Here is a 461373-nt window from a genome sequence, read left to right as displayed (position 1 = left end):
TGAACCCATCATTATCGTTGCCATCGCACATGTGCGTCCGGTTACCCGCAACGAGTTCTACCACCACGTTGACGCTGGGCAGGAAGTAACCGGCATAGGAGGCTCAGGAAAGGAATACGAGCATTTTATCATTCATGAGCTTAAACCGATGATTGATCGGAAATACCGGACACAGAGAGATAGAGATAACACGGGCTTACTTGGTTCCTCGGCAGCTGCATTATGCACATTGCATATTGGAATGCGTCATCCCGATGTGTTTGGCAAGCTGATTATGATGTCTCCATACTTTGTGGATGTGCAACTGGATGAACAAGCAGAGTGTGGACTGCGGGAGAAAAACACGTACCGACTGCCGGATATCATTCCGGATGTGAAAATGTGGGTGGATATAGGAGACACCGAAGGGTTGTTCTTGCCTGAACAGGTAAGGACAGTCGTACAGGAGATGCTGGATCGGGGAGCAGATGTGAAAAAGCTGGCTTACTTTGAACAGCCGGATGCGTGCCATCAGGAAGCGGATTGGGGAGCGCGTGTGCAATTGCCCTTGTTGTACATGTTCGGCCCAGAAGGGAAACCGGTCTCAATGGAGCTGTATGGCAGAAATGTCATCGGACTGAAAGGCGGGATGCAGGTAAGGGTTCAGGCTCGGCTCCTTTGTGATAATGGTCTGATTTTGACAAAGCTTGGCGGAGAGTATGTTTCAAGTCATCCCGAAGTTCTTGAGGTTCTTGCAGATGGTATGCTGATTCCTCATGCCACAGGGAGTGCAATGATCACGTTGCAAGTCGGTGAGCTGACGGCTACACGAGATTACAGTGTTATATCTGAGCTTTCTCCCCTTGTACAAGTCTGTATGCAGGCAAAGCTCACATCAACATTCACATTATCGGAGCAACGAGAAGAGTTCATCTACGGCGGGATGGGTATGAAGCTCATGCATACGGGTGATGGTCACTACGAAGGCTGTTATCGTATTCCGAGAGACAGTGGCTTCTCCTTCCGTTTTACGCGTGGGTTCCGGCAATTTGAGACTGATCAGAATGGCAATCCCATAGCCAATCGAGTATTTCGTGCAACTGAAGACATGTCTCTCTACTATCATATTCAGGCTTGGGGCAGTGCATCTGCCAAAGCAGAAACAGGAGGTTTCCTCAGATGATAATCCATTCCTTCGCTCCAACACTGGACATCCCTTACTATTATCCATGCAACTTCCCTCTGATTCATGAAGTGCTTGAGCGGCAGGGCTCCAAGTCAAGTCTTGCCATGCTGGCTGCCAGCCGATTATATACCCTGCCGTCATGCGAAGATAACGGCTTGGTAAAGACATATTTTCACAAACTGGATTATGAGGAACCGATCTGGAAGATCACTAACCAGCGGGAGCTGGGTAGCTTTGAGGAAGGGAAAGTACAGATTCGGCGACAGCTTGAAGTGGGCAGACTTTTTTTGGCGACGGGCACCAGTTATCATCTGCCTTATTGCGACGATTATCACAACCCTGAATACATTAACAAACATGTCAAAGAAGGATCAAGACATTACCTGATGGATCATTGGCTTGCCGTGTATGGTATGGATGAAGAGCATATGTATGTTTACGACCCTGTTTTTTACAAGTTTAAAGGCAAGGTGGAGTTTGCAGCTTTCCATGATTTTTGGAGAGGGCATCAGACCATTCCTGAACTTGCGGGTGTTAAACGGAAGGAGACGCTGCGAACCTACGGAACAACGGACATTCAGGCTAAAGTGCTGCTGAATTCGCAGGGTTACCGGGAGATGCTCGCTCAAGCACTGACTACTCAGGTCCATGAATTTTTGACAGGTAGAACGATCATGGAGGGAGAACGGCGTTTTTATTTTGGACATGCCGTATCTACGAGTCTGGTCAATGCGCTGGAAGGAAATACAGGAGGGAATGCAGAGAGCGAAGCCCGAATTTCGAGTCTGCTTTTTGATATGCGGTGGAGTCGATATTATTTCCGGGATTTGCTCAAGGAGTCTGCTGAGTGGCTGGGTGCGCCGCTTGACCAGTATGCCAGGGAATATGAGAACATCATTCTCCGGTGGGAAAAGGCCAATAGCCTGCTTCAGGTGGGACGGATGAAGCAGCGCGAAGGGTGGCAAGCACAGTTGTCAGGCATAGTGCAAGAGCTGGTCACAGATGAATGGCGCTGGTATGAGTCGTTAAGAAGAGCATTGCCTCAAGCTTCCACATATCCACGGCAATCCCGAACGGTTCCAGACGATGAAAATGAACACAAGGCAGCTCTGCTGCGCATCGTACTGGATAGCTGCCGGGAATTGAATGCGTATCATAACACATTCATTGCCTTGGATGAGGGCGGTAACGCTCCACTATATGGTCGGGATGGACGACTGAATTCACTGGAACTTGTGTCTTTGCTAGCTGTGGTGGAGCAGGGGATGGAAGAGCATTGGGGAACAGGTATGGGCAACGCTCTCGCGGAGATTGCCGCTGCTTCCTTGCCTGTAAGTCCGTATCAGACGGTAGGCTCGCTAGTGAATTATCTTGCACAGCAGCAGACCCTGGGCAGTGACAGGGAGGGTGGAGGTGATGATTGACTTTTTGCTGGAGCGATTTGCCACTCATGGACAGCAGCCTGCATTCATTTGGAAAGATCAGGAGTACAGCTACGACTGGCTAGTTGACCAGATTTTTCTCATGGAAGAATGGATCGCAAGAGAGGGGATATCCAGGAAGGTTGTCACATTGGAAGAGGATTATTCTCCTTATGCAGCTGCGGCATTGCTCGCATTGCTTAGAGAGAGCTGTATCGTGCTGCCCGTGGATCGGAATCTGGTCGAGGCCAAGCGGAACGAGTACGTAAAGCTGGCACATGTGGCTGTGCGACTAGAAAGAATTGCAGAACAGTTCGTCGTAAAACAAACGTACGAGCCTCATAGCCAAGGCGTGACACCACCCATTTTGATTGAGTTGGGAAAGGAGCAGGTGGGCGGGCTAGTGCTGTTCTCCTCAGGTTCTACAGGGGTGAGCAAAGCAACCGTGCACCGAGCAGATCTGCTATTACACTCCTTTCGGCGTCAGGTGCGTCCCCTGCGAACGATACCCTTCATGATGTTTGATCACATCGGTGGGGTGAATACGATGCTGCAATCTTTGTCCAGTGGGGGCTGCCTATGTATATTGGCGAATCGTACTCCAGACGAAGTGTGTCGTACCATTCAAAAACATCGTGTGCAGGCACTGCCGGTCTCCCCAACATTTATGAATCTGCTGCTTCTGGGAAAACAAGATGAGACTTATGATCTGTCGAGTCTGGAAGTTGTCTCCTATGGTTCGGAAGTGATGCCAGAATCGGTCCTGGCTGCCTGGACTCGGCGGTTCCCAAGGATTAGAACGATTCAAGCTTACGGCATGTCCGAAATAGGCATTTTGCCGACACGCTCCAAAGGACGGGGATCGCTGCTATTTTCCATTCAGGATGAAGAGGTGAAGTACCGGGTTGTGGACGGGGAGTTGCAGATTCACACCGCAACGGCGATGATAGGTTATCTGAATGCCCCTTCTCCTTTTACTGAAGATGGATGGCTGCGAACAGGAGACGAGGCAGTTGTGGAACAAGGATATATCCGCATACTGGGTCGTCGTTCCGAGATCATTAACGTAGGCGGCTGGAAAGTGTACCCTGCTGAAGTGGAGGATGTGCTTGAAAAGATGGATTGTATTGAGGCAGCGGTGGTCACGGGCGAGGTGAGCGGAATCACAGGCCAGCAGGTGAAGGCCACAGTCCGACTCTCCAGCCCCTGTTCTTTGACAGAGCTTCGCAGAGCCATTTGGGTCTATTGCCAAGATAAACTCCCTCCATACAAAATTCCGCAGAAAATCGTTATAACAGAGGATACGTTAATCAACTCTCGCATGAAAAAGGTCAGAAAGCCAGTATCCTCACCGGATTAAGGATAACACAGCAGCTTCATAAGTATATTCTCAGTCCCGGCGTACTGAGCAATCTGTCCGGGTTCACTCTTGATTTAATCACCAATCAATGTCCTTTCGATGTCCTTTCAATGACCATGCGTTGGTCATAAGTTGGCAAAGCAGCGCCATTAATCCCACGAACGCACAATCCCAATGGATTTGCGTTTTTTCGGGTTCACCAACCAACTAACACGTGCTCGTTTTCTAACGTTCACCAGCAGCCTTATTTGGAGCAAGAGAGGGCTTTTCAAATTCTAACGTTCACCAGGAACGTTATATGGCAGATTTCACTGAGAAAAGCACCAATATTATAGTTTTTCGGTGAAATAAGCTTTCTCAGGATCGTTAGAATTCCAGCAGTGCTGAATGCGGGTAAATAAGGTCATCTGTGATCGTTAGAGTTAGGAAGCAGTATGAGGGAGCGAGACAGACAGACATACTGACAGAGGGACACAGTACATGGCGATAATTCAGACGTAAATTTTGTGCTTTTTTATCAAAAATATATATAAAAAAAGAGCTGTACGTGATTTCACGTTCAGCCCTCGGAATCTAACCCTTCATATTCCGGCCCTTTGAGATCCAGCTTTCATTATCCAGTATAGAAAAGGGAAGCGGGAAGCATGAGATGAGTCATGCTTGTTGCTAGTTAAGTGCACAGCAAGATTAGTAGAAGACACCAGAAAAGCCTTATGACCAAGATCAAGCTTCCGCTGGCTGCTTCGCCTCAAGCTGCAACAATGAGAAGCCATATGGTGCAAGATCCAGAGTCAACTTGTTCTGTCTTGCTTCAACCGGGGCAGAGGTGAACAAGTCACGCCAGACGTTATGATCTCCCCACCCAAGTTCCAGTTTACGAGGCTCATCACTGGCATTGAGCACCAGCAGCACACGGTCTCCCGTCTCCGAATCCACACGTTCCATCGCAAGGCACGAGTCGCCTGCTGTGGCATAAACAATCTTTAACCCCGCACTGCGCATAGCTGGATGTTTCTTGCGTAACTCAATCGTATGAATGAAAAATTCAAGCAACTCGCGGTTCTGCTTCTTCACATCCCATTCCATACATTTACGGCAACCCGGATCATATCCACCGTCCAGCCCAACCTCATCCCCATAATAGATGCAAGGTGCACCCGGATAAGAGAAAAGCAACGTTACGGCCAATTTCATTTTACGTATATCTCCATCACATAACGTCAGTAAACGTGGGGTATCATGGCTACCGAGCAGGTTAAATGCTGCTTCAGTAACTGGTTGTGAGTACGACGCGAGCAGTTTGCCAATCTCGTTGGCAAATCCGAGTCCATCCAGCTTGCCATGCACAGTGTAATCGAGTACGGAGTTGGTAAAAGGGTAATTCATGACGGCATCGAACTGGTCTCCTTGTAGCCATATCAATGAATCATGCCAGATCTCACCGAGCAGATAAGCATCGGGTTTGATCGCTTTGACCGTCTGCCGGAACTCACGCCAGAATTGATGATCTACCTCGTTGGCCACATCCAGCCGCCAGCCGTCAATATCCATCTCTTCGATCCAGTAGCGTGCAGCTTTCAGTAGATAGGTTTTGACGTCCGGGTGTTCCGTGTTCAGCTTGGGCATAAGCGGCTCAAAGGCGAAGGTTTCGTAGGTCGGAATGCCATCCTCTACACGCGGTGGCCAATCCTTGATGTAGAACCAGTCTGCATAAGGGGAGGCCGCACCATGTTTCATCACATCGACAAAAGGAGGAAATTCTCTTCCCGAATGATTGAACACGGCATCCAGGACGACTCGTATACCACGAGCATGACACGCATCCACAAGTGTTCTTAATTGTTCATTTGTACCAAACTGAGGATCAACCCTCAAGTAATCGGCAGTATTGTATTTATGGTTGGTTGTGGCTTCAAAGAGTGGACAGAAATAGATCGCTGTAATTCCCAGTTCACTAAGATGATCCAGATGATCCATCACGCCTTGCAGGTCTCCGCCAAAGAAGTTGGTTGGTGTAGGCGTGCCACCCCAAGGTTCAGCATTTGCTGGCGTCAGAGAAGGGTCACCATTCGCAAAACGTTCGGGAAAAATCTGATAAAAAACAGCATCCTTAACCCATGCGGGTGGTTCAAAAATATCGACCGGATTCATGAATGGAAAATCAAACATTTCCAGCGGATGCTCCGGCAGTGCCTGCTCAAATCCTCGCTCTGTCATCCACACAGAATCTTCCCCTTGGATAAGATGGAAGGCATAACGTAGTCTGCGATAGGGCGGAGATGTCTCGGCCTCCCAGTAGTCAAACATCTCATCCCGGGCGAAAATACGCATAGGAATATGCGTGATCGTCCGATCCCAAGCATATTTATCTCCTGTAATAGCAATGACGGCATCCAAATCCCCACGTTTGGATCGCAGACGGAGATGCATGGTTGTGCGATTATACGCATAAGACCAGTTCAGTTTGGGACGATGATAAATCGCTTCTAAAATCATGAAAATCACTCCTTGGCACATAAATAAATGCAAGATAAGGCCAGAGAAATGCCGCAAAAAACACAAAAAAAGGCACAACCTCCCAAGTTCACGAGGTTGTACCTTTCGGCAGCATAGCCTTTTGATTATACGGCTATTATACGAATTATTTTTACAAAAGAGAACACTTTTTTTCCTTAATTATCAATTTTTTATGGGGCTGATCACACTACATCTGGAAGCCCAGTTGTTCACCGTATGTCGTGACTTCTTTGATGTACTGCTCGATGCTCTTTTTACCCGCAGCAATCTTGTCATTACCCTGCTTGAGAAACGTGCGGTTTATTGTTGTTTTGGACACAGCCTTTTTGAACAATTGATAACCTTCCAGCTGTGCGTAGCTACCTTTAATCAATTTATCATGGACTTTTTTCAACTTGGTATTCTCCGGTTTGATCTGCTTCAGCATGGAAACATATTTCGTGTAATTAGGAATAGCTGTGTTGTTTAACGTCAGAAAGAAAGATTTGCGATTGGAGGAGGTGATGTATGTATTTCCGCCTATGGCGTCCATAGCTTTCTTTTCATAAACACCTGCTGCTTCCAAGGCATCCAAATAATCCAGAAAATCTTGATCATCTGCCGTAAGTTCCTGTTCTTCCTGATTGATTGTCTCTTCCGTGTTTGCCTCATCCGAGATCACCGTGGAATTGTCTGCTGCTGCAGTATAATGTCCTGTTGGAAGAACTACGCCGCCGATTAACACCATACTCATCAGGATCGAAAGAATCCAATGTTTTTTCATAATACCCGTCCCCTGTCTTTATATATGTGATTTTAATCCAAGGGATAATCTAACATAAGAGGGGTTCCAATTACAGGAATAATTTAGAAATAAAAATAGGGTTAAATGGATCAACTCTAATTTCAAAAAGTACAGAGTATGGTCGTTTATTCATAAATACAAGTTTTAAATGAATAAATATTAATATACATGTATATTATCACATCATGAAATAGAAGGAGAGTTAAAGTAATATTTTTCCCGGATGGAGTAGGGGCCAATTAACCTAAGTGGTTACACAAACGTTTAATAATATCGATTCATATTATATGTATTCACCTGAAATTCGCTTTACAGCGGCCTTTTTGGGAAGAATCAAGATAAATTATGATTGTGAAAACTTTTCCCAAATAAATGCTTGTCTAAATTACCCAACTCCATTACAATACAAATGATAATGAGATTCAATATCATTTAGCGAGAAAAGGGGAGAAAGTTCCATGTTTGGATTTAACAAAAAGTTATATATTTATGCAGCGCTCATTCTTATGATTTCGTTGCTGGCTGGATGTGCTTCAGGGGGAAGTGCGGATACGACGAATACAGCAAATACAGCAAGCTCAGCAACAAGCAGCAAGAGTACTGAAGGTAGCACGGAGGGGGACACCACTGCCAAAGCAGCAGACGAGACTCGGGTAATTAAACATGCCATGGGTGAAACGAAAATTAAGGGAACTCCGCAAAGAATCGTGACACTGTTCCAAGGTGCGAATGATGTGGTTGTTGCACTTGGCGTGAAACCGGCGGGTGTCGTTGAATCATGGGTTCAGCAGCCCGTATATGAATATCTGCGTAAAGACTTGGATGGTGTACCACAAGTGGGTCAAGAACCGCAGCCCAATTTGGAAGAGATCAACAAGCTGAAGCCTGACCTCATTATTGCAACCAAAATCAGACACGAAGAAATCTATGATCAGTTGTCCCAGATCGCACCAACGGTTGTGACCGAAACCCTGTTCGATTGGAAAGAAACGTTGAAGCTTGCAGGGGAAGCCATGAACAAAACAGAGGAAGCGAGTAAACTGCTCGCTGATTGGGAGACTCGTGTGGCGGATTTCAAACAGAAGATGGGTAACCGTCTGCCGATTGAAGCAACCATCACGAACTTTAGAGCGGATCAGGTTCGTATTTTCTACATGGGATATGCAGGTAAAATTCTGAAGGAACTTGGTTTTACAAGACCTGCAGGGCATGATGCAGATAAATGGGGTGTTGAACTGACATCCAAAGAGGCGATTCCGGATATGAATGCAGACATGATCTTTAACTTTAATTCGGGTACGGATACAGCTGCAATTGAGAAGAACTACAAAGATTGGACAAGCAGTCCACTCTGGAAGAACCTTGACGCTGTGAAAAACAACCAGTTGGTTCAGGTGGATGAAGTGGCCTGGAACATGGCAGGCGGATACACATCGGCTAACATGATGCTGGACGGACTATACAAGCAGTTCAACCTGACTAAATAATAGGAGCAGGATCTGCCATGCACCAGAACTTTCGTGAGCGAAGTGTATGGGCAGGCAGATCCTGTTTCAATTTACAGATGAAAGAGTGAGCGTATGTTTCCCCTTTTTACCAAGGCAAGTGCGAAAATATCCGGGTTGGTTGGGTTGTTCATTCTTATGTTACTCGCAGCCACCGCCAGCATGATTCTGGGGCGCACACCTATTACGTTCCATATGTTGTGGGATGCGTACCATTCCTATGATGAAACGTCGGTAGGACATGTGGTGTTACTGACAGAACGATTGCCACGCACGATTATTGCGGCTGTTGTAGGTGCAAGTCTGGCTGTTGCAGGTGGACTGATGCAGGCACTGACACGTAATCCGCTGGCATCCCCAAGTGTGTTCGGGATTAATGCGGGAGCGATTTTCTTTATTGTTATTGCTGTTGTTGTACTATCCGTATCTTCCTTGACTACGATGATGTGGTTTGGATTTGCGGGAGCGGCGATATCTGCGGCGATTGTATATGGTTTGGGTTCACTTGGACGTGATGGTCTGACTCCAATCAAAATCGTACTAGCAGGTACCGCCATTTCGGCCTTGTTTGCCTCCTTTACTCAAGCGATTCTTGTCCTGGATGGAACAGGGCTGCAGGATGTGTTGTTCTGGCTTGCCGGTTCGGTAAGTGGACGAACGCTGGAGATGTTGTATGCGGTTTTGCCTTATATGGCGGCAGCTGCACTGGTATCGCTATTCATGGGGAGAGCCATCAACCTGTTATTAACAGGGGATGACATTGCCAAAGGTATGGGACAGAATGTACTCCTGGTCAAAGGAATGATGGGAATCGTTACGGTGTTACTGGCGGGGGGTTCTGTCGCTGTCGCTGGTTCTATCGGTTTGGTCGGACTCGTTGTACCGCATATCATGCGTGCTTTTGTAGGCAATGACTATCGCTGGCTCATCCCTTATTGCTTCGTGGGTGGGGCGATTCTGCTGGTGTCGGCCGATGTCGTAGCAAGGCTGGTGATTATGCCGCAGGAACTTCCGCTCGGTGTCATGACGGCCCTGATCGGCGGTCCATTCTTCATCTATATTGCCCGCAAGGGGGTGACGAAGATATGAAGAAGATGCTGACCTATCGGAATAAAAAGGACACTGTCTCTATGCAAGTCGAGCGTAAGTCCATGATGGTTATCGCCGTATGCCTATTCCTGTTTTTGACGGCAGGGGTGGTTGGAACAAGTATGGGCAGTGACTTTATTTCTCCACTGGATGTCATTCGTACCATCTTTGGACTGAACGCAGGAGAGCATGATTTCGTCGTGCTGACACTTAGGCTTCCACGTGTATTGTTATCTCTGCTTGTTGGGGCAGCACTTGGGATGTCGGGTGCACTGTTACAGGGTATTATTCGTAATCCACTAGCTTCACCCGATGTCATCGGCATAACGGGTGGTGCTGCGGTAGCCGCCGTAGGATTTGTGACGTTGTTGGGCGGAACGGTTAGTATCAAACTGCTGCCACTTTTCGCTGTCATCGGTGCGATGGTAACGGCACTCATCATTTATATCCTTGCTTGGAAAAAAGGAGTCAGTCCAATCCGGCTTGTGCTGATTGGAATCGGTGTATCGGCTATAACGGGTGCTGGTACAACCTTTATGTTGATTCTAAGCCCGTTCTATACGGCGAGCCAGGCCTATATCTGGTTAACAGGCAGCATCTACGGGGCAACATGGACGGATATCCGAACCATACTCCCCGTCATTGTCATTGTTGTGCCCCTCGCCATGTGGTTTGCCCGTGGTCTAAATGCGCAGGAGTTCGGAGATGATCTTGCCACAGGGCTTGGCGTTAGGGTGCAGTGGCATCGATCTGCCCTGCTTTTATGCAGTGTATTTCTCGCCGGGATCGCTGTTTCAGTCGCTGGCACGATTGGTTTTGTAGGTCTGATTGCTCCGCATATCGCGCGAAAGCTGGTAGGTCGGATGTTCGGCAGCATGCTGCTGGTATCCGGATTCGTTGGTGCGTTACTGGTCTGTGTAGCTGATCTCATTGCCCGAACGGCGTTCCTGCCGCTGGATGTGCCAGCCGGTGTGTTCACCGCAGGTATTGGTGCACCGTTTTTCCTGTATCTACTATTTAAGAATCGAAACCACTATTGAGGAGGAGAGCGCTGTGAGTATTCTGGAAGCCAAGGAGCTTACCATCTCCTATGGAGCAGATCCGATTATAGAAAACCTGAATTTGACGATCCCCAAGGGAGAGATTACAGTCCTGATCGGCAGTAATGGCTGCGGTAAATCGACGCTGCTGCGTACGATGGCAAGACTGCTAAAGTCCAGCTCGGGCACCGTATTACTGGATGGTGAAGAGATTGCGAAGCTACCCACTAAAGAAATTTCAAGACGTATGTCCATTTTGCCCCAAGGCCCAACGGCACCGGAAGGTTTGACCGTGAATCAGCTGGTTCGCCAAGGACGATATCCTCACCAGACATGGCTCAAACAGTGGTCGCGTGAGGATGAGCGTATGGTTGAGCTGGCTCTTGCATCCACACATCTGACGGCACTGGCGGATCGTCCTGTTGATGCGCTATCTGGTGGTCAGCGTCAGCGCGCATGGATCGCCATGACCTTAGCACAAGGCACGGAAACATTGCTGTTGGACGAGCCTACTACGTATCTGGATATGACACATCAGATCGATATTCTGGATCTGCTGTTTGAATTAAATGAACGGGAAGGGCGCACAATCGTGATGGTGCTTCACGACCTGAATCTGGCGTGCCGTTATGCACACCATATTGTGGCGGTGCACAACAAGTCGATCTATGCAGAGGGTAAACCGGAGGATATTATCACTCGTGACCTCGTGCGTAGCGTTTTTCAGATGGAGTGTGATATTGCAGTAGATCCGTTATTCGGCACGCCGACCTGTATTCCGCACGGAAGAGGCAGGAAGTTGAACGGAGAACAGCAACGTTATACACAACTGGCTTAATGAATGCTTGATGAATGATGAATGATGAATGGCCGTTTCATAGTCATCAATCCCCACAATCCCTCTAAGTAAGATCATTCCATCTTTACGGGGATAACAAAACAGGCAAGCAGAGGATTTGCGAATTCTTGGCTTGCCGGGTTTGTTATGCCTTTTAGCGACCGTTATGTACACTTCCAAAGCACCCCTTTCAGAAAATAAAACTATTTTTCCCTTAAAAGTTTTATATTGACAACCTATCTACAGTTACCATAAAATAGATTTTATATGATACTGATAATCATTATCAATAAAATCAACCGATAGGAAGGTCGGATATGAATTTGCTCCGTTCCAAAAGTTCCATATTTCCAAAAGGTTTTGATAACTTACAGAACCGTTTGATTCTGAACAAAGCTAACGAGATGGGCATTCATTGCGAGTTGCTGGTGGAGGGCTGTGAGGATTTTTTGAGATTGTCCCTACAGCACAAGCAGATCATCATTAACAAAACGAGAACCCACCGGCTGCCACTGATCGCTGGACTCCTTGCCAAAAATAAACAGGCATGTAATCTGATCCTGCATGAGCAGGGGATGCCAGTTCCTTCGCATATTGTCGTGGCTGCTATGGGAGAAGAGGCAGAGCATTTTCTCAAGCAGCACGATTCCATCGTAGTAAAACCATTGGATGCGAGCAGTAGCCAGGGGGTCACGCTAGATGTACGTTCCTGTGCTGAACTGGAAGCAGCCATAGACCTCGCAGCCCAATATGGCAGTAGCATACTGCTGCAACAATATGTCATTGGAACTGACTACCGAGTGCTGATTATCAACGATCAGGTAGCTGCAGTTAACCAATACCGTCCTGTATATGTGACTGGCGATGGAAGTTCGTCTGTACATGAACTTATTGAGAGTTTGAATAACAGCCGGATGGAAGACACAGAGATTGGTGTGTACGAAGCTTTTCCTGCGATTGATCTCGAACATGGTGAAAACACACGTTTGCTGGATACGTTGCGTACGCAAGGTGTTGGTTGGAATGACATACCTCCCGTAGGTCAAGAAATTGAACTGTATGACCTCCGTAATTCGGCAGCCGGGAAGATTAGTGAATTTTACCGGGATTGTACGGATGACATTCACCCTGACAATGCCCGCATGATGATACAGGCAGCCCAATCGCTCCAGATTGACGTTGCAGGTATAGATGTTCGTTGTAAGGACATTCGAGTGCCTATTACAGCTGCACAGGGAGGTATTCTGGAAGTTAACGCGTTGCCGGATCTGACTCACCACGTTTATCCGCATGGCGGGACGAGCAGGGATGTTGTGCGTCAATATCTGGAATATCTATTTCAGAGTTAACGACTAGCGCGTTATAGGGAACTTGTTTCGATATGGAATGGAGTTGGCGTTTTTTCATAAGGGGAGGGTAAAGCACTTACTGCGTGCTTACTGAGCAAGTTTCAACCAAACAAGTTGTCACTGAGTCAATAACGAATGCACAGGCATTTTTGCCTGAATCGATAATAAGGGGCGTTAGAGAGTTATGTCAGTAGAGGTACAGACGGAATACCTGAAGCTGCAAAACGAAAAAGAGTCCAATGCACGAGCGTACCCCCGGCATTTCCCGCTCGTCATCAGCAAAGCTCAGGGCATCAAGATTACGGATACGGAAGGCCGTGAATATTACGATTGTCTCGCGGGTGCGGGAACATTGGCACTTGGGCATAACCATGAGACGGTCATTAGCGCCATTCGCGACGTGCTGGATCAGCAGATTCCTTTACATACACTGGATTTGGCTACACCGTTGAAGCTTTCGTTTATGCAGGAGCTGTTCTCCTTATTGCCCGAAGAGATGCGGGATACATCCAAAATTCAGTTCTGTGGCCCAACCGGAGCAGATGCGGTCGAAGCAGCGATCAAGCTGGTAAAACATGCAACAGGCGGCAAATCCATTTTGGCTTTCCAGGGTGGGTACCACGGTTCAACCCAAGCAACGATGTCCATGAGCGGAAATCTGAGTAAAAAGGAACAGCTGCAAAGCCTGCTGCCGGATGTACATTTTCTGCCGTTTCCGTATGAATACCGCTGTCCATTTGGGGTTGGTGAAGGCATGACCGCCCGCTTAAGTGCACAGTACATTGAAAATTTGCTGGATGATTGTGAGAGCGGAATAGCAGCGCCATGCGGTGTAATCGTGGAAACGGTACAGGGCGAGGGTGGTGCGATTCCAGCGGATATTGAGTGGTTGAAGGAATTACGCCGAATCACGGCAGAACGTAACATTCCTCTGATTATTGATGAAGTGCAGACGGGGATTGGTCGGACAGGGCGTATGTTTTCGTTTGAACACGCAGGCATTGTGCCGGATGTCATCATTTGCTCCAAAGCTGTAGGCGGCAGTCTTCCCATGTCTGTTGTGATCTATAAGGAAGAGCTGGATCAGTGGAAGCCGGGTGCCCATACAGGCACATTTCGTGGCAATCAGCTAGCCATGGCTGCGGGTCTCGCTACGCTCCGTTATATCAAGGAGCATCATGTGATGCATAATGTGAATCTGCGCAGTGAGCAATTCATGGCACGGCTTCATGCAATGAAAGGGCGTTTTACCGAAATTGGTGACGTTCGTGGCCGGGGACTGATGATCGGTGTTGAAGTGGTCAACCCGCAAGGTAACAAGGATCGTCTGGGACATTATCTGCAGCATGGTGAACTGGCTTCCGTCATTCAGCAGCAATGTTTCCGTAACGGACTTATTGTAGAAGTTGGCGGACGCCATTCTGCGGTTGTGCGTTTCCTGCCACCGCTGAATATTACAGAGAAGGAAGCGGGCGAGGTACTGGCGATCTTTGAACAGTCGGTATCGGAAGCTATTGCATTAACGGAAGCGGTATGCTGAGTGTATCGCTACTTCGGCGGCATGCGGTTTTACTGGCCATTCTACTGGGGGCTTTCACACTTGTGCTTACCAACAGTGCATTTAACCTGCTGCTTCCATATTTCATCGAATATTATGACATATCCACTACAGCGGGCGGCTGGATCATTGCCCTGTATATGCTCGCCATGACATTAACGATGCCGCTGGCTTCCCTGATCGTAGACCGGTTGGGACGCAAGCGAACGTACATGCTGGGCATTTGCATCTACGGGGTATTTTCTGTGCTCGGGGCTTTGCTCCATTCTTTCATTGAAGTGCTGCTGCTCGTAAGGTTCATGCATGGTGTGGCAGCCGGTTTGATGATTCCTTTATCTCTTGTGTTGCTGTTTGATGTTTACGGCCCGGAGGTTCGAGGGCGCATTACAGGTGCGTGGGGGCTGCTGCTGATGCTTGCTCCTGCGGCTGGGCCGACCCTTGGCGGGTTTATCATTCAGTATGGACGGCTGGAGATGCTTTTCTGGCTGAACGTGCCTTTGGCTATTTTTTCGCTAATTGGTTGTGGACGAGTGATTCAAGCCTATATCCCGGCTCGCAGGAAAACGTGGCATCCATCCAGTGTAATACGGCTTGTTGGTGCAGTTGGTGCCCTGAGTCTGGGCGTACAGTTGTATGCCAGTCCCGCAGTAGCTCCGTGGATACCCTGGACACTGATTGCCCTTGGCGTGGTGTTACTTGTTCGTTTTATCCAGTTTGAAAATTCACGTGATGAGCCGCTCATCCGTTACACATTGCTGCGGAGAAAAGGTGTTTTTTCCCTTACCGTTCTGATCTCCACGATTCAGGATTGTGTTATGTTTGGCGTGATTTTTGCATTGCCACTGCTGTTTCAGGAAGTCTTTCAATTATCTCCAGCGCTTTCCGGCGCCCTGTTCATTCCGCTCTCTATCTCTACCAGTCTGTTCATGTGGATTGGAGGTAATCTGTTAGATCGGGGGCGGTCGCTTCAGTTTATCGCCTGGGGCACATTGCTGGTGTCCGTATCCATTCTGTCATTTGCATTTCTGCCTATGGGGGCGTCTGTATGGATCATCGGGGTGCTGATGGCATGCCGGGGAGTTGGTGTGGGTCTGTCTGGTATGAGCATTTCTGCTATAGGACTGCAGGCGTTACCCGCTGAGGATTTGCATGAAGGATCGGTGCTGTCCACAACAATTGAACGACTGGCTTCATCGTTTGCGGTGATGGGCATGACGCTGTATTACGATATGCGCTGGCAATGGCTGGTCGGGCATGGCAGCGCGGTTGAAATGGCGAAATGGGAAGCCATTAAAGAAATCTGCGTAGGTCTTGGCTGCGCTATACTGCTTACGTTACCTCTGGTCTTACTTATAACTCGAAAGAAGGTTGGCTTCATTGTTCAAAATGGAAAACAAACTCCGGTCCAAGGCGGAGCAACAGGCCGATGAACATTCCTGCAAGCTGCTGCTGAACTGTTATATCCGTGAGCTTGGGCCGGAAAGAGCAGAACAGATTCAGCTTAACCCGGATACGCTGACGTATACGATCACTTTTCCAACCAGCGGTGTATGTGTGATGGGTCTACTCTCTTATTACTCCGCTATGGGCGAGCATGAATATCTCAGTATGAACTGTAACGGGCAAACCGTGTATTGCCGGGATCTGGTGCAATGGATTTCGTCTGAAATTGGCGGAGATCAAGATCGGGGAGCCGAACGTGTTCGTGATTTTACTCAAAAAGTGGAGAACAGCGTCGCTAACCTCACATTGTACATGGAGCATGCATCTGGTCTCGGGATACATGACTATCTTACCTCCGAACAGTCCTTGCTGTACGGTCATCCGTTTCACCCTTTTCCAAAGAACTCCAGAGGTTTCACCGCACAGGATGTGCAGCAATACAGCCCCGAACTGCGAACCTCGTTTCAGCTCTGTTATATCGCCGTAAGACAGGATGTGTATGCAGAGGAATGGGTACAGCATTCGGTCAAAATCAATCTGAATCAGCTTCTGGCAAGCCAGGACTGGCCTGTGTCCAAAGATAAGATGGGCGTGTATGGACTGTTGCCTGTCCATCCATGGCAGTATGCACACATCTCACGTCTGGACGAGGTGAAGTCCTATGTCCGTGAAGAGAAGTTAATCCTACTAGGCAGCGCAGGGCCGCTCGCCTACCCGACCTCTTCGGTACGCACGGTGTATGTGCCGACCTGGAAATGTAATATCAAGCTGTCGCTGAATATGCAGATTACCAACATGATCCGCACCAACAGTGACGAGCAGATGAGGCGGACAATGGATGCATCCACGTATGTGTGGGAGCAGGGATGTTTTGATGCGGAGCCAAAGACTCATATCGCGTATGAGACAGGTGTAGCGACATGTAGATTCGAGAATGAAGAGCTGACAAGCCTATTTACGATCGCCTATCGTCCAATCGAGTTCGACCCTGCGAATACTTATGTATTGTCCAGTCTGGTAGAGTCGCCATGGCCTGGGGCACCTTCGCGGCTGGTGACAATGCTTGGTGGTAGATGGGATGATGCCGAAGATGCAACAGGCAAACCTGTGCATACGGAAAGTGGAGAACCGGAACCAGCAAAGGTTACCCGACATGCCCCTGGCGGACTGGAATACGGTAATCATGAATATAGCATGGGTGCAGCGAATGGTCAGTGGAAGGCAGCACATCCTGTTGCCGTTGCCAAAAATAATATGGTGGATCGTGACAAGGTCGAGCAATGGCTGTCACGCTATCTAACCTGCTCGTTGTTGCCGCTTGTGCGAGCGGCTGGAGAGAAAGGCATTCATTTTGAAGCCCATTTGCAGAACACATTGGTGACCCTGGAGCAGGGCATGCCGGTTGCTTTTATCGTACGTGATCTGGAAGGAGTCAGTGTAGACGAGCAACTGGTCGGTGGATTGTCGGAGTTGTTATTGTATTCGCGTGAGAAGGCGTGGGCGCGAACCTCGTATTATTTTATCGTGAATCATCTGGGCTCGTTAATTCATGTACTGGCCCGGGATGTGAGCGTGCCGGAGGAGTACTTCTGGGCGCAGGTGCGAGAGGTGCTCGAAGAAGAATGGGCACGAACAGGTAACGCTTATGTGGAGCATTTGCTGACTGCAGATGCTTTTCTAGCCAAACAAAATCTGGTGAGTTGTCTCACGGGCATTAGTCAGACGCCGGCTTATGTGCCGGTAGGTAACGTCATGAAACGTTTAGGGAGTGAAGCACGTGAGATTCGAAGAAATCGCAACTGAGGCAGACGAGAAGAAGGTAAACAAAGTCTCTAATGACGGCGAAGTCCCCGTATACGTGGAAGTTCAGGAGCGAATCATACGGCAGGCACTGGAAGCAATGTGGTTTGAGGGCATTCTGGATCGTGAGGAAAACGGTAGTCAGTGGTCTACCAGCGGCATTACTGCGTCAGGGGAGTCGGTGGTGTATACGTGTGAAGCAGAGCGCAAGTTTTCATTTGGCCGCGTGAAGGTGAAGATCGGGTCGATTAAGCGTGAAGGCAGTGCCTGTACGGATCTGGATCTCTTTCTGGAGGAGATGGTGCTGAACCGCTTGAAGGGTGCGAAACTGACGGCGTTTGTTCAGGAGCTGCAAGAAACGATGGCAAAAGACAGTCAGTGCCGGGCCAGGTTGCCTCTTCACATTCCGGTACAAGATCGGCACTACGATGCGCTTGAAAGTCACATGACGGACGGACATTTATACCATCCGAGTTACAAGTCCAGACTTGGGTTTTCGCTGCAAGACAATCTCGCTTATGGCCCCGAGTTTAATGCAGACGTTCTGCTTATCTGGGTTGCGGTGCGAAAAGAAATGGTTCAAATGGCTGTATCCGGCGGTTATGATCCGGCAGCACTGCTGGAACAGCATCTGACGGAGGAAGATTTGCAGCACTTCCACCAGATTATTTGGGGCAAATCGGCTTCGTTGGATAGCGATTCCTACATATTCATCCCGATTCATCCATGGCAGTGGGAGCACGCAGTGGAGTCCATATATGCGAAGCAGATCATGGATGGAGACGTCATTTATCTTGGTTCTTCGGTTTCCTCTTATCGTGCGCAGCAGTCGATTCGTTCCCTCTCGAATCGAAATAACGCAGTGGCACCATACATCAAGCTGGCTCTGAGCATAACGAACACGTCAAGCACACGCATTCTTGCCCAGCATACGACGCAAAATGCACCTCTGATCAGTGACTGGCTGGATCAACTGGTACGCGATGATGAGCTGTTGCAGCAGGAGCAGTTTTCTATTTTGAAAGAAATCATGGGTCTCTCGTTCCGTTACGAACAATTACCTGTGACGCAGTACGGCCGTGCTTATGGCACCCTGGGTGCAATCTGGCGGGAAAATGTATCCGTGCACCTGAAGGCAGGTGAAACGGCATGGCCGCTGAACGCACTTATGTTGGTGCAGCGAAACGGAGTTCCTTTTATACAAGAGGCCATCGAGCGGCATGGTGTTCAGCTATGGGGAGAGGCACTGGTGCGTACACTCACGTTGCCAATTATTCATCTCTTGTATGCGCACGGGATTGCACTTGAGTCACATGCCCAGAATATCATTTTGGTGCTGGAAAATGATCTGCCCAAACGTATCATCATCAAAGATTTGCATGATGGTGTCCGTTACGTGCCGGAAGAGTTGCTGCACCCGGAGCGAGCGCCGAAGCTGCATCCTGAACCGGAAACCCACCGCAAATTCAATCGGTATTCGTTCATCTATGCCAGCGATGTGTCGGAGGTGCGCGACTATACGTACGATGCGTTCTTTTTTATCTGCATGACCGATGTTGCCTTGTCACTGGAGCGGTTTGGCCTGTCCGAAGAAACGTTCTGGCAGCTGTGCGCTGGTGTAATTCTGGATTATCAGCGGCAGCATCCCGAGTATAAGGAGCGGTTTGATATGTTTGACCTGCTGGCAGAGGATGCCTTGATCGAAGAGATGACGAAGCGGCGGCTATATGGGGATGGGGAATTGTATTTCCGCAAGGCAAATAATCCGCTCAAACTGGCAAAGGATGCGCTTGAACAGAAGGGTGAACACGAGCAGAGGGAAGAGCTAGAACAAAAGGCCGCAAACCGATGAGGATGAACACACTCAAGGAAAAAATTGCTCGCAAACAGCAGGTATTTGGCCTATTTGTTTCCATTCCGCATCCGATCATCATTGAGATGATTGGTCATGCAGATTATGACTTTGTCATCATTGATCTGGAGCATACAGCAACATCCATGGAGTCCGTAGAAGAGTTGATAAGAGCAGCCGAAGGGGTTGGCCTCACACCACTCGTACGGATATCGAAGGTCGAACGGACAGAGATTCTGAAGGTGCTGGACTGCGGAGCGCAGGGGATCGTCATTCCTCATGTGGAGACGTTGGCGCAAGTGAAGGAAGCTGTGCATCATGCCTATTATCATCCGTTGGGCATGCGCAGTCTGAACAGTGGACGACCCGGTGTATTCGGTAAATTCCCGCTGACTGAATACATTGCAGAGGCCAATGCGCAGGTGATGATCGTGCCGATGATCGAAAGCATGAAGGGGGTAAGGCAAAGCCCGGAGATTTTATCTCATCCACAGGTGAGCTTTGTGCTCGAAGGTGCGGCGGACTTGTCGCAATCGCTGGGTGTGCCTTGGCAGACGGATCACCCGGATGTGAGGGAGGCCTTAAACGTATTGCATGAGACCGCGCAGCAGTCTGGCATACCTTATGCGACGGTCACAAGAGGAATGGAAGACATGGCCGTCTGGCGTGAGCGTGATGTACACATCTATGTGCTTGGAGATGACCGCAATACGGCATTTCGAGCCTACGCCCAAAAGCGGAATGACTACAGAAATGCAGGTGAACAGATATGAAAGCGAGTGTTCAACAAGTGTTGGACGGGATTCAACGTGAAACGCATGAGCCGATATGTGCATACATCTACGATCTGGCAGGGATTCAGGAGCAAGTCCGCGCAATGCTGCAAACGATGCCAGCACATACGCAGTTGTTCTATGCAATTAAAGCCAACCCCGATCCACATATTATTGAAGCGTTGCTTCCTTTGGTAAAAGGTTTTGAGGTGGCGTCCATTGGCGAGTTGCTGAAGGTTCGGGCGGTGAGCAGGGAAGTTCCGATCCTGTTCGGCGGCCCGGGCAAGAAGGAAAGCGAGTTGAAGCTGGCAATAGAGCATAACGTGAGTTATATCCATGTGGAGAGTCTGCTGGAATTGCGCCGTATCATTGCGATTGCCAAAGAGCGATTGCAAGGAATAGAGGATGGAAAAGAACATAGGCAAGGGCAAGGAAAAGAAGAAGGGCGAGGTAGAGAGGAACCGGGGCACAAGGTGCCTGAAATTCGTGTGTTGCTCCGCATCAACCTACGCAGTAACACACTGCCACAAACCAAAATTGTAATGGGTGGAGGGCCGAGTCCTTTTGGGATCGATGAAGAGGCCGTGGAGGAAGCGATTGAGCTGATTCGTGTGGAAGGCACGGGGGCGGTTCGGTTATGCGGATTTCATTTCCATTCCCTGTCCAACAATATGGATGCCAGACTGCATGCCGAGATGATCGAGTTGTATTTGCAAAAGGTAGAGCACTGGCAAGATCAACATCATCTGCAGGTGGAAGTGGTGAATGCAGGCGGGGGCTTTGGTGTGACGTATGACGGAAGTCCGGGCTTCGACTGGCTTTTGTTTACTTCGCTTTTGCAGCAAAGTGAAGCCGGAAAGCGTCTTGCTTCGCGCGGTGCAGAGTTATTTTTTGAATCAGGTCGCTTGTTAGTGGCAGATCACGGTTATTATCTAGCCGAGGTGACGGATATCAAACGTTCGCACGGACAGATGTTTGCCATTTTGCGGGGAGGTACACATCATCATCGATTACCTGCGTCATGGGGACATAATCATCCTTTTCAGATTGTATATACGGATCGATGGAAACATGGATTTGCAAGACCAGAGGTTCGAGAAGAACGAGTTCATATCGTAGGAGAATTATGTACACCGAAGGATCGCATGCATTCCGATGCAGAGATTGAGCGGTTAAGAGTAGGCGATGTGCTTGTGTTTGAAAAATCCGGAGCGTACGCATGGACGATCTCGCATCATGATTTCCTGGGGCATCCGCACCCGGCATTCCACTATTTGACGGAGGGCGATGAACATGTCAACGCTAATGCAACGTTCCAGTCGGCAAACCGCTGAACAAAAGATATTATCCGATCTGATGAATAGCCTGCTGGCAGAGCAGCTGCTACCGCTGCAAGGGCATTCGTTTGTTGACTTTGCTACTGCACCTGCACAGCTTCGGCAGTTATATCAAGGGTATGAGGCTCAATGGGAAAAGGGGAGCGCGAAGAAACATACACACGGTCACATTGTCGATGAGCGGAACAAGAGTGAGTATAACTCCAACGAGTATAACTCTACGCAGGATAATGCCAGAGAGAGTAACTCTACCGAGGATAACTCCAGTGAAAATTACTTCAGTGAAAAATACTTCAATAAGGTTATCTCGACTGGGGATGCGCTCACGGCTAAGCTAGATTTCCGTTTGGGTTTGCATACCGAAGGGGTATTGTGTCTTGTCGAAAACGGGGTGAGGCAGGCTATTCAGTGGGTTCAGGGATCACCGATCTATCAACAGAATTCGGACGGGAGCTGCACGATGCTGGATACTCCGGCGTCCGTTGGGCGTGCGGTGTTGCAGAGGGCATTATCGGAGGATGCTTATGCGCAGCCTGGTGTGGCAGATTTTCTGGCAAGTCTGGAACTGGCTGTCCAGCAGTATGAACTTGGTTGGGATCAGGTTCAGCCGTTGTCTGCTTATGAGCCGAAGTCTGCGTATGAATGGTTTGTGAAAAGTGAGCGCATTGCTGCACTCCGGGATCGCCCGTTCCATCCTTCCTCCAAAGCAAAGATTGGATTCAGTGCTGAAGATGTTGCGGAATACGCAGCCGAGTTCGGGAAGACGATTCGCCTACGCTGGGTGGCGATCAAGCAAGATGCCGTACAGCAGGGATGTGAAAATGGTTTGTCTATTCTGGATATGCTGTACGATGTGCAGCGTGAGGAAGTGCAGGCCGAGTTCCATCGCAGAGGCTTGTCGATGAATGAGTACTTACCTATGCCGGTGCATCCGTGGCAGCTGGAACATATTATTTTGCCACGGTTCACGAAAGAAATTGTAGAGGGTAGCATTGTGGTGCTGGATGTACAGATTGGGGACGTATTCGCCACCTCTTCCTTGCGGTCGATGGCTCAATCCGCTGAATCTGCGCTCATGCTCAAGCTGCCTGTTAGTGTGCTTTCACTCGGTGCCGCGCGTTATCTTCCGGTTGTTAAGCTGTTGAATGGACTTGTGGGAGAGAATATGTTAAGGCAAGCGGTGGCTTGTGACGAGACGTTGAAGGACAAGGTATATATGTGTGAGGAGCAGAACTGGTGGGGATTTATGCCAGAGTCGATGGGACTGTTCGATGATCACCCGCGGCATCTGGCGGCGCAGATCCGTGTCTATCCCGCCGAGCTGCTGGATGATGCCTACAAGATTGTTCCGATGGCTGCACTTGGTGTAAATCTCGACGGGCATCATCTGTTGACCGAGATTGTGGGCAGGGATCTGAGTACAGAAGATGTTCTGGAGTTCTACAGTCAAATTGCAGCTACATTTTATGATATCGTCATGCGTCTGTTCAAAGTGGGCGTTGTACCGGAAATTCATGGTCAGAACTGCTGCTTGGTGTTAGAGCATCAGCAGGTGAAGGGACTCTTATTCCGGGATCATGACTCTGTGCGTTTACATCAGCCGTATCTGGACAAACATGGAATTGCCGATCCGGGTTATCATATTCGCCCAGGGTATTCGAATAGTTTGTACAATGAAACGATCGAGAAGTTGATCTTTTATGTGCAGTCTCTTGGGACGCAGGTGAATCTGGCTGCGATCATGGAGGCGATGAGCGAAGTGTACGACATCCCGGAAACGAAGTTCTGGGAGATCACGGAGCAGGCCTGGCGGGAAGCACTGCACCAAGTGCAGCTTCCCGAGGCGGATCGAGCCACGCTGGAGCGCGCCATCTTCGAGAGCGAGGCGTGGCCTGTGAAGTTAGTTGTGCGTCCGCTGCTTGAGGCGGACGGGGTGCCAGGCGCGATGCCATCGGGCAAAGGCCACGGGTGGAACCCTTTTTATAAGGGATAGGTATGTGTGGAGCATTTAGATTTGAAAGTTAGATTTGTAGGTTAGATTGAAGGCTAGGTTTGAACGCTAGGTTTGAAGTTTTGGCTTAGGAGTTAAGGTTGATGTGTGGGCTTAAGTGTCTAGGTTCAAGGATGAGGTTGAGTGTTTAGGTTCATGTTTGGGTGTAGGGTGTAGGGTGTAGGTGTAAGCTTTGCCGTATAAGGTATTGGATTAAAAGTAGGTATAAGGCGTTCCTCCGATACCTTGAACACGCTAACGATCTCAGATGAGCTTATTTGAGCGAAATGGGGTTCTCTGGAATTCTAACGATCACCAGGAAGCTTATTTCGCCAAAAACACATGATTAACACCTATTTTCGCATCGTTTACTCAAAATAGGGTTTCCTGAGATCGTTAGAACATAAAACGGTGTGTTTTTGCCCAAATAGCGTCTCTGGTGATCGTTAGAAAAGTGTGCAGGTAGAATAGGGGAAGCTTAATAGTTAGGGTGATCTGAAGAGAACATTCTTCTGGTATTATACGAGTATTCGTAAGTGGTGACCCGATTGTTGGGTCGCCTTTTTTGGTGTTGGCTTCGTTGTGGAGAGTGACCTTAGGTTAATGTGGAAGGTAATTGATGCTATTCATGAAAACGTTAACTTGAATGTCTGAATGATTACATGAATTTACGTAGGGATACGCGAGTGAATTAGTATAAACAGTGCATTATTTCTATTATATGATATACTTTCTACATCATTTCGAAAAGGTTTTCGTAAAATGAACGAAATCGACTGAGACGTAATAACTAATCAACCAGAAGAGAGTGAGAAACGGTATGAATGAGAAGAGACTTTTTAATGATGGATGGCAATTCGCAAAAAGTGATCTGAGCGTTACGGTGCTGAATGATCGTACGGAACGTACTCATACGGATTGTACTGATTTTAGTGATACTCTTAATCCTACTAACTCTACGGATACTCCTCATCCCCCTGATTCTACGAATCTTACTGCCCTTACGGATACTTCTGATCTTGCTGGCACTGCTAATCTTGCTGGCACTGCTAATCTTGCTGGCACTGCTAATCTTGCTAGTACTGCTAATCTTGCTAGTACTGCTAATTTTACTCGTACTACTAATCTTCTGAATACTATTGGCCTGACCGATCTTACTGACCTTTCCTTTGAGGCGGTTGAGCTTCCCCACGATTGGCTGATCTACGATACATTGGATTTGTATGAGAATAGTATTGGATGGTATCGCAAGATGTTTGAATATACGAAGGATGAGCAACAGGTGCTTTTGTATTTTGACGGGGTGTATATGGATTCGTCCCTGTACGTGAATGGGCAACTCGTTGGGGAATGGAAATATGGATACTCTGCGTTTGAGCATGAAATTACGGATGCTTTGGTTGATGGCGATAATGAAATTTTGGTCAAAGTTGTGCATCAGAGTCCGAATAGCAGATGGTATTCCGGGGCGGGTATCTATCGTAATGTATGGCTGAGAACAAGGAGCCGTAATCACATCGTTACCGATGGAATCTATGTTTCGATGCAGCAGCAGCCGGATGGATGGCAGGTCGAAGTAGATACGGAGTTGTCTCTGGAGCAAAATCAACGTGCGCAGTTGGTTCACACGCTTTGGTACAATGGCGAGGTTATCGCATCTTCTCAAGCGGAGATTATGGCAAAGGTAGATGCAGATGAACGCGATGAGTTAACTACACATACACATACAAATGCAGAAGTACATGTATATGAGAATAGATACTTGAACAGCCAGCAACTTAGGGTGCTCAATCCCAACCTGTGGAGTCCAGATCTACCTCATTTATATGATCTCGTCACGGAGTTGCGGCTTATCTCAGATGATCCACATGAGCAGGTGATCGAGTCTGTTCCACAACGAATCGGGTTCAAACAGGTTAGGCTGGAAGCCAGTGAAGGCTTTTATCTAAACGGGGTCAAAATGAAGTTGAACGGTGTCTGCGAACACCATGATCTCGGCGCATTAGGATCTGCGTTTAACGTGACGGCGCTGAGAAGAAGGTTTGTTTTACTGAAAAAGATGGGAGTCAACGCGATTCGAACCGCGCATAACATGCCGGCAAAAGAGTTCATGGAGCTTGCCGATGAGATGGGTATGCTGGTGGTGTCGGAAGCCTTTGATATGTGGGAACGGGCGAAGACACCGTATGACTATGCACGTTTTTTCCCGGAGTGGTCGTATAGAGATGTACGCAGTTGGGTGAGACGGGATCGGAATCACGTCAGTTTGATCATGTGGAGTATCGGGAACGAAATCTATGATACCCATGCGGATGAGCGAGGGCAGGAAGTGACACGTATGCTGATGGTGTATGTGCAGGAATTTGATCCCAAACGTAATGCACGCGTAACGATTGGTTCGAACTACATGCCGTGGGAAAATGCTCAGAAATGCGCAGATATCGTGAAACTGGCCGGATACAACTACGCGGAAAAATATTATGACCAGCACCATGCCGAGCATCCAGACTGGATTATCTATGGCAGCGAGACCTCTTCGGTCGTACAAAGCCGGGGCATCTATCACTTCCCGTATGAACAACCGGTTCTGGACGATGATGACGAGCAGTGCTCGGCACTTGGAAATAGCACGACCAGCTGGGGAGCGAAATCGCCGGAGTATTGCATTTTGGCTGAACGTGATCATCCGTACTCTCTGGGGCAGTTCCTCTGGACTGGATTCGACTATATCGGTGAACCGACACCGTATCATACAAAAAATTCGTATTTTGGGCAACTAGATACGGCTACGTTCCCGAAAGATCCCTATTACATCTATCAGGCCGCATGGACGGATTATAAAAAAAGCCCAATGGTGCATCTATTCCCATACTGGGATTTCAGCCCAGGTCAGATCATTGATGTTCGGGTGTGCAGTAATGCACCTCGAATTGAGCTGCAGCTCAATGGCAAAACGATCGGCACGTACGATATCAACCATGCGCATGGAACCCAGCTGTCCGGCTGGTGGAAAGTGCCGTTTGAAGAGGGGGAGCTGAAAGCCATTGCTTACGATGAGCGTGGTGTGGTGATCGCTACAGATGTACAGTATTCCTTTGCCGATGCGAAGAAAGTTCTTCTCCAGGCGGATCGGCAGGAGTTGCAGGCGAGCGGGAAAGACCTCGTTTTTGTAGAAATTACGGTGCAGGATGAAGCAGGTCATCCGGTGCACAATGCTAATAACCGTGTGCAGGTGAAGGTGTCCGGTGCTGGACGTTTGCTGGGATTGGATAACGGAGATAGCACGGACTATGACCCGTATAAAGGGCTTAGTAGAAGATTATTCAGCGGTAAGCTGATGGCGATCATTGGATCAACGAATGAGGCTGGAACGATCCAGATCGAGGTCTCATCCGAAGGATTGGAAGGAGCAACAGTGACGTTTATATCGAAAACAGTGGATGAGAAGCTGGAATCCATAACAACGGGTGCGAATCGGGAAGAAAGAGGAAGAGGAAGAACGTGCCATGTGCTTTCCGATTTTGCTCCTGGGCGGAACTTCATACAACCTGTCTTCATGAAAAATGAAGAAAGTCCAGTGCTGACGGGCCACGCTCAGGAAATTCCTTTGCGTAAAATCGAAATGATCAGTGAATCAGGCCAGCTCCTTAATGCCTCTAACCCGGAACTGGTTGTTACAGCCAAACTGTATCCGGAGAATACTTCGTATCGCGAGTTGGAATGGTCGGCAGTCAATGATGCTGGGATCGTGTCCAATATAGCCAAGGTGGAAGTCATATCTGCCGGAACGGGTGACGAGCCAGGTACGCAGAGTATAGACGTAGACAAGAAGAGGCACGGGGTGAAGGTATCAGCTATGGGCGACGGGGCGTTCCGTCTGCGTGCAACTAGCAAGAATGGTACGGACAAAACCAAACTCATCTCCCAAATGGAGTTCAAAGCGGATGGTTTGGGTACAGCCTATAAAAATCCATATGAATTCATCTCAGGTGGTCTGTACGACTACACCAAGGGTGAAGTGGGCAATGGCAATGAACGAGGTGTAGCTACCAGCAGGGATAGCGAGACCCATGTGGGCTTCCGTAATATTGATTTTGGTCCGTATGGTTCGGATACGATGACGATTCCCCTTTTTGCTCTGTCGAGTGAAACATACTTCATTCAGATCTGGGAAGGTATGCCAGATGAAGAGGGCAGTGCGATGATTGCCGATGTCGTGTACGACAAGGAATCGATATGGAATGTGTATCAGGAGGAGACGTACCGTCTATCCAAACGCCTGAAGGGCATTACATCGATCTGTTTTGTAGTGAAACAGAAGATTCATATCAAAGGTTTTTCGTTTGAACAGCAAAGCAGGGCTTTTGAAACCAATGCAGCTGCGGCTTGCGACCATCTATATGGAGATACATTTACGATTGAAGATAACCGTGTGGAAGGCATAGGGAACAACGTATCACTGGAGTTTGAGCAGATGGACTTCACAAGTGTAGGCGCATCAAAGCTGGTGATATATGGAGCCTCACCGATTGATAAAAATACGATTCATATTCGTTTCACAGAGGGGGACGGACAGAACAATCAACTAGTCGAGTTCACTCAGTCTGAAGGGTACGAGGAACGAACGTTTGAATTAGAGCCGGTATACGGGGAGCAAAAAGTAACCTTTATCTTCTTGCCTGGCAGTCAGTTTGACTTTGGCTGGTTCCGATTCGAGAAGTAAGCACATAGGAACGTATGCACAACGTAAAATATAAAAACGTATCAATAAGTCTACGTATAAATATATCCTCCTGAAAGTAAGGTTGTTCGTTCTGAACAATCCTTGATTTCAGGAGGATTTTTTTAGCTACTACAGTATGTGCTTGGTGTTCGATATAAGTTCAACGTATACGATGCTAAGTTATGTGCGCCATGCACAGGTATTACCTCATCTATTTCACTTCATTGATCGTTACTCTGGCGGCATTGCTGTCCCAGGTTACGTTCAACCCAAGCCCCTGTAACATTTCATATGGTGCTGTGGTAGCCCCGGAATAGATGCCAATGGGTTCACTCAGTGTTACAACCTTATCTTCTTGCGGGTGTAGCTTATCCAAGGTGGATACGGTGTATTGGAGTTCATTCGGTTTAATGGTAATGATCCGATCGTTATATTTTAATGTGTAATGACTTATTAATCCTTCCGCTGTATGCACCTCAAATTCAGCTCCAAGTGCTGCTGCAATGGTCTTGATCGGAAGTTGCAGCGTTGTGGGCGTTTCTACAGCAGGGTATATGGATTGCAGCAACTTGCCATGCACGTAGATATCTGTACCTAACGTAGCTTGGACAGGAATGTACACCATGCCCCCTGAAGATGTGGCCGGCGCTCCTGCTTCCTGATACTTGTCACCACCCCATCCCCAAACGGTTCCCTTGGAGGAACGTGCAAGACTATGATAATAGCCAGCAGAGACATCGGTGATATCCGATAATTGCTTTATTTTCCCTTGTTTGCCCGTTACGGTGTTCCCGAAGCTGTATACCTCGCCTTTTGTAGTCACCAGAAGTACATAATTGGAGCTTGCATCCAACGTTTTTACTTTAAGTTCGTGATGATATGGAATCCGTTTTCCTTGTGAATCCAGTCTCCAGACGCTGCCTTTCGAATCGAGCGCCATCAATTGTCCGCCCTTACTCGTGATGAACTTGATATTGGTAAGGCCTTTAACTGGCTTTGCTTTGGAAGGGGGACTGCCCGCTTCATCCGCTTCTTTCCAGATCCAGACAGAACCGTCTTTCTTGAGTGCATATCCATCGTAACCAGAAAGCGTGGTTTGGACGACATTTTTCAAACCGCTGATTCGGTGCAGGGTAGGCTTCTTCCCAGCATCCTTGTTCATCGTATTAGGAAGCTTCGGAGATGGTTTCTGCCAGGATTGAACGGTCCCATCTCGAAGGAGGGCTACGCTTGTGATAGATCCTGCGGTCACACGTATAGCATTGGTGATTCCAGGAACTTGGCTAGGCGTTCTGCCTGATCCCCACTGCCAGACGGTTCCATCTGCTTGAACGGCTACACTGTACCCTTCACCAGAAGTAGAGATGGCTGTGACAGCGGATAACTGCGGAATACGGACAGGACTGAATGTATGGCGATACCTTACCGTGTCGCTGATCCCAAGCTCTCCTAACAGATTTCGGCCCCACGTCCAGACAGAACCGTCACTTCTTAACGCCACCGTGTAATAGTAACCACCTGTTACTTCTGTGTAGTGGAGTTTCTGAGTTGTACTCGAAGTCACAGAGGGTTTGGAAGGAGAGGCGAGAGAGGGGACCGACACTGTACGATCCGGAACGCTTCCTGTGGAAGTTTGCTTGTCATTGGATGCATGTGTAGTGGGCACCAAGGAGAGCGTACCCAGGAACAGACTAGAGACAACGCCAGCTGAAATGATGACTCTACTGAAGCTACGAAACGATTTGTTTTGTGGCTTGCACACTGGCTTCACTCGTGATGAAGAGGATGCTGGTTGTTCTGTTGTTACATGATTGACCTGACTATCTAAATCCATGAGATCGCCTCTTTTTTTGAAAGGTATGGTAAAAATGGATGTCATATTAAATAAACGTATGGACAAGGATGAAAGTTACATCAAATGAAGAGAGTTCTCATGAAAAATCTTAGGGAATGTTGGTCACTCCGTATACTCTCTTTCAAAAAATGTAACCTATCCAGTCCGGGTCACGTTGTACATATGAGGTGATTGTAATGGGAAAATACGTACTTATGTTATGTTTGACAGCTATACTCGCAACAGGTTGTAGTTCAAATGATTCGCAACAGACTGGCGATCCGGTATAGAAAAGAACCCCTTTTCCTGCCATAGTCGAGCCGCATAACGGGGAGCAAGCAGAAGAAAGTGGAGATGTTGTTTTTCTTTTGGGGGAGATGCGAAACCGAGAGAAATGGACGTCTTTTATGCAAAATGTGAAAAAGAATCAACCGGATCACGTCCGGGTAACCATGTACACGATTGAAGGCGATCCCATCATCCATGAGCTAATCTATGACGGCACTCTGTTTCAATCTACCTATGATGCCACAAGAGATAAGTATGGCTCCAGAGAAGAGATCACGACGAATACTTGCAAGGGATTGGAACTGACCAAAATCGAGCGAGGAGAATCGGTGTACGTCTTAACCGATTGTGAAAAGCAAAATGGTTTCTACATTCCAAGCCTGTAGGAGGAAGACAAGAAGAGTTACGAATGATGAATCATGAAAGTGGAAGGATGAACCCTGAAAGGAGTACCGATGAAAAAGAGGTGCTCGGGTCGGATTCTTTTGTGATATGAACAGGTTTATATAGAGTAGGGTAGATCATTGCAATTTTATTTTTGCCTATGAAAGGGGTCATTACATGAGAAGCGCACTAACAGATTGGCAAGCTTCATCTCAGCTATATCATTCGGTTCTTGTCCAGAGACAGCTGGCCCCGATCTTGCAGGAGGCATGGTTGAAGCAGCTTCTGGAACTGATGATGTGAGTGCTTCTGGGCATCATTGTCGCTCAATTACTATTATGGGTGGAGGCTCGCATGAGCGGTCATCATCACGGATCAGACAGCGGAGATTCCGAGGGAGGCGGGGACTAATACAACAAATTAGATAGGATATACGTATATGTGCAAACTTGGCTGACCATAGTAGTTACCTAATTACCGAATTACTGAGGGGGAAAATGATCCTTCTGTTCAATTCCAAAGACAATTTCAGTTTGTTAAAATTTAGGTATAACGACTATGAACAGGTTTGGTGGCGAGATGGCATGTTGCGGATTCAGGTACACCCCGATGAATTGGATGCCAAGGCACGTTATGTTCAGCAATGTAAATTAGATCTGGATCGATTGCTCCGTGAACTGGATAAAAACATTAATATGCTGCAATCCGAATGGTCTGGGGTTACACAAGAAAAGTTCTTCTGGGATTTTATGCAGACCAAAGAGGTGTTCCCGGCTACACTTGGGCTGCTGGATAGTATCCAAAAGGAATTTACGTTTATTGCAAACAACTTCAGACAAATCGACGGCTCCGGCGAGGAAGCACTGTATATACCCGACACGCTGGGACCGAGCTTCGGCACGGGATTGATCGACAAAGCCATTGGTGACACGGTGACAGGCGTAGGCGAGACAGCAGAGGACTTCATCTATAATCCGTTAAGCACACTAGGCAGTTTGGCTTATGCCATGACCATAGGTAAGGCAGTCGACGTCGGACGTGGACTCGCATTTGCTTGGGATGCGGCCTGGGGCACAGGAACAGCAAGGTCTGACATCGAGCAATTTGTGGATGAGAAGAAAAAGCAACTCGACGAGGACGAGTCAGGTTATGTTAAAGGTGCGATGATCGGTCAGGCCCTCTCTTATTTTATCTTCGGCAAAGCCTTACACTCGAAGGATCATCATGGGTCGGGTGGAGGAGGGGGAGGTAAGAAGGAGACGGAAAAAGGTAGCGTAGGTCATAGAGATCTGACAGAGCCTTCACTACCAAAAGGAAGTAAGCCAACGGGGAATTACGGTATAGGTGATTCCCACGGGATAAAAAAACAAAATGAAACAGCTAACTTCTTAGCTGATAAAGGTTATGAAATAAAAATGTTAGACGAAATAGATGGTGGGAATGGATATGGAGTTAAAGCAAACTCCAATCCTGACTTTTTAATACAAGGGAAGGTTTTTGACTGTTATTCTCCTATGAACGATGCAAATGTAGATAATATTCTTCGAAACATAGCAAAGAAAACTAAAACTCAAGCTGAAAGAATTGTTGTTAATCTGGATGAATTTCCAACTGAACTAGTTAGTGAAATTACTCAAGGCATTATTAGAAAAGCTAATCCAAATGGGGACCTGAAAAATTTAAAAGAAGTTTTATTGGTTAAAGATGGTAATATAACTAGGGTATTTGGGGAGGATTAATGGATGGATTACGAGTTGTTTTTACAAACTAAGCTTGACCGTAAATCATTAGGTGAATTGATTAATCAATATGTTACTGAAACGGTTAAGGAGAACAGTTCACTCCAAATTAACGAAGATGAAATCGTAGTTGGCTGTAGATTTTTCACATTTTTCATTGAGATTGAGGATATTTCTGATATCACGTTTGTTCAAAAACATTATAATCTGGTTTTGAATGTATGCATTAGAATTCAATTGTTTGGTCGTACTTTTAATGATGGTATCGGTCATCTGTTCAAAGTGATTAGTAAACTTATGAAGGATGCGGAAGAGAATCTATTATTCTTAGAAGATGGTTCTACTCAGTTACTTAGAATGGAAAATGGTTCTTTAACGGTCAATAATCGGTTAGATAAGTATCAAACTAAATATTTTACTCCAAGCCTGCTGAGTATACTTAATTATCCTTATATTGAAAAAGAGCTCTCAAGCTAGAAATGTAACGGAATCCTCATTTTTGACTGTCAAAAATAAGATTAATAATCCACAGTGTAACCTTTTTATTGAAGGTGACAAAGAAAGCTTGTCTATCTTTGTTAGAGATAAATATATTGTTTTATACGTGGTCAAGGAATAGATGCAGCCTAGACAAGGGGATATCAGCTAGCGGTGCTAAGTCTTCTAATGTAAAGGAGGTTCAAAGAAAATTAGCTCAGTAATAATTCTAAAAAAAATATCAAATTATTCTCCAGAGCAGGCTCCTGACAACTTCAAGAAGGCAGCGCAGAGAGCGAATATGTACTGTTTTAACATTACAGTTGAACTTGATACAGATCAGAACTTTCAATCTGCAGAAGGCACCTTATCTGAAGTAGATGAAGAGACTCTAATAAGTTCTGCAAATGAAGATACAATTAGGTACTTTACGTTTACCGTAAACAAAGTTGTTGAAAATTCATATGATAGTTTCATGTGGATGACCCAATCAACGGATTATTTTTGGGCGATGGATATTGTGAATATCAATCATCAATATGAATTCATTTACAAGTTTGTAGTGGAGTATTTTAAAGATCATCCAGAAGATTACCTATGGTTTGATGATGCTGAGTGGTACTACACGGCTGATGATATCTTTAGACTAAGTCAAAGATCTTATAACCCTGAGTGGTGTAGTGAAAAAGTTATTTGAGTTAAGAGGGCTGAAATAAAGGGAATTTCAACTTTTGTATTATGTAGGCAAGGAGAAAGTATCTCGGCAAGTGATTTAATAAAAAATATTAGAGAAATATCTAGTAATTACGGGCTCTACTTTTCTAACAATTATGACAAGTATGATGAAACTGGAAAATTAAAGTTTAGCTCAATTTATATTAGTGACATTCCTTTTGAAGACAGTTATTCAAGGCAAATACCTTGGAATTTATATGATGAGCCTTATAAATTTCAAACGGTAGACTTTAATTGGGATGATTCTGAAAGCCAATATTTTAAGGCGTTAGTATCTGAAGATTTCTATGAGAATGAAGATTTATTATTTAAGATACTTTATGGAATTCTAAAAGTATATCCGTCTGCAAAAGTATGGATTGAAGATAACTGGTTTTATACAATAGAAGATTTAGAAAAAATAAAAAATAAGCCTTTGGATAATGAATGGTGTTATAAGAATCCCATAGATTTGTAAGAGAACTTACTTGAATGATTTGCTAATGCATCAAGAGAAAGTAATTCTCTAGATGTAAAAGTATGGATTGAGGAAGATTGGTTCTACACTTTGCATGATCTTAAAAGGATAAACAATTCATACAATAACAGTTGGTGTTACATTGATCCGAGAAACATCTAGATGAAATTTCGCAACTAAAATTTTGAAAGACAGAAGGCACTTCTACCACATAAACGTAGAGGTGCTTCTTACTATAAAATCCAAGGAGAACACCTCGCCATGATTCTTAATAAAAAACGACTTTTCATGATCGGTTGCTGCCTTGCGTTTGTGATCTTGCTTGTTCTAACCTACAGTTTCTACAAAGAGAAAAAGATGTATGAACAGTACCTGACCATGAATATCCGTCAAGATATGGTTGATATGCAAAGTGCGATTATCACTAATGATCGTATTTTCAACCGCATACTGGAGGATGGCAAAATCATAAATGAGATGGTAGAGGACGGAGAACAAGCAAGGCAGCTTCATTATAATCTCAGAGCTATGTCACAGATTATTGATAAGTATAACTTGATGAATCTCAGTTTCAGTCAGGAAAGCAGTTGGCTCGTAAAACCCGCACCACTATTCATAAACGATTTGGGATTAGAGGACATATGGCCACGTACGCTTCAGCGAATGCAAATGACGTTCGATCCGTTAGATCAAACCAATCGTACGGTATCCCCAAAACTTAAGACCAGAATACAGCAGTACCAAGAGTTAAATCAGCGGTGGTTGAATATCGTCGGAGATTTTGAATCGACAGTGATCGAGGAGAAGGACTGGCCTCAAATCTTAAACGATATGGAGCAAGAGACCCAAGCTTATTTTAGAGAGAAAAAGGTTGATTTTGTAGAAGATGACGTTTGGAGAGATGCGTTGAATCCAAGGTATGAATAAAAAAAGATGACGTTTGGAAAGGAAGAGTGATGTAATTCATTGGGGACATAGTCATTAGCACACTCTCCGCATGTGCTAATAACATAGTATAAGGCATATATACTGTGTTTTTGCCTAAGGAGAGTGACATCTTGAAGCTTTCAAAGAAAAGTAGAAGGAGACGTAACGTATTAGGAGCCAAACGTTCTAGGGCGGGATGGAGCAACAGAATCTCAAAAAGACGCAGCAAACGATACATGATACGTTGTAAAGGTTCCAGAAAAAAACGATGCTCCAAGTTAATAAAGCTAAAACGAAGACATAGAAGTATCACGTCTAGTCGAAAAGCTACTGCACGATCTGTAAGAACTCCCACTATTCCAGCATGTCCTGATCGCATAGATCATATCGCCCTGCCAAGACATCAGGAACCAATAGTTGGCGGTCTGCTTGAAATGCAGGGGCCAGTAGGTCAGCAAGGTGCCCAAGGTATGATAGGTCCTCAAGGTGTTGCAGGCAGACAGGGAATGCCGGGAGTTGAGGGGTCTGTTGGTGCTCGAGGAGAGCGTGGAGAAGCGGGAAGCCAAGGAGCACAAGGACTCATTGGACCTCAGGGTGTTCCGGGTGAGCAGGGAGTAGCTGGAGCGCAAGGTCCTTCAGGCCCTCAAGGTGAGCAAGGTCCTCCGGGAACGGTAGCAGGAGTTCAGGTTGTTCCTACAACGGGACGGTACTTCTATTTTCCAGAGGTTAATCTGGATTTATCGAGCTCAGTTACAATACCTGCTGGAGATTTTGTGGATGATGATAATGGGAGTATATCCGAATTTGCAGGAATCAGTACATCAAGTTATTATAATCTTTACATTAATGGAATTTTGCAACCAGGCGGGTCATTTACCTTAACTTCCACTAGTCTGTTTCTGCCTCCTCAGAGTGGTGTGCTGCTTGCAGGAACACCAATTATTGTAGAAATTATTCAGTTAACAGCCATAATTATCAATAGTTAAAATAGTTAAACCTCCTACTGAATTGGCCTTCACAAGTCTCAAATCTACCACATATACTATGTCAGGTAGGAGGTGAGAAACATGCCGCTTGTTACACCATTTCAGAACAGTTTAAGATTTGCTGCGACCGTTGGCGATGGAACAGGTACCGGAGCAACGTTTGCAATCGCTGCGACGGCTTTTACAAACGATGCAGGTACAGCTGCAACGGCTTTTCCAGGCACGTTCAATTACTACAATCTCTATATTAATGGTCTTATGCAAACAGCAGACACATCCTCGGTTACCACCACTACAATTACAATCCCCGGTGGAGATGCATTAAATGATGGCACTCCAATTGTCGTACAATTTGTAGTGTCATAAGGATTGGCTGAAGTGATTTAACAAAGCATTGTACGGCTTCTATCTGTGATAGGAGCCGTTTTTTATACTGTACGAATTCAACTTGTGATTGAAAGGTTATTCAGATTCATATATATGTTCCCCAAATAGGGCATTCTAAAGAGTTAACTCATGGAGACCATGAATTAACTCTTCCCTTTCTCTAGTACAAGTTCGAATGGGATTGAAATGCTGTGTTGTTCAGCCGAGTTCGGACGTGCTTTAATCTCAAATGTAAGATTCAATGTTTCTGGCAGATCACTAACTTGATCAGTTCTTGTTGTAATGTAATAATGTTTGTCTCCAAGTTTTAGAAGGTCTCCACTTACAGTTTCAGCAAAAGGTTCACCTTGATTATAGAAGGTATATCCCAAATCGTTCTCGGATTGTCCGCCTCCCTTTATCTCATATCCAACCTGCAACTCCTTGTTGTTATACGTTGCATTTTGTAACGTAATCGTGATGCCATTTACTGTTTTGGTTTGAGTGGGGATATTAGGTTCAGGCAGAGCTGATTCTTCTGATGATCCAGTAAAAAAGTGAAATATAGCGGGAAGAACTAATATAAGGATACCAAGGACCAGGGCAGTGACTATGGTCTTTTTATTCATAAAGTGTCGTGCTCCTTTCGTAATAAAGAGCAAACAGCCAGTGCACTCTTTATCTCTAACTATGTTTAGATATAGCTTATGGATTCATGAATTTGATATCACAGTTGTTTGCTGTATATACAAATTACGGAGATGTAAAATGCGGAATGTGGGTATATTTTTACATATCATCATGTGCATCTTAATCGTAGTACTGTATCCGTACCCTATCTTAAACTTACATTCATTTGGATCGGCTATCTTAGTTGGAAAGAAAAGATAAGGGCTTGTACAAAATTATCATTTGAAGGAGCGATTTCTACAATATCTAAACAACAACGATGGACATTAACAATCGAGTTCAAAAAAACAAATGGTATATCTCTATGAAAAAGGCAATCCCAGAGCTACCATTTTAGCGGAATACGACCTCGCCGTTTAGGCTTTAGATCGCTGGATCTGGAAATTGAAGGCAGGTGGTTCATTCAAAGAAAGGTACAATCGTTCGAATATAAGGTCAATTTTGTGGAAGATGATATCTGGAGAGATGCTTTGAGTCCAGCGTTTGAATGACGAGGGTAGGATACGTTGTTTTTAATTATTTATTATACTAGAGTGGACCACTCTTGGTGTACAGAGACGTCTCATATAATAGACTATGATGCATTAAAGTTATATTTGTGAAATTTAAAGAACAAAAGTGAATATAAAGAAATCTTCAGGAATTGTAACTTATTTTGGGAGAAGATAAATATAATTAACCGTTGTTCCTGCTTGTCTGTATTAAAGCTAGGCAAAAGTCCTACGGACACATCGGAGATATCGAAATATAGGTATTATTCACTATATTAGGTATGTGCTATATTTTTTTATTAGTAGTTTTGTATCATGAAAGGGAATTAAAGTTATATAAAGGTTGATTTTGAAAAAAAAATATATATAAACTGGAATTTAATAGAATTACATAAGGAGGGTAGAGCACTCACAGTATGAGTGAGCATACTAATTATCCATCATGAGAGAAATATAAATTTTACATAAAACCCGTTATGTGAGCTTTTTATATAATGTGAGTTCGTAATTCTATTAGGTTTAATATTAAATTCAGAAGGGATGATTGTTTTGAGAAAATTCACCAGTGTAGGCCTTTCATTGATTATGTTACTTGTTCTCTGTGCTCCTATTAGTGCGCAATCTCTTGAAAACACGAACCAAAATGAAATTCCCCAAGAAGGTATAGTGCTACCAGTTGGGGAATTTAGTGAATTATACGGAAAAAAAGACAGTCTTGAAACAATAAAGGCTGTGGATGATGACATGAGAGCTAGCATAACAATAGAGGCGGCTTTCTCTCAGAATGAAGAAGTGATGTTGAAAGCGAAAATAAATTATAGCAATGAAATTAAGGAATTAAATGCTACAGGAAAGTTGTTTAATAGTTATAAACAACAATTTGGGTCTAATAGTATTGTCGGAGAAATCAATGATAAAGAAGGAAATTTCGATGTACTACTATTTGAAATATATAATGATACAGACACAACAAAAGCAATAACAGATCCTATGTATAAAACAAAACCTCATCTAAAATTGTACCTGACAGACCATGAGAATAATATACTTTTATTTGAAAAAGACATACCTGAAGAATTTCAAAATATAATTGTAAAAAACAGCGAGCAACCTGATTCAAAACATGATCTATTTTGGTTTGCTAGTGTAATCAAGCCTATAGAACAAAAGGAGATTCCAGTAAGTAAAGAAATGATGGATATTGTCCAACAGGATAAAGCATCTGTAGTTACTCCGACTGCCGTAGGAAGCTATTCTGATTGGGTTCATACTACCACTTACTATACTTCTTATGTTGCTGGTGGGGACACAATAAAAAATTACTCTTTACCATATGGAACATGGAAAGTAACTAATGTCAGTCCTTCTTCAACTTGGATAAATACTTTTAAAATCGCTGAACATGTTCAAGTGAACGGACGAAAAGTTAATGCTCAAAATCTTTTTGAATATCGAAATGTTATATTGAATACTGCTGTTGGAGATAAATCATCAATTGATATGTCAATTGTTGATGGTAAAATGGTTGGTAAAGGTTCTGGAAGTAGTCTGGCTATGCTTGTAGCTGAAAAGGCATGGAAAACAGCACTGCCTGCGGCACCCTCCATCTCAACCATTAAAAGTTGGATAACTTCTGCGAATACTGCATTCTCTTCCAAAAACGTCACTTTGGGTAGTTCTAATATACGCTTAAGTAATGACGCCGCAACCGTCTCCAGCGTCTCATCTCAGAACTACACTCTTTACTCGAATACAACAAACGCTAGTAATGGGCATTACTTACAGTTAAATACGAATGTTCAGTATAATGGTCCGGCTAATTCTTCTGCTTCTACGAATGGTGTGATGCGAATTGATTGGAAGGTATATCTAAATAATTCTTTATATAATTCTCAAACGAAAGATATCACGTTTAATTATTCTGTGAAAAGCAAGTAAATATCACTGTGCAACCCTTGGTGGATGAACCTTCATTGCCAAGGGTTACATAAAGTTAAATAATTAATTAAAGGAGGGACAAGATGAAAATCGGCAAATATATAATTACATTAGCATGTTTAAGTTTAGTTGTGGTAATTGTTCTAACCTACAGCTTCTATAACGAAAAAAAGATGTACGAACAGTATTTGATGATCAATGTAAAGCAGGATATGGCTGATATGAGAAGTGAAATTATAAATAATGAAATTCAATTTAGAAATATACTGGCGAACGAAAAAATCACGAATGAGATCACGCAAGATGGAGTACAGGCAGAACAGTTGTATAACAATTTTACAGATATGATGCAAATACTTGACAAGTATAATTTAATGAATCAGAGATTTGATGAACAGAAGGGACTGTTGATTAAACCTGCGAAAGTATTAACAGGACAGCTGAACCGGAATGATAGATTGCCACTTATTCTACAACGTATGCGAATGACGTTTGAAAGACTCGATTATATAAATTACCCTGTAACAATCGATCTTAAAGCAAGAATTGAGGAATATCAGCAACTAAACAACCGATGGTTACAAGTTATAGGCGACCCTGAATCCAAAGAAATCAATGAAAATGAATGGCCAGAATTTCTAAATCATCTGGAACGAGAAACTCGGGCATATTTTGAAGAGAAGAAGGTTGATTTTGTTGAAGATGCTGTATGGAAAGATTCTTTAAACCCAAGATACAGAGAACAAGAGTAACATGCATACCCAATATAAATCTATCCCCAAATATAAGAGTACTTCTGTCGTCCAGAGACGATCGGAGTGCTCTTCTTTTTACCAAATAACTAGAGGGTGTCTTGAAATTCTACTGAATTACATCTTTTACCGCCTTTTCATCCCCTGTTGCATCACTTTCCTTTGACGTGTTCAGGTATACCCAAGTAAAAAGTCCTGGCGTGGAACAAAAACTTAGCAAAATTGGCTTCCTTCAGCGTTTTTTAGACAATCCCTAATGAAATTTCTCACGTGCTGGACGATAATAGAGTAGAGACCATATTTACCAATACCAAGAAATATCAATGGAACACAACTACATATCCGCAACCATTCTAACCTGCGCGAGGTACATTCATGAAACAAGGCATATATGAACAGCTTATCAACACAATCACCAGACAGGAGATTTCGGCGCTCGACCCGGATGTGTATCACATTGGGACGGAGAAGCTGGATGCGGAGGAAGCGCGTAAGCTGCTGTCCACGTATTTGGCGGCGGTGACACGGCGAGCGCTTAAGATTGTACGGGAACAGACGGAAGACAAAATGGCTGTATTAGAGCAGATACGAACCTGCAATGAGATTATTGCAACCCTGAAAGGCACGTTGGGGGAAGAGGAGTATAACGACTTGCAACTGGATGAGCAGGGTGAGGTGCTGACCCATGTGTATTCCAAGCTGAACAGCATTCGTGCCATTCGGGATACCAAAATCATTCGTCCGGATACGCCGATTGCCCAAAGCTCGTTATTCACAGGTGCCAAGTCTGAACCAAGTATGCTGCTGGAGTTGCAAAAAGAGATCGTGACCGCCGACCGGATCGATTGGCTGGTGTCTTTTATCAAATTCAGCGGGCTTCGCCTGCTACTGGAACAGCTCCAGCAATTCACATCAGGTGGGGGCAAACTGCGGATCATTACAACCACCTATATGGAGGCAACCGACCTCAAGGCGATTACCGAACTTAGCAAATTACCGAACACCGAAATCCAGATTTCGTATGACACCAAGGTCACGCGGCTGCACGCCAAAACATATATCTTCCACCGCGATACGGGATTCACCACCGCTTATGTCGGCTCTTCGAACCTGTCCAACCCGGCTCTGACCAGTGGCATGGAGTGGAATCTCAAGGTGACGGAGAAGGATTCCCTGGATGTGCTGCGCAAGATCGAAGCAACATTTGAGAGTTACTGGAATGACCGCGAGTTTACGAGATACATTCCTGAGGATCAGGAGCATGAGGCACAACTGAGAGCAGCCCTGAATCGCAAAAAAGACCAATTCGGACAATTCCACCTGGACATCCAGCCTTACGATTATCAAAAAGAAGTGCTGGAACAGCTGAGCGCCGAGCGCACGCTGTATGGACGAAACCGTAACCTGATCGTGGCCGCCACAGGCGTTGGCAAAACGGTCATCTCTGCCTTCGATTACAAGCGATTCCGCGCAAGCCAGGCGGGAACAAAGCTTCTTTTTGTCGCCCATCGGGAAGAGATTCTGAAGCAAAGCCGCGACACGTTCCGGTATATCCTGAAGGATATGAACTTTGGCGAGCTACATGTCGGGAGTCACCGGGCGGAGGCATTGGAGCATCTGTTTGTCAGCATACAGAGCTTGAACTCCATGAAGTTAACGGATATCACCAGCCCAGACTATTACGACTATATCATTGTGGATGAATTCCACCATGCTGCTGCACCTTCCTACCAGAAACTGTTGTCTCACTACGAGCCACAGATTTTGCTTGGACTTACAGCAACACCTGAACGGATGGATGGCAAAGACATAACCGCTTACTTCGATCATACGATTGCCACCGAGATCCGTCTGACCGATGCCATCGACCGGAAGCTGCTTAGTCCGTTTCAATATTTCGGTGTCACCGATACCGTTGATCTGTCTCAGGTGAAATGGTCGCGTAAAGGCTATGACTTGAACGAACTGGAGAAGCTCTATACCCATAACAAAATCCGTGCCAACCAGATCATGCAAAGTCTGAACCGATACGTCACCGATCTGGATGATGTGAAAGGATTGGGTTTCTGCGTAGGGGTAGATCATGCGCTGTATATGGCTAAAGTTTTCAACGAAGCCGGCATTCCATCTATAGCGCTGCATGGCGGATCAAGTGAACAGGAGCGTCATTCTGCAAAAGGAAGACTGGTGAACGGGGAACTGCGCCTGATTTTTGTTGTCGATCTGTACAATGAGGGTGTGGATATCCCTGAGGTGAATGCGATTTTGTTCCTGCGTCCGACCGAAAGTTTAACCGTATTTCTGCAACAGCTCGGTCGTGGACTACGGATGGCAGAAGGCAAAGAGTGCCTGACCGTGCTCGACTTCATCGGGCAAGCGCATCAGGAGTACCGATACCAGGATAAATTCCGCGCCCTGATCGGTGCGACCAAACATTCCATCTCGTATTATGTCGAGAACGGCTTTTCGAACCTGCCTCGTGGCACGTTTATTCAGTTGGAAAAACAGGTCAAAGATTACGTTATGCGTAATCTGAAACAGATGAGCCGTAATCGCAGAGCCTTGATCCAGAAGCTGCAAACGTTCCAGCAGGACACTGGGCTGCCGCTGACACTGGCTCATTTTGTAGAGCATCACGGGATGACATTGTATGAACTATATGGTGGACGTACAGGTAAAAGATATTTCCGCGGCTTGTTGGCCGAAGCGGGACTAACCGAGCCAGTAGAGGATGAGCAGGAGGAATATATCCGCAGACTAACGTCTGTACTAACAATTAATTCCCGAAGCTGGTTGAACTTCCTGATCGACTATATTGAAAAAGGGAAAGAAGCCATCACTGCCGATGAAGAGCGCATGTTAATCATGTTCTATTACACCTTCCACCGTGCTGAACCGGAGAAGCTGGGGCTAAGCAGCATTCAAGAAGGGGTTACACGCGTCCTGTCTTGCGCAGCATTCCGGGCCGAGCTTGTGGATATTTTCAAATATAATCTAGCTCACCTGCGATTTGTGGATAAAAGCAATGCGTTCCCATACACTTGTCCACTGGATATCCACTGTATGTACTCGATCGACCAAGTACTCGCCGCCTTTGGCTACTGGAATGCCGAGCAATCGCCAACCTTCCGCGAAGGCGTGAAATATTTTGCCGATGAACAGACGGATATCTTTTTCATTACATTGAACAAATCGGATAAGGACTTCTCGCCCTCCACGCTGTATGAGGATTATGCGATCAACGAGCGCTTGTTCCACTGGCAGACTCAAAGCAGGGTGTCGGAGCATACGGCTACGGCGCAGCGGTATATTCATCATCGGGAGACGGGTAATCGGATTACCCTGTTCGTACGGGAATATAAGGAGGAGCATGGTTATACGTCTCCATTTGTCTTCTTGGGTGAAGCGGATTATGTGAGTCATGAGGGGAACAAACCGATGAGCTTTGTATGGCGGTTAAGGGAAGAGATGCCTGCGAAGATGGTGGCGGTGGCGAATAAGTGTATTGTTTGAGGAGTATGGAATGGTAAACTTACTGCAAAAGTGGGTTTACCATTTATAATTACAAATAACTAATCTTAGTGGTAATATGTAAAAATGAGGATGAGGGAGGAGGGGAACGTCATGAGAAATGTAGAGAGGGATAGCTCCAGTGATAAACGAGGAAGTTATAAGTTTTGGATCATAATTGGATTCGTATTAGTTTTACTTGCTATAACGAACCCTAATAAGGATGAATTCGTAAAATGGGTTGTAAACTCAACAATAGAAGAGTCAGATAATGAATGGGTCAGTGCAGGAATTAATTTGCTTGGAAATCCAGTAATTAGTGGAGTTACTACTCAACAAGATCTAATATTTGTTTCAATTTTTAATATGGAGCTGGGATCGGAAACAACTTCCGTATTGGGTTTTGGGAAACGATTTTTTATTAGACTCCCATAACTGAAATGAATTTACAGCTTTACAGCTCAATGAATAGGAGACTTATACGATGAAGTATTTACTAATCATCACGTTGATAATGGTAATTACAGGTTGTGAGTCTACGACGGAAGTGGACAAGAAAGAGAATATCGGATCAAATGAGTCGAATACATATACGAGTGTTGAACATGGCAAGGGCGATGAGGCATGGAACACATATCATAACAGCAGATTCGGCTTCAGTATTAGTTACCCTGGTGATTGGACAGCAGGAGAGGAATCAGATAATGGAGACGGTAAGCAGTTATATGTAGGGAACCCGGATGTTGATATTCGTGCATATGGCAGTCAAGTTTTCGAAGGTGTAGAAAATACAGTATCAGAATCCATGAAATATCAAAGTTTAAAGCTCGATAGCGGAATAAAGGCAGATATGTGGGTTGGGTATGAGAATGATATGGTTGTGCTTGAAGTATCTTGGATGTCTGACTCTGAAATAGAGTACCATTATTACGTTAAAGTATCTAAAGAATTTTTCGATCAAAATGAAAAAACAATAATACGTATTGCTAAAAGTATGAAAGCTATTTAAGGAGAATAATTGGATGAACGAGTTTATATGGATTGTCATTGGTGTTGTTACATTGTCGGTTATTGCTGGAATAGTACAACCCTCTAAAAAGAAAAAACGAAGAAACTCTAATAAACGAAAGAAACAAGCTATCAAAAAGCCAACAAACAATAGCTTTAATCGCTCCTCCTCGACGTGCAGACCTGACGAAGTAATTCTAACCTTACCATTAGATAAAATGACGGGAGCAGAGTTCGAGCGACTACTGACACTGTATTTTAGAGACAATGGATATACGGTAAAAGAAGTTGGTGTTGGAGGTAGAGATGGTGGAGTAGATTTGGTTATCACTGATAAGCGTGGCGAAAAAACAGCGGTACAGGCAAAATGTTATGCAGATCATAACAAGGTGCAGGTGATGACTGTTCGGGAACTGGTAGGTGCGAAAAGGAATCATGATTGTATCCTCTCTTTAATCGTAACCACTTCTGATCTTACGGGTCCAGCGAGAAAAGAAGCTGATCAATTTAAAGTGGATTATTGGCATGGTGGTTTAGTAGACAGTAAGCTACGCAGTTGGGGGAAATGGAAGCCTTCCAATAGAAAAGTAAAAACTACTACGACCAAGAAAGAGCAATCTTTACCTAAAACCGTATCTAATATCAAGTGCAGTTGTGGTGCTGCAATGGTTAAACGTAAGAATAAAGCTGGGGCGGAATTTTGGGGATGTAGTAGCTACCCTACTTGTAGAAAAACGAAAGCTATCTGAGTAATTCAAAATGACGGGAAATCAAAGGCAAAGCAACCAGTTATACAGTTGCTTTGCCTTATTTCTGATTTGTTCTGTAATTCTTTAATATCTCTTTTAGAATGTTCCTAGATAATTGAATATTTTCTAAAGATGAATCTCTCAACATGTCCACTATTTCTTGAATCATAATATCCATCTCGGTTAATTCAATTTCATCACTTACATAAGCAAAAAGCTGAGATACATTGACCTCCAATGCCTCTGCTATCTTACCGAGATTAATCAAAGCAACATTCTTTTCTCCACGTTCAATTTGTCCAATGTATGTAAAATGGAAACCACCTTTTTCTCCAAGTGCCTCCTGAGATAATCCCTTCTCTTTTCTTAAAACTTTAATTCGTGCACCGACTAACTTTAAAATTTTTCTATCATCCACAATACATACCCCCTCTATTTAAAAGTGTAGACAAGATTTTGGGGGCTAAACACGATCTGATAAATCGTATAAATGAAATAAATTATATCTTTAGATATTTATTTTGTTGTATAATATTGGTATTAACTCATTGGAGGGATGACAATGGCAAGAAATCGGTCTATTACCGAAGCGCATTGTAATCACCAAGTAGATTTTAATCCACGTTTTCAAGGATGTTATGATTCTATACAATCTGAGTTCAAACATAATCCAGATGACTATAGACTGCATAATACAATACTGGACTATCACCAACATTCGACATATCATATCAAACTTGCCAACATCATGCATAGTCACAATCAGTTCCAGGCTTGTCTGATCCTCTGCGATTGGGCGCTGGCTTCCATGGTCAAGGCAATATATATCCAAAAGTATCATGTAGTACATCCACCGAAGGAGCTTACCATGAATGAGATTTTGCCTATAGTGCATACGAGTACTGAACCAGGATTGGATATTGTTTTGTTTATCGGTACGATTCAACATATGTCTTCCATAGAAGAGTTTAACCAGAATCGGGCTCTACAACCAAACAACATCGAGAAGCTGCTTCAACGAACAGAAGAAATACTAGAGGAGTTAGAGAATCGACTGAAGAATGATGCAGAATTGAAATAAACTATTAATTGAATGTGTTATGTAAAGTGGTCAGCTTTTTTGAAAATAGGACTCTAAGAGTACAGGTACTTAGTGAAAATTTTTTATAATAAGGAAAAATCAGGATATTGGACGGATGTATGTGTCTTGTACTTCTGCTAACATAGTTAAATCTTATATATTTCGGAGAGAACCCTATGAGTACAATTAAAGTAACACCAGAGCAACTACTACATGTATCTAAACAGATTGAGCAGGGAAGACAACAACTGGAGTCCATACGAAGTGACCTGACCGTACGGATCGGTTTCATCGAGTCTCAATGGACGGGAGCCAGACAGGAACGGTTTTTCCATGATTTTCAGCAATCTCGTCCTGTACTGGATCGTGCATTGGAAAGTATGCTGAAGTCCTCTCAAGATCTAAAGGCTATTGCTGTGGGATTCCAACAAGCGGATGAGGAACAGGTTAGCGTGGGGGCAGTTTCTCGGCTGATCGCATTACAGAAAACGGAGTCTAATTCAAACCACGATTCGGATGAAACAGAGTACACGATGGTATATAATACGCAATTTCGTAAAATGATGCCAACGGATAAAGACGGTAATGTAACACCAGAGACACTTCGTGCGTATGAGAGAGATACCGGGTCACTGGACATGAAATCTGCACCTGATGTTGAGCCTGAAGGTGAGGATATCATGCAGTATCAGGTCAATGAATTGAAGAATGGGGTACATCCATTCTCAGGAGAGCCTGTCTCTGAAAATAGGGCTAAACTACTAATAACCAGCCTGCAAGTCAGTAATATGTTAATGGCTTTTACGGGAATGTATAATAGGGGTTACAAGGTTCCGAAAAATGGATTGAAAGTATCAAAAGATGTAATAGCGAAGCCCGGTCACGTTCTCAACAAGACATTGCATGATAACCCTATACTCAGCAAAACGAACAAAGGATTAGAAGTACAATATACTAACCATGCTGGCAACAGAATTGTATGGATTGAGCAAAATCCTAAAAATATACCTCATGCTATAAATGCTGCAAAAAATAGCCGTGATACAGGTAAAATGGTCGAGGGGAAAGTTGGTGAATTTGTAGAGAGTCATGTTGGAGTAACTGGATTTGGAGTGGAAATTAAAAATGTGGATAATAAATTAAGAGTTACGGATCTGGATGTAGTTACGAACTCACAAATTATTGAAGTTAAGAAATCAGCGGGAGCAGTGAAAACAGATCAAATCGATAGACTCGTGGATATAAATCATAAAGAATTTTTTAATCATAACAAGAAGGAAGTTATTTTATATATTGATGCACCGCTAGAAAATACGGGTCGAATTGCATCTGAGAAAATCGATTATGTGAAAAGTAAGGGCGTCAAAGTGGTTAACTCGTTGGATGAATTAAGGGAGGCACTGAAATAATGGCATCGGCTTTTGTATTGGTAGAAGAGAACAGCAATGTACCCATAGATCGTTTGGTAGAAGATATACGACAAGTTTGTCTGGAAGCAAACCTGCACTTAATTGATGGAATTCCAGATGTAGATTTAGAACAGAACATGAAACATTGTGCCTTGGGTATTTCACGTCCGAACCAACAAGATTCAGATAATAGTGTGGCGATTGATATGATCAGAGTTGATGTGTATGACGAGCCTGGCCTACATCAATACAGAGAGTTGGAATGGAGAGAGGATGGGCAGGTATACTTTAACACACTTATTATTGATGAGGTTTATCAAAATGAAGAGGTCACGCTAACCTTTCTGTATCATTTCCTTGCGAGACACCCACAGATGATAGTTTGGATAGAGGAAGATTGGGTGTATACATTGTCTGATCTGGAGAAAGCTTTAAAAACTTCTAATCTGTCTGATTGGTGTTATGTAAATCCGAACTCCTTATAGGTAACATAAATTTCGAAGTAAGCCTATATCGGCTCCTAGGTGAGTAGCTATGGGCTTGTTTTTACTTTTCATCCGCTCTCAGCACTTTACAAAATCAACCGTTCACTATCCATGGCAAATGTATAATGGCAAAAAAGGAGATTCTAGAGTAAAGCCAGAAGGTTCTCACAGTAGGGAGGATGTTAAACCACATGCTTACATACAACAAATTTGTGGGGGACAAAATTCCGCATATTATTGCATCCGGCGGAGTATGAGCACGAGTTGAGAACCAAGCTGAGTGAAGAGTCAGAAGAATACATGAGTACAGGAAGCAATAGGGAAGCGCTCGAGGAACTGGTGGATATGCTTGAAGTGATCCGGGCGCTGGCAGAGGTGCATGGAGTGAATTCGGCTCAGCTTGATAAGCTTCATGTAGATAAAGCTGAGGCGCGCGGAGGATTTCAGGAAAGAATGTATTTGATTGATGTCGACGAAACTTAATGTAAAACTGATCATCGACAATTTGGCAAATGAACTTATTACCCGGATGAAGCATGCGTCTAGGATTTATATTATGATGTCTTATTCTATCGCAATCCAGCAAATACTTTTTACATGTGGAGCATATCGTAATCAAAGAGAAAACGTTTATTAGAAGGATTTAGGTGATGACATCTAAATAAGAACTACCGCCGCTTACCTACGACTACACTTCTGACATAATGATAATTCTCACGATTTCATGATGACTTACACAGCTTAGTGTGGACAATAAAAAACATTATTGGTAATATTATGTACGTAATCGCGCTTTGAATTCTTGTTGTGATCGGATTTTCCGAATTATGAGATAACATTATTCTGTAGTGGGAGGTTTTTTTTATGCGAAGGACTTTTGCATTCATTCTGACTTCAATGTTGTTACTTGTGGCATGCTCGAACTCAGGTAATAATGAACTTCAAAGTTGGGCATTTGATGTTGTAACCTGGGAGAATGGGGTTTATAAGATGACAAATGAAACTGTTACTACAACCGATGTGGAAACCGAAATTGGAACAATTAAAAAATACTCTACAAATGAAAGTGACAAATTACCGAACCTGTTCTCCAATAAGTATAAAAAAGGGACAAAATTATTTAAAGTAAAAAATGTAGAGACAGATGATTATATCGCAGTAAAAGATAATGAGACCTACTATAAAGCAGTAAAGATGGATGGAATGAATACAGCGGCCAATTAAGGCCGCTGTATTCATTCCATCATTCTAATGTGTAGATTCTTCTACTAGTGACGATTCAGAGATGATCTTAAGACTTTGTAAATTTGTAAGCTGCTCATTAGTTCCCACTTTATAGATGCTTACATCCTCATTGATTGGAATATACTCATTGTCGCCAATTTTCTTTAAATAGAGAATTACACTATCATTTTCAACAAGAGGAGTTGTTCCATGATATTTGACTACAACATCTTTATCTTCACCACCCATTTGATAGAGTGTGACTTTTTGATTGAGTAAATCAGAATCACCCTTGAGAACCTTTTGGATGTTTATTTCGGACTTTTGCTTATAATCATAAAAATTCTCACCCGTTACAACTGTACCGTTTTGGGCTGTTACTTTTGCCTTAACAACCAGATCAGCATCCCTTGTAAGATCTTTTAGATTGAGATACCATTTGCTCCACGATACATCAAGATTAACTAGTTCTTTGCCTTCTACAAAGTCATTTTCGTTCAAAACGGATTGTTCTAATGTTAAACTATTGTTGTTGTAAATACTGTTTACGGAGTTTTCATCTCCAATTCCGGGAAAATATTGTAGACGAGCAAACTTCCCATCTGATAAAAAGGTTGCTGGAACCATTACGGATAATGTTCTTTCTGGCGCATGTGCCAAGCCTAAAGCATGACCTAATTCATGCGTTGCAATACTTTGAATTGCATTATCTGTACTGATGTACTCGAACTGTGAAGTATAGAAATCATTCACCCAAACTTTAACAGATTTAAAAGTCTTGTTAGAATTATATACAGGTTCCATAACTCCATCCCATGTAACATTAGCAACAGTCTTATTTCCTGCTGTAAAATTAGAATTAGTACCAGACGAAAAGTTAACTACCGTGGCATCATTCCATTCTTTTGCTCCAGTAGTCCATAGACGTTTATAAACTGTATTTGATCCATCATTCTGATACGTAATATTCTTACTGCTCCATTTATAGCCTAACTTTGGTGTATCTGCAGCAAACACAGAACTAGCAAATGACATTGTTAGAGATGATACAAGTAGTATTGATAAAATTTTTTTCTTCAAAAATAATTCCTCCTAAGTATTATTTACAACTATAAAGTTGCCTTCAATGATTCCTTATTTCTGTTGATAAAATACTATATCTTTTTTTTGAACCACCCTCCTTTTTCATTAAACAACTATATTTGGATTATACTTCAAACAAAATACAAATTATATCATTAAAATAAAAATGATCCTTTAGGTAACTTTTTAGACAATATAAATCAAATATTTACAATACATCTCTTTCTAAATTTGTGGTTATATAAGTTTTTTTTAGATGAATCGAATTTTATTGACTAAAAAATAAAATAGATTAAGTTGATATTTTCAGTAATTGAATTACAAATTTAAGACTAACTTAGATTATCTAGTGCAAATGCATCCGCTCCCGCCACTTTACAAAATGAACCCATCCCTCCCCATAGCAAATGGTATAATGGCAAAAAGGGAGATTCTGGCGTATAGCCAGAAGGTTCTCACAGTAGAGAGGATGATATACCACATGCCTACATACAACAAATTGGTGCGGGACAAGATTCCGCATAATATTACATCCAGCGGTAAGGAGTGCCGGACGCGCATTCTGGACCCGGAGGAATATAAGCAAGAATTGAGAACAAAGCTGAGTGAAGAGTCGGAAGAATACATGAGTGCAGGAAGCGATCAAGAAGCGCTAGAGGAACTGGCAGATATGCTCGAAGTGATCCGGGCGTTGGCAGAGGTGCATGGAGCTAATGCGGCGCAGCTGGACAAGCTACGTGCAGATAAAGCTGAGGCGCGTGGAGGATTTCAGGAGAGAGTGTATCTGATCGATGTCGACGAAGCTTAATGTAAAACTCATTACCGACAATCTGGCCGATGAACTTATTACCCGGATGCAGCATGCGTCCGGGATTTATATTATGACGTCTTTTATGATGCAATCTGGAGTCAAGCTGCTTGCTCCGCATTTGAAACGAGCGGCAGAACGTGGGGCAGAGGTGCGGATGCTCGCTGGAGATTATTTATATATCACACAGCCAGAAGGGTTACGGGCGCTCTGTGAAGTTGATTCACGAATCGAAGCAAGACTTTGGCGAAGCATGGGTACTTCTTTTCACCCGAAAGCGTATCTGTTTGATCATGAACATGGAGAAGGCATGCTAATTGTCGGCTCTTCGAACTTTTCATTCACGGCGCTGAAGACGGGGTATGAATGGAACTTGGCAATGAATGCGGAGGCAGAGCCGTATACGTTCCAGTCGGCTTTGGAGAAGTTCATGCAGAGTTTCTATCACGAGACCACCTTACCAGTGAACCCGGATTCCATCGCATTATATGAAGAAGAGTACCGGCAGTACCACCAGAAGAACCCAGAGATGATCCAGCGGATCACCGAGATGGAGGAAGCGGAGTTTGGCACAAGACTGCCAGAGGACGAGATCGAACAAGAGTCTGCTGTCATGCCATTCCTGCCTATTCGGCCAAGATTTGCTCAGTTAGATGCACTCGAAGCATTGAACGCCACGATGGAGGAGCAGTATGAAAAAGCCATGGTGGTGATGGCGACGGGACTTGGCAAAACTTATCTGGCGGGATTTTTTGCCCAAAGATTTCAGCGGATTTTGTTCATAGCGCACCGGGAAGAGATTTTGAATCAGGCGAAAAAATCGTTCCAGCAGATCATGCCAGAACGTAGCCATGGGATATTTAACGGCAAGCAAAAGGATGGAGAGGCAGACTGTGTGTACGCTTCGATCTATACACTGAGTTTGCAAAGACATCGAGATGTGTTTGCGGCTGATGCCTTTGATCTGATCGTGGTGGATGAGTTCCATCATGCGGCAGCGAAGACGTATATGAAGGTCATTGAGTATTTCCGTCCGCAGTTTTTGCTGGGTATTACGGCAACCCCGGACAGACTGGATGGTAAGGATGTATATGCACTGTGTGACGGAAATGTCGCGTACCAGATGCATTTTATCGAGGCGATTCGGCGGGGATGGCTGGCGCCATTCCAGTATTACGGTGTATTCGACGATACGGATTATTCGCAGATTCGCTGGATCGGTACCAAGTATGATGAAGAACAGCTTATGTCCGTTCAGCTACAAGAGGAGCATGTGGAAACGATCTATGCGGCCTGGATGCGGCACAAGCAGACGAGAACCATCGGTTTCTGCTCATCTATTCGCCAAGCGGACTACTTGGCTGCGTATTTCCGCAGTCAGGGGGTGAAGGTGCTTAGTCTGCATTCACGTACATCGGAAATGTCGCGCGAGGAAGCCATTCGGCGGCTGGGTACGGGTGAACTGGAAGTTGTGCTGACCGTAGATTTGTTTAACGAAGGAACGGATATTCCAAGCGTAGATACACTACTCTTCGTGCGTCCAACCGAGTCACTTACCGTATTCACCCAGCAGGTAGGTCGTGGGTTGAGGTTAGCGGAAGGGAAGTCCCACTGTGTCATCATCGACCTGATCGGGAATTATCGCAATGCGGATGTGAAGCTTAGCCTGTTTGATGTACGGGGAGACGAGGAACGCGGCGGAAAAGCGCTGGACGTAGCTATACCGGAGATTCCGGATAACTGCGGCCTGCATTTGGATACCCGAGTAGTGAATCTGCTTCAGGAGCTAAGCCGCAAGCGGATGCCACCCCGCGAGAAATTGCATCAGGATTTTCTGGCTGTCAAACGTGAGCTTGGTCGCATCCCGACTTATCTGGAGCTTCATCTTATGGGGCAGTCTAAAAGCATCGGATACCGGAGCGAATTTGGCTCATATGTCGCTTTCCTTTACTGGGCGGAATTATTAACCCCGGCTGAGGGAGAGATCTATGTTCGGCACGAGGCATGGCTGCGGGATGTAGAGAAGACGCTGATGAACAAAAGCTATAAAATGGTCGTGCTGCTCTATATGCTGGAGCGAGGCGAAGTGCACTGGATGGAACCAATCACACCGGGAGAGATGGCTGAATTTTTCTATAGGTATCTTACAGAGAAGGAGTATCGAAAACGAAAGGACTTTTCAGACAAAGGTAAGGCTTCGCTCGTGGAATGGAATGAGAAAACGGAAATGGAGATCAGAAAGCTTATTATCGACATGCCCATGTCCAAGTGGAGTGGGGCAAAGAACAGTATGACCCGATTCGAAGATGGCGTGTTTTCACTGAATGTAGAAGTGCAGAATACGGAGGAACGGGCAGTGTTATATCGCTGGACACGTGAAGTATGTTTGTATCGCTTGCATTCATATTTCGAAAAAGGCAATCCTGTATCTGTAGTTTAGTTTAAGATGTTAAAAAAGATATTAGTGGCAACGAAGCTGATTCAACATGGGCTTTGTTGTTTCTTATATTTTTGTGGTGATTAGTTTCTGAACTCATAGATAGCCAGAATGATAATTGCAATTAGTGCTACAAGAAAGAAAATAAAAAGGGAAGTTAAAAGTCCATAACCTAGTATAGAGGCTAACTTTGCGATTATTTTTTTCATAGATAACGACCTTTCTATATAAATAAGCAACAAAACTAACATTGTTTCTTATTAGTGTATAACACCGTAAGAAAAGTTTAGTTTGCCATTTTTATAACGATCTCGGTTGTATTCTTACTTTGAACGGGATGAAGCGGTAAATATAAAATAAAAAAAGCTTATCCCGCACACGAAGTGGATAAGCTTTTTTCTCATGTGTTTTTTGAGCAGAAAACATTATTTTTTTGCTGTCGGAATCAGCGTTTTTGCAATGCGAAGCAGCTCTTCACCGGAGATGTTGCCTTTAGCTGATCTCAGGTTGTAGTGATAAGCATACTTGGTTTTTGGGTCTTCATGCACCCATATGAACTCGGAAGGTCCGCTGCCATATGTCCGTTGGATGACATCTTGCCCGTTAATTTTAATCTTATGACTAGTAACTTTCAGGCTACCTTGATATGAAGCAGTGACTGTGCCTGTGTCCTGACTGTTCAGAATGACCAGAGAAACTTCTTTTTTGCCGCTGGCGTAAGTCAGGGTGGTGAGCCAGAACTGGTCTGTAAAAGGAACTGGCATCAAGGCGTAGTCTTTTCCTGAAGCCTGTGCTTCCAGAAGAAGCTTGTTAGCGATATCTGCCTTTTCCGTCTCGGAGAGCTTGTCGAGGTCCATTCCATGCTCCATATGCACGCTTGCTTTTTGGAATGTATATTTTTCTGTTCCTTTGCCAGCAATCTCTTTAGCTAGAGGTCTGCCTGGAATGTTAACCATCTTTTGCATGGTGGTAAAATTTTTAATAATATGCGAATTCGCCTTGAGGTAGAGCTCCTGATTCGGATTGTTGGACACGATGTAGATGATCGCTGCTTCACCAGGTTTGATCTGATTGACCCAGATGTTATTCATGAGACGAATTCTTTTGTCGTCATCCTCGGTACGATTAGACGGTGCGTGGGTCATGGGCTTCTCCTGAAAAAGGACATCCCCGTTGCCATTGGTTAGAGACTGGTATTTCACGGCAGCAAATCCGGTTGAGGCGGTTAACAATAAACCTAGAGTAAGTAGAAAACTGATTTTGTATTTCACGAAAAATCGCTCCTTTGGTTTTATTTTTTCTTCAAGGTGAATCTGGTTCATAATCCGGTGACATAAGGCATTACCAACGGGTTCAACTTTCTGAAATCGTAATTTCAGACCCTGCCCGGGATCGAAGTGCTCCAATGATTTCCCCTCCCTTCTTACACTGGATATAACGGAAGGAAGGGGTTATAGTGTGACAAACGGTTAAATAAATTATGTAATTTATAGCTTTTATTTCAATTCATTGGCGTGTTAGCTATGGGTTGTTTCCGATGAGAAGTATGCGCAAGAATATTTACTATACTGCTGCAGAGATAGAGATAGAGATAGAGATAGAGATAGAGATAGAGATAGATAGAGGTAGGAATATACGATCAAAATAAAAAAAGGCTTATCTTGCTTCATTCTGTTGAAGTGGATAAGCCTTTATTTTTTTCCTTTTGGGATTCGGAAAATTTAACGATCAGATGCTGGAATCAGAGTCTCCGCAATGTGAATTAACTCTTCCAGAGGAACCACACCTTCTCGAACACCAAGCGTATAGTGGTATGCATACTTGGTTTTCGGCTCCTGATAGACCCACATTAGTTCTGTGACATCCCCGCCGTATGTTCGCGCGATCACATCTTGTCCGTGAATTTTTATTTTGCGACTGGTGGTGTTGAGATCCTCATCATATGAAGCGATCAGTGGTTCGTTATCCTTGTTATTCATAATACTTAGCGAGATTTCATTCTGTCCGCTAACGTAAGTCATGGAAGAGAGCCAGAATTGATCGGTTACAGGCACAGGCATTAGCGCATGATCCTGACCTGAGGTTTGAGCTTGAAGGCGCAGCTCTTGAACCAGGGCTTCTTTTTTCTCATCCGAAAGCTCATATACATCCTGCTTGTACTCCATACTTACACTAGCCTTCTGAAAAGTATATGTACGTGAAGCACCTATAAGTTCTTGAGATAACGGTATGCCAGGGACATGAACCATGTGGCTTAATTGCTCAACATTTTCAACTCGAAGCGGGTTAGACCGGATATCGAACTGATGATGTGGATTATTCGGAACGACATAGATCAATGCGGCTTCACCCGGTTTAATCTCATTCATCCAGATTTCATTCATCCAGATTTCATTCATACGCTCCATTCGGAGCTGTTCTTCTTGAGATCGTTGGTGGACTGGATCATCAGTGAGTGGTTTTTCTTCCAAAAGCACATCGCCATTGTCGTTGAATAACGACTGATATTTCATTGCCGCAAAGCCGGTGGATGCTGTCAGCAGCAAGCCTACCACAAGCAGGACCCCGACACGATGTTTAATGATGAATCGCTCTTTCTGTGCGGATTCTTTGTGAATTTGGCTCATGATCCGATCTTGCAGGGTAGTGCCTGAAGGTTCAACTTTTTGAAATAGTGGTTTCAGCTCGTGTTCGGGATCGTTGTGCGTCATTTGGCTTTTCCTCCTCTTGGCTGACATAGTTCTTTCTGAATTTGGCAGCAGCACGTTGAAATTTTTTGCGTAAATATGCGGTATTCTGATTCAGTACGAGACTGATATCGTTGTAGCTCTTGTCCTCGACACAGCGCAGGATCAGCAAGCTTCGTTCTTCTGCGGACAGTGCAGCGAGTGCGTGTAAAACGGCAGGGTTATAATATTTGTGATTGATCGCTTGATCCACGTGATTGTTCTCCCGGTCGTTTTTGTACAAAAAAGGCAGCAGCCTTGTAACCTTGCGCTTGCGAAGCATATCAATGGAATGGTTATAGGCAATGCGGTACAGCCACGCTTCGAAAGGTCGATCCGGTTGATAGGTATGCAGTCCGCGATAAGCCTTCAGGAAAACCTCCTGGCCGCAGTCCTCTGCATCGCCGTAATCCCCCAGCATGTGGTAGCAGTAATTAAAGATGAATTTTTCACAGCGAGTGACGATCAAGGCATACTTATCTTTTTCTCCTTGCAGCACATCCTTGATGATCTGCTGAATTGGTTCTTCCAAGTGATTCCCCCCTAACATATAGTATGACGGTATGAGAGATACAAAATGTGACAGGTGGGATGCAAAAGAACATATAGAGAATAACTTTAGGCGCCCACTCGTTTTGATAAAAGAAAAAACACCTCGGAAAGGAGGTGTTACAGTTCACAACATCTAAGATTAGTTTGTTTCAGAAATCACGATGAGTAACTCGTGATGAATGCAAAATGTTTATTGATTAAAGACTAAGATGGGGGTGTCTCCCATTTATTAGACAAATTCGCTTTTGTTTTGATTGCATCATGAATCTGGCGTTCGAACATCACTCGATCCGGATCATCTGGAGCCTTGTCCATCATCTTCTTTACACTATACCCTGTGATCCCATCTACATTTATCGTTCCGTTGTTCTCAATAAACAAAAATGGTACGTAAACGGCTTCGCCATTACTTTTAATGAACCAGGCATTCGCTGTTTCGTCATACTCATGGAAATTCACCAAATATCCTTGCACATGATCCCAATCCTTTGCTTGTTCACCACTTTTCATATCAATTAAAAATTTCTCCAAATAGTTGATGGCACCAGTGACCATCTTATCTTTATATGGTGAATCGCCATAATTAGGTTGATGCGGCTCTTGGATATCCATTTGAGTGTAATCTACAACCTCATATTTCTCTTGTGGCCAGGCAGAATCCTTCGGAAACAAAAGTGAATCACAGTAAACTATCCCGTTTTTAAGATTGAAATAAGCAAGCCATTCTTCGTCGTTGTTTTCTTTAGGGTTGATTGCATAGATTTTACCGTTGTAGTTTCGTACTTCTAACTGGATGTTCTGCCCAATATTTTTCTCGAAAGCTGTAATATTCTGCCCTGAGTTTTCAAGATTTAATCCTGAATTGTACCACAATTGATCATTAATATAAGTTTGTAGTGCTGCTTTGATCGCATCAAGTGTGTACCCTGTGGGCAAGCTACTCTCAGATTTAGTTTGAGTTTCCTGTTTCTCAGAAGCAAGATTTGTAGTTGTACAGGAAACGAGCAACATTCCAAGAGCTAAGAATAGAAAAAGGCAGATTCGCTTCAAATTGTTCACCTTCTAATAAGAATTTTAATATAATATAGTGCAACAGCAGGGCATATCTCTACTGTTGCACTATATAGTGAAAATAGATCAATTATTTCGTATTAAAGAATATATTATGGGAGTTTCTTTTCGCTGCTGTATTTAGTCTGGAATTCGATGTAATTGCAGATCTGGAAGTAGGGTTCTGGAAAACATCTGTAGTATCAAAAACCACGACAATATCCTTAATATCTACAAAAGTACTTCCACCATTGAAACTATATTTGATGCCTGAGCCTGTAGGTGACTTATCTTGGCTAACGCCTGTTAAAAAGTATGAAAGTCCTACAAAATAGAGTTGATTGGAAATTCCTGTAGGTTTTGTTATGAATTCATTATAGTCAGCTGTGCTAGAAGTAGTCAACAAGGTGCAGGCAATCCATACCGCATTGCTCCAGCGTGGAGAACTGGTATTCGGAACACGTGCATTCGTTGTACCACTGCTTCCACCCGTGAGGGGTTCAAAAGCGCCAGATTTAGTGGCTACTCCCCGATACGTGCTGCCACCAAAAACAGAGGAGTTTTGATTTTTTCGGTTAATCAAGACCCAAGCTACTGCATTTTGGTCTGCAGTCAAAACGGTGTTTTCACCATATATTAATCGAGATAGTAGTTCTACATCAGATAAATTATCATACCATTTCGATGAGTAGGAGATTGATTTTCCAAAATCTGAGCTATTCATCAGATTTGTTCTCCAATTGTGTATTCTAATAGCCATATTATCTGAAGCCATAGCGGAGACAGAGTCATCTGTCATTGATCTCAGATGGTCCGTACCGACTATATATTTGTTATTTACAGAATCATAATATTGACGACCATTATAGTACCAACCGGTCTCGGCATCATAGTATAAAGAATGCAAACGAATTGGATTAATTACGCCAATGAATTCAGTATCTTCACTACGGTCTATCCATTTTCCGTTGCTATCTTGTCCTAATATATAAAGCGTCTTTCCATCCGTGTCATATTGATATTTTGCAACTTCATTTCCTTCACTGTCATTAATTGCTATAACATTAAGGTCATCATCTTTAATGTAATGATAGACGTTCTCTTCTACAATCAGTCCATCGATAAGTGCGGTAGATTCATCGTAAGTAAATTGAATATTTTGATTGCTGTTGGACTCAGATATCAGTTGCGAGTCTTGATTATAGGTATAGTTGACGATATCATCGGGGATTTTTTTTGAAACTCTATTGTTATTAGAATTATAGGAGTATACTATTTCCTGATCGTTTAAAAGGACCTTTTCTAGTGTTTGTCCAGTTTCATTTGTATTCCAGATGAGTTCCGTCCCCTGGAGCTTAATTGTCTCCTCAACTGAAGAACTAGCATAAGTGGGCATTGCTACTTGCCCAAAGAGAACTGAGGAAGCTACAGCTACCGAAAGAAAAAACTTGAATTGAACATTCATTTTTTTGAATTTTAAACGCATTCCATTGCACTCCCTACATAGATATTTAATGGTTTGAACAGTTAGGTATACTAAAAAATTTAACATTGGAAATTGGAAATAAAAGGTTTGATGATAGTAAGCTGGCCAGCTATACTTAAATAGGAATTATTGTAATATATACAAATTGTTCCTATTCTATGTTTTTACTATATCAATTCATAAATGGAATGTATATACAAATTAGAGAATAAAGTTATTTTTTATTTTCTATAATAAATGTAGTTGAAAGGAGTATGTATGCCTATCATTGAACAACAGAAAATTTAAATTCTATGAAACTAAACCTGTATTGATAACGTTTACCACAATAGAGAGGTTGACAATCGAAACAGAAACAGAAGGGATGACATGCTATGAAAAAATGGATACTGTTTGCTACCGCACTATGCGTCGTGACCGTAGCCGGAGCACTGTATGCTTCGGCAACCAAAGTCAGTGCAGCGGCATCCACACCAGCCTATACCTTAACCGTGAACGGTAAAGAGATACAGACGAGTAAAACAGAACTGATGCCTTTTGAGCATAAAGGAACCGTCTTGGTGCCTTTACGCGCTACGGTAGAGTCATTGGGTTACAAGGTTAGCTGGCTGCCAGCAGAGAAGGCCATACTTGTCGAAGACAGCATCCAATCGGTTGTTGTGAAGGATGGTAGCACGCTAGCGAAGTTTACGGGCAAGCTGAAAATTATCAATCTGACGCAGGATACAGAGTTGCCTGTACCCGTTCAATCCAGGAAAGGCGTAACATATGTAGCTGCTTCATTCTTTGAACCTTTCTTCAACGAGGTTATCGTGAAAGAGGGGAACGTGTCCATCTCGGCGCAAATGTCGAGCATTCAATAAGAGTACTCAGTGACAATCGATGTGTTTAGTTACAGTTTGGGTTGATGTAGGCAAACGGCTGTTCATTGAAGCCTAACTAATTCGAATCCAAACCTTTGAAGGCCTTCTTCCTTTATGGAACAAGGGTCTTGAAGGTTTTTTTCTTTTTAGCAAGAAGAATCCACCGCACCTTATCACACAACGAAACAGACTAAAGCATTTCAGCCCGTATATTACTCAAGTAACATACTGTAATCGGCATGTATATATCCGCTCCTTTTCAACGAAAATATGGAAGAAAATACACCATCAAGATCGATATTCCATATTCTCTTCAAAGTCAGGGATTATACATTGTCCCGAATGGACACATGTTTCAAAAAACGCTTTCAAAATTTCAATTCTGCCCTACCTTTTCGGCTCAGAAGCTGAGATAATGGGGATGGCTAATCCGATGAAGGATTTTAGACGACATAAGGGATAGCGGTTACATGCCGCTTGCATATGAAATGGGAGGAATAGAGATGACCACACAGGTAACAGAACTCATTCAATCAACACAGGGACAGGCTTTGCTTGCGCAAATGTACGGACCACAGCATGTAGAGGAGCAGGGTGCCCGTTACGAGAAGCTGGATGCTTCGTTCCGCGAGCATTTCGGTGAGCAGGAGAAAATGCATCTATTCAGTTCCCCGGGACGCAGCGAGATCGGCGGGAATCATACGGATCATAACCATGGTAAAGTGCTGGCGGGAAGTATTACGCTGGATACGATTGCCGTGGCTGTGCCGACAGGCGACAACGTGATTACGTTCTACTCCGAGGGATATGACAACAAGTATGTCATCAACCTTGCAGACCTGAAACCGAACGCAGAAGACGACGGTACAACCGGATTGATTCGCGGTATGGCAGCGGGATTTGTGGAGCTGGGTTTCAACATCGGTGGATTCAAAGCGGATATCTCCAGCAACGTATTTGCGGCTTCGGGTGTAAGTTCATCTGCATCTTTTGAAATGTTGATCTGCGCGATCCTGAACCATTTCTATAACGATGGCAAGCTGGATGTTGTGACGCTGGCGAAGATTGGACAGTATGCCGAAAATCACTTCTGGAACAAACCGTCCGGTCTTCTGGATCAGATGGCTTGTGCATATGGCGGTCTGATCTCAATTGATTTTGCTAACCCGGCTGAACCTGTGATTGAGCCTGTGGAATGGAATTTCCAAGAGAACGGATATTCCTTGGTCATCGTGAATACAGGTGGTAACCATGCCGACCTGACGGAAGATTATGCATCCGTACCCAATGAGATGAGAGCTGTTGCGAAAGCGCTGGGCGCTGAGTATGTTCGTGAAATCTCAGAAGAAGATATTTATGCAAAATTGCCTGCGATTCGTGAAGCTGCCGGAGATCGTGCGGTATTGCGTGCGCTGCATTTCCTGGAAGAAAACAAACGGGTGGACGGAGAGGTTTCGGCTTTGCGTGAGGGGCGTTTCAATGATTTCTTGTCGCTGATCACAGCATCCGGTAACTCCTCATGGAAATGGCTGCAAAACGTATATCAAGGCGGAGCTTCTCGTGCACAAGAAATTTCGGTAGCGCTCGCGCTGACCGAGAACTACCTGAGCAAACTTGGCAATGGCGCATGTCGTGTGCATGGTGGTGGATTTGCCGGCGTCATTCTGGCGATTGTGCCGAACGAGAAGGCAGAAGAGTATATGAACTGGATGCGCGGTATGCTGGATACCCCTGTGATTGTTGTTAACGTGCGTCAACACGGTTCGATCTGCTTGAATGCAGAACTTAAATAATCAGGCTGGTTAGAGCTATATAAAGACAGAATAAAATAAAAGCGGACTCGGGTAGGATATTCCTTCCGAGTCCGCTTTTATTTTAGATTGAGATCCACCAATAGCCTCATGCTGAAACGATAGTTAAGATTGTCTCCGTTTTTGAAGGAATCGAATCGACGATATGTTTATATTTATATTGATGAATGCTGTACTCAATTCTCAGCTATATTTCGCATTTTGGAAGCGAACAGGAAGCAGGCGAGAATGTAAACGACGCTAAGTAAAAGATAAGGCAATTGCAGAGAGAACAAACGGTCGAAAAAGGTTTCGCTCACACGAACGAGTAATCCACCCAGCAAGGTGCCGATGGCACTGATACCAAAGGACAGGAAACGGAATACACTGCCTACACGTCCGAGTAGTTCATTTGGAACGGAGCGCTGCAGGATCGACGAACGCACCACGTTATAGACAACAATGAAAAAGGCTGCGCAAAAGTACAGGCCACCGACCACATACGCATTGGACGTCAGACCAACAGCTCCATAGAGCAGACCCATCGACAGGATGGAGAGCAGAATGAGCTGCTTGGAACTCCAGCGTTTTCGCATATAAGCTACAGCCTGACTACCCAGGATACTACCGATGGTTGCAATCGAGATAAGTATGCCAAATGCATACGCTTCCAACTGTAATACTTCACGCACAAAGAAAATTTGAGTCACCAGAATCATGGAAAACATTAACGTGATGGTTACTGACAAGATAGCCAGGCCGCGAAGAAAACGGTCTTGAAACACATACTGGATGCCAGACCATATCTCACGTTTCCAATTTTTCATCGGACGAGTCTCCTGCTGTGATTTATCCTGAGTCGATTGTTCGGCAGTTTCCGCTGATGTTTCCTGGACTTGGGATTCTTTGGATTTCACAGGCTTGAAGCTACCGCGCAAACCCATAATGAGTAGCAGTGAGATGATAGCCGTAACGGTGTCGATGGCAAAAGGGTAGACGATATGCATCGTAATAATAAATCCGCCGAGGGCTACGCCCAGGATATCACTGGTGATCAGCTGCCCAGCTGTAAATTGGCCGTTGGCTTTTTCCAGATTTTCCTCCTCCACAATCTGAGGAATAATCGTCTGTACCGTGCTGTCAAAGACCACACGACTCAGACCAATCCCGAACATAAACAAGGCAAGCAGAGGTATGCTGATCCAGCCTCCCCAGATACATACGGTTAGGAACAAAAGGAATATCATACGGGTAAAGCTGGCTCCGACCAGCATATGTTTGCGTGAATATCGGTCAATGAGTACGCCTACCGGCAAGCTGAAGATAAGCCAGGGCAGCCGCAAGGCTGTCATCGTAATGGATGCATATAACGTATCCGTCGTCAGGGTGGAGACAAGCCAAGGTACGGCAGCGAGAGTTAATCCATCTCCTAGAAAAGTAAGTGAAAAGGCACCGAACAGCTTGGAGTAGTTATGTTTTGTAGATTTTAATTTGATCTTCATTCGTTCCCCCGTTTCGTAGATGAATGGTGGTCTTTGTTTCATACTAGCTAGGTTGAATTATGAATCTGGAATAATATAAATCTATGATATTGTAAACTGGATTTCAATCCTGAATTTGTAAGCCGATTGCATATGATGTGATAGAATGTTTAGTAAAACAGTAAACTTGGTCGTCTTTTACAGTGTTATTTAATGTAGTGGAAAGCATTGTATTGAGGAGGAGAACTAGTGAATACATCGAACGGAAAGATAATTCAGGAAGAGGCTCGTTTATATGAAGAACTGCGTTGTGCGCTGGAAGATGTACCGCAAGGGAAAGAACGGCAGCAAGTGATGCAGCGAATGATTCGTCAGCTAAAGTTCGCCAACTGGCGCAATGGACGTTTGAATGGGATCAAGGAGTATTGGAGCGACGCTAGACCAGTGAAGTTATGGATCTGGGTTGCTACTGGAGCGCTGGCACCTGTTGTTTTTTTCTGTTTATTTGTATGGGTATCTCTTTGGGTGGAATGATTTGATCTCATCGGTACTGAACTTGTGTGATACAGGTCCGTAGGGATGAACTTATGATCTGTAAAAAACAACGTCAATACCGTTGGTTTCTTTGAAATAAACCAAGCTTGCTTTCTCAGCCTTATTTCTAGTATCAACTTCCCCGTTGTGAATTTTAGAATCTCTTAATGTTTAATAGCTTGTTTACTTGATTTTCTTATCTTCAAGTTCTTTTGGTACAACAGCAGTTTGTACTTCAAACGCAACATAAAAAACAGTTAGAAACGGCAGAGTGATGCTCTCCGGGTCTAACTGTTCTAGATGGCAACAGGTCACATTTTTCAAAGCTTTTTAGTCTTGTTTATTCATCACCTTGACCTGATCTCGTGCATATTCATGGTAGTCGCGAAAACTACTGATATGGTGAAGGGCATCCGTCTTCGCCGATTGGATTTTAATTTTTCCGGACGGCGGATTGTTTTTCATTTCGGTGACAGCATTTTTGGAACCCTCAATATCTCCTGACATTTCCTGAATTCGTTGTAGCAAAGCAGGATGGCCTTCATATCGGAGCATCTCGGCGAGCGGCCTCATCTCTTCAAGTTTTTGACTTGAACGCTCCAGCGTTGTCATGACCTGATCACCATCGGTGTTGACGCTCAGAGAAACCACGCGATGGATATGATCTTTTTCCATCCGTTCCAGAGCTTCAAGGTGAGAAGCTTCTAACCGTTTGGGGTCTCCCCAGCCTTGGATCTGTTCATTCTGGCCTGACTGATCCGTTGCCGACTGGTTGCTATTATTGTTCCCGTTCCCGCATCCCCAAACCAACGATGTACATGCCAGAATCGCTCCAATAGCTGCTATGCGTTTTAAACTCATGTTGTCACTCCTTCAATATATTCCTGAAGGTAGTATGAGCTATATTTTCTAAAAACATGCCTGATTTTTAAAGCAGGAGGGAACATAAACATGGAATCCACAAGTCGTATCTTGTCTTTCCCATATGGAATGTTTGGCTGGCTGAACCAATATACGAATACGATATACTACAACTCCCCGATTTTGCGCTGAAAAATATAACGTCTAAGCCCTCCTGCTTAACATGTCTTGTTATCAGCAGAAGGGTCTCTTCCCTTACACTTTCCTCTTGTATTTCCCAGTATACGGAATAGTCAGGTGAACATTTAAAGTCTCAATGGAATCCTCCGTGAGAATCAGCTTTTTCCCATCCCCGGATAACTTGTGCCACAATTTTGGGTTCTTACGATACAGTTTTTCTTGTAGACCATATATATCCACTCCCTGTTTTAATCCATTTCGATAGGTTTCCATGATTTGTTCTTTAAGCGTAGCCTCGCTTATTCGAGTCATCTCGTCATATGACATGGGAACGAGATATTCATACAGTGCGGTCAGATATTTGGCATTAATTCGAAAGGTAACATTCTCTCCCCGGATGATCGGTTCAATTTTAATCGTCGGCAGCCCAACGCTGAGCGCTCCATAGATCACATTACTCTTTTGAATTAACAAGGGAGCCCGGCGCATATTTTTAACAAGCCAGTGATAACCCGGAAGAGATCTTCGCGGCATATATTCAAGCTTTTCTCCCATCCTTTCAAAAAAAGCTCCTTCAATCAGGAATAAGTCATGCTTTTTCTTATTTTGCAGCCATAAGTCCTTGTTTAAGGCAATGACAGGCAGATACGTCGTGGTCGCGGGATCATTGTGCTTGGCAATCAGTTCAAAGCTGAGTACAGGCGCAAATAGTGAATTTTCCATGTAGCTGGGCAACGGATTGTGCAGGATGCTGTCCAGTGGAGACAGGTTGTAGATCGAAGCGGTGCTCAGGATATCAAGCAAAGGCTCCCGCGTACCGTATACCCATGTGGTATATCGCGCTTCCGGGAATCTTCCGAGCATGTCAAACACATCCTTGATGTGCTGGTTGTTCAGCACGCTCTCTGCCATGACGATGGCTGTCACATGCCCCCAGGCAATGTGAAGCTGTGATGCACGCCATAATTCATTCATGGCGAGGCTCATCGTTTTTCCCTGAGCGTGTCCGACCCAGATGGGAGGCGCATCAGCAGTTTTACTTGAGTTTTCACTTTTGGCTACACTGGAAAAATCAAGTGTCTGCACGTAGATATGATACATGTCATCTTTATATTCAATGCCAATCGCTTTGGCATAGTCTACCTGCTGGATTTCATAGGCACTCCAGCATCCCGTGGTCATAATGCAGAGCGACAGACTGAGCGTTCCAAGCAGCCAACGACGAAGCATGCCGCTCATCGACCTTTACCATCCTTGCGGGGGTTTTGTGTCTCCAGGTAGACAGGTCTGCGTTTCCCCAAACCCGTCGGGACTTTGAACAGGGAGACAATAGCTTGTCTGAAGTTAAGGGGCGATAAGGGGGTCAGATACGGGATGCCAAACGATTTCAGATCGGTCAGGTAGATCAGAAACAGAATCATGGACAGAATGAACCCGTAAATTCCCAGTGTCGCTCCCAAGATAAAGCAAAGAAAACGTAGAATGAGAATGGAACTGGTCATGACTTGATTGACAATGGTCGCTCCAGCTACAACGGTAATGGCAATGACAACGATCATAAGCGGAGAGACCATACCGGCCCGAATGGCTGCATCTCCAATAATCAGACCACCGACCACCGTTAGCGTCTGTCCAATGGCGCTGGGTAAACGGACGCCTGCTTCCCGGAACAGCTCCATGAGCAGCATAATGAGAAACATCTCTATACCAGACTCCATGGGAAGACCCATCCGGCCGACGGATATCGTAGCGACGAGTGGAAACGGAATTTGATCCATATGAAAAGAAGTCAGAGCGATATAGAAACCGGGCAAAAATATAGTGACAAATAGACCGATGAATCGTAGTAGCCGCCCCATGTTAACCGGCAGAAAAGGAAAACTGGCATCTTCTGGTGACTTGAGCAGCAGAAACAGATTTACAGGACCGATAATCACGCTGGGGTTGCCATCAACGATCAGAACGAAGCGACCATTCAGCAAGCATTCAGCTGCAAAATCGGGTCTGCCCGTGTAATGCGTCAAGGGGAACAGTGTGATCCTGGCAGGTGACAACAACTCTTCCAGATCATTCGCTGTCATAAGGCGTTCGGTTTGAATGGAACCGAGACGATGTTTAATATCCTTGATTAACTCTGGATTGGCAATATTTTTCATGTACATCAAAGCCACCTTGGTTGCCGAACGTGACCCGATGAGTTCGATGCTGCAGGCAAGTTCAGCGGTACGAAGTCTGCTGCGAATCAAGGAAACATTGACAGCAAGAGGTTCAATAAAGCCATCTCGCGCTCCGCGAATCGAAACTTCTGTGGTGGACTCCTCTGGTGTTCGTGTAGCCATGTTGGAGATGTCGATGCTCCACATGGCCTGAAGCGAGGGGAGGCATAGGAGCAGATGCCCCTCAAAAACACGAAGGGAGATCAGCTCCGTTCCATACTGCGCATCATCAAGGTCAACGCTGTTCCATTGCAGGCTAATATTTTTTTCAATGTCAGACTTGCGAATGAAATGTGTGATGTCGTAGGTTCGTTTTATTTCCGGCAAGATGATGTCATGGATAATCTGTGTATCGACCATGCCACTGCAATAAGCGACAACCAGCTTCATCTGTCCGTCACCAAGCCGATGGCTGTCGATAATAACATCATCGGAGCCTGAAAAGTAGGTTTCCAGATGATGCTGATCAATACGGAACGGTTTAGTCCCTGGAAGGGTTGGTGTCGTTCGCGACGGTTGAGTCATGAGTAGAAGCCTCCTTGTCCTTTTTATGAATAAGAGCGGCCAATGTCAATAAGATGGTGATTGTTGCCACGTAAGAGAGCATGGCTGGAAATTGAATGTGATCGACATAATAATCAACGTAATCAATCCGCCACCACTGGATGGCAAAAGCGCACATGATCAGCGTGAGACAGAGGATAGTAATATATCTCTTTTTAGGTCTTCGGATATCCAGAAGATCAACAATCAAATACATGGAGATGGCGACACGTGCAAAGGAACCACTGAGCCACTGGTAGATCGAGAGAAAATCAACGTGCTGAAACAGCTTGCCGATATTGACGAGTTTCCACTGTTCATAGGGACTATTTCGCTGTTTCGCCGCTTCCTCTGGCCCGAATTCGACAATGGCTCCGAGCGTAGGCCCTAGCGCCATGCTGAGCATGAAAAGGCCTAACAGAAGCACATGCCACCAGCGCAGCTTGCCTTTAATGTCATGTTGAAAGAGCATCAAAACCCAGATTTCCATTAGTCCCGCGAGTGAGTAGATCATGCCTCGGATGACGGGAGTCCAGCCGTGTTCCATGATGGGTAACAGTTGGCTGTAATCTTTGTATTTCATATTGGCTGACATGACAAAGTAGCCAAGCAGAATGACTAGGGGCAACAGGATGCTAGAAGTCATCGCAATCGAACGAATGCCCTTGGCTGCAGACCACGCAGCAACCAGAGCCCCTCCACCAGCCAGCACATAGGTCGGTGTAAATGGGAGATAGGTGGATACTGTCCAGTTGGTGGTTTCATATAATGTGTGTGTCCCTAACGAGAATAACAAGAAGGCCGCAGTTATGCGGAAAATCCAGGAGGGTACCCGGCCAAACTCACGGGTAATCCAATCGGTCAACCGCTGTCCGCGAATACGCCGGATAATGATGTACATCATACCCAGGAACAGTATGAACAATGGTGCTGCAGCGAGAACAGAGAGCCATCCATCCCTTCCGGCCACATCCAGAATGGCTGGGACAGACAAGACGTGACAGACCAGTCCGGCACTGAGCAAAATAATGGAGATGGATAACCAGATGGTGATCTGTCCTTTTTCCTGACTCATGTCCATCCCCTCTCTTTTCAACCTGTTTTCGTTAGATTGTACAGACTATGAGAAAATGATTCGTTTTTCAGTTTTTTCACAGAAAAAGCAGCCCGAGATGGACGGAGCGGAAAGAAAGCTATAACATATGAAGTATGAAGTAAAAGGCATGAGTTATAAGTAATAAGTAATAAGGAATACATCAGGCTATGCAGGATGGGTATAGTGTTCGCTCAAACGGTTTAATTTCTTAATATTAACGTTTCGATTTTCAACATTGGACACAGACGAGCTCATTCGGTTCAACTCTTTAATGTTGGATACGGACGAGTTCATGTGGCTCAACCCTTTAGTGCTGGACATGAACAAACCAAATCTTGTTTTAACGTATGGTAACGGAACCACCGGTTTGGTGAGAGGTTAGGGTGGGGAGCTAAGGGTTAGAATTTTAGTTTAATTGTAGTTTTAGAGTGTTCACTCACAACTTAAATATTCTAACGATCTCAGATGAGCTTATTTAAGTGAAATGGGGGGGAGCTAGAATTTTAACGATCACCAGAAGCCTTATTTTGCTGAAAACATAAGATTAATGCTCATTTTTGAATCGATTTTCCTAAATAAGATTTCCTGAGATCGTTAGAATATTAGAAGGTGTGATATTGCCCAAATAGCGTTCCTGGTGATCGTTAGACAATTATGGCAGTAGGATCAGGGGGATATAGGTTAGACCAGTAAAGGTTTCGTTCTTATTTGGACTCGAACTCTAAGTGGAACTTGAACTTACCTCGACCTTGAGTTTAACTGCGAGTTTGACCTGAACTTAACTGGACTTGAACCCGCACCGGTATTCTTATCGGCATCCGTATCCGCTTACTCACCCGCATCGGTGTCCCTGTCCGCAATCTCACCCGCATCGACTTCACAGACCTACGGACAAGCACTTGTAGCACTGATAGCATTTCATATCAATATATATCACTCAAGAAACAGGGAGGAAACTTGCAATGACGCAATCAGCAAAATCACCTGAAGAGATTAAAGTAGGTTTTATTGGAACGGGTGTTATGGGCAAAAGCATGGCTGGTCACATTCAGCGTGCAGGGTATCCGCTTCATGTATACACGCGCACTGCCGCCAAGGCAGAAGCGCTCGTGAAGGAAGGAGCTATCTGGCATGAAACGCCTGCGGATCTGGCTGCCGCTTGTGATGTCATCATCACCATGGTGGGATATCCAAAAGATGTAGAGGAGATCTATCTCGGAGAAGGTGGGCTTGTTGCTCATGCCAAACCAGGTTCAACCCTGATTGACATGACTACCTCCAGCCCGCTGCTGGCTGCGCGCATCGCAGAAGCGGCGACAGCTAAAGGTCTGCATGCACTGGACGCGCCTGTATCCGGCGGCGATATCGGCGCAAGGGACGGCAGGCTGTCCATTATGGTGGGTGGTGACGCAGAAGCTTATGAAGCGGTGCGTCCGATTTTTGAGCAGATGGGCACGAACATTGTGCTGCAAGGCAAGCCGGGCGCCGGGCAGCATACCAAAATGTGCAACCAGATTGCCATCGCCTCTGGCATGCTCGGCGTATGCGAAGCACTCGCCTATGCCAAGACGTCGGGACTGGACGCGGAGAATGTGCTGAAGAGTATTGCGACCGGTGCAGCCGGAAGCTGGTCCCTCAGCAACCTTGGACCGCGCATGATCGCAGGCGATTATGAGCCTGGATTCTATGTGAAACATTTTATCAAAGACATGGGCATTGCACTGGAATCTGCTCAAGCGATGGGCATGAATACACCGGGACTGGCTCTGGCGGAATCGCTTTATCAGGAAATATCAAAGAACGGCTTGGATGAGAAAGGTACACAAGTGCTGTACACGTACTATCTCCAGGCTTAGAAGATGAACATGGGAAGACAGCAGCGGACTCTTTGACTTAGGAAAAAGGGGGCGCTGCTTTTTCTTTATATTTTGAACTTTATGTAAATTTGACGTGTGTCTTAAGTCGCAGGTTGGGGTATATACTGTCGTGCGCATTTAAGAATCCGTGAATTTAATGAAAGTCTCTTTATTTTTGTTCGACTTTATCCGACATAAGGTATAGAAGTTTACATGATAAACGGTATTAAACATCTACATAATTCATAACCCATAACTTATAAACCATTCCAAATAGAACGGAGCTTACCTATGTTCAAGAAAATTCTGTCTCTGTTCAAGAATCAGCCAGAGCTTGTCAGCCCGCTTACCGATTCTGTTGCAGCTTCGGCTTTGCCGACGGCTACAGCTATTCCTCCACGTCTGGTCCGTAGTCGGCGTAAAAAGAAAAAGTCCGAACCCGATTGGATCAGTACGCCCCAAGAACCAACGACCGCCGAACTTCTGGTTGGTTTGCCCAGTGAATATAAAGTGTTGAATGATCTGCTGGTTTCCAATCCGAAGTCACGTTCGGGATATTCCCAGATTGATCATGTGGTGATTGGGCCGCGGGCGATCTTTGTCATCGAAACCCGGAACCTGACCACTGGAGAGATTCGTGGTGGACGCCGGGAGGCGAATTGGTCGGTGAGCAGCAGCCGTGTCAAAATGTATAATCCGCTCATGCAGCACCGTGCTCATGTTGAAGCCATTCAGGCTCATCTTGGAGATTACAAGCGTGTTCGGCTTGTCTCGATGGTGACGTTCACGAACCGTTGTCGTATCAGTGTTGATCCAGCCGTAAGGTACGTCAACTCCGATGAAATGATTATTTACGATCATGAATTGGTGGAGACCATTCAGCGCAAAACAGAGCGATTGGAGAGTGAGCTTCCTGAGACCTTGTATAAAGAGCAGGACACTCAAGCGATCTGGAACATGCTGAACACCGTGAATTCGACGGACCATCAGATTCGGGCAGAACATATGGCGAAAGCTAAAGGTATTAAATAGACGATTATATAGCTATTTCAATCCCCAGGATACAGAAAACAAGTAAAGATGCGAGTAGATCAATAGTGTAATAAATAGTGAGCTGTCAGGGTGTTGAGTCATCGTCATTTTCGGACATAGTCATGGTCAAATTCATAGTCAAACTCATAGCCACAGTCAGATTCAGCAAAAAAATACAAGAAACAGGGATATTCCGGGCCATAGTGTCAGTCTCCGGAATATCTCTGTTTGCGTTCCATGTTAACCATTAAGGCAAATGAATCGTTTGGACATGGCTGATATGCATGAACCGCGCGCTACCTTCTGCATCAATAACTTCAAGCAACTTGTTGTTTATATTTTTGAGCAAGCCGGTCTGTTCAGGTTTGTAACCCAAGTTCAAGATGACGAGTTCTCCTGCCATTTTGAGCAGCTGCTGATCAAGTGTGCGAGAGAGTGAGATCGAAGATGGCTGTATTGGGAAATGTTGATGATCCATCGCAAATGGTCTGCTGTTAGAGGGAGAGGGAATAATATATTTCAGATGATGGATGGAAACATAGACGGAGTGGTGCAGAGGAGAGTAGAAGATAAAATAATCGTTCATGATGCTGGTGATATAACCATGCAGTGTTCGTCCACCGATGGAAATTTCACTAAATTTGCCGCGAGCATTCATCAGTACTTTTCGATAAGAGATATTGTCATGGTCCATTTCCGGATCAGGTGCAGGCACGTCCACATGATTAGAATTTTCTTCTGATTTCATAAACCGCATCGTTTGAAGATGATGGAGTGGCACATAAATGTAGCGTTGATTTCCATACACAACGATAATATCTTCGCCTGCATCAATAACCTCCCCCTGAATGGGCAGCTTACAGCCGGACAGTTCAAACTCAACTATTTTACCTAACCAAGTCGTTGCAGATTTCACAGTATACCTCCTCTCAAAATAGCATAGCCACCCAGATATATAAGGAAAATAAGCTAATAATTAAACTAATGGGTATCACAATAAAGGTTACTTTCATATACTGTTTCCATGAGACTCGAATATGATGGGTCCGTAATATATACATCCAAATTAAGGTGGCAAGTGTGCCTATGGGTGTTAATAATGCTCCAATATCACTGCCTAATATATTGGCGAGGTATGCCAGATGCATCTGGGTTTCACTCAGATGAAGGTCAGTAACAGCGAATGTTCCGATCATGACCGAAGGCAGATTGTTGAACAGATTAGATAACACCGTAAGCAGTAATCCGGATACAGCAATCAGACTGGCACTACCTCTTTCGGCAATCGGACCTGTGAATTCGGTAATCCATGTTGTCATGCCGGCTCGGTGAAGACTGTCCACAATGATATAGATGCTGAAGGCAAAGAGAAGAATATGCCACGGCGTCTGTGTGACGACATCTTTCAGTCCGGATCGTGTACGATACCACCGTACAGCAAGCATCAGAACAACTCCGGTGATGGCGACAATCTCCATGTGTATACCGAATTGCTCGGCGAGAAAGTATCCTGCCCGGATCAATACAACGATCCCGATACAGACTCGGAACAACCACCAGTCTACATTGTTTTTGGAGTGATCCGATTCGGATTCGGTTGTCTGCAGTGGATGATAACCTGACCCAGATGAACTTTGCATGGATACGGGGAACTGATGAATACCTTTGGGTATGCTTCTGCGAAAATAGTAGAGCAGCAGGAAAGTCATGGCGATAATTCCGAGCATGGATGGTACAAACATCATCTGAGTATAGGTATTCAGATTTAATCCCACCATCTTCAAGGCGATCAGGTTAGCCAGATTACTGAGTCCGATGGGAGCACTGGAAGCTGTAGCGATGAGTGCACCGGAGATGAGGTAAGGTAGCTGCTGCTGAATTTTCAGACGTAACATGGAACAGATTCGAATGATGATGGGGGTAGTGATCAGAATGCTGCCGTCATTGTTGAAGAAGATAGTCATGAGGAAACAGAGTAATACAATTAGCCAGAACAATCGAAGGCCGGAGCCCCGTGCCTTTTCAATCATGTTCACAGCGATCCAGCGAAAAAAGCCAATGCTGTCCAGGATAATGGACATGACAATAGTGGAGAGAATCGTAATCGCTGCACCGGATACAATTTCGAAAATGCCCAGGATATGTCCCAAACTGCTTACTCCGGTCAGGATAAGAAGCAGCGCGCCAAGTGAAGTCGGTATGGATTCATTTAATCCTCCAGGCCGCCACATCAGGAAAATGACAGTGATAATAAATACCCCGAAGGTTAACCACAACTGGTAATCAGGCATTTACTGTGATTCACCTCCCAGGGGGAGAAGTCCTTGTGAAGACTGTTTCAGATGTTCATGAGTCGAAGTGGGCCTTCCCGGCGTAACTAGCCAATACAAAGGCACACCTGTCAAGACGATTGCGATAAAGATCAGCATGATCATTCCCCCCTTTAAACTGGCAGTAACTTAACTTCTTATCAGACTTGAATTACCGTTTGCCACCAGACTTATTCCCGCGAGATTGATTTCCTCGTGAGTTGTTGCCACCCGATTTATTTCCGTGAGACTGATTCCCACGTGACTTGTTGTTGTTGTTCGATTTATTCCCTTGTGATTTATTTCCCTGAGATTTGTTTCCGCAAGCCTGGTTGCCTCCACTGCGATTCCCTTGGGAACGATTGCCGCCGGATTGCGTATTTTGTGTTTTGTTGCCTTGGCTGGTGTTTTTGCCGTTGTTGCCACTGTTATTGTTGTTGCTGCTTCCGCGTACCAGAGAAACGGATTTCACGTGTTGCAGAGGAATACGGATAATCTCCTGGTTTTTCAAAGTCAGAATTAATTGATTCTGGTTGGCATCGGCCAGGATGCCTTCCACTTTTTCGGGGCCTCCCCGGTTGATCTGTACTGGACGGAAGCGCAGTGCCTGCATAACTCCAAGAAATGTGTTCGCTGGAATAGGATTCCCCATAGGCCCTTTGGCTCCACCGGAACGACCTGTATCGGTAATACTTTTAACATGAGCATCACTCACATACACAATACCTTCCTTGCAGTCCACAGCCATGTAGTCCCAGCGTACATCCATCAGTGTACCTTGCATTGCATCGGGTCCCCCACGATTAATCTTAACTTCTCTTCCAACCAATCCTCTCATTCCATGACCGTTCATAGACATTGTATTTTGCCCCTTCCCTGATATAAGTTCAGATAGGCCGCCCGACGGTTGTTCGTTGAATCCCTGCCAATCGTCATTGGAGTCTGTCTGTAGTTTAATCATATGTGTACCTAGCATCTGAGGAGACAGCAGACAACTATTTATATAGTAAAATTGGCAGTAATCTATGATAAAAATGGTAATTTATAGATTTGTGTTACGTTCTACTCCGTAATCTTACATAATAATTTACATATGGTTCCATAAATAGGCTGTACATTCGCCCTTACGGCCTGATGTATCTGTGCATAGGATGATGTAACAGCCTACGGGCTAATCCCACAGGTGACCGAAAGGCGGATGGAAATGACTCTACCTGTCTACCACATCCATGTATCTGCGAATGAATACCAGCAATTATCATCGAACATATGGTCAGAAACGTTTGTGAACGGCACGATGCAGATGGACGGCAAGCAGCTTCCCATTCGAATTCGGTACCGGGGAGGACATACGCGGGCCTATGTGAAAAAATCATTTGAGATTCGTACGTCCAGCCGTACGTTTCACTTTAATGCCGAATATGATGACCCTTCACTGCTGCGGAACGCACTTTCGTTTCAATTTTTCGAATCCATTCGGGTACCGGCACCTTCTACGCGCCACTGTGTACTGTATCTCAATGGTCAGCTCGCAGGGGTGTATCTACGAATCGAAGGAGTAAAATCCTCTTTTTTTCGCCAAAGGAGAACGCCTGTCCGGAGCATTTTCTATGCCGTCAATGATAACGCCAATTTTGCACTGTCATCGGGATCATCCGATTCAGGAACCGACCTGTTGTCTGGATACAGCCTGATCCGGGGCAATACGGAGGATCGCCAAAGGCTGCGCAGGTTTATTCAACAATTAAATGGTAAATCCAAAATGGAGCTGTTTCGTTTTTTACAATTAAGGGTGGATACCAATAACTATCTGCGCTGGTTGAGCGGGGCTGTGCTGACAGGCAACTTTGACGGATTTCACCAAAACTATACATGGTACGAAAAAGCGAAAAGTCGAAAGTATGGCATTCTACCTTGGGACTATGAGGGGACTTGGGGGAGAAACTGTTACGGTACCAAGGTAAATCCGAATTTGGTTCGCATTCAGGGGTATAACAAACTTACAAGCCGGCTGCTGGCATTTCGTACGTTCCGAGAGCAGTATAAGAAATTGATGCAGCATCATCTGGATCATGCATTTACGGAAAAGAGAGTGATGCCGCTGGTATACCGATTGCACGATGAGATCAGGGAAGATGTGAGGAATGATCCTTATATGAAGTGGCCAATGAAGGTCTTCCTGAATGAACCCGAGAAGATTCGCACGTATGTTAAAGAACGCCGGGAGTATGTGGGAACCGCGTTGAGACAGCTGTAAAAGGATGCCCAGGCAACGGGCTACGCTGCCTTGGGTATTTTATTTTGATAAAGAGAGCAAGTTCTCGTGTAGTCGATTTCAGGTTAAAATTTCAGGTTAATACTAAGAATGAGAAGAACGTAACGGTGTGTAAAAGAAAAATGCGATATAATAGTCGTATTGGTTACGTGAAATTTTACATAGCTTTAAGGAAAGAGAATAACGGAGCAGTGATGGTGTGAATGTGATGCAGTATCGCCAGTAACGTGCTCCGGGCCGGAGGAATGGGAATGCTCAAGCTGTTCGTTCACTTGAAAAAGTACCGGGTCGCCGCCATTGCAGCATTAGTCATGATGCTGATTGAATTAACAGTGGAGCTGGCTCAGCCTTATCTGATCTCCAAAATCATTGATAATGGCATCCAGCAGGGAGACCTGGCCGTCGTTTGGATGTGGGGTGGCGTGTTGGTTGGCAGTGCGGTCATTGCGTTTGCTGCCGGAATTGCAAGTTCCTTCTTTGCCTCTCATGCGAGTCTGGGGTTTGGATACGATCTGAGAGAGAAGTTGTATGACAAGATGCAAACGTTTTCCTACGCTGTGTTTAATCGGTTTGCGACATCATCGCTAATCACCCGTTTAACAGGGGATGTGACTCAGGTACAGGATACGGTCTTCATGAGTCTGCGGTTCATGACCCGTGTTCCGCTGGTGGTCATCGGCAGTATGATCATGGCTCTGGTGGTGAGTCCGAGACTGGGACTACTGCTCGTTGTTATGGTGCCGGTGCTGCTCGTTGTTGTGATCTGGATGATCAAAAAGGCGGCGCTGCTGTTCCGCAATGTGCAGCGCAGACTGGATGCCGTGAACGGTGTCATCCAGGAGAATCTGACAGGCATCCGGCTAATCCGTGTTTTTGTACGGATGGGCCACGAGATTGAACGCTTTGCCGGCTTCAGCGGCAAGCTGATGAAAGGCACAATTGCCGCGCTGCGTCTGACGGAGACAACGATGCCGTTCATGCTGCTGATGATGAACGGATGTATTATCGCTGTGCTTTGGTTTGGACGGGGAGAGATCGTATCAAGTTCGGCAACCGTGGGTGAAGTTGTCGCCGTCATTAACTATTTGCTGCGTACAATTGGAGCGTTATCGGCACTTTCCTGGATTTTGGTGACATTTTCACGGGCAAGCGCTTCAGCACAGCGTCTGAATGAAGTGTTTGAAACCGAGGATACGTCCGAGACGGACCATACGGGACGGAGAGAGCAGGAGATTTTTACAGGGAACCCAGATATCACACGTTCGTTGAATCATGCAGGCAGCGGAGGTTCCGCCAAGACCGGGCAGGAGCAGCGCATAGTGCAAGGTGAAGTCGAGTTCCGTAACGTAGGTTTCAGTTATCCCAATAGTGAGATTAAAGTGCTGGAGGATATCTCCTTCTTGGCAAAAGCAGGCGAGCGAATTGCCATTATGGGGGCAACCGGATCAGGAAAATCCTCTCTGGTGCAGCTCATCCCACGCCTCTATACGGAAGAACAGGGTGAGGTGCGCATTGATGCTGCGGACGCTTCCATGCTCGATCTGCCGACCCTTCGCCAATCGATTGGTTACGTTCCTCAGGAAGTTGTTTTGTTTACGGGCTCCGTTCGGGAAAACATTGCTTGGGGACGGGAGGATGCCACGATGGAAGAGATTGTGGAAGCAGCGAAGCGTGCTCAGATTCATGAGACCATCGAGCAGCTGCCGAATGGATATGATACGTTGCTTGGTCAAAGGGGTGTCAACCTCTCAGGTGGACAAAAGCAACGTCTCTCCATTGCGAGAGCTTTGGTACGTCGTCCGAGCATTCTTATTCTCGATGACAGCACAAGTGCGCTGGATGTAGCTACCGAAGGCCGACTGCTGAATGCACTTGAGGAGCTTTCTTGTACAACGTTTATTATTACGCAGAAGATCAGTTCAACCACTTCGGCAGATCTGATTCTGCTCCTGGATGATGGACGACTGATTGGACAGGGAAAACACGAAAACTTGATGGAAACGTCGGAGTTGTACCGCCGAATCCATGAATCACAATATGGGGAGGGCGTACAGTATGTTCAAAGCATTCATTGAGCCTTTCCGTCAGCCGCGGCCTGTTCTGGATTCCGAGTCACTCCGTTCAGGGGGGCAGGGTAAACCGAAAGCAAGAGCCAAGAACTGGTCAGGCACGCTCGGACGAATCTGGAGTTACCTCTCACGCCGAAAGGTCAAGCTTTCGCTTGTGCTGTTGATGGTATTTGCCAGTTCTGCTCTGGCTCTGCTTGGGCCTTATATGGTCGGGATAGCCATTGACCAATTTATCGCGGGAAAAGCGACCAGTTCAAGCTGGACCTGGTTTCTGCTTGGACTGGCGGCGGTGTATGTCCTCTTTTCCCTCACATCCTGGCTACAAAATATTTGGATGATTGAGATTGCACAGGAGACCGTATTTCGTATGCGCTATGATCTGTTCGCTCATCTGCATAAGCTGCCGATTCCGTTCTTTGGCAAACGTCAGCAGGGAGAGATTATGAGCCGGGTCACTAACGATATCGAGAATGTCAGCAGTACACTGAACAGCTCGGCCATTCAGATTTTTTCGAGTGTGTTAACCTTAATCGGCACATTAGGTGTGATGCTTTGGTTAAGTCCGCTGCTGACACTGCTCACATTTATCGTTGTACCTCTGATGGCTCTGGGGATGCGGTGGATTACCCGTAGAACAGGTCCGCTCTTCAAAGAGCGGCAGCGTAATCTGGGTGAACTCAACGGTTATATTGAGGAAACGTTGTCCGGACAAAAGATTATCAAGGCCTTTTCACAGGAAGAACGGGTCATTCGCGGCTTCGAGGAGCGTAATATGCGCATTCGGATTTCTGCATTTTGGGCGCAGACGATTTCCGGTTTTATTCCGAAATTAATGAACTCACTCAACAACCTGAGCTTTGCCATTGTCGCAGGCATCGGTGGTATCTTAGCAATTCAGGGCTCCGTTACGGTGGGGGTCATCATTATTTTTGTGGAATATGCGCGTCAATTCACACGTCCGTTGAACGATCTGGCGAATCAGTGGAACACGCTGTTGTCTGCCATGGCAGGGGCTGAACGGGTGTTCGAGGTGCTGGATGAGGATGAGGAGGCGAAGGATGAAGGGGCGGCGATTGCCCTGGATAACATGCAGGGCAACGTCCGGTTCGACAAGGTGTCGTTTGGATATGATGAGGGGCGTGATATTCTGCGCAGCATTAGCTTTGAAGCGAAGCCAGGCGAGATGATCGCGTTGGTCGGTCCAACAGGGGCGGGGAAAACAACCCTGATTCAGCTCTTGTCGCGCTTTTATGATCCAACAAGTGGAACGATTACGGTGGATGGGCACAAGGTGGCAACCATTCGGCGTGAGAATCTGCGGTCACACATGGCCTTTGTGTTGCAGGATTCATTTTTGTTCCAGGGAACGATTCGGGAAAATATCCGGTTCGGACGTCTGGATGCAACCGATGAAGAAGTGGAGATCGCTTCCAAGCTGGCCAATGCACATTCCTTTATTATGCGGATGAAGAACGGTTATGAGCGGGTACTTCAGGCAGATGGAAGCGGCATTAGCCAAGGGCAGAAGCAACTGCTTGCCATCACTCGGGCTATCCTGGCTGATCCGTCTATTCTGGTCTTAGACGAGGCGACCAGCAGCATTGATACGGTGACCGAGATCAAAATTCAGGAGGGTCTGGAACGTCTGATGCATGGCCGCACCAGCTTTGTCATTGCCCATAGGCTGAACACGATCCGTCAGGCCGACCGGATTCTGGTGCTGAAAGACGGTCAACTGCTGGAGCAGGGATCACACGATGAACTGCTGAAGCAAGGCGGATTCTATAGTGAGCTGTATAACAGCCAGCTGCGGAAGAAAGCACAATAGAGTGTAGGCTCGCATGAAGCAGGAGAGTGGGAGGAAGAAAGGGTTACTTTTCCTTCTGGTGTAAGGACGGTAATGTAAACTAAATTAGCGATGTAACAGCAGGAGGATTGGAGTCTGGAAGGGGCTTCAATCCTTTTTTCTGATATGTGCAGGCAATAAAAAGAGATCGATACTTGACAGAGAGGAAGCAACCGATATATATTTAGCTCGCGAACACTTAGATGTCTAATATTTAGAGGTTGACTCTGAGCGAGTGAGTGAGTAAGAGAACAGTGATGAAACAAATTAAGAGGAAGCAGAACAGGAGGGAGAGAATTCATGCGCGAAAACACACCATATTCGGATCTGTTTCAAACGATTGGCATCAAGATCAAACGCAAAGCGGACGATCAGGTCAACGAACTGGGGTTGAACGCTCAACAAGGAAGAATCATTGGATACATCTATGAGCATCAGGATGAAGGGTTAATTCAGAAAAACCTGGCTGACGTATTTAACCGCAGAGATGCAACGATTACAAGTATGTTAAAGGGACTGGAGAAAAACGGTTATATCGTTCGCAAAATTCCTGCGAATAATGAGCGGCAAAAGAACCTGTATGTGCTGCCGAAGGGCGAGCAAATGATTCAGGATATCTCGCGGATGTTTGCCACCGTAGAGAATGAGATTGTGAAAAGTTTAACGGATGAAGAGCAGGCAACATTGATGCGTTTGCTGACCAAGGTTAATCAGAATTTATAAGGTCGATTAGGTTCATTGGGAACGCATAGAGCAGGTAAACTGCTCATGAACTAAAGGTTAGAATTCAAACTATTAAAGTTCTATGAATTAAGTTGTAGCTGTAACTGTGGCTGTAGTTGTAAAAGTAAAAGTAAAAGTAAAAGTAAAAGTACTAAGTCTAGCTTTAGTTTTCTTAGCAGATGGTTACGAATTTAGGTTAGTGTTTTTTTGAGTTAACACTTAGAAGTCTAATTGTTAAGTGGTTAAGAAAGGTGGGGATTACCATGAAAGAAAAACATTCCAACTCCTATTATCTGGACAAAGCGCCTGTCCATAAGTCGATTATGCATCTGTCGATTCCAATGATGCTTGGTATGTCTGCGGGAACATTGTATAACCTTATCAACGCATTTTTTATCGGTCTCGTTCATGATACGGGCATGTTTAGCGCCATTACGCTGGGTTTGCCCATTTTTACAATATTAATGGCTTTTGGCAATATGTTCGGGGTGGGTGGTGGCACATTCATTACACGATTAGCGGCAACGGGAGAGCAGGAAAAAGCGAAACGAGTCGCAGGGTATTCCTTTTATTCGAGCTTGGGCATTGGTCTGTTGATTGCCTTGATCGCCTGGTTGTTCATCTCACCCATTGTTCAGGGACTGGGAGCGGATCAGGCTGTATATGAGTATACGAGTCAATATGCCATTACACTTCTGGGCGGAGGGGCTATCGTTATTCTTAATTTTGCGCTAGAACAGCTCGTTCGGTCGGAAGGTGCCTCGAAAGAATCCATGATCGGTATGTTCATCAGCATTGCAGCCAGCATCGTTCTGGATGTGCTGTTGATTCTGGTATTGAATTGGCATGTGATTGGAGCCGCATTATCCATTGTATTAGCGAATGCTTGTTCCGCTGCCTATTATGTTTGGTTTTTGTCCCGCCGCAGTGAGAATTTGAGAGGGTTTCTGGGACATTGGAAACTTCCGGTCAAAGACCAGATGGAAGTATTCAAGATCGGCGTTTCCGAGCTGCTGCAGACCTCTTTTCTGATCGTATCTACGCTGCTACTGAATCATTACGCGATGATCTATGGAGAAAGTGTAGTCGCTGGATTTGGTATTGCTTTGCGGGTTGTCCAGCTTCCCGAGTTTCTTGCGATGGGTATCTTTATGGGGATTATCCCACTGGTGGCACACAGTTTCGCGAGTCAGAAGTTTGGTCGTTTAAAGGCTACGTATAAGCAGGCCTCGCTGTATATCATCGGTATTGGTGTTCTTTTCATAGGCATCGTTTATATGTTCAAAGAACCTGTAATTGGATTATTCTCTTCGGATGCAGCTGTACTGGAGGCTGGAAGTTCAATTCTGGTGGCGATGTTGATCTCCGCTCTGTTTACTGGAGTAACAGGACTGTTTACAGGTATTTTCAAAGCGGCAGGAGAAGGCATCCCGACCAATGTCATGGCGATATGCCAGGGCACGCTGTTTATTCCGGTAATTATCGTTTTCCATAAATTCTATGGGCTTACAGGCATCATCTGGTCTATGACAGTAACGGAGATCATTACATCTGTTCTGGGACTCATCCTGTTCGCTTACCACTACAGACGCATGAATAGAATGCACAAACAGGTTGCTGTTTAAAAGGAGATGCACATGGATATATACTAATCATCTGATGGAAAATTATACCATGACGTGATAGGAACAGGTGGATATACTGGAATGAGCTTGGTGTTCACAAGGAGGTTGTTCATCTGTTTTGAAAAATCCCAAACTTGCAAATTGGCTTATATTCTTCAATGTTATTTATGGAATAACTCTTATAGCCTATCCGTATGTACTGATGATGAGTTTGTTTTTTTATGCCTATCGGGAGTCTGGTGACCACCCATTGTTAGATACGATCGCAGCAATCCTTATGGCTACGTATCCCATGGGTGTATTATTTTCCTTCGTATGCTGGGCGTTTTATCATTCGGGCAAAAGCAAATGGGCTGCTGCAACTGCGAATTTATTTCTGGTCTGGGTAATCGCTTTTCTGATCGTACTGTTTCTCTCGGATTCCTTGTTTTAATAGAGCTATGTTGATCCTACCAATGAATCCATAGTCTCCGTTCCACAAAGAGTAAAAAGGGCGAAACCGGATAAACCCGGTTCCGTCCTTTTTCATGTACTCTTTAATTTCTTGCTTTTCACTCAACCCCAAATTCAGCAGGTCACCTTCCAGTTATGCACTTCCCGAACGTGTAACGGCTGGTGCCTGCGAATGAAATCTTCCACCAGTGCAGCCATATCCGTGGCGCCTTCGTGTAGTACTTTTTTGCCCGGATACATCGCATAATCTCCACCACCTGCCGCGCGGTAACTGTTCATCACGACAGAATACTTCTCATCCATTCCCAGCGGCTTGCCTTCACGCTCCAGCTTCACGACACGGCTGCCCACAGGCTGGGAAATATTCAGTTCATAATCGATACCAGCCCACATGTCGTAGTTGTAGTGTTGAGGCTTGGGCTGCATATACGCCGGGTTAACGATTACTTTGCCGGAGGTGTCCAGTTCGAAATAACGTGCCGTCTGCTCCAAAGCCTCCCGAATATCCTTCCCGCTGAGTTCAAGTACAGTCAGGGTGTTGGGATAAATGAAGTTGGATAACACATCCCGCACCGTAATTTGCTTGCCGAATCCACGAGCTTCTTCGCTAAGCATCGCCGTGTTGGAAAGCTGGGCCCCGGTTGCTTCCATCTGCACCTGATGTACAAGATCAATAAAAGGATGCGCCTGCAGCCGCAGCTGTGTGGCACTGGAGATCGATAGATCACCGTCCCCGGCGACTTCGCCAATTGGATGATCCAGCCAGGTTTGAGCCGAAGATTCCAGTTCATCCGTCAGTTTCATTACAACAGGATCAGGCTTGAGATCAGGATGTTCATCTAACAGCAACAAGCGCGCTTGTTTGTCCGCCACTAACCACTTGCCGTCAGGTGATTGTTGGAGCTGCACAGACACATGACCTAATCCACTGCCATTAAACCCTGGCTGAATCACGGTTACCCCATGAATTTCGGCAGTCAACTGTCGATGCTGATGCCCCGTGAGCAGTACGTCGATGCCTTCAATCTCTCGGCAGATTTCGTACGCCTGGTTTTCTCCAGTTAAGTGCTCGGCAGCTTCTCCCGTCTCCAGATCACATTCAAATCCACCATGATAACTGACCACCAGCACATCAGGCTGTTCATATTCTCGAATATACTTCACCCATGCACGAATCGTTTCCAGCGCATCCAGGAAGTGCAGTCCTTCAATATTTTTCGGATGCTCCCAGTTGGGGATGTAATGGGTGGTTGCGCCGAGAAGGGCGATTTTTACGCCAGTAGAGAGCGTCTTGACCAGATACGGTTCGCCAAAAGCAGGAATACCTGCTCCGTCAGGGGCAAGCGGCAGTCCTGCAACTTGTGGCTGGTCGCCATGAAGCTCTTGATGTGCAAGTTCTGGCGATTGCTTCTCTCTTTTCATCACAATATTTGCAGACAGCCAAGGAAAAGAGGAGCCTTGCACCGCACCGCGTAACAACTCCTGACCATAATTAAACTCATGATTACCCATCACCGTCGCATCGTATCCAAGCTCATTCAAGATGTGAATAAAGGGATGAGTCTGCACTTTGGAGCCATGAGAAGCCGCATAAGAAGCGAGAGGAGAGCCTTGTAGTAAGTCTCCATTATCGATTAGTAGTAATTCAGGCGACCGTTCACGTTCCTGCCGAATCAGAGAAGCCAGCAGGGCAAGACCGGCATGACGATAAGCATTCGTATTGTAATGGATCGGGCGAATCGCTCCGTGGAGGTCACTGGTGAACAGGATATTGAAGTTTGTCGTAGGGGGAATGCGTGTCATTTTACAATCTCCTCTAATATATAAGTTTAGATATATGGCATAAACCGTAGAACGGAGCAAAAGAAATCGTCTTAACAACAGGTGATAAGCCGTAATCCAAGCGTATTTCCTCCGAAATCATCCACCATAATGAGCCTATTTTAACAGAAGAAAGCCACGCTGACAGCCTGCCAGGAAACTTTACAAAACTCCAAATTTCGTTTCACATCACGCAAATATTTGCCAATTATAGTAGACAAGTACTGAAAATCAGAAAAACTTTTGGAGGGTGTTCGATTGAAGAAGTCTGCTTTATTTTTACCATTGTTGATTTTGGTTCTGTTCCTGAGTGCGTGTGGGTCTAATGCTACATCCAATTCGTCCAACGGCGCTGAAGCCAATTCGGGCGCGTCCGGCACATCAACCGACACAACAGAGAAAGACAAAACCGCTGAAGGTTATGTACCTACGGAACTGACAGTGCAATTCGTTCCTTCCCAGAATGCAGACACCCTTGAAGCAAAAGCAAAACCGCTGGAAAAACTGCTTGGCGACAAGCTGGGTATCCCGGTAAAAGTCAGCGTATCCACGGACTACAACACGATTATTGAAGCGATGGCTTCCAAAAAAGTAGATGTAGGTTTCCTGCCTCCAACGGCTTATGTGCTTGCGAAGGAGAAAGGTGCAGCTCAAGTTATTTTGCAAGCTCAACGTTTCGGTGTGAATGATGAGACTGGCGCTCCGACAGAGCAACTGGCAGATTCGTATAAATCCATGATTATTGTAAAAAAAGACTCCCCGATCCAATCGGTTGAGGATCTGAAAGGGAAGAAAATGGCTTACCAGAACGTAACGTCTTCCGCTGGTTATGTATGGCCGGCAGCCTTGTTGCTGGATCGCGGTATCGATCCGTTGAAAGACGTACAGCCTGTAACCGTTAAAGGCCATGACCAAGCTGTTCTTGCCGTGTTGAACGGTGACGTAGATGCGGCAGCTATTTTCCAGGATGCCCGTAACACGGTTTCCAAAGACTACCCGAATGTATTCAAAGACACACGTGTACTTGCTTTCACTGAGCCTATTCCCAACGATACGATCGCCGTTCGTACCGACATGAACGCAGATTGGACAGCGAAGATCAAACAAGCCTTCATCGATATCGGTAAAGATACAGAAGGTCACAAGATCATCAAAGAAATCTACACGCACGAAGGTTATGTGGAGTCCGATGACAGCAAGTTTGATATCGTTCGCCAGTATAACGAGAAAGTGAAAACCGAGTAGTTTTCCGATCCAACAAGCCATTCGTGGATTTCTACAGTGAACAGGCCAGTTCAGCGTAATTGACGCTGTTCTGGCTTGTGCCGTTATTTACAAGGTTCTGCTAGAAGCAGCGAAAACGATATAAATATTATGGATGAAAGAAGGATTATCGCGATGATTGAGCTTCACAATGTGACCAAAACGTATGCCAACGGTACGAAAGGTCTGAACAACATTAATTTGGAATTTAAGCAGGGAGAGTTCATCGCAGTAGTGGGGTTGTCTGGTGCAGGCAAATCGACATTGCTGCGTTCAATCAACCGGCTTCATGATATTAGTGAAGGTGAAATTTTGATTAACGGTAGCTCCATCACCAAGGCGCAAGGGAAACGTCTGCGTATGATCCGCCGGGATATCGGCATGATCTTCCAGAGCTTCAATCTGGTGAAACGCTCCAGCGTCTTGCGCAATGTATTGGCGGGTCGGGTGGGATATCATTCTACACTTCGTACCATTTTGGGTCGTTTTCCAAAAGAGGATGTCGAATTGGCCTTTGATGCACTGGATCGAGTGAATATCTCTGAGAAGGCGTATTCTCGTGCGGATCAGTTGTCTGGTGGACAGCAGCAGCGTGTGGCGATTGCTCGTGTACTCGCTCAGGAAGCAAAAATCATTTTGGCCGATGAACCGGTGGCCTCACTTGATCCGCTGACGACGAAACAGGTGATGGATGACCTCAAACGTATCAATCAGGATATGGGTATTACAACGATTGTTAATTTGCACTTTATTGATCTGGCGAGAGAGTATGCGACACGTATTGTTGGTTTGCGTGCAGGAGAGGTTGTATTTGATGGTCCGGTGGAAGAGGCGACGGATGAGCGTTTTGCTGAAATTTATGGCAGACCGATCCTGGCTGATGAATTGTTGGACAAGCAGGCTGTGCATGAGCAGGGAGAAGTGCTGGTATGAAGGGACAAACCAACGTTTCACTTGAACATGAAGGGCGCTCAGGCGCGGGTAAGGAACCTGGCTCCAGCCCGAGGCAGATTGTAAATCGCCCCAAACCACCGGGGAAGACCAAACATCTGCTCACGCTAGTTATCATTGGGTTGCTCTTGTGGGCGAGTGCGAAGCAAACGGATGCAAGTTTTGTGGAACTGTTTACAGGTGGACCTGAGATGTGGAAGCTGCTGAAGGAGATGTTTCCGCCACGCTGGAGTTATTTCGACAATATCGTACAGGGCATGCTGGAGACGATTCGCATGGCTTTATTGGGAACAACTATCGGTGCCATTTTTGCGATTCCCATCTCGATTATCTGTGCAGGTAATCTGGCGCCGAGCCGCTGGATCTATTATCCGGCACGTTTTCTGCTGAATTTGATTCGTACGGTTCCCGACTTGCTGCTGGCGGCGTTGTTCGTTGCTGTATTTGGGCTGGGGCCGATTCCGGGTATTTTCGCGCTGGCTGTATTCTCGGTGGGACTAATCGCCAAGCTTACGTATGAAACGCTGGAGACCATCGACCAAGGGCCGCTTGAAGCGATGACGGCTGTGGGCATGAACCGAATTCAGCTCATCGTCTACGGGGTTGTTCCTCAAATTGCTGCACAGTTTACGTCTTATGTGTTGTATGCATTCGAAATTAATGTACGTGCGGCAGCTATCCTTGGACTCGTTGGAGCGGGAGGAATTGGTCTTTATTATGAAGCGACACTCGGATTCCTGGAGTATGACAAGACCAATACCATTATTATTTTCACACTGGCTATCGTTCTGATTATCGACTATGTGAGCAATAAGCTGCGGGAGAAATTGTTATGATGAAAAATGAAGCGAGCCGTATTCGGCCAAGACCCAAATCACGTAAAAATCCGCTGCGCTGGCTTATCATTCTGCTGTTAATTCTGATATATGCGTGGGCGCTTGCGGGCGTACCCTTTACCGGGTTCAAGGAAACTGCCGGACAGATTATGAAGGCTATTATCGCGGGCATTTTCTCGCCCGACTGGAATTTCGTTTATTTGCCTGAAGGCGAGGATTTGCTGCGCGGATTGCTGGATACTCTGGCGATTTCCGTGCTGGGTACGGTAATCTCTGCCGTGCTCTGTATCCCGTTTGCTTTCTGGTCTGCACGGAATATGAGCAGCCATCGGGCAATCTCGGGTGCGGGTAAAATGATGCTTAGTTTCATCCGTACGTTTCCCGAGATTATTATGGCTCTCTTGTTCATTAAGGCCGTGGGACCCGGATCATTCGCAGGGGTATTAGCTCTTGGACTACACTCGATTGGGATGCTGGGTAAACTGTACGCGGATGAGGTTGAAAATATAGACTACGGCCCGTCCGAAGCGTTACTGGCTTCCGGAGCAACCCGACTGCAGCAGCTATGGTTTGCCATCTTGCCGCAGGTTATTCCGGGATTCCTGAACTATACGTTGTATCGGTTTGAAATTAATGTTCGTTCTGCCACGATCCTCGGTGTGATTGGCGCAGGTGGTATCGGGACACCGCTGATCTTCGCACTCAGCACACGCAACTGGCCGCGTGTCGGCATTATCCTGCTCGGCATTATCGTGATGATCACGATCATTGACCTGATCTCGGGGTATATTCGGAAGAAGCTGGTGTAGGTAACGGAATGAAGTGGTAGGAAAAAGGACTATCTTTTGCTGGATGTTGCGGCATTAGGTAGTCTTTTTTGTTGGTTTAAAATACACAGGCTCTAAATCTAGCTATTTGTTAATAATTCCTTATATTTCAGATGAAATAAGTAGTGAAAATATATTTGCAATTTGCTCAATTTTTTATTCAATTATTTGTAAGTTATTCCGATTTTAATATGAGAAGGAGGTGAATTTCATTTTGAGAATTATTTTACCTATTATTTCATCGATATTGAGTATTGGAGGAGGATGGCTTTTTGGCTATTTAATAATGCTATTGATGCTATCTGGAGACGAAGGCCTCATTATCTTTGACGTTCCTCCAGCAAGTCATACTCTCTTGTATCTTGTGTTAACACTTCTTCCGTTTGTTGTAGCGGTGTATGTACTTAACAAGAAGGAGAAGTCAGGAATAATTGGAACCATTATCGTTTGTTTTATAGCATCTGTTGTAATGTATTTTATAGTAATTTTTAACCAAAGCGCAATTCAAGACTTCTTTAGAACGCCTTCGAAAGATGTACAATTGGAGATTCAAAGTCAAGTGCAGCACATTATTGATAAACAACAGTTGCCTTATGTCATAGACCAGAAAGAAAGTGAAAGTTGGACCGATGACGAAGTCATACGAACCGTTGTTTATCTGAGAAAAATAAAAGCAGGAGATATAGAAAAAAACGAGGTTAAGCCATTTGTCGATACAACATTTGAGACGGATGTTAAGCTAACTTTTAGGGGCCGATCGGAAGATAATTATGTAACAGTTGTAATTGACAGGGGCAAAAAAATATATTGTACAAATGAGTCTTATTGTAGATAGCTTTATCCGTTGCGTACGATTTTGATATAATAAGGAGGTGAATATGATGTTGAAAATTATTTTTAACTCTTCTCGCATCGTTATTGAGTATTTGTGGTGGATTGGTATTTTTACAATTGTTTATCGCGCTCATGCTTTCAGGAAACGAGGGTTTTATTATTTTTGATGTTCCGCCAGCAAGTGAGACTCTATTATATCTTTTATTAACACTTCTGTCGTTTGGTGTAGCAATATATATCCTCAAAAAGAAGGATCAGATCTTGATAATAAGTACAATCATCATTTCTTTTGTGGCGACTTTTATTATAAGCTTCACGTTAGCGTATAATGGGGTGGAAATATACAGCTTTTTTTAAGAAACTTCCGAAATCTTTCTATATGAAATGTAGAATCACTAAACCCCTTGAAGCTCAAACCTTGCTGTACTTGGTGCTAACGCTGATCTCGTTTGTTGTGGCAATATATTTTCTGAAGCGAAAACAAGAATATATGTTCATCAAAATCATCGCCTATCTGTTTGTTGCATCATGGATACTCGGGTTTATGTGGTTTGTAAACTCGTAGGGGATCGAACAGTCGGTTGCCGGATGAATATTACCGTAGGACAAGTTGAAACGTACATAATTAAGTTTGGTGTAGAGCTTCATAAGATAACTTTTTAAGGGTGAAGAGAGTGGAGCTTTTGATAAGGAGGTAACCGATCCTATGGATAAGTTTTATTTGATATGGACCGTGTTTATGGTGTTAATCTTGCTGTATCGAATGATCTTTCAGAAGTTTAAAAAACATAACCGGGAAAATATCGGACTCAGTGCGATTCTTATTATTTTCACATGCAGCAGTTATTCGTTCACGCAGATGAATCTGGTTTTTGTCATTGGTATCTTGGCTTTAGCGGCCTATTGTGCGGTGTGGAACAGTATTCTTTTTGTAAGAGACGGTTATGAGAAACCTCGACTGAGATGAGTTGATTCACGTTACGTTTAGGGATCGTGTAGAGAATATGTACAAGTAGGTAAGCTAACCCTCATGGATCGAGGAGGGGAAGGTACTTTCGAACCTAGCTTGAATCGCTAACGATCACCAGAAGCCTTATTTAGCCTAAAAAGCCTGCATTAAAATTCTAACGATCCTCACAGACGCTATTTGTTGTATTTAGCTCGATTTCCCCCTCAAAATACTGAAAAATAGCCAAATAGCGTCGCTGGTGATCGTTAGAATTTTAAATGTGGCAAAAAGGGGCAAATAAGCTCTCTCATGATCGTTAGCGCTGAGGGAGCAGAGGGTTCAAGGGGTCAATGGCATGCCATCAATAAAACCGCAAAACCCAAAAACCGTAAAATCGCAAAATCGAAATAAAACAGCAAAAAACCGAGACCACCGCAGCCTGTTTCCTGGCTATCGGACTGGTTTCGGTTTTTCGCTATTGCTGACGTTACTGATTAGCGTAGACTACTATCGTCGTTCCTATTTACATTTCTGCTTCTGCTTTCATTTCCGCGCTTGCGCCTACTCTGATTCTATTCCTATGCTTACTTTCGCCGCTCTTACCTCTAAACTAGCTCGCCAAAGGCAATGCTGCTTTGCTCACTTGTACCGTAACGGTTTCCGAGCTGGTCACGCCTGCGGCGTTAATCAATTCTGCACGGTACGTGTACGTTCCGTTCGCACGACCACTCAGATCGGTTTTCGCCGTTTGAGCAGACGGTGTTGCAGCGTTTAAGGATTGCGTATCGATCAGCACGTCATTTTCATAAAGACGATACTCGGTTGCGTTGGTACCCCACCAGAGGTTCATCGTTACGGTGTAGTTACCATCGCCGTCCCAGTTGTTTTGAGACAAAACGGCTTTACCTGGAGCAGCATTCGCAATGAGAACCGTCAACTCGTCACTGCGGGTAGCGCCTTTGTCGTTGATCAATTCGGCAACATACGTATAGGTTCCGTTAGCTTTGCCTTTCATCTCTGTTTTTGCAAACTGGGAAGAAGGAGAAGCAGCTGTGAACTTCTGCGTATCTACAAGGACACCGTTTTCATAGAGCTTATACTCGGTTGCATTTTCGCCCCACCACAGATTCATGCTAACGTTGAATGAACCATCTGACAGCCCGGTAGTATGTCCGTTATCGGAAGAAAGCACCGCTTTACCCGGCGCTCCTTCGGCTGGAGTAGAAGGGTTTTCGCCTCCGCCTTGTTCTTTCGCAGCCACAATGTCATTCGAGCTTCTTGGTTTCAATTGAAATACGTCTTTGAAAATAGCTGAAATGCCTGTGATATCAAGCTTATCACCAGCAGCATAAGGGAAAGTTGTTTCACTTACACCAGTACGTGTATCCACACGCACATGTGTGCTTGTGCCGTCAGCAGCTACCGCATCAAATTCAAATGAACCGGCAGGTGTAGCGCTGATGATATTCTGTACCGTTACATTTTTCAATTGAACGAGTTGACCTTGGTTGGCATCACTGATGGCTGTAACGAGAGTCGGAGCCGGAACTTTAGCTGTTCCTGTTTTCTCAATCGCAACCACATCGGTTAACTCGAACTCACTATTATAGATCGTTGTTGGTGCAGTCACTTTCACTTTGTCACCTACATCGAATCCGCTCGTGTGCTGGAACACGTAGATTCCGGCTGTATCATCCTGAAGATAGAAAGCTTGTCCGCCAAAAGAACCCGGTTTGGTTGTTACTACACCTTCAACGGTAACTGTAGTGCCTACCGCTTTAGTGCGTGCCTCGGCAACACTGATGGCTGCTGGAATTGGACCTTGTTCTTCTGGAAGCGGCTGTGCAGGTACGTTAGCAATGCTTACCGCATTTGTAATCAGGTTGCTGCCATTCAGACGCAGACGCAGGCTGGCATTGCCATTTGTGTCTGGTTTGATGCGTACATTCAGATCTTTGATCGCCCGACCTTTGCTATCGGATGTTACGCTGAATGCTGAGCTGTATCCGTACGAAGTTGGCCATGTTCCGCTCTCATTTTGAATCATAGCTACCTGTGTTCCACCTGTTAGATAGATTCCGGCGCTGTAGCCGGTAACCGTTGTGTTCGGTGGCATATTCTCAACCACAACACGAATCTGGAAGTCTTCGGCATTAGGTAACGTATCTTGCTTCACGAAGCTGTAAGCAGCGTTAGCACTGGATGCAGGGCCGCCATACGAGCCTGGCTTGAACGTGGAACGATCATACCACTTGTATCCGGCAGCAGGTGCAGCCCAAGGTTCCGCTTGTGGTTCAGTGGAAGCCGCCGGCTCCTCAAATGGTAACAGCGCGGTAGCTGTATCCAATGTAAGGCCGTTTACTTCGGACAATTTAGTATAGTTTTCTTGTGTAGCCAGCCAGTTTACGGTATTGACGAGCAATACAGCATCATCAACTTCTTTGAAACCGTCATATGTCGTTTTGCGTGTACCTGTTTCTTCGCGCAAATATTTCGGAGATGCATCTTCCACTGGGGAAGAGTCACCGATGAAAGCCGCTTTACCTGCACCCAGTTTGGATACAGCAACATATGGGCCTTCTTCAATGCCACCGCCATTGTATACACCTTGGTCTACAGCGTTATTCCATTTGGCATTGGTTTTTGGCAAGTACACGATGCCTTTGGCTTTTTCCGGATCGGTGATTGCCAGTGTGGAACCTGCATGCATCGCTACAGCAGATACCCCTTCTGTAATACCAAATGATTGATCGGCTGGCACAATGATATTGGCATTAATGTCGCCAAGTGCGTTATATCGGAAACGTATGCCAAAGTTATCGGATAACCAATCCGTGCTGGTTACTTCCTGCATGGCTGAGGAATTGCGCTCATCTGCGCTCATGCCTTTGGTTGGTTCTTGATATGCACCGCGGCGGTATCCGTTGATGACTTCCGAGCCATCCCAGCGATTCTTGTTACGGTCAGCATTGTAGTGATCTCCAACGAAGAAGATACTTCCGCCGGATTCAACATATTGTTTTAATGCCGCCTGTTCAGACGTTTTAAAAGGAATTTGGGGTTCTGCAATAACGAATACGTTGTACTCTTTCAGATCATCATAGGTAAAAGCCGTTGTTTTGCGCAGCTCTTTCACATAATAACCGTCGTTTGCCAAAGCATTGGCAAAGTCGGAGAAACCTCCATCAATGACCCAGTCTGCTGCTCCGGCAGTTTGGCCGTGCGAGTTGTCAAATAGCACTTTCTTGCCAGCATTCTCGTTAACAATCTTGGCTTGAATGAACGGTGCCGAGTCTGTCGGTCCTTCCGCATGAACCGAAGCATCTCCGTTCCATAATCCGATCTGAAGTGGCAAAGCCATGGATAATGCCAGGAGTGATTTTAACCAAACTCCCCGTAAACGTGTCAATTTACCCAACCAAATCCCTCCCCAATATTAGGACGTGTCTTAAAACCCACACCCTGATTAATTCATAAGTTCGTCCATATTCTACCACATGAAAATCTCACATAGTCATAACAAAATGTAAAAATTAGATCGAATTTTGTAAAATTAGGCATTTTGGCATAGGAATAGGCCATTTGGATTATTAACGATAATGGGGTTGGAAATGATGATACCTTGGCTAAAGAATAGGGAAGCAGCTTAAAGGTCGGAAAGTAAAGGTACGAAGAACAAAACATAAAGAACAAAACATAAAGAACGAATACAAAACACAAATGCAAATAAGCAACATAATAAAAAGCCATCTCTATGAGATGACTTTAGCCCGAATACGATTAACGGCGTGAAAAACGGAAGATTTGATCATACCCTCGCTGCGGTTCACCATCTGGGCTGTTTCTTTAATCGAATACCCATGAATCAGGCGCAGTTCCAAAATTTTGCGATGTTCGGTGTTGTGGATATGGGAGACGATTTCGTTAACTCCTTCATTAATCTCCATCTGAGGCGTATCAACATGGTGTGTGGGCGTCTCGAGCCGGCTGTCACGGCGTAAGGTCCGGGTACGTCTGCGAAAGCTATCCATAGCCAGGTTACGAGCGATGCGTTTGAGATAATAGAGAATCCGGTCTTCAGGAATGGCTACAGTCACGTTCATGAGACGAATAAAACAATCTTGTGCCAAGTCTTCCGCATCCTGCGGCTGTTTGACGATTTGGGATAGATACCTGGTGATTTCTGATTTATAGTTAATGTATGCATCACTGATCTGTGATTGGTTCATAAGATGTGAATCCCCCTTGGATATGGATCAAGCCTTGGTTCGGGTCCGTTTGGCATTCTGTTAATGCAAGTATAGCGGGATGTTGTTTCCAAAAGGTTCAGAGTTGTATCGGAGTTGTAACATTTCTTGATTTCCTCTGTTCAAGCAGACAACTTGGGATACAAAATATAGGCAGATGAAATTCATAGAGCAGGGAGATTACGAATGTATTATGAGACCAAAAGAGATATTAATCATTGAGGATGAAGAGTCCATTCGCGATATATTGTCCTATTCCCTTCGCAAGGAAGGGTTCGAGATCAAAGAGGCGGCTTCGGGCAGGGAAGGACTGAATCTGCTGCGGGAGTCCAAGCCTGATCTGATTCTGCTGGATCTGATGCTGCCGGATATGAGTGGGTTTGATGTGTGCAGACAGTTATCCGTGAACTCCAAAATCCCGGTAATCATGATCACTGCGAAGTCAGATATGCTGGACAAAGTGCTTGGCATGGAGCTGGGGGCAGACGATTATATTACAAAACCTTTTGATATCCGCGAAGTGGTTGCCCGCATCCGGGCTATTTTCCGCAGGATAGACCTGATCAGCGAAACGCTGGAGAACCAGTCTTACGAAGTCGTGAGGTTAGGCAAACATATCGAGATTCGTAAGGATGAGCGCGAAGTGTGGAAGGATGGAGAACGGGCAGGGCTCACCAACAAGGAGTATGATCTGCTGCTCTTCCTCGTGAACCACCACCGCAAAGTACATACACGTTCGGAGCTGCTGGACAAAGTGTGGGGATTTGATTTTGCAGGAGATACCCGTACCGTGGACATTCATGTTCAACGTATCCGTAAAAAGCTGGATAGTGGCGATCAAGGCATATCGATGATTGAAACGGTATTTGGCGTAGGGTACAAACTGAATATTCAGGTGCAGACATGAAATGGACCATTCAGTTCAAAATGGTGGTGCTGTTCTCGGTCATCGTTTTTATTGGATTCTCTGCACTGCTGATCCTGTCCAACAAGGTCGCCCAAGAGAATATGTATCGTGAAGTGGGCGAGGATATGGTGCAATCCAAAAAAAATCTGGACATCGCACTGAATCAGTATTTTCTCATCCATAACAAACGCATCAGCAAAGATTCGCTTGAAGCTGGCAGCCGGGAATTGGAAGAGCAGATCGGCTCTGCTGTGGGCGGGAAGATTACGCTCTATCGCCCCGATGCCTCCACCTATGGCTCCAGTACCAGTGCAGGAAAACTGGTTAAACACACCGACATAGAAGACTTGAGAGAAGCGATGCAATCCCGAATTGCCTATACGACAAAAGTCGATCAAGGACGGGTTATGGCAAGCCTGTCTTTCCCGATACAGAGTGACCAGCAACTTGTTGGTATTGTGCAGCTTGAAAAGGATTATACCGACCTGTACCAGCGCAATATGCGTTTTCAGGATACGATCAAGCTGTTTGCAGCAACGATATTTGTGTTTGTGTTCATTGCTTCGATTTTTATTTCCCGGAAAATTACACAGCCTATTCGTGTGTTGACGAAACGTTCTGCCGAAGTAGCGCAAGGCAGTCTGAACGCCGATATTCAGATTGCAACGAAGGATGAGATTGGTGAACTGGCGGCGAGCTTCACGGTCATGATTGACCGGGTACGGGAGCAGATTGATGTTATTGAGCGAGAACGGGACGAAGTGAAACAAGTGCAGGCACGAAGCAAGGTTTTTTTTGACAATGTGACACATGAATTAAAAACACCACTGACGACCATTCTGGGCTATGCTCAGATTTTGCGGGATAATGGATTCACAGACCCGGATTTTTTCGACAAGGGCATGAATTATATTATCAAGGAAAGCCAGCGTCTGAATACGATGGTTGCGGATATTCTGGAAGTCTCGGTCTCCTCGGCGGTTATTGAGAACTACCGGTTCGAACGGGTTGACGTCTCGGAGATTATCCGCGAAGCATGTGAGGACATGTCCATCAAAGCAGGCAAGTACAATATCGGCATTCATTATGAGCTTGAAGAAGAACTGTATGTGCAGGGAGATCGAGACAAGTTAAAAGAGGTATTTCTGAACCTACTGGATAACTCCGTCAAGTATAGTGATGTGAATTCGATCATTGAAGTGCAGTCTACACAGGAAGAGCAGTTCATTGCCATCTTGATTCGAGATCAGGGAGAGGGGATTGGTGCAGAAGCACTGAATCATGTGTTTGAACCCTTTTATCAAGACAAGGGCATGAATCGTGTCGAAAAAGGCAGCGCCGGTCTGGGGCTGTCCATTGTGAAAAACATTGTGGAGCGTCATGGAGGAACAGTGGAGATGAAAAGCATCATGCGGGAAGGGACACAAGTTCATATCCGCCTGCCGGGGGATAGACATACATGAAATATACCGGCTTCTGGCGTAAACATCGCGATAAGCTGATGCTGTCCGGGCTGCTCATTGCTTTTGTTGGTGGCATATTCGGGATTGGCAGTCTGTTCAGCATGGGTCAGCTTAAACCGCGCACTGTGATTTTGCCTGGCGAGCAATTCAACAGTCGTTTGGCACCACCCGCGAGCAGTACCATCCAGATTGAATCGGCGACAAAGATTCCGAATGATTTCGTTATCTATGATTTTGATATCGCAGATCGGAATACGATTGTTGTAAACAGCACAGAACGTTCATATTCGGGACTGCGACTGTTGAAACTGCATCTGGATGATAACCAGGTGAAGGAGATCAGCAACAACACTGATTTTGGCGTTGTACTGAGCCCGGATCGAACCAAGCTGGTATATGCTCAGTATCGTTCGGGACAAGCCCAGCGCACGGCCTTTATGTACGATGTGAAGAGTGATGAACGAAGCAAACTAGGTAAGGAAAACGCCTATTACAGACAGTTGCTCAGTAACGATATGTCTATTAGTCATGATGAACGCGGATTCATCCAGACGGATCTGAAAACGGGTAAGGAACAGATCCTGTTTTCCGATGAGGCGATGATGAAGAAAGTCGGCGTTGAGACACATGAGGATCAAACAGGCAAGAATTATATCGTCATCGACAGTTTCGAAATCAGTCAGAATTTGAAGCAGGCTTATGTTCTGGTCATGCACAAAGATGATTTTGCCGTCTATCGTGTCTCCCTGAAGAAGAACCCTGATGTATCTCTGTACTTGCGATTAAAGGATATTCAGCAATATCACCTGTTGAAAAACGGGGATATGATTTTTCAGGGAGAAGTGAATCAAGTGCAGGGGCTGTATCGATATCAGGCAGCTAAGAATAAGTTGAGCTTGCTGGCGAAGGGCACATTCTGGAATTTTGATCTGAGTGCTGACGAATCCCGAATTGCCTATGTGAATACGCTGGAGAACCAGAAAAATGAGCTTCATATCGCCTTCCTGAATGATCAGAACCTGTCCTCTGATACAGTCATCTACCGTAATATCAACCATTTTATTAAACTGAAGTGGTTTGAGGAGGAACTGTTCCTGGCGAGTAGCACCACCAGCAAGAGTGAGTTGTATCGTTTTAGCTTCAAAGCGTGGTAATTAGGTGTTGGATATAAAAATAAGGGCTCTGCAGGCAAGCGTTATACGCTCTGCCGCAGGGCTTTTTATGTTGACATGTTACAAGTTGGATACAACTTCGTCCTGTCACGATACATCTTCACACTATACTTAAGTGCAGGTTACACAGAAATACATAATCAGGAAACAGAAAGGAAGACAAGCACGAATGCTTCAAGTTGAACAGGTATCCCATGCCTTCCGCAATGCACAGGGCGATGTTCCCGTGCTGCAAGATATTAATCTGACGATTCAAGAGGGGCAGATGGTTGCTCTGCTGGGCAGTTCGGGTTCAGGCAAGTCCACGCTGCTGAATCTGATGGCTGGACTGATGAAGCCAACGCAAGGCAAGATTTGGATCGCAGGACAGGATATTGTGCGTTTCAGCGAGAATCGTCTGGCGGAGTTCCGGCGCAGCCATATTGGTTTTATTTTTCAATCCTACGAGCTGTTGTCCAATCTGACCATCCGGGAAAATGTAGAGTTGCCTCTGGTATTTATGGGGATCAGACCATCCAAACGCAAAGAAAAGGCGTTACGCCTGCTGGAGCAAGTGGGGCTGAGTGAGAAGGCCAACCTCTTTCCTTCCCAGTTATCCGGCGGTCAGCAGCAACGGGTCAGTATCGCCCGCTCGCTGATTACGGAGCCTTCGGTCATCTTCGCAGATGAACCAACAGGCAATCTGGATACGGAGACGGAGGAAGAGATCCTTTCCATTTTGCAGCAGCTGAACAGAGAGATGAAAACAACCTTTGTCATTGTGACACACGAAAGTGAGGTAGCGGAACAGATGCAGGTCGTTCTGACGTTGCAGCAGGGGAAACTGGTCGAACAGTCTGCCCCGTTGCAAAGTGTATGAGATAAGGCAAAAGGAGAGGAACAGTGAGAATACGGGACGTAGTGCGCATGGCCTGGGGGCAGATCATTCGGCGCAAAGTGGTCACATTGCTCTGTATGATCGGTCTGTCGATTGGATCGGCAGCGATGATTATTGCCCTGAGTGTGGGTCAGTCGGTGCAGACATATAGCGAAAAAACGTTGAACGATAACTACAAGATGGATGAAATTACGATCAGCCCGAACGAGGGGATCAAAACGGGGAATGGCAGCGGAGGCACGAAAAGCAAGTTTGAACGCGGTGCACTGACCATGGAGAAAATTCGAATTATACAGAGGCTTCCACATGTCGTTGCTGTAGCTCCGATGTTAAAGCTGGATGCACTGGATATGGTTCTTCCCGATGGACGTAGCTCCTATGTGGAAGTGATCGGAACGGAAATGGGGACACTGAACGGTTTCGGATACAAGTATTCACAAGGCAGCGGTGCTGGCAATGGCCGAATTGCCGTTGTGAATTACGGCGCTACCTACGGTTTTATAGATCAGAAAGTGACGCAGAAGTTGTTTGAACAGCTGAATTCTGATCCGTATAACAATGATCTTTTGCAACAATACAACGAGATGATGATGAAACAGGATCAACTGATGCAGCAGCGCATTCAATTCCGTTATGAGGATTTTACGAATGGCAGAAAGACCAAGATGAGTGGAACCATTCGTGTATCGGGGGAATTGATCAAACCTGCCAATATGGATGATATGACTGCTCAGAGTGACAAAAAAGTATATGTTCCGCTGGATACTGCGCGAGCCTTGCAGGATGAACTTGGACTACAGCAAGTGGACAGCCCGGCGCTCAAACGTCTTAACTCCGCTTTGGTGAAGGTGGATAACAAGCGGCATGTGGCTCAGGTTGAAGAACAGATCAAAAAGCTGACATTAAACACGCAAAGTAATCTCTTTCAGGAAGAGGCCATGGCTGGACAGCTTGCGATGTATCAGAAAGCAGCCATAGGTATTGGCGGTTTTATTATGGTGCTGGCGTCACTATCCATTATTGTGGCAATGATTATGTCCACGCATCAGCGGCGCAAGCAGATTGGGGTCATGAAGGTACTTGGCGCCAACCTGTGGCAGATCCGTCAGATGTTTATAGTGGAAGCAGCCATGCTGGGATTCATTGGCGGTGTGGCGGGTGTAGGTATTGCGTTTGCCGCGCTTGGAGGGGTGAACCAGCTACTCGCGAATCAAATGGCAGATCAGGCAGGCGGGCCGATGACGGTCATTATTCAACAGTCGGCACTGCCGATGGGCATTATTTTTGCCGTGCTTGTTGGTGTAGTATCTGGTATCTATCCGGCAATCAGTGCGTCTCGTACGAATGCACTGAGCGTCATTAAATCGATGTGATCGCGAGAGACGAGCGAACGGAACTTCGGAACTGTTTTCGGACTCAAACTTATCAGTGAAAGGGAATATAACGCATGAAGAAATGGATCAGCATCATCACTACCGTTGTACTTATGGCAGGTGCAGGGTATTGGGTGTACGAGAAATACAAGCCCCAGCCCGAAGCCCCGGTTGAAGCTCCACCGCCCATCACCTTTGATGTGACGCAGGAGACGATGACACAAACGATACAAGTGAAAGGGAAATCGGTATATACCGAGCAGACGGACGTATTTGCCCCATATACTTCCAACATTAAACAGTGGCATGTCAAGAACGGGGAGCAAGTGAAGAAAGGAAGCATTCTGTTCACACTGGATACGTCGGCGCTACAGACAGAGGTCAGTCAGATGCAGAGTGATCTGGACAAAGCTCGCTTAGATGTGGAGATGAATCAGATCAGCATCAATCAGGCTGGCATGACCGAAACGTTAGGTGTGACGGAGGAGGAGCGCAAAAAGGCTTTTGCAGATCGGGAGAGCAAACGTCTCGCGAACGAATTGAATCAGAAAGCGCTGGTTCTCAAAGAGCAGGAAATACGCAAGAAACAGGACGTGATGAGCAAAGCGGTGGTGTATGCCGGGACCACAGGTATTTTTCAGTTGAACGATCAGGATAGCAAAACACGGGCAGTTACAGAAGGACAACTCATCGGCTCCATCACCAATACCGGCAAGATGAAATTCATGACCATTGTTGGTGAGGAAGAGATGTTCAAACTGAAGGCAGGCATGCCGGTACAGGTGCGGATGAGTGCACAGAAGGATCTGAAATTTACAGGAACCGTAAGCAAAGTGTCCAAGTTTGCCCGGAAAAGCTCGGATGCGGATCTGAAGCAGGCCTCTCAGTTTGATGTGGTCATTGATCTGAAGCCGGACGCTCGCATGTACGGTGGTGTCAGTCTCGAAGGAGACATTGAAACCATGCGCAAGGACAAAGTGACTGTCGTATCCAGCCTTGCTATTATGCGTGATCAGCCCGAACCTTACGTGTTACTGGATAAAGGAAACGGACAGACGGAGCAGCATACGATTAAAACGGGTATGGAGTCAGGGGATAAAACCGAGGTTGTTAGCGGCTTGAAGCCGGGGGATGTTGTTGTTATTCAATAGAGTCGCTCTTACATAAGGTTCATTGCGGTTTATACCGTAATGGGCCTTTTCTCTGTTGTGGCGGGAGGGGAGAGAAATCCTTCTTTTTATGTGGAAAAAAATATAATTTAATTTATATAATTCAATTTACAGTAATATTTACATGTCGTATAATCACACTATAAGGAGGTGAAGAGGTAGCCATCGTGAGGTGAAGCTTTTTTCAAAGTTTAGTTGGTAAGCGCTTACGGTAAGGTTTGTTATGGACTCAACATTTTCTTCACTCTTCAATCCCAAGAATATGGATATCAACTACGCCACCACGTATACTCTCATGATTTGACCCCCACACACGCTCACACAGCAATTCTACCAACATACCCGACGTTTATTCGCTCTTTAACTCAAGCTATTTTGCCTATGGAGGTGACTGAAACACCACACATTCTTTCATGCACTTTGTGCCATGCATCCTGCTTCTACACAGAGGAACAGAGATGAGTCGAGTCCAATCTTATCTAAGGGAAAGGTGGAACTATGAAGAAAACATTGAAAACGAAATCGAGAGGCCAGAAGCTGCTGCGTAAAGGTGTAAAACAAATGATGGCAGCTGCGCTGCTTGCAGCGGGGATTTTCCCTGGCATGTCTCCAGGTGTGACACAGGCAGCGGAGGCGCATGTGAACAATCCGTTTGTTGGCGCCACGGCTTATCTCAATGAGGACTACTCTGCACTGGTGGATAGCTCTATTGCCATTACCAGTGATACTTCGCTGAAAGCGAAGATGGAAACGGTGAAATCTTACCCTACAGCGGTATGGATTGACCGTATTGCAGCCATCTACGGCGGGGCCGAGAACGCTGGCCGCAAGAGCGTGGAAGAACATCTGGATGCAGTGCTCGCTCAGAAGAAGCCAGGTGTACCTATTACAGCGTCTTTCGTTATCTACAACTTGCCGGGTCGGGACTGCCATGCCCTTGCATCTAACGGGGAGCTTCCTTTAACCCAGGCAGCATTGCAGACGTATAAAACGGATTACATTGACGTAATTGCAGATATTTTTGCTGATCCAAAATACCAGGACATTCGCATTATCGCTGTTATTGAGCCGGATAGTCTGCCTAACCTGGTAACCAACCTCAGCACACCAGCTTGTGGTCAAGCGGCTTCAACGGGGATCTATGAAGCTGGTATTAAATATACGTTGGACAAGCTGCATGCCATTCCAAACGTATACAACTATCTGGATATCGGTCACTCCGGCTGGCTCGGGTGGGATAACAACCGTTCTGGAGCGGTAGCTCTGTATACCGATGTGGTAGGTGATACGCTGGGAGGACTGAGCAGTGCGGACGGATTTATTACCAATACAGCCAATACAACACCGCTCTCTGAACCAAACTTGTCCAACCCGGATCTGAATATCGGTGGACAACCAATCCGTTCAGCCAAGTTCTATGAATGGAATCCGTACTTTGACGAAACCGATTTCACAGCAAAGTTGTATTCTGATTTCGTACAAGCAGGATGGCCAGCGAGCACAGGTTTCCTCATTGATACCAGCCGTAACGGATGGGGCGGGGTGAATCGTCCTTCCACAGCTACGGGTAGCAACATCAATGATTATGTGAACTCCGGTCGTGTAGATCGCCGGGAGCACCGGGGTAACTGGTGTAATGCGAGCGGAGCGGGTATCGGGGAAGCACCAAAGGCTGCTCCAGGACCTGCACATCTGGATGCTTATGTATGGGTGAAACCTCCAGGTGAATCGGATGGTTCCAGTTCCGAAATTCCAAACAATGAGGGTAAGGGCTTCGACCGTATGTGTGATCCAACGTATACAACGAAAGATGGAGTACTGACAGGTGCACTGCCTAACGCGCCAGTATCAGGTCACTGGTTCCATGATCAGTTTGTAGCGTTGGTAAAGAACTCGTTCCCTGTACTTTCTGAGAATGGTGGAGGCAACCCTCCAGGCGGAAACACTGCACCGGCAGCTCCTGCTACGGTAACAGCCGCAGCTGGCAATGCTCAAGTGACATTGACATGGGCGGCTTCAACAGGTGCAACAAGTTATACGGTAAAACGTGCGCTGACGGCATCCGGTCCATTCGTAACGGTTGCTGCCAATGTTAGCGGAACAACTTACACGAACACTGGATTGATGAATGGTACAACGTACTATTATGTCGTGACAGCAAGGAATGCAGCAGGTGAGAGTGTAAACTCCGCATCTACTATGGCGACACCGGCAGCAGTTGCAACAGCTCCTGCGGCACCAACTGCCTTGACAGCAACAGCTGGTAACGCACAGGTGAGCTTGTCATGGACAGCTTCGGCAGGTGCAACCAGTTACAATGTGAAACGTGCACTGACAGCAGCAGGCCCATTCACGACGGTAGCCTCCAATGTAACTGCAACGTCGTATACCAACATTTCGCTGACAAATGGCACAACCTATTATTATGTGGTAAGTGCGGTGAACGCAGCAGGACAAAGTGCTAATTCGACTGTAGCTTCTGCGAAACCAGCGGCTGTGGTTGTACCAACAAGTGATCTGGTGGTGCAATATCATGCAGGGGATACCAATGCAACGGATAACCAGATCAGACCGTTGTTCAACATCAAAAACCTGGGCAGCACCGCAGTGAATCTGAGCGATCTGAAACTTCGTTATTATTTCACCAAAGAAGGTACAGCGGCAATGGATTCTTCCATTGACTGGGCCGTGGTTGGCGCAGCTAACATCGAGCGTACCTTTGGGGATGGATATGTCGAGCTGAGCTTCAAGTCCGGCGCAGGAAGCATTGCTGCTGGCGGGCAGTCTGGAGATATTCAGCTTCGCATGTTCAAAACGGACTGGTCCAACTTTGACGAGAGCAATGACTATTCCTATGATCCAACCAAAACGTCTTATCAAGATTGGAATAAAGTCACACTTTATCAAGGCGGTAGCCTTGTATGGGGAATTGAGCCTTAATATGATACATTTGGTATTAAGGTAGGTGTGAGTCTACGCACAACCTATCAAAACAGGGCTGTTTCTTGGTCATCCATTGACCGGGGGCAGCTCTGTTTTTGTCTATCGATCACAGGGAAGCTTATTTGGCGAAAAAGAGGCATGAATACATTCTAACGATCCGTATCGACGCTATTGTGATGAATTTCGGTGATTTTAATGTGATTTGCCTTGTTTGGAGGGAAATAAGGTTACTGGTGATCGTTAGAATTCAAAAGTGGCTTAAAACGCCTGAATAAGCTCCGTGGAGATGATACACTGAATATTGATCGTTTTGGACGGATATTTGCCTATGGTTAGGCAGCGAGGATGTCTATAATAGTACCCGATGGATGGTAACTCTTGCTAAGAAGTGAGTACATAGAGTGGAAGGGGGCTGGAGAAAGAAGTACGTCAGGCAAACTGGATTCTCTTTTGAATTTCAATTTTGTAAGCGTAACCATTTTTCCCCTGATGTATGAACCAGACCAGACCATCAACATGTTCTTGTAGAAGTATCAATATCCATTCTAACCAGGGAGAGTGAAGGTTGATGAACTTAAAATCAATACAAGGTACCTCTACTAAATTTAGCAGTAGCCAACGGGCCAAACGACCACACATGCCTCTTGGAGCCAAAGTACTGTCCTCTGCACTCAGTTTGGCTTTGATTCTTAGTGGAACCGCCGGAATCAGCGGAGCCGATGCTTCCCAATCTCAATCCACATCACAGGGGAGTGGTGCTATGGAAGTGGAGATGCATGCGAAAGACAAGGGGGACAGTCACGGAAAGGGCATTCAACTGGAGAAGCTGGATCGCGGGTTGGTAGCGGCTTCGACGTCGGAAGGTGTATTTCTAAGCTGGAGATTACTTGGGGATGAGGCAACAGGGTACAGTGACAAAGGGCTGACCGGGACGGATTTCAATGTGTATCGGGATGGCAAAAAGATTGCAACGGTCACAGACAGCACCAACTATGTGGACAGTACAGGCATGACATCTTCTCGTTACGAAGTTGCCGCCGTGAATAGCAAAGGCAAAGAAAGCAAACGCAGCTCAACCGTCAAGCCTTGGGCAAACGGTTATGTTGATATTCCTTTGCAAAAGCCAGCTGACGGTGTAACGCCTGCGGGTGAAGTATACACCTACAGTGCCAATGACATGAGTGTCGGTGATGTGGATGGAGACGGTCAGTACGAGTTTTTTGTAAAATGGGACCCATCCAACGCCAAGGACGTATCGCAAAAAGGATACACGGGTAACACTTACGTCGATTGTTATACGCTGGATGGACAACTGTTGTACCGAATCGATCTCGGGGTTAACATTCGTGCGGGAGCGCATTATACGCAGATGCTTGTCTATGATTTTGATGGAGATGGCAAGGCTGAACTGATGTTCAAGACCGCTCCGGGTACGCAAATCATCAAATACAACAAAAAGGGCAAACCAACCTCGCAGAAGTACATTACATTGCCGAAGGAAGACCGCAAGGCAGGGGTGACACACGAAGACGACTATCGCCTCAGTGCAGAGGGGTACTACAATCATGTGGTTGATATGTTCCGGAACTGGCATAAACACGAAGAGGTTGTGAAAGGAAACTGGCCTGCGACATTGGAAGAGGCGTTTGGGATCGAGAAGAAGTACAGCTATCCGTTATCCCAGCAGGATGCGGAAAGTCTGACCGACTATTTTATAGATGTATACGCACCGCAGCGAAGCGCTCGTAATGAACTTCGCAAGTTCGAAGGGTTTATTGTCGATGGGCCGGAGTATATTACCGTATTTGAAGGAAAGTCGGGAAAAGAATTGCAAACCGTCCGCTATGAACCGAAACGTCATGATGACGGCCTGATGTGGGGCGATTATGCGATGGCGCGCATTGAACCGGCAAACCGGGTAGACCGTTTCCTGGCGGGTGTTGCGTATCTGGACGGCAAGAAACCGTCTGCGATTTTTGCACGCGGATATTATACTCGTTCCACCATGGCAGCTTACAACTGGGATGGCAAAAAGCTGAAAAAGGAATGGTGCGTGGATAGTGGCTGGACACCGATGAAAAATCCGTTTAACGACGGGCCGCACGGTGTAGATGGCACAGATCCGCAGTATGGTTCGATTACAACGCAGGGGGCGCACTATTTCAGTGTGGCTGATGTGGACGGTGACGGCAAACACGAGATTATTTACGGCTCCGCGACAATTGACCACGATGGCAGTGTGCTGTACAGTTCTACAGATGTGATGCCGCCTGAGAGTGCTGCACCAGGAACAATTGCCCGTCTGGGCCACGGGGATGCGCTGCATGTCGCGGATATTGACCCGGATCGCCCGGGACTGGAGATATTTATGGTGCATGAGGGCGGACCTTGGGCGCCGTACGGATATTCCCTGCGTGATGCGAAGACCGGAGAAGTGATTTATGGCGGATACACGGGTAAAGATACCGGACGGGGTATGGTCGGAGATGTGGATCCAACCCGGCGCGGGCTGGAGACATGGGCTGTCGGATTATGGACGGCACAGGGTGAAAAAATAAGTGATCAGGCGCCCGGAACCAATATGAGCATTCGCTGGGCTGCCGACATGACTACCCAAATCGTAGACGGGGCCATCGATGTCACCCCTACGATCAAAGACTGGAAACGCGGCACGTTACTGACCGCGACGGGAACCCTAACCAATAACCATACCAAAGGTACACCTTCGCTAGTCGCAGATGTATTCGGAGACTGGCGTGAAGAGATGTTTGTGCGTACGGCGGATAGTTCAGCCATCCGTATCTATCTAAGCACCGAGAAGACAGACCGCAAGCTGTATACGCTGACGCATGATGCGATGTACCGTGTAGGTATTGCCGGACAGAACAGCGGGTATAACCAGCCTTCCTATCCATCCTTCTACATGGCATCTGATATCGATTGGTCGAAGGTAATGCTGCCGAATTTCTATACGCCGGGAAAAGGCAAAGGAAATAATTAAGCTTAGATTGACCACCAGAAGAAGCTCTGGGATTCTCTCCTGTGTAATGTTAATGGAGGGACATTCCAGAGCTTTTTTGATGTGTATGGTTCGATACTTTTTAAATAATATATTACATACCACATTACATGTTACGTTACATAGTACGTTAAACAGTACGGTAAATTACTTCTCCACGTCTTCGATCAAGTGAGTTGCGGAAGCGAATGATTCCAGCGTATATTGACCATCCTGAACCAATAGCTTGGTGATGGAGCACTCGGGAACGAGGCGTTTCTGCTCAATCAAGAAATCAGGGTGCCATCTGTTCAGTTCTTGCTCGGAAAAGGTCTGCACCAGAAAATCGGTAATCAGCCCGCCATGTGTAGCCAAAACAATATGACTGCCGGGTGGCGCCTGCGTAGCCAGTTCGCCAAGCAAAGTGGCCAGCCGTGTGCCCGCCTGTTTTGCGGAATCACCGACATGTGGAATGAACTCTGGATCTGCTGTACACTGATCCCATAAGGCGACGAATTGTTCAAAAGTCTGCTCCGGATCATCGCCCCAATTCGCACGTTCGCGCAAGCGTGCATCTTCTGCAACGTCGGACCCGGTAAGGGCAGCAATCGCTTCGGCGGTTTCTTGCGCTCGGCGAAGTGGACTCGCGACGATCCGGTGGATGGGATATGGAGCGTTTGCGAAATGCCGGGCGGTCAATTGAGCTTGCCGGCTACCTTCGGAAGTGAGTGGAACGTCGCCAATATCACTTTTTTTGACACCATGTCTGACCAGATAAAAGGTTGTACTCATGACATGAAATCTCCTTTAACGATAGATTTGGAGCTGACAGGATGATGATTATATAATAGTAGCCTATAGGGAACTGACTGAACTTCCCTATCATGACGAGAACATGAATAGTGTATATGTACTTTAACACCACTGCAATACGTTCAGGTGCCATCTGATCTATCAACGATTATCTAAATAAGACTCGGAGGTCATGAAGATGAAAAAATTGTTTTTGTCCGCTTCTTTTGAAGAGACATCAAGCTTGTTGAACACACTGGGAGAGACGTTAGCAGGGAGAACCGTCACCTTTATTCCGACTGCTGCTGTACCCGAACCATATGATGCTTATGTACATGCGGGTAGACAGGCGCTTGAGAAATACGGACTTATCGTAGAAGAATTAGAAGTATCCACGGCAACTTCTGAAGAGATATCAACGAAACTGCAACGAAGTGACCTGATCTACGTGTCGGGTGGCAACACCTTTTTTCTATTACAGGAGCTTCGCAGAAGTGGAGCAGAGAAGTACATACAAGCTCACATTCAGGCAGGGAAAATATATATTGGGGAGTCAGCAGGTTCCATCATCCTCGCCCCTGATATTGCCTATGTGAAGGCCATGGATGATTGCGCGGTAGCACCAGACTTGTCCAGTTACGAAGGACTACATTCTATTGATTTCTACCCCGTACCGCATGTGGGCTGTCCCCCATTTGTAGAGTCGGCAGCACAAGTTATGGATGAGTATCAGTCGATATTATCTCTTGTGCCTATAACGAACTCCCAAGTCATTGTTATGGATGGAGATCAGTACCAAATCATTGAAATTTGACGTGATCCTTAATGATGTTTATTCCAAAATAAAGCGAATCGGCCGCACTCCATAAGCGCTTGAAGGGAGGTTATAAGGATGGGGATGGATCAGACACAATCCTTTTCAGGCAGTCTTTTTCAGGAACGCCTTCGGACAGAAGACTGGGGCCCGCGTTTTTTCGCTTATTATTACAAACAATGGCATGATTATCAGATGGCCTATCACACCCATGATTCCACGGAAATTATGTACATCATTACGGGCATGTGCAGGGTGGACGTGATGATGGCAGACGGAAGTTCAGAACAGGCGGTGTTGAAAAAAGGGCAGTTCATCCTGCTGGATGCAGGGGTTCCTCATCGCCTGTTAGTCCAGGATGGTGTGCCGTGCCGGATGCTTAATGTGGAATTCGGTTTTGCACACACTACATCTGGACAACTTACTTTAAGGCAGCTCGCGCTGGAGGAGGAGGCAGTTCATACTTTTTTGACCCATGCCATGCCTTACCTCGTATTGCCTGACCCGGAAGAAGTGTATCACACGATGAAAAGTCTGGTGCTTGAACTGGATCAGCGCGGTCTGATGGAGCAGCGTACCCTTCATCGTGAAGCCCGAAATCTGACCTCCCTGGGGCAGGGAACGCTGGTGCGTACGCTTTTTATCCAGTTACTCGTCCGGATTGCAAGGCTGCGAGGGGAGATGGAACGAAGCACACTGGATCAGACAGAGCTGTATGTAAAACGTACGATTGAATTCATGCATCACAATATGGACCGCAATATTCAGATGAAGGATATCGCGGCCGCAGTTAATTTACATCCAGGATATTTGCACCGCATTTTCCGTAATTATATGCAGTGGACACCGACCGATTATCTGACGATGCTGCGGATGGAGAAGGCTAAGATGTTGTTACAACAGACCAATATTCCGATCTCCGAAATTTCAGACTATGTGGGTGTGGGGAGTCGGCAGTATTTTCATATGCTTTTCAAAAAGTATACGGGTAAGACACCTGTAGCCTTCCGTGGTGCGATGGAAAAGCATGTTAGTCAGTACCCTGCAAGCAGTGAGAAGGAATTGTCGGATCATTGAAGGGAACAGATATAACAATGAGCGATGCATAAAGCTTTGAGTGTTAGGCTGTACCCTTAGGTGTTCCATTACCTGAAGAAGTTAGGATTTTTGACACCTTACTCGGAAACAGGTCATGATTTTGATAACGTTATCTATCCCTCCATTGCTACAATGGAACCATGAAGCAAGTCATTAACTGAAGCCGGAAGGTTCGGATTGCGGGAGGACATGTACATGTCGTTTAAAGTGGCGTTTATTGGGGCGGGAAGCATTGGATTTACAAGAGGATTGTTGCGTGACCTGCTCACCGTACCGGAATTCAATAACATTGAGATCGCATTCTGTGATATTAATCAACATAATCTGGACATGGTAACCGAGCTTTGCCAGCGGGATATCCGCGAGAATGGATTAGGATTAAATATTCAGATTCAACCCACAACTAATCGAAGAGAAGCTTTGAAAGATGCGAAGTATGTCCTGTGTACGATTCGTGTAGGGGGACTGGAAGCTTTTGCAACCGATGTTGATATTCCGCTGAAATACGGGGTGGATCAGTGTGTTGGGGATACGCTGTGTGCAGGCGGCATTATGTATGGACAGCGCGGGATTGCCGAGATGCTGGACATTTGCAAAGATATTCGCGAACAGAGTGCGCCGGATGTATTACTCCTGAACTACTCCAATCCAATGGCGATGATGACATGGGCGTGCAACAAGTACGGTGGTGTGCGGACGATCGGTCTGTGTCACGGGGTTCAGCATGGACATCAACAGATTGCGGAAGTGTACGGATTGCAAAAGAGTGAAGTGGATATTGTATGTGCAGGCATCAATCATCAAACGTGGTACATTCAGGCGTCGCATGAGGGCAAGGATCTTACGGGCGACTTGCTTGAAGCTTTTGAGAAGCACCCGGAGTATAGCCGCACCGAGAAGGTACGGATTGATATGCTGCGGCGTTTTGGATATTACAGTACCGAATCGAATGGTCATTTGAGTGAATATGTGCCATGGTATCGCAAACGTCCTGAAGAAATCAATGACTGGATTGACATGGAAAGCTGGATTAACGGGGAAACAGGTGGATATCTGCGCGTGTGCACCGAGGGACGCAACTGGTTCGAGACAGATTTTCCGAACTGGATGAGGGATGACCCGATGCAGTATATACCGGAGAAACGTGGCGAAGAGCACGGCTCCTATATCATAGAAAGTCTGGAGACGGGACGTGTGTATCGTGGTCATTTTAACACGGTGAACAATGGAATAATCTCAAACCTGCCGGATGATGCCATCATTGAAGCGCCGGGTTATGTGGATCGCAACGGCATCTCCATGCCACACATCGGCGATCTGCCACTCGGTCCAGCAGCGGTATGTAACGTAAGCATATCCGTGCAGCGCCTTGCGGTGGAGGCGGCCGTGCATGGGGACGATAACCTGCTGCGCCAGGCTTTTATGATGGACCCGCTGGTGGGTGCGGTCTGCAATCCGAAGGAAATCTGGCAGATGGTCGATGAGATGCTGCTCGCGCAGGCACAGTGGCTGCCGCAGTACAGTGAAGCTATCGCAGCTGCAGAAGCGAGACTTGCTACGGGGGATCTGATTCCAACCAAGGCGTACGAAGGCGCCGCGCGTCTTAAGGTCAAAACGGTAGAAGAGATGCAGCAAGACCGGGAAGCCGCCAACAAAAATGCGGGCGAGTCCGATAAAGGCAAGGATCGCGAGAAGGTACAGCAGTAGATGGAGGAAAGATGTACAATAACAAAATATAAACGGGCCCTCTCCAGTATTGGAGGGGCCTTGTTTGCTTCTATTTCGACTCAACGAACATGAACCACAAACGTAAAAGAAGTATCGCCTAGGCTGATCTGTGAATCTTGAGGTGAAGACCAGCGGACAAATGCACTGTAATAATGTGTCCCTGGTTTCTTGGGAAGTTGGAAGGTCCCATCCGTAGAAGTAATGGATTGATTGCTCTTGTCCACATATTCAGAAATACTTATCTCATCCGGGGGGATACCTATACCCATATCTATGGATATAGCCTCACCGACAGGAACTTGGACGGGACTGTTGTCTTCAAAATTTAGGCTAGCGTAATCAGCGCAGGTGCCTCCCCAACAATAACTGCCCTGTATAGCGGGAATAGAGATGCCGCTTTCGCTCTGAATAGTTGGCGTAGGCAGTTTCTGAGGTAAGTTGGACTCCGATTCCTGAACCTGTTCTAATCCCATTTCGATTTCATTTGTAGCATGACTTGGAGTAGGATTACAGCCAGATAATATCAGCATAGTTGAAAGAAATACCAATGTGGCCAATGTTCTTATCATATTGAATAATTTTATTTTATCCACCTCCCTAATATCTTCCAGACGAAAAGCAAGAGAGGAATGTTGCGAATGTTGCTCGGTACGAAGCGTATTTACCATGCGTTACATATTACCTTTACAGACATAGTAATATGTCTTATAGTATATGCAGGATGGAAGAAAGTCGGTGAAACACACAGATGGATGTACAAGTGATTAACAGTGATCTGATTCGGGGCAATATTGATCCCATTATTTTGAGTGTGCTTATTCCGTCAGATAACTATGGATACGGCATTATTAAGGAAATATATCGCAAAAGCGGAGAGCAGTTTGAACTCAAGGAACCTACATTGTATTCCAGTCTGAAACGGCTGGAGAAGAGTGGGTACGTGGAGTCCTATTGGGGAGAAGAAACGCAGGGTGGAAGGCGGAAGTACTACCGGATTTCCAGCCAGGGACGTGAAATTTATCAATTACAGGTTCAAGCTTGGCATGCAGCCAAAACATTAATCGATTGCATGATTGCCACCAGTGAAGAAGGAGATGAACAAGGATGACGCTCGAAAGACGGATTAATCGACATCTGGATGGTTTATTTGCAGGTGCACAGGATACACTGGAGCATCGGGAGTTGAAAGAAGAAATTCGCAGCAACCTCGTCGCACGAATAGATGATTATCTGGCCGAAGGAATGAGCGAGGAGCAGGCTTTCCAGACAGCGATACAGCATATTGATGGTATGGAACAATTCATGATTGATTACCGGCATGTGAAACGAGTTCCTTACTGGACAGCACTGTGGCAATCTACGTTGATCTACAGCCTGATTGCCTGGATTGTTACGATTCCTACACGAGTGATGTTGGGCGGTGCTGCTCTGAACAATCTGCTTTTGATCATTAGTTTGATCGTGGGCATAGCTTATGTATTTTATTTGGTAAGCAACAGGGAGAATGGATCTTCCGATACGGAAAAGACCACACGGATTCGTGTGTTAGTGTTGAAGCAGTGGCAACGCAGAGCATGGTGGCTGTGGACAGCCGTTGTGCTTGCGCTTTGGGGTACACAAGCGGCTTTACGATTTGGAAGCAATATCTGGTTTAACCGACCTATTCAGGTGAATGGACCTTATCAACTCGCTGTCCTTTTGATGGCTTTTGTGCTACCGCTACTTAGTATCCTTATTCCTCTGGTCGTACACCGGGCATACCGGATCGTTAGTAAATATGAAGTGAGTGATGGCGTATGAAAGGAAAAAATCTGTGGATCGTTTCCCTATTTATCATCGGGTTGCTCAGTCTTGTCGTGGTGGAAGGTTTCATTAATCCCAAAATTGCGGCAGATCAGCGTCGATATGAAGCCGAGCAGAATAGTCCGCTGACGCATGATTTTACCGCCTTGGCCCAATATCGGAATGCGTACATGGGGAATTTCTCCAATCTAAGTCATCTGAATCAGAAACTGCCTTTACATGAGCGATTGGATGGCTATCAGCTGTTTCCTGAGACATTCACGGCTCAGATTAATTACAGTTTGAATACAGATGAGATGGATGAAGTGCAGTTTGAGCGAATACTTGTGTATAACGCCCTTGCGAACTTTGTGTTAATTGATAATCTGGAGCAGGTTGTCTACCAATTCAAGGACACACAGATTGTGTTTGAACGCAAGCTCGCACAGCGCTGGGCTGGAACCGAACTTAAAACGCTGCAAAAGGCGGAGCGTTGGGATTCTGTCGTACGCCAGAAGCTGGTAGAACCGGCTGAGGTGCGGGCTTCATTTTCACACATTGTTGACAACTCTGAGGGATAAATTCACCGGAATATGGGCAAGATACTCGACTCTTCTCTCATGCTATGTTATTATAAGTCTCTGATAACGTGGTAACGAACTAAAGCGTTTGGGCTTGGACATAGACATGGAGGGGTTCTAGAGATGAGAAAGAAAGCAATTCTACTATTATTCATCAGCATATGTATGATCATTATGGCGGGGTGTTCCAGCTCGGCAAGTAAAGACGAGAATACGATCATTGTAGGAATCGATGATAAGTTTGCTCCAATGGGATTCCGGGATGAGAAGAATGAAATTGTCGGGTTTGATATTGATTATGCCCGTGCAGCAGCGGAGAAAATGGGTAAAAAGGTGACTTTCCAGCCAATCGACTGGTCTTCCAAAGAGTCAGAGCTGAACAGCGGCCGGATCGATATGATCTGGAACGGATACACCATTACGGACGAGCGCAAAGAGAAAGTGCTTTTCACCAAGCCTTATCTGGAAAACAGTCAGGTTGCGATTACACTCGCAGACTCCCCGATTACCAAGCTGGATGAGCTTGACGGGAAAAATGTAGGATTACAGGCACTGTCCTCAGCGGCAGATGCGCTGGCGGCAAGTCCTCTGAAGGATAAAGTGAAAGCATCCGAATTCAAAGATAATGTACTTGCCCTGACAGACTTGAAAACCAAACGTCTGGATGCCGTCATCATCGATGAAGTGGTTGCAAGATATTATATGTCAAAGGAAGAAGGAACCTTCAAACTGCTGGATGAATCACTGGCGCCAGAGCAATATGGCATCGGGATCAAAAAAGGCAATGAAGAGCTTCTGAAGCAGCTGCAGAAAGCACTGGATGAGCTGAATGCAGATGGCACAGCAGCGAAAATCTCTACCCAATGGCTGGGTGAAGACAAGGTTTTGAAGTAGGAATTGAGAGTAAGAAGTAAGAAGTAAGAAGTAAGAAATAAGGGACAAGTTATGAAAAAAATGATCGTTGATCATTTTGAAATGAATTTGTGAATTTGGAATGAGACAGGTGGAATCCACCTGATATATAACGATGTGAGCTGTTCTCGTATGTAGAGATAACACTCACGAAAACAGTGACCCCGTATTCCACGCTGGAGCGACAAGCTTCCGAGGAATGCGGGGTTAACAGATTAGAGGAGACTTAATATGAGTTGGGACTATCTATTGACCATTTTAAAACCGATGCTTGAGGGTGCACAGACAACGATCATTATGTTTTTGGTTGCAATCATCTTGTCGGTACCCCTTGGATTTGTGATCACACTTGCGATGAAAAGTAGGTTTAAACCTTTGGCGTGGATTGCCCACATGTACGTTTATGTGATGCGTGGGACACCATTGCTTTTGCAAATTTTGTTTTTCTGCTTTGGATTGCCGTTGCTGCCGGTCATTGGAGAGTACCTGGTGTTTGAACGAATCGTAGCTGCGGGAATAGCTTTTGTGTTGAACTACGCAGCGTATTTCGCAGAAATCTTCCGGGGTGGATTATTGTCCATTGATAAAGGTCAGCATGAAGCGGCCAAAGTGCTAGGCCTGACGAAGTGGCAGGCGATGACGAAAATCATCATTCCACAGATGGTTCGGGTGGTACTGCCGGCCACAGCGAATGAGGCAATTACGCTTGTTAAGGATACGGCATTGCTCTACGCTGTAGCTGTACCCGAGTTGCTCTATTATGCGCAAGCCGCAGTGAATCGTGATTTGCAACTCATTCCATTTTTCGTAGCGGCGATTATGTATTTGCTTATGACTCTGGTGCTTACCTTGTTATTCAAGGTTCTGGAGAAGCGCTTTTCGTATGAATAAATCAAATCTGTTCAATCAAAGGACTGTCTGCATATGACCTATAGCATAGAAGTAAATCAGTTGAAAAAATCATTTGGCTCACTGGATGTGCTGAAACAGGTATCTTTTAACGTGGCGCCAGGGGAAGTCATTGCGGTCATCGGGCCTTCGGGTTCGGGGAAAAGCACAATGCTGCGCAGCTTGGTCCACTTGGAGGATATTACGGGCGGAACGATTCGCATACAGGATCAGTCGCTGGTGGATGATGGTCGGTACGTAGGTGCTGCCGAGATTCGGAAGATTACGGATCGTATGGGCATGGTGTTTCAGCATTTTAACTTGTTCCCGCATCTGACTGTACAGGCTAACCTGGAGCTCGCACCGAAGACGTTGAAAAAAGAGAGCACCAAGGCGATTCGCAGCCGCAGCATGGAATTGCTCGCCAAAGTTGGACTGTCGGACAAGGCCGATGTTTATCCGGCCAACTTATCCGGTGGACAGAAGCAGCGCGTAGCGATTGCCCGCGCCCTGATGATGCAGCCGGATATCCTGCTCTTCGATGAGCCAACCTCAGCCCTTGACCCGGAACTGACGGGAGAAGTGCTTCGCGTCATCAAGCAACTGGCACAGGAAAACATGACGATGATGATTGTAACGCATGAGATGAGCTTTGCCCGGGATGTTGCGGATCGTGTCTTCTTTATGGACAATGGCGAGATTGCCGAGCAAGGCCCGCCTGAACAAATCTTTGGCGCACCACAGCTTGCACGTACCCAGACGTTTCTGCAGCGAGTCGATCTGGAAGGCTAAAGGTGGAGGGGGATTGAAAACAGGTAGACAGGTGCGAATGCCAAGCTCCCATGAAATCTCTGGGGGATTCGCACCTGAGATTAGACCGCGATTTGATACCTTTTGGCAAAGTATCTTGGATATAGTATAGGTTCTATATTAAGGTGAAGCTAATTAATAGATGAATTAAACGAGAACACGTAATAAAGTATACACTCTATGCTTTTATTACGTGTTTTTTCGCTGTCGCACTCCGTATGGGGTGCGTGGATTGAAATACGTCAGTGGAGATTAAAGAGAACAGTATTACAAGTCGCACTCTGTATGGAGTGTGTGGATTCAAGTCTCAGGGATTTTCCGAGTTCCACTTGCATCTAACACTCTAACGATCACACAGAACCTTATTTTATCATTTCAGCGAGCTTTGAAAATCTAACGATCACCACAAGCGCTATTTGGGCTGAAATCCTCAAAATGTAGCGTAAATCGGTGAATTCCAAGTAAATAAGGTTTCTGGTGATCGTTAGATTTTTGAAATGACTAGAAAGGGTTAAATAGCGTCGCTGGTGATCGTTAGAATGAATGGAGTCTGAACTGGCCCACACTGATGCTCATTATAAAACTAGTGTTAAGTTAACATGGGTGGTCATTCTCAAATTTAGTGGGTATCTGTGGGAGGGACACGCTGCTATCTTTTTAAAAATCGTTAATATATTATTGTTTTCTAATAATTGGAAGTGATTTTCCCCTTTTATCGTTTATAATGTGATAACACTCAATAAGAGGGAGGATTCACATTGAATCAACCAAATTACAACAATGTTGATCGTTATTATAGCGACACATTGCCGCCATCACCTTATGTAGCACCGTCAAAAACGAATTCCAAGTCGATTGTATCACTCGTTCTGGGGATACTTTCAATTACTATTCCGTACCTGGGGTTTCTGATCGGTATCGTAGCTATCATCTTTGCTTCGCTTGCGTTTAAAGAGATTCGGATGCGTATGGAACAAGGTAAAGGGTTGGCCATTGCGGGGCTCGTATGCGGTATCATCGGAACAGCAATTTATGCCATTATCATTTTGCTTGCGTTACTTGCTGCTCTCCTGTTTGCAAGTGCAGATATGTCTTATACATACTAGGTCACCGATAAAAATTAAAAGCAATTAGAGACATTTTATTATTGCAAAATCAAGTTAAATCAAGTTAGTAATAGAGGTTATTATTCAAAATAAGGCACACTCAAATAAAACACATTCAAAAAAAGGCATATCCTTATGTCAGACCCGCTATTATTTCAGCGAGCCAGACCAGGGATATGCCTTTTGATTGTATAGCAGGACTATACGTAAAATGTTTATACATAAGCTAACGGTCGCTTAAGCCTGAAATACAGCTTCACTGCTAAGATTTTCGTTTTCAACCGTTCCACGTCTCAGGAAATACGTTAACGTACCGACCAGGCCAAGAACGGCAAAGATACACAGAATACCGATCTGATCCCAGGCGACGCCAAATTGTCCGCTGGAGATCACCGCTTTGTATCCCGTTACGGAGTAAGTCATTGGTAGCCATGGGTTGAACACTTTCAGCCAGTTCGGAATAAGTTCCAGTGGGAACGTTCCTGCGCTGGTGGTGAGCTGGAAGATCAACAGTAGGATGGCAATAAACCGTCCCGGATTCTCCAACCAAGTCACCAGTGCCTGAATGATATACATAAAGCTCAGACTCGTCACAAAACTGAACAAAAGGAATAACGGCACACTCTGTACCTTCAGACCAAGGCCGTATAAAACGAGTCCAGAAGCGAGTAACGATTGAACACCGCTCATTATGGTGAAGGCAAGAGTTTTGCTGACAAATCGATTCCATCCACTTGCATCACTCACACTGCTGCCACGTGTTGGCACAACCAGCGTTGCAATCAACGCACCGACAAATAAGCCGAGTGAGAGAAAATAAGGCGAGAAACCTGTACCGTAGTTAGGTACTTCGTTTAGTTTGTGTTCTTCGACATGAACAGGTTCGGCATACATCGTAACCAATTCATCGGTCTTTTTGACACTGCTTGTTTGATCAGCTGCGTCATTTAATTTGGTGGCAAGTTCACCAGAACCATCGGTTAATTTAAATGTACTTTCTTTGAGCTTACCTGCGCCATCAGCCAGTTTATGAGAACCGTCCGTAAGGGTGGAGACTCCGCCTTCTAACTTATTCACACCAGATAACAATTTACCTGCACCAGCGTTCAGATGTTCTGAACCTGCTGCAAGTTTGGCACTACCAGTGGCGGCTTCATTTAATTTGGCGTTGAATTGGTTGAGCCCGTCAGTGAGTTTTTTTTGTCCTCCAGATAACTGTGCTGCGCCTTGCACTAGTTGTTGTTCGCCTTGAACTAACTGGCTACTGCCTTGATGCAATTGTTGTTGTGCGGCTTGCAGTTGCTGGCTTCCGGCAACAAGTTGCTGTCCGCCTTGATACACCTGTTCACTGCCTGCGGCTACAGCCTGACTTGCCGCGAGAAGCTGTTGAACAGCAGGGCTCGCTGCCAGTTCAGGACTGGACTTCGCTAATTGAGCCAGGCCTTGAGCGACCGCTTTGGCGCCTTCGCTGACTTTGCCGCTGCCTTCAACGGAAGTTTGCAGCCCGGCAGTCAGCTTGGTACTGCCTTGTTCAGTAGCTGCGAGCCCGGCGTCCAGTTTGGACGCGCCTTCCTGCGTAGCTTGGATACCGGCATGCAGCTGTTTGCTGCCAGCTGCGGCCTGTGTTGCGCCGTCACCCAACTTGGTGCCGGCGGCAGCCAATTGAGCGAGTCCACTAGATAGTGTGCTCGCACCAGTGTGAAGTTCACCTGTGCCTTTGGCAAGGGTAGCTGTACCTTCTTTTAACGAAACGGCGCCGGTTTGCAGCTTGCCTGCACCGTCAGCCAGTTTCGTCAGGTTTTCTTTTAACGTAGCCGCCCCATTATCCAGTTTGCTTGCCCCATCATGAATTTTACCTGCGCCATCTCCGGCATTCGCCAAACCGTCCGAGATTTTCTCGACCTTATCCAGCAACGTTTCGGTATATGATTCTGTGACTTTGGCAGAGACTTTGGAGCGAATCTGTTTGACCGCCGTACCGCCGATCTGACCCGCAAGGAAGTTGTAACCTTCGTTGGGTTCGTAGATCAGCTCTGCCGGAGCGGGATGTTCGTCCATCAGTGTGGTTGCTTTGGTAGAAAAGTCCTCTGGAATGACGATGGTCATATAATATTTGTTGTCTTTCATACCTTGTTCTGCCTGTTCGCGAGTGACGAACTGCCAGTTGAAATCATTGCTTTTTTTCAGCTCATCGACCAGATTCTGACCGACTTCAAGCGATTTGTCATTATAAACTGCACCCCGATCCGTGTTGACCACGGCTACAGGTAATTCATTCATTTTGCCATATGGGTCCCAGAAGGCGTTCAGGAACAGTCCGCTATATAACACGGGAATGAACAGCACAACGAGAATTGGAATCCATACTTTTGGTTTCTTGAAGGCGGATTTCAGATCCTGCCCAAATACACGAAATGATTTCATGATGTTCTCTCCCTATCTTACGCTTATCCCTTGTTTCTATATTTAGTATGGTATGTGTGCGTCTGCGGGCATTTCTCTAGGTGGGAGATAATCCGTTCTGGAGAAAGAGGCCGACAAAAGTTTTGATCTGATCTTTGTGAAGAGTAGGATGCGTTTTGTTCCAATCGGATGTCAGGCTGACGTACAGCTTCAGTAACACAAACGAAACCAGCTTGGGATCGTCCGTCCGAATCTGCCGTAATTCCATGGCCCGGCTAACCTGACGCTCGAGGTATTCGAGGATGGCTTTCTCTACCTTTTGCAAACCTTCCTTTGCTTGCGGTGTCCCAAACTCGTTTACCTCCTGAAAAAGCTTGATTAACAGCTCATGTTCCTCCCGGTATTCGAGCAAAGAGTCCATACTCTGATGCACGTTATCCAGAAAAGAGTTCTCATCCTTCACCGTCTGCTCCGTAATCTGTTTCATGTCTGCAATAATGGAGCGCAGGATCTCATCAAACAATTCTTCTTTGTTCTCGAAAAAGGTATAGATCGTGCCTTTGCCCACATTGGCCAGTCTCGCCACTTGCTCCATCGTTGTGGCTTTGTAGCCAAACAGGGCAAAGGATTTCTCGGCAGAGTCCATCACTTGTTGCCTTCGATCTATCGTTTTCACGGCGATACACCTCCTTGGGGTCTGACATGTGTAATGGGTGAAGATGGTGAAACACAAGAAGCAGTGTGAAGCAGTAGAACGGTTGAAAATGATGAAGCAACTTGAAGCAATGGTGACAGGTTTTGAAAAAAGATAAAACTAACTTTGCGATTGACCATTTTACTGTATTGGTCAGTTGGTCGTTATTTAATGTAGCACTTGTGTATGAGGTTGGATGTGATCTATGTCATAGTTTGGAAAGTGGGCGTTGTGATGGTGTGGGTCGGGAGAAGGTGGAAGAGTAGAGAAAGGGGGGAGACTTATAAAGGATAGAAGAAGGGAGAAGTACATAGAAACGTTGGAAGATTAAGTAGAGGCAGAAAGTGACTTATGCGGGTGCGAATGTGAAGCTCACATGAAAACCCTGGGGGATTCGCACCTCGAAAGCAGTGGAAATAGGGTATATTGATGCCTTTTGGCAACAATATGCTGGAAAAAGATTGAATTCGTTGGCGGGAACACATAGAATAGTAGTGTAAAAACGTAGCTTTGTGACGTTTAGGTATGTACTAAACGTGTTTTCTTGCTGTCGCACTCTGTATGGAGTGCGTGGATTGAAATCAGATCTACGAGAAAACTCAGCTTGAGACATTTTAGTCGCACTCTGTATGGAGTGCGTGGATTGAAATCGCTAGCGGTACGTGCCATGCTGGAGACGTTGCGTCGCACTCTGTATGGAGTGCGTGGATTGAAATCTCTTGTTCCTGCTGTTCCAATTCATCCAGTTCCGTCGCACTCTGTATGGAGTGCGTGGATTGAAATATAAGAACACAAACGAAGGAGACAATTTATTTAGGTCGCACTCTGTATGGAGTGCGTGGATTGAAATAGGAGATGGCAGCGGGGCTAGTTCTGGCAATCGAACGTCGCACTCTGTATGGAGTGCGTGGATTGAAATATCCTCGATGATCTCGCCGTTCTTATCCACGGCAGTCGCACTCTGTATGGAGTGCGTGGATTGAAATTACTCCAAGCACTTCTGCCATCTTTTCAATCACACGTCGCACTCTGTATGGAGTGCGTGGATTGAAATTCGTTACCTTTATCAATCAAACTTGAAATAGGACGTCGCACTCTGTATGGAGTGCGTGGATTGAAATCCCAATGGGCTGGACGGACGTGGAATAGAGTCGTGTCGCACTCTGTATGGAGTGCGTGGATTGAAATCAAATTATTTTGTTGGAGCATCAAGAAGAGTCGAGTCGCACTCTGTATGGAGTGCGTGGATTGAAATGTTTTCATTCATGAGATTTTTCATATACATTTCGGTCGCACTCTGTATGGAGTGCGTGGATTGAAATTAGCTCTCGTAATCAAGAAGAAGCGCGGCAAGAACGTCGCACTCTGTATGGAGTGCGTGGATTGAAATGGGAAGCTAATGCTGATGCAGCGTTAATAAAAGAGCGTCGCACTCTGTATGGAGTGCGTGGATTGAAATCTCCTTAATTTGCGCGGCTAAATATGTCCTTAGGTCGCACTCTGTATGGAGTGCGTGGATTGAAATCTTATTGATATCTACCGATCCCCAAACTTGCTGTCGTCGCACTCTGTATGGAGTGCGTGGATTGAAATTGAAAAAGGGATTAAGGTATTTGACGACATATCAGGTCGCACTCTGTATGGAGTGCGTGGATTGAAATGGTGCCTCTACGCTAAATATGCGTTGAATTTTCAAGTCGCACTCTGTATGGAGTGCGTGGATTGAAATTGGATTATCCACCGGACGACTAGCCCACCCATAAAGTCGCACTCTGTATGGAGTGCGTGGATTGAAATAAAGTACGTAGTTGTTGAACGCTGTGTGGTTGACGTCGCACTCTGTATGGAGTGCGTGGATTGAAATTAACCCGGTATCAGAAGAAAACTCCAAATCCACGGTCGCACTCTGTATGGAGTGCGTGGATTGAAATAACTTGGAAGGGTTGAAGCCGGAAACAACATATAGTCGCACTCTGTATGGAGTGCGTGGATTGAAATAGCGTAGTGATAAAAGCCATTTCCGAAGTGGTCAAGTCGCACTCTGTATGGAGTGCGTGGATTGAAATGTGTATCAACTGATGAACAAGCTGACAAGGGAAACGTCGCACTCTGTATGGAGTGCGTGGATTGAAATCCTGACCACCAATGCTGTTCTACGTTCCTCCAGCAGGTCGCACTCTGTATGGAGTGCGTGGATTGAAATTGTCCAGATCAATGTATCCTGATCGAATGCCCGGTCGCACTCTGTATGGAGTGCGTGGATTGAAATTATCATACAGTTTTATGGGACAGTCGGCGTTGAGTCGCACTCTGTATGGAGTGCGTGGATTGAAATCCTCTGCCGCACCCCGATAACCCTGATCCGTTCGGTCGCACTCCGTATGGAGTGCGTGGATTGAAATCATAGAGAGTAGTCGGTATCAAAATGAGCAATCGGCTACTCACTCAGAGCAATCAATCAGTAGGTTTACTATTTTTAGGGTTTGAGGAAGATACACCGGACGCGATCCACTCGTCCACATGTTGATAAACGTAAGCAAAACAAAAGCACTTACTATCCGATATGAAGCTTTCCTCCAAAACCTAACAACGTACAACAAAAAAATGAAATGGGAATCCAGGTTGTCGAGTATATGAAAACACAGCCGCAAGATATTAATAATTATACTTGTGACGCTATTGATCGGACGTTTAAGGATTTTGTTAAAAGATACAAAACTAACGACAAGGTAAAAATATTCCTCATTGGTTCGCTACTACCATTGTTAACAAGCAATTTGAAGTGGAACAAGATGATGCACGTACCGATGAAGCTAGACGTGAAGAAGAGAGATTTCAATGGAGATTAGAGCGTTACAAAAATATTAGTCAGCAATGGGCGGCAGCCACTTCAGAGATGCATTAAAGAAACATATGTGATTAACTTTGTGCTTCTTATCGCTGCTAATGCAACCAGCAGAAAGCTCAAATCAATTTCTTCTAGTATAATTAAACTGGGTAAGTCATGCTGCCAATAGATTCGGAGTTTCGAAGATTAGAAGTGTTGAAGATGTTATCGGTATATCAACCGAAGAGGAGTGTCAGGAGATGTCCATACATCACATAGGTCAAAAGGTTACTTTTGCCGATATCAAAACGAGGTTGCCTAACGAAAGCTGGATGTATACACAGAATGAAGCACATGATGGTGAATTTGATGCCGAGGAAGTATGGCTGCATTCAGGTGATCTTCATATCAGAGAGCTGTTGCTGGATGAGGGGCCTTTTTTAATTATGGTGGAGGGAAATCTGATCGTTGATCGTTATATTGGAAACACAGAATCCGACGCGGCCTCTTCTAACCTGGTTGTGCTTGGTGATCTTACAACGCCTTATATGCTCGTGGGAGGGCAGGAAATATATATTACAGGTAATCTTTATGTGAAGGATATGTTCTGGGGAGATTACAACCATGGAGAATTGAAGGTGAGAGGCAACGTAGAAGGTGGGCTGCTAGTAAGTACAGAGCAATATGGTATTCAGGTTCAAGGACAGCGGAAAGTGAAGCGTCATCTTGAAGAGTGGGAGGATCTCGGACCATGGCAAGGCTTTGACATGCTGGAGTTATTTGTTCCTGAGTGTGTAATTGACGATGATACAGAAGAGCCGTTTCCATGGCGAGAAGAGATGATAAAGAGGCTACAGCAGGGACAGCCTATCATTAAACGAGAGTATATTTATGCCGCAGAACTAACGCCGGATGTACCGGATTGGTTCGAAGATCATTCGTTCACAGCTGAGAACATTGAGCGTCTTACTCACCCTTCATTATTACCTGTAAGAGAGGAGGGGGAGTTGCTGAACAGTTATGAGTTTTGGGTGGATGGACAGTTTTGCCGAGGTTCTGTCTACGGGGATGAGTATACGGAGGGCTACTTCCGGAGTCTGTATTTTCAAGATGAACATGACTGTGCATTGTTGCTCAAAATAGAGCCAGCAGACCAAGCTTCAGGCTCTCCTAATGAACTTGCCGAGCAAGCGGGCACTCCTGTCTGGATGATCTCAGGCGCATATCGTTATGTGAACAGTGAGAACTCCGAATGGAGCGTATTTACGGAAGACTCACCTACGGATATTCAGCAGTTAAGCAACCGTGGATGGGATACCTTGCTGCAGTCCATATCGAATTACCAGTATGTCCGCACCTTGATTTCGCCGCAACGTATTCGTGATTTATTAGCGTTGCCTATCGCGGAGCCGTATGACGATTATTATGATGATGACCGGCATGGGTTGTGGATTGAAGACTTCTACTTTGCATTTCGACAAGCAGGTCAAATGTATAATGATGTTCCCCAGCCAGCTATGCTGCGTATTGGTAGAGAGTATACGGATACACAAGGGGAGACGCAGGTCGAGAAATACTTCTATACGCTACACCAGCATGCGGACGGCACGGAAATTGTGTTAATTGAATATTCGGCTCAGGAGGAAGAGGATGAGGAAGAGCCGTTGTTGCTTGAACTTCATTATGTAGGTGGGCCCCAATTACTACATGCCGTTCAATTGCTGGAACGTGGACGCAAAGAGCTGATACAAGCGAATCAGGATTTGCTGGATGGGGAACTGCCCTATGCTGTTGAATCCTTTGCGAAGCGATATTGGAAATCCAAAGGATACCTGAAATAAAAGAGCTACACCATTAAACAAGACGCCCAGACAGGATATTGCACCTGACCGAGCGTCTTTGTTTGTTCATTTCTATAGAAGAGTAGAGCAAGGATCGTCGAGCGCTTGTCTGGAATGGATGCTCTGACATTTCTTACAGATGTGTTGTTGTGGACTCCAGAGCGGGTAGACCTGAGTTTGAAACTAGTATGTTTTCTTGAAAATAAGTCGATTTTTAACGAGACTTATTGAGTGCGAATGCCAAGCTCACATGATTTTCCTGGGGGATTCGCATAATTTTTTGTGTTGTATATTCCCTTTTGGCAACACATTATTGAATTATATATTTGCTTTGTATAAGATTAAGGTGAAATCATAGTTAGAAAATGCGGAATTACAGAATATTTTCTTTTGCGAAAATGTTTATACGTTATTTTTCGCTGTCGCACTCTATACGAGTGCGTGGATTGAAATCACCTAATAATATTATAAAAGGAGACAATTTACAGTCGCACTCTGTATGGAGTGTGTGGATGGAATTTAATTTTAGTAACAAAACCCAATACTCCAATATGGATAGTATTAAAAACTTGCAGGTTTATTACGCTGAAAATCTATCCCTTGCTAAGTCCAATACCTACTCCGAAAGGTGCTGACGAACAAAGGATGAATAACGAGCAAATGAAACAACACATCGGTACGCTTTCTTTGGAACAGTATGTGCAAGAAGGGAAGATACCGCAATGTTTATCCATAAATGTTCAGGTCACACTGGAGAAGGTCAGAGCACAAGCGGATGAGGTGTGGAGTGTGGAAGCGGAAAAACTGGAAGTAATCAGCTTTGATTATGACGGGTACACGGTGAATATGACATTCCAGAAGGATGGAAGTTACTTGTTCGATAGTGTGGATGTTTGGGCCGAAGTAGAAAACAACGTAGGAGTAGCGACAGAAATAGATTTGCATTCAGGTTCAGGTACTTCTAAGTTAGATACACTGAAGACAATAGAAAGTTTTCAACTTTTTGCGGCAAAAGCGGGAATAAAGCTGGAATGGTACGAAATGGGAGATGAGCGAGTGTGCTTACTGCCTAGTGCAGTGACGTTGCATTATTTGAAGCAGCCAAATAATTGGAAGCTGGTTAAGATCACTGGAGCTTATCGTAGTGTGGAGGATGTTAGGAGAAGTTTGCGCAGTATAGCTGATGCGATGAATTAGTCTCAGACGAGCGCTAACGATCACAGGGGAGCTTATTTGGTCGTTTTATGACCTTTTCGAACTCTAACGATCTCCACAGACCTTATTTGGAAGAAGCACAGCAGAACATGGCGAAAAGTGAGGGATTTGAAGTAAATAAGGTTTCTGAGGATCGTTAGAATTTTATGAAGCAGAAAAGTAGGCAAATAGCGCTTCCTGGGATCGTTAGAATGTAATCACATTCCATCGCTTTCTATACTACCTGCTTTTCTCGGCGTACATAACATATGCAAAAAAGGGGCTGTCCCAAAACGGTACCGACGGATAAGCCAGTCCCAAACGTTGAACGGAAAAGCCTTCAAAATCACCGCTAAAGTGGGTTTGAAGGCTTCTCTATTGGTTGAAATCCTGTCTACTGTGGGGGCTAAAAAATCATAAAATGACTTATGGGACAGCCCCTGATGTTACGGATGTGGCGCATAGTGTCTATAAAAAGTATTTCGTGATTAGCCTAAGCTTCTTTCACCTTAAAGAAGGAGATGAGTTCCTGCAGCTCCTCCGATACTTCGGCTAATTCATCTGATGCACTGACGATGGCAGCCATGGAGGTTTCCTGTTCTGCAATCGAGTGTTCGATGTGTTTGGTGCTGCTGGCGGCTTTGCTGACACTTGCGGACAGCTCATCTGCGGTTGCGGACATTTCTTGCGTGCTCGCCGAGATTTCCTCAGTGGAACTGGAGATGTCCTGAATTTGGTTCGCTACTTTGTTCGTAGCTGTCAAGATATCTTCGAAGAAAGTACCTGTTTCCCGTGTAACATTGAGGCCTTTTTGCACTTCTTCTGAACCCCGCTCCATCGCGTCTGCGGATTGTCCGATATCTCGTTGAATCTCATCGATCAGCGCGCGAATCTGCGTTGCGGACTCTTGGGACTGCTCAGCCAGTTTACGTACTTCTCCAGCCACGACTGCGAACCCTCGACCTTCCTCTCCAACGCGTGCCGCTTCAATAGAAGCATTCAAGGCGAGCAGGTTCGTTTGACCAGCGATATCCGTAATGATGCCCACAATGCTGCTAATCTCATTGGAACGGTTTTCCAAGGATTGAATGGAAGCGTATGTGTTCTGTACGGCGCTTGAGATCAGACCCATCTGGTCAATAACTTGCTGCATAATTTCATGTCCGTTGTTCGAACGCTGTTCCATGCTGAGTGCTTCATCAGCTACTTCGGCCGAGCTTCCGGCAATGTTCTGCACTACGGTAGACATCTCGGTCATGGCGCGTGCACTTTCCACGGTTGCTTTGTCCTGAGACACCAGACCTGTAGAGATTTCACGGATATTGGTACTGATGGACTGAATATTATCGTTGTTTTTCGCCGAAATATCCAGCAGTTCTCGGGACGAATTCGATAGGTGACGAGACGTATTTTTTACTTTGTAAAGAGTGGTATTGAAACGCTCAATCATTGTATTAAACTTCTCGTTAATGACCCCAAGATCATCGCGTCCTGTGCGAATTGTGACGTTCAGGTCGCCAGTGCTTACTTCCTCAATCCCTTTCATGAGGTCGCGAATCGGGCGCATGGTTCTTTTCAACAAAATAAATTGCAGCACCATGAACAGAATCAGGAATCCGACCAGAAACATCAGGCCATACATAAGCAATTTATTCAGCCCTTTGGGAACGGCACTTGCATCAACATCAAAGTACAGAGCTGCATAGATGGAGCCATCTGCCTTTTCGATCGGATACATTAGTGTCGTCCAGGTACCGAAATCATCGGTATAAAAATCACTAAATGCTGGGCCGCTGCTTGCATTCATCTCATCGAGACCGTGCTCAATCTGGGGAGATAGCGGGTAGTTCGTACCAGGCAGATACTTATCTTTCTCAAATGGTTCGACTAGACTGGTTGGAATCGCATAGATCGGAGCGCTCTTCTCCTGATCCAGCTGTGAACCGAAAATGTAAGCTTGTGCGATGTTAGGATTAAAGGTGTGGATGGAATCCAGATAATCCCGCAGTTTACTCTGATATGTATCGGAATAACTCTTTTCGGATGTGGCCTGTTCGACCTGACTTGTGTCCAGATCCTGTGACCATTTCAAGGTTGTAATCTTGGCTTGCTCGTGTAGCTGATTAATCAAAATACTTTTTTGCAACTGATAAGCTGCAGTGATCAGGATGACTCCAATGAGAGCGATACTCCCGAATGAAATTACCAGATTTTTGGCGAAAAATGGCATGGTACTCCAGCGAAGCTTTTTAAACAAGGTAGTTCACTCCTTCTGTAAAATTAAAAAGGACTTCACCTGGACGTCGTATACGCTGCGTGTTGTAATTGCTTGCAAGATGGAAAGACTATCTTCAAGTTCTGTAAGAGTTGTCGTTGTTTCTACGGTTAAGACAAATACAGTTACTAAACGAGAGCGGGATTTTGTTCTTCACGTATATGAACTCCAGGTAAGTTCTACTCCTCAGTTATATCGTTGTTTCGACATATATTTGTTAGATTTTCCAAGTAAAATAGGACTTAGGAACCGGAACTTTTGAATTATTTTCGTTATTTTACGTAAAAAATTTCATATAGTTTGAGCAATGCATTTCACAAGTTCAATCACAGTAAAGTTATCTGCGTTTTCAGGACATATGGCAGGTAATCTTTATTGCTAATCTCCCAGCCCGATACATCTTTTGACACAATTACGGAGAATACGTAAACGACTAGTTAATATTTTTTGAAATTTTGTGATAATTATCACAGTCTGGTTATAAAAAAATGTGCATACCACCACCGATAAGTCTATATGTGAAATCTCTAAGCAGAAACCAATCTGCCAGGGATCAAGACAATTTAATCGTGAAAAGGGTGGCTCACACACATGCGTAGCATAAGTATCGGTACTAAAATCAGTTTGATCGTGATCGGCATTTTTATCATATTCTCCTCGGCTGTGGCGGTCAGCGTCATCATGGAGATGAGGAATGGCATTAAGACATTTGCCACGGAAAAAGCGAAACGGGACTTGGAGATGTCGAATCACATCATTTCATACAAATACCCGGGAGACTGGGCCATTCAAGATGGCAAGTTATACAAGGGCGATGCATTGCTGGAAGAAAATTTCGATCTGGTGGATGAAATCGGTAATGCGTCAGGAGATACCGTGACGATCTTTCGCGGAGATGAACGCATTGCTACAAATGTGATGACTGACGGCAAACGCGCGGTGGGCACAAAGGTGTCCGAGCAGGTAGCTAAGACCGTTTTGCAGCAGGGAGAAAAGTACTTTGGGGAGGCAGTTGTTGTTGGACAGAAAACACAGACAGCCTATGAACCCATCAAAAATGCATCCGGGGAGATCATTGGTATTTTCTATGTCGGGGCATCTCAATCATTAATTGATGTGATTATCTCTTCCTTTCTTAAAACCTTCCTGATCGTAGTCGGCATTGCGATGCTGATTGCGATTGTGCTAATCGTCTGGTACGTCCGCAGAGTGAGAGCAAGAATTCACCGGGTCTCATTTGCCATCAAACGTGCGGGTACCGGAGACTTCACACAGCCGGTGGTAGATCATGTGCGAGACGAGATTGGTATGCTCGGTGCAGGCTACAATGAAATGAGAAACAGCTTGCAAGGCATTATTCAAGGTGGCTTAGACGCAGCGGACAAAGCAGGTCATTCGACTGGATTGCTACTGAAGATCGCAGACCAGACATCAAGTGTGTCTGAGCAGATTGCTGCTTCTGTCCAACAGGTCGCACGGGGAGCAGAGAGTCAGACCGTAAGCACAGAAGAGAACTTGCAGGCGATGGAAGAGGTGGCTATTGGCGTACAGCGCATAGCAGACAGAGCTTCCAGCATCGCAGATGCAGCAGTGTACTCACGACAGCAAGCGGATACCGGAGGGCAGGCCGTACAGCTAACGGTGGGACAGATGGCAGCGATTGAAACTTCCGTCAGTGCAACGGACGAAGTGATTCGCATGTTGGAGGAGAAATCTGCCCAGATCGGTCAGATGGTCTCTGCCATTCATGAGATTGCGGGGCTAACCAATCTCCTCGCACTTAATGCTTCTATTGAGGCGGCGAGAGCAGGAGAACACGGGAGAGGATTCGCCGTTGTCTCCACTGAAGTGCGCAAGCTGGCAGAACAGGCTGGACAATCATCCAACCAGATTGAAGCGCTTGTTGGTGCAATGGAACAGGACATGCAGCAATCCTTGGCGGCTATGGCCCAAGTGAAGCATGAAGTACAGGAAGGACTGCGGCTCACACGAGAGACAGAGCAGAGTTTTACCCAGATTCGGGATACGAACCTGCGCATTGCCACAGAGATTGAAGATATGGCAGCGACCAGTGAAGAGATGTCCGCAGTTGTAGAGCAGATCGTGGCATCGGTGAACGAGATTGCACGTCATGCACAGACGGCTAGAGCCAACTCTCAGCTTGCCGCAGGGTCTACACAAGAGCAACTCAAGTCTGTAGAGCAGATCAAGGAATCTGCAGCGATGCTGTCTGACGTTTCGGCAGAACTGCAAGCATCCCTGAAACCTTTTAAAATATAACGTAATCACGACCATAGCTTTGTCCCATATCAATCTGCGGATTGAAGCAAAATGACATGAAGTCCACCTACGGTGGCAGAACTCAAGCCACACGTTGTATTTATGGATGTGCAGATGGAGGATGGTAACGGACTGGAGGCAACCCAAGCGTTACTGGATGTGCTTCCTGAATGCAAGGTCGTCATTCTGACTACGTTTGATCAGGAGGATTATGTCTACCAGGGAATACGTGCCGGAGCCGTAGGTTATCTGCTCAAGGATGCCACACCGGAAGAATTGATTGATGCGATCAGAGCTGCTCATCGCGGAGAAGCCATTTACAGAACTGCGGTAGCGGCCAAGGTCATTGGTTTAGCGGTAAGGTCGACAAAAACAGTATCCCCAGACGAAAAAAGAGCCAACTCAGCCGTGAATTCACCATTTAACGAGGAGAACGGTGAATAGACTTCGCTGCTTACAGACGCGTTCACAGGGCGTGAGCTTGAGGTGCTGCAGGAGATGGCTTACGGTCTACGTAATGAAGAGATTGCCCGGAAGCTGTTCATCGGTGAAAGCACGGTGAAAACGCATGTGCATCGCATTTTGCAGAAGATACAGGTGGAGGATCTCACGCAGGCGGTCGTTTTTGCAATTCGGAACGGTTATGTAAAATAAGAATATAAATAGGCCCTGTACCGTTCAAGCGGTTCAGGGCCTTCTGCTTATGTCGGATAGGTTGCTGTCAATTCGTGGTTAACGTTCGGTCTTGTGATCCTTGTGTCTGGATGGATCTACCGGATGTGTAGGACGTGAGTGAGCTTGGGAGCTTTCTGTGCTCGTTTGCTGAGGCGAGTAGAAGTTAATGATGTCGTCAACCGTGGAAAATACAACGTGTTCTGTTTCTTTATAATGATCTGTTGGAATAAAAACCTCTTTTCTTGTGATGGATGTAAATGGGCAAAAATAAAGAGCTGCCGGAGGCAGCCCTCGTATCAATTACAGTTTAGTAACGTTCTCAGCTTGTGGTCCACGGTTACCTTGAGTTACTTCAAACTCTACACGTTGTCCTTCGTCCAACGATTTGTAACCATCACCTTGAATGGCGCTGAAGTGAACGAATACGTCTGTTCCTTCTTCAGTTTCGATGAAGCCAAATCCTTTGTCCGCGTTGAACCATTTTACTGTACCTGTTTGCATGTGATTCCTCCAAAAATAATAAGTTTTTTACGACCATTGGTATGAGCGGTATTCAATTCTGATTAATGCTCATCCGGCGGTTAAACCGAAGACTTTAAAGTCCACTAATGTATCGATCTATATCATCATAACACGCGTGCCAATATAAGTCAATTTATGAATGTATTTTCTAAAAAAAAAATTCTTTGAAAGCGAAATCCCTTGTCAGACCGCATAATAGCGTTCAGCAAAAGCCTGGACTTTCGTTTTAAAAGAAAGCGATTACACGCATGGAGTTTTATTGTATATTATGTTGGAACCTTGAGATCAATGAGATCGGTTAATGACCAGGGGTAACAGCCTATAGATAAAAGGGAGGAATCATACGATGTACCGGGTCCTGCTCGTGGATGATGAGGAAGATGTGCGTGAAGGATTGGTTGTCGAAGTAGATTGGGAGGTACTGGATCTGCGCATTGTGGGACTGGCGGAGAACGGACGTGAGGCTCTGGAGATGGCAGAGCGAGTAGAGCCGGACATTGTGATCACTGACATCAGCATGCCATTTATGGATGGGTTGGAACTGGCACGAAGATTGAGAGAGCGGAATCCATTGGTGAAGGTTGTTATTCTAACGGGATATGATGAATTTGATTACGCTCGTCAGGCGGTTTCACTTAGTGTGGATGAATATTTGCTGAAGCCATTCTCGGCAGGGCATCTGACCGAACTGCTCACCAGATTACGTGCCCAGATGGAGACTGAGATTGCGGAACGGGAGGACGTACAGCAACTGCGTGAACACTATCGCACCAGCATGCCTTTATTACAGGCTGATTTGATCGCGACTTTGCTGCATCGCCAGAAATCCTCGTCCTACATTTTAAGCCGGGCAAGTCAGTGCGGACTGGAACTGAAAGGTAAACGTTATGGTGTATCGATTCTGACGCTGCATCCATCCGAAGATCCTGAACTGAAGCTGTTTGCAGCTCTTAATATTGCGGCGGAAGTCTGGGCAGATCACAAAGCAGGATATGCTTTTATGCACCAGGAGAGTGTTGTATTACTGTACGTGGAACCGCTGGGTGAATCAGAGACAGTCGGAGAGTCAGAAAAGCTGCAGCAGCAGGCGCTGGAAAATGTGGTACGCAGCATCCGTCACTATTTACGTGTTCCAGTAACCATTGGGTCGAGTCGTCTTGTGGACACCCTTCCCGATGTGAAACATGCCTATGAAGATGCAATGCTGGCGCTGGATTACCGGCTTGTACCCGGAACGGATTCCCTGATCTACATTGCCGATGTAGAACGTCAGGCCGCAGGCAAACTGCGTTTTGATGAATTGAAACAACAGACGTTAACCCGCTGTTTGAAGGCTGGAACGCAGGCAGAGCTGGAAGAGGGACTGCAAGTCATTTTCCAGGAAATTACGGTGGAGCATGGGCGAAGTGATATTCAGCTGTACTTGATCGAAGTGTTAACGACGGTATGGAAGGCTGCTCAGGCCTCGGGTGAAGAGATGGAAGATATATTCGGCGCTGGATTCCAGCTGTATACGGATTTGTTCCGACTGCCGGGTCTGTCTGAGGCACAGCATAAGGTGAGCGAAGTTTGTCTGCTTGTACAGCAGCGGATATCTAGCGGACGCCAGCACGTTTACAAGGATATTGTGGAACAGGCACTTACGTTTACGAAAAAATATTATGCCGATCCGGATCTGTCCATTCAGAAGGTATGCGCACATCTGCATATCAGTTCCGGTTATTTTTGCAGCATTTTCAAAAAAGAAGTGCAGCTCACCTTCCTGCAGTATCTGATGCAGATTCGCATGGATGAGGCAAGGGAACTGCTTCGCTCCACGGAGCTGAAGTCGTTTCAGATTGCGGAGAAGGTGGGTTTTGCCGAGCCTAACTACTTCAGCTTTTGTTTTAAGAAACATATCGGGGTCTCGCCCAAAGAGTATCGTAAACAGGCCGCTGTGTCCCAGGAAGGTTCCCTTCAATGAGCTGGAGCATGTTAACTGCACGAATGAAAATGGTTGGAGCCAAACTCCGTCTGTATATGCGCTCGTCCAAGGTCAGCAGCATTCGTTCTATTATTACGTGGTCTTTCTCCATCTTCATTGTACTGGTTCTCACAATTATGGCGATATTGCTACATGACAAGTTCACGCAAGCTGCCGAGCGCAGTGCAGAGCTGTCTACAAGACAGATTGTGGATCAGGTCAGTTATAACCTGGAGGATTACGTGCGCAGCATGTCCCATCTGTATCGTGCCATCGAGGAACATATGTTGCGGGACGGAACATGGGAAGCAGAGCAGGTGGATAAACAGCTGGATACCCTTCTTAGCAGCCGGGAAGATATCATTTCCATTACGCTACTTGATGCGGATGGACAACTGCTCAAGAACAGACCTGCCGCCGCATTGAAACGCAGCGCTCATGTTACCCAGCAAGGATGGTTTCAATCTGCATTGCGTGTGCCCAATCATCTGAGCTTTTCCTTGCCTCATATTCAGAATATGTACGCGGGCCCTTATAAGTGGGTCGTTTCGATGAGCAAAGGTATCACCATTAAGCAGCAGGGTCAGGAGCAGCAAGTCATTTTGCTGGTGGATATCAACTTCAAGCAAATGGATGAATTGAGCAGCCGGGTCAGCCTGGGACAACGGGGTTACGTCTACATTATTGATGAGAGTGCGGGCAACATTGTGTACCATCCGCAACAACAACTGATGTATATGGGATTGAAGAAAGAAAATATCGAGCAAGCCCTGGTAGCTACAGGCAGTTACGAAGATGAGGCCGATGGACAGAAAAGGCTGAACACCGTAAAGTCGGTGGCGAATATCGGCTGGAAAATCGTCGGCGTGGCTTATCTGGACGAGATTATGACGACACGTCAGGAAGTGAATGGTTATCTGATTCGTGTGCTGATCGTTGTGCTGGTGCTTGTCATTGTGGTATCCCTGTTTCTCTCCTCCAGTCTGACACGTCCCATCCGGAGGATGGAACGGAAGATGAAGGCCGTGGAGCGAGGGGATTTCAATGTGGAGCTACCGACAACGGGGCCACTTGAGGTCGAGCGTCTGGCGCGCAGGTTTAATCTCATGATGAACAAAATCCGTAACCTGATGGATGAGATCATTCATGAACAGGAGCAGAAACGCCGTCTGGAGCTGGAGGCGCTGCAGGCTCAGATTAATCCGCATTTTCTCTACAACACACTGAATTCGGTTGTGCGTATGGTGGGTATGAGCCGCAATGATGAAGTTATCACGATGATTACGTCGCTTTCCCGGTTGTTTCGCATCAGTCTCAGTCAAGGCAAAACCATTATTACCGTCAGGGAAGAACTGGAGCACGCCCGCCACTACCTGACCATTCAACAGATGCGATTCAAACACAAGTTCAACTTCACCATTCATGCGGATGAGGAGCTGCTGGAGTGCCTGACCGTGAAGTTAATTCTGCAGCCGTTGATCGAAAATGCGATTGTACATGGCATCGAGTACCACATGGATGAGGGGAACATCGAGATTGATGTGCAGCGTGAAGAGCGCGCCATTCTGTTCCGCATTACGGATAACGGTGTAGGCATGTCGGAGCAACAGATGGAGGGATTGCTCGGCGGTCGTCCAGTAATGAAAAGCGGAGCAGGCTCGGGCGTCGCTGTACGTAATGTACATGATCGCATTCGGCACTATTATGGTGAGGGATATGGCCTTGAATTCGCCAGCGAGCTGGAGGAAGGCACAACCGTATGGATTCGGATTCCTGTTCAGGAAGAGCAGAAGGGGGACGGGATGAATGAAGGACTGTAGCGAAACCAGCAACAACATCAGTAGCAAAAGTAACGAAACCCGCGTTGAAATCGGTGGCGAGAACAGTACCCTTAAGAAGAGCACACGCCGTGTATTGGCAAAAAAAAGCCAGGCAACTTTTCCGGTATCCCCGGAATTTCGGCCGTTCCGAGCTTTGTTCCAGACAGCATCAGCCTGCTGCCTGTTATTATGCGCTGCCTGCGGCATAGCGGAAGCGGATCAACCGGCGTCGTCGCCGCGCATTGCGCTCATTACGCCTGCGGGCACCGGAGAACTAGCCGAAGCGATCCGCCTGGGAGCCGAGGCTGCCGCCAAAGAGCGCGGCGCACAGCTGCTTACCGTTGAAGCGTATCCGATGGATTCCGCTTCGCACACCTCTTCCAATGCGGACTATGTGATAAGTCCGCCACCTGCAAACACAGGGGGTGCTATTGACCGGGATTTCACTCGCAGTGAGCGTGAGCAGGCACAGGTTCAGGCAGCAGATCTCGCACTGAAACAAGGGGCAACAGCGCTGCTCGTCGATCCGCTAAGTGAAGATGTCCTTGGCGATATCATTCGGGAAGCAGAGACAGCAAGAACGGATGGAGGTGTTGTGCCCGTTATTGTGCTGAATGATGAGTTCCCTGTTAAAGGCATAACCAGTGTCATCTCGATGGACAATCTCGAAGCCGGACGACAGGCGGGTGAAGCGATGGCAGAATTATTACAAGGGCACGGTCAGATTGCTTTAGTGGGCCCGGATGCGCTGAATGCCGGCCTGGTTCTCCGGGAGCAGGGGATCACGGAGGTATTATCGCAGTATCCCGGCATTGATGTGATCCCGAGAACGGTGTGCAACAACCGGGATGCTTGCTGGCAAGCAGTAAAGCAACTACTGGATCAGCATGAGCTCACCGGGTTGATTGCTCTTCAAGAGCAGGCCTCGCTTGGGGCAGCGGATGAACTGCATCGCCGCAAGGATGAAAGGCAGATCAGTATTGTGGGGTTTGGCAGTGAGCAGCAGCAACTGGAGCAGCTGCAGGAAGGCGTTTTTCAACGATTGATTGTACAGAACGGGTACAGCGCCGGATACTTAGGGCTTAATCAAGCCCTTGCCAAACTGGATCGGAAGCATGTGCAGACCCGAGTCATTCTGCAAACCAAGGTCGTGAGTACAGACAATATGTTCTGGATGGATAACCAGAAGCTGTTATTTCCATTTGTGCAATAGAACTGATGAGGATTTCGATAAAAGAGATGAAGATATTGTATTCGAAAATAATGTAAACCCTTTCATAATGAAGACATCGGTAAAGCCGAATGAACTTGGGGGAGGTCATTAAAAATGAAGAAGAAAACGTGGATGACATTGATGCTTACGGTATGTATGGCTGTGGCGGCAGGGTGCAGCAACGGGGGAAACAGCACCGGTGAAAGCGGCAGCGCGGGGACGGACAGTGGAACGAAAGCAGAAGCTGGAACGCAGGCTGAAAATCCGAAAATCGGGGTTGCCATCTACAAGTTTGACGATACATTTATGACGGGAGTACGGAACGCGATGACTGCGGCAGCGGAGGGGATTGCTACCCTTGATATTGTAGACAGTCAGAATGCACAGCCGACCCAGAACGAGAAAGTGGACCTGTTTGTGTCCAAGAAATACAATGCCATGGCGGTGAATCCGGTAGACCGTACAGCAGCAGGTGTCATTATCGATAAGGCGAAAGCGGCAAACATTCCAGTGGTATTCCTGAATCGTGAGCCTGTAGCAGAAGACATGAACAAGTGGGATAAAGTGTATTACGTTGGTGCCAAAGCAGAAGAGTCTGGTACGATTTCCGGTCAATTGATCGTGGATTACTGGAAAGCTCATCCGGAAGCTGATAAAAACGGCGACGGCAAGCTGCAATACGTCATGCTGAAAGGCGAACCGGGGCATCAGGATGCCGAGCTGCGTACGAAATATTCCGTTCAGGCCATTCAGGACGCTGGTATTGAAGTCGAAGCGCTGGCTGAAGATACGGCGATGTGGGATCGGGTCAAAGGCCAAGAAAAAATGCAGGCATTCCTTGCTTCTCATGGCGACAAGATCGAAGCGGTGCTGGCGAACAATGATGACATGGCACTCGGTGCCATTGAAGCATTGAAAGCAGCAGGGTACTTCAAGGATGGCAAAACGATGCCTGTTGTAGGCGTGGATGCTACAGCTCCGGCAATTCAGGCGTTGCAGGATGGTACCATGCTGGGCACGGTGCTGAATGATGCCAAGAACCAGGGAGCGGCAACGGTCGCTCTGGCTGCTGTTCTTGCCAAAGGTGAGACACCAACCAAAGAAAATACGAAATTTGATATTACAGACGGGAAATATGTCTGGATTGCCTACAAAAAAATTACAAAAGACAACATTGCTGACGCCCAATAACAGCAGCAGAGAGGGACGGATGTCATCCGGGCAGCGTCCCTTTTTTGCCGGTTAGATGAAAGGGGAAGATACGAGATGCAGTCACCTTATCTGCTGGAGATGAACGGAATTTCCAAAGCATTCCCCGGCGTGCAGGCACTCAGCGAAGTTACACTGAAGGTGAAGCCGGGAACCGTTCATGCGTTGATGGGCGAGAATGGAGCGGGTAAGTCAACCTTGATGAAATGTTTGTTCGGGATGTATCGTCCCGATGCTGGCACGGTTCGCATGGATGGAAAGGATGTAGAGATTCCCCATTCCAAGGCCGCGCTGCAGCATGGTATATCAATGATTCATCAGGAACTCAATCCGGTTCCGCACCGTCCGGTGATGGAAAATATATGGTTGGGGCGTTTTCCGATGAAAGGCCTCCTGGTCGATGAGAAACGGATGTATACTGATACGCTCGCACTGTTCCAGGATTTGAATCTGGATATTGATCCGAAGGCGCTCGCCGGAACGTTGTCTGTGTCCAAGATTCAATCGATGGAGATTGCAAAAGCCGTATCGTTCCACTCCAAAGTCATTGTGATGGATGAACCTACCTCATCCCTGACAGGTAAAGAAGTGGAGCAACTGTTTACGATCATCAACAAGCTGCGAAGCCGCGGCGTGTCGATCATCTATATCTCGCACAAGATGGAGGAAATTTTAACAATTTCCGATGAAGTGACCATTATGCGAGATGGTTTGGTCGTAGGTACTTGGGATGCAGCGGATCTGACGACAGATTTGATTATTACCCGTATGGTTGGACGTGATCTGAGCGAACGATTCCCGGAACGGCTCAATGTGCCTGGTGAAGTCATTCTTCAGGCAGAAGGGCTGACATCCAATCAGCCGAATTCCTTCCGGGATGTCTCATTTCATTTACGCAAAGGCGAAGTGCTCGGAATTGGCGGTTTGGTTGGTGCACAGCGGACGGAGTTGATGGAGTCCTTGTTCGGTTTGCGTGGACTCGCTTCAGGTACGATCTCTATTCATGGGCGCAAGGTGAAGATTAACTCGCCCTCAGCAGCCAAACGTCATAACATAGCGTTGTTGACCGAAGAACGACGAGTGACCGGGATTTTCCCCGTGTTGTCGGTCTATGAGAATACAATTATTGCAAGCCTGGGTCGCTACCAAAATCGTTTGGGTTTGCTGGACGAGAAGAAGGGGCGAGAAGAGGCTCGTGAGCAGACGCAGAAGTTTAGAACCAAAACGCCTTCTGTTAACACCTTAATTCGAAACCTTTCTGGAGGAAATCAGCAGAAAGTGCTGTTAGCCCGCTGGCTCTTGACCAACCCGGAAATTCTGTTGCTCGATGAACCAACCCGCGGAATTGACGTAGGAGCCAAGTTCGAAATCTATACGATCATTACTGAACTGGCCCGGCAAGGCAAAAGCATCATCATGATCAGCTCGGAGATGCCTGAATTGCTGGGGATGTCAGATCGCATTATGGTCATGAGCGAAGGGCGCCTCACCGGTATTGTGGACGGAGCCGAGGCTACAGAGCAGCATATTATGAGGCTGGCCGCGCAGCAGCGGATGGCTGGTCAGGAGGAACACAAATGAATACAACCCTTGTTAATCAAGTGAAGCAATATGTAACGCAGCGTGCAATTTTTATCGTGCTGATCCTGCTTGTCATCGGCATCGCCATTGCCGATCCGAACTTTCTCGCTTTTTCCACCTTGCGGGACATTCTGCAGCAATCCTCCACTCGTGCCATTATCGCACTGGGGGCGGCCTTCATTCTGGTAACGGGAGGCGTCGATCTGTCTGCCGGTCGTGTCGTTGGTCTGACAGCCGTTGTATCGGCCTCTATGTTACAGATTGATACGTATGCGAATCGATTTTTTCCGGATCTGCCACAACTATGGGTGGGGTTGCCGATCCTGATTGGTATTATAGCTGGGGTGCTTGTTGGATTAGTAAATGGTATTATCGTTGCCAAACTGCATGTGCCGCCTTTTATCGCAACACTCGGCACGATGGTGGCTGTGTATGGACTGAACTCGATCTACTTTGATACAGAGCCGAACCAGTCACAGCCGATCGGGGGGCTTAGACCGGACTTTACCACGATAGGTTCAGGTTACATTGATCTCGGTGGAGGATATTCCATTCCCTATATCGTGCTGATTGCCATCGGCGTTGCGCTGATCTGCTGGGTTGTGTTTAACAAAACACGTCTGGGTAAAAATATGTATGCCATTGGCGGAAACATTCAGGCCGCTCACGTATCGGGCATTCATGTCGCTCGGAACTTGATTGCGCTGTATGCCATTGCCGGGGGACTCTACGGACTGGGCGGCGTACTGGAAGCAGCTCGTACCGGCGGAGCAACAAACAATTACGGGAATATGTACGAACTGGATGCCATTGCTGCCTGTGTTGTTGGCGGTGTATCCACGGCTGGCGGTATTGGAACCGTACCTGGCGTCATGGCGGGGGTGCTGATCTTCGGCGTTATCAACTATGGTCTCACCTTTATCGGGGTAAGTCCTTACTGGCAGCTGATTATCAAAGGATTAATTATTGTTGCAGCCGTGGCATTTGATATTCGCAAATATATGGCTAAGAAATAATACAGATCATCGTATATCTTTTTCCAGAACGAAATGACCTATATGGAAAAGCAGCAAAGAAGCCAGCCCTCACACCTAGAGAGCTGGCTTTGTATATTTTACGAAAAAGTATACATTTCAATGAATAGGAGCTGTGATTCTGATATGCACGTTTTCATATTACAATTGCTTCATATGCCCTGTTCTTTTCAAAAATTATATATCCTTGCGAATTTTATCAGCTTCCAATAATCGACAACATCAGCTAATCATAATCGATATAATATTTGTGGATATGTTATTAGTGTGACTTTTGTCTAAGGAGGCGAGGCTGTTTGCTAAGTTACACAATGAAGATGGTGATATTCCCACTAGGTTGCCTGCTTGTCATTGTATCCTCAATTATACTGGGACAAACAGCGCATCCGGTCTTGATGATTCTTACAGGTATTATGCTGATCATGAGTATATGGGGAGAGCAACGTTATCCATTTTTAAGAATGATACAATGGTTGATCCTTGGTGCATTTCATTATTTCAGTCAATTGAACTGGTGTAATTTGCTCTATTATATGCTTATTATTTCAATGATTCAGAATAAACAGCAAATGATACAGAGCTTGCCGATTTCACTGCTGCTTATGCTCCAGTATACGATCATTCGACTATCTTATGTAACGACGGATGCATACACTTTACTGGTGTCTTTATTTGATCTGCTGACCTCGGTAGTGGTTAACGTTCTATACCATACCCTCGTGAACAGTGAGTCCGAGAAACAGAAACTGCGGAAAAAAAATCAATTTCTTACCCTTCATGATCCGCTTACAGGATTGCTGAATTATGAAGGATATATGAAGGTGCTTCATCGGACGCTGGAGGAAGAACGATCTTTCCTCTTGGTTCTTTTGAATGTCAATAATTTCAGCGGATACAAGAAAGGATCAGATGATCCCTGGTGTGCAGTCATTAAGGGGATCGGAACAAAGATCACCAATCAGTTTCCTGAAGCTTATGGTGTATCACGGTATGCAGGTGACCGATTTGCTGTTGTGTTGCCGCAAATACCCCATACCGAAGAGCGGATGTCCTCCTTGCTGTCGAATCAGCTGCAGGGATTGCAAGTAAGTTATAGCATATCTCGTTATCCGAGATTATCACAAACCTTGCAGCAATTCATGACGATTGCGGAAGATCAGCTGATCCAGCAGCAGCGCAGCCAGTGGATTAAAAATGAAGAGGAAGTATTTCGTTCCGAGAGACTGCGAGCTGTAGGTGAGCTTGCTGCAGGCATGGCGCATGAGATACGTAATCCACTTACTGCGATTCGGGGGTTTTTGCAGCTGTCACGCGGGCAAGCCTTCAATATTGCACCGTGGTATGAAGTTATTATGAGTGAGGTAACCAGAGTCACCGATTTAACGGGGGAGTTTCTGCAATTTTCCAAGCCTCAAGCCCATCATATGAAACCGGAGAAGCTGGCACATTGCCTGGAGCGGGTCATGTCTTTGACCGAATCGGATGCTGCCTCAAGAGGGCATCGGATTACACTTCATGTGAAGGATGAGTCGGTTTATGTGAACATGGATCGGGATAAAATTGTACAAGTTCTAATCAATCTGATTCGTAATGCATTTGAAGCGATGTCAGAACCGGGCGAGGTACATATGCACATGATGCAAGAAGGGGAGAAGGTATTAATCTCGATAGCGGATACGGGCAGCGGGATTCCCGAGAGTTCGCTAACCGAGATTTTTAACCCGTTTTTTACGACAAAGGAGGAAGGCACGGGACTTGGTCTTGCGCTTTGTCAAAAAATTGTTCAGGATCATAACGGTAAAATTACGGTACAAAGTGAGATGGGCACAGGTTCTACCTTCACCTTACAGCTGCCTGTAGAGAGGGATAAATTGTAAGTGTTATATGCCAGACCAGCGCAAAAAGGGGGAATAAGTCTTGCTGGGGATGTTATCAATATGGAATAAAGAAGGGCTGTCCTGCGGATGCCCATCGGTCATTGATTATGATCAATCATCGATGGGTATCCGGGCAGCCCTTATTCGCGTTTCAGCCTATTTATCCGGACATATCTTGTGACGTGTCTCTTGGTCTGGGAGAAGGGGAGATCGATAACTTGCGCCACAACCATTCGACTGGCCCCAGTTGATATTTGCGCAACCAGAGGTGGGAGAAAAGCATTAAGAACAGACAGATGCCAAGCCACATCAACAAAATAAACAGGGAAGACGGGCGTCCGCCCAGACCAAGCCCCCAACCATAGAAGATCACAGAAGCGATGATATTTTGTGCAATGTAACAGCTCAGTGCCATCTTGCCAATCTCACCAAAACGCTCAAACAGCTTGGGGAGGAACCGATTTTCTGAAAAGTAGGCGATTATTCCGAGATAACCCAGTGTAAGTACAGGGGCGCTGATATAGCGTACCCAAATATCCATAATCCCGCCGGGAACAAGCAGGAGCAGGTTCAGGGGAATACCTGCCGCAAGCCCGGTAATCATCAGTTTCCGACGTTTGAGGCGTCCAGACTCATCGTTGGAGAATACCCCTGTCCGCATAAGCAGCGCTCCCAGCAGAAATAAAAAGATATTCAGCGGGATGATGGCAATCGATTCTGCACGGAAAAATCCGAAGTTGTTTAAGCGAAACATGACTTGTTCCCACCACGTTCCGGAAGTGTACAGCTGTGTAATGGTATTCATACCGTTGAAGGATGAACCGGATTCGAATGCCAGCAAGGCTGTAATTCCCGTAACGCCGATCACATGTAAGCTTCCTGCAATCACCATCATCGTCAGCACAAAGCGTCTGGAGCGATGAATGATGAGGGAAACGATCATACCTGTGATGGCATAACTCATTAGAACGTCATATTCCATTACGAGAATGTAGTGCAGCAATCCGTCCAGCAGTAATAGTGCGCATGACCAGATGTATACGCCAGGCCAGGCATAGCCTTCACGAACTGCTTTTTGACGTTTTAATTCCATGCCGACTCCAAACAGCAGAGTGAGCATACCTAGAAATTTTCCATTCACCAAGATAAGCATGATCGTCTGCACTAGGCGATCTCCTGAACTCCACCACGGTTCAAGCGCGTTACCGAATACCAGGTTCAAATCGCCAAGATAAGCAAAAATCCAGATGTTGGTTCCCAAGGTTCCAATAATTGCAAACCCCCGAAGAATGTCGAGTAGGGCAATTCGTTTCATGAAGTCCTCCTTTTTTTGGAACATATGAATTAAAAACAATATAACACAGATGTACTAAAAAGAAGTATTAAATTTTAAGGGACATCAGGTTTATGGGGAAGTGGTCATTTGTGATTCGCATTTTAATGATTCGTAATTTGGAAAATATGGTATTATCTATTTAATGCAGTGTAGTCTCAGAGGCAAGCTGGTTTAACGAATGTATCTCAGATTCAAATTATAAAGGAGGCAATGGTGTGATTAAAAAACAATCTCTCGACCTTACAACAATGAAGTGGAAAACGATCATTGCTGCTTTTCTGGCAGTGATCCTATTTATGATGTCAGTTGTCCCAGCTCTTGCAGCTTCTCCAGGAAAAACCGTAAATGCTTCAGCCAAACTAGCTTATAACCTCAAAGGACTCAAGTTTAACCGAGTTGTTCAGAAGGCTTATATAGCAGACAAGTACGTATACGTAACGCAGCGTGTAAACACGACATGTCAACTATCCAGACTTTTGATCAAAGGTAACAATGCCGAATACGTGGATCATATGACCATCACGAACAGCGGGCATTGTCAGACGCTGGATATGTATACGTACAATGGAGCGAACTATTTCTATTTTAGTTCCAAAGCGGATGTAGCGCCTACCAATGTGTGGTCACTTCAGGTAGCGAGACTTCAATACTCCGCTGGTAAAACAGTAGACTACACCGATCTTCATCGTTTCACTTATATGAACTACGCCAACAAAAAGGGTTCGAAGCAGGGGACAACGTACCGAGTAGATGGCGGTGGCAACAGTAACTACACCGTGTTCCGGATTCAGACGAGGGAAGGCGGAAAGTCAAACACGGATAAGGTAGTCTGGTCTGTGTACGATACGACTGCATTAAACAGGTTACTTGATCAGAACAAGCAGGTTCGTATGGATAGCCCTGCGGCAATTAAAGCAGCAGTCTCCAGCTTCACACAGTCGGGTAGCGGGATTATTCGTCCAAATGGGTCTTTCCAAGGTGTAGATTTGCTGGGTAAGACTCAGATATTTACATCCGGTGGGGCAGAGGGGGACACACCGCAGATTGCTAAAATCTCAAGTTCAGGCGCGTATCAGTCTCTTGTAAAAATAACGAATGTCGGAAAACATGAAATTGAGGGTGTACAAACGAAGAACGGGAACGTTTATTTTCTGATTGTGGCCGATCCAGGAAACAAACAGAATGGGCAGAAAATATACTACGTTCCAGATAGCGTATTTTAAGAAAGATGTGGTTGGCCTCTGAGAACTACACTGCGATATCCATCTATGGAATTTTATAAAGAGTGTTGTAGTCGTCTTCCTTGCTCTGAAGGTGTAGAGCAAAGAAGGCGGCTTTTTTGACTTTATGGAAGATTTGACCTGCTCGTTACAGTTGTGCTACATTGTTATTAACTACTTGTTAATAACAAAATGTTAATATCAGAATGAGGTGTATGAATCATGTCTCATGGAGACAAAGCGCTTGACCCAGTCAACGTTAGCGAAGAAGAGTTCCTAAAAACCTATGATGCCGGAGAGTACGAACGTCCCTCGGTTACTGTGGATATGCTCGTATTTACGATCCGAAGCGGAGAGCAGGAAAATTACCGTAAGCTGGCGGAACCGGAACTTGGTTTGCTACTGATTCGCAGGGGAGGTCACCCCTATCTGGGACAGTGGGCACTGCCAGGGGGATTTGTCTCCATGCATGAATCATTGGAGGATGCTGCCCGGCGGGAATTACAGACGGAGACAGGAATAGATGATATTTACCTGGAACAGCTGTATACATGGGGAGATGTAGGGCGCGATCCGCGTACAAGGGTCATTAGTTGCTCTTACATGGCTCTGGTGGATAGCAGTGAGCTGGAGCTTCAGGCGGGTGATGATGCCAGCGACGCCAGCTGGTTCCGGGTTGAACAGAAACTCATCGAAGAGAAACGTCATATTCATGAACGCGGCCGGGTGACAGAGCGCCGAATACAGCTTGTTTTGAGTAATGAAACAGAACAGTTGTCGGCTATTGTAGATACCAAAGAGCAAGTAGAAGGGCGAGTGCGAAACAGTAAATTGAGCTTAGTAGATGTTCAAGGGATCGCATTCGACCATGCCCAAATTATTCATTACGCGCTGGAGCGGTTACGTTCCAAAATTGAATATACGGATATCGCGTTTAATCTGATGCCGGAGAAATTTACGTTAACGGCGTTGCAGAAAGTGTATGAGATTATTAGCGGCAAAAAACTGCTGGCAGCTGCATTTCGGCGCAAAATGGCAGACTGGGTGACCCCGACGGGTGAATATGCAAGCAGTGCGGGACATCGTCCATCTCGGTTGTACCGATTAAATTCGGAGAGGGAAACCCTGTAGGTGAGATCAGCAGGAGGAGTCAAGGCGTTGTTTTGCAAGAAGTAAGTAAGTAAGTAAGTAAGTAAGTAAGTAAGTAAGTAAGTAAGTAAGAGGTGATATGTATGGAAAAGTTTACGTTTTTCTGGCGGACAGCTTCGCCGTTCTCCCAGTGGTTTCTGGCTGATTTTACGGTGAACGGGGTTCAGTATACAAGTGCAGAGCAATACATGATGCATCAGAAAGCACTGCTCTTTGGCGACCAGAACAATGCAGACAAAATTATGAAAACTCGTTCGGCTTCGGTGCAAAAAAAGCTGGGCCGACAGGTCACAGGTTTTAACCAGACGATATGGGAAAGCGAGTGCCAGCGCATTGTCTATGAAGGCAATCGGGCCAAGTTTACACAGAATGAAGATCTGCTGGCTGCTCTACTCGCCACCCGTGGCACAACACTCGTGGAAGCAAGTCCGGATGATCGCATCTGGGGTGTGGGATTGGCGGAGGAAGACCCGCGTATTCGCAATCGAAAAGAATGGCGGGGAACGAACTGGTTAGGTGAGATTCTTACTCGCCTTAGAGATGAGATCGGAAGGGATTACAATGAGTAATATAGATAACTACAACAAAAACAACAAATACAATAATTCAAATAGTAAGACGGATGGGTCTCGTAAGTCTAACGCATCAGCTGATGGCACTGGCGTTAACTCGCGTTCTGGACGTTCGCGTATTGCATATCAAACGCTGGAGATTCTGGAAGAAGGCGTGTACGTAAACGGATATGACCGTGCTGTTCATATTAAGGAAGACATGGAGCAAGCCTTTCAGAATTCGGTTCTCTATCGGCCTTCGGAGCTTTCTGGACTTCGGGAAAAGCTGCGTAAAGAAGGGCGTATAGGAGAGTTAGCTACATCAAGAGAACTTCAGCAGGATACTGGACCTATTGCAGCTCATGGAAAAACAACGCGGATTGAAGTAACCAGTGAAACAACACTTGCAGCAGCAGCTCGTCTGACTCTGGGGGAAGGAAAAACGGATGTTGTCTGTCTGAATTTTGCATCGGCAAAAAATCCGGGCGGTGGTTTCCTCGGCGGAAGTCAGGCTCAGGAGGAAAGCTTGGCGCGGGCAACAGGACTGTATCCATGTATTGCCCAGATGCAAGAAATGTATGAGTATAATCGTAAGCAGCGCTCTTGCCTGTATTCGGACCATATGATCTATTCTCCTGATGTTCCCGTAATCAGAGATGATTATGATCGATTGCTGGATCAATATTACACAACCTCATTGATCACCGCTCCGGCAGTAAATGCAGGTGTTGTCAGAGAGCGGAACGAAGCGACGGATGAAGAGATCAAGTTGGTCATGAAGCAGCGCATTCGATATGTGCTGGAGGTTGCAGCTGCCCAAGGTCATCGAACCATCGTGCTGGGCGCCTTTGGCTGTGGTGTGTTCCGGAATGAACCGGCACAGGTGGCAGCGTATTTTAATGAGGTACTGGTTGAAGAGGGATACAGGGATTATTTTGAACATATCGTATTTGCTATTTATGACCGGAGTGCAGGACAGCGAACGTTGGAGACCTTCAAACGCCTGCTGCATTGGGATGAGCAGGGAGAGTCGGAAAGCACGGACATCATGTAATAGAACGGACGTTTTTGTAACGCCTGATGTGCAGAGCGCAAATGAACCGGGAGTTTATCGTCTAAATTGTGAGGTGCGATGCACAGGAGAGGAAGGTATAACGATGCAGTTTTACGAACGACAACAGGATTTGTTTGAACTGGAGGAAAAATACGCACTGGCACACTGCATATCCGCCGATGCGAGAATGGGTAAAGGAATCGCGGTGCAATTCAGAGAGCGGTTTGATCTACAGGCTCTTCAGGATCAAGCGAAGCTGGAGCCGCTGGAGATTGGGCGATGTTATCCGGTTGGAAGAACACTGAATCTTGTGACCAAAGCCAAATATTCGAATAAACCTACGTATTCATCATTAACCCAGGCAGTCGAGTCCATGCGGGATGTCTGCTTGGAGCAGGGAATTACTGAGCTGGCTATGCCTCGAATTGGTTGCGGGCTGGACAGGTTGAAGTGGGAGAAAGTAAGTGTGATTATCCAGAATACATTTGCGGAGATGGATATCGAGATCGTTGTATGTACAGTATGATCGAGTACACTCGGTATGTTGTATCTAAAATAAAAAACCTCAGCTTGGTAAGAAAGCGCGCGAGGTACAGGAAGTAAGACTATTACGAAGTCTGATCCCTGTATTCATTGAGCCTGGAGCATGATCGATATGCGCTCTGTGCTCTTACAAACGCGCTTTCGTTATCGAAGCGAGGTTTTTTTGTTGTTTTTATGATTAGGCGAAGCCGGGTTTATTTTTTGGAAAACATCTCTTTTGCTTCATCCATAGCCATCTTGTTCCCGATGGAAGAATAATCAAGCCAAGGCTGTGCCCCGATTGGATAGACATGACCTGCTTTGACCGCTTTAAGTCCCTGCCAGATCGGGTTATTTTGCAGTTCCTTGAACATCGTTTGTGCTTCATCGTCCGAGTTGACCACAACAAAGATGGCATCGGCATCATAGTCGGGCAGAACTTCACGTGATACGACCTGATAAGGTTTGGAGGTATCCATCTCTTTGATGCCTTTGGCTGGAGTCAATCCGAGATCGTCGTACAAAATAGGGCCCATGGGGCGGCGTGTGCTGAATACACGTAATTCCTTGGCTGTCACACGAATCGCCATGACGGTACCGTCACCAATCTGATCATGAATCAGCGATTTGACTTCCTTTGTTTCCGTTTCGTAGTCCTGAATGTATTGCTCCGCTTCTTTCTCACGGTTCACTAACTTTCCAATGTCTTTCAGGTGATCTCTCCAAGTCCCCTTGTCGAGATTGAATACATGCACAGGAGCAATTTTCTCGAATTTGGTGGCATCGTTACCAGAAAACTCCTCATCCAGATAGATGACATCCGGTTTAAGGGCAAGCAGGGCTTCCATATCCGGGTCTTTAACCGGGCCGAGTGGTGTCGTATCTTTCAGGCGATCAGCCACATGAGACAGGAAACCTTTTGCTTCCCCACCAATGACAGAACCGACAGGTGTGATACCGAGGGATAGCAAATCATTGGTCAGGTGGATGGACATGGATGCGATACGTGGTTCACCCGAAGCTGCATTATTCTTTGAATTGTCTGTCGAGGTGTTTGAGTTTGTAGTAGTCTTTGAATCGCCCGAGCCTGTTGTGGACGTTTTGGTTGTTCCGCAGGCTGCGAGTACCAGCACCAAACTGATGGTTAACAAAAGCATTAGATTTTTTTTCAACATCGTTGTCATTCTCCTTAACATCTCATGGATGGGATCAATTTTTTGATGTAACTATATAAGTTGAACTAAAGATAATTTACACGGGCACTTCGATGACAGAATAACCTTACAATCGCTGTTATCCCCAGGTTTTTTCTGTCCTCTCCGTTATTGTGTAAATCGCTAATTAATAATCATTTGATTCGTACCAGCAGATATAAAAAATAAGGTGCGCCGATCGCGGCGACAACAACGCCCGCTGGAATAGCGTTTGGTGCAAATATCGTCCGGCCCACTGTATCGGCGGCTACCAGAATGAGCATGCCGATCAGTCCTGCGGCAGGAATCAAGTGCCGATGCATCGGTCCGACCAGTCTGCGGGCCAGATGAGGGGCAGCCAGACCGATGAAGCCGATGCCTCCAGCCATAGATACACTGACCGCAGACAAGGCCACGGAGCAGAGCAACAGCAGGATGCGCCGGGATCGCAAAGGTGTGCCGATGCTGGTGGCAGCGGCATCGCCTAGATGGAAGGCGTCCAAGGTTTTGGAACGGCTCCAGATGTAGGCGATACAGAGCACAACCCAGGGAAGCAAAGCCTGTACATGAATCCAGTCACGACCCCATACACTGCCTGCAAGCCAGCGTGCAGCGAAGGAATAAGTATCCTCGTCCAGACGCAGCGACAGATAGAGGGTGAGTGCATGGAACCCGGCGGCAACAGCGATGCCAACCAGAATAAGTTTAATCGGTGATACACCGCTGTTTTTGTCATAGGACAGCAGCATGATGATCAGGGCCGCAGCCACACTTCCGGCAAAAGCAAAGAGTGGAATCAGCAGAGCCGCCGAGGTGTCCAAGCTGAACGACAGGCTGACAAAGACCATCAATCCAAAAGCGGCTCCGGCATGCAGGCCCAGAATTCCCGGGTCAGCAAGTGCGTTACGTGTAATACCTTGCAGGGCAGCACCTGAAATCCCCAGCCCGGCCCCGGCAAGAACCGTGACCAGAATGCGGGGCAGCCGGTAATCAAACAGGATGAGCTGATCCTGTTCGCTTCCTTGTCCAAGAAAGGTTTGTATAACAGCCAGAGGGGATACACGAACCGTACCTGTATTCAGACTGATGAGGATCACCAGGACTGCGAGACAGAGCAGAACGATGCTGACGATGATCGCCCTTTGGCCACGAGAGGTTTGATTGAACTTCTCAAAAGGGAATCTGACGACAGATTTCATTCCCCGTTTCATCACTACAAAGCCCTCCTTTCCTTGCGGGCCAGATAGAGGAAGAACGGTACGCCGACAAAAGCAACCATGATGCCTACGGCCAGTTCCTGAGGCGGATTCACAATTCTCGCACCGAGATCGGCGAGCACAAGTAGAATGGCCCCGAGCAGGGATGACATGGGAATGATCAGCCGATAATCTACACCCACCAGTTTGCGAGACATATGAGGGATAACCAGCCCTACGAATCCAATCGAACCGACAGCGGAGACGGATACTCCTGCGAGTACAACGACAGCAGCAAGGGCAAGAAAGCGAGTCCAGCGCAGGTTCATCCCTAGATTAATGGCGACCTCTTCCCCCAAAGACATAAGTGAGACACGACGGGCGAGCGGCATGGTTAACAACAGTGTAAGCAGTAGTACCGGCAGTATCAGTTTCAGGTGCCGCCATTCAATACCTCCAAAACCTCCCGCGTACCAGAAGGCCAGATCCTGACTCAGGTCAAAATAAATGGCGACCCCGGTGCTCAGTGAACCGAGCATAGCGGCAATCACTGCACCAGCCACCGTGAGCCTAATGGAGCTCAAGCCCCCTGGGGCAGCCATGCCAAGCAGGAAGATGAGCAAGGTGCCGAGCACCGCTCCTATAAACGACAAAAACATAATCCAGCCGTACGGTAATCCAGGCCAGAAGGCAAAACTTAATGCCACAACAAACGTTGCTCCAGCGTTAATACCGAGAATCCCGGTATCCGCCAGCGGATTACGGGTAATGCCTTGCATTAAGGCTCCAGCAACTCCAAAAGCAGTTCCGATGATAGCGGCGGCTAGCACTCGTGGCAGTCTCAATTCATGAATGATCTGATGAGATGTCAGGGAAGGGCTATATTGGAACACGGCAGTCCAGACCGTTTCCAGTGTTAACCCCTTAGCTCCTAATGAGATGGCAACAAACATACTGATCAGCAGGATCGCGATGGCAGACAGAAACATCAGACCAACGGTGACTGCGGATCGTTGAGTCTTGGACGGGCGATGAGGCAGTCCCGGATGTTGGATACGGGTCACTCCTTTATAACAAATAACATCTTTCGTTGTTATTGATTATCATTATCAATTAGTGAATATTATAAAATCTTAATCCAGGCCCGTACATGGCATAAATTAAGATTTGGGAAATGGACATTTTTTAGATTACAAAAGTATGGGCTTGTTCGTCAACATCGAGAGCGCTTCCTCAAGCTGGATGTTGATGGAATATGGGGCGTAGACAACCCAAGTGTTCCAATCCACAAGATGAACCTGTCCGTTGCGAACGGCGGGATGACTGTTCCATAGCGGATCATTCTTTAATTTTTGCAGCAGTGTTGCTGGGTTATGCAGGTTGTCTGTTGCAAGCACAAGTACATCGGCTTCCAGACCGTCCCATTGTCCGGGTGTAAAAGGCATCCAGTTGAAGCCAATCCCGGGAGCTTTGCCTTGCAGTTCAGCCTGAATTCGCTCAGGTGCAGCGAGTTGTAATGTGCGGTAGAATACATGACCGAAGTTACGGTGGCTGTACATTCGGGGGCCCTTGGCTGTTAACGTACCTACAGCTATAGTCAGACCGCCAGCCAGTTCTCTGATCCTCTTACGGGCACGCTCTGCTTTACGTTCATGTCGATCCATCCATTCTTTTGCCGCCTGAGTCCGATCTACAATCGAAGCAATTCGTTCCAAATGGCCGAACATGTCAGTCTGGTTCCACGGAATTGTAATAATGGGCGCAACATCACCAATATGCTCCATTGCTCTAGCCGTAGCGTTATCTTTAGTCAAAATCAGCTCAGGATTCACATCCAGAAAAGACTGCCGTCCCTGTTCCCAAGGTTCATACGCATGAAAAGGCAGCTTAAGCGACTGAGGCAGATGTGGCAGATGGCCTTGTATCTGGGCAGCACATGGGGTGATGCCGAGCGTCATCAGATGATCGGTATATGGATAAGAAAGTGACACGATGTTGCGATGAACCTGCTTGGCATAAGATGTTGGAGCATAACCCGCATAGTTGCGAAAACGTCTGCTGAAGTAAAACTCGTCGCGGTAACCGACCTCACGCGCAATATCACGAATACGCAGATCCGAGGTCAGCAGCATTTCCTTGGCCCGATTCATGCGCAGATGAGTAATATATTCAGTCGGATTTTTTTGCATCCGGCTTTTGAACAGCTGGGAGTAATACGACGGATGCATGCCCGCCAGTTCAGCGAGTGTATCCAGCTTGATCTCATGCATATAATGCTGCTGCATATATTGAAGTGTTGATTTGAGCCAGGACTCGGGATCTTCCTGTTCCTGTTCTTCGGCAGATCTCGGATGCTCTTCAGGCCAGAGCATATAGAGCAGTTCGGTCAGTAGCAATTGTGCTTTGATTTCACGGGATGCTGTTTCGTCATCGGGATGTGCGAGTTCAGTCAGCTGGGAGGTGATTCGTTGAATGCCGTAAAAGGGACCTTGAATCCATCCCGTAACAGGTGAACCTAGCTCACGCTCATAGATGCGTCTTGCTTCTGTCTTCTCCGTAACTCGAAACAGGTCAAATTCAAGCATATACAGCTCGGCATCATGATCAGCATCTGACACGAGTTCCAGCCTGGTTCCAGGTGGATACAGGCAGGCCGCTTTGCGCACGACACGAGACGGCCCCGCGTCCACAATTTGTGTACCCGTGAACCGATGCAGGTAGATGAAGGTATGATGCTGGAGTTCATCTTCCTGCCACCGGAAGCGTTGATGTGTGTTAATATACTCTGCCCGTCGAAGTTCAACCAGGGCGTGGTTTAAGAACTGGTGAAGTTCATCGCGAACGGTAGAGCGTGTAGGTTGTTGTGTATTTATATGATTTGCATCGCCACGAGGGCGCACAGTCAGCTTGGCGTCTGAAGGTATGCGGTTATGGCATTGATTGGGCTCAGTGATCATGGCGTACCTTCCTTTCATTGGGCTCCATATGTTCTTCTAAAGGGTACATTGCTTATGGTTTGTCTCCAAATCATCTTAGCAAATCTGTTGCAGAAATGAAATGTGGTGAAGGAAAGCAGGCTTTTCTGACGAAAACGTTACTTTTTGGTAAAATAAGAGAGATACCATGTTGGCTGGTCTGAATCATGAACCTTGTAACACTCAATCTGTAGTAGGGAGGATGTACTTATGACACAGACAGCAGGACGGGATAAGGTACGGTGGGGAATTATGGGCACAGGGTGGATTGCATCCCAGTTTGCCAAGGATTTGGTGCATGCAGGCAATGCGGAGAGAGCAGCGGTCGGTTCTCGAACTGCAGGCAGTGCGGAGAAGTTTGCAGCCGAATATGGTTTTGAACGCGCTTATGCTTCATATGATGAATTACTGCGTGACCCTGAGGTGGATATCATCTACGTGGCAACCCCTCATCCGGTACATAAGGAAAATGTGATGGCCTGCCTCGAAGCAGGTAAAGCGGTACTCTGTGAGAAGCCCTTTGTGATGAACTCACGTCAACTGGAGCCATTGGTGGAAACCGCACGAGAGCGGAAGCTTTTTCTAATGGAGGGCATGTGGACACGATTCCTGCCGCCGGTTGCCCAGGCACGGGCTTGGATTGCGGAAGGGCACATTGGTGAAGTGCGGATGGTTCATGCTGATTTTGGATTCCGCATTGGATGGGAGCCGGAAGGGCGGCTGCTTAATCCTGATCTGGGCGGTGGTGCATTGCTGGATGCCGGGGTGTATCCGATCTCTTTTGCGTCGATGATCTTTGGTGAACAGCCACAGCATGTATGGAGCACAGCGCATATTGGGGAAACGGGTGTGGACGAGCAGTTCTCCGTATTATTGTCTTATACTGAGGGACGTTCGGCGTCACTGAACGGTGCCATTCGTTTGAATCTGAACAATGAGGCTGTCATCTACGGCACGGAAGGCCGAATTCGTCTGCCTTTTTTCCTCGCAGGCAAAGAAGCATACTTACATGTCAACGGACAGGACGAACCCGAGAAGTTTGTGGATGATCGAACGTGTATCGGGTATGCGTTTGAAGCGGAAGAGGCGGGGCGTTGCATCCTGCAGGGCCGCACGGAGAGTAACACCATGCAGCTGGACGAGTCCCTGGAAATTATGAAATTAATGGACACGGTTCGCCGTCAATGGGGTCTGCGCTACCGATCGGAATAAGAACGCTGGACCGCAATAATTCAGTGTCGGCATGATTACATCAGGAAGGAGTGCAGCGGTGATGAAATTTTTGATATCAGGGTTTGAGCCTTTTGGCGGAGATACGGTGAATCCGACAGGAGCGTTGATGGCGGCATTAGAGCATGAGGTTATTGAGGGTGCTGTATTAAAAACTGTGCTGCTGCCTGTGCATTTTGATGAATGTGCAGACTTGTTAATTGAAGAGATGGAGGCTTTTCAGCCAGATGTCGTTATCGCTTGCGGGTTGGCAAAAGGCAGAACAGCGATCACGCCAGAGCGCATCGCGATCAACGTGAAGGATATTCCGCCCCGATCTTACGCGGACAATCAAGGCCAGCGCCCAGTGGACGAGCCAATTGCGGCTGGAAGTCCGGACGGTTTATTTTCCACCTTGCCCATCCGGGCGATGGTCAATGAGATGATGGCAGCAGGCATACCAGCAACCGTCTCTAACACAGCGGGAACGTATATATGTAATAACACAATGTACCGGGTACTGGATTACATTCGGTTGCAGCAGTTGCCTGTGAGGGCGGGGTTTGTACATTTTCCGGCATCGACTGATATGACCGTACTGGAGCCATCTGTCCCATCTTTGCCACTGCCAGTGATGCTGGATGCACTGCGATCCATGATCCGCACGATTTTGTCAGAAGCAAAAATAAACATAGAGGACGGAATAAAAAAATAAACTTCAAATAAAACCAACGAGAGAACCAACCAACCAACCAACGAATCAAAGAACCAACTAACCAACGAGAGAACCAACCAACGAACCAACGAACCAACCAACCAACCAACCAACGAATCAAAGAACCAACTAACCAACGAGAGAACCAACCAACGAACCAACCAATCAACCAACCAACCAATCAATTACGAACGAACGTACCATCCAAAGAACTCAAGAACGACGAACGAACGTATTAACCAAAGAACCCACCAAAGAACCAACCAACAAAAGGGCAGCTCCGATACGTCACAAAGGTGGCGCGCGGAGTTGCCCTTTTCATATATTAGACTCAATAAAACAGCGCGTCAGACACGATGATCCTGCACGATTGTCTTGCAAAAAATCTAACGATCTCCACAGACCTTATTTACACCAATTTGGTGGTTTTAAAATTCTAACGATCCGTAGGAACGCTATTTCACCAAAATAGACAAGATTGAGGTGAAAAAGAGTCATTTTCGGTGAAATAAGCTTCCTGGTGATCGTTAGAATTTACTGAGTGCAAAAATGGACCAAATAAGCTCTGTCAGGAGCGTTAGAGATACGCAGTTGTCAAAAGTCAGGCTCTAACCGGTTAACAATAGCTTTGGCTATGCTCGTAGTTAAATAGACTAACAACATTTCAATTCCAGCCAATCAGTACCAGCCAATAGGGAGGTCAGATCCGTAAAAGGTTCAGGTCGAACTCGGGAACCAGTTTTTCTTGCATTGCACGACCAAGTAGTGCCGTAATGGCGGCATATCCATCTTCGCCCAAGTTTGCACTGAATTCGTTGACGTACAGATCGATATGTTGAGCAGCGACATCGGGATCCATTTCCTGGGCGTGTTGCATCACGTATGCTTGGGATTCTTCAGGATGTGCCCAGGCATATTCCACAGAGGCACGAGCCCACTCAGCTAGAGCATGAGCATCCAGATTACGGCGTACAATAATGGCACCAAGCGGAATCGGCAAGCCTGTGTCACTTTCCCACCAGTTGCCGAGGTCTGTCATCAGCTGCAAACTATAGTTTTGGTACGTAAAACGCGCTTCATGGATGACCAGTCCGGCATCGATCTGACCATCGCGAACAGCAGGCATGATCTTATCAAAAGGCATGACCACAATTTCACCGACACCGCCAGGGACATTTTGTGCGGCCCATAGACGGAATAATAGATAGGCTGTAGAGCGCTCGCTCGGTACCGCAACCCGCCGTCCAGACAGGTATGCCGGGTCCGTTGTGCCATCAGCTGTCAAAACTAAAGGGCCGCAACCTCTGCCCAGCGCACCGCCAGCAGGTAATAAAGCATAGTTTTTCAGTACATAGGGGAGCGCTGCATAAGAGATTTTCATTACTTCCGGAATTTCTGGTCCGATGGGATTCGCAGCAAGGCCGTTGGTTATATCAATATCTGCATAGCGAACCTCAAGTTCAGGTGCACCAGGAATCAATCCGTGTACCCAGGCGTGAAAGATAAATGTATCGTTCGGACAAGGGGAAAAAGCAATATTCATGATGTAATAACCTCCCATAAAATTGAACTTGCTGCCTGGAGCGCATCCAGGGCATCCTTGATGCGCCAGGCGTCGCGGTCGCGTGGACCGACCGCGTTAGAGATGCCGCGCAGTTCGAGCACCGGCAGGCCGAACTGCTGCGCAGCTGTTGCCACGCCGAAGCCCTCCATGCCTTCGGCGGCGGCATCTGGCACGCGGCGCAGCAGCTCCGCGGCCGTCTGCGCGGTTCCGGTCGCCGTGGACACGGTGACCGCAGTGCCCCCGCTGACAGCGAGCCCTGCCCGCTGCAGCTCATGGCGTAGGCGCGCGGCAAGCACCGCGTCCGCCGCTACACGGGACGAGCCGAATCCGAGCTCGTCCACAGAGAGAAAGCCGTCTGGCGTCTCCGAGCCAAGATCGGCTGCAACCATAGCGTCGGCTACCACGAGGGAGCCGACGTCCGCCCGGCCGGGGAACCCGCCACCGATGCCGGCACTGATCACCAGCCCATAGGCTGATGATCTGGCGCCGGTTCCGGCAGCGGGCCCCGACCCTGAAGATGCGGCAGATGCCTGTGCCGCATCACGTTCCTCTGGCGCGGCGGTGCCTTGCGCCAGTTGATGTGCACTTGCCGCTGCTGAAGCAAAGGCTATGGCAGCGGCAGTTCCGGCAGCGGCCGAGGCAGGGCCAACGCCCGCTGCAATTACATCAAATCGTGTTGCGGCATCCTCACCCAAGCCGCGAAGGATCGCCTCTTTTTCCGCATCCACCGCCGTTACAATCAGCACGCGTGAGGAAGTACAGAACCCGGATGTAGAAGCGTTGGTATCTGAAAATGTCCTTTTCGTTGTGTTCATTAGGCATTTACCTCAATTTTTTAAGTATTTGATATATCGTTGCCGCTAACCCGGTCATTCATACCGTGATTAAGTTCAGCAGGCTGTGCGTTCAATGATATCGAAGTAGCAGTCAGGGACGCACGAAGATGTTCAAATGCTGGCCATTTAACTGTCCACTAACTGTCTACTGTATGAGAACAAATAGATCCTTTTTGTCTTTCAAAGAGTGGACAGTACCCTCCTAAAGAGCATATCCCTTTGCTAATGATTGAAACACTATATATAGATGTGAAAATCGTAAATGTTAATTTTGATCTATATGTAGATTGGTGAGTGTAGTGTGTTATTTTCAAAGACGTGTCCACCTTTTGATAAACAAAATCCTCAAATGTGCACGACAAGTGGACGGATTTTAGATGCAATCAAGTACAAGTACTATTTAAAAGCCGAAGCAGTTAATAGGACTGAATAGCATCGAATAGCAATGAACAGCACCGAACAGCGATGAATACGATGAATGGCAAAATGAACAATTTTTCTACGATAGTGATTTACTCCCACTCAATTTAGTTCATCCTAGACTAACTCAACCCATCCGATCCTAACTCACCCCGTCCTAACTCGTCCTAACTCAACCCATCCCATCCTAACTCATCATAACGAAGGGGAAGGCGCAGAACAACCTTTCACACTTATTTTCACCAAGCCGAGCAAGGAGAAGCGATTTTTATAGAAACTTTATAGAATCTCTCACCGAATTGTGTTCCAAAGGGAATATGCCTATGGGTTTATAGATAATAATCTGAGCAAGTTCACTTATAAAATTTATTATATGTCAACTATATCATATTGAATAATCTTATATAAATTTGGCTATCCTCGAATTCACGCATGGAGCTACAGCTAAAGATTGACAAACCGTATCAACTGTATTATTAATAATAGTACAGATCACACAGTTGATTTAAGAAAGGAGGTGCGGGATGTTCGAATTGGATGTACGCAGCCGTAAGGCGATCTATGAGCAACTGGTGGATAAGGTTAAAGAAATGATCGTATACGGTATTCTGAAACCTGATGAGCAGCTTCCTTCCGTTCGGTCATTATCAACGCAACTCACCGTGAATCCGAACACGATTCAGAAGGCATACCGCGAACTTGAGCGTGAAGGTTACATCTATTCCTTGCAGGGGAAAGGAAGTTTCGTATCATCATCTGTGGAACATCCGAAGGAAGCTATGAAAGATGAGATCCGGGAGTCTTTGGTGAAACTGATTGCCGAAGCTTCGTATTCAGGTTTAACCAAGGCGGAGTTGACTCTTTTATTTGAAGAAGCGATGGCCCGTATAGAGAAGGAGGTGCCTCATGATTGAGCTGAACCAAGTTATTAAAGCTTTTGAACAGGAAAAGGCCGTCGATGGCGTAACAATGCACATACATAAAGGGTCGATCTACGGATTGCTCGGTTCCAACGGGGCAGGTAAAACATCGCTGCTCAAAATGATTGCGGGCATTTATCGTCTAGACAGTGGAACTGTACGCATTGATGGGGCTGAAATCTATGAAAATCTGGATCTTAAAGGCCGTACGATTTTTATGGCCGATGCTCCAACCTTTTTTCCGCAATCTACGATTACTCACATGGCGGCATTTTACCGTTCCGTCTACCCACGCTGGAGTGATGAACGCTTCGACCAGCTGGCAGCCGTATTTAAATTAGATGTAAAACGCAAGCTTCATCGCATGTCCAAAGGCATGCGCCGTCAGGCTGCGGTATGGCTGGGACTCAGTTGTATGCCTGAGGTGCTGCTTATGGATGAACCGATTGATGGCCTTGACCCTGTCATGCGCCAGCAGATCAAAAACCTGCTGTTCCAGGAAGCCGCAGAGCGCCAGGTGACCATCATCATCTCATCTCACAACTTGCGTGAGATTGAGGACCTCTGTGACCATGTAGCCATCATGCACAAAGGACAAATTATCGTGCAGAAAGATCTGGATGACCTTAAGGCCGACACACACAAAATTCAGGTTGCTTTCCGTCATCCGGATCATGCTGATTCGTTGAAAGAACAAGTTCACATTTTGCATGAAGAAAAAAGAGGGAGTGTCTCCTTGTACATTGTTAAAGGTCATCGTGAAGATGTTACCGCGCAATTTCGTTTGCATGATCCGTTCCTGCTGGATGTGCTGCCGCTGACGCTGGAGGAAATTTTTATCTATGAAATGGAGGGTGCGGGTTATGACATTACACCGATTATACTTTAACCGCGGCATCCTGTACCAAAATTTCAGGCAGCATGGCTGGCTTGGTATTGTTTATCTGCTTCTTTTATTATTTACACTTCCCCTGTACATCGGTACACAGTATCGGGACAATACAGAAGTAATCGACAGCTTGTTCAGAGCGAACGGGGAATTTCATTGGTTTTTTGCAATTACAGTGCCGGTTGTAATGGCCTTATTCCTGTTCCGTTATATTCAAGCGGGCGCACCGGCTGATCTGTATCATAGTTTGCCGCTGCAGCGTAAACATCTGCTAACAATGAACATGCTGAGCGGGTATGTGATGATACTGGTTCCCATATGGATTACAGCTGGAGTTACCGGGTGGGTTTCCACAGTTCTGAGTGAGCCTGCGCTCACCTTTGATAGTTCTGCTGTTTGGATGTGGGGCGTAACCATGAGCATGATCTCTTTGTTCATGTTTACGATGACCGTCGCGGTGGGCATGTGTATCGGGCAGTCTATTCTACAGGGACTTACCGTATACGGCATCAGCCTGATTCCATTAATCTTCTGGGGAGTTTTTGCACTACACCTGAAACGTTATTTGTTTGGTTATCCGGACAACTTTTTCCGATTCAAAATAGAGACTATTTCTCCAGTCTCCCGCCTCAGTAGCTTAAGCTATGCCATTCCCGGATGGGGCGAACTCGGCATATATGCTGCTTTGACAGTGATTCTCAGCGCACTGTCGTATCTGCTGTACCGTAAACGGCATGTGGAATCGGCAACGCAAGCCATAACATTCCAGATCGTAAAACCGATTTTCCGTTTTGGATTTATGTTCACGATTGTGTTGCTTAGTGGCGCATATTTTTCATCGATTTCACCCGGGAATCCCGAGAAATGGGGCATTGCAGGGTATATCCTAGGAGGCATTGCAGGATACATTGGAGCCGAGATGATCATACGCAAAACATGGCTCATCTGGAGCGGTAGCCTTCTGCCACGGTTGGCTGTATATGGAATTGCAGCCGGGCTGATCCTGTACGTGCCAGTTGCGGACTGGAATGGCTATGCAGCCAATGTACCTTCCAAGGATAATGTCGAGAAGGTGCGTATTGGCGAGGATCAGTTTATTTACGTAGGTAATCAGACTATAAAGCTGGACGATGAACAGTTCTACTCCAACTCTGCGGGATATATCGATGCTGTCCTTGCACTTCATCAAAAAATCGTCGATGCCCGTCAGACCTTGAATGACAAGGGAAAGAATCAGATTATACCTGATCAAGAGAGTGTCACGATTAACTATAAGTTGAAAAATGGAAAGATCTTATCGCGACAATATACTGTTCAAGAATCCAGTTTTCAACAAGAGTTTAAGAATATGAAGAGTTTCGAAGATTATAAAGCTGCCATTTATGGAACTTATGCACTCGACAATGATGTTCGCAGTATCGGTATCCGGTCAAGACTTATCAATGATCGCGCTGTGTACATTAGTGACCCGCAGCTCATTCGTGGATTCAAGGCTCTGCTGAAATCGGAAATTTTAGATCAAACATATGAAGATCAAAAATCCCATTGGGAATCATTTGCATCAGCTGAGGTTTATCAGGATTATCGGGATGAATTATCACCTAAACGGGTATTAGATAGCCCTAATCTTAGTTCAACATATGAGATTAAACCAACCTATACCCGTTTGATTGCATGGCTCCAAGAAAACAAACTGTACGATCAGCTACAGGTATCCGCAGATGAAATTGCCTCTGCCCAGTTTATCAAACAGGAGATTGATAGCCCGGGTAAAGCTAAGCTGGTCTATCCTGACTCACAATTGATAGATGAAACTCTAAAAGGAAAAAAGAAGGTCGCTACCAAGAATAAAAAAATGATCAGCGAACTGCTCAAGCGCCAAAGATCGGGTTATTACACCTTTCAGGGCACCTTCTATCAAATAAAACTTAATTTTGTCAAAGGTCAGAACGTGTATATGATGTTAAAAGAGGAAGATCTCACCGAGGATATGAGAGCCATCTTGGGTGATCTATAACTTATTGTTGTTTCAGCTTGACCAAATGATTGTTATGGAATATATTAGGGGAAGTAAGGATTCAAGCAATTCGTTAATGCACTGAATCTCATATGGAACGGCTCATGAGGGAAGCACCCGTAAGAGCAGGCACATGCCTGACTTGCGGGTGCTTTTTTTTGTCGTTAGCTGAATTGATCGCTAACTTTGAATCTTGAACTGCAAGGAAGTCGTGTTCGGAAGGTTGTATGGAGTGATTATCTAATGACAAATGCAGAGTGAGTAACGGCGTTGGATTTCATACTTATTTGAGAAAAAGGGGTGCAGAAGTATATGCGTTTAGGGCCAGAGAATAGACTGTTGGTAGAGCATTTAACGTTGTTGCAGCAATCAAAGAACATATGGATGGGACCTTCAAGGTGGGTACTGTTTATTCATTCTTGGTTAAAAGTGCTGGTCGGACATTCGATTTTACTAAGATTGAGCGTGATGTTCGCTGTAACATTCGGCATCGGAATGATATGCAGTAACGCAACAGTTCATGGTGAGGGGATTGATCTTAATGTGACTGCGCAGAAAGCCTGGAACATGGTATTAAACAAGGCGGATACGCAGACTAAACGTTCATTGCAGCAATCGTACGTGAGTGCAGGAGAGTGGAAGTCACAGAGAGAGAGATGGGAACAAAAGATCAAGCAGCTCCATACGGCTAACGTTACTGAGCTGGCGCAGCTTCGTAAGGCAATCAGTGGCACGGACATAACAAAGCTGGCAACGCTTCAGGAGAGCCTGGAACGTACACAGGTACGTTATGAACCTTTGTTCAAACTCTATAGCTCACTGAACAAGCAATTGTCTGCAGCCAAGGCTCTTCATAGCAAAGAGTGGAGTGCAGCCATTCGTACTCAGGCTGAGGCGATGAAACCGCTGGTGCAGCTGGCACGAGAGGATATTCGTACGAGGAAAGCAAACCTTGCTGAAGCACGTAAACGAAAAAATACCGAGGTGAAGCGGTTGCGAACGATGTTAAATGGCACAAATGCCGTGAAAAAACAGATTCAAACCGCCAAGAAACAAGTCAGCTTGTCCAGAGAACGTTATTCGAGTGCCTTGCGAAACTTCAAACAAATACTGAAAAAAGGTGAGCCTGCACGTGCATTAAGTGCCCTGAATTCTTTGGTTTCTTCGGCTGAAAGGTGGTCGGTTGCAAACCAGAACATTCACACGCTGGAGGGAAGGGTATCCGCAATTTACGTCAAGGTTAGTCAGGAGATCCGTAACAGACCTAATTAAAAAGCCTGATTCTGCAACTCAGAGGCTTGTGATCTATCCTGTGAAAAATGTATAAGAGAAACTTGATTTTTTCTGGCGCGTACACCTCTATAACAGATAGGTTCTTTGAAACTGGAGCGAGGTGCAGGTTGATGCAAACAGAGCATAAGACGAAACGTGCAGGCAGAATCGGTTTGAAACGAAAGCGTTATTGGATTCCCATCAGTTTATTGATCCTGATTGTAGGTTTGGTAGGAATCAGTGCACAGTTTACACCTAAAATAACGGTTTTTTTGCTGAAATCAGGGCTTGAGTTCGCCACTTCGAACACAGACAGCAAGCACACGAACGAATCGGAAGGGGTAACTCGGGTTACCGATGTGGCCTATGCAGATAAAGGTCGTCGTAGCAGTACGTTGGACATTTATTATCCTTCCGCGGCAACGGAACCATTGCCAGTCATATTGTGGGTTCATGGCGGCGGGTGGGTTATGGGTGATAAAGAAGACATTGCCGATTATGCGGTGCAGTTGAGCAAACGTGGACATGTGGTAGTCAGCATGAACTATGCACTTGCACCAGATACGACGTATCCTGTTCCTGTGATGCAAACGAATCAGGCGTTGTCCTATATTAAAAATCATGTCAGTCAATATCGAGGCGATCCGAATAACCTGTTTCTTGCCGGTAATTCGGCAGGTGCCCAGATTGCAAGTCAGACTGCAGCGCTGCTTACGAATCCCAATCTGGCAAAACAAATGAATATAACACCAGCGGTTAAGCCTGAGCAGTTAAGAGGAACACTTTTGTTCTGTGGTCCTTATCATTTGCGTACCGTCGAGAGTACAGGTTTTCCATTTATGCACACGTTCCTCTGGTCATATATGGGAAGCAAGGCATACGAAGAAGATCCACGTTTGGATGAAATGTCAACAGTGCTGCAAGCTACAGCTGGATATCCACCATCATTTATCACTTCTGGTAATGAGGACCCTTTGACCGTACAATCGATGGAACTTGCAGAAGTGTTGGAGCGTCGGGGTGTCACAACAGAAACCTTGTTTTTCCCAACATCTGCAGAGAAATTAGGGCATGATTACCAGTTTGATCTGGGAACTAAAGCTGCACAGCAGGCGTTACAGTTATCCGTTCAATTTATTCAGGATCATAAAAGCAAGGTACCGGAAGGGCAGATCGTAAGATAGCCAGTTGTAGAAAAAAAAGAGGTGTCACAGCAGTAGTCATGAAAAATCCATCATGAAGTAACTGCCGTGACCCCCTTTGTTTATTTCTTAACCAGCACCAGTAATCTGCGCATAGCTTCTTCTACTGTGGATCTTGGACAGGCTACGTTGATACGCATGAATCCGGCACTTTCTTCTCCGAATACAACTCCATCATTAAAGGCGAGTCCTGCCTCATGAAGCAGCTTTTTGCTTAATTGTGCATGAGTCAACCCTAATCCGCGGAAATCGACCCATAACAAATAGGTTGCTTCAGGTAGATGTACCTGGATACCAGGAAGATGATCTGCAATAAATTGCTGCACGTATTCCATATTGTCCCGAATGTAAGCGAGACACTGATCGAGCCAGTTTTCCCCACCGTTATAAGCTGCTTCGGTTGCTACGGCTCCCATTGTACTGATGCTGGATAATCCCATGGTGGTTACACCTTGGGCAAAATGTGCCCGCAATTCGGCGTTTGGAATGATGATATTGGATGTGCATAATCCGGGTATATTAAACGTTTTGCTTGGTGCTGTGCAGATGATGCTGTGATCTGCGATCGCTTCCGAGATCAGACTAAGCGGCGTATGAGCTCCGCGCTCATATACCAGATCGGCATGAATCTCATCCGAAACGATGAGTACATTATATTTTAGACACAGCGATGCAAGTCCTTCCAGCTCCTCCCGGCTCCATACACGTCCAACCGGATTGTGAGGGCTGCACAGGATCAACATTTTGACCTTACCCGTCTGTAGACTGGTTTCGAGTTGTTCCAGATCCATCGAATATTGTCCTTGTTTCTCGATCAGTGGATTCGTGATGAGTTCCCTGCCCTGATCCTTTACCACATTATAAAATGGAGGATATACCGGGGTCTGGATGACTACAGCATCCCCTGGTGAAGTGAATTGTTGCACCGCTATGCTGAGCGCTGGCACAATCCCTGGCGTGAATACGATCCAGTCCGCATTGATTTTCCAGTTGTGGCGGCGTTGCATCCAATCTGTGACTGCGGCATGATAGGCCTCGGTGCGCAACGTGTAACCAAAGATGCCATGTCCCATTCGGGACTGCAATGCTTCAATAACGGATGGGGGAGCGGCAAAATCCATGTCGGCCACCCACATGGGAAGTGCATCTGCCACACCAAAGATTTGCTCTAGCCCGTCCCATTTCTCCGAACCGGTAGATGACCGGGCAATCGGTGTATCAAACATACTGTGATTTATCATAACAAAGAAGTCCTCCTGGGTTCTTTAATTCGTTGTTACGTCCTACAAACAAGACATCATTATCTAATACATCTTCACTTTTCGCAACTTCTAAACTATTTTTGTATGACCCAAGTCCTGATTTGGCGAGATTTCGTTTACAACACACGATCAAGTGCTTATGATATGGCTAACATGACATGAGACTTGGTGATTTAATTATATAGCTCATTGTTATGCGAACTATATCTATCCGGAACACGATTAAACATAACCCCTTTTATTCATTAAATATGTAACATCCATTTTTATTAAACTGAATCTTGGAGGCGAATGAATATGAAAAACAAAAAGTGGTTCATTGCAGCAGGTGTATTTGGCATGGTATTAACGGGATCAGCAGGTGCTTACGCAGGTACACAGTTGGAGACAATCAAAGCATATCTGAATCACGGGCTTGCCATCGAAGTGAATGGGCAAAAATTCACACCGACAGGTGACAAGGGTAAAAAGCTTGCGCCGATTACGTATCAAGGCAGTACATATCTTCCGGCTCGTTCCATTGCAGAAGCATTAAATACAGAAGTGAAATATGATGCTAAAAATAATAAGGTAAGCATCGGTTCTTCCAGCTCCTCAGGTGCATCCAATGGTGGCAGTGGAACAACCTCCCCATCAACAGGTACGAATACACAAACATCAGGAGTGAAATCCAAGTACTTGCCAGCAGATTTCCCATTGCCTAAGGATGCCAAAGCGACCAGCCTTATTGAGAATGTGGTAGATGGAAACAAAAAAGTGGTTCTCATCTACACAACCAAAGAGAGCTTGACGACCCTCGGTACATCCTACAAAAACTATTATCAGAATAAAAATTGGACTCAAAACAGTGAGGATATTCAAGCTGATGAATTCAGCATTCTAGGTCGTGAGGAAGGCAAATATGCTGTGACGATTACAGGTAACGTATCTTCGAGTAACAAAGATCTGAACGAAGTTACGGTTATTTGGGGAGAAGAATAGGCAAGTTCATATGTTGTCTAAACTTTAAAATTAAAATAAGCCGTTTGTCCGTAATCCTAAGGATTGCAGGCAAACGGCTTTTTGTGGGTTACAGATACTCATTAAACCATCCGACGATATGCTCTAACCTTCGCACCCTCAGGTGAGGATGACCACCGCGGGATAACTCATGGTTAGCCCCCGGGAAACGCACAAGTCTTGTCGTTTGCTTGCGGCGTTTCAGCGCAACATATAATTGCTCGGCTTGCTCAATGGGACAGCGAAGATCCTGTTCCCCATGAAGAATAAGCAGTGGGGTCTGCACATTACCGACATAAGCGAGCGGGGAATGCTTCCATAGTTTTTCGGTGTCATCCCATGCATTGCCGCCAATCTGATCTTCCGTAAAGAAATAACCAATATCACTTACACCATAGAACGACAGCCAGTTACAGATGGAGCGCTGGGTAACAGCGGCTTTGAAGCGATTCGTATGTCCCACGATCCAGTTTGTCATGAAGCCGCCATAGCTGCCGCCAGTTACGCCCAGCCTGGATGGGTCGATAAAGGTATACTGGGACAAAGCATAATCCACGGATTCCATGAGATCTCGGTAATCCCCTCCGCCGTAATCTTCCCGACAAGCATTGACGAAATGCTGCCCATAACCCAGCCCTCCGCGCGGATTAATATACATAACAGCATAGCCTTGAGCGACAAGGAGCTGGAACTCGTGCATAAAAGTGAAACCATACATCATATGCGGGCCGCCATGTATTTCAAGAATGGTCGGAACCTTGACACCTTCAACGATGCCATGAGGTTTCATGACCCATCCTTGTAGCTGCAGCCCATCCGAGGATTCAAACCAGAAAGTTTCCGGTGTGCTCAGCCAGATGTCCTGCTCCAGTTGAGGGTTACTCCGGGTGAGACGTACAGATTCGATTCCAGGGTCTCCTGGTTGTTCAAACAGATACAAGTCACCAGGTTGTTGTGTATCTGCAACAGCCGCTACCATCTGCCCTTGTGGCAACTCGGCAAACTGATATATTTCACACTCATCAGGCAAAATGTAATCGGCATGACTTCCATCTAATGCAAATTTGGCTATACGTACACTGCCATGTATCGTAGCAAGACAAAGAATGGATGAGCCGTCATGTGAATAAACGGGGCCTGTCGTGACCAGATGGGAGCGCATATCACCAACAAGGCTATGGTTTAGCTGTACATCCCGGTCTGCACTTAGACATTCAGGTGTTCCACCTGATATCGGAAGTGTATACAGCCTCACCAGGGTAGCATTGCCGTATGAATGGTCGCTGGCGAGAAGGGCTACTGATTGCGCGTCAGGTGCATAACTAAGCCGATAAAAGGTATACCCTTCGGGGGTTAATTGCTGTATATCTGTCCCATCAGGACGAGATGTATACACATGATTGGTTAACGTAAAGTCGCTATCATCCTCACCCTCTTCAGGCATTTTGGTGATCCAGGCGATGCGTTTTCCATCCGGTGACCAGGCATAATCCACAATATCATAGTGTCCAGTGGTTACAGGTATAGCCTCTGTGCTGATTGGCGCGATAACAAAGAGATGAGAACGTTTTCCATTCCATAATCCACCGCTATCGGATTTCATGCGAATCCGGTCTACGATGACTTCCTGAGGAAGCGAGTTTTCCTTGATGCCTTCGGTGGAAGATTGCAGAGGAGCCTCATCCGGTTTTTCATCGATGTCCACAGAAGACTTTACAAGTAATGTCCCTCCATCTGGCGCCCATAAGAAGGAACTCACGCCATGCTGCAGATGACTGATCTGCTGAGCCTCTCCGCCATCCGAAGCGATCAGCCACACCTGAGATTTTCCATCTGCCTCGCGTATAAAAGCAAGCTGTGCTCCATCCGGCGACCAGGCAGGGGAGTGATCATTTTCTCCAGAAGTAAAGGGCCTGTCCTTCCGAGTGTCCAGATGAAGCAGTCTCAGGTGAGAGCGATAACCATCGTGTTTTTCATTCGTTTGCCGACTAACATACACCAGATGTCCGCCCTGGGGAGACGGAACTGGATCATTAACCCATGTAATCTGAAACAAATCTTCCGATATCATGCCGCGTTTTCCGTTCATCACTTGTCCTCCCACTATCATTCGGATTGAATAATTTCCTAAGCTTTCCATTTATATTAACGGAAAGACAAGTGAAGGACAACAACTGGCGAATGGAATGGCGTTCGTTTTTTTTAGAAGGCAGGAAAGATCAGTAGGAAATGTTTAAGACAAGCTGGAATGGTTTAATGTAGAATGCAATTCCTGTTTAGATTTGCGTATGGTTCAATCGCAAGAAGGAGGATGTTTACATTTGAGCACATCTTATGAACAGCATGTGGAATATCCGAGCAGGAAACGAATGGCTTGGCTTACGGCAGGGGCAGCGCTTTTTATGAGTGCCGGCTTTTTTCTGATGTTTGACCGATCTTCAGGCGCAGGTACTTCCATCATATCCAGTGTTATTGGCTTGTTATCTATCCTTTTTTTTGGCTTATGTTTCTGCTACAGTCTGGTAAAAATGATTCGGAAGGAACCTTCCTTTGTCATCAATGAACATGGGTTTGTCGACTCTTCCTCATATACCTCAGGCGGGGCAGTAGCCTGGAAGGATATTCAACATATTTTTATGTATGAGCTGATGGGGCAAAAAATGATTGGTGTTAAACTGCAGGACGAGAAGGCATTTCTGGAGCGTCATAACGGAATGAAACGCAAGTTGATGACAGCGAACAGCCATATGGTTGATGCAACGATCAGTATAGCTCAAAGCAGCATTACGTTGCCGATCGACCAACTGTATTTGATGATGATGAATCACTGGCAGCATGGTAAGGACAGCAAGATACATGTTCTGAACCTCAGGAAGTCGTGAAGGAGTGAAGAATTGAAGCGGTGAGGTATAGAAGAAAGCTGCTGCCTGAGCCAGAATCAGTCTTTGTTGAGTAACATATAAATCCAAGAGGGCAGGTCGTTGAGACCTGTTTTTTTATTGTGTTCTAATGACCATTTAAAATAGGCTTTACAATACTATTTTACTAGTGTACTATGTAACTAACACACCGATACAGAAAGGAGTGAAAACATCGTGCCTATCGAATTTGATAACAATTTACCGATCTATCTGCAGATCATGCAATACATCAAGCGGCAGATTGTAACCGGAACCCTCAAGGCAGGCGACAAAATTCCTTCGGTTCGTGAATTGGCTGCCGAATTGCAGATTAATCCGAATACAGTACAGCGAACATTTCAGGAGCTTGAGCGTGAAGAAGTGGTTGAAACGAAGCGGGGCTTGGGCAGGTATGTGACAAGTGAGGAGAGGAAGATCATGATGATCAAAAAAGAAATGGCCGGCGAACTGTTGGATCGTTTCCTGACCGGAATGCAAGAACTCGGAATTGAAGAGCAGGATATTGTGTCCATCGTGACGGACGCTTTGGCAGAAGGTAGTCAGGGGAAAGGGGAACAGACACATGGGTAACATACTTGAATTTAATCAGGTTAATAAGGTGTATGGCCGTAAGCAGGCGTTGAATAATGTTTCACTTCATATTGCTCCTGGACGAATTGTAGGTCTGTTGGGGAGCAATGGTAGTGGTAAAAGCACACTGATGAAGCTGGTCGCGGGTCTGCTGCATCCTGCTAGTGGTAGCATTCAGGTGACAGGCAAGCCAGTTGGTCTGGAGACGAAATCACTGGTTTCATTCATGCCGGATCGTCCGTTAACCGAGAAATGGATGAAAGTGCGGGATGCGATCGCGTACTACCGCGATTTTTATGCCGATTTTGATGAAGAAAAGGCACGGGAGATGCTGGAGTTTATGAGTCTTGCCGAGAATGAGCGTGTTAGTCATCTATCCAAAGGGATGAATGAACGACTGCAGTTAACACTGGCATTGTCTCGCAAGGCGCGGTTATATTTACTGGATGAACCAATCGGCGGCGTTGACCCTGTAGCCAGAGGTAAGATTCTGGATGCGATCGTTAAATTTTACGACGAAGACAGTAGCCTGATCATTTCCACACATCTGGTGAATGATATTGAACGCATTTTCGATGAAGTAATCTTTATTCGGGAAGGCAAGCTCGTCATGCATGAAGAAGTTGAGACAATCAGGCTGAAGCATGGAAAAAGTGTGGATGAGATGTTTAAGGAGGTCTATGCAGAATGATGACATTGTTGAAGTATGATTTTAGAAGAAGCTGGAACACCCTACTGGCAGGGCTAGTCATCCTGATTATTGTTCAACTGGGACTGATGATATTTGTGTCGTCCGGTGTCACTGCAAATGTGCTAGGCATCATGGCATATGTCGGAGCAGGTGTAGCCATCTATGTCAAAACAATTAAAACATATTCCGCCAATATCCGCTCCTACAATCGTCGTCTGATCCCTGTCACAGGTCTGTCCCATGTATTATCACCTATCATTTTTGGTACACTTTGCGGGCTGGGCTTGCTGCTGATAGGCTTCATCCATGGTTATCTTTACATCACAATGAAGCTGGGGCTTGATCTGTCTGCGTATATTGGTATCAAAATCAGTGTAGCTGAGATATGGAGTACTTTGTTTTTTGCAGGCTGGGTTGTTCTGTTTATGACGATCATGATCTTCTTTTCCATAAGTGTAGCAGGTACGTTCCGCTGGAAAACAGGCCCATGGATCGGGATTGTAACGTTCATTGTTCTGATTAACCTGCTTAGCTGGTTGGAAAATGTTATTTTTGCAGGAAAGTTCAGTCCGAATGATCTGTTTCAATTCACCGAAGAAAGCACAGGCATTTCATTTTCAGCTAATGGTGTCATATGGGCCGATGGACGGTGGGGAACTACGGTGTTTGAAATGGCACTCGCAGCACTTCTCGTATGGGGAATCATCTATATGAACACTAAAAAAGTGGAAGCCTGAGATGACTGTTTCAACAAAAGAATACAGGACGGATATAACGGGCGGCGAAGCTGCTCGTTTTTTTCTTTTGGCAGAAATGACCGGATATATGCACCCTATTCCAGTTTGAATACGTAAATTTATGTATAATGACTGCTAATAGAGTAATAAAAGATGGATTCACATGGTGAGCATCATTAGACAGGACAAGAACGGGAAGGGGAAAGCGATATGCAATTGTACTTCAGAGATAACTTTTTCAATGCCGGATATACCGAAATTATAGATGCCGATCAGGAGCAAGCAGGACACCTGGATTTGAAAAGTGTATTTGGATCATCACTCGATGTCTCGGATGAAAAAGGTCTGGTCTGCAGCGGCAAATTCCGCATGTTGACCAATCGCTGGGACGTGACGGCAGCGGATGGCACACATCTGGGGGTGCTAAGAGCGAGATTCAGCTTTTTTAGCAAAAAGTATGAGTACGATGCGGGCTCACGTGGCATCTATGATGTATCTGCTCCAGCATTTTCGCAGGAATATGATGTGACCGATGGATCGGGCCGCGTTGTAGTAAGCTTCCGCCGAACTAGCGGTTGGTTTAGTTCAGGGGCGTTTGTACTGGATAATCAGTCTGAGTATCTAGATACCTATGAGTTGGTTGCTGTGGTCATGGGCGTGCACGCGATTAACAAAAGACGGAATGCAGCCAACAGCAGCAGTAGTACGTAAATCGGGATGTATGGGTGTTCAACTTACAACATTACCTTAATCGACAAGGACGAAAATGAGGAGCATTGATCATTCCATTCTCAAGGAGTAACGAAACAGGTCAGACGCATTCCGGCAGTATTTCGTCCTTTTTGATGTGTATTGTGCGCTAATCGCCTTGCGCAACTGTTTCATTATGCACCTGTCCAGAATCAGACTGAGCGTAACGTGCCAGCACTTTGGCGGCAGTCTCTGACATTCGATCCTGTAAAGTTGAATGATCCATGATACGAACGCGCTTGCCGAGAAAACGCATTTTGGACAACACGTAATCAACCTCGTTTCGCGGAACCGTCAGCAGAATCCGGTACACATGGTTTGCCTCGTTATATTCAACCTTTCTCTCAAAACAAGAAAAGGCATAGAGAATACGAGACAATTCTGCATTGAATTCAGGCAACACCTCGATGGTGATTGACGTTTTGCGTTTCTCGGTGATCAGGGCGATGCTTTCTTTGTATTGAGCTGCAGCCTCCGGTTTAATGGATATGGGCTCCAGCTTGGTGATGCTCTGCAGCTTGGTGCACATTAATCTGGCATAGTTTGGGGCATACCATAGCACATACCATTCCTTTTTGACCATGGAATATTCCAGCTTGTACGGGAAGCCCAACTGCTCCTGACTTGTACGCCCGCTGCGGATACGACCTGTCAGTTGAAACCCCTCACCGTTCAAAATCATATGTCGTAAAGGCCTCAGTAAGGGATGAGAGACACTGCTTTCTTCGCTTTTAGCTTTTTCGGTCAGGTAGTCCTGCAGATTCAGGTGCTGCTCATCGTGGAGCATGCTGTTCAGTTTGGCTAAAGTGGTCGAACTCAGCGCTTCTTGTGCAGCCGGATATTTCATCATCATGCGCAGCCAGGCCCGTTCCTGTGAAGTCCAGGTGAACAGTCCGGTTTCATTCAGTCTCGTCATGATCTGGTAATTGAACATTTTCTCGAACAGGTTCATAATACGCCGCAATCTCCTTCCATTCCTCGATCATTTCCTCGCGCAGCTTATTCGGAGCCAGAATCTCACAGCTTGAGCCAAAACTACGCAGCCAAGGTTTAATCTCTGTTGTACCGTTTACCCGAATTTCATATAAAAAGCTATGATCCGTCTCCGGCGTAATCGTACCCCATTGTCCTTGCAGGCGGACGCGATCCAGAATAAAGTTGCGCATACCGTCGCTCGGATGGAAAAAGCGTGCTTGCACCGTCACGGTGCGGCCTGTATCAACAAGCCAACTGTACTGGCTAATCTCGGCCCACTCTCTTTTCAGAGCAATCATATGCTCTTCTTCAATGGGATGAAGTTCCTCCAGCTGAGTGATGCCCTCCATCCGAAACTTCACGAATCTTCGCCGGCTCTGATACCCGATGACATACCAACGGCCATACTGGTGATCATATACCACTTCAATCGGAATGATGCGATTGGAGCTTCCGCCAGCTTCCCGTTCAAACTTTGGGTTTGTATTTTGCGAGCTATAGCTGGAAGGTCTCTTTGGCGAAAAGTACTGAAACTGCACACGTCTGCGCTGCCGAATTGCCCCAAGTAAGGTATACAGATGCGCTTCGTCCAGAATGCGTGAATAATAATGATACTTATAAATATATGGCTCCGTCGCTTCTTCTTGCGGATAACTTGTAGTAATCACTTTTTTCAAACTATCCCGCAATAGATATCCTTGCACCGATGGAACCTGTGTGTTCGCCATAATGTCAACGAAGTCGTATAACTCCAGTTGCTCTTCTGGTGTAAGCTGCGTCAGCACATCCTGTCGTAAGGCATACCGATAGGGGCGTCCGCCTGGTTCTTTGCGAATGACACCGACTTCCCCCAGATACTTCAGATCTGAACGGATGGTTTTCTCATCCGGTAGTGCCAGTTCTTCCGGAAGGTCAGCGCAACAGGCATCCAGCAATTCCATCGCGGTCAGCGCGGAGTCTTGTAGGGTATGTAAAATGACGGACAAGCGCTCCACTTCCGTTTCTTTCATGGATTTGGCGCGAAAAAGGAAGAGCAGTAGCGGCTCGGCCGACTCGCCGTACTGGAAACGAACAAGTTCGTTGATCTCTGGACCTACTTCACTGTCTGTGCGCTGGTCGATCAGGCTCTGAAGAATATCTCGCAGCTTGCGCTGTGTTTTATCAAAAGTATGTACAGAGATGCCAAGCCGTTTGGCATACTGCTGACGGTTATATGCGCCGCTGGTCAGAGACAGCATACGCAGGAACTGAATTTCTTTGTCAAAGCTTTCTTTAGCCATCTGTCTCACTCCCGATTGGACTATGTATTTTTCATTGTATCAAGATAAACGCCTTCTTTCATGGCAAAGTTGCTCGAATTCGTTCAAAGTCACGTCGATTCAGACCAAGTTACTGCAATTCAATTCACTCCAAGTTACTGCAACTCACTCTAATTCACGCCAAGTCGCCATACTTTCACCATGTTCGTGGTTGAAGGTTTCATTGCATAATAAGGATGTGAAGCGGGGCGCTACAGAAGCTCGGCTGATCTGTTTCCGAGGCGCCTGGGAGGGTTACTTCGACTGTTAATCGACCAGGTCGTTGGTTCGAATCCAATCGCCGCCGGTTATGGCGGTGTAGCTCAGCGGTAGAGCAGGTAAAACCTTCCCCCTTTTTCCTCGGAAACCTTCTAGAGCAACGAAGAATATTAACCGATAACGTTAGATCAGACGCTTTTACCCAAAGCGTTGATGAAGATAATCCTAATGTTTCACATAGATAAATCACAGCATTTTACTCGTAGGGAGGTTATGTGTGATGAGTAAAGCCAAATCATTATTTAATACACCTCAATCTATAGTACATAATCATGATGGCTATGCAGCTTATGAGCGACTGGTCGAGGAACAATATATTCAGATGCTGACGACCAATACGATGAACAATACGTTTTATGCAGATGAACAACAGCTGATGCAAGAAGCGGCGAGCAGCCATCAGGAGATGGCTGAACTGGACGCAGGTTTCATGGCAAAGGCTCTGGTATATGCTCGAAATGAAGGGTTCATGCGGTTACAGCCTTTATACGGACTCGCGATATTGTCCAAAATTAATCCAAAGCAGTTCACACAGGTTTTCTCTCATGTGGTGAAGACACCAGCCGATCTGGCCGATTTTCTGACGATTCTGAGAGGAAGCGGGCGGGGACAGGGAGGACGTGCAGTGAAGCGTCAAGTCAATCAGTTTCTGAACGGGATCAGTGAATACTGGGCAATCAAATACAATGGACGTGGGCGTGGGTACAGTCTGGGAGATATGGTTGCCACTGCACATCCCAAGCCGAAGGATGAGAAGCAACAAGCCTTATTCCGTTATTTGCGGGGGCATGAGACCAGTCTGGTAGACCTCCCACAACTACAGGCACTGGAGAAACTGAAAACGACACGTAACCCCGCCAGTCAGCTCCACCAGATTGAGAAAGGGAAACTGCCGTATTCGGTCGTGACCTCGATCCTTCAGCTAACGCCTCAGATTTGGGAAGCTTTGATGCTCCAGATGCCCATGTTTGCGCTACTGCGCCATTTGAATGCGATGGATCGTGCCGGAGTTTTTGCAAAAAAGAAAAATATCGCATACGTCACACGCCGTCTGACCGATGCCGAGGCATTGCGTCAATCGCGGATATTGCCTTTTCGCTTCGTCAAAGCATATGAGACGGTACAGCGAGGAGAACTGAGGGAAGCATTGCAGCAGGCCGTAGAGCTGTCCGTTCACAATCTGCCAAGGCTGACGGGGAGAACGGCTATTTTTCTCGATCGCTCAGGCTCCATGCAGGGAGACTACTTACGTATCGGTTCTGTGCTTGCACTGGCGCTGTACAAACAAACCGAGGGCAATTCACTGTTCTGGTTATTCGATCAACAGGTTGAGGATGCTCATCCCAAGCTGGATGAGGGTATACTTACTCAGGCAGATCGGATTCGTGCACAAGGCGGAACGGATACAGGAAGACCTGTCCGGGAGTTGCGGGAGTCTGAGGAGAGGGTGGATCGTATCATTATGATTACCGATGAACAGCAGAATGAAGGCAGTCCATTTTATGCCGAGCTTGAACGGTATCGACGGGCAATGAATCCGCGGCTACAGGCGTTCATTGTAGATATCACCCCTTACCGGCAAGTGATGGTTCCGCCGCGGGATGGTCAAACCTTTTATATCTATGGCTGGAGTGAAGCCGTACTGACATATATTGCTGAGACAGCAACAGGGTATGAGACGATTGCCGAACGTGTACGGAAAATTCAACTTTAGATGAAGGCAGAGTAGGAGGAGAACAAGGATGAGTAATGTAGATCAGACGATGAGAGATATTATCGCCAAGCAGCTCGCGCAGATTGAGCAGGAGGAGCAAGTTCGCATTATCTATGCCTGTGAGTCAGGCAGCCGGGCGTGGGGATTTCCTTCGCAGGACAGTGACTACGATGTACGTTTTATTTATGTGAGACCGCTTGAGTGGTATCTGTCGATTGAGGAGCAGCGGGATGTTATTGAACGTCCAATCAGCGACCAGCTGGATATTAACGGATGGGATATACGCAAAGCATTAAAGCTGTTCCGCAAATCTAACCCGCCGCTGCTGGAGTGGTTGCAGTCTCCGATTCAGTATGATGAGCAGTATAGCGTCGCCGAGCAGATTCGTGCGTTGTCACCGCTGACATTTTCACCGAAATCATGTATGTATCACTACCTGAACATGGCCAAAGGTAATTTTCGTGATTACTTGCAGGGCGAGCAGGTGAAGATCAAAAAATACTTTTATGTGCTGCGCCCGCTTCTGGCCTGTGGCTGGATTGAACGTTATGAGACCATGCCGCCGATGGCATTTGATGAACTCGTAGAGACATTGATTCCAGCGGGTACACCGCTTTATACCGAGATTCATGATCTGCTGCGCCGGAAAAAAGCTGGAGAGGAGATGGATATGGAGCCGCAGCTCCCAGCTATTCAAAAGTACATTACTGCTCAGATTGCACATGTGGAGCAGAGTGCTGCCGGGATTGAAGGACAAGCGACTGTGGAAATTGATGTGTTAAACCGGATTTTCCAATCCGCTGTGCAGGAGGTCTGGAAGTAAATCTTAGTAAGATCAATGAATCAAACGCGAAAAGGAATGTAATGGGATGATTTTTCATCCCTGTTACATTCCTTTTTTTTGTAAATAGCAACTTTCTGTGCACCGATAGTAATGGTGAGTTTTCCAATAAAAAGACTCAGAAAGGAAGCGAAGAAAATGTTTAAACGAGTAGAAAATGAATTGGAGTTGGCTATGTTCAATGGAATATGGACAACTGTCTGGAACGAGAAGGGATTTGAGTTTGAGTTCTCAGAGGCATTTCTAGAACGGTATGTGGTGGTTACGGAGGAGGGGCAGTATGTTGGTTCGATTGAGATCAAACCTTACGCCGAAGAAAGTCTTATTAATAAAATCGGCCCATTTCTGGAGCATCCCCTCATTCAGAGAGAACTGGGACACATGGCAGAGATCGATAAACTGGCTATTTTGTCTACCTTCCGTGGGCGATATGTTACAGATTTATTGTCTGCAATTGTACATTATGCGGAGATGAACCAGATCAGTTATTATGCAATGTTACTGGAGCCAGTGCTGATGAGAGCTTTGCGCATTTCTTATCATGTACCGATTCAGAAGGTGGCTGGAAGAGTATTTTATAAGGGGGAAGATGTGATTCCTTCCATTGTGAATGCCCGGGAAGTGTATACGCATAAGGAACGGTATACATGGCTTGTTAATCCGGAACATAATGTGATAAAAAAATACAAATAACTTCATATAACAACATAATTTAGACAAAATAAGCAATAATGTTATGGTGTGATTTCATGTAATAAAAACAAGTCACCGATGTTACAAGATGAAGATTGGGGCCTAAAGGGCCTCTTTTTTATAGGGAAGTATGGGATTATTGGATCAGTCTAACGAACCAAAGCCCTATATGAAATCATTCTATTCTAGGTAATAATTATAGAAGGAGTGAATAGCATTGGAATCTCACTACGTAACGAGGGGGTAACCTGTATGGCGTCATTGATTTTGCTGGTGAAACAGACGGAGGACGATGAAAAGGTTATTTATCGATTCGGACCAGATGAGCGGAAGATGGGACTCATTGAGATGAACAAAGTCAAGGAAAGTGTGAAGGAACTGGAGCCTGTCCAAGTGGACGGAGTCAGTCCCAGCTTTTTTTTCAATCGGACAGCTCAGTGGCTGGTGCGATGTTTGTTCAGAGAAGGCGGCAAGTTCCCGGATCGAACCACGGTTGAATCATAGTTGATCGTAGGCCTTCTAACAAGAAGGTTTATCAGACTATTAGGATAACATCAGACAAGCACTCTAATAGTTGTAAAATAGAAGAAGTCCAAGCGCAGCGGTAAGTCGTTGCATTTGGACTTCTTTGTCTTGGATATATGTCTAAGAATGGGAGACAGGAGTCGCGAAGCGATCTATCCAGGCTCGCAATTGTTGACGAAGAGATGTTTCGGAATGCTGAGTAATCTCGATGCTGGCATCATTTTTGCTGTCAGAGTTATCATTGGCCATGCTCCAGAAGCCTTGATTGGTATGAAGCATGAGCAGTGCTTGATCTGGTAAAGGTATCTCTGCTTGGTCGCTGGTATAACGAATGATACTTAGGTTGTCTACTTGGCGTTCAGACGTTTCAAAGGACTCATGCCATCGTGATAGTAACTCACGCGATTCCGCGGGAAGCCCCCAATCACTCGTGAAGATCTCTAATGAAGTATGTAGAGGTTTAGTCATGAGTGTAATCCCCCTCTTTTGTTTAGATGATTGGGTAGTACAACAGAACAAATCAAACAAGCGTCCGTTACTTCATTTGTTTTTTGGACGGTGACTTATTTTCATTCCAGGTTTTGCGGAGCTTTTTAAGAATGTTGTTCTCCTGATGTTTCAGTAGACTGTACGTAAAGATTTTATAGCTCCGTCCATCAACCATTTTCAAGTCATAGTAGGATGGGGTGGGTTGAATCCATTTGTTTATTCCCGGTGCAGCCAATTGAATGGTTTGAATCTCCTTCCAAGGCAGATGCTCACCAGATTTGGTCATCAAGCCAGATTCATCGAAGCCAAACAATACATTGGAGCCAAAGACCCTCCTGATGTTCCATACAAACAGACGTCCAACAAACCAAAAGCTTAAGAAGGCAGCACTGCAAAAATAAAAAATGTAGAGAGGACTATTCTCACCAAAGATCACGTCACCAATCAAGACAAATCCAGCAATGATAAATAGAGCAGAAATGAATGCCTGACGTATAGCAAACTTGCGTTGGTATGTAACGTACTGCATGGATACCCCCTAGATATTATTTAAAGAGTTTACTTACCCACCTAATTCCTTTTTCAGCCGCTGAGGCGATATGTTTACCTGCGTAACTGCCAATGGCTCCACCTACGTATGCCCCGACTGCTGTTCCGGCAGGTCCTGCAAAGGATAATAAGGTTCCACCAACGATTGCTCCGGCTCCTGCAGAAGCAGACTTAATCACAATATTGGATGCAGAGACGGCAAGATCCGTTTTGGTTAAGGTACCTTCCTTATACTTGGAAACCGTTTTGACCCCTTCATCCCACACATTCAGCCCGACATTAATTGGGAATAGCTTTTTGCTGATCATCTTAGGGATCTGGGAAGTTTTCATGCCATATTGGCCTTTATTTACGCCCGCAATCACATTACGGGTCCATTGAGCAAAGCTGTTAGCTTTGTTGAATCCAAGTCCGATATCGCCAATTCTTAATTTTCCAGCAAGTTTATCAAAACCCTTCAGCCCTTTCATAACCAGACCAGGGTTGCGGAATTGCTTATCGAGTTTACGCGCCATGTTACTTAAGAAGGAATCCCCTTTACCTTTCACCCATGGAGCATTATGAATTTTGGTGCGAGAAGAGTTACGGGGATCTACCTTGAAATGAACCGTTTTGGAAAGCACCATAGACGTAGCCAAAGCCGAATATATACCCGTTCCGAACATTCCTACATTACCATGAATCCCGCTAAACTTATCCCAAGACTTGCTTCCTTGATCGTACAGATCTGATAGCGTTGTCTTAACATTTTTGCCAGAACTGGATTGACCTCCATTCGTATTAACCCCTTGTTCTTGTGACTGATCTGCTTGGGCGAAACGAGTGGCAATCGTATTCAATTCTGTGCCAATCGAAAATACAGTGGTGGAGAAGTTCGTCATTTGCCGGTGTGCCACTTGAAAGTTCTGAAAGAAATGTTCTTGCGTGATTCCAGACCACTGACTTTGTAATGAACTAATATGTCTGCTCAGGTTACTGATCATGTTTCGGCTTTGTTCCGCAGCCTGAGCAAACTGGTTTGAAACTTCCTGAAGCTTTTCAGGTGGTACTACAATTCTTGTCACAACATTCACCTCGTGGAAAAGATAATGAACATATGTAGATAAAATGAGTTTAATAAATTTCCATGAATGATTACCCAATAATTTTAAGGGACGAAACGTAGTTTCGCAACGGATAATAACCTTTTGACGCGCGAAATAGTTCTAAGGTCGGATTAGAAAAGAGATTGCCTTAAGACTTAATAGCTGTAAAAGGGACGAATGAAGCTAAATGAGAAAAGCCCACAATCCCTAATTAGGAATGTGAGCTTACGTTAATTATTCAGAACGTTTTTGCATACGAAATCAGTGCGGTAATGGTAATAATGTTAAGTAGCGTGGAGATCAGCACTGTCTGAGCAGCAAAATCAGGCTCGTTGTCATATTCCTCGGCGAGGATGGAAGAGTTGACCCCAGTAGGCATGCCGGATGCGATAATGAGAGCCTGAGCAGCTATGCCTTCAAGTCCGAGCAGCAGCACGATACTAATTCCAATCGCCGGGCCAATCAGCAGGCGCAAAAATGTGCTAATATACACATCAAGACGATATAGACGAATTGGATATTTCACGATTTGTGCCCCGAGTGTCAGCAGTGCGACGGCAACCATACTTTGTTGCGCATAGGTGAGTGGCATGGACAAAAACGTGGGCAAAGGCAGTTTCCAAGCCTGAAACAGAATGCCCAGCAGCAGCGCATACGGTACAGGCATTTTCAGAAAACCGATAATGACTGCACGATAGTTCCCCTTGAGCTTCGCACCTTGGATGGACAGAACACCATAGGTGAAGGTGAGCAGAGCCTGCAAGGACATGACCAGTGCCTGGATGGATGAGGCGAGCGGGTCACCCCTGAATACCAGTGCGTTAATCGGCAGACCGTAGTTACCTGCGTTATCCAGCATGATACTATTGTTGAAGGCAGCTTTCATGCCTTTATTCATGCGGAATGTACGGGCGACCACAGAGCCAATGATATAGAGAATGAATACATAGATGGCGTAGAAAAGCGTGACCGTACCAAGCAGCTCACCGGACATATTCGAGTGATACATGCTCATAAAGACGGCAGCTGGGGTAATACAATAGAAATTGATTTTGGCGAGGGTGTACAAGTCCAGCTTGAACACCTTTTGCATCCAGGACCCGACAGCAATCAGGAGAAAGACGGGCAGGACGACTTCTATCATGATGTCTGCAATCATTGGTTTAACTTCCTTTTTCATGAAAATTTCAAATCTTTACGGAAAACACTTCGATCATTATATCATTTTATACACAGCAACAAGGGCATTTGGTCAAAAAAGTTCAGGAGGTGTTACCCTATGATCCCGGATCATCTGGATACTGGCTTATCGATTTTGTTTATTGGCTTCAATCCCAGCATTACCTCAGGAGAAACTGGCCATCATTATGCGTATAAAGGCAACCGTTTCTGGCGCATTTTGGAGCGTTCCGGGTTGACCCCGCGGCTGTATGATGCAACAGAGGATGGAGAGCTGCTGAAGCTGGGCTATGGTTTTACCAATATTGTAGCCCGTCCAACCAAAGGCATGGAGGATATTACGAAGGAAGAGTATGCGGAGGGGCGCGAGATTTTGCGGAAAAAGCTGGAGACATTCAGGCCGGATATTGCTTGTTTTGTCGGCAAGGGTGTATATACCCAGTACAGCAAACGATCCAAAGTAGAGTGGGGATTCCAGGATGACCCGGTCGTGAAAGAAATTCAGGAGTTCGTTGCACCTTCTTCCAGCGGACTTGTGCGCATGTCGATAGAGGAGATTGTGGCAATCTATGCCCAGCTCGCGGATTTTGTAGCAGAGAAGAACGGTAGAGATTAGAAAAAATCGGCGTAATGCAAGATAGAGTTCCGTTGTGTGAGTTCACCCGTTCGGCGATGGCCGGAGAGGGTGGATTCTTTTTTGATCATAACGTGAGAGGTTTCGAGAGTGGCTTCCGTCTATATAGTACAGAACCATGCATGGACGCTGTAGAGAAGGGGGATTACATGACACATCTGATACCAGAGGAGGAACTGACTCAGCGCATTATAGATGGGGATAAACAGTTGTTTAGTGTGCTCGTGGATCGATATAAAAATAAAGTCTACGGCATCATGCGCGGAATGGGCGCGAGTCACCCGGATGCACAGGATCTTGCGCAGGATACATTTATTCGAATCTACCGATATTTGCCGACCAGGAGAGCGGGCAGTAGTTTCTCGGCTTGGGTGTATAGCATTGCGGTGAACATCATGAGGGATCATATGCGAAAAAGGAAACCGGTGATAACCGCCGATCAGAAGATCGATTCTGTCAGTGAGGAAACACCTGAGAAACGACTGCTGCATAAGGAGATGCAGCGGGAAATCCATCGTCAGCTTGAACAGCTGCCGGAAACATACCGTCTGGTATTGCTTTTGAAATATACGAATGAGCTAAGTTATGAAGAGATCGCCACCATTACAGATATGAGTGACGCACAAGTACGTAATGCACTTTATCGAGGGAAGAAAATGCTGAGAAAGCAGATGGAACGTAAAGGAGGTTTATCGTCTTATGAAGCCCATTTCAAATGAGCAGGAGAAGAAGCAGGATCGCAAGTGGGAGGAGGAACTGTTTCGCGAGGGGCCGGATGCAGATTTTACATTACAAGTGATGCAGAAGCTGGATCATATATCTATGGAAGACCCTCATGTGCAGGTGCCTTGGGAAGCAAAGAAGTCGCATAAGAGCAAATGGGTTTATCGAACGGGGATCGCCGCAGCGGCTGCGATACTTATTGCAGGAGGGACTTGGGCTGCTTGGGATCGCACAACGGAAAAGCCTGTTCAAACACCTGTAAACGCAGTTAATATTCCCCCTTTGCCTAATATTCCTGTCCCGGAAGTTCTGAGGTATGCCAATTTGGCGGACGACTATAAAAGGCTTCAACCGCTGGGGCTTGTGGTGAACCCAAACATTAATATCGATGATCAGGGTTATAGACTCAAGATTGAAGATGTGCTTGTAGATGGTTCCCAACTTATACTTATGCTGCAGCAGACGGCACCTGACGGGACAGAAATGTATCTGTTGGACTCCAAAGCAGAGGATATCCACATTACGGATACAAACGGTAAAGACGTTGCTGAACTTGCTCGTGATACAAGGCAAGGTAGCGGCTCTCTGAATAAACTGGTATTTCAGCTGCATCGAGACATCCCGGATGAAGTCGCTGTTCGTGGAGAATTTGGACATTTAAATATAGGGGACGACTCTGATGTGAATACCAAAACCGATACGGACAAAAAGGTCACTGTAGACTGGAACTTCCAGTTCAAACTGGATATGACCCAAGCCAAAGCGATGTCCAAAGAAACTCTGATGAATGCATCATACACAACACCGGAAGGGCTGGAACTGGCTATGACGGAACTGGTGCAGACGCCAAACGGAACTCGGCTTGATCTGGAAGTGAATCTGAACGAAGGCCTTCGCGCTAGAGCAGCAGAAGATTGGGCAAAGGATATGGATATTCTGTATCATATTTCAATGATGGACACGGGAGAATATCGCATTTTCAACGGGGGCAGACCTAATGCACGTCAGGCAAAATTCCGTTATCGGGATTTGAGTCAAGTGAGTGCGGGAGGTTCACTTAAGCTATCGGAGACATGGGACCCGTCTTTGGTAACACTGAATGCGGACAATATTCGCTTTGTCCTGGACGGTTACACGATTCCTGTGAAAGAGGAACAGACGATGGAGGTTGATCTGGATAAGGCTAGTAAGGAATCTAAGTTCTATACGTTTGCCTCATTTAATTCTCTTGGAGATCAGATGGATATACGCAGTTTCAATTATCAGCATGGGCAGTCATCGAATGACAAGACAAAAGGTGGATCAGGGGATAAAGTTTCTCTTGTTCTGGAAGGAAGTGCTTTGTTCCGAAATGAGTTTTATGGTGATCAGTGGATCGCAACGGACCCTACAGGGAAAGAGTATCCCGTTGAAGTGATGGGTATTCGAGAACCAGCCAATCTGAATGAAGAGTACGTTGTCAATGATATGAAGCTGATTGTTCATGGATTCTCAACGGATCAGGGGACGAAGTTGACGTTAAAACGAACGGTTGTGCATCGTGATTTCCGGGATGTGGATTGGAAAGTAAACCTTGCGAGTGATCCAAGTATGCCATGGGATCGATAACAGTAGGCTATCAATTAAAGTATTAAGAAAATCAAATTTAGTGCTAATTCGTTAGGTTCTAATTTAAGCAGACGAGACGAGAGATCCCATTTCATCTAATGGGGTCTTTTTAAATAAATCTGGCTCTCTATTGCTGTCTTTCAATTAAATATTGCTAGTAGCATGATCGAGGTCTAATTCCAGTAATTCTATTGATCAAAATCCTTTGTATGGTATGATTCAGGTAATATAGAGAATCTTGTTCTATTTAACGATATTCTGTTACGTACGATGCATTAAGGTTAATGAAACTGATTACAGTGGAGGTTTTTTTTTGGATGAAAGGATGACAGATTTACTAACAATTTTTTTTAGGGATTTAGGAATAGAAACGCAGGCCTTTTTTATGCGTATTGTGGCAGCATACGTTATGCATAAAGCTTTTTTTTTAATTGTCTTAGTTATTTTAGCCGTTTATTACATAATGATATCTATCTATAAATATAGAGATTTTAAGTGGCGGGTAACTTCCCATTTTGTATACCACATATTGTTTGTTTGTGGAATTGGATGGATACTATTGGTTATTTCTCCGAATATAAAGTGGGTTGAAGTATTATTGAGTGGTTCTCCTCTAATTATTTTGATCACTTATTTTATAGTTATATCATATGTAAAAGAGAGAGTATTGTACTGGAAAACGAAGAGGAAGCTTGAATGGAGATTAATTCAGGCTTTATATTTTTCCGGACTTGTCTCGGTTCCTTTTACTATAGTTTCATCAAATTGGGAAATTGTCGATTGTATTAACTTAATCAGTATTTTGTTTATTCTTTTTAGTATATATAATTCATTAAACGTTACATCAACAATGCCTCATTCTCTAAATGAAGCTGGAGAAGAGGCTGACCAAGAAGTTGAAAACGCAGACCAATTATTCCCTACTCGAAAGAGAGAGCTAGAAAGAATAAAAAGCTACATGACATCCCAGGAATATCAAGAGCCTTTTGCATTAGCAATTAATGCAGCTTTTGGTGAAGGGAAAAGTAGCTTAATTCAGGTTTTAACCTCTGATCTGAAAAAGGATAAAAATAAAGTTGTATTCCTTAAACCAACAATTACTGATACCAGAGAAAAACTTATCAATTTTTTCTTTTCCGAACTTGAGGTGATTTTAAAGGATAGTGGAATATATACAGGTAAGGGCAGCGCTATCAAAAAATATATCGAGCAATTTGGAAAGTTAGTAGAGAATAATAAAATTGATATTTTCGTAGAAATTTTAGGTGTATTCGAGAATGAGAAAAATGAGGAGTTTAGAGAAACGAAAAGGCGTCTTGAAGAGGACATACATCAAATGTTGGCATATTCATCAAAAGGACAGATGCGTAGGCTATATATTGTAGTTGATGACTTTGACCGAGTGGAAAAAAACACGATGTTTGAAACATTAATTTTCATAAAAGAGCTGGTCGATTTCAAATATTGTGGGGTTTTATTTCTAATGAATTATAATTTAGTAATTGGTGAGAAGATTACGCACGAATATTTGGATAAGTTCATAGGGAAGCGATTTGATCTAGAAAAAGTAAGCTATCGAGAGATTTTGACTTACTATTTAAATCAAAAAAAACTGTTGTCGATAGAGAACGGTTCTCTAAGTTTTATCTCAGATGTAATGGATATATTAAAGGATAAAGCTATAACACATATGGACGAAGCAGAAAAAGGAATTCTTTCTATCCTTGATAAAACTCACAAGGGGCATCAAGAGAGGTTACAACGGAAGGGTAAGGAAGATAATAATCTTCAAGATTTTGAAATTCAATTAAAAAAATATGAGAATGAACTTCAACTGTTTCAAGAAAAAATAAATAATCCACGAAGATTAAAACGTATCTTAAGAGAATCAAAAGAAGCTCTCATGTTTTTGGACAAACTTCATCAAAATGAGAGGACTCCCTTTTTTGCTGAAAATGCAAAAAAGGCAGAGCTTCATCGTATTGTTTTCAACATAGCAATGATTAAATACTTATTTGAAGAAGAATATGAACTAATAATTAGATCTGGAAATATGAATAATTATCTTTCGAAATCTGAATCTAGAGTAATCAAAGAACACATGCTACAGGATGTATCTAAAAATCTCTTTAGAGAAAGTGATGTTATTCTTCAAGAGATGAAAATTAAATTGTATCATGTGATTCTATTTCAAAGAACAGATGAAGAAGAGTATTTACAAGAAATCATAACTAAGACCGAACATAGGTTAAGACTAATAGATAATCAAAGTGCATTACTTACTGATATCACTATTATTGATGAAATATTGCCTTTTATAGAAGCAATAAAGAATAAAATAGGAATAGAGGAAATGAATCTTGTTAAAAAGCGTCTGGAAACAGTTTTTGATGTAATGATATCTTTACTTAAACAGGGGAAAGTGCAAGCAAAAGAGATTCTTGAATTATTTGATTATAAAACGATTACTGTAAATTTATTAACTATAGCCCCTTCTTTTCTCGATAGTTTATCTAAGGAAGTCGCTTCAAAGCCTTTCATATTTGAAGATAATAATGAGAAGATACGATTAGATAGTATTCTTAATAATCTCGAACAATCTTTGATCCGATCTTTCTTCGGAGATATCGAGCTAATCATTACTACTTCTGAGATTATTCATAAAAAAAGATATTTAAATTTCTTCTCTGAATTAGCGGAAGGCGTAACTAATTTGAAAAAATTAAACGATACGTTGGAGAAGTACTCCGGTTTAAGTAGAAAAGAAGACGATAGTGAATCAGTAACTGATCTAGATTGGTTTGAGAACAATGTGGTTAGTATATTGGACGAAATAAATCAACTTGATAACTTAAAACCAGAGGTCTTAAAAGCACTAACATACTGTCGACGGCGTATTAATCTCTTTATAAAACTTCTTTCTTGTCATTATGTTATTTTTGATTCTTTGTCTAAAGGGAGGTTTTCTGATCTCTATGAGGTTAAACCAAAGTACTTAACTTCATTAAAAGAAGTAGAAGAAACCATTAGGGAAATGCATTATCTAATCCTAACACCAAATAGGGCTAGTGAACCAAGCGAAACTTATCATTATTTTCATGATACAATCATACAAATAAATAAATTAGTAGGCATGAATCCTTTATCTAGTGAAACTTCTCAATATATAAGTGAAATTTATAAAATTATTGATGGAAAGCATAATGAAAATATTTACAGTGAACTGTATTGGAGAAATTGTGGGATCTTAGTAGAAAAGCTGGTATCCCAAAGTTAAGAGTTAATTCTATTGTTAGTAGCTCTTTAGAGGACCTAAGATTTGGTCCTCTTTTTTGGTTGAAATTATTCCTGACTTGTTTCTAGATATTCTGGTTTAAGCCGACTCCCTTGGAATCAGGGTGGTGGATAACATGACAGTTTCCTTTGGTGTACCCGGGCGTTCGATTCGGCGCTGCAAAGCCTCAACAGCACGTTGTCCCAGCTCCTCTTTGCATAGATGTACGGTTGTCAGTGGGGGTGAAGAGGTAGCCGCAGTGTACACATTGTCGATTCCGATCACCAGACCATCCTGGGGTACGGAGAATCCAATCTGTTGCAGCTTCTGCATCCAATGTAAGGCAATATCGTCGTTCGCTCCAATCCACGCATCAGGGCGTTCTCCTGCTGGCAGGTCTTTCATAATAGCAGCGAGCTTGTTCACCCAGTCCCCGTTCTCATAGTCCACATTCCAAGTTTGAAAACGAACGTCTTCGCTTGCTTCCATATGAAAATGATTCAAAGCCAGCTCGATCCCGATCTTGCGCTGCGCAAAACTGGCCGCACGTCCATCATCGGTAATCAAACCAATGCGTTTGCACTGTTTCGATATGAGATATCTGGCTGCGGTTATTCCTGCTTCCAGATTATCATGGCTGATCGTATCACAGTTCAGTAAGGGCTCCTGATGATCGACCAAAATCATCGGGCGTTCAGTCTGTACGAGTCGTTGCAGTACCGTGTGGGGGAAGGAACCCATTACGATGATCCCGGCACAGCGTGACCAGTCTACATGAGGGGCGATTGCTTTTTCAGAGGGAATCTCCTTGCCGGATATGTCTAGTGAAGGCGACACAATAACATGATGCCAGCCTTGTTCGTTACAACCTGTGATGATGCCTGACAGGACACGCTGCCAATAGTGAGGCTCACCTCGATTGAGCTGATTCATACAGATCAGGGCAAAGGGAGGCTCGGCTGCATCTGCCTGATTTGTATGGGTAACATGACTTGCCGAGCCGGGTGTATTCTGACGATAACCCAGCGCGCGGGCAAGTTCCAATACGCGTGTACGTGTGGATTCGCTGACACCGGTTTTACCGCTGAGCGCACGGGATACGGCGTATTTGGACAAACCAAGCTGGTCAGCCAGCGTTTGGATGGATACTTTTCGAGACATGTCGTTACTCCTTTGATGAACAGATAGATGATTCGTAATGTAATTTATACATAGTCGAATGACTTATGTTTTTGGTTGATTAGTGAATTGACGTGCTCTCGTGGAACAGGTACACTTACAGGGTGATAACGTTATTGTAATTCATAATAACAAAAATAACAATATGCTATTGAGAGTTCTATATAAGATGAATAGTTTACATAGGAACGGAGAGGACAGAAAAAACCTGGAGAAGCGGAGCTAAAAGCTTTCTGAAAGAAAGCTACATCGGAAGCATAGGCTGCGCCTTTATCACCGGATTTTCCCTTTTAAAAGGGAATCAAAAAAATCTGGGGATAACAGCGAGTGAAAGGTTATTCTGTCATCGGAGTGCAGATGTAAACTCTCTAACTTAACTTATATATATAGTGATCAAAAGGAGAGTGTTCTTCCATGGAACAGTTCAGATTACCGAAAATCCCGATGCCTGATCTTGAATTGCCTCAAGCTGTCCTGGATGTATTAGCTGAAGCAGATGAGCAATTACAGCACAGACCCAAGTTACTGGCGCAGTTTCGTAATTGTTTCCCGAACACACTTGAAACGACCACCAAGTTATTAGAGGATGGTACAACCTTTGTTATTACGGGGGATATTCCGGCGATGTGGCTCCGTGATTCGGTAGAGCAAGTGATCCACTATGTTCCGCTGGCGAAGCATGATGTGCAGCTGCAACGTATTATCGGGGGGTTGATCAAGCGACATACGTTCTATGCCGATGTAGACATCTATGCGAACGCATTTAACGAAACGGCTAACGGCTGGCATTGGGATGCCAATGATGAGACAGATATGTCGCCTTGGGTATGGGAGCGGAAGTTTGAGCTGGACTCCCTGTGTTTCTCGATGAAGCTGGCATATACATACTGGCGTGAGACCGAGCTTACCGACATCTTTGATGAACGTTTTAAAAGGGTCATGGAGCAGATCGTGTGCCTTTGGGAAACGGAGCAGCGGCATGGAGAGCAATCTACGTATCGTTTCATGCGGCGCAACTGTCCGGCTCACGATACACTCCGCAACGAAGGGCTGGGTATGCCTGTAAACTATACGGGCATGATCTGGTCGGGCTTTCGTCCAAGCGACGATGCCTGTGACTTTCACTATAACATTCCGTCGAATATGTTCGCCGCAGTTACACTAAGCCAGATGGGGGGAATTGCAAAATGGGTGTTCCGTGATGAACAGCTAGTGAGCCGTATGGCACATCTGGAGGAAGAGATCCGGCACGGCATTGCCCTGTACGGCACCCATCGTCATCCGGTGTATGGAACAATTTATGCGTATGAAACGGACGGTTATGGCAACGTCTGTCTGATGGATGATGCAGGCACGCCAGGCTTGATGTCGATCCCCTATATCGGGTATGCTTCCGTGGAGGATGTGGTGTATCAGAACACACGGCAATTTATTTTGAGTAAAGAAAATCCGTATTATTATGAAGGAAAAGCAGCCAAAGGCATCGGCAGTCCGCACACGCCTCCAGGATACATCTGGCACATGGCGTTATCCATGCAAGGGTTAACGGCAGACAATGACGCGGAGATGCTGGCCATGATTGATGTGCTGGAAAGTACAGACGCGGGGACGGGTTATATGCATGAAGGTTTTCATGCCGACAAGCCGGAGACGTATACCCGACCATGGTTCGCTTGGTCCAACAGTTTGTTTGCGCAGCTGGTGTACAAGGCGATGAAAAAAGGGGTTTTGTAGCAGAAAGTGCCAAAAAAATAAAAAGCCCAGACTGCCAGAGAACGCGGCGGTGTGGGCTTTGATTATATGTTGTTCCTTCTGGCTACGACATTAAACAGTTGATCAAACGGCGCGCTTATCCATTTTTCAACAAATCGGCAATGAGCACCTTTTGTCCAATACGTGCGCTTTCAAGGGAAGCGAGAACCATAGCCATGCTGTACTGGTTGTCACTGCAATCCGTTTCGGGCAATCGTCCTTCTTCAAGTGCAGCAAACATTTCTTCAAGACAGCCGTGGTGCCCGGTTTTGTCCATTACCGGCAGCTCGGCTTCAATGCGTTCACTGCGCTGGAGAAAGGATGGCTTGCCATCTTCCTCTAGCGTGAGCGTGTTGACCACTTCAGCATAGATGTTGTCATGACCATCCCAGATGGCGGTGCCTTTTTCACCCGTCACACGCCAATTTGCTTCCCAGGATGTTGGCACACCCTCGGTACACCAGGATCCACGGTAGTCGAATACAGACCCGTCGGACATCTCGAAAATGCATATGGCCATCGCATTGCCCTTATACCAAGACCCTGGAGGATTGAATTCGTGGCAGTACACCGACAAGGGATTGGCTCCAAGAATGTAACGCGCCTGATCAAAGGTATGTATCGCCATATCCAGCAACAACGGGCTGTCCATAAGGTCACGGAATCCGCCAAAGTGCGGCCCGAGGAAGAAATCAGCGCCTGCATATCCCGGCTGTCCAATGGTTCCGCTGGAAATCAGCTGCCGATAGGCGCGAATGTGTGGATCAAAACGGCGGTTCTGCATGACCGCTTGAATACGCCCTGTACTGCGAGCGGTTTGCACGATGTCCGTACAGTCCGAGAAGGATTCTGCCAGCGGTTTTTCGCCAAAGACGTGACAGCCTGCCTGTAGCGCGGTCATAGCAATATCATAATGGCTGGAAGGGATGGTCACATCAAATACAATGTTGGCATCGACGGCTTGAAGGGCATCACGAATATTTGTAAATGTTGGACAGGATAGATTGTGACGCTTGGCAAACGTTGATGCTGTTTCTTCGTAGAGATCAACGAGTCCCACGATTTTGGTATCTGGTCGTTCTTTGGCGTAGTCGGCCCAGGTGTTTGCCATTGCTCCGCAGCCTGCGATGATAACCCGATAAGGGTAGGTCATGTGTTCAACTCCCTTGCATAGATGTTAACAGTACATGTGATCGTTGTATTTTATGTTTTGTTTTTTCTGGGAATATGGGTGCTAATGGTTAGGTCGGTTACACGGGATTCGGCACAAAGCTGCCGCCGCGGCAATGTTTCAAATAATTCAATGCATGCACTTGCCCGGTCATTTCAAGTTCGTCCCGATACACCGGATCATGCCAGCCTTCAATGTCGATGGTGCCCTGGTAGCCGTTCTGGCGCAAAATGGTGATGATATCGGCCCAGTTGCTATCCCCAAAGCCCGGTGTACGATGCCAGACGAATTCATGCGGGCCGTGTACGCCATGTTCTTTGACAATATCCCAGGCGATTGTTGCGTCTTTACCATGAACGTGGAACACTTTGGGCGCCCATTTGCGGAGCTGTGGAATCGGGTCAATCAGGCTGACCATCTGGTGGCATGGTTCCCACTCCAGACCCACATTTTCATCAGGAACAGCATTAAACATCATCTCCCATGCGGTGGGGTTATGCGCGATATTCCAGTCGCCGGTCTGCCACGTTCCGTCCATATCACAATTTTCAAACGCAATGCGTATACCCCGGTCTGCCGCCCGTCGTGCCAGTTCGCCAAATACTTCCTTGAAACGTGGGATTGATTCATCAATCGGTTGATTGGTCAAGCGTCCGGTAAAACCGGAGACGATATCTGCCCCAAAAAGCTGTGCATGATCAATGACACGCTCCCAGCTAGCTAAGGTGTCCGCGTTATCCCCGGTTCCGGTGAGTGGATTGCCAAACACACTTACAGCCGAAATCGTGATGCCATGTTCGTCAACAATGTCGCGAACACGTTTGGCAGTTTCCGCGAGATCGAGGTCGCCTGTAGTTTGCCAGAACGTCAGATTAAAGGATTCGAAGCCGTGCTGCAAAATCTGCGGAATGACCCGAACGGCATCATGGCCGCCTACAAGGGTTCCGATACGAATGGATGGATTCATGGTTGTATTTCACTCCAATATTGGCTTATAGTACTTCGTGACACACTCATTATAGCCTTGCATCTATGGGATGGCTCTAAACAATTTTGTGCTTTATTAGTCGGATTTTGTGATGAGGGGGGAGAAATCCATGCTGGACTTGAAAGCGCTTCACGAGGATACACGTATTGATCATAAATCCCATCCGTTTCAGTTGTTCCAAAATCGCTGTGCCGCGAAGAAAACGGAAGAGTGCATCTTGTATCTGCACTGGCATGAGCATTTTGAATGGATCATTATGCGTAAGGGGAGAGCGGTATTTCATATCGATAGTCGGCCCTATGAGGCTGAAGCGGGAGAGGTCATTATCATTCCGGGCGGCGCACTGCATGTCGGATATGCACTGGATGAGGGAGATGTGCATTATGATTCGGTTGTGGTCAATCGTGCGCTGTTTCAGGATTTTGCCAATGACTCTGTGCATGAGCAATATGTTGCGCCGTATCTGGAAGGCAGTGTGAGGTTTCCGGTCAAACCGGCTGCTGAGAATGCAGCTTGTGCTGGCTATTATTCGTTATTAAATGAGGCTGTAGAAGAGATGGCGATGCAGCCTCCGGCGTATCAACTTGTGGTGAAATCCAAGCTGCATGCGTTGTTTACCCTGATGGCCCGGACGTTTATGCCACATCAGCTGCGGGACAGGTCGGGCGGGGCTTATTTTCCTAACCGCGAGCGGTTCAAGCAATTAATTGCACGGATCGAGGCTGATCCACAGGAGAAATTGTCTGTTAGTGAGGCGGCAAGCCAAGTGGGGCTGAATGTATATCATTTCTGCAAAATGTTCAAAAAGCTGACCGGGCGTACCCTCGTGGAATACGTGAACGGGTGCAGAATGAGTGAAGCACAGCGATTGCTGCAGGACAGCAGCCTTACGGTCACGGAGATTGCCGCCCAGGTCGGCTGCGACAATGCGAACTATTTCACCAAAGTGTTCAAGCAGTACAAGGGCATGACACCTTCGCAGGCACGAGGGATGAAGGAAGGGTGAACCAAGGTGTTGTGCTGATGTGACGGGAAGGGTGAGAGAAGAGAAGAGAAGTGATAGAGGAGGGAAAGGGAAAAGAAACGGAGCAGGAAGGGAACAGAAAAACCGGGTTTAGCCGAAAGTCAGCTAAACCCGGGTGGTTGGGGAGAAGGAGAACCTGAGTATAAAGCGTAAACCTCCGTAACGGATTGAACCCTGTAAACCTCGTAAACCTGCACACATCGTAATACCGTAAATGGGTAAGCACCGGAGATGGCACATACATGTACACAGTGACCTCAGCGATCAGTCGTTTATTTCAGAAATCGGGAGAGTAGTCGATTGGCCTTTTTGGAGAGGTCTTCCATTTTGAGATTGGCCTGATCAAGCTGGTTATACGTCCATTTAATCGTTTGCAGCATCCGAGGGGATATGGGCGTGCCTTGGATACGTGGATAGATGTTGTGATAGGCCCATACAAGATGCTCCCAGCGATGGTCGTCTCCCTCCTGAATGTACTCGGATACGTCAAGTACTTTGCCGCGTCCATTCTGGAGCAGTACATTTTTGAGGTGAATGTCGCGTGGATTCAGTCCAAGGCGACGAACGGCTTCTCGCGCTGCGTCTACATCGAGCATGACTTGCTCGGGAACGGGGATTCCTTGTTCCAAACATTCCAGCAAGGTGTCTCCAGGTTCATAGCTAATGACAAGTATATTTTGGCCGCTACCATAATACGACGGGAAATAGGGCAGTCCCTGAAGCTGGGTGTAGACCTGTTTTTCATTATTTAATTTATCCAAAGCATGATCCGAGTACTTCTTGAAGGCGTACTGGGGCAGACGATCATACGTAAATACAGCCGCATCCGTACCTATGCCAATGCAGTTCACTCCTGCTACCTCGCCGATGATATTCACCAGCTCATTCCGATCGCTTCCGATGACTTGGATCTGTTGTAATGCTTCTTCTGCCTGGAACCAATCCGGCTGATTCATGGGTGGCGCCTCCTTTTGGATATGCCTGTACATATTTTCGGTATAGTGAATCGTATAGAGATCTTATATAAATCGTATTGATGTAAATAGATTAATACGGACCGTAATCCATTTCAACTTTCTAATGTAAGGATGGACAGGCGTTTTACGGAGTAAAACGATCCATAATTCAGGTAAATAGCAACGCTGGAGAGCGTTAGATTTTTTAACCCTGCCCAAATGGGCAAATAAGTTCTGGGGTGATCGTTAGCGTAACATGAAGGGTGTTCTAACGTAACGAAGTCATCTCATTATTCTAACGGTAATGTGCGTTGCCTCCTCCTTATCTCAGGCACGCGATAATCTGCTGTATTCTATCTCCCGTCATTGGGTGGATATTCTCCTTTTTTAAAAGTCAAAAGGGATTTCTCTTCATCCTGATGTAACTATATAAACGATACGGATCGTACCTCAAACGGTTGCGCGCAGAAGAAAATAACGGAAGCCGGGTTGCGGCATGACGGCCGGGGCTTTATACTGTGAGCAATAAAGGGATCTCTCAGGTGGATCCGGCATACAGAAAGGCAGATTTTCATATGGCACAATACCCGCAGTGGTCTTATTCGCAGTCGCGGGCGAGTATGTTCGATGAGTGCCTGCGCAAATATTATTATCATTATTATGGTGCCCACAACGGCTGGAAAACAGAATCGGCGGATGAGATGCAGGTACGTCTGTATCGTCTGAAGCAACTGAGCAATCTGTATCTGGTATTTGGTGATCTGGCACACCGGATGTGTGAGTCGGCCGTACGGAGCAGGGAAGAGGGGAAACCCAAGCCAAGGGAAGTTTTTTTGGAGAAAACGATACGTGATCTATTAAATCAGGCTTACAAAGAGTCGATGAACCCCGAGCAGTGGCGTCTTCATCCGAAGAATTATACGATGTTGTCCGAAATTTATTATGGTGATGATACACTGAATGACCGGATCGCAGCGATCAGAGAACGTGCAGGAGCCTGTGTAGGCAACCTGTATCAGACGCTGACGTGGGAAGATTTGTCCCGTGCGAGTACAACGATTTTGGAGATTGAGAAATGGGATACAATGCTGCTGCATGATACGCGTGTGTATGTGAAAATGGACTTATTATACAGGCGCAGCAATGGCAATATTGTGATTGTGGACTGGAAGACGGGCAAGGAAGATGATTTCTCCGACCAGTTAATCCTATACGCTTCCTATGTCAGAGAGCATTATCAGGTTCCACTGGAGCAGATAGAGATTCGGGTGGAATACCTGTTAACCGGCAAACACAAAGAGTTTAAGGCAACCGAAGAGGACGTTCGCAAAGTGGAGGAGAACGTAGGACGTTACATTGAGGAGATGCGTTCCTGTGTGGCAGATGAGTATTACAACCGTCCAAAGGACATGTCCTATTTCACTCCAATGCCTTCGCACCGGGCATGCCGGGATTGTAACTTTCGCGAGGTATGCAGTGAACGGATCGTTTAGTGGGATCTGTTTGGTTGCGGTATCACCGGGCTATTATTGTTATTCAATATGTCAAAAAAAGAAGCGCGGCGCCTGAAGGAATCCTCCTTTGGGCACTGCGCTTCTGTGCGTTCCACAGGCTGGACACGGCTATATCCAGGTGGAACGGCCGGAAGACTTACTGGACAGCGGCGGCATCCTCCAGCGCCTGTCCTGCAGGTACATAGGCGTGCCCGAGGTCGCGGGCAACCGCCTCATACGTGATGTGTCCATTCAGCGCATTCACTGCGCTGCGAATGGACGAACTGCCGCGAATCGCGGCGGCTGCACCGTGGTTTGCCAGCTGCAACGCATAAGGCATGGTGGCGTTGGTCAGCGCCACCGTGGATGTGCGCGGAACGGCGCCAGGCATGTTCGCCACCGCGTAATGCACGACACCATGTTTCACATAGGTGGGTTCATCGTGAGTGGTGATATGATCAACGGTCTCAACGATCCCGCCCTGATCAATCGCCACATCCACAATGACCGACCCTGGTGCCATGGTCTTCACGACCTGCTCGCTGACAAGTGTTGGCGCCTTAGCGCCCGGGATCAGCACCGCACAGATCAACAGGTCCGCCGCAGCGACAGCGGACGCAATATTGGAAGGGCTGGATACCAGCGTCTGGATCTGGTTACCGAAAATATCGTCCAGCTGGCGCAGCCGATTCAGATTCAGATCCAGAATCGTAACATCCGCCCCCAGACCAAGTGCAATTTTGGCGGCGTTTGTACCTACCGTACCGCCGCCAATAATGACAACTTTGCCGCGGCTTACGCCAGGCACACCCGATAACAGAATGCCTTTGCCGCCTTCTGTTTTCTCCAGAAGCTGCGCACCAATCTGCGCAGCCATCCGCCCAGCCACCTCACTCATGGGTGTGAGTAGCGGGAGAGAGTCGCCTACTTCTAACGTTTCATATGCAAGGGCGGTTACCCGTTTTTTGATCAGCGCTTTAGCAAGATCCGGCTCTGCGGCAAGGTGCAGGTAAGTGAATAGAATCAAACCAGGACGAAAATAACCATATTCACTGGCAAGAGGTTCTTTCACTTTAAGGATGAGCTCGGACTCCTGCCATACCTGAGCTGCTTTTTCAGCAATTACCGCGCCGGCCTTCTCGTATTCCTGATCCATAAATCCACTGCCAAGTCCAGCACCTTGTTCGATAAAGACTTGATGCCCGGCTCTCACGAAATCAGCTGCCCCGGCAGGAGTCAACGCTACACGATTTTCATTGTTTTTGATTTCTTTGGGAATTCCGATTCTCATCGCCATGCACCTCGTCCATTTATTGGTTGTTAGCTTATACTACAAGTTTATGACCCCGCAAGTCGTTTTGCACCTTACATGATGTCTATTTTTTAGAAAGAATACTCAACATTTAGTCGAAAATGACTATTCAGGACATATATCTATGGATTATAATGTAAGAAAAAATGACACTAAGAGGGATCGATTTTGCGAAATGACCGTGTGTTTACTGTCAGAGATATCCTGCAACGTCCGGTATTTAGTCAAGCAAGACTTGCGGCAGGCCAAGAAGGATTGGAGCGTCAGGTGGGTTGGGTTCATGTGCTGGAAATCACCAATGTGTCTCCATTTGTAAGCCCGCATGATCTTATTTTATCCACGGGTTTATGGCTTCAGTCGGAAGAGGGGCGTGAAGCGTATCTGATGCAGCTGATCAACCGTGAAGCGGCTGGATTATGTGTCGAGTTTGGAACTAGTGTTCATGCCATCCCCGAATCGTTGATTGAACTGGCAAACCAGCATCAATTTCCGCTCATCGTATTTGAGCAACCCGTGCGATTTGTTGAGATCACGCAAGATATCCACTCTCTACTTATTAACCACCAACACCAGCTATTAAAGAGCTTGGAGACCTATTCCCGTGAGCTTCAGCAGCGAACACTGCAGAGCACAGATATGTCTGCGGTGCTGGAACTGTTATATGCCTATTCGGCAAAACCGGTGGTGTACATTTCGTCTATGGAGGCAGGCAGTTTTGTACCTGAACTTGCTCCGGAGATGGAACAGTCGATCTACAGCTGGTACAGCCGGGACGTCGAACAGCTGAATCTGAACGATTCCGATACCGAGCTGTGGTTTCATATGGATGAGGAGACCGCGCTGCTCTGTTACCCGGTGGTTTGTTTTGGTCAAGTGTTCTCAGCCATAGGAATGATTGTGCATCCGTCAGCGACTGTGGAGTACCTTAAACTCCTGCTCGATTACACAGCCAAAGCTGCTGCCGCGCTTACCCTCCGTTCTCAATTTCTTGAAGAGAAGATGGTACGCAATCAGAATGAATTGATTCAGGATCTGATGCATGGTCACATTCAGCAGGAGGAGCAGGCGCGAACACGGATGGGGCTTCGTTTGCTGGTGAAGGGACAATACTGGTTCGCGGGAGGTATTTTAGAGATTGAGCATCGAACGAAGGGAACGGGCCGGGAACGAATGGAGACGAATCATCAGGATATCCTGGTGCTGCTCCGTTCACTTTTGAAAAAGAATCATCTGACCAGTCTCATCATGTTAAAAAATAACCAAATCTATCTTTGCTGTGCAAAGGAAGAGACACGAACCTCCTCCCGGCAGCAACTGATCCACATTTTAGAGAGCATCACTCAGGATATTAAGCGGTTTGCCCGCTCGAATCTAAAACAAGTCGAAATTCATGCCGGCTTCGGCAAACTTCGAAATCAACTAACCCGCTTGAAAGACAGCCTTCAGGAAGCGTATCAGGTTATTGAAGTAGCGAGGTCTGTCAAACCAATGCAACATGTTCACTTTTATGATCGTATGGGTATATATCAAATGTTAAAAGCCATGCCGCCTTCTTTCCTGCAAGCTTTTGCGATAGATCATCTAGGTGTACTTATGGAGCATGATCAAAGCCATCAGTTACGATTGGTAGAAACATTGGACGCGTATCTTGCAAACTTCGGGTGCAAAAGAGACGCGGCTGCCCAGCTGTTTGTTCATCGGCAGACCTTATATAACCGACTGGAGAAACTGGAAGAACTGCTGGGGCCGGATTATATGCAACAGGAGAAACGAGTGTGTTTGGAGATGGCATTGCTTGCTAACGCCATGATTGAAGGCGCGGCTGGGCCGTCCTCATGATTGTAACGTTTTGAGATATGGGCTGTTCTTGAAAGGAAGGGTTTCTGTGCGTCTATAGTTTGTTGATGTGCTGCATGCATCCTAAAGTACGCGACAAGCGGTGAGACCCTTTGCTGGAGAAACGGCCCCGGTAACGGATGGATGGACGGGAAAAGGGTGCCAGCGATAGTGAGGTAGAAGCTGCCAGACGATACGGAGATGTCACGCGCTCAGACCTTTGATCCGGTTTGTTTTGTTGATCCGAAGGAGTTAAACCGCTAAGGCTTAACCATGCTTGAAGCTGGTGGGTATGGATACCAAGTTGTCCGCTCAAATGACAGATGTCGAGATGTTTTTTCACACAAATCCGCCTTTCCTGATTATAGGGCTGGGAGTAGGGTACGAAAGGAAAGCATGAAACCAAGTCGGTAAACGGTGTGTAGAGGGTTGCTCAGGGTGGGTAGCGGAGTGTTGCATTATGTCATTTCAACCAGCAGTATGGATATTCAGTGTATAGATAAAAGACCGCTGTTTTCACTCTTACTATAAATTGGCTTTTAACAAGATTTTAACATTTTAGATGTGATTGCGCGTCTCAATATAGTCTCATTTTTATAAAAAAGTAAGTCTCAGTAAAAGTACCAGTATCTAGTGCGGAGGACATATATGAGAAAAGGTAATGAGTCTCAACTTGAGAAGTATGTCAGGGACGGGAAGCGTTTCGTTGGTAGAGCCAGAGAACTAATGATACTAGAACAGTGGTTTGACAATGAAGAAGCGCCTATGACTATATTTTCAGTTACCGGCATGGGTGGGATTGGGAAGTCTTCGTTACTTTCAGAAATGCTGTCCATCGCTCGGGAGCGGGAAGCCACCGCCATATGGATGGACGGTCGGGCGTGTGGTACAACCCCTTCCGTGTTCATGGATTATTTTATATCAACACTTGGGCTGGAACTGGGACTGCCGACAAGCAATGGCTCTCATCTGGTATCTCTGTTGAAAGCCATGCCCAGGGAGAAGCGGCTCGTGATTGCTGTAGATAACTATGAGGAGCTTGCATTGCTCGAGAGCTGGTTTATGGAGGTTTTTATTGCGAAACTTCATCTAAGAGGGATACTCATTATACTTGCTTCCCGCCCGGAGCTTTCAGCGGCATGGCGAACTCACCCCCGGTTGTATCAACGACTGGTGCAGCTTCAACTGCAGCATTTTACAGCAGATGAGGTTGCTGCGTATATTGCAACTGCTGGTTCATTGAATCCGAGTATAGCTGGAATCATTACAAGAATGACGGATGGACATCCGCTTGGACTTGCGCTTGCCGTGGAAGCGGCTGATCAGGAGCGAAATCTTCCTCAAGCCGAGTGGGTTGAGCTATCACATATGATCAGTGCCCGGCTGTTGCTTGAGCTTACCACGCCCCGTTTGCATCCGATGGTAGAGGTTTTAACTTTGCTGGAGACTGCAAACCAGGAACTGTTATCTGCTGTACTGGGTATTACCGTTAAGCCGGAAGAATATCACATGTTGATGCGGATGTCCTTCATCCGTTCTGCGCCGGATGGGCTCGCTTTGCATGATATGGCCCGAGTACATTTGATGCGGGATTTTCGGCAGCGTGAGCCGTATCGCATGCAGTCTATGCGTATCCGGATTGCTGAGCTGTTGAAGCCGCTCCATGAACAAGCCTGTTCACATGAGCAGCTTCAGATCGCCAGAAAGATGCTGCTGCTCTGTCAGGAGTCCATGCTCCAGTTTCGCAAGTATGCCGATGTATCACGCGATTCTTTGTTTTTGCCGCTAGAGCCGATGAAACAGACAGACTTGCCTTCCTTGCATAAACTGCTGGAGCGATGGTGTGAATACAGCGTTGAGCCCTGGCAGGCTGTGAATTATGCTCCTTTTTTGGATGAACTGGCTCAACGATATCCTGAGGGCATCGTATTGAAGCGTAATGAGCAGGGCGAGACAATTGCGATGTTCATAACAGTGCTGGTACACCGGGAGACAAGTGCTTTGCTTCTGAAATATTTCCCGAATGAAATGAAAGAATGCTTTGCGCCAGAAGAATTGCAGAACGACCCGGATGAAAGTGATACACACTTCGCTTTACTCGCTGCGGCAAGAGATGATGTTCCCGGATATACGCGGGAAGAGCTTGTCGGATACATGGTTTTGGATCGCTTATCACTATTGGGAGATGGAGCGAGAGCAATTCTTGTTGCCACCAACCCGCACCTGAAGTTATTTCTGCGGAGCATCGGTTTTCAGATGCGGAGAACATCTACACGTGCTTGTGATCGGTATGAGGATCAGGCGGATGTGCTGGAACTGGATTTGCGCAATGGACAATTCGGTGCATGGGTCATGTCGCTTCTGCTTCCAGACTTGCCGGCTAATCCAATCCAACCCGCGACAGCAGTCGGGACGGGGAATACGATTTGGTCTGGGCAGGAAGTGCGCAAGATGCTTGGGCACCTTCGCTCTCCGGGCGAGTTGCAGGCGTATGCCGACAGGATTGCAGGGGTGAAGGATGGCATCCAGCTGCAATTATATATTTTGGATCTGCTGGAGGGCAGAATACACGGGGTGTCTCCTCAGGATCAGAAGCTGTTACATGCGGCTTACTGGGCCCATGCTGGCAATCCAACTGCCGCAGCACAGGTGTGTTCCATGAGTCGGGCCACCTTCTATCGCCATATTAGAACAGCACTTATCCGTTTGGCGAGAATATTGTAAAGTGTGAAGCTGATCTCATAGCAGCTGATCTAATAGAGAAGCGAAATCAAATACAGCAGTAAAATCAAATAGAACAGAAAAATATGATAGAACAGCAAATCTATTGGTTTAAAAACAAACCCGCAGTTACACGGTAGATAACAGTAACTGCGGGTTTTTCTAGCACGGATGATTCATAGGTGACGCCCCCCCCACAAATCCTAACGATCAGGAGAAACCTTATTTCGTCCATAATAGGCATGTTGAAATTCTAACGATCCGTAGCGACGCTATTTTGCATCATTCGTCCACTTTATCCTGTTTTCAGCTGGAATCCAGCTAAATAGCGTCGCTGGTGATCGTTAGATTTTTAACCCCCGTCAAAACGGGCATATAAGGTCTGTGGTGATCGTTAGAGTCGCCAAAGAGCTGGATCGCTGGTTCTGCCCTCGATGCTTCTCCTGATTCCCCTCAAATTCTCTATGTTTTACCGCTCCACAACGGCAATGGGGGGAATCGCCTCCATTTTCTAGCATTTCATGAAGTTCAACTGTACAAGCAAGCGCGGATCACTGCGGGTTGTGTATTATAAACCAAGCCGTTTCATGCGGTTATAGAGTGTAGCTCTGGAGATGCCGAGTTGTTTCGCTAATGTGCGTTTGTTGCCACCGGCAGCCTCTAAATATTGAACAAGAAGCCGAGCCTCGTAAGCATCCAGCTGTTGCTGATAGGAGGTGCCCGAGTCTTGCCCGGAGCCTGTATCAAGGAGATCAGTCGTTTCCTTGGCTGCTGCTGCAAAAGGGCTAGGCATTTGACTCTCTTTTTGCGTCTCCAGCACATTCGGATAATCTGTTCTGGTTTTATCTGCAAACGTGAGACTGTTTGCTGGCTCCGGTTCAGAGTGTTCATATAATTTTGTGGATGTAAGCGAATCAGGCAAGTATTCCGGCTTAACCTCACCATCCATCGTCAGGATGGTCAGGCGTTCAATCACATTACGCAACTCGCGGACATTACCCGGCCAATCGTACTCGAATAACCGTTTGAATACTTCTGGCGGAATGACTTCAATATGACGGTTGTAGAGCAGTGAGAACTCTTGCAGGAAGGTCTGGGTAAGCTCATAAATATCTTCTTTGCGCAACCGGAGTGGCGGAATAATGAGATTGATGACATTCAGACGATAATAGAGATCCTCCCGGAATTGGTTGCGGGTAATCATGGCTGGAAGATCCTGATTGGTCGCGGCAATGATTCGACAGTTGGCTTGTTTGGTACGGGTGCCCCCGACCTGGAAATAACTCCGCTCCTGCAAAACACGAAGTAATTTCACTTGCAGCTCAGAAGGCATCTCGCCGATCTCATCCAGAAAAAGAGTGCCTCCCTCGGCTAACTCAATTTTCCCCTTCTTACCTTTGGGATCAGCCCCGGAGAAAGCCCCTTTCTCGTAGCCAAACAATTCACTTTCGAACAATGAAGCCGGAATAGCCCCGCAGTTTATCGCAATAAAAGGGGCGGTCTCTGGTTCGCGCAGATCATGGATGGCTTTGGCGAACAATTCTTTGCCCGTACCGCTTTCCCCCATAATGAGAACGGTGGCAGGAGTGGTGCTGATCTTGCGGATGGTCTCCAGACATTGCTTCATAATTGGACTGCTGCCTTTGATGCGGGCAAAAGGATCGCTCTCGGGACGAAGCCGGGCAACGGCTTTTTCCAAATGCTGAATTTTGGAGGACATATGCAGCAGTTCCTGATGCAGACGAATCTCGGTTGTGATATCTACCTCCGCCGCGACAGCGCCGACAATACGGCCGTCCAGTCTGACAGGACGGGCATTGATCAGAGCGAACAGATCGGGCCGGGGCTGATGCTGTTTGCGGTAGACGGTTTCACCGGTATACAACGTTTTGAGTGATTGAAGTCGTTCGGGTGGAAAAAAGTTAGCGGCAGGCTGACCGATGATTTCGGTTTTGCGGATTGAAAAAATATTCTCCGCACCGGATGTCCAGTAGGCCACCTCCGCTTCCTCATTAATTAAAGACAGGGCAGAACCTGCTGTCTCCAGCGTGGTTTCCAAATAAGCTTCCATCAGCCGATGGGCTTGCAACAGGGCATTCATAACATCAGCCGCCGAGAGATAACCGGCCCATTCATCACGATCATTTTTGACCATGAGAACAGGGCTTTTGGCGAACAACGGAATGGTGTGTGCAAGTTGCATGGAAGGGGAGATCACAGGGACAGGGATCGAGAATGATGGGTTAACTGTAAATGAGCTGGATTCTGTTGACGTAGCAGAAGGTGTGAAAGGCAGAGCATGCTCAGCAAGTATGCTTGGTTGATCAAGAAAGGAACAATAGAGATAAACATTTCCCGTGGCAGAGCGTACAAATACAGAGCGAGCTGCCGTGTCATCGGAACCCGGATGCGGAGGGATATGTTCCTGAACAGTGAATTCATCGTAAATGTGCATATCTGTTCGTGTTAGTTCTTTCAGAGTGGGAAGTAAATGTCTCATCAGGATCACCTCGATTACAACTTACGGATTAAAGTGATTGGAATTAGTACTATTATATCGCTCTCGTATTGTTGTGTATATATTTTTTGACATGCCTTGTTCGGGTAGGGGGGTGAGAGCGCTATACAATTTTGGATAGTTTTATGTATGCGATTTCAATAGATGAAGTAGATACAAACTGTTGATATCACTGCAAATTTTAACTTTTTTTAGGATTTTCATTTGGATGTTGTGTTAAATTATATAACATTGATTAACCTGTGAAATGAAGTGCAAATATCTATGTATGAGAATATTTCGATATCTTTGTTCTAAAATTTTTGACATTACATTTTGGGTATTCTTATTTTTTAGACATATATTCTGTATGGGATGGTGTGTGTCGGGAGAGTTTTGTGTGACTCAAAAATGGGAAGAGCCATGCTCTCCAGATAGACTGGGTTGCATGGCTTGGCAGGGGTGGGGTGTATGGCTGGGTGCATGGAATGACAGAGCTTTTTGACATGTATTCTAGCTCTAGCGGAACATGTTCTTCACAACCATCCAGAGGTTCGCAGGTTTCTCCGCCAAGCGGCGGGTATAGTATGGATACCACATTGTGCCATAGGGCACATAACAACGAATGCGATAACCTTCCTGGGCAAGACGCTCCTGCTCACTCATGCGCAGGCCATATAACATCTGGAATTCAAAGGCTTCAGGAGAAATATCCCGATCCTTGGCGTATTGTTTCGTCCAGTTGATGATGTGATCGTCATGGGAGGCCACAGCCGTATAAACGCCTTGATCCAGATGATGACGAATCATCGTTTTGAACTGATGAATGACCTCGGCTGTACTTTGATACGCGACCGTTGCAGGTTCTTTGTAAGCTCCTTTCACAAGACGCAGCCGAATGCCTTCCCGAATCATATCGCGTGTATCCTCTTCCGTTCGATGCAGATAAGCCTGCAATACCGTACCCGAATTATCCAGCCCTTCCGCATGCAGTCTTCGTACGATATCAAGTGTTGCCTGGGTGAACGGACTGTCCTCCATATCGATACGTACGAACAGTTCATGCTCCTTCGCCCGGGCAGCAACCGCACGAATATTCTGATAACCTTCTTCCGGATCAAGCGCCAGCCCCATTTGGGTTGGTTTAAGTGAAACATTGGAGTCCACACCGCTATGTGCTATACCTTCAACCAGCCTCACGTATTCATCTCTGTAAAGTGCGGCTTCGCTCAGATGGGTGATGCCTTCGCCCAGATGATCCAGTGTCGCCATAATACCTTTGCTGTTCAAGGTGCGTATTTCTTCCAGTGCCGCTTCCAGCGTATTCCCTGCTATAAACTTGCCAGCTAGCCTTTTGCCGTATTTGAGAGACAGGTTCTCTACAGCTTTATTGCCAGCTACGGTTAACAACGTTTTGCGGTATAGTTCCGTTCCGACACTCATCGTGGTTCCTCCCTAATCATTCATGATTGTGTATCCATATATCTAGCAAAAACCGTGCCAAAAGCAGCTGAATGCAATGGTGTATCGCTTAATTATTTTTATGAAAATTTTTATCTCCGTGAAACAAAAAAAAAAATTTCATGTTCTAGCGGAGTTGGCACGCTTCTTGCTTCATATATTTGAATGAGACGTAAGTGCTGCTTGAATTCAAGCAGCGATCGATATAAGTTGAACAATTTTTTACACAAGTAACGGAGAGGACAGAAAAAAACCTGGAAAAGCGAAGCGTTCGCCTAAAAGCTTTCTGAAAGAAAGCTGCATCGGAAGCATACGCTTATCACCGGATTTTTCCCTTTGGAGAAGGGAATCCAAAAAATCTGGGGATAACAGCGAATGGAAGGTTATTCTGTCATCGGAGTGCTCGTGTAAATTATCTTTGTGAGACTTATAAAGTGAGTAGAACCCACATCCTGAAGGAGGAATCATTGATGAATATCCCATTTGTAAACGAACCATTTACAGCTTTCGCGGTGCAAGCGAACCGGGAAGCCTTTGAGGAAGCGCTTCGGAAGGTTGAATCCGAACTGGGGCAGGAATATCCAATGATTATTGGCGGGCAAAAAATAACCGGCAGCCGCACGTTGACTTCCGTTAACCCGGCTGCAAAAGATCAGGTGATTGGAACGATCTATCAAGCCGATCAGGAGCTGGCCGAGAAGGCCATTCAAACGGCGGCAGAAACGTTCCACACCTGGAAACATACGGACCCGAATGAGCGGGCCCGTTATCTCTACAAAACAGCTGCGATCATGCGCCGCCGCAAACATGAATTCTCCGCCTGGATGGTCTATGAGGCGGGCAAAACTTGGCCAGAAGCGGATGCAGACACCGCAGAAGCAATTGATTTTATGGAGTTTTATGCCAGGGAGATGCAGCGACTCAATGAGCCACAGCCGCTTGTGCGGATCGCCGGTGAAGACAATGAACTGACGTATATTCCGCTGGGAGTTGGGGTGGTAATTCCACCATGGAATTTTCCGCTGGCAATTATGGCGGGCATGACTTCCGCAGCTTTGGTGTCGGGCAACACAGTGGTGTTAAAACCAGCGAGCACCACACCGGTTATTGCTGCCAAGTTCATGGAACTGCTTGAAGAAGTCGGGCTGCCGGATGGTGTAGTGAACTTCTTGCCAGGGCCGGGTAGTGAAGTGGGCGATTATCTTGTTGACCATGCACTGACCCGTTTTATCAGTTTCACAGGTTCCAGGGATGTTGGTCTGCGGATTAATGAACGCGCTGCGCGCACCGCTCCGGGGCAAAAATGGATCAAACGTGTGATTGCCGAGATGGGCGGCAAGGATTCCATTGTCGTTGACAATGACAGTGATCTGGAATTGGCGGCCGAATCGATCACAGCTTCAGCTTTTGGTTTCTCCGGGCAAAAATGTTCGGCGTGCTCTCGTGCCATTATTCATAAAGATGTATATGATGAAGTATTACAAAAGGTGATCGAACGTACGCAGAAGTTGACGATGGGCAGTCCGCTTGAAGTTGGAAGTTACATGGGGCCTGTTGTTGACGATAAGGCATATACAAAGATCACCGAATATATCGAGATCGGCAAAGGAGAAGGGCGTCTGGTTCATGGCGGAGGCACAGGAGACCCGGCAGGATATTTCATTGAGCCGACCATTATAGCGGATGTGGAACCACACGCCCGGATTGCGCAGGAGGAGATTTTTGGCCCGGTGCTGGCTTTTATTAAAGCCGATTCCTTCCAGGATGCCCTGGAGATTGCCAACAATACGGATTATGGTTTGACCGGTGCGGTTATTTCACGTAATCGGGCACACCTGGAGCAGGCAAGACGTGAATATTTTGCGGGTAATCTGTATTTCAACCGTAAGTGTACTGGAGCCTTGGTGGGTACGCATCCGTTTGGCGGATTTAATATGTCGGGTACGGATTCCAAAGCTGGCGGCAGAGATTATCTGTTATTGTTTACGCAAGCGAAGCTGGTATCTGAAAAATATTAAATGCTGCTGGACACTACGTGTCTGTATTGACATGCTGACAATGAATGATCAGTATGGTATTATTCCATAAAATCCTTTTTCATATCACTTATTTAGCAATGGAAATAATAGAAATCCAGGGTAGTCGTCACTCTCCAGGTTATTCTGTCATCGAAGTGTTTCGTGTAAGCCACGCACTGTTCAATGGATATAGTGTTAGTAATCGATTGTATCTAGCAATGACATAAGGGGGGCATCGGATGTGTTAGGTGTTCAGTTGGTGCAGGAACAACGGTTCCGGCTGTCCATCACGCCGGAGATGAAACAGTCCTTTCATTTGCTGACCTTGCCCGGTCAGGAACTGATTCGTTATTTGCAGGATGCCGCAGCGGATAATCCGCTGCTTGAAGTGGAGGAGCAGTCTGTTTACTCGCTCGGCTCTATACGGCGAAGCCATTCGGAGTGGAATACATCCGATGACCCCTTACTTCAAGCCAAAGGGGCATTACCTACGCTGGAACAAATCCTTGCTTCACAAATTCGTATGATGGATGTACCGGATGGATTGGAAACGGTGGCAGTCTATTTGGCAGGGTGTCTTGATGATGAAGGGTATTTGAAGATTGAGTTGTCAGAGGTGCAAGATGCGCTTGGAGTTTGCATGAGCGAACTGAATGCAGGGCTGAGCCTGTTACAGTCGCTTGATCCACCTGGTGTAGGGGCACGGAATCTGCAAGAATGTTTGTTGTTGCAGATCCAGCGTGATCCAGCAGCTGTTCCTTGTGCTGAGCATATCGTTCAGGCAGGGCTGGAGGCCTTGGTTCCTTTTCATCCCGGACGGACAGCAAGCAGACTTGGCATCACTTCGTTGGAGGCGCAAGTGGCATATGAATATATTACTCGGCTGAACCCCAAGCCTTGCCGATCGATAGGCTGTAATGAACGCCCGCAATATATTATTCCCGATGCTGTTGTTGAACTGGTTCATGGAGAGATGGTTTTCAAGCTGCTGGCGGCGGGGAATCCCCGTGTATTCCTGAATGAAACTTGCAGCAGCTGGATCAGAGAGTCAGCTCCTGGTGAAAACTGGCTGAATCGGGCATCTGAAGCGAGGGCTATTATACGTAGTGTGCAGATGCGGCGCAGGACATTACTTCGTGTGCTGACGGCTGTCATGCATGAGCAAAAGCGCTTTTTGAGTGAAGGCCCAGCTGCGCTGGTGCCGCTTAATCTAACCGTGATTGCTGAGAAGCTGCACATGCATGAATCAACCGTCAGCCGGGCTGTGAACGGTAAATATATATATACTTCACATGGGATATATGAGGTGAAAGCCTTTTTTGACTCTGGCATTACGACAGTATCTGGAGAGCAGACGTCCGCATCGGCTGTAAAGAAGCGACTGCAGGACATCATTCGAACCGAGCAGATGAGCAAGCCATACTCAGACAGGCGACTCGCCGCTATTCTTGCTGATGAAGGCATTGTTATATCCAGAAGAACCGTTGCAAAATACAGAGAACAGTTGCGGATTCTGCCTTCGCCGGAACGAAAACGCTGGGTCTGACCACGAAGGAAAGATGGAATAGACCAGTCGAAAACACTTTTTAATAGCCCATTGAAACACCTCAAAAAGCCCTGTTAACCGAATGAACGGATAACAGGGCTTCTGGGTACCTTCTAATACATAGTAGGGAGAGAGCTGATCTTACATACGCTCCATATTACGCAGGAAATGTTCACCAGCAATTCCTGGAGTAGTCATCTGCTCTGGATGTAAAATCTCCTCGAGTTCTTCCGGTGTCAGCAAACCTCGCTCCAGAATGATTTCCTGCAGGGTCATCCCGGTTTTCAGGGCTTCTTTCACAATCGAAGCAGCCACATTATAACCGAGGTGCGGGTTCAAGGCAGTTACGACACTGAAGCTTTGTTTCATAATTAATTCGCAGCGCTCACGGTTGGCTTCCAGTTCTTCCACGGCGTACCGTGTGAAGACATCGATGCCATTATTCATAATCTTCAGTGATTGTAACAGGTTGAATGCAATAACCGGGCCCATCACATTCAGCTCGAATTGCCCGGCTTCACAAGCCATACAAATCGTGTGGTCATTCCCCATGACTTGGAAGGAAACCTGATTAATTACCTCTGCCATTACGGGATTAACTTTACCAGGCATAATAGAAGATCCCGGTTGACGAGGTGGCAGAAGCAATTCATTAAATCCGGCACGCGGGCCGGAAGCCATCATGCGAATGTCATTACAGATTTTGGACAGGCTCACTGCGCATACTTTTAGAGCAGCCGAGAGTTCCAGATATGCGTCTGTATTCTGCGTAGCGTCAACCAAATCATCTGCGGTCTGCAATGGCAGGCCAGTCACCTCTGACAGATACTCGGTAACCTTGACGATATACTCCGGTTTGGCATTGAGCCCTGTACCTACAGCTGTTGCACCCATGTTAATCGAGAGCATGCGTTTATTCGCATACTGAAGACGTTCAATGTCCCGTCCAATCACGCGCGCATACGCGCCAAACTCTTGTCCAAGGCGTATTGGTACAGCGTCTTGCAGATGGGTACGTCCTACTTTGACAACATCGTTGAACTCGACTTCTTTTTTGCGGAAGGCTTCCTGCAGCTTTTTCATCGTACCCAGCAATGTCTCGGATAGACGATAAGCTGCAATACGCAGGGCCGTTGGCACAACGTCATTCGTCGACTGAGACATGTTCACATGATTGTTGGGATTACAGTGGAAGTAGTCCCCCTTGTTTTTCGTTAACAGCTCAAGTCCGCGGTTGGCCAAAATTTCGTTGATATTCATATTCATGGAGGTGCCTGCACCGCCCTGAATGGAGTCTACAATAAAATGATCGAGATGATGGCCTTTAATCATTTCATCCGCTGCCATGATGATGACTTCACCAATCTTGTTCGGAAGCATTTTCAGTTCCATGTTCGCCATCGCCGCTGCCTTTTTGACAGCAGCCAGTGCTGTAATCAGTTCGCGGTGAACCGGAACGCCAGTGATCGGGAAGTTCTCTACAGCCCGCACCGTCTGGATTCCATAGTACGCATAAGCCGGAATTTCTTTTTCGCCGATAAAATCTTTCTCCGTCCGTGTGGACATAGTAGACATCTCGTTCGCCTCCATTGGCATCATAAAAATAGTTCGGCTCCAGCGTTGCTGAAGCGCACTCAGTATATCATTTAAGCAAAAAAGATGCCAAGCTAAATGATTCTTTCCTTGTAACCGATAATAATTTAAATTGGGAAATTTAAAATTTCATATCATGAATTACAGCAACAAGGGAGGGATACCTAAGCTTGTCTTATTCATTATGAGCTTTATGGTATGAAAGTCATGCATGAACGGTATGCAAAAGGTGAATAGAGCGTTTTCAGTGATATATGTCACATGATATTTGGTACATGATTGGTAAAATAGGAAAAAAGGACTACGGGGTGCGAACATGAAATGGACTTTAGGGGCAAAGGCTGTTGCAGGTCTGGTGCTAATTTCAATTATTACGTACGGAACTAGCGGCTTTTTTATTTTTTTTGTAAAAGACTGGATTTCGCTTGATATGCCAAACTGGCTATACATATCTATCATTCTGCTTATGGGGGTCTGCTGGAACGGCATTCTCGGCTGGATTGCTTCCCGCTATCTGACTCGTCCGATTGTTCAGCTGTCTCGTGCAGCGCAGCAGGTATCTTCCGGCGATTTGACCACGGAGATCCCGAAGCGGCGTGCGCAAGATGAGCTTACTGTATTATATGAAGCTTTCAACGTAATGGTTTCTAATCTGAGGAATATCGTGAACGATATTGCGGATAGTACACGCACAACTTCTCAGAATGCACAGTCGCTTAGTGAAGCGATTACCCAAGCTGCCGAGCAGATCGAGATGATGTCGGAAGCAGTAGATCATATCGCAGTTGGTGTAGAGGATCAAAAAGTAACTTCACATCATTCCCTGATCACCGCGGATGAGATGTTGAATGATTTTCAAAAGATGCAGAATCAGTCTTTGGGCATGACCGAGTTATCTGGACAGATGGAAAAATCAGTTGGTCATACCAAAGAAACCTTCTCATCGTTGATGAAAGGTATGGACGAGCTGGCTAAGTCTCACAATCGTTCTCGTGATATTATGCTGCTCTTGGAGAAGGAAGCTTCTGATATTGAGGTAATTACACAGTCGGTTAAAGATATTGCTGAAGAAACAGGGTTGCTCGCCTTGAATGCATCTATTGAAGCAGCTCGTGCGGGAGAAGAGGGTGCAGGATTTGCAGTTGTAGCCCAACAGATCCGCAAGCTTGCAGACGAGAGCAAGGATTCGGTACACCGCATTAATGAATTGATCAGCCGTGTGCAGCAACGAATCGGAGAGACTGTGCAGCTCAGTCATGAACAACATGGGCTGGTTGTGAACGAGTCGGAACGCACGATTTCCGTAGATCAGACGTTGCATGAACTGACAGGAACGGTTGAAGTGTTTATGAAAGGCGCTCATGATATCGGCTCCAAAATTGCTGAGCAGACAGGTCGTGTGGAGCAAACACATAGTCATGTGAAAAAGATTCAAGGCAAAGCAGGTTCCTTCTCGGATGAAGCCAAACGTATTATGGATGCTGCGCACGAAGAAACAGCCATTATGGAAGAAATATCTTCTTCGGCAGAAGAGTTAAGACAACTGACGGATCGATTACTGGATAAGACCAAAGCATTCCGGATGCAGCCCTGAGCTGTTTCCGGAATGTTTTTTATTTCACGAAAATTAGGGCGAGTCTTGAAACCTACTGAAGTGCATCTTTTACCCCCTTTTCGCCCCTGCTACGTCACTTCTCCTTAACGTGCCCCAGCACGCCTGCGGAAACTTCCTTGCTTGGAACGAAAATTCGGCAAAATCTGCATTCTTCAGAGTTTTCAGACACGCCCTAACTTATTATGGTTAAAGACGAACGTTTTTTCGTATGATTGAAGATTTGTAAAGATTTTTTAAGAAAGATTAACAAAATTGCAACGCGCGGGCGATAAATGAAGATATAATAGGATTATCACAACAAAGAAGGAGCCCGGTATATTGAAAACTTGGACAGGTATCCTGCTGATGATTATTTTGGCGGTTGCTACACTTTCAGTAACCTCAACTGCCCAAACGACAAATGAGTCGCAACAACAGCTTAATATAGATGAATCATCCAGCCAGACTGTAGCGGTCGAGGCTTCCCATATAGATCGAATGAATAATGCAGTGAACAGTAATAAAGAAATGATGCCAGTAAAAGCAGATGATGTTTCGGTGGCACCAGAGAATAGCGATGTTTTAGTGTACCCTATGAGCATTGAGGGCTCAGGATATATATATAATGGCCTTGTGGTTGAAGCGAATGGCAAAAAGCGTGAATTTGGCGATTGGCGAGCAGAGGGTGGAACGTACAAACCCGAAGTGCATGAACTGGATTTGAACGGCGACGGTAAAAAAGAGATTGTAGTATTGTACTCCAAAGGGCATGGCACCGGGATTTATTTGGGCCAAGCTCACATCCTTGATCCTGTTACCTTAGAAGTGATGAAAATGCAGTCGTTGGATGATATTGTGAAAGAACATGTTGAATCCAAAGTAACGGTATCCTCCGACCAGATCGAGATAGGTGTTACAGTGGATGGAGTTCAAGCGGAGTCCTCCCGTGTGGATAAGGCAGCTGGTGATGGTCTCTATCATGAACAATTACAATTTGGCCGTGTGACTTATTATAGTGTCAATAATGGAAAGCTTGTTGTTTCTACATCCGGGGCATATGGCGAGAGTTTATATGCTGGCGATCTGACGTTTTCTTATGTGTATCAGAATGGAGAGTGGAAGGCGGACGATCTTAAATATAGTATGGAAATGTACGAAGAGGAGTATTACGAGTCATTTGATTGAGAATGGATGAGATTGTGCTGCAGCACAAGGTCTTAGATGTAAATGCCTAATAAAATATAGGACATGCCATGGCAAGTGTGACCATTGGATGGGGCTGAAAAAAATGGAGTGACTACAGCCTTATTTTGTGCTGTCTGGAAAAAATAAATTTACAACAATTTTCAATGAAATAATTGACAATACCGCTTTAGTCGTTTAAATGTATAAAGGACAACTCATTTAAACGTCTGGGAGGGAATTTGATGAAGAAAAAAGTCGTACTTGGTTTAATGGTGGGCACATTGACGCTTGGTATTGGTACGGGGGCACTGGCAGCTACAGGCCTGGAACAGATCAAGGCATATCTGAACAGTAAAATTACATTGAAGTTAAATGGTGAGACAGTGACAGCCAAAGATGCGAATGGCAAGACAGTTCTGCCGATCACATATAACGGAACAACGTATTTACCAGTGCGTGCGGTTGGGACATTGCTGGGAACCGAGATCAATTATGACGGTGCAACTTCATCCGTCCTGATCGGTGGAACGAATGGATCTGCGCCGGTAACCAACGGAAAAGTAACACTGAGTGCCCTGGGAACATCCGTACTGGGATCTACCGCTTGGCACACCAAAGATCCTAAGGATACCACATATAAAGGCAAGGATTACAAGGATGTCTATCTGCATAATGATCCTACGAAACAGGGGGATGATATCCAGATTAATACGGGTAAAAAGTATTCTTCTCTGCACTTGGAACTTGCCGCGCTGAAAGGAAATCAGGAGATTCATATCTACGATCAGGATCTCGCTATACTCAAAAAGTTCAATATCGCTCCGGAAAGCGGTATGATGAGTCTTGATGTGGATGTTAAAGGCACAGACGCTGTCTATGTCGAGATTGTATCGGAAGATCCGGGTTCAGCTCTGTTTGTACCGCTCACAACATCGTATCTGACAAAGTAAATTAGAGTAGAGTATATTAGCTGTGCTTGTACCTTCACCTTGCATAGGTCAAGCCAAGCCTGGAAGACGATAAAAACGATGATTCACCAGACCATCTCTGACTTAAGTCTTGCAAGCAGAGCTTCGTGGTGAACATCGTTTTATTTTTATTTTGCTGAACATTTTAATATTGGCTTACCTGGATACTGCGGGCATCAGCGGATGATAGTATCCAGTGGTTTCAGGTTTGCTTCAATCTGAGCACGGCGCCCTTCCAGGAATGGAGGCAGCGCGAGGGATTCTCCGAGAGTCGCAAAGTCCTCGTCTGTATCAAATCCTGGGCCGTCTGTAGCAAGCTCAAACAAAATACCGTTAGCTTCACGGAAATACAGGGAACGGAAGTAGAAACGGTCTACAAAACCGGAGCTTGGGAATTGGAACTGATGTACACGGTCAACCCATTGTCTCAATTCTTCCTCATTGTCTACTCGGAATGCCACATGGTGAACACTGCCGCGTCCAGGGCGTTCCAGCTCCAAGTCATTGCGCTCCTCCAAGTGAACTTCTGAACCGCTGCCACCTTCGCCAGATTCGAATACAAGCACATCAGGCTGTCCCGGTGTAAAAGCCGGATAGCTGCCTTTCGCTCTGAATCCAAGCAGTTCCGTTAGAACAGGTGTAGTGAGTGAGGCATCTTGTACAGTCAGATGAATTGGACCGAGTCCAATGACGCCATATTCCGCAGGCACAGGGCTTCGATCCCAAGGTTTACCCCCGGCAACACCTGAGTTATGTTCATCTGAAACGAGAATCAGTCGCATGCCTTCAAAGTCAGTGAATGCTAATGTTGCACGACCTCCACGTTGTATAATCTCGCCGTGAGGTACTTCATATTCTTCGAATCGTTGTGCCCAATAGGCAAGAGCTGCATCACTTGGCACACGAAGCGAAGTGGCGGAGATACTGTTTACACCTTCGCGTGTACGCCCAGCCATCGGAATTTCGAAGAAGGTAAGCTCTGTACCAGGATTTCCTTTCTCATCCCCATAGAACAGGTGATAGACCGAAACGTCATCCTGATTGACCGTTTTTTTGATAAGGCGCAGGCCCATAATGTCCGTATAGAAGCGGTAGTTCTGATCAGCATGTGCGGTGAGCGCAGATACGTGGTGAAGTCCTTTGATTAGCATAATATATTCCTCCCGAAAGTAAGGTAATGAGATGACGATATAAAGTTTCCGAATGTGATAGATATAGATCTCCAGCAATACTCGTGAAAAAATGATTAAGATTAATTATAAATTGTTCGTTGAATATTTTATTTAAAGTTACTAACTTTTTGTATGTTTTGTTCTTGATTTTATCTTAACATGAAGATATTTAAAATACAATGCTTAATTTGAATGAAGCTGGACAGGTGTAGAATTCGATGGCAAAATGAGAAAAGTTACCATTCGCGTTACAACAAGTCACCCCTGTTAACCTGATCAAAAGGAGAGAAAAAAGGCATGGCCTACCCACCTTGGATTGACCCGTATGATGAAGAGCCTTTTGCAGCATTCTCGACTTCACATATTGTATCCATGATTATCATCGCTGCACTTGTTATCCTGTTATTTCTATTCAGACGTCGACTTCGTTTAATGTCTGAACGTGCTAGCCGACTCGTTCGCATTGCACTGGCGGGATTTATGATCGGCTGTGAGATTGTATTGCAACTCTGGTATGTGTACGGAGGAATATGGAGTCTGCAGACTTCGCTACCGCTAGAACTGTGTAGCCTGTCGTTATTATTATCAGCGCTGTTATTGCTGACACGCAAAAGATGGTTATATTCAGCCTTGCTTTTTGCAGGTATCGCAGGGGCTTTGATGGCAATTGTTACGCCTAATCTCGGTTATGCCTTTGCCCATTTCCGCTTCATTCAATTCTTTGTCGCTCATGCGATGATTATTCTTGCTCTGCTCTATATGACGTGGGTGGAACAGCTGCGTCCAGGATGGAGATCGGTTGCAGGCTCCATGATATTTGTAAATATTGCAGCGCTCGTGGTGTATGTCGTTGATGTGTTACTGGGCGCGAATTACATGTTTTTGAGACATAAACCGAGCACACCATCTGTGTTAGATATGCTTGGGCCGTATCCAGTCTACATTCTCGGCGAAGAAATTCTTGCTCTGGTGTTATTCTGCTTGTTATACCTGCTGCTCTTTGTCATTCCGGAGTGGCTGAAACGTATAGGTGGCAAAAAGGTGAAACAACCGCAGGCGCATTCCAAGAACTAACTCCCCATACGAAGTTTTAATTAAGATTACCCGCAAACGTTCTGGTCATCCAGATCATTTGCGGGTTTGTTATTTTTATATACATATAGATGAAATATTCATTTACACTTGGACGGAGAGGACAGAAAAAACCAGAGAAAGCGAAGCGTTCGCCTAAAAGCTTTCTGGAAGAAAGCTGCATCGGAAGCATACGCTTATCACCGGATTTTCCCCTTTGGGAAAGGGAATCAAAAAATCTGGGGATAACAGCGATTAGAAGGTTATTCTGTCATCGGAGTGGAGGTGTAAATAAGTTCATCCTCGGAGAAGGGACTCGGCACCATCCACGTAGATTCGTGTACCTGTCACATGGGAGGCTTCATCGGAAGCGAGGAACAGCACCAGATTAGCGACTTGCTCCGATGTTCCCGGTTCACCTTTGAGTGGATGCTCGTGTCCCTCAGGAAATTCGACTGGAATCTGAACATCCTTCAAATCATCCGATGGATACGTGTTGTCATCGATGTTGGTATCGATTGCCCCTGGACATACGGCGTTCACACGAATTTTGTAACGAGCCAGCTCCAGTGCGGCCATTTTGGTAAAAGCAGTTTGACCAGCTTTGCTGGAAGCGTACGCAGAAAATCCGATGCCGGAAAACACACGGTTGCCGTTAATCGAACTGGTGATGATAATGCTGCCACCGCGCTCTTTCAGATGTGGGATTGCATATTTCACCGTTGCAAACGTGCCGCGCATGTTAATTTCCATCGTCTGATCCCAATCTTCGATTTCCATCGTTTCAATCGGAGCCATGGCGCCATTGATACCCGCATTGGCAAAAACAATATCCAGCTTGCCTGCTTCAGCTGCCGCCTGATTGATCGCTTTCTGTACAAGCTCCGGTTTGGATATATCACATTCAATCACATAAGCCTCGCCGCCCGCTTGTTCAATGATCTGTTTCGTTTCCTCTGCGTTCTCGGGTGTACGATCCAGCATGTATACTTTAGCCCCTTGCTCGGCGAAACGAATTGCGGAAGCTTTACCAATACCTGAGCCGCCTCCGGTCACGATGGCTACTTTGCCTTCCAAACGTTGTTCAGCCATAATTGATCCCTCCATGTGTAGAATATCCTTGAACACTCTACATCTAAATACCCGGCATGGGGGAGGTGAATCATATGTTCACATATTAAAAACAGAACCCAATTTGGGTTCTGTTCGGTTCATTACTTATGTTTCTTCCAGTCGAGCGAGCTGTTGTTCAGCAAGTATTCAAAATCATTGTCCCGGCGCTTCTGCTCCGCTTGGCGAGCTTCTTCTGCCTGTATACGCTCCTGCTCCTTACGCTGTGCTTCATCAGCTTTGGCTTCATCAGCCTGTGCTTTCAGTTTTTCGAGCACATCGCTGCTTAGCAGATCTTTCAACGTGGTCGGTTTGTCCTGATTCTGGGCCTTGGGCGCCGGAGTATGTCTTTTGGATTTAGCCACTTGGAAACTCTCCTTTCCAACCATGAATCATAGTCCATATCGTTATCGTAGACATAGTATATCAGGTTCCTGTTGCGCATTCCATGAAGTTGCAGAATGGATGCAGGAAAAAGGGCATGACACGGCGAATGAAGACAGGTATAAAACCATATAATGGTACCGATACTACGACTATTCCCTGGAGAAAGGAGTCGTTGTTCGTGGAAGCAAACCGAAGTTTGTTGAGAGGGCTTGCATGGGGGATGGCCTTTAGTTTCCCACTATGGATTGCGATTATCGGATGGCTGCATTTGTTGGGATGGATGCATTGAGGTCTAATCCGCAACCCAAAAAGAGGTTTGATCAAGTTATTTATGTAAACGTTATCATTAAATAAGCTCTGTTCTGCGCTAATGCACAGGACAGAGCTTTTGTTTGTTCATAGAAGAGAGATTACTTCTTCTCCTCCATAATCTTCACGGGTTCTGGATATTCGAGACCGTGAGTATCAACGGTTACCTTTTTCATGACTTGGTCCGTCACCGGCTTGTCTCCTGCGCCGATTTGCTGCGCTGCAATTCCATCAACCACATCCATACCTTCGGTCACTTTACCAAAAGTAGCATAAGAGTTATCTAGATAATCAGCGTCAGCCAGCATGATGAAAAATTGAGAACCAGCAGAATCGAGATTTTCAGATTTGCGTGCCATGGAGAGTATTCCGCGGGTATGCTTCAGATGGTTTTTATGACCGTTAGAGGTGAACTCACCTTTGATCGCATAACCTGGTCCACCTGAACCATTGCCGTTCGGATCACCGCCTTGAATCATAAAGCCTGGAATAACCCGGTGGAAAATCAGGCCGTCATAAAATCCTTTGTTCGCCAGTGAGATGAAATTGTACACCGTATTTGGCGCGATCTCTGGATACAGCTCAATGACGATCTTCTGCCCGTCCTGCATTTCAATCGTTGCTACAGGGTTTGGTCCCTCCGGTGGAGCTGGAACCGGGGTTTGCGCAGCATTGCTTGCCGGGCGTATGCACCCGCTCATAACGATCAACAGCATCGCAAGCATAAGCGAGACTGCGGTTGTTTTTTTCCATCGTAAAGACATGAATATGTTCCTCCTTGGTTTACTGTTATAACGAATTTCGTGAAATATGGTTTGGATATTACTTCAACTATCATACCGTTTCCAGATGCAGAATGGCAATGCAAGCCGTGTTAATCCGGTGAACTGGGGATGGTCTTCATGGGAGTATAGGTGTAAAATAAGGAAAATGCTTCCGCATCAGGGGGACGTACGGGTCTGTTCCGTCCGCTCCAAACACGGCAGTCCCGGCGTCGGTTACGGAAAGGACGGGCGGGTATATGAACTTCTCGTGGAAGCGTAATCTGATCATTTTGTGGATCGGTGTCTTTTTTTGCAGTACGGCATATTCGATCTCCATTCCGTTTTTGCCCTTGTTTCTAAGCAGCGATCTGGGTGTGCGTAATCATCTGGAGTTCTGGTCAGGACTTTCCTTTGGTATTACGTTTCTTGCAAGTGCACTTGTGTCGCCCTTCTGGGGATCATTGGCAGATAAATATGGGCGCAAGCCGATGTTAATTCGTTCAGGATATAGCCTGGCCGTCCTGTATCTCATTAATTTTTTTGTACAGGACCCGTATTCACTCATTATTGTTCGGCTGTTTCAAGGATTGCTTGCCGGATTTGTGCCTGCGGCGATTGCTCTTGTAGGCACAAACACACCTGAAGAGAAGACTGGATATGCTTTGGGCATAATGTCGACTGCGGGGGCTACGGGCGGTATTATCGGTCCGCTGATTGGCGGGCTTGTCAGCCATTATTACGGCAACCGGAGTGCGTTTCTATTTTCGGCGATTGTTGTGCTGGTGTCTGCGATCATTGCAACGTTCTGGGTCAAGGAAGAGAATTTTAACCGTAACAAAGCTCGCTCGCATGTCATGGATGATATCCGAGAAGCCAGAGCGAACCGGGTATTCATGACTGTGCTGGGGATGATGGGGATCTGCACCTTTTCCGTTATGATCCTTGAGCCGCTGTTAACGGTTTATGTCATGGAGATGGGGGTTCAGCCTGATCGGGCCTCTCTTAGCTCGGGCATCATCTTCTCGGCGGTGGGTGTTGCAACGGTTATCATGGCTCCACGCTGGGGCAAGCTCGGATCAAGAATTGGTTTTGGAAAAGTGTTAGTGATCGGACTGATTGGCGGGGCAGTGGGGAATCTGCTGCAATTTTTCACTACAGGTTACGTTGCATTTGGCGTTCTGAGATTTGTCTACGGACTTTTCTTCGCGGCAGTGTTCCCGGCGATCAATGCGATGATTGTACAGGTTACTAATCCTTCATTTCGCGGAAGGGCGTTTAGTCTGAATCAGTCCGCTGCTCAGATTGGAACGATGGCAGGACCGATAATCGGTGGTGTTCTTGGTGGCTGGCTGCCCATTCGCTGGATATTTATCATTAATGGGCTTGCGCTTCTGGCTACCGCAATTGTGGTGAAATGGTCCAGACTGGAGCACAAGCTCCCTGGAGCGAGCAAACCTGCGGAGAGATAGGTCTATGTAATTGCAGGATGTAATGCATGTTAGATACTTTTTGTTCAAAACGGAGATGACGATGCACCTGCAGCGTCATCTCTTTTTATTATATGAACAGACCCGTTGGATCTGAATTCAAAAAAAGATTCAAAAAAGAAACCCCTCGGTGGAGAGGTTTCTTCTATAGTGTCCTATAAAGAGTATCCTAATAAACGCAAGGAGCTTTGTTAAACATATCTGTTCATCAGGTTGTCGTTTCACTTTTTTAATTCACGATTTACCGTTAGAGGGCTTATCGGAAGTCTGTTCCTTGGGAATGGCATGTTTGATCGCATTGCGCTGATCTTCATTTTGCAGTGCACCAGGGAAAGAATCTTCGATGAAGAGTCCAAAATCAGGATCGATATCCCGCTCCGTAACAAGGTTATCCGGTGTATGGTCCTGTTTTTCCTGATTATTCTTGGTCATGTCAGCACCTCCTCATGTCAGAATACGCAAACAGAAACATCTAACGCGGCGGAAGGATATTCTGTTGTGGTTTCGCGTCAGCTCCAGCACCGTTTAGCAGATCTGTACCATGCAAGGCATCGGGATCGGGAGCGGCAGGGTCAACCGGACTGCCTGGTTGCACGAGATCCGCATCAGGTACAGATTCCAGTGGAGTTTCCGTCAATCGGGATTCCAACCCTTCTTCGTCTACAGCAGATGCAGCAACGGGCGGCAGCTCCGAATCTTGCATTTCGATTTCAATGCGGCGCCCAGAGACTTCATCAAAGGTATCTATGTCGCCCTCGGGTACTTCGGTTTCAGGTGGAATATCACGGGATCTCTGGTAGCGGTCATAATAGCGGTCACTTTCCACGTTGTTAATTGGTTTATCAGACATGATTCGCACGCCCTTTCACAATGATATAGTACATACCAACTTAGTATTTTAATCTACTTATCTCATCGATTCATCGTCATTCCGAGCACGATAGTATCCCCGGAAATAGAGCAGGTTATGTCAGGAATCCGTTAAAATTTCGGAAATACATACTTCACCAGAAAGTAGAGAAAACCAAAAAAGATAATGATATATGCGGCATATTTAATAAATGTAGAAGCAACCACACTTGAATCCGATTTGTGTTGTACATCCTTATGTTCAACTTCTACCGTACGATGAGGCTCATTCATGGTAATCATCTCCTTGTTAGTGAGTGTTTGCTTTGAGAAACCATTACACATGATCTACAGGATTGAATCGCTTCATCCGTTTTTACAGCTTTTCTTGTTTTGCCTATGTTATGATAAAACTTGAGTACATAAGGAGGGATGTCGCGTGGACTGGTTCACACTGGGTAATATGATTACACGTATTCGAATCGGACAGAAAGCGTCCACACCGGGATTTTCTCGTACCGTCATTCGACGTCCGGATGGATTGTTCTGGGTTGGTGGTATATGGTCTGGACAGGTCGTTCAGTTACGTGATTTCCTGTTCTCTGACATATGGACGGTTTACGATGATGAAGAGACGGAGCAGTGGCTTGAGTTTCGGACGAAGGTGGAACAGAAGGAACGTGAGATGATTGAGAATCAGTATGAGGACTTACGAGAATAAACGCGTTATGTATAACAATAAAATGGAAAAAAAACTATAAATAAACTGAAATGTGAATTTTGATTTTGTATAAGAAGGTGACATGATCCAATGTGGCGAATGATATATGAGGAGATATTAGGAAGAGAAAATAAAAACTTTGAGGTGCTGTGAATGAGAAATGTGCCCAAAGCTATCATCATCTTATGGATGACGGTATGGATGATTCTGTGTATGCCGCATGGACTGGTACTTGCCGCACCAGAAGAAATTCAACAACCTGTATCCATTTCAGGATGGGAAGTAAAATGGGGGAACGCTGGAGATCAGGGCTTTATTAGTGAGGTTATGGGCCTGGATGAGATATGGGAGAAACGGAGTGCCGAGCAGATTGTGGACATGACTAAAGAACCCTCCGGTTCCTTGTGGTCACGTTTGACTATTCCCTATCTGCAGGATGGGAGTTCAGCGATTCGTTTCGAAAATATTAAAGGTACTCATATTGTAATCTATCTTGAAGATCGGAAAGTATATGAGAATTACCATTATAATTACGACAATAATGCCGTTTTTTTACCGTTATCTGCTGAAAACTCGGGGAAAACACTGTATGTTTGGGCGCAAAATGAGAGAGGATTTCTGGGCATTCAAGGGGATGTCGAGGTCGGACCATATGCCATTCTGCAGGAGAAGTATATCCATAATGGGTTACTTGATATCATTTTGGGTTCAACTTTTGTATTTACCTCATTAATTATGCTGAGTTGCACATTTTTCCTGGGTCAGTTCCATAAAGGATTATGGATATCACTATGTGTCGTGATGGGTTCCATTGGCACAATGGTGATCACTTACTCTCAATTCTTGTACACCTTCTATCAAGTGTATGGTGACCTGTACTCTATTCTGTTTGATCTGGCTATGCTGCTCGGGATGCCTGCACTGTGTTATTTCTTTGAACAAATTATCGGTCCCGGTGTACACGGCATATTCACCAAATTGAGGAAAGTTCAATGGGCCTATTCTATAGTTGCTGTGTTTTCATTGTTTGTATACGTTGTATCCGGTGGGCAATGGGATCTATTGTACAGTCTGCTTGTACAGCGTGTCGTAGGCATTATATTGGTTATTCTACTGACTATCCTGCTGGCTGGCACGATAGCCAGAGCACTGCAGCGTAACGGTGAAGCGATTCTGTTAGCGGCTGGTTTCGGTACATTTTCGCTAATCAGTGTGCTCGAACTTCTTTGGTATTATCAGCGCAATGGGGCGTATCATCTTTTATGGTGGAAATGGTCTATGGTTGCATTTGTTATCTCATTGATTGCTATTCTTGGCAGCCGTTTTGCGGAAAAGCATAACAAAGTACTGGAGTACTCCAAGGAACTGGAGCTGTTCAACAATGAATTGCAGCGATCCGAGAAAATGGAGATTATCAGTGAGCTTGCCGCTTCAGTTGCTCATGAAGTGCGTAACCCGCTTCAGGTGACGAGAGGTTTCCTTCAGCTTATGACAGAGCAGGAGGATAACAAGAATAAAGGATATGTGCGCATTGCCTTGGAAGAACTCGACCGGGCTTCTGGCATTATTACGGATTTTCTGACCTTTGCAAAACCTGAATTTGATCATATTATTTCACTGAATATTTCGGATGAATTTGATCACATCGAAGGCATACTTGTACCGATGGCTAATCTGGAAGGTGGAAAAATTATTACGGATATTCCGCCAAACCTTCATATTCGAGGCAATTCTTCGAAGTTCAAACAGGCTTTTATCAATATTATCAAAAATAGTATTGAGGCATTGCAAGGACAGGGTCAGATTGATATTTGGGCTTATTCACAGGATGGCAATGTCAAGGTTCATGTCAGAGACAACGGGGAAGGAATGAGCGAGGAAGCTCTATCGCGATTGGGAGAACCGTATTTCTCTAATAAAATCAAAGGCACTGGTCTAGGCATGATGGTTACCTTTCGGATCGTGGAAGCGATGAATGGACAGATCAGTTTTACAAGCACAAAAGGGGTAGGAACAGAAGCTGTTGTATCTTTTCCCGAGTTCATTAAATGACGGACTCGGGGAGATATTCAGCTTCATGTTCTACCCCTGATTTTTTATTTTGCCAAGTTTATAACCCTCTCCACGGCCCGCAATTAACGTCATAATTGACTTTGGAAGGGTTAGGTGGGATGACAAGAACATAATCATTTTGCTGCTCCTCGACTGTACGGATCTTGACATCATCAGGAATTATAATACCGAATGCCTCGAGAAGTGCCTGTTTGGGATTGGAGTGAAGCTGTTGTCTGAAGTGTTCGTCTGTCCAAGCCTTCTCAATAATATCCTCATGCAACGTTTTCTCTGACACCATCATCGTCAACATTCCCTTCATCATTTAGATTAAACCGAATCAGTTTCTCTCTTGTCGGTTGTTTCAAGCTGTGATTCCCTGATCCAGTAGTGAAACCCGCCTCGGTAAAGTCTTTTTTTGTGTTGTAACATGCCATGAACAGCTTGTACCAATGTGTTATACAGATAACCATTAAGTGAGATAAATTGTGGTAATACTGAGTTAGAAGATGTAAGAGTGCTGTGGAAATATTGTGCAATATCTGCATAACTGTTCATGAATGTGGAGTTAAATACATTGTGGTGAGTAGATTCGTGAAGTGGATGAGTCGGATATTCTTGCTGAAGTGCTGCGGATATGTGAGAGAGGTAGCTGTTGTAGTTCCCGTGTTCAGCATCTTGTTTCGTGTCTGTGAAGTCATCCGTCATCTGAAGAGTCATAAGAACAATATTCAGCGCATCACAGACCGAAGCGATTCGATCACCTTGCTCCAGTAACAGCAGAGCACCAATGACTCCTAATTGTGATGGTGAAGCTTTCTGAGCGATAAGAAGCGGGTTTTGCTGAAAGTAATCTATGTGTAATTCGCCATTCACGCTTACTGCCCAGTCCTGGAGAACCTGTCTGAAATGGTTCCAGAAGTCGGAAGAGGATTCAAATAATGCGCTATAGACTCGAAGGGCATCCACATAACAGAGGTTTCCCAAAGTTAACTTCAACACCGCGTCCTCAGCCGGCTCATCCATGACATCATCCAGATTGAGAAAATACATCATGTGTAACAGGCAAGCTACGCTGAGCTGATGAGCTTGATCCGGTGGGAGTCCATCCGTATGTTGCATCCATAACGGAGTGATGTAACCGACATAGCTGTGTCCCGAATTTCTCCTGACGGGGTGGAGCAAACGGAGTTGTTCAAGTGCATGCCCTGCCAGTGACTCAGGGTATTGTTGAAGCCGCTCTTCAACGGATTCAAACACCGCCTTCACGTCAAGCATATACGGATCTAGCCATTCACGCTGCATGATATGAAAACGTCCCTCCTGCATTAAATGTTGGAATATGCAGTAAGATCAAGAAGTTACATACAGTATATCTCAAGTATATTGAAAAAAATAGGATTTTTTGTGATCAATTGAGAGAAATTTGATGACAATTTGGATTTTATAGCATAAAAAGTTGTAATTTGGGTTCAAACTAGAGAAGCAGAGGATATCGACACAAGAGAGGCGGATAAATAATGAGGATGAATTGGAAATCATGGCTGGTAGCCGGAGCAGCAGTTGCCATTATCACTATTGCACCGAGTCAAACCGCTTTAGCTGGTCCGGTTGTTCCTGCGGAGCCGAAAGATATCAATCAGACCGAATCAGTGGCAGGAAGTAACAAACCTTGTATACAGGCAGGTCATGGTCTGTTTATGATTGGTGAAACCGCTGATTTGCTCGGGATTGGACTCCGTGATTTGAAGAAGGAGATGGAGCTTGGCAAGACCTTGACTCAGATTGCCAAGGAACGTAAAGGACTCAGTGAGGAACAGTTACTGCAAAAACTAAAACCTACGCTGTCAGAGCGTTTGGATAAAGCCGTGCAAGATGGCTGTCTCACCAAGGAACAAGCTGCGGCAGCCAAAGCGAATATGGATATGAAGCTGAAAAAGGTTGTTAACACACCACTTACCGAATTACGACGCGAGTTTGCTCACCATGGGAAACATTCAATGTTAGACAAAGGGGCAATTGCGAAATATATCGGGATTACACCTGAACAATTACAAGAACAGCTTCATGCAGGCAAGTCTTTGGCTGAAATTGCTCAAACAAAAGGCATCAGTGAAACACAGCTCGTGAACCAGTTAAAAGAACAATTAACAGGTGATCTGCAAAAGTTTGTCCATCAAAAACGGAAAGGTCATTCCGGTTCAGTTCATCCGGAGCATGTGCCAGGGCGATCCGCCTCAACCGAAATGAGATGATCAACGTACTGTATCCAAAAACGTTCAATAGCGTCCTCCGCAGAGAGGACGCTATTTGTCTGTAGTTACAGGTGCAGATCTGAGAGTTTGAGGATCTCAGTGCCTGGTGACATATTGTAAAACCAGCTCAAATGCTGGTTTTACCTTTATCGGTTCGTCTCTAAGGTCTGGCTTTTGGAAGCTGAACGGAGGGGCGAGCTTTGATTCTGTGTCCGTTTTCCGTTAGTCACAAACTTGTTGCTAAAAGAAGTAGATGACGGTGTCTTCCTGCGTGCCAATCCAACCGTGAATCGAGAGCCTGGCAGCTTGGATAGTGCCCAGCTAATGCCAAGAGCAGTGATTACAGTGACAGCAAATGAGATGATTGTTACAGGCAGATGCCACCCGCTAAGCAGTAACGGTCTGGTCATATATGCGATGGCATAAATCACCATGGTATGAACCAGATAACCGCCAAAGGAATAGCGCCCAATCCAGGCGAGCAGACGCTGAAACCACAGGTTTTTGCCATTCAACAGAACAAGGAAACCATAGAACATGAACATCTGAGCCATAATACTGATGAACGTACTGGGTTTTAGGTAAGTTGAAATATTCAGGTTCATGGTATCTTCCGACCCGCGCAGCACATCGTATCCCATCCAGATGTACATCATGATAAAAACGGCAATGGTGCAAGGGAGGATCTTCACAGTCCAGTTCCTCCAGTTTTCCACCGTCCAGGCGCATACCGCCCCAAGTAAAAAGTAAAACCAATACATAACCCATGAGTATGAACGGTATTCCAGCAGGCTCGACCATGGCTCTGACAACACTTGTGTCCAGCTATACATATCGTAATATGACCATTTCATGAGACCGATATAGAGTATGGCTGCAACGATTATGACCACTAACATGACTTGCTTCTGAGTCAAACGCTTGAGGTTCTCCAGCCGTTTACGAACAGCGTGAGCCGCTGCGAGAAACAACGGAAACAGAATATAAAACTGGAATACCATCAGCACAAACCAGAGGTGATATCCTGTCTGTGGCAAGAACAGTTCATCCATAAAGCTCCTCAGATCCGGCATACCGGAAGTCCAGAACGCAGGGGTAAATACACGCACAGCTAACCAGTAGATGAGTGTCCATATGAAGAAGGGCATATAGATATCACCAAACCGCTTCCCGATAAAGCGGGGATAATCCGGTTTTGAATGGCGATGGTGGTAGAATAACAGCACCCCTGATAAAAATACAAAGGTGGGTGTACCAAACCTGGTCAGGTGATAAATCATCGTCAGCATGACAGAGTCGGGCTGCTCAATGTCTGGCCGATAGATGTATTCAGCAATGTTATGCTGCATGACGATGGCCAGAAAAGCTAACCCGCGAAGCTCGGTCCATTCGGCTATTTTCGGTTTTTTCATTTGCATTCCTCCCTTAGGTAGCCAGGGTCATCATATAAGACTACCCTCCAAACATTAACGCCGCATTAAATGGCGAAAAAAGGGATAGCCTAGGCCATCCCTTTGCTAAATATTATACGATAGTCACTGGCTGGATTCACCAGATGCTGGGCTATCGTAAGTCGCGTTATCTTCTTTGAATAACTTTTGAATATAAGCTTGAAGCTTGGGCACATTTACGCCTAATACCTGAGCGGCCCCAGCTCGTTCGTTCGTCAGCAATTTATTCGGCGGAATCTGTTGCTGATCGATTTCATTCACACGAATATCAAAACCTAGTGAAGCAAGCTTCAACATTTGGGTTGGATTCAGATCTGTTTTGATATAAGGGGCAACGGCTTCCAGCATATCAGGAATTTTGAAGAGCGAAGTGGTGCTTTGCATCTTCTTCGCAAGTTCGGTCATAAAGATGCGCTGACGCTGTGTACGTGTGAAGTCGGAGGTCGCATCATGCCTGAATCGCACATACTGGAGGGCAGTCTTGCCATCCATATGCTGTAGCCCTTTTTTTAAATCGATGTCATACATATGTTTATCAGCTTTGCTTGTGTAGTACATGTCTTTCTCTACATCAATATCAATACCGTCCAGTGCATCAACGAGAGCCATGAAGCCTTTTGGAAACGGGATCAATGGATGCTACCATCACCGAGTCTGAACGTCCAGCGTCATCCCCTCTGGAGTCACCACCAAGCAGTAAAATATTGACTCTCTCCTGACCGTCCCACTTCGGAATGACAACTGAGGGGGTGTCGGAGCTTGGCTTGTTGTTTGAATCACTGCTCGAAGTGGACGAGGCACTGGACGCAGTCGAGATGCTATTGGCAAAATGAACGATTGAATATCCGTAGTAGACAATGACTCCTGTTACAGCAAGTGCCAAGGTCAGGGCTGTTCCCCATAACCATTTTTTAAGCATAATCTTCACCTTTCTATGTATAAACTGATAGATACCCAAACTAGTTTAACAAAAAGAAAGAAAAATGTCCTTCTTAACTCCGAAAATACGTAAAAACACACTATTTTTTTACGAATTGTTTGTATTGGGAGGTTTTCACCCTCATTATAGAAATTTTCGGATTTCGAAACCTCTCATAGTAGTGAACATCTATGGATTGATTTCAGTGAAGGCACTATATCATATCTATATTCTCATTTCGTTGTTAAATGAAATTTGATGAAAACCGGATAGCATATATTCATTCGAACATCGTCTATGTCGATATATTATACAGATGTATTAGTTTATTGGGCCAAGTTGAGGAGTGGGAAGATGGGGAAAGTGCGGGGGAAAGCATTGGGAAAAATGAAATTTACGATTCGCGGCAAGTTATTGACTGGTTTTTTGATTGTTTTGGCTTTACTGATCTTTGTTAGTGTGTACACGTTGACACAAGTTTTTACAATGGCAGACCGGTCCAGACAGATTGATCAGACATGGATGCCAAGTGTAACATTGCTTGGAATCATGAACGGCGATATTTCGGATGTGGAGAGACTGGGACTAGCCATCATTGTTGAACAGAACCCAAGTGAAACGGAGAAGCTGAATGAAGCCTTGAAGGTACTGCTTGAAAAGATTGAAGGTGAGCGTAAACAGTTGCTTACCTTAATCAAAGGAAATGCAGAAGCTGAGAAACTGTATGAGCAGTTTTCGACGAATTATGATTCTTATTTGCAAAAAATGCCAGAATTCATTGAATATGGTCTGAAAAATGATTATTCTACGTCCAGCATGTTACATACAGCAGCTTATCCAATGTGGTACACTGCCAATGATCTGATTACTCAGTTAATTAATCTTGGCAATGTTGGGGCCAAAGAAATCTCTGCCGAATCTGTCAAGCTTGCTGAGAATGCTTTTAGGATCATTCTAGGTGTAGCAATCGTTGCAACGCTTCTATCCTTATTCATTGCGCTATTTATCGCAAGTATGATCTCACGTCCGATCCGGAAAATGACAGATGCCGCTACAGCGATTGCCGATGGTGATCTGACGGGTGAGATGATCGTACTTAAAAACAGGGATGAATTAGGTCTATTGGCAACGTCTTTTAATACAATGACTCAAAATCTGCGTTCGATGATTCAATCTGTATCGGAAACATCGGAGCAAGTTGCGGCTTCATCGGAAGAACTTCTCGCGAGTGCAGAGCAAAACGCAAAAGCTTCGGAGCAAATTACCGAAACGGTGGAAGAATTGTCTGTAGGAACAACAAATCAGGTTGATATCGTGAATCGTTCTTCACAGGCGATGAATGAGATGGCGTTAGGCTCCGAACAGATTGCCGAACTGGCTCAAAGCGTATCCGTATCCGCTGTGGACGCGGCGAATCAGTCGTCGGAAGGGAACAAGATTATTCAGCAAGCGGTGGATCAGATGGGATCGGTTCGTAACTCTATTGCATCCTTGAGAGAACTGGTTACAGGACTCGGAGAACGTTCTGCCGAGATTGGCACGATCACTGAAGTAATCAATAATATTGCCCGGCAAACCAATCTGCTGGCCTTGAATGCTGCAATTGAAGCTGCACGTGCAGGGGAGCATGGCAGAGGTTTTGCCGTGGTTGCGGGAGAGGTTCGCAAGCTGGCAGAAGAATCCTCAGCTTCAGCACAGCAGATCACACAGATTGTGCAATTGATTCAGCAGGATACCGATCATGCTGTACAGGCAGTGAAAGTAAACAGTAATGAAACAGAAGCCGGCATTGAGCTGGTTGCTGCAGCAGGACAAGCATTCGGACAGATCTCGACCGCTGCCAACAAGGTAGCCGGAGAGATTGAAGAAGTATCCGCAGGCTCTGAGGAGATGTCTGCTAGTACGAATGAGGTTGTGAGTTATGTGAATCAAATCTCCAATATTGCTGGTGAGGCATCCGGTGCTGTTCATAACGTATCTGCTGCAACACAAGAGCAACTGGCATCAATGGAAGAGATTGCTTCCTCGGCAGGATTGTTATCCAAGATGGCAGAGGATTTGCAAGGACAAGTTAACAAATTCAAAGTATAGATTCCAATGCAGGGAATGAAAAAGCTGTTTCTTCCGGTGATAACCGAAGAAGAAACAGCTTTTTTGTCATATTACGCTAATCAGGTCACAACAATGTTATTCCAGAAGTCACCAATGTTGATATTTCAAGTCAAACAAAAGACTATAATGGTAATTAATGGTGGAAAATACATTGAGTTACCACCATAGAGAGGAGCGAGGTCACTCAGAAAATGGGGAAGCATTCATCTGGAACTTTCGAGAAAAGGAGATGAACAGGATTGATGAAAGGGCGCTGGTGGAGACGCATTGCGATGGTAACGTTATCAGCAGGACTTCTCGCAGGGAGCTTTTCTATGAATACAGGATTACGTCAGGCGGATGCGGCCGCTGGAGATCATAACTATGCTGAAGCACTTCAGAAGGCTATTTACTTCTATGAGGCACAACGCTCAGGCCCGTTACCTGCCAATAATCGAGTTGAATGGCGCGGTGACTCGGGAATGCAAGATGGGGCTGATGTCGGTGTGGATCTGACCGGTGGATGGTATGATGCCGGAGATCATGTGAAATTTGGTTTTCCAATGGCAGCATCAGCAACGATGTTAGCCTGGTCAGTAGTCGAGTATGGCGATGGCTATGAGCAAGCTGGACAATTGGAGGAGATTAAGGACAATATTCGGTGGGCAACCGACTATTTTATGAAAGCGCATACGAAGCCAAACGAATTATGGGGACAAGTCGGAGGGGGAAACATCGACCATGCCTGGTGGGGACCAGCAGAGGTGATGCAGATGAACCGGCCTTCGTTCAAGATCGATGCTTCCTGTCCGGGAAGTGATCTTGCGGCTGAAACAGCTGCTGCACTGGCTGCTTCTTCCATCGTATTTGCAGATGATGACCCGGCATACTCGGCAAAAATGCTTAAGCATGCGAAAGAACTGTACAACTTTGCAGATACATATCGGGGAAAATACACCGATTGTATTACCGATGCTGCGGCATTTTATAACTCGTGGACAGGATATGAAGATGAGCTTGCATGGGGCGGAGCGTGGCTATATTTAGCCACTAATGATAACGCTTACTTGTCCAAGGCGCTTGCAGCTGCAGACCGGTGGTCTACAAGTGGTGGTTCAGCGAACTGGCCTTATACCTGGACACAGGGGTGGGATAGTAAACATTACGGTGCCCAGATTCTGCTTGCCCGGATCACATCCCGTCTGAATATGCCTGAAGCAACCAAATTCATTCAATCGACAGAGCGAAATTTGGATTACTGGACGGTAGGTACGAATGGAGGGCGTGTGACTTACACCCCAGGTGGTCTTGCCTGGCTGGATCAGTGGGGATCACTCCGATATACGGCAAATGCAGCATTCATTGCATTCGTGTACTCGGATTGGGTCAGTGACCCGGTGAAAAAATCCAGGTATCAGAATTTTGCGACTTCACAGATGAATTACATCTTAGGGGATAACCCTCGTCAGAGCAGTTACGTTGTCGGATACGGAAAAAATCCGCCACAGCATCCACATCATCGTACAGCTCATAGTTCATGGATGAACAACGAAGATATTCCGGCGAATCACCGTCATATTTTGTACGGCGCCATGGTGGGAGGACCGAATGCGTCGGATCAATATACGGATGATATCTCGGATTATGTGAGCAATGAGGTGGCGACGGATTACAACGCAGGCTTCACGGGCGCACTTGCCAAGATGAATCTGTTGTATGGACAGAACCATCAACCTCTTGCGAATTTCCCTGCTCCTGAAGTGAAAGGTGACGAGTACTTTGTAGAAGCTGCTGTTCGGTCATCAGGCTCCAATTTTACGGAAATTCGTGCATTGCTTAACAACCGTTCAGGCTGGCCTGCACGGATGGGAGATCAGCTTTCCTTCAAATATTTCCTGGATTTGAGCGAGGTATACGCTGCGGGACGCACCGTATCGGATGTGCAGGTTACGGTATCTTCTTCTGAAGGTGCAACCGTATCCCAACCTGTCGTCGTGGATGCCGCCAAACGGATCTATGCGATTACGGTAAACTTCAGCAATACCAAAATCTACCCAGGCGGGGAGGGGAATTACCGCAAAGAGGTTCAGTTCCGGATTACAGGACCACAAGGTGCATGGAATGCGGCTAACGATCCTTCCTACCAGAATCTGACGACAGGCACTCCGGTAAAAAGTGTACACATTCCCGTATATGACGCTGGAGTGAAGGTATATGGACAGGAGCCGGGTGTTACACCGGTGACCATCCCAGCTGTACCTGCGGGTGTGCAAGCTTCACCGGGCAATAATCAGGTCACGTTGAACTGGGCTGCTTCTGCAGGGGCTGTATCGTATACAGTGAAACGTGCGGGAGTTAGCGGAGGCCCTTACACAACCGTCGCAACAGGTGTCACCGGGTTAACTTACACCAACACGGGATTGACGAATGGCCAAACGTATTATTACGTGGTGACCGCTGTTAATACAGCTGGGGAGTCTGCAGCTTCTGTGCAGGTAGCCGGTGCACCAGAGGCAGCTTCGAACGTACCAGGTGCGCTAACGTTAAGTGGAACAGCTGGTAATAACCAAAATGTGCTGTCATGGACAGCGGCATCAGGGGCTGCGAGCTATAAGGTACAGCGGGCTGTTGCAAGTGGTGCGTTCGCGGATGTGGTCACTGGATTAACGGTTTTAAGTTACACGGACACGACAGCGCTTAATGGAACTTCTTACAGTTACCGGGTGATTGCTGTGAATGCTAGTGGGCAGACATTATCTAACGTGGTCGCGCTGACACCTTCTGGTCCCCCTGTTTCGACAGGTACACTTGAAGTGCAGTATCGAAGCGGAGGAACCGGAAATTCCAGCAATGCGGCAACTCCTCAGTTTAACGTGAAGAACACGGGCACACAGGCAATCGATCTCAGTACGGTGAAAATCAGGTATTACTTTACTAAAGACGGCACGGAGGATCTGACCTTCTGGTGTGATTACGCTGTGGTGGGTACAGCCAATGTGCAGGGCAAGTTCGTGACTGTGAATCCGGCAAAAGGAACGGCTGATACGTATTTGGAGATCGGTTTTACCTCTGGAGCGGGCAGTTTGGCTGCCGGAGCGGAGACGGGTGTGATCCAGGGACGTTTTTCAAAAAACAACTGGAGTAACTTCGATCAGAGCAATGACTACTCCTATGATGGTTCCAAGACTGCTTTTGCTGCATGGAACAAAGTGACAGCGTATCAAGGCAATACCCACGTATGGGGTCTGGAGCCATAAGGTGAAAGGCAAGGTTGAAGTTCAGGAAGGCAACCATCTCAAGGTTTACAAGACAAATATCAGCATGGGCAGACCAGCAGCATTAATATTGAATTTCTACTATTCCAGGGAGGTAATATATTCATGTTGAAAACAGCTGCAAAAAAGAGTTTAACTGCCATGCTGGCGGGAACCGTCATGCTGACGGGATACACGGGACTCTGGGAAGGCCCTCAGGCAGCGCATGCTGCCGATCAGGCGATTGAGATTCAGGCCGATGGCGTGAATGAAGCACGCTTCTTACAATTATACGGGCAATTGAAAGATCCGGCGAACGGATACTTTTCTCCGGAAGGCATTCCATATCACTCCATTGAAACACTGCTGAGTGAAGCCCCGGATTATGGGCATATGTCTACATCGGAGGCGTACAGTTACTGGTTATGGCTAGAGACGATGTACGGCCACTACACGGGAGATTGGTCCAAACTTGAAGCGGCCTGGGACAACATGGAGAAGTACATTATTCCGGTCAATGAAGGGGATGGCAAGGAAGAACAGCCAACCATGAGCTTCTATAATCCAAACAGTCCTGCAACATATGCAGCCGAAAAGCCGTTCCCTGACCAGTATCCGTCTAACCTCAATGGTCAATATGCGGCAGGGAAAGACCCACTGGATGCCGAGCTTAAGGCAACCTATGGTAATAACCAGACGTATCTGATGCACTGGCTTATTGACGTGGATGACTGGTATGGATACGGAAATCTGCTGAATCCTTCCCATACGAGTACGTATGTGAATACGTTCCAGCGGGGAGAGCAGGAGTCTGTGTGGGAGGCTGTTCCTCATCCATCTCAAGATAATAAATCATTTGGTAAAGCAGGCGAAGGTTTCATGAGTCTGTTTACGAAGGAAACTCAGGCACCATCAGCACAGTGGCGTTATACCAACGCAACGGATGCGGATGCACGCGCGGTTCAGGTTCTGTATTGGGCAAAGGAAATGGGTTATAACAATACAGAATATCTGGATAAGGCCAAGAAGATGGGAGACTATCTGCGGTATGGTATGTACGACAAGTACTTCCAGAAGGTCGGAAGTGCGAAGAATGGTACACCAACTCCAGGTACAGGCAAAGATTCCAACATGTATCTCATGGCTTGGTACACGTCATGGGGCGGTGGTTTGGGTCAAGGTGGGGACTGGGCATGGCGTATTGGAGCGAGCCATACCCACCAAGCTTATCAAAACCCGGTTGCAGCATATGCCTTGTCTGATCCGGCAGGTGGCTTGATTCCGGAATCACCTACAGCCAAAGCGGATTGGAATGCCACGTTGAAACGTCAGCTCGAGTTCTACACTTGGCTACAGTCCCATGAAGGAGCTGTTGCCGGTGGAGCAACCAACAGCATTGGTGGTTCATACTCGGCTTATCCGGCAGGTGTCAGCACATTCTATGACATGGCCTATCAGGAAGCGCCAGTGTACCGTGACCCGGATTCCAACACATGGTTTGGATTCCAGGCATGGCCGCTGGAACGTGTAGCGGAGATGTATTATATTCTCGCGGAGAGCGGTGATCTGACTTCTGAGAATTTCAAAATGGCCAAACAGGTCATTACGAAATGGGTTGACTGGACGAAAGATTATGTATTTGCTGGTGAGCGCCCTGTAACGGATGCTCAAGGCTACTATTTAAATGCAGCTGGACAGCGTATTCTCGGTGGAAAAAATGTTCAGGTAGCGACAACTTCGGCTCCAGGTGAATTCTGGATTCCAGGTGGTCAGGAATGGCAGGGACAGCCGGATAAATGGAATGGGTTCAGCGCGTATACAAATAATCCAAACTTCCATGCGGTGACCAAAGATCCGGTGCAGGATACAGGGGTACTGGGAAGTTATATCAAGGCGTTGACGTTCTTTGCTGCTGGGACTGAGGCAGAGAATGGTACGCTGAGTGTGAAAGGTCAGGAAGCCAAAGACTTGGCTCAGACATTGCTTGATACAGCTTGGGATTACAATGATGGTGTAGGTATCGTGACGGAAGAGGAGCGTAAAGATTACTTCCGTTACTTCTCCAAAGAGATTTATCTTCCGGCAAACTGGTCGGGTACCTTCGGTCAAGGGAATACAATCCCGGGTACTGCAGGCGTACCTTCCGATCCAGCGAAAGGCGGAAACGGCGTGTACATCGGGTACTCCGATCTGCGTCCAGCGATCAAGCAAGATCCGGCTTGGGCATATCTGGATAACAAGTACAAAACATCTTACAACCCAACGACGAAGCAGTGGGAAAATGGTGCACCTAAATTTACGTATCACCGTTTCTGGTCACAAGTTGATATGGCTACCGCTTATGGAGAGTTCGATCGTCTCCTCGGTGACAGTGCTACGCCAGGAGTCGAAGCACCTGCCGTTCCTGCGGGTGTAACAGCTACCGGCGGTGACAAACAAGTTGTTCTGAGCTGGACTGCTGCGGCGAGAGCAGCCTCTTACACGGTGAAACGCGCAGAAGTGAATGGTGGCCCATATACTTCTGTAGCGACTGGCGTTAGCGGTTCTACCTTTACAGATACCGGATTGACGAATGGAAAAGCGTATTATTACGTCATTACCGCTGTAAACAGTGCTGGCGAGTCAGGACCATCTGCACAGGTTACGGCAACACCGCAAGCGGGGGTGGCTGTACCAGGAGCCTTCACCCTGAGTGGAACAGCCGGGGATGCAAAAGCTGTACTGAACTGGACAGCTTCAACTGGAGCGGCAACCTATACCGTCCAGCGCTCGACGGGCACGGGGGCTTATGCCAATCTTGCTACAGGTTTGACGGCTATGACGTATACGGATGCAACAGCAGCGAATGGGACGGCTTATAATTACAGAGTGGTGGCCATCAACGCCGATGGACAGAGGAACTCCAATGTGATTGTTTTGACACCGATGGCTGCTCCGATTTCAACCGGAACACTCGAAGTGCATTATCGCAATGGAGGATCAGGTGCTTCGGGCAATTCCCTTACACCGCAATTCAATGTGAAGAATACAGGTACAACGGCTGTTGATCTGAGCAAAGTGAAGCTTCGTTATTACTTTACGAAGGACAGTGCCGCTGATTTGAGCTTCTGGTGTGACTATGCACAGGTTGGCAGTGCCAATGTACAGGGGGAATTTGTAGCTGTGCAGCCGGCAAAAGGTACGGCGGATACGTATCTGGAGATCAGCTTTACTGCTGGTGCAGGTAGCCTCGCGGCAGGTGCTGAGACAGGAATCATTCAGACACGTACCTCCAAAAATAACTGGACGAATTTTGATCAATCGAATGATTACTCCTTCGACGCTACCCAAACGGCATTTGGCGCTTCGACTAAAGTGACTGCGTATCAGGATGGCGTGAAGGTATGGGGAATGGAGCCATAATCGAATCGGCAAGCGAGGAATGAATGATAAGGGCTGGTTTCAGGAATTGGTGCCGGGAACAAAACGTCCAATCTATCATTCAAACGTGCTGTTGATTTATATTACCAGTGAAATGCCGGGGAGAAATCCCCGGTTTTTTCTTGCTTTTTAATCCATTTATATCTATTTATTCTCATTTGTGAATGAGGTATTCCAGATTGAAGTGGAATGAAACGTAGTAATGTTTTCCAATTACATAAAAATAAATATTAAAATCTAGTGCATAGGTTGCATATGCGAAGAGACAGCAGTCTGTCTGACCAAAACGTGGAAAACGAAGGATATCAATTGGTTACAATAATTTAACCTTTGATTCTGTGGGGAGTATGCTCTATTTTTCCAGTGAAAGAACGTTTTCCCTGATGCTTAGTGCTCAAGCTTGTCCAAAGCCTTGCAGGACTTTGGACTGATGAACGTTATGGAATGCCCGTTTACAATAAGGCGAGCCAGGAAGATGTGTTCTTGGTTAAAATTCTGTAATATCCGGAGGGACACGACATCATGAACTGGAAGAATACCATTGTTACGGCAAGTGTAACAGCAGCTATGCTGATGGGAAGCCTAACAACGGCAGCGCTCACAGGACAGGTATCCGCAGCAGCATCAGATCAATCCCAAGTAGAAGTCATCAAGGGGGTAAACCTTCGAACCTCACCAACATCATCTGGCAAAGTTATTCGTATGCTTTCCAAAGGTGAAACGTTAACCGTGCTTCAGCAATCCGGCTCGTATTGGTATCAGATTAAAGATTCCGCTAATCGGACAGGCTACATATCGTCTTCATCCAAATATACACAAGCACTAAATGATAGACCGGCAACAGGCAACACGGGCACGACTAACGGTTCTAACAGCAATGGTTCCAATCAAGGTTCTACAGAAAAGGGAAGTGCAGCAGTAGAGAAGGTTATCGCTGCTGGCATGAAGTTCATGGGGACTCCTTATAAATTTGGATCGGATCGTGACAGTACAGCAACCTTTGATTGTTCCAGCTTTGTACGGCGAGCTTTTCTCAATGGACTGGGCGTTACACTCCCGGCTGACTCACGTCAACAAGGAGATTATGTGAAGGGAAAAGGCACAGTCACAACGAATTGGAAAAACTTGAAACGTGGTGATCTGATGTACTTTATGTCGTACAAAGGTACGTCTGCATCAGCCTACAATGGCATAAATAAATCACGTGCGACGATTACACATACCGGTATTTATATGGGTGATGGTAAAATATTGCATACATACTCCAACGCTGGCGGCGGTGTGACGATCAGTGATATTGCCGGAAAACATTGGGAAAATCGCTTCCTGTTTGGCGGCAGTGCATTGTAAGCACAAATGTAACAGCCAAACGGAATTTAGCTGAATATAGTGGACTTATAAAAACACCTTTCATTGGCGATGAGTAAGAGCGAATGAAAGGTGTTTTTATGTTTTTTATACTGCGGCTATTCCATCGTGATAGAACAATCGGAACAAAATGTCTTGGTTGTAGTTGCCGAACCCCTCACCATACAGCGTCATCCCGCCCACATGCCTGGCATCTTCCTCTACAGAAAGGCGCAACGTCCACTGATTACGTTCTACTGGAATATCAGCAAGGGTGATGCTCGACAGATGCTGCCCATCGATAAACGTACCTTCATGGGTTATACGTAACACTTTGAGCATGCCATACTGATTAACGATATCACTCCACCAGTCAGGCGTGAATATGCCGCGTCCATTACCGGAATCTCCTGGGCTAGTCCATTCGCCCAAACGAATGCCGTTCAGAGTGAACGTAATATCAGAAGGCCAATTTGGATTAACGGAAGGGGCTTCTGATCCGATCTCAAGTGACAATTCAATGGCGTCAATCTGTTGTCCGGTTAACATATAGTTTGGGATTTTATACTCGACAAATCCACGTCCCATCCACAAAATATGAGCATGCATCCGATCTGGATCCAGGAAATAACGGGGATCGTCATACTGCCCAATGACATGGTCCGATGTGGCTAAACCGCATGTAGGATATACGTCAAAATGCGTGTAGTGACCAACAGGGATGGAAACCTCGTGAAACTTGCGGGATATTCCTGTGTCTTGAGGCATGGAGATGCCAATCCAGTCTACAGCCAAGCTGTTCATTTTATGGGTACCGCCGTCCTTGCGAACCATTTTGGATTGAATAATGCCTACATCTTGAAGCTTGCGGACATGCATGGTGACGATTGCGCTGCTCAGGCCGAGCGAAGCTGCAAGGTCTTTCACATTCATCGGTGTTTCAGCGACAAGGCGGATAATCTGCAGACGAACCTCGCTTGCAAGTGCTTCATATAAAGGTAGCCATTCGGCATCGGTATTTGCTCTAATCACAGGTGTTCCTCCAATTTTCATGTATAGAATTAAGTTAAACATAAATTCAGCCAAATGAATAACATTTTTCGAATTTCGGGTTGAAATATGTGTTGTTATCGATTTTAATATAAATATGAACGTTGATCCATAGAATATCAATTAATTTTTATATTAATCTTAGGGAGATGAGATCATTCATGGAAAAGGCGAAAATGACGGTAGATAAAGATTTTACGATTGGTGAAGTGGATAAGCGTTTGTATGGATCATTTATTGAGCATCTGGGACGGGCTGTATATGGCGGAATTTATGAGCCAGGGCATGCTTCAGCCGATGAGCAGGGGTTCCGTACAGATGTAATGGAGATGGTGAAGGAGCTGCAAGTACCGATTGTGCGTTATCCTGGTGGTAACTTTGTATCCGGTTACAATTGGGAGGACAGTGTTGGGCCTGTCTCCGAGCGAAAGCGCAGACTGGAACTGGCATGGAGAACAGTTGAAACGAATGAATTTGGTTTTAACGAATTCGTGGATTGGGCTAAGCAAGCGAACTCCGAAGTAATGATGGCGGTTAACCTGGGAACACGCGGGGCGGATGCTGCTCGTAATATCGTGGAGTACAGCAACCATCCGGAAGGTTCGTATTACAGTGATCTTCGGATCAAACATGGATACAAGCAGCCGCACGGCATCAAAACATGGTGTCTGGGCAACGAAATGGATGGGCCTTGGCAGATCGGTCACAAGACCGCAGAAGAATACGGACGTACAGCCGTAGAGGCAGCTAAAGTGATGAAGTGGACTGATCCAACGATTGAACTGGTCGCTTGCGGAAGCTCCCATCTGGGCATGCCGTCGTTCCCGGACTGGGAAGCAACGGTTCTGGATCATACGTACGATCATGTAGAGTATCTGTCCCTACACCAGTATTACGGTAATCCGGAGAATGATACGCCGACGTTCCTGGCACGCTCACTGGAGATGGATCGTTTTATTGACACGGTGAAAGCAACTTGTGATTATATCAAAGCGAAGAAACGCAGCAAAAAGACGATGTATCTGTCCTTTGATGAGTGGAACGTGTGGTATCACTCCCATGAAAATGATTCCAAGATGGACCCTTGGCAGATTGCTCCACCACAGCTGGAGGACATCTATAATCACGAAGATGCACTGCTGGTAGGATGTATGCTGATCAGTATGCTCAAACATGCGGATCGGGTCAAAATGGCATGTCTGGCTCAACTCGTCAACGTCATTGCTCCGATTATGACCGAGACGGGCGGAGCATCATGGAGACAAACGATCTTCTATCCGTTTATGCATGCGTCTGTATTTGGCCGTGGTATGGCACTTGTACCTTTGATTCAGTCACCGAAATATGACACGAAACAAATTACGGATGTTCCTTATTTGGAAGCCATAGCGGTGCATGATGAGGAACAGGGTGAAGTGACCGTATTCGCGGTTAACCGTCACTTGCAAGAGTCATTGCCGCTTGAAGTGGATTTGCGCAGCTTTGGCAAATGCAGCCTGATCGAGCATATCGTTCTGGAAGCGGATGATCTTAAAGCGGTCAACACCGCTACACAGCCTAATAATGTTGTTCCACACAATCGCGGTGGAGCGTCCGTATCCGATACACTCATCAGCGCAAGTCTGGCGAAGGCTTCATGGAACGTGATTCGTTTGAAAGTGCAGTAAAAGGTTAGCAAGGGATTGAGCTGAGGACACTTCAATGTGCTGAGTGTGTGACTGATAAGGTAGAAGTGTGATAAGGCTGATGTGTGGTAAGGCCAAAGTATAATGAAAAACGGGATGCGAATATTCGCATTCCGTTTTTTTGCCTCGACGCATTAAAGTAACAACTGTTGCCCAGGACTAGAACTACCTCCGCTCACACCCGCCCTTCAAAACTCAAAGCTTTCGCCATCCTGTGGAATGAGCACGTTACCTTCCAACTGCTCTTTTGCCAGATAGGCGGCAAGGTCAGCGCGTGTTGTCATGCAGTGATTGATGGCTTCCATGTGCACAGCGATGAGGTGAGCAGAAGGCGCAGCACGTCTCACAGCAGCCACGTCCGGCCCGTCCATGGTGATGGGATCACCTTGCAAGAAGCGAGCGCCTCCAGCATTTACAACAATGACCTCTGGTTTGTATTGTTCAATGGCCGCAGCAGGCTCCTCACACCAGATCGTATCTCCGGCAATGTAGGTGACAGGTTCTCCATCCGCTTCAAGCACAAAGCCGGACACATTCCCCATACGTTTTCCAATCTCACCTGTACCGTGCTGACCCGAAGTGCGAGCAAATCGTACGGAATGATGCTCATGCTTTGCATCAACAGGCGTCACGTCCGTGAATCCGGCTTTGATGAAAATAGGTTCGTCCCCTGGCTGACACAACAATGGGATATCCTTGTTTAGCTGGCTCGCGGCAGCTTCATCCCAATGGTCGGCATGCGTATGCGTCACAATCAACAGATCAGGATGCAGATAATCCGTTTCGGTTTCGGGAAGATCTACTCTGGGGTTACGTAATTCATTCGGTGTATTCTGAAAAGCAGGCATGCTCTCGGCATCCATCAGCATCGGATCAACCAGAATGTTCAAACCGCCGTATTCCAGCCACAGTGTGGCATGACGAATCAATTGGATTTTCATTTTATTTGCACTCCTCTATGTTCTCTCCTAGTATTATCCTATATGTTATACAACCCGATTCACGTCGTACATAACACGCTGAATGAAATTCGGCTCGACTATTTTCAAGGTGAAAGGAATGCTGAACACGCATGAACGAAACGATAGATGCCACAGATATACGTATTTTGCAGATTCTGATTCGGGATGCCAAGCGTTCGAACAAGGAGATCGGAGAGGAAGTGCATCTTACAGGACAAGCGGTTGGGGCGAGAATTCGCAAGCTGCAGGATCTGGGAGTCATTGAAGGGTATACGGTAAAATGGAACCCCGACCGTCTCGGCCTTGGCCTGCAGGCATTTGTCACAGTATATCTGAACTCTGGCGACAGACATGCCGCCTTTCGTACATTTGTGGCAGCCCGTGAGGACATCGTTGAAGTCCACCGGGTAAGCGGAGAGGGCTGTTACCTGATGCAGGTGCAGACAGGAACCACAGAGCAGCTTGGTGAACTGCTGGAGGCTTTACTGCCTCTAGGTAATTATAGAGTAAACCTCTCTATTGGAGTGGAGAAGTCGCGGTACTAAGAGGATAGGTTTCTCTCAAGCTTAAGATATACAGGAGGCTGGAAGAAACGCGAAAAGGCATTAACCTCAGGCTAGCTTAGTAACTTTTTCTGCAAGCCAGATCATTCAGACCTTATTCAGCATCATGACCCGAAATCATGAGACCAGCTCAGTCCGGGTCAAACTCTTGATGTTCCTGTAGCGACTTTTGGAGAATGGACAAAGAGGACTGTAGCTCTTTTTTGCCAAACAGATGATCGGTATGGATATGAACTCGTGTGCCGTCTTTCAGAAACAAAGCGTACATGGGAGAGGCAGACAGTTGCCATTTGCTTCGAGCAGGGTTGGCAAGCTCAATCTTACGAATCTGATTCCAAGGAATATCGCGCTTTCCTGCGTGAAGGGAATGATTGTCCCATGAGACAAGTATCGACACGCGCTGAATGGATCGGGTCCAAAACATAAAGAAAAACGGCCCTACCATCCACATGCCGAGTACGGCGGCCATAGGATAATAGATTTTTTCCACACTCTCGGTCTGTCCCGCAACGATGACCCATAGGAGCAATACACATAAGACGAGGAACAGGAAGCATAGACTTCCTTTCCAGATGGCTGTCATGCGGCGATAGCGAATCTCCCCTTGCTGATGTTCAGATGTTGCAGGTAACATAGATTATTCCTCCTTCAAGTTCGAATCGATATGTAAAAATACCGCCTGCACCAGCAGAGCGGCCTGTATGACGTGTGAAGTTTATATTCATGTTTACGTGTTCTGACGGCATTTCAACCTAACTTACTCGACTGCTGCCCGGATTCGCGCGCATGCTGGTACAGATCCGCATAAATCCCTTGAGCCGCAACCAACTCCTGATGTGTTCCTTCCTCGACAATAATACCATGTTCCATGACGAGAATTCGATCGGCGTGCATAACCGTGGACAGACGGTGTGCAATGACAATCGTTGTTCTACCTTGCGATACGGACTCCAGTGCGTGTTGCACAAGCTGCTCAGTGTGTGAGTCCAGATTAGCTGTGGCTTCGTCCAGAATGAGAATCCGGGGCTGAAATACAACGATTCGTGCAAACGAGATTAGCTGTCGTTCCCCGGCAGATAACCCGCTCCCACGCTCTGACAGACGGGTATCATACCCTTGCGGTAAACGCTGAATCATTGCATCTGCTCCTACAAAACGGCATGCCTCCATGGCTTGCTCACGCGTAATATCCTCCCTAAACATTCTGACGTTATCGATAATCGTACCAGAGAAAAGGAAAGGCTCCTGTTGAATCAAGCCGACAATGCGGTGAAGTGAAGCTTGCGGAATGTGGCGAATGTCGGTTCCATCGATCTGAATGCTGCCCTGATTGACGTCATAGAACCGATTGAGCAGGGAGATTAGTGTGCTTTTGCCAGCTCCGGTTGTACCTACAATGCCAACCATCTCCCCCGGATATAGGTGCAGGTTCATATCCTGAATGATCGGCCGATCCGCCCGGTAACCAAAGGAAACATCGTTGAAATCAATCTGCCCCATAACCTGCCTTGGCTCCAGCAAGGACGCTTTGTCAGGTTCCGGATCATGCACTTCAGGTCGTGTGTTCAAAATGTTCCAGATCCGATCCATCGAAACTGTGGTCGACTGAAATGTGTTCCATTGCATCGTAATCTGGTTGATCGGTTGAAAAAACTGACGAATGTAGCTGATAAACGCATACAGCACCCCGACTTGTAAAGACTCGCCCAGCACGGCGCGACCGCCAAGCCACACCATCATCACCAGTGCAGCATTGCCGAGGATGTCAAACGTCCGGTTAAATATGACATTGGATCGAGCCTGGGTAATGTTTGCCTCCAGATGAAGGGCGTTCTGTTCTTTGAACCGTTTCTTCTGCTCTTCCTCCTGATGAAATGCTTGAATGAGGAACATGCCGGACAAGTTCTCCGCAGTAAACGCGATTAGACGGGAAAGGCGTGTGCGTGCATTCTGATAGGCGCTACGTAGTCTGCGGCGAAATAGGGCTGCAACAACAGCGATGACTGGAAGCACAATGAGCGAATAACTGGCGAGCATGGGATCAAGCTGAAACATGAAAAAGATAATGAGTACCAGCATCATGCCATCCCGGATCAGACTGAGCAGCACCTGGGTGAAGAAACTGCTGATCGTTTCTGTGTCGCTGGATACATTGGTCACCAGACTGCCGATATGGAAGCGGTCGAAGAAGGACATGGACATTTTGGAGATATGTCTGAACAAATCCTTGCGAATACGAGCGACGATGCTCTGACCGACATGTTGCAACAGATTATTTTGAATATAGGTAAAAATAAAACTGATCACAGCCAGCCCCAGAAAAACAGCCGCAAGCTGAACGAGAAACAAGGTGCTGGTTTGACCCACGGCCAGATGGTCATCGATGGCGATCTTCACCAGGTAGGGCTGCAACAAATCGGCTGATATGCCGAGCAGGGAGCAACAGAAAATACCGACAAACGCCCAGCGATGTGGTCTGGCATATCCCATCATAGCTTTAAACGAGGCGCGTTTGCTGTGATGTTCCTCAACCGCTGACTCCGATTTTATCGCCGCGTTGTCGGAATTAGTGCTATTGTCCGAATGATCGCTACGGTTAGAATTATGGTTATTGTGTTTGGAATTTGTATCCGCATCAGACATGATGTAAGCCCTCCTCCTGCAAACGATAGGTCGCCGCATACAGCCCTTTGGCAGCCATTAACTCCGCGTGTGTTCCCTGTTCAACAATCTGTCCCTCATCCAGCACAAGAATATCATCTGCATGACGGACTGCGCTGATGCGGTGAGAGATGATCAATGTAGTTTTGTCTTTGCCGATCTTGCGCAAGCTGCGAAGAATCCCCGTTTCAGTAACGGCATCTACAGCACTCATGCTATCATCCAGAATCAGCAATTGGGCCTGTTTGATCAGTCCGCGTGCCAGGCTGGTACGCTGCCGCTGTCCACCCGACAGCGTAAGTCCGCGTTCTCCAAGCAGGGTATCGAAACGATCAGGGAAACGCACAATATTTTCATAGATCATCGCTTGTTTGGCGCTGTCTTCTATGTCGTCCATAGGCGCCTCGCGGTTGCTGAATGCAATGTTGTCCCGAATCGTGGTGCTGAATAGAAATCCGTCCTGAGGCACATAAGCAATCCGGGATCTTAAACTATCCAGTGATAGCTCCCGTATGTCTATACCATTGATGAGAATGCTGCCTTCTGGCGGTTCATATGTACGCAGCAGCAGCTTGACCAGTGTGCTTTTGCCTGAACCTGTTTTACCGACAATCCCAACCGTGCGCCCCGCTTGAATCTGGAGCTGGATATTTTTTAGCGCGGGCGATGAGCTACCTGGATAATGGAACGTCAAATTTTGAATCGTAATCTCCTGCATGATGTGTAGTGTCTCCGCTTGAGGGATTTCCTGTACGTCAGGTTCTTCGCTAAGAAGATCATTCACTCTTTCGAGAGAGGCTCCCGAGCGCTGCATCGTATTAATGACATTACCAATCTGCTGAAGTGGCCCCATGATGATCCGCAGATATAAGGTCAGGGCGACAAAACTGCCCAGTGTAATGGAGTTTTGCATCGTGAGAATGCCACCAACCAGCAGGGAAACCACGAGAGAAAGTGCACCGAGCAAAGGAAGCGTAGCCTGAAAAAGAGAAGACAGACGTACCAGCCGCAGTTGCTTGTGTTTGATATCGTCAACGGTTGCCCCAAAACGGGTACGAGCGCTTTCCTCGATGGCAAATGTTTTGATCACGCGAATACCGCCGAGTTGTTCTTCCGCAGACTCTGTCATCGTGGCGAGCGCCTCTTGCACAGCACGGGAGCGCTTTCGAATCCGCGGGCCGAAGAAAACAACCAGAAACGGAATGGCGAGCAACGGCACAATGCTGATCAAGATCAGTGTCAGCGGTATGCCACTAAGCAGCATCATGACAACGCAGGACAGTAACAGAAAAAGGGCATTGGTCATCATTGTGACCCCATTGGATATGGCTTCGCGGACGGAAGTGACATCGTTCATAAAATAACTCAGCAGCTTGCCGTTACCCTGTTTGGAAAAATAGTGCTCGCTAAGCTCGGAAAACTTGCGGAATATGCGTTCGCGCGTCATAAATTCAAATCGCCGGCCCAGCTTCATAATCATGAACTGGCCGGTACCAAACAGCAGGTTGTATGCAATCGCAATGGCGAGCAGTGATAGACTGTAACGGATTACTGTTTGCATGTGGAGAGTGTTTTGCATTAATTGATCTGTAAAGCTGCCCAGAATACGTGGCAGAGAGGCCTGACCGACATTGGACGCAATGATCAAAAGAACAGCCAGGAGGTAAATGGGCCAGTTGGACAACACATAACCGCGAAGCAAACCTTTTTTGGACATAGGTGTGAGTTCTCCTTTGTTACGAAGTCAAGAAAAGGGCAGACACCTCATCTTAGCGTGTCATGCCCTCTTACTTTATGCGAACTTGTTTGTTATTTATCCGTCAACCGATGAATTGATCTAATTATATTTTCGCGCTAATGGGAGCAGATGTCAATGAAGCTTGCTCGTCATGGACGAGAGGGAAGTAAACGTTGTTGCAGGATGATATCACATCTGTCAGAACCGAAAGACATCGAGCCTGCAAATGCTGCGACAGAGAATCATGAGCCCATTTTTATGAGAGATATAGAGATGTGACGAGATATTTACGACATATTTATAAGGAGAAATACGAGCAAATTTAGAAAGAAAGCACGGTAAAAGAACACTCCAAGATGTGAACAGATATGCAAAGGGAAAATGACCGTGGTTCACGGTTTACATGGAGTTTTGCGAGCGTTACGTCAGTCTGGGATACGTAAGGGACACGGCAATTCATATGCATGGTGATGAAGTGTTATTCACCAAATAGCAAATCAACTGAAACATTTTCGGAGGGTGTCCCGTCTGTAGGGATGAAGAGATGAAAAACAGGTTTTACTAATTATATTGGAGGTGCCAGGAAATGAAACATAAAAAAGGATTGGCTGCAACACTTGCACTTTGCGTTTCTCTGACAGCAGGAGGTGCTTCGGTATTTGCATTTTCCGACATTAAGGACGAAGGCCAGAAGACGGTTGTTGATTCATTGAAATCGAAGGGGATCGTGAACGGAGTAACGGCAGATCTGTTCCGACCAGATGTTGCTTTGTCTGAGCCGCAGGGGATTCAGTTGATTGTCAAAGCGTTTGGATTGAAAAATGCATATGCGGAAACTTCCGCTAAAATTAGTCCGAATACCTGGTATGCGGATGCTGTACAAGCAGCCACTCAGAATGGCCTGTCCGTTCCAGTTGAAGTGAATCCACAAGGCAAGATGACGCGTGAACAATTTGTTATTTTGCTGCATGAGGGAATTAACACGACCGGTAATTATCCGGTAATCATGAAGTATAATGAAGTTAAGGATGAAAAAAAATTAAGTAAGGACGCCATATCTGCGGTCCAGAACTTGCTGAACATGAACATCATCGAACTGGACAAGGACGGAAACTTCCGCCCGGATCAGTCGCTTACTCGTATGGAGGCAGCTAGTATGATTTTCAATGCGCTTGAATTTGTGGATCAGCACGGCGGTGGTTCAACTGAGCCAGCTCCAACGAATCCTGGTGAAGGACAGCAAGGCATCGTACCTTCGGTAACGATCAGTAAAGTGAATGACAAAACAAGCAAAGTTACCTTGACGGCCGAGATGCCACATCCGGGGTACGGATTAAAGATTGATGAAGTAAAACTGGAGAAGGATAATCACGCGATTGTAAAATATTCAATCGTGCAGCCTGATCCGGACATGATGTATCCAATGGTTATTACAAAAGTAACGGCAGAAGCCGAAATTCCAACAGGATACACGGCGGAAGCGCAGCCTTCCGGTAAGTAAATCAGTGTGTATAAGGCTGCTCACATTACCTGTTGCTTGGGAATGGCAGACTATACCGACTTGAAGAGAACCAGAGAACCAGAGAACCAGAAAACCAGAAAACCAGAAAACCAGAAAACCAGAAAACCATCTAACTTATCGCATTCCCTAATGAAGTTTGCTAGCCGGAACCCAGTCAAGTGTTCTGGCTAACATCTGGCTATGGGGAAAGCTTGGGCAGGTGGTTTTCGTATGATCAGGGGCTGTCCCAAAAGTCATGTTATGATTTTTCAGCCCCCACTTTAGACAGGAGTTCAAGCAAGAGAGAAGCCTTCAAACCCACTTTAGCGGTGGTTTTGAAGGCTTTTCCGTTCAACGTTTGGGACTGGCTTATCCGTCGGTACCCTTTTGGGACAGCTCCTTTTTTGTGCGTGGAGAGTTGAAGGCGCCTGAAGCGCTAACGATCACCACAGAGCCTATTTTGGTGAAAATAGAGTGTTTTAAAATCTAACGATCCTCAGAGACGTTATTTCAGCAAATTAGGCTAATTCCGCCTGGAAAATAGCTAAAAATCAGAGAAAAAGCTTTCTGGTGATCGTTAGAATTTCAGATGGGGAAAAAATGGCTAAATAGCGTCTCCTGTGATCGTTAGCCAACCAACAGTCTAACAGGCCATACACATGTTTTAATCATGCAGTAATCTCCCGTCATCATGCCACTGACCATATAGCTGATTTGCTCTCGTATGCATGATGAACTTGTCGAGTCGGCTTTGAAATAGAGCGGGTTGTTTCTTAACGCTCTGAATCGTGTCGATGCGCACTCGTTGATAGAGAAGAGGAAAAGCCACGAAATGATCATACACTTGTTTGTCTGCAGTTAACCTGTGTTCAATCTCGGGATCAATAACAAAAGCCTCCGGGGACATATCTGGAAGAACCTTTCTGCCTGTATCCTGCATAAGACCTAGCCTTTCCAGGCGGCGCACACGCGCCTTATTGAGCTCCGTCCATGAGCTCCTGCGACTGCGGGGAGATAATCGCTGTAACAGCCGCCCATCGGAAGTTTTCTTTTTGACTCCATCAATCCAGCCGAAGCATAACGCTTCTTCCACAGCATCCAGATATAAAAGGGTATCCGAGCGCGGCTTTAAACTCACAGGAACCCAACAGCAGGACTGTGTAGTTCCATGTTCTTGTAACCATTTCCTTAACTCTTCTCTGGCAGTACAGGTGAGTATATTTTCAAGTGGGAGAGGTTCCATCATCATGGCCTTTCATGCTGCATAATTAGTCTTCAAGCGTTGAAATGATTACAGTGTCGCATTGGAACCTTCATACCAAAAGCGGGAGTAGTCGTTCATAATCGACGCGTGTCCCAATTGACGAAGCATGGTGGATATATTGCCCCGGTGATAGGTTCCGTGATTCACCAGATGAAAGACGATCTCTGCGAGGCTGGTTTGACGCACGCCTGCAAAGGGATTGTCTAGCAGAATGGTCTGCTCCAAATCACCCCGATGACGGAACCAATCAAGGTACTCATTGGATAATTCAGTGTAACGTTCCTAGTATTCTTCCATCGTGGCGTAGGTTTCTCCGTTGCGCGGCATACAGATTTGCAAAGCTTCCGGCATACTAGTTCCGGTTAGTACCAGATACCACATCTGATCCACAGCATACATATGACTCAGCGCATGGGCGAGGGTAGGAAAGGAACTGTTCACTTCCTGATGCAGTACAGGAGCGGGCAGTTCTTGAATGTGCTGCATCATCGTATGAGAAGCCCAAACATGATATTGATACATTTGTTCCGGATGATTCATGGAAAATCGTCTCCTTTATTTTGGCGAATGATTGGGGTGGTTGTAGTACCTCCCTTGTTACTAAAATGAGTATAAAAAAAGAAGTATGACAACAGCGTGTCATACTTCCCTATTTGCATACGTGCTGAAAAATTTCATCTACGATCACTTGCAAACTGCTTTCCTCAAACACAGTAAAACTCCGATCCTTTGAACTCACCTTCACCTTCACCTTCAAACTCGATTCTTCGAATGCGGTCTCAATTCTCATCATAAAGACGAAGCGCGTCACCTAGCTGCTGCTTAATGGCATCACGCAGTTCCATGGGTTCCAGTATTTCCGCACCGCTGCCAAAGCTGAGCAAGTATGCATACAACCATCTCGCCTTGAGGGGGTTGTTAACCTGGATCCTCATGGTCATGCTTCCGTCCTCATGAAACTGTTTGTGTCCCTGCGGAAAATAATCGATAGCCTCCGCGAGTGTCTCGGGTTTAACCAGGAAAATAACATCTGTCATGTCATCATGTGATATGCTGCTCGGCAGTGTTATTTCCGGGTACTGAACAGAGTGGGGATCAAAATGAATGTTTGTCAAATGTACATTCATCATTCGGGACAGCCGAAATTCCCGATAATCCTGTCGGTTTCGGCAATACCCATACACATACCAGCTACGATATTTAAACTGTAGTCGAACGGGCTCCATCTCACGCGTAGTGCACTCGTTTTTTGCATTAATATAATCAAACTGAACCACCTGGTAATTCATTATTCCTGTTCGGAGATGGGGAAGTGCATCAGGTTCTGCCCGGCGAGTATTGAGGTCTACGGTTAAGCTGGGATTCTGATGCTCTTCACCAATCGTCTGCAGACGTTCGATTGTGCCCTGTGCACGAGCATCATCAAAAACAGTAGACAGACTGGTAAGTACTGTAATTAGGGAGTTCACATCATATGAACCGAGCAGGCTCTTATCCATTTTATAACCGTCCATGATGCCATATCCGCCATTCATTCCCTGATGGGAAACGACCGGAAACCCCGCAGCACAGATTACATCGATATCCCGATAGATCGTTCTGGGTGATACCTGATATTCCTCCGCAAGCGTAGACGCAGACAACACTTCATGATTAAGCAACTTGTAGATGATGGAGACTAACCGTTCCAGTTTCACAATAGTCTCACCTGTTAATCCTCCTGCACGTTGTAAAGCACCCGTGCGAGCAGGCCTTGACCGTAATTTCCAAAACTTTTGCCAAAAATGGTCAAGCCACGTTTGTTAACAGGGCCATCGGTGACCGCGATGCGGAAATGAATATCGCTTTTGTAATCCAACGCGATATCATCCAGCGTGACGTCAGAGATGCGGCATCCGTCGATATAGCTGCCTTCCTTCGTAATACGAATCAGCTTCAGCATGCCGTATTGATTCAGATGTGGAGGCCACCAGTCCGGATTAAACGTGCCGCGGGTATCGCCGAAATCGCCCGGACTCGTCCAGAGGCCGATCTTTTTGCCATTGATGTAAAAGTAAATATCCGATGGATAGTTATCACAGAATCCAGGGGCTTCTGAACCCAGCTCCATGGACAGTTGAATCTCGCTAAACGTTTGGTTGGGCTTGAGGTAGTTGGGAATGCGGTATTCCAGATATCCTTCAGCCAGCCAGATCATCTCTGCATCAATACGCAGCGGATCGGCAAAGTAGCGTGGGTCATCGAACTCCCCGATAATGCTGTCTTTGGTTGCAATCCCGCATGTTGGTGCGGCCTGATAGTCGCTGTAATGCCCAACCTGAATTTCTACCTCATACCGGTTGTGAATCTCCTGTGAACGGAGGTCGACCATTAATTTTTCCTCGTTAAGATAACAGATCTTCTGGATACCGTGTTTGCCAACAGCCGTATTAATCTCGATTAATCCGCTTTCTTCCAGCTTTTTGATATGCATTGTAATTGCACCGTTACTAAGTCCGAGCTTGGTCGCAAGGTCATTGAGATTCAGGCTTTGGTTTTTGGCTAGCAGCTCTATAATCTGAATACGAATTTCGGAACTGAGTGCTTTGAAAATATTCACACCTGACATCAGATCTTTAATATAAATCATAGGTGGATGTCCTTTCCCCGTTCTGAACAAAGCCTATGTAGGCAGACTTTTGCACATTTGACTGTTTTATTTCAGATAATTATAAATCATTACATGCTGGAAAGAAAGAGCAGAGAAAAGGGAGGTTTACCCTACGTATACATTGAAAAATCTAAAAAAAATCCTATGATTTCAATCCCGATCTCTTAAAATAAAACATTGAATTAATTCATATATATTTGAAATATACCATTGAATTGTAATGTAACCGCTTTTATAATCCTATTATACTTAAATTGATTTAATACTTCATGAACCAAAGCAACCACTTAATCAGGAGAGGCGGCGTTCCGGTATGGAAAAGTTCAGTTCATGGAAGAAGTTGAGGAGTTCCAGTTGGCAGACATGGAAGGATTCTAAAAGGGTGAAGGTGGCATCGGGCACAGGGGATCTAAGAGATTCAGGTCGTTTGAATGGTTTGAAAAGCTCGAAGATTTCACCCGCAAGGCGTTGGGCTTTGCCTGCATTGTTGGTTCTGGTGCTGGTGCTTGCAGGACAGTCGCGGGCTTTAGCAGCGTTTTGGAATCTGTCGGGAGATATCGCCGTTCATGATCCTACCCTCATCAAAGAGGGCAATTCATGGTACACCTTTTCCACGGGGCCAGGTATTCAGGTGTTGAAATCAGATAACGGAACGTCATGGTATCGTGTGCCACAGATTTTTTTGAATGAACCATCCTGGTGGAACTCTGCTGTCCCTGCACAAAAAGACTTGGATGTATGGGCACCGGATGTTCAGCGGTATAACGGCAAAGTGTGGCTCTATTATTCCATCTCCACCTTTGGCTCCAACAGGTCTGCTATTGGTTTGGCGTCTGCAAATAGCGTTGGCGCAGGACAGTGGAAGGATGAGGGGCTTGTATTACAATCCACGACATCGAATAACTACAATGCCATTGATCCGGAACTGGTCATCGATGCTTCAGGCAATCCATGGCTGGCCTTTGGATCATTCTGGAGTGGTCTGAAGATTGTAAAACTGGACAAAAATACGATGAAACCGACGGGCAACATCTCCTCGATTGCAGCACGTCCGAACAATGGAGGAGCAATTGAAGCGCCAAGTATCGTATATCGCAACGGGTATTATTATTTGTTTGCTTCGATTGACTCCTGCTGTAAAGGTGTGAATAGTACCTACAAAATGGTTTATGGCCGCTCGGCCAGCATTACGGGCCCCTATGTGGACAAAAACGGAGTTAACATGATGAACGGTGGTGGCACGATATTGGATACAGGCAATGTGAGATGGAAGGGTCCAGGCGGGCAGGACGTGGTTAACGGCAATCTAATTGTACGCCATGCCTATGATGCAACGGATAATGGCAATCCGAAACTGCTCATTAGTGATTTGTTATGGGACACGAATGGTTGGCCAAAATATTAATTTTTTATTTTAGATAAATATAAAATGATTTAATAAAGTGTTGACTAAATGGATCTGGATTTGATAAATTTAACAACAGAAATGTTGATTCATGGTATTGAATACGTTTACAAGTCCAGATCAGGAGGGGTTCATATGGTCAAGAAAAAGAGTTGGGTCACACTAATGCTGCTAATGTTGGTCAGTGTACTGGTGCTTGCAGGTTGTGGAGGGGGAAGCGGAAGTTCGAACGGAGATAAAGAACTGACGTTTATGTTCCGCGGCGGCACGGATGAGCAGAAAGCCTATCAGGCTGTCGTGAAAAAGTTTGAAGAGGAGCATCCGGGTGTCAAAGTCAAAATTATCGTAACCGCTGCGGATCAATACGCAACCAAGCTCCGTGCAGCGATCACGGGTAACAGCATGCCTGACGTATTTTATTTTGCTCCAGGTGATATGAAGGCCTATGTCAACAGCAAAGTGCTAATGAACCTGACACCGTATATTGAGAAAAACAAAGAGATCAATCTGGATAATATTTGGAAGTATGGCGTTGACTTGTATCGTTATGACGGCAAGATGGCAGGACAAGGTGACCTTTATGGCATGCCTAAGGATGTGGGGCCGTTTGCACTGGGATATAACAAGACCCTTTTTGAAAAAGAAGGTATTCCACTCCCTGACAAAGACAAACCGTATACGTGGGAAGAGTTCATCAAGGTGAATCAGCAAGCCACGAAAGATACCAATGGGGATGGTAAACCGGACGTATTCGGCACAGGTTTTAACGTACAGTGGGCACTGCAATCTTTTGTATGGAGCAACGGGGCTGACTGGCTGGACGAGAGCAAAACCAAAGTAACGATTGATGATCCGAAATTTGCGGAAGCGCTACAGTTCTTTGCGGATATGCAGACCAAATACAAGATCACACCTTCCATTGAAGAGGCACAAACGCTCGATACGTATCAGCGCTGGATGAAAGGTGAGATGGCGTTTTTCCCTGTAGGCCCGTGGGATATGAGTACATTTGAAAAGCTTCCATTCGATTATGATCTACTGCCTTTCCCGGCGGGATCAACGGGTAAATCGGCTACATGGATCGGCTCCCTCGGGATCGGTGTATCAGCCAAAACAAAACATCCGGAAGAAGCCGCTGCACTGGTGAATTACCTTACGGCTTCTAAGGAAGGCATGAAACAACTGGTAGACGCGAAGGTACAGATTCCAAACTTGCTGGACATGGCAGACGAGTGGGCTAAAGACACTTCGACGAAACCGGCAAACAAACAGGAATTTATTGATATCGTGAAGGATTACGGACGTGCGTTGCCAGGCAACTATACGTACAACGCGGAGTGGTACGATATGTTCTTCACCGACATTCAACCGGTACTCGATGGCAAAATGACCGCCGCAGACTATGTGAAGCAGCAACAACCGAAGATGCAGAAGTTGCTGGACAAAGCGGTTGAACAGGAGAAGAAATCGCAGAATAAATAGATAGGAAAGATAGGATGCCAGCAGCCTGAACCGATGCTGCTGGCATCATTTGCTCTTTAGAAGATACCAATTGAACTTTTTTTACATGTTGTAACGGAGTGAACGATGTAAACGTTTAGTTTAATTTTATCTCCAGATTCCATACGAGCATGTGGCATGTATTGACCGGAACAGAGCAGAAGTAATCATTCAAAAAGGCCAATCGATGTATGCCACATGCTGATCTTAGAAACAGGGGTGAACACGTGAATACGAAATCGAGTTTGTATCGCAAAGAGATGATGTATGGATACTTGTTTATTTTGCCGCCCATTCTGGGGCTGCTGATCTTTGTATTGTTCCCATTCCTTTATTCTCTCTATGGTTCGTTCACCGATTGGGACGGACTTGGGCAGATGAACTTTATCGGGCTTGCCAACTTTAAGGATTTGTTGACCGATGATCTTTTTTACAAGGCCATGTTTAATACGTTTTACCTGATGCTTGGTATTCCAATTGGTCTGTTGCTGGCACTATTACTTGCAATGGGACTAAATCGTAAAATTCCAGGTACAACGACTTTTCGTGTGATCTATTACATACCGGTTATTTCTTCCTTGGCGGCGGTATCGATCATGTGGAACTGGGCGTACAACGGAGACTATGGTCTGGTGAACCAGTTCCTTGATCTGTTTGGTATTAAAGGACCCAATTGGCTGGCTAACAAAGATACGGTGAAACCCGCGCTGATCATTATGACCGTCTGGAAAGGTCTCGGTTATACGATGTTGTTATATCTGGCGGCACTGCAAAGTGTATCCCGTACCTATTACGAGGCCGCCGAGCTGGACGGCGCGAATGGATTTCAGATTTTTCGCAATATCACCTGGCCAATGGTGAAACCAGTAACCTTTTTCCTCGTGGTGACGAATATCATTGGAGGTTCGCAAATCTTCACCGAGATGAACATCATGACACCGACAGGTGGGCCGGAATATGCATCGGCTTCGATCGTCTTTTATATCTGGCAAAAGGCCTTTAGCAACCTGCAGATGGGTTACGCTTCAGCGATGGCTATGATTCTGGGTATCTTCATCTTTGTGATTACGCTTGTACAATTCAAACTTAACGAAAGATCAGCCTACGACGGGGATTAATGGGCGAGGAGAGGAGTGTAACGGAAGATGTCTCATAGTCAAAGAAGGAAAGTAACCAATTCTATTATATTTATCGTTCTGTCCATTGGTGCGATTGCGATGATTGCGCCTTTGCTCTGGATGTTGTCCACCTCGCTCAAGGAGAAGCAGGATGTATTCGCGCTGCCGCCGGTCTGGATTCCGGAAGTATTTCGGTTCGATAAATATAAAGAGATCTGGGAAGCTGGCCCGCTGCTCAGTGGTATCAAAAACAGTCTCATTATAGCCCTTAGTGTGACGGTTGTGGGCACATTTACATCGAGTCTCGCTGCATTTGCTTTTGCCAAATTAAGATTTCCGCATAAAAATAAACTGTTTCTCGCTCTGCTGGCCTCGATGATGATTCCGTATCCAACGGTCATGATTCCACAATTTATGATGTTCTCGAAGCTGGGCTGGGTGGACACCTTGCTGCCGCTCATTGTTCCGGGGCTGTTCGGGAATGTCATTATGATCTTTTTCCTGCGGCAATACCTTCTTAGTGTACCGGATGCAATCATTGAGGCGGCGAAAATTGATGGAAGCTCCTACTTCCGGTTGTATTCAAGCATTACGTTTCCGCTGATCAAACCTGCCGTGGCCGCACAGCTGATTCTCTGGTTCATGGGCATCTGGAATGATTATCTGGCACCGATTATTTATCTGAATTCACCTGAAAAACAGACGTTACAGCTCGTTATTGCTAACTTTAACGCGACCTATGCCATTCAAACGGATTATCCGCTCATTATGGCGGCGTCCATTGTGGCACTGCTGCCTGTTCTGATCATTTTCCTGATCTTCCAGAAGCAGATTATCGAGTCGGTTGCGATTTCAGGGGTCAAAGGGTGATGGGAATGAAAGGTTGGAGAACGTGGGAAGAGCCGAAGGAACGAAAAGAAGAGTGGGGTGAAACGAAAGAACGAAAAGGGCGAAAAGAACGGAAATATGTTAAGTTTTGGACAGGATCAAAGGAACGGTACTTGGCGAGGAAGGGAGTTGTGGCATTCATGTTTCTAATGCTTATGGGTGTGACAGGCTGTGCAGAAGGTGGGGATACGGCGAAACCTCCGGTTTTTCCAGAAGCTCCGCAGGAACCAAAAATGTATGATCTTTCGATTCTGGATGATGAATCCAAGTGGACAGTCAACAATGCACATGATCCGGCCATAATCAAAACAGACCAGGGTTACTACGTCTATTCCACTGACGTTCGAGTAGCAGGTGAGCCGAAACCGGGGGTTATGGTGCGCAAGTCGAACGATCTGATCAACTGGAAATGGGTGGGGCAGGCCTTGCCCGGCATTCCAAAGGAAGCACTGGATTGGACAGGAGCAACGAACCTGTGGGCACCGGATATTATCAAAGCGGGGGATACGTACCGACTGTATTATTCGGCTTCGAGTTTTGGCAGCACACAGTCGGCTATCGGGTTGCAAACCTCCAAATCTCCCGAGGGGCCGTGGAAGGATGAAGGAATGGTTGTGAAGACGGCTGGTCAGGAAAAAGACGGACTAAATGCTATTGATGCGAATCCGGTATTGGATGCCTTAGGCGAGCCGTGGATGGTATATGGTTCATTTTTTGACGGAATCTATATTGCACCGCTTGACCCGGGTACGGGCAAGTTCAAGGAAGAGGGGTATGGTACCCCCATTGCAGCAAGGGATCGTGCAACCGAAGAGGGAGCAGTCGAGGGCCCGTATATTGTGTATAATCCCGAGTTTCAAAAATACTATTTATTCGTCTCCTATGATTCCCTGTTCGAAGACTATAACGTGCGGGTGGCTCGAGCCGACTCTATTACCGGGCCTTATACGGATATTAATGGAAACAAGATGTTGGATACGGAGCATCTGCCACAGTATGAAATTGGCACCAAAATTTTGGGCGGATATCGATTCACCGAGGGTGAGGGCTGGGTTGCTCCAGGACATAATTCGGTGCTGAAGGATGGCGACGATTATTACATCGTGCATCATGCACGGGGAGAGACCGATAAAAACTGGCCGTATCTGCATGTACGCAAAATGCTATGGACGAAGGACGGCTGGCCTGTTGTGTCACCTGAACGTTATGCTGGAGAGACCGCGCAAGACATTCCACCATGGATGATTGCCGGAACGTGGGAGGGTATGGCGCTTGATCCGTCTGTGAACGGACAGGTGCAGGCTGTACCGTATACACTTACCAGCAAAGGCAAAATCGAAAGCGAGAACGGCTCAGGCACCTGGACATTTGATGGCAAGCAAACGTTAACGCTGACGTGGAAGGAAAGCCCATGGGGCGGCGCTTCCACGGAAGAGCTGAAGCTGCTCCCATCCTGGGATTGGGAGCGAAGTCAGCCTGCGCTGGTAGTCACCGGCCTGAACGACCGCGGCATTGCGGTCTGGGGCAAACAAATCAGCGCAGCTGAGAAGTAGGCCGCTGACCTGAGAGTACCAAGGCCCTGCCGCTTGCGAACGTCCGCTGTGCCCGAGCACTGCCAAGGGGCGCGTTGACCCAGCCAAGCGGTCAACACCACCAACCATCGAGCCAACCTAAAGGCTCGAAGCCCGATGTGTGCCAGCGAGCGAGAATATCGTGAGCAGCTCGCCGGGGGCACCAGCAGTGAGGGGGAGAAAGGAGCCGCGAGTGCGAGTTTGGCATCCGATTTCCACCGCCAGAAGCGGGGAATGGAAGAAATCGCAGGGCAAGGAGAGCACCAAGGCCCTGCCACCCGCGAACGTCCGCTGTGCCCGAGCACTGCCAAGGGGCGCGTTGACCCGGCAAAGCGGTCAACGCCCCAAGCTATCGAGCCAACCTAAAGGCTCGAAGCCCGATGTGTGCCAGCGAGCGAGAATATCGTGAGCAACCAGCGCGAAGTGGCACAAGCAGTGAGAGGGAAGAAGGAGCCGTGAGTGCGAGTTTGGCATCCGATTTCCACCGCCAGAAGCGGGGAATGGAAGAAATCGGAGGGCAAGGAGAGCACCAAGGCCCTGCCACCCACGAACGTCCGCTGTGCCCCTCCAGCCCTGCTTTCCATATTTCACTCAGCCACATCATAGATTCAAGCCATACAAACATATATGAAAGGGGTTCATTCCCATGACCAATTCCATTACATTTTCCAATCCCATGCTGGAGCAGCGTGCTGACCCCTGGGTGTATCGTCATACGGACGGTTACTATTATTTTTCTGCTTCCGTACCAGCCTTTGACCGGATTGAAATTCGCCGCGCAGAAACGCTGGAGGCTTTGAAAGGTGCTGAGCCAGTAACCGCTTGGACAAAACGGGAGACAGGGCCAATGAGTGCTAACATCTGGGCACCCGAAATTCATTTTATCGATGGCAAATGGTACATATACTTCGCGGCAGCGCATACCAGTGAAACCAACGATGGTTTGTTCGATCATCGCATGTACGTGCTGGAGAACGATTCTGCTAACCCGCTTGAAGGAAAGTGGGAGGAAAAGGGCCAGATTCGGACTAAATGGGAAAGCTTTGCGCTGGACGCCACGACATTTGAACACAAAGGCATTCGTTATCTGGTCTGGGCACAGAAAGACCCGAGCATTGACGGCAATTCGAACCTTTATATCTGCGAGATGGAAAATCCGTGGACGCTGCGCGGTGAACAGGTTATGATCGCTACACCGGAATACGATTGGGAGATCATCGGCTTTAAAGTAAACGAAGGAGCAGCCGTGCTGCATCGGAATGGTCGTCTGTTTATCAGCTACTCAGCCAGTGCAACCGATCATCATTATTGCATGGGACTGCTCACGTCGGATGAAGATGCCGATCTGCTTGATCCGGCGAGTTGGGTGAAGTCACCCAAGCCGGTATTCCAGACTTGTGAAGCGAACGGGCAATATGGACCCGGACATAACAGCTTTACCGTTTCTCCAGACGGAAAAACCGATATTCTGATCTATCATGCGCGCAACTACAAAGAGATTGAGGGAGATCCGCTATACGATCCGAACCGTCATGCTCGCGCACAGATCATTCATTGGAATGAAGATGGAACGCCGAATTTTGGAATTCCGGTTCCCGATGGCCAGTCCGTAGCAGAGGTGAAGTAGTTTCATTTTGGATATAGAATCAGAGATGAGAGTCTTTTGTTAGCAGACCATGCTGGCGAAGGGCTCTTTTTGATATGTATGATTTAAGGAAGGGTTGTGTGAAAAACTTGGAGATAGAAAACTGAATGAAGAAAGTCTGGGTGATGAAAGCAACCAAAGACAGATAGCAACGTAAACAATTACAGCGAAAAACCAATTCAAACTATTCAGACGGAATTATCTTGTCACCTTTGCTTCAAAGCCTTGATTTCGGTGGACAATGATCTAACAATCCCCAGAAACGCTATTTTGACGATATTGCACAGTTTTATTTTCTAACGATCTCAGGAAAGCTTATTTCGGAAATTTGCTTTGAAAATGGCCGTTTATTATGCGTTCTCAGCGAAATAAGGTTTCTGGTGATCGTTACAATTCCAGCAAGCTCGATATTGATTAAATAAGCTCATCTGAGATCGTTAGACTTATAAGGGTGTGGGAAAAGGCCAAAACCAAATCCAAAACCAAAAACCTCTCAATATCTAAACGGTTTCTAACACATTTCGACTGTTTCGTTAAGATGTCTTAAGCTGAGAAAAAGCGAAGTTGTTTTCAATTTTGGGCTAACATTACAACCTTTAGGAGGATCTTATATGGAATCACGCGAGATACTGGATGGGGAGCTTGAACAGATTTTAAAATGGGAGAAGGAACAGAAGGATCTGTTCATATGGGACAAGATTGGGCGCTTGCCATTTGCCATGTTGGATAAAGTGATGCCCAAGGCGATTAAACAGAAGATCGGTGACTCGCTTAACGAAGTGGGCCAGTATATGCAAACGGGTGGCCAGTTTCTTGTTCAGAAGAAAAAAGTAGCCAAGCTCCTGCAAGAGGAAGCCGAGCGCTCAGGTTATTCCATGACATCCGATTACATCTACCGATTGGAGCCGGACGCAGTTACAGAGAATACAGCAAAAATTCCTGGTGTAGAAAAATTACCGCTTGAAGTGCTCGACCGTGTAGCGGGTAACATCACTGAAAGTCGAAGCAAGTTTGCTGCAGCACAAGGAGCTGCGACAGGTTTTGGCGGCATCGTCACGATCGCTGCGGACATCCCGCTTGTTATGGGGCTTTCGCTAAAAGTGCTGCAAGAAATGGCACTGTGTTATGGTTATGATCCCAATGATCCACTGGAGCGCATCTTTATTGTGAAATGTCTGCAATTCTCTTCTGCCGATATTGTAGGCAAGAAAGCCATCATTGAAGAACTCGCAGACTACGATAACCCGGATAAACAAGTTGAGGTGATTTCTCAAATGCAGGGATGGCGCGAAGTGTTTAATTCCTACAGTGAATCTTTTGGTTGGAAAAAGCTGTTCCAGTTGGTACCCATTGCGGGCATGATCTTCGGGTCAGTTAGCAACAAAAATACAATTCAGGACGTGGCCGAGGCAGGTAAAATGCTGTATAAAAAACGTCTGGTTTTGCAGCGTTTAAAATAAATCTGCCGTACGTTGCTTGGTGTGTATTACGGTTAGAAAAGGCCCCTGCCAGTCTGGATTATTCAGACATGGACAGGAGCCCTTTGTATTTCTACTCATGAACAGTAAATGGTAAACGAACCTACTCCTCACTCCCGTTTTCTTGTGCCCAACGATGGAGCAGCTTATCCGATGGTAGCAAGAAGGTGAAGATACCGATTAGCGGTAAAAAGCTACATAACTGCATGACTGGTGAAACGCCGAAAACGTCAATCCAGTTGCCGAGCACCAGCGCGCCAAGACCTCCCATGCCAAAGGCAAGGCCAGTAATCAGACCGGAAACCGTTCCGATTTTACCCGGAATGAGCATCTGAGCGTACACCACAGTTACAGAGAAGCTGGATAACATGATAAAGCCGATAATTGTCAGTAAGACGCCCGTCCAGAACAGGTTGGCATAAGGTAACAACAATGCCAGCGGTGCGGCTCCAGCCATGGACAGAAAAATCATGTTGCGTTTGCCAAATCGGTCTGCGAGCGGGCCACCAAAGAACGTACCTAGTGCGCCGGCAGCCAGGAACAGGAAAATATAAATTTGTGCGTCCTCTGTGGACAAGGCAAACGTATCTTTCAAGTTAAAGGCGTAAAAGCTGCCGATGGAAGCCACGTACCAGGAACGGACAAATACGAGCAGAATCAGGATCGTAATTGCCGCCGTAATTTTCTTACGCAACGCTGGGTTGGGAGCGCGGCGGGCCGCGGCCTGTTTACGCAGGTACGCACCTGATTGCAGCATGTGCCCATACCAACGTGCGACATAGAGTTGTACGGCAATTCCCATCGCGGCAATACCAGTAAAGCCGATGGCACCGAACAGCCCAAATGGTATGAAAATCCAGCGGGTTAGCAGTGGCGCAAGTGATTGTCCAGCATTACCGCCCACCTGAAAGATAGATTGTGCTAATCCACGGCGCGGGCCTGCAGCCATATGGGATACCCGTGAGCCTTCCGGATGGAAAGCGGCGGAGCCAAGTCCGACAAAAATAACAGAGATAAGCACCATTGTATAACTGTCAGCAAAGGCCAGCAGAAGCATACCTGTGAACGTGAAGCCCATGCCGATGGGCAGGATCGACGGGGTTGGTTTTTTATCAGCAAACCAGCCGACAACAGGCTGCATAATCGAGGCAGTAAAGTTGATCGCAAAGGCGATCCAGCCAATTTGTGTGTAAGTTAGATGCATGGAATCTTTTAAAATAGGGAATATTGCCGGAATTACAGACTGAATGGAATCGTTGAACAGATGCACCAGACTGATGGCAATGAGTATCCGGTATACGGTGCTTTGGGCATCCAATCCGGGTGGGGCTTTCGAACGCGCAGCGGCGTCCTTGGCTAATGTGGTTTGTACAGACATGATCAGTTCTCCTTTGGTCGCGGTCACGAGGGATCAGCGCCTAATGTTAGATTATATGCAATTAAGCATATTGTTACATAATAGGACAGATCGGATCGACCGACAAGGGGAACAGCAGGGAAATGGTAATGAAATCATTATAATGGTGCAAACGATGAGAGTACTGGTCTTAACGATCGTCATTGCATTGAATAATCAAAACAAAAAGAAATAGACCGCCCCGACTATGAAGTGCACCCCTTAGAATAGACATTGGATTAAACCCCTGGTTTATCCGATGAAATTCTAAGGGGTGCATTTTTTATGCCAGCAGTTAAAGGTCAGAAGTTTAAACAGTATTCCTTCGAGTTAAAGATGGAAGCGATACATCTTCACTTGGTGGAGGGCTGGACGTATCGCAGAATCATGGAGAAGTTTGGCATGAAAGACAGACATCGTCTCAAAGATTGGATGAAGAAGTACAAGGAATCCGGTGAGTTTGGACTCATCGATCATCGGGGAAGACGAGAGGAATATGTTGACCAAGACAGACAGTTGAGGCGGCTGAAACGAGAAAATGAAATGCTAAAAAAGTGCTTGGAAATCTGGATGCAGGAGATGAAATGCAAAGATATATTAGCGTCGAGAAAGCCGCAAAAGAGTATCCAGTGAGCGCACTTTGCAAGATTTTTGGGGTCTCTAGAAGCGGCTACTATGCTTATCTCAAACGCAAAGGTCAAGATCGTGATCAAACGGACAAGGCACTTGTACAAAAGGTTTACGACCAATACAACGGAGTGTATGGCTACCGCCAGATTCAGTTGTTTTTGCTACAGGATCACGGGGTCTGGATGAATCATAAGAAAGTGCTACGGCTCATGCAGACGCTTGGAATCCGATCACGAATTCGGCGTAAGCATCGCTGTAACTACACTTCTTCAACTGAAGGACGCGTTGCCAAAAACCTGCTGAAGCGCGACTTTAAAGCAGATAGAGCGAACCAAAAATGGGTTACGGACGTCACTCAATTCCGTGTAGGTGAGTCATGGATCTACCACTCTGCCGTGAAAGATCTATTTAATAATGAGATTGTAGCCTATCAAATGAGTCATAAAAACGACAATCTGCTGGTTTTACAGACCTTTGAGAATGCTTTTAACAAGACAAAAGACGTGACGGGACTGATCGTTCACAGCGATCAGGGATTCCAGTACACGTCTTATGCCTACCACGACATGCTGCCAAAGGTTGGCGCCCAAATCAGCATGTCTCGCCGAGGGAATTGTTATGACAATGCCTCGATGGAGAGTTTCTTCTCGCATCTCAAAACGGAAGGACTCTATCCTTATGATATCCGAAATATGGACGAGGCACAAAGGCGAATTGAAGCGTATATCCATTTTTACAACCAACATCGACCACAACGAAAACTAAATAAACTGCCTCCGGTAGAGTTCCGGAAGCAGTTTATAGCCTAGGGTCTTTTTTCAATGTCTATTAAATGGGGTCTCGACCACTAAGGTAATGGTCTATTTCAGTTACCGGTTACAGCCACCGCCCTTGAAAGCGGCTGTTGTAAAAGAGTGAGGATGTTGACGCATCCTTACTCTTTTTATTTTATCCTTGTTGACTACAGTTTATCACAACATTTCCCAAAACTCCACATGTACAATACTGACTTTTGATCCGATTCGCACTCATTTCTTCAAGGTTGAACGTTAAAATCATTGTAAAGATAATCCAGAATTCATCGTTTCAAACCGTGAAAGCAGAACCGCTTTAACCTTGAAGAGTCCCGCTATTAATAGTATCTACCGATTCAAATTAACGATTATCAATCGTCTCCGGGTTCATGTCATGATTCATCATGCGGTGCTCGGCCATTTGCTCGTATTTTGTTCCCGGTTTGCCGTAGTTGGTGTACGGATCGATAGAGATGCCGCCGCGCGGGGTGAACTTGCCCCAAACTTCAATAAAACGCGGGTCCATCAGCTTGATCAGATCGTTCATAATAATGTTCACGCAGTCCTCGTGGAAATCGCCGTGGTTGCGGAAGCTGAACAGGTATAGCTTGAGCGACTTGCTCTCAACCATTTTGATATCGGGAATATAGCTGATGTAGATCGTTGCAAAGTCTGGTTGACCCGTAATCGGGCACAGACTGGTGAACTCCGGGCAGTTGAATTTTACAAAATAATCACGGTACGGATGCTTGTTATCAAAGCTCTCCAGAATACCCGGATCATACTCAAACGTATATCTCACATTCTGGTTACCCAGCAATGTTACATCTTGCATCTCATCAGGTTGTCTCATAGGGTACAAACACTCCTCTTATTCAATCGAAGCCGCAGGCCTCATATTATCATCTCGTATATATTTAGACCCCGCGTTTATTACCCCATACCAGCGTATGAAGCTGCGGAAGTACGCGCACGTCATTCAGATCGTCCGAGGCACTTATCTGATCAATAAGCCACTCGTAACGCTCCAGTAGGGAAGCCGCCAGATCTGGCGTGTCCGCCGAAGAAACATCCGGGTTCCCCGTTTGTAAAAATAAAGCCGTGCCCGGATACCGTGCATGCACACGGCGGGCGTAATCCAGGTCTGTCTGATCGAAGATCACGATCTTCAGACTATGGCTTCGATCCGCAGGGCCAGCAGCCAGGCGGCTGATTACATCGTCCAGCACAGCCCAGTCGGTGTCCATGCCTGAGCTGGGTGGCTTGGGCGAGACGGTGACTTCGTCAACGTCTGCCAGCCATGACTGCCAGCGTGAGCCCTGCGTCTCCACCGCGGTGCGGACGCCGTGCTCACGCAGCAGGGCAACCAGCCCGCCCAGCGAGGCCAGCAGGGCGGGATTGCCGCCGGAGAGGGTCACATGGGAGAAACGCGTGCCGCCCAGGCGGCGCAGTTCATCCCATACCGCCTCCGGCGTCAACATGCGAATCTGGTCCTTGCCGCTGCCGTCCCAGGTAAAGGCCGAGTCGCACCAGGAGCAGCGATAATCGCAGCCCGCGGTGCGCACAAACATTGTTTTTTGCCCGATGACCATGCCTTCGCCTTGAACGGTCGGGCCAAAAACCTCCATGACGGGGATACGCGCTTCCCCCGCGCGAACGGGTGGTGTGGATAGGATATTCGCATCCATTTTGTCCTGCCCGAGAACATCCGTATACAAGTCAACTGCGACTGTGCTTTTGACTTGCTTCTGATCTTGTATACTACTCATCGATCATCCACTCCCGTCTCGCTTCGGCATAACTGGTTGGCGTTTCGAAGAGCCGTACAAATTCGGTGCGGGCGCCGTCCGTGAGTCCGGCATAAGGCTCCGTCTGCAGAGCATGTTCCATTTGTTCGAACAGCCAAACGACCATGTTTTCAGCCGTTGTATTCATGAGAGGTAAGGTCTCATTCAAATATTGATGATCCAGATACCCTTCAATGCGGGTTTTCCAGATGTCCTTGATATGTCCAAAATCAACTGTCAGCCCGGTTTCATCCGGATAACCGCTGATGCCAAAAACCACTTTATACGTATGTCCGTGCAGATTTTTGCACTTGCCTTCATAACAGTGCAGATGATGCGCGGCATCAAAGGTGAATTCTTTACTGACCAGCACACGTTTGCGATGATATCTTAACTGCGTGGGCAAGATATCCTGATCGATCCGCTGCAACCGTTCAACAATTCGAAACGTTCCAGGCTCTCTCATCATGCGTCCACTCCAGTGGAGGACGTACTCGAATGAGTAACTGTACGCTCCTGAACATAACGATCCAGCCCGGCTTTACGTAGCTTACAAGCAGGGCATTCGCCGCATCCGTCACCGATAACACCGTTGTAACAGGTCAAAGTACGTTCACGCACATAATCGAAAGCACCGAGTTCATCGGCCATTTTCCACGTTTCGGCTTTGTCCAGCCACATCAATGGAGTATGAATGACAAATGGATAATCCATCGACAGATTAAGAGTCACGTTCATTGACTTTACAAATGAATCCCGGCAATCGGGATATCCGCTGAAGTCCGTCTCGCAGACACCTGTAACCAGGTGACGAGCGCCTTTTTGTTTTGCCAAAATCGCAGCAAAGCTCAGGAACAGCAAATTTCGTCCATCCACAAACGTACTTGGCAGTTCACCTTCTTCATGAGTAATTTCCACGTCAGAACGTGTGAGCGCATTCGGAGCAAGTTGGTTAAGCAAGCTCATATCCAGTACAGTCTGCTGCACGCCCAGATCCTTCGCAATAGCTGCTGCGCATTCAATCTCCAGTTTATGGCGCTGCCCATAATCAAAGGTAACCACTTCAACTTCGGCAAATTGTTTTTTTGCCCAGAACAGACAAGTTGTGCTGTCCTGACCGCCGCTGAATACAACAACCGCTTTTTCTTCGTTCAACATAAAAAAACCTCTCCATCTTCTTGAGATCACCCCTGCAATGAAGCAAGGAATGTCGGAAGAACAGAGAAGTTCATGAACTGGCATCCATCAAAAAACACACCTTCTCAATAACAACTTCAAAAAAAGCTGTTATAAGCAAGTGTCCTTAGTTTTTTACGTACATCATGATAACGTTAATACGTCAGCCTGCAAAGGCTCTATGTGGTCACGTTAATCTGTACGCAAGACTGTAGCGACCATACACAGGTCAAGTCTTGTAGAGGGAGTTCGCGAACCTCTCCCATGCCCTAGGCATGGATTTTCTTCTTTAATTGTCCGGGTACAGTATACCATATCATAAGCCGAACGCCTATTTTTAATAGATTCCAAAATTAGGGCGTGTCTGAAAACTCTGAAGAAGGCAGATTTTGCTGAATTTTCGTTCCAAGCAAGGAAGTTTTCTGCAGGCGTGCCGGGGCACGTCAAGGGAAACTGACGCAGCAGGGGGCGAAAAGGCGGTGAAAGATGCGCTTCAGTAGGTTTCAAGACACGTCCTACTTAATAATGATGTTACCAAACGGAATAACTTCCTTTAAAATGCGTTTGAATAGCCCATCGTCATTCATGTCCTGCTGAAGCCTGTAGTTTTCTCGTCCAGCCTGAAAGAGAACCGTACCTTGTCCCGTCATTTTCCAATGGTAGTTCATATGCTGACTTGCCAGGTTATTTCCGTATACGGTTAATTCCAGATGAGCATTTTCGGGATAGGCGATGACACTTCCAGCATCCACATAGAGTGGGGCAGTGGGGTGCAGTTCTTGCTGACATACTTGGCCTTGCGTGAGCAGTCCAATCGTTCCTTTGCCCGAAAACTTCATTTTCACCGCATCTCGGGTAATCAGCATATTTTTGATTTTCTGAATTTTGGTCTGCATATGCACACCGTCGGAGTAGAAGAACAAGTGGCGAAAATCATAAAGCAGATCACTGTGTTCTGTAAGCTGCACTTCTTTCATCGTGAATCCTGGAGGAAGGGCAGCCACAAACTGGCATGGGCCGGTGATTTCGGATTTAATCAGTTTTTTTTTGCGATACATACCCGAAATATTCATAAATTTATCTTGTCTGCTGCTGCCGGGTCCGCGAAAAGCGACGATTTGCTGCGGATGCAGAATATGAAGGCGGTCATCCTGGATCAGTGAAAAAGTGACCACTTGTCCTGCACCGCCAGCTTCAGCGTGGTTCAGATGTATGTGCATGCAGTAGCTCCTGTTCTTTTATATTCGGCCGGATCTGCGGCGCATTCCCCAGCGCATCACGCGAATCAGAAGGAAGTAACCTAATATGAGAGCTACGACAGTAATCACCATCGTTTGAATTCGCTGTGCAGTGGTTGTTCTGGCATCCTGATCATTTTGCAGTTTGCTGACCATTTCAGTAAGCTTCTGATTCTGAGCAAGGAGTTGATCATTTTGCGCTTTGAATGCTTCGACATTAGCTTGGGCTTGTCCGAGCTGAGCGGAGGTTTGGTTCAACTGCTCCAGCGTCTGCTTGTAACTTTCCTGTAATGCATTCACTTCCCCAGGCAATTCCGATACGCGCTCCCAGCCTTTATAAATATCCGAGAATATATTAGCGCTTGCTGCATTTGCAGTAGAAGCTAATGTGACAGTAAATAGCATACATGCGGTGACAAACACCCGAATGAAATAACCCTGAATGGATTTTGGCATGTGTAACACCTCTTTCTTCGGTAGGATCAATTTATCGCCGAATTCGTCGTCATTTGTTGAATTACGGCTCTTACATTATACGTCAAAAACCGGGCATTGGGTTCAAGAGGATTATGTTTTATTACCCGAAATGGTCAACAAAGATTGAAAAAACAAATGTTTAATTCTAAAAATCAATGGGTAATACAAGGATAGCAGTACCCCGGACAGAGCAAACATAAAGTTAAACTTCCGTTCCGGGTATATCCTGTTCACAAACATGCAATATAATGCTTAAACTAATATATTTAATTTGAAATAAGATCGTAAAACGAAGGAGTAGAATAATATGTACGCATCAAACCAGAGTACCTCAACAAAAACGATTATGATTACTTTAAATGGCGAGCCAGTCGGACGCAAACTGATTATTGACAGCATAACTTATGCACCAGTTGCTGAAACGGAAAGTGTGCAATACATGCACAAAATGGAGCGGAATCATCGGGCCGTTTAAGTTGGGACTTGTTATAGAGAAGGATGTGGAAAGCTTGGCTAATAGCCAGGCTTTTTCGTCGTTTATTGTCGCTTCTAGGCGTATTAAGGGGGATAAAACTAATATAATGGAAAAAAGTAATGAGAACATATGTTCCGTGACAATATAGTGTCCATTCACCCTGCTAACTTAGAAGATAATACACATAAATCGGGGGAGAGACTACCAGTGAACTCAGTCTTTGAAGTATCTTATTCGTGGAATAAAGAGGCCATACCGACAGGGGGAGCCGATCCCGTATATATGATGGTAGAGTGGCGTTATGGATCCCCTGCCAAAAGACTTAGGAAAATAGCACCCAAAATCATGTCGAGAGATTTAGAACTATTGCTCAAACCGGAACATGGCGTTCAGCTTAAAGGCATTTATGGGTGCCGATCCAAAGAAACAGATATCGGCTGGGTGCTTAGACTTGGTGATGTATACAAGGGGGAGAGCAAGCAGATCCTGCTGGAATTCGCCGTAGGACCCAATCTCTCAGGAAAAACAGCGATATGTTCTGCCTATTGGAGTACACGTAAGTTAAAACAAAGTCAGCGTGTGCTTCTTCGCAGGGAACAGCTTTACATTCAGTATACAAGTCACTTGGGCATGCTAAGGCAGCCAGAAGATCCGAAAGTCGAGAAAACGATTAAATTGAATGAAACCGTACCATTACTCAAACAGGCTCTACGTGCTTATGAACGAGGCCGTACCCAGGAAGGCAGTGACATGCTGCGTCGTCATGCCGATGGACTACTCATTGAAGCAGCACGGAAAGAGGATCTGGATTATTACACAGAAGCCGAGATTATCGAGAAGCTTCGTTACCACTATGGGATTACGTTTACTGCTAGTCACCGAAATCGTGCAAGAGCAATGTCGGGTGAAGGATAACGCAACCAAGGTTGTAAACATACTGAGAGAACGAGTTTACATATGTTTTGAAGGTGTAGTTCAACTATAAGTCGAATGTATATATCAATACTATATTAGTCATGGATGGAGCTGTATCATACTATTTGAAACAACATCATGGAGGGCCTGGCAAAATGACAGACCGACTAATCCGATTAATGCGCATTATTACGCTGGTGCAAGCCAAGCCAGGTATTCTGGCCCGGGAACTTGCCGAGCGATGCGAGACAACGGAAAGGACGATATACCGCGACATGGAGGCCCTCAGCGCAATGCACATCCCGATTGCCAATATGGGACACGGAAGAGGGTACATGTTCATCAGCCATTTTGCCATGTATCCGCTGAATTGGTCTGACGAGGAAGCTCAAGCTTTCATGCAGCTTACAGACGTTATGGACGATATTCGTCCACTGTTAAAACCCGCTTTTGAGAGTGCCTATGAAAAAGTGATTGCTTCAAGCCAAAAAGACAGGACCGAGCGAGTGGAATGGGGCGAGCAGATTAGAGGAATGTTTAAAGAGGGAGCCACCGTTTGGCAAAATAATGAGGGGGATGAACCGAGTCATGCCCTCCTTACATTGCTTCAAGCCGGAATCTCACTAAACAGCATTGAAGGGAATTATTTATCTCAGGGAGAAATGGGGATGATACGCTTTGATCCGTATTGTCTTATACCTCGGGAATATCAATTTGATCTGTTAGCCTATTGTCATCTCTCCGAGAGGATGAGAACATTCCAGGTAAATCGATTGCACAACTTACGAATTATGCCACGTACCTTCCGCAAAAATGAATATTTGATCGAATCATATTTCCGTGCTCCATGGACAACGAAAGGAAGTACCGATGGCGATGCGATCAAAATCCGATTTTCTTCCCTTGTTGTGGAGCGCGTGATGCAAGAACGCTTTTTTGTGCGCCCCGTCCTGACAATAGAGCCTGAAGGTACCCTATTGTTTGAAACTGTAATATTTAATGTTGAGGAATTATTTGTATGGATATCCAAGTACGGATCGCAGGCGGAGATCCTTGAACCGGAACATTTCCGCGCTCTTATGAAAGAACATTTGGAACGCTGGCTACAAGTGTACAGCCAGAAATAAACGTTAAGATGCAGATTCAGAGCCGGAGTAATACTTATTCTTTTTTTTTGAACAGATTGGCAAGATTGCCAAACGGTGATTCCTGTTCTTCATCATCCACAGCACTGGAATAAACGACTTTGGAGGTAACACCTTCATCATCTGCTGCGCAGTTGCTTTCCAGTTTGAACTGGTGGAATTGGTGAATAAACACTTTAGCTGTATTGATGGCATCATCCAGAGCACGGTGTTGTGTCCCATCGAATTCAATTCCACAGAGTTCAAGAGCCTGGGCAAGTCCTAGTTGTCGGAACTTTCCTTCCGTGTGCATGGCCCGCGACCATTGCTGCTGTAAGTCGTTATGATTGGTAATCCAGGCCACATCCAGCTGATGCGTACGACAATGGGAGATGAGTTTATTGCGGTCATCCGGCCCCCATGAGCACATATAATAAGGTTCAGTGCCCATCCAGTTAATGAATTGACTCAGCGCTGCCGGGAAAAGAGGGGCTGCATCGATGTCCTTTTGGGTGATGCCAGTAAATTGAACAGTGTCGGTGGACAGGACGGATTTATTGGATGGACGAACATACGTATGAAAGGTGTCGGTAACCGTAAGACCTGTATTTTCGTCCTGGCTTACTTTGACGGCACCGATATCAATGATTTCGGAAGAGTAACGTGTATTTCGACTTACGGTAAACTCAAGATCATATATAATATAGGGCATAAGAGAAACTCCTTTATCAAGGATACAAGTATTCATTCAGGGGCCGTAATTTCGATCCTCAAAATGTTATTTCTCTATTCTACAGCGAACCCGGAGCCGTGTCAGCTATTGTTGTGGAATTCGTTGAAGACTCGTGGCCGAAGTGTGTTGATTGACAAATTCGCTTAATTGTATTTATTGACAAGTTCGTGTAAATGTTCTAATGTGATCAAAAATGAAGAAAAGCGTTTACTGAGGACATGATTACGTAAGTCCGCTTCAACAGAGAGGGAATGGATGGGTGTAACATTCCTGTTGCTGCTACGTAATTCCTACCTTACCAGCTGCGCCGGAGATTGTCCGTGTAATTACGGGATGTAACCTGCGCCGGAAGGGTCCGTTATACCCTATAGGATTGCATGCCTGTACGCGAGATGTGAAAGAGACCGTATGCAGTTAAATAAGGGTGGTACCACGACACATTCGTCCCTTGACGAATGTGTCTTTTTGCGTTTAAGCCCTGATATATTCAGGACATGTCCATCTGATAAACAAGGAGTGTATTTAAGATGCGCCAAAGTGAAATGCTTGTTCCAACATTACGTGAAGCACCGGCGGAGGCTGATGCAGCCGGGCATCGCTGGTTATTGCGCTCGGGAATGATCCGTCAGCTGGCAGCGGGGATATACAGTTATTTACCTCTTGGGCGACGTGTACTTCTTAACGTTGAGCGCATCGTACGGGAGGAGATGGATCGTGCCGGATGCCAGGAGGTGCTGTTGCCGATTATGCAGCCAGCCGAATTGTGGGAGGAATCCGGCAGATACACACAGTATGGCCCTGAGCTAATGCGGTTAAAGGATCGACATACGAGAGAGTTCGCGCTTGGCCCCACCCATGAGGAAGTGGTTACTTCGTTAGTCCGTGACGAGGTCAACTCTTACCGTAAGCTGCCATTTACGTTGTATCAGATCGGAACCAAGTTCAGGGATGAGCGTCGTCCGCGTTTTGGATTGTTACGTGGACGGGAATTTATCATGAAGGATGCCTATTCCTTTGCTTCGGATTGGGATGAACTGGATCACACCTATCAGGCAATGAATACGGCATATAGTCGTATTTTGGAACGCTGTGGTCTGGATTATATCCGGGTTGAAGCGGATGCGGGAACCATTGGTGGACAAGGAGAGACACACGAGTTCATGGCTCTGGCCGATGTAGGAGAAGATACAATTGTGACATGTAAACATTGTGGTTACGCTGCGAACCTGGAGAAGGCAGCGTTTCGACCTGCCCGGTCCGCCGTCCTCACGGAAGAAAAAGAAACAAGTGAGGGTACAGGAGTGTTACGGATTGCGACACCAGGCGTTCGTACGATCACGGAGCTATGCTCTTTCTTGGGTAAGAAGGCAGAAGAGATGATCAAGACACTGCTCTTTGTGGCTGATGGTGAGCTTGTTGCGGTACTTGTCCGCGGGGATCATGAATTGAACGATATTGCCTTGAAACAAGTGCTTGGCGCGGAGGAAGTGATTTTGGCAGACGATGCAGCTATGGCTACACATTCCAATCTTACCGTCGGTTATCTTGGGCCTGTAGGGCTTGGACTGCGGATAGTGGTAGATGCTGATGTTGCCGCCATGAAGCAGGCAATAACCGGAGCGAATGAGGTTGATAAACATCTGTCAGGTGTACGCCCAGGTACTGATTTTGCGCTGGATCAAGTCGAACGCATTCGTTTTGCGGCTGAAGGAGATCGTTGCGTATCCTGTGGTGAACCGCTCGTGTTCACCAGGGGCATTGAAGTGGGACACATTTTCAAATTGGGTACAAAGTACAGTGATGCCATGGGTGCCTCTTTCCTGGATCGTAATGGCCGTCAGTGTGCACCTGTGATGGGATGTTACGGCATAGGTGTGTCCCGTTTAATGGCAGCTATTGCTGAACAGTATGCAACGGAGGACGGCATCCAGTGGCCTGTGTCTGTGGCACCTTATGATGTACATCTCATTCCGGTAAGCTGGAAGGATGAGCATCAACAAAAGCTTGTTCTTGAACTTGAACAACAGCTGCTGGATGGTGGCTTCCGCGTGCTCGTTGATGATCGGGATGAACGCCCGGGCGTAAAATTCAAAGATGCTGAATTAATTGGACTGCCTGTACAGATTGTCGTGGGCAGAGGGGCAGCTGAAGAACAAGTTGAGCTGGGATCTCATATGCTTGCTGTTTCAGGTGAAACGAAGCGGATCCGCATGTCAGCACAGGAAGCTGTGCGTTATGTGGCAGAGCAAATTCGGCGAGTTTAAGCTTGGAAATAACATAAGAGGCGATGCAAATCCGTTTTATTACGGGCAAAATGACATCGATATATATAATAGGACTGAATATTATGTCGATCTTTATTTTTTAGCTGAATGTGCCAGATTTTTTAGGGAAATAGGGACTCTGGAAGTACAAAAGAATCCAATCTCAGAAAATGATCATACCAAGTGACTATAGCTGAATAATAGAGATCGATTTAATTGCTCTTCTGCTCATAAACCTACGATAAGTTTGGAGATATGAAGTGATTCGAGTGGAAGTACGCAAAACGGATTTGAAATCTGTTATGCTTATTGGAACGGTAAATCGCATGAGGACGGATATTACAGGCATATATGTTCTAGTTCAGCATGGGGCGCACACCCTATTTGAAGCTGTAAGCTACATGCAAGAGATTTATTTTTAATTTTGTTTGCAATCCGGGTACAAGGTTGAGTTCCATGATTTTCAAAAGAGACTTCGCCGAGCGAAGTTCCAAATGCAAACGAAATACAAACGAAATAAAAGGGAGTCCTTTAGCCAGTAGTCTGGATAAGGGACTCCCTTTTCTAGTTTAGTTGATGTTGCTATGGATTAAGAAGCCACAGGCAATTTCAAGGTTTGACCTGGATAAATCCGGTGTGGATTCTTGATTTTATTGAGCTTTTGCAGTGACTGCCATGTTGTACCATATTGTTTGGAAATCGAGTACAGAGATTCTCCTGATTTTACAATATGCAATTTAGCTGGAGCTGGCTTCCCCGGTGCTGGTTTGACCGGTTTCTCCGGCTTCGGTTTCTCTGGTTGAGGTTTGGTTGGTGTCGGTGCTGGAACAGGAGCCGGAGTTTCAGTACCCGGCACTTCCGGCTGGGCAGCAGCTTTCTTGCCTTCACTGATGCGGCCGTCGGTTTGGATATTTACTGCACCAAGCTTCTGCATGTAGTTGATCAAGGCCTCATCAAGTGCACCGTACATACCGATTGTTGGATATTTGGCGAACATCGTGTACTCATCACCGCCGACAGCTGTGAAATCATTGGTTGCGAGAGTGTAGGTTGCTGCTGGATCAAGAGCTTTGTCGCCGACCATAACGGAATGAACACGGCTGCCTTTTGGAGCAGTGGCGTCAATTTTGAACGTGATTCCAGATACTTGTGGGAATCCGCCACTTGGTTCCGGGTAGGAGCCTACGCCGTTCTCCAACGCTGTGAGCACATCGGAACCTTTGACTTCAAGGGTTACGACTTGATTGCCAAAAGGAAGAACGGTAATAACATCACCCTTGGTTACGATGCCTTTTTCAATAGAAGAACGAATGCCACCGCCGTTAGTTAAAGCGATATCGGCTTTGCTGACATCGCGGATTGCGTCCGCCAGCAAGTCGCCGAGATTGGTTTCGCCTGCGCGTACTTGTTCACGTTTGCCGTCCAGCAGAACAGCGGTATTTGCTACTTCTTCTTTCAGTATCGGTTCTTGTTTTTTCTGAATGGAACTTACGAGAGTTGCAACTTTCTCGTTTGGTTTAATGTCTTTGGCTTTGGTTTCATCAATTAATGTTGCTGTTTTCTTGGAGACTTTGCCACCGTCTACCCACAGGTCAATGAGACCTACATAATTGGTATATTCACCTGCACTTGCGATCAAGGTTCCATGATCAGAGACAAGTCCGTCTTTCAATACGGTATGGCTGTGTCCATCGATGAACACATCAATGCCTGGCACGTCTTTAACGACTTTGAAGCTTGTGTCGGTACTGGAAACATCTTGTCCAAGGTGTCCAAGAACAACGACAACATCAACTTTGCTCCGAATTTCATTCACGAGCACTTTAGCTTCTGCAGAAGGATCTGTAATTTGAAGGCCTTCTACGTTTTTCGGGTTCGTTTTATACATCGTTTCCGGTGTAGTCAAGGTGATAATCCCGATTTTCACGCCATCAATCTCTTTGATCAGGTAAGGTTCGAAGAGTCGAGTTCCATCTTTTTTCTTCACATTTGCACTGAGCATAGGGAATTTCATCATCTTCGACAGCTCAACAAGACGCTCCGAGCCATAGTTGAATTCATGGTTACCTGGTACCATCGCCTGATAACCGATTTCGTTCATAACCTGTGCAATGCTTTCACCTCTGACAAGTGTAGCAAATGTGGTACCGTGTACCGCATCACCCGCATCCAGCAAGAGGGTATTTGGATTTTCGCTGCGATATTTGTCAACGATTCCTGCGACTTTGGCAAAACCCATAGCAGGTGATTGTTCAACTGCACGAGCATGCATGTCATTGGTATGTAGGATAGTAATGTGTTTGCCTGTGCCTGGAGCGGAATCTGTTGCTGCCGCCGCAATGCCTACACTGCCAAACAGTAAACAAACCGTTAGCAGAAGTGAAACCACATGTTTCGCTTTTTTCATTAATCCGAAACCTCCCAAAATAGTAATCTATTAGAGCGTTTGCACAGCTCATGTAGTATTTTATCAGACTATGATAAGGAAATCTCGTGATTTGAGTAAAAATAAGTAACCTGAAAGTGACATAAGCTGCGATTGGAAATCTAGTGTAAAACCTCGAATAAAGAACGTATGTTCTTAAATGGTGTAAAAAAAATGCTGCGCTTCACGCGGCAGTCCGGTACGCAAGCAAAATTTCTCAAGAGATTCATCTGGCTCTGGTGTGATGCCAGCAGTCAGTAACTGAATGGCAAACCGATTGGCTTGTCTCTCCAGTTTGCCTGGAGCAAAGTAGGAATGTTCCTCCAGGAAGAAACGGTTAATTCCTTTGTGTAGCCTGTCATGACCCAGTTCATGAGCACAGACAAATCGCTGCCATTCAGGCGGTAAGTCATTGTGTATTACAATAAATCTGCGACGAAGTTTACGGAAATACAGCCCTTTGGTCGATTTGCCCAGATTGGTAAAACGAATCTGTATCCCTACAGCCCGGGCAATGCTGAATGGGCAATTGGTTCGGTGTTTTCGAATCAGCTTGGTTACGATGTCATCCATATGATCTCACCTGCAGTTTCAATAAGTTTGAACTCGCGTCCTGGCCTCATGGGCGTTGATCCGATTCGCCTGGCTTTTTCCGTTTGTTCATCTGTTTGGCTTCCCAGAACAAACCTGTCAGCACGTCCTTGATTCGTTTCTTGTCCTCTTCATCCAGCGGGATGCCGTCGAACATCAGGTCATCATCATCCTCCAACATTTTTTTGAAGTCACGGCGATCTTTGTACGTCGCCCATTCCGGTACGTCCTGCTGGTTCGCATCCTGCCCTGTTTCCATATAACCCGCCTGTTTCATCATATCTGAGTAGGGTACGGCAAGTGCATCGGAGATCTTGCGGATGGTTGCTGGTTTAGGTATGCCACGTACACCATTTTCAATCCGTGAAATCTGTGAATTGCTTATTCCAGCTGCTTCGGCAAGCTGGTTGATGCTGAATCCTTGTTGCTCTCGCAGCTGTTTCATATAAGGACCAAAAGCGTGCTCCACAATTCATGCATCTCCTTCGACTCGTCATAAGTGCTTGTGATTATAAAGAAGTCCGTTATTCTGCTCATGTGACGTTCTGCAAACTTGCCCGTTCCGGATACGGATCATTCTTTTGATCGCTGTTATCCCCGGATTTCCTGTCATTTCTCCTTAAAGGGAGAAATCCGGTGATAAGCGTATGCTTCCGAAGTAGCTTTCTTGCAGAAAGCTTTTAGGCGAACGCTCCGCTTCTACAGAATTGATTCCGCCTCCTGCACTATGTCTGTGCGCCTGCCAACGTGGAGTCATTCCAGAGCCATGGACTTCTTTATAAAAAACAAATGACTTATACGAGTTCAGTAATTATCTGTACTATATCGTATATATACCATTAGGTAAAGAGATATGAAACAATTATGCCAAAAGGTATAGAAAATGAGAGGGAAGGTTTTATTTTATCGGCTAAATGACCCAAAATGAAGGTTTACTCTATTCTCCAGAAAGTGGTATCCTAAAGCAGAAATACGAACAAAATACGAACAAAACGTAAACAGTGACTCGTTTCCAAAAGGCAACAAAAGAAAATAATAAAAACCGTTAAGATTTGGAGAATCGGAACAATTCTATATAGGAGACTGTCTTCGCTAGAAGATGGGATGAGAAGAGCGAGTGCAAGAGCAAGAGTATATGAACGTGAGCATGAACATGAATCGTCAAAAATCAGATGAGATATAGAATGAACGAACATTAGGAGGAGAACAACTATGGCAACGATGGCAAATATGGAATTGATGTTACCGGAATTGGATCGTCGTAAAACACAGGCCGCTGTTGAAGCTGCATTAGAGAAGTATCGGATTTATAAAACAATTGCTTTTGAAGAACGTGAGGTACTGGTAACCGCAAGTTACACGGAACGTTTCCATGGAGGCACTAATGTCACAGGGGATTCCACGGCAAGAACAGCGATTTTTAATGTGGATGTTCAGCGTGCACGCCAGGCTTATTGCGATACTATCGATCACATCGTTTCCCGGCTCAGTGAAAAGGAACGTGTGCTGGTGAATGAACGATATATGAAAGACGATGATGTTTTTGACTATAAAATATACAACCATGTCTTTGATCCGCCTGTGAGCAAGGATACCTATACCAAGATTCGCACTCGTGCTTTCTATAAATTGGCGCTGGCTTTGGCTGATCGCGGGCTGATTAATATGGAACCTTTGTCATCAACGAGAAAAGAGCGGCAGAAGTTAGGCTGAGTATTCGTTTATAAGTTGAAGCTTTAATATCACCGGGGGATTGGTTACAATAGTTGGGACAATTACAGACTGGAGTATCTGGAAGGGAGGACACTATGCCGGAAGAGGTTAAAATACAGGATATGGTAACGCTAAAAACCATTGCGGAAACGTTGAATACCTCTAACGATCTCAGCCTGATGCTGGATACAGTTGTTGGAAAACTGTTGGAATTGACCGGATTAACAGCTGGATGGCTTTTTCTTATCGATGAACGCGGAGAGTACACTTGTGTGTCAGATTATAACCTGCCCCCGGCTTTAATACGAAACGATAAAGAGCCGATGCGATCGGGAACTTGCTGGTGTATCAACCGTTTTAAGGATGGCAGGCTGCAGCATGCGGTTAACATCATTAACTGCAAGCGTCTCGAAGATGCGGTGGAATTCAAGTGGGGAGATACACAGGATATTACCCATCACGCCACAGTTCCACTCCGCTCAGGGGAGCGAATGCTGGGACTGCTCAATGTGGCAGCACCAGGCAAAGAGGTTTTCAGCGATAGCGAGCTTGCACTTTTACAAGCGGTAGCCTATCAGATCGGCAGTGCGATGGAACGGATGAGACTCTATCGTGCAGAGCAGCGGCGGGCTGAACTCTACGCCCGGCTCGGAGATTTCGGTACAGCATTAAGTATCGCAGTCAATGAATGTACGGAGGCGAATGCGGCGTTATCAGGTATAGTTGCAAAGCTGCTTGGCAAACATTTTGACTGGCCAGTCGCTGCTCTCATACAACAAACAAATGGAACATATATCGTACAGGCTATGTTTGCCGATGGTGAGGTTTGGAAGGATGCAGACGCACCGCTGACTTTGGAAGGAACACATCTGATGGATCGGATCGTGGATCATTATCGTGCATCGATGTTCTCAGCCGATGAGGTTGTTGAAATATTCAGTCAAAGTAAGCTTGATCGGATATGTAATGAGCTTACATCAGGGATTGGTGTACCTCTCCCATATCATGCACCAGAGGAACCCGGAGTGCTGGTTATCGGTACAAGAGTAAGATCCCTGGATCTGATCAAGGCAGACAGTGAAGTATTAGAGGCTTTGGCAGAGCATATCACCGCATCCAGAGAGAGCCAGAAGTTGGCAGACCATCGGCACGAGCTGGCCAGGCTTGAGGAACGGAATCGGCTTGCTCGGGATTTACATGATTCGGTGAATCAGATTTTGTTCTCTTTATCGTTGACGGCAAGAGGTGCAGAGAGTATGCTCTCCGATACAGAACCGGTGCATCCTGCAGCAGAAGTGCTGAGAGACATACAAGCATTATCCCAGGAAGCACTCAAGGAAATGCGTGCATTAATTATGCAGCTTCGCCCAGCCGGGCTGGAGGCTGGATTGTTAAGTGCCTTGCAGGAGTATGGGGCAAAACAAGGGCTTCAGGTTGCCACTGAGCGTAAGGGGATGCGCGCTATACCTCGTTTTATTGAGGAAGGGTTATGGCGTATCGGTCAGGAGGCGCTGAACAATATCCGCAAGCATGCAGGCGTGTTCTCGACTTGCATCCTGCTTGAATTCAGTGACAATGAAGCGAAGCTCACGATCTCGGATCGAGGTAAGGGCGGCGCCAAACGTCGTAAATCTTCTTCTGAAAGTTCACTTGGGTTGTCGATTATGAGGGAGCGTGCTCAATCACTTGGGGGCAGGCTGGAACTATGGAGTTCTTCACGTAAAGGCACAACCGTAACGGCAGTTATTCCGCTTCCGTTTGAAACGCAATAGAGTCAGGAGGTCACAGATCACGATGCCGATTACAATTTTACTTGCCGACGATCATGTCATGGTAAGACGGGGGCTACATGTTTTTCTGAAAACCCAGCAGGACATGAAGGTTGTCGGTGAAGCATCGAACGGACAGGAGGCCTTGGAGCGGGCACAGGAGCTGGAGCCGGATGTTGTTCTCATGGATCTTCATATGCCTGTTATGGACGGCATTGAAACGGCGAGGCGTTTGCGCAGGCTACTGCCGAATATACGGATCATTGTGCTGACTTCATTCTCGGATCAGGATCATGTCGTTCCTGCTGTTCGTGCAGGTGTGAAAGGATATCTGCTCAAAGATATCGAACCTGAGGATTTGGCCGTTGCGATTCGTAATGTGTATTCAGGCCAAGTTGAATTACATCCGACGGCGGCAGGTCAACTCATGCATGTCATGGCGTCCATGGATGTGCTGTCAGATGTTACGCAGGAGGAACGCACTCCACAAGGGGGAGCGTTTCACGAGCGTTTGGATCAGACCGCACAGCAGGTAATGCAAACGAGCAAACCAAGTGCATCATCTGATGCGGGTTTGAATTTGCTTACTCGGCGTGAACGGGAAGTGCTTGGGCTAATCGCTCAAGGGTTGAGCAACAAGGAGATTGCGGTCCGGCTCGTCATTACGGAGAAAACAGTTAAAACACATGTCAGTCACCTGCTGGATAAGCTGGGGCTTGCAGACCGCACACAGGCAGCGCTCCATGCTGTACGGAATGGCTGGGAGCTGTGAAGTGTTGTATAACTGCCAAATTCAGACAAACTCAGACTAAAGTCGTATGAACTCAACCGAAAGGTTGAGTTTTTTTGTGTGGAAGTTAAGTCCATTAGCTGACGAATTCAGCGATACATCCAAGGTAAAATAAGGATAAAGATAAGAAAAGTCTAAATTGAAACGGCAAGAGAATCCGGATAATACCAACTTATCAGGTTCCAACTAAAACGTAGGAGAGTGAATGCAATGAATATTGTGATATTGACAGGCAGCAATCGTAAAAATGCAACGAGTACACGTTTGGGTGAATATGCAGTGGAGATTATTAAAAGTCATGGACATCAGGTCAGCTTGTTTAATTTATATGAAAAGCCGCTCCCCTTCTATTCCCCGGATGAAAAACAAGGAACAGACGAAAATCTGGCCAATTTGAATTCCGTAATGCTTGCAGCCGATGCGATCATCCTCTCTACACCGGAGTATCACGGCAGTATAAGCGGTGTGCTTAAAAATGCGTTGGATCACTTAAGTCAAGCTCATTTCAGTGGTAAACCGGTTCTGTCCATCAGCTCGGCTGGCGGAGCAGTGGGTGTAAGCTCGCTTACCCAACTGCAAACGATGGTGCGTAATCTGCACGGCATTAACGCTCCAGAATGGATATCCATTGGCGGCGCACAGCGCAGACGTTTTGAAGCAACGTTTGATGGATACGAAGAATACGAAGGTAGTCAGGATGTGGAGGAGCGGGTACAGCGAGTGCTGGGATCGTTTTTGAATCTGGCTCAGACGTTAACGGCGGCAAGGAATGCACTGTAATGTATCGTGGACCAACAAGTGGCTAAGCGTCCGTTTCATCAATAACACCATCGACAACGAAATGGAAGGAATACATTATGATTAAAGGCATATATGAAACACATTTGAATGTTACCAATCTGGAAAGATCACATCATTTTTACGAGAAGATATTGGGTGTACCTCTTGCTAATGCACAGCCGGAACACGGATACTCATTTTACTGGATTGGCGGCGAACGCAATGCCATGCTGGGGCTGTGGGAGAAGGAGCCAGCACAGGTGCAGTGCCAGCACTTCGCTTTTCACGTATCCTTGGAAGATATGAAACATGCGGTTGAATACCTGGAAAACAAGGGTATCGCCACCCGTAATTTTCTGGATGATGATATAGGGGAGTTGTATGTCTTTGGCTGGATGCCTGCGGTTGCTGTCTATTTTACTGACCCGGATGGTCATTTGCTTGAATTCATCGCTGTACTTCCAGACGAGGCGAAGCCTGAGCTTGGCTTGGTGCCGTGGAGTGAATGGGAGAAGTTGCATGGGAGAGGCCTATGATTATTGAAGAGGTGCTGTTTTATACCGTAAAGCTGGAGGAACTGCACCATTTCTATGGAGACACGCTCGGCATGTTGGTGTCCAATATTGATCTATCGGAAGGAGCATTTACTGTGCAGGCCGGAAGCACCCAGATGATATTCAAGCAGTGGAACGCAGCGTTCGAAGCTGGAGAGAGGGTCGCAGAGCCGTTCTATCATTTTGCCTGGATGATTCCGAGAAATCAGTTTCAGGAAGCGAAGCAGTGGGCAGCGTCACGGGTGACACTTAGTACAGATGGAGAACGCGATGAAACGTACTCAAACAATTGGGATTCGCATTCGCTGTATTTTGAAGATCCGGCAGGAAATATTGTAGAGTTGATTGCCCATCATCGGGAAAATAATGCATGTGAGAGTCGATTCTCGGTGGCAGACATTTTGCAGATGTGTGAGATTGGGTTAGTATCGGAGGACGTCCCCGCTGCTGTGCAAAAACTGGAGAAGCTTGGATTATCTCGCTGGGGCAATGGAAGTGATACGTTTTCTCCGGTAGGTGACCGAAACGGTTTGTTTATTGTGGTAAGGAAGGAACGCGTCTGGTTTTTCTCCAATCAAAAGGCACAGATTTTTCCGCTGGAAGCAACAATCCGTGAGGTGGGCACACTTCGCTTTCAGGGGCATAATGGCGACTCTCCGAGTTATTTGGTCATCGAAGCGTCTGTGTAAACTATCTTTAGCCCGATTAATATTGTGCAAAAGGTCATAAGTGTCTAAACTTCATCATGTTATAGGAGTAGAGTAAACGCTTTATTTTCTGAAAATCAAGGTATTCCAGCTTGTAGCGAAGCTCTCATAAGTTGAAGGGGGATGGCAGACTTGGATCGACGTTTGTTGGAGGAAGGGCTAGCGACAATTGCGTCCAGTCGGGAACGCACAGGAGACTTGTGGTATGCCCATTATGGGGCAGGAGCGATCGCAGCTTATTTTTGGGTACGTGAAAATCGTCTCACGGCCCTTGCCGCTGGCAGCGTAACCGCCGAAGCCAAAGCGATGCTGCGCGAGCATGGGACACATACCCGTCAAACGGCTCTGCCAAATGAGCGTATGCCGCTGGAAGAAGCCGAAGCGCGTATTGCAGACGCACTGGAGCGTACGATTGGAGAGTTGCATTGGGTGGGACATCAAGCCATCTATGGTGCCATTAGCCTCCAAGCCATTCGTGAGTTGGAAGGATGGGGCACGGTAGAAGAGATTGAGCAGATTGCACAATTAATTGAGTCGTTTGAACGTACAGTTCCCGGCAGATCCTGGGTGAATACTACGGTAAAAGAAATTCGACATATGAGTCTGGAAACGACGGATGGTTTCCCAGAAATCCTGCATCCCATTCAGCTGTCTCAGTTGATTCTGGAGGAACTGGGTGCTTTTCGCAAGATCTATCAGGCGGAAGCACATCATGATCTGATTGGTCATATGCTTACCTACGGACATGCGCTGAACATGCTTTATGAGTTGGGTTATTCCGCTCTGTTCTATAAAGGAATTCCGCCTTTTCTCAAAATGGTAAAATCTTTGCGGCTGAGCCGTCATGTCGATGCGACGAAGGAGGCAGCTACACTGCAATCCCCTGTAGATGTGCTGCCCTTAACAAGAGCTGAGCGATCTCACGCGCTGCCGCATGAATTGGAATACTGGCTAACGGATCACCGCCGCCGTGACTGGTATGGGGGACATGTATTCAAATTCCCGTTCAGTTTCTATCATCATGCTAAAAATGGAGAGGCCATGCCTGAAATTTGGGAGAATTTCCGTTATATTATTGCATAGGCTCGATAGCGCATAGATTACCGTCTATAGAATCTCAAGTATGGAGTAGACCATATACATGAATGGCAAATTATCCACAATCAATCCATGAAGCACTTGCCCAAGCGGCAGGTGCTTTTTCACCATTTCGTTCTCATAAAACCGACGACAAATCACCGTAATTCATCCGCAACACCGTCAGCGTGAGCGGGAAAAGACGGTAAGATGATATTATCGGATCAGAAGCAAGGAGGGGCAGAGAGCCGAAGAGCCGAGGGCAAAAGGTAGCTCATACGCGGAGAAACAGGCCAGCGAACTGCTGTTTTTTTTCATTTCGGTGATTGTTCCCTTGCCCTGATCGGGTATTGAAGAATATTAAAAACAGGAGGCTATATGATATGAAAACAGTATTGTATGTTCCACTCGATGATCGTCCGGCGAATCTGGATGACGTCATTGTACAAGGGAAAGCTGCCGGTCTTCACATCGTTACACCAAACCTGAAGGATATCAAAAACCGTTTGGATACAAAAAAGACGACTGACGGCACAACACTTCTCGGCACTTCTACGCCCGTTTACGGGAACCCGTCCAAGATTTATGATTTTATTCTAAAACATGCGGCCAAGGTAGACGGTTTTATTATTTCTACGGATATGCTTGCTTACGGCGGCCTGATTGGCAGTCGTCAGCTCCGAGAAGACGGTGGCGGAACGTACCCGGCGTATGACGAGCAAACCACTCATTTGCTGAATGTGATTCGCAGTATCAAAACAAAATATCCTCGCAAACCGCTGTTTGTGATGGACACGATTATGCGACTCGCGACGACTTCATTCGCAGATGGTCTGGCACTGGATGCATATAATGAATCCCGTTCGTTGATGCAACAACCACGCCAGACCTACACCGAGTTTGAAGATATTATTCAAGGATATAACGTTTCTCCAGAAGGGGGAGAGTACGGGGAAACCACTTATTTCGCTAAACAGAAATATTACAATACAAGACAGCGCAAATTTAAAACGAATCGTTACATTTTGGATCAGCTGGCTCGTACAGGTTATATTGATTTCCTTGCTGTGGGTGTGGATGATGCAAATACCCAAGGGGTTCAGATTAACGAGATCAAGTATGTGGAAGCACGCATTAATGAATGGCTGGGCGGTACGGATGGTCAGAATCCGGATCGGGCGATCATTTTGCCGGATGCCGATGGTTTAGGACATGCTTTGGTCGCTCGAATGGCGAATCAGTTGTTCAAAGGAGGGGCAAAGACCCGGTATGGCGTGAAGTATTACGGCCCGCACGGTTCTACCATTATTAACACTTACGAATATATGGATGTACACCAAAATGTCGTGCGTCACATCGATATTGTTGGTGGAGTATGGAATGAGGATGCAGCTGACTCCGCCGTGGACATGGAGATCATCGCCATTACAGCACTGGATCAGGTGCAGGCGGCTGTGGAACGTTTGGCGTTTAATGGAGAGCAGGGACTCCCGTCCATCCTGATTGATTTTGTGGGGAAAGGGCCTGCGAATGTGGATGTAGCTGAAGCATTGCTGAACAGTCCATATACCGGACGTGTGCTTGGTTACAGTGCCTGGAATACACCAGGGAACAAAATCGGACTTGCCGTAGGCATGGCGCAATCAAGATATGCATGGATCACTACGGAAAAGCATGAATATAAGCTGCGGGATGCGATGAATGCCCACGGATCACTGTTGTTCAAACGTTTCCTCAAAGATTATAGTTACAAAGCGGTAGCGATTGCTGACATTCGCACCTATTCACGCGCACATGCGCTATATACCAATGTAGCAACGTTGGCAGATCAAAATATGATTCTGTTCAACTCGGAAGAAGATTATGCTCATCTGCAAAGTTTGCTGCGGGATCTCATGCAGACCCATACTGCTGATTTGGCAAGTAAACCGGCCTTCCAGCAAGGGAATCCAGCTATTCGTCAGATCTGTGACGGGCAACTGACGTATGCCACTTATAACGGTGCACTTTTGGAATATAATAACCCTGATTTCATCTGGGGACGTGCGTTCGAAATTACGCTGAGCCCGCAAGCGAGGCTGAACTAAAATCATGTTTTAGAATGACAGAAGAAATGGACTGTAATTCAAGTTGAGAACGAATAAAGCGAGCTACTCATGAACGGTAGCTCGCTTTCTGATTCTCAATTCCAAGCAGCTATAGTGACGAACAACATAACTACAACAAAAGAGAGTACGAGAAATGATTTATAACTGTAACGCTTATGTGCGGTCCATACCCCATAAGAAGACATGAGAGATGAGATAAAGAAAAATAGGTAGAATAACATTCCTTCTGGAGAAAATAGAAAAGTAATGCTTGTAAAGTTCCAAAATCCAGAAAGAATAGGGATAGAATATACGGGAACAATGGCTACAAGTGCGAATAACAGCGTTTGTGTCCAAAGAAAGTACTTATTCATCAATTTCAATAGAAGAATGGATAAGAGAAATAATAGCAAGGTTACTGTGAAAAAAGAGGGGGCAGTCCACATGAGAAGTTGTCCCCAACCACTCATTTTTTCATCATAAAGTAGTAATAAACTCAAGGTATAAGCAACTACGCCTGCCAAATAACTTGAGATGAACAACCAGATGTAAAATAGATCAGATTTCTTCATTCAATCGCCTCCACTCTTTATAGAACACGATCACTTTATTAATGGTATATTTTTATCATGTAATTGTCTATCTTTATGAGAAAAAAATCACATAAGGAGTCTCGTCTTTTTACCGCCCAAGCACCCTCTTTATTCGCGCTGAAGTCAACCGGATCACCATCCGCGTTAGGGGGAAAAGGGTGTAAGATTATATTATCGGATCAATTGCCGCGGGACACACCGAAAGCACATACGCTAATGTATAGACCAGCCAATCAGGCTGGTCTTTTTCATGCGGTGAAGTCATCCTTGCATGGATCCGGTTTCCACATGGCGCGCGGTAAAAAGGGGGAATCCCGAACGGCCGCATGGTTGCTGCACTATGGGGACAGAAGTCATTTTTGCAGCTGAAGGGGGCGAAATGAATGTGTCCATGAGTCATGAAACGAGTAAAACTTTACCGGATATCAAGCTGAGCACACGTATTAAAAAGACGTTAAAGCAGAAGCTTGCAGATTTTGTACCCGCTTGGAAAGGCCGCGTGCAGGATATTCCTGCTTCGGGTGAAGTGTTGACTGGCCCATGCGTAGTGATTACTTTTGCTGAAGAAGTGCCCAAGTCAGCTTGGGCAGGATACAGGCGGATCATCAAGATTTCACCGTATGCCCGATCAGAGGACGGGGGTACAGAGCAGGTGGAGGGCTGGTCAGCATTGCTGATCGCAGGTTTGCATCAGGTGCGGCTGGAAGACGAGCAAGGTGGAGCTTTCACATGTCTCTATCTGGGCTCCACGGACAGTGAGCGTGCCGACATTGCATCGGGTTTGGTAACACGCAGTTTACGTTTTGGTGTGTACGTTCCCGAACCGCATCGTGCTACTGAGAACGGTGTTACACGTGATCCTTGGCTTGCTGCCTTGCAGCAATGGACAGGGAACGAACTGGGAGCGGACTGGTCACTGTATGCAGATCGCTGGCCTGGAGGGTATAAGATGCCGTCGGTACTGTGGCGTTTAAGCGGCTACGGTACAGCAGTGGCAGGAACATCGGCGCTTGAGGTGCGCAAACAGTGGATCGGGCATATTCTCACGGAGGATACAAGCCTGACAGATCAGACGGTAAGCCTTCTGGTCGAGCGATTAGCACTTCAATCCCGAATCCCAATCACTCAAGTGGGAAATGAGAGTGATGGGGTTCACGCCATGGATGCAAACCATACACGTTATGTGACGGTAGATGAAGTAACAGCGGATTTACAAGCAGATGCGTATCTGAATGGGCAGATTCGTCTGACGTTGACGCAGCGGATACGTCGTCCGGTTACGAATGCACCGCTTATGCGCGAGATTCACCATAGCAAAGCAATACAGTAAAAGTAAGCCCAGAGGAATGCACATGAAATAGTCGTTCCAGATCGTTTTACAGTAGAAATACCATCGATTTTATAGATTGCAGGATCAAAAATTCATAGGTCAAAAATATTCGTATCATTGAAGTTAAACAGTGAGGTGAGGAATACATGGCAAGCTTTATGAAAAAAAAGTTACCGGTTCCCCCGCAATATACGCGGGTTGAACTGATGAATCATTCGGAAGCCCTCTTTGCCGTGAAGGCAGAGGTGCTGGTTGGTGCGCTGCACGAAGCGGCGCAGCAGACGTTTTCCATTGAAGAAGCACAGGCAAGTATCAACCAATTTTTGAAAGCGAAGGTGAACCAATAATGGCAGGTGGAACTTGGGAACAAACAAATCGTCCGGTCCTTCCGGGTTTGTATATGAATTTTCAGGCGGCAGCGTCTTCAGCAATTCAGGCAGGCAGTCGTGGAACGGTTGTTGTGCCGGTTAAGGCAAACTGGGGTCCAGTGGGAACGTTTGTGGAAGTGGGCAGTGAAACGGCAATTGAACGGACATTTGCGGCAAACGCAGTGGATAACGGTACGGCGTATGCATCCTTGAAACTGGCTTTGCTTGGTGGACCGAAGAAGCTGCTCGCTTATCGGGTGGCAAGTTCGGCTGCCAAAGCAGCTACGCTGTCGTTGAAGGACAGCAGCGATGCGGATGTGTTGCAGCTGAATGCGAAGTATCCGGGCGACCGCGCGAATGGATTCTATGTGACGATTAAGCCAGGAGTGATTGACAGTACGAAGTTTGAAGTGCGCCTGTTCGAAGGCAACCGTATGCTGTATGCGCTTTTGACGACAGATGTTACGGCAGCATCTCTTGCGAAAGAGATCAACACCGATGAGCAAAACCTCTGGATCACGGCACAGGTAATTGGAGAAGGGACAGGCGAGGTTGCGAACGTATCAGGTGCGGCATTCAAGGGCGGTGTAAGTGGCAACGATACGCTTACGAATGCAGAATATATTGCTTTGCAGGGTGCACTGGAAGGGGAACAGTTCGATGTTCTGGCTCTGGATCATGCAGTGGATGCAGCGTTGCTTGCCAGCTTTGCGGCATGGGTCAAACGGGTACGCAGTGAAGGCAAACCAGTGATGGCGGTATTCGGCGGCTCGACAGCAGACGATACGTCCACTTCGGCAGCTCAAAAAGCAGCAGCACGCTCCCTTACGCTAAACCATGAAGGTGTGATCAACGTGGGTACGGGGGTGCGTTTGGGCGATGCTTTCTACAGCTCCGCACAGACGTCTGCTTACGTGGCGGGTCTCATTGCCGGACAGCGCCTGAATGAATCTACGACATATGCAGTAACCCCGTTCGATGATGTAACACGCCGCTGGACGCGTGCTGAGCAAGAGCAGGCCGTACGGAATGGCGTATTTATTTTCTTCCACGATGGACGCCGGGTGAAAGCACTTCGTGGTGTGAATACCCTTGTCACCCCTGGTGCCGGACAGAATAATGCGTGGAAAAAAATCCGTTCGATCCGGGTCATGGATGCGATCAATACGGATCTGCAGCGTTCCGCAGAAGATACGTACATCGGCAAGGTGAACAATACCGAAGAAGGTCGTCAGGCACTGATTGGTGCGATGAAGGCCTATTTGGCGTTGCTCGCACAGAGCAATGTTATTGAAGCCGAAGGATATGATGTCGTGCTTGACCCCGCGTATTACGGGGCTGCACCTGTACTGAAACCGGAAGCAGATCAGGTATTCCTGCAATGGAATGTGAAGCTGACCGATGTGATGGAGCAGTTGTTTGGTACGTTTTACGTGCAATAAGAAGAGTGATTGGTACCAGATTGATAGGCAAGTAGCTATAGAAAGTTTTCTAAAATAAGGAGGAAATATATATGTTAGATGCATCAAGAGTGATTCTCGGTACCCACGGTCAGTTGCATATGGATGGCGTGTGGCAGACCAATATTAACAAGCTGGAGGCCAGCGTTGAGATTGAGAAACGTGAACTGAATCTGGTCGGCAACGACTGGAAGGTTCACAAAAACGGTGCCAAAAAAGGCACAGGTACAATGACAGGTTACAAGGTCACGTCTGATATGATTATGCGCGGCTTCACGAAGTTTGAGATTATCTCAAAAGTGGATGACCCGGAATCATATGGACATGAGAGCGTTCGGCTCAAGGGCTGTATGGTGGATAAAATTCAGCTTGCAAACTGGACAGCAGGTGAGGAAGTTCCGGAAGAGACTGGTTTTACGTTTGAAGGATTTGAATTGCTGAATCCGATTGTGGCGAACTAAGTTTTAGGAAGCATTATGGAGCTGTTTTAACAGCAGGTAAGGACATTGAAGCAGACCGAGAACTTCTCGGTCCTTTTGGTGTCTGCGCGCCTAGCCAAGCTAGACACAACTAGCCGGTGAAAGTCCGGTCGAGGTAAGAGCCAAGTCGCCTCGTAGCTGACGGGCAACTGGTGGAGAAATCCTAAGGTTGAAGCTCCGTGACAAAGTAACTTCGTAAGGAAGTGCGAGCAAATCCACAGGCTGTAACATGAAGTGAATCCTGCCGCATCGTTAAAAAGAACCTTTTTTTTAGGACAAGAGGGAGCCGAGTCCTGAGACATTGGGCGAAGGCCATGGAACGCGTGAAGCCCTTGGAAGTGCAGCGCGGAAGAACCCTCCGGTGTAAGGGGAGCGGCATGTGGAGAAAGTTGGGTCTGGAACTAGGGAGACCCTCCCCCGCACGAAGTTTTTTTTTTCGTAAAGAGCTGACCTATAAGCTGGAAAGGCGAAATGGGAAGCTGCGGGAAGGGAGTCGGAGGGGGACATAGTACCGTGGAAATGAGGACAACACAACCTCATGAAGGGAAGGACCCCTGCTTTTGTTCATGTACTGAAGGAGGTAAGAGTCAGTGAATGCCCAAAAGGCTAACTACACCAAAGTCAAAGCTCGACAACTTCAAAACGTACTATACCTGGCGGCCAAGGAGCATCCGAGGCGCCGGTTTCATGCATTATATGACAAGGTTTATCGAGAGGATGTTCTTTGGGAAGCATGGAAACAGGTCAAAGCGAGTGGGGGGAGTGGTGGTGTCGATGGAGTGACACTGGACACCATCGTTCAGACATATGGAGCCGGGCGCTTTGTGGAGGAACTGAGAAATAAGCTGAAAACGGGAACCTACCAGCCCCAGCCTGCAAGACGGAAAGAGATTCCAAAGCCAGATGGGAAGACTCGCCCGCTGGGTATCCCCGTGATTGCGGATCGGGTCGTGCAGATGGCAGCCAAAATGGTGTTGGAACCCCTATTCGAAGCAGACTTCAAGGCGTTCTCCTATGGATTTCGTCCGAAGCGAAGTGCGCATGATGCGATTCGCCATATCCGGCGAGCGGTAAGGAAAGGTGTGTACTGGGTGGTAGACATCGATATTCGAGGATACTTTGACAACATCCCTCATGAAAAGCTGATGCAATTGGTACAGCAGCGCGTCAGCGACAAGCGGATGTTAAAGCTGATTCGTCAATGGCTAAAAGCAGGATTCATGAAAGATGGACAGTGGTACCCTACCGAGATTGGATCGCCACAGGGCGGGGTCATTAGCCCGCTGTTGGCGAACATCTACCTGAACTACCTGGATGCGATCTGGGAAAAGAAGTGTACAGAAATCGGAACCCTGGTGCGCTACGCCGATGACCTGGTGATCCTGTGCAAAACCAAAGAACAAGCCATGCAGGCCATCCACGTGTTGAAGGCCGTGTTCGGAAAACTCGAGCTGGAGATGAACAAGGAGAAGTCAAAGGTGCTGAACCTGTGGGGAGACCAGGAAGGGTTCGACTTTCTGGGGATGCATCACCGGAAAATACCGAAGAAGCTGAAAGGGAACAAAGAAGCCTATGTCTTGCGCAGCTATCCAACAAGAAAAGCGATGAAGACCATGAGGCAAAGAGTCAAAGAAATCACCGAGCCGAGGAATCGTCTGTATTGGACGATGAACCAGATGATCCTAGAACTCAACCCGAAAATACAGGGCTGGAAGAACTACTATGGACTGGATGTCTTTGCGACCAAGTTTCTGAATAAAATCGACTGGTATATCCGAAGACGACTAACCCTGTTCTGGAACAAAAAACGAAACCGACGCCATAAGCACAGCAAGTCCCGGCAGGCAGCAACAACGGCTGAACTGGCAGGACTAAAGAAACTGGCTGGATGAAAAAAAAAAAAAAAAAAAATCCGTAATGCCACAGGAAGAAGAGCATCGGAAAGCCGTATGAGGGAAAACCTCACGTACGGTTTGATGAGGGGGAGCTGGAAAAGTAAAAAGAGGGTCTACGCCCTCCGATGAAATTTCAGTTTCCTACTCTACTGAGATATTTATGAAATACACGGAAGCAAATCGATTTCAAAGAATGCATGAGAAAAAGGAGATTATAACCGATGAGTATGAATGAAAAGTTGTCCGAAGAACAAATTCTGGATCAGTTGTTTGAAGCGGCGGAACGTCTGCCAGAAGAAAATGTGCGTATCCAGCGTCTGGATCTGCTGCTCACCTTGCGTGGATTGACGTCCTCCAAAGTAGATCAGATTCGTGAGCGCTGCACCATTCGCAAAACGACAAAAGGTCGCACCGAGGAAAAGGTGGATACCGAAACATTTAATGCTCTGCTGATCTCCGAGGCGACAGTGAAAATGAATGTACGCGGACTGGAACTGTCCGGTTGGGGAGATAACCGCATCACAGGACGTATGAAGCTGTCAGGTGGAGAGCAAGCGGTGCGCCGTATGTTGCTGGCTGGTGAACTGGATGCCGTTGGTGATAAAGTGCTTGAACTGTCTGGCTTCGGTGTGGAGATTGAAGACCTAAAAAACTGATTCACTCCGGCGGGATGACCACGTTCTTGTATCATATGTGGGTGCGTCATCATCTTCGTCCCGGAGAGTTCTGGTCTTTGCCACGCGGCGAGCGCTCGTTGTTACTTGCGTTCTCGGAAGAGGAAATGGCAGCATTAACCGCTCAAATGAGTCGTTAAGCGAAACAGGCAGGAGGTGAAACAAATGGCAGAATTAATTATGGGGTTATCTCAATCGAACACACAAATGAAGACCACACTCCGTTATCTCGATCAGATTCAACGCTCTACGGATCGCTTAAACCGGGTTCGTTATCAAGGCCTGATCAAAGTTAATAATGAGTTGAGAATGACCGGGCGCAGACTGGAGAGCATCTATAGCACTGCAGTACGTTTGAGTCGATTGCGAATCACCCCGAGAATTGGATTGGATGATCAGCTAAGTCCGGCTTTGGATCGTGCATTGATCAAACTAAACAGCTTCCGCAATCAGTTAGTGAAGGCTTCTGGAACGGTGTCGGTCGAGGTGAAGCAAAAGGTTGAAGTGGCGATGGGGAAAATGACTCCGGCGAGTGCCTCTTCCATGTCCGTTGTGATTGGGAGTAACAATACCAATACAACGATTAATAATGTGGCTAAAGAAGAGGATAAGAGCTTATTCGACAAGATAGAGTCAAGACTCGATACATGGTTGAATATAGCTAACAATGCTACCGATTTATTCGGTAAGGGTAAGAAAGTGAAAGAATGGTGGGCTGGTCGAAAAGATAAAAAGAACAAAGCTGCTAATCCAAGTGCGAGTACAGAAGCTGCAGAGGGTACAAAACGCAATCGTCGAATTCGTTCCAGCTCCAGTGCAGGGGGAGAAACTTCTCAAAATACAGCTACTCGCAGAGTGGCCGGTGGAAGAGGCCGAAGAGGTGGGAATTCCAGAGCATCGATTCCTGCATCTGTACCAACTCCGAAAGCAACGGAGATCATTACAGATACGTCAGACCGAACATTCCGAGAATCGTTGGATATGGAGAGAAACCGAAACCGGCGAATTGGCGGCGGCAGAAGATCCAATTTAGTTTCTGGACTCATGTCCTCTTCACCCATGGGGATGTCAAACCTTTTCTCAGGTGATGGCATGTTAGGCAAGTTGGGCGGTGGTCTTGCCAAAGGGGCCAAGAGATTGCTGGGCCCAATCAGCATGCTGGCGGATGTGGCGAATATCGCGAGTGCACCTGCCGAGGAAAGAGGCCGGGCAGTCGGTTCTATGATCGGCGGAACGGCGGGTACGGCGATTGGTAGCGCCATTGGCAGTTTCATTTTGCCAGGAATCGGTACTTATATTGGCGGGGCAGTAGGAGGTTGGGCTGGCGGTGAAGTAGGAGGCTGGATTGGAGATAAAGCCAAGGATATCGGCAATTTTGTATCCAACGCATCGGAAGGATTAGGTAGCGCACTATCGGGTGCTGCTGATTTCGTCTCTGAGAAAACCAAGAGTCTCACGGAAGGATTTTCGAATTTCTTCGGTTTTGGCTCGAACAAAGAAAAACAGACCACTCCGGCTGCAACCGTCGCTTCAACCCCTTCCGTACCTGCAGCACCGCAGATGCCGCCATCATACAGGCCGTCAGTTCTATCGATCACCGGGCCAGAAGCCTACATGAACAATCGATTTGGTTCACCGACGAGTGCGGGGCTTACAGGACCAAGCATAATGCAATCTCAGGCAACGGCGCTGAATCAGGCAGGGCAATCCAGTGGAAAAGCATCGCCACTTACGGTGCACATATCCGAAGAACAGATGGGGAGTCTGGCGGGTTATCTTAAGGATTTCAAAACGGAAACGACCAACCAGATCGCTGTGAATATTGCACCAGGCACGGTACAAGTGACCGTTCGGGAGAACGCAATTGATTATGACGCCGTTTCTCATCAGGTAGGGCAACGGATCTCTAATGAACTCCGCCGCGCGATGCAAAATCGCAAAACGATTATGGCCTAAGCAGAAAGGAGGCCGCAGATATGTCAGTACTTGAAGATAAAGTTGGTCCTAACCAGATGTCATTTACGTTAAAGGATGGCAACACTCCGTTTCAATTCCCGGTGAACCCTGAAGAAGTTAACATTTCCAGATCCAAGGGATATGAAACGGTCAATATGTTGGAGTATGGCGAGTTTGATTTTGCACAAGGGGAGAAGGTGAAGGAAATCACCTTCTCTTCTTTTTTTCCGAAACGATATGATCCGACTTATTGTATGGATGAAAAATCTTTCATGGATCCACGTGTGGCGATGAATGTGCTTAACACCTTCCTCATCTCCAAAAAGCCCCTGCGTTTCATCATCTCCGAAACTGGAGTGAACGTTCCTGTATTTCTTGTCTCGCTTAACTCAAGCTTTCGCGGCGGGGAGACGGGAGATATTTATTTCGACCTGACCCTGCGAACCTGGCGGGATTCCAAAGTGGAGAAGGTCGGTTCACGTGCTGCTGCGAGCAAGTCCGGTTCTCGTACCGATCTGAAAAAAAGTAGCAAGACATACACCGTCAAAGCCGGGGATTCCCTGTCCAAAATAGCCAAGCTGGAGCTTGGAAACAGTTCCAAATGGAACGAGATTTACAAGCTCAACGCGAAAATCATCGGCAGTGATCCAAACCGGATCAAGCCGGGACAAAAGCTGGTGATGCCATGACCTACAAGGTCATTGTCGATGACAAACATGACATTACCAAGCTGGTGGAGACGATTACGCTGAAGGACTCGCTTGACCAGATTGCCTATCAGGCAAACATAAGGCTGGCAGTGTCTGCATCTTCCGGTCTTCCTGCGATTGCACCAGGGATGGCGGTGCGGATCAGTGGGGTTCCTTTTGGCGAAAAATCGATGGTACATCTGCTGCATCCAGCAGTCATTTGGGAAGCAGAAAGCTCCAACAGCGGCACCAAGCGTTTGTCCCTCACGGTTTACGACCGAATGATTTATCTCGAAAAATCAGAGGACGAATTCCTGTTTCCCAAGGATCAGACGGCAGTGCAACGGCTCAAAGCGTACGCCAAGGAATGGAAAATTCCTCTGGCTGCTCTCCCGGAGATCAAGACCAAGCTGGGGAAGGCGGTGTATCGGTCGCAGACGATATTTGCGATGATATTTGCCGATCTGAAAGAAACGGCCAAATCCGGGGGGGATATGTATCATCCGCGGATGACGCCTGGTGGGCTGCAATTGTTCAAGATAGGCAGCAATACGAAGGTACATGCGCTGGATCGGCTAATCGATCTGACGCAGATGCGTACACTCGAAGGCGCAGTCACGAAAGTAAAGGTGATGGCAGCGTCTGACTCCGGTGGTAGTGGCAAAGAGGTGCCTTCGAAAGTGCTGGCGATTGAGCAGGGGGATACGGAGCAGTTAGGCACACTGCAAAAACTGATCGAGGACGATCAGGTAAAAACAGCCGCCGCCGCCAAGAAGCTGGCAAAAAGCAAGCTGACAGGTATTCAGGAGACGTTTACGATCTCGACTCCGGATATCAATACGATTCGCGCCGGAGATGCGGTCACGCTGAAAGGTTTGAAGCTGATCGTGATGTCGGTTAGCCGTGATTTGTCAGCCGGACCAGGTACGATGACGCTGGAGCTGGGCACGGCGGAGCTGGTGAAGAGGAGGTTTTACCTTGAATAAAGACGATCCGTACGGGCATTTTGCCGATGTGATGCAGGGAGCGATGAGCACACATTCCCGTCAGGCTGTGAGCGGTCTGGGCGCGGTGCTGGGTACGATCACGGCGTCCGGTGTGAAGCTGGACGACTTCAAGCACGAAGTGCAGGACTATCTCGTGGCCGAGCTGCCTGGGACATTAAATTTACCGGAGCGCGAGATAACTGGCGCGATTTCCGGGATATCTGACGTGGCAAACGGAGGCACGACGGGCACGGGACGGTTTCTTTTGCAAAAAGGGGAAGTGGAAGAAGCGGTCTGGTCGTTGGGCAAAGGCTTGAAAGCTGGGGATCGCGTGCTGGCGATGCGGGTGAATGGCGGGAACGATATTGTGGTGCTGTGTAAGGTGGTGAGTGTGAATGCCTAGTTTGTTTCCGGAAACGGGTATGGTCTGGGGAGATGAAGAGGATCTGTCGGGTACGGCCTCGGAAGAACTGCGTTTTGGGCGAAGCTGGCGCTATGACTATGATGCTGGTGATTTTGTGCTGACACCCAGTGGCAAAGTGGCTACGGCAGATGCGCATGAAGCGTGGGTGCAGTGGTGTATCAAAGCGGTAAAAACTCCGCGGTACAGACATGTGATCTATTCTCGGGACTACGGTTCGGAGCTGGAGGATCTGGTCGGTCAGGGGGATAGCCGCGGTGTGATGGAAAGTGAGATTGCCCGGATGGTGACGGAAACGCTGCTGGCTGATCCGCGTACGGATGCGGTGGACCAGTTTACGTTTGATTGGGACCAGGAGCAGTGTGTATTTACGTGCCGGGTGATGAGTGTGCAGGATGAGATGTTTATTCTGGAAAGTGAGGTGATCTGACGGGATGGCTGAGATTCCACGTTATTTGGAGGACCAGACGGAGGAACAGATTATGCAGCGTATGCTGGATCGTCTGCCCGCGGATCTGGACAAGTCGGAAGGTTCGTTTTTGTGGGATGCGGAAGCTCCGGTAGCTTTTATGCTGTCCGAGGCGGCACTTTGGGCGCAGGAGCTGCTGCGGCGCGGGTTTGCCAGTACTGCGGCGAGCCGTGATCCGAATTTTCGTTCGGAGGAACTGGATTTGCGGGCAGGGGAACATGGCATTACACGCCGGGCAGCAGTGGCAGCACAAGGCACCGTGAAATTCACGGGGATGCCGGGGAAAGTCGTGCCAGCAGGTGCGGTTGTAGCTACGCTCGCAGATGAGGTATCTGGTGAATCATCGCTGGAATATGAAACGGTGGGCCGAGTGGAGCTGGATGAGGATGGTCTGGGGAGTGTAGGTGTACGTGCGCTTGTGGCTGGAAAAGAGAGCAATGTACCCGCAGGCACGTTAACCGTGCTGTCTACACCTGTAAGCGGCGTGACGTCTGTTGTGAACATTGACGTTATCAAGGGCGGTGCGGACATTGAAGCGGATACCGCGCTGCTGGAGCGCTTTTATGCCAAAGTTCGCAACCAGGGAACAAGCGGCAACAAGGCACAGTATGTGCAATGGGCCAGTGAAGTGCCGGGCGTTGGGGCGACGCGTGTAATTCCGCTATGGCAGGGGCCGGGCACAGTTGGACTGTATCTACTCGATACTGACAAGCGTGCGGCGGGCTCCGATCTGGTGGCAGCGGTGCAAAAGTACGTAGATCCAACGCAGGATGGACAGGGCGAAGGTGTTGCCCCGGCTGGACCTGTAGTGACAGTGATGCCGGCAGAGGAAGTGCCGATGAACATCCAGGTGAAGCTGACGCTGGCAAGTGATGCCACGCTGGCGGATGTCCGGGCATTAATCGAACGCGGGGTGACCGCGTATTTGAAGCAGCTCGCTTTTGCTGACCCACTTGTGCGCTACACACGTATTGCCGCGATTCTGCTGGACATCCCGCCGATTATCGACTATTCGGAGCTGACCGTGAACGGTATAAGCGATCAGAATATCGAGATGACCGCCAGCCAGGTGGCTGTGCTGGGGACGGTGGATGTGCATGAGTAGTATTGGACTGACCAGTGAGAAAGGCCGGGAGCTGTTCTCGTATTTGCCTCCGTATTATGAGACTTCACGTGTGATGCAAGCCGATATGCAGGCCAAAGGTGCTGAGATGGATCTGCTGTATCGGACGCTGGACGAGACATTGGAGCAGTTTTTTGTCCGTACAGCGACGTGGGGACTGGACTTCTGGGAGCAGGAGCTTGGCATTGAGACGGATCGTCTCAAACCTGTGGAACAGCGGCGCTCGGTCGTTGAAGCCAAGCTGCGCGGGGCAGGCAAGTTTTCGGGCAGGCAGGTTGCCAATGTTGCTGAGGCGTACGCCGGTGGCAAGGTGGATGTCACGTTTCATCCGGAAGCTTGGCGTTTTACGGTGAGTTTTGTGGATACGATGGGCATTCCACCGAATATCGATGATCTGAAACGAGCCATTGATGAACTAAAACCGGCCCATATGGCCGTGGAATATAAATTCCGTTATCTGGTCTGGGACGATCTGGACAACAAACAGTTGACATGGGATGAACTCGATGCCGCGTCACTGACGTGGAATGAACTGGAGGTGTGGGCGTAATGCCAAAAGAAACAAATCGACTGAAATTGCCTCTTCCTTTGGGGAACGAGAATGTGACCCGAGAGAGTATTAATAGGGTTTTTGAAAAGATTGACGCAGGCGTTGCAACACAAGCGGATTTGGATACGCTTCTCGAAGCCGTGAGCAAGATGGATATCCCCGATGCTTCCTTGACGCAAAAAGGGAAGGTGCAGTTGTCGAACAAGACAGACGGAACATCGGAGACGGTGGCGGCGACGGAGAAGGCGGTTAGGGAAGTCGCACAGGAATTAAATGTTAAGACTAATCATGCGGTGTCCGAAGCAAAAATGTATTCTGACACTCTGATGGGCGCGTTATCGAATCTTCAGACAAATGTAAAAGGAAATATTGTTGGAGCAATTAATGAACTTTTTCAATCTGGCGTTAATGTCAAAGTGGATTTAGTGGCCGCTATTAACGCTATTGGTGGAGCGGTCACGACAAACCAAAGCTTCAAAGATATTATAGCTAATTTAAGAAATAACATGGTGAGTTATAACAGTTACATTCCAACGGAAGCAATAACTCCAGTGTTTTCATGGAACAACGTTCCAAATTGGGGAATGTTGGATTACGGAGATATAACTGAAGATGAATCTTATTATAGTATAGGGTATTTAAACTCCAATTATTATCTAGTTAAATTTTCACTTGTTAGTCTTACAACAGTGTGGCAAGTAGCTGCAAATACTACTGGTGGTAGGTTTTTATGTTGTAGTGCAAATTCAACAGCAAATCTTGTTGCGGCATTATATAATCCTTCCATTACAGATTCTAATTCTAATTTAGATTTACAGATTTATAATGCTACAACAGGTGCCTTATTAAGAACAATAACGTCTTTAGACATTAGTACTGCTATTCGTTACGATGTAAATGATCCATTATATAGATTTGTTAAAATTGATGATAGTGGAAATATTTATATAGGAGGGCTAACGAATCGGGTAGACAATGGTTATAACGTCATCAAGATTGATGGGAACACTGGAAGAGTTAAGTGGACGTATTCCATAACAAATGGTTACAGATCTCCAATAAGTAATATTGAACTAGATATCAAAACAGGCGACATATACATTGCAGAAATGCGAACTGGAAGTAACGGGACTGTGAAAAAACTAGATCCAAACGGAAATCAAGTATGGACCTATGCATCACCTTCAACACTATATTCATTTAATGAGGTCAATTTGAGTACTAACTATAACGGGAAAAAAGTAGTTTTTGCGAATCAGAGAGGAAATTACAATTTTATCTGTGTTATTAATGCAGATACAGGTATATTGATTGAAACACAAAATGCGTACAGTTCAACAACACCTATGCAAATTTCTGGCGACGGTAGAGGGTGTATGACTTCAGACAAGTCCGGGGCATTATATATGTTTGTTGCACGTGCTCAAGGCAACTCTAGCTACGCTATATATACAACTAAATGGTCTCGAAGTAGATCGATAAAAATGTATTTCACAGAAACTGCTTACAATTTCACTGGTATGTACGCATTGTTTGTTAATAAGTGGATCGATACCCCTGCTACACTTGTTTCGCACAACTATTCAAGCAATAAAGTTTGGAATAACCGAACCTACCTTCAAAAACCATAGTAAAAGGAGAAAAGTGATATGTATATCATGGTTAATAAAGAGACTAACGTTGTGATAGTTCAAAACTTTACAGATGCGCAAGTTCCAGAAAATACGGATGATTATATGTTTGTAGAGATGAAAGAAATTCCACAACCCGAAAATTTAGAACGCAAAGTTCCTACTGCAATGTACACAGAAGGGAATGGTTTTTTCTATCAATATGATGAGTTGCCTGAATCTTTAGACTCTCTTAACCCAGAGATAGCTATTTCTAATCTGATGAAACGTGCAGACGAGGCAGATTATAAGAATTCATTGCTTTTGGATGAAATTAATGAATTGAAAATACTAATTATGGATCTGAAAATGAAAAGCGAGGTAGTGTAGGTTTACGATACTGGTTGATTCAATAATAGCACTTAATCAAAATATAGATTGAATCAATAACGGAGCAGGAAGCTATTCAAATTTTATAAAAGCTATTCTTTACCTATCCCTAAAAAAGGAGGTGAACCATGACCACAACTCAACTTACCAACGCCATCGCAACAGCACTATCACACCACCTCCCCAACATCCCCATCCATCCTGTGACAGGCGCAGTTCCTCCAGAAAGCCAAGGTGTAACCTACCGCCTACTAGCTGCCAAACTCACTCGTGAACGCAGTGATCGATTCGTGCAGTCTCACATCTATGAGATTCGGTGGCTGGATGGGAACAACATACCGGAAGACCTTCCAGACAAGCTCTTTGAAGCACTGGAAACGATTGAAGTGGAAGGTACGCCCTATCGAGCAACGGAGCTGCGATGGAAAACGTGGGGCGAGATACCGAAACTATGGGTGTATTACACGATGCGAACCACCAAAGTGTCGGAGTCCTCCGGTCCAATGCAAATGCTGGAACAACGGCCAACTGCGCTGAAGTCAACATAGCAGGATGAACTTAATTAAGGAGGACTTATCATGAAAGGAATAGGAGGCGCGTTTACGATGTTTACCAAGAAAGAAACCGATCGAAAGAACCATGAAAAAACAGAACAACAGCATAACGATACCAAGTACAACAAAGCACAGTTTGCCGAAGCCCGGCAGTTCAGTCGGTTGGAGAAAGATATTTTGGCAGCCGTTCTATCGGAAGAGAAAACGTACACCGTGCAAGACGCACAGCAACATATCCAACAATTTATGAATGGGGAGGCACAATAATGGCTGGAGGAACATGGACAACTCAAAATAAGGTACGCCCTGGCGTATATATGAATTTCGCATCAGAGGGCGCATTGCCCGGTACAGTGGGAGAGCGGGGAACGGTGGCTTTGGCACTTCCAATGTCTTGGGGACAAGCAGGTACAATCTTGACGGTACAGGCAGGTGATGATGTACAGGCGAAACTCGGTTATGACTGGACAGCACCACAACTGCTGCTGATTCGTGAAGCGTTGAAACGTGCACAGACCTTACTTTTATATCGTCTTAATGCAGGAACGAAGGCCAAAGCCACATTGGACACTCTTACGGTAACTGCTCAGCATGGCGGTGTACGAGGGAACGATTTGGCCATTGTCATTTCCGCAAATATGAATGAGCCAGAACAATTTGATGTATCTACTTTGCTCGCTGGCAAAGAAGTGCACAAACAGACGGTATCCACTACGGAGCAGCTACAAGCCAATGCATTTATCACCTTCACTGGCGAAGGCACGCTTACGAATACGGCTGCTCTTCCGCTAACAGGCGGAAATGATGGTACATCTACGAACCAGGAGCATGCCGATTTCCTGAGCAAACTGGAAGTACTTGATTTTAACACGGTTGGTCTGATCTCGGATGATGCAACACTGAAGTCTGTTTACACTGCATATATCAAGCGTCTGCGCGATATTGAGGGCAAGAAGGTACAACTGGTGCTTTCCAACTATCCAGCCGCAGATCATGAAGGTGTCATTAGTGTAAAAAATGGCGTTGTGCTTGCGGACGGTACCGCGCTTACACCGAAACAAACTGTTGCGTGGACTGCCGGTGCTACCGCAGGGGCTAATCTGAACGAATCTCTAACCTTCCGTGCGTATGACGATGCTGTGGATGTAAACGGACGGTTGACCCATACCGAGACAGAGGCAGCATTGCGCAACGGCGAGTTTGTATTCACAGCGAGCAGCAACTGTGCGTTGGTTGAGCAGGATGTAAACACATTCCGTTCGGTGACACCGGACAAGGCACGTCATTTTGCCAAAAACCGTGTGGTTCGTGTTCTGGATGGTATCGCTAATGATATGAAACGTATTTTCGAATCCTATTACATCGGCAAAGTAAACAACAATGAGGATGGACGCAGTCTGTTCCGCTCGCAATGTGTAACGTATTTGAAGCAGCTTCAAGACATTGGAGCAATTCAAAACTTTGATTCCAAAACCGATATTACTGTGCTTCCGGGCAATGAAACCGACAGTATTTTGATCGAAGTGCAGGTACAACCTGTGGATTCCGTTGAAAAAGTATACATGAAAGTGAAGGTGGTTTAAGATGGCATTTTTGAAAGCAAGCGACACGATCTCCGGTCAAGAGGGCCGCGCATACGCAACCATTAATGGACAGACGGAAGAAATGTTTTACGTGAAGACACTCGAAGCAACGGTGGAGAAGCAAAAAGCAGAGGTTAAAACCTTGGGTCGCCGTGGCGTGCAGCACAAAGCTACTGGCTGGTCTGGGTCAGGCTCCATGACGATTTTCTACACCACTTCCCGTTTCCGTGAGCTGATGCTTCAGTACATGCAAAATGGCGTGGACACCTACTTCGACATTGAAGTAACTAACGAAGATCCGTCGTCTACCGTTGGTAAACAGACCGTGACCCTCAAAGGTGTTAATCTGGACAGTGTAATCATGGCATCGCTGGATACCGAGGCGGAGGCGCTGGAAGAAGAAGTGAGCTTTACGTTTGAAGATGTAGATATGTCTGTATCCTTTAATTTTCCGAAGTAAGCGATATATGCGAGTAGCACGTAAACCAAGATAAATAATAAATAATCGAGTATTGGTTTTGTAAAAGAAATCAGTCCAACTTGCCTGTGTTACGGGCTATTTGGCGTGTCCAAATTTTCCAGGCAGTCGCTCCGAACATACCGAGCTTTGCTTGTTAAATAACCCAATATCAATGCTCTTCGCTGCTCTATGCGGCGGGGAGCCCCAACTTAAGAGGAGGAACTAAACATGAGTGGATTGAGTATGTTTTTTGCACAAAATGCGGTAGCAGATACAACGGAGGAATTTATCGTCTCTCCTCGTTTCAAAGATGACAAAGGGGCACCGGTCGCCTGGAAATTGCGCAGCATGACCGAGGACGAGAACCAGGAATGCCGCAAGGCAGCTACCCGCAAAATCAAGGGCAAGAATGGTGTCTACACTCCTGACATTGATGCCAATGATTACATGGCTCGTCTGATGACGGCAAGCGTGGTATACCCGGATTTGAAAAATACCGAACTTCAGCGCTCCTATAATGTGATGGGTGCAGAGTCGCTTTTGCGCAAAATGCTGTTGCCTGGTGAATTTGCCTCGCTCGGTGAACAGGTACAGAAGCTGAACGGCTTCAACCAAGACATGAATGAACTGGTGGATGACGTAAAAAACTAATCAAAGAGGGCGATTCCGAAGCCAATCTGGCTTATTACGCTCTCCATGAATTGAAGATTTTGCCGCATAAGCTCATGGCTTTCTCGATGCGAGAACGGGCAGCGATCTATGCAATGATTCAGGTCCGGGTGGAGGAAGAGAAGAAAGAGCGGGCGAGAAGCCGCACTCGGAAGAAATAATGGAGAAAGGAGGGAAATGAATGTCGGGCACAAGCATAACGGTAATCAATCCTCCGACGATTAATAATCTGATCAATAATTTGAATCTGGTCCAAGTGAAAACAACAGAAATTATCAATAATTTCAACCAGATGAATCAAATTAACTTGAATCAGTTTAATCAAACGAATATTGCCAATCACTTTAATCAAGTGAATCAGCAGATGAATGTAACGATTAACTTGATGGAAAAGTTAGAGGACGCCGCTGAGGATACAACGGATAAACTCGGAGATAACTTAAGTAAGCTCTCCAAGTGGCTGCAGATGATAAAGTCCGCTGGAAGTGTAGTCGTAAAGGCGGCCGCTGAAGAAGAAGACTTTAAATATCGTTATATGGTAGCTGCTCAAGATCCGGAAATGGGTGAAGGAGTTTATCAGAAATTCCGAGATCTGGCTTCTAAAAAGGGTCAAGATGTGAATGATTCGCTTAAGGCATCCCTTGGTTATTTGCCAATGGCACAGAATACAGGACAAGTAGAGCAGCTAAACGACCTTACCGAACGTTTAAGTATGTTGTCACCAGATGGGAAAAATCTGTCGGATGCTTCTGGAGCCATCCAAAGCGCAATGAATGGAGAGAATGGGGATTTGGCAAGTCAGTTCGGTATCTCCGAGAGTGCATTGAGTGGTGCAGGTTTGGAAGGATTTATTCAAACGAAAGATTTGGATGGTTTTATCCAGGGTTTGCAATCGGTTCTTGAAATGCAAGGTTATACTCAAGAAGCATTTGATACGATGCTGGATTCTCCATTGCAAAAATGGACTGCTCTTGTGAACCAGTTCAATAGCATCCTTTCAGAACTTGGTACAAAAGCATTAGAAGTAATTTCTCCGGTACTTGATCGGTTAAACGAAGCGATGAGTTCAGGACAGTTCAGCGGTTTTATTGAATGGATTGGTGGAGCATTTGCAATCATCGCCCAGGTCATCGCTTTTATTGTTGCTGGATTCATCAATTTCGCCACAGCTGTGCAAGCAAACTGGGATATCATTGCGCCTATTTTGACAGCTATTGCTATGGTACTGCTCTACAATATGATTGTTTCTCTTGGTATTGTCATTGGCGAAGTATTCTTGCTTGCTGTAGCATGGCTGGCTGTCAATTGGCCTATCTTACTTATCATTGCCGCAATTGCAATATTAATTATGGTTTTTCAAATGTTTGGGGCAACTGGAACGGATATTCTTGGGGCAATCATTGGGACGTTTATGATGTTTGGGGAAATGATCCGAGTGGTGATTGCTACGGTCTGGAACATATTTGCTTCATTAGCTGACTTCTTGATTAACCTCTTTATTGATCCTGTCTATGCGATTCAAAAGCTGTTCTATGATCTCGGCATGTTTGTATTACAAACTCTCTATAATGTGATGGTAGGTATCGAAGATTTCCTTAAGAGAGCTGTAGGAGCCATCAGCGAGGTTGCTTCCTTCATCAATGATACATTTGGAACTAATCTTAGCGTGATATCTGAATCAGATATTAACATTGGCAGCAAGAACATAAAGGGCTGGATGGACGCTTTAAAATCTGTAGAGCCGCAAAGTGATAAAAATGTATTCAAGTCGATGCGAATGGATGGGGAATACAATACCAATGCATATGGAGAAGGACAAAAATATGCAGAAGATTGGACTGCAAAGTTCACTTCCAAACCGAAGGATAGTTCCGTTAAAGACTTGCCAGGTAAATTCGGTAAAGACTTCATGCCTGAAACTCCCAAAACACCTCCCATGCCACCGATGCCAACGGCAACTGCTCCCGCCAACATGAACAATATGAGTAACCTCAACAAGATTAACAATATCGGACAGGTGGACAAAATCGGTGATGTGGCTGGCACGGTGGACGTAACGAGTGAGGATCTGAAACTGATGCGTGAGCTTGCCGAGATGCAGGCCATTCAGCGCTTCGTTAGTCTGACGCCAACGGTTCAAGTGACAACAGGTGATATCAATAGTGGACATGACGTGGACAGTATCATTAGCAAAATTACCGAAGAAATGAACAGTCAGATCGTCTCCAGTGCCCAGGGGGTGTATGGATAAGTGAGCTATTCGATACAGCTTAGCTTCAACAACCGCGCGGAATATATTTATTTCCCGGTTATACCGGAGAGTATTGAGTTTTCAGATGCGGGAGACGGAAGCACATTCAAAGTTAGTCGTTTAGGAGAGATCAATGTAATCAAGTCCCCCAAACTTCGTGAAGTCAGCTTCAGCGGTATTTTTCCGGCAGATTACAGTCCATATCATTACAAATACGACTCAAGAGATCCTGGAGCGCAGAAAGAGTTTTACCGTGACCCCTATGAGTATGTGAAAAATATTATTCGCTGGATGCAGACAGGGCGGCCCGTCAGGCTGATCTTTTCCAGTGCAAGATACACGGTCAACATGGCTGTCTCCATCGAGAGCTTCGATTGGAAGGAGACAGCGGGTACGGTGGGCGATGTCCAGTATGATATCAAGCTGAAGCAGTACGTTTTCTATGCTGCCAAAAAAGTAGTGCCTGTGAAGAACAGTCAGAACAAGACTGCGGCTTCAACAATGAAAACCAAAGCCTCCCGGCCGGATGAAAAAGTAAAACCGAAAACCGTCACCTTGAAAGCCGGAGATTCCTTATGGTCTGTCTCCAAAGCTCATCTGGGTGATGGGGCACGCTGGAAAGAGTTGCAGAAACTGAATGGCATCAAAGACGCACAGCTCAAGAAGCTGCCCGTTGGACTTGTCATCAAGCTTCCGTGAAAGGAGAGGTGATATGCAGCAGGAGATCCATCTGGACAACAGGCAGATCATTGAGAAGCAGCAGTTATGGCTGGATGACAAGCAAGGAAACATCTGGGACATCAGCGAAATTGTTGGCGATATTACGTACAAGACCTCCCGAATCGGCAAGCCCTCCTCTCTTGAATTCACGTTGATTAAGGGTAGCTTGTTTCAGAATCGAAAGTTTAGTTATGAGAACGGTTATGTGGTGAGGTACACCCATGGGGAACTGGGAATATTTTATGGATATATTTTTTCGGTGGACAGCAGCAAGGACGAAAAAGTAAAGATTAAAGCCTATGACCAGACACGATATCTCACGGCGAATCAAACCTATAAGTTTGTTGGCGCAACAGTGGCGGACGTGATCAAGCGGATTGCAACGGATTTTCAGTTGAAAATAGGGGATTTAAAGCAACCCAAGTACGCCATTCCACACATGCTTTTTGATAACAAAAAGTTGATCGATATGATCTGTGAAGCCTTGGACAGAACGCTGATTTATGGCGGGAAAAACTATATCTTTTACGATGATTTTGGCAAGCTGGCCCTTCGCGATGTCGAAGAGATGCCTTACGGTTTTGTTATTGGAGATCATAGTCTGCTTACAAATTATAGTTACAAACGGTCGATTGATGATCAGACTTACAACAAGATCAAGTTGTACAGGGATAACAAGGATACGGGCAAACGTGACACATTTGTGCATCAGAATACAAGCAGCATCCGTCAATGGGGGCTGCTTTTTTTGTACCAAAAGGCAGATGACGGTTTGAATAAAGGCCAGATCGATGACATGTTGAAAACGCTGATGACTTTGCGTAACCGGGAGACACAGAAGTTGAAGGTGGATGCCCTTGGCGATTTTAAGGTGAGAGCCGGGAGTTTTGTCAATATTCAGATCGATGAATTGAAGATCAATCAATATTTTCTGGTGGATGAGTGTACGCACAAGGTACAGGGGGGTGTGCACACCATGTCGCTGGATTTGAAGGTGGTGTAGCCATTTATGATGCTTGATGTGATTAAAAAAGCGGCAGTAGCCGCCGTAGATGCCAAATCTCCCGTACAGATTATGTACGGAACTGTGACGAGCACACAGCCTTTGGAGGTTACCGTGGAACAGCGGCTTGCGCTGAGTGCCCCTTTTCTCGTACTTACGGAATCGGTGGCACAAAAAAACTGGATGATCGGTGAGTCGGCCTTATTGCTACGCGTGCAGGGCGGGGACAGTTATGTTGTGCTGGATCGGCTGGTGAAACCATGATTCCACAAGGTTCTCAAATTGGAGAAGAAAATCAGGAAGAAGTTTCGGTGCTTCCTAGCCTCACCTATGTGGTGCAAGCCTCGGGACAACGGATCGGCAGACTTCAGTTGGATGGAAAAGAAGCGGTTAAGCAAGCGGTGTACAAAGCTTTGTCCACACGTCGTTATGAACATCTGATCTATTCATCTGATTATGGAATGGAATGGTCTTGGGAAGGCATTTCCGGGAGATCCATGGTGGAATCCGAATTGGAACGCTGGATTCAGGAAGCATTGCTTCCGGACGACCGGATTTCGGAAGTTACCGAATTTCAGTTTGTTCATGAGCCGGATGGCGTCAAGGTTTCTTTTACCGTAGGAACAGATTTCGGTAACTTCAGGCAAGAGACGGAGGTGAACATGAATGTATGAACAGGAGACATTTGAGGTCATTTTGAGCCGGATGCTGGATAAAATTCCGGATGGTGTGGATAAACGGGAAGGTAGTATCATCTATGATGCACTCGCTCCAGCAGCAGTGGAGATGGCTCAGATGTATATTGAGCTCGATATCAATGCGAATCTGAAATTCGCGGATTCCGCTTCAGGTGAATATCTGGATCGTGCGGTAGCATGGTCAGGTATTACTCGCAAGCCGCCTACGAAGGCGCGTTGGTCTGCAAGTTTTCAAGATCAAGAGGGCAAACCTGTGGAGATTCCAATGGAAAGTCGCTTTTCGACAGGAGAACGAGTATATAGAGCTGTGGAGAGAATGACGACAGGGCAGTTTGTACTTGAAAGTGAGGTTGCAGGTGCCGAAGGCAATGAATATACGGGGACACTGTTACCCATTGATTATATTGCAGGCCTGACCACCGCCAGATTAACCAAACTGCTTGTTCCAGGGGAGGACGAGGAAACGGATCAAGCCCTGTATGATCGTTATCAGGACAAAGTTTCCCGCCCCATCACAAGTGCCAACAAGTATCAGTACGAACTGTGGGCGCGGGAGAATTCGGGAGTTGGCAAAGCGAAGGCCTTTCCGCTCTGGAATGGTCCCGGTACAGTCAAGGTGGCTTTGTTAAACAATGATATGCATGCTCCTGCCGAGGGAGTCATTGAGGCGGTGCAGGATTACATCGATCCTTCGCAGGATGGCATGGGGGAAGGGGCAGCACCCATCGGTCCGGTTGTCACCGTCGTAGGGGCAGAAGAAGTCCCTATTCATATCGAAGTGCAGGTTACGCTCGCATCAGGATCAACGTACGAAGGTGTGAAATCCTTGATTGAGACGGGGGTTACTGTGTATCTGAAAGAGCTGGCCTTTGCTGATCCGCTCGTTCGCTGGACACGGATTGCCAATGTCATTCTGGATATTCCGCCCGTAATCGATTACAGCAATCTGTTGGTCAACGGCGGTATGTCCAATCTGGAAATAGCACCCGGAGCTGTAGCTGTGCTTGGGATGGTGAAGGTGACATGAGTAAAGCAGATATATTGATGAATCTATTACCCCCGCTCTATGAAAATGTGCTGGAAATGCAGTTGCTGACACAGACGGAAGGTACTGAACTAGATCAGCTCGCAGCCGGTGTGGAAGACGTATTGCAGCAGTTTTACCCGGAATCCGCAACGTGGGCGTTAGATCGATATGAGCAGGATTTACAGATTCCGACCAACCGTGCCAAACCGGACGACCAACGAAGGTCCGTCATCATTTCCAAAATGCGCGGCAGCGGCAAAGTCTCAGGCTCTATGCTCAAGAACGTTGCTCAGGCATATGAAAGTGGAAGTATCGATGTTTCGGTAGATTCAAGCGAGTATCGCATCTTGATCCGTTTTATAGATACATTGGGTCTGCCGCCCAACCTGGACGATCTTAAAGCAGCTATTGAAGATGTTAAACCAGCGCACATGACCGTGGAGTACCGTCTGCGGTATCTGACCATTGCCGAGGTTGAAAGCATGACACTGACTGAGATTGAACAAACCCGGCAGGATAAATTAGCAGGAGGTGGAGCTTAATGAGTGAACCAAAGACACCTAATTTAGGGTTGAATAAAATTGATCGTTCCTCGCCATCAACAACCTACTTTGATCTGGACAGGTATCTGGATCAGAACTGGGAGAAGGTTGATGACTTTGCCAAGCTGGTGGGAGAAAAGGTAGAAGAAACAGCAACCAAGGTAAGTGACATTGAGGAACGATTGGATGTGGAGAAGAGAAGATCGGTAACGCTCAAGCCCGGATTGCAGATCATTCATGCGGAACGAGCTTCTACCTTTAAGTTGGAGGGGTTGAAGGGGCGCACGCTTGTGAACTTGTTGGGGCGTGATGGTGGTTTTGAAAGTATGAATGGTTGGTTTACAACTGCGGGCGTGGCGTCTGAATTGGATTCGTCACAGAAAACACAAGGTAATCAAAGTATTAAAATTTCATTGAAGGAAGGCAGCACCGGAGGCAGTTTATACAAATTATTAGGGCAAACTCTATCAACGAGTAAAAACTATATTGCGCTTGCAGATTTGAAAAAAGACACTTCGACGAGTGTTTCTCTTTCTTTGTGGAATGGCACGTCTAACGTATCCGGGACAGTGGTCACAACTGATCAGTTCTCGACGGCAGTCTTACTGATTCCTGCTACGAGTCTAGGGACAACGACGAACAATTTACAGATTTCAATTGTAGGAAGTGTAAAAGGACAATTTGGTCATGTGGATGCAGTGCGGTTATATGAGATTACTTCAGATGAATTGAATGCCCTTTCTAACATGCCCGCTAACAAAATTGCAGCGAAATATCCTCATGTGGATAGTGTTCAACCTGTGCATAATCCATTTGTAATTCGATACGGAGAAAATCTTTTGCCACCGTTTTATGAATGGAATTCTTTGGGTCATAGTTTAATGATCGATGCTCCATATTCTGCTAGTGGCAAAATGCTGGCCGATTCTATTGGAACGGATGCGTACGCTGTGACTTATTTGAATATATTAGCTGATCAAGAGTACACGATTAGCAATCCATTAAAAAGCACAGGTAAGCTTCGATTAAGTGTTTATGCTACTTCTGAAAGGGTACAGGGGGTATTCATCAATCCTGGAGAAACTAAAACAATAAGAACAGCGCCCAATGCTGTGTATATCGGAATGCATCTCAGCGGTGTCACACAATACACTGATGAATTTGATGTAAGTAAATGGACGTGGTCTGCTGGGAACAAAGCAACATTTGTGCAACCTGTAATGACTTTAGGTGAAGCGGCTAGATCGTTTAAAGTACGTGAAGATTCAATGCTCGCACTGCAGACGGATTTGTATTCTGATCCAGTGACTGGTGAGGACGCTGATGAAATTTTTTTTAGAGAAGGACATTATTATAAAGTAAGAAAGTGGGGGAAAGTTCAACTTATTCCTGAAAATTTAGATTCTAATAGTCTTGGGGCTACTAAATATACTGGATATAAACAAATTGCTATTTACATGCCAAGAAACGTAGATACTTCGAATTTCAAGGCTTATCTGACCAAATATAACGGGAAAAACCTAACATTAGATCGATCAAGTTCCCCTCTCTTAAGTGCCGATGTTTTTAATGTTGGCAATGATTCATATAAGGGATATCTCTGGATGACCGTTTCTAATGATGAAAGTGGTTGGGGAGATTCATACAATCCGACCGCTGATGATATTAAGGCGTACTTCTTAGGTTGGAGACTATATGATGGAGAAAGTTCATTGTATAACGGAGTTGGCACAAAGTACTGGCATAAACTATCAGATGGTATTTCGACACCGGGACAAGGAACTAAGATTTTGCCAACGACACAGATTCCGGGGTGGACTCCTTATCAGCTCGTGTATCTAGTTTCAAAACCGATCATCGACCCTATTAAAGAGGAAGGACAACTAACATTTTTAGAGGGACATAATCAGCTAGAAGTAGGGTCAGCTCTGGAGATTAGAGAGAGTGTTAATCCAGTATTTACTTCAAACGAATATAAATCCTACAACATTAATAACTTTAATCAATCTTCTAAATTGAAGAAAAAAGTTAAAAAAATAATGTCCATCTATAAAGACGATATGCAGGATTATTGGGACGTAAATCGATTTAGTCCAGAGTCAGAAATTTATGGCAGGGAACTCGCTAGTCTACCAGCTTTCCAATTTGATTCATCAGCGAAATACTCAGTCACCTATCAGAGTTTAGGTGATTTCTTCTCAGTACCACTGACTGGAACTGTTGGAGAGAACGAGAAGTCAGTAATAGATCAATTGATAAACGATTCTTCTGCTATTTCTAAAAAGCTGTCAGTGTTTGAAGGTAAAGATAGGTATGGAGAATTAAAGAATTTTGTAAATGAAAACTATCTTAGTAAGGCAAGTAGTATTAATGAAAGTGAAGACTTGAATAACTATTTAAAAGAAGGGGAATTCTACTGTCAGTTTAATAGTGCTGCTCAGACACTAAAAAATTGCCCCGTTGTAGAAGCCTTCAGTCTAAAAGTAAGTAAAAATGGAGCGAAAAATACAGGGAATATACCTGGAGTGACACAGACCTTAATTACTTTTCTTACGGTAGGATTTACTACGTGGCAACGGAATCTTTATGATACCTGGGGGGCATGGGTCCAGGTTCCTTCTAGAGAGGAATTTGAGAGTTTAAAGTCCTCTGTCAGTGATGGGAAATCGGCTATCGCTGCCGCTATTACTGGCAAAGGTGTTACAGCATCAGGCAGCGATACATTTGCACAGTTGGCAACAAAAGTAGTTCAAGTAAGTGAAGGACGTTATCAAAGTATCGTTCCTTCTATTTCTCCTACTAGTGGGACAGTGAATAAAGGCCAAACGGGTACAGTTACTACTTTAGCAACTTTTCAAAAGGGAACAAAAATAGTTAGTATTGGCTCTATAAATGAAAGTTGGATACCACATATTTTTTCTGGAAGTTCAAATTTAAACGTAGGCTTTGGTTTTAAGGATGGTGCAGGGAAATTGTGGTATCATCCTGATTATGCTGAAGGTGGCGTTAGTGGAAGGACATATTTCAACCTTTTGCATATGGAATGTGACTTTGTTACAGGAATTTTATCTTCTCAGTATTTTAAATCCGACTCACCGATCTCAGCTAAGGAAACTTTATCGTGGAAATTTGCACAAAGCATAATGCCTTCTGATTTTAACATTCAATCTGGTCCTATCAGTTTGGTTGTATGTGTGTCGTATAACAATGTTTTTTCTTCTGGTGGTTATCAATATAGATTTCAAAACTCCCGTATCCTCTCAATATAAAAGGCATAATTCTAGAAGTATATTTATTTAAAGTCAAAGGTGGTGAAACCATGGAACGATGGGATACCCTATGGAAATGGGGAATTGCGCTGATGAGCAGCTCGGCATCCTACTTCTTTGGAGGTTGGTCAGGAGTGCTCGGCGTACTGCTAGTCTTTGTCATTCTCGATTACCTAACAGGTATCGCAGCAGCAGGAATGACAGGCAAGCTTGAAAGTAATGTCGGACTGTTTGGAATCGCACGAAAGGTATTTATATTTGCAATGGTATCGGTGGCTCATCTGGTGGACGGTGTTCTGGGAGATGGACATTTGTTCAGGGATGCGGTCGCCTTTTTTTATATCGCGAATGAATTGCTGTCTATTATTGAAAATGGGGGCAAGCTGGGCGCTCCGATTCCACCAGTCATTCGGCAGGCGATTCAAGTGCTTAAAGGAAAGGCGGGGGAAGATACAGTATCCAATCCCTTGTCATATAATTCACCCTCGCAGGCTGATAACAAAAGTGGAAGTGATCGCCCGTCAGAAAATGAACAGTCCAACGAAAAATCCGCAGATCAAGAGAATTCAGATTTTAAGAAAAGCAGTTAAAGTGTCTCAGCTGGAACGATCTGAATTAGTTCGATTTAATTTAGAACGGCTTAGTTTGCTACTCAAACACTATGTTAAGAACAAACAGGAGACGAAATGGCTAAGCAGCGCAGCAATGAGAAAAGCGCCCGTTATGGGTGCTTTCTTTAATTTTAGGCATCACTCTCATGCATCTTTAAGCCTGGATACGCTGTGATCTCATACCATTTACGCTACATACTAGGGCACAGATTACTTTTTAAGTTTGATAATAAGGTTGTAGTCGTATTTGAGCTGTTCCCAATAAGAGTTTTTTTCAGAAGACTGCTCGATATTCTGAGTCATATAACGGACAACAAGGGATACGCACACAAGCAACTCTTAACCCCTCCGCATTAACTATATACAAAAGGCAATTTGCCGCATAAAGGGTGTGAGAATTTTGCAAAATAGAACCTCGGGCAACACGCAGGGCATTGATGTCTCCAGGTACCAGGGCAACATCGACTGGGCCAAGGTGAAGGCAAGCGGCATGACGTTTGTGTTTATCAAAGCAACCGAAGGGCGGACCTATATCGATCCGAATTTTCAGAAAAATGTAACTGGTGCGCTGGCTGCGGGCATGATGGTCGGAACCTATCATTTCTTCCGCGGAACGTCTGTCGAGATTGCGAAGGCGGAAGCAGCGCATTATGCCAATACGCTGGATAAAATCGGGGGAGCCAAAGCCCTACAGTTGCCACCGGTTATGGATTACGAGAACAATCCTGGCAATCTGAGCAGAGCACAGATGAATACGGTGGCCAAAGCCTTTTTAACAGAAATCCAACGTCTGACAGGTGTGAAACCGATCCTATATACAGGCAACTCGTTTGCTGCCAATTTCGATACTTCTCTGAGTTCCTATGATCTATGGGTCGCGCGATACAGCAATACACGTGTACCTGAGGATCATCCGGCGTGGAAGAACTGGACGTTCTGGCAATATACGGATTCGGGTAAGGTTAATGGCATCAGCGGCAACGTGGATATGAATGAATTCGAGGGAACAGCAGCTCAGCTTAGAGCGAGATATGCAGCGGCTGCTCCCAACCCCAATCCAAATCCTACGAACCCAACAGAGCCAAATAATCCGCCTAATCCCAGCAACCCGTCGAACCCGACCACACCTTCGAACCCATCAAACCCGAATCCACCAACTGTACCACCGAAAGGGGGCGAACCGATGACAGCCGAAGAGAAAGCCGCATTTGATGCGCTCAAAGCACAGGTTGACCGTTTGCAGGCACGTCAGCAGATGGAAGTGCCCGTCTGGGCGAAAGCTGCTGTAGATGCCGCACTGGCCTATGACAGCAAAAATCCGCTGTTTAGTATTGATAACGGAGCGAGCTATGATTTTTATCGTTTTATTACCGTAATGCACCGTAGAGGGTTGTTTAAAAAGTAATTTAATCAGCCGGCTTTAGAATAGAACAGATCTGATTGTGTGGAGAAAAAAAGCAAGGAACATGGGCGATTATTGTCGAGCTGTGTTCCTTTTTTGTATATAATGTCATCATTGCTGACGCGTTTAATAAAGTTGAAGACGTATGTATGTAAATCCCTTGTCTAATTGGTAAATCTGATGTAAAGTGAGTTACACGAAAATGTTTTTCACCACGATTTAATACATAAACCTCCTCATCATGACAAAATCATAACATGGAAAGTTATCGTAGCGTCTTTCTGTTCTATTCTTTCTTTTTCTACTCGTGATTCTACCTGTCAGCCTGACACCTCATGAAAAATACTGAACCAACAACCCATGTCTAATGTGTATGATTCATGCTTTTATTAGTATCTGATATAGCTGCCAGCTCTTCATAGTTATAGTCCAGTCCTTATCACAGATGCATCCGTATGCGGCTATCTCGACATGTCTTTTTAAATGGACATATTTCTTTTACCCCGCCAAGAGTGATTGCTGGTGCTTATTGACCTTGGTTCAAATAAATTGTTCATCCTGTAATGACATGATATAGGCTCCAACGCTGAGAATCCGTGTTGTTCTTTTGTCTGTTCACTACACGATCTCACTCCATTACTAAACCAGTCTCAAAACTTCTCAAAACTCAATGTAGGTATCAGAGGCATATAAAGCCTTTAATAGATGATACAAGAATTTAAAGAATTACAACTAGGGATTATCTGATGACTAGCTATTTGTTGAACGATTCATTTACACAAAAACGGAGAGGACAGAAAAAACTGGAGAAGCGAAGTTAAAAGCTTTCTGCAAGAAAGCTACATCGGAAGAATAAGCTTCGCCTTTATCACCGGATTTCATCTGAGGACAAAGAGAATCAAAGAAATCTGGGGATAACAGCGATTGAAAGTTGTTCTGTCATCGGAGTGCCTGTGTAAATCGATTTTAGTTCAAATGAAGTAGCATCAGCACCACCACCACATCATCGCACACACGGCCAGAGGTACCGTTTTTCGGCGCAAGTATCACACACATTATGAGATAGGGAAGGGTGTTGTACGTATGCGAATGAGAAAAAAATGGATGTCCGGTTTACTAACTTTGGCACTGAGTACCGTGCTTGTGTTATCTGGTTGCTCCAGCAACAAGGAAGGCGGGGAAGGTACGCCGACACCTGCGGAAGGTAATGACCCACCAACAGAGGCAGCTGCCCAGGATACGATGATCATGGGACGCGGCGGAGACTCCGTTGCGCTGGATCCTTCAATTGTGACGGATGGGGAATCGCTCAAGATTGGACATCAGGTATTCGATTCGCTTTTAGATTACAAGGAGGGTGAGACCGAAGTGGTCCCGGCACTGGCTGAGAGCTGGGAAATATCCGCGGACGGGCTGAAGTATGTGTTCAAGCTGAAATCCGGGGTGAAGTTCCATGATGGAACTGACTTTAACGCGGATGCCGTTGTGTTCAATTTCAAACGCTGGAGTGATCCGGCAAGTGAATATAAATTCCAAGGCGATTCCTTCGATTATTACGATTCCATGTTTGGGCCTGAGGACGCGCGTGTGATCAAGGACGTGAAGGCGCTTGATGAAGCGACGGTTGAATTCACCCTGAACCAGCCACAAGCCCCGTTCCTGCAAAATATTGCAATGACCCCGTTTGGCATAGGAAGCCCGGCGGCAATTCAGGAGAAGAAAGAAAACTTCAAGAGTGAGCCTGTAGGTACCGGCCCATTTGTATTCAAAGAGTGGAAGCGGAACGACTCCATCACGCTGGAGAAAAATGCAGCCTATTGGAAGGAAGGTTTACCGAAGCTGAACAAGGTGATCGTGCGCTCCATCCCAGATAACACCGCTCGTTTCAATGCATTGCAAAATGGCGAGATTGATATCATGGAAGACCTGAACCCGGATGATCTGAGCATTCTGGAGAGCAAAAGCGAGCTGCAGAAGATCGAACGTCCACCGTTCAACATCGCGTATATCGGTTTTAATTTTAAGAAAAAGCCATTTGATAACGTGAAAGTCAGACAAGCCCTCAATCATGCCGTGAACAAACAAGCTATCATCGATGCCTTCTTTGCTGGACAGGCGAAGCCTGCGGTGAATCCGATGCCACCAACGCTGTGGGGTTACAATGACGAGATTGAAGATTATGCCTATGATCTGGAAAAGGCAAAAGCGTTACTGGCCGAAGCCGGCTTCCCTGACGGATTGCCTGATCCGGTTACATTTTATGCGATGCCGGTATCCCGTCCGTACATGCCAGATGGCAAGAAGGTAGCAGAGGCGATCCAGGCTGATTTTGAGAAAATTGGTGTCCAAACTACCATCGAATCCCCCGAGTGGGCAACCTATCTGGAAGATTCTAAAGTTGGAGAGAAGGACGATCTCTACATGCTCGGCTGGACAGGAGACAACGGTGATCCGGACAACTTCCTGTATACGCTTTTGGACAAAGACGCCATCCCGAGCAACAATCGTAGTTACTACGTAAACGAGGAACTGCACACATTGCTTACGAAAGCACAGACAGAGACGGTTCAGGACAAACGTGCAGAACTGTACAAACAGGCTCAGGTCATCATCAAGGAAGATGCGCCTTGGATTCCGCTTGTGCACACCACACCGATTCTAGCCGGGAAAGCTAACCTGAAAGGTTTTGTAACGTCTCCGCTGGGAAGCGAGTCGTATGCAAACGTGTATTTTGAATAAATCTTTCGAGTGAATGTAAATTAAACGCAAGTGTTAATACAAAGCTATGCGCTGGCGGACATGCAATGCTTATTAGATTCTACATCCGGGTAGTGACGAGCCAAAGCATACGTGTTCACCAGCGCTATTTCTATTATTTCGCCTAATATGAAATCATGCGGATGAACCCTTTAGGGCAGGTGATCTGGAAGTGAACATTTATATTGTCAAACGTGTACTGGTACTGCTGCCCGTTTTGCTGGGCATGACGTTGATCGTTTTTTCCATCATCCATGCTATACCTGGTGATCCGGCCGAGACGATTCTGGGGCAAAAAGCAACCGAACAATCCAAGCAGGCTCTAAGGGACCAACTTGGACTTGATAAACCTTGGTTTCAGCAATACTTCGCCTATTTGGGCGATTTGTTAAAAGGGGATCTGGGCACATCCATTCGCACGAAGATGCCTATTGCCCAGGAAATTGCTCCTTATCTGACAGCAACGCTTGAACTCACGATGGCAAGTATGTTGTTTGCTGTCAGTATTGGCGTGAATGCAGGGATTGTTAGCGCATGGAAGCACAACTCCTGGTTCGATTACTGTTGTATGGTGGTTGCACTTGTGGGTGTATCGATGCCAATCTTCTGGCTTGGGTTGATGGAACAATGGCTGTTTGCCAACAAACTGCAATGGTTGCCCTCTATTGGGCGCATGAATGCACGTGATCCGGTCGATGCGATTACAGGTTTGTATGTGCTGGACACGATGCTTGCAGGGCGCTGGGATCAGCTATGGACGGTGACAAAACATCTGATTCTGCCAAGTGTGGCGCTGGGCACGATTCCGATGGCTGTTATTGCACGGATGACCCGTTCCAGCATGCTCGAAGTGATGAGTTCAGATTATATTCGTACCGCCAAGGCGAAAGGATTGGGGCCGTTTTTTATCGTATACGGACATGCGCTGAAAAATGCATTTATCCCTGTGTTGACCGTCATCGGGATTCAGACCGGGTCGCTGCTGGGTGGTGCGGTGCTGACCGAAACCATTTTTGCCTGGCCGGGTGTGGGGCGTTATATATATGAGGCTATTAGTTCGCGGGATTATCCTGTGATTCAGAGTGGAATCCTGATCGTGGCTTTCTTTTTCGTGGTCATTAACCTGATTGTAGATCTGCTCTATGCTGTGTTTGATCCGAGGATCAGTTATAAGTAAAGAGTTGAATTTACGGGACGAAGCTCATGTGCAGGCAAACCGCTTGAAGTAAGAAAACGGTACAATACTTAGTTCAACTTATATAAGTTCAGCAAAGGAGAACATTGTATGGCCAAATTGTCGACCAATACCGGACAAACCGTTGACGCTGTGAACGTGAGCAGGTCCGGGCCTTGGCGTGAAGCGTGGAGGACTTTTCGAGGGAATCGGCTTGCTTTGGCAGGTTTGATCATCATTGTTTTTTTCGTCACACTGGCCTTTCTTGCACCTTATGTTGCACCCTATGATTACAAAGAGCAGGTGTTGCAGGATCGGCTTCAATCCCCTTCGGCTGAGCACTGGTTCGGGACGGATGATCTGGGACGGGATATGTTCTCCCGGGTGATTCATGGAGCACGAATCTCGTTGTGGGTTGGTTTTTTCTCGGTCATTGGCTCCATTATTGTTGGAGCGCTGCTGGGACTGGTCGCCGGGTTCTATGGAAAATGGGCTGATATGCTTATATCGCGTCTGTTTGATATTTTGCTGGCGTTTCCGGGCATTCTGCTGGCGATTGCGATTGTTGCCATTCTGGGCCCATCCCTGCAGAATGCGTTGCTCGCCATTGCAATCGTGAATATTCCGACGTATGGACGGCTGGTGCGGTCACGGGTACTTAGCTTACGACAGGAAGAATTTATTACATCGGCTAGGACACTGGGAGCTGGGAACGGGCGCATTTTGTTCCGACACATTTTACCCAATAGTCTTACGCCACTCATTGTACAAGGGACACTCGGGATAGGTACGGCGATCATTGAAGCGGCAGCTCTCGGATTTCTGGGCATGGGTGCACAGCCCCCAGATCCGGAGTGGGGCAAAATGCTGTCGGATTCCCGCCAGTATATTCAAAAAGCGCCGTGGACGCTTATTTTCCCCGGTCTGTCCATCATGCTGACGGTACTCGGTTTCAACCTGATGGGCGATGGGCTGCGTGACACCCTTGATCCAAAGATGGTGAAAAAGTAGAGTAGTTGTTGCGGCACCAACACCAAACGCTCTGCTATTCTGTCGTCTTTCATATCTCATCAGCCGTCCCGAGCTTTCATTCGAGGCGGTTTTTGTTTTTTGTGTTGCTGGAGCGAGTGCGTTACACTGAGATAGGGCAAGGGTTCGACTGACTGCTGTCAAGCAGTGTAGTATCGTGCGCTGGGAACTGGGTGGAGATGAAAGGTTATTCAGACGGAGCTGGAGCATCATTTAGCTAATTTAAATCTATGATTTTGTTAAAATAAGCCTCTTCGTATTGACACCCAATTTTCCCATATGTTATATAAAAAGAAGGGTTTAGCACTCTGGTTATTCGAGTGCTAACAGAGCAACGAATATACACCACTACATATGGAATGGTGCTGTCGAAAATATGGCTATGCTGTGCAACAATTCTTAAACGGAACGTCTATCTTGCAGAGCAGCTTGCCTTTATTTTTCAAACGGATCATTCGATACCCAAATTTGAGAGGAGCATTCCATTCATGGCGATTAAAAAAGAATTTCAGGCGGAATCCAAACGTTTGCTGGATATGATGATTAACTCCATCTACACACAGAAAGAAATTTTCCTCAGAGAGCTGATTTCCAACTCCAGTGACGCCATCGACAAAATATATTACAGAGCATTGACGGACGACACGCTCGTTTTCAACAAAGAGGACTATTATATCAAGCTTACTATTGACAAGGAAAACCGCACACTTACCCTTACCGATACTGGTATTGGTATGACGCAGGAAGAGCTGGAGAACAACCTGGGCGTCATTGCGAAGAGTGGTTCACTGGCGTTCAAAAAAGAAAACGAAGCCAAAGACGGCCATAACATCATCGGCCAATTCGGGGTTGGTTTCTACTCCGCGTTTATGGTGGCGGACAAGCTGACGGTAACGAGTAAAACGCTGGGCAGTAACGAAGCTTGGAAATGGGAATCCGAAGGTGCGGATGGTTATACCATTACACCTGCTGAGAAAGATACGGTGGGTACAGAGATCGTGCTGACGATCAAAGAAAACACCGAAGAAGATTCGTATGATGAGTTTCTGGAAGAGTATCGCCTGAGATCCATCATCAAGAAATACTCCGACTTCATTCGCTACCCGATCAAGATGGATGTGACGAATCACCGTCCGAAGGAAGGTGAGGAGAACGAATTTGAGGAGTACAAGGAAGAACAAACCGTTAACAGCATGGTGCCGATCTGGCGCAAAAATAAAAGTGAATTGACCGAAGAAGACTATACCAACTTCTATATGGAGAAACGGTACGGTTTTGACAAACCGCTCAAACACTTGCACATTAGCGCGGATGGCGCTGTAGTGTACAATGCAATCCTGTTTATCCCGGAGAATACGCCGTTTGACTATTACACCAAAGAGTATGAAAAAGGTCTGGAGCTATACTCCAACGGCGTATTAATCATGGATAAGTGCGGCGATTTGTTGCCGGATTACTTCGGTTTTGTTAAAGGCATGGTGGATTCCGAGGATCTGTCTCTGAACATTTCCCGCGAGATGCTGCAGCATGATCGTCAACTCAGTTTGATTGCGAAGAATATCAAGAACAAAATCAAGAGCCAATTGCAAAGCCTGATGAAAGACGAACGCGAGAACTACGAGAAGTTCTATCAAGCTTTTGGCCGTCAATTGAAATATGGTGTATATAGCGATTATGGTGCTAACAAGGACACGCTACAGGATCTCCTGCTGTTCACATCTTCCAAAGAGAGCAAGCTCGTAAGCCTGGACGAATACGTCTCCAGAATGCCGGAAGATCAGAAGTACATCTATTATGCTGCGGGTGAATCCATCAGCCGGATCGAGAAGCTGCCACAGATCGAGGGGGTATTGGAAAAAGGCTACGAAGTGCTCTACTTCACCGACGATATCGATGAATTCGCGATCAAGATGATCATGAACTACAAGGAAAAAGAATTTAAATCCATCTCCAGCGGTGACCTGGGTATCGAAGATAGTGCCGAAAAAGAAGAAACCGAAGCGCAGGACAATGACAACAAGGAATTGTTCGAAGCGATGCAGGCACAGTTGGAAGGCAAAGTTAAAGCGGTAAAAGCCTCCAAACGTCTTCGCAGCCATCCGGTTTGTTTGTCCACGGAGGGTGAGCTGACGATTGAGATGGAGAAAGTGCTGAAAGCTATGCCGAACAGCGGCGATGTTCAAGCAGATAAAGTGCTGGAAATCAACGTGAACCATGATGTGTTCAAATCATTGAAGGATGCATATGCACAAGATAAAGAAAAATTGAGCTTGTACACCAGCCTGCTGTATCACCAAGCTCTGCTGATTGAAGGTCTGCCGATTCAGGATCCAGTAGAGTTCACGAACGATATTTGCAAAGTGATGGTGTAAGTCTGCTGATATAAGCATAATTTGGAGTTCGACCCGACAGGCCACAATGTGCCTGCCGGGTTTTCTTTTATATGGAGGTTAACATAGCTGTACGGGTAGATCCTATCTATGTGCACATCATGCCCTGCAAAGTAACATACACTTCTGAATTCTATGCACAGATGCTAGTTTTGCAGGGTATAATATATAGAAAGAAGACTGTGCATCATAAGTTGATGTAAGAAGAGGTGACATGACAGACGGATTTTGCTTTTCGAAACCGCAGATGTTGTGTATAATCACTCAAAATAGAGACAGTCGGCTAGGAGTGATCTACATGCAATGGCATGATCTGAGAGAACATAGACAATATCCTGAACTTACAAAGCTGGAGGGCTCTCGTGCAGCATACGAGCGGGACTACTCCAGATTGATTCATTCACCAACCTTCCGGAGACTGCAGGGTAAATCGCAAGTGTTTGGCGCAGGCACGGGGGATTATTATCGGACGCGTCTGACCCATTCCCTTGAAGTGGCACAGATTGCGCGAGAAGCGGCGAGAAGCCTGCTGCGGCATTACCCGGAGGTAGACTGGAGCCAGGCAGAGAATCCGGGCCTGATCATCGACTCGGAAGTCGTAGAATGTGCGGCGATTTCACATGATTTTGGTCATCCTCCTTTTGGACATAAAGGGGAAGAAGTGCTCGATGGCATTTTGGATGATCTGATTAACAGCGAGACTAAGAAAATCATGAAGAAAAGTCGTGCAGCCAAAGTTCCTAAGGCTGAATCCGATGTGCGAGCGGAACTCAAACGGAAATACGAGCATTTTGAAGGGAACGCACATAACTTCCGCCTCATTATGCATCTGGAAAAACGTGAAGATATCGACGGGCTGAACCTGTCGGATGCCGTCTTGCTAGGGATTAACAAGTATCCGTATCCGGGAACGGAAAGCAAGAAAGGCATGTACCAACATGAATGGCAGTACATTCGTGAGATTCGGGAGCGCTGGAACATCCCGGCAGGCAAGAAAACGCTCGAAGCGCAACTGATGGATCTCTGTGATGACATTGCGTATTCCGCACATGATCTGGAGGACGGCATCAAGGCAGGCAAAATCGAAGTGCACGAGCACTTCCTGCAAGACCAGCATGTCAACCGTCTCATCGTGGACAAAGTTACAACACTGGAGGATCTGTTCTGGAAGGGCTGGACAAGAGAGGCGATCTCGGAAAAAGTGGAAGAAGTCCTCGCATCGTTCCTGCGCATCTGGAATGAAAAAATGCCTTTCTGCGAGCATGATTACTCGCGCACTCGTCGTGAAGTGAAGGCCTACTGGGTCAGCCTGTTTGTGGGCAGTCTCGGTGTAATTAATGATGGGGATTGGAAAAAGGTAACCTTCGTCCGTGAAGGCGTAGAAGACCTCGACATGCTGCGCACGGTGAGTGTGCTCAAGAGCTTTGCCTGGGTGACGATGATCCGGGATCTGCGCGTGCAGCGCTTGCAGAAACGTAGTGAGTGGATGATCAAGCGGTTATGGGATGCATTCCTTGATCCGGAAACGTCAAAATCTATTATTCCTTCCGATTGGCTACAGCGTTTTGAGAAGGATCAAGCCAAAGCGCAACCGATCTGGACTTGGGAACATATGGTGATTGATTATATTGCAGGAATGACGGATGCGTTTGCCGAGAAAATTTATAATGAGCTCTACGGCCTGAAGGTTGGTTCGATCTACGATCTCGATTAGAATGTATAGGCAAGAATACGGTGTATCGAAGAGAGAAGCTCTATATCAAACGGAAAGGGCAAGATATCAAAGGAGTTGTGAGGTGTGGCTGCAAACGTAAGTGAAAACTTTGGTGAGAGCGCTGGTGAAGGCACCGAAGTCAGTTCTGGAGAAAATTTCAGTCTGGGTGTGCTGGATCTTGTCCCCAAACTGAATGGTGTAACCGCTGAACAGGCTCTTCAGCAAGCAGTGCTTTTGGCTCAACAAGCTGAAGCATGGGGGTACACACGGTATTGGACGTCGGAGCATCATGATATGGCTGAGCTTGCTTCCGCTTCTCCTGAGGTATTGCTGTCACATATTGGTGCCAAGACGGATACCATTCTGCTTGGGTCGGGAGCCATTTTGCTTCCACATTACAGTCCGCTCAAGGTTGCGGAGTCGTTCCGTCTGTTGGCTACACTCTATCCGGGACGGATCGAGCTGGGATTAGGACGGGCTCCAGGTGGAGGGCCTCATGCCACGATGGCGCTCAGTGGCAATTATTTGCAGCATGTTTCAAATCTTCCGACCAAACTTGCTTCGCTAACCGAGTTGCTGGAAGACCGTTATACGTACGAGGATGTTGCGGTTACAGCTCGTCCAATTCCAGAGACTCCATTATCGCTATGGATGCTGGGCACCAACGTCAAAAGTGCAACGTATGCCGCACAGTATGGAATGGGTTATGTATTCGGTCAATTCATGAGTGATTCGGATGGAGTGGAGGCTGTACAGCGTTATCGGGACGAATTCGTGCCAAGTGCCAGGCTGAAGGAACCTGAAGTGATGGTAGCCGTAAGTGTGATGTGTGCGGCGTCTGACAGGGATGCGTTAATCTGGAGCCAAGAGAAGCAAGAAGGGCGGCATATTATCGGTACACCTGAGAGAGTATGGCAGCAGATTCGGCAGGTAGGACAAAGACTGAATACGAACAGAATACTTGTGGCAACGGCTGGCCCTGATTATGAACGCAGGCTGGAATCCTACCGTTTGCTGGCTGAGACTTCGTTCAAAAGCGCTGAATAGTTTTTTGGAAAAGGGATGGAACTAGAGCAAGTTGAATGTCGAACTTAATTGAACTGAAACTAATTAGTTGTTAGGTGATGTTAGGTTAACTATGAGCTGCCGATCAGAAGGCTTCGGATGATGCAGCTCCTTTTTGGTTCGAAAAATTTCAACAAAAATTTTATGAGTTAAAGCGTTTACTGACAAAAGAATGCTATAATACTTTACGGCTATTATTCAGATATAATAGAGAAGAGTGTACTTTGCAAGGGCCAATAGATAGGTTTAATTGCGAGAAAAGCACTAAATTGTAGATGTGGCGAAAGTTGCCATGAGGGGGAAATCATATGTTCAGCAGATTTAAAATTAAGAGTATCGGTCTGCGTATCAGCATCGCGTTTTACTTGTTAATCCTCTGTTTAATCATTTTAAGCGTGACCATTATTGGCCGAATGAATTCAATTGAGACGAACACCAATGATATTACAGGTAACTGGATGCCTTCCATCCAGAAGATCAACCATCTAAATTATTCAACAGAACATGTATTGTCACTCAGTTATCGTTACTTTGACGCTGAAGCAGCGGACAAGTCCAAACTTAATGAAGCGCGTACGAAATATATTCGTGAAACCGCTCAGACTATTACAATCTACGATAAACAGAACAAGTCAGCAGAAGAGAATGAGCACTGGACATCGTTTAAGAGCAAATGGGAAGCCTATCTCAAATTTAATGCTCAAGCCATTCGAGTCAGTGACGAAGGAGATACCCAGCTTGCCAAAGAAGTAGCTGCCAAAGGCTCAGCTTCCTTTGATCTGATGCAGGTAGATTTGGAGTATCTCGTCAATTACAACCAGAAGCAATCCGATATTTCGGCAGCCCAAACGCTTCGTTCCGTTCAAGATGGCAGGTTGTCTGTGCTTATAGGTGTGCTTGTTATGATTATCATAACTGCTATATTTATTCCGATCATTCGTACACAGGTGGTCAAACCGCTGCTTCGTGTCATCAGTGCTGTTAAATTGATCGCGGAAGGTCAATTGAACGTACAGGATGTACATACCAAGCATGAAGATGAAGTAGGTGCCTTGGCCAAAGCGGTCAATGAGATGAAAGGTAACCTGACTTCCATGGTGGTGAATGTAAGGCGTGTAGCTGAATCGGTGAATCGTCAGAGTAGCGAACTGGCCATCGCTTCGGAAGAAGTCAAGATCGGCAGTCAGCAAATCGCAATCACGATGGAGGAATCGGCTAAGGCAGCTGAGAGTCAGGCTCAGACCGCAGTGGAGTCAGCTCGTACCGTGGAAGAATTGAATGTTCATATTCAACAACATGCGGAGCAGGGGAATCAACTTCGTTCAATGTCCAATCAAGTGCTGGAGCAAGGGCAGAGTGGCCGCAAAGCGATGGAAGAATCCGTGCAACAGATGCAACAGATTGCGAGCGCAGTGTCTTCCTCAATGAGCAAAATGGAGCAGTTGAATCGCAAAAATGAAGACATTTCCAAACTGGTTCTGGTCATTCATGACATCGCTCGTCAAACCAATTTGTTGGCGTTGAATGCTTCGATTGAGGCGGCACGGGCAGGAGAGAGTGGACGCGGTTTTGCCGTTGTTGCATCCGAGGTACGGAAGTTGTCTGAAGCCGTACAGGCATCTGTTGAAGAAATAACGACCATCACGCAAGATATTCAGCAGGATTCTCAGAGAGTAGTTAATGAACTGCGAGTAGGTGTTCAGGAGACAGAGCTTGGGCAGGAGCATGTGCTCACGTCAGGGGAGTTGTTCAGAACCATTAACACATCCGTAGAAAGCATGGTGGAGGTAATCGCCACGATGTCGGAAGGACTTTCAGGGATGGAAGAGAGCAGCGGTTACATGAATGATTTCAGTCAGCAGATTTCTGCAGTGTCTGAACAATCGGCGGCTAGTGTCGAGGAGGTATCTGCTTCTGCAGAGGAACAGGTGAGTTCAATGGAGACCATCAGCAGTAACATTCAAACGTTGAAAGAACTGTCGGACGACCTGCTCATATCGATCGAAAAGTTAAAAGTATGACCCGTTCTTTTTAATGGAAGAAACAGGGTAAAACGATTGTTTGAACCAGAGTGATGTGAATCGTAGAAATTTGGATTTAGGACCTGGTCATAAAGACCGAAAATAAGGGAATCCCAGTGATGGGGTCCCTTATTTTTTAGCTGATTTTTCAATAATGACTGCTTGATTTCCCCACTTGGTTGCCTCTTGGCCTAACTTTGGGTACGATTTAAAGTAGATGTAAGAAATGAGGTGAATTATGGCGGAAACTAAATATGTATACACCTTTGCCTATCATGAAAACGAACGTGAGTTATGTCAGTTAGAACTGAGTACAATGCTTAAGCCAGTTTCAGAGTTACGTAGTGACAGTGGCTCTTATGTCAGGTCTGAGCGATGCATTCCGCCGGGGAGAAGTCCGTTTATTCATGGACGGCTGGATATATTGGGGGAGAGAGACTCAGTTGCCGAACTGCTCCCTATAGCTCGTGAGATTCGTTTGCAGCAAGATGAGACCTTCAAGGTAGTTTGTCTGAAAGCAGGGGATCATGCGCCTGACTATGCTCAGGCACGAAAGTTGGAAAAGGAAATCGGGATGTGTATCCATGGAACGGCACAGATGAAGCAGCCTAAAGTGACTTTCGGACTAATCCAAACCGGACAAAAATGGATCTTCGGTCAGTGGACAGGTTCGGATAAATCGTGGCAAGTGCATCAGCGGAAGCCACAAAACTACTCCACGGGATTTGGCGTCACTTTAGCAAGAGCATTGGTGAATATTGCTGTGCCAGAAGTAGAAAAGCATCGTTTGCTGGATCCTTGTTGCGGAATGGGAACAGTTGTCATTGAAGCTCTATCGATGGGGATTGATACAAAAGGGAATGATCTGAATGCGCTTGCTGTACGCGGGGCACGAGTTAATTTACCCCATTTCGGATATGATGCAAATCGAATTACTTTGGGAGATATGAGGGATTTAGAGGGGGAATATGATTCGACAATATTCGACATGCCTTATAATCTTTGCTCGGTTCTTCCCGATCATGAACAGCGAGCGATGCTCATGAAATTACGCGAGTTATGCAAACGAGCTGTCATTGTTTCCACAGAGTGGGTACAGGAGCACTTACTGGAATCGGGCTGGATGATAGAACATTACATCACTGTGCGTAAAGGCACATTTGTACGCCATGTTTGGGTGTGCAGGTGATCCCTGGGTAGGTATGTAATTATTCGATAGAGTGCATAATAAATACTCCACGAAGGAAGAAGAATTCCTTGTGGAGTATTTTTGTTCTTATTGATTTGGTTCGACAGTTATATGTCATTTTCAATATGTTGCATGGGAACGGGTGTTTGTGTTAGTATTTATGACTATAATCGACAAGGTTGAGCGGAAGTGTTTTTCCGGCAACGTAGGCCTCCAGATTTTTGATGAAAATATCGAGAGCGCGAGTGGTATACTGTTCTGTGCTTCCTGCAATGTGAGGTGTAATCAAGACATTATCCATGCCCCATAACGGGTGGTCTGCCGGAAGAGGTTCCTCTTCGAATACATCCAGAGCAGCGAAGGCGATTTTGCCACTTTGCAGTGCAGCCAGCAACGCCTCTGTGTTGACACTGGGGCCGCGACCTACATTGACAAAACAGGATTCATTTTTGAAATGGTTAAATGCTTCCTGATCATAAATATGACGCGTTTCTTCGGTTAATGGCAAAATATTAATTACATAGTCGCCTTGGCTTAGAGCTTCATGTAGTCCAGACATATCATACATATGGTCGACATTAGGCACGTCTTTTCCAGAACGTCGTACTCCGACCGTGCGCATGCCTAACGCTCTCAGTACACGGGCTGTTTCTGTTCCGATCTCGCCGACTCCAACGATAACCGCAGTTTTTCCATGCAGCTCTGGCAGTGCTTTGCCGGGATTTTTCCATTCTGCCTGCTGCTGGTACAACATGGCTTGTCTTAACCAACGGCTGTGGGATAACATCATACCCAGAATGATCTCTGTAATTGGAATGGCATGAACACCATTGGCGCTGGTAACCTGAATACTTTTATGCTGCAGCTCCGTAAGTGGGAGGTTGTCTACACCAGCTGACCAGACTTGGATCCATTTTAATGGGCTGTCCTGATGCAGAGTGTGTTCGCTTACAAGAGGAGACCAACCCAGTATAATTTCGGCGTCTTTTAATTCAGCCGGATCCAGATCTTTGGCTTTGCCTACTTTGATGGTGTAACCTGGTGCAGCCTGAAGAATCTGTTGCTGCTGTTCTTCGGATAATGATGGAAAACATACGATTTTTCCCATAATGTGTGTGCCTCCTGAGATCGATGAATTAGTCTTGTCAAGTGTATCAGATTCAGTACATGATGTGCATAAATATGGAAAATGCAGGAATGAAGTCTGATATGCAAAATCCATATTGTGTGTCACTCTATATTTACCCAGGTTGAAATGATATGCATAGTTATGGAATAATAGAGCGAACTTTAGAGAGGTGTATGCAATGAATGCCCATAAACTTCAAGAACATGCATCCAGACGGGAACGTCTGTTTATTGCTGTTCGTCTGCCTGAATCTGTCCAGCAGTTTCTTCATATGCAGACACAGCTAATACGAAACAAGCTTGATTTTCGCAAATGGACAGACCATAGGGATTATCACATTACATTGCAATTTTTGGGAGATACGTTGATGAGTGATGTTGGTCATCTTCGCACAGCTCTGCACGCCGTAGCTGCTGATTTCCATTCGTTTGACCTGCAACTTTCTGATTGGGGAACGTTTGGTCTGGAGAAAACACCAAAAGTTCTTTGGAGGGGTGTTAACGGAGATATAGAGCGATTACACCTTTTGCAGAAGCATATTCTAAATGCAACCAAAAGTTTAGGCTTTGAAGCCGAATTAAGACCGTATCACCCACATGTTACTGTAGCCAGAAAATATCTTGGATATCTTCCTGGTATGGATAATTATGGGCTTACACAATTGGTTACAGAACATGTTTCTCATGGGAATTCATGGTCTGTAGAAGGTTTTGTACTTTATGTGACAAGGCTTGGACAAACGCCAATGTATGAGACAGTGAATACGTTCTCATTTTCCTGAAAAACTTTTTAATACCATAAACTCACATTGACATTGTGTTTATCCCTATGTAATATTAGCCAACGTTATTCAATTTCTTTTTTTTTGGTTACTAAGATTAGGGAATTGTTTCGATAGGAGGAATCTTCGAATGGAAATTATAAGCAAGAATCGTTGGGTGGCACCGATGTTATCTGTGCTGCTTGTATGTATAGTGGGGATAAATGTCGTTCAAGCGACGGGGAAGTGGAATGAAGCGAGTGATAGTAAACAGATGACAGAGCTTGCGTCTTCGGCGCATGATAACCCATCTTTGCCGCAAGATCAGAGGCGAATGATGGAAGATGGGACAAGTCTATCTACTGACACGTCTGTGCAATCCGCAACATGGACAAATGCACTGCCGGCCAAAAACTGGCTTTTGACTGCGCAGGAAAAGCAGGAGCAAAAGGAAGCTGCGGCTAAACAAAAAGCGCAGGCTATAGCACAAGCTAAAGCCCAAAAAGAAGCTGCTCTGAAACTGGCTAAATTGCAAAACGCCAAAGCGAGAGCTGCAATGACAACTCCCCCCCAAAAACTTTACTTTACGCGGACAGAACTTCTGAACCAGGAAGATGCGAAACTGGCAACCTGGTCTTACAGTGTGTCCGATAAAGAACTGCATCTGCTGCAAAAAATCGTCATGGCAGAGGCGGAAGGTGAACCGTACAAAGGCAAAGTGGCAGTTGCCAATGTTGTCTTAAACCGGCTGCGGTCAGCCAATTTTCCCGATACCATTTACAAGGTGATCCATCAGAAATCACAGTTTAGCCCTGTGGCGAATGGACGTCTTAAACGGGTAACCCCGAATGAAGACAGCGTCAAAGCAGTCAATGCTGCACTGAACGGACAGAAGGAAGTTTCAGATGATACGTATTATTTCTTATCATTGACACTTGCTGACGATCTGACAGTGGCCCGCACGAAGAAAGAAGTAAAAACGATCGGTCATCATACTTTTTACAAGTAAAAGACCCTAAAATTCTGCAAACAGGCAGGGTAGTTAACTATGTGAGCATCACATGTGCCCTGAAAAGTCTGGAAAGCAGTTTTATTTCGTCGTTTTCAAGTAAATCATTATCTGTAATTTACCCATTTTTTTGGGAGAACATACGACGAAATGCAATAAAAATAAAAAAGGTTCCCCTTCATTTTACGAAGAGGAACCTTTTTTGCATTTTCTTTTCGTTTAACCTTTTAATTGATTGTACAATGTCTATCACGTTCTGAGAACGATTTTAATAAGTCTTAGAGACGTCTTAAAGGTAATCTGGTACCAGACAAAGGTCTGTTAGTAATCCCCGCTGAAAACCGCTCTAGAGACGTAGTTGTAACTTCTGTTGTTGCGGGAAACAGTAAATCATGTACAGCTTGAGCGCAGCAGGCTGGATCATAAGGCAAAGAATGTCCAGATTTGGCCTTCGTGTGCTCAGGGCGATTCGGCTGATTGGACTGAAGTTCAAGTTCAGATAGCTCACGGAATCGATCGGTTATGACATCTGCAGAATGAATGATCTGTCCATATCCGGCTTGTACAAAGTATTCACAGTTCTCCTCTTCCTGTCCTGGATGCGGGGGGATAAATAACATGGGAAGGCCTTTGGCCATAGCCTCCGTGCAAGTCATGCCTCCTGGTTTAGTAATCAGTACATCCGAGACATCCATGAGTTTGCTGACTTCCTTTGTGTATCCCAGAATACGTATATTCGGATGCTGGAAACATGGAATTTCTTTCATTTTGTCAATCATCTTTTGATTGCTTCCAAGACAGAAGATTAGCTGTACTCGATCTGCCCAGGATGCGAGAGCTTTCATATCTTCCTCGTCAAAAGAAAGCCCCCAGCCGCCTCCCATAAGCAGAGCTGTCGGCATATTTTGCAGACCCATCTCTTCTCTGAGCTTGACTTTATCCCCAGCTTCCCAGAAATCAGGATGAACAGGTATGCCTGTAATTTGAATCTGTGAGGCAGGAACGCCTCTAATCTCAAGCAAGGCTTTAACCTGAGGAGTAGAAGCCAGATATTTGTTAACTTCAGGGTTGATCCAGGTTCCGTGCACATCATAATCGGTAATCAACGTATAGAGCGGGGTATTCAGACCTTGACGTTTAAGTCTGGAAATTACCGCATTTGGAAATGGATGAGTGCAGATCACGATGTCCGGCTTCAACTGGGATACAACCTGCGCCGTTTGTGTGTAGAAAATACGGTGCAACGCCAGTTTGGTTAAGCCGTTTAATGATTTGTTGTACTGTGTGCGGTACAACAGGCTGACAAGTTTGGGTTGAACCGATAGTGTCTTTCGATATGCAGAAAAGATCAGCGGAGCTACGGTCGGGTTTAGAAATTTTCCAAGTTCAATAACACGGCTATGAACTTGAGGACTGACTTTTTTGATGCCGTGTGCCAGGGCGTGAGCCGCCTGTGTATGACCAGTACCGAATCCTTCTGATAATAAGAGCACTCTTGGTTTTCGCATGAGTTCACCTTTATTCATAAGTTTAAGTTGAAATTAAAATTTGAATGAGACAGTTTTCTAAGTTTTAAATAGGGCAGTTTTGCTAGGTTCGTTACTACATGAATATACGGCAAAACACAGAATCATGTTTCATCCCCTAATATTTACACTGTATATTCTGTTTTGAGACCTCAAACTTCGGTTATGTGCGGATTGTTTGAGTCATCTTACACTATAGACGAGGATGCTGACAGTTTCCACTGCATTTCGGTTAAAAAATATTAATACATTTTTTATTGTTAGGCTTGCAATCTTATTTTCAAGGTGATATTCTAGTTTTTGACCGAATGACCGTTTTGTATTTTTGGTCATTTTAAAGAGAACGATAGAATCACTTGTCACATTTTCAAAAGAAAGTAAGGAGGGGATAAGATGGCTCCGATCGACAGGAGACAGCAGGTCATTCATGCAGCCGCCCAGTCGTTTGCCATGTTTGGATACAAAGCGACTACGATGGATCAAGTGGCTAAGATCGCCAATGTAGGCAAGGGCACGATCTACACCTTTTTCAGAAACAAAGAAGAGCTGTTTGATCAGATTCTGGTGGAAGTTATTCAGGAAATGAAAAATATTGCGCAGCGTGAAGTTCATCAGGAGAGTGCTTTTTTTGATAACCTGTTTCGCGTGCTGGATGCGCTTCTGGAATTTCGTCGTGATCATGAGTTGCTCGTTAAGTTGTCACAGGAATTGAAGGATTTTGGAACATTGCAGGCCAGGGAGGGTCTGGAAAAAGTGGAGAAAGTCATTTCCGATTTTCTGGCCCGTGAACTGGAGAAGGCAAGGGATGGCGGAGAGATAAGGGATTGTGATCCGCAAGTTGTTGCTTTTATGATGATTCGATTGTATATTGCTTTGACCTCTGACTGGAGCAAACATCATGAACCACTTAGTAAAGAAGCGATCAAGAACTACTTTCGTCTTTTCTTAATGGAAGGGATTGCTGCGATCAGCCCCGTTAAAGGTTTATAACATGATCCATCGTTAAGGTTACGCATTACCCGCTACCTATTTTAATGGTCAGACTTCAACTATACAATGAACATTTTAGTAGTTGGTGAAAGGGAGAAAATGAAACTTGTCGGAGGACAAGTTTGTTTTTTGCTCTCGATTGACCATTTGAGAGAATTGGTCATTACGTATTTCGGTAAAAATTCCAGAGATTTTCAATCTGTTTTCATATTGGATATTCCTGCTGAATAGCAGAGAGATTAAGGGGAGAAAATGACATGAAATCATTAAACGTGTTTTTCAAGGATTTGGGATCAGCCGTGAGAAACCCGAAGGTGTTGATCCCTGTAATTGCGATATTATTTATTCCGATCCTGTATAGCGGTATTTACCTGGCAGCTTACTGGGATCCTTATGGTCAAGTGAATAAACTGCCGGTAGCGGTAGTTAATTTGGATAAAGGAGCCGAACTGGAGGGGAAATCACTTCATGTCGGCAATGATCTCATCGATGAACTGAAGAAAAATGAAGATTTCAAATGGGACTTTGTCAGTGCCGCCCAGGCAAAGGACGGCATGCAAGATGACAAGTATTACATGCAGATTACAATTCCGGAGAACTTCTCTTCTCAAGCGACAACATTGCTTGATGATAAGCCAGCACCAGCAAGCTTGATCTATGAGCCAAACGGTAATTACAACTTTGTGGGTGCCCAGATTGGCAAAACGGCCATGAAGGACTTGAAAGCCAAAGTTTCGGCTAAAGTTACAGAGTCTTATGCAGAGACACTACTTGATAAGTTCTCCGAGGTGTCGACCGGCTTGACTGAAGCGGGCAACGGTGCCGGAGATTTGAAAAGCGGGGCTGGAAAACTCGATGACGGAGCAGTGAAGCTGAAGGATAATCTGGCTAAGCTTGCCTCCGGAACGTTGAAACTTCAGGATGGATTAGCTCCGTTAAGTAATGGAGTTAATGCACTGCATAATGGAGCATCAAAACTTGAAAATGGAACGACAAGTCTGGTTTCGGGTTTGCAACAACTCCATAATGCAGCTACGGGTCAGCTTCAAAGCGGTGCCGACCAGCTGAAAGACGGCAGTAACAAGCTGGCCGTGGGCCTTCAATCTTCATTGGACGGCACCAACAAGCTGCAGACCGGCCTGCAATCGTCAGAACAAGGCAGCGCCAAGTTGTCTAGCGGGCTGCAAACGGCAGTACAAGGCAGTGGAACATTGGCGACTGGCTTGCAATCCGCTGTGGATGGTAGTAGCAAAGTGGCCGATGGAGCACAGGGCGTAGCTGCTGGATTGAAGCAGCTGGCTGCAAGCAACCCGGAACTGGCTGCGAGCGCAGATGTCCAGAAGCTGATTGCCGCGAGTCAGGCTGTTGCTGACGGCAGCACACAGCTGCATGAGAGCGAGCAGAAGCTGGCACAAGGTGCGGATCAGCTTCATCAAGGGAATCAGCAACTGGCAGCCGGTGCAGCCGAATTGCAGGGGGGGCAGCAGCAGCTCCTTGCTGGTGCAACTCAACTGGTAGATGGACAGAAGCAGCTGCTTGCAGGTGCTGGGCAGCTTAGTGAAGGCGGAACAAAACTCTCCGACGGCTTGAAGCAATTCAGTGGCAAGCTCGGTGAGGCGGCTGCAGGTGGCACTCAGCTGGCATCAGGTGCGAAACAGCTAGGTACAGGTACGGCTGCATTACAGACAGGTGTCGGTAAACTTAGCGGCGGTGTTTCATCTCTGGCTGACGGTTCCAAACAGCTGGGTGACGGAGCCGGTAAACTGGCTAATGGTCTTACGGAACTGAAAGACGGTTCTGGTGAACTGGCAACGAAGCTGAAAGATGCAGCTCAGAAAACATCCGAAGTGAAGAAAACAGATGAAGTCGTGAATATGTTTGCAGAACCGGTTAGCTCTTCCGAGAACAAGACGGAGAGCGTGAGCAATTACGGAACAGGCATGACACCATTTTTCCTGTCCATTGGTCTGTTCGTAGGTTCACTGATCTCCACAATTGTTCTGAAAATGCGTGAAACATCCGTATCCGGGGCAACAGGCTGGAATCGTTTCGTAAGCCGCACACTGGTGTTTGGATCAGTGAGCATCTTCCAGTCGGTTATTTTAGCTAGCTTTATGCTTTACGGGCTTGGACTAAAGACACACAGCGCAGGACTATTTTATCTGTTTACCATTATAACGGGGCTGACCTTTATGCTGATCGTTCAGGCCCTCGTGACTTGGCTCGATCTGCCTGGACGTTATGTAATTATCTTGCTTCTGGTCTTCCAACTGGCAGCGAGTGCAGGAACGTTCCCAATTGAACTTATTCCTTCATGGCTCCAGGCGATTAGTCAGTGGCTGCCAATGACACATAGCATTGTGGGTCTCAGAGCTGTCGTATCCAGCGGTAATTTTGATGTCATGTGGCATCAGGCTGAAATACTTAGCATCTATGCAGTTGTATCTGTTCTGCTGACGCTGACGTACTTCCTCCTGAACGGCCGACGTACAAAGAAAGATACTGAAGTAGCAGAAAGCGGTCAGCCTTTGACTGTATAATTAAAGAGACAAAACGAGAATTTTATTATATTTCGCAAAATAAAGTTAAAGCATATGTATCGAAATTATGCAATATAGTAGTCAAATAGTGCAAATGTCCTGCAGCTGGAAAATTAGCTGCAGGCCATTTTGTATTCAATTGTATGAAAATAGAAAACGAAATTGGAAGCTAGAGCATGAAAATTGCGAAAATATGGTCAAACGCAGGCTGGATATGGAACGATTTTCTTTTATCAGCAATTAAAATCAGTTGTGCTCTGTCTTAAAATGTGTATAATTATTCAAAAAAGAGGTGTTTTTAAACGTCATCGCACTAAAGCTGTACTGCAAAACAATTCTTATCAGAGGTATTAAAAAGTTTAAATTGCGCTGATGTTAGGTCGGTGTTAAAATAATAGAACTATATCAAAAAACGTCGCTCCATCATGAGTAGCCGTGCTAACGGCTGCGTGGTTGTTGTATATATGCTGTTACCGGTTCATTCGGTGCCAGTTCTTCGCAATATCCGCGGTCTTTGCCGCAATACCAGGCTTATAACAGATGGCTCAAGCTGTCACCTCTTCATCTCAGCAGGCAGGCTTATCGCAAGCGAAATGCCAGCTCCTCCCGTTACATTGTTGCCTGTTGCTATGTTCTTATTCTTGATCTTTCCGAAATACTTCATTATAGAAAGGTTGCGTTCCATGAGACACATCGGATTACCTCCAAAACAGGGTCTATATGATCCACAATTCGAAAAAGATGCATGCGGAATGGGTTTTGTTGCCAACATCAAAGGAGTACCTTCACATGATATCGTAAGTCAGGCACTGACCATGCTCAGTAATATGGAGCACCGCGGGGGACAGGGAAGTGAACCGAATTCCGGTGACGGAGCAGGGATCCTGATTCAGATTCCACATCGTTATTTTGCAAAAGAAGCAGAGCGTCTTGGTTTCGCCTTGCCTGAACAAGGCTTCTATGGCGTAGGCATGCTGTTCCTGTCTCAGGATCCTGTAGTTCGTACGGCACATGAAGAGAGTCTGAAGAAGATTATTGAAGAAGAAGGACAGACTTTCCTGGGCTTCCGGGATGTACCTACGTATGATGAAATGTTGGGCCGTTCTGCACTGGCAGCGAAGCCTTATGTACGTCAGGTATTTATCGGAAGATCAGATGAAGTGAAGGATGAGCTGGCATTTGAGCGCAAGCTGTATGTCATTCGCAGACGTGCTGAACTGGCGATCCGCTATTCGGCAGACGAAGCCGAAGGAGAATCATTCTACTTGCCAAGCTTGTCCTGCCGGAAAGTGGTATACAAAGGCATGTTGACAACCGAACAGGTAGGCAAATTTTATCTGGATCTGCAGGAAGAACTGGTGGAATCGGCGATTGCACTCGTTCACTCCCGTTTCAGTACGAACACCTTCCCAAGCTGGGAACGTGCTCACCCGTATCGCTTCATGATCCACAACGGTGAGATCAATACGATGCGTGGTAATGTGAACTGGATGCATGCGCGTCAGTCCTTGTTTGAAAGCGAACTGTTCGGTGACGATATTGCCAAAGTAAAACCGGTCATTAATCCGGACGGTTCGGATACTGCGATGTTTGATAACACGCTGGAGTTCCTGTATCTGAGTGGACGTTCCCTGCCACATGTAGCCATGATGATGGTCCCTGAACCGTGGAGCACGGATGAAGGCATGGATCCTGCGAAAAAGGCATTCTATGAATATCACAGCACAATGATGGAACCATGGGATGGTCCTGCTGCAATGGCATTTACAGACGGTTTGCAGATCGGTGCTACTCTTGACCGTAACGGTTTGCGTCCTGCTCGTTATTATGTAACCAAGGATGACCGAATCATCCTTTCTTCCGAAGTCGGTGTTCTGGATATTGCACCAGAAGACATTCTGTATAAAGATCGTCTACGTCCAGGACGGATGTTGCTTGTCGATACTCAAGAGGGCCGTATTATCTCTGATGAAGAAGTCAAAGCACTCATCGCTGCTGAGAATCCTTACGACGAGTGGCTTGAAGAACACTTGATGGATCTGAACGAGTTGCCGGAAGCACCGGAGCTCCCAGACCCTAAACATGATAATGTAACACAGCTTCAGCTGGCTTATGGATATACATTTGAAGAATTGCGCAAAGTGCTGGAGCCAATGGCATCCACAGGAATGGAAGCTACAGGTTCCATGGGTTATGATGCACCTCTGGCAGTTCTGTCGGATCGTCCGCAACGCTTGTATAACTACTTTAAACAGATGTTTGCACAGGTAACCAATCCGCCGATTGATGCAATCCGTGAAGAGATCGTTACCTCTACAGCGACAACGATTGGTCCGGAGCGTAACTTGCTTAACCCTGAACCGGAGAGCTGTCGCCAGATCCGTCTGGATACACCGGTATTGTCTAATGAAGACTTCGCAAAGATTCGCCACGTTCGTCGTCCGGGCTTCCGCTCTATGACAATCCCGATCTTCTTCACTGCTGCGGAGGGAGCGGAAGGGTTGCGTAAAGCGATGGACTTGCTCTTCGAAGCAGCTGACCGTGTCATTGACAAAGGGCATAACATCCTGATCCTGTCTGACCGCGGTGTGGATGCCGAGAATGCAGCAATCCCGGCGTTGTTGGCTGTTGCAGGTCTGCATCACCACCTGATTCGTCAGGGTACAAGAACAAAAGTCAGCATTTTGCTCGAATCAGGGGAACCGCGTGATATTCACCACTACGCGCTGCTTCTGGGTTATGGCGTAAGTGCAGTTAACCCTTATCTGGCATTTGAAACGCTTGATGATATGATTCAGCAAGGATTGCTGCGCGGTATCTCTCATGAGAAAGCCGTTAAAAACTACATTAAAGCTGCAACCAAAGGCGTTATTAAAATATTGTCCAAAATGGGAATCTCGACGATCCAATCGTATCGCGGAGCTCAAATCTTTGAAGCGGTTGGTCTGAAATCGGATTTCGTTGACCGTTACTTTACTTGGACACCTTCCCGGATCGGAGGTATCGGCCTGGAGGAAGTGGCAGCAGAAGCGTTGACACATCACAATCGTGCCTTTACTGATAAAGACGGGAACGACAAAGTACTGGATTCCGGCGGTGAATACCAATGGCGTAATGACGGTGAAGAGCATTTGTTCAACCCGCAAACGATCCACACATTGCAACATGCGGTACGTACGGGCGACTACAAGCTGTACAAAAAGTATTCCAAACTCGTACAGGGTGAGAATGATCAACTGCTCACCATTCGTTCCATGCTGAAACTAAAACCGGTTGGAGCATCTATTCCGCTTGAAGAAGTTGAGTCTGTGGAAAACATCATGCGTCGTTTCAAAACCGGTGCGATGTCCTTCGGTTCGATCAGCAAAGAAGCTCATGAAGATTTGGCGATCGCCATGAACCGTGTAGGTGGTAAATCCAATACAGGTGAAGGCGGAGAAGATCCGGCTCGTTTTGTTAAAGACAGCAATGGTGATTCCCGTCGTAGTGCGATCAAACAGGTGGCATCCGGACGTTTTGGTGTAACATCCAATTATCTGGTCAATGCTGACGAGATTCAGATCAAAATGGCACAAGGGGCTAAACCAGGTGAAGGTGGGCAACTGCCAGGACGTAAAGTTTATCCTTGGGTAGCTGAAGTTCGTGGCTCAACACCGGGCGTAGGTTTGATCTCGCCGCCACCGCATCACGATATCTATTCAATTGAAGACTTGGCCGAGTTGATCTACGATCTGAAAAATGCCAATCCGCGTGCTGAAATTAACGTGAAACTGGTATCGGAAGTAGGTGTCGGAACAATTGCTGCGGGTGTAGCCAAAGGCCGCGCGGACATTATCCTGGTTAGTGGATATGATGGTGGTACGGGTGCATCTCCTCAAGGTTCGATCCGTCATGCGGGTATGCCATGGGAGCTGGGACTTGCAGAGACACATCAAACGTTGATGCTGAACAATCTGCGTGATCGTGTTGTTCTTGAAACAGACGGCAAAATGCTGAACGGGCGCGATCTGGCGATTGCAGCATTGCTTGGAGCGGAAGAGTATGGTTTCTCAACTGCACCACTCGTTGCGCTGGGATGCATCATGATGCGTGTTTGCCAAATGGATACCTGCCCGGTTGGTGTAGCCACACAGAATCCGGAGTTGCGCAAAAATTACATGGGTGACCCTGAACATGTCGTGAACTTCATGCGTTTTGTCGCTGAAGACATGCGTGAGATTATGGCTGATCTTGGTTTCCGTACCATTCAGGAAATGGTTGGACGTACAGATTGCCTCGAAACGGTAGAAGCCGTAGATCACTGGAAGAAAAAAGGTGTGGATCTGTCTGTATTGCTGCATGTGCCTGAAATGCCTGAAGGCGCTGCGCGTTACCGTACACAACACCAGAACCACCAACTGGAAGAGACGCTGGATATGCAGCAACTCGTACCACTGGCACAGCCGGCAATCGAATCCGGTCAACCGGTAGAGGCAGTTCTGCCGATTACCAATGTGAACCGTGCAGTGGGGACCATCTTGGGTAGCGAGATTACACGTAAATATGGTCTTGCTGGTTTGCCTGAAGATACCGTTAAATTCAAATTTGTCGGCTCAGCTGGACAGAGCTTTGGTGCTTTTGTACCAAAAGGCATGACCCTCACCGTTGAAGGAGACTCCAACGACTACGTGGGTAAAGGTTTGTCTGGAGGTAAGCTGATTGTTATGCCTTCACCAAAAGCGACATTTGAGGCGGAGAATAACATCATTATCGGGAACACTGCTTTATATGGAGCAACCAGTGGGGAAGCGTATATCCGCGGTATTGCCGGAGAACGGTTTGCGGTACGTAACTCGGGAGCCAAAGTTGTTGTTGAGGGTGTAGGCGATCATGGTTGTGAATATATGACGGGTGGTCGAGTCGTGGTACTCGGCGATACAGGTCGTAACTTTGCAGCTGGTATGTCCGGAGGTATTGCCTACGTGTACGATCCAAAAGGCACCTTCCTGCAGCGTTGCAATCTGGAAATGGTTCTGTTGGAGCGCATTGAAGATGCTTCTGAAAGCGAAGACCTGCTTGGCATGATTCAACGTCACACAGCACTCACTGGCAGTGCTGCTGGTCAGCGCATTCTGGATACATGGCAGGATTCCTTGAATCAATTTGTGCGTGTCATTCCGAAGGACTTCAAACGTATGACAGAACAGATTGAGCGGATACAAGCGACAGGTTTGACAGGTGAAGCGGCTTTGCTTGCAGCATTTGAAGCGAATATGCGGGAACTTGCACGTACCGGAGGTTAATCATTCGTATGTAAAAGTTCAAAAAAATAAAGGAGCCTCATGACGGCCAGAATGGCATCGTCGTAAGGCTCCTTTTTGCTTTCGACAAAATTAGAACCCACTCAAAAAACGTTATCGCCACAAGACGACAACATCAAGGAACGTTCTAACGTATAATTAGGTTTAGTTTTTGGAGTGCAGAGAAAGTATGAAGATAAGAGAGGTTAGCGGAATGAAGATGAAGCATCCAAACAAGGGCGATTCTAAGCCGGCAGGTAAACCAGTCGAAGCAACCCGGTTGGACATCATGAAAGTTCTACTGCAATGTGGAATCGACCCGGAGCGTTTGAAGCATTTCGTTTCCTCCGACACCAAGCGTTCTTGATCCAGTACACACCAGAAAGTGGAGGGAATTCAAGATACACAAAAAGACCCAGATACCAGAGCAGAAAGTACTCGGAAACTGGGTTTTCTTTTCGGATGTAACCTTAATTAATCCATACTGCGTTCCATACGCACAAAAGCGATAAAACGACGTGCTTCTTCCTCTGTCAATGATTTACCATCAATCATCAGATCAAAACGCTCCAGCACTTCCTTATCTGACAATTCAAGCGTATCTACGAATTCACGCACGTCTTCGTCCATCACCATATCACTTTGCTTCGTACGCCCAATCAAATAATCAATGGACACATCGAAAATGTCAGCAAGCCGTGTTAACACCTCGAAATCCGGTTTGCGCCGGTTTTTCTCGTAGTGGGAGAGAGCCGCTCTGGTAATATGAATGGAGTTCGCAAGTTCTTCTTGAGTAAGTCCCCGCTGTTCTCTTAATTCAGCAATGCGATTTCCGTAGCTCATAAGCTATTTTCCCCCTGAACACCATCATATATATATTGAAACAATCCTGAGCCAAGTTTTTGATCAGGGTAAGTTTTCCTGCAAATGTACTACGCCTCAATGGTCTCATACTCCACTTGTAAATAGGTCTGTCTAAGGACATCTCAAATTGTCGTAAATCAAAAGAACCATGTCCAAATACCGCTTGACATGATACGTTTTGTATCGTAAATTGAACGTATATAGTTACAAAATGTATCATTTGAGTTGTTTCAAGTATTTCCGGATGACCCTCGCACTATACCTGTCATACGGAAGTGAGGGCAATCCATGTAGGCTAATCCATTCTAAAGGAATGAAACCATGAATTCAAAAATTCTTCAGGAATGGGCTGATCTGAAACCAAATGTCCATATGTACATTCAGGAGTTTCATGGGAAAATGGTAGATCGCAAAAGACGTCCCGTCCTGTTACTTGGTATGGATACACAAGCGATCACTTTCCTGAGCGACCTGAACTTACCCGTATTATCAGAAATGCTAATAGGTCTGGATGTAGAAGACAACCGTGTATGCGTCAGACTTCATGCCAAGCTGCAATGGAAACAGCCCTTTGGAGAACTGATAATGTATCATTCAAACTTGCATATTCAGAAAGAACAGACACTATATATAACTGGACAGTTAAACAGAATGCTTGATGAGGTTGAATTTGAGGCAGTTTCCCGTTCTACATACGGGAAGGCAACGGACCCATCTCCTCAGTTAAAGCCTTATCGTTACATTGATTTTATCATATAGGGCTAGGTTAAATCTGAACATTTTCTGAACAAGCATGTACTTAACGCCATTTTACTATATTTCGTAGCGTTATGCATTAGTTCTTTAACACCAAAAGCATTTGCGCAATGAATAAAGGGGCGAGGGGGAGCATACATTGAGGAAGTTTGTATATGGTTGAAATGCACTGCCACATTTTATTCGGTCTGGATGATGGTCCTGTTCAAATGGAGCAGTCCGTTGCGATGGCTGAGAAGGCAGTAGCCTCAGGAATTACCTCCATTATTGCAACTCCGCATCACCTGAACGGACATTACAACAATGAACCAAAGGTAGTCAATCAGGCTGTTCATATGCTTCGTGCAGAGCTTGCCAAACGAAATATCCGTTTGCAGATTGATCCCGGTCAGGAGATCAGAGTGCACGATAGACTGATTGAAGACTTGTATGCAGGAAAGTGCTGCACACTTGCCGGTAGTCGATATATGTTGTTGGAACTGCCCTTTGGTCATATTCCCTCACAGTTCCCCGGAATACTCCATGAACTGCGAATCGCGGGAATTACCCCTATTATTGCTCATCCGGAGCGTAACCTTGTTATTTTGAAAAAGCCGCTGCTGTTGTCCGATTACTTGAGTCAAGGCGGACTATGCCAGCTTACAGCCGAATCATTCACTGGGCTTTTCGGACGAAAAGTTCAGAAATGGTGTTTTCATTTTTGCAAAGAAAACGGGTTTCATTTCATTTCATCAGATGCACATGATACGAATCATCGAACGTTCAAGCTGGATGTAGTGTATCCGTTGCTTGAAAGACGTTTTGGGTATCGCTATATTCAGCGTTTCCAAGAAAATGCACGATCCATATGGAATAATCAGCCTATTTTGGCTGGAATAACGGCGAAGAAAAAGCGTAGATTTTTGCTCTGGTGAACAGTAATCGATGCACTGAATACATGGTCACAATAATATGGCTAACCTGTATGGGAGGAATACAGAATGGAACTGAAAGAGTATATCCACATTTTACGTAAACGTATTTGGATTATCGTTGCCTTCGTAGCTGTGGCTTGCATTGGTGCAGGTATCAAAAACTACTTTTTTACTGTACCGATCTATGAAGCGAATGCCAAACTAATCGTTAATCAGGCATACAATGCCCAAGGTGTTCCGAGTTTGGATATCGGTACCATTCAGACGAACATCAAAGTAATCAATTCCTATATGGAGATTATTAAATCGTCCGCAATCCTCGATAAAGTGGTCGCTACATACCCCGATCTTGGCATGACAGGTAATCAATTAGGACAGAACATTCGAGTTTCCACTGCAAATGAGTCCCAGGTTATGAGTCTAACGGCTACGGGGCTATCATCCGAAAAAGCGGCGAAAACTGTAAACGCAGTTGCGAAAGTGTTTAAATCCCAAATCCCCGTAATTATGAAAGTAGACAACGTAACGATCCTAAGTGAAGCGAAACCTACGGATTCCTCTAATCCTATTAACGTCAACCCCATCATCAATATTTTGATCAGTTTTATTGTTGGACTGCTGCTGGCAGTAGGCTTTGTATTCCTGCTGGAATATTTGGACGACACCTTGAAAACGGAAGAAGAATTGGAAAAAGAATTAAATCTCCCTGCACTTGCTGTTATCTCCAAGATTCGAAAAGAAGAGAGTCGTATCTCCAAACAGTCTTCCATATCTCAAAAACAGGTAGGTGATGGACAGTATGTCACGATTAACCAATGAAAGAGTAGGCTTGGTAACGATGGCTAATCCCAGATCTACTTCCTCGGAAGCCTATCGAAAGCTAAGAACCAATATTCAGTTTTCGTCCATAGATAGTCAGATTCAAACGATCATGATTGCCTCGGCAGCATCAGGTGAAGGGAAAACGACAACGATTGGTAATCTGGCAGTGACTTATGCGCAGGAAGGGAAAAGGGTTCTGCTTATGGATACGGACCTGCGTAAACCGGCAGTACATCTGATGTTTAATGTGCCCAATCATGTAGGACTGACCAGTGTGTTATCGAGTCAATATCAGGTGACAGAAGTACTTCGGGAAACCGGGGTGGAAGGACTGCATGTCTTGTCTTCCGGGCCTATTCCTCCTAATCCTTCGGAGATGATCGGTTCACGTAAGATGACAACTCTGCTTGAGGATTTGAAGGAAAAGTATGATGTTATTTTGTTTGATACACCGCCTGTTCTGACTGTTACAGATGCATTAATTATCAGTTCATTGTGTGATGGTGTCATTCTTGTCGTGAATGCGGGAAAGGTGAAGAAGGACTTGATCAAAAAGGCAAAAGCTCATCTTGAACATGTGAACGCACGTATTCTGGGCGCCGTGCTGAATAATGTACAGATACCCAAAAGTCGCAATAACAGTTACGGGGACAAAGGATAGACAAGGAACCGGAACAGTCCCAATACATTTTTAAATCATCTCCAAAGGTCATGTCTACTATACCTCTATCAAGGTAGGCACTCGGTCACACTGTGGGTAGTGTACCTTAGACGTATATCGTCAGGGGTGTGATGTGAGGAGGGGTTCAATGCCCTATCTATGAATGATTTATTTCATGTTTTCATGGTTTTATGAGTTTAAATAAAAAAAATGGATAGGGTGATTTCTATGACAAAGGTGAGAAAAGCGATTATCCCCGCTGCTGGATTGGGAACCCGATTTTTACCTGCTACAAAGGCAATGCCTAAAGAAATGCTCCCTATTGTGGACAAACCAACTATCCAGTACATCGTTGAAGAGGCGGTCGCTTCTGGTATCGAAGATATTATTATCGTGACGGGCAAGGGAAAACGAGCCATAGAGGATCACTTTGACAGTGCGTTTGAACTGGAGCATAACCTGCTTGAGAAAGGGAAGCTCAGTTTACTGGAAGAAGTCCGGAAGTCCTCCAACGTGGATATTCATTACATAAGACAGAAGGAAGCCCTTGGACTTGGGCATGCGGTCTGGTGTGCCCGGAATTTCATAGGCAATGAACCCTTTGCTGTACTGCTTGGAGATGATATCGTCGTTTCGGAAATGCCATGCCTGAAACAGCTCATTCAGCAGTATGAAAAGGTAGAGCAATCTGTGCTTGGCGTGAAGACGGTAAGTCCAAGTGAAACGTCCCGCTACGGAATCATTGATCCGCTGCATACAGAAGGTCGTTTATCATCTGTTAAGAGTATGGTTGAAAAGCCTCCACTAGGTTCGGCGCCGTCCAATCTGGCCATTATGGGACGATACATTTTGACTCCGAAAATTTTTGAATATCTGGAAGAACAAAATGTAGGTGCAGGAGGCGAAATTCAGCTTACAGATGCGCTGCAAAAGTTGAATCTTGACGAGGGGATCAGTGCCTATGACTTTGAAGGCTCCCGGTTTGATGTAGGGGAGAAGCTGGGATACATTCTCACAACATTGGAGTTTGCGCTCAAAAATAAAGAGTTGCGTGCACCGGTACTGATGGCGATTGAAGAGATTCTAATGAAGGAACAGATGAATCAAATTCTTGTAGCTGGAGGGGATAGTCTGTGAAGCTATCAGGACCGGAATACTTTGGGAGTGGGGAAACTTTGGTTAAAGAAGGGAATGCCGCTGTACTTGAGCAACCATACTCACAACGGGTTGACGGGTATACGGATGTGATGAAGCCATTGGCCGATTTTGTTATCGCTATTCTGTTACTGCTGATCACATTACCGGTCATGCTGCTTTCAGCTATGTTGATTAAACTGGATTCCAAAGGGCCTGTTATCTTTAAGCAGGAACGGTATGGCAAGAACGGAGCCAAATTTAACATCTACAAATTTAGAACGATGCGTACGGATGCACCGATATATGGTCTCTCTCCAACAAACAGTCATGATCCGAGGATTACACGACTCGGCAGAATACTGCGCAAGACGAGTCTGGATGAACTGCCACAGTTGCTTAACATTATCAAAGGGGATATGAGTTTTATCGGCCCAAGACCTGAGATGAAACGAATTGTAGAGGAATCTTATACTGACTTGGAACGCAGACGCTTTCTGGTGAAACCAGGTATTACGGGATTATGGCAGGTAAGTGAGGCTCGCAAGGAGCCTATTCACCATAATTTGCAGTATGACTTCCACTATATTTCCAATGTATCGCTGAAAATGGACATCATTATCATCTTTAAAACAATCGGCGTGATGATTAAAAGCAATACCTTTTGACCATTCTTAATCATGATTTTGGAGTGTGATGTAATGAAACATACGGTAGTGACAGGTGCAGCCGGATTTCTGGGCTCTCATCTCGTGAAATCTTTAATTCATCAGGGGCATAAGGTTACGGGGATAGATAATCTTTCAACAGGCATGATCCACAATCTGGCAGAAGTCATTGAGAATCCTCTCTTTGTATTCCACGAAGCGGATGTTACACGTCCCGCCGCACTGGATATTTTCGTTGATCAGCAGGTACATGAAGTCTATCATCTGGCTTCTCCTGCTTCACCTAAGTTCTATCAAGCGGATGCTATCGGCACCATTTGGGTGAACACGCAAGGAACGTATCATATGCTTGAACTGGCACGGATCAAGGGAGCAAAGTTCTTGTATTCCAGTACAAGTGAAGCCTATGGGGATCCCGAGGTTCATCCACAGCCTGAGAGTTACCGAGGCAATGTAAATACGTGGGGGCCAAGGGCCTGTTATGATGAGGCCAAGCGGCTAGGCGAAGTTTTCTGTTATGAATACTACACGAAACAACGTGTTTCCGTGAAGGTTGCGCGGATTTTTAACACGTATTCCTCAGGACTTCGCAATGATGACGGCCGTGTGATATCTAATTTTGTAACGCAGGCGCTGACGGGTCAGGATATTACGGTATATGGGGATGGGTCGCAGACACGATCATTCTGTTATGTCGATGATAACATTCGGGGATTACAAGCCCTCATGGCGGAAGATCGGGCTGATGGGGAGATTATCAATATCGGCAATCCTAAGGAATACACGATCCTTGAAGTCGCCCATCTGGTGAAACAACTCACACAATCGAACAGTAAGATCGTATTCCTGCCACTACCTGAAGATGATCCGAAGGTTAGGCGTCCAGTAATCGATAAAGCCCGCGAAATATTAAACTGGGAACCGGAGATTGGTCTGGAAGAGGGATTGAAACGTACGATAGAGCATTATCGATGGATGCTGCAGGTCCAGGAAAATTGATTACACTGAACGGATAACACTGAAGCTGAATAAAGCGAGTTGAGACACATGCAAACCATATTGATCGCCCACAGTTTATATGCACCCCATATCATTGGGGGAGCCGAGATATCAACACAGATTCTTGCCCAGACACTGGAGTCCAGTTATGACGTTAAAGTTATTACGGTAGGTGGGCACAAGGAAGGCGGGTTGCAGACGGATACGGTTAACGGGATCGAAATCTCACGGCTGCCGTTTAACAATCGCTACTGGATCGGTGATACGGCAAGGCAGGCCAGCACTTCTGACAAAGTGTTATGGCGTATCCAGGATATTTTTAATGTGAAGCAGTATCGGCATATTAAAGCATATCTTATGTTGAAACGTCCGGCTCTGATCCACACTCAGAATATCCCTGGCCTCAGTCTCGCGATCTGGAAAGCGGCTTTTGAACTGAACATTCCGGTTGTGCATACCCTGCGGGATTTCTCGTTAATGGAGCCGATTGCCATTGCAGCTTATTCCAGGTTTTACCGACAGATTTCCAAACGATACAGTCGCAGGGTTTCAGCGGTAATCGGCATATCCGAGCATGTGCTTAAAAAGCATACGGATCTAGGGTTCTTTGCGCATGCGTCCAAACATGTCATTCATAATATTGTTGAGCGTGATGATCAGGTTCAGCACATTCATACAGGCAAAACGGTTCGTCACCAGCAGCCCTTACACATTGGATATTTTGGACAACTAACTGAAGTAAAAGGTGTTCAGTATCTGATTGAAGCGGTCAAACAGCTGGATCAGCAGATCGTGGGGGAATTGTTCATCCACGGAGATGGCCCACTGCTCCAGGCATTACAAGAGCTTGCTGATTCTGATCCCCGGATTGTATTCGTGGGCAAAATCGATAAAAGGGACATCACCTCTCAGATGAAAAAGATGGATCTCACGATTGTACCTTCCACCTGGGATGAACCTTTTGGCAGAGTGGTGATTGAATCGTATCAAGCAGGTACACCCGTCTATGCTTCAAAAGTTGGTGGCATGCCCGAAATTCTGCTGGATGCGAACACCTTCTCTTTTGCCGCTCATCGTGCCGATGCGATCCATGACGCGATTCTGCATTACTATGAATTATCTGAAGCCGACAAAAATGAATTGATGCTTCAATGCTGTGAACACAGCTTATCTTTTAATGAAGATTATCTTCTCGGTCGACATGAGATCATTTACGAGAAGTTGATTGGAGGTGGAGGTTAATATGTACATGACTTCTCTGAATGTCAGATCTCAATCATTAGTTCAAGCAAGGTCTGATGCTCCTTCCTCCGTAATCCTGAAGTTGATTCATTTTCTGCTTTTCTATTTATCCATCTATGGCCTGATCTCGATCTATGTGGATAATATCGTGATTCGTTCATTGAAGGACGCAGGTATGCTGTTGCTTGCGGTGTATACACTAGCCCGAGTATATCGTCAGCAGATTCATTTCCTGAATCTGTTCCTCTTTATACTGGGCTCGCTTGTTGTGTTGGGATCGTTAAACGTACTTGTTGGTTCCAGTGTGGTCACTTTAATCTATGGAATTAAAATCACTCTTTTACCACTGGTCATGTTGTTTGCAGGCATGTTTATAGCCGAGCATGGAGGGATGTACGCATTTGCCAGAACCAATCTGGTTATTTTTATTATGCTCATTGCAGGATGGTGCGCCCAATATGCGCTGGGTATAGAAAAGTTAATCACTATGGGATTCGTATACGGAGTAAACATCAAAAACTACCTGGAGGGTGTACCGCGTTTATCTTCGATTACCTATTCCCCGGATGGTTATGCGTATGCGCTGTTAATGACAGGCATCATAGCCGAGCAAACCAAAATGGCAGTGAAACATCGAGGTTTTCGCCTCTTGATCCAACTGTTAACGATCGGCTTTCTTCTGTTATCAACGATTCGATCAGCTTTGTTGCTGTGGGCTGTTTATCAGGTAGTTCTTTTTTTATTTAACATCCGGAAGTACAGCAAAAAGAATGTTTTAGTTCTGGCAGTTGTATTCATGGTGCTGCCGGCAGCTGTATTCTTCGGGGGCAGGTTGTTGCAATCCAAAAATCTGCTCTCCAGTTCATCCCTGCTCGATCGATTACAGACATGGGGAAGCAGCCTGACCTCGCCCTTCACGATGAATGGCATGATTGGCAACGGCATCGGTTCGGTGGGTGCTGCAAGCCGTCGCACACATATGATGGGACTGAACTCCAGTAATTTTGCTGTGGATAACCAGTACTTTTCCTTGTACGAACAGACGGGCTGGATCGGGCTTGCCTACTTTTTTATGTTGTTCACGTGGCTTTTGATCACACTGGCTAAACGAATGAATGCCTCACCTGACTCGGCAGGTTCCAAACTTCCTCAGGTAGCCATAGCCCTCGGCGCAGGGGTGGCTGCAGCCAGTATGACGACCAATGTTCTTGAGCTGTTTCCTGCTAACGTTTTTTTCTGGATGTTTGTAGGTATGGCTCTATATCAGCATCGTAATGCAGGCGATATACCATATAAAGCGGGTGAGTGGAAATGAAGATTTTGCACATCGGGGAATATGTGGTGGGTGGTGTAGCCACGTATGTAAACGAGCTGGTTTCCTACCAGCGTGACCGATTCGAAGTTCATGTGTTAATGAGTGATTATAACTCGGCTAAGGATTTTGATCTGGAGCCAGAGCACATCATTCGTTACAGCTACAAACGTCACCCGAAACACTTTTTCTCAGCGATGAGACAGATTCATCAAGCCATTCGGCGGATCGAGCCGGATATTATCCATGTACACAGCTCATTTGCGGGTATGCTCGCAAGGGGCTTATTTTTTTTCACACCGCGCAAAGCGAGTATATTTTATTGCTCACACGGCTGGTCCTTTTTGATGGATACCAAACCTCTGCATAAAAAAGTGTATTTCATGATTGAGAAAATATTGGAGTTCAAAACAGACTATATTGTTAACATTTCCAAATATGAGATGCAGGAGTCCATTCGTATGGGAATGTCGCCTGCGAAATCACGGTTTGTCTATAGTGGCCTACGTGACCGCAAGTCCCACAAGCCCCAAAATCACGCAGAACAGCTGCAAACGATCGTGCAAAAGCATGAAGAGCATGAAAATCAAACCAACATGATCCGGCTCTTGTTTGTAGGCAGATATGATCGGCAGAAAGGACTGGATCTGCTACTGGACGCATTCAGGCAATATCCCGAGCTGCAGCAGCACATCCAGTTATATATCATCGGAGATAGTGTATTGGAGAAAAATGAGTGGAACTTCACGGATAATATGATCCGATTAGGATGGGTCAATCATGCAGAGATCGATCACTATTATGAGCAATGTGATGCGATCATTATGCCTTCCAGATGGGAAGGGCTGCCCTTGGTCGCTTTGGAAGCCATGAAAAACCACAAACCCGTCATTGCAAGCAATCGATCCTCATTGCCAGAGCTGGTGACACATGGCGTGAACGGGTACATCTTTGAACTTGAACAGCTCGAAGGATTGAGAGAGATTCTAATGCAACTCGACAGAGATACGCTGGCAGCTATGGGAGAGACAGGACATCAGCTATATAGAGAGAAGTTCAGCTCAGATCGAATGAATGAAGAGTTCGTAAGTCTCTATTACGAAGCGAGAAATGTAGAGGTGAGTTTCCCGACAGCTCCACCGGCATCCCGTTTGGAAATTTCAAAGAGGAATGGAGATTAACATGAATACAATCTATATTAACGCCCGTTTTCTGACACAGACGGTTACCGGGGTACAGCGCTATGCGATTGAACTTGTGAAGGAAATCGATAACCTGATTGACATTGGAGAAGTAGACGGAACGAAGGTAGAGTTCTGTCTGCTCTCTCCTGCGAATGTGGTTACTCATCTTGAACTGAAACATATTCGTCACCGGGTTGTTGGCAGACTGAAGGGACATGTATGGGAGCAACTTGAATTGCCCTTTTACACGAAAAAAGGTTTGCTGATTAACCTGTGCAACACAGGCCCCGCGTTCAAACGCAATCAGATCGTGACAATCCATGATGCTTCTGTATTCAGTTACCCGAAGGCATTTTCCTTTGCGTTTCGCTCCTGGTATCAGTTCTTAACAGTAAGATTAGGCAAGATTTCGAAGAAGGTTATTACCGTTTCTAACTTTTCCAAGGGTGAACTGATTCAACATTGCAAAATTGCTGCGCAGAAAGTATCGGTTACCCATCTAGGGATAGATCATATTCATCAAAGGCAGACGGCTCAAGGCACACTTGAGAAATATGGGATTAAGTCCCCATACGTGCTCGCCGTCAGCACGATGAATCCTTACAAAAACTTTAAGCTCATCTTGGACATTTTGCCTGAGGTGAAGGCACAGAATTTGAGTGTGGTCATTGTCGGATCAAAGAACAGTAAGGTATTCAGCAATCATGCTGTGAACGATTCGGACGGTGTGAATTGGGTGGGTTATGTAACGGATGAGGAGTTAAAAGCGCTGTATGAACATGCGACTGGTTTTATTTTTCCATCCTTGTACGAAGGATTTGGCTTACCGCCACTGGAGGCAATGGCGCTCGGCTGTCCGGTTATCGTATCCTCTCGTGGCTCAATCCCCGAAGTATGCGGTGAGGCAGGCCTGTACTTTGACCCACATCACCCGCAGGAAGCAGCTTCACGTCTCGTAGAGATGATGTCTGATCCGGAGCTTGGGCAGCGAATGTCCATTCAGGGTAGAGAGCATTCGGCTTTCTTCTCCTGGAACAAATGTGCTAAGGATACAGTAAATATTATTATGAGCACGGTATAAGCAAGCGAATTGTATTCTTATGAGGGAGACAAGTTATGAACAAAGTGTTTGTTGCGATTGATTTCCCGCCTGAAAAGGGAGGGATTCATGATTATGCCTTCGGGCTGATATCACAGATCCCGGCAGAAGAGACAACCGTGCTGACCAATAAAATAAATAATGCCGCGGAATCCGAGCAATTCGACCGGAACAGTGATTTTGAGATTATTCGTAAACGGATATTTTCAGACTCGAATAAAGGGCTGATGATTCTCTCGCAACTGATTCTGGTCATGCAACTGATCCTTTTGAAATGGCGCAAAAAAACAGATGAAATTCATTTTGTGAACATCTTTCCCGTAGGGCTGGCTGGCCCATTCATGAAATTGCTTTTCAGAGTGAAATATTTCCCCTATGTTCATGGGCTGGATGTGATGGGCATGGTCAACAGCCGATTATTCCCGCTTCTGTTATTCATTCTGAAGCGCGCAGACAAGGTGATTGCCAATAGTCAATATACGAAGTTGAAGCTGGTGGAGCTGGGCATTTTGGAGTCTCAGATCGTCATTATTCCACCGGGACTAAACGTGAACAAGCTGAACGGGATCACAGAGCGTCAGGAAGATATCCGGGATACGTATGGATTGCATGACAAAAAAGTGATGATCACCGTCTCGCGGCTTGTCGAACGCAAAGGTCATGATGTTACACTCAAAGCCGTAAGTCAGGTCATTACCCGTATTCCTGATCTGAAGTATGTTATATGCGGAGATGGACCGTATAAGGGAGAACTGGAACGGCTGGTAATCCAGTATGGTCTTGAATCTGTCGTTGTGTTTACAGGGCGTACAACAGATCATGAGCTGCATCAGTTATATGAATGTGCGGATCTGTTCATTATGCCAAGTCGGGATATCAAGGAGAAGGGCGATGTGGAAGGGTTCGGGATTGTATTCCTGGAAGCCAACTATTATCGATTACCTGTCATTGCGGGCAATAGCGGCGGCATACCGGATGCAGTGAAGGATAATATCACCGGTTATCTGGTAGATCCTGTTAATGATCAGGAGATTGCGGCGCGTATCGAACAATTAATGACGGACGAGGGACTGTCCAGAACGATGGGGGATAACGGGTACGACTGGGTGGTCAATCATTGTCTGTGGTCGCATCGCGGACAGTTGTTGAAGCAATTAGCCTAATGGATGGTTGCCACAATCTTCATGTCCTAATGGGGAGGATTAAGGATGAAAATATGTATCGTTACTCACAGGGTTGTCAAAGGAGAGGGTCAGGGCAGAGTTAATTATGAGATTGCAATCGAAACCCTAAGACAAGGCCATGAAGTTGTAATGATCTCCAATGAGGTGGAACCGGAACTTCTTGAATATGAGGGAGCTACATGGATTAAAGTTTTTCCTTCGCTCAAGTTACCTCAGCTGTTACGATACCAGATATTTGCCTTCAACAGTGCCACTCATATTCGCAAATTAAGAAAAACAAAGCAAGTTGATCTTGTGATGGTCAATGGTTTTATCACCTGGGCTAGAGGGGACATCAATGCGGTTCACTTTGTGCACAGTACATGGATAAAATCCCCCGTACATAGCTTCCGTGTACAGCGCTCTTGGAAACGATGGTATTTTGGTCTGTACACGCTGGTGAATGCGTATCTGGAACGATTCGCCTTTCGCAAAAGTGGTAGAATCATTGCGGTTTCCGAGAAAGTAAAGCATGAATTGATTCAATTAGGCATGCATCCCGATAAGGTGCAGGTCATTCATAATGGAGTGGATGTCCATGAATTTTACCCCAGTGATGCTGGAGAGAAGAGTAGAATGGATATTAACTCCGGTCGAGTCGTAGGTTTATTTGCAGGTGATATTAGCAGCCCGAGAAAAAATCTGGATACGGTATTGAAGTCGATGGTGTCTGTACCAGGGTTAGAACTCGTTGTAGCGGGATCTACAAATCGAAGTATTTATCCTCAGATGGCTAAAGAATTAAACATAGAAGATCGGGTCCATTTTCTGGGCTATCGGAAAGATATGGGGGATCTCATGCGCAATGTGGATTTATTTATTTTCCCCTCGCGTTATGAGGCTTGCAGTTTGGTCGTGTTGGAAGCCCTTGCCTCAGGTATTCCTGTTGTTATCACGGAGGAGTCGGGGGTAACTGAAATGATCAAGAACGATCATGAAAGTATCCCTCCCGGTGTTATTTTGCAAGATGCCAATGATGTAGATGGGCTGGCAGTCATTCTTAACACTTTAATGCAGGATAAAGCCTATTTAAACGAGATGGGCAAGGTATCCAGAGAAGTGGCTCTTCGAAATGATTGGAAGAAGATGTCTCTCACCTATTTGGAGAGCTACGAAGACTACTTAAAACTCAGTGAAAGCCATGCTGGAAGAATGAAACGAAAACAAAGCATTGAGGTGGAATTATGAGAGCATCGGTAGTCATTTGTACACATAACAGAGCGAAGGATACCGTTGAAGCTGTCCAAAGTGTGCTGGCTCAAGAGGATCAGGATATTGAATTTGAAGTACTGGTTATCGATAATAACTCCAAAGATAACACCAGAGAGTTATTTCAAAATGCCGATTGGCCTAATCACGTCCGCTACATCTTTGAGAGTAAGCTTGGTCTATCTTATGCTAGGAACCGTGGCATACGAGAAGCGCAAGGAGAATTTATCATGTTTCTTGACGATGATGCGCTGGCCTCTTCTTCCTGGATTCGTGAAGTCATCCATGTGTTCGAACGCGATGAACGGATTGGTTGTGTGGGTGGGAAAATTGATCCGATCTGGGAAGGCGGCAAGCCGGATTGGATTCCAGATGAAATTATTGGTTTGTATACGTTGATGGACTTTTCGGATCAGGTTACCGAGATGAAGCCGCCATATTTCCCTTTTGGAGCAAATGTTTCGTTTCGGAAGAGTGTTTTTGATTCAATTGAGCCGTTTCGGGAAGATTTGGGGCGCGTGGGAAATAATTTGCTTTCAAGCGAAGAAAGTGAGCTTATCAGCAGAATACGAGAGAAATACGACATATTTTACACTCCATATGGATCAGTACAGCACAAAATCTCCAAAAGCAGGTTAAATAAACGTTGGTTGCTGCGGCGAATGTATTGGCAAGGAATTAGTGATGCCACCCGATATAACAAAAGCGGCTGGGGCGTGTTCAAACATATTGTTCGAATTGCACAAGCAGGTCTGATTATGTTGTTATGTATGAATAATATACAGAAGGTTATGAGCCAATTAGTTAAAATATCTTATCGGAATGGCACGATTGTAGGATCTTTCCGAAACGGTAGAGGGCTGAATACCTGATGAGTATGGCGATTGCCCGAAAACCAAGACAGCGAAGCATCATTCAGACTATCGTCATGACCAGTATGGCTAATATCCTTATCATGGCTGTGACCACGCTGACCTCGATTATTACAGCTCGAATGTTCGGAGCAACGGGGAAGGGAGAACTTGCAGCTGTTTTATTCTGGCCTGCTTTCATTTCGGGTTTGGCTGCATTCGGTCTGCCCACCTCGTTAATCTATAATGTCAAAAAGAACAGCCAGCAACTGCCCGCTTATATCAGCATGAGCTTTGCCGTTCAGATTCCCATCAGTATCATCGCTGGGATAATTAGCTGGTTTGGCATTCCTGTCTGGTTGTCGGGTTATTCTGAATCCGTCATTACGATTGCGCGCTGGTACACCGTATCCATGATTCCAGTCATGTTGTTCATGGGTGTGCTCGCTGCAGCGGCACAAGGAACCGATAAGTTCCATATTTATAATCTATCGCGCCTGCTCGTCCCCTTGTTAAATCTTGCGGGACTTGTGCTATTGTGGGTAACACAAGTTTTGACGGTGGAGAGGGCCATCATCGTCAGCTTTGTAAGCACTATACTAGTACTGATCTGTTATATGATTGCGATGCGTCAGCAAATATTCAGTTCAGTCAGCAAGCTGGCAGCGCAGGTTCGAACAGGCATACATTTATTCAGCTACGGCCTTCGCGTATATGGGGTAGAGTTGCTGGGCACGTTGTATAGCCAGTTTGACAAAATTATTATTATGGCTCTACTGACGCCCAAAGATTTCGGATTATATTCGGTTGTGTTTGCTCTGTCACGTATGTTTAATGTGGTGCAGACGGCAATCACCAATGTGATATTCCCAAAGGTCGCTGGCATGGAGCAGCAGCAGGTGTTGTCTCTTGTTGGCAGAGCTTTTCGCATTAGTATGGTACTTATGACGATCATCATCATACCAAGTATGCTGATTGGTCGTTTTTTTATTGGCTTGTTGTTTGGCCCGGAATTTCTGGAGGCCAGCGGTGTGTTTTATCTGTTATCTCTGGAGTGTATTGTTGGCGGAGGATCATGGATTCTGGCTTCGGCTTTTAATGCGCTGGGGAGACCAGGCGTTATCGTGCTTCGGCAGGTCATTGCACTTGCTGTGACGATTACATTGTTTTTTGTGCTTACACCCATGATGGGGTTATACGGTTTAGGGCTGGCGTTGTTACTTGGTTCCTTTGTACGTATGCTGATGTCGTTAATATCTGTATCGATTATTTTCCAAATGCCGATGCTCAAGATGCTGTATAACAAGGAAGACATGGCCTTCCTCAAGCAAAAATGGAGCGAGAAAAATCTATTTAAAGGAGCCAGAAAAGATGTCAAACGTGCAGAGGATTCATCCCATGGATGAGTTGAAGAAACGGCTTGAATCGATCCTCGAGGTGATACCTTCGCATTCTAAGATTTATTATATTGATTATCCAGTATATAGCAACGGTGGCGATATATTGATTATGAAGGGGGCAGAATCCTTTTTCAAGAGCAACAACATTAGGGTCTCTGCAAGATATAGTGTACATGACTTTCATGAGAATATTCTTATCCCGGATGATCATATCATCGTTCTTAGTGGGGGAGGTAATTTCGGAGATTTGTATGATGCTCACCAGAACGTGAGAGAATCAATTGTTAAAAATTATCCTAGGCACAGAGTCGTTATTTTGCCGCAAACTATTTTTTATAAAGAAGAATCTAATATTCAGAAAACCGCTACTCTTTTTAACCAACACAAGGATCTCCACTTGTATGTACGGGATGAGTCATCTCTTCAACTGGCTACGACGTACTTCCAACATTGTCACGTAAAGCTTCTTCCAGATATGGCACATCAGCTTTGGCCTATCGAAGTTAAGCGAACACCAACTAGGGAGGAACTTCTTTTTTTTAGAACCGATATTGAGAAAAATGTAGAGCAAACGCAGTCGAAAACAGATGGAGATTACCTGGATTGGCCCACCTTGTATAACAAATATGAGCGAAAGCTGATCTACTACATCAGTAAAGGTTTGAAGAAACCTGTTTCACGAGCCATTTCCCAATTCATATGGATGAAATATAGTGACTACCTTGTCCATAAGGCTGTTCGCTGCTTCTCGGATTATCGCATGATTCATACTTCCCGATTACATGGTCACATTTTGTCCTGTCTGATGGCCAAACCCAATCTGCTGATCGATAACTCCTATGGCAAGAACTCGGGATATTACCGGATATGGACCCATGAAGTGAACACCGCGAATATGGACTCTTCCTCTAAAGCAAGCTCTCCACCCGTGGCCAAGTACAGGGAATCAACGGCAACATTGTAACAAACGAAAGGGTATCCCTTACCATCTTAAAATATATAGAGTGGAGTGGTTATTTTGAGAATCGTACTTCTTTCTGGTGGATCGGGTAAGCGGTTATGGCCTTTGTCCAATGACACGAGATCCAAGCAATTCCTGAAAGTGCTTGAAGGGGAGGATGGACAGACGGAATCGATGGTACAACGTGTATGGAGGCAATTGAAGCATACAGGGTTAAGTGGTCAAGCCACGATTGCAACGAGTAAACCTCAGGTGGAGATTCTGCGAAGTCAGCTGGGTTATGAAGTTGATTTGGTTGTCGAGCCGGAACGAAGAGATACTTTTCCTGCAATTGCCTTGGCTGCGGTATACCTGTATTCCGTACAGGGGGCTAGTTTAAATGAAACGGTAGTGATGCTTCCAGTTGATCCTTATGTGGAGGAATCTTTTTTTTATAAAGTCACAGAGCTGGAGGGCGTGCTGGATGAGTCTGGTGCGGAGCTTGCATTAATTGGAGTGAAGCCAACGCATCCTTCCGAAAAGTATGGCTACATCATTCCAGAGCAGTCTGGAACGAAACAACAGCAACGTTATGCTAAAGTATCCCGTTTTCAAGAGAAACCCCGTGAAGCTGAGGCGGCAGAGATGATTGAACAATCTGCCCTTTGGAATTGCGGGGTTTTTGCATTCAAGCTGAATTATTTGATCAACCTGCTGATCTCGCTTGAGTTACCCATTCAATATGAAGAAATGCTGAAACAATACAGCAGATTGCAGAAAATCAGCTTTGATTATCAGGTGGTGGAGAAGGCTCGTCATATTGTTGTTACACCCTATGAGGGATATTGGAAAGACCTTGGCACATGGAACACGCTGACAGATGAGATGAGTACAAATATCGTGGGCAAAGGTGTCATGACGAACAGCACCGTAAATACACATCTGATCAACGAGTTAAACATTCCGGTATGTGTGCTGGGTGTATCTAACCTGATTGTAGCGACAAGTCCAGATGGCATTCTGGTCAGTGAGAAAGAGGCCAGTTCACAGATCAAGGAATTGCTTAAAGACAGTGCTGAGCGCCCTATGTATGAGGAACGTCGCTGGGGATGTTACAAGGTTCTGGATTATACACGCAATGCCAAAGGCGAAGAAGTGTTGACCAAACGCATCATCATCGAGCCGAACAAAAACTTTTCTTACCAGTACCATCTCAAACGAAATGAAGTATGGACTGTTGTCTCAGGGCAAGGTAAATTCATTATGGATGGTGACCTGAGAGCGCTTCATCAAGGGGATGTCATTGTGATTCCGGCAGGTGGGAAGCATAGCGTGAAAGCATTGACAGAACTGGAGATTATCGAAGTGCAGATGGGCAGTGAACTGGTGGAAGAGGATATCGTGCGCATTGAGATGGAATGGGACAACATTTTACAAAATTGCGTGAACGGGGGGAAAACGAGATGAATATTGCGGTGATTGGAACAGGGTACGTAGGTCTTGTATCAGGGGTATGCTTTTCGGAGATCGGCAATCAGGTGATCTGTGTAGACAACAATGAGGACAAAGTGGCCATGTTAAATGAGGGCATCGTTCCCATCTACGAGCCTGGCCTTAAAGAGTTGATGATTTCCAATATGGAAGCAGGTAAACTGTCCTTCACTTCAAATATCGGCGAGGCAATACACAAGTCCGACATTATCTTTATTGCCGTAGGTACACCTTCTCTTCCTAACGGCGAGGCCAACCTGAGTTATGTAGAGCAAGTGGCTATGGAGATCGGAACCCATCTCGAAAGCTACAAAATCATCGTGACCAAAAGCACGGTTCCGGTTGGCACTAATGACCGCATCCGTGATCTTGTTAGCAGTATATCTTCCCAGCCGTTTGACGTGGCTTCCGTTCCTGAGTTTTTGCGGGAGGGATCAGCCATCAAGGATACACTTAACCCCGACCGGATTGTCATCGGAACGAGCAGTGACCGAGCAATCCAGACATTAAAGAAACTTCATCGTCCTTTAACAAACAACCTGATCGTTACCGATATTCGCTCAGCCGAAATGATTAAATACGCATCCAACGCATTTCTGGCAACCAAAATATCATTCATCAATGAAATTTCGAATATTTGTGAGAAAGTAGGGGCCGATGTTACACGCGTTGCAGAAGGCATGGGGTACGATAAACGCATTGGGTCTTCATTTTTAAAGGCGGGTATCGGTTATGGAGGCTCTTGTTTTCCTAAGGACACACAGGCGCTGATCCATATTGCAGGCATGGTGGATTATGATTTTAGACTATTGAAATCCGTGGTGCAGGTCAATCAGGATCAACGCATGCAAGTCATCTACAAACTGGAGAAAGCACTTGGGTCATTGGCAGGAAAAACGATTGCTATCTGGGGACTCGCGTTTAAACCGGATACGGACGATGTACGTGATGCTCCGGCCATTGATATCATTCAGCATCTGATTGACGCCGGAGCATCTGTCAGAGCCTATGACCCGATTGCAACAGATAACTTTCGTAAAGAGATCGATATTGCTTCGATCTCGTGGGAGGATAGCCCGCTTCATGCTGCCAAGGGTGCGGATGCACTCTGTGTGCTAACGGAATGGAAGGAATTTGCCCAGATCGATCTGAACGTCTTGGCAAAAATGATGCAGGAGCCCGTGATGATTGACGGCCGTAATGTGTTCAGTGCTGAGCAGATTCAAGCGTCTGCCTTTCAATATTACTCTGTGGGACGCCCAGGTCTGATGAAGATTGAAGGGAAAGCAACAGCGATCATCTAAACTGCCAGTGATTATAAATGAATATGAGTGAGGAAGAGCCCCATGAAAAAGTGGATGAAATGGACAGTGTGCATAGTTTCCATTTTTGTTATTGTTGTATTCGGTTATGCGATCTATCTCTATCAATCCGTGAAATCAACTGCAGATCAGATTTATGAGCCTCGTAATCCGGTGCAGCCTGTTTTGGTTACCGATATTAAAGGTGGACAGCAGGTTGAACTCAACCAGAAAGAGCCTTTTAATGCCTTGATTCTTGGGGTGGATGAGCGCCCGAATGACAGAGGCCGTTCGGATACGATGATTGTGCTGAGTGTGAATCCGGGGAAAAAGAAAGTGCTTATGTTTAACGTTCCGCGGGATACACGAACGGAAATTGTAGGACGCAACACGGAAGACAAGATCAATCATGCCTACGCTTTTGGAGGCGTGGATATGTCACTGGCGACAGTCGAGCAATTTCTAGGAATCCCCATTCACTATTATATGAAAGTGGATATGGAAGGTTTCTCCAAAATAATTGATCTCGTAGGTGGTGTGAATGTAAATAACCCGTTTGCCTTTGAATATGAAGGGAAGCGGTATGAGCAAGGGAATATTCATCTGGATGGTGTAGCGGCACTTGGCTTCTCCAGAATGCGTTATGACGACCCGAAGGGAGACATGGGACGGAACGATCGTCAGCGTGAGGTCCTGAAACAGATGCTGAAAAATACAATGCAATTCTCCAGTGTGATCCACCTTCAGAATATGCTTGATGAATTGGGCACACATGTCAGAACCGATCTGACATTTGATGAGATGAAAGAACTGATCCTTGATTATCGCAGCGATCTGGAAGAGATTGATACGGTAGAAATCAAGGGAAAGGGCAAGAAAATCAACGGTATTTATTATTTTATCGTTGATCAACAGGAGAAGGATCGCATTCACGGAATACTGAAGCAGCATCTGAAGCAGTAAGAGCATCATCCGTCAACCAGCAAGGAAAGTGGTGAAAACATTGCTGAAGGCAGAGGAATGGGAATCAAGGAAACAGAAACATCAACGGAAACACCGCTCGTATAAAATTATTCTATGGCTAATGCTGGCTGGAGTCTGGATTGTTATCATCTGGCTGATGTCTACCCAATCCTATCAGCAGCAGAACATTCAGCCATGGCTTCAACGTTTGACCAAACAGGTGCACATCGGGGCTACGCTGCCCGATGTGCACCTGTTTTATAATGGTCATGAGTATTCACTACAACAGAGACCTTATGCTTTTGTAGAATTTCTCTTTCGCAAGACTGCACATCTATTGGTCTATGCAGTACTCGCGGTGCTAATCTATGGTGGGCTTCGATACAAGAGAGTGAGTGTAGTGACATGTATGACGACGGCGCTGATAATGGTTGTCGTGATTGCTTCCATGGATGAGTATATTCAGCAGTTCAGCCCCAATCGCACAAGTTCGATTGGGGATGTCGGTCTAGACTTGATTGGTGGATGTTGTGGTATTGCGATCTATACAGGAATTCGAGCTTTAATGAGGAGAAAATAATTGATTTCCCAGGAAATGCCGTTGGTAGCTTAACCATAGCTTCTACTTGCTTGTGAACCATCATACATATGGTGTAGGCAGGACAAGGGGGCTTGATTATGCTGCGAAGAAGAAACCGTAATGCACTGTTCAAAAAGATAGGGCTTATTTTGTTTGCACTGATTTTGCTGTGGCTAATCGTCAGGAGTGTACCCGCATTGTTCCGTGCAGATGCGCCTGCTGCGGCTGCGGCTGTGGCAGAAGAGTTTTACAACTACGAGAAAACGGGTGACTTCGGAAGCTCCTGGGAGCTTTTTCATCCTTTAATGAAAGAACGTTTTCCGAAGAGTGCCTATGTGCAGAACAGAGCACACATTTTCATGCAGCATTTTGGTGTGCAGACGTTTGAATTAAAGACGGAACCGCCGGAGCGGGAATTTGATGTAGAGATCATAAAAGGAGTGAAGCCTTTTTCTGAAGCTTACAAAATAAATGTTACACAAACGTATTCCGGAACTTTTGGAAAGTTTGATCTCGTGCAGACTTGTTATCTTGTGCAGGATGGTAAGCAGTGGACGCTGCTGTGGTATTATCCTGATGAGAGGAATAACAACACTGAAACTTCATCATGATGAGTGAGAGGGGCAGTGTCTAAATGAGAAATGTAAAGCTACATATTATGTAATGTATTTGTAGGTTGATCAAACCGATTTGTATCATTAGTCCCTAATTGAGCGCTATAGATGCGAGACTTTTGTCGCATTTATAGCGTTTTTTTTGGTTTTAACTCTACTTTTATGCTTAAAAAGCTTGACAATAGTCCCGGTGTCAAGTAAATTACGAGTTAGGATACAAAATGTATCAAATTTCAGCTCCTAACGACAAATAACAGGGACCAGAGGCTCCCTGTGAGGGGAAGGTATTCCATTGAATGAAACGGGCCGCTTTTACTGTGTCAGTTGTGGGATGGTTGTGTCGGTCACTAGAGACGCTGCCCAGAAGCAAGAGGGCAATGGAGGCAATCACGTATTTCGTACTGGATTTTACCGGAGTGAAATGCCGCTTGGATGCTGTGAAGCGTGTGTAGTTGAGTCAAAACGAGAAGGGCAATCCCAGATTGCAGGACAATATACTAAAGATTATGATACACTATGCTCATATGAGAAACGGGCATGAAATAGGCCCGTCCATGAAGGAGAGGATTGAATGCAGCAGGAGCCGGTTGTCCGACTTCAAGGCGTCAGTAAAATCATTTCCTCCCGATCATTGGTCAGCGACCTGACCCTGGATATTTCTCCGGGGCAGGTTTTTGGTTTTTTAGGACCGAATGGCGCGGGGAAGACAACAACAATTCGAATGATGGTAGGTTTGATGTCCATTAGTAAAGGAGATATTTTCATCTCTGGACACAGTGTGAAGAATGAGTTTGAAAAGGCGATATCCCAAGTAGGGGCAATTGTGGAAAACCCGGAGATGTACAAATTCCTGACTGGATATCAGAATCTGGTGCATTTTGCCCGTATGTCACCTGGTGTTACCAAGGAGCGTATTGCCGAGACCATTGAGCGTGTAGGCCTGACAGCCCGCATTCACGATAAGGTTAAAACCTATTCATTGGGTATGCGTCAGCGTCTTGGTGTTGCACAAGCTATCTTACATAGACCCAAGTTGCTTGTTCTGGATGAACCCACAAACGGTTTGGATCCTCAAGGAATAAGGGAATTGAGGGACTATCTTCGGCTTCTAACCCATGAAGAGGGGATCACCGTCTTTGTCTCAAGCCATCTATTGTCCGAGATGGAATTAATGTGTGATACCGTGGCTATTATTCAGAACGGTAAACTGATTGATGTTCGGAATCTGCGGGATGAACAAGGTTCAGATACCTTAATCGAAGTTGCCTTTGAAGTAGATGATGCAGAACGTGCTGTTCAACTTATGGAGGGAGAGGCAGTTATCCAGGGCAAGGTTATCGTGATGTCTCTCTCGAGGGAACAGATTCCTGATGTCAATGCCAAGCTGGTTCGAGAAGGTGTGCAGGTCTATGGTATTCGTAGTGTGACTCGTACGCTGGAAGATCAATTCTTGCAAATGACTGGAGGTGGCGGCATTGGGTAGTTTCGGCAATCTGCTACTGAATGAAAATATGAAGGTGTTCCGTCGTGCGCGTACTTGGGTGATGCTAGCTATTCTTGCTCTGATCTCATTGTTAATGCCCGTGTTATTACGGGAAGGTATGGGGGCGAGTGAGGCGTATTACTGGCAGCCAGCGGCTACAACAGTTCAGATCGCTTTTTTCCTCAATACGATTTTCTGCGTGGTCATTGCAGCGGAATCGGTGGCGGGTGAATTTACATGGGGAACCATTAAACTGTTGCTGATCCGTCCATGGTCACGCAGTAAAATTCTGGCTTCCAAATATCTGACTGTAGTGGGCTTCAGTCTATTGAGCACACTGATCGTCATTGGTACGGCAATGCTCAGCTCGTATATTTTGTTCTCTCATGATGCTCCGGTGGAGAGTGGGATAATGGCGACCGAGGCGCTAACGAGATGGGGATATCTGTATATTGACCTGTTCATTACCCTGGCGATTGCCTTTATGGTATCTTCTGTATTTCGTTCAGGCGCGCTTGCTATTGGTTTGTCCCTGTTTATTATGTTCACGCAAAATATTTTTTCGCTGATCTTTAATCCGGATCGATATGATTGGGCTAAATATGTACTGTTCAACAATATGAATCTGAGCCAATATATGAACGCTTCATCGGATATAGGTTTAATGAACGGTTCAAGTGCGGGTATGACTCTCGGTTTCTCTTTGGCAGTTCTCGCCGTATATTATGTCATCTTTATGGTGATATCCTGGGTTGTGTTCAACAAAAGAGATGTGGCAGGTTAATTCCTGCCTCTTTTTTTGTTTGTATGTGGCATAGCTGTCTATTCAGGCTACATACTGGTATTGTAATGTTAGAATCATATTATTGACGCAGTCACCTTGTCAGGGCAGCGCATGGAGGGATCACGTTTCTTGATTAACAACAAATTTTATCGCATATGCACGGCAATTATTTTACTTCTGCTGATCGTGTATTTGGGAGATAAAGTAAACTTTATTTTCCGCCCTCTAACTTCGCTGATTCATATCATCATCATCCCGCTCCTGATCGCAGGGTTTTTCTATTACCTTTTGCGTCCGCTCGTGGACTTCATGGAACGGCACAAAATAAAAAGAGCACTGTCTGTCCTGATTATTTATGTTGTTGTTGGACTCTTCATCGCAGGATTCAGCGTTCTCGTGTGGCCTTCCCTGCGGGAGCAGTTATGGAATTTTATCGAAAATGCACCTAAGCTTGTATCTTCCCTTGTGGAGCAGATTAAAGCGCTGGAAAACAATCGTTTTCTTGCCCGTTACCTGCCTGAGGATTCAGACTTGTTCACCAGGCTGTCCGAGTATTTAAGTCAGGGGATTACGCAGGTTACGGATTATGTATCAGGTCTGTTTTCGGTTGTATCCAATCTGGTCATTATTTTGGCAACATTTCCGATTATGCTCTATTACATGCTCAAGGAAGGCCGTAAATTTGGAACCAACTTGACGCTGTTATTGCCGAGACATTATCGAAAAGACGGAGAAGAAACGGTGCATGAAATTGATGAGGCCTTGAGCAATTATATTGTGGGCCGTGTTATCGTTAATGTGGCGCTGGGCATTCTCATGTTTATCGGTTTTCTTCTTATCGGGTTGCCTTATGCGCTGTTATTAACGGTGGTGTCTATTATTCTGAACTTTATTCCTTATGTGGGAGCTTTGCTGGCGGCCATTCCTGTGGTGATCGTTGCTTTTATCGACTCACCTTCCATGGCGCTCTGGTCTCTGATCATTATCGTCATTGCACAGCAAATTCAGGATAATCTCATCTCCCCTTATGTGTATGGCAAACAGCTTGATATTCATCCGTTGACCACAGTCATCCTGTTGCTTGTCGGAGCCGATCTTGGCAACATTCTTGGAATGATTATTATCATTCCGCTGTACATGATTCTCAAGATTATTTTCCGTAAAATCCAAAACCGGATTGTCGAAGATCGAGCAGATGCCCAATGAGTTCGGGCTCAGCATAAAGAAAAGGTCTGTCTCCGTCATAAATGACGGTGGACAGACCTTTATTTGATTAAACGTTTGTTTCTTTCTCATCTTCATCGGTGTAGTCTGACATGTTCAGTGGTTCTTTAGGAACGATGGCGACCTTATAGAAGCGATTTTTATCTTTTTCCAACAGGACAAATGTCAGGTTCTCATATTCATACTCATCCTGTTCGTTCATCTCCGGACGGTGGCTGTAGAGCCATCCACCGATTGTATCCCATTCGTCTGCATCCAGCGAGGCCATGAACATATCGTTGACTTTGGACAGCGAAACTTTGCCATCCATAATGACATAGTGTTCATTCACAATCTGGATTTCTTCTACTTCATCTGCATCGAACTCATCACGAATCTCACCAACAATCTGTTCCAGTACGTCCTCAATCGTTACAATGCCGGAGGTGCCTCCATACTCATCGACCAAGACGGCAATATGCACGCCGTCCTTCTGCATTTTTTTCAGCAGATCCTTAACCGGAGTTGTCTCGTGAACGGCTGACACGGGTTGAATCAGGGAGGACAGGTCCACAGGTTCTTCGTTGCCGTACAGCTCCAGGAAAAATTGTTTCGTATTAATGATACCAATAATATCGTCTTTGCTCTCATTAACGACGGGGAAGCGAGTGTATTGCTCTTCCCGAATGATCTCAAGATTTTCCTCGTTGCTTCTATTTAGATAAAGGCAGACCATGTCGGTCCGGGGAACCATGATTTCTTTGGCCAGCATCTCATCAAAAGCAAAGATTCGACTCACATAACCAAATTCAGCCTGATTGATTTTCCCGCTTTCGAAGCTTTCATTGATAATAATCTGCAACTCTTCTTCGGAGTGTGCATCTTCATGTTCGGAAGCAGGCTTGATGCCAAATAATTTAACCAACTGGTTCGCAGAGCCGTTTAACAGCCAGATAAAAGGATACATTACTCGGTTAAACCAGATGATAAGGCCGGACGTTAGCAGTGCAACAGTCTCAGCTTTGCGGATCGCTATCGTTTTGGGTGCAAGTTCACCCACAACAACATGTAGATACGTGATCGCTACAAAGGCAATGACAAATGACAAGAGTGAAGCGAGTGTATCAGGGATACTCATGCTTTCGAACACCGGGTGGAGAATGTTCTCTACCGTAGGTTCACCGAGCCAGCCCAGTCCGAGAGACGTAATCGTGATCCCGAGCTGACAAGCAGACAGGTATCCGTCCAGATTGGCGACGGCCTGTTTCACAGCAAGCGCCCTTTTGTTCCCTTCCGCAATCATTTGATCGATCCGGCTCATACGTACTCGTACCAGAGCGAACTCCACTGCCACAAAAAATGCCGATAGCCCTATCAAAAGTGCAATTAAAACCAAATTTATCGCATACCTCTCACTGTCCATTCACTACTCTTCTCCTTTTAAGTCATAAGTTTTTAACGAGTATTATATCTAATTTTACGTAAGAAGACCACCTTCTCCTGAAGAATAGAGGAAGAGTCTGGAAGGGGAACGCTGCAAAACAAGGCTTTTTTGATTATTTCAGCCCATATGGCTATGAAGACATAGCTATTTTTTAACAAGCAGCAGTGAAGAAATATGTATTAGAAGTGATGTGATGTTTCTGCTTATGTAAAGTTTTATCTACGTTTTCGTTACGAATGGGGTCGACAATGGGTATCTATGATTAGCTGGAAACAATATCGTCAAAGCTGTTTAGAGTGAAAGAAGATAAAGTTAGTTAGCAAGGGAACGGAACATTAAGAAAGTAAGGTCCTAAGGAGGAAGCCGCATGTTCTGGCTGGTCATTATTTTAATTGTTTTTATTTTTCAGGCGGCTACGATTCTTGTGCTGGAGTTCCGTAACCCGGCCAAAGCAGTGGCTTGGCTTTTCATATTATTTTGCGTACCTCTGATTGGATTTGTTGTGTATTATTTCGTCGCACAAGACTACAGTAAACGCAAAAAACTGCGGAAGGGCGGGTCGCGAATTTTCCGGGAAATGCGTGAAACCATCTGGAAGCAAGCCCACATTGTAGATGAGATTTCTCAAATGCCAGGAGACCGATACAAGCACCAGCACCGTTTATTTAACCTGTTATCCCATCTGTCCGAGAGCCCGATAACGGGTTGCAACCGAAGCAAGGTGCTCACGAATGGGGAAGAAGCTTTCGCAGCTATGCTAAGAGAGATGGAAAAGGCCGAGCATCATCTGCATGTCGAGTTTTATATTTTCAGGGATGATGTGATCGGTACTCGCTTTCAGCAGGTGATGATCCGTAAAGCGCAGGAGGGAGTAAAAGTCAGGTTCATCTGCGATGGGCTTGGCAGTCATAACCTGAGCTGGAGTTTTATCCGCAAGCTTCAGGATGCGGGTGTCGAGTTTCATTTTTTTCTGCCGCCGCTCATTGCTACGATTGATCGCAGGGTCAATTATCGCAACCACCGTAAAATTGTAGTTGTGGATGGCAAGGTTGGTTTTGTTGGTGGTATTAACGTCGGAGATGACTATCTTGGTCAATATCCGGAGGTTGGATTTTGGCGGGATACGCATGTGCAGATTGAAGGAGATGCGGTCTACTTCCTGCAGTGTACGTTTCTTAACGACTGGAAGCTGGCTTCGGGTAAACGGATGACAGAGACGCCGCTCGAAAAATTATTTCCACCTCATATTTGCAGCGGAGGAGAACGGATTCAGATTTTGGGGAGTGGGCCTGATCAGGAATGGGATGCGATTCAGGAGATGTGTTTTGGCGCGATTTCAGTAGCCTGTGAACGGATATATATTACAACGCCTTATTTTATCCCTGATCCAGCTCTTTACGAGGCACTTAAGACCGCTGCGGTCAGCGGGGTGGATGTGCGAATTGTTATTCCTTATCAATCAGACTCGCGGCTGGTACACCTTGCATCGCTCTCTTATGTGGAAGAGTTGCTGCGAGCAGGTGTGAAGTTTTATCAATACCGTAAAGGCTTTGTTCATGCGAAAGTAATGATTGTAGATGATCTGTTGGCAACGGTAGGCACAGCCAATATGGACATGCGAAGTTTCTTTTATAATTTTGAATTAACGGCCGTATTATTTGAAAGCTCAGCTATTCATCGTTTGCTGCATGATTTTGAACGTGATTTGGAGGAATGTAGCCAGATTGAACCACAAGCATTTCAACAACGCTCACGCCTGCAAAAAGGGGGAGAAATACTTTCTCGGATGCTTTCTCCGCTTCTTTAGCCGATTTAGGGCAGATTTCTGAAGATAAATTCACTTTTTTTGAATTTATCTTCTTTTTGCTAAGTATTTTGTTCCAATTTGATCTTTTATGATATAATAGTTATATAAATCATGTCGTGACGAAGGAGGGGGAGTCTGGGGAAACAGGCTCCCTTTTGCTCTCTTTTGGAAGTGTGATCCGGCAAGCAGTACATCTTGAATCTATTTTATATCGCCTTTAGATGCCCGTTTTGATGGTGGGTCAGAGTACATGCAGAATACAGTTTGCTCAATTTCTACATGGAGCTTCCCCGTGGAGTAATTTAATGGATATATAAAATGGATTCACATTCTGATTTTACGGGGGGGATACCATGTCCAATGTAACGGTGAAAGAACTAACGGCCAAGCAAGCCGATCGCGGCGTCAAAAGCTCGGTGTTTACGCTGAAGTTGCTGCAGCGTATTGTAATGATCCTGATCGGTGCTGTGCTCATGGCTGTATCGCTTGAAGTATTCCTTGTGCCAAACGGCGTCATCGACGGTGGTATCACGGGGATCTCGATTATGGTGTCAGAGCTTACACATCTGCCGCTGGGGATATTTCTGACTTTGCTCAACATGCCTTTTTTAATCCTTGGTTACAAGCAGATCGGTAAGACCTTTGCATTATCTACTTTGCTGGGGATTGTAGTCATGTCTATTGGTACATCTCTACTTCACAAAGTTCCAGCACTAACACCGGGTGAACCACTTCTGGGTGCTGTATTCGGCGGATTAATTCTGGGTATGGGAGTAGGTCTGGTCATTCGTTCTGGTGGTTCACTGGACGGTACAGAGATTGTTGCCATTCTGTTTAGTGAGAAATCACCGCTGTCTGTAGGACAGATTGTTTTAATTATTAACGTATTTATTTTCGCGGGTGCTGGATTTGTTTTCGGCTGGCCGAACGCTCTATACTCAATGATTGCCTATTATATTGCGATGAAGGTGATTGATATCGTAAATGAAGGGCTAGATCAGTCCAAGTCGGTCTGGATTATCAGTGAGAAGTATCGCGATATCGGTTCAGCGTTGACGGATCGTCTTGGACGCGGTGTAACGTATCTGGACGGAGAAGGCGGCTTTAGTGGGGATGAGAAAAAGATTATTTTTGTTGTTATTACCCGTTTGGAAGAAGCTAAGCTGAAGTCTATCGTAGAGGATTGGGACCCGCAAGCCTTTATAGCCATCGGCAACATTCATGATGTGAAGGGTGGACGTTTCAAGAAAAAAGGCATCCATTAGTGATTCCTTCTTCTAAAGTTTGAAGCAAAGTTATTAAACTGGAAATATCATCATATATGCAGTATGCAAATAGCCGATACCCTGAGTCACAGGATATCGGCTATTTTTTCTTGAGATGTTTCAGGATCAGCTCCATAGGCTGTGGAGGTACGGCTGCAATCAGGTCGCCTACTGTATTCAGACGTTCAATAATATTCATGAGGTGATAATCCTGAATGGAAACATCACGGCTTACCTCATCCCAAGAGAGCGGTGTGGAGACCGTTCCCCCTGGCTTGGCACGAGGTGTATAGGGAGCTGCCAACGTTTTGCCGCCATAATGCTGGAGGTAATCAAAGTAAATTCGATCGCCACGATCTTTTTTCAGGCGTTCCAGTGTAAATAATTCAGGATGCTTTTGCGTGACATATTTGCCTACAAAGTAACCAATATCCCGGAGTTCGTCGAATGTTATACCCGAGGTGATCGGCACAATGATTTGAACACCTGTAGCGCCAGAAGTTTTGGGAACGGATTGCAATCCAAGTGAAGACAACGTTTCACCTACAATTAAGGCGGCCTGCATGATTCTGGGCTCGTGCTCCATGGAAGGGTCAAGATCAATCATCCATTCACATGGAAGTGTGCTGTTAATCGTATGAAGCGAAGGATGGAATTCAAGTGCTGCGAGATTCCCCAGCCAGAGCAGCTCAGGAAGCCCGTTCATAACAATGTAGCGTATGCCTTCATATTCCTGCGTATACACAAAATCAGGCACCGGTTCTGGCGCGTTTTTTTGATAAAAGAACGTGTCACCAGCGCCATGAGGATACCGTATAGTTGTTAGCAAACGGTTACGGGTGTATGTCAGCAGATATGGAGCCAGCGCGGCCAGCTTTTGCAAATAGATGGCTTTGGTTACACCGGCTTCCGGCCACAATAGCTTGTCAGGATTCGTGACCGTAAGTTCTACACCTTCGATCATAATGGAGCCTTTGATTTTGTGTGGCATAGAGCATCTCCTTTTAATCTTCATGCTGGAGCTGTTTGGCCGAGCAGTCTTCTGATGTCACATCTGCGAAAGTCTGAATGCTGGGATGCCGTAACGTACGATGATGTGTCAGTTCCATATACTGCACCTTAAGTCCAATCTCGGGCTTGACCCAGGTTGTCTCGGCGCTGCGTTCAGGAATGTTGTGAAAGGGTCTCTCCTTGATAAGGAGTGGCTGCACCTGTGAAGTGAGTTCTCTCCAGCGGTTAATGTTCAATTTACCTGTTCCAACATGACCGATATAAATAAAATGAGGCCCGTCATATACGCCGATCGCAACGGCATTCACAATTCCATCACGATATGTGACGCCCCCGATCATGGCATACAGGTCATGCATGATTTTGACCTTTTGCCACCGGGAGTCTTTTCCTCCGATCCCGTAGGTGCTGGAGAGATCCTTGCAGACAATGCCTTCCATCTGGTGTTGTCTCATGACTGTAAGAAGGGCGGCTGCATCTGTGGAGTTGGTAACTTCCTGTACATGATGGCTGGTATGGAGCACCTTATGCAATAGCTGCTGGCGAGCTTCAAGTGTCTGATCGGTGATCCACTTTCCATCATAAAAGAGAATGTCAAAAACCATATAAGTTATCGGTATCTGATGTATGGCCTGAGCGATGTTATCCGGTTTGCTCATCCGATCCCGGCGAAGCACATGATAAAAGGAAGGTCGTCCCGTGTCAGGATCCAGCGCAATAATCTCGCCGTCCAAAATATACGAGGCACCAGCACATAGGTTGCGAGGCTGGACCAGTTCGGGATACTGGGCTGTTCGGTCATGTAACCTGCGATTGATCAATTTCAGCTCCTGTCCGTTCTCATAAGCGAGCATGCGCACACCATCCCACTTGATCTGTGCAATCCATTGCGAGCCTGCAGGCAGGGTGTCCCGGGATACGGGTTCAAACGGTAAGACGGGTTTGAACATGTCATGCTCCTTTCCATCAGCCAGTCCTCCCTATCAGTGTTAAGTAAAAAGGCTGAGAAGGTTAGTGTTTTTGCAACCGACGTTTCAAATGATGAATCAGGATCAGCAGCAGCGGTAGAAAAATGCCACAGGTTAAATCCCAGTCAATCCAGTATGGAATGATCAGTTTCAGATAGAAGGTTTCATTTGGTGCGATCAGGATGGAGCAGACTAAAATGAGAAGTGAGGCTGGTAAGATTAGATTCCGATAGTTGGACAAACGAAACAGATGGGCCAGTCCAAGCACAAAACTGTAGAAAAAGAGCACACTTTTGAAAAATACAGCGATAACCCAGACGGAAGCCATAATTGCTTCAATTCGTTGCAAAAATTTTCCGATGTTAATCAAGCGTGACAGATTAAACGAGGTAAACCAGTAATGCTGTGTCATGAATGGTCCCAAAATAAGCAGACACATACTTATGGTTAGCGTTAACATTAATCCGCCGATCATACCCATGAGCAAAAAATCTCTTTTCAGATGAGGGCGCTGCTCTGTGTAAGGCAATAACATCATGAAAATACATAATTCACAGTACGGGTATGTAAGTACAGCGATAAAGCCTTGGAAAGGATCAAGGAATCCCCTAGCAAGAATGGGTTTTATATTGTTAAGATCGACTTTGGGGAGTAGACATAGCGTGAGAATAATCAGGAACAGGACAACGATAGGCAACAAGATTTCAGCAGTTCTTCCGATGTTAGGGAGCCCCGACCGCAATCCCCAAGCCAGAGCACAGGCGAATGAAAGGTGCAGCACCCATAATGGTGAATTTCTCAGAATGTTCGTCGTCATAAAGTCTCCCATTTCACGGATAAACGTTGATGCACCAACCAGAAAATAAAAAATATAGAATGCACTGACAACAGCGCCCACCCAAGGTCCCAGCACCCGCAGTACATGTTCAATTAAATTCAGACGCGGATCCAAGCGATATACAGCAAACATGATCAGAAGTACACCCATTCCGCCTCCTACGCCAATTAAGGAAGAGATCCAGGCATCTTGCTGAGCATAAGATGTGATCATGGTTGGGAAAAAGAGGATCTGCTCACCGATTGTGCAAAGGAACATCAGCGAAGCAAGCTGCCTGACGGTCAAACGTCCCTTTTCAATCATTCCAATAAATCTCCTTCGTCTGACAATGTCTAAGTCTGGGTTAGGATGTACCAATATTTACGGTTTTATCAGAGGTATAAAAAAAGCCCGAGCTTTTACCTCCTGAGAAAGCTTTGGAGGAACGAGGGTCAGGCTTTTTTGCAGTAACCAGTTTGGTCAAGAGAAGGGATTCAGAGTAAAGTTGGCAGAGTGAGTGGACGGTAACAGCTTGCTTCTAAAATAACACGAATTGCACTTTAGACCTCTGCAATCAGGCGGATTCGGATGTTTTGCGGGTCTGCCGCATACCATGCATCACCATCCGGGCTTACTTCAACGCCTGCCTGGCGCAGACGCTCCACGGCCTGCTCAACTTCATGATTTTGGGCATACACAATGGTGAAATAGTCGATTCCCGTAGCATTAGCAGGATTAATTGGAGCGTTCACTCCAGCCCAGATATTCAGCCCCAGATGGTGATGGTACCCTCCGGCAGACACAAACAGTGCTGACATGTTGGCGAAGTTGCCTACAACATCAAATCCAAGAATACCGGAGTAGAAGCTGCGGGCTTCTTCCAGACTGCGAACGTGGAAGTGAACGTGACCGATAACGGTGCCAGCTGGCAGGCCGTTCCAAGTCTCGCTTGCCGACAGATCAAACAAGCTCTGCACATCCACTGGATCGCTTGCCATAACGTAATTATTGTCAGCATCCCGTTTCCAAGTATCACGAGGGCGGTCGGCATAGATTTCAATCCCGTTCAAATCGGGGTCAGAGATATAAAAGGCTTCACTCACCAGGTGATCTCCTTGACCAATATCGATTCCGGATGCGACAAGATTACGAACGGCAAGTCCAAGCGACTTGCGGTCAGGCAGCAGAATGGCAAAGTGGTACAAGCCAGCATGGGAGCGCTCAGGCAATGTAATGCTGTTGCTCACTTCTTCAAGGCGAAGAAGGACGTTCTTTCCTTCGGCTGTCATGGTGGCGATATGATCTTGGCGTGTCAGCAGTTTGAGGCCAACAACGTCCGTATAAAACTGGATGGATCGATCCAGATTGCTGATTTTAAGACTAACTTCACCCAGATGGGTTGTGGCTGGAATTTGATAAGTAGTATTCATGATTATTTCCTCCTTGATAATAGATGCCTGATGTTCAACTAATTACGATGGATATATCATGCCAATATCAATATGATCTGCGCACTAGGTTTCGGGAATCGATGAAGAAGATGTAAGCAACTTCAAAATGTTGGAAAATGTACAGACGTCACTTTATAAATATAAATAAGTTACTTTTCATAAGTTAATATAAAATATTTACTTAGTTTAGTCAATAAATTTAACCAAATATTTATACCGCCGATAGTGCCAAAGTGGACGTAATTCCGGGGGTACGCGAAGTGATGAGCCGAGGATGTTGATATATAAAATAAAATGATTCTGCCGCTACTAACGAACCGGATAGAAGTCTTTGGCTAATGTGACCAATAACGGTTCGTTAGACAGAAGTAGAAAACCAAACCATGTGAGAAATAAAAACAGAGTCGACAGAACATACAGGCTGCTCTACTTCACCAGCACGCGTAGATTACACTTTTGGTTTGGCAGGGGCTTTTTTACGTTTCGTTACAGCAGGTGTATTGGTTTCACCTCCGGCAGCTGCCTGCACAGTTGTTTTTCGTGGAGCGCGTTTCTTGGGTTTGGCCGTGCTTGTTCCAGGGTCCGCAGTGATTGGCTTCACTGCTTCAATACTTGCTTGAAGGGCAGCCATAAGATCCATCACATTGGCTTCAGGTTTGGCTGGAGCGATTTTGATTTCTTCGCCTGCAACCTTGTGTTGAATGAGATCAAGCAGTTTTGCCCGATAATCATCTGTATATTTACCAGGTTCAAACGGAGTAGATAGTTGGTCAATCAACAGTTTAGCCATCGTAAGTTCCTTTTCGTTCACGTTTTGCATTTCGGGAAGGTTGGGAACTTGAGATACGGGACGAATCTCGTCCGGGTAAAAAATAGTTTCCATCGACAAGCAATCCTCAAGCACCCGGATGGCGGCGAGGCTGCTCTTGGATCGAATCGAGATTTTGGCAATACCGATTTTCCCTGTATCCCGCATAGCGTTCATGAGCAATTGGTAGGCATTCCCGCCAGCTTGGTCGGGAGAGAGGTAATAGGTTTTTTGAAAATAAATCGGGTCAATCTCAGTCAAATCGACAAAATCCAGAATGGTAATGGTTTTGCTGGCGGACTCGTTTAAGGCCTCAAGTTCTTCTTTTTCAAACAGGACAAATTTTCCTTTTTCGTACTCATACCCTTTGGTGATCTCTTCCCATTTGACTTCAATCTCACAGGAAGGGCACTGGCGTACATAAGCAAGCGGACTACCGCAGACGTTGTGAATATAACGCATGGAGATATCCTTGTCCTCGGTGGCCGAGAACATTTTGACAGGCACATGCACCAGACCAAAGCTGATTGCACCTTTCCAGACCGTATGCATAAAGGCAACTCCTTTCGATTCCTTTTTCATAATAGTATGGGCAGCTGTTGAAACGTATAGTCGTGAACCCGTGAATGCCATGGTTTTGTCCGATAATCAGTATGGTTCTGCAAGAGTCGGGGATGATAACAGAAACAAGATGGGGAGGTGCCAGATGAAGAACAGGCGGGATGAGGAAGAGGCGCACAGACATACATTCACACCTTATCCTCTGGAGGATGCTGAGAGCGCAGATGAGTTTTATACGCCAGCAACGGCTGTGAATTGGGAAGCAGTAACTTCGGAGAAGCTGCCGGTGGATCGGGAATCCTTTATGCTCGATATTGATCGCATGGTGAATGAAGGGTTAGGTGGCGGTCAGGTTATGGAGGATAACGGTTATATTGGTGACAGTACGACAGATACGATCGTTGAGGAAAAGCATAACGAAGACCCGGAAGGAGACTACGAATAATATGATGGATGCAAAGCGGGCCAAAGCGATTTATGATGCCAAAGATACCATTGCTGTGACACTTGAAGGGGAACCTGTCTGGATAGAAAATGTAGATGAGGCCAACGGTATGGCGACTGTACAGGTGGGTAGCAGACCGGGGAACACGCAAACGGTGCGTGTGGATCGCTTGGAAGAGTAGAGAGACAGTCGCGAATGAAAAAAGAGATTGTTACGTAATAATTGTTGTGGATAAGACAGAGTGAAGTATCAGGGAATGATAAGTGACGAGATGTTAGATAAGATTAGAGATGCTATTTTGGAAATCAATGAAAGGGACCGGTACCGGTAGGTATCGGTTTTTTATGTTATGATCCTTTTCGCGATCCACTCAAGGGATATGGTTATGAAGCCTAGCCTTTCCAGCATGTTCCTTCAATGTTGCGGGCGAGGAAAGGGACCGATATAATAAGGTTCAAAGTGAACTCAGGCGGGAAACCGTCAAAGGTGGGGCGTATATTGAATCAGACGCATGAGCAGTGGGTGTATCAGTCCCATAGCATTGAAGATACAGAAAGGCTTGCGTCCGCACTTGCGGCGCAGGCGCATGCCGGAATGGTGATTGCACTGGATGGCGATTTGGGCGCGGGCAAAACCGCTTTTTCACAGAAGTTTGCCTGGCATCTGGGCGTGAGGGATGTCGTGAGCAGCCCGACTTTTACACTGATCAAGGAATATGAGGCGCGATTGCCCCTGTATCACATGGATGTGTATCGCATTTCGCTGGAAGAAGCGGACGAGTTGGGACTTGAAGAGTATTTTTACGGTACGGGAGTCAGTCTGGTAGAGTGGGCTAGCATCATTCCCGAGTTGCTGCCGGAGGAGCATCTTCATGTGCAGATGGAGACGACTGGCCTTGAAGATCGAACGATAACCCTGGATGGGTATGGTGAGGTGTATGCCACGATATGCCGACAGTTCAGACAGAATGGAGTTATAGGATGATACAAGGTTTGAGAGAAGAGGATAAGATCAAAGGGTTGAGGAATGAGGGTAAGATCGAAGGTTTAAGAAATGATGGGAAGATCGAAGATTTGCAAGACAAGCCGCGTCAGCGGTTTTTGGTGTTGGATACATCCACTGCGGTGATGGCTGCCGCAGTGATGGAGGGACGTTCGCTGCTGGAAGAGCGCAATGAGCGTGCCGAGCGCAATCACTCGGTGCACGTTGTGCCTGTGATGGAGCAGCTGCTTGCTGCCAGCAGCACAGAGCCAGGCCAGCTGGACGGGATCGCCGTCGGCATTGGCCCAGGCTCGTACACGGGCATCCGCATTGCGGTGACCGCGTCGAAGACGCTGGCCTGGGCATGGGACATCCCCGTTGCCGGGGTGTCCAGCCTTCAGGCCCTCGCCTGGGGCGGCTGGCACAGCGGCCTCGCCGCCAAGGCGCAAGCTGCGGCAGATGATGCCGCAGCCGGGGCTGGCGGAACGCCATCCGCGGACCAGGGCGGCACGAGTGCCGCCCCTGTCCACTGGATCGTTCCGCTCGTGGACGCGCGGCGCGGTCAAGCCTATACCGCGCTGTTCGCCTCAGCCGGCAGCGATACGCCCAGCCGGCTGGCGCCCGATGCCATCCGCCAAATGGACGGATGGCTGGAAGAGCTCGCCGCCCGCTTAGCGGAGGCGGCGCCGGAAGAGCGGCCCGCTGCCGTCTGGATCGTCGGCGAGACGGGCCAGCATGCGGCAGCAGCGGCAGAGCTTCGCTGCCCCGCAGGAACGGCGCTCCAGCTCGTTCCGTATGAGCTGGAAGGCCGCTGGATTGGGCGCCTCGGCGCTGAAGCGCTGCTTGCAGGTCAGCGCGACGACGTACATGCGCTGGTGCCGAACTACACCCAGCTGTCCGAAGCGGAAGCGAACCTGCTGCGCAAAGGCTGAAGGGAGAGGGAGAGCGGATGAACAACGTAGGGAACGAAGGACAGGAAACCGTGTTTCAATTCAGACTCATGACGGTGGCAGATATTCCTGACGTGATGGAGATTGAACATGAGGCATTTACCCTCCCTTGGACGGAAGAGGCTTTTCATAATGAATTGAAGCATAATCATTTTGCTAAATATATGGTCATGGAGTTGGATGGTACGGCTGTTGGATATGCGGGGATGTGGACGATTATGGACGAAGCGCATATTACCAATATCGCAGTGAGAAAAGCATACCAGGGTCGTAAGCTGGGTGAGAGATTGCTGGACGAGTTAATGAAAACGGCAGCTTATCTCGGCATGGAGCGTATGACACTCGAGGTCAGAGTATCGAATATTATAGCTCAGAATTTGTATCAGAAAAAAGGGTTTGAATCGGCAGGTCTGCGCAAAGGGTACTACTCCGATAACGGAGAGGATGCAATGATCATGTGGGCGGTACTTCCGCCTGCAGGCCGGAGCGGCGAAGAGGAAGGAAGCGTAATGGATTCATGAACGATCTTATAGATAATCAGGGCAGAATTCCATCCTATATTCTGGCGGTAGAGACAAGCTGTGACGAAACATCGGTAGCCGTTGTCAAAGACGGATGTGAAGTGCTGTCTAATCTGATCTCCAGTCAGATCGAGACACATAAAGCGTTTGGCGGCGTTGTGCCGGAGGTGGCTTCGCGTAAGCACGTTGAAGTCATCACGCTGATGCTGGAGCAGGCCATTGAAAAGTCCGGCATCCGTGCGCGTGATCTGAGCGCGATTGCAGTCACACAGGGCCCAGGATTGGTTGGTGCATTGCTGGTGGGTATCGTCGCAGCCAAAACGCTGGCGATGGCACTGGGAAAACCACTGATCGGTATCCATCATATTGCCGGTCATATTTATGCGAATCGCCTTGTGCGTGAACTGCAATATCCGGCGATGGCTCTTGTGGTATCGGGCGGGCATACAGAGCTTGTGCATCTGGAGTCCGAGGGCAAGTTCAAGCTGATTGGTCGTACACGGGATGATGCTGTCGGTGAAGCTTATGACAAAGTGGCCCGTGCACTCGGCTGTCCATATCCGGGCGGGCCGCATGTAGACCGGATGGCATTTGAAGCGGAGGACGTTGTTCCATTGCCACGGGTATGGCTTGAAGCAGGATCATATGACTTCAGTCTCAGTGGACTGAAATCGGCTGTGCTCAACGTACTGAATCAGGCCAAGATGCGCGGCGAAACATTGGAGCCGTCTGCAGTAGCGCGCGGTTTTCAAGAAGCTGTCGTTGAAGTGCTGGTGGAAAAAGCGGTACGGGCAGTTCGAGAATATGGCTCACGTCAGTTGCTCCTGTGCGGCGGGGTTGCAGCCAATCGTGGCTTGCGGACGGCTCTGCAGGAACGTTGTGAGAAGGAAGGGTTGGAGCTGATTATTCCACCAATGGAGTATTGCACGGATAATGCAGCCATGATCGGCGCGGCAGCACATCTCAAATGGATCCGCGGCGAAGGGACTGATTTTGACGCGAAGGCGGATCCTGGACTTTCTCTGGAAGCGTGGTCGGTTCAGACCGAAGCGTAGACTATTTGGAATTGAAAGATGCCTAGTTGTTCTGGCAAGAGATTGTTCATTTTGAAATGAATGGTTGACAGTGGATTGTGTAGAATGTATATTAGTTACAAATTAAACAGGAGTTATCTCCTGAACTGAAAAACGCGATGAACAGGAACAGTAAGGTCTTTCCCGGTCATAAGAGAGCTGCGGGATGGTGCAACGCAGCCGAAGGACACCTGAAACTCACCTGGAAGCGGAACGATGGAACACGGCTGTTTAAGATCCAAGCCGAAGGCTGAAGTTGCCGAAAGTATATCGTTACGGGTTGCCTCCGTGAAAGGGCCGTTGTTATCGATTCATGTCAGATTAGAATGGGGTATCACATTGATGTTACCTGAGTCTAACGAAAGATCGATGAACAATACTGAGGGGACTTTCAAGCCGTTGTTTAAACAGGATGAGAGTCAACAAGAGTGGTACCGCGAAGGTGAACAGCCTGTCGTCTCTTGCATTATGCAGGAGAGGGCAGGCTTTTTTGATTTCAATTTTGGAGTAATATTAATATATCAAACAAATGTAATGAACGGGAGCAGTAGAACGACAATGGCGCTCAGAGAGCTGCGGGGGGGTGCGACGCAGTGGCTGGAAACGTTTGAATCTCGCCCGGGAACAGAGCTTTGGAAACATGAGATACGTTTAACCGCTGCCTGCAAGGCGGCAGCTCATGTGTACACAGCAACGGCTAACCCCCGTTACAGGGAGTTTCTCTTGAATGCAATGATTGGTTTTACGCAGACAGCTGTGTAGTTCAATGCATTTCATGAGAACACGAGGTGGATGGTGTCAGCGCAGGCTGGGCTATCAAGCGAGAGTGGTACCGCGGAGGGGAGAATAACCCGCCGTCTCTTTGATGAGATGGCGGGTTATTTGTATTGCTGCCGGCAGCAGGGTGGGCAAAAGCTACAACCATATGGGATGCGCATGGCATCAGTCCGAATCAGAAGCATTTCAGAGTGTAAGTCGACGTACACTTTGAACCAACCAATGAACATAACTTTTCTACAAAACAAACATAGTAGAGCAGAATTGAACTGAGATCGAAAGCATGTTTCGTCTGTTTCCAGAAATGGAAAGTTTATGATGAAACAGGTAACGATATCCTAAAATTATTGGAGGTTGATGAAAATGACAACAAACCCGAACAAACGCATGATTGAAATTTTTGATACAACACTGCGAGATGGAGAGCAAGCACCCGGAGCCAGCCTGCATCCTGAGCAAAAAATAGAACTGGCTCACCAGCTGGCAGCGCTTGGCATTGACGTCATTGAGCCTGGATTCCCGATCTCCAGTCCAGGGGAGTTTGCGGCGGTTCAGGCGATCTCAAGACAATTGCAGCAGGTAGAAATCTGCGGGTTTGCACGTGCAGTCAAAGGAGACATCGATTCTGCGGTGAAGGCTACCGCAGATGCTGCCCGGCGCCGAATCCACCTGTTTATATCCTCGTCGGATATTCATATTGAGCATCAGCTACGCCGTCCTCGCAGTGAAGTGGTGGCTACGGCTCGGGAGATGGTTTCCTACGCACGTCAGTTTACGGATACCGTGGAGTTCACAGCGATGGATGCTGCGCGTACCAAGATGGATGACCTGATTGAAATGGTTGAAGTGGCCATCGAGGCAGGGGCAAGTATTATCAATCTGCCCGACACAGTTGGTTATGCGCTGCCGCACGAGTATGGAGAGATGTTCAGACGAGTGCGTGAGGGAGCAAGGGGCGGCGATAAAGTTCGCTATAGTGCGCACTGCCATAACGATCTGGGGCTAGCTGTGGCGAACAGTTTGGCTGCCATTGCCAATGGTGCTTCACAGATTGAAGTGACGATCAATGGAATTGGAGAACGTACCGGCAATTGTGCGTTGGAGGAGCTGATTATGGCTCTGGAGACGCGGGGAGATGTGATCGGAGCAACGACCAACATCAAGCTGAACCAGCTGTATGAGACTTCTCGTCAGATTAGCCGGGCTATGCATTTCCCGATTGCCTATAACAAACCCGTTGTTGGACGCAATGCTTTCCAACATGAGTCGGGTATCCATCAGGATGGTTTGTTGAAGAACCGCAACACGTATGAGATTATGGACCCGGAAGCACTGGGCATTCCGCGTAGTATGATTATTTTGGGCAAACATTCCGGCCGTCATGCTCTGAAGGATCGGGTACGCAAATACGGATTCGAACCGGATGAACAGCAAATGGAGCAATTGTACGAAGTGTTCAAAGTAACTGCGGATCAGCAAAAAGTGGTGAGTGATGACCAATTGCTGCAAATGGTTAGCCAAACGATGAACATCCCGGCACAGGACTACGAGTTGGTTGAACTGCAGGTGACGGCAGGCAGTATGACAGACCGCATGGCTGCTGTTCGTATTCGTACAAGTGCAGGAGAACATTCTTATTCTGCTGTAGGAAAAGGACCTGTAGATGCGACAATTCAGGCCATTGGGAAGTGTATTTCAGACGATATTACATTTGTAGACATGGAGATGCATGCCTTGAGTGGGGGAGAAGGAGCCAGCGCGGAAGCTGTAATAACGGTAGAGCGAGCCGGACGAGAATTCCGGGGGACGGCAACACATCATGATATCGTGATGGCTGCGGGTTTGGCGTATGTTGCGGCATGTAATGCAGCTGGGCTTAAGGCTGAAACTGCGGAAAGTGAAGAGGTATCTGTACATTAAGATTTTGGTGTAAGATGAACGACAAATTAAACTAGTCCAGAAATTTTTAAAAAGGGTTCCTTTCTCGTCCTTGTTTTGACGGAATGGAATCCTTTTTTGGTTCGTACAATACAAAGCCGAATTTGAATTTGTCAAGGTGTGACTATAGTTATCCACATATCCAGTATAATTTGTGGGTAACTAAGGTAAAGTCCTGAAACCCGTGTTTTCGAAACAAGGGGTTTGCAGGGGATAGAATGCATCTGAGTTACCAACAACACTGTGGATAATGTGGATAAAATGGTGGATAAATATGGTTTTTTCATCAAAAGCTTATTCTACCAATGTTTAATTACGTGAAAAGAGGTGTGGAATACAACTCGTTCTTGTGGATAAAAAGTTGTGTTGCTTCAGGAATTTATTTTACGTAATCCGAGGATATTTGACAAATGTGAGAATACGATTTTCTGATCTCTACCGAGCTGAGAAGAGTTGGGTTTATTTTTTATGAGCGAATCCCACGTCTAGTGGATCGCAGGCTTCCTTTAAACTACAAGAGGCTCCGCGTTACCTTCGTAACGCGGAGCCTCTTGTACATTTTTTGCTATTTGCCGCACATATTATTAAAAATCTATTCCATGGCGAGAGTTTCCCACTCTTCATAAGCGTTTGCAAGCTGTGTTTTGTGTTCCTCCGATGACTGTTGCAATTCCTGCAGCTTCATATAATCTTGATAAACTTCCGGCAAAGCCATCTGTTCTTCCAGCAAGGTAATCTTGGACTCCAGTTCGGCAATCTGCTGCTCCAATGCTTCCTGTCTGCGCTGTCTGTTTCGTTCTTCCCGCTTGGCTTGTTTGTCTGCCTCGAAGGAAGCCGCACCGGATTTCTCCGATGCTGCTGGAGCAGTTGATTTGGAAGATGCCTGACGAGCCTCGGCGGCCTCGCGTGCAATGTCTTCTAATTCCTGCTTTTTCTCCACGTAATCATCATAGTTACCCAGATAGTGCTCTGTGCCGCCAGGGTGAAGCTCAACGATTCGTTCTGCCATTTTGTTCAGGAAATACCGGTCATGAGAGATGAAGAGCAGCGTGCCTTCATAATCCATCAGTGCAGCCTCCAGTACTTCTTTGGCGAAGAGGTCGAGATGGTTCGTAGGCTCATCGAGAATGAGCACATTAGCTTCTTTCAGCATGAGCTTGGACAGAGACACACGAGCCTTCTCCCCGCCACTTAGCGCGGATATTTTTTTGAGTACATCATCACCGCTGAACAAAAAGTTGCCCAGTACGGTTCGAATGCGCGCTTCTTCCATGCCCGGATAGGCACTCCACAGTTCTTCAAGCACCGTATTGGACGGATTCAGCCCAGTCTGCTCCTGGTCATAATAACCAATCTGTACTTTGGTGCCCCACTGAATATCGCCCTGCACAGGACGGAGACTCCCGGTCAGACATTTCAGCATCGTTGATTTCCCGATTCCGTTGGGCCCAATCAGCGCAACCGTTTCGCCGCGCCGCAGATCAAAGGACACATTGCGGAACAGAGGTGAACCCTCATCATACGCAACGGATAGTTGATCTACACGTAACACTTCCTTGCCTGACATGACAGCTGTCTCAAATGAGAAATGAGCTTTCTTGAGATCACCGAGCGGTTTGTCGAGACGATCCATTTTCTCCAGCGCTTTGCGGCGACTCTGGGCACGCTTTGTTGTTGAAGCGCGTACGATGTTTTTTTGTACAAAGTCTTCCATCTTGGAGATTTCATCTTGTTGTTTCTCGTATTGCTTCATCTGAATCTCATACTCGGCTGCCTTCAGCTCCATATAACGACTATAATTGCCCGTATATTTCTTGGAGCGATGACGTTCGATTTCAACGATGTTAGTTACGAGTCTGTCCAGGAAGTACCGGTCATGGGATACGACTAACAGAGCACCTGAGTATCCTCTCAGATAATCCTCAAGCCATGTAAGTGTAGCGATGTCCAGATAGTTCGTTGGCTCGTCCAGCATAAGCAGATCGGGAGCTTGAAGTAGAATGCGAGCTAACGCGAGTCTGGTCTTCTGCCCGCCACTGAGTGTACCTATCGGGGTATCTGGTGCAAATTCACCAAAACCCATTCCGTGCAGCACGCTGCGAATACGCGTTTCCATCTCGTAACCACCATGATCTTTGAACCAATCCGAGCGTCTTGCATAGCGCTCCAGCAGGTCAGCATATTGCTTCTCATCTTCCATTAATGCAGGATCGGCAATATCATGCTCCATCTGTCTCAGTTCGGCTTCGGTCTGGGTGAGATGCGTGAAGACATGCATCATTTCTTCCCAGATGCTGCGATTGGACTGCAAGCCGCTGTTCTGCGCAAGGTAACCCAGCGTGGTTTCTTTGGATTTGAAGATTTGTCCGCCGTCATAGGACATCTCGCCAGCTATAATTTTGAGCAAAGTCGATTTACCTGCACCGTTAACGCCAACCAGGCCAATGCGCTCGCGTTCTAATATTTGTAAGTTTACGCCGTCCAGGATGGGATCGACACCAAAACGTTTAATAATTCCGGATACTTGCAGCAACATAAAATTAAGTTCCTCCATAGGTCTAGTTCTGAAATAACACTTACATCCCAGTTTACATGAAAAACAGAGCAAATGCACCGATGGAGAACGGCTCAGGCTTGTAGTCTTTTTGGTCAATCAATGATAAACTGAAAGAAGACATGTTATTACATGCGTTTTTTGCAGAAAATGAATCATTTGAACCTGATCATCTAGATGACATCTTGTCCTAACATAGAAGTACATTGGCATGAAAATTTTTTTACCTTCCAGATCAACAGGAGGTTCGTCAGCATTATGCAGGATCATGCGGAACAGAAGAAACAACTTCGATCCCGATTGAGACAGCTGCGCGATCGGTTGGACGAGCAGATGCGCCAGCAAGCTATTACGCGGGTTAATGATGGACTGAAGCGTGAGCTGGATCGCCTGCGGCTGAGCAAAAACAGGCACATGCGTGAACCGCTGGTTATTTTCAGTTATCTATCCTATGGGAGTGAGGCGTCCACTGCTTTTCTTTTTGAAGAGGGATGGAAACAGGGGGATGTGTTGCTTGCACCTAAGGTGCAAGCTGATCCGCCACGTATGGAACTGCGGCGAGTGAAGGGCTATCAGGATATTGAACCAGGCATTTGGGGCATACCTGAACCTAAGGCGTCATGTGAAGTGTTGCAGCCCGAAAGCTGGCCGGATCTGGATCTGGTGCTGGTACCCGGACTTGGTTACGACCTCCAGGGAGGGCGCATTGGATATGGCGGCGGTTATTATGACCGGTTTGCAGAGTGTCTTGGGATGCATTGTGCTGAACAAGGCAAAAGACCTCTCATGGCCGCGTTGGTATTACCGGGTCAGCTGGAGCCGAAGATTCCGATGGACCCGCTTGATCTGCGGCTGGATCTGTTGATAACACCCGAAGGTATATTACATATCGAATAAAGGGTTGTGATGTGATTGAACTCAGAAGTAAACCATGGTCAATCTTCCAGTGGGAAGCTGACTCATTTTAACGAGCAGGGACGGGCCCGGATGGTGGATATTTCGGGTAAGGATGTAACAGTGCGCACGGCTGTCGCTGTTACGAAAGTAACAATGAACCCGGAGACACTTGAAGCGATTCGCCAAGGCCGTATTGGTAAGGGTGATGTGTTGGCGGTTGCTCAGATTGCCGGCATTCAGGGGGCGAAGAAAACATCTGACTGGATTCCGATGTGTCACCCGCTTGCACTAAATGGTGTGGATATTCGTTTTCATGATAACGGAGTAGACGAACTCCACATCGAAGTAACTGTCAAGACCGAAGGCAAGACAGGTGTCGAGATGGAGGCACTCACGGCAGCTTCGGCTACGGCACTTACAGTCTATGACATGTGTAAAGCTATGCAAAAAGATATGATCATCGGCCCAACGATGTTGCAGTTCAAAAGTGGTGGTAAAAACGGTGATTTCAATCGTTAACGGATATTTATTTTCATAGAGGAGAAGGGTGATCTTTATGGTGTGGAGAACAGCAATCCTGACAGCCAGTGACAAAGGGGCCCGTGGAGAACGTGAGGATACAAGTGCACAAGTGATACGGGAACTTGTAGAGGAAGAACTGGGTGGTCAGATCGTGGAATATCGGATCGTTCCTGATGAACCCGATGAGATTATTGCGGCTTTAATCGAGATGACCGATTATTTTCACGCGGATCTTGTATTAACAACAGGAGGCACGGAGCTGGCCATTCGGGATATTACTCCTGAAGCGACCAGACGGGTCATTGAACGTGAAGTTCCTGGTATGGCCGAGGCGATGAGGTACAGCGTGATGGGCAAAAATCGCTCGGCGATGTTGTTCCGCGGGGTGTGCGGGATTCGCGGCCGTACGCTGATTGTGAATCTGCCGGGTACACCGAAGGGCGTGCACGAACATCTGGCTGCCATTATGGATCAGCTGCCGGAAGCGCTCTTGATGGTCACGGGTCAATTCAAGCAATAAGGAAAAATAAGCACAGTTATAACATTTTACGGGTTATGTAAGTGGTTACATCTGTGGTATGATGGGCATAAATCCAAATGCAGTTCAGACATCTGATGAACTTGACTTCGGGAGAGTATTTTGAACGCTTGAAACAAGGAGGAAGATCAATGTTAAGTTCGATTGGACCAACAGGATTTATATTGCTGGCCGTGATTGCATTGCTGTTGTTTGGGCCTAACAAGTTGCCGGAATTGGGACGGGCTGTCGGACGTACGTTCCGTGAGTTCAAGGAAGGTGCGCGTGATATTATTTCGGACGATGATACTTCCAGCCGTAAAGAGCAGGAAAAAGCGAAACCGGTAGCAGCAGATACAATGGCCGCTGAGAAACCTGTGGATAAACGCCTGCCCGAATAAGTTTCATGGCTACGAGAGAGATCCCTTCCTGCCGGAAGGGTTTTGTATTTTAAAGCTGAATTCCAGGGGAGGCAGGCATGACGCGGCAAAATGAAGAAATGACGCTTACCGAACATCTGAGTGAGCTGCGCAAGCGGCTGATCTATGTATTGAGTATTTTTATTCTGGGACTGATCGCAGGATTTCTCGTGGCAGATCCGGTCTATCATTATTTGACCAAGGCGGAGACGGCCAAGGGATTTGTATTGCATGCGTTCTCGTTCTGGGACGGTATTGGTATCTATATGAAGATTGCCGGACTCTTTTCCATTATCATTACATTGCCCTTTACGGTGTATCAGATCTGGAAGTTTGTTAGTCCGGGGCTGCGGCCGCAAGAACGTAAAGCATCTTTGAAATATGTACCTTACGTATTTCTGCTGTTTCTAGTGGGTGTCGCCTTTTCGTATTATGTAGTTTTTCCAATGGCGCTTGCGTTCACAACAATGATTACGGAGAAAATGGGGCTTGTCGAGACATACGGTATGAAGCAGTACTTCAGTTTCCTGTTTGGCATTGTGTTGCCGGTGTCACTGTTGTTTGAGCTGCCACTGCTCATTATGTTCCTGACAGGGCTGCGCATTCTGAATCCGATTCGTCTGCGTAAAATGCGCAAAATTTCTTATTTTGTGCTGATTTTTATTGCCGTGGTTATTACACCACCAGACTTCATATCCGATCTGCTGGTCATGATTCCACTGTTGGTCTTGTATGAGATCAGTGTGTTTCTATCCGCAATGGTGTATCGCAAGCAGCTCGCAGCGGATCAGGAGATTGAAGCCCGTTACGTTCGGGCCGATGACAATCAGCACGCAGGGTAGAGCTTGTCCGGAGGAATGTAAGACGATACAAGTGAAAATATGGAATGCGGGTGGAGGAACAATTCACTCGCTAGAAGACCCGGAGAAGATGTTCTGTTCTGCTCCGGGTCTTTTTAGTTCCGATGTAAAGTGAGAGATGAGCGGACATGCAGGCATATTATGCGGGTCAATGGATACAATGGAAAAGGGGAAGCGGGTGAAGTTTGCATCCAAGGGAACGAATCTCGTAAAATAAAGAGCGTGAATGTAACATTCATCCAGCTGTGCCAGGCGTGATTTGGCTCTGATGGTGTAAATTCAACGTAAATTCTCGCAAGAATTCAGCAAAAAGACTTGAAATCATGCTTCAAGTTGAGTATCATAAAGTTGGTTGTTAGCACTGAACACTGTCGAGTGCTAATACATATGGCTGCAACCTACAAATGCAAGGCTATATAATTTTAATAAGGAGGCTATTTTTCATGATCAGACCTTTAGGTGAACGCGTATTGGTAGAACCACTGGAGCAAGAGCAAACAACTTCTTTCGGGATCGTACTCCCGGACTCCGCCAAAGAAAAACCGCAAGAGGGTAGAATCATTGCAGTTGGTGCTGGAGTATTGAAAGACGGCGTACGTGTAGCTCTGGAAGTGAAAGAAGGAGATCGCGTTATTTTCTCCAAATATGCCGGTACAGAAATCAAATTCGAAGGTAAAGAATATTTGATTATGAAAGAGAGCGATATTCACGCGATTCTCGACTAATTCAAATTTAATCGGATAACCGAACCATATAGCACGACCATTTTCCAACAAAAACTAGGGAGGTTTTCTTAACATGGCTAAAGACATTAAATTCAGTGAAGACGCTCGTCGCTCCATGCTTCGTGGTGTGGACGCATTGGCTAATGCAGTAAAAGTAACACTCGGTCCTAAAGGCCGCAACGTGGTTCTGGAGAAAAAATTCGGAAGCCCGCTCATCACTAACGATGGTGTAACCATTGCTAAAGAAATCGAACTGGAAGATGCATTCGAGAACATGGGTGCACAACTGGTTAAAGAAGTAGCAACGAAAACCAACGATGTTGCCGGTGACGGTACTACAACAGCAACTGTATTGGCGCAAGCGCTGATCACAGAAGGTCTGAAAAACGTAACTGCAGGCGCTAGCCCAATCGGTATCCGTAAAGGGATCGACAAAGCGGTTAAAGCTGCGGTTGCTGAATTGCAATCCATCTCCAAACCAATCGATTCCAAACAATCCATCGCACAAGTTGCAGCAATCTCTGCAGCTGACGAAGAAGTAGGCGAACTGATCGCTGAAGCTATGGAAAAAGTAGGTAAAGATGGCGTAATCACAGTAGAAGAATCCAAAGGATTCGCTACAGAGCTTGAAGTGGTTGAAGGTATGCAATTCGACCGTGGATACATCTCTCCTTACATGATCACTGATACGGACAAAATGGAAGCTGTTTTGGACAATCCGTACATCTTGATCACTGACAAAAAAATCTCCAGCACGCAAGATATCTTGCCATTGCTTGAGAAAATCGTTCAACAAGGCAAACCGCTGGTATTGATCGCTGAAGATATCGAAGGCGAAGCACTGGCTATGCTGGTTGTGAACAAATTGCGTGGTACATTCAATGCTGTAGCTGTTAAAGCTCCAGGATTCGGTGACCGTCGTAAAGCAATGCTGCAAGACATCGCTGCCCTCACTGGTGGCCAATTGATCACGGAAGAACTGGGTCTGGACCTGAAATCCGCTGTTGTGGAACAACTGGGTACAGCTCGTCAAATCCGCGTAACCAAAGAAAACACAATCATCGTTGACGGTGCTGGTAACAAATCCGATATCGATGCACGTGTTAGCCAAATCCGTACACAACTGGAAGAAACAACTTCCGAGTTCGACAAAGAGAAACTGCAAGAGCGTCTGGCTAAATTGTCCGGCGGTGTAGCAGTAATCAAAGTTGGTGCGGCTACTGAAACAGAATTGAAAGAACGCAAACTTCGCATCGAAGATGCCCTGAACGCAACTCGCGCTGCGGTTGAAGAAGGTATCGTATCCGGTGGTGGTACAGCGCTCATGAACGTATATAGCGCGGTTGCGGCTGTAGCTCTGTCCGGTGACGAGCAAACAGGCGTAAACATCGTCCTGCGTGCTCTGGAAGCACCAATCCGCACAATCGCAGCTAACGCTGGCGAAGAAGGTTCCGTCATCGTGGAACGTCTGAAAAAAGAACAAACAGGAATCGGCTTCAACGCTGCAACTGGCGAGTGGGTTAACATGATCGAAGCTGGTATCGTTGACCCTGCGAAAGTAACTCGTTATGCATTGCAAAACGCTGCTTCCGTAGCAGCAATGTTCCTGACGACTGAAGCAGTTATCGCTGACAAACCAGAACCTGCAGGTGCTGGTGGCGGAATGCCTGACATGGGCGGTATGGGTGGAATGGGCGGCATGATGTAAGGTCATTGACCTTATCTCATGTGTCTGGCAGAGCAAATTTTCAGTCAATATGATTGGGATTTGTGAAGCAGTCACTGTTACAAATTATAAATGAATCAATGACCACTTCTTAATATCTTATTAAGGAGTGGTTTTTGTGTTATTGAAATTTGCATTTCAGGATTTTTTGGATGATCGTAAGTTTAAAAACACAACGAAAGTGAACATCCGTAATTACCTGACTATACTGGGCGAGTTTGTTGAGTATTGCAATGAGAACCAAGTTGTTAATGTAGAGGATATTACGACTTCAACCATTCGAAGTTATTTATTGAAATGCCAAGACAAAGGTAACAACGCAGGGACAATCAACACAAAACTGACGAGGATAAGAGCATTCTTTAACTATATGGTTGAATGCGAAGTAGTTCAAGCCAGTCCAGCCAAAAAGATTAAGCTACTCAAGGAAGATGTAAAAGTTGAGGTGTTTAGTGACGAGCAGATCAATCAAATGCTGAACTTCTATCGAAGAATTAAGCGGAGAGAGAAAAGCTACTGTGTTTATCGTGACTACATGATTATAGTAACCATACTTGGAACACGGATTAGACGTGGAGAGTTAATTGGATTAAAGTGGTCAGATATTGATTTTGAGAACCAAGCGATATCCGTCTTTGGGAAGACTAGAAGAAGAGAGACGCTGCCGCTCACGAACAAGCTTACAAAGGAGTTCTTAGCGTATAAGACCTATTGTAAACAGCATTGGGGCAGAGAAAGTGAGTACGTCTTCACAAAACGTGACTATACTAAGCTTACAGAGAATGCATTAATGCTTGTGTTTAAATATCTTCGTCAAAGGATGAATTTTCCCAATGTCCGAGTGTCAGCGCATACATTCAGACATACTTACTGTCATAGACTTGCTATGTCAGGGATGAGTGCATTTGCCATTCAAAAGTTAATGAGACATCAAAATATATCCGTAACGATGAAGTATGTGGCTATGTGGGAAATGAGCTTAGGGAACAGAATGATAAGTTTAATCCGCTGAACCATTTGAATGAGTAAGTTTTGGTTAAGTGTGTGATTGTGTTTCAATTATACAGATGGCGGGAGTTCGCAGAGCATGAATTAGTTGCTTCAGAAGTAGAGGATGTGAGCCTGCTTCCATTAAAAAATATATACAGGAACGTCAACGGTAGGTAGTGCGGCTAACAGCACGATAAACTTATTCTTATTATGCTTTTTGACAAGGGAATACGGGTATCAGAACTTTGTTATATCCAAAATGTTGATGTAGCGAAAAGACAAATCTTCATCCATGGCAAAGGCTCTAAACAGCGGTTGGTGTATATTAGCAACATCATGCGGAATTACATGAGGTAGTATGAACTCTTACGAAAAGAGCGATTCATATAAGGTTGGGGAAGAAATGGAAGAATACCATTTCCTTAAATCAATCAGCCGTTAAGCTTTCCCGCTCCTGTATCAACAAGATACTGAAAGAACACTGCCAGAATGCTAGAGTGAGGAAGGAAGTCAGATGTTCCCCTCATGATTGTCGTCATTATTTTGCCCAGAAGCAGCTCTGCAATGGGATGGGATCGATATTTACAGTTTGAATAGTTTTATGGGGCATTTCAATACACAGATAACTTCCAAGTACATGAGGGGCTTAGAGCAAGAGGGCATTATACAGATTTGACGATTGCATAGCCCAATTGAAAATAAAACATGACAAGTGAGACAGATTATACAATGGGTAGACAATCCTATCATGAAGTTTTACGATACACTAGGGTGGGAAAGTAATGAGATAATTCAACTATGCAAGCTGTGGAGGGTCAAGTAATGTGGATTGAACAATATATAGAAATGAAGTATCCGATAAACTCAAAAGAAATAAAGCTTGAAGAAGCCATGGAGTTGAAGCACAATCACATCCCTTCATCACTATATAAATATCGTGGGTATAGCGAATATTCAATTCAAAACTTGAAGAATGATTCAGTTTGATTCAACAGTGCTGATAAATTAAATGATCCGTTCGATTCTGCTTTAGTGATAAAAACGGAACAATACATGAAAAGAAGAATTGCTTTAGCGACTTTTGAAGCTCTTCCTAATATTGTCCATAAGCATGGAATCGAGATTTCGAAAGTAGAGCTTAATACTCTTAAAAGTGAGAGTATTGAAGATATTTTTAGGACGATACTAAGACGTGTTCCCGATTATACAGATAAACAAATAGAACAACTTATATAGTCGGTTTTGGGTGTGATGAAAGACATGGAAGAGTCATACACACTGGAGCAGGTGAAAAAATCAAGGGAAATGACATTTTTAAGTTGTTTCAGTGAAGTTAATGATTCAATGCTTATATGGAGCCACTATGCTGATGGTCACACAGGTTTCTGTCTAGAATACAATTTTAAAAAGCCAGATAGAGAGAGAATCCTAACTGGGGCACTTAATCCAGTGATTTACAGAGAAGATCCATTAGATATTTCTGAGTACTTAATTCATGGCATAAACTACGGTTTGGAATTCAATAATTTAATTAGTACTTACTGGACTATGATAAAGTCTTCAGATTGGGCATATGAGAAAGAGTGGAGAATAATTTTTCCCCTGTTAAAAGGAGAAGGCTTCAATCGTGCGTTGTTTAAGCCAGAAGCAATCTATTTAGGAACCGAGATATCTCAGGAACATAAGCGTGAGTTGATAGGAATAGCAAAGAGTAAGCAGATCCGACTGTTTCAAATGAAAAAGGAAACTAATGGGTTCAAGCTCGTACCAGAGCAGATCCTGTAATTTGTGTACATGGACTGATCTGCGATGCGCCGCCTGTTATCTCTACGATACGATATATTGGAATATAAGCTTTTGTAATTCAAGTCTTCTATCGTAAAGAGCGATGCCATCGTCTTTCTATTTTGTATTTAGAAATTGGATGAGAGTGAATTGACGAAGAATGATGTCAAGTAGAAAGTACATGACGTGCTGAGGTTGGTACGCAGTCATTGATGAAATAAGTAGAGTTACAATGAAGAGCATGTATCGAGGCTTTTTTTGTTTTCATAGTAGTTCATGGTTGTTCAAGGCACTTCGAGGTGAGAGGCGGATTCGAAGCACAGGTTCACGCTCACTTAATAGGTAGAGGTAGGGCGTAAGTAGAGTTTTGGAGTGTGAAACAGCTTATTTTTCAATGAAAAAACATATAGTAGTCTTGTCAATTGTCATGAAAGAAATAAGGATGGTTTAAAACAATTCTTTGATGTATAAAAGTATGCTAAATTGAGCTAAAACTAAAAGTATTAATGAATAAATATGTAAAAGTAGAGTATATCAACTTTTTTAAGTGGTTTTATTCTAATATATGGATATTTTAAAGTTCTAAGTGTCGTCTAATCCATATTAGACAACACTTTTGAGGGATAGGGGAGGGGGAGTTTAGATCAAAAAAACTAATAAATTACATATTTTTACATCTCATACTTCCACCGCGACGGGCTGACCAAATTGATAAAGCGTGCGAATAAAAAAAAGCCTTTCCTTGGCGGAAAGGCATTAACATGACTATTGATAAAACTATCGTTTACTTGTAAAGATAGTTTTCATAACCATCCTGCATTCCGAAATAGCGTAGATAATTCCCAGCTCTATAACGGGCAGTTATTTCGTCAATTAAAGGATCATTTTCGAATTTAATATAGCCTGCTAGATAAAGGGCAATCAAATACTCTTCATAACGAAGATTGCCAAGATACATTTCCGATTTTTCGATACCATCAAATATGTTCAACTCAAGATTGAACAAAAAGGACATCCCGATTACTGTTGAATCAATTACCCAGCTAAATTCTAATGGTTCATGAATGTCTTCAACTTTATTCAACTTTATTAGTTTAAATGTACCTCTGGGGTCACGAATGGTATAGGCTGCCACAGCCTGATCAAAATTAGCCTCAGGGTCATTGCGTAAACTAGAGAAATGTTCTAAATCTACCTTTTCAGCGTAATACTCCTCAGTTAGTCTAGTATGAATTTGTTCCAACGAGAAAGGATTGGGAATGCTCAATGACAGGTATTTATCATGGAGTTTTTGGATATCGATGTGCAATTAGTAGCCCTCCCTTTTCTTGGGGAAAAGTGTTTAACTTTATGATGTCTTATTTTATTTACTTTTGTGAAAGTATTCAATTGAAATAATGAAAGTTAATAACATTTATTTCTTTAATATAGTTTTGGAGAGGGTATGTAAATTAAAGAAACGATAATATTATCTTGCAGGATTAGCTCCTGTTTGGGTAGCTACACCATAAAAAATATGTCCTGTTCTAAGAGTGTTTCCTTTTTTGGCATGGAAATGCCAGTAGTATTTTTCATCGTTTGTCCCTTTTTTGAAATGATTCTCAGGACCTATAACTTCACCACCGACCCATTCAATAGCAATTTTTAGAGCGATACCTCTGGCATCGTTATGTTCTGGCGCCCAAATTTCATTATTTGGACTTTTCTTCAAGAAACTAATAGCTTCTCTTTCAGTTAGAGGTTTGCGGATGTATATTTGTTGTTTATCTTTAAAGATAGTAAAGTATTTAGGCTTCTCTTTTTCTTTGCTCTTTCTAAGCTCAGCAGCAAAATCAGCAACACGTACTACATTTTCACCAAACTTCACAATGGTAACTACAGCAGCAGTACCGCCAGCCAACCAGCCCAATAGTTGACCAATACCCATACCAGCCCATACTACTAGTGGAAGAGCCATAGGACTTACAGTAGGATTGTCATCTGCCACAATTTCCAAATCGCCAACGTTCACGTTTTGGAAATTATCATCTAAAGAAGTTTCTTCATCGTTATTTAGGGTCTCATCATTGGGTGCTTCTTCAATAATATTTGGGGTTTCATTGTTTGTAGGCTCAGGAGAGTTACTTTCAACTGTACTATTTACAGCTTCTTGATCTCTTTGCAGAGTTTCTGCGCCTGCCGCTAATGAATAGGATTGAGCACCAGTTACAGCAAAAATTAAGAAAGCCATAGTCAGAGCAGTGATGCGGAAAAGTGATTTAATTGATGTTTTCTTTAACAAAATGTTTCCCTCCGAGTTTATATTTTTACACCCTCTCCAATAACTTAACATTGATCCTGTATAGTGAGTTCAGAACCAATGTTTACCATATTAATTTAATTTATATCAACAAGCAAGTATGTACATTTTAGTATATTAATATTAATATAAAGTTTTTATTAGGTATAGTTCCATATTCCTACAGTTAAAATCTCTAAAATTTAGGCTTAAAGGTGGAGAGTTTGTTTGGAATGATGATATTTCATCAGCAAAGATACTAGATGGAAATGGTAGAGAGGTGTGTTTGATGAGAGGAACTTGTCTCTGAGTCTTTGTCTTGATAAAATATAATAAGGTGAGCAGTCCTCTGTATACTTTAATTAACGGAGGAATACTATGAATTATATTGAATTGATTATTCTATTTCGATTGTGTCATTATCGATAGGTTTGCTTGGCAACGAGATTAATCTGCAATATAAAAAGGAAACAACTGAGGTTAAAAATGGACGAAAACGAAGTAAAACAGAACACAGGTCCTTTAAAGCGGGCTAAAATACTACTTTGATATATGAGGTTGCTCACCTGTAACTTCCTTCTCAGAGAAGCTACAGGTGAGTAATAAACAAAAATAATACTTGAGAAGATCGCTGATGGTCATATGGCGGTCTTTTTGTCATTTAAGAGGAGTACACAATAGTTTGAAAGAATGATTGTAATATAATAATATACATTAATGTTTACAAATGTAAATAATCATAGTGAAATAAAGTTATAGAGGTGATTTATTTTCATCAAAAATGAAAACGCTTATAAAAAATAATTTATAGAAATAGTAGATAACACATTGACATGTAATAAAAAGAAACGCCATTTTAGTAAAGAGAGACAGCTCATTAAGACGAAGGGACCGTATTGGACGAGGATAAACGAAGTCTTCTGTAAAGAGATGATAGAATCCATCCAATTTCAGCAAGATAAGCTAATCTTAACAACTAATGATTTGATGATAACGCTAGTATTGCTTTTGAATTCGTGCAGAAATTCAATTTCCAGAGTAAAGGATAAGAGCAAAAAACATATTTTGGAAAGGAGCATGCTTTCAATTCCCAGAGAGATTGCAGTGGCTTTGATCGAGAAGGAGAATTTCCTAAAAGAATGGTTTAGATGTTGCGATAATGGCCTAGATTGGTGCGTGAACGCACGCAGCTACACGAATGCGCCGATTATGTGACCAAGCCGTTCAGTCCGGGAGTACTCATTGCCAAGATCAAGTCTCACCTTCGCAGAGTGTCGACGGGCAGAAGTGAACAACTGCTGGAGTTGCCGGGATTAACGTTGGATTTCTATGCACAGTCCGTCATCATGGGGAGTGAAGCGATCTTTTTATCAAAAAAAGGGTTTAGTCTGCTGTCCTATATGGCACAACACATTAATCGTGTCATCAGTGTCGATACATTATTTCAGCTTATCTGGGGAACGGAGAGTCTGGAGGAGACGAGAACGGTCGCTGTACACATCAGTAATATACGCAAAAAATCGAGCCTAACCCTGCTAATCCTGAGAGAATCGTTACCATTGGGGGGGCGGGATATATGCTGGTTGCCAGAAGTGCGTAGGTTACCTTTGTTATGCCGATAGAGGAAGGGGCTGTCCCATAAGTCGTAAAAAAACTTGGGATAGCCCCATTCTCCAAAATTATGCAACAAAAAGAAACCGTTCCTTGGTAAAATGGAAGTGCGACCCACCATTTACAAAAGGAGACGGTTTCTTTGTACATTCAATATACCATGGATCAACTTTTCTTGCCAATGGATCTAGAGACAGATATCCCCGAAAATCACCTCGTGCGTGTCGTAAACGAGGCAGTTCATCGCCTTAGCGACTCCCTTTTCTCCGCCGCATACCCTGGTGGTGGCCGTCATAGCTATCATCCTAAAATGCTTACCAAAATCATCATCTACGCCTACACCCAGCGCATCTATTCTTCCCGGCAAATCGCCAAGGCGGTTCGCGAAAATATCATGTTCATGTGGCTCGCCGGGCGACAGCAACCAGACTTCCGTACCATCAATCGCTTTCGTTCCGAGCGGATGAAAGAGGTCTTGGAAACCGTGTTTACCCGTGTTTTGGAGTTGCTGGTTCAAGAACAATATGTATCATTAGATCACTATTTTCTGGACGGAACCAAGCTTGAAGCGAGTGCGAATCGCTACACCTTTGTATGGAAAAAAGCTGTCGTCAAGCATCAAGCCAAGCTGCAAGAAAAAGTACATACCCTGTTTCAAGCCATCGAAGAGGCAGAACACGAAGAGGATGCCGCCCATACTGGGGCCGACCTGCCTGAACTTGGTGAAGCCTCGGCGCTCACGGCGGAAAAGCTAGAGCAAGCCGTGAAGCACTTAGAAGAAAAACTCAGCGAAAAACCCAAGGACAAAACGCTGAAGAAAGCGGTGTGCCAGTTGCGGAAGGACTTGCTGCCTCGGCTGCAAAAATATGAGCATCAGCTTCAAACTGCGGGTGAGCGGAACAGCTACAGCAAAACTGACCCGGATGCGACGTTTATGCGAATGAAAGAAGATCACATGCAGAATGGTCAATTGAAGCCTGGATACAATGTACAGATCGGAACAGAAAATCAGTTTGTTTTGGGCTACAGCGTACACCAGCGGCCCACGGATACCAAATGCCTGAAACCCCATCTGGATCATCTGGAAAAAACGCTAGGCCGAAGACCGAAGACCGTCATTGCCGATGCAGGGTATGGTAGTGAGGAAAATTACAGTTATCTGGAGGAAAAAAACATTCAGGGTATCGTGAAGTACGGGACATATCACAAGGAAAAAACAAGGGCTTTTCAGCGAGCTATGGATAAAGTAGACAACTGGAGTTACAACGAAACGTCAGATACGTGGACCTGTGCGGCTGGACAGATATTACATTTTCGCGTGGAACGTCGGACAGTGACGGAGAGCGGCTACCCGATTCGCACCCGTCATTACCTGAGCGAAGATTGTAGCCAGTGCCCCATGAAATCGACATGCACCAAGGCGCAAGGAGATCGGGAAATTGCTATAAGCCTGACCTACCTGCGGCAAAAAAATGAGATGCGAGAACGCCTGCGCAGCGAGGAAGGATATCGTCTTTCCGTTCAGCGCATGATCGAGCCTGAAAGCGTGTTTGGACACATGAAAAACAATCGGGGATTCCGAAGATTCCTGCTTCGCGGCTTGCAAAAAGTAAGCTTGGAGGTCGGGTGGCTTTGCCTTGCCCATAATCTGCTCAAAAAAGCGACAATGGCGGAAAAACGTAAACGAGACCAAGCAGGATGAACCCCTGCTTGGTCTCGTTTGGACGTATCGGTGTTCATTCTCTTCACCGATGTTCGTTTTAAAGGCTTTTGAGACAGCCCCTTTTCTTTTTAACGCAACCTCGAATCCTTCTTGAGCGTATGTATGAGGGTACATAGAGTAAGACAGAGTAAGTAATTTCAACCGAGTAAGGAGGGACAAAGATGAGAAAAAATACAAAATGGGTACTATGGATTCTGGGTTTGACGCTGGCGGCAATCTTTGTGAATTTCTATATGAATCTATTTAGTTTTGCTTATGCGTTGATTGCCGTGCTGCTCATGTTTTTTGCCGGCTGGGGATTCTTGGCTAAATTAAAAAATGACGTTCACCAGCATGAAGATTATCACAAAAGAATGCACGACTCGGCGCAGGAGGATATAGATCGTTACACAAGATAAAATAGCAGGGTGTTTCAATTATTCTATCACCACTTCCAATACTGGTTAAATTAATTGTTTACATAGGAGATGAGAGCACAGTCAAAGATTATGTCTATAATATTAAAGGAACAAACATTGAGCGGCAGGGTCGGGCGCTCGCAGAACAACAGACACCGGTTACCGAGTCTGGTACATTGAATCCGGTAGACACTAAAGACCCGGTTACCTTTAACATTAGCTGGAATGACAAAAGTGAGAGTGTAACGTTTGAGTAGTTTTGAATTTTTGTAAAGGTAGGGCTACGGTTCTCTATTATTAAGTAGATTTGCGCTAACGATCACCAGAGACGCTATTTGGATCAATTTGGCTCATTTTCCGATTGAAATGCTGTTTTTTGGGGACATAGCGTTACTGGAGATCGTTAGAATTTAGAAAAGGTGTTTTTGCCTCAAATAAGATTTCTCAGGATCGTTAGCACTTAATGTAATTGAACGTAGAGTAAACAGAGTAGTAGGGAGGGAAATGGATTGTGACAGCAGGTATCATATACCCTCCAGTTGCTGAGTATCGGGCAGCAAAGAGTAAGCACAAACTGCATGCAGTCCACAGACCACAGACCACAGACTGTAGGTCGCAAGGAGCTAAGATCAGTGTACATAGCAAAAATCCCTGTCAGCATTATGCCAACAGGGATTTTTTGTGTTTGTTACGAGGATGGAATCTAAGAAATTAAAGTAAACCGATCCGAAGTAAATTTAATTGAGGAGCAGTAAAGTTAATTGATGCTCAGTAAACGTTGCACTTTACATCATCTTGTAGCCACTCAATCTAACAGTGAAAGCCATCCGTAGGGCTAGAGGGGTACTACCTCGCCTTTACAGCATTTCTTCACACGATCTTGCTCTATACAGGCTTCACCGTAAAGGTGAAGTGATATGGACGGTTGGCTTGAAGTGTATACTCCGGATGTGTACGAGCACTCCAGCTGTCGTCACCGCCGACACCCATCTGCATGTAGTTGATCCGAGCGATGGTATGCGAGCTTACCGGCAATTTGTAGACATGGTCGTTAGCTTCCAGTTCCTCAGGGGACCACGGCAGTGCATTGATTTCAAACGGCGCATTGGCTTCAAAATGAAGACCCCTGCTGCCATTTGCAGAATTCCCGTCAGCTCCATCAATGCCCTTTCCAGCATTTCCGCCTACAGCCGAAGTAATCTCCACAAAACGTACATCCGTTTTGTTACCACACTCCTGCGGTTTTAGGTAAGGCACGAACTGGTCACGCACTGCTCCGGTGTAATAGCCGAGGCGTGCGCTGGTCAGACGGTCAATATAGTTGTCATGCGGCCCTCTGCCGTACCAGGAGATCGTATCCAGACTGTCTTTTAGTTCAAACAACATGCCGAATTCAGGCAACTCAGGCAGGCCAGCACCTGGAACGAGGGTTTGACTGATTTCAAGCTCGCCATTCGGTTGGATGTGATACGTGATGGACAGCGTAGTTCCGGGGCTGACATCCCAAGTGTAATCTGTCGTCACATGACAGCCTTGCTCATTTGTATGATGTTCAAAACGAATCAGCTTGTTCGTCGCGTGAGCATTCCGCCAGAAGGCAGCACGTTCATTCAGTTCGTTACCCAGATCGTTATCTGTCATTGCACGCCAGAAGTTTGCACGAGCAGGGGACAGCAATTGCTCCTGTGAGTTGATCTGATACGAGGTAAGCGCACCAGTTACTGAACTAAAGCTTACGGTAACTTCACCCGCCTTCACTTTCAATCCGCCATCTTGCAGTTCCTCTACTTGAAGCAAACCATTTGCTCCTGCAGACAGTTGCTGTATGGCACGCAGGCGCGGAGACACGACGAATTGCTCCCATCCAATCTCATGTCCCACATCTGCCCACTTGGCTGCCTTCTTGGTTTCCAGAGAGACTGTAAGAACAGCTTCCGTGTACAGGTCAGACGATGGTGTGTAAGGGATATGAACCTCAATGGATTCACCAGGTTGTGCAGCAATGTCCAGATGCCCTTTTTCCACAGGGATACCATTATGGGACAACGTCCAAGCGAGTGCATATTCGTTCAGATCCGTGAACAGGAAATGATTCGTGATGCGAATCAGCCCGGTTTGCAGATTAAGTGCCGTCATGCGAACGTTTTGATAACATTTTTTCACTTCTTCGAGCTTAGGTGTAACCGTTTTATCTGCCAAAATAAGTCCGTTGCCGCAGAAGTTGCCGTCATGTGGTGACTCGCCGAAATCTCCGCCGTAGGAGAGATATTCTACACCGTCGGCCGTTTTGGTGCGGATCGATTGATCCACCCAGTCCCAGATAAATGCCCCTTGTAAAATCTCATACTTATCAAACATTTCCCAGTACAGGTGTAGTCCGCCGCAGGAGTTGCCCATCGCATGGCTGTATTCACAGATGATATAAGGCTTTTTATCACCTTTCATGCGTGCGTACTGCTCGATATCATTCGGGCTGATATACATCGTAGATTCAATATCGCTCGCCGAATCGGAAGGGCGGTAGTGATAGGTACCTTCATAATGAACGAGTCTTGTTGGATCGGCTTGTTTCAAATAATCATACATAGCGATAAAGTTATCGCCACCAAATGATTCATTACCGAGCGACCAGATGATAATGGACGCATGGTTTTTATCCCGCTGGAACATCGAATTACAGCGATCAATAACATTGTCGCGCCATTCCGGCTTGCTCGCCGGGATGTTGTCGTCGTTCATTTCTTTTTGCCCATAGTACCATGTGCCATGTGTCTCCAGATTTGTCTCGTCAATGACATACAGTCCATATTCATCACATAGCTCGTACCAGGTGGTCTGGTTCGGATAGTGCGATGTACGCACGGCATTAACGTTATAGGCTTTCATCAGCTCGATATCACGAATCATATCCTCACGTCCGATGGCCCGTCCTGAATCGGGAGAGAATTCGTGGCGATTGACGCCTTTGAACACGATACGTTTACCGTTGATCTTCATCAAGCCATCCTTGATCTCAAATCTGCGGAAGCCGACACGGGTGCGAACAGCCTCCACTGTTTTGCCTGACACATTTTGAATGGAAAGTACCAGTGTATACAGGTTAGGCGTTTCGGCACTCCATAAGAGCGGGTTCGCAACCGGAGCGGAGAGATGTAACGTCACTTCTTCTTCATTGGTAAAAGTAACCTCTGCCGCCATCGGCTGATCCAGAACAAGCTTTTGCTCCGCATCGTAGAGCTGTGCTTGCACTATTAAGCCGTCCACATGCTGTCCGGCGTTGTGATGGTACAGCTTCACATCCAGTTGCAGCTCTGCATTCTGAAAGGCCTCATCCAGCTCTGTACGAACGAAGAAATCAGCGATCTGAACTGGTGAAGGCGAGTGCAGGTACACTCCGCGGAAAATACCGCTAAGACGCCAGAAATCCTGATTCTCCAGCCAGCTTGCATCACACCAGCGGTAAACTTCGACTGCCAGTTTGTTCTCGCCTTCCGTCAGGTATGCCGTGATATCAAATTCTGCAGGCGTGAAGGTATCCTCACTGTAACCAACAAGCTCTCCATTCACCCATACATAGAAAGCAGATTCAACACCTTCAAAGTGCAGCAGGACCGGACGATCTTTCCAGTCCGCAGGAACGGTAAATGTGCGAATATATGAGCCGACCGGATTATAGGTGGCTGGTGCAAAAGGTGGTTTTAACTCAGGCTCACGCTCAACCCATGGATAGGTCATGTTGGTGTAATGGGGGTAATCATAGCCCTGAAGCTGCCAGTTGGAAGGAACAGGAATGTCATCCCAATTGCTTGCGTCATAGCCAGCTTCGTAAAAAGAGGTAATACGCTGTTCTGGCGTTTCGGCAAAACTGAACTTCCATGAACCATTTAAAGTCTGGTACCAAGGGGAAGAGGTGAATTCATTCGACAGGGCTTCTTCTATCGTTGGGAACGCTACCATGTTGGCATGGGCAGGTAGACGATTGACTTGAAATGTCTCCGGGTTGTTATTCCATTCCGGATATCCGTTAGCCGGAGGGGTGTGCACGAGTTTCTTTCTCATAACAGCAGCTCCTTTGATCATGTTATAATATATTCACAGTATAGAATTGATTAGGTACTTAGAGAATAAAGGATATTGCCCATATATATCACAATATGAAACTAAAGGAGGAGAGCATGGTATCCCGGATGAATACACGAATCTTTTTTGCCAAACTAGATGAAGCCGCGCGTCTGCCGATCTATATGACCACGGTGGGTTACTGGGAACACCAATTCGAAACCGAACGCCCGGAAGGTTTCCCCGATTACCAGATTCATCAGATTATTCAGGGGCAAGGCAGGCTGATCATAGCGGATGAGGAAGAATATATTGTAGGTCCGGGGGATGTTTTTATCACCTATCCAGATATTCCGCATCGATACATGCCAATCACAGACCCTTGGGAACTGGCTTGGGTATCCTTTCAAGGGAGGGAGGCTAGTCAGTTGCTGGCCTACGCTGGAATCACAGGCTCAGGGGTGTACAAGCTCAGAAAGCCTGAACTGCTGCACGCCTTGGAGCAATTGCTTGTGAGGGGAGAAAGTACGGGAGATACGCTGGATGCTGACGATGAACGGAACAGCTCCAAACATCTGTATGCCCTGCTTCTTGATTTGAAGCCACTGCTCATTGTCTCAGACAACGATAATGATGAGATGGAACGCCTGAAACCCGTGCTGCGATATATCGCCGAGTACCTGGATCAGCCGTTGTCGCTGAAGGAACTGGCAGACGTTGCTGTCGTATCCCCTCAATATCTGTGCCGGTTGTTTCAGAAAGCTTTACATGTCAGACCTGTATTTTACGTCAATCAGGAGCGAATCAATCGCAGCAAACAGCTCATGTTCAGTGAGAGGGCACTGCGAATCTATGAAGTAGCTGACAGGGTAGGGTATGAAAATGCGAGTTATTTCTGTACGATGTTCAAACGACATACAGGCATGAGTCCCGAACGATTTCGGAAACTGCATGGTTTAGGTTGAACAAAAGCATATATGTCTACGTATTTATCATCTGTGCTTCGCTCGTTTTTTTTGATCTGTTCTTCATCTGAATTTCAGTTTCTCTTAAGGTTGGGAGCTTAATATTATTCTTGTAAACCCCTTCTCGTGTTAAATAGATGTGTGACTGGCCCTGCTCGGATTGTCCTCCGAGCAGGGCACTTTTTTTATGTTTAGCTGAGTGATCATACTCATGATATGATGAGAAAAGAGAATGACCATAATAATATAATGTGAACCAAGAGATACTGAGAGATACCGATCAGATGAAGCTCTATTTTCACAATAATGATGGGAAAGCAGGGAAGGGCATGGACGCTCGTCTGCACGCACTGTATCGTCCGGTACAGATGAATGGAATGGACCCCCGTACATACTATATAGAGAATAGTCCTTCCCCTGTGCTTACACCTTATGTAGCCTGTTATTGGGAGTCAGGAACGCGGGAACATATGGAAGATGGCAGGTATGGCATAGATGGAATGGACATGGATATTAAAGTAAATGACTTACAGTTGAAATTTCCGGCTTCTGCCCGGGTATTACCAGATGGTTGCACCGACATCCTGATCGATTATAGTCCAGAGCAAGAAAGGTATACGTATAGCTATTGTGGCAATTATATGCAGCCTTTTGCTTTTCCGTTATCGTTGACAGCGCCTCCGGCAGGAGCCTACACGTTTGGGGTTCGCTTTTTTCCCGGAGGAGCACCTTTTGTACATGGTCAGTCACTGGATTTGTTTACAGACCGACGTGTACCCATGGAAGACTGCTGGCCAGTTCGATGGGACGAGCTGCGGTTGAAGATGGAGGAAACGGCGAATTTTGCAGAGCGTGTGCAGGTGATGGAACATTATCTTCTTCAGACGACCCTACGCCACAGCCCGACTCATCATCATGCTGATCAGGATCTGCTTCGCAATGTACTCTACCGGATCTTTAAGGAAAAAGGTCGGTTGAGTGTACAAGACCTTGCCCTGAGTGAAGCCGTCAGTGAACGTCAGCTACATCGCAAAGTGACCGAACAAGTGGGCATCAGTCCGAAGCGGTTCAGCGAAATTGTTCGTTTCCATCAGGTATTACAAGGCATTCATAGGGGGGAATTTACCGACGGGGCAGCGCTGGCTCAGGCCTATGGTTTTTATGATCAGGCGCATCTGATACGTCAATTCCGCAAGTTTTATGGAGACACGCCACTGATTGCTGTTCAGGAGCATCAACGGATGTTGTCCGAAAAGTACAATCATGCGGCAGTACCTTCCGTTATACTTGAATCATAGACCCAAAACAAAGGAGTAATGAATAATGAATGGAACATTGCAAATTCGAGAACATCTATTAACTGAGCTGGAGACGGGCGTGCGGACAGGTGCTTCGTTAATTCGTCTGATTCGTGATGAGGATTGGGCGTATCGTCCACAAGACAATATGCGTTCACTCGTGGAGCTGGTGCATCATTTTATCCAGATTACCGCTTCCGATCTTGTCATTATGCAGGAGAAAGATGAAGCGGAGGTAGGTCTGGTGGAGAACAGTCTATCCGGCAACCAGGATATTGAGCAACTGGAAAAGACATTATGGAGTAATTTCGAGGCGTACAAAGCATATATCACAAGTCTCAGCGAAGAGGACTTTTTGAACCGCTCTACCAAAGCTTTCTACGCAGAGCATGGACACCTGCAGGTGCAATGGCAGATCGAAACGCTCACACATGTGTTCCACCATCGCTCACAGCTCTATAATTACCTCAAACAGCAAGGCCACGAATTGAACTTTTTTATGCTATATGCATAGTTTGTTCTTGGACGAGCAGCTCCGCCGGATCATCCGGTGGGGCTTTTTTTGGTTTATTGCGGGATACGGTATCTATCAAACTTTCATGACAGCTATAAATGTACGTTCTACCACGGTCAATTCACCGTGGCTTTACTAGATTTCAAACATAGAATACCGTATCAAAGCAAAAAGGAGGTGATTCTGATGGCCATCCTTTTACCAATACAGTTTTACAGCCTTGCAGCAGGAGTAGGTAAATCCTTCTATGAAAACCTGTCTGGTGGTGCGAATGCTAGTGTTACTGTTAACAACTTCGGACCAGCCCCGGTATCTCTTGTCATCACTCGTGTGAATGCACCTGTTGTCACTTATGTTATCCCAGCGAACAGCAGCTTGAGCATTACGGCAAGCCTGGTTCTGGTCTTCGCGTTGCTGGCGAACCAGGGAGGTGATGCTTCCGGTACGATTGAAGTTGCTTTGGCGTAATCTATCGGATGATAGTAGAACGAATGAACCTCTGCCGACAGGGTCGGCAGGGGTTATTTTATTTTTGCTTAAATTCCGTTTAGAGAGAAAAGTACATAAAAATGTTGAGGCCCGAGAGTTTACCCTGAACCGTACACGATTAATTTAATAGTATAGATCGCTCAAGTGGGATGGAGTCTAAGATTTCAGGAGGTTAATATATGATGAATAACAGAAGAACAATCGTATTGGAAACGGATCGACTTGTATTTACAACATGGGACGAAGGAGATCGTGCACTTGCTTTTGCCCTCTGGGGTGATCATGAGGTGACCAAATGGACTAGTGGCAGCGAAGTACTGAGTGAAGAGGAAGTAGAGGCGAGGTTAACGCAGGAAATCGAGCGTGAGAAACAGGAGGGCGTGCAGTACTGGGCGATTTTTCAAAAGAATTCAGACGTATTTATCGGTTGCTGCGGTCTCTGCCCTTATAATCCGGAGGAGAAGATCTATGAGCTTGGTTTCCTGCTGACCCGGGATCACTGGGGACAAGGATATGCGCAGGAAGCAGCGCTGGCCGTTGTGAGTTATGCTTTTGACAAGTTAGAGGTAGATACTCTGGTTGCAGAGCATCATCCTGATAATGAAGCGGCATATCATATTTTAATCAAGTTGGGGTTTGAGCAGATGGACGAGCGGCGGGATGAAGCAACAGGTAATATGCAGCCCTTCTATAGGTTGAAGCGAAATAATACGGCTCGATGAGCAATTTTAATGTATCTTTTCACCAGCGGGGATGTATTACGGGAATAGTGTGGAAATAGGTATTCATTGTTCAACAAAGTACGTTGGAGGGACCTGTGCTTTTCATGCTTTTTTTATTTCACTTTCAGCTTCTATTAAGGTAAAAGGGATAAGATAAATCTTGTAAACCCCTTCTCGTGTTAAATAGATGTGTGACTGACCCTGCCGGGCGACGGCGGGGTATTTTTTTGCTTTTTATTTTATTTATAGACTTTTTTATTGCTTTCGAAAGTTTAAATGAAGATAAACAAAAACAAATAAAATAATACAGAAGTTATTTTGACTGAATATCATTGACTAACAAATACAAACAAAGGTATAATGAATGTGAAAAAAGGAACTTACTTTGATCGTGACAGCCTGATTTTTTGACTTGAACATAGGAGAGGATAAACATGAACGTGATCCTTCATACCGAAAGAACACAACCTGTCGGGTTTGAGATTCCTTTTGTACGTGAGATGGCAGAGATTACGCAGCACATGTGGAAGAATGGTTGGGACGAGCGCAATGGTGGCAATGTCAGCTACCTGTTACAAGAGGAAGAGGTTGCACCGTACATCGATATTCATCGGGTCATTCGCACGATTACACCTGCCTTTTCCGTGCAGGAACTGGCGGGACAGTATTTTATCGTTACGGCATCGGGTAAATATTTCAAAAACGTTCTGGCAGACCCGGAAGGCAATCTAGGTGTGTTGCGTGTATCGGCAGATGGGCAGGAGCTAGAGGTATTATGGGGACTGAATGGGGGAGCGAACCCGACAAGTGAACTACCGACCCATTTTATGAGTCATATTGAACGTTTGAAAAAAGATCCGAATCACCGGGTTGTCATGCACAACCATGCGACACATGTACTGGCGATGACCTTCGTCCATGAACTGGATGAGGCCAAGTTTACGAAGACACTCTGGCAGATGTGCACCGAATGTGTTGTGGTCTTTCCTGATGGCGTTGGGATTATTCCCTGGATGATGCCTGGCTCGAATGAGATCGGCCGTGCAACAGCGGAGAAAATGAAGGAATATCACGCAGTCATCTGGCCGCAGCATGGTATTTTCGGAACAGGCACAACCATGGATGAAGCGTTTGGCTTGATTGAAACCATCGAGAAGGCAGCACATGTATATATGCTTGTTGCAGGCCATGATATCCGCCAGCGGATCACAGATGAGCAGCTGCATGCACTTGCACTGCAATTCGGGGTCACCCCGCGTCCCGGTGTAATTGAAAATGAATAGCAAATAACTCATATATGACAATAGTGTTATATGGAACTGGCATAATAAATTGTCAACGATGGCTTTTGGTTCTCTGAACTGAAGGTCTTTTTCTTTTTTCAGGCAAACAATCGCCGTTTTAGCTCAAAAACGTTCAAAAATCTGAATAAGAATGGCTTTGTTATCAAATATTGAATCGTAGAATGCATTATCACGCGCTGGCGATTTTCGGGTGAAATGACGTATTGTCAATGGCTCTGTGATTTTGCATAATAACAATGCTTCACAGATAAGACGAACCGATGTTTTACAGATGAAAAGTAAATATGCTTACAGATGAGAGATGGAAGGAAGTTATGATCATGCTTGGCAAAATGAAGAGAATCTTAATCGGCAGGCCAATGAAATCGGCTGAATTGGATGCAGAAAAATTGGGAAAATGGAAGGCGCTCGCCATCCTGTCCTCCGATGCTTTATCATCCGTTGCCTACGGTACGGAACAGATTTTGCTTGTGCTGGTTGCGGCTGGATTTGCTGCGCTGTGGTACTCGGTTCCTATCTCTATCGCCGTGCTGGGATTGCTCGTCATTTTAATTTTTTCGTATCGCCAGACCATATTTGCATATCCTACAGGGGGCGGCGCGTATATCGTAGCCAAGGATAACCTGGGCACCACATCAAGTCTGATTGCCGGAGGTTCCTTGCTCGTTGATTATATCCTGACCGTGGCGGTAAGTTCATCCGCAGGTACGGATGCGATCACTTCTGCTTTTCCTGCACTGCATGACTATAGTGTCATTATTGCACTTATTATGATTGTGTTTCTGACCGTTATGAACTTGCGGGGGGTTACGGAGTCAGCATCAGTGCTGGCGATCCCTATTTATCTGTTTATCTTTTCCATTGCCATTCTCATTATTTCGGGTGGCATCAAATTTCTGGCAGGTGGTATGCATGCTGCGGCTCCCGAATTCGGAACAAGTTTGTCGCATGTCAGCATCTTCCTACTGCTTAAAGCGTTCAGCTCCGGGTGCTCGGCTCTGACCGGGGTAGAGGCCGTAAGTAACGCAATCCCGAACTTCAAACAACCTGCGGAGAAAAATGCTGCCGGGACGTTGCTCTTGATGGGATGTATCCTTGGCGCCATGTTCATTGGTATCACGCTGTTAGCCTTTGGATACGGGATCCAACCTGATCCCAAAGCAACGGTCATTTCCCAGATTGCCGAAGCTACGTTTGGCAGAGGATGGATGTATTTTATCATCCAGGGTGTGACGGCACTGATTTTGTTCCTCGCGGCAAATACGGCATACTCGGCCTTCCCACTCTTGTCCTTCATGATGGCGAAGGATAAATATATGCCACATATGTTTATGGTGCGAGGAGACCGTCTGGGCTTCTCGAACGGGATTATTTTTCTCAGCGTCATGTCGGCACTTCTGGTGGTTGGATTCAAGGGAGATACAGGCAACCTGATTCCGCTTTATGCGGTGGGTGTATTCATTCCATTTACGCTGTCGCAGCTCGGCATGATGATACGCTGGATCAAAATCAAACCGTCAGGGTGGCAGACAAAACTGCTAGTCAATACAATCGGTATGCTGACTACGCTGTCCATTACACTGATTTTTATTTTCACCAAGTTCACGCAGACATGGGTTATCTTTATCTTCTTGCCCCTGGTCGTTTATGTGTTCATGCGCATTCGCAGCCATTATTGCAACATCGCAGACGAACTGCGTATCGATATTCAGGTGGATAAACCGGCCAAGAAAGGAAATACGATCGTTATTCCGGTAGCAGGCATTACCCGGGTGGTGATGAATACGATCAGTTATGCCCAGACGATGTCGGATCATGTGGTGGCACTGTATATCGGCTTTGATGATGAGGCCATTCGCAAGATGGAGCAGAAGTGGGAAGAATGGAACCCCGGTGTGCGTCTGGTTGTCATCAAATCAAGGTACCGCAGTATTATGGGGCCACTGAAGAAATTCATTGATACCGTCGAATGGAAAACAGCCGAAACCGATCATATCACCATTCTGATTCCGCAATTTATTACGAAGCACTGGTGGCAAAATGTACTGCATAACCAGACCAGCTTCATGATTCGGGCTTATCTGATTAATTATAAAGATGTGATTGTGACGACGGTTCCTTTTCATCTGAATCGTTAATGCCTCAATGTGAATATGCATCGTGGAACGTGATTTACATCTAACCGCAGAATTCTTCCAAATGGGAGAGTTCTTGCGGTTTGTTTGTACTCCATTTTATCTTGTTTTTATAAGCCAGAAAAGATTGACATGCTATCGACTCATATCATATAATCAACACGTTCAATAAATTGATAATGATTATCATTAACGATTAGGAGAGAATATACAGATGAAAAAGAAATGGATTCTGCCGTTCATCGTGCTGATGATGTTTACGATCATTGCCAGTGCATGTGGTAACGGTGCTTCAAACAGTACGTCAGACAATGGAAAACAAGGGGCAGCTACAACAGAAGAGACAAGCAGTAAAGCTGCCAATACGTCCGATACAATCACGTATCAATCCGAAACAGGGCCAATTGAGATTCCGGCCAAACCGCAGCGCATTGTTGCTCTCACGAATGGTCCCAACGTACTTTCTATGGATGTGACCCCAGTGGGCGTAGATAAATGGACAGCAGAAAATCCACTGTTCAAGGATAAATTGAAAGATGTTGCGATCGTAAGTGAGGAAGATCCAGAAAGTGTTTCAGCTTTGAATCCGGACTTGATCATTGCAGGTTCTCATATGAAAAATCTTGAGCAGTTGTCCAAGATCGCTCCAACCATTGTATACACTTGGGGAAAACTCGACTATCTACAACAACAGCTGGAGATCGGTAAGGTGTTAAACAAAGAGTCCGAAGCGCAAGCCTGGGTTGATGATTTCACGAAAAGAGCAGGGGAGATCGGCAACGAAATCAAGGCCAAGTATGGGGATAATGTAACAGTATCCACGATTGAAATTGCTGATAAAGAAGTTTTTGCGATGGGGGATCACTGGGCACGTGGAACAGAAGCACTGTATCAAGCGATGAAGCTGAATATGCCGGAAAAAGTGAAGAATGATACATTAAAAGAAGGTTATCATTCCTTGTCACTTGAAGTTCTTCCGGAATATATGGGTGACTTTGTTGTAGTTAGCAGAGACATGACCCGCGATAATGAAATTATGAAGTCGGGGATCTGGGGGAAAATTCCGGCAGTCCAGAACAAACATATTATTGAGCTGGACACAAAAGCCGTGACGTACAGTGACCCGATCACTTTGGACTATGTATTGAATATTTTCAAAGAAGGATTTCTTGGCACAGGGAAATAATCAAGTGATTAACACCTAAAGGATTGCAGCTAAACCTTTCATCATTAAAATGATATGAGAAGAGACGAAGAAGGCACAAAGCCATCTTCGTCTCTTCTTTAGTTAAACGAAAACCACCTGTCTCGAATGTACGAGACAGGTGGTTTATAGTACAACAAGAACTTTATAAGGACAAAATAAACTTTACTGCATCAAAGAATGGTTGAATAGGAAACGATTTATTTATCCTTTAAGTCTGCAATGGATTTGACATCCATATAAGCAGGCACGACAAGTCCAGTTTTTACACCTGTCATATTGGCACCAAGGTCATCAATCTGATCCTTGTATTTCGTCCAATAATCCGCATGTGTCAGAGGTAACCATGCAGCTGGCGAAGCATCGACATCGCCTGAAGCAACGCCAGTCCACATTGGTCCGGCTTCAACTTGCAATGCATTCACTTTATATCCGAGCTTGTTTTCCATTACATATTTGAGCAGATTGGTGCTGGCAATTTCGGAATCCCAAGCGACATAACCGAGACGAAACGTATCGCCGTTCACGGGTGTCAAGCCTTTTGTCCATTCATCAATCTGATCTTTGTGTTTCTCAGCATAGTCTTTGGCAGCCTGTTCAGGGGATGTACCGTCTTGAATGGCAATCATCATCTCCCCCATTTCATCGGAATTCCACTTGAAGCGCTTCAGGAATTCATAAGCGACCGGGTGATCTTCTTTCAGACCTTTACGAGCGATGGTATGAATTTCTTCGGCATCTCCATAGACTTTATCAGGATCTTCCAAATACTTCAGATCATATTGGTTAAACATCCAGTGAGGAGTCCAGCCTGTAATGATAATGGGTTCTTTATTCTTGTACGCTTTGTCCAGCGTAGCCGTCATGGCTGCGCCGGACCCTTCTACCAAATTCCAGTTGGTCAGGCCATACTTTTCAATGGCACTGGCGGTGGATTTCATAATACCGGCACCTGGATCAATACCGATAATCCGATGGTTGACTTCATCTCCAACGTTGGCATTTGCCGCAGGCTCAGAGGATGAAGTAGAAGTTGAAGCACCCGTTTCCAAATCTTCAATCGAGTTGACGTCTGTCATGTATTTAGGAACCACCAGACCTGTACGTACTCCTGTCATATTGGCTCCAAGGTCCTCAACCTGATCTTTATAACGTTCCCAGTAGTCTGCATGTGTCAATGGCAACCAAGCCGCTGGAGAAGCATCTACGTCACCTGAGGCGACACCAGTCCACATTGGTCCGGCTTCAACTTGAAGTGCGTTGACTTTATATCCGAGCTTGTTCTCCATGACATATTTCAGCAAATTGGTGCTGGCAATCTCAGAATCCCATGCGACATAGCTTAGTTTGAATGCATCACCGCCCACCGGTGTCAGACCTTTCGTCCATTCATCAATCTGATCTGCATGTTTTTCAGCATATTCTTTAGCAGCTTCTTCAGGGGATTGACCACCCTGAATGGCAATCATCATCTCACCCATCTCATCGGAAGTCCATTTAAAGCGCTTCAGGAATTCGTAAGCAACCGGGTGATCTTCTTTCAGACCTTTGCGAGCAATGGTATGGATCTCTTCGGCATCACCAAACGATTTTTTTGGATCTTCCAAATATTTAAGCTCGTACTTGTTGAACATCCAGTGAGGTGTCCAGCCAGTTATGATAATAGGTTGTTTGTTTTTTATAGCTTTGTCGAGTGTGGCAGTCATTGCAGCACCCGAGCCTTCAATCAGATTCCAGTCAGACAACTTGTAATCTTCAATTGCTTTGGCTGCGGACTTCATAATACCGGCACCGGGATCGATACCAATAATCTGATAGTTCACTTCTTTGCCTATAGCATTAGCGGTACCGTTGTTTCCACCAGCAGATGTAGTGTTGCCTGTGAAGTATTGTGAGAATCCGGCGACTAGTACAACGAGTGTTGCTGCCGCAGTGATCCATGCCTTTTGTTTGGTGGAGAGACGTGAAGTTCTTTTGCGTCCAGGCATAAACAGGTTTTGTGTAAAACGGTCAAGTACGATCGCGAGTACAACGACGGCAAGACCAGCTTCAAATCCTTTACCGATCTGTAGCTGAGTTACAGCACGATATACTTCTGCACCAATACCTTGTGCACCGATCATGGATGCAATAACAACCATGGAAAGGGACAACATGATTGTCTGGTTAATACCTGACATCACGGTAGGTAAGGCGAGTGGAAGCTGTACCTTGAACAACTTCTGAGCAGAAGTTGATCCAAACGCATCCGCTGCCTCCACCAGTTCGCTTGAAACCTGTTTAATTCCCAGGTGAGTCAGACGAATGGTAGGTGGAATGGCAAAGATTACCGATGCAATAACGCCCGGAACCACACCTAGACTGAAGAATGTAACGGCTGGCAGCAGATAAACGAATGCAGGCATCGTCTGCATGAAGTCCAGCAGCGGTGTGATAATTCGCGCAGCTGTTTTGCTGTAAGCCAGCCAGATACCGACAGGCACACCGAGCAGTATCGAGATCAATCCTGACGTAATAACAAGACCGAGCGTGTCCATGGATTGGGACCAGTAGCCCAGGTTATCCACGAGCAAGAATCCGATAACTGTAAACAAGGTTAGTGGCAACCTGCCTAGCAGAAAGGCCAGTACACCTAATATGGCAATGAACAGGAGCGGATGAGGCAACATAAACAGCCCCGAGAAAAATCCAACCACTTCCTGAATAACGACAGAGATCACTTTAAACAATCCGGAGAGCGAGGAGCTCATCCAGTCAACGATGGATTCAATCCACGATGCTAGTGGTATTTTGGGTATCATTCAGAGCTTCCTCCTTTTCTGCAACTTCACCGCTTAGTGCACCGAGCAGGGCACCGCGAACGATAACACCTTGCAGACGGCCAGTTTCGCTTACAACGGCGAGAGGCACATGGGCTGAACTTACAATCTCGAACAATTCATGAATCAGGGTCTCGGGCGACACTGTCGGACCATCTGTAATCAGAATGTCGTTTAATACTTTATTTTCGCGCATTGCACGGGTTGCGTCTTCTGCTGTAATGACACCCAGCAGTTTTTTGGAGCGGTCGATGACAAACAGGTTTGATATGCCTCGCTCACGCATTAACTCGAGAGCAACACGAGGACCACGATCGGTTGTGATTGTTTCAGGACGGCGCATAACGTGTGATGCTGTGAGGACCTTGGACAAGTCCACATCTTCGACGAAGCGGGCCACGTATGAGTTGGCCGGTTGAATCATAATTTCCTCCGGTGTACCGATCTGCACAACGGCGCCGTCTTTCATAAGAGCAATCCGATCGCCGATACGCAGCGCTTCGTCCAAGTCATGGGTAATGAAAATAATGGTCTTTTTCATCTTATCCTGAAGCTCAATCAACTCATCTTGCATATCCCGACGAATCAATGGATCAAGTGCACTGAAGGCTTCGTCCATCAACAGTATTTCCGGGTCATTCGCAAGTGCTCGGGCAAGTCCGACACGTTGTTGCATACCGCCGCTGAGCTCATCCGGCATTTTGTCTTCCCAGCCTTTGAGACCAACGAGTTCGAGTGAGGTCTTGGCTTTCTCACGGCGAACTTCCTTATCTACCTTTTGAATTTCCAATCCATATTCCACATTATCAAGAACAGTCCGGTGCGGAAACAAAGCAAATTTCTGGAATACCATGCTGATTGTTTTCCGGCGTACTTCTCGTAGTTGTTCTTTGTTCATTTTTCTCAAATCTTTGCCATGAACCAGAATTTCCCCGGATGTTGGTTCAATCAGACGATTGAACATCCGAACCAGTGTGGACTTACCACTACCGGACAGGCCCATAATAACGAAGATTTCACCTTCTTTAATTTCCATGTTGACCCGATTGACACCAACCGTTATTTGTTTTTCTTTGGCCAACTTTTCCTTGCCCCAACCTTGCTCCAGTAATTCAAGACCTTGCTCGGTTTGGGGGCCAAACAGCTTGCTTACGTTTTTCACTTCAAGTATGGTCATGTTTTCACCCCTTCTGATGTGTTGTGCACTTCGAACGGCTTTCAGCAGCCACAAGCCCATACACTTGTGCGCCCAGCCACGAAATCCGGTAGTTCTTGCTTCGCTTCCCGTCTTTCTGGGTAACGGTTTGTATTCTAACAATAGTTAACCAGTATAGCAACCGAATAAACAGTACATAATGTTTATACAGTAAAAACTGTACAAAGTTTTACTTCTATATGCTCTGTCTATCGCCTTTTTTTGGCTAATCAGGCATCTTTACATTTATTATTGCTTTTCCTACAATAGAAAATAAGCTGAATTAAAGCTTGTTTTTTTGGTTAAAAGATCATCGTAGGCAAATTCAAGCATGGTAAAGTTCCCAATATAATCCATTGGGTGTGAGGTGTTTCTAGTTTATAGAATATCCAGCTGCATGCTTTCCCATGTAAGCAGAGCTTGAACATGCTGATATTTTTTTGCCAAGACTGGAATGTTCAGAATGGAGGTTGCAAGCATGAGCTTGGACCATTTGCAAGAGGATCAGCAGGCTGCCGTGCTGAAGATCCGTAAACGCGTTATCGAAGCCATTGGACGGAATATGGATCTATACGGCGTAACGTTGTCCACGGGACATTTATATGGATTGCTATTTTTTGCTGAAAAACCGATGACCCTTGATGATATGGGCCGGGAAATGGAAATGAGCAAAACAAGCATGAGCACCGGAGTGCGAACTCTGCTGGATCTGAAAATGGTAAATAAGGTGTGGAGCAAGGGCTCCAGAAAAGATCTATATGAAGTGGAGTATGACTGGCATCAGACGTTTACGGATTATTTTGCTATTAAATGGAGAAAAGCAGTGGAGAGTAACCTTCAGATTCTTCGCAAATCCGTTGACGAGATGAACCGGTTGATCAACCAGCTTGACGAACAGGCTGATGCTGAGCTTCTGCGAGTACTACATGAGGACATGCGTAAAGTATTGCAAGCGGAAGCATACTACCGATGGCTCGACAGGCTTATTGATACGATGGAAAATGAAGAGATCTATAAGCTTGTTCCAAAAGAAGAGATCAAAGAAGAAATGAAAGAGCAGTTATAGTATCGAAACAAAGGACCCATTCCGTCAGGAAGGGTCCTTTTTCATTTTATTGACCGATTACGCTTAAACTTGCAAGCTCCATATCTACAGAAGAGTGAGCTGCAATCTGCTCCAATGGATCGGACTTTTGCAAACGTTGTGCAGGAATCCGGAGTTTGGAACCGCTAGTTTGTGATTCGGCACGCTGAATATTAGTTTGATCTGTCCAAGTGACAGGCTTCCGAGCTCGCTGGGCTGCAGATGCAGGGAACGGGGCGGCCTCCAGGCGGCGAAATGCAAGGTCCTTGAGATGCAGTTGCGCTTGTTTCTCACGCCCGGTAAGCTCTGCCAATCGCATATGGGTTTCTCTCCAGTCCTGGGTCACGTGAACAATGACGGTGGGTGCAATATTTTTCAGTTGATCATAGTACGACTGGCAAAAACCGTCAGCAATAATCAGATCCGGTTTCGCCTGGCGAAGTTGATCAAGTTGGTTTGTTAGGTTACGTTCTTGCTCTGTTGCATCTTTCTTCGAATTATGGCCTAAATCCAGTGATTCGACGGGCTGCAGTCCCAAGGAACGTAGATGCTCATCAAAGCCGATGTTGGATACTGTGGCTACACTTAACCGGTATTTCTTCATATATATACTTGGTGCGATCCCAAGCATCTGCTTGAATTTACGACTAAAATAATATTCATTGCCATAACCTACGGATTCGGCAACTTCTTTGAGGACACAGTTCTCTTCAGACAGTTGTTTTTTGGCTTCTTCAATCCGCAAACGGTTTAGATAATCCGTAGGGGACATGCCTTTTGCTTTTTTGAAGCTGCGAGAATAAGAACTCGGTGTCAGTCCAGCGATTTTGGCCAGTTCATCCATGCTGATGCCCTCACTCATGAAACGGCGCATATACGAGATGCTGCGCTCCAATGCGGGATCTACTTTTTCAAAGTTTTCTTCCAGTCGATGCTCCGACAAGAATTGCAGTAACTCATGTAACTGGCTATGTATGCTGACAAAATGATCTGACTGCTCGCCTCGATAGGAAACATACAGCTTGGCCATTCGTTCTGCTGCCTGTTGTTTATTCCTGATTCGCATTTTGCCCGCCTGCCAGTCGAAAGGAAGGGAGGAGGAAGCGGTCATTTTCCATTGTCCTCTTACGCGTTGCACACGTACTTGTTCCATGCTTAGCATGAGAAATTCAGTGATCTCTGAGTGAGCCAATGCGTCGATGATCATGCCGGGTTTGATCATAAACAGATCTCCAGCTTGTGCTTCGTGCACGATGTCGTCCAGAGCCAGCAAACCGTTGCCTTGCAAAATAAGACAAAGTATGGGCCGACTTACCGTCATGCCTTGTATACGGAAATTTTTCCCGCGACGTACTCGGCACATTGAAGAGAGCAGCGGTAAAGAAGAGGTTTCAGTTAAAACGGGAAACGATTCATTCATACGGACCATCCTTTTGTCTTATTTTCTTAATGATAACAATTATCATTCTCAAATGGAAGGCGTTTTTGAAAAATAGTTTCGACAAAAATGAAAACGTGAAAAGAAAAAAGCAAGATGTATATGTCAAATGGAAGCATAAAAAAGATGACACCCAGCACCAAAGCTGTAGTGTCACCCTTAATCTAGCTTGAAATCGAACGAATCTGATGAACTTAATTCGTTGTAACCAAAAGAATGTTGTCCAGGAAAATGTCACTTACTGCTTGTTGTCCTGTTCCGTTTGCTGCTGAATGGTATAAACGGAATTCATCTTTCGCATGGATGTAGAAGATCCCTGGAACATCATCACGCAAGTGGAATGTGTCCCATTCGTCTCCAGCTATTTTGCTAACTTTCAGAGATGAATTGACTGCATAGAGACCATTTTTGCCGGAAATGTAGGTAACCTCCGGTTTATCATTCATCCATTGATTCGTAACGTAGGTTACGTTACTCAAGTTGAGATTAGACGTTTTGCTCACCTTGCTCGCAGTAACCGTTTTGGCGTACGCTTTTTGATCCGCATCAATGATCACAACCTTGTCTGTTCCCACCGCACTGATTTCACGCACACTTTTGGAGTGAAACTGAAATGTTTTACCCGATGTTGTTAGTGCGTAAGCTTTGCCTAGGTTATAGTTGTAATCCTTATTACTGTCGAGCTTAATACCGCTATTGTACACATATAGATTGTTGCTCCAGCCACCGGAATAAACGGCGTTTACATCCAGCTTGGCCTTTGCATTCACGGCCGTACCTTTACCTGTGTTGTAGTTGACCTTGTACAGCACAATAGCTTTCGTGGAGTAATATTTCTCGTCAGGATTGGTGTTGACCATGAGTTGTAATTCATTTTTGGCAGAGTTCACAAAATAACGACTCTCTACAGCACCTTGGGCCAGGTTCTGTACATTTCCTTTACCGTTTGATGCTTTGGAAGCGACCCACGTATTACCGCCAATCAAGGCATTATAGTAGACACGTCCTTTCTTCACAATCAGAAGCGGATAGTCCGTGTTCACCTTGTCTGCGATTTTGGTGACAGATGAGATACCCTGATCGCCATTGGCACGATAGATGCTTCCCTTGGAGTCTATGTAGTAGATAAATCCATTATCCGCATAGTAATTGATGACATCGGAAGCGAATGTTTCGGGTGCATCGCTGGAACCGTCATTTGGAATCCGAAGCAATGTTGTGGAAGTTGCAGGCGGGGTGTAATAGAGATAAGATCCCGCTGCAGTCAAATCTACGCCTTCAAAATCAATCAATACCTCTGCGGGATTACTTCCATCCCCGGATACTTTGTAAAGCACGCCATCAGATTCGTAATAGACTGTCGATTGACTCAGTGAAGCTGCTTGTGCATGCGTTCCCCCGCTTAATGCTCCTGTCACTATAAAGGTCAGAAGCAGTAGTGCGCAGAGGGTACGCTGTAAATAAATAGGCCATATTTTCATTCGTTCATCGTCACCCTTCGTCGATTATGTATGTATTTTCGTAATGTATATCGGTAAACCATGGAAGAATGTTTAGGTGATAAAAGTCAGAATTAGAGAATTATAGTGTAGGAGTGTAAGAGCGTTGCAATGGATACTTCACTAAATGAAATTCAATTTCATGAATGTGAGAGATTAAAATCAATTTTTGCATGAGGCGACCAATCTGGCTCCAAGGTATTCTTTATGCTGCCATTCTCGTGATAACATCAATCTCAATCCCAATCTCCAATTATGACAGACCAGAAACGACAGGAGCGAAACGATATGATGAACATAGCAACCATAGGTACAGGTTCCATCGTAGATGCCATTTTATCCGCGATCAATGAACTGGATGATGTCATCGTCACTGCGATGTACTCCCGCAAGAGAGAGACAGCGCAAGAGCTTGCAGATCAATATGGGATAAGTACAATCTATACAGACCTGGAATCCTTATTTTCAGATCCAAATGTAGACCTTATTTATATTGCTTCACCGAATAGCATGCATTACGAGCAGGCCTATCAGGCACTTCAACATGGTAAACACGTTGTGTGTGAAAAACCGTTCACTTCCACGCTACAGGAAGCGGAAACGTTGATCACACTTGCGAAAGAAAAGAACCTGTTGCTGTTTGAAGCGATCTCTAACATTCATTTGCCAAATATTAAAATCGTCGAGGAGCAACTTCCGAAGCTTGGTGCGATTAAACTGATTCAGTGTAACTACAGTCAATACTCGCGTAAATACAATGATCTTCTCGCCGGACAGACACCAAACGTGTTTAATCCCCAATTCTCTGGTGGGGCACTGATGGATATCAATATTTACAATTTGCATCTGGTCATGAATTTGTTTGGCAATCCGAATACCGTAACATATACGGCGAATCAGCATGCAAACGGGATTGATACGTCAGGAGTTGTAGTTCTCAAGTACCCGGAGTTGATTGCAGAATGTGTGGGGGCAAAAGACACGAGCGGCATGAACTTTGTGCTCATTCAGGGTGAGAAAGGTTATCTTCAAGTTGTAGGGGGAGCGAACGGTTGCCGGGAGATCCAGATTCAGATCGGGAAAGAGCCTGCTGAGGTGTATAATGCCCAGACCAAATCCAATTGGCTCTATTATGAGTGGGAAGCGTTCAGAGACATCTATGCGGCTGGTGATTACAAGCGTTGTTATGAACTTCTGGAACACAGCCGTTCTGTAATGAACGTACTTGCGGAGGCACGCAAGGATGCGGGAATTACGTTTGCAGCGGATAATGGTTAATCTCAGTAGTTGTCGCTGATGCTCGCCATATATAACATATCGAACAGATAAAGTACCGAGACCATCGAAGTCATTTTGGATAGCCTTAATTGATCATTGTATCCATAAGCCAAGAGCGTTTCAACACAATGTTTGGACAGGGTTGAACGGTTGTTGCCTGTGACCGCTATGACGTTCATCTGTTTATTGCACAGTACTCTGGCAGCTTCAATCATGGCTTGATTCTCACCTGTGTGCGAGATAACAAATGACAGGGTCAGGCTGGTGGAATTCATTGTGTTCAAATAATGCATATTGGGACTATTGTGGGCAATTGCAGATATGCCGAGTTCATTCCACTTGGCACAGGCCTGTTGAGCCAGATAATAATTCATATCACTTCCGTAGATATCAATACGCCCGGATTCTTTGACCCACTTCGCGATTCGTAACAAAACAGGAGCGTTTAACATTCGACGGGTATCATTCAGCGCCTGTTGATACAGGTAAGGAACCGAGTCCATGGCTTCCAGCACATTGCCTTGTTCTGTAGGTGCATGATCCAGCGTCTGTAATGCAGAAGACGGGTGTTGGTATTCAAGCGCAAGCTTTAACTGAAAGTCTGGGTACCCTTTGGTACCCAGCTTTTTGCATAGGCGGACAATGGTAGACGAGCTTGTGTAGGTATGCTGAGCCAGTTCATGGGCTGTAGAATCGAATACAACTTCGGGGTTGCTCAGGATATAGTCCACAATATGCTTCTCCTGTGCTGTTAATGGTGAAGCATATTTTAGTTTTTGAAGCAGGTTGTATTCCATGCTGTTTGTTCCATTCCTCTCTCTAATCATCCCAAAGTACATGTCTCCATATCATAACGCGCGATTGTTTATTTCTCAATCTGCACAACGAAGCGAAAGTGTATCTATTGACTCCTTCATACACAGACCGTATAAGCCGATGACATTGACTCAAATTTGGCTTTCAGCGAGCTGTTGACGCCGATTCCAGACTGTTACGAGGCGAAGTAAAATAAAGCTCATGAGCAATAGCACTGCACCAGTACCCAACAGCATCCATGGCCCGATCATTAACATGCCGGTGGCCTGACCAGCAATCAGGGCAACCAGAGGCAGGACAACAAGTCCGCCAAGCTGGTAGGCTTCCTGAAATCCCCGTACTTTAGCCGAGATCAGCACATTGAGCAAGATAACAGCTAAACTGCACGTTGGAACAACCCAGACAATCAGAATGATCCAGTTCCAATTCGGGAACATCAGTGTGCCGAATATCGGGTACATCAAGATGTTGGCAATGAGGCCATAGATCATGAATGTTACCCAGGATAACAACAGTGAAGGGATGAGAGCAGCCAGTACCTTGCCTTTGAAGAGTGTACTCATGCTCATGGGTGTAAACAACAATCCCTCCAGTGTCTTACGTTCCTTCTCGCCAGCGAAACTGTTGGCGGTGAGGATACTCGAAGCCATCACCGGGATGATGAGAAACAAGGGAGCAAACATGTACAATCCAAGAAAATAAACAATACGTTGGTTGTCCGTGGTCATGGCAGCAATAGAGGGCATCTGCCCGCTTTGGATGAGCTTATCTACTGTTTCCATGATTAGATTTAAGTTACTTATTGAATGCAGATCGATTCGTGAGGCTACCCATATCAGAGCGGATGGAACAATGATTCCAATGATTAATGGTACAATCAGCATGGGCAGCCATAGCTGCACGCTGGATGTGACAGAACGAATATCTTTTCGAATGAGTGCACGTATCGCTTGAGAGTTATTCATGTACGTTCGCCTTCCTTATTGCAAAATAGATGCTTTCCAGATCATTGCCTTCAATTCGTGCCTGGTAAACCTGACCACGCTCGGTTAGCTGCCGAAGCAGCAACGGAATATGCTCACGAGAAGAGAGTTGAAACGTTGCTGTATGCGTTGTAACCGTCTCTGGCGAATAAGTTCCTGTCTCCCAGCCAGTTGGCATATGTGCTTCGACCTCTAGCCGAGGTGCAGATTGATAACGTTGAATAATCTCCTGTTCAGTCCCCTTCTCAACAACACGACCCTTTTCCATAAAAATATAGTGATCACAAACGGCGGAAAGCTGAGTAAGCACGTGTGAGGAGACGAGGATCGTCAAGTTCTGCTCCGTATTTAACTGACGAATAATGCGAAGCACCATCTGGATTCCGTCAGGATCAAGACCATTGGTCGGCTCATCGAGAAATAGAATCGAAGGACGGTGCAGCAGCACCCGGGCAAGACCCAGACGTTTTTTCATCCCTGTGCTGTAGGTGCCGACTTTGCGATGCTGGTAATCCTGAATCTCAAGAAGCTCCACCAACTCTTCAATCCGCTTATTTGCTTGCTTTAGGCCAAAGGCATCCGCGAAAAAAAGCAAATTATCTCGCCCACTCATATTTTCGTACAATCCGCTTTGTTCGGTCAGTGTACCGCAGATCGCCAGTACCTTTTCGGTTTCGCGTGACGTATCCATCCCTTGGATGGTAACCTGCCCGCTGTTTGAGCCCAGAACTCCGTTCATGATACGAATGAGGGTCGTTTTACCCGAGCCGTTTGGGCCAATGAGTCCGGTTATGCTGCCTTGTTGAATTGTAAAGCTGACATCCTGCAGTGCTTGCTGCTCCCCGAAATGTTTGTTTATATCCCGTACTTTAATCATGTAGAATCACCGTCCGTTTTCTAAGTTTGATGATTATACGTGCAGCTGTGTCAGATCGTTCAATGTAAGACTAAAGAAATATATCATTGCTTCAATAGTCCCGAGAGCATAGTGCATAATTCCCCGGGAAATTTCAACAAATCGGGTCTAAGGTTTGTTTTTTTGGCAAGCTGTACAAGGTATCCTTAAAAAGAAGGGTATTGTGGCCGTTTCAATGTTATGGAAAATGGAGTAATAGAGTATAGGCCGATATATACATAATGAATTCGTCTAACACATCCGTATATCCAGTTTGAATGCAGTAATGCTTCCTGACGATTGTGCTTAGACCCAGAGGAAAGGTGAAGTGATTCATGAGTGCACCAAACGAATATCGCTTTCAGGTGAACCTGAGCGGAATGATCCAGATTTTATCGAATCATCTATACAGCAGTCCGAAAGTTTTCCTGCGCGAACTTATGCAGAATGCGACAGATGCGATCACGGCACGCAAGGAAGTGGAGCCGGGATATCAGGGAGAAGCACGAATCGAGCTGACAGGAACCGGAGATCAATTGACGATGATGGTGGAGGATAACGGAGTTGGCTTGACTGAAGCGGACATCCATGAGTTTTTGGCTATGATTGGACAATCCTCAAAGCGTGGTCAACAGGAACTGCTCGATGGCGAGACATCATTTATTGGGCGTTTCGGGATTGGTCTATTGAGCTGTTTCATGGTGAGTCATGAGATTGTCATGCTGACTCAATCGGTTAAGGGCGGGCCTTCCATGGAATGGAGAGGTAAGCCGGATGGTACATATACGATTAGACAGCTGGACACGCAATTGTCTCCCGGAACGAAAGTATATCTGCGTTGTACGCCGGAAGCGGCTTACTACTTTGAAGCGGAGTATGTGAAAGAAGCTTTATTTTATTATGGTGCGTTATTGCCTTATCCGGTCACGCTGATTCATGACGGGGTTCAATCTGTCGTCAATCAGGATTCTCCGATCTGGTTAACACGTCCAGAGCTTGCTCGTTCCTGTCGTACGGAAGTGCTTGCTTTTGGTGAACGTCTGCTTGGGGAGAAGTTCCAGGATTTCATCCCGCTTACAACGGCTTCGGGGCGCACGGGAGGTATTGCGTACGTACTGCCACATGCGGTGAATCTGAATGCCAAGCGTTCTCATCGGGTGTACCTGAAGCGTATGCTGATTTCGGAGAAAGCCGAGAACATTTTGCCGGAGTGGGCGTTTTTTGTGAAATGTCTGATCTGGACCGATGAATTGCAGCCGACAGCTTCAAGAGAGCATTTTTATGAAAATGAAAAGCTGGAAGAAGTGCGCTCCGAGCTTGGAGACGCCCTGCGGATGGGATTGGCGGAGATGGCTGAGCAGCAGACCGAACGACTGCAGAAGCTGATTCGTCTGCATGCCCTTTCGATGAAGGCACTGGCTGTACAAGACCAGGAGTTCTACGCGATGATTCACCGCTGGTTGCCCTTCGAGACTACGAGAGGACATCGGGAGCTGGGTGAGCTAATTGATGAAGGAGAGACACTGTACTACACTGGATCCATTGATGAATACCGTCAGATTCACCATGTGGCTTCAGCACAGTCGATGCTGGTCGTCAACGCAGGTTACATTTACGACAAAGAACTGATGGGGATGCTGCCTGTCATAATGAATAATGTAGAAACTGAGCGAATTGAGCCAGATGAAGTATCGATGACATTCACGGATGTTGCACCGGCTGAACGTAACCAGTACTATGATGCGCTACGTCTGGCAGATTCGGCCTTACAACGTTTCCGCTGCCGTGCAGAAGTGAAAGGATTCAAGCCCGCTGACTTGCCAGTGTTGTTTACCCTTTCTCAGGAATCATCCACGCTACGTGCACTGGAAAAAGCCAGCGAAGAGAGCACAGACTTATTTTCCTCTGTTCTCGGTTCGTTGTCGTCAGGGATTAATTCGGCAGGGTACTCGACGTTGTATCTGAATGTGAACAATCCCATCATTAAACGGGTGTTGACTTCTCCGGATAATCAGATGACACCGATTGCTATTGAAATGTTATATGTTAACGCACTAATGATGGGACATTACGCCATGAACAAGCAGGAACTCGAAGTGTTGAACCAGGGAATTGTTCGGTTTATTGATTGGGGTTTACGCGCAAATACGAATCATGAGGGAGATGCCTGATGAAGACAGAGATGGATTTTGAAGATTTGATGGAAGAGGCCTATCAGCTGCCAAATGGTTCCGCAAAGCTCGGTTTTTTGGAGGAAGCAGCGCGGGTGGCTGATGTCAATGGGATGGTTGAGGAGGCGTACGAAGCACGCTCAGAGATTGTGGATGTTGCCACCTTCTGCGGGTATCCGATGAAAGCTTTGATCGCTTTTTCCTGGCAATTAGGCAAGTTTGATCAGCAGCCAGAGCTGTATGATGAAGAAACGTTATTGTGGTCGTACAAATGGATTCTCGGTAAAATGCCCGATTTCCCGGAAATTTCACGTGAGAAGATCATGGAGTTGCTGGAGGATTTCGGAGCACGTTTCAAGTCCTATGGCTACAGTGAGCGTTCTTATTGGTATTACCGTTTCCGCATCTTTATGGATTTTGGAGAATTGGAGGAAGCGGGACTTAGTTATGACAAGTTCAGAATGTTAGACCGCGACTTCATGAGTGACTGTGAGGCATGTGAGCAGGATGAGATTATGCGTTATTTTATGTTAAAAGGAGACGACGAGAAGGTGCTGGAAGCTGCGAAGCCTATTCTCAAAGGCCGCATGAGCTGTGCGGAGATTCCACATCTAACTTTGTCGGAAATTCTGATGCCGCTGTATCGTCTTGGACGGACGGAGGAGGCCGATAAACATCAGGTCAAGGGATACCGATTGATCAAGGGTGAGAACGATTTTGTACAGAGTTTTTCCGAGCAGATGGAGTATCTTACCCTTACGAATCCTGCCAAAGGGATAGATATCCTCGAAGAAACACTGGTACTCGCAGTAGATCATGAAGATGCGTATGCCAAAATGATGTATTATGCGAAGGCTGCTCCGTTATTGCGGCGCTGGACTGAAGAAAAGGACTCGGAAGGCTATCGTCTGCGTCTGCCGGCTTCCTTCCCGTATGAGGGAGATCCAGGAGACCTGCTCAAGCTCGCAGATTATTTTGAAGAGTATGCCAAGGCTACTGCAGCCAAGTTTGATCAGCGCAACGGAAACACACATGTATCCTCGTTAATTGCATAATTTAAAAGGCTTGTTCGTGAAGGAGAATCCCTTTCGAACAAGCCTTTTTGTTGTTTACTTGTATAGCATAATTATTGAACGGATGTTGCTGGAGGAGCAATTTCTGTTGTTGGATTAGGTGCAATCTCAGGTTTGCTCTCTGTTGTCGCAGCTTCTTTAGTGGTTTCCTCAGATGCTGACTGCTCTGATTGCTGTGGTTGCTGTGCAGCCATCAATTCAGCGACGATGCGATTGGTCGGCTGTGTGATTAACGCATACATGATAGCAGCGTGTTCCTGGCGAATGAGAGGTTTGCGTGAGAGGTAATCTGCAGAACCGTCCTCAAGCATTTTGACCTCTGGGCCGAAGATACCCAGTTTCACCATCATTTGCACCGCAGGAACAGCCCAAGCATCTGTATGGCCTGCAAGCTTAACGTCCTTGAACAGTTCGCTTGGATACTGCAGCTGCAAAGCTCGCCACATCATCACTGCTGCTTCCTGCCGAATGATTGCTTGATCCGGATTAAACTGTTTCTCGTCTGCACCTGTGATCATACCCATTTCATAACCAAGCTGGATGTAGCCAGCTGCGGCATGACTGGACCAGTCGGTGTCAGTAGGGGGTGTTGTTTTGCTAGGCTTGAGTCCACTTAATATGAGAATATCCTTGATAAATTCCGCACGAGTTACAGTCGTTTTAGGCATGAAAGACTGGTTAGCGTCATTTTCGAAATATCCAAGCGATTGCAAGCTATGAATCGCTTGAGCATAAGGATTGCTCTTCTGAACATCCCGGAAACCTGCCGCTTTTTGTCCTTTTTTGGCATACCCAAATGGATTGAGATAAGGCTCTCTCATGTAGATCGTTCCATCTTCATAGGTTTTGAATGCCGTGAACTGCCCGGTTAATTCATCCTTGAACAGATTGTCTTCTACCTGAATCAGCTTACGTTCACCCAAGAAAACATCACTAATGCTCAATTGACCGGACGTTTCACCGCCAGCTTGAAGCTTGCTGATGATTGTGCTGATCCGAAGGTCGGCATACATACCGTTGAAACGTTGTAACTCTTCCGCAGATTGTGGTGTGTATTCCTTAAATTGTACGGGTTTAGCATACTGCGGGAAGAAGTCCTGAATAAAGGCTTGGTAGAGCAGATTACGAAGAGCACCATTCTGATTATAAGTCAGGAAGACACCTGTGTTTTGCTCAGGAATAAAAAATAGATAAGAGCTGTAACCTGACAGGTCGCCTCCTTTGGTAATTACTTTGGGACTGCTTCCTGCCCCAGGAAGCTGAAATGGAGCTTCGAATCCGTAAGTGGTATCCGGCAGTAGCGGGTGAATGGAAGAGCGATACTGCTCCATGCTTTTTACGGTCGCAGGTTTCAAAATCTGCTGGTTGTCTTTCTTGCCGTCATTCAGGAAGGCAATCATAAACTTGCCGATGTCGTCGGCTGTTGACAACATGCCACCTTGAGGCATCGGTGTTGGATTAAGGTAATACATGTCAACCGGCTTGTTTGCTGCATCATAACCAGTGGCAAGTTGTTTCTGGAATTTACCATTTAGCATAAAACTGCTGTTGTTCATGCCTAAAGGCTTAAAGATGTGCTCTTGCATGTACGTCTCAAACGGCTCGCCGCTGACATTTTCGACAATCAACCCGAGTAGCAAAAACGAGAAGTTATCATACATGTAGGCGCTACCAGGCTTTCGCACAACAGGAGGCATGTGCTGCTCGGCGTAATCCTCCATCGTTATGTACTTGCCTTGGTCTGTGTGGATGTCTTCTGGCTGTGGATCACGGATTTCAAACCCGGTGGTGTGTGTCAACAGATGTTCTACGGTTACTGGCGCATCGAATGGATTCTCGAAGTGCAAACCCTTCACATAGGCCTGAAAATCAGTCTTCAGGTCGACCTTGCCTTGCTCCACAAGCTGCATGACCGCAGCGGCTGTGAAGGTTTTGGAGACAGATGCGACGCGAAAAGCGGTGTTTTTTGGATCGACAGGTGTTTTTTTGTCCAGATCGGCATAGCCGTATCCTTTTTCAGCGAGAACTTGACCATCCTTCACAACAACGACAGATGCACCAACGTAATGTGGTTTGGTTTCAGATGAGGCGAAGAACTTATCCAGAAAAGCATTGGCCGAATCGGCATTCAGTGTTACAGGCTGTTTCGAACCGTCAGAGTCAGGGGCTGTTGCCCCTGTCTGAGCCTGAACCTGGGGAGCCCAGAGGCTAAGAGAAAGAACAAGTGCCATACATGCGCTGGTCATGGCGCTCCATTTGGACCGGGTATTTCGATTGAATAAATGCACATCATCACTCCTTTAGTCATTTTTGCCAAAACAGGTAGTTCACTGTGTATTACTGCTTCTGAGCACGATAAGTTTCACGAAAATAAACGCCGATGTTGACGATCCAGATGACAGACAGCAGTATGATCGGGAAAGCGGCAAAGCTAAACAGTGCGGAATATAACACCAATGCGGCCATGCCGATGCCAAGCAGGAGGTTCATCATCTGAAACGAGCGATAGGCTGCACGATACACAATCCATTTCTCGCCTTCATCCAGCTTTTCGAAGTGATTTTTCTGCATGTTGCGGGAGTTCAAGTCCAGTGCGCGATCAGGGAAGTAGTGGTTGTAGCGTTTGATCGTCACGCTCTGCAGGACAACGACGATGATTACAGCGATGCAGGCGGCGACCAAATTCCCAAGCGTAAAGAGATTTGTAGACTTGGGTAAGTCTCTGCCCGATGCGTATAACGACAAGGCAAGGGCAACCCATGCAAATGAAGTGATCACACTGAACGTACTGAGCATCATGGCGCTTCCCAGCGAACGTTCAGCCGGAGACATCAGGGAGGGATGGTCACTTATATCATCCGCTTCATCTTCTTCAGGACGGGCAGAGGGGGTACGAGCCAGACTAATGCTGTTCCAAATTGTCATAACAAGCACGACCAGAGCGATAAGAGCAAATAACAGGTCGTAATCGTAATAAACGGATAGGGTCCAGTTCAGATCAGAAGGAAGCTTGGTGAACGCGGCCGAGGAAATAAACCCAACAACAGCACCGCCAGCGGCATAGAGCGGAAGGCGCATTCTTCTTTTTTTGGATGAGGTATTAGCGGTTTGATTCATGTGGTTCTCCACCTTTCAATTCGAATATTTTTTCAACAGGTTCACCGAAGACCTGGGCTATTTTTAATGCCAGAACAACCGAAGGAGAATAATCTCCGCGTTCAATTAAAGCGATCGTTTGGCGGGATGCCCCGATGAGCTTCGCCAGCTCTGCCTGGGACAATCGGTTTCTGGCTCGTAACTCCCGAACGTGATTGTGTAATTCTTCCACGTACTCACCTCCATGAATGGATTGTATATGATAATCGACTAAATGTAAATTATAATATACAAAATGAATATGATTATTTACTTTTTAGGATGATGATTCAACTCCATCACAATAAAAAAAGAGCCTCGAAAGGCTATCTTACCGAGACGAATTTGTTTCTGCGTCCTGCATTTACTCGGTTTAATCCAATGCTTGTCAAACTAGTCCGCATATATCGAACAAGTCCCTCATAACATGTACTAATCAAGTAGGGGTTCTGCTGTATGCACAATCCTGAAGTGAAAACATGTGCTAAAGGGGATGATGTCATGCGCCGAATATCATGGATGCTTGCCATGGTATTGGTCTTATCGGCCTTACTTGCCGCCTGCGGGAAGAAGGATGCGGCAGCTGTGGTCAAAGATCTGAACGAGGTTGTTGGAGAGATGGAAAGTTACCAGGGAGCAGGCGTCATGACGCTGCATACTGGAGAAACACCGCAGCAGTACAAGGTCGAGGTATGGCATCAGAAGCCTTCGTATTATCGCATTGCACTCACCAATGCCAAGAAGGACGTCACGCAAATTGTACTTCGTAATGATGAAGGTGTCTTTGTACTGACGCCGAGTCAGAATAAAAGCTTCCGCTTCCAAAGCGACTGGCCAGATAATCAGGGTCAGGTTTACTTGTATGAAACATTGATTCGAAGTATTACAGGGGATACGACCCGTCAGTTTGCGGATGAAAAAGAAAGCTACGTATTTGATGTTGCTGCCAATTACAATACACACGCACTCGTCAGACAGAAGATATGGCTGAACAAGAGTGACTATGCTCCCAAACAAGTGGAGGTGTCAGACTCCAATGCCAATGTAGTTGTGGATGTGAAGTTTGACAGCTTCAAATTCGGAGCTGAATTTGGAAAAGATGCCTTTGACATGCAGCGGAACATGACGGCTGCAACCGAAGAAGGAAATAAGACTGGTACTGATGCTGGTGCAGCTCCAGCGGAGAAAACGGATGATGCAGGAGCACAGCAACCTGCCAATCCTCAGGCTGCGCCAGGCTCCGAGGGAACCGAGGGAGCTGTTGATGGGCAGACCGGTGTAAGTGAGGGCACGAATCAACAAGGAACACAAGGAACGAAAGGAACAGAAGGAACAGCAAGTGAACAAGGCAACGAGAAACCTACCTTGGCTGAGCCGAAAGAATCAGACAGCTTTGGTGTCATTCAGCCAACATATGCGCCGGAAGGTGTCAAGCTGAAGGATGATCAGATTTTGGAGGAAGCCGGGGATTATTCCGTCCTGCTTCGATATGAGGGAACATACAATTACACCATATTTGAAGCAAGGCCACAGGATCGTGCGGTATCCCTCGCGCCTTCACGTCTGGTTGATCTTGGATTTACAGCAGGTATGATCAGTGGAGATGCTCTGCAGACGTTAACCTGGACCTTTGACGGAGTAGAATACCGGATTACAAGCGCGGATTTGCCTGAGAATGAAATGGTGCGTATTGCGACATCGATGCAGGAAGAGTCAGGCAAATAAAACAGAAACGCATAGCGGTCTTGTCATATGGAATGCTATAAAGCATCGGAGATTGTTTCTCCGGTGCTTTGTTTATTTTTTGATATAGAAGGATCATGCCATGTTCAGTCCAAAAAAAAGCAAAAAACGCTTCTATGCGGAGTGAACCGGGTAATTAGTCGATGTAAGCAGGTTATATCCAGACGAATGATGTGATCCAGACGGCTGGATTATCGCTTATTGATCTTCTTCTATGATTGGTTAAAGTTCTCGGCAGGCTCCCGCATAATGATGTGATCAGAGGTACAAAAATCCCGTACATTTGACAGTGACATGCTGGGGCATTACGATGGAGTCTGACGTGAGCCGGATTAAGAAGATTAGAGAAGGTGACTTAACGTGCAAGGACAATATCGGCCGACCCAGGCTGAGATTAATCTGGACCATCTGCGAAGTAACGTAACCGCTTTTCGTGAGGCTTTGCCTCAGGGTACGAGATTCCTCGCTTGTGTAAAGGCTAATGCCTACGGACATGGTGCAGTAGAGACAGCCAGAGAATTGGAACGACTGGGTGTGGATTATCTAAGTGTAGCGTTTCTTGACGAAGCTCTTGAACTGCGTCTGCAGGGCATTACATGCCCGATTCTGGTATTGGGGTATACGCCGCCTGAAGGAGTCGCTGTTGCGTGGCAGCATGATGTAACGATCACATTATTTAGCAGAGAAGTGCTTGAGGCGATTAGACAGGTGAAGCCGGGCACATTTGTGAATCCGTTGAAAGTGCACATCAAAATTGACAGCGGCATGGGCAGACTGGGTCTGCTACCTGGTAACGAGGCCATTGACTTCATACAAGAGGTGTCCTCACTTGATCAGGTGATGCTGGAAGGTATGTTTACTCACTATGCCAAAGCAGATGAACAAGACAAGACCTACACACTGGAACAGTATCGACGGTTCCAGAGCGTTGCAGAGACGCTCCGGGATCAGGGATGTGTCATCCCGATTATACATACGGCGAACAGTGCGGCTGCCATTGATACACCTGAGTTATCTTATGATATGGTGCGAGTGGGCATCAGTCTGTACGGACTGTATCCTTCAACCGAGGTGAATCATCAGGTAGTGAAGTTGCTCCCGGTATTGACACTGAAGACAAAAGCGGTTCTGGTCAAAACACTGCCATCCCATTGGGGAGTCAGTTATGGAACCCGTTATTTTACGCAGGAAAATGAACGAATAGCGACCTTGCCTATCGGTTATGCAGACGGATTCTCAAGAATGTTGACAGGGAAAGCTCAAGTGCTTGTACGCGGTCGCCGCGTTCCTGTCGTAGGGACGATCTGCATGGATCAGTGTATGGTGTCGCTGCAATCTTTCGCAGAAGAAGCGGAAGAAATTCAAGCCGGCGAAGAGGTTGTTCTCATCGGTCACCAATCCGGCGGTGTGATTACCGCTGGCGAGGTGGCAGACCAGCTTGGTACGATCCACTATGAAGTGATCTGCATGATGGCACATCGCATTCCACGAGTGTATACGCGTGGAGGAACGGTAGTCGCCAGATCAATCCCCTTTTGACAACTTAATTCGCAAATTGGACACGATTACCAGCAAAACTTTTTTCAGAACAGAAGGAAAACTGTCGCAGCATCTCGAAATATGTACGATGTCAGGAATTAAATCCTGAAATGCGATGTTTGCTCTGTACGAATAATGATTCCCGTGTTTATAATGGAGTACAGCATACTTGATATACGCGGGGCATATATATTCCTTTGTATAAAAGTTCTGGAAAAGCGTTATACTGGTTCACAATGGCGAAAGGTTTGTGGGGGTGGAAGAAAGGTGGCCAACTTGCAGAACACCAAGCGGATTATGATCAGTTTGCCTGATTATCTTTTGCAGGAAGTGGATGGCATCGTAGCGCTGGAGAATTCCAACCGCAGCGAATTGATTAGGCAAGCAATGAAGCTGTATCTGACGGAGCGGAAGAAACGTTACATCCGTGAATCAATGCAGCGAGGGTACATGGAGATGGCGAAGATTAACCTGACCATGGCATCCGAAGCCTTTCACGCGGAGGAAGATGCGGACAGCACTCTGGACCGCTTAGTTAGCGGGGTGTAGACAGTGATCGTAAAACGTGGTGACGTTTTTTTTGCGGATCTTTCTCCCGTTGTCGGTTCCGAGCAAGGCGGAGTCAGGCCGGTTCTGGTGATCCAGAACGATATCGGCAACCGGTTTAGTCCAACGTGTATCGTGGCGGCTATTACCGCCCAGATTCAGAAGGCAAAGCTGCCGACGCATGTCGAGATTGATGCGGCGGCGCACGGCTTTGACCGGGACTCGGTGATTTTGCTCGAACAGATCCGGACGATTGATAAGCAAAGGCTGACAGACAAGATTACGCATTTGGACGAGGAGACCATGAAACTGGTCAACGAAGCCTTGCAGATCAGCCTGGGCTTAATCGATTTTTAAGGCAATAGAATGGCGTGTTATGCGCTATCGTGCCTGTTCGTTGACAACGGATGTTCCTGTGAAGGAACACACAATTTCAGAATGTAATCAGAAGAGCGTACGATACCTTTATGGGTGTTGTGCGCTCTTTTGGTTAAGACTTGGTGAAAGCGTAGAACATTGATGATCTTTTCGCTATAATGGAACCTGAGAAACCGTTTACCCGCAAGACCTATATAGATAGATGGAGGAGACATATGAGCATTTATATCAATCAGGAGAAACTTCAGTTTCATCTACAGACCCGCGAGGCGAGTTACGTATTTCAGGTACTGCCTTCGGGATATTTGGTACATTTGTATTATGGTAAAAAATTGCGTGATACCGACCTGAGCTGGCTTCATGTGCGGACAGAGAGAGCATCTTTCAGCCCGAATCCGGTGCCTGAGGATCGCACGATCTCATTCGACACCTTGCCAGTGGAATTGCCGGTCTATGGTACGAGTGATTTCCGTAACCCGGCTATCCAGCTGGAACTGGAGAATGGCTCAACGGTATCCGAGTTTACGTATACAGGCCATCGATTAGTTAAGGGGAAAGAAACGTTAACTGGACTGCCGGCAACATATGTAGAGTCTGACGATGAAGCAGACACACTGGTGATCGAGATGCAAGATAAGGTGTCTGGCGTGAAAGTTGAGTTAACGTATACTGCATTTAATGCTTTTAATGCGATTACACGTTCGATGCGTATCGTGAATGATAGCGCTAACGTAGTGAATGTGATGCGTGCCCTAAGTTCTTCTGTAGATTTGCCGCATGCAGATTACGACATGTTGCAGCTCTCGGGTGCCTGGACACGTGAACGTGATATTGTTCGCCGTCCGCTTGCTTCCGGATTGCAGGGTATTGAGAGCCGCCGCGGCTCAAGCAGCCATCAGCAGAACCCGTTTATTGCTCTGATGACACCGGGAACGGATGAAGATCAAGGGGAAGTATACGGCTTCAGCTTGGTATATAGCGGTAGTTTTACTGCACAGGCAGAGGTAGACCAGTTCTATACAACACGTGTATCGGTCGGTATTAATCCGTTTGAGTTCAACTGGAAGTTGGAACCACAGGAGTCGTTCCAGACACCTGAGACGGTTATGGTCTACTCGGCTGCCGGTCTGGACGGCATGTCTCAATCCTATCATGAGCTGTACCGTGAACGTCTGGCACGCGGTAAATACCGCAATGCGGAGCGTCCTGTACTGGTTAACAACTGGGAAGCGACCTATTTCGGCTTTAATGCGGACAAGATTGAGCAGATTGCTCGTGCAGGGCAGAAGCTGGGTATTGAATTATTTGTACTTGATGATGGCTGGTTCGGTCATCGGGACAGCGACAATTCGTCATTGGGCGACTGGATTGTGGACAAAAACAAGCTGCCGCAGGGATTGGATGACTTGGCTAACCGTGTAACAAGTCTGGACATGCAGTTTGGACTGTGGTTTGAGCCAGAGATGATCTCCCCGGACAGTGAACTGTATCGTGCGCATCCAGACTGGTGTCTGCATGTTCCGGATCGCCGCCGTACCGAAGGAAGACAGCAGCTTGTGCTGGATTTCTCCCGTCAGGATGTGCGTGACGAGATCGTTCGTATGTTGTCCGATGTTCTGAGTTCTGCACCGATCACTTACGTGAAATGGGACATGAACCGAAACATGACAGAGGTTGGATCTGCTTTACTCCCGGCAGACAGACAGCGCGAAACAGCGCACCGTTATATGCTCGGACTGTACGAAGTAATGGAACGTATTGTTACTACCTTCCCGAATATTTTGTTCGAAAGCTGTTCCGGGGGCGGTGGACGTTTTGACCCGGGAATGCTGTATTACATGCCACAGGCATGGACGAGTGATAACACCGATGCAATTTCCCGTTTGCGGATTCAATACGGTTCAAGTCTTGTGTATCCTGTAAGTTCTATGGGGTCACACATTTCAGCTGTTCCAAACCATCAGGTGAACCGGATTACGTCTCTGGAGATCCGGGGGCATGTGGCCATGTCGGGCAACTTTGGATATGAGCTGGATCTGACAAAGTTTACAGACGAAGAGAATGCGATTGTGCAAGCACAGGTCGAACTGTACAAGGAAATTCGTAGCACTGTGCAATACGGTACATTCCGCCGCCTGCTTAGCCCATTCGAAGGCAACGAGACGGCATGGATGTTCATTGCACCGGATGGTAGCGAAGTGATTGTATTCTATTTCCGCGTACTCTCTGAACCGAATGCACCGCTTCAACGTTTGAAGCTCAAAGGGCTTGATCCAAATAGCGATTATCGTCTAAAAGGCGGATCAGAGACGTTTACAGGCGATGCCTTGATGTATGGCGGTATTGCTGTGGGTAGTGAGTCAGGGGACTACCTGAGCGAAATGTTCCGGTTTGAGCGGGTGTAAATAAGTTGAACTAGAGATTTTACACAGTCCACTCCGATGACAGAATAACCTTCTATTCGCTGTTATCCCCAGATTTTTTTGATTCCCTTTTCTAAAGGGAAAAATCCGGTGATAAAGGCGAAGCGTATGCTTCCGATGTAGCTTTCTTGCAGAAAGCTTTTAGCTTCTCTTTTCCAGGTTTTTTCTGTCCTCTCCGTTAACGTGTAAAAGAAACTTTCAACTGATTTAGATGAATTGGTTATTTTTGAAGAAGATCCGAGGATGTCATGATGACGTTCTCGGTCTTTTTTTCGTTCAACGGGGAAGGATGTTTAGGAGTGCAATAACGCAAATGACAGACGTGCCATGGGAATGATAGAAATTTCAACGTGATTTTGTGATAATATAGAATGGAGTGTTATTTTGAAGCATGAAAAGCTTGAGATCAACTTCGGATGATCGACCATACTGTTATTATGCAGCAAAGCTGCCCTGAAATGAGTATCATGAACGATTCAGGAAGGAAAGAGGGATTTATTTGTCTGAACAGGAAACGGTTCTGGAACCCAATGAAGAAACATTAAAGGCGGAACGCCAAGAACGAATCATCAAACAGGTAGCCAAGGAACTGTCACTGTCCTTGAAGCAGATTCGCACAACATCGGAGCTTCTGGACGAAGGCAATACGATTCCATTTATCGCTCGCTACCGTAAAGAAATGACTGGAGAACTGGATGAGAACCAGCTGCGCCAGATTGAAGAGCGTCTTGTGTATTTGCGCAATCTGGAAGACCGTAAACTGGAAGTCATCCGTATTATAGAGGAACAGGGCAAACTGACCAAAGAACTGGAAAAATCTATTACTCAGGCTGTCAAGTTGCAAGAAGTAGAAGATCTATACCGCCCTTATCGTCAGAAACGGAAGACTCGTGCCAGTGTAGCTAAGGAAAAAGGTCTGGAGCCGCTCGCCGTATGGATCTGGGAACAGCCCAAACAGGGTGATGCACTTCAGGAGGCTGCATGTTATATTAATGCAGAACTCGGGGTAGAGGATGCAGAGTCGGCCCTGCAGGGGGCGAAGGATATTCTCGCTGAAAATATTGCCGACGATGCAGCCATCCGTGCCTGGATTCGCAGATATACTCTTGATCACGGCATGTTGACTTCTGAAGCGAAGGATACCGAGCAGGAGTCCGTTTACGAGAATTACTACAGTTATCGTGAGTTGGCCAAAAAAATGCCGCCGCACCGTATTCTTGCGATTAACCGCGGAGAACGAGAGGGTATTCTGAAGGTTGGCCTTGACGTTCAAGCTGAACCGACTCATCGGCATATGGAAGGGCAGATTATTCGGGGAGCTTCTGTGGTGCAGGATATTTTGCGTGCCGTTATTGAAGATGCATACAAACGGCTGATTGCACCGTCTATCGAACGGGAAGTGCGTGCCGAGTTAACGGAAAAAGGGGAGAATCAGGCGATTTCGATATTCTCCGCAAATCTTCGTAACCTGCTGTTGCAACCACCGATTCATGGCAAACGTGTACTGGGTGTCGATCCAGCCTACCGGACAGGCTGTAAACTTGCGGTTGTAGACGATACAGGCAAGCTGCTTGAAGTAGCTGTAACCTACCCAACGCCTCCGCACAATAAGAAGCGCGAAGCAGCTGAAGTATTCCACCGGATGATCAAGCAGTACGATATCGGATTGATTGTTATTGGGAACGGAACCGGATCACGTGAGACAGAGCAGTTTGTAGCCGAGATCATTCAGGAGAATGGTGACGAGAGCCTTGTATACTTGATTGTCAACGAGGCTGGTGCGAGTGTGTACTCTGCTTCCAAGCTCGCTCAAGAGGAGTTCCCGGATCTGGATGTTGCCGAGCGAAGTGCGGCCTCTATTGCTCGTCGGGTGCAAGATCCGCTGGCTGAACTCGTTAAAATCGATCCAAAAGCAATTGGCGTCGGTCAATATCAGCATGACGTATCTCAAAAGGTGTTGGAAGAGAGCTTGAAGGCTGTCGTAGAATCGGCAGTTAACCATGTTGGCGTGGATGTGAACACCGCTTCACCTTCCTTGTTGTCTTATGTAGCCGGCGTTAATGCGACCATAGCCAAAAACATTGTCAAATACCGTGAGGAAAACGGCCGCTTCACGAGCCGCCGTCAGCTGCAGAAGGTGCCACGCTTGGGTGCCAAAACGTATGAACAATGCGTAGGGTTCATGCGCATCTCGGAAGGGGAGAATCCGCTGGATCGTACACCGATTCACCCTGAGTCTTACAAAGTTGTAGACCAGCTGTTCAAGGAGCTTCAGGTCGAGCTGAACAAGCTTGGAAGCAAAGAACTGTCTGTACTGCTGTCTGAACAACAGACAGAACAACTGGCCGTGAAACTGAATGTGGGTGTGCCTACGTTACGCGACATTTTGGACAGCTTGCAGCGTCCTGGCCGTGACCCTCGTGAGGAGATGCCGTTGCCAATCTTCCGTACAGATGTACTCAAGATTGAAGATCTGGTGGAAGGCATGGAATTGCAAGGTACGGTTCGTAACGTGATTGACTTCGGTGCATTCGTTGACATCGGCATCAAGAGTGACGGGCTTGTCCATATATCTCAACTGAGTAACGGATATGTTAAACATCCGATGGATGTTGTCTCCGTTGGTGATAATGTGACTGTCTGGGTTATGAATGTGGATATGAAAAAAGGCCGTGTCGGTCTTACGATGAAAAAACCTGCATCTGCCAATGAATGATCCTGTTGGAAACAGGATGTGATATCCAAGCATACGTCTGTGAAAGTAACGTGTAAACGGATATCCTTGTATAAGTATAAGGGTACAGCCTTCCCGCGTTGGGAAGGCTGTTTGCTATTAAGTGTTATCCTTGCTGTGCAATGGTATGGATTGATTTGGTTTGTTTTCCTAGGAGGATGCGTGAAAATCCTGATATGACGAGCCGGGAGAAAACGTCAGTATCCGTACAATGTTTAGATCTCGTTCTCCACGTTGCGCTGTGAACCGCTGGCGGGTTTGTTGCGATAGAAGTACCAGCATTCGTTCAGCAACTTGATTTGACGACTGTCCTTTTTGTGAAACGCTCGCATGAGTTGGTTGCAGAGCCATTGAGGCAAAGAAATCTCCTCCTTTTGCATAATTCATCTGTACGTTAGCATATGTAGCAATAGCCTGGACTGTGCGAGATAACTCCATGTCTAACGAAAATGGTCAGTATCTGTGGAACCCAAACGATTGTATTTACTTTGGGTGTTGGATCAATTGTTGGTCTTAAGTTTCTAACGATTCAAAATACAAAAAGCGCATCACCCGGCAGTGGGAGGCGCGCTTTTTGTATTGTATTGAATTTTCAGTTAATCCATCTCTTCTTCGTACCATTGTTCCAATTGAGCCTGAAGTGCCCGGATCTCGGTAAGCAGGGAAATCAAAGGATAATTACTTTCACGCAAAGCGGCAAAACGCTCTTCAAGGGCATTGATATAATCCAGGCCACCGATGATTGACAGGTTTTCGTTCAATAGATCGAGATTATCACATTCGGCAATAGCCCAAGGCAGAACGGGTACATCTGTTGCAGTGAGTTTGTCGATCTCTTTGTGCAGACGCAGATTAAGTGCACTGAGTTGATAAGCATAGTCGGCAGGCATTTCGACAAACTGCAATTGCTGCTCCTGTTGCAGGATGACATAGCGCATTGTAGGCATAACGAGTATTAATCTCCCCTCATACATTCTACTTGACAGTGTAGCCTACGAAACGGTTAAAATTCAAGTATTATGCGAGGGAAACAGCGTACTCCAAGGGGGGAGAGAGAGGAGAATGATGGAAAACAAGGAATTGCAACAATGGATTGAGCAAGTTTCGCTGGAACATTTCGGAGTTCCGTTTACACATGAAGCGATATTTAACCGTCGTCTGACAACAACTGGCGGACGATATATGCTCAAAAGCCACAGGATTGAGATTAATCCGCATCAGTTGGAAGTGCACGGGAAGGACGAGGTTGAGAAAATTATCAAACATGAACTATGCCACTATCATCTGCATATTCGTGGCCGGGGATACCAGCATCGTGACCCGGAATTCAAGGCGCTCTTGCAGAAAGTAGGTGGGTCAAGATTCTGTCAGTCTCTTCCCGGAGACAAGGGCAGGAAACCTCTACCGTATCGATACAAGCTGGTATGCAAGAGCTGCGGGATGGAGTATTTGCGTAAACGGAAAATAGACCCGAAGCGTTATCGCTGCGGACGATGTTCTGGAAAACTGACACTTCAAAGCATCTGATGTACACCCTGATCATCTGGCTGCAAAAAGTGGCCAACGGCAGGTTGACTTGAATTATTAATCATGATAGATTAATCTTATTCAAGTTAATTTTCCCTGATAGCTCAGTTGGTAGAGCACTCGACTGTTAATCGAGTTGTCACAGGTTCGAGTCCTGTTCGGGGAGCCATTTCTTGGAGAGATACCCAAGTGGCTATAAGGGGACCCTCTGCTAAGGGGTTAGACTGCGTAAGCGGTGCGAGGGTTCGAATCCCTCTCTCTCCGTACTGATTAAATAGTTAAATCCTCTTTGTGTGAATGAGTTGATCATTCATGCAAAGAGGATTTTTTGGTTTTTTAGCGTGTAAGTCGTTTAAAGGGAAATATCCAACACTTCGTGTAAACCTGACTTTCCAGCCTCGGTTAGTTCAACAGAGCGACTTCCTGTTTTTTGACGAATCCAATTTAATTCAATGAATCGGTGAACGAACTGTTCACCAAGCAAACCGGCCAGGTGGTAACGGCGTTCGCTCCAGTCCAGACATTTACGAGCGATGGCTCGGCGTGATCCGGTTTTTAATTGAAGTTTGATTCCAAATGCGTTAAACCACTGCGATCCTTTCTCCGTAATTAGATAATCCTTACCTTGCTCTTCTTTCGGTTCAACCAGATAACCTTTCTTGAGCAAAGCTTCACAAAGGGAAGTCCCTAGTCTCCCCGCCAGATGATTGTAACAGGTGCGTGCATAACTTAACTGCTGCAGTTGATCGGATTGCTTTAATGAGCGAATCTGTACCGGTGGAGCGATGCTGGCCATTTTCTCGATCAGATCAGCAATCTCTTGGCTTGCGAGACGATAATACCGATGACGACCTTGCTGTTCTACTTCCAATAATCCTCCAGCTACCAATTTAGCGAGGTGATTACTTGCGGTTTGTGGGCTGACACCAGCCATATAGGCGAGTTCTCCGGCGGGTAACGCCCGTCCATCCAGCAAAGCGGAGAGAAATATAGAGCGGCTTGTATCTGCAATAAGTGAAGCAATAATAGTGATATTCGGATATGCATTCATACTTCGATGATATCTGAACTAAGGCTGTATTACAATTGGTTTTGAATTCAATATCGAGCAGGAGAGGTGCAGAATGAGTAACGATATGCAGCAGCGAAATAATACAAAACAAACTTCTAATTGGGCTCAGGGGAATCGGCATGAGACCATTGATCCAAGAATTTTATACTATGGCACACCTGTTATCATCCTGAGCACGTTAAATGAAGAGGGATCTACGAATCTATCCCCGCTATCCTCATCTTGGGCGCTGGGAGACTGTCTGGTGCTGGGTTTAGGCACACAGGGGAAAGCTTATGAGAATCTGTGTCATCATTCGGAATGTGTAATGAATTTGCCAGATGCCTCAATGTGGGCCAAAGTTGAAGCATTGGGACGGACGACAGGAAGTTTACCCGTTCCGGAAGCAAAAAAGCAAATGGGATATACATTTTGTCAGGATAAATTCGCCGCGGCAGGATTGACATCTGAGCGTTCGGTTCAGGTAATGCCTGATAAAATAGCTGAATGTGCACTTCAGATTGAAGCGGTTGTAGAACATATACGCATCCCGGAGCATACGCCGTTTATGGCGATTGTAGAAGTGAAAGCAGTGAAAGTGCATGCCCACACTCGTCTGATCTCGGAGATCAGCAGAATTGATCCAGAGCAATGGAATCCGTTGATTTATAATTTTCGGCAGTATTACGGACTTGGGGAGAAACGAGGTGAGAATTTTCGGGCAGAGAGGATATAAAAAGAGAAGGAAAATCGAGTGAGAATGACACGAATCAACATGTTACAAAATAAAAAAACAGGCACAGGCTCGGTTAACGAGACTCCTGTGCCTGTTTTTTTATTTTACTTTCACTGAGCTTACCTTTTACTGACCTATCACTGACCGTTTACAGGCCTTTTAATATCCTTTTATTGGCCTTCAGAGACAATGGTTTCTTCCGGAGCAATCGGTTTGCCATCTAACAAGCTATGGATCGTATGAGCGACGCCATGTTCAACGTTGGTACGTGTTATCGTTTGAGCCATGGCACGGATTTCAGGTTCGGCATTACCCATAGCGATACCCAGGCCTGCCATCTGCAGCATGGAAACATCATTAAAGTTATCCCCAATAGCCGCGGTGTCTTTCATTGAAATGTTCAAATGTTCCGCCAGTTTGGTCAGGGCATTACCCTTGGATACATCCGGGTGCTGCATTTCGAAGTTATGTTCAAAGGAGACGACCATTGCCACATCCGTTCTGGAGGAGAAGTATTCACGTCCGCGTTGCACTTTTTCGGGATTCATCGAGAAGGCCATGATGTTATAGATGCAAGCTTCTGCCGGAATTTCAAGATGACTGTTCACGCGGTGATAGTCTTTTTTGTCGTAGTGTTTTTTGATCGAATGAATCATGCGCTCGATATCTTCACCGGGTTTTGATCCCAGGACACGTTCCAACTCGGCGAGCATCGTCTCATGAGTACTGATTGCAGCGTATATGCCCATCTGAGTTGAAGCTTCATAATAAATGTGCTCGTCTTCCAGCCATTGCATGACAGAAGCGGCCGTTTCACGTTCTAATGGAAGATGGAATAATCGTTCCCCGTTCTCATCATGAATGGTTGCACCGTTGGAGCCGATAATCGGGGTTTTGATTCCGCCTTGGTGGCTGATCGCCACAACATCTGAGTATACACGCCCAGTCGCGATGGTTACTTTCATACCAGCCTGCTGCGCTCTTTGAATGGCATCTGCATTCTCGCGGCTGATTTGGCTGTCTCGATTCAACAACGTTCCATCTAAATCGGTAGCAAATAACTTCATATCTTTACAACTCCTTATCTTGTGTAGGTTCGGGAATCAGAATTTCAACCTTTTGTTCGCTTAAAAAATCGAGCCACTCTTTAACCGGGCATTGATCTGTAATTAATACATCCACCAGTGACCAGTCTGCAAAACGATAACCGTAACGTTTGTCCATCTTGGAGTGGTCGGCAAGGATAATTACTTTTTTGGCCGATTTCATCATTTGATGTTTAATCTTGCCTTCCTCTTCGGAAGCACTGAATCCATCCATGGTGAGACCGCCGATGCCAATAAAGGCTTTATCCACGTAATAATGGGAAAGGGTCTCGATGACAGGTGCTCCATAGACATAACGCTGTTCCTTATCCAGCCTGCCACCGAGCAGTCGAATCTGAACTGCGGTGTGATTAGATAACAAATCAGCAGAGTGTATTGAATTGGTGATGACGGTGCAGGATTTACCATTCAGATTCTCAGCGCAGGACTGAACGGTTGTGGAGGAATCCAAAATGATGGTTTCTCCTGAACGAACCAGAGCAGCAGCCAGTTTGCCAATAGCCCGTTTTTCCTCAGAAACATACTTCAACCGGTCTTGATATGACTTGAATTCTTGTGGGGGAGAGGGGAGGATTGCACCGCCGCGTGTGCGAATAATGGCTTCCTGCTCTTCGAGTTTAATCAGATCGCGTCGTGCCGTATCTCGTGAGACATCAAACAAAGAAACAATCTCATCTACAGAGATACGATTATGCTTGCGCAGGTGCTCAATAATGAGTTGCATGCGTTCTTCTTGAAACAAACGTAAAGCCTCCTTATGTTTATGGATGACCGTGCGTTGTACTGTAGTTTAATTATAAGTAATTATAATGTGATCTGCAATATTGTAAGTGAAAATAAGTTTTTTTAAGTTTTTTGATCCTTGATTAACAAAATTAAGGTATAGCTATGACATGAGTATGATTTTTAAATTTGAATGAATTTGGTAAGAGAGAGGGATGAAAGAGAAGGAAAGCCGAGGTGGTGTGATATGTAGATGGATTTGTGGATGTGAGGAATAATCTGGCATGAAAAGTTTTTAAAAATAAGTATTGCACTATTCTTTTTGGTTGTGATATACTCATTCTTGTCGCCAAGAAAGACAACTTGTTTATAAGGCCCGTTGGTCAAGGGGTTAAGACACCTCCCTTTCACGGAGGTAACAGGGGTTCGAATCCCCTACGGGTCATAGATATACCTATTTCTTCACCGTCTAGAGATTTACGTTTAATAAGGATTTCTTGGAAGTCACGCTCCGTAATATTTGATATGAAGCATGGCATAACATTGGGTGAAGTTACATCAAGAGCCATTAGCTCAGTTGGTAGAGCACCTGACTTTTAATCAGGGTGTCGAAGGTTCGAGCCCTTCATGGCTCACTTTTATAATTGAATATGCGGTCGTGGTGGAATGGCAGACACGCTATCTTGAGGGGGTAGTGGGTGTATACCCGTGGAGGTTCGAGTCCTCTCGACCGCATCACAGCAAAGACTTTCGTGAGTACTCATGAAAGTCTTTTTTTTTATATGAAAATGTTCCTTTGGTTGTTTGTTTCGATGTTCAGTTTTAAAAGATCAGAAGGGTTCTAAAGTTTTGAACTAAAACTTTTCTTTGTACGCCCTGACTTTTTGGGAAAGTGAATTGAGTGAAAGGCATGTGTTGTTTACATAAAATTGATCAGGATTTACCGCCGAATTAAAGGCTGAGGATTCAGAAATATTGTGCTATAATTCTATCATATGGCATTTGAGTTGATTATTACGGTTGGAAGGCGGTTCTTGCATGCAATCGATCTATGAGCGAATTGAACACCTGATTGCCGAAAGAGGGATGACAAAGAAAGCCTTCTGTCAACAGCTGAAGATCAGCACAGGTAATCTGGGTGACTGGAAACGTGGCAAATCAATCCCGAGTACAAATAAACTGATTGAAATTGCCTCATTTTTTGATGTGAGTCTGGACTGGCTAATGATTGGGCGTTTATCGAAGGAAGCCATTGTACGGGAAAAGCGGGAAGATTATTTTTTTAACGTTTTGCGGCAATTGAATTGCCAAGAGAGTGAATTATCGACTGTGGAACAGTCTTTTATTAGCGAATATCTCGAGTTCACTCGTTATCGCAAATTTAAAGAGAGTAAAGATGCTGGCGGCTATCGCTACCAATCTGAATCGGAAGGCGAGAATAAGTCAGAGCAGGATTGAACGTAAGTGCTCTGGATGATAAAAAAACCTCCAACTGTGCCGAATTCCTTCGGAGACAGCAGGGAGGTTTTTTTTTTTTTTTTTTTTTTTTTGCGTTCGGCAATGATTTAGTTGCGTTTATCGAGAATGTTAGAGTATTTCGGGTACAATCGGCGGATGCATTTAGGGCAGATATCATGTGTAAACTCGGCGGAGGTGTGTTTTTCCAGATAATGTTCAACGGTGTTCCATTCGTCTGAGTCATCCTTGATGTGTTTGCAAACGGCGCAAATAGGCAGCAGGCCGTAGAGGGTGCGTGCTTCAGTCAAGGCTTGTCGCAGCTGCAGTTCTGTCTTCTTCTGCTCCGTGATATCCGTGTGGGCAACTAAAGCGAGATGGCTCTCCAATGCTAGGCCTTCTTGTAACGGAGTGAGTTCTACGCGAAACCATTTCTCCTCGTTATGTGGCGTAGTGATAGAGATGTCGTATGTATGGGTTTTGTTAAAAGGAACAACATGATGCCTCAGATACTGTGCGAATTTGGCTGGATAGAGGTTTTTCTGTTGTGCTGCCCAAGCTTCCATCAGATGCAGGTAATGATTGTCACGGCTGGCTGTGTGTAAGAAGAGTTTATGGAGTCCGTCCTGCCAGGCTCGGTTACAACTTCGAATCATCCAATGATGATCAACAATGATCAGCTGATGACTGGTGGATTGGAAAGACAAGCTTTCGAGGTCGGATGTAATATATCTCATGAAAGAAGTCCTCCTTTGGTGAAAGTGATCTTAACGCAGCTCTTCGGGTATGTTCAAAATTTCAGCGACCTGATGCCTGAATCGGGTTGCTTTGCGTGTGCCGTGGATAAGGTTAGATAGACGGTAAGGTGGAATGCCATGTTGTTCGCAAAAGGTCTTCTGATCGACTTGTAGTTCGGTTAGCCGTCGTTTGATAGCCCATCCGAACGGAGTGACTGGTTTTTTCTTGTTCAAAAGGGTTCACCCCTGAGTGGATTTTTATAGTATGCAGCAGGCTATTCTTCATGTAAGATAGATAGAAATGCGAGCTGTGAATTCCATTATATACGTAAATTCGTCATCTAACAATTAAAAAATACGGAAATAAGTGTATTTTATGAATTATTATGACGTAAATGCGTTTATTTTTGATTAGATAATCGCAAAAAAACACGCCGGCAAGGGGATTTGCGGCGTGTTTTTGGTGTGCTCTGAAGAGTCTGTAAGAGGAATGAGGAACTTATGCTCTGTAAGCGTGGAGGCCTGCTCCGAGCATATGGAAGCTGGGGAACATTGACTTCATAGATAAGGGCGTGGAGTGTGAATGTGTATCTGGAGAAGAAGCGCTAACGGTAGTCCATTCGTTTTCCAGGTCTGCGGCCAGACGAACCAGCAGCTCCCGAGTAGCATTTTCACTTAGTGGTATCACTTTGCAGGCTTCGGATACGCATGCATTCATAGCTGAATGTAAGTAACCGAGAACCGCCTCTTCGACGGGGATGTCGAGGTGGTGGTTGATCCAGGCGTGAACTGTGGGGAGACAGCCGACGGAATTGTACTTGGTGTAGATTTGTTCAAGTGGGCTGAAGTCGATCCAGGGATGCAAAGCACGGGAGAGTTTGATTAAGCGTTTGCCTATGGTTGTTGCTTGATCTCTCAATTCAGCGGGCGTTCGCTGTACGTGCACAAGTTTGTCGATCAGGGCAATACGCCAAGTGTCCTTGTGTTCTGTTGCGGTGTAAATACCTTTGATTGCCATACCTTCGAGACGAACGAGGCTGGGGTGTAACTGACAACGCATGAATGATTCGAGGTCTTCCGCTGTCCGAATAGATCCTTCCTTGATATGGTTATCCATGCCGAAGAAATGGGTGAACCCTCCAACCTGGACAGAGGGATCAAGCAGTTTCGCGTAATCAAGCAGCTTATTCCCGCGGTTCACGATCTCTCGCCTCCTGTGTTTTTGATGTTAAATTTAATTACATTTAATCATTGTTGATTATAACTTGTGTGTAATTCCGAATTATATGATATATATATTCACATAATTATCCGTGTTTTGTCAATAATTTACCTTAAAAAAATAGATTTTATATATTATATGAATATTTTGTGTTAGTTAATATAACATAATGGGTGTAATTCAAGTTATGCTTTCGTTGTGAAGATGAAATCATTTGTTTTCAAATGACAGCTCTTCTTTGGAGGAATCAGATTTAATGATATGTGCTTTCCGGGGAAATATGACTGTATTTTGTGCAGATTATAGGTAAACCAGAAAGGGGAGTGTATAGCTTAAATGTTAAATTGGTCTGAGATAAGAAAAGAGTAATAAGTGCTTTACTTTTTCGGGTGAATCCGGTATAATCAATTCTGTTGCCGATAATTTACGACATGCGGTCGTGGTGGAATGGCAGACACGCTATCTTGAGGGGGTAGTGGGCGTATGCCCGTGGAGGTTCGAGTCCTCTCGACCGCATTATATGAAGAGTTTTGCAAGAAGCTTTCCTTGATGGAGAGCTTCTTTTTCGTTTTATTTGATAACGTTTCTTGTAATTATCGAAATGCAAACAAGCCACCCTTTAGCCTTGAGCAGAGTGCCTGCTCTTGGCTAAAGGGTGGCCTGTTTGTATATTTGTATAGACTTGATTATTTAAGGAGTTTCTGAATATCTTCTTCGATTTTGTCCGGAGTAGTCTGCGGTGCATACCGCTTTACAACTTTACCGTCCTGATCGACAAGGAATTTGGTGAAGTTCCATTTGATGGCTTTGGAGCCAAGCAAGCCTGGTGCTTCTTTTGAAATATGCTGGAAGAGCGGGTGAGCGCTGGAACCATTGACATCAATCTTTTCAAACATAGGGAAGCTTACGCCGTAGTTCATCTGGCAGAACTCGGCAATATCATCAGAAGAGCCCTTTTCCTGCGCGAACTGGTTGCTTGGGAATCCAAGCACTTCGAACGGAGCATCCTGGAATTTGTCTTGCAGCTCCTGTAAGCCCTTGAATTGAGGGGTGAGACCGCATTGACTTGCCGTGTTTACAATTAACAACACTTTACCGCGATATTGGGACATCTCAATCTCTTGCCCGCGGAGGGTATTTACTTTGAAATCATAGACTGACATGGGGATCGCCTCCATATTATTATTCTTGATGTACTTATTATATTTTATGCAATTAAATAATGCAAAATTTATTTTGGTTTCACGTTGTTATAACCATTAACGGAGCCTGAATCCTGAATGAGTAGGAAATGTATTAATCCATTTCTGTGCGGACGAGAAATAACTAGATTAGAAGAGGTGGATAGCGTATAACCCCATTGTAAGCGTTATTCTTGATGGATATTGCGGGAAACCTGACGTTTCGGTGATCTGGATGCACTTTACATGATCATGGCACGGGTGTATGATTCATAGCGTAATTTGAATTTTAATTAAATTGTACATGAAAAACGAAACAAACGATAATATCGATCGGTCTTATACTCAAGATTTACGAACGATGTTTTAATCGCTGAGTTTCCATTCGTAGTGAGTGGAAAACGGGGGAACCAAAAGGACGTGCTGTATTGTATTACAGCAGTGCACGTCCATGGGGTGAATTTTCCGGTGACAGCCGGAAATAGGGCGACTCTCGCGTCCGAATCCGTCAGCTAACCTCGTAAGCGTTAAAGGGAGAGGCAACAAACCGCACGCTGGTTCATGGCGTTTTCGCCATGGATTATTTAAGAAGCGTTTCGGAGGCCTTGGTCCCCACGCTTCTTTTTTGTTGTCTTTTCACGCCAAGGGAGGAACGAATGATGGATACAGAGATGATTTTGGTAACGGCTCCGAATGAAGCTGGACGTAAATTTGTTAAATTGCTGATGTATAAAAAAATGCCTTTTGCCGTTCTGACGAACAGTGCTGGTGAGGAGCGCAAACTTCGCCGGATTGGCGTAGAACACGTCATTCGTATGAATACGGCAGCGGCTGAGAAATGGTTTTTGCCACAGGGAAGTGTAGGGAATGTATTTATTTTTGAAAATAGTCTGAATTTGACCTGCCGTTACCTGCAGATTTGCCGCTCATGGACATCGAAGTCCTTATGTGTAATCACCGAGCAGAGTCACCCTAAAGGGATTTATCGGGGCATGGGTGCAGACAAAATCGTGTATTCATTGAATGGAGAAGTTGGTTTTCTACTTAATAGCTGCAATAAACCGGAAGCTGAGGTCAGCAGCTTGTGATTGATCCGATGTAAGGTGCCTGCTATAATTGCAGGTACAGACTAACGGAATTTGAGGAGACTCATGCTTGTCGTGGGTCTTCTTTTTTTATGGATACAGTATGCAAGCTAGGGGTGACCTGCGGCTTACAAGGAGGAATCGGCGTGCCGGATATTGCCGGATTGAAGTGGTTGTTTTTTGATGTGGGGGATACGCTGGTGGACGAATGGGAGCCTGTAGACGATATTATCGGGCAGTTCGTTCGAGAGGCCGGTGCGTACGGATATCCAGTAAAAATTGAAGCGGTACGCGAACTGTTTGCAACCTGTTACCGCAATTATGAACAGTGGCCTATGAAAGTTGCTATACGCACATACATTCATGATGAAGATCATCGCAATCAGATTCAGGACAAGCTGAAATTCCATAAAGAGCTGGAGCAGCCGTTCCCTTCCGCAACCAAGGTGCTGGAGCAGCTTTCACAGCACTATCGAATTGGCATTATCGCCAATCAGAGTCCTGGAACGGAAGCGAGGCTGGAGAGCTACGGACTTCGGAGGTATGTTGATGTTCTGGCATGTTCGGCAGAAGAAGGGGTGTCTAAGCCCGATCCAGAGTTGTATGCGGTTGCTTTGAAGCAGGCGGGATGCGCTCCTGAAGAAGCAGTGATGGTCGGAGATCGAATCGATAATGATATTATGCCAGCGCGTAGTTTGGGCTTGCGCACGATTCGTATTTTACAAGGGTACGGAAGGTTCCAGCCGGAGCTTTCGGATGACGAGCGCGCAGACTGGACGGTCGAGTCGCTGGATGAACTGCTGCCATTGCTGATACCTGATGGGGATACGAGCAGATCTGTATGAACATGAGGTTAGATCTGGCTCGAGTTAGAGGTAGATACAGCTGGAGCTGGTTACAAAATAAAAACACAAAAAGGCTGATTCGCTGGTATGAGGATACCGTGGCGCATCAGCCTTTTTATATATTATGGCCTTATAAAACTTGAACTAGTTTTTTTACACAATAACGGAGAGGACAGAGAAAATCTGGAAAAGCGAAGCGTTCGCCTTTATCACCGGATTTTTTTCCTTGGAAAAGGAATCAAAAAAATCTGGGGATAACAGCGATTGAAAGATTATTCTGTCATCGGAGTGTAAGTGTAAACATCCTTATTTCAAATTTTATAAAAGTTAGAACTGAATAATGGTCTGGATAATTAAATACACATTCAGCACTACGATGATAGCGGCAATAGCCCAAGAAACAATTTTGAGCCACAATTTGTTGACAAAAGCCCCCATACGTTTTTTGTCACTTGTGAACATAACAAGCGGAATGATGGCAAACGGTAATTGCAGAGATAGAACGACCTGACTTAAGATCAGCAGTTGCTCTGCACCGTGTTCGCCCACAACCGCAGTGACGATGACAGCCGGGATGATGGCGATCAAACGTGTGACCAGTCTGCGCAGCCATGCCGGAATACGAATATTCAGGAAACCCTCCATGACGATCTGCCCCGCGAGAGTGCCTGTCAGGGTGGAGTTCTGACCTGATGCAAGCAAAGCGACACCAAACAGAATACTGGCAACAGTGGTGCCGAGCAACGGAGTCAGTAGGTGATATGCATCTGCAATTTCAGCGACCTGTGTCATGCCCGCGCTGTGAAAAACAGCCGCAGATACGATCAAGATGGCGGCGTTGATGAACAGGGCTAGTGTCAAAGCGATAGTTGAATCCATCGTGGTATAACGGATAGCTTCTCTTTTGCCCTGAGTGGTCTGCTCAATCTGGCGTGTCTGCACAATGGAAGAATGAAGATACAAATTATGGGGCATAACGGTGGCTCCGATGATAGCAATTGCAACGTAGAGCATGGCCGGGTTTTGCAAAATCTCGGTGCTAGGAACGAATCCGTGAAGAACACCGACCATATCGGGTTTCGCCAAAAACAGGTCGATTCCAAAACAGAGAGCAATGGTTGCCATCAGTATGATGACGAGGATCTCCAGCGCACGGAAGCCTTTATTTTGTAGTACAAGAATGAGTAGCACATCCACTGCGGTAATGATCACGCCATACAGCACGGGGATATTAAAAAGCAATTTAAGGGCAATTGCTGAGCCGATCACTTCAGCCAGATCGGTAGCGGCAATCGCAAGCTCACACAAAATCCATAACATCATAACGACAGGAGCACTGAAACGTTCACGACACGCTTGCGCTAAATCTCGTCCAGTGACAATGCCCAGTTTTCCTGCAAGGGCTTGTAGCACCACGGCCATCATATTCGATATAAGAATGACGGATAATAAGGTATATCCAAATTTCGAGCCGCCTGCGATACCGGTAGCCCAGTTCCCTGGGTCCATATAACCGACAGCGACCAGATAACCCGGGCCGACAAAGGCAAGGAATTTTCTCCACCATGCCGCATTCTTTGGGACTTTCATGGAACTGTGTGCCTCACCCAGCGAAGGGGCCATAGCTGCTGCAGGGGAAAACTCGCCGGATGTGGAGTTGAACGGATTTTTTTGACTCATAGATAGATCACCTGACTTTACACTAA

The 461373-nt window shown here is 46.0% G+C and carries 384 protein-coding genes, 7 tRNA genes, 4 pseudogenes, 1 CRISPR repeat array, 1 riboswitch and 2 other annotated features (1 of these 399 only partly in view); of the genes and pseudogenes, 276 read left to right on the top strand and 119 right to left on the bottom strand.

Translation table 11 applies throughout. From position 1 onward, the window contains the following. The 3 genes in view from ACR8BL_RS11725 to ACR8BL_RS11715 are tightly spaced (each overlapping or abutting the next) and all read left to right on the top strand, a layout consistent with a single transcriptional unit that may run on beyond the window. A protein-coding gene (locus ACR8BL_RS11725; protein ID WP_434756683.1) for an alpha/beta hydrolase crosses the window boundary here: on the top strand, positions 1–1162 show its 3' portion. The gene continues 236 nt to the left of window position 1, outside the view; 1162 of the gene's 1398 nt are visible here — the last part of the coding sequence; the start codon falls outside the window, past its left edge; its stop codon occupies positions 1160–1162. Next, positions 1159–2589 carry a hypothetical protein gene (locus ACR8BL_RS11720; RefSeq protein WP_434752771.1) on the top strand — a complete coding sequence of 477 codons (1431 nt, stop codon included), beginning with the start codon at positions 1159–1161 and terminating at the stop codon, positions 2587–2589. Before ACR8BL_RS11725 ends, ACR8BL_RS11720 begins: the two co-directional genes overlap by 4 nt. Further along, positions 2582–3946: an ANL family adenylate-forming protein gene (locus ACR8BL_RS11715; protein ID WP_434752770.1), complete on the top strand. Its 1365-nt coding sequence runs from the start codon at positions 2582–2584 to the stop codon at positions 3944–3946. The genes ACR8BL_RS11720 and ACR8BL_RS11715 overlap by 8 nt, the downstream gene beginning before the upstream one ends. Before the next feature lie 723 nt (positions 3947–4669). Here ACR8BL_RS11715 and ACR8BL_RS11710 read toward each other — a convergent pair. Continuing rightward, positions 4670–6442, bottom strand: a complete 1773-nt coding sequence (locus tag ACR8BL_RS11710; protein WP_434752769.1) for an alpha-glycosidase — start codon at positions 6440–6442, stop codon at positions 4670–4672. Positions 6443–6650: 208 nt separating this feature from the next. Next, on the bottom strand, positions 6651–7226 hold the full coding sequence (locus tag ACR8BL_RS11705) for a hypothetical protein (RefSeq protein ID WP_434752768.1): 576 nt from the start codon (positions 7224–7226) through the stop codon (positions 6651–6653). A 479-nt stretch (positions 7227–7705) separates the two neighbouring features. Here ACR8BL_RS11705 and ACR8BL_RS11700 point away from each other — a divergent pair, with 479 nt between their 5' ends. The 13 genes from ACR8BL_RS11700 (at position 7706) to ACR8BL_RS11640 (ending at position 28544) form a co-directional block, all read left to right on the top strand. Continuing rightward, positions 7706–8734 carry an ABC transporter substrate-binding protein gene (locus ACR8BL_RS11700; protein WP_434752767.1) on the top strand — a complete coding sequence of 343 codons (1029 nt, stop codon included), beginning with the start codon at positions 7706–7708 and terminating at the stop codon, positions 8732–8734. A gap of 93 nt (positions 8735–8827) precedes the next feature. After that, positions 8828–9841: a FecCD family ABC transporter permease gene (locus tag ACR8BL_RS11695; protein ID WP_434752766.1), complete on the top strand. Its 1014-nt coding sequence runs from the start codon at positions 8828–8830 to the stop codon at positions 9839–9841. Then, complete coding sequence (locus ACR8BL_RS11690) at positions 9838–10881, top strand: FecCD family ABC transporter permease (protein WP_434752765.1); 1044 nt, start codon at positions 9838–9840, stop codon at positions 10879–10881. The genes ACR8BL_RS11695 and ACR8BL_RS11690 overlap by 4 nt, the downstream gene beginning before the upstream one ends. Positions 10882–10894: 13 nt before the next feature. Beyond that, on the top strand, positions 10895–11719 hold the full coding sequence (locus ACR8BL_RS11685) for an ABC transporter ATP-binding protein (protein ID WP_434752764.1): 825 nt from the start codon (positions 10895–10897) through the stop codon (positions 11717–11719). Between the two features lie 317 nt (positions 11720–12036). Further along, positions 12037–13068: a hypothetical protein gene (locus tag ACR8BL_RS11680; protein WP_434752763.1), complete on the top strand. Its 1032-nt coding sequence runs from the start codon at positions 12037–12039 to the stop codon at positions 13066–13068. Positions 13069–13252: 184 nt separating this feature from the next. Further along, entirely contained in the window at positions 13253–14608 is a 1356-nt protein-coding gene (locus ACR8BL_RS11675) for a diaminobutyrate--2-oxoglutarate transaminase (RefSeq protein ID WP_434752762.1), read from the top strand. After that, entirely contained in the window at positions 14602–16056 is a 1455-nt protein-coding gene (locus ACR8BL_RS11670) for an MFS transporter (RefSeq protein WP_434752761.1), read from the top strand. Before ACR8BL_RS11675 ends, ACR8BL_RS11670 begins: the two co-directional genes overlap by 7 nt. Continuing rightward, on the top strand, positions 16013–17872 hold the full coding sequence (locus ACR8BL_RS11665) for an IucA/IucC family protein (protein WP_434752760.1): 1860 nt from the start codon (positions 16013–16015) through the stop codon (positions 17870–17872). The genes ACR8BL_RS11670 and ACR8BL_RS11665 overlap by 44 nt, the downstream gene beginning before the upstream one ends. Then, on the top strand, positions 17847–19721 hold the full coding sequence (locus tag ACR8BL_RS11660) for an IucA/IucC family protein (protein WP_434752759.1): 1875 nt from the start codon (positions 17847–17849) through the stop codon (positions 19719–19721). The genes ACR8BL_RS11665 and ACR8BL_RS11660 overlap by 26 nt, the downstream gene beginning before the upstream one ends. Before the next feature lie 2 nt (positions 19722–19723). Continuing rightward, positions 19724–20494: an HpcH/HpaI aldolase family protein gene (locus ACR8BL_RS11655; protein WP_434752758.1), complete on the top strand. Its 771-nt coding sequence runs from the start codon at positions 19724–19726 to the stop codon at positions 20492–20494. Further along, the gene (locus tag ACR8BL_RS11650; RefSeq protein ID WP_434752757.1) at positions 20491–21828 is read left to right on the top strand and encodes a type III PLP-dependent enzyme; all 1338 of its coding nucleotides are present in this window, start codon (positions 20491–20493) and stop codon (positions 21826–21828) included. Before ACR8BL_RS11655 ends, ACR8BL_RS11650 begins: the two co-directional genes overlap by 4 nt. Beyond that, on the top strand, positions 21788–23824 hold the full coding sequence (locus ACR8BL_RS11645) for an IucA/IucC family protein (RefSeq protein WP_434752756.1): 2037 nt from the start codon (positions 21788–21790) through the stop codon (positions 23822–23824). The genes ACR8BL_RS11650 and ACR8BL_RS11645 overlap by 41 nt, the downstream gene beginning before the upstream one ends. 817 nt (positions 23825–24641) lie before the next feature. Next, on the top strand, positions 24642–28544 hold the full coding sequence (locus ACR8BL_RS11640) for a glycoside hydrolase family 2 TIM barrel-domain containing protein (protein WP_434752755.1): 3903 nt from the start codon (positions 24642–24644) through the stop codon (positions 28542–28544). A gap of 211 nt (positions 28545–28755) precedes the next feature. Here the strand turns inward: ACR8BL_RS11640 and ACR8BL_RS11635 are convergent, their stop codons facing one another. Next, entirely contained in the window at positions 28756–30378 is a 1623-nt protein-coding gene (locus ACR8BL_RS11635) for a stalk domain-containing protein (protein WP_434752754.1), read from the bottom strand. 311 nt (positions 30379–30689) lie between these two features. Between ACR8BL_RS11635 and ACR8BL_RS11630 the strand changes: the two genes are divergently transcribed. The 8 genes from ACR8BL_RS11630 to ACR8BL_RS11595 all read left to right on the top strand — a co-directional run bounded on the left by ACR8BL_RS11630 (position 30690) and on the right by ACR8BL_RS11595 (position 36737). Beyond that, positions 30690–31052, top strand: a complete 363-nt coding sequence (locus tag ACR8BL_RS11630; protein WP_434753095.1) for a DUF4362 domain-containing protein — start codon at positions 30690–30692, stop codon at positions 31050–31052. Positions 31053–31227: 175 nt separating this feature from the next. Beyond that, entirely contained in the window at positions 31228–31353 is a 126-nt protein-coding gene (locus ACR8BL_RS11625) for a hypothetical protein (protein WP_434752753.1), read from the top strand. Between the two features lie 281 nt (positions 31354–31634). Beyond that, the gene (locus ACR8BL_RS11620; protein ID WP_434752752.1) at positions 31635–32789 is read left to right on the top strand and encodes a WXG100 family type VII secretion target; all 1155 of its coding nucleotides are present in this window, start codon (positions 31635–31637) and stop codon (positions 32787–32789) included. Between the two features lie 3 nt (positions 32790–32792). Beyond that, on the top strand, positions 32793–33266 hold the full coding sequence (locus tag ACR8BL_RS11615) for a hypothetical protein (RefSeq protein ID WP_434752751.1): 474 nt from the start codon (positions 32793–32795) through the stop codon (positions 33264–33266). 301 nt (positions 33267–33567) lie between these two features. After that, positions 33568–33963, top strand: coding sequence for a hypothetical protein (locus ACR8BL_RS11610; RefSeq protein ID WP_434752750.1), 396 nt, complete (start codon positions 33568–33570; stop codon positions 33961–33963). Positions 33964–34719: 756 nt separating this feature from the next. Continuing rightward, complete coding sequence (locus tag ACR8BL_RS11605; protein WP_434752749.1) at positions 34720–35385, top strand: hypothetical protein; 666 nt, start codon at positions 34720–34722, stop codon at positions 35383–35385. 434 nt (positions 35386–35819) lie between these two features. Next, positions 35820–36371, top strand: a complete 552-nt coding sequence (locus ACR8BL_RS11600) for a DUF4183 domain-containing protein (RefSeq protein ID WP_434752748.1) — start codon at positions 35820–35822, stop codon at positions 36369–36371. An 81-nt stretch (positions 36372–36452) separates the two neighbouring features. Then, positions 36453–36737: a DUF4183 domain-containing protein gene (locus tag ACR8BL_RS11595; protein ID WP_434752747.1), complete on the top strand. Its 285-nt coding sequence runs from the start codon at positions 36453–36455 to the stop codon at positions 36735–36737. A 164-nt stretch (positions 36738–36901) separates the two neighbouring features. On the opposite strand, the gene ACR8BL_RS11590 is transcribed toward ACR8BL_RS11595, so the two are convergent. Continuing rightward, positions 36902–37366, bottom strand: coding sequence for a hypothetical protein (locus ACR8BL_RS11590; protein ID WP_434756681.1), 465 nt, complete (start codon positions 37364–37366; stop codon positions 36902–36904). A gap of 1101 nt (positions 37367–38467) precedes the next feature. Here ACR8BL_RS11590 and ACR8BL_RS11585 point away from each other — a divergent pair. From ACR8BL_RS11585 to ACR8BL_RS11560, 6 genes are all read left to right on the top strand, one after another. Further along, entirely contained in the window at positions 38468–39856 is a 1389-nt protein-coding gene (locus tag ACR8BL_RS11585; RefSeq protein WP_434752745.1) for a hypothetical protein, read from the top strand. Positions 39857–39939: 83 nt separating this feature from the next. Beyond that, positions 39940–40608, top strand: a complete 669-nt coding sequence (locus ACR8BL_RS11580) for a hypothetical protein (protein WP_434752744.1) — start codon at positions 39940–39942, stop codon at positions 40606–40608. A gap of 375 nt (positions 40609–40983) precedes the next feature. Further along, positions 40984–44121: a DUF3427 domain-containing protein gene (locus ACR8BL_RS11575; RefSeq protein ID WP_434752743.1), complete on the top strand. Its 3138-nt coding sequence runs from the start codon at positions 40984–40986 to the stop codon at positions 44119–44121. Positions 44122–44232: 111 nt separating this feature from the next. Next, on the top strand, positions 44233–44553 hold the full coding sequence (locus ACR8BL_RS11570; protein ID WP_434752742.1) for a hypothetical protein: 321 nt from the start codon (positions 44233–44235) through the stop codon (positions 44551–44553). A gap of 49 nt (positions 44554–44602) precedes the next feature. Beyond that, the gene (locus ACR8BL_RS11565; RefSeq protein WP_434752741.1) at positions 44603–45127 is read left to right on the top strand and encodes a hypothetical protein; all 525 of its coding nucleotides are present in this window, start codon (positions 44603–44605) and stop codon (positions 45125–45127) included. Positions 45128–45140: 13 nt separating this feature from the next. Next, a complete protein-coding gene (locus tag ACR8BL_RS11560) occupies positions 45141–45875 on the top strand; it encodes a restriction endonuclease (protein ID WP_434752740.1) in 735 nt (244 codons plus the stop codon). Between the two features lie 58 nt (positions 45876–45933). Here the strand turns inward: ACR8BL_RS11560 and ACR8BL_RS11555 are convergent, their stop codons facing one another. Then, a complete protein-coding gene (locus ACR8BL_RS11555; protein WP_434752739.1) occupies positions 45934–46293 on the bottom strand; it encodes a helix-turn-helix domain-containing protein in 360 nt (119 codons plus the stop codon). Positions 46294–46437: 144 nt separating this feature from the next. On the opposite strand from ACR8BL_RS11555, the gene ACR8BL_RS11550 reads away from it, so the two are divergent. The 5 genes and pseudogenes from ACR8BL_RS11550 to ACR8BL_RS11530 all read left to right on the top strand — a co-directional run bounded on the left by ACR8BL_RS11550 (position 46438) and on the right by ACR8BL_RS11530 (position 50074). After that, a complete protein-coding gene (locus ACR8BL_RS11550) occupies positions 46438–46956 on the top strand; it encodes a hypothetical protein (protein WP_434752738.1) in 519 nt (172 codons plus the stop codon). Between the two features lie 176 nt (positions 46957–47132). After that, complete coding sequence (locus tag ACR8BL_RS11545; RefSeq protein ID WP_434752737.1) at positions 47133–48365, top strand: WXG100 family type VII secretion target; 1233 nt, start codon at positions 47133–47135, stop codon at positions 48363–48365. Next, positions 48365–48850 carry a hypothetical protein gene (locus ACR8BL_RS11540; RefSeq protein ID WP_434752736.1) on the top strand — a complete coding sequence of 162 codons (486 nt, stop codon included), beginning with the start codon at positions 48365–48367 and terminating at the stop codon, positions 48848–48850. Before ACR8BL_RS11545 ends, ACR8BL_RS11540 begins: the two co-directional genes overlap by 1 nt. Positions 48851–49041: 191 nt before the next feature. Then, positions 49042–49333: pseudogene (locus ACR8BL_RS11535) on the top strand (nucleoside triphosphate pyrophosphohydrolase). A 414-nt stretch (positions 49334–49747) separates the two neighbouring features. Continuing rightward, positions 49748–50074, top strand: coding sequence for a hypothetical protein (locus tag ACR8BL_RS11530; RefSeq protein ID WP_434758353.1), 327 nt, complete (start codon positions 49748–49750; stop codon positions 50072–50074). Positions 50075–50098: 24 nt separating this feature from the next. Here the strand turns inward: ACR8BL_RS11530 and ACR8BL_RS11525 are convergent, their stop codons facing one another. Continuing rightward, complete coding sequence (locus ACR8BL_RS11525; RefSeq protein ID WP_434752734.1) at positions 50099–51154, bottom strand: matrixin family metalloprotease; 1056 nt, start codon at positions 51152–51154, stop codon at positions 50099–50101. Positions 51155–51638: 484 nt separating this feature from the next. On the opposite strand from ACR8BL_RS11525, the gene ACR8BL_RS11520 reads away from it, so the two are divergent. Together ACR8BL_RS11520 and ACR8BL_RS11515 are read left to right on the top strand one after the other, a co-directional pair. After that, the gene (locus tag ACR8BL_RS11520) at positions 51639–51965 is read left to right on the top strand and encodes a nucleoside triphosphate pyrophosphohydrolase (protein ID WP_434752733.1); all 327 of its coding nucleotides are present in this window, start codon (positions 51639–51641) and stop codon (positions 51963–51965) included. Continuing rightward, the gene (locus ACR8BL_RS11515) at positions 51949–54405 is read left to right on the top strand and encodes a DEAD/DEAH box helicase family protein (RefSeq protein WP_434752732.1); all 2457 of its coding nucleotides are present in this window, start codon (positions 51949–51951) and stop codon (positions 54403–54405) included. The genes ACR8BL_RS11520 and ACR8BL_RS11515 overlap by 17 nt, the downstream gene beginning before the upstream one ends. A 422-nt stretch (positions 54406–54827) precedes the next feature. Here ACR8BL_RS11515 and ACR8BL_RS11510 read toward each other — a convergent pair whose 3' ends face one another. The 5 genes from ACR8BL_RS11510 to ACR8BL_RS11490 all read right to left on the bottom strand — a co-directional run bounded on the left by ACR8BL_RS11510 (position 54828) and on the right by ACR8BL_RS11490 (position 60216). Then, on the bottom strand, positions 54828–55673 hold the full coding sequence (locus ACR8BL_RS11510; protein ID WP_434752731.1) for a DUF4367 domain-containing protein: 846 nt from the start codon (positions 55671–55673) through the stop codon (positions 54828–54830). Between the two features lie 450 nt (positions 55674–56123). After that, complete coding sequence (locus ACR8BL_RS11505; protein ID WP_434752730.1) at positions 56124–57113, bottom strand: DUF4367 domain-containing protein; 990 nt, start codon at positions 57111–57113, stop codon at positions 56124–56126. Next, the gene (locus tag ACR8BL_RS11500; protein ID WP_434752729.1) at positions 57061–57660 is read right to left on the bottom strand and encodes an RNA polymerase sigma factor; all 600 of its coding nucleotides are present in this window, start codon (positions 57658–57660) and stop codon (positions 57061–57063) included. Before ACR8BL_RS11500 ends, ACR8BL_RS11505 begins: the two co-directional genes overlap by 53 nt. Positions 57661–57884: 224 nt before the next feature. Next, positions 57885–58691 carry a hypothetical protein gene (locus ACR8BL_RS11495; RefSeq protein WP_434756679.1) on the bottom strand — a complete coding sequence of 269 codons (807 nt, stop codon included), beginning with the start codon at positions 58689–58691 and terminating at the stop codon, positions 57885–57887. Positions 58692–58821: 130 nt separating this feature from the next. Then, on the bottom strand, positions 58822–60216 hold the full coding sequence (locus ACR8BL_RS11490; protein ID WP_434752727.1) for a hypothetical protein: 1395 nt from the start codon (positions 60214–60216) through the stop codon (positions 58822–58824). 374 nt (positions 60217–60590) lie between these two features. Here ACR8BL_RS11490 and ACR8BL_RS11485 point away from each other — a divergent pair, with 374 nt between their 5' ends. Together ACR8BL_RS11485 and ACR8BL_RS11480 are read left to right on the top strand one after the other, a co-directional pair. Further along, entirely contained in the window at positions 60591–61079 is a 489-nt protein-coding gene (locus ACR8BL_RS11485) for a copper amine oxidase N-terminal domain-containing protein (RefSeq protein ID WP_434752726.1), read from the top strand. A 503-nt stretch (positions 61080–61582) separates the two neighbouring features. Beyond that, positions 61583–62872 (top strand): galactokinase, encoded by a 1290-nt coding sequence (locus ACR8BL_RS11480; protein WP_434752725.1) that lies wholly within the window; start codon positions 61583–61585, stop codon positions 62870–62872. 194 nt (positions 62873–63066) lie between these two features. Here ACR8BL_RS11480 and ACR8BL_RS11475 read toward each other — a convergent pair whose 3' ends face one another. Further along, positions 63067–64371, bottom strand: coding sequence for an MFS transporter (locus ACR8BL_RS11475; protein ID WP_434752724.1), 1305 nt, complete (start codon positions 64369–64371; stop codon positions 63067–63069). A gap of 228 nt (positions 64372–64599) precedes the next feature. Here ACR8BL_RS11475 and ACR8BL_RS11470 point away from each other — a divergent pair, with 228 nt between their 5' ends. Beyond that, the gene (locus tag ACR8BL_RS11470; RefSeq protein WP_434752723.1) at positions 64600–64884 is read left to right on the top strand and encodes a hypothetical protein; all 285 of its coding nucleotides are present in this window, start codon (positions 64600–64602) and stop codon (positions 64882–64884) included. Positions 64885–65214: 330 nt separating this feature from the next. On the opposite strand, the gene ACR8BL_RS11465 is transcribed toward ACR8BL_RS11470, so the two are convergent. From ACR8BL_RS11465 to ACR8BL_RS11450, 4 genes are all read right to left on the bottom strand, one after another. Then, positions 65215–65745 (bottom strand): hypothetical protein, encoded by a 531-nt coding sequence (locus tag ACR8BL_RS11465; RefSeq protein WP_434752722.1) that lies wholly within the window; start codon positions 65743–65745, stop codon positions 65215–65217. Between the two features lie 255 nt (positions 65746–66000). Then, positions 66001–67164, bottom strand: coding sequence for a Ger(x)C family spore germination protein (locus tag ACR8BL_RS11460; protein ID WP_434752721.1), 1164 nt, complete (start codon positions 67162–67164; stop codon positions 66001–66003). Continuing rightward, a complete protein-coding gene (locus tag ACR8BL_RS11455) occupies positions 67161–68666 on the bottom strand; it encodes a spore germination protein (RefSeq protein WP_434752720.1) in 1506 nt (501 codons plus the stop codon). The genes ACR8BL_RS11460 and ACR8BL_RS11455 overlap by 4 nt, the downstream gene beginning before the upstream one ends. After that, the gene (locus ACR8BL_RS11450) at positions 68623–69759 is read right to left on the bottom strand and encodes a GerAB/ArcD/ProY family transporter (RefSeq protein WP_434752719.1); all 1137 of its coding nucleotides are present in this window, start codon (positions 69757–69759) and stop codon (positions 68623–68625) included. Before ACR8BL_RS11450 ends, ACR8BL_RS11455 begins: the two co-directional genes overlap by 44 nt. A gap of 983 nt (positions 69760–70742) precedes the next feature. Here ACR8BL_RS11450 and ACR8BL_RS11445 point away from each other — a divergent pair. Together ACR8BL_RS11445 and ACR8BL_RS11440 are read left to right on the top strand one after the other, a co-directional pair. Next, positions 70743–71636, top strand: a complete 894-nt coding sequence (locus tag ACR8BL_RS11445; RefSeq protein WP_434752718.1) for an NAD(P)-dependent oxidoreductase — start codon at positions 70743–70745, stop codon at positions 71634–71636. Between the two features lie 291 nt (positions 71637–71927). Then, a complete protein-coding gene (locus ACR8BL_RS11440) occupies positions 71928–72668 on the top strand; it encodes a nuclease-related domain-containing protein (RefSeq protein ID WP_434752717.1) in 741 nt (246 codons plus the stop codon). A 247-nt stretch (positions 72669–72915) separates the two neighbouring features. Here the strand turns inward: ACR8BL_RS11440 and ACR8BL_RS11435 are convergent, their stop codons facing one another. Genes ACR8BL_RS11435 through ACR8BL_RS11420 form a run of 4 tightly spaced genes read right to left on the bottom strand, consistent with a single transcriptional unit; the run spans position 72916 to position 75836 of the window. Then, positions 72916–73584, bottom strand: coding sequence for a DUF2642 domain-containing protein (locus ACR8BL_RS11435; protein WP_434752716.1), 669 nt, complete (start codon positions 73582–73584; stop codon positions 72916–72918). A 13-nt stretch (positions 73585–73597) separates the two neighbouring features. Further along, positions 73598–74959 carry an arsenic transporter gene (locus ACR8BL_RS11430; RefSeq protein ID WP_434752715.1) on the bottom strand — a complete coding sequence of 454 codons (1362 nt, stop codon included), beginning with the start codon at positions 74957–74959 and terminating at the stop codon, positions 73598–73600. Beyond that, the gene (locus ACR8BL_RS11425; protein ID WP_434752714.1) at positions 74960–75097 is read right to left on the bottom strand and encodes a hypothetical protein; all 138 of its coding nucleotides are present in this window, start codon (positions 75095–75097) and stop codon (positions 74960–74962) included. 52 nt (positions 75098–75149) lie between these two features. Then, positions 75150–75836 (bottom strand): DUF6897 domain-containing protein, encoded by a 687-nt coding sequence (locus ACR8BL_RS11420; protein ID WP_434752713.1) that lies wholly within the window; start codon positions 75834–75836, stop codon positions 75150–75152. A 339-nt stretch (positions 75837–76175) separates the two neighbouring features. On the opposite strand from ACR8BL_RS11420, the gene ACR8BL_RS11415 reads away from it, so the two are divergent. The 6 genes from ACR8BL_RS11415 (at position 76176) to ACR8BL_RS11390 (ending at position 83948) form a co-directional block, all read left to right on the top strand. Continuing rightward, complete coding sequence (locus ACR8BL_RS11415) at positions 76176–77234, top strand: CotH kinase family protein (protein WP_434752712.1); 1059 nt, start codon at positions 76176–76178, stop codon at positions 77232–77234. 263 nt (positions 77235–77497) lie between these two features. Next, positions 77498–79327 carry an ABC transporter ATP-binding protein gene (locus ACR8BL_RS11410; RefSeq protein ID WP_434752711.1) on the top strand — a complete coding sequence of 610 codons (1830 nt, stop codon included), beginning with the start codon at positions 77498–77500 and terminating at the stop codon, positions 79325–79327. Further along, complete coding sequence (locus tag ACR8BL_RS11405) at positions 79308–81149, top strand: ABC transporter ATP-binding protein (RefSeq protein WP_434752710.1); 1842 nt, start codon at positions 79308–79310, stop codon at positions 81147–81149. Before ACR8BL_RS11410 ends, ACR8BL_RS11405 begins: the two co-directional genes overlap by 20 nt. Positions 81150–81467: 318 nt before the next feature. Continuing rightward, positions 81468–81890, top strand: a complete 423-nt coding sequence (locus tag ACR8BL_RS11400) for a MarR family winged helix-turn-helix transcriptional regulator (protein ID WP_434752709.1) — start codon at positions 81468–81470, stop codon at positions 81888–81890. 263 nt (positions 81891–82153) lie between these two features. Next, positions 82154–83515: an MATE family efflux transporter gene (locus ACR8BL_RS11395; RefSeq protein ID WP_434756678.1), complete on the top strand. Its 1362-nt coding sequence runs from the start codon at positions 82154–82156 to the stop codon at positions 83513–83515. Positions 83516–83717: 202 nt separating this feature from the next. Next, positions 83718–83948, top strand: a complete 231-nt coding sequence (locus ACR8BL_RS11390) for a hypothetical protein (RefSeq protein ID WP_434752708.1) — start codon at positions 83718–83720, stop codon at positions 83946–83948. 134 nt (positions 83949–84082) lie between these two features. On the opposite strand, the gene ACR8BL_RS11385 is transcribed toward ACR8BL_RS11390, so the two are convergent. Then, a complete protein-coding gene (locus ACR8BL_RS11385; protein WP_434752707.1) occupies positions 84083–85771 on the bottom strand; it encodes a bifunctional metallophosphatase/5'-nucleotidase in 1689 nt (562 codons plus the stop codon). 276 nt (positions 85772–86047) lie between these two features. Between ACR8BL_RS11385 and ACR8BL_RS11380 the strand changes: the two genes are divergently transcribed. The 6 genes from ACR8BL_RS11380 to ACR8BL_RS11355 all read left to right on the top strand — a co-directional run bounded on the left by ACR8BL_RS11380 (position 86048) and on the right by ACR8BL_RS11355 (position 91467). Further along, positions 86048–87034: a phosphate/phosphite/phosphonate ABC transporter substrate-binding protein gene (locus ACR8BL_RS11380; RefSeq protein WP_434752706.1), complete on the top strand. Its 987-nt coding sequence runs from the start codon at positions 86048–86050 to the stop codon at positions 87032–87034. Between the two features lie 153 nt (positions 87035–87187). Next, positions 87188–87985 (top strand): phosphonate ABC transporter ATP-binding protein, encoded by a 798-nt coding sequence (phnC, locus tag ACR8BL_RS11375; protein ID WP_434753094.1) that lies wholly within the window; start codon positions 87188–87190, stop codon positions 87983–87985. Further along, a complete protein-coding gene (gene phnE, locus ACR8BL_RS11370; protein ID WP_434752705.1) occupies positions 87982–88839 on the top strand; it encodes a phosphonate ABC transporter, permease protein PhnE in 858 nt (285 codons plus the stop codon). The genes phnC and phnE (ACR8BL_RS11370) overlap by 4 nt, the downstream gene beginning before the upstream one ends. Continuing rightward, positions 88836–89648 (top strand): phosphonate ABC transporter, permease protein PhnE, encoded by an 813-nt coding sequence (gene phnE / locus ACR8BL_RS11365; protein WP_434752704.1) that lies wholly within the window; start codon positions 88836–88838, stop codon positions 89646–89648. The genes phnE (ACR8BL_RS11370) and phnE (ACR8BL_RS11365) overlap by 4 nt, the downstream gene beginning before the upstream one ends. 232 nt (positions 89649–89880) lie before the next feature. Then, positions 89881–90501 carry a hypothetical protein gene (locus ACR8BL_RS11360; RefSeq protein ID WP_434752703.1) on the top strand — a complete coding sequence of 207 codons (621 nt, stop codon included), beginning with the start codon at positions 89881–89883 and terminating at the stop codon, positions 90499–90501. Positions 90502–91206: 705 nt separating this feature from the next. After that, a complete protein-coding gene (locus ACR8BL_RS11355; RefSeq protein ID WP_434752702.1) occupies positions 91207–91467 on the top strand; it encodes a hypothetical protein in 261 nt (86 codons plus the stop codon). A 592-nt stretch (positions 91468–92059) separates the two neighbouring features. Here ACR8BL_RS11355 and ACR8BL_RS11350 read toward each other — a convergent pair. Together ACR8BL_RS11350 and ACR8BL_RS11345 are read right to left on the bottom strand one after the other, a co-directional pair. After that, the gene (locus tag ACR8BL_RS11350; protein WP_434752701.1) at positions 92060–94867 is read right to left on the bottom strand and encodes a chitinase N-terminal domain-containing protein; all 2808 of its coding nucleotides are present in this window, start codon (positions 94865–94867) and stop codon (positions 92060–92062) included. A gap of 334 nt (positions 94868–95201) precedes the next feature. Then, complete coding sequence (locus ACR8BL_RS11345) at positions 95202–95678, bottom strand: RNA polymerase sigma factor (protein WP_434752700.1); 477 nt, start codon at positions 95676–95678, stop codon at positions 95202–95204. Positions 95679–95889: 211 nt separating this feature from the next. On the opposite strand from ACR8BL_RS11345, the gene ACR8BL_RS11340 reads away from it, so the two are divergent. The 8 genes from ACR8BL_RS11340 to ACR8BL_RS11305 all read left to right on the top strand — a co-directional run bounded on the left by ACR8BL_RS11340 (position 95890) and on the right by ACR8BL_RS11305 (position 108601). After that, entirely contained in the window at positions 95890–96603 is a 714-nt protein-coding gene (locus tag ACR8BL_RS11340; protein ID WP_145333083.1) for a response regulator transcription factor, read from the top strand. Continuing rightward, on the top strand, positions 96600–98066 hold the full coding sequence (locus ACR8BL_RS11335) for a sensor histidine kinase (RefSeq protein WP_434752699.1): 1467 nt from the start codon (positions 96600–96602) through the stop codon (positions 98064–98066). The genes ACR8BL_RS11340 and ACR8BL_RS11335 overlap by 4 nt, the downstream gene beginning before the upstream one ends. Next, entirely contained in the window at positions 98063–99220 is a 1158-nt protein-coding gene (locus ACR8BL_RS11330) for a hypothetical protein (RefSeq protein WP_434752698.1), read from the top strand. Before ACR8BL_RS11335 ends, ACR8BL_RS11330 begins: the two co-directional genes overlap by 4 nt. 187 nt (positions 99221–99407) lie before the next feature. Further along, on the top strand, positions 99408–100097 hold the full coding sequence (locus ACR8BL_RS11325) for an ABC transporter ATP-binding protein (protein ID WP_434752697.1): 690 nt from the start codon (positions 99408–99410) through the stop codon (positions 100095–100097). 23 nt (positions 100098–100120) lie between these two features. Continuing rightward, positions 100121–101488 carry an ABC transporter permease gene (locus ACR8BL_RS11320; protein ID WP_434752696.1) on the top strand — a complete coding sequence of 456 codons (1368 nt, stop codon included), beginning with the start codon at positions 100121–100123 and terminating at the stop codon, positions 101486–101488. A 74-nt stretch (positions 101489–101562) separates the two neighbouring features. Continuing rightward, positions 101563–102639, top strand: coding sequence for an efflux RND transporter periplasmic adaptor subunit (locus ACR8BL_RS11315; RefSeq protein ID WP_434752695.1), 1077 nt, complete (start codon positions 101563–101565; stop codon positions 102637–102639). A 516-nt stretch (positions 102640–103155) separates the two neighbouring features. Next, positions 103156–105597 (top strand): glycoside hydrolase family 6 protein, encoded by a 2442-nt coding sequence (locus ACR8BL_RS11310; protein WP_434756677.1) that lies wholly within the window; start codon positions 103156–103158, stop codon positions 105595–105597. Between the two features lie 640 nt (positions 105598–106237). Next, positions 106238–108601, top strand: a complete 2364-nt coding sequence (locus tag ACR8BL_RS11305) for a rhamnogalacturonan lyase (protein ID WP_434753093.1) — start codon at positions 106238–106240, stop codon at positions 108599–108601. Positions 108602–108766: 165 nt separating this feature from the next. Here ACR8BL_RS11305 and ACR8BL_RS11300 read toward each other — a convergent pair whose 3' ends face one another. Then, entirely contained in the window at positions 108767–109390 is a 624-nt protein-coding gene (locus tag ACR8BL_RS11300) for a histidine phosphatase family protein (RefSeq protein ID WP_434752692.1), read from the bottom strand. A gap of 199 nt (positions 109391–109589) precedes the next feature. On the opposite strand from ACR8BL_RS11300, the gene ACR8BL_RS11295 reads away from it, so the two are divergent. The 3 genes from ACR8BL_RS11295 to ACR8BL_RS11285 all read left to right on the top strand — a co-directional run bounded on the left by ACR8BL_RS11295 (position 109590) and on the right by ACR8BL_RS11285 (position 113009). Next, entirely contained in the window at positions 109590–110204 is a 615-nt protein-coding gene (locus ACR8BL_RS11295) for a Type 1 glutamine amidotransferase-like domain-containing protein (RefSeq protein WP_434752691.1), read from the top strand. An 84-nt stretch (positions 110205–110288) separates the two neighbouring features. Continuing rightward, on the top strand, positions 110289–111281 hold the full coding sequence (locus ACR8BL_RS11290) for an AraC family transcriptional regulator (protein WP_434753092.1): 993 nt from the start codon (positions 110289–110291) through the stop codon (positions 111279–111281). Between the two features lie 216 nt (positions 111282–111497). Further along, entirely contained in the window at positions 111498–113009 is a 1512-nt protein-coding gene (locus ACR8BL_RS11285) for an alpha-glucosidase/alpha-galactosidase (RefSeq protein ID WP_434752690.1), read from the top strand. A gap of 80 nt (positions 113010–113089) precedes the next feature. Here the strand turns inward: ACR8BL_RS11285 and ACR8BL_RS11280 are convergent, their stop codons facing one another. Continuing rightward, positions 113090–113698 (bottom strand): hypothetical protein, encoded by a 609-nt coding sequence (locus ACR8BL_RS11280; protein ID WP_434752689.1) that lies wholly within the window; start codon positions 113696–113698, stop codon positions 113090–113092. A gap of 80 nt (positions 113699–113778) precedes the next feature. Here ACR8BL_RS11280 and ACR8BL_RS11275 point away from each other — a divergent pair, with 80 nt between their 5' ends. The 7 genes from ACR8BL_RS11275 to ACR8BL_RS11245 all read left to right on the top strand — a co-directional run bounded on the left by ACR8BL_RS11275 (position 113779) and on the right by ACR8BL_RS11245 (position 119109). Continuing rightward, complete coding sequence (locus tag ACR8BL_RS11275; protein WP_434752688.1) at positions 113779–114138, top strand: PadR family transcriptional regulator; 360 nt, start codon at positions 113779–113781, stop codon at positions 114136–114138. Next, positions 114135–114830, top strand: a complete 696-nt coding sequence (locus ACR8BL_RS11270) for a permease prefix domain 1-containing protein (protein WP_434752687.1) — start codon at positions 114135–114137, stop codon at positions 114828–114830. Before ACR8BL_RS11275 ends, ACR8BL_RS11270 begins: the two co-directional genes overlap by 4 nt. After that, positions 114827–115393 (top strand): DUF4825 domain-containing protein, encoded by a 567-nt coding sequence (locus ACR8BL_RS11265; RefSeq protein ID WP_434752686.1) that lies wholly within the window; start codon positions 114827–114829, stop codon positions 115391–115393. The genes ACR8BL_RS11270 and ACR8BL_RS11265 overlap by 4 nt, the downstream gene beginning before the upstream one ends. Positions 115394–115516: 123 nt before the next feature. Beyond that, a complete protein-coding gene (locus ACR8BL_RS11260) occupies positions 115517–116287 on the top strand; it encodes an amino acid ABC transporter substrate-binding protein (protein ID WP_434752685.1) in 771 nt (256 codons plus the stop codon). 249 nt (positions 116288–116536) lie between these two features. Beyond that, a complete protein-coding gene (locus tag ACR8BL_RS11255; RefSeq protein WP_434752684.1) occupies positions 116537–117196 on the top strand; it encodes an amino acid ABC transporter permease in 660 nt (219 codons plus the stop codon). 33 nt (positions 117197–117229) lie between these two features. Then, positions 117230–117985 (top strand): amino acid ABC transporter ATP-binding protein, encoded by a 756-nt coding sequence (locus ACR8BL_RS11250; protein WP_434752683.1) that lies wholly within the window; start codon positions 117230–117232, stop codon positions 117983–117985. Positions 117986–118761: 776 nt separating this feature from the next. Beyond that, positions 118762–119109: a DUF4190 domain-containing protein gene (locus ACR8BL_RS11245; protein WP_434752682.1), complete on the top strand. Its 348-nt coding sequence runs from the start codon at positions 118762–118764 to the stop codon at positions 119107–119109. A 237-nt stretch (positions 119110–119346) separates the two neighbouring features. Here ACR8BL_RS11245 and ACR8BL_RS11240 read toward each other — a convergent pair whose 3' ends face one another. Then, positions 119347–121533: a YhgE/Pip family protein gene (locus ACR8BL_RS11240; RefSeq protein WP_434752681.1), complete on the bottom strand. Its 2187-nt coding sequence runs from the start codon at positions 121531–121533 to the stop codon at positions 119347–119349. 76 nt (positions 121534–121609) lie between these two features. Further along, a complete protein-coding gene (locus ACR8BL_RS11235) occupies positions 121610–122188 on the bottom strand; it encodes a TetR/AcrR family transcriptional regulator (RefSeq protein ID WP_434752680.1) in 579 nt (192 codons plus the stop codon). A gap of 567 nt (positions 122189–122755) precedes the next feature. Continuing rightward, a CRISPR array of direct repeats spans positions 122756–124608; the repeat unit is 33 nt; unit sequence GTCGCACTCTGTATGGAGTGCGTGGATTGAAAT. Positions 124609–125293: 685 nt separating this feature from the next. On the opposite strand from ACR8BL_RS11235, the gene ACR8BL_RS11230 reads away from it, so the two are divergent. Next, entirely contained in the window at positions 125294–126874 is a 1581-nt protein-coding gene (locus tag ACR8BL_RS11230; protein ID WP_434752679.1) for a hypothetical protein, read from the top strand. Positions 126875–127534: 660 nt separating this feature from the next. Then, complete coding sequence (locus ACR8BL_RS11225) at positions 127535–128071, top strand: hypothetical protein (RefSeq protein WP_434752678.1); 537 nt, start codon at positions 127535–127537, stop codon at positions 128069–128071. A gap of 490 nt (positions 128072–128561) precedes the next feature. On the opposite strand, the gene ACR8BL_RS11220 is transcribed toward ACR8BL_RS11225, so the two are convergent. Further along, positions 128562–130298, bottom strand: coding sequence for a methyl-accepting chemotaxis protein (locus ACR8BL_RS11220; RefSeq protein ID WP_434753091.1), 1737 nt, complete (start codon positions 130296–130298; stop codon positions 128562–128564). Positions 130299–130934: 636 nt separating this feature from the next. On the opposite strand from ACR8BL_RS11220, the gene ACR8BL_RS11215 reads away from it, so the two are divergent. After that, positions 130935–132623, top strand: a complete 1689-nt coding sequence (locus ACR8BL_RS11215) for a methyl-accepting chemotaxis protein (protein ID WP_434752677.1) — start codon at positions 130935–130937, stop codon at positions 132621–132623. 84 nt (positions 132624–132707) lie between these two features. Beyond that, positions 132708–133277 (top strand): annotated as a pseudogene (locus ACR8BL_RS11210) (LuxR C-terminal-related transcriptional regulator); the annotation flags it as partial. A gap of 321 nt (positions 133278–133598) precedes the next feature. Here ACR8BL_RS11210 and ACR8BL_RS11205 read toward each other — a convergent pair. Continuing rightward, positions 133599–133799: a cold-shock protein gene (locus ACR8BL_RS11205; RefSeq protein ID WP_293201638.1), complete on the bottom strand. Its 201-nt coding sequence runs from the start codon at positions 133797–133799 to the stop codon at positions 133599–133601. Between the two features lie 367 nt (positions 133800–134166). Here ACR8BL_RS11205 and ACR8BL_RS11200 point away from each other — a divergent pair, with 367 nt between their 5' ends. From ACR8BL_RS11200 to ACR8BL_RS11170, 7 genes are all read left to right on the top strand, one after another. Then, positions 134167–135783 (top strand): response regulator, encoded by a 1617-nt coding sequence (locus ACR8BL_RS11200; RefSeq protein WP_434752676.1) that lies wholly within the window; start codon positions 134167–134169, stop codon positions 135781–135783. Then, on the top strand, positions 135780–137603 hold the full coding sequence (locus ACR8BL_RS11195) for a cache domain-containing sensor histidine kinase (RefSeq protein ID WP_434752675.1): 1824 nt from the start codon (positions 135780–135782) through the stop codon (positions 137601–137603). Before ACR8BL_RS11200 ends, ACR8BL_RS11195 begins: the two co-directional genes overlap by 4 nt. Continuing rightward, on the top strand, positions 137590–138816 hold the full coding sequence (locus tag ACR8BL_RS11190; RefSeq protein WP_434752674.1) for a substrate-binding domain-containing protein: 1227 nt from the start codon (positions 137590–137592) through the stop codon (positions 138814–138816). The genes ACR8BL_RS11195 and ACR8BL_RS11190 overlap by 14 nt, the downstream gene beginning before the upstream one ends. 114 nt (positions 138817–138930) lie before the next feature. After that, a complete protein-coding gene (locus ACR8BL_RS11185; RefSeq protein ID WP_434752673.1) occupies positions 138931–140007 on the top strand; it encodes a galactose ABC transporter substrate-binding protein in 1077 nt (358 codons plus the stop codon). A 75-nt stretch (positions 140008–140082) separates the two neighbouring features. Continuing rightward, positions 140083–141606: a sugar ABC transporter ATP-binding protein gene (locus ACR8BL_RS11180; protein WP_434752672.1), complete on the top strand. Its 1524-nt coding sequence runs from the start codon at positions 140083–140085 to the stop codon at positions 141604–141606. Beyond that, the gene (mglC, locus tag ACR8BL_RS11175; RefSeq protein ID WP_434752671.1) at positions 141603–142622 is read left to right on the top strand and encodes a galactose/methyl galactoside ABC transporter permease MglC; all 1020 of its coding nucleotides are present in this window, start codon (positions 141603–141605) and stop codon (positions 142620–142622) included. The genes ACR8BL_RS11180 and mglC overlap by 4 nt, the downstream gene beginning before the upstream one ends. 329 nt (positions 142623–142951) lie before the next feature. Next, entirely contained in the window at positions 142952–144517 is a 1566-nt protein-coding gene (locus ACR8BL_RS11170) for an ATP-binding protein (RefSeq protein WP_434752670.1), read from the top strand. Positions 144518–144677: 160 nt separating this feature from the next. Here ACR8BL_RS11170 and ACR8BL_RS11165 read toward each other — a convergent pair whose 3' ends face one another. After that, a complete protein-coding gene (locus ACR8BL_RS11165; RefSeq protein WP_434752669.1) occupies positions 144678–145832 on the bottom strand; it encodes a DUF418 domain-containing protein in 1155 nt (384 codons plus the stop codon). Positions 145833–146101: 269 nt separating this feature from the next. Here ACR8BL_RS11165 and ACR8BL_RS11160 point away from each other — a divergent pair, with 269 nt between their 5' ends. The 5 genes from ACR8BL_RS11160 (at position 146102) to ACR8BL_RS11140 (ending at position 150353) form a co-directional block, all read left to right on the top strand. Next, complete coding sequence (locus ACR8BL_RS11160; RefSeq protein ID WP_434753090.1) at positions 146102–147076, top strand: hypothetical protein; 975 nt, start codon at positions 146102–146104, stop codon at positions 147074–147076. 219 nt (positions 147077–147295) lie between these two features. Continuing rightward, positions 147296–148204 carry an NUDIX hydrolase gene (locus ACR8BL_RS11155; protein WP_434752668.1) on the top strand — a complete coding sequence of 303 codons (909 nt, stop codon included), beginning with the start codon at positions 147296–147298 and terminating at the stop codon, positions 148202–148204. Between the two features lie 101 nt (positions 148205–148305). Beyond that, entirely contained in the window at positions 148306–148791 is a 486-nt protein-coding gene (locus tag ACR8BL_RS11150; RefSeq protein WP_434752667.1) for an NADAR family protein, read from the top strand. Further along, positions 148784–149827, top strand: coding sequence for a TIGR02452 family protein (locus ACR8BL_RS11145; RefSeq protein ID WP_434752666.1), 1044 nt, complete (start codon positions 148784–148786; stop codon positions 149825–149827). Before ACR8BL_RS11150 ends, ACR8BL_RS11145 begins: the two co-directional genes overlap by 8 nt. A 103-nt stretch (positions 149828–149930) precedes the next feature. After that, positions 149931–150353, top strand: a complete 423-nt coding sequence (locus tag ACR8BL_RS11140) for a macro domain-containing protein (RefSeq protein ID WP_434752665.1) — start codon at positions 149931–149933, stop codon at positions 150351–150353. A gap of 211 nt (positions 150354–150564) precedes the next feature. Here ACR8BL_RS11140 and ACR8BL_RS11135 read toward each other — a convergent pair whose 3' ends face one another. The 4 genes from ACR8BL_RS11135 to ACR8BL_RS11120 all read right to left on the bottom strand — a co-directional run bounded on the left by ACR8BL_RS11135 (position 150565) and on the right by ACR8BL_RS11120 (position 155695). Beyond that, positions 150565–151521, bottom strand: coding sequence for an iron-hydroxamate ABC transporter substrate-binding protein (locus ACR8BL_RS11135; protein ID WP_434753089.1), 957 nt, complete (start codon positions 151519–151521; stop codon positions 150565–150567). Between the two features lie 176 nt (positions 151522–151697). Beyond that, entirely contained in the window at positions 151698–152741 is a 1044-nt protein-coding gene (locus ACR8BL_RS11130) for a FecCD family ABC transporter permease (RefSeq protein WP_434753088.1), read from the bottom strand. Positions 152742–152755: 14 nt separating this feature from the next. Beyond that, positions 152756–153727, bottom strand: coding sequence for a FecCD family ABC transporter permease (locus tag ACR8BL_RS11125; RefSeq protein WP_434753087.1), 972 nt, complete (start codon positions 153725–153727; stop codon positions 152756–152758). Between the two features lie 201 nt (positions 153728–153928). Beyond that, positions 153929–155695: an AraC family transcriptional regulator gene (locus tag ACR8BL_RS11120; RefSeq protein ID WP_434752664.1), complete on the bottom strand. Its 1767-nt coding sequence runs from the start codon at positions 155693–155695 to the stop codon at positions 153929–153931. A gap of 228 nt (positions 155696–155923) precedes the next feature. Between ACR8BL_RS11120 and ACR8BL_RS11115 the strand changes: the two genes are divergently transcribed. Further along, on the top strand, positions 155924–156925 hold the full coding sequence (locus ACR8BL_RS11115) for a Gfo/Idh/MocA family protein (protein WP_434752663.1): 1002 nt from the start codon (positions 155924–155926) through the stop codon (positions 156923–156925). A gap of 61 nt (positions 156926–156986) precedes the next feature. Next, the gene (locus ACR8BL_RS11110) at positions 156987–157637 is read left to right on the top strand and encodes a pyroglutamyl-peptidase I (protein ID WP_434752662.1); all 651 of its coding nucleotides are present in this window, start codon (positions 156987–156989) and stop codon (positions 157635–157637) included. A 700-nt stretch (positions 157638–158337) separates the two neighbouring features. On the opposite strand, the gene ACR8BL_RS11105 is transcribed toward ACR8BL_RS11110, so the two are convergent. After that, the gene (locus ACR8BL_RS11105; RefSeq protein ID WP_434752661.1) at positions 158338–159180 is read right to left on the bottom strand and encodes a 1,4-dihydroxy-6-naphthoate synthase; all 843 of its coding nucleotides are present in this window, start codon (positions 159178–159180) and stop codon (positions 158338–158340) included. Continuing rightward, a complete protein-coding gene (locus ACR8BL_RS11100; RefSeq protein ID WP_434752660.1) occupies positions 159177–160016 on the bottom strand; it encodes a futalosine hydrolase in 840 nt (279 codons plus the stop codon). The genes ACR8BL_RS11105 and ACR8BL_RS11100 overlap by 4 nt, the downstream gene beginning before the upstream one ends. 965 nt (positions 160017–160981) lie before the next feature. On the opposite strand from ACR8BL_RS11100, the gene ACR8BL_RS11095 reads away from it, so the two are divergent. The 5 genes from ACR8BL_RS11095 (at position 160982) to ACR8BL_RS11075 (ending at position 166739) form a co-directional block, all read left to right on the top strand. Continuing rightward, entirely contained in the window at positions 160982–161371 is a 390-nt protein-coding gene (locus tag ACR8BL_RS11095; protein ID WP_434752659.1) for a GntR family transcriptional regulator, read from the top strand. Beyond that, a complete protein-coding gene (locus ACR8BL_RS11090) occupies positions 161364–162266 on the top strand; it encodes an ABC transporter ATP-binding protein (protein WP_434752658.1) in 903 nt (300 codons plus the stop codon). The genes ACR8BL_RS11095 and ACR8BL_RS11090 overlap by 8 nt, the downstream gene beginning before the upstream one ends. Further along, positions 162241–164283 (top strand): hypothetical protein, encoded by a 2043-nt coding sequence (locus tag ACR8BL_RS11085; RefSeq protein WP_434752657.1) that lies wholly within the window; start codon positions 162241–162243, stop codon positions 164281–164283. The genes ACR8BL_RS11090 and ACR8BL_RS11085 overlap by 26 nt, the downstream gene beginning before the upstream one ends. Positions 164284–164595: 312 nt before the next feature. After that, complete coding sequence (locus tag ACR8BL_RS11080) at positions 164596–165555, top strand: hypothetical protein (protein WP_434752656.1); 960 nt, start codon at positions 164596–164598, stop codon at positions 165553–165555. Positions 165556–165686: 131 nt separating this feature from the next. Further along, a complete protein-coding gene (locus tag ACR8BL_RS11075) occupies positions 165687–166739 on the top strand; it encodes an alpha/beta hydrolase (RefSeq protein ID WP_434752655.1) in 1053 nt (350 codons plus the stop codon). Positions 166740–166819: 80 nt separating this feature from the next. On the opposite strand, the gene ACR8BL_RS11070 is transcribed toward ACR8BL_RS11075, so the two are convergent. Continuing rightward, positions 166820–167998, bottom strand: coding sequence for a MalY/PatB family protein (locus ACR8BL_RS11070; protein ID WP_434752654.1), 1179 nt, complete (start codon positions 167996–167998; stop codon positions 166820–166822). Between the two features lie 318 nt (positions 167999–168316). Between ACR8BL_RS11070 and ACR8BL_RS11065 the strand changes: the two genes are divergently transcribed. Then, on the top strand, positions 168317–169000 hold the full coding sequence (locus ACR8BL_RS11065) for a stalk domain-containing protein (protein ID WP_434752653.1): 684 nt from the start codon (positions 168317–168319) through the stop codon (positions 168998–169000). Positions 169001–169088: 88 nt separating this feature from the next. Here ACR8BL_RS11065 and ACR8BL_RS11060 read toward each other — a convergent pair whose 3' ends face one another. After that, positions 169089–171107 carry a S9 family peptidase gene (locus ACR8BL_RS11060; RefSeq protein ID WP_434752652.1) on the bottom strand — a complete coding sequence of 673 codons (2019 nt, stop codon included), beginning with the start codon at positions 171105–171107 and terminating at the stop codon, positions 169089–169091. A 232-nt stretch (positions 171108–171339) separates the two neighbouring features. On the opposite strand from ACR8BL_RS11060, the gene ACR8BL_RS11055 reads away from it, so the two are divergent. From ACR8BL_RS11055 to ACR8BL_RS11035, 5 genes are all read left to right on the top strand, one after another. Further along, a complete protein-coding gene (locus ACR8BL_RS11055) occupies positions 171340–171900 on the top strand; it encodes an STM3941 family protein (RefSeq protein ID WP_434752651.1) in 561 nt (186 codons plus the stop codon). Positions 171901–172113: 213 nt separating this feature from the next. Beyond that, on the top strand, positions 172114–172509 hold the full coding sequence (locus tag ACR8BL_RS11050) for a GntR family transcriptional regulator (RefSeq protein ID WP_434752650.1): 396 nt from the start codon (positions 172114–172116) through the stop codon (positions 172507–172509). Further along, the gene (locus ACR8BL_RS11045; RefSeq protein WP_434752649.1) at positions 172502–173200 is read left to right on the top strand and encodes an ABC transporter ATP-binding protein; all 699 of its coding nucleotides are present in this window, start codon (positions 172502–172504) and stop codon (positions 173198–173200) included. Before ACR8BL_RS11050 ends, ACR8BL_RS11045 begins: the two co-directional genes overlap by 8 nt. Next, complete coding sequence (locus tag ACR8BL_RS11040) at positions 173197–173937, top strand: hypothetical protein (RefSeq protein WP_434752648.1); 741 nt, start codon at positions 173197–173199, stop codon at positions 173935–173937. Before ACR8BL_RS11045 ends, ACR8BL_RS11040 begins: the two co-directional genes overlap by 4 nt. Before the next feature lie 210 nt (positions 173938–174147). Then, on the top strand, positions 174148–174648 hold the full coding sequence (locus ACR8BL_RS11035) for a hypothetical protein (protein ID WP_434752647.1): 501 nt from the start codon (positions 174148–174150) through the stop codon (positions 174646–174648). Between the two features lie 148 nt (positions 174649–174796). On the opposite strand, the gene ACR8BL_RS11030 is transcribed toward ACR8BL_RS11035, so the two are convergent. Together ACR8BL_RS11030 and ACR8BL_RS11025 are read right to left on the bottom strand one after the other, a co-directional pair. After that, the gene (locus tag ACR8BL_RS11030) at positions 174797–175621 is read right to left on the bottom strand and encodes a WYL domain-containing protein (protein WP_434752646.1); all 825 of its coding nucleotides are present in this window, start codon (positions 175619–175621) and stop codon (positions 174797–174799) included. Beyond that, on the bottom strand, positions 175587–176942 hold the full coding sequence (locus ACR8BL_RS11025; RefSeq protein ID WP_434752645.1) for a helix-turn-helix transcriptional regulator: 1356 nt from the start codon (positions 176940–176942) through the stop codon (positions 175587–175589). Before ACR8BL_RS11025 ends, ACR8BL_RS11030 begins: the two co-directional genes overlap by 35 nt. Positions 176943–177184: 242 nt before the next feature. Here ACR8BL_RS11025 and ACR8BL_RS11020 point away from each other — a divergent pair. From ACR8BL_RS11020 to ACR8BL_RS11000, 5 genes are all read left to right on the top strand, one after another. After that, a tRNA-Asn gene (locus tag ACR8BL_RS11020) sits at positions 177185–177267 on the top strand. 192 nt (positions 177268–177459) lie between these two features. Next, positions 177460–178953 (top strand): TROVE domain-containing protein, encoded by a 1494-nt coding sequence (locus ACR8BL_RS11015; protein WP_434752644.1) that lies wholly within the window; start codon positions 177460–177462, stop codon positions 178951–178953. Between the two features lie 28 nt (positions 178954–178981). Continuing rightward, on the top strand, positions 178982–179776 hold the full coding sequence (locus tag ACR8BL_RS11010) for a nucleotidyltransferase domain-containing protein (protein WP_434752643.1): 795 nt from the start codon (positions 178982–178984) through the stop codon (positions 179774–179776). A gap of 156 nt (positions 179777–179932) precedes the next feature. Next, the gene (locus ACR8BL_RS11005) at positions 179933–180487 is read left to right on the top strand and encodes a GNAT family N-acetyltransferase (protein WP_434752642.1); all 555 of its coding nucleotides are present in this window, start codon (positions 179933–179935) and stop codon (positions 180485–180487) included. Between the two features lie 252 nt (positions 180488–180739). Continuing rightward, positions 180740–180991 carry a hypothetical protein gene (locus tag ACR8BL_RS11000; protein ID WP_434752641.1) on the top strand — a complete coding sequence of 84 codons (252 nt, stop codon included), beginning with the start codon at positions 180740–180742 and terminating at the stop codon, positions 180989–180991. Positions 180992–181132: 141 nt separating this feature from the next. On the opposite strand, the gene ACR8BL_RS10995 is transcribed toward ACR8BL_RS11000, so the two are convergent. The 4 genes from ACR8BL_RS10995 to ACR8BL_RS10980 form a co-directional block, all read right to left on the bottom strand. Then, positions 181133–181480 (bottom strand): hypothetical protein, encoded by a 348-nt coding sequence (locus tag ACR8BL_RS10995; RefSeq protein WP_434752640.1) that lies wholly within the window; start codon positions 181478–181480, stop codon positions 181133–181135. Between the two features lie 67 nt (positions 181481–181547). Next, positions 181548–182030 carry a hypothetical protein gene (locus ACR8BL_RS10990; protein ID WP_434752639.1) on the bottom strand — a complete coding sequence of 161 codons (483 nt, stop codon included), beginning with the start codon at positions 182028–182030 and terminating at the stop codon, positions 181548–181550. Positions 182031–182046: 16 nt separating this feature from the next. Continuing rightward, positions 182047–183114, bottom strand: coding sequence for a WXG100 family type VII secretion target (locus ACR8BL_RS10985; RefSeq protein ID WP_434752638.1), 1068 nt, complete (start codon positions 183112–183114; stop codon positions 182047–182049). 259 nt (positions 183115–183373) lie between these two features. Further along, positions 183374–184294: an AEC family transporter gene (locus ACR8BL_RS10980; protein ID WP_434753086.1), complete on the bottom strand. Its 921-nt coding sequence runs from the start codon at positions 184292–184294 to the stop codon at positions 183374–183376. 120 nt (positions 184295–184414) lie between these two features. On the opposite strand from ACR8BL_RS10980, the gene ACR8BL_RS10975 reads away from it, so the two are divergent. The 4 genes from ACR8BL_RS10975 to ACR8BL_RS10960 all read left to right on the top strand — a co-directional run bounded on the left by ACR8BL_RS10975 (position 184415) and on the right by ACR8BL_RS10960 (position 190556). Next, a complete protein-coding gene (locus ACR8BL_RS10975) occupies positions 184415–184930 on the top strand; it encodes a mismatch-specific DNA-glycosylase (RefSeq protein WP_434752637.1) in 516 nt (171 codons plus the stop codon). A 14-nt stretch (positions 184931–184944) separates the two neighbouring features. Beyond that, a complete protein-coding gene (locus ACR8BL_RS10970) occupies positions 184945–185667 on the top strand; it encodes an RNA polymerase sigma factor (RefSeq protein WP_434752636.1) in 723 nt (240 codons plus the stop codon). After that, positions 185648–187279: a hypothetical protein gene (locus ACR8BL_RS10965; RefSeq protein ID WP_434752635.1), complete on the top strand. Its 1632-nt coding sequence runs from the start codon at positions 185648–185650 to the stop codon at positions 187277–187279. Before ACR8BL_RS10970 ends, ACR8BL_RS10965 begins: the two co-directional genes overlap by 20 nt. A gap of 313 nt (positions 187280–187592) precedes the next feature. Next, positions 187593–190556, top strand: a complete 2964-nt coding sequence (locus ACR8BL_RS10960; RefSeq protein WP_434752634.1) for a P-loop NTPase fold protein — start codon at positions 187593–187595, stop codon at positions 190554–190556. 96 nt (positions 190557–190652) lie between these two features. Here ACR8BL_RS10960 and ACR8BL_RS10955 read toward each other — a convergent pair whose 3' ends face one another. Next, positions 190653–191714, bottom strand: a complete 1062-nt coding sequence (locus ACR8BL_RS10955) for a LacI family DNA-binding transcriptional regulator (protein WP_434752633.1) — start codon at positions 191712–191714, stop codon at positions 190653–190655. A 432-nt stretch (positions 191715–192146) separates the two neighbouring features. Here ACR8BL_RS10955 and ACR8BL_RS10950 point away from each other — a divergent pair, with 432 nt between their 5' ends. Then, the gene (locus tag ACR8BL_RS10950) at positions 192147–193466 is read left to right on the top strand and encodes a glycoside hydrolase family 125 protein (protein WP_434752632.1); all 1320 of its coding nucleotides are present in this window, start codon (positions 192147–192149) and stop codon (positions 193464–193466) included. Between the two features lie 115 nt (positions 193467–193581). On the opposite strand, the gene ACR8BL_RS10945 is transcribed toward ACR8BL_RS10950, so the two are convergent. Together ACR8BL_RS10945 and ACR8BL_RS10940 are read right to left on the bottom strand one after the other, a co-directional pair. Next, entirely contained in the window at positions 193582–194637 is a 1056-nt protein-coding gene (locus ACR8BL_RS10945; protein WP_434752631.1) for a Gfo/Idh/MocA family protein, read from the bottom strand. 97 nt (positions 194638–194734) lie between these two features. Then, positions 194735–195622, bottom strand: a complete 888-nt coding sequence (locus tag ACR8BL_RS10940) for a sugar phosphate isomerase/epimerase family protein (protein ID WP_434752630.1) — start codon at positions 195620–195622, stop codon at positions 194735–194737. A 130-nt stretch (positions 195623–195752) separates the two neighbouring features. Here ACR8BL_RS10940 and ACR8BL_RS10935 point away from each other — a divergent pair, with 130 nt between their 5' ends. Next, on the top strand, positions 195753–196649 hold the full coding sequence (locus tag ACR8BL_RS10935; RefSeq protein WP_434752629.1) for an AraC family transcriptional regulator: 897 nt from the start codon (positions 195753–195755) through the stop codon (positions 196647–196649). 290 nt (positions 196650–196939) lie between these two features. Here the strand turns inward: ACR8BL_RS10935 and ACR8BL_RS10930 are convergent, their stop codons facing one another. Further along, a complete protein-coding gene (locus ACR8BL_RS10930; RefSeq protein ID WP_434752628.1) occupies positions 196940–197623 on the bottom strand; it encodes a serine/threonine protein kinase in 684 nt (227 codons plus the stop codon). Between the two features lie 575 nt (positions 197624–198198). On the opposite strand from ACR8BL_RS10930, the gene ACR8BL_RS10925 reads away from it, so the two are divergent. Then, positions 198199–199116 (top strand): RecB family exonuclease, encoded by a 918-nt coding sequence (locus tag ACR8BL_RS10925; protein WP_434753085.1) that lies wholly within the window; start codon positions 198199–198201, stop codon positions 199114–199116. Between the two features lie 157 nt (positions 199117–199273). On the opposite strand, the gene ald is transcribed toward ACR8BL_RS10925, so the two are convergent. Further along, on the bottom strand, positions 199274–200407 hold the full coding sequence (ald, locus tag ACR8BL_RS10920) for an alanine dehydrogenase (protein WP_434752627.1): 1134 nt from the start codon (positions 200405–200407) through the stop codon (positions 199274–199276). Positions 200408–200596: 189 nt separating this feature from the next. Between ald and ACR8BL_RS10915 the strand changes: the two genes are divergently transcribed. After that, positions 200597–202267 (top strand): PucR family transcriptional regulator, encoded by a 1671-nt coding sequence (locus ACR8BL_RS10915; RefSeq protein ID WP_434752626.1) that lies wholly within the window; start codon positions 200597–200599, stop codon positions 202265–202267. 52 nt (positions 202268–202319) lie between these two features. Here the strand turns inward: ACR8BL_RS10915 and ACR8BL_RS10910 are convergent, their stop codons facing one another. Further along, positions 202320–202607, bottom strand: coding sequence for a hypothetical protein (locus tag ACR8BL_RS10910; RefSeq protein ID WP_434752625.1), 288 nt, complete (start codon positions 202605–202607; stop codon positions 202320–202322). A 305-nt stretch (positions 202608–202912) separates the two neighbouring features. On the opposite strand from ACR8BL_RS10910, the gene ACR8BL_RS10905 reads away from it, so the two are divergent. Further along, positions 202913–204988 (top strand): nSTAND1 domain-containing NTPase, encoded by a 2076-nt coding sequence (locus tag ACR8BL_RS10905; protein WP_434752624.1) that lies wholly within the window; start codon positions 202913–202915, stop codon positions 204986–204988. A 565-nt stretch (positions 204989–205553) separates the two neighbouring features. On the opposite strand, the gene ACR8BL_RS10900 is transcribed toward ACR8BL_RS10905, so the two are convergent. Both ACR8BL_RS10900 and ACR8BL_RS10895 read right to left on the bottom strand, forming a co-directional pair. Then, positions 205554–207485 (bottom strand): sigma-54 interaction domain-containing protein, encoded by a 1932-nt coding sequence (locus ACR8BL_RS10900; RefSeq protein WP_434752623.1) that lies wholly within the window; start codon positions 207483–207485, stop codon positions 205554–205556. A 516-nt stretch (positions 207486–208001) separates the two neighbouring features. After that, a complete protein-coding gene (locus ACR8BL_RS10895; RefSeq protein ID WP_434752622.1) occupies positions 208002–208925 on the bottom strand; it encodes a proline dehydrogenase family protein in 924 nt (307 codons plus the stop codon). 488 nt (positions 208926–209413) lie between these two features. Here ACR8BL_RS10895 and pruA point away from each other — a divergent pair, with 488 nt between their 5' ends. Beyond that, a complete protein-coding gene (gene pruA / locus ACR8BL_RS10890) occupies positions 209414–210961 on the top strand; it encodes an L-glutamate gamma-semialdehyde dehydrogenase (protein ID WP_434752621.1) in 1548 nt (515 codons plus the stop codon). 241 nt (positions 210962–211202) lie between these two features. After that, entirely contained in the window at positions 211203–212507 is a 1305-nt protein-coding gene (gene rpoN, locus ACR8BL_RS10885) for an RNA polymerase factor sigma-54 (protein ID WP_434752620.1), read from the top strand. Between the two features lie 141 nt (positions 212508–212648). Here rpoN and ACR8BL_RS10880 read toward each other — a convergent pair whose 3' ends face one another. Further along, entirely contained in the window at positions 212649–214082 is a 1434-nt protein-coding gene (locus ACR8BL_RS10880) for an aspartate ammonia-lyase (RefSeq protein ID WP_434752619.1), read from the bottom strand. 334 nt (positions 214083–214416) lie between these two features. On the opposite strand from ACR8BL_RS10880, the gene ACR8BL_RS10875 reads away from it, so the two are divergent. The 3 genes from ACR8BL_RS10875 to ACR8BL_RS10865 all read left to right on the top strand — a co-directional run bounded on the left by ACR8BL_RS10875 (position 214417) and on the right by ACR8BL_RS10865 (position 217829). After that, complete coding sequence (locus ACR8BL_RS10875; protein ID WP_434752618.1) at positions 214417–215694, top strand: methyl-accepting chemotaxis protein; 1278 nt, start codon at positions 214417–214419, stop codon at positions 215692–215694. Between the two features lie 339 nt (positions 215695–216033). After that, positions 216034–216879 (top strand): hypothetical protein, encoded by an 846-nt coding sequence (locus ACR8BL_RS10870; RefSeq protein WP_434752617.1) that lies wholly within the window; start codon positions 216034–216036, stop codon positions 216877–216879. Positions 216880–217121: 242 nt separating this feature from the next. Further along, positions 217122–217829: a stalk domain-containing protein gene (locus ACR8BL_RS10865; protein WP_434752616.1), complete on the top strand. Its 708-nt coding sequence runs from the start codon at positions 217122–217124 to the stop codon at positions 217827–217829. A 194-nt stretch (positions 217830–218023) separates the two neighbouring features. Here the strand turns inward: ACR8BL_RS10865 and ACR8BL_RS10860 are convergent, their stop codons facing one another. Next, positions 218024–218998, bottom strand: coding sequence for a ring-cleaving dioxygenase (locus tag ACR8BL_RS10860; protein ID WP_434752615.1), 975 nt, complete (start codon positions 218996–218998; stop codon positions 218024–218026). A 318-nt stretch (positions 218999–219316) separates the two neighbouring features. Here ACR8BL_RS10860 and ACR8BL_RS10855 point away from each other — a divergent pair, with 318 nt between their 5' ends. Further along, positions 219317–220093, top strand: coding sequence for a YwaF family protein (locus ACR8BL_RS10855; RefSeq protein WP_434752614.1), 777 nt, complete (start codon positions 219317–219319; stop codon positions 220091–220093). A gap of 294 nt (positions 220094–220387) precedes the next feature. Here the strand turns inward: ACR8BL_RS10855 and ACR8BL_RS10850 are convergent, their stop codons facing one another. The 3 genes from ACR8BL_RS10850 to ACR8BL_RS10840 form a co-directional block, all read right to left on the bottom strand. Further along, positions 220388–221182 (bottom strand): SDR family oxidoreductase, encoded by a 795-nt coding sequence (locus tag ACR8BL_RS10850; RefSeq protein WP_434752613.1) that lies wholly within the window; start codon positions 221180–221182, stop codon positions 220388–220390. 122 nt (positions 221183–221304) lie between these two features. Then, positions 221305–221565, bottom strand: coding sequence for a YqkE family protein (locus ACR8BL_RS10845; RefSeq protein ID WP_434752612.1), 261 nt, complete (start codon positions 221563–221565; stop codon positions 221305–221307). A 432-nt stretch (positions 221566–221997) separates the two neighbouring features. Beyond that, the gene (locus ACR8BL_RS10840) at positions 221998–222660 is read right to left on the bottom strand and encodes a peptidylprolyl isomerase (RefSeq protein ID WP_434752611.1); all 663 of its coding nucleotides are present in this window, start codon (positions 222658–222660) and stop codon (positions 221998–222000) included. A 257-nt stretch (positions 222661–222917) separates the two neighbouring features. On the opposite strand from ACR8BL_RS10840, the gene ACR8BL_RS10835 reads away from it, so the two are divergent. Further along, positions 222918–224129, top strand: coding sequence for an MFS transporter (locus ACR8BL_RS10835; RefSeq protein ID WP_434752610.1), 1212 nt, complete (start codon positions 222918–222920; stop codon positions 224127–224129). 252 nt (positions 224130–224381) lie between these two features. On the opposite strand, the gene ACR8BL_RS10830 is transcribed toward ACR8BL_RS10835, so the two are convergent. The 3 genes from ACR8BL_RS10830 to ACR8BL_RS10820 all read right to left on the bottom strand — a co-directional run bounded on the left by ACR8BL_RS10830 (position 224382) and on the right by ACR8BL_RS10820 (position 225290). Next, positions 224382–224579: a hypothetical protein gene (locus ACR8BL_RS10830; RefSeq protein WP_434752609.1), complete on the bottom strand. Its 198-nt coding sequence runs from the start codon at positions 224577–224579 to the stop codon at positions 224382–224384. 40 nt (positions 224580–224619) lie between these two features. Beyond that, entirely contained in the window at positions 224620–224997 is a 378-nt protein-coding gene (locus tag ACR8BL_RS10825) for a hypothetical protein (RefSeq protein ID WP_434752608.1), read from the bottom strand. A gap of 131 nt (positions 224998–225128) precedes the next feature. Further along, on the bottom strand, positions 225129–225290 hold the full coding sequence (locus ACR8BL_RS10820; protein ID WP_192895060.1) for a hypothetical protein: 162 nt from the start codon (positions 225288–225290) through the stop codon (positions 225129–225131). A gap of 145 nt (positions 225291–225435) precedes the next feature. On the opposite strand from ACR8BL_RS10820, the gene ACR8BL_RS10815 reads away from it, so the two are divergent. Both ACR8BL_RS10815 and ACR8BL_RS10810 read left to right on the top strand, forming a co-directional pair. Beyond that, entirely contained in the window at positions 225436–225717 is a 282-nt protein-coding gene (locus tag ACR8BL_RS10815) for a hypothetical protein (protein ID WP_434752607.1), read from the top strand. Positions 225718–225870: 153 nt separating this feature from the next. Continuing rightward, positions 225871–227769, top strand: a complete 1899-nt coding sequence (locus ACR8BL_RS10810) for an ATP-binding protein (RefSeq protein WP_434752606.1) — start codon at positions 225871–225873, stop codon at positions 227767–227769. A gap of 58 nt (positions 227770–227827) precedes the next feature. Here the strand turns inward: ACR8BL_RS10810 and ACR8BL_RS10805 are convergent, their stop codons facing one another. After that, positions 227828–228094 (bottom strand): NHLP leader peptide family RiPP precursor, encoded by a 267-nt coding sequence (locus tag ACR8BL_RS10805; protein WP_434756671.1) that lies wholly within the window; start codon positions 228092–228094, stop codon positions 227828–227830. 5 nt (positions 228095–228099) lie between these two features. Further along, positions 228100–229074 carry a hypothetical protein gene (locus tag ACR8BL_RS10800; RefSeq protein ID WP_434752604.1) on the bottom strand — a complete coding sequence of 325 codons (975 nt, stop codon included), beginning with the start codon at positions 229072–229074 and terminating at the stop codon, positions 228100–228102. A 221-nt stretch (positions 229075–229295) separates the two neighbouring features. On the opposite strand from ACR8BL_RS10800, the gene ACR8BL_RS10795 reads away from it, so the two are divergent. Next, positions 229296–230024, top strand: a complete 729-nt coding sequence (locus ACR8BL_RS10795; protein WP_434752603.1) for a hypothetical protein — start codon at positions 229296–229298, stop codon at positions 230022–230024. 146 nt (positions 230025–230170) lie between these two features. Here the strand turns inward: ACR8BL_RS10795 and ACR8BL_RS10790 are convergent, their stop codons facing one another. Together ACR8BL_RS10790 and ACR8BL_RS10785 are read right to left on the bottom strand one after the other, a co-directional pair. Beyond that, positions 230171–231436, bottom strand: coding sequence for an acyltransferase (locus ACR8BL_RS10790; protein ID WP_434752602.1), 1266 nt, complete (start codon positions 231434–231436; stop codon positions 230171–230173). Between the two features lie 123 nt (positions 231437–231559). After that, positions 231560–232394: pseudogene (locus ACR8BL_RS10785) on the bottom strand (LCP family protein). A 387-nt stretch (positions 232395–232781) separates the two neighbouring features. Here ACR8BL_RS10785 and ACR8BL_RS10780 point away from each other — a divergent pair. The 4 genes from ACR8BL_RS10780 (at position 232782) to ACR8BL_RS10765 (ending at position 242509) form a co-directional block, all read left to right on the top strand. Next, positions 232782–234485 carry a methyl-accepting chemotaxis protein gene (locus ACR8BL_RS10780; RefSeq protein WP_434756723.1) on the top strand — a complete coding sequence of 568 codons (1704 nt, stop codon included), beginning with the start codon at positions 232782–232784 and terminating at the stop codon, positions 234483–234485. Between the two features lie 335 nt (positions 234486–234820). After that, complete coding sequence (locus ACR8BL_RS10775) at positions 234821–237742, top strand: glycoside hydrolase family 9 protein (protein ID WP_434753083.1); 2922 nt, start codon at positions 234821–234823, stop codon at positions 237740–237742. Positions 237743–237865: 123 nt separating this feature from the next. Then, complete coding sequence (locus ACR8BL_RS10770) at positions 237866–241141, top strand: glycoside hydrolase family 48 protein (protein WP_434752601.1); 3276 nt, start codon at positions 237866–237868, stop codon at positions 241139–241141. A 540-nt stretch (positions 241142–241681) separates the two neighbouring features. Continuing rightward, complete coding sequence (locus ACR8BL_RS10765; protein ID WP_434758352.1) at positions 241682–242509, top strand: C40 family peptidase; 828 nt, start codon at positions 241682–241684, stop codon at positions 242507–242509. A gap of 105 nt (positions 242510–242614) precedes the next feature. Here the strand turns inward: ACR8BL_RS10765 and ACR8BL_RS10760 are convergent, their stop codons facing one another. Next, on the bottom strand, positions 242615–243535 hold the full coding sequence (locus tag ACR8BL_RS10760) for an ArsR/SmtB family transcription factor (protein WP_434753082.1): 921 nt from the start codon (positions 243533–243535) through the stop codon (positions 242615–242617). Positions 243536–243717: 182 nt separating this feature from the next. Here ACR8BL_RS10760 and ACR8BL_RS10755 point away from each other — a divergent pair, with 182 nt between their 5' ends. Then, on the top strand, positions 243718–245223 hold the full coding sequence (locus ACR8BL_RS10755; RefSeq protein WP_434756670.1) for an alpha-N-arabinofuranosidase: 1506 nt from the start codon (positions 243718–243720) through the stop codon (positions 245221–245223). Between the two features lie 206 nt (positions 245224–245429). Here the strand turns inward: ACR8BL_RS10755 and ACR8BL_RS10750 are convergent, their stop codons facing one another. Beyond that, positions 245430–246182 (bottom strand): MBL fold metallo-hydrolase, encoded by a 753-nt coding sequence (locus ACR8BL_RS10750; protein WP_434752599.1) that lies wholly within the window; start codon positions 246180–246182, stop codon positions 245430–245432. A gap of 131 nt (positions 246183–246313) precedes the next feature. Here ACR8BL_RS10750 and ACR8BL_RS10745 point away from each other — a divergent pair, with 131 nt between their 5' ends. Beyond that, entirely contained in the window at positions 246314–246748 is a 435-nt protein-coding gene (locus ACR8BL_RS10745; protein ID WP_434752598.1) for an Lrp/AsnC family transcriptional regulator, read from the top strand. A 148-nt stretch (positions 246749–246896) separates the two neighbouring features. Here ACR8BL_RS10745 and ACR8BL_RS10740 read toward each other — a convergent pair whose 3' ends face one another. The 3 genes from ACR8BL_RS10740 to ACR8BL_RS10730 form a co-directional block, all read right to left on the bottom strand. Next, complete coding sequence (locus tag ACR8BL_RS10740) at positions 246897–247400, bottom strand: hypothetical protein (protein ID WP_434752597.1); 504 nt, start codon at positions 247398–247400, stop codon at positions 246897–246899. Between the two features lie 113 nt (positions 247401–247513). Further along, complete coding sequence (locus tag ACR8BL_RS10735; protein WP_434752596.1) at positions 247514–249409, bottom strand: ABC transporter ATP-binding protein; 1896 nt, start codon at positions 249407–249409, stop codon at positions 247514–247516. Next, the gene (locus ACR8BL_RS10730) at positions 249402–251144 is read right to left on the bottom strand and encodes an ABC transporter ATP-binding protein (protein WP_434752595.1); all 1743 of its coding nucleotides are present in this window, start codon (positions 251142–251144) and stop codon (positions 249402–249404) included. Before ACR8BL_RS10730 ends, ACR8BL_RS10735 begins: the two co-directional genes overlap by 8 nt. Before the next feature lie 607 nt (positions 251145–251751). Here ACR8BL_RS10730 and ACR8BL_RS10725 point away from each other — a divergent pair. Then, on the top strand, positions 251752–252666 hold the full coding sequence (locus tag ACR8BL_RS10725; protein ID WP_434752594.1) for an S-layer homology domain-containing protein: 915 nt from the start codon (positions 251752–251754) through the stop codon (positions 252664–252666). A gap of 664 nt (positions 252667–253330) precedes the next feature. Here ACR8BL_RS10725 and ACR8BL_RS10720 read toward each other — a convergent pair. The 4 genes and pseudogenes from ACR8BL_RS10720 to ACR8BL_RS10705 form a co-directional block, all read right to left on the bottom strand. Further along, positions 253331–253909: a YdeI/OmpD-associated family protein gene (locus ACR8BL_RS10720; RefSeq protein ID WP_434753081.1), complete on the bottom strand. Its 579-nt coding sequence runs from the start codon at positions 253907–253909 to the stop codon at positions 253331–253333. Between the two features lie 48 nt (positions 253910–253957). Continuing rightward, positions 253958–254470: pseudogene (locus ACR8BL_RS10715) on the bottom strand (DinB family protein). Positions 254471–254709: 239 nt separating this feature from the next. Continuing rightward, complete coding sequence (locus ACR8BL_RS10710) at positions 254710–255627, bottom strand: helix-turn-helix transcriptional regulator (protein ID WP_434752593.1); 918 nt, start codon at positions 255625–255627, stop codon at positions 254710–254712. Positions 255628–255641: 14 nt separating this feature from the next. Continuing rightward, positions 255642–256559, bottom strand: a complete 918-nt coding sequence (locus ACR8BL_RS10705) for an ArsR/SmtB family transcription factor (RefSeq protein WP_434752592.1) — start codon at positions 256557–256559, stop codon at positions 255642–255644. A gap of 496 nt (positions 256560–257055) precedes the next feature. On the opposite strand from ACR8BL_RS10705, the gene ACR8BL_RS10700 reads away from it, so the two are divergent. The 5 genes from ACR8BL_RS10700 to ACR8BL_RS10680 all read left to right on the top strand — a co-directional run bounded on the left by ACR8BL_RS10700 (position 257056) and on the right by ACR8BL_RS10680 (position 263044). Further along, positions 257056–257985, top strand: a complete 930-nt coding sequence (locus ACR8BL_RS10700) for a glycoside hydrolase family 43 protein (RefSeq protein WP_434753080.1) — start codon at positions 257056–257058, stop codon at positions 257983–257985. Between the two features lie 135 nt (positions 257986–258120). After that, on the top strand, positions 258121–259467 hold the full coding sequence (locus tag ACR8BL_RS10695) for an ABC transporter substrate-binding protein (protein WP_434752591.1): 1347 nt from the start codon (positions 258121–258123) through the stop codon (positions 259465–259467). A gap of 245 nt (positions 259468–259712) precedes the next feature. Continuing rightward, positions 259713–260603: a carbohydrate ABC transporter permease gene (locus ACR8BL_RS10690; RefSeq protein ID WP_342554581.1), complete on the top strand. Its 891-nt coding sequence runs from the start codon at positions 259713–259715 to the stop codon at positions 260601–260603. 27 nt (positions 260604–260630) lie between these two features. Beyond that, positions 260631–261473, top strand: a complete 843-nt coding sequence (locus ACR8BL_RS10685) for a carbohydrate ABC transporter permease (protein ID WP_434752590.1) — start codon at positions 260631–260633, stop codon at positions 261471–261473. A 158-nt stretch (positions 261474–261631) separates the two neighbouring features. Continuing rightward, positions 261632–263044 (top strand): arabinan endo-1,5-alpha-L-arabinosidase, encoded by a 1413-nt coding sequence (locus tag ACR8BL_RS10680; RefSeq protein ID WP_434756722.1) that lies wholly within the window; start codon positions 261632–261634, stop codon positions 263042–263044. 367 nt (positions 263045–263411) lie between these two features. Here ACR8BL_RS10680 and ACR8BL_RS10675 read toward each other — a convergent pair whose 3' ends face one another. Then, on the bottom strand, positions 263412–263666 hold the full coding sequence (locus tag ACR8BL_RS10675) for a hypothetical protein (protein ID WP_434752589.1): 255 nt from the start codon (positions 263664–263666) through the stop codon (positions 263412–263414). 42 nt (positions 263667–263708) lie between these two features. Between ACR8BL_RS10675 and ACR8BL_RS10670 the strand changes: the two genes are divergently transcribed. Further along, positions 263709–264689 (top strand): glycoside hydrolase family 43 protein, encoded by a 981-nt coding sequence (locus tag ACR8BL_RS10670; protein WP_434752588.1) that lies wholly within the window; start codon positions 263709–263711, stop codon positions 264687–264689. A 629-nt stretch (positions 264690–265318) separates the two neighbouring features. Beyond that, a complete protein-coding gene (locus tag ACR8BL_RS10665; RefSeq protein ID WP_434752587.1) occupies positions 265319–266167 on the top strand; it encodes an EcsC family protein in 849 nt (282 codons plus the stop codon). A 121-nt stretch (positions 266168–266288) separates the two neighbouring features. Here ACR8BL_RS10665 and ACR8BL_RS10660 read toward each other — a convergent pair whose 3' ends face one another. Continuing rightward, positions 266289–267563 (bottom strand): MFS transporter, encoded by a 1275-nt coding sequence (locus ACR8BL_RS10660; RefSeq protein ID WP_434752586.1) that lies wholly within the window; start codon positions 267561–267563, stop codon positions 266289–266291. 303 nt (positions 267564–267866) lie between these two features. On the opposite strand from ACR8BL_RS10660, the gene ACR8BL_RS10655 reads away from it, so the two are divergent. Together ACR8BL_RS10655 and ACR8BL_RS10650 are read left to right on the top strand one after the other, a co-directional pair. Then, on the top strand, positions 267867–268214 hold the full coding sequence (locus ACR8BL_RS10655; RefSeq protein WP_434752584.1) for a transposase: 348 nt from the start codon (positions 267867–267869) through the stop codon (positions 268212–268214). Next, on the top strand, positions 268166–269020 hold the full coding sequence (locus ACR8BL_RS10650) for an IS3 family transposase (protein ID WP_434752583.1): 855 nt from the start codon (positions 268166–268168) through the stop codon (positions 269018–269020). The genes ACR8BL_RS10655 and ACR8BL_RS10650 overlap by 49 nt, the downstream gene beginning before the upstream one ends. Before the next feature lie 346 nt (positions 269021–269366). On the opposite strand, the gene queF is transcribed toward ACR8BL_RS10650, so the two are convergent. The 6 genes from queF to ACR8BL_RS10620 form a co-directional block, all read right to left on the bottom strand. Continuing rightward, a complete protein-coding gene (queF, locus tag ACR8BL_RS10645) occupies positions 269367–269858 on the bottom strand; it encodes a preQ(1) synthase (RefSeq protein WP_434752582.1) in 492 nt (163 codons plus the stop codon). A gap of 64 nt (positions 269859–269922) precedes the next feature. Then, a complete protein-coding gene (queE, locus tag ACR8BL_RS10640; RefSeq protein WP_434753078.1) occupies positions 269923–270693 on the bottom strand; it encodes a 7-carboxy-7-deazaguanine synthase QueE in 771 nt (256 codons plus the stop codon). Between the two features lie 73 nt (positions 270694–270766). Further along, on the bottom strand, positions 270767–271258 hold the full coding sequence (queD, locus tag ACR8BL_RS10635; protein WP_434753077.1) for a 6-carboxytetrahydropterin synthase QueD: 492 nt from the start codon (positions 271256–271258) through the stop codon (positions 270767–270769). After that, positions 271258–271947 (bottom strand): 7-cyano-7-deazaguanine synthase QueC, encoded by a 690-nt coding sequence (queC, locus tag ACR8BL_RS10630; protein WP_434753076.1) that lies wholly within the window; start codon positions 271945–271947, stop codon positions 271258–271260. The genes queD and queC overlap by 1 nt, the downstream gene beginning before the upstream one ends. 536 nt (positions 271948–272483) lie before the next feature. Continuing rightward, a complete protein-coding gene (locus ACR8BL_RS10625) occupies positions 272484–273188 on the bottom strand; it encodes an AIM24 family protein (RefSeq protein ID WP_434752581.1) in 705 nt (234 codons plus the stop codon). Positions 273189–273206: 18 nt separating this feature from the next. After that, positions 273207–273662, bottom strand: a complete 456-nt coding sequence (locus ACR8BL_RS10620) for a hypothetical protein (RefSeq protein ID WP_434752580.1) — start codon at positions 273660–273662, stop codon at positions 273207–273209. 328 nt (positions 273663–273990) lie between these two features. Between ACR8BL_RS10620 and ACR8BL_RS10615 the strand changes: the two genes are divergently transcribed. The 3 genes from ACR8BL_RS10615 (at position 273991) to ACR8BL_RS10605 (ending at position 276200) form a co-directional block, all read left to right on the top strand. After that, positions 273991–274158 (top strand): hypothetical protein, encoded by a 168-nt coding sequence (locus ACR8BL_RS10615; RefSeq protein WP_434752579.1) that lies wholly within the window; start codon positions 273991–273993, stop codon positions 274156–274158. Between the two features lie 207 nt (positions 274159–274365). Continuing rightward, positions 274366–275073 (top strand): hypothetical protein, encoded by a 708-nt coding sequence (locus tag ACR8BL_RS10610; RefSeq protein ID WP_434752578.1) that lies wholly within the window; start codon positions 274366–274368, stop codon positions 275071–275073. Positions 275074–275228: 155 nt separating this feature from the next. After that, complete coding sequence (locus ACR8BL_RS10605) at positions 275229–276200, top strand: helix-turn-helix transcriptional regulator (protein ID WP_434756721.1); 972 nt, start codon at positions 275229–275231, stop codon at positions 276198–276200. Between the two features lie 34 nt (positions 276201–276234). Here ACR8BL_RS10605 and ACR8BL_RS10600 read toward each other — a convergent pair whose 3' ends face one another. After that, positions 276235–276909 (bottom strand): exonuclease domain-containing protein, encoded by a 675-nt coding sequence (locus tag ACR8BL_RS10600; protein ID WP_434758351.1) that lies wholly within the window; start codon positions 276907–276909, stop codon positions 276235–276237. A 548-nt stretch (positions 276910–277457) separates the two neighbouring features. Between ACR8BL_RS10600 and ACR8BL_RS10595 the strand changes: the two genes are divergently transcribed. After that, positions 277458–279194 carry a proline--tRNA ligase gene (locus tag ACR8BL_RS10595; protein ID WP_434756669.1) on the top strand — a complete coding sequence of 579 codons (1737 nt, stop codon included), beginning with the start codon at positions 277458–277460 and terminating at the stop codon, positions 279192–279194. A gap of 589 nt (positions 279195–279783) precedes the next feature. On the opposite strand, the gene ACR8BL_RS10590 is transcribed toward ACR8BL_RS10595, so the two are convergent. From ACR8BL_RS10590 to ACR8BL_RS10580, 3 genes are all read right to left on the bottom strand, one after another. Then, complete coding sequence (locus tag ACR8BL_RS10590) at positions 279784–281601, bottom strand: 5'-nucleotidase C-terminal domain-containing protein (protein WP_434752574.1); 1818 nt, start codon at positions 281599–281601, stop codon at positions 279784–279786. Between the two features lie 174 nt (positions 281602–281775). Then, a complete protein-coding gene (locus ACR8BL_RS10585) occupies positions 281776–282192 on the bottom strand; it encodes an ImmA/IrrE family metallo-endopeptidase (protein ID WP_434752573.1) in 417 nt (138 codons plus the stop codon). Between the two features lie 46 nt (positions 282193–282238). Further along, positions 282239–282679 carry a helix-turn-helix domain-containing protein gene (locus ACR8BL_RS10580; protein WP_434752572.1) on the bottom strand — a complete coding sequence of 147 codons (441 nt, stop codon included), beginning with the start codon at positions 282677–282679 and terminating at the stop codon, positions 282239–282241. A gap of 761 nt (positions 282680–283440) precedes the next feature. On the opposite strand from ACR8BL_RS10580, the gene ACR8BL_RS10575 reads away from it, so the two are divergent. The 8 genes from ACR8BL_RS10575 (at position 283441) to ACR8BL_RS10540 (ending at position 291687) form a co-directional block, all read left to right on the top strand. Beyond that, a complete protein-coding gene (locus ACR8BL_RS10575) occupies positions 283441–283923 on the top strand; it encodes an ArpU family phage packaging/lysis transcriptional regulator (protein WP_434753075.1) in 483 nt (160 codons plus the stop codon). 95 nt (positions 283924–284018) lie between these two features. Continuing rightward, positions 284019–285695 (top strand): GAF domain-containing sensor histidine kinase, encoded by a 1677-nt coding sequence (locus tag ACR8BL_RS10570; protein WP_434752571.1) that lies wholly within the window; start codon positions 284019–284021, stop codon positions 285693–285695. A 22-nt stretch (positions 285696–285717) separates the two neighbouring features. After that, complete coding sequence (locus ACR8BL_RS10565; protein WP_434752570.1) at positions 285718–286464, top strand: response regulator; 747 nt, start codon at positions 285718–285720, stop codon at positions 286462–286464. A 228-nt stretch (positions 286465–286692) separates the two neighbouring features. Further along, on the top strand, positions 286693–287262 hold the full coding sequence (locus ACR8BL_RS10560) for an NADPH-dependent FMN reductase (RefSeq protein ID WP_434752569.1): 570 nt from the start codon (positions 286693–286695) through the stop codon (positions 287260–287262). Between the two features lie 77 nt (positions 287263–287339). Continuing rightward, complete coding sequence (locus tag ACR8BL_RS10555) at positions 287340–287798, top strand: VOC family protein (RefSeq protein ID WP_434752568.1); 459 nt, start codon at positions 287340–287342, stop codon at positions 287796–287798. Beyond that, positions 287795–288505, top strand: coding sequence for a VOC family protein (locus ACR8BL_RS10550; RefSeq protein WP_434752567.1), 711 nt, complete (start codon positions 287795–287797; stop codon positions 288503–288505). The genes ACR8BL_RS10555 and ACR8BL_RS10550 overlap by 4 nt, the downstream gene beginning before the upstream one ends. A gap of 141 nt (positions 288506–288646) precedes the next feature. Continuing rightward, on the top strand, positions 288647–289606 hold the full coding sequence (locus ACR8BL_RS10545; protein ID WP_434752566.1) for a hypothetical protein: 960 nt from the start codon (positions 288647–288649) through the stop codon (positions 289604–289606). Between the two features lie 377 nt (positions 289607–289983). Further along, entirely contained in the window at positions 289984–291687 is a 1704-nt protein-coding gene (locus ACR8BL_RS10540) for a DUF4127 family protein (protein ID WP_434752565.1), read from the top strand. A gap of 95 nt (positions 291688–291782) precedes the next feature. On the opposite strand, the gene ACR8BL_RS10535 is transcribed toward ACR8BL_RS10540, so the two are convergent. Continuing rightward, positions 291783–292259, bottom strand: a complete 477-nt coding sequence (locus ACR8BL_RS10535; protein ID WP_434752564.1) for a hypothetical protein — start codon at positions 292257–292259, stop codon at positions 291783–291785. 361 nt (positions 292260–292620) lie between these two features. Here ACR8BL_RS10535 and ACR8BL_RS10530 point away from each other — a divergent pair, with 361 nt between their 5' ends. The 40 genes from ACR8BL_RS10530 to ACR8BL_RS10335 all read left to right on the top strand — a co-directional run bounded on the left by ACR8BL_RS10530 (position 292621) and on the right by ACR8BL_RS10335 (position 334808). Continuing rightward, on the top strand, positions 292621–293610 hold the full coding sequence (locus ACR8BL_RS10530) for a hypothetical protein (protein ID WP_434752563.1): 990 nt from the start codon (positions 292621–292623) through the stop codon (positions 293608–293610). Positions 293611–293768: 158 nt separating this feature from the next. Continuing rightward, on the top strand, positions 293769–293957 hold the full coding sequence (locus ACR8BL_RS10525; RefSeq protein WP_434756666.1) for a hypothetical protein: 189 nt from the start codon (positions 293769–293771) through the stop codon (positions 293955–293957). Further along, positions 293957–295420, top strand: coding sequence for a phage tail sheath subtilisin-like domain-containing protein (locus ACR8BL_RS10520; protein WP_434752561.1), 1464 nt, complete (start codon positions 293957–293959; stop codon positions 295418–295420). Before ACR8BL_RS10525 ends, ACR8BL_RS10520 begins: the two co-directional genes overlap by 1 nt. A gap of 71 nt (positions 295421–295491) precedes the next feature. After that, positions 295492–295899, top strand: coding sequence for a phage tail tube protein (locus tag ACR8BL_RS10515; protein ID WP_434752560.1), 408 nt, complete (start codon positions 295492–295494; stop codon positions 295897–295899). Between the two features lie 608 nt (positions 295900–296507). Then, positions 296508–297809: a group II intron reverse transcriptase/maturase gene (gene ltrA, locus ACR8BL_RS10510; RefSeq protein ID WP_434749086.1), complete on the top strand. Its 1302-nt coding sequence runs from the start codon at positions 296508–296510 to the stop codon at positions 297807–297809. Positions 297810–298033: 224 nt separating this feature from the next. Beyond that, positions 298034–298468: a phage tail assembly chaperone gene (locus tag ACR8BL_RS10505; RefSeq protein ID WP_293202845.1), complete on the top strand. Its 435-nt coding sequence runs from the start codon at positions 298034–298036 to the stop codon at positions 298466–298468. Positions 298469–298482: 14 nt separating this feature from the next. After that, complete coding sequence (locus tag ACR8BL_RS10500) at positions 298483–298626, top strand: hypothetical protein (protein WP_434758350.1); 144 nt, start codon at positions 298483–298485, stop codon at positions 298624–298626. A gap of 25 nt (positions 298627–298651) precedes the next feature. Further along, complete coding sequence (locus ACR8BL_RS10495; RefSeq protein WP_434752559.1) at positions 298652–300442, top strand: hypothetical protein; 1791 nt, start codon at positions 298652–298654, stop codon at positions 300440–300442. Between the two features lie 56 nt (positions 300443–300498). Further along, the gene (locus ACR8BL_RS10490) at positions 300499–301131 is read left to right on the top strand and encodes a LysM peptidoglycan-binding domain-containing protein (RefSeq protein ID WP_434753074.1); all 633 of its coding nucleotides are present in this window, start codon (positions 300499–300501) and stop codon (positions 301129–301131) included. Beyond that, complete coding sequence (locus tag ACR8BL_RS10485) at positions 301128–302117, top strand: XkdQ/YqbQ family protein (RefSeq protein ID WP_434752558.1); 990 nt, start codon at positions 301128–301130, stop codon at positions 302115–302117. The genes ACR8BL_RS10490 and ACR8BL_RS10485 overlap by 4 nt, the downstream gene beginning before the upstream one ends. Continuing rightward, the gene (locus ACR8BL_RS10480) at positions 302110–302520 is read left to right on the top strand and encodes a hypothetical protein (protein WP_434752557.1); all 411 of its coding nucleotides are present in this window, start codon (positions 302110–302112) and stop codon (positions 302518–302520) included. The genes ACR8BL_RS10485 and ACR8BL_RS10480 overlap by 8 nt, the downstream gene beginning before the upstream one ends. After that, positions 302513–302968, top strand: a complete 456-nt coding sequence (locus ACR8BL_RS10475; protein ID WP_434752556.1) for a DUF2634 domain-containing protein — start codon at positions 302513–302515, stop codon at positions 302966–302968. The genes ACR8BL_RS10480 and ACR8BL_RS10475 overlap by 8 nt, the downstream gene beginning before the upstream one ends. A gap of 4 nt (positions 302969–302972) precedes the next feature. Next, complete coding sequence (locus ACR8BL_RS10470; RefSeq protein WP_434752555.1) at positions 302973–304112, top strand: baseplate J/gp47 family protein; 1140 nt, start codon at positions 302973–302975, stop codon at positions 304110–304112. After that, complete coding sequence (locus ACR8BL_RS10465; RefSeq protein WP_434752554.1) at positions 304105–304680, top strand: YmfQ family protein; 576 nt, start codon at positions 304105–304107, stop codon at positions 304678–304680. Before ACR8BL_RS10470 ends, ACR8BL_RS10465 begins: the two co-directional genes overlap by 8 nt. Beyond that, complete coding sequence (locus ACR8BL_RS10460) at positions 304680–306311, top strand: tail fiber protein (protein WP_434752553.1); 1632 nt, start codon at positions 304680–304682, stop codon at positions 306309–306311. Before ACR8BL_RS10465 ends, ACR8BL_RS10460 begins: the two co-directional genes overlap by 1 nt. 18 nt (positions 306312–306329) lie before the next feature. Then, positions 306330–306680 (top strand): hypothetical protein, encoded by a 351-nt coding sequence (locus ACR8BL_RS10455; protein WP_434752552.1) that lies wholly within the window; start codon positions 306330–306332, stop codon positions 306678–306680. Between the two features lie 128 nt (positions 306681–306808). Beyond that, a complete protein-coding gene (locus ACR8BL_RS10450) occupies positions 306809–307228 on the top strand; it encodes a phage tail terminator family protein (protein ID WP_434756665.1) in 420 nt (139 codons plus the stop codon). A 30-nt stretch (positions 307229–307258) separates the two neighbouring features. Further along, positions 307259–307501 carry a hypothetical protein gene (locus ACR8BL_RS10445; RefSeq protein ID WP_434752550.1) on the top strand — a complete coding sequence of 81 codons (243 nt, stop codon included), beginning with the start codon at positions 307259–307261 and terminating at the stop codon, positions 307499–307501. Then, on the top strand, positions 307501–308817 hold the full coding sequence (locus ACR8BL_RS10440; protein WP_434752549.1) for a phage tail sheath family protein: 1317 nt from the start codon (positions 307501–307503) through the stop codon (positions 308815–308817). Before ACR8BL_RS10445 ends, ACR8BL_RS10440 begins: the two co-directional genes overlap by 1 nt. 1 nt (position 308818) lies before the next feature. After that, on the top strand, positions 308819–309277 hold the full coding sequence (locus tag ACR8BL_RS10435; RefSeq protein WP_434752548.1) for a phage tail tube protein: 459 nt from the start codon (positions 308819–308821) through the stop codon (positions 309275–309277). Between the two features lie 228 nt (positions 309278–309505). Further along, positions 309506–309928, top strand: coding sequence for a phage tail assembly chaperone (locus ACR8BL_RS10430; RefSeq protein ID WP_221787790.1), 423 nt, complete (start codon positions 309506–309508; stop codon positions 309926–309928). 50 nt (positions 309929–309978) lie between these two features. Then, positions 309979–310107: a hypothetical protein gene (locus ACR8BL_RS10425; protein WP_434752547.1), complete on the top strand. Its 129-nt coding sequence runs from the start codon at positions 309979–309981 to the stop codon at positions 310105–310107. A gap of 20 nt (positions 310108–310127) precedes the next feature. Further along, on the top strand, positions 310128–312197 hold the full coding sequence (locus ACR8BL_RS10420) for a hypothetical protein (protein ID WP_434752546.1): 2070 nt from the start codon (positions 310128–310130) through the stop codon (positions 312195–312197). After that, positions 312198–312896, top strand: a complete 699-nt coding sequence (locus ACR8BL_RS10415) for a LysM peptidoglycan-binding domain-containing protein (RefSeq protein WP_434752545.1) — start codon at positions 312198–312200, stop codon at positions 312894–312896. Positions 312897–312909: 13 nt separating this feature from the next. Beyond that, positions 312910–313920 (top strand): XkdQ/YqbQ family protein, encoded by a 1011-nt coding sequence (locus ACR8BL_RS10410; RefSeq protein ID WP_434752544.1) that lies wholly within the window; start codon positions 312910–312912, stop codon positions 313918–313920. 6 nt (positions 313921–313926) lie between these two features. Further along, positions 313927–314184 carry a DUF2577 family protein gene (locus ACR8BL_RS10405; protein WP_434752543.1) on the top strand — a complete coding sequence of 86 codons (258 nt, stop codon included), beginning with the start codon at positions 313927–313929 and terminating at the stop codon, positions 314182–314184. Continuing rightward, complete coding sequence (locus tag ACR8BL_RS10400) at positions 314181–314594, top strand: DUF2634 domain-containing protein (protein ID WP_434752542.1); 414 nt, start codon at positions 314181–314183, stop codon at positions 314592–314594. Before ACR8BL_RS10405 ends, ACR8BL_RS10400 begins: the two co-directional genes overlap by 4 nt. Then, the gene (locus tag ACR8BL_RS10395) at positions 314587–315645 is read left to right on the top strand and encodes a baseplate J/gp47 family protein (RefSeq protein ID WP_434752541.1); all 1059 of its coding nucleotides are present in this window, start codon (positions 314587–314589) and stop codon (positions 315643–315645) included. Before ACR8BL_RS10400 ends, ACR8BL_RS10395 begins: the two co-directional genes overlap by 8 nt. After that, positions 315642–316187, top strand: a complete 546-nt coding sequence (locus ACR8BL_RS10390; protein ID WP_434752540.1) for a putative phage tail protein — start codon at positions 315642–315644, stop codon at positions 316185–316187. The genes ACR8BL_RS10395 and ACR8BL_RS10390 overlap by 4 nt, the downstream gene beginning before the upstream one ends. Beyond that, positions 316187–319456 carry a pyocin knob domain-containing protein gene (locus ACR8BL_RS10385; protein ID WP_434756664.1) on the top strand — a complete coding sequence of 1090 codons (3270 nt, stop codon included), beginning with the start codon at positions 316187–316189 and terminating at the stop codon, positions 319454–319456. The genes ACR8BL_RS10390 and ACR8BL_RS10385 overlap by 1 nt, the downstream gene beginning before the upstream one ends. A 50-nt stretch (positions 319457–319506) precedes the next feature. After that, positions 319507–320046 (top strand): phage holin family protein, encoded by a 540-nt coding sequence (locus tag ACR8BL_RS10380; protein WP_434752538.1) that lies wholly within the window; start codon positions 319507–319509, stop codon positions 320044–320046. 421 nt (positions 320047–320467) lie between these two features. Beyond that, positions 320468–321472, top strand: coding sequence for a glycoside hydrolase family 25 protein (locus ACR8BL_RS10375; RefSeq protein ID WP_434758349.1), 1005 nt, complete (start codon positions 320468–320470; stop codon positions 321470–321472). Positions 321473–322558: 1086 nt separating this feature from the next. Continuing rightward, positions 322559–324208 (top strand): ABC transporter substrate-binding protein, encoded by a 1650-nt coding sequence (locus ACR8BL_RS10370; protein ID WP_434752537.1) that lies wholly within the window; start codon positions 322559–322561, stop codon positions 324206–324208. Between the two features lie 190 nt (positions 324209–324398). After that, a complete protein-coding gene (locus ACR8BL_RS10365; RefSeq protein ID WP_434752536.1) occupies positions 324399–325403 on the top strand; it encodes an ABC transporter permease in 1005 nt (334 codons plus the stop codon). A 108-nt stretch (positions 325404–325511) separates the two neighbouring features. Continuing rightward, positions 325512–326411, top strand: a complete 900-nt coding sequence (gene nikC / locus ACR8BL_RS10360; RefSeq protein WP_434752535.1) for a nickel transporter permease — start codon at positions 325512–325514, stop codon at positions 326409–326411. Between the two features lie 506 nt (positions 326412–326917). Beyond that, a complete protein-coding gene (gene htpG / locus ACR8BL_RS10355) occupies positions 326918–328801 on the top strand; it encodes a molecular chaperone HtpG (protein WP_434752534.1) in 1884 nt (627 codons plus the stop codon). Positions 328802–329117: 316 nt separating this feature from the next. Continuing rightward, a complete protein-coding gene (locus tag ACR8BL_RS10350) occupies positions 329118–330533 on the top strand; it encodes a deoxyguanosinetriphosphate triphosphohydrolase family protein (RefSeq protein ID WP_434752533.1) in 1416 nt (471 codons plus the stop codon). Between the two features lie 162 nt (positions 330534–330695). Then, complete coding sequence (locus ACR8BL_RS10345; protein ID WP_434753073.1) at positions 330696–331580, top strand: MsnO8 family LLM class oxidoreductase; 885 nt, start codon at positions 330696–330698, stop codon at positions 331578–331580. A 326-nt stretch (positions 331581–331906) separates the two neighbouring features. Next, positions 331907–333619 carry a HAMP domain-containing methyl-accepting chemotaxis protein gene (locus tag ACR8BL_RS10340; protein WP_434752532.1) on the top strand — a complete coding sequence of 571 codons (1713 nt, stop codon included), beginning with the start codon at positions 331907–331909 and terminating at the stop codon, positions 333617–333619. A 238-nt stretch (positions 333620–333857) separates the two neighbouring features. Continuing rightward, positions 333858–334808 (top strand): TRM11 family SAM-dependent methyltransferase, encoded by a 951-nt coding sequence (locus ACR8BL_RS10335; RefSeq protein WP_434752531.1) that lies wholly within the window; start codon positions 333858–333860, stop codon positions 334806–334808. Between the two features lie 151 nt (positions 334809–334959). On the opposite strand, the gene ACR8BL_RS10330 is transcribed toward ACR8BL_RS10335, so the two are convergent. After that, entirely contained in the window at positions 334960–335916 is a 957-nt protein-coding gene (locus ACR8BL_RS10330) for a D-2-hydroxyacid dehydrogenase (protein ID WP_434752530.1), read from the bottom strand. Positions 335917–336115: 199 nt separating this feature from the next. Here ACR8BL_RS10330 and thpR point away from each other — a divergent pair, with 199 nt between their 5' ends. Together thpR and ACR8BL_RS10320 are read left to right on the top strand one after the other, a co-directional pair. Further along, the gene (gene thpR / locus ACR8BL_RS10325) at positions 336116–336718 is read left to right on the top strand and encodes an RNA 2',3'-cyclic phosphodiesterase (protein WP_434752529.1); all 603 of its coding nucleotides are present in this window, start codon (positions 336116–336118) and stop codon (positions 336716–336718) included. 130 nt (positions 336719–336848) lie between these two features. Further along, a complete protein-coding gene (locus ACR8BL_RS10320) occupies positions 336849–337706 on the top strand; it encodes a cell wall hydrolase (RefSeq protein ID WP_434752528.1) in 858 nt (285 codons plus the stop codon). A gap of 278 nt (positions 337707–337984) precedes the next feature. On the opposite strand, the gene ACR8BL_RS10315 is transcribed toward ACR8BL_RS10320, so the two are convergent. Beyond that, positions 337985–339214: an MGDG synthase family glycosyltransferase gene (locus tag ACR8BL_RS10315; RefSeq protein WP_434752527.1), complete on the bottom strand. Its 1230-nt coding sequence runs from the start codon at positions 339212–339214 to the stop codon at positions 337985–337987. A gap of 411 nt (positions 339215–339625) precedes the next feature. Between ACR8BL_RS10315 and ACR8BL_RS10310 the strand changes: the two genes are divergently transcribed. The 4 genes from ACR8BL_RS10310 to ACR8BL_RS10295 all read left to right on the top strand — a co-directional run bounded on the left by ACR8BL_RS10310 (position 339626) and on the right by ACR8BL_RS10295 (position 348408). Next, positions 339626–340222 carry a TetR/AcrR family transcriptional regulator gene (locus tag ACR8BL_RS10310; protein WP_434752526.1) on the top strand — a complete coding sequence of 199 codons (597 nt, stop codon included), beginning with the start codon at positions 339626–339628 and terminating at the stop codon, positions 340220–340222. 257 nt (positions 340223–340479) lie between these two features. Then, positions 340480–342762, top strand: coding sequence for a YhgE/Pip family protein (locus ACR8BL_RS10305; protein WP_434752525.1), 2283 nt, complete (start codon positions 340480–340482; stop codon positions 342760–342762). A 683-nt stretch (positions 342763–343445) separates the two neighbouring features. Beyond that, complete coding sequence (gene gltB / locus ACR8BL_RS10300; RefSeq protein WP_434752524.1) at positions 343446–348044, top strand: glutamate synthase large subunit; 4599 nt, start codon at positions 343446–343448, stop codon at positions 348042–348044. A gap of 187 nt (positions 348045–348231) precedes the next feature. Next, positions 348232–348408, top strand: coding sequence for a hypothetical protein (locus tag ACR8BL_RS10295; protein ID WP_434758348.1), 177 nt, complete (start codon positions 348232–348234; stop codon positions 348406–348408). Between the two features lie 107 nt (positions 348409–348515). On the opposite strand, the gene ACR8BL_RS10290 is transcribed toward ACR8BL_RS10295, so the two are convergent. Continuing rightward, complete coding sequence (locus ACR8BL_RS10290) at positions 348516–348884, bottom strand: helix-turn-helix domain-containing protein (RefSeq protein ID WP_434752522.1); 369 nt, start codon at positions 348882–348884, stop codon at positions 348516–348518. 342 nt (positions 348885–349226) lie between these two features. Between ACR8BL_RS10290 and ACR8BL_RS10285 the strand changes: the two genes are divergently transcribed. The 25 genes from ACR8BL_RS10285 to ACR8BL_RS10165 all read left to right on the top strand — a co-directional run bounded on the left by ACR8BL_RS10285 (position 349227) and on the right by ACR8BL_RS10165 (position 373741). Then, positions 349227–349664, top strand: a complete 438-nt coding sequence (locus ACR8BL_RS10285) for a hypothetical protein (protein ID WP_434752521.1) — start codon at positions 349227–349229, stop codon at positions 349662–349664. Positions 349665–349816: 152 nt separating this feature from the next. After that, a complete protein-coding gene (locus tag ACR8BL_RS10280; protein WP_434752520.1) occupies positions 349817–350575 on the top strand; it encodes a tyrosine-protein phosphatase in 759 nt (252 codons plus the stop codon). Positions 350576–350641: 66 nt separating this feature from the next. Continuing rightward, positions 350642–351394, top strand: coding sequence for a YveK family protein (locus ACR8BL_RS10275; RefSeq protein WP_434752519.1), 753 nt, complete (start codon positions 350642–350644; stop codon positions 351392–351394). Continuing rightward, a complete protein-coding gene (locus ACR8BL_RS10270) occupies positions 351375–352058 on the top strand; it encodes a CpsD/CapB family tyrosine-protein kinase (protein WP_434752518.1) in 684 nt (227 codons plus the stop codon). The genes ACR8BL_RS10275 and ACR8BL_RS10270 overlap by 20 nt, the downstream gene beginning before the upstream one ends. A gap of 228 nt (positions 352059–352286) precedes the next feature. Beyond that, entirely contained in the window at positions 352287–353195 is a 909-nt protein-coding gene (galU, locus tag ACR8BL_RS10265) for a UTP--glucose-1-phosphate uridylyltransferase GalU (protein WP_434752517.1), read from the top strand. Further along, positions 353192–353860: a sugar transferase gene (locus ACR8BL_RS10260; RefSeq protein WP_434752516.1), complete on the top strand. Its 669-nt coding sequence runs from the start codon at positions 353192–353194 to the stop codon at positions 353858–353860. The genes galU and ACR8BL_RS10260 overlap by 4 nt, the downstream gene beginning before the upstream one ends. Before the next feature lie 33 nt (positions 353861–353893). Next, entirely contained in the window at positions 353894–354859 is a 966-nt protein-coding gene (locus ACR8BL_RS10255; RefSeq protein ID WP_434752515.1) for a UDP-glucuronic acid decarboxylase family protein, read from the top strand. Between the two features lie 48 nt (positions 354860–354907). Continuing rightward, entirely contained in the window at positions 354908–356101 is a 1194-nt protein-coding gene (locus ACR8BL_RS10250; protein ID WP_434752514.1) for a glycosyltransferase family 4 protein, read from the top strand. An 82-nt stretch (positions 356102–356183) separates the two neighbouring features. Next, positions 356184–357416 carry a hypothetical protein gene (locus ACR8BL_RS10245; RefSeq protein WP_434752513.1) on the top strand — a complete coding sequence of 411 codons (1233 nt, stop codon included), beginning with the start codon at positions 356184–356186 and terminating at the stop codon, positions 357414–357416. Beyond that, positions 357413–358594: a glycosyltransferase gene (locus ACR8BL_RS10240; RefSeq protein WP_434752512.1), complete on the top strand. Its 1182-nt coding sequence runs from the start codon at positions 357413–357415 to the stop codon at positions 358592–358594. Before ACR8BL_RS10245 ends, ACR8BL_RS10240 begins: the two co-directional genes overlap by 4 nt. Before the next feature lies 1 nt (position 358595). Next, positions 358596–359678 carry a glycosyltransferase family 4 protein gene (locus tag ACR8BL_RS10235; RefSeq protein WP_434752511.1) on the top strand — a complete coding sequence of 361 codons (1083 nt, stop codon included), beginning with the start codon at positions 358596–358598 and terminating at the stop codon, positions 359676–359678. 35 nt (positions 359679–359713) lie between these two features. Beyond that, positions 359714–360859 (top strand): glycosyltransferase family 4 protein, encoded by a 1146-nt coding sequence (locus tag ACR8BL_RS10230; protein ID WP_434752510.1) that lies wholly within the window; start codon positions 359714–359716, stop codon positions 360857–360859. Positions 360860–360904: 45 nt separating this feature from the next. Further along, positions 360905–362107 carry a glycosyltransferase family 4 protein gene (locus ACR8BL_RS10225; protein WP_434752509.1) on the top strand — a complete coding sequence of 401 codons (1203 nt, stop codon included), beginning with the start codon at positions 360905–360907 and terminating at the stop codon, positions 362105–362107. Next, positions 362104–363000 (top strand): glycosyltransferase, encoded by an 897-nt coding sequence (locus ACR8BL_RS10220; protein WP_434752508.1) that lies wholly within the window; start codon positions 362104–362106, stop codon positions 362998–363000. Before ACR8BL_RS10225 ends, ACR8BL_RS10220 begins: the two co-directional genes overlap by 4 nt. Then, the gene (locus ACR8BL_RS10215; RefSeq protein WP_434752507.1) at positions 363000–364385 is read left to right on the top strand and encodes a lipopolysaccharide biosynthesis protein; all 1386 of its coding nucleotides are present in this window, start codon (positions 363000–363002) and stop codon (positions 364383–364385) included. The genes ACR8BL_RS10220 and ACR8BL_RS10215 overlap by 1 nt, the downstream gene beginning before the upstream one ends. Next, complete coding sequence (locus tag ACR8BL_RS10210) at positions 364351–365343, top strand: polysaccharide pyruvyl transferase family protein (RefSeq protein ID WP_434752506.1); 993 nt, start codon at positions 364351–364353, stop codon at positions 365341–365343. The genes ACR8BL_RS10215 and ACR8BL_RS10210 overlap by 35 nt, the downstream gene beginning before the upstream one ends. A 54-nt stretch (positions 365344–365397) precedes the next feature. Continuing rightward, positions 365398–366786 (top strand): sugar phosphate nucleotidyltransferase, encoded by a 1389-nt coding sequence (locus ACR8BL_RS10205; protein ID WP_434752505.1) that lies wholly within the window; start codon positions 365398–365400, stop codon positions 366784–366786. Then, a complete protein-coding gene (locus ACR8BL_RS10200) occupies positions 366783–368114 on the top strand; it encodes a UDP-glucose dehydrogenase family protein (RefSeq protein ID WP_434753072.1) in 1332 nt (443 codons plus the stop codon). Before ACR8BL_RS10205 ends, ACR8BL_RS10200 begins: the two co-directional genes overlap by 4 nt. Before the next feature lie 42 nt (positions 368115–368156). Beyond that, entirely contained in the window at positions 368157–369074 is a 918-nt protein-coding gene (locus ACR8BL_RS10195) for an LCP family protein (protein WP_434752504.1), read from the top strand. A gap of 31 nt (positions 369075–369105) precedes the next feature. Then, the gene (locus ACR8BL_RS10190; protein ID WP_434752503.1) at positions 369106–369654 is read left to right on the top strand and encodes a VanZ family protein; all 549 of its coding nucleotides are present in this window, start codon (positions 369106–369108) and stop codon (positions 369652–369654) included. A gap of 98 nt (positions 369655–369752) precedes the next feature. Next, complete coding sequence (locus tag ACR8BL_RS10185; protein ID WP_434752502.1) at positions 369753–370265, top strand: hypothetical protein; 513 nt, start codon at positions 369753–369755, stop codon at positions 370263–370265. A gap of 340 nt (positions 370266–370605) precedes the next feature. Then, on the top strand, positions 370606–370809 hold the full coding sequence (locus ACR8BL_RS10180; protein ID WP_434752501.1) for a hypothetical protein: 204 nt from the start codon (positions 370606–370608) through the stop codon (positions 370807–370809). Positions 370810–370839: 30 nt separating this feature from the next. Then, positions 370840–371751, top strand: a complete 912-nt coding sequence (locus ACR8BL_RS10175) for an ABC transporter ATP-binding protein (RefSeq protein ID WP_434752500.1) — start codon at positions 370840–370842, stop codon at positions 371749–371751. Beyond that, positions 371744–372535 (top strand): ABC transporter permease, encoded by a 792-nt coding sequence (locus ACR8BL_RS10170; RefSeq protein ID WP_434752499.1) that lies wholly within the window; start codon positions 371744–371746, stop codon positions 372533–372535. Before ACR8BL_RS10175 ends, ACR8BL_RS10170 begins: the two co-directional genes overlap by 8 nt. Before the next feature lie 129 nt (positions 372536–372664). Next, positions 372665–373741, top strand: coding sequence for an AI-2E family transporter (locus ACR8BL_RS10165; protein ID WP_434752498.1), 1077 nt, complete (start codon positions 372665–372667; stop codon positions 373739–373741). Between the two features lie 67 nt (positions 373742–373808). Here the strand turns inward: ACR8BL_RS10165 and ACR8BL_RS10160 are convergent, their stop codons facing one another. Further along, positions 373809–375161, bottom strand: a complete 1353-nt coding sequence (locus tag ACR8BL_RS10160) for a hemolysin family protein (RefSeq protein ID WP_434756656.1) — start codon at positions 375159–375161, stop codon at positions 373809–373811. 388 nt (positions 375162–375549) lie between these two features. On the opposite strand from ACR8BL_RS10160, the gene cls reads away from it, so the two are divergent. Then, positions 375550–376989: a cardiolipin synthase gene (gene cls, locus ACR8BL_RS10155; RefSeq protein WP_434752497.1), complete on the top strand. Its 1440-nt coding sequence runs from the start codon at positions 375550–375552 to the stop codon at positions 376987–376989. Between the two features lie 353 nt (positions 376990–377342). Beyond that, a complete protein-coding gene (locus ACR8BL_RS10150) occupies positions 377343–378254 on the top strand; it encodes a YitT family protein (RefSeq protein WP_434752496.1) in 912 nt (303 codons plus the stop codon). A 100-nt stretch (positions 378255–378354) separates the two neighbouring features. Here ACR8BL_RS10150 and ligD read toward each other — a convergent pair whose 3' ends face one another. The 5 genes from ligD to ACR8BL_RS10125 form a co-directional block, all read right to left on the bottom strand. Next, positions 378355–379245 carry a non-homologous end-joining DNA ligase gene (ligD, locus tag ACR8BL_RS10145; RefSeq protein ID WP_434752495.1) on the bottom strand — a complete coding sequence of 297 codons (891 nt, stop codon included), beginning with the start codon at positions 379243–379245 and terminating at the stop codon, positions 378355–378357. Between the two features lie 13 nt (positions 379246–379258). Continuing rightward, a complete protein-coding gene (locus tag ACR8BL_RS10140) occupies positions 379259–380215 on the bottom strand; it encodes a DNA ligase (RefSeq protein WP_434752494.1) in 957 nt (318 codons plus the stop codon). 61 nt (positions 380216–380276) lie between these two features. Continuing rightward, positions 380277–381374: a GerAB/ArcD/ProY family transporter gene (locus tag ACR8BL_RS10135; protein ID WP_434752493.1), complete on the bottom strand. Its 1098-nt coding sequence runs from the start codon at positions 381372–381374 to the stop codon at positions 380277–380279. A gap of 236 nt (positions 381375–381610) precedes the next feature. Continuing rightward, positions 381611–382480, bottom strand: coding sequence for a VOC family protein (locus ACR8BL_RS10130; RefSeq protein ID WP_434752492.1), 870 nt, complete (start codon positions 382478–382480; stop codon positions 381611–381613). 469 nt (positions 382481–382949) lie between these two features. Then, complete coding sequence (locus ACR8BL_RS10125; protein ID WP_434752491.1) at positions 382950–383861, bottom strand: Ku protein; 912 nt, start codon at positions 383859–383861, stop codon at positions 382950–382952. A gap of 154 nt (positions 383862–384015) precedes the next feature. Here ACR8BL_RS10125 and ACR8BL_RS10120 point away from each other — a divergent pair, with 154 nt between their 5' ends. The 7 genes from ACR8BL_RS10120 to ACR8BL_RS10090 all read left to right on the top strand — a co-directional run bounded on the left by ACR8BL_RS10120 (position 384016) and on the right by ACR8BL_RS10090 (position 390537). Then, entirely contained in the window at positions 384016–384315 is a 300-nt protein-coding gene (locus tag ACR8BL_RS10120) for a hypothetical protein (protein ID WP_434752490.1), read from the top strand. A gap of 4 nt (positions 384316–384319) precedes the next feature. Further along, positions 384320–384496, top strand: a complete 177-nt coding sequence (locus ACR8BL_RS10115) for an H-type small acid-soluble spore protein (protein ID WP_434753071.1) — start codon at positions 384320–384322, stop codon at positions 384494–384496. A 317-nt stretch (positions 384497–384813) separates the two neighbouring features. Further along, on the top strand, positions 384814–385299 hold the full coding sequence (tsaE, locus tag ACR8BL_RS10110; RefSeq protein ID WP_434752489.1) for a tRNA (adenosine(37)-N6)-threonylcarbamoyltransferase complex ATPase subunit type 1 TsaE: 486 nt from the start codon (positions 384814–384816) through the stop codon (positions 385297–385299). Beyond that, positions 385296–386228: a tRNA (adenosine(37)-N6)-threonylcarbamoyltransferase complex dimerization subunit type 1 TsaB gene (tsaB, locus tag ACR8BL_RS10105; protein ID WP_434752488.1), complete on the top strand. Its 933-nt coding sequence runs from the start codon at positions 385296–385298 to the stop codon at positions 386226–386228. The genes tsaE and tsaB overlap by 4 nt, the downstream gene beginning before the upstream one ends. A 17-nt stretch (positions 386229–386245) precedes the next feature. Beyond that, entirely contained in the window at positions 386246–386767 is a 522-nt protein-coding gene (gene rimI / locus ACR8BL_RS10100; protein WP_434752487.1) for a ribosomal protein S18-alanine N-acetyltransferase, read from the top strand. Further along, positions 386764–387822, top strand: a complete 1059-nt coding sequence (tsaD, locus tag ACR8BL_RS10095) for a tRNA (adenosine(37)-N6)-threonylcarbamoyltransferase complex transferase subunit TsaD (RefSeq protein WP_434752486.1) — start codon at positions 386764–386766, stop codon at positions 387820–387822. The genes rimI and tsaD overlap by 4 nt, the downstream gene beginning before the upstream one ends. 128 nt (positions 387823–387950) lie before the next feature. Beyond that, positions 387951–388305, top strand: a binding site (T-box leader). Positions 388306–388365: 60 nt separating this feature from the next. Next, positions 388366–388705, top strand: a binding site (T-box leader). A 275-nt stretch (positions 388706–388980) separates the two neighbouring features. Then, complete coding sequence (locus ACR8BL_RS10090) at positions 388981–390537, top strand: 2-isopropylmalate synthase (RefSeq protein ID WP_434752485.1); 1557 nt, start codon at positions 388981–388983, stop codon at positions 390535–390537. Between the two features lie 610 nt (positions 390538–391147). Here the strand turns inward: ACR8BL_RS10090 and ACR8BL_RS10085 are convergent. Next, on the bottom strand, positions 391148–393091 hold the full coding sequence (locus ACR8BL_RS10085; protein WP_434753070.1) for an ABC-F family ATP-binding cassette domain-containing protein: 1944 nt from the start codon (positions 393089–393091) through the stop codon (positions 391148–391150). A gap of 276 nt (positions 393092–393367) precedes the next feature. On the opposite strand from ACR8BL_RS10085, the gene ACR8BL_RS10080 reads away from it, so the two are divergent. From ACR8BL_RS10080 to ACR8BL_RS10030, 11 genes are all read left to right on the top strand, one after another. Further along, complete coding sequence (locus ACR8BL_RS10080) at positions 393368–394006, top strand: 5-formyltetrahydrofolate cyclo-ligase (RefSeq protein ID WP_434752484.1); 639 nt, start codon at positions 393368–393370, stop codon at positions 394004–394006. Positions 394007–394021: 15 nt separating this feature from the next. Further along, positions 394022–394525 (top strand): cyclic pyranopterin monophosphate synthase MoaC, encoded by a 504-nt coding sequence (gene moaC / locus ACR8BL_RS10075; protein WP_434752483.1) that lies wholly within the window; start codon positions 394022–394024, stop codon positions 394523–394525. Positions 394526–394562: 37 nt separating this feature from the next. Beyond that, entirely contained in the window at positions 394563–395048 is a 486-nt protein-coding gene (locus tag ACR8BL_RS10070) for a MogA/MoaB family molybdenum cofactor biosynthesis protein (protein WP_215078340.1), read from the top strand. A 149-nt stretch (positions 395049–395197) separates the two neighbouring features. Continuing rightward, on the top strand, positions 395198–395446 hold the full coding sequence (gene tatA, locus ACR8BL_RS10065) for a twin-arginine translocase TatA/TatE family subunit (protein WP_434752482.1): 249 nt from the start codon (positions 395198–395200) through the stop codon (positions 395444–395446). Positions 395447–395523: 77 nt separating this feature from the next. Then, on the top strand, positions 395524–396306 hold the full coding sequence (tatC, locus tag ACR8BL_RS10060) for a twin-arginine translocase subunit TatC (protein ID WP_434752481.1): 783 nt from the start codon (positions 395524–395526) through the stop codon (positions 396304–396306). Between the two features lie 461 nt (positions 396307–396767). After that, positions 396768–397049, top strand: coding sequence for a co-chaperone GroES (groES, locus tag ACR8BL_RS10055; protein WP_017690077.1), 282 nt, complete (start codon positions 396768–396770; stop codon positions 397047–397049). A gap of 73 nt (positions 397050–397122) precedes the next feature. Then, positions 397123–398757 (top strand): chaperonin GroEL, encoded by a 1635-nt coding sequence (gene groL, locus ACR8BL_RS10050; RefSeq protein WP_036611259.1) that lies wholly within the window; start codon positions 397123–397125, stop codon positions 398755–398757. Between the two features lie 136 nt (positions 398758–398893). Further along, positions 398894–399787: a tyrosine-type recombinase/integrase gene (locus ACR8BL_RS10045; protein WP_434752480.1), complete on the top strand. Its 894-nt coding sequence runs from the start codon at positions 398894–398896 to the stop codon at positions 399785–399787. A 188-nt stretch (positions 399788–399975) separates the two neighbouring features. Further along, positions 399976–400122 (top strand): hypothetical protein, encoded by a 147-nt coding sequence (locus ACR8BL_RS10040; RefSeq protein ID WP_434752479.1) that lies wholly within the window; start codon positions 399976–399978, stop codon positions 400120–400122. 465 nt (positions 400123–400587) lie between these two features. Then, positions 400588–400752, top strand: coding sequence for a hypothetical protein (locus tag ACR8BL_RS10035; RefSeq protein WP_434752477.1), 165 nt, complete (start codon positions 400588–400590; stop codon positions 400750–400752). A gap of 273 nt (positions 400753–401025) precedes the next feature. Further along, the gene (locus tag ACR8BL_RS10030; RefSeq protein ID WP_434758347.1) at positions 401026–401550 is read left to right on the top strand and encodes a DUF2971 domain-containing protein; all 525 of its coding nucleotides are present in this window, start codon (positions 401026–401028) and stop codon (positions 401548–401550) included. Between the two features lie 784 nt (positions 401551–402334). Here the strand turns inward: ACR8BL_RS10030 and ACR8BL_RS10025 are convergent. Both ACR8BL_RS10025 and ACR8BL_RS10020 read right to left on the bottom strand, forming a co-directional pair. Beyond that, complete coding sequence (locus ACR8BL_RS10025; RefSeq protein WP_434752475.1) at positions 402335–402859, bottom strand: pyruvate kinase; 525 nt, start codon at positions 402857–402859, stop codon at positions 402335–402337. Positions 402860–403018: 159 nt separating this feature from the next. Continuing rightward, entirely contained in the window at positions 403019–403831 is an 813-nt protein-coding gene (locus ACR8BL_RS10020) for a hypothetical protein (protein ID WP_434752474.1), read from the bottom strand. Between the two features lie 1169 nt (positions 403832–405000). Between ACR8BL_RS10020 and ACR8BL_RS10015 the strand changes: the two genes are divergently transcribed. The 3 genes from ACR8BL_RS10015 to ACR8BL_RS10005 all read left to right on the top strand — a co-directional run bounded on the left by ACR8BL_RS10015 (position 405001) and on the right by ACR8BL_RS10005 (position 407560). Further along, a complete protein-coding gene (locus ACR8BL_RS10015; RefSeq protein WP_434752473.1) occupies positions 405001–405450 on the top strand; it encodes a response regulator transcription factor in 450 nt (149 codons plus the stop codon). Between the two features lie 131 nt (positions 405451–405581). Beyond that, complete coding sequence (locus ACR8BL_RS10010; protein ID WP_434748320.1) at positions 405582–407141, top strand: IS1182 family transposase; 1560 nt, start codon at positions 405582–405584, stop codon at positions 407139–407141. Positions 407142–407323: 182 nt separating this feature from the next. After that, entirely contained in the window at positions 407324–407560 is a 237-nt protein-coding gene (locus tag ACR8BL_RS10005; RefSeq protein ID WP_434752472.1) for a hypothetical protein, read from the top strand. 885 nt (positions 407561–408445) lie between these two features. Here the strand turns inward: ACR8BL_RS10005 and ACR8BL_RS10000 are convergent. Then, positions 408446–411619, bottom strand: coding sequence for a glycoside hydrolase family 2 TIM barrel-domain containing protein (locus ACR8BL_RS10000; protein WP_434752471.1), 3174 nt, complete (start codon positions 411617–411619; stop codon positions 408446–408448). A gap of 95 nt (positions 411620–411714) precedes the next feature. On the opposite strand from ACR8BL_RS10000, the gene ACR8BL_RS09995 reads away from it, so the two are divergent. The 8 genes from ACR8BL_RS09995 (at position 411715) to ACR8BL_RS09960 (ending at position 420232) form a co-directional block, all read left to right on the top strand. Continuing rightward, positions 411715–412584: an AraC family transcriptional regulator gene (locus ACR8BL_RS09995; RefSeq protein ID WP_434752470.1), complete on the top strand. Its 870-nt coding sequence runs from the start codon at positions 411715–411717 to the stop codon at positions 412582–412584. Positions 412585–412835: 251 nt separating this feature from the next. Next, entirely contained in the window at positions 412836–413882 is a 1047-nt protein-coding gene (locus ACR8BL_RS09990; RefSeq protein ID WP_434752469.1) for a DUF6597 domain-containing transcriptional factor, read from the top strand. A gap of 25 nt (positions 413883–413907) precedes the next feature. Next, positions 413908–414396 (top strand): DinB family protein, encoded by a 489-nt coding sequence (locus ACR8BL_RS09985; RefSeq protein WP_434752468.1) that lies wholly within the window; start codon positions 413908–413910, stop codon positions 414394–414396. A gap of 186 nt (positions 414397–414582) precedes the next feature. Next, positions 414583–414864: a hypothetical protein gene (locus ACR8BL_RS09980; RefSeq protein ID WP_434752467.1), complete on the top strand. Its 282-nt coding sequence runs from the start codon at positions 414583–414585 to the stop codon at positions 414862–414864. Between the two features lie 200 nt (positions 414865–415064). Then, positions 415065–415607: a GNAT family N-acetyltransferase gene (locus ACR8BL_RS09975; protein ID WP_434752466.1), complete on the top strand. Its 543-nt coding sequence runs from the start codon at positions 415065–415067 to the stop codon at positions 415605–415607. Between the two features lie 434 nt (positions 415608–416041). Further along, positions 416042–416890 carry a rhamnulose-1-phosphate aldolase gene (gene rhaD, locus ACR8BL_RS09970; RefSeq protein WP_434752465.1) on the top strand — a complete coding sequence of 283 codons (849 nt, stop codon included), beginning with the start codon at positions 416042–416044 and terminating at the stop codon, positions 416888–416890. Between the two features lie 341 nt (positions 416891–417231). Then, positions 417232–419049, top strand: coding sequence for an APC family permease (locus ACR8BL_RS09965; protein ID WP_434752464.1), 1818 nt, complete (start codon positions 417232–417234; stop codon positions 419047–419049). A gap of 211 nt (positions 419050–419260) precedes the next feature. After that, complete coding sequence (locus ACR8BL_RS09960; RefSeq protein ID WP_434752463.1) at positions 419261–420232, top strand: ABC transporter substrate-binding protein; 972 nt, start codon at positions 419261–419263, stop codon at positions 420230–420232. 218 nt (positions 420233–420450) lie between these two features. Here the strand turns inward: ACR8BL_RS09960 and ACR8BL_RS09955 are convergent, their stop codons facing one another. Beyond that, positions 420451–423051, bottom strand: a complete 2601-nt coding sequence (locus ACR8BL_RS09955) for a glycine betaine ABC transporter substrate-binding protein (RefSeq protein ID WP_434752462.1) — start codon at positions 423049–423051, stop codon at positions 420451–420453. After that, on the bottom strand, positions 423017–424246 hold the full coding sequence (locus tag ACR8BL_RS09950; protein WP_434752461.1) for a quaternary amine ABC transporter ATP-binding protein: 1230 nt from the start codon (positions 424244–424246) through the stop codon (positions 423017–423019). Before ACR8BL_RS09950 ends, ACR8BL_RS09955 begins: the two co-directional genes overlap by 35 nt. 496 nt (positions 424247–424742) lie before the next feature. Here ACR8BL_RS09950 and ACR8BL_RS09945 point away from each other — a divergent pair, with 496 nt between their 5' ends. After that, on the top strand, positions 424743–425330 hold the full coding sequence (locus ACR8BL_RS09945; protein ID WP_434758346.1) for a GbsR/MarR family transcriptional regulator: 588 nt from the start codon (positions 424743–424745) through the stop codon (positions 425328–425330). Between the two features lie 46 nt (positions 425331–425376). Here ACR8BL_RS09945 and ACR8BL_RS09940 read toward each other — a convergent pair whose 3' ends face one another. Together ACR8BL_RS09940 and ACR8BL_RS09935 are read right to left on the bottom strand one after the other, a co-directional pair. After that, positions 425377–426768 (bottom strand): AraC family transcriptional regulator, encoded by a 1392-nt coding sequence (locus tag ACR8BL_RS09940; RefSeq protein ID WP_434752460.1) that lies wholly within the window; start codon positions 426766–426768, stop codon positions 425377–425379. 212 nt (positions 426769–426980) lie between these two features. Continuing rightward, entirely contained in the window at positions 426981–428267 is a 1287-nt protein-coding gene (locus ACR8BL_RS09935) for a DUF5050 domain-containing protein (protein WP_434752459.1), read from the bottom strand. 309 nt (positions 428268–428576) lie between these two features. Between ACR8BL_RS09935 and ACR8BL_RS09930 the strand changes: the two genes are divergently transcribed. Continuing rightward, positions 428577–429563: a Gfo/Idh/MocA family protein gene (locus tag ACR8BL_RS09930; protein ID WP_434753069.1), complete on the top strand. Its 987-nt coding sequence runs from the start codon at positions 428577–428579 to the stop codon at positions 429561–429563. Between the two features lie 2 nt (positions 429564–429565). Here the strand turns inward: ACR8BL_RS09930 and ACR8BL_RS09925 are convergent, their stop codons facing one another. The 3 genes from ACR8BL_RS09925 to ACR8BL_RS09915 form a co-directional block, all read right to left on the bottom strand. Beyond that, entirely contained in the window at positions 429566–430360 is a 795-nt protein-coding gene (locus tag ACR8BL_RS09925; protein WP_434756653.1) for a MurR/RpiR family transcriptional regulator, read from the bottom strand. A gap of 150 nt (positions 430361–430510) precedes the next feature. Next, entirely contained in the window at positions 430511–431344 is an 834-nt protein-coding gene (locus ACR8BL_RS09920; protein ID WP_434752457.1) for an ABC transporter permease subunit, read from the bottom strand. After that, positions 431337–432239 carry an ABC transporter ATP-binding protein gene (locus ACR8BL_RS09915; protein ID WP_434752456.1) on the bottom strand — a complete coding sequence of 301 codons (903 nt, stop codon included), beginning with the start codon at positions 432237–432239 and terminating at the stop codon, positions 431337–431339. The genes ACR8BL_RS09920 and ACR8BL_RS09915 overlap by 8 nt, the downstream gene beginning before the upstream one ends. 353 nt (positions 432240–432592) lie before the next feature. Here ACR8BL_RS09915 and ACR8BL_RS09910 point away from each other — a divergent pair, with 353 nt between their 5' ends. Both ACR8BL_RS09910 and ACR8BL_RS09905 read left to right on the top strand, forming a co-directional pair. Continuing rightward, positions 432593–434428, top strand: a complete 1836-nt coding sequence (locus ACR8BL_RS09910; protein ID WP_434752455.1) for an HSP90 family protein — start codon at positions 432593–432595, stop codon at positions 434426–434428. After that, positions 434428–435483, top strand: a complete 1056-nt coding sequence (locus ACR8BL_RS09905; protein WP_434752454.1) for a hypothetical protein — start codon at positions 434428–434430, stop codon at positions 435481–435483. The genes ACR8BL_RS09910 and ACR8BL_RS09905 overlap by 1 nt, the downstream gene beginning before the upstream one ends. 71 nt (positions 435484–435554) lie before the next feature. On the opposite strand, the gene ACR8BL_RS09900 is transcribed toward ACR8BL_RS09905, so the two are convergent. The 3 genes from ACR8BL_RS09900 to ACR8BL_RS09890 are packed head-to-tail and all read right to left on the bottom strand — an operon-like array spanning position 435555 to position 438829. Further along, a complete protein-coding gene (locus tag ACR8BL_RS09900; protein WP_434752453.1) occupies positions 435555–437789 on the bottom strand; it encodes a serine hydrolase in 2235 nt (744 codons plus the stop codon). A 49-nt stretch (positions 437790–437838) separates the two neighbouring features. After that, positions 437839–438618 (bottom strand): DUF3169 family protein, encoded by a 780-nt coding sequence (locus ACR8BL_RS09895; RefSeq protein ID WP_434752452.1) that lies wholly within the window; start codon positions 438616–438618, stop codon positions 437839–437841. Further along, a complete protein-coding gene (locus ACR8BL_RS09890; protein WP_434752451.1) occupies positions 438602–438829 on the bottom strand; it encodes a helix-turn-helix transcriptional regulator in 228 nt (75 codons plus the stop codon). Before ACR8BL_RS09890 ends, ACR8BL_RS09895 begins: the two co-directional genes overlap by 17 nt. Positions 438830–439137: 308 nt before the next feature. On the opposite strand from ACR8BL_RS09890, the gene ACR8BL_RS09885 reads away from it, so the two are divergent. From ACR8BL_RS09885 to ACR8BL_RS09860, 6 genes are all read left to right on the top strand, one after another. Continuing rightward, positions 439138–440361: a DUF4367 domain-containing protein gene (locus ACR8BL_RS09885; RefSeq protein WP_434753068.1), complete on the top strand. Its 1224-nt coding sequence runs from the start codon at positions 439138–439140 to the stop codon at positions 440359–440361. A gap of 378 nt (positions 440362–440739) precedes the next feature. Further along, a complete protein-coding gene (gene alr / locus ACR8BL_RS09880; RefSeq protein WP_434752450.1) occupies positions 440740–441918 on the top strand; it encodes an alanine racemase in 1179 nt (392 codons plus the stop codon). A 267-nt stretch (positions 441919–442185) separates the two neighbouring features. After that, a complete protein-coding gene (locus tag ACR8BL_RS09875; RefSeq protein WP_024630715.1) occupies positions 442186–442467 on the top strand; it encodes a CopG family ribbon-helix-helix protein in 282 nt (93 codons plus the stop codon). Between the two features lie 3 nt (positions 442468–442470). Continuing rightward, a complete protein-coding gene (locus ACR8BL_RS09870) occupies positions 442471–442821 on the top strand; it encodes a type II toxin-antitoxin system PemK/MazF family toxin (RefSeq protein ID WP_024630714.1) in 351 nt (116 codons plus the stop codon). A 236-nt stretch (positions 442822–443057) separates the two neighbouring features. Continuing rightward, positions 443058–445247: an alpha-galactosidase gene (locus ACR8BL_RS09865; RefSeq protein WP_434752449.1), complete on the top strand. Its 2190-nt coding sequence runs from the start codon at positions 443058–443060 to the stop codon at positions 445245–445247. Positions 445248–445764: 517 nt separating this feature from the next. Beyond that, positions 445765–447981 (top strand): Tex family protein, encoded by a 2217-nt coding sequence (locus tag ACR8BL_RS09860; protein ID WP_434752448.1) that lies wholly within the window; start codon positions 445765–445767, stop codon positions 447979–447981. A gap of 233 nt (positions 447982–448214) precedes the next feature. Here the strand turns inward: ACR8BL_RS09860 and cmpA are convergent, their stop codons facing one another. Both cmpA and ACR8BL_RS09850 read right to left on the bottom strand, forming a co-directional pair. Further along, positions 448215–448358 carry a cortex morphogenetic protein CmpA gene (cmpA, locus tag ACR8BL_RS09855; RefSeq protein WP_434752447.1) on the bottom strand — a complete coding sequence of 48 codons (144 nt, stop codon included), beginning with the start codon at positions 448356–448358 and terminating at the stop codon, positions 448215–448217. 237 nt (positions 448359–448595) lie between these two features. Beyond that, positions 448596–448946 carry a hydrolase/acyltransferase gene (locus ACR8BL_RS09850; protein ID WP_434752446.1) on the bottom strand — a complete coding sequence of 117 codons (351 nt, stop codon included), beginning with the start codon at positions 448944–448946 and terminating at the stop codon, positions 448596–448598. Positions 448947–449064: 118 nt separating this feature from the next. On the opposite strand from ACR8BL_RS09850, the gene ACR8BL_RS09845 reads away from it, so the two are divergent. From ACR8BL_RS09845 to ACR8BL_RS09835, 3 genes are all read left to right on the top strand, one after another. Then, on the top strand, positions 449065–449526 hold the full coding sequence (locus tag ACR8BL_RS09845; protein WP_434753067.1) for a SprT family protein: 462 nt from the start codon (positions 449065–449067) through the stop codon (positions 449524–449526). A 93-nt stretch (positions 449527–449619) separates the two neighbouring features. Then, positions 449620–449695 (top strand) — tRNA-Asn (locus ACR8BL_RS09840). A 6-nt stretch (positions 449696–449701) separates the two neighbouring features. Beyond that, positions 449702–449790: transfer RNA gene (locus tag ACR8BL_RS09835), tRNA-Ser, on the top strand. A gap of 88 nt (positions 449791–449878) precedes the next feature. Here the strand turns inward: ACR8BL_RS09835 and ACR8BL_RS09830 are convergent. Continuing rightward, a complete protein-coding gene (locus ACR8BL_RS09830) occupies positions 449879–450577 on the bottom strand; it encodes an ArsR/SmtB family transcription factor (protein ID WP_434752445.1) in 699 nt (232 codons plus the stop codon). Positions 450578–450662: 85 nt separating this feature from the next. On the opposite strand from ACR8BL_RS09830, the gene ACR8BL_RS09825 reads away from it, so the two are divergent. After that, positions 450663–451313, top strand: coding sequence for a flavin reductase family protein (locus ACR8BL_RS09825; protein ID WP_434753066.1), 651 nt, complete (start codon positions 450663–450665; stop codon positions 451311–451313). A gap of 170 nt (positions 451314–451483) precedes the next feature. Here ACR8BL_RS09825 and ACR8BL_RS09820 read toward each other — a convergent pair whose 3' ends face one another. Together ACR8BL_RS09820 and ACR8BL_RS09815 are read right to left on the bottom strand one after the other, a co-directional pair. Next, positions 451484–452380 carry a Cof-type HAD-IIB family hydrolase gene (locus ACR8BL_RS09820; protein WP_434752444.1) on the bottom strand — a complete coding sequence of 299 codons (897 nt, stop codon included), beginning with the start codon at positions 452378–452380 and terminating at the stop codon, positions 451484–451486. Between the two features lie 4 nt (positions 452381–452384). Continuing rightward, positions 452385–453161, bottom strand: coding sequence for a DeoR/GlpR family DNA-binding transcription regulator (locus tag ACR8BL_RS09815; protein ID WP_434752443.1), 777 nt, complete (start codon positions 453159–453161; stop codon positions 452385–452387). A 354-nt stretch (positions 453162–453515) separates the two neighbouring features. On the opposite strand from ACR8BL_RS09815, the gene ACR8BL_RS09810 reads away from it, so the two are divergent. The 4 genes from ACR8BL_RS09810 (at position 453516) to ACR8BL_RS09795 (ending at position 454600) form a co-directional block, all read left to right on the top strand. Next, positions 453516–453587 (top strand) — tRNA-Glu (locus ACR8BL_RS09810). Between the two features lie 117 nt (positions 453588–453704). Then, a tRNA-Lys gene (locus ACR8BL_RS09805) sits at positions 453705–453777 on the top strand. Between the two features lie 17 nt (positions 453778–453794). Beyond that, positions 453795–453877, top strand: a tRNA-Leu gene (locus tag ACR8BL_RS09800). Between the two features lie 303 nt (positions 453878–454180). After that, positions 454181–454600, top strand: a complete 420-nt coding sequence (locus ACR8BL_RS09795; RefSeq protein WP_434752442.1) for a helix-turn-helix domain-containing protein — start codon at positions 454181–454183, stop codon at positions 454598–454600. Positions 454601–454707: 107 nt separating this feature from the next. Here ACR8BL_RS09795 and ACR8BL_RS09790 read toward each other — a convergent pair whose 3' ends face one another. The 3 genes from ACR8BL_RS09790 to ACR8BL_RS09780 all read right to left on the bottom strand — a co-directional run bounded on the left by ACR8BL_RS09790 (position 454708) and on the right by ACR8BL_RS09780 (position 456535). Next, complete coding sequence (locus ACR8BL_RS09790) at positions 454708–455334, bottom strand: hypothetical protein (RefSeq protein ID WP_434752441.1); 627 nt, start codon at positions 455332–455334, stop codon at positions 454708–454710. A gap of 30 nt (positions 455335–455364) precedes the next feature. Next, entirely contained in the window at positions 455365–455568 is a 204-nt protein-coding gene (locus tag ACR8BL_RS09785; RefSeq protein ID WP_434752440.1) for an XRE family transcriptional regulator, read from the bottom strand. 265 nt (positions 455569–455833) lie between these two features. Further along, a complete protein-coding gene (locus ACR8BL_RS09780; RefSeq protein WP_434752439.1) occupies positions 455834–456535 on the bottom strand; it encodes an urease accessory protein UreF in 702 nt (233 codons plus the stop codon). 454 nt (positions 456536–456989) lie between these two features. Here ACR8BL_RS09780 and ACR8BL_RS09775 point away from each other — a divergent pair. Then, positions 456990–457072: transfer RNA gene (locus ACR8BL_RS09775), tRNA-Leu, on the top strand. Between the two features lie 170 nt (positions 457073–457242). Here the strand turns inward: ACR8BL_RS09775 and ACR8BL_RS09770 are convergent. Further along, a complete protein-coding gene (locus tag ACR8BL_RS09770) occupies positions 457243–457719 on the bottom strand; it encodes a glutathione peroxidase (protein ID WP_434752438.1) in 477 nt (158 codons plus the stop codon). A gap of 379 nt (positions 457720–458098) precedes the next feature. Next, positions 458099–458279: riboswitch (cyclic di-AMP (ydaO/yuaA leader) on the top strand. A gap of 114 nt (positions 458280–458393) precedes the next feature. On the opposite strand from ACR8BL_RS09770, the gene ACR8BL_RS09765 reads away from it, so the two are divergent. Together ACR8BL_RS09765 and ACR8BL_RS09760 are read left to right on the top strand one after the other, a co-directional pair. After that, the gene (locus ACR8BL_RS09765) at positions 458394–458825 is read left to right on the top strand and encodes a hypothetical protein (RefSeq protein WP_434752437.1); all 432 of its coding nucleotides are present in this window, start codon (positions 458394–458396) and stop codon (positions 458823–458825) included. Positions 458826–458914: 89 nt separating this feature from the next. Continuing rightward, entirely contained in the window at positions 458915–459667 is a 753-nt protein-coding gene (locus ACR8BL_RS09760; RefSeq protein ID WP_434756652.1) for an HAD family hydrolase, read from the top strand. Between the two features lie 327 nt (positions 459668–459994). Here ACR8BL_RS09760 and ACR8BL_RS09755 read toward each other — a convergent pair whose 3' ends face one another. Further along, the gene (locus ACR8BL_RS09755) at positions 459995–461347 is read right to left on the bottom strand and encodes an Nramp family divalent metal transporter (protein ID WP_434752435.1); all 1353 of its coding nucleotides are present in this window, start codon (positions 461345–461347) and stop codon (positions 459995–459997) included. Between the last annotated feature and the right edge of the window lie 26 nt (positions 461348–461373).

This window comes from Paenibacillus amylolyticus (assembly GCF_051136285.1).
GTDB classification, from domain to species: domain Bacteria; phylum Bacillota; class Bacilli; order Paenibacillales; family Paenibacillaceae; genus Paenibacillus; species Paenibacillus amylolyticus_F.
This window is presented reverse-complemented; position numbering and strand designations above follow the sequence as displayed.

What these genes read in the sequence shown, in the direction of transcription:
- ACR8BL_RS11720 (WP_434752771.1), top strand. Translation starts at nt 1,159, where the DNA reads ATGATAATCCATTCCTTCGCTCCAACACTGGACATCCCTTACTATTAT.
- ACR8BL_RS11715 (WP_434752770.1), top strand. Translation starts at nt 2,582, where the DNA reads ATGATTGACTTTTTGCTGGAGCGATTTGCCACTCATGGACAGCAGCCT.
- ACR8BL_RS11710 (WP_434752769.1), bottom strand. Translation starts at nt 6,442, where the DNA reads ATGATTTTAGAAGCGATTTATCATCGTCCCAAACTGAACTGGTCTTAT.
- ACR8BL_RS11705 (WP_434752768.1), bottom strand. Translation starts at nt 7,226, where the DNA reads ATGAAAAAACATTGGATTCTTTCGATCCTGATGAGTATGGTGTTAATC.
- ACR8BL_RS11700 (WP_434752767.1), top strand. Translation starts at nt 7,706, where the DNA reads ATGTTTGGATTTAACAAAAAGTTATATATTTATGCAGCGCTCATTCTT.
- ACR8BL_RS11695 (WP_434752766.1), top strand. Translation starts at nt 8,828, where the DNA reads ATGTTTCCCCTTTTTACCAAGGCAAGTGCGAAAATATCCGGGTTGGTT.
- ACR8BL_RS11690 (WP_434752765.1), top strand. Translation starts at nt 9,838, where the DNA reads ATGAAGAAGATGCTGACCTATCGGAATAAAAAGGACACTGTCTCTATG.
- ACR8BL_RS11680 (WP_434752763.1), top strand. Translation starts at nt 12,037, where the DNA reads ATGAATTTGCTCCGTTCCAAAAGTTCCATATTTCCAAAAGGTTTTGAT.
- ACR8BL_RS11675 (WP_434752762.1), top strand. Translation starts at nt 13,253, where the DNA reads ATGTCAGTAGAGGTACAGACGGAATACCTGAAGCTGCAAAACGAAAAA.
- ACR8BL_RS11670 (WP_434752761.1), top strand. Translation starts at nt 14,602, where the DNA reads ATGCTGAGTGTATCGCTACTTCGGCGGCATGCGGTTTTACTGGCCATT.
- ACR8BL_RS11665 (WP_434752760.1), top strand. Translation starts at nt 16,013, where the DNA reads ATGGAAAACAAACTCCGGTCCAAGGCGGAGCAACAGGCCGATGAACAT.
- ACR8BL_RS11655 (WP_434752758.1), top strand. Translation starts at nt 19,724, where the DNA reads ATGAACACACTCAAGGAAAAAATTGCTCGCAAACAGCAGGTATTTGGC.
- ACR8BL_RS11650 (WP_434752757.1), top strand. Translation starts at nt 20,491, where the DNA reads ATGAAAGCGAGTGTTCAACAAGTGTTGGACGGGATTCAACGTGAAACG.
- ACR8BL_RS11645 (WP_434752756.1), top strand. Translation starts at nt 21,788, where the DNA reads ATGTCAACGCTAATGCAACGTTCCAGTCGGCAAACCGCTGAACAAAAG.
- ACR8BL_RS11640 (WP_434752755.1), top strand. Translation starts at nt 24,642, where the DNA reads ATGAATGAGAAGAGACTTTTTAATGATGGATGGCAATTCGCAAAAAGT.
- ACR8BL_RS11635 (WP_434752754.1), bottom strand. Translation starts at nt 30,378, where the DNA reads ATGGATTTAGATAGTCAGGTCAATCATGTAACAACAGAACAACCAGCA.
- ACR8BL_RS11625 (WP_434752753.1), top strand. Translation starts at nt 31,228, where the DNA reads ATGAGAAGCGCACTAACAGATTGGCAAGCTTCATCTCAGCTATATCAT.
- ACR8BL_RS11620 (WP_434752752.1), top strand. Translation starts at nt 31,635, where the DNA reads ATGTTGCGGATTCAGGTACACCCCGATGAATTGGATGCCAAGGCACGT.
- ACR8BL_RS11615 (WP_434752751.1), top strand. Translation starts at nt 32,793, where the DNA reads ATGGATTACGAGTTGTTTTTACAAACTAAGCTTGACCGTAAATCATTA.
- ACR8BL_RS11610 (WP_434752750.1), top strand. Translation starts at nt 33,568, where the DNA reads ATGTACTGTTTTAACATTACAGTTGAACTTGATACAGATCAGAACTTT.
- ACR8BL_RS11605 (WP_434752749.1), top strand. Translation starts at nt 34,720, where the DNA reads ATGATTCTTAATAAAAAACGACTTTTCATGATCGGTTGCTGCCTTGCG.
- ACR8BL_RS11600 (WP_434752748.1), top strand. Translation starts at nt 35,820, where the DNA reads ATGCAGGGGCCAGTAGGTCAGCAAGGTGCCCAAGGTATGATAGGTCCT.
- ACR8BL_RS11595 (WP_434752747.1), top strand. Translation starts at nt 36,453, where the DNA reads ATGCCGCTTGTTACACCATTTCAGAACAGTTTAAGATTTGCTGCGACC.
- ACR8BL_RS11590 (WP_434756681.1), bottom strand. Translation starts at nt 37,366, where the DNA reads ATGAATAAAAAGACCATAGTCACTGCCCTGGTCCTTGGTATCCTTATA.
- ACR8BL_RS11580 (WP_434752744.1), top strand. Translation starts at nt 39,940, where the DNA reads ATGAAAATCGGCAAATATATAATTACATTAGCATGTTTAAGTTTAGTT.
- ACR8BL_RS11575 (WP_434752743.1), top strand. Translation starts at nt 40,984, where the DNA reads ATGAAACAAGGCATATATGAACAGCTTATCAACACAATCACCAGACAG.
- ACR8BL_RS11570 (WP_434752742.1), top strand. Translation starts at nt 44,233, where the DNA reads ATGAGAAATGTAGAGAGGGATAGCTCCAGTGATAAACGAGGAAGTTAT.
- ACR8BL_RS11565 (WP_434752741.1), top strand. Translation starts at nt 44,603, where the DNA reads ATGAAGTATTTACTAATCATCACGTTGATAATGGTAATTACAGGTTGT.
- ACR8BL_RS11560 (WP_434752740.1), top strand. Translation starts at nt 45,141, where the DNA reads ATGAACGAGTTTATATGGATTGTCATTGGTGTTGTTACATTGTCGGTT.
- ACR8BL_RS11550 (WP_434752738.1), top strand. Translation starts at nt 46,438, where the DNA reads ATGGCAAGAAATCGGTCTATTACCGAAGCGCATTGTAATCACCAAGTA.
- ACR8BL_RS11545 (WP_434752737.1), top strand. Translation starts at nt 47,133, where the DNA reads ATGAGTACAATTAAAGTAACACCAGAGCAACTACTACATGTATCTAAA.
- ACR8BL_RS11540 (WP_434752736.1), top strand. Translation starts at nt 48,365, where the DNA reads ATGGCATCGGCTTTTGTATTGGTAGAAGAGAACAGCAATGTACCCATA.
- ACR8BL_RS11530 (WP_434758353.1), top strand. Translation starts at nt 49,748, where the DNA reads ATGTTGTTACTTGTGGCATGCTCGAACTCAGGTAATAATGAACTTCAA.
- ACR8BL_RS11520 (WP_434752733.1), top strand. Translation starts at nt 51,639, where the DNA reads ATGCCTACATACAACAAATTGGTGCGGGACAAGATTCCGCATAATATT.
- ACR8BL_RS11515 (WP_434752732.1), top strand. Translation starts at nt 51,949, where the DNA reads ATGTCGACGAAGCTTAATGTAAAACTCATTACCGACAATCTGGCCGAT.
- ACR8BL_RS11505 (WP_434752730.1), bottom strand. Translation starts at nt 57,113, where the DNA reads ATGACGCACAACGATCCCGAACACGAGCTGAAACCACTATTTCAAAAA.
- ACR8BL_RS11495 (WP_434756679.1), bottom strand. Translation starts at nt 58,691, where the DNA reads ATGTTGCTCGTTTCCTGTACAACTACAAATCTTGCTTCTGAGAAACAG.
- ACR8BL_RS11490 (WP_434752727.1), bottom strand. Translation starts at nt 60,216, where the DNA reads ATGCGTTTAAAATTCAAAAAAATGAATGTTCAATTCAAGTTTTTTCTT.
- ACR8BL_RS11485 (WP_434752726.1), top strand. Translation starts at nt 60,591, where the DNA reads ATGAAAAAATGGATACTGTTTGCTACCGCACTATGCGTCGTGACCGTA.
- ACR8BL_RS11480 (WP_434752725.1), top strand. Translation starts at nt 61,583, where the DNA reads ATGACCACACAGGTAACAGAACTCATTCAATCAACACAGGGACAGGCT.
- ACR8BL_RS11475 (WP_434752724.1), bottom strand. Translation starts at nt 64,371, where the DNA reads ATGAAGATCAAATTAAAATCTACAAAACATAACTACTCCAAGCTGTTC.
- ACR8BL_RS11465 (WP_434752722.1), bottom strand. Translation starts at nt 65,745, where the DNA reads ATGAGTTTAAAACGCATAGCAGCTATTGGAGCGATTCTGGCATGTACA.
- ACR8BL_RS11460 (WP_434752721.1), bottom strand. Translation starts at nt 67,164, where the DNA reads ATGAGCGGCATGCTTCGTCGTTGGCTGCTTGGAACGCTCAGTCTGTCG.
- ACR8BL_RS11455 (WP_434752720.1), bottom strand. Translation starts at nt 68,666, where the DNA reads ATGACTCAACCGTCGCGAACGACACCAACCCTTCCAGGGACTAAACCG.
- ACR8BL_RS11450 (WP_434752719.1), bottom strand. Translation starts at nt 69,759, where the DNA reads ATGAGTCAGGAAAAAGGACAGATCACCATCTGGTTATCCATCTCCATT.
- ACR8BL_RS11445 (WP_434752718.1), top strand. Translation starts at nt 70,743, where the DNA reads ATGACGCAATCAGCAAAATCACCTGAAGAGATTAAAGTAGGTTTTATT.
- ACR8BL_RS11440 (WP_434752717.1), top strand. Translation starts at nt 71,928, where the DNA reads ATGTTCAAGAAAATTCTGTCTCTGTTCAAGAATCAGCCAGAGCTTGTC.
- ACR8BL_RS11430 (WP_434752715.1), bottom strand. Translation starts at nt 74,959, where the DNA reads ATGCCTGATTACCAGTTGTGGTTAACCTTCGGGGTATTTATTATCACT.
- ACR8BL_RS11425 (WP_434752714.1), bottom strand. Translation starts at nt 75,097, where the DNA reads ATGCTGATCTTTATCGCAATCGTCTTGACAGGTGTGCCTTTGTATTGG.
- ACR8BL_RS11420 (WP_434752713.1), bottom strand. Translation starts at nt 75,836, where the DNA reads ATGTCTATGAACGGTCATGGAATGAGAGGATTGGTTGGAAGAGAAGTT.
- ACR8BL_RS11415 (WP_434752712.1), top strand. Translation starts at nt 76,176, where the DNA reads ATGGAAATGACTCTACCTGTCTACCACATCCATGTATCTGCGAATGAA.
- ACR8BL_RS11410 (WP_434752711.1), top strand. Translation starts at nt 77,498, where the DNA reads ATGGGAATGCTCAAGCTGTTCGTTCACTTGAAAAAGTACCGGGTCGCC.
- ACR8BL_RS11405 (WP_434752710.1), top strand. Translation starts at nt 79,308, where the DNA reads ATGTTCAAAGCATTCATTGAGCCTTTCCGTCAGCCGCGGCCTGTTCTG.
- ACR8BL_RS11400 (WP_434752709.1), top strand. Translation starts at nt 81,468, where the DNA reads ATGCGCGAAAACACACCATATTCGGATCTGTTTCAAACGATTGGCATC.
- ACR8BL_RS11395 (WP_434756678.1), top strand. Translation starts at nt 82,154, where the DNA reads ATGAAAGAAAAACATTCCAACTCCTATTATCTGGACAAAGCGCCTGTC.
- ACR8BL_RS11390 (WP_434752708.1), top strand. Translation starts at nt 83,718, where the DNA reads ATGATGAGTTTGTTTTTTTATGCCTATCGGGAGTCTGGTGACCACCCA.
- ACR8BL_RS11385 (WP_434752707.1), bottom strand. Translation starts at nt 85,771, where the DNA reads ATGACACGCATTCCCCCTACGACAAACTTCAATATCCTGTTCACCAGT.
- phnC (WP_434753094.1), top strand. Translation starts at nt 87,188, where the DNA reads ATGATTGAGCTTCACAATGTGACCAAAACGTATGCCAACGGTACGAAA.
- phnE (WP_434752705.1), top strand. Translation starts at nt 87,982, where the DNA reads ATGAAGGGACAAACCAACGTTTCACTTGAACATGAAGGGCGCTCAGGC.
- phnE (WP_434752704.1), top strand. Translation starts at nt 88,836, where the DNA reads ATGATGAAAAATGAAGCGAGCCGTATTCGGCCAAGACCCAAATCACGT.
- ACR8BL_RS11355 (WP_434752702.1), top strand. Translation starts at nt 91,207, where the DNA reads ATGGATAAGTTTTATTTGATATGGACCGTGTTTATGGTGTTAATCTTG.
- ACR8BL_RS11345 (WP_434752700.1), bottom strand. Translation starts at nt 95,678, where the DNA reads ATGAACCAATCACAGATCAGTGATGCATACATTAACTATAAATCAGAA.
- ACR8BL_RS11340 (WP_145333083.1), top strand. Translation starts at nt 95,890, where the DNA reads ATGAGACCAAAAGAGATATTAATCATTGAGGATGAAGAGTCCATTCGC.
- ACR8BL_RS11335 (WP_434752699.1), top strand. Translation starts at nt 96,600, where the DNA reads ATGAAATGGACCATTCAGTTCAAAATGGTGGTGCTGTTCTCGGTCATC.
- ACR8BL_RS11330 (WP_434752698.1), top strand. Translation starts at nt 98,063, where the DNA reads ATGAAATATACCGGCTTCTGGCGTAAACATCGCGATAAGCTGATGCTG.
- ACR8BL_RS11325 (WP_434752697.1), top strand. Translation starts at nt 99,408, where the DNA reads ATGCTTCAAGTTGAACAGGTATCCCATGCCTTCCGCAATGCACAGGGC.
- ACR8BL_RS11315 (WP_434752695.1), top strand. Translation starts at nt 101,563, where the DNA reads ATGAAGAAATGGATCAGCATCATCACTACCGTTGTACTTATGGCAGGT.
- ACR8BL_RS11310 (WP_434756677.1), top strand. Translation starts at nt 103,156, where the DNA reads ATGAAGAAAACATTGAAAACGAAATCGAGAGGCCAGAAGCTGCTGCGT.
- ACR8BL_RS11305 (WP_434753093.1), top strand. Translation starts at nt 106,238, where the DNA reads ATGCCTCTTGGAGCCAAAGTACTGTCCTCTGCACTCAGTTTGGCTTTG.
- ACR8BL_RS11300 (WP_434752692.1), bottom strand. Translation starts at nt 109,390, where the DNA reads ATGAGTACAACCTTTTATCTGGTCAGACATGGTGTCAAAAAAAGTGAT.
- ACR8BL_RS11295 (WP_434752691.1), top strand. Translation starts at nt 109,590, where the DNA reads ATGAAAAAATTGTTTTTGTCCGCTTCTTTTGAAGAGACATCAAGCTTG.
- ACR8BL_RS11290 (WP_434753092.1), top strand. Translation starts at nt 110,289, where the DNA reads ATGGATCAGACACAATCCTTTTCAGGCAGTCTTTTTCAGGAACGCCTT.
- ACR8BL_RS11285 (WP_434752690.1), top strand. Translation starts at nt 111,498, where the DNA reads ATGTCGTTTAAAGTGGCGTTTATTGGGGCGGGAAGCATTGGATTTACA.
- ACR8BL_RS11280 (WP_434752689.1), bottom strand. Translation starts at nt 113,698, where the DNA reads ATGGTAAATACGCTTCGTACCGAGCAACATTCGCAACATTCCTCTCTT.
- ACR8BL_RS11275 (WP_434752688.1), top strand. Translation starts at nt 113,779, where the DNA reads ATGGATGTACAAGTGATTAACAGTGATCTGATTCGGGGCAATATTGAT.
- ACR8BL_RS11270 (WP_434752687.1), top strand. Translation starts at nt 114,135, where the DNA reads ATGACGCTCGAAAGACGGATTAATCGACATCTGGATGGTTTATTTGCA.
- ACR8BL_RS11265 (WP_434752686.1), top strand. Translation starts at nt 114,827, where the DNA reads ATGAAAGGAAAAAATCTGTGGATCGTTTCCCTATTTATCATCGGGTTG.
- ACR8BL_RS11260 (WP_434752685.1), top strand. Translation starts at nt 115,517, where the DNA reads ATGAGAAAGAAAGCAATTCTACTATTATTCATCAGCATATGTATGATC.
- ACR8BL_RS11255 (WP_434752684.1), top strand. Translation starts at nt 116,537, where the DNA reads ATGAGTTGGGACTATCTATTGACCATTTTAAAACCGATGCTTGAGGGT.
- ACR8BL_RS11250 (WP_434752683.1), top strand. Translation starts at nt 117,230, where the DNA reads ATGACCTATAGCATAGAAGTAAATCAGTTGAAAAAATCATTTGGCTCA.
- ACR8BL_RS11240 (WP_434752681.1), bottom strand. Translation starts at nt 121,533, where the DNA reads ATGAAATCATTTCGTGTATTTGGGCAGGATCTGAAATCCGCCTTCAAG.
- ACR8BL_RS11230 (WP_434752679.1), top strand. Translation starts at nt 125,294, where the DNA reads ATGTCCATACATCACATAGGTCAAAAGGTTACTTTTGCCGATATCAAA.
- ACR8BL_RS11225 (WP_434752678.1), top strand. Translation starts at nt 127,535, where the DNA reads ATGAAACAACACATCGGTACGCTTTCTTTGGAACAGTATGTGCAAGAA.
- ACR8BL_RS11220 (WP_434753091.1), bottom strand. Translation starts at nt 130,298, where the DNA reads ATGCCATTTTTCGCCAAAAATCTGGTAATTTCATTCGGGAGTATCGCT.
- ACR8BL_RS11215 (WP_434752677.1), top strand. Translation starts at nt 130,935, where the DNA reads ATGCGTAGCATAAGTATCGGTACTAAAATCAGTTTGATCGTGATCGGC.
- ACR8BL_RS11205 (WP_293201638.1), bottom strand. Translation starts at nt 133,799, where the DNA reads ATGCAAACAGGTACAGTAAAATGGTTCAACGCGGACAAAGGATTTGGC.
- ACR8BL_RS11200 (WP_434752676.1), top strand. Translation starts at nt 134,167, where the DNA reads ATGTACCGGGTCCTGCTCGTGGATGATGAGGAAGATGTGCGTGAAGGA.
- ACR8BL_RS11195 (WP_434752675.1), top strand. Translation starts at nt 135,780, where the DNA reads ATGAGCTGGAGCATGTTAACTGCACGAATGAAAATGGTTGGAGCCAAA.
- ACR8BL_RS11190 (WP_434752674.1), top strand. Translation starts at nt 137,590, where the DNA reads ATGAAGGACTGTAGCGAAACCAGCAACAACATCAGTAGCAAAAGTAAC.
- ACR8BL_RS11185 (WP_434752673.1), top strand. Translation starts at nt 138,931, where the DNA reads ATGAAGAAGAAAACGTGGATGACATTGATGCTTACGGTATGTATGGCT.
- ACR8BL_RS11180 (WP_434752672.1), top strand. Translation starts at nt 140,083, where the DNA reads ATGCAGTCACCTTATCTGCTGGAGATGAACGGAATTTCCAAAGCATTC.
- mglC (WP_434752671.1), top strand. Translation starts at nt 141,603, where the DNA reads ATGAATACAACCCTTGTTAATCAAGTGAAGCAATATGTAACGCAGCGT.
- ACR8BL_RS11170 (WP_434752670.1), top strand. Translation starts at nt 142,952, where the DNA reads ATGAAGATGGTGATATTCCCACTAGGTTGCCTGCTTGTCATTGTATCC.
- ACR8BL_RS11165 (WP_434752669.1), bottom strand. Translation starts at nt 145,832, where the DNA reads ATGAAACGAATTGCCCTACTCGACATTCTTCGGGGGTTTGCAATTATT.
- ACR8BL_RS11160 (WP_434753090.1), top strand. Translation starts at nt 146,102, where the DNA reads ATGAAGTGGAAAACGATCATTGCTGCTTTTCTGGCAGTGATCCTATTT.
- ACR8BL_RS11155 (WP_434752668.1), top strand. Translation starts at nt 147,296, where the DNA reads ATGTCTCATGGAGACAAAGCGCTTGACCCAGTCAACGTTAGCGAAGAA.
- ACR8BL_RS11150 (WP_434752667.1), top strand. Translation starts at nt 148,306, where the DNA reads ATGGAAAAGTTTACGTTTTTCTGGCGGACAGCTTCGCCGTTCTCCCAG.
- ACR8BL_RS11145 (WP_434752666.1), top strand. Translation starts at nt 148,784, where the DNA reads ATGAGTAATATAGATAACTACAACAAAAACAACAAATACAATAATTCA.
- ACR8BL_RS11140 (WP_434752665.1), top strand. Translation starts at nt 149,931, where the DNA reads ATGCAGTTTTACGAACGACAACAGGATTTGTTTGAACTGGAGGAAAAA.
- ACR8BL_RS11130 (WP_434753088.1), bottom strand. Translation starts at nt 152,741, where the DNA reads ATGAAATCTGTCGTCAGATTCCCTTTTGAGAAGTTCAATCAAACCTCT.
- ACR8BL_RS11125 (WP_434753087.1), bottom strand. Translation starts at nt 153,727, where the DNA reads ATGTTTCTGTCTGCCATCGCGATCCTGCTGATCAGTATGTTTGTTGCC.
- ACR8BL_RS11120 (WP_434752664.1), bottom strand. Translation starts at nt 155,695, where the DNA reads ATGATCACTGAGCCCAATCAATGCCATAACCGCATACCTTCAGACGCC.
- ACR8BL_RS11115 (WP_434752663.1), top strand. Translation starts at nt 155,924, where the DNA reads ATGACACAGACAGCAGGACGGGATAAGGTACGGTGGGGAATTATGGGC.
- ACR8BL_RS11110 (WP_434752662.1), top strand. Translation starts at nt 156,987, where the DNA reads ATGAAATTTTTGATATCAGGGTTTGAGCCTTTTGGCGGAGATACGGTG.
- ACR8BL_RS11105 (WP_434752661.1), bottom strand. Translation starts at nt 159,180, where the DNA reads ATGAATATTGCTTTTTCCCCTTGTCCGAACGATACATTTATCTTTCAC.
- ACR8BL_RS11100 (WP_434752660.1), bottom strand. Translation starts at nt 160,016, where the DNA reads ATGAACACAACGAAAAGGACATTTTCAGATACCAACGCTTCTACATCC.
- ACR8BL_RS11095 (WP_434752659.1), top strand. Translation starts at nt 160,982, where the DNA reads ATGTTCGAATTGGATGTACGCAGCCGTAAGGCGATCTATGAGCAACTG.
- ACR8BL_RS11090 (WP_434752658.1), top strand. Translation starts at nt 161,364, where the DNA reads ATGATTGAGCTGAACCAAGTTATTAAAGCTTTTGAACAGGAAAAGGCC.
- ACR8BL_RS11085 (WP_434752657.1), top strand. Translation starts at nt 162,241, where the DNA reads ATGACATTACACCGATTATACTTTAACCGCGGCATCCTGTACCAAAAT.
- ACR8BL_RS11080 (WP_434752656.1), top strand. Translation starts at nt 164,596, where the DNA reads ATGCGTTTAGGGCCAGAGAATAGACTGTTGGTAGAGCATTTAACGTTG.
- ACR8BL_RS11075 (WP_434752655.1), top strand. Translation starts at nt 165,687, where the DNA reads ATGCAAACAGAGCATAAGACGAAACGTGCAGGCAGAATCGGTTTGAAA.
- ACR8BL_RS11070 (WP_434752654.1), bottom strand. Translation starts at nt 167,998, where the DNA reads ATGATAAATCACAGTATGTTTGATACACCGATTGCCCGGTCATCTACC.
- ACR8BL_RS11065 (WP_434752653.1), top strand. Translation starts at nt 168,317, where the DNA reads ATGAAAAACAAAAAGTGGTTCATTGCAGCAGGTGTATTTGGCATGGTA.
- ACR8BL_RS11060 (WP_434752652.1), bottom strand. Translation starts at nt 171,107, where the DNA reads ATGAACGGAAAACGCGGCATGATATCGGAAGATTTGTTTCAGATTACA.
- ACR8BL_RS11045 (WP_434752649.1), top strand. Translation starts at nt 172,502, where the DNA reads ATGGGTAACATACTTGAATTTAATCAGGTTAATAAGGTGTATGGCCGT.
- ACR8BL_RS11040 (WP_434752648.1), top strand. Translation starts at nt 173,197, where the DNA reads ATGATGACATTGTTGAAGTATGATTTTAGAAGAAGCTGGAACACCCTA.
- ACR8BL_RS11035 (WP_434752647.1), top strand. Translation starts at nt 174,148, where the DNA reads ATGCAATTGTACTTCAGAGATAACTTTTTCAATGCCGGATATACCGAA.
- ACR8BL_RS11030 (WP_434752646.1), bottom strand. Translation starts at nt 175,621, where the DNA reads ATGTTCAATTACCAGATCATGACGAGACTGAATGAAACCGGACTGTTC.
- ACR8BL_RS11025 (WP_434752645.1), bottom strand. Translation starts at nt 176,942, where the DNA reads ATGGCTAAAGAAAGCTTTGACAAAGAAATTCAGTTCCTGCGTATGCTG.
- ACR8BL_RS11015 (WP_434752644.1), top strand. Translation starts at nt 177,460, where the DNA reads ATGAGTAAAGCCAAATCATTATTTAATACACCTCAATCTATAGTACAT.
- ACR8BL_RS11010 (WP_434752643.1), top strand. Translation starts at nt 178,982, where the DNA reads ATGAGTAATGTAGATCAGACGATGAGAGATATTATCGCCAAGCAGCTC.
- ACR8BL_RS11005 (WP_434752642.1), top strand. Translation starts at nt 179,933, where the DNA reads ATGTTTAAACGAGTAGAAAATGAATTGGAGTTGGCTATGTTCAATGGA.
- ACR8BL_RS11000 (WP_434752641.1), top strand. Translation starts at nt 180,740, where the DNA reads ATGGCGTCATTGATTTTGCTGGTGAAACAGACGGAGGACGATGAAAAG.
- ACR8BL_RS10995 (WP_434752640.1), bottom strand. Translation starts at nt 181,480, where the DNA reads ATGACTAAACCTCTACATACTTCATTAGAGATCTTCACGAGTGATTGG.
- ACR8BL_RS10990 (WP_434752639.1), bottom strand. Translation starts at nt 182,030, where the DNA reads ATGCAGTACGTTACATACCAACGCAAGTTTGCTATACGTCAGGCATTC.
- ACR8BL_RS10980 (WP_434753086.1), bottom strand. Translation starts at nt 184,294, where the DNA reads ATGATTGCAGACATCATGATAGAAGTCGTCCTGCCCGTCTTTCTCCTG.
- ACR8BL_RS10975 (WP_434752637.1), top strand. Translation starts at nt 184,415, where the DNA reads ATGATCCCGGATCATCTGGATACTGGCTTATCGATTTTGTTTATTGGC.
- ACR8BL_RS10970 (WP_434752636.1), top strand. Translation starts at nt 184,945, where the DNA reads ATGCAAGATAGAGTTCCGTTGTGTGAGTTCACCCGTTCGGCGATGGCC.
- ACR8BL_RS10965 (WP_434752635.1), top strand. Translation starts at nt 185,648, where the DNA reads ATGAAGCCCATTTCAAATGAGCAGGAGAAGAAGCAGGATCGCAAGTGG.
- ACR8BL_RS10955 (WP_434752633.1), bottom strand. Translation starts at nt 191,714, where the DNA reads ATGTCTCGAAAAGTATCCATCCAAACGCTGGCTGACCAGCTTGGTTTG.
- ACR8BL_RS10950 (WP_434752632.1), top strand. Translation starts at nt 192,147, where the DNA reads ATGGAACAGTTCAGATTACCGAAAATCCCGATGCCTGATCTTGAATTG.
- ACR8BL_RS10945 (WP_434752631.1), bottom strand. Translation starts at nt 194,637, where the DNA reads ATGACCTACCCTTATCGGGTTATCATCGCAGGCTGCGGAGCAATGGCA.
- ACR8BL_RS10940 (WP_434752630.1), bottom strand. Translation starts at nt 195,622, where the DNA reads ATGAATCCATCCATTCGTATCGGAACCCTTGTAGGCGGCCATGATGCC.
- ACR8BL_RS10935 (WP_434752629.1), top strand. Translation starts at nt 195,753, where the DNA reads ATGCTGGACTTGAAAGCGCTTCACGAGGATACACGTATTGATCATAAA.
- ACR8BL_RS10930 (WP_434752628.1), bottom strand. Translation starts at nt 197,623, where the DNA reads ATGAATCAGCCGGATTGGTTCCAGGCAGAAGAAGCATTACAACAGATC.
- ACR8BL_RS10925 (WP_434753085.1), top strand. Translation starts at nt 198,199, where the DNA reads ATGGCACAATACCCGCAGTGGTCTTATTCGCAGTCGCGGGCGAGTATG.
- ald (WP_434752627.1), bottom strand. Translation starts at nt 200,407, where the DNA reads ATGAGAATCGGAATTCCCAAAGAAATCAAAAACAATGAAAATCGTGTA.
- ACR8BL_RS10905 (WP_434752624.1), top strand. Translation starts at nt 202,913, where the DNA reads ATGAGAAAAGGTAATGAGTCTCAACTTGAGAAGTATGTCAGGGACGGG.
- ACR8BL_RS10900 (WP_434752623.1), bottom strand. Translation starts at nt 207,485, where the DNA reads ATGAGACATTTACTTCCCACTCTGAAAGAACTAACACGAACAGATATG.
- ACR8BL_RS10895 (WP_434752622.1), bottom strand. Translation starts at nt 208,925, where the DNA reads ATGAGTGTCGGAACGGAACTATACCGCAAAACGTTGTTAACCGTAGCT.
- pruA (WP_434752621.1), top strand. Translation starts at nt 209,414, where the DNA reads ATGAATATCCCATTTGTAAACGAACCATTTACAGCTTTCGCGGTGCAA.
- ACR8BL_RS10880 (WP_434752619.1), bottom strand. Translation starts at nt 214,082, where the DNA reads ATGTCTACTATGTCCACACGGACGGAGAAAGATTTTATCGGCGAAAAA.
- ACR8BL_RS10875 (WP_434752618.1), top strand. Translation starts at nt 214,417, where the DNA reads ATGAAATGGACTTTAGGGGCAAAGGCTGTTGCAGGTCTGGTGCTAATT.
- ACR8BL_RS10865 (WP_434752616.1), top strand. Translation starts at nt 217,122, where the DNA reads ATGAAGAAAAAAGTCGTACTTGGTTTAATGGTGGGCACATTGACGCTT.
- ACR8BL_RS10860 (WP_434752615.1), bottom strand. Translation starts at nt 218,998, where the DNA reads ATGCTAATCAAAGGACTTCACCACGTATCTGCGCTCACCGCACATGCT.
- ACR8BL_RS10855 (WP_434752614.1), top strand. Translation starts at nt 219,317, where the DNA reads ATGGCCTACCCACCTTGGATTGACCCGTATGATGAAGAGCCTTTTGCA.
- ACR8BL_RS10850 (WP_434752613.1), bottom strand. Translation starts at nt 221,182, where the DNA reads ATGGCTGAACAACGTTTGGAAGGCAAAGTAGCCATCGTGACCGGAGGC.
- ACR8BL_RS10840 (WP_434752611.1), bottom strand. Translation starts at nt 222,660, where the DNA reads ATGTCTTTACGATGGAAAAAAACAACCGCAGTCTCGCTTATGCTTGCG.
- ACR8BL_RS10835 (WP_434752610.1), top strand. Translation starts at nt 222,918, where the DNA reads ATGAACTTCTCGTGGAAGCGTAATCTGATCATTTTGTGGATCGGTGTC.
- ACR8BL_RS10830 (WP_434752609.1), bottom strand. Translation starts at nt 224,579, where the DNA reads ATGACCAAGAATAATCAGGAAAAACAGGACCATACACCGGATAACCTT.
- ACR8BL_RS10825 (WP_434752608.1), bottom strand. Translation starts at nt 224,997, where the DNA reads ATGTCTGATAAACCAATTAACAACGTGGAAAGTGACCGCTATTATGAC.
- ACR8BL_RS10820 (WP_192895060.1), bottom strand. Translation starts at nt 225,290, where the DNA reads ATGAATGAGCCTCATCGTACGGTAGAAGTTGAACATAAGGATGTACAA.
- ACR8BL_RS10810 (WP_434752606.1), top strand. Translation starts at nt 225,871, where the DNA reads ATGAGAAATGTGCCCAAAGCTATCATCATCTTATGGATGACGGTATGG.
- ACR8BL_RS10805 (WP_434756671.1), bottom strand. Translation starts at nt 228,094, where the DNA reads ATGATGAAGGGAATGTTGACGATGATGGTGTCAGAGAAAACGTTGCAT.
- ACR8BL_RS10800 (WP_434752604.1), bottom strand. Translation starts at nt 229,074, where the DNA reads ATGCAGCGTGAATGGCTAGATCCGTATATGCTTGACGTGAAGGCGGTG.
- ACR8BL_RS10795 (WP_434752603.1), top strand. Translation starts at nt 229,296, where the DNA reads ATGAATTGGAAATCATGGCTGGTAGCCGGAGCAGCAGTTGCCATTATC.
- ACR8BL_RS10790 (WP_434752602.1), bottom strand. Translation starts at nt 231,436, where the DNA reads ATGAAAAAACCGAAAATAGCCGAATGGACCGAGCTTCGCGGGTTAGCT.
- ACR8BL_RS10780 (WP_434756723.1), top strand. Translation starts at nt 232,782, where the DNA reads ATGAAATTTACGATTCGCGGCAAGTTATTGACTGGTTTTTTGATTGTT.
- ACR8BL_RS10775 (WP_434753083.1), top strand. Translation starts at nt 234,821, where the DNA reads ATGAATACAGGATTACGTCAGGCGGATGCGGCCGCTGGAGATCATAAC.
- ACR8BL_RS10770 (WP_434752601.1), top strand. Translation starts at nt 237,866, where the DNA reads ATGTTGAAAACAGCTGCAAAAAAGAGTTTAACTGCCATGCTGGCGGGA.
- ACR8BL_RS10765 (WP_434758352.1), top strand. Translation starts at nt 241,682, where the DNA reads ATGAACTGGAAGAATACCATTGTTACGGCAAGTGTAACAGCAGCTATG.
- ACR8BL_RS10755 (WP_434756670.1), top strand. Translation starts at nt 243,718, where the DNA reads ATGGAAAAGGCGAAAATGACGGTAGATAAAGATTTTACGATTGGTGAA.
- ACR8BL_RS10750 (WP_434752599.1), bottom strand. Translation starts at nt 246,182, where the DNA reads ATGAAAATCCAATTGATTCGTCATGCCACACTGTGGCTGGAATACGGC.
- ACR8BL_RS10745 (WP_434752598.1), top strand. Translation starts at nt 246,314, where the DNA reads ATGAACGAAACGATAGATGCCACAGATATACGTATTTTGCAGATTCTG.
- ACR8BL_RS10740 (WP_434752597.1), bottom strand. Translation starts at nt 247,400, where the DNA reads ATGTTACCTGCAACATCTGAACATCAGCAAGGGGAGATTCGCTATCGC.
- ACR8BL_RS10735 (WP_434752596.1), bottom strand. Translation starts at nt 249,409, where the DNA reads ATGTCTGATGCGGATACAAATTCCAAACACAATAACCATAATTCTAAC.
- ACR8BL_RS10730 (WP_434752595.1), bottom strand. Translation starts at nt 251,144, where the DNA reads ATGTCCAAAAAAGGTTTGCTTCGCGGTTATGTGTTGTCCAACTGGCCC.
- ACR8BL_RS10725 (WP_434752594.1), top strand. Translation starts at nt 251,752, where the DNA reads ATGAAACATAAAAAAGGATTGGCTGCAACACTTGCACTTTGCGTTTCT.
- ACR8BL_RS10720 (WP_434753081.1), bottom strand. Translation starts at nt 253,909, where the DNA reads ATGGAACCTCTCCCACTTGAAAATATACTCACCTGTACTGCCAGAGAA.
- ACR8BL_RS10705 (WP_434752592.1), bottom strand. Translation starts at nt 256,559, where the DNA reads ATGATTTATATTAAAGATCTGATGTCAGGTGTGAATATTTTCAAAGCA.
- ACR8BL_RS10695 (WP_434752591.1), top strand. Translation starts at nt 258,121, where the DNA reads ATGGTCAAGAAAAAGAGTTGGGTCACACTAATGCTGCTAATGTTGGTC.
- ACR8BL_RS10685 (WP_434752590.1), top strand. Translation starts at nt 260,631, where the DNA reads ATGTCTCATAGTCAAAGAAGGAAAGTAACCAATTCTATTATATTTATC.
- ACR8BL_RS10680 (WP_434756722.1), top strand. Translation starts at nt 261,632, where the DNA reads ATGTTTCTAATGCTTATGGGTGTGACAGGCTGTGCAGAAGGTGGGGAT.
- ACR8BL_RS10675 (WP_434752589.1), bottom strand. Translation starts at nt 263,666, where the DNA reads ATGATGTGGCTGAGTGAAATATGGAAAGCAGGGCTGGAGGGGCACAGC.
- ACR8BL_RS10670 (WP_434752588.1), top strand. Translation starts at nt 263,709, where the DNA reads ATGACCAATTCCATTACATTTTCCAATCCCATGCTGGAGCAGCGTGCT.
- ACR8BL_RS10665 (WP_434752587.1), top strand. Translation starts at nt 265,319, where the DNA reads ATGGAATCACGCGAGATACTGGATGGGGAGCTTGAACAGATTTTAAAA.
- ACR8BL_RS10660 (WP_434752586.1), bottom strand. Translation starts at nt 267,563, where the DNA reads ATGTCTGTACAAACCACATTAGCCAAGGACGCCGCTGCGCGTTCGAAA.
- ACR8BL_RS10655 (WP_434752584.1), top strand. Translation starts at nt 267,867, where the DNA reads ATGCCAGCAGTTAAAGGTCAGAAGTTTAAACAGTATTCCTTCGAGTTA.
- ACR8BL_RS10650 (WP_434752583.1), top strand. Translation starts at nt 268,166, where the DNA reads ATGCAAAGATATATTAGCGTCGAGAAAGCCGCAAAAGAGTATCCAGTG.
- queF (WP_434752582.1), bottom strand. Translation starts at nt 269,858, where the DNA reads ATGAGACAACCTGATGAGATGCAAGATGTAACATTGCTGGGTAACCAG.
- queE (WP_434753078.1), bottom strand. Translation starts at nt 270,693, where the DNA reads ATGGATGCGAATATCCTATCCACACCACCCGTTCGCGCGGGGGAAGCG.
- queD (WP_434753077.1), bottom strand. Translation starts at nt 271,258, where the DNA reads ATGAGAGAGCCTGGAACGTTTCGAATTGTTGAACGGTTGCAGCGGATC.
- ACR8BL_RS10625 (WP_434752581.1), bottom strand. Translation starts at nt 273,188, where the DNA reads ATGCACATACATCTGAACCACGCTGAAGCTGGCGGTGCAGGACAAGTG.
- ACR8BL_RS10620 (WP_434752580.1), bottom strand. Translation starts at nt 273,662, where the DNA reads ATGCCAAAATCCATTCAGGGTTATTTCATTCGGGTGTTTGTCACCGCA.
- ACR8BL_RS10615 (WP_434752579.1), top strand. Translation starts at nt 273,991, where the DNA reads ATGTACGCATCAAACCAGAGTACCTCAACAAAAACGATTATGATTACT.
- ACR8BL_RS10605 (WP_434756721.1), top strand. Translation starts at nt 275,229, where the DNA reads ATGACAGACCGACTAATCCGATTAATGCGCATTATTACGCTGGTGCAA.
- ACR8BL_RS10600 (WP_434758351.1), bottom strand. Translation starts at nt 276,909, where the DNA reads ATGCCCTATATTATATATGATCTTGAGTTTACCGTAAGTCGAAATACA.
- ACR8BL_RS10595 (WP_434756669.1), top strand. Translation starts at nt 277,458, where the DNA reads ATGCGCCAAAGTGAAATGCTTGTTCCAACATTACGTGAAGCACCGGCG.
- ACR8BL_RS10590 (WP_434752574.1), bottom strand. Translation starts at nt 281,601, where the DNA reads ATGAAAAAAGCGAAACATGTGGTTTCACTTCTGCTAACGGTTTGTTTA.
- ACR8BL_RS10585 (WP_434752573.1), bottom strand. Translation starts at nt 282,192, where the DNA reads ATGGATGACATCGTAACCAAGCTGATTCGAAAACACCGAACCAATTGC.
- ACR8BL_RS10575 (WP_434753075.1), top strand. Translation starts at nt 283,441, where the DNA reads ATGGAATTGATGTTACCGGAATTGGATCGTCGTAAAACACAGGCCGCT.
- ACR8BL_RS10570 (WP_434752571.1), top strand. Translation starts at nt 284,019, where the DNA reads ATGCCGGAAGAGGTTAAAATACAGGATATGGTAACGCTAAAAACCATT.
- ACR8BL_RS10565 (WP_434752570.1), top strand. Translation starts at nt 285,718, where the DNA reads ATGCCGATTACAATTTTACTTGCCGACGATCATGTCATGGTAAGACGG.
- ACR8BL_RS10560 (WP_434752569.1), top strand. Translation starts at nt 286,693, where the DNA reads ATGAATATTGTGATATTGACAGGCAGCAATCGTAAAAATGCAACGAGT.
- ACR8BL_RS10555 (WP_434752568.1), top strand. Translation starts at nt 287,340, where the DNA reads ATGATTAAAGGCATATATGAAACACATTTGAATGTTACCAATCTGGAA.
- ACR8BL_RS10550 (WP_434752567.1), top strand. Translation starts at nt 287,795, where the DNA reads ATGATTATTGAAGAGGTGCTGTTTTATACCGTAAAGCTGGAGGAACTG.
- ACR8BL_RS10545 (WP_434752566.1), top strand. Translation starts at nt 288,647, where the DNA reads ATGGCAGACTTGGATCGACGTTTGTTGGAGGAAGGGCTAGCGACAATT.
- ACR8BL_RS10540 (WP_434752565.1), top strand. Translation starts at nt 289,984, where the DNA reads ATGAAAACAGTATTGTATGTTCCACTCGATGATCGTCCGGCGAATCTG.
- ACR8BL_RS10535 (WP_434752564.1), bottom strand. Translation starts at nt 292,259, where the DNA reads ATGAAGAAATCTGATCTATTTTACATCTGGTTGTTCATCTCAAGTTAT.
- ACR8BL_RS10530 (WP_434752563.1), top strand. Translation starts at nt 292,621, where the DNA reads ATGGGGACAGAAGTCATTTTTGCAGCTGAAGGGGGCGAAATGAATGTG.
- ACR8BL_RS10525 (WP_434756666.1), top strand. Translation starts at nt 293,769, where the DNA reads ATGAAAAAAAAGTTACCGGTTCCCCCGCAATATACGCGGGTTGAACTG.
- ACR8BL_RS10520 (WP_434752561.1), top strand. Translation starts at nt 293,957, where the DNA reads ATGGCAGGTGGAACTTGGGAACAAACAAATCGTCCGGTCCTTCCGGGT.
- ACR8BL_RS10515 (WP_434752560.1), top strand. Translation starts at nt 295,492, where the DNA reads ATGTTAGATGCATCAAGAGTGATTCTCGGTACCCACGGTCAGTTGCAT.
- ACR8BL_RS10505 (WP_293202845.1), top strand. Translation starts at nt 298,034, where the DNA reads ATGAGTATGAATGAAAAGTTGTCCGAAGAACAAATTCTGGATCAGTTG.
- ACR8BL_RS10500 (WP_434758350.1), top strand. Translation starts at nt 298,483, where the DNA reads ATGACCACGTTCTTGTATCATATGTGGGTGCGTCATCATCTTCGTCCC.
- ACR8BL_RS10495 (WP_434752559.1), top strand. Translation starts at nt 298,652, where the DNA reads ATGGCAGAATTAATTATGGGGTTATCTCAATCGAACACACAAATGAAG.
- ACR8BL_RS10490 (WP_434753074.1), top strand. Translation starts at nt 300,499, where the DNA reads ATGTCATTTACGTTAAAGGATGGCAACACTCCGTTTCAATTCCCGGTG.
- ACR8BL_RS10485 (WP_434752558.1), top strand. Translation starts at nt 301,128, where the DNA reads ATGACCTACAAGGTCATTGTCGATGACAAACATGACATTACCAAGCTG.
- ACR8BL_RS10475 (WP_434752556.1), top strand. Translation starts at nt 302,513, where the DNA reads ATGCCTAGTTTGTTTCCGGAAACGGGTATGGTCTGGGGAGATGAAGAG.
- ACR8BL_RS10470 (WP_434752555.1), top strand. Translation starts at nt 302,973, where the DNA reads ATGGCTGAGATTCCACGTTATTTGGAGGACCAGACGGAGGAACAGATT.
- ACR8BL_RS10465 (WP_434752554.1), top strand. Translation starts at nt 304,105, where the DNA reads ATGAGTAGTATTGGACTGACCAGTGAGAAAGGCCGGGAGCTGTTCTCG.
- ACR8BL_RS10460 (WP_434752553.1), top strand. Translation starts at nt 304,680, where the DNA reads ATGCCAAAAGAAACAAATCGACTGAAATTGCCTCTTCCTTTGGGGAAC.
- ACR8BL_RS10455 (WP_434752552.1), top strand. Translation starts at nt 306,330, where the DNA reads ATGTATATCATGGTTAATAAAGAGACTAACGTTGTGATAGTTCAAAAC.
- ACR8BL_RS10450 (WP_434756665.1), top strand. Translation starts at nt 306,809, where the DNA reads ATGACCACAACTCAACTTACCAACGCCATCGCAACAGCACTATCACAC.
- ACR8BL_RS10445 (WP_434752550.1), top strand. Translation starts at nt 307,259, where the DNA reads ATGAAAGGAATAGGAGGCGCGTTTACGATGTTTACCAAGAAAGAAACC.
- ACR8BL_RS10440 (WP_434752549.1), top strand. Translation starts at nt 307,501, where the DNA reads ATGGCTGGAGGAACATGGACAACTCAAAATAAGGTACGCCCTGGCGTA.
- ACR8BL_RS10435 (WP_434752548.1), top strand. Translation starts at nt 308,819, where the DNA reads ATGGCATTTTTGAAAGCAAGCGACACGATCTCCGGTCAAGAGGGCCGC.
- ACR8BL_RS10430 (WP_221787790.1), top strand. Translation starts at nt 309,506, where the DNA reads ATGAGTGGATTGAGTATGTTTTTTGCACAAAATGCGGTAGCAGATACA.
- ACR8BL_RS10420 (WP_434752546.1), top strand. Translation starts at nt 310,128, where the DNA reads ATGTCGGGCACAAGCATAACGGTAATCAATCCTCCGACGATTAATAAT.
- ACR8BL_RS10410 (WP_434752544.1), top strand. Translation starts at nt 312,910, where the DNA reads ATGCAGCAGGAGATCCATCTGGACAACAGGCAGATCATTGAGAAGCAG.
- ACR8BL_RS10405 (WP_434752543.1), top strand. Translation starts at nt 313,927, where the DNA reads ATGATGCTTGATGTGATTAAAAAAGCGGCAGTAGCCGCCGTAGATGCC.
- ACR8BL_RS10400 (WP_434752542.1), top strand. Translation starts at nt 314,181, where the DNA reads ATGATTCCACAAGGTTCTCAAATTGGAGAAGAAAATCAGGAAGAAGTT.
- ACR8BL_RS10395 (WP_434752541.1), top strand. Translation starts at nt 314,587, where the DNA reads ATGTATGAACAGGAGACATTTGAGGTCATTTTGAGCCGGATGCTGGAT.
- ACR8BL_RS10390 (WP_434752540.1), top strand. Translation starts at nt 315,642, where the DNA reads ATGAGTAAAGCAGATATATTGATGAATCTATTACCCCCGCTCTATGAA.
- ACR8BL_RS10385 (WP_434756664.1), top strand. Translation starts at nt 316,187, where the DNA reads ATGAGTGAACCAAAGACACCTAATTTAGGGTTGAATAAAATTGATCGT.
- ACR8BL_RS10380 (WP_434752538.1), top strand. Translation starts at nt 319,507, where the DNA reads ATGGAACGATGGGATACCCTATGGAAATGGGGAATTGCGCTGATGAGC.
- ACR8BL_RS10370 (WP_434752537.1), top strand. Translation starts at nt 322,559, where the DNA reads ATGAGAAAAAAATGGATGTCCGGTTTACTAACTTTGGCACTGAGTACC.
- nikC (WP_434752535.1), top strand. Translation starts at nt 325,512, where the DNA reads ATGGCCAAATTGTCGACCAATACCGGACAAACCGTTGACGCTGTGAAC.
- htpG (WP_434752534.1), top strand. Translation starts at nt 326,918, where the DNA reads ATGGCGATTAAAAAAGAATTTCAGGCGGAATCCAAACGTTTGCTGGAT.
- ACR8BL_RS10350 (WP_434752533.1), top strand. Translation starts at nt 329,118, where the DNA reads ATGCAATGGCATGATCTGAGAGAACATAGACAATATCCTGAACTTACA.
- ACR8BL_RS10340 (WP_434752532.1), top strand. Translation starts at nt 331,907, where the DNA reads ATGTTCAGCAGATTTAAAATTAAGAGTATCGGTCTGCGTATCAGCATC.
- ACR8BL_RS10335 (WP_434752531.1), top strand. Translation starts at nt 333,858, where the DNA reads ATGGCGGAAACTAAATATGTATACACCTTTGCCTATCATGAAAACGAA.
- ACR8BL_RS10330 (WP_434752530.1), bottom strand. Translation starts at nt 335,916, where the DNA reads ATGGGAAAAATCGTATGTTTTCCATCATTATCCGAAGAACAGCAGCAA.
- thpR (WP_434752529.1), top strand. Translation starts at nt 336,116, where the DNA reads ATGAATGCCCATAAACTTCAAGAACATGCATCCAGACGGGAACGTCTG.
- ACR8BL_RS10320 (WP_434752528.1), top strand. Translation starts at nt 336,849, where the DNA reads ATGGAAATTATAAGCAAGAATCGTTGGGTGGCACCGATGTTATCTGTG.
- ACR8BL_RS10315 (WP_434752527.1), bottom strand. Translation starts at nt 339,214, where the DNA reads ATGCGAAAACCAAGAGTGCTCTTATTATCAGAAGGATTCGGTACTGGT.
- ACR8BL_RS10310 (WP_434752526.1), top strand. Translation starts at nt 339,626, where the DNA reads ATGGCTCCGATCGACAGGAGACAGCAGGTCATTCATGCAGCCGCCCAG.
- ACR8BL_RS10305 (WP_434752525.1), top strand. Translation starts at nt 340,480, where the DNA reads ATGAAATCATTAAACGTGTTTTTCAAGGATTTGGGATCAGCCGTGAGA.
- gltB (WP_434752524.1), top strand. Translation starts at nt 343,446, where the DNA reads ATGAGACACATCGGATTACCTCCAAAACAGGGTCTATATGATCCACAA.
- ACR8BL_RS10295 (WP_434758348.1), top strand. Translation starts at nt 348,232, where the DNA reads ATGAAGATAAGAGAGGTTAGCGGAATGAAGATGAAGCATCCAAACAAG.
- ACR8BL_RS10290 (WP_434752522.1), bottom strand. Translation starts at nt 348,884, where the DNA reads ATGAGCTACGGAAATCGCATTGCTGAATTAAGAGAACAGCGGGGACTT.
- ACR8BL_RS10285 (WP_434752521.1), top strand. Translation starts at nt 349,227, where the DNA reads ATGAATTCAAAAATTCTTCAGGAATGGGCTGATCTGAAACCAAATGTC.
- ACR8BL_RS10280 (WP_434752520.1), top strand. Translation starts at nt 349,817, where the DNA reads ATGGTTGAAATGCACTGCCACATTTTATTCGGTCTGGATGATGGTCCT.
- ACR8BL_RS10275 (WP_434752519.1), top strand. Translation starts at nt 350,642, where the DNA reads ATGGAACTGAAAGAGTATATCCACATTTTACGTAAACGTATTTGGATT.
- ACR8BL_RS10270 (WP_434752518.1), top strand. Translation starts at nt 351,375, where the DNA reads ATGTCACGATTAACCAATGAAAGAGTAGGCTTGGTAACGATGGCTAAT.
- galU (WP_434752517.1), top strand. Translation starts at nt 352,287, where the DNA reads ATGACAAAGGTGAGAAAAGCGATTATCCCCGCTGCTGGATTGGGAACC.
- ACR8BL_RS10255 (WP_434752515.1), top strand. Translation starts at nt 353,894, where the DNA reads ATGAAACATACGGTAGTGACAGGTGCAGCCGGATTTCTGGGCTCTCAT.
- ACR8BL_RS10250 (WP_434752514.1), top strand. Translation starts at nt 354,908, where the DNA reads ATGCAAACCATATTGATCGCCCACAGTTTATATGCACCCCATATCATT.
- ACR8BL_RS10240 (WP_434752512.1), top strand. Translation starts at nt 357,413, where the DNA reads ATGAAGATTTTGCACATCGGGGAATATGTGGTGGGTGGTGTAGCCACG.
- ACR8BL_RS10235 (WP_434752511.1), top strand. Translation starts at nt 358,596, where the DNA reads ATGAATACAATCTATATTAACGCCCGTTTTCTGACACAGACGGTTACC.
- ACR8BL_RS10230 (WP_434752510.1), top strand. Translation starts at nt 359,714, where the DNA reads ATGAACAAAGTGTTTGTTGCGATTGATTTCCCGCCTGAAAAGGGAGGG.
- ACR8BL_RS10225 (WP_434752509.1), top strand. Translation starts at nt 360,905, where the DNA reads ATGAAAATATGTATCGTTACTCACAGGGTTGTCAAAGGAGAGGGTCAG.
- ACR8BL_RS10220 (WP_434752508.1), top strand. Translation starts at nt 362,104, where the DNA reads ATGAGAGCATCGGTAGTCATTTGTACACATAACAGAGCGAAGGATACC.
- ACR8BL_RS10215 (WP_434752507.1), top strand. Translation starts at nt 363,000, where the DNA reads ATGAGTATGGCGATTGCCCGAAAACCAAGACAGCGAAGCATCATTCAG.
- ACR8BL_RS10210 (WP_434752506.1), top strand. Translation starts at nt 364,351, where the DNA reads ATGTCAAACGTGCAGAGGATTCATCCCATGGATGAGTTGAAGAAACGG.
- ACR8BL_RS10200 (WP_434753072.1), top strand. Translation starts at nt 366,783, where the DNA reads ATGAATATTGCGGTGATTGGAACAGGGTACGTAGGTCTTGTATCAGGG.
- ACR8BL_RS10195 (WP_434752504.1), top strand. Translation starts at nt 368,157, where the DNA reads ATGAAAAAGTGGATGAAATGGACAGTGTGCATAGTTTCCATTTTTGTT.
- ACR8BL_RS10185 (WP_434752502.1), top strand. Translation starts at nt 369,753, where the DNA reads ATGCTGCGAAGAAGAAACCGTAATGCACTGTTCAAAAAGATAGGGCTT.
- ACR8BL_RS10175 (WP_434752500.1), top strand. Translation starts at nt 370,840, where the DNA reads ATGCAGCAGGAGCCGGTTGTCCGACTTCAAGGCGTCAGTAAAATCATT.
- ACR8BL_RS10160 (WP_434756656.1), bottom strand. Translation starts at nt 375,161, where the DNA reads ATGGACAGTGAGAGGTATGCGATAAATTTGGTTTTAATTGCACTTTTG.
- cls (WP_434752497.1), top strand. Translation starts at nt 375,550, where the DNA reads ATGTTCTGGCTGGTCATTATTTTAATTGTTTTTATTTTTCAGGCGGCT.
- ACR8BL_RS10150 (WP_434752496.1), top strand. Translation starts at nt 377,343, where the DNA reads ATGTCCAATGTAACGGTGAAAGAACTAACGGCCAAGCAAGCCGATCGC.
- ligD (WP_434752495.1), bottom strand. Translation starts at nt 379,245, where the DNA reads ATGCCACACAAAATCAAAGGCTCCATTATGATCGAAGGTGTAGAACTT.
- ACR8BL_RS10140 (WP_434752494.1), bottom strand. Translation starts at nt 380,215, where the DNA reads ATGTTCAAACCCGTCTTACCGTTTGAACCCGTATCCCGGGACACCCTG.
- ACR8BL_RS10135 (WP_434752493.1), bottom strand. Translation starts at nt 381,374, where the DNA reads ATGATTGAAAAGGGACGTTTGACCGTCAGGCAGCTTGCTTCGCTGATG.
- ACR8BL_RS10130 (WP_434752492.1), bottom strand. Translation starts at nt 382,480, where the DNA reads ATGAATACTACTTATCAAATTCCAGCCACAACCCATCTGGGTGAAGTT.
- ACR8BL_RS10125 (WP_434752491.1), bottom strand. Translation starts at nt 383,861, where the DNA reads ATGCATACGGTCTGGAAAGGTGCAATCAGCTTTGGTCTGGTGCATGTG.
- ACR8BL_RS10120 (WP_434752490.1), top strand. Translation starts at nt 384,016, where the DNA reads ATGAAGAACAGGCGGGATGAGGAAGAGGCGCACAGACATACATTCACA.
- ACR8BL_RS10115 (WP_434753071.1), top strand. Translation starts at nt 384,320, where the DNA reads ATGGATGCAAAGCGGGCCAAAGCGATTTATGATGCCAAAGATACCATT.
- tsaB (WP_434752488.1), top strand. Translation starts at nt 385,296, where the DNA reads ATGATACAAGGTTTGAGAGAAGAGGATAAGATCAAAGGGTTGAGGAAT.
- rimI (WP_434752487.1), top strand. Translation starts at nt 386,246, where the DNA reads ATGAACAACGTAGGGAACGAAGGACAGGAAACCGTGTTTCAATTCAGA.
- tsaD (WP_434752486.1), top strand. Translation starts at nt 386,764, where the DNA reads ATGAACGATCTTATAGATAATCAGGGCAGAATTCCATCCTATATTCTG.
- ACR8BL_RS10090 (WP_434752485.1), top strand. Translation starts at nt 388,981, where the DNA reads ATGACAACAAACCCGAACAAACGCATGATTGAAATTTTTGATACAACA.
- ACR8BL_RS10085 (WP_434753070.1), bottom strand. Translation starts at nt 393,091, where the DNA reads ATGTTGCTGCAAGTATCCGGAATTATTAAACGTTTTGGTGTCGATCCC.
- ACR8BL_RS10080 (WP_434752484.1), top strand. Translation starts at nt 393,368, where the DNA reads ATGCAGGATCATGCGGAACAGAAGAAACAACTTCGATCCCGATTGAGA.
- ACR8BL_RS10070 (WP_215078340.1), top strand. Translation starts at nt 394,563, where the DNA reads ATGGTGTGGAGAACAGCAATCCTGACAGCCAGTGACAAAGGGGCCCGT.
- tatA (WP_434752482.1), top strand. Translation starts at nt 395,198, where the DNA reads ATGTTAAGTTCGATTGGACCAACAGGATTTATATTGCTGGCCGTGATT.
- tatC (WP_434752481.1), top strand. Translation starts at nt 395,524, where the DNA reads ATGACGCGGCAAAATGAAGAAATGACGCTTACCGAACATCTGAGTGAG.
- groES (WP_017690077.1), top strand. Translation starts at nt 396,768, where the DNA reads ATGATCAGACCTTTAGGTGAACGCGTATTGGTAGAACCACTGGAGCAA.
- groL (WP_036611259.1), top strand. Translation starts at nt 397,123, where the DNA reads ATGGCTAAAGACATTAAATTCAGTGAAGACGCTCGTCGCTCCATGCTT.
- ACR8BL_RS10040 (WP_434752479.1), top strand. Translation starts at nt 399,976, where the DNA reads ATGCTTTTTGACAAGGGAATACGGGTATCAGAACTTTGTTATATCCAA.
- ACR8BL_RS10035 (WP_434752477.1), top strand. Translation starts at nt 400,588, where the DNA reads ATGTGGATTGAACAATATATAGAAATGAAGTATCCGATAAACTCAAAA.
- ACR8BL_RS10030 (WP_434758347.1), top strand. Translation starts at nt 401,026, where the DNA reads ATGGAAGAGTCATACACACTGGAGCAGGTGAAAAAATCAAGGGAAATG.
- ACR8BL_RS10005 (WP_434752472.1), top strand. Translation starts at nt 407,324, where the DNA reads ATGAGAAAAAATACAAAATGGGTACTATGGATTCTGGGTTTGACGCTG.
- ACR8BL_RS10000 (WP_434752471.1), bottom strand. Translation starts at nt 411,619, where the DNA reads ATGAGAAAGAAACTCGTGCACACCCCTCCGGCTAACGGATATCCGGAA.
- ACR8BL_RS09995 (WP_434752470.1), top strand. Translation starts at nt 411,715, where the DNA reads ATGAAACTAAAGGAGGAGAGCATGGTATCCCGGATGAATACACGAATC.
- ACR8BL_RS09985 (WP_434752468.1), top strand. Translation starts at nt 413,908, where the DNA reads ATGAATGGAACATTGCAAATTCGAGAACATCTATTAACTGAGCTGGAG.
- ACR8BL_RS09980 (WP_434752467.1), top strand. Translation starts at nt 414,583, where the DNA reads ATGGCCATCCTTTTACCAATACAGTTTTACAGCCTTGCAGCAGGAGTA.
- ACR8BL_RS09975 (WP_434752466.1), top strand. Translation starts at nt 415,065, where the DNA reads ATGATGAATAACAGAAGAACAATCGTATTGGAAACGGATCGACTTGTA.
- rhaD (WP_434752465.1), top strand. Translation starts at nt 416,042, where the DNA reads ATGAACGTGATCCTTCATACCGAAAGAACACAACCTGTCGGGTTTGAG.
- ACR8BL_RS09965 (WP_434752464.1), top strand. Translation starts at nt 417,232, where the DNA reads ATGCTTGGCAAAATGAAGAGAATCTTAATCGGCAGGCCAATGAAATCG.
- ACR8BL_RS09960 (WP_434752463.1), top strand. Translation starts at nt 419,261, where the DNA reads ATGAAAAAGAAATGGATTCTGCCGTTCATCGTGCTGATGATGTTTACG.
- ACR8BL_RS09955 (WP_434752462.1), bottom strand. Translation starts at nt 423,051, where the DNA reads ATGATACCCAAAATACCACTAGCATCGTGGATTGAATCCATCGTTGAC.
- ACR8BL_RS09950 (WP_434752461.1), bottom strand. Translation starts at nt 424,246, where the DNA reads ATGACCATACTTGAAGTGAAAAACGTAAGCAAGCTGTTTGGCCCCCAA.
- ACR8BL_RS09945 (WP_434758346.1), top strand. Translation starts at nt 424,743, where the DNA reads ATGAGCTTGGACCATTTGCAAGAGGATCAGCAGGCTGCCGTGCTGAAG.
- ACR8BL_RS09940 (WP_434752460.1), bottom strand. Translation starts at nt 426,768, where the DNA reads ATGAATGAATCGTTTCCCGTTTTAACTGAAACCTCTTCTTTACCGCTG.
- ACR8BL_RS09935 (WP_434752459.1), bottom strand. Translation starts at nt 428,267, where the DNA reads ATGAAAATATGGCCTATTTATTTACAGCGTACCCTCTGCGCACTACTG.
- ACR8BL_RS09930 (WP_434753069.1), top strand. Translation starts at nt 428,577, where the DNA reads ATGAACATAGCAACCATAGGTACAGGTTCCATCGTAGATGCCATTTTA.
- ACR8BL_RS09925 (WP_434756653.1), bottom strand. Translation starts at nt 430,360, where the DNA reads ATGGAATACAACCTGCTTCAAAAACTAAAATATGCTTCACCATTAACA.
- ACR8BL_RS09920 (WP_434752457.1), bottom strand. Translation starts at nt 431,344, where the DNA reads ATGAATAACTCTCAAGCGATACGTGCACTCATTCGAAAAGATATTCGT.
- ACR8BL_RS09915 (WP_434752456.1), bottom strand. Translation starts at nt 432,239, where the DNA reads ATGATTAAAGTACGGGATATAAACAAACATTTCGGGGAGCAGCAAGCA.
- ACR8BL_RS09910 (WP_434752455.1), top strand. Translation starts at nt 432,593, where the DNA reads ATGAGTGCACCAAACGAATATCGCTTTCAGGTGAACCTGAGCGGAATG.
- ACR8BL_RS09905 (WP_434752454.1), top strand. Translation starts at nt 434,428, where the DNA reads ATGAAGACAGAGATGGATTTTGAAGATTTGATGGAAGAGGCCTATCAG.
- ACR8BL_RS09895 (WP_434752452.1), bottom strand. Translation starts at nt 438,618, where the DNA reads ATGAATCAAACCGCTAATACCTCATCCAAAAAAAGAAGAATGCGCCTT.
- ACR8BL_RS09885 (WP_434753068.1), top strand. Translation starts at nt 439,138, where the DNA reads ATGCGCCGAATATCATGGATGCTTGCCATGGTATTGGTCTTATCGGCC.
- ACR8BL_RS09865 (WP_434752449.1), top strand. Translation starts at nt 443,058, where the DNA reads ATGAGCATTTATATCAATCAGGAGAAACTTCAGTTTCATCTACAGACC.
- ACR8BL_RS09850 (WP_434752446.1), bottom strand. Translation starts at nt 448,946, where the DNA reads ATGCCTACAATGCGCTATGTCATCCTGCAACAGGAGCAGCAATTGCAG.
- ACR8BL_RS09845 (WP_434753067.1), top strand. Translation starts at nt 449,065, where the DNA reads ATGGAAAACAAGGAATTGCAACAATGGATTGAGCAAGTTTCGCTGGAA.
- ACR8BL_RS09830 (WP_434752445.1), bottom strand. Translation starts at nt 450,577, where the DNA reads ATGAATGCATATCCGAATATCACTATTATTGCTTCACTTATTGCAGAT.
- ACR8BL_RS09825 (WP_434753066.1), top strand. Translation starts at nt 450,663, where the DNA reads ATGCAGCAGCGAAATAATACAAAACAAACTTCTAATTGGGCTCAGGGG.
- ACR8BL_RS09820 (WP_434752444.1), bottom strand. Translation starts at nt 452,380, where the DNA reads ATGAAGTTATTTGCTACCGATTTAGATGGAACGTTGTTGAATCGAGAC.
- ACR8BL_RS09795 (WP_434752442.1), top strand. Translation starts at nt 454,181, where the DNA reads ATGCAATCGATCTATGAGCGAATTGAACACCTGATTGCCGAAAGAGGG.
- ACR8BL_RS09790 (WP_434752441.1), bottom strand. Translation starts at nt 455,334, where the DNA reads ATGAGATATATTACATCCGACCTCGAAAGCTTGTCTTTCCAATCCACC.
- ACR8BL_RS09770 (WP_434752438.1), bottom strand. Translation starts at nt 457,719, where the DNA reads ATGTCAGTCTATGATTTCAAAGTAAATACCCTCCGCGGGCAAGAGATT.
- ACR8BL_RS09765 (WP_434752437.1), top strand. Translation starts at nt 458,394, where the DNA reads ATGATGGATACAGAGATGATTTTGGTAACGGCTCCGAATGAAGCTGGA.
- ACR8BL_RS09760 (WP_434756652.1), top strand. Translation starts at nt 458,915, where the DNA reads ATGGATACAGTATGCAAGCTAGGGGTGACCTGCGGCTTACAAGGAGGA.
- ACR8BL_RS09755 (WP_434752435.1), bottom strand. Translation starts at nt 461,347, where the DNA reads ATGAGTCAAAAAAATCCGTTCAACTCCACATCCGGCGAGTTTTCCCCT.